Annotated in this window: 314 protein-coding genes, 1 other RNA gene, 2 pseudogenes and 1 riboswitch (1 of these 318 running past the window's edge); of the genes and pseudogenes, 169 read left to right on the top strand and 148 right to left on the bottom strand. The window is 62.8% G+C overall.

Going from position 1 to position 346,510, the window contains the following annotated elements:
- Positions 1 to 279: 279 nt before the first annotated feature.
- From ACT9T4_RS03780 to ACT9T4_RS03720, 13 genes are all read left to right on the top strand, one after another.
- Positions 280 to 2,049, top strand: coding sequence for a protein-disulfide reductase DsbD (locus ACT9T4_RS03780; protein WP_082045810.1), 1,770 nt, complete (start codon positions 280 to 282; stop codon positions 2,047 to 2,049).
- A gap of 120 nt (positions 2,050 to 2,169) precedes the next feature.
- The gene (gene aroQ / locus ACT9T4_RS03775; RefSeq protein WP_042554517.1) at positions 2,170 to 2,619 is read left to right on the top strand and encodes a type II 3-dehydroquinate dehydratase; all 450 of its coding nucleotides are present in this window, start codon (positions 2,170 to 2,172) and stop codon (positions 2,617 to 2,619) included.
- 72 nt (positions 2,620 to 2,691) lie between these two features.
- Positions 2,692 to 3,144, top strand: coding sequence for an acetyl-CoA carboxylase biotin carboxyl carrier protein (accB, locus tag ACT9T4_RS03770; RefSeq protein ID WP_042554516.1), 453 nt, complete (start codon positions 2,692 to 2,694; stop codon positions 3,142 to 3,144).
- A gap of 17 nt (positions 3,145 to 3,161) precedes the next feature.
- Positions 3,162 to 4,517: an acetyl-CoA carboxylase biotin carboxylase subunit gene (gene accC / locus ACT9T4_RS03765; protein WP_042554515.1), complete on the top strand. Its 1,356-nt coding sequence runs from the start codon at positions 3,162 to 3,164 to the stop codon at positions 4,515 to 4,517.
- Positions 4,518 to 4,568: 51 nt separating this feature from the next.
- Entirely contained in the window at positions 4,569 to 5,429 is an 861-nt protein-coding gene (locus tag ACT9T4_RS03760; protein WP_499115560.1) for a hypothetical protein, read from the top strand.
- Between the two features lie 31 nt (positions 5,430 to 5,460).
- Complete coding sequence (gene prmA, locus ACT9T4_RS03755) at positions 5,461 to 6,339, top strand: 50S ribosomal protein L11 methyltransferase (RefSeq protein ID WP_499115559.1); 879 nt, start codon at positions 5,461 to 5,463, stop codon at positions 6,337 to 6,339.
- Positions 6,340 to 6,441: 102 nt separating this feature from the next.
- Entirely contained in the window at positions 6,442 to 7,836 is a 1,395-nt protein-coding gene (locus ACT9T4_RS03750) for a DUF3426 domain-containing protein (RefSeq protein WP_179539757.1), read from the top strand.
- Positions 7,837 to 8,038: 202 nt separating this feature from the next.
- A complete protein-coding gene (gene dusB / locus ACT9T4_RS03745; RefSeq protein ID WP_042554511.1) occupies positions 8,039 to 9,037 on the top strand; it encodes a tRNA dihydrouridine synthase DusB in 999 nt (332 codons plus the stop codon).
- On the top strand, positions 9,034 to 9,354 hold the full coding sequence (gene fis / locus ACT9T4_RS03740) for a DNA-binding transcriptional regulator Fis (RefSeq protein WP_042554510.1): 321 nt from the start codon (positions 9,034 to 9,036) through the stop codon (positions 9,352 to 9,354). The genes dusB and fis overlap by 4 nt, the downstream gene beginning before the upstream one ends.
- A 74-nt stretch (positions 9,355 to 9,428) precedes the next feature.
- Positions 9,429 to 11,033 carry a bifunctional phosphoribosylaminoimidazolecarboxamide formyltransferase/IMP cyclohydrolase gene (purH, locus tag ACT9T4_RS03735; RefSeq protein WP_499115557.1) on the top strand — a complete coding sequence of 535 codons (1,605 nt, stop codon included), beginning with the start codon at positions 9,429 to 9,431 and terminating at the stop codon, positions 11,031 to 11,033.
- Between the two features lie 197 nt (positions 11,034 to 11,230).
- Entirely contained in the window at positions 11,231 to 12,520 is a 1,290-nt protein-coding gene (purD, locus tag ACT9T4_RS03730; RefSeq protein WP_042554509.1) for a phosphoribosylamine--glycine ligase, read from the top strand.
- Between the two features lie 160 nt (positions 12,521 to 12,680).
- The gene (locus tag ACT9T4_RS03725) at positions 12,681 to 15,467 is read left to right on the top strand and encodes a hybrid sensor histidine kinase/response regulator (protein WP_499115554.1); all 2,787 of its coding nucleotides are present in this window, start codon (positions 12,681 to 12,683) and stop codon (positions 15,465 to 15,467) included.
- 87 nt (positions 15,468 to 15,554) lie between these two features.
- Positions 15,555 to 16,439, top strand: coding sequence for a LysR family transcriptional regulator (locus ACT9T4_RS03720; RefSeq protein ID WP_499115552.1), 885 nt, complete (start codon positions 15,555 to 15,557; stop codon positions 16,437 to 16,439).
- On the opposite strand, the gene ACT9T4_RS03715 is transcribed toward ACT9T4_RS03720, so the two are convergent.
- The 4 genes from ACT9T4_RS03715 to hslO form a co-directional block, all read right to left on the bottom strand.
- Positions 16,429 to 17,757 (bottom strand): NTP/NDP exchange transporter, encoded by a 1,329-nt coding sequence (locus ACT9T4_RS03715; protein ID WP_179539755.1) that lies wholly within the window; start codon positions 17,755 to 17,757, stop codon positions 16,429 to 16,431. The genes ACT9T4_RS03720 and ACT9T4_RS03715 overlap by 11 nt on opposite strands.
- A 68-nt stretch (positions 17,758 to 17,825) precedes the next feature.
- Positions 17,826 to 19,751: a RecQ family ATP-dependent DNA helicase gene (locus tag ACT9T4_RS03710; protein WP_499115549.1), complete on the bottom strand. Its 1,926-nt coding sequence runs from the start codon at positions 19,749 to 19,751 to the stop codon at positions 17,826 to 17,828.
- A 125-nt stretch (positions 19,752 to 19,876) separates the two neighbouring features.
- Positions 19,877 to 21,418: a phosphoenolpyruvate carboxykinase gene (locus tag ACT9T4_RS03705; protein WP_042554504.1), complete on the bottom strand. Its 1,542-nt coding sequence runs from the start codon at positions 21,416 to 21,418 to the stop codon at positions 19,877 to 19,879.
- Between the two features lie 156 nt (positions 21,419 to 21,574).
- Complete coding sequence (hslO, locus tag ACT9T4_RS03700; RefSeq protein ID WP_042554503.1) at positions 21,575 to 22,462, bottom strand: Hsp33 family molecular chaperone HslO; 888 nt, start codon at positions 22,460 to 22,462, stop codon at positions 21,575 to 21,577.
- Positions 22,463 to 22,680: 218 nt separating this feature from the next.
- On the opposite strand from hslO, the gene ACT9T4_RS03695 reads away from it, so the two are divergent.
- A complete protein-coding gene (locus ACT9T4_RS03695) occupies positions 22,681 to 23,505 on the top strand; it encodes a phosphatase PAP2 family protein (protein WP_042554502.1) in 825 nt (274 codons plus the stop codon).
- Here ACT9T4_RS03695 and ACT9T4_RS03690 read toward each other — a convergent pair.
- Positions 23,469 to 23,882 (bottom strand): RNA-binding S4 domain-containing protein, encoded by a 414-nt coding sequence (locus ACT9T4_RS03690; RefSeq protein WP_042554525.1) that lies wholly within the window; start codon positions 23,880 to 23,882, stop codon positions 23,469 to 23,471. The genes ACT9T4_RS03695 and ACT9T4_RS03690 overlap by 37 nt on opposite strands.
- A gap of 109 nt (positions 23,883 to 23,991) precedes the next feature.
- Between ACT9T4_RS03690 and rimA the strand changes: the two genes are divergently transcribed.
- The 4 genes from rimA to ACT9T4_RS03670 all read left to right on the top strand — a co-directional run bounded on the left by rimA (position 23,992) and on the right by ACT9T4_RS03670 (position 27,121).
- A complete protein-coding gene (gene rimA / locus ACT9T4_RS03685; RefSeq protein ID WP_042554501.1) occupies positions 23,992 to 24,783 on the top strand; it encodes a S6 modification regulatory phosphodiesterase RimA in 792 nt (263 codons plus the stop codon).
- Between the two features lie 75 nt (positions 24,784 to 24,858).
- On the top strand, positions 24,859 to 25,326 hold the full coding sequence (gene rimB / locus ACT9T4_RS03680; RefSeq protein WP_444964382.1) for a retropepsin-like aspartic endopeptidase RimB: 468 nt from the start codon (positions 24,859 to 24,861) through the stop codon (positions 25,324 to 25,326).
- Positions 25,323 to 26,228, top strand: a complete 906-nt coding sequence (rimK, locus tag ACT9T4_RS03675) for a 30S ribosomal protein S6--L-glutamate ligase (protein WP_042554499.1) — start codon at positions 25,323 to 25,325, stop codon at positions 26,226 to 26,228. Before rimB ends, rimK begins: the two co-directional genes overlap by 4 nt.
- Complete coding sequence (locus tag ACT9T4_RS03670) at positions 26,225 to 27,121, top strand: S66 peptidase family protein (protein ID WP_499115545.1); 897 nt, start codon at positions 26,225 to 26,227, stop codon at positions 27,119 to 27,121. The genes rimK and ACT9T4_RS03670 overlap by 4 nt, the downstream gene beginning before the upstream one ends.
- 1 nt (position 27,122) lies before the next feature.
- Here the strand turns inward: ACT9T4_RS03670 and ACT9T4_RS03665 are convergent, their stop codons facing one another.
- The 3 genes from ACT9T4_RS03665 to ompR all read right to left on the bottom strand — a co-directional run bounded on the left by ACT9T4_RS03665 (position 27,123) and on the right by ompR (position 33,138).
- Positions 27,123 to 30,902, bottom strand: a complete 3,780-nt coding sequence (locus ACT9T4_RS03665; RefSeq protein ID WP_499115544.1) for a bifunctional diguanylate cyclase/phosphodiesterase — start codon at positions 30,900 to 30,902, stop codon at positions 27,123 to 27,125.
- Positions 30,903 to 30,991: 89 nt separating this feature from the next.
- Positions 30,992 to 32,305 (bottom strand): ATP-binding protein, encoded by a 1,314-nt coding sequence (locus tag ACT9T4_RS03660; RefSeq protein WP_042554496.1) that lies wholly within the window; start codon positions 32,303 to 32,305, stop codon positions 30,992 to 30,994.
- 95 nt (positions 32,306 to 32,400) lie between these two features.
- Positions 32,401 to 33,138 carry an osmolarity response regulator transcription factor OmpR gene (gene ompR, locus ACT9T4_RS03655; RefSeq protein ID WP_179539750.1) on the bottom strand — a complete coding sequence of 246 codons (738 nt, stop codon included), beginning with the start codon at positions 33,136 to 33,138 and terminating at the stop codon, positions 32,401 to 32,403.
- A gap of 264 nt (positions 33,139 to 33,402) precedes the next feature.
- On the opposite strand from ompR, the gene ACT9T4_RS03650 reads away from it, so the two are divergent.
- From ACT9T4_RS03650 to rmf, 4 genes are all read left to right on the top strand, one after another.
- Complete coding sequence (locus tag ACT9T4_RS03650; RefSeq protein ID WP_499115541.1) at positions 33,403 to 35,730, top strand: Tex family protein; 2,328 nt, start codon at positions 33,403 to 33,405, stop codon at positions 35,728 to 35,730.
- A gap of 16 nt (positions 35,731 to 35,746) precedes the next feature.
- Complete coding sequence (locus ACT9T4_RS03645) at positions 35,747 to 36,124, top strand: PaaI family thioesterase (protein ID WP_042552341.1); 378 nt, start codon at positions 35,747 to 35,749, stop codon at positions 36,122 to 36,124.
- 208 nt (positions 36,125 to 36,332) lie between these two features.
- Positions 36,333 to 37,913, top strand: coding sequence for a glutamate--cysteine ligase (gshA, locus tag ACT9T4_RS03640; RefSeq protein ID WP_179539748.1), 1,581 nt, complete (start codon positions 36,333 to 36,335; stop codon positions 37,911 to 37,913).
- A gap of 132 nt (positions 37,914 to 38,045) precedes the next feature.
- Positions 38,046 to 38,282 carry a ribosome modulation factor gene (gene rmf / locus ACT9T4_RS03635; RefSeq protein WP_499115538.1) on the top strand — a complete coding sequence of 79 codons (237 nt, stop codon included), beginning with the start codon at positions 38,046 to 38,048 and terminating at the stop codon, positions 38,280 to 38,282.
- Positions 38,283 to 38,389: 107 nt separating this feature from the next.
- Here rmf and ACT9T4_RS03630 read toward each other — a convergent pair whose 3' ends face one another.
- The 12 genes from ACT9T4_RS03630 to ACT9T4_RS03575 form a co-directional block, all read right to left on the bottom strand.
- Positions 38,390 to 40,195, bottom strand: coding sequence for a hypothetical protein (locus ACT9T4_RS03630; RefSeq protein ID WP_499115536.1), 1,806 nt, complete (start codon positions 40,193 to 40,195; stop codon positions 38,390 to 38,392).
- The gene (locus ACT9T4_RS03625) at positions 40,192 to 40,683 is read right to left on the bottom strand and encodes a DUF3304 domain-containing protein (RefSeq protein ID WP_499115534.1); all 492 of its coding nucleotides are present in this window, start codon (positions 40,681 to 40,683) and stop codon (positions 40,192 to 40,194) included. Before ACT9T4_RS03625 ends, ACT9T4_RS03630 begins: the two co-directional genes overlap by 4 nt.
- 2 nt (positions 40,684 to 40,685) lie before the next feature.
- Positions 40,686 to 41,168, bottom strand: a complete 483-nt coding sequence (locus ACT9T4_RS03620) for a DUF3304 domain-containing protein (protein WP_499115532.1) — start codon at positions 41,166 to 41,168, stop codon at positions 40,686 to 40,688.
- Between the two features lie 2 nt (positions 41,169 to 41,170).
- Positions 41,171 to 41,626 (bottom strand): DUF3304 domain-containing protein, encoded by a 456-nt coding sequence (locus ACT9T4_RS03615; RefSeq protein ID WP_499115531.1) that lies wholly within the window; start codon positions 41,624 to 41,626, stop codon positions 41,171 to 41,173.
- A complete protein-coding gene (locus ACT9T4_RS03610; protein WP_499115529.1) occupies positions 41,623 to 42,477 on the bottom strand; it encodes a DUF4123 domain-containing protein in 855 nt (284 codons plus the stop codon). The genes ACT9T4_RS03615 and ACT9T4_RS03610 overlap by 4 nt, the downstream gene beginning before the upstream one ends.
- Entirely contained in the window at positions 42,474 to 44,540 is a 2,067-nt protein-coding gene (locus ACT9T4_RS03605) for a type VI secretion system Vgr family protein (RefSeq protein WP_499115527.1), read from the bottom strand. The genes ACT9T4_RS03610 and ACT9T4_RS03605 overlap by 4 nt, the downstream gene beginning before the upstream one ends.
- A gap of 129 nt (positions 44,541 to 44,669) precedes the next feature.
- Positions 44,670 to 45,188 carry an Hcp family type VI secretion system effector gene (locus tag ACT9T4_RS03600; protein WP_499115525.1) on the bottom strand — a complete coding sequence of 173 codons (519 nt, stop codon included), beginning with the start codon at positions 45,186 to 45,188 and terminating at the stop codon, positions 44,670 to 44,672.
- A 66-nt stretch (positions 45,189 to 45,254) separates the two neighbouring features.
- A complete protein-coding gene (locus ACT9T4_RS03595) occupies positions 45,255 to 45,395 on the bottom strand; it encodes a hypothetical protein (protein ID WP_499115522.1) in 141 nt (46 codons plus the stop codon).
- 128 nt (positions 45,396 to 45,523) lie between these two features.
- On the bottom strand, positions 45,524 to 46,822 hold the full coding sequence (gene argA / locus ACT9T4_RS03590; protein ID WP_042552329.1) for an amino-acid N-acetyltransferase: 1,299 nt from the start codon (positions 46,820 to 46,822) through the stop codon (positions 45,524 to 45,526).
- 117 nt (positions 46,823 to 46,939) lie between these two features.
- Complete coding sequence (gene argE / locus ACT9T4_RS03585; protein WP_042552328.1) at positions 46,940 to 48,076, bottom strand: acetylornithine deacetylase; 1,137 nt, start codon at positions 48,074 to 48,076, stop codon at positions 46,940 to 46,942.
- Between the two features lie 302 nt (positions 48,077 to 48,378).
- On the bottom strand, positions 48,379 to 49,644 hold the full coding sequence (locus ACT9T4_RS03580) for an inorganic phosphate transporter (protein WP_042552327.1): 1,266 nt from the start codon (positions 49,642 to 49,644) through the stop codon (positions 48,379 to 48,381).
- A gap of 38 nt (positions 49,645 to 49,682) precedes the next feature.
- Positions 49,683 to 50,363 carry a TIGR00153 family protein gene (locus tag ACT9T4_RS03575; protein ID WP_042552326.1) on the bottom strand — a complete coding sequence of 227 codons (681 nt, stop codon included), beginning with the start codon at positions 50,361 to 50,363 and terminating at the stop codon, positions 49,683 to 49,685.
- 299 nt (positions 50,364 to 50,662) lie between these two features.
- On the opposite strand from ACT9T4_RS03575, the gene ACT9T4_RS03570 reads away from it, so the two are divergent.
- The 6 genes and pseudogenes from ACT9T4_RS03570 (at position 50,663) to ACT9T4_RS03545 (ending at position 56,787) form a co-directional block, all read left to right on the top strand.
- The gene (locus ACT9T4_RS03570; protein ID WP_042552325.1) at positions 50,663 to 52,033 is read left to right on the top strand and encodes a CYTH domain-containing protein; all 1,371 of its coding nucleotides are present in this window, start codon (positions 50,663 to 50,665) and stop codon (positions 52,031 to 52,033) included.
- Between the two features lie 56 nt (positions 52,034 to 52,089).
- Positions 52,090 to 52,827 carry a DUF502 domain-containing protein gene (locus tag ACT9T4_RS03565; protein WP_257026973.1) on the top strand — a complete coding sequence of 246 codons (738 nt, stop codon included), beginning with the start codon at positions 52,090 to 52,092 and terminating at the stop codon, positions 52,825 to 52,827.
- A 113-nt stretch (positions 52,828 to 52,940) separates the two neighbouring features.
- Positions 52,941 to 54,725, top strand: coding sequence for a type IV pilus assembly ATPase TfpB (gene tfpB, locus ACT9T4_RS03560; protein ID WP_499115520.1), 1,785 nt, complete (start codon positions 52,941 to 52,943; stop codon positions 54,723 to 54,725).
- Positions 54,726 to 54,919: 194 nt separating this feature from the next.
- Positions 54,920 to 55,474 (top strand): annotated as a pseudogene (locus tag ACT9T4_RS03555) (methyl-accepting chemotaxis protein); the annotation flags it as partial.
- Positions 55,475 to 55,516: 42 nt separating this feature from the next.
- Positions 55,517 to 56,380: a methyl-accepting chemotaxis protein gene (locus ACT9T4_RS03550; protein ID WP_499115572.1), complete on the top strand. Its 864-nt coding sequence runs from the start codon at positions 55,517 to 55,519 to the stop codon at positions 56,378 to 56,380.
- A gap of 104 nt (positions 56,381 to 56,484) precedes the next feature.
- Entirely contained in the window at positions 56,485 to 56,787 is a 303-nt protein-coding gene (locus ACT9T4_RS03545; protein ID WP_082045714.1) for a DUF2388 domain-containing protein, read from the top strand.
- A 47-nt stretch (positions 56,788 to 56,834) separates the two neighbouring features.
- Here the strand turns inward: ACT9T4_RS03545 and gcvH are convergent, their stop codons facing one another.
- The 12 genes from gcvH to ACT9T4_RS03485 form a co-directional block, all read right to left on the bottom strand.
- Positions 56,835 to 57,218, bottom strand: coding sequence for a glycine cleavage system protein GcvH (gene gcvH / locus ACT9T4_RS03540; RefSeq protein WP_131182187.1), 384 nt, complete (start codon positions 57,216 to 57,218; stop codon positions 56,835 to 56,837).
- Positions 57,219 to 57,351: 133 nt separating this feature from the next.
- Positions 57,352 to 58,446 (bottom strand): glycine cleavage system aminomethyltransferase GcvT, encoded by a 1,095-nt coding sequence (gene gcvT / locus ACT9T4_RS03535; protein ID WP_042552320.1) that lies wholly within the window; start codon positions 58,444 to 58,446, stop codon positions 57,352 to 57,354.
- Positions 58,447 to 58,652: 206 nt separating this feature from the next.
- Positions 58,653 to 60,269 carry an ABC transporter permease gene (locus ACT9T4_RS03530; protein ID WP_042552319.1) on the bottom strand — a complete coding sequence of 539 codons (1,617 nt, stop codon included), beginning with the start codon at positions 60,267 to 60,269 and terminating at the stop codon, positions 58,653 to 58,655.
- A 108-nt stretch (positions 60,270 to 60,377) separates the two neighbouring features.
- A complete protein-coding gene (locus tag ACT9T4_RS03525; RefSeq protein WP_042552318.1) occupies positions 60,378 to 61,379 on the bottom strand; it encodes an extracellular solute-binding protein in 1,002 nt (333 codons plus the stop codon).
- A gap of 139 nt (positions 61,380 to 61,518) precedes the next feature.
- Positions 61,519 to 63,954, bottom strand: coding sequence for a TonB-dependent siderophore receptor (locus tag ACT9T4_RS03520; protein WP_499115517.1), 2,436 nt, complete (start codon positions 63,952 to 63,954; stop codon positions 61,519 to 61,521).
- A gap of 118 nt (positions 63,955 to 64,072) precedes the next feature.
- Positions 64,073 to 65,008, bottom strand: coding sequence for a FecR domain-containing protein (locus tag ACT9T4_RS03515; protein WP_042552317.1), 936 nt, complete (start codon positions 65,006 to 65,008; stop codon positions 64,073 to 64,075).
- A 3-nt stretch (positions 65,009 to 65,011) separates the two neighbouring features.
- Positions 65,012 to 65,512, bottom strand: coding sequence for a sigma-70 family RNA polymerase sigma factor (locus ACT9T4_RS03510; RefSeq protein ID WP_042552316.1), 501 nt, complete (start codon positions 65,510 to 65,512; stop codon positions 65,012 to 65,014).
- Positions 65,513 to 65,597: 85 nt separating this feature from the next.
- Positions 65,598 to 66,818: a 2-octaprenyl-3-methyl-6-methoxy-1,4-benzoquinol hydroxylase gene (locus ACT9T4_RS03505; RefSeq protein WP_179539741.1), complete on the bottom strand. Its 1,221-nt coding sequence runs from the start codon at positions 66,816 to 66,818 to the stop codon at positions 65,598 to 65,600.
- Between the two features lie 12 nt (positions 66,819 to 66,830).
- Positions 66,831 to 67,313, bottom strand: coding sequence for a DUF4442 domain-containing protein (locus ACT9T4_RS03500; RefSeq protein ID WP_042552315.1), 483 nt, complete (start codon positions 67,311 to 67,313; stop codon positions 66,831 to 66,833).
- Positions 67,310 to 68,500 (bottom strand): 2-octaprenyl-6-methoxyphenyl hydroxylase, encoded by a 1,191-nt coding sequence (gene ubiH, locus ACT9T4_RS03495; RefSeq protein ID WP_499115514.1) that lies wholly within the window; start codon positions 68,498 to 68,500, stop codon positions 67,310 to 67,312. The genes ACT9T4_RS03500 and ubiH overlap by 4 nt, the downstream gene beginning before the upstream one ends.
- Before the next feature lie 4 nt (positions 68,501 to 68,504).
- Complete coding sequence (gene pepP, locus ACT9T4_RS03490; protein ID WP_499115570.1) at positions 68,505 to 69,839, bottom strand: Xaa-Pro aminopeptidase; 1,335 nt, start codon at positions 69,837 to 69,839, stop codon at positions 68,505 to 68,507.
- 39 nt (positions 69,840 to 69,878) lie between these two features.
- The gene (locus ACT9T4_RS03485) at positions 69,879 to 70,433 is read right to left on the bottom strand and encodes a YecA/YgfB family protein (RefSeq protein ID WP_042552312.1); all 555 of its coding nucleotides are present in this window, start codon (positions 70,431 to 70,433) and stop codon (positions 69,879 to 69,881) included.
- A gap of 145 nt (positions 70,434 to 70,578) precedes the next feature.
- Here ACT9T4_RS03485 and ACT9T4_RS03480 point away from each other — a divergent pair, with 145 nt between their 5' ends.
- The 5 genes from ACT9T4_RS03480 to ACT9T4_RS03460 all read left to right on the top strand — a co-directional run bounded on the left by ACT9T4_RS03480 (position 70,579) and on the right by ACT9T4_RS03460 (position 72,659).
- Entirely contained in the window at positions 70,579 to 70,788 is a 210-nt protein-coding gene (locus ACT9T4_RS03480; protein WP_042552311.1) for a TIGR02449 family protein, read from the top strand.
- The gene (locus ACT9T4_RS03475) at positions 70,785 to 71,099 is read left to right on the top strand and encodes a cell division protein ZapA (RefSeq protein ID WP_042552310.1); all 315 of its coding nucleotides are present in this window, start codon (positions 70,785 to 70,787) and stop codon (positions 71,097 to 71,099) included. Before ACT9T4_RS03480 ends, ACT9T4_RS03475 begins: the two co-directional genes overlap by 4 nt.
- A gap of 33 nt (positions 71,100 to 71,132) precedes the next feature.
- Positions 71,133 to 71,311, top strand: a non-coding RNA gene (gene ssrS / locus ACT9T4_RS03470) — 6S RNA.
- Between the two features lie 85 nt (positions 71,312 to 71,396).
- A complete protein-coding gene (locus ACT9T4_RS03465) occupies positions 71,397 to 71,993 on the top strand; it encodes a 5-formyltetrahydrofolate cyclo-ligase (RefSeq protein ID WP_499115512.1) in 597 nt (198 codons plus the stop codon).
- A 216-nt stretch (positions 71,994 to 72,209) separates the two neighbouring features.
- The gene (locus ACT9T4_RS03460; protein WP_499115510.1) at positions 72,210 to 72,659 is read left to right on the top strand and encodes an EVE domain-containing protein; all 450 of its coding nucleotides are present in this window, start codon (positions 72,210 to 72,212) and stop codon (positions 72,657 to 72,659) included.
- Here ACT9T4_RS03460 and ACT9T4_RS03455 read toward each other — a convergent pair whose 3' ends face one another.
- On the bottom strand, positions 72,660 to 73,079 hold the full coding sequence (locus tag ACT9T4_RS03455; RefSeq protein ID WP_042552307.1) for a flagellar basal body-associated protein FliL: 420 nt from the start codon (positions 73,077 to 73,079) through the stop codon (positions 72,660 to 72,662). It lies immediately after the preceding gene.
- A gap of 150 nt (positions 73,080 to 73,229) precedes the next feature.
- Here ACT9T4_RS03455 and ACT9T4_RS03450 point away from each other — a divergent pair, with 150 nt between their 5' ends.
- From ACT9T4_RS03450 to fecA, 4 genes are all read left to right on the top strand, one after another.
- The gene (locus ACT9T4_RS03450; RefSeq protein ID WP_499115508.1) at positions 73,230 to 74,207 is read left to right on the top strand and encodes an NADPH:quinone oxidoreductase family protein; all 978 of its coding nucleotides are present in this window, start codon (positions 73,230 to 73,232) and stop codon (positions 74,205 to 74,207) included.
- A gap of 84 nt (positions 74,208 to 74,291) precedes the next feature.
- Positions 74,292 to 74,804, top strand: a complete 513-nt coding sequence (locus ACT9T4_RS03445) for a sigma-70 family RNA polymerase sigma factor (protein WP_179539737.1) — start codon at positions 74,292 to 74,294, stop codon at positions 74,802 to 74,804.
- Positions 74,805 to 74,806: 2 nt separating this feature from the next.
- Complete coding sequence (locus ACT9T4_RS03440) at positions 74,807 to 75,766, top strand: FecR domain-containing protein (RefSeq protein ID WP_499115506.1); 960 nt, start codon at positions 74,807 to 74,809, stop codon at positions 75,764 to 75,766.
- A 129-nt stretch (positions 75,767 to 75,895) separates the two neighbouring features.
- Complete coding sequence (gene fecA, locus ACT9T4_RS03435; protein ID WP_179540153.1) at positions 75,896 to 78,217, top strand: TonB-dependent Fe(3+) dicitrate receptor FecA; 2,322 nt, start codon at positions 75,896 to 75,898, stop codon at positions 78,215 to 78,217.
- Between the two features lie 187 nt (positions 78,218 to 78,404).
- Here fecA and ACT9T4_RS03430 read toward each other — a convergent pair whose 3' ends face one another.
- The 4 genes from ACT9T4_RS03430 to trxA all read right to left on the bottom strand — a co-directional run bounded on the left by ACT9T4_RS03430 (position 78,405) and on the right by trxA (position 82,781).
- Complete coding sequence (locus ACT9T4_RS03430) at positions 78,405 to 79,370, bottom strand: CDP-6-deoxy-delta-3,4-glucoseen reductase (RefSeq protein WP_179539735.1); 966 nt, start codon at positions 79,368 to 79,370, stop codon at positions 78,405 to 78,407.
- Entirely contained in the window at positions 79,370 to 80,836 is a 1,467-nt protein-coding gene (gene ubiD, locus ACT9T4_RS03425) for a 4-hydroxy-3-polyprenylbenzoate decarboxylase (protein ID WP_179539734.1), read from the bottom strand. The genes ACT9T4_RS03430 and ubiD overlap by 1 nt, the downstream gene beginning before the upstream one ends.
- A gap of 118 nt (positions 80,837 to 80,954) precedes the next feature.
- Positions 80,955 to 82,214: a transcription termination factor Rho gene (gene rho / locus ACT9T4_RS03420; protein ID WP_042552300.1), complete on the bottom strand. Its 1,260-nt coding sequence runs from the start codon at positions 82,212 to 82,214 to the stop codon at positions 80,955 to 80,957.
- Between the two features lie 240 nt (positions 82,215 to 82,454).
- Positions 82,455 to 82,781 carry a thioredoxin TrxA gene (gene trxA / locus ACT9T4_RS03415; protein WP_042552299.1) on the bottom strand — a complete coding sequence of 109 codons (327 nt, stop codon included), beginning with the start codon at positions 82,779 to 82,781 and terminating at the stop codon, positions 82,455 to 82,457.
- A 266-nt stretch (positions 82,782 to 83,047) separates the two neighbouring features.
- Between trxA and ppx the strand changes: the two genes are divergently transcribed.
- The 11 genes from ppx (at position 83,048) to ACT9T4_RS03360 (ending at position 96,521) form a co-directional block, all read left to right on the top strand.
- Positions 83,048 to 84,553 carry an exopolyphosphatase gene (ppx, locus tag ACT9T4_RS03410; protein WP_042552298.1) on the top strand — a complete coding sequence of 502 codons (1,506 nt, stop codon included), beginning with the start codon at positions 83,048 to 83,050 and terminating at the stop codon, positions 84,551 to 84,553.
- Positions 84,554 to 84,761: 208 nt separating this feature from the next.
- On the top strand, positions 84,762 to 86,504 hold the full coding sequence (locus tag ACT9T4_RS03405) for a potassium/proton antiporter (RefSeq protein WP_042552297.1): 1,743 nt from the start codon (positions 84,762 to 84,764) through the stop codon (positions 86,502 to 86,504).
- Positions 86,505 to 86,651: 147 nt separating this feature from the next.
- Complete coding sequence (gene mscK, locus ACT9T4_RS03400; RefSeq protein ID WP_042552337.1) at positions 86,652 to 89,990, top strand: mechanosensitive channel MscK; 3,339 nt, start codon at positions 86,652 to 86,654, stop codon at positions 89,988 to 89,990.
- Complete coding sequence (gene selO / locus ACT9T4_RS03395; protein WP_499115504.1) at positions 89,987 to 91,450, top strand: protein adenylyltransferase SelO; 1,464 nt, start codon at positions 89,987 to 89,989, stop codon at positions 91,448 to 91,450. Before mscK ends, selO begins: the two co-directional genes overlap by 4 nt.
- A gap of 10 nt (positions 91,451 to 91,460) precedes the next feature.
- The gene (locus ACT9T4_RS03390; protein WP_042552295.1) at positions 91,461 to 91,970 is read left to right on the top strand and encodes a CbrC family protein; all 510 of its coding nucleotides are present in this window, start codon (positions 91,461 to 91,463) and stop codon (positions 91,968 to 91,970) included.
- A gap of 893 nt (positions 91,971 to 92,863) precedes the next feature.
- Entirely contained in the window at positions 92,864 to 93,220 is a 357-nt protein-coding gene (locus ACT9T4_RS03385; protein ID WP_179539731.1) for a hypothetical protein, read from the top strand.
- Positions 93,221 to 93,292: 72 nt separating this feature from the next.
- Positions 93,293 to 93,682 carry a hypothetical protein gene (locus ACT9T4_RS03380; protein ID WP_499115501.1) on the top strand — a complete coding sequence of 130 codons (390 nt, stop codon included), beginning with the start codon at positions 93,293 to 93,295 and terminating at the stop codon, positions 93,680 to 93,682.
- Positions 93,683 to 93,788: 106 nt separating this feature from the next.
- Complete coding sequence (gene rpsU / locus ACT9T4_RS03375; protein ID WP_499115499.1) at positions 93,789 to 94,043, top strand: 30S ribosomal protein S21; 255 nt, start codon at positions 93,789 to 93,791, stop codon at positions 94,041 to 94,043.
- A gap of 888 nt (positions 94,044 to 94,931) precedes the next feature.
- Complete coding sequence (locus ACT9T4_RS03370) at positions 94,932 to 95,219, top strand: barstar family protein (RefSeq protein ID WP_179539728.1); 288 nt, start codon at positions 94,932 to 94,934, stop codon at positions 95,217 to 95,219.
- Positions 95,220 to 95,295: 76 nt separating this feature from the next.
- Positions 95,296 to 95,760: a hypothetical protein gene (locus tag ACT9T4_RS03365; RefSeq protein ID WP_499115496.1), complete on the top strand. Its 465-nt coding sequence runs from the start codon at positions 95,296 to 95,298 to the stop codon at positions 95,758 to 95,760.
- A gap of 296 nt (positions 95,761 to 96,056) precedes the next feature.
- On the top strand, positions 96,057 to 96,521 hold the full coding sequence (locus ACT9T4_RS03360; protein ID WP_179539726.1) for a hypothetical protein: 465 nt from the start codon (positions 96,057 to 96,059) through the stop codon (positions 96,519 to 96,521).
- A 167-nt stretch (positions 96,522 to 96,688) separates the two neighbouring features.
- Here the strand turns inward: ACT9T4_RS03360 and ACT9T4_RS03355 are convergent, their stop codons facing one another.
- The gene (locus ACT9T4_RS03355; RefSeq protein WP_042552293.1) at positions 96,689 to 97,006 is read right to left on the bottom strand and encodes a CcdB family protein; all 318 of its coding nucleotides are present in this window, start codon (positions 97,004 to 97,006) and stop codon (positions 96,689 to 96,691) included.
- Positions 97,006 to 97,251 carry a type II toxin-antitoxin system CcdA family antitoxin gene (locus ACT9T4_RS03350; protein WP_042552292.1) on the bottom strand — a complete coding sequence of 82 codons (246 nt, stop codon included), beginning with the start codon at positions 97,249 to 97,251 and terminating at the stop codon, positions 97,006 to 97,008. Before ACT9T4_RS03350 ends, ACT9T4_RS03355 begins: the two co-directional genes overlap by 1 nt.
- A gap of 179 nt (positions 97,252 to 97,430) precedes the next feature.
- On the opposite strand from ACT9T4_RS03350, the gene ACT9T4_RS03345 reads away from it, so the two are divergent.
- Positions 97,431 to 99,620, top strand: coding sequence for an OsmC domain/YcaO domain-containing protein (locus ACT9T4_RS03345; protein WP_499115494.1), 2,190 nt, complete (start codon positions 97,431 to 97,433; stop codon positions 99,618 to 99,620).
- Positions 99,621 to 99,884: 264 nt separating this feature from the next.
- On the opposite strand, the gene ACT9T4_RS03340 is transcribed toward ACT9T4_RS03345, so the two are convergent.
- Entirely contained in the window at positions 99,885 to 101,348 is a 1,464-nt protein-coding gene (locus ACT9T4_RS03340) for an alpha/beta hydrolase (protein WP_499115492.1), read from the bottom strand.
- 222 nt (positions 101,349 to 101,570) lie between these two features.
- Between ACT9T4_RS03340 and ACT9T4_RS03335 the strand changes: the two genes are divergently transcribed.
- Positions 101,571 to 102,548 carry a sulfite exporter TauE/SafE family protein gene (locus ACT9T4_RS03335; protein ID WP_042552289.1) on the top strand — a complete coding sequence of 326 codons (978 nt, stop codon included), beginning with the start codon at positions 101,571 to 101,573 and terminating at the stop codon, positions 102,546 to 102,548.
- A 75-nt stretch (positions 102,549 to 102,623) separates the two neighbouring features.
- The gene (gene trxC, locus ACT9T4_RS03330) at positions 102,624 to 103,058 is read left to right on the top strand and encodes a thioredoxin TrxC (protein WP_179539722.1); all 435 of its coding nucleotides are present in this window, start codon (positions 102,624 to 102,626) and stop codon (positions 103,056 to 103,058) included.
- Between the two features lie 110 nt (positions 103,059 to 103,168).
- On the opposite strand, the gene ACT9T4_RS03325 is transcribed toward trxC, so the two are convergent.
- The gene (locus tag ACT9T4_RS03325; protein ID WP_042552287.1) at positions 103,169 to 103,939 is read right to left on the bottom strand and encodes a ParA family protein; all 771 of its coding nucleotides are present in this window, start codon (positions 103,937 to 103,939) and stop codon (positions 103,169 to 103,171) included.
- A gap of 291 nt (positions 103,940 to 104,230) precedes the next feature.
- Between ACT9T4_RS03325 and ACT9T4_RS03320 the strand changes: the two genes are divergently transcribed.
- The 23 genes from ACT9T4_RS03320 to ACT9T4_RS03210 all read left to right on the top strand — a co-directional run bounded on the left by ACT9T4_RS03320 (position 104,231) and on the right by ACT9T4_RS03210 (position 123,950).
- Positions 104,231 to 104,944 (top strand): beta-ketoacyl synthase chain length factor, encoded by a 714-nt coding sequence (locus tag ACT9T4_RS03320; protein WP_042552286.1) that lies wholly within the window; start codon positions 104,231 to 104,233, stop codon positions 104,942 to 104,944.
- Positions 104,917 to 105,726: a lysophospholipid acyltransferase family protein gene (locus ACT9T4_RS03315; protein WP_179539720.1), complete on the top strand. Its 810-nt coding sequence runs from the start codon at positions 104,917 to 104,919 to the stop codon at positions 105,724 to 105,726. The genes ACT9T4_RS03320 and ACT9T4_RS03315 overlap by 28 nt, the downstream gene beginning before the upstream one ends.
- Positions 105,707 to 105,967: a phosphopantetheine-binding protein gene (locus tag ACT9T4_RS03310; protein WP_042552285.1), complete on the top strand. Its 261-nt coding sequence runs from the start codon at positions 105,707 to 105,709 to the stop codon at positions 105,965 to 105,967. The genes ACT9T4_RS03315 and ACT9T4_RS03310 overlap by 20 nt, the downstream gene beginning before the upstream one ends.
- A gap of 11 nt (positions 105,968 to 105,978) precedes the next feature.
- Positions 105,979 to 106,236 carry an acyl carrier protein gene (locus ACT9T4_RS03305; RefSeq protein WP_042552284.1) on the top strand — a complete coding sequence of 86 codons (258 nt, stop codon included), beginning with the start codon at positions 105,979 to 105,981 and terminating at the stop codon, positions 106,234 to 106,236.
- Complete coding sequence (locus ACT9T4_RS03300) at positions 106,233 to 106,778, top strand: COG4648 family protein (protein ID WP_499115488.1); 546 nt, start codon at positions 106,233 to 106,235, stop codon at positions 106,776 to 106,778. The genes ACT9T4_RS03305 and ACT9T4_RS03300 overlap by 4 nt, the downstream gene beginning before the upstream one ends.
- Positions 106,775 to 108,433 (top strand): acyl-CoA synthetase family protein, encoded by a 1,659-nt coding sequence (locus tag ACT9T4_RS03295; RefSeq protein WP_179539718.1) that lies wholly within the window; start codon positions 106,775 to 106,777, stop codon positions 108,431 to 108,433. The genes ACT9T4_RS03300 and ACT9T4_RS03295 overlap by 4 nt, the downstream gene beginning before the upstream one ends.
- Positions 108,430 to 109,179 (top strand): glycosyltransferase family 2 protein, encoded by a 750-nt coding sequence (locus ACT9T4_RS03290; protein WP_179539717.1) that lies wholly within the window; start codon positions 108,430 to 108,432, stop codon positions 109,177 to 109,179. Before ACT9T4_RS03295 ends, ACT9T4_RS03290 begins: the two co-directional genes overlap by 4 nt.
- A complete protein-coding gene (locus ACT9T4_RS03285) occupies positions 109,179 to 110,114 on the top strand; it encodes a lysophospholipid acyltransferase family protein (RefSeq protein ID WP_042552280.1) in 936 nt (311 codons plus the stop codon). Before ACT9T4_RS03290 ends, ACT9T4_RS03285 begins: the two co-directional genes overlap by 1 nt.
- On the top strand, positions 110,095 to 111,636 hold the full coding sequence (locus ACT9T4_RS03280; RefSeq protein WP_499115486.1) for an HAL/PAL/TAL family ammonia-lyase: 1,542 nt from the start codon (positions 110,095 to 110,097) through the stop codon (positions 111,634 to 111,636). The genes ACT9T4_RS03285 and ACT9T4_RS03280 overlap by 20 nt, the downstream gene beginning before the upstream one ends.
- A 101-nt stretch (positions 111,637 to 111,737) precedes the next feature.
- Positions 111,738 to 112,163 carry an acyl-CoA thioesterase gene (locus ACT9T4_RS03275; protein WP_179539716.1) on the top strand — a complete coding sequence of 142 codons (426 nt, stop codon included), beginning with the start codon at positions 111,738 to 111,740 and terminating at the stop codon, positions 112,161 to 112,163.
- A complete protein-coding gene (locus tag ACT9T4_RS03270) occupies positions 112,160 to 112,768 on the top strand; it encodes an outer membrane lipoprotein carrier protein LolA (protein WP_042552277.1) in 609 nt (202 codons plus the stop codon). The genes ACT9T4_RS03275 and ACT9T4_RS03270 overlap by 4 nt, the downstream gene beginning before the upstream one ends.
- Positions 112,758 to 115,100, top strand: a complete 2,343-nt coding sequence (locus ACT9T4_RS03265) for an MMPL family transporter (protein WP_499115483.1) — start codon at positions 112,758 to 112,760, stop codon at positions 115,098 to 115,100. The genes ACT9T4_RS03270 and ACT9T4_RS03265 overlap by 11 nt, the downstream gene beginning before the upstream one ends.
- Positions 115,097 to 116,245, top strand: coding sequence for a cation:proton antiporter (locus ACT9T4_RS03260; RefSeq protein WP_042552275.1), 1,149 nt, complete (start codon positions 115,097 to 115,099; stop codon positions 116,243 to 116,245). Before ACT9T4_RS03265 ends, ACT9T4_RS03260 begins: the two co-directional genes overlap by 4 nt.
- The gene (locus ACT9T4_RS03255) at positions 116,232 to 117,476 is read left to right on the top strand and encodes an NAD(P)/FAD-dependent oxidoreductase (RefSeq protein ID WP_042552274.1); all 1,245 of its coding nucleotides are present in this window, start codon (positions 116,232 to 116,234) and stop codon (positions 117,474 to 117,476) included. Before ACT9T4_RS03260 ends, ACT9T4_RS03255 begins: the two co-directional genes overlap by 14 nt.
- A gap of 10 nt (positions 117,477 to 117,486) precedes the next feature.
- Positions 117,487 to 118,215, top strand: a complete 729-nt coding sequence (locus ACT9T4_RS03250) for a class I SAM-dependent methyltransferase (RefSeq protein WP_179539715.1) — start codon at positions 117,487 to 117,489, stop codon at positions 118,213 to 118,215.
- A complete protein-coding gene (locus ACT9T4_RS03245; protein WP_499115480.1) occupies positions 118,212 to 118,694 on the top strand; it encodes a hypothetical protein in 483 nt (160 codons plus the stop codon). The genes ACT9T4_RS03250 and ACT9T4_RS03245 overlap by 4 nt, the downstream gene beginning before the upstream one ends.
- Positions 118,691 to 119,950 (top strand): beta-ketoacyl-[acyl-carrier-protein] synthase family protein, encoded by a 1,260-nt coding sequence (locus tag ACT9T4_RS03240; RefSeq protein ID WP_499115478.1) that lies wholly within the window; start codon positions 118,691 to 118,693, stop codon positions 119,948 to 119,950. The genes ACT9T4_RS03245 and ACT9T4_RS03240 overlap by 4 nt, the downstream gene beginning before the upstream one ends.
- Positions 119,947 to 120,417: a hotdog family protein gene (locus ACT9T4_RS03235; protein ID WP_156152650.1), complete on the top strand. Its 471-nt coding sequence runs from the start codon at positions 119,947 to 119,949 to the stop codon at positions 120,415 to 120,417. Before ACT9T4_RS03240 ends, ACT9T4_RS03235 begins: the two co-directional genes overlap by 4 nt.
- Entirely contained in the window at positions 120,414 to 121,142 is a 729-nt protein-coding gene (gene fabG, locus ACT9T4_RS03230) for a 3-oxoacyl-ACP reductase FabG (RefSeq protein WP_499115476.1), read from the top strand. The genes ACT9T4_RS03235 and fabG overlap by 4 nt, the downstream gene beginning before the upstream one ends.
- A 19-nt stretch (positions 121,143 to 121,161) precedes the next feature.
- Positions 121,162 to 122,388, top strand: coding sequence for a beta-ketoacyl-ACP synthase (locus ACT9T4_RS03225; RefSeq protein WP_042552269.1), 1,227 nt, complete (start codon positions 121,162 to 121,164; stop codon positions 122,386 to 122,388).
- 37 nt (positions 122,389 to 122,425) lie between these two features.
- The gene (locus ACT9T4_RS03220) at positions 122,426 to 122,827 is read left to right on the top strand and encodes a hypothetical protein (RefSeq protein ID WP_179539712.1); all 402 of its coding nucleotides are present in this window, start codon (positions 122,426 to 122,428) and stop codon (positions 122,825 to 122,827) included.
- Between the two features lie 18 nt (positions 122,828 to 122,845).
- Positions 122,846 to 123,286, top strand: coding sequence for a hypothetical protein (locus ACT9T4_RS03215; protein WP_042552267.1), 441 nt, complete (start codon positions 122,846 to 122,848; stop codon positions 123,284 to 123,286).
- Between the two features lie 67 nt (positions 123,287 to 123,353).
- On the top strand, positions 123,354 to 123,950 hold the full coding sequence (locus tag ACT9T4_RS03210; protein ID WP_179540151.1) for an Sbal_3080 family lipoprotein: 597 nt from the start codon (positions 123,354 to 123,356) through the stop codon (positions 123,948 to 123,950).
- Between the two features lie 9 nt (positions 123,951 to 123,959).
- On the opposite strand, the gene ACT9T4_RS03205 is transcribed toward ACT9T4_RS03210, so the two are convergent.
- Entirely contained in the window at positions 123,960 to 124,514 is a 555-nt protein-coding gene (locus ACT9T4_RS03205; protein ID WP_052493748.1) for a methyltransferase family protein, read from the bottom strand.
- 60 nt (positions 124,515 to 124,574) lie between these two features.
- Here ACT9T4_RS03205 and ACT9T4_RS03200 point away from each other — a divergent pair, with 60 nt between their 5' ends.
- From ACT9T4_RS03200 to ACT9T4_RS03175, 6 genes are read left to right on the top strand one after another with little or no spacing between them, the layout of a single operon-like run.
- Complete coding sequence (locus ACT9T4_RS03200) at positions 124,575 to 124,982, top strand: hotdog family protein (protein ID WP_179539710.1); 408 nt, start codon at positions 124,575 to 124,577, stop codon at positions 124,980 to 124,982.
- A complete protein-coding gene (locus ACT9T4_RS03195) occupies positions 124,975 to 125,859 on the top strand; it encodes an ABC transporter ATP-binding protein (protein WP_042552264.1) in 885 nt (294 codons plus the stop codon). The genes ACT9T4_RS03200 and ACT9T4_RS03195 overlap by 8 nt, the downstream gene beginning before the upstream one ends.
- On the top strand, positions 125,856 to 127,043 hold the full coding sequence (locus ACT9T4_RS03190) for an ABC transporter permease (protein WP_499115473.1): 1,188 nt from the start codon (positions 125,856 to 125,858) through the stop codon (positions 127,041 to 127,043). Before ACT9T4_RS03195 ends, ACT9T4_RS03190 begins: the two co-directional genes overlap by 4 nt.
- Positions 127,025 to 127,291, top strand: a complete 267-nt coding sequence (locus tag ACT9T4_RS03185; RefSeq protein ID WP_042552262.1) for an acyl carrier protein — start codon at positions 127,025 to 127,027, stop codon at positions 127,289 to 127,291. Before ACT9T4_RS03190 ends, ACT9T4_RS03185 begins: the two co-directional genes overlap by 19 nt.
- Positions 127,288 to 128,394 carry a beta-ketoacyl synthase N-terminal-like domain-containing protein gene (locus ACT9T4_RS03180; protein WP_499115470.1) on the top strand — a complete coding sequence of 369 codons (1,107 nt, stop codon included), beginning with the start codon at positions 127,288 to 127,290 and terminating at the stop codon, positions 128,392 to 128,394. The genes ACT9T4_RS03185 and ACT9T4_RS03180 overlap by 4 nt, the downstream gene beginning before the upstream one ends.
- Positions 128,391 to 128,942, top strand: coding sequence for a hypothetical protein (locus ACT9T4_RS03175; RefSeq protein ID WP_499115469.1), 552 nt, complete (start codon positions 128,391 to 128,393; stop codon positions 128,940 to 128,942). The genes ACT9T4_RS03180 and ACT9T4_RS03175 overlap by 4 nt, the downstream gene beginning before the upstream one ends.
- Before the next feature lie 110 nt (positions 128,943 to 129,052).
- Here ACT9T4_RS03175 and darH read toward each other — a convergent pair whose 3' ends face one another.
- Genes darH through ACT9T4_RS03155 form a run of 4 tightly spaced genes read right to left on the bottom strand, consistent with a single transcriptional unit; the run spans position 129,053 to position 132,542 of the window.
- Positions 129,053 to 130,054, bottom strand: a complete 1,002-nt coding sequence (gene darH / locus ACT9T4_RS03170; protein WP_179539705.1) for a BtrH-related acyltransferase DarH — start codon at positions 130,052 to 130,054, stop codon at positions 129,053 to 129,055.
- On the bottom strand, positions 130,051 to 130,458 hold the full coding sequence (locus tag ACT9T4_RS03165) for a DarG family dialkylresorcinol biosynthesis protein (protein WP_499115467.1): 408 nt from the start codon (positions 130,456 to 130,458) through the stop codon (positions 130,051 to 130,053). Before ACT9T4_RS03165 ends, darH begins: the two co-directional genes overlap by 4 nt.
- Positions 130,448 to 131,605 carry a beta-ketoacyl-ACP synthase III gene (locus ACT9T4_RS03160; RefSeq protein WP_042552257.1) on the bottom strand — a complete coding sequence of 386 codons (1,158 nt, stop codon included), beginning with the start codon at positions 131,603 to 131,605 and terminating at the stop codon, positions 130,448 to 130,450. Before ACT9T4_RS03160 ends, ACT9T4_RS03165 begins: the two co-directional genes overlap by 11 nt.
- A 19-nt stretch (positions 131,606 to 131,624) precedes the next feature.
- A complete protein-coding gene (locus ACT9T4_RS03155; RefSeq protein ID WP_499115465.1) occupies positions 131,625 to 132,542 on the bottom strand; it encodes a dialkylresorcinol condensing enzyme in 918 nt (305 codons plus the stop codon).
- 82 nt (positions 132,543 to 132,624) lie between these two features.
- On the opposite strand from ACT9T4_RS03155, the gene ACT9T4_RS03150 reads away from it, so the two are divergent.
- A complete protein-coding gene (locus ACT9T4_RS03150; protein ID WP_264650096.1) occupies positions 132,625 to 133,026 on the top strand; it encodes a DUF2141 domain-containing protein in 402 nt (133 codons plus the stop codon).
- Positions 133,027 to 133,032: 6 nt separating this feature from the next.
- On the opposite strand, the gene hemE is transcribed toward ACT9T4_RS03150, so the two are convergent.
- Positions 133,033 to 134,100: a uroporphyrinogen decarboxylase gene (hemE, locus tag ACT9T4_RS03145; RefSeq protein WP_499115463.1), complete on the bottom strand. Its 1,068-nt coding sequence runs from the start codon at positions 134,098 to 134,100 to the stop codon at positions 133,033 to 133,035.
- 232 nt (positions 134,101 to 134,332) lie between these two features.
- Here hemE and ACT9T4_RS03140 point away from each other — a divergent pair, with 232 nt between their 5' ends.
- A complete protein-coding gene (locus ACT9T4_RS03140; RefSeq protein WP_499115461.1) occupies positions 134,333 to 135,313 on the top strand; it encodes an aliphatic sulfonate ABC transporter substrate-binding protein in 981 nt (326 codons plus the stop codon).
- A 102-nt stretch (positions 135,314 to 135,415) separates the two neighbouring features.
- Complete coding sequence (locus ACT9T4_RS03135; protein ID WP_499115459.1) at positions 135,416 to 136,783, top strand: LLM class flavin-dependent oxidoreductase; 1,368 nt, start codon at positions 135,416 to 135,418, stop codon at positions 136,781 to 136,783.
- On the opposite strand, the gene ACT9T4_RS03130 is transcribed toward ACT9T4_RS03135, so the two are convergent.
- The 11 genes from ACT9T4_RS03130 to ACT9T4_RS03080 all read right to left on the bottom strand — a co-directional run bounded on the left by ACT9T4_RS03130 (position 136,776) and on the right by ACT9T4_RS03080 (position 152,534).
- Complete coding sequence (locus ACT9T4_RS03130; RefSeq protein ID WP_179539698.1) at positions 136,776 to 137,876, bottom strand: glycerol dehydrogenase; 1,101 nt, start codon at positions 137,874 to 137,876, stop codon at positions 136,776 to 136,778. The genes ACT9T4_RS03135 and ACT9T4_RS03130 overlap by 8 nt on opposite strands.
- A 183-nt stretch (positions 137,877 to 138,059) precedes the next feature.
- Entirely contained in the window at positions 138,060 to 139,478 is a 1,419-nt protein-coding gene (locus tag ACT9T4_RS03125) for an FAD-dependent oxidoreductase (RefSeq protein ID WP_042552251.1), read from the bottom strand.
- Positions 139,479 to 139,581: 103 nt separating this feature from the next.
- A complete protein-coding gene (gene gltB, locus ACT9T4_RS03120; protein WP_499115457.1) occupies positions 139,582 to 144,030 on the bottom strand; it encodes a glutamate synthase large subunit in 4,449 nt (1,482 codons plus the stop codon).
- Positions 144,031 to 144,251: 221 nt separating this feature from the next.
- The gene (locus tag ACT9T4_RS03115; protein ID WP_499115455.1) at positions 144,252 to 145,856 is read right to left on the bottom strand and encodes an SPOR domain-containing protein; all 1,605 of its coding nucleotides are present in this window, start codon (positions 145,854 to 145,856) and stop codon (positions 144,252 to 144,254) included.
- Positions 145,857 to 145,863: 7 nt separating this feature from the next.
- Positions 145,864 to 146,970 (bottom strand): 3-dehydroquinate synthase, encoded by a 1,107-nt coding sequence (gene aroB / locus ACT9T4_RS03110; protein WP_499115454.1) that lies wholly within the window; start codon positions 146,968 to 146,970, stop codon positions 145,864 to 145,866.
- A 50-nt stretch (positions 146,971 to 147,020) separates the two neighbouring features.
- Positions 147,021 to 147,539 carry a shikimate kinase AroK gene (gene aroK / locus ACT9T4_RS03105; RefSeq protein WP_042552343.1) on the bottom strand — a complete coding sequence of 173 codons (519 nt, stop codon included), beginning with the start codon at positions 147,537 to 147,539 and terminating at the stop codon, positions 147,021 to 147,023.
- Positions 147,540 to 147,542: 3 nt separating this feature from the next.
- A complete protein-coding gene (locus tag ACT9T4_RS03100) occupies positions 147,543 to 149,708 on the bottom strand; it encodes a type IV pilus secretin PilQ (protein WP_042552344.1) in 2,166 nt (721 codons plus the stop codon).
- 54 nt (positions 149,709 to 149,762) lie between these two features.
- Positions 149,763 to 150,281, bottom strand: coding sequence for a type 4a pilus biogenesis lipoprotein PilP (gene pilP, locus ACT9T4_RS03095; RefSeq protein WP_179539695.1), 519 nt, complete (start codon positions 150,279 to 150,281; stop codon positions 149,763 to 149,765).
- On the bottom strand, positions 150,278 to 150,901 hold the full coding sequence (gene pilO, locus ACT9T4_RS03090) for a type 4a pilus biogenesis protein PilO (protein ID WP_499115451.1): 624 nt from the start codon (positions 150,899 to 150,901) through the stop codon (positions 150,278 to 150,280). Before pilO ends, pilP begins: the two co-directional genes overlap by 4 nt.
- Positions 150,898 to 151,470: a PilN domain-containing protein gene (locus ACT9T4_RS03085; RefSeq protein WP_042552347.1), complete on the bottom strand. Its 573-nt coding sequence runs from the start codon at positions 151,468 to 151,470 to the stop codon at positions 150,898 to 150,900. Before ACT9T4_RS03085 ends, pilO begins: the two co-directional genes overlap by 4 nt.
- Entirely contained in the window at positions 151,470 to 152,534 is a 1,065-nt protein-coding gene (locus ACT9T4_RS03080; protein WP_042552348.1) for a pilus assembly protein PilM, read from the bottom strand. Before ACT9T4_RS03080 ends, ACT9T4_RS03085 begins: the two co-directional genes overlap by 1 nt.
- 184 nt (positions 152,535 to 152,718) lie before the next feature.
- Between ACT9T4_RS03080 and ACT9T4_RS03075 the strand changes: the two genes are divergently transcribed.
- Positions 152,719 to 155,154 (top strand): penicillin-binding protein 1A, encoded by a 2,436-nt coding sequence (locus ACT9T4_RS03075; protein ID WP_373565130.1) that lies wholly within the window; start codon positions 152,719 to 152,721, stop codon positions 155,152 to 155,154.
- Between the two features lie 193 nt (positions 155,155 to 155,347).
- On the opposite strand, the gene ACT9T4_RS03070 is transcribed toward ACT9T4_RS03075, so the two are convergent.
- From ACT9T4_RS03070 to rpmE, 4 genes are all read right to left on the bottom strand, one after another.
- A complete protein-coding gene (locus tag ACT9T4_RS03070) occupies positions 155,348 to 156,616 on the bottom strand; it encodes a malic enzyme-like NAD(P)-binding protein (protein WP_042552350.1) in 1,269 nt (422 codons plus the stop codon).
- A gap of 102 nt (positions 156,617 to 156,718) precedes the next feature.
- Positions 156,719 to 158,155 (bottom strand): M48 family metalloprotease, encoded by a 1,437-nt coding sequence (locus ACT9T4_RS03065; protein WP_499115568.1) that lies wholly within the window; start codon positions 158,153 to 158,155, stop codon positions 156,719 to 156,721.
- Positions 158,155 to 158,952, bottom strand: coding sequence for a thermonuclease family protein (locus ACT9T4_RS03060; protein ID WP_499115449.1), 798 nt, complete (start codon positions 158,950 to 158,952; stop codon positions 158,155 to 158,157). Before ACT9T4_RS03060 ends, ACT9T4_RS03065 begins: the two co-directional genes overlap by 1 nt.
- A 26-nt stretch (positions 158,953 to 158,978) precedes the next feature.
- A complete protein-coding gene (gene rpmE, locus ACT9T4_RS03055; RefSeq protein WP_042552353.1) occupies positions 158,979 to 159,191 on the bottom strand; it encodes a 50S ribosomal protein L31 in 213 nt (70 codons plus the stop codon).
- Between the two features lie 317 nt (positions 159,192 to 159,508).
- On the opposite strand from rpmE, the gene ACT9T4_RS03050 reads away from it, so the two are divergent.
- From ACT9T4_RS03050 to ACT9T4_RS03025, 6 genes are all read left to right on the top strand, one after another.
- Positions 159,509 to 161,728 (top strand): primosomal protein N', encoded by a 2,220-nt coding sequence (locus tag ACT9T4_RS03050; RefSeq protein WP_499115447.1) that lies wholly within the window; start codon positions 159,509 to 159,511, stop codon positions 161,726 to 161,728.
- Between the two features lie 226 nt (positions 161,729 to 161,954).
- Positions 161,955 to 163,718 carry an arginine--tRNA ligase gene (gene argS / locus ACT9T4_RS03045; RefSeq protein ID WP_499115445.1) on the top strand — a complete coding sequence of 588 codons (1,764 nt, stop codon included), beginning with the start codon at positions 161,955 to 161,957 and terminating at the stop codon, positions 163,716 to 163,718.
- The gene (locus ACT9T4_RS03040; protein ID WP_042552356.1) at positions 163,719 to 164,420 is read left to right on the top strand and encodes an SPOR domain-containing protein; all 702 of its coding nucleotides are present in this window, start codon (positions 163,719 to 163,721) and stop codon (positions 164,418 to 164,420) included.
- A gap of 97 nt (positions 164,421 to 164,517) precedes the next feature.
- Positions 164,518 to 165,054, top strand: coding sequence for an ATP-dependent protease subunit HslV (hslV, locus tag ACT9T4_RS03035; RefSeq protein WP_042552357.1), 537 nt, complete (start codon positions 164,518 to 164,520; stop codon positions 165,052 to 165,054).
- A 24-nt stretch (positions 165,055 to 165,078) separates the two neighbouring features.
- Positions 165,079 to 166,419 (top strand): ATP-dependent protease ATPase subunit HslU, encoded by a 1,341-nt coding sequence (hslU, locus tag ACT9T4_RS03030; protein ID WP_042552358.1) that lies wholly within the window; start codon positions 165,079 to 165,081, stop codon positions 166,417 to 166,419.
- Between the two features lie 89 nt (positions 166,420 to 166,508).
- Positions 166,509 to 166,880, top strand: coding sequence for a gamma-butyrobetaine hydroxylase family protein (locus tag ACT9T4_RS03025; RefSeq protein WP_499115442.1), 372 nt, complete (start codon positions 166,509 to 166,511; stop codon positions 166,878 to 166,880).
- A gap of 95 nt (positions 166,881 to 166,975) precedes the next feature.
- Here ACT9T4_RS03025 and ACT9T4_RS03020 read toward each other — a convergent pair whose 3' ends face one another.
- The 10 genes from ACT9T4_RS03020 to ACT9T4_RS02975 all read right to left on the bottom strand — a co-directional run bounded on the left by ACT9T4_RS03020 (position 166,976) and on the right by ACT9T4_RS02975 (position 176,499).
- On the bottom strand, positions 166,976 to 167,794 hold the full coding sequence (locus ACT9T4_RS03020; protein ID WP_499115440.1) for a phasin family protein: 819 nt from the start codon (positions 167,792 to 167,794) through the stop codon (positions 166,976 to 166,978).
- Between the two features lie 10 nt (positions 167,795 to 167,804).
- Entirely contained in the window at positions 167,805 to 167,918 is a 114-nt protein-coding gene (locus ACT9T4_RS03015) for a hypothetical protein (protein WP_499115438.1), read from the bottom strand.
- Between the two features lie 355 nt (positions 167,919 to 168,273).
- Positions 168,274 to 169,497: an AlgP family protein gene (locus ACT9T4_RS03010; RefSeq protein ID WP_499115436.1), complete on the bottom strand. Its 1,224-nt coding sequence runs from the start codon at positions 169,495 to 169,497 to the stop codon at positions 168,274 to 168,276.
- 158 nt (positions 169,498 to 169,655) lie between these two features.
- Positions 169,656 to 170,117, bottom strand: coding sequence for an Rsd/AlgQ family anti-sigma factor (locus ACT9T4_RS03005; protein WP_042552363.1), 462 nt, complete (start codon positions 170,115 to 170,117; stop codon positions 169,656 to 169,658).
- A 326-nt stretch (positions 170,118 to 170,443) separates the two neighbouring features.
- A complete protein-coding gene (locus tag ACT9T4_RS03000) occupies positions 170,444 to 171,718 on the bottom strand; it encodes a heme biosynthesis HemY N-terminal domain-containing protein (RefSeq protein WP_499115433.1) in 1,275 nt (424 codons plus the stop codon).
- The gene (locus ACT9T4_RS02995) at positions 171,715 to 172,860 is read right to left on the bottom strand and encodes a uroporphyrinogen-III C-methyltransferase (protein WP_042552365.1); all 1,146 of its coding nucleotides are present in this window, start codon (positions 172,858 to 172,860) and stop codon (positions 171,715 to 171,717) included. Before ACT9T4_RS02995 ends, ACT9T4_RS03000 begins: the two co-directional genes overlap by 4 nt.
- A gap of 16 nt (positions 172,861 to 172,876) precedes the next feature.
- The gene (locus tag ACT9T4_RS02990; protein ID WP_042552366.1) at positions 172,877 to 173,650 is read right to left on the bottom strand and encodes a uroporphyrinogen-III synthase; all 774 of its coding nucleotides are present in this window, start codon (positions 173,648 to 173,650) and stop codon (positions 172,877 to 172,879) included.
- The gene (gene hemC / locus ACT9T4_RS02985; protein WP_042552367.1) at positions 173,647 to 174,585 is read right to left on the bottom strand and encodes a hydroxymethylbilane synthase; all 939 of its coding nucleotides are present in this window, start codon (positions 174,583 to 174,585) and stop codon (positions 173,647 to 173,649) included. The genes ACT9T4_RS02990 and hemC overlap by 4 nt, the downstream gene beginning before the upstream one ends.
- 94 nt (positions 174,586 to 174,679) lie before the next feature.
- Complete coding sequence (locus ACT9T4_RS02980; protein WP_042552368.1) at positions 174,680 to 175,426, bottom strand: LytR/AlgR family response regulator transcription factor; 747 nt, start codon at positions 175,424 to 175,426, stop codon at positions 174,680 to 174,682.
- A complete protein-coding gene (locus ACT9T4_RS02975) occupies positions 175,423 to 176,499 on the bottom strand; it encodes a sensor histidine kinase (protein WP_042552369.1) in 1,077 nt (358 codons plus the stop codon). The genes ACT9T4_RS02980 and ACT9T4_RS02975 overlap by 4 nt, the downstream gene beginning before the upstream one ends.
- Before the next feature lie 217 nt (positions 176,500 to 176,716).
- On the opposite strand from ACT9T4_RS02975, the gene argH reads away from it, so the two are divergent.
- Genes argH through ACT9T4_RS02960 form a run of 3 tightly spaced genes read left to right on the top strand, consistent with a single transcriptional unit; the run spans position 176,717 to position 179,181 of the window.
- Complete coding sequence (argH, locus tag ACT9T4_RS02970; RefSeq protein WP_179539688.1) at positions 176,717 to 178,111, top strand: argininosuccinate lyase; 1,395 nt, start codon at positions 176,717 to 176,719, stop codon at positions 178,109 to 178,111.
- On the top strand, positions 178,111 to 178,674 hold the full coding sequence (locus ACT9T4_RS02965) for a shikimate kinase (protein WP_499115430.1): 564 nt from the start codon (positions 178,111 to 178,113) through the stop codon (positions 178,672 to 178,674). Before argH ends, ACT9T4_RS02965 begins: the two co-directional genes overlap by 1 nt.
- 27 nt (positions 178,675 to 178,701) lie before the next feature.
- Positions 178,702 to 179,181, top strand: a complete 480-nt coding sequence (locus ACT9T4_RS02960; RefSeq protein ID WP_179539686.1) for a GNAT family N-acetyltransferase — start codon at positions 178,702 to 178,704, stop codon at positions 179,179 to 179,181.
- On the opposite strand, the gene ACT9T4_RS02955 is transcribed toward ACT9T4_RS02960, so the two are convergent.
- Positions 179,182 to 179,847 carry a glutathione S-transferase family protein gene (locus ACT9T4_RS02955; protein ID WP_179539685.1) on the bottom strand — a complete coding sequence of 222 codons (666 nt, stop codon included), beginning with the start codon at positions 179,845 to 179,847 and terminating at the stop codon, positions 179,182 to 179,184. It lies immediately after the preceding gene.
- Positions 179,848 to 179,995: 148 nt separating this feature from the next.
- Between ACT9T4_RS02955 and ACT9T4_RS02950 the strand changes: the two genes are divergently transcribed.
- Positions 179,996 to 180,256 (top strand): DUF4282 domain-containing protein, encoded by a 261-nt coding sequence (locus ACT9T4_RS02950; RefSeq protein ID WP_231570111.1) that lies wholly within the window; start codon positions 179,996 to 179,998, stop codon positions 180,254 to 180,256.
- A 41-nt stretch (positions 180,257 to 180,297) separates the two neighbouring features.
- Here ACT9T4_RS02950 and ACT9T4_RS02945 read toward each other — a convergent pair whose 3' ends face one another.
- The 8 genes from ACT9T4_RS02945 to ACT9T4_RS02910 all read right to left on the bottom strand — a co-directional run bounded on the left by ACT9T4_RS02945 (position 180,298) and on the right by ACT9T4_RS02910 (position 187,075).
- Positions 180,298 to 180,738: a GlcG/HbpS family heme-binding protein gene (locus ACT9T4_RS02945; protein WP_499115427.1), complete on the bottom strand. Its 441-nt coding sequence runs from the start codon at positions 180,736 to 180,738 to the stop codon at positions 180,298 to 180,300.
- Complete coding sequence (locus tag ACT9T4_RS02940; RefSeq protein ID WP_042552376.1) at positions 180,735 to 181,514, bottom strand: SDR family NAD(P)-dependent oxidoreductase; 780 nt, start codon at positions 181,512 to 181,514, stop codon at positions 180,735 to 180,737. Before ACT9T4_RS02940 ends, ACT9T4_RS02945 begins: the two co-directional genes overlap by 4 nt.
- On the bottom strand, positions 181,511 to 183,049 hold the full coding sequence (locus ACT9T4_RS02935; RefSeq protein WP_499115425.1) for a tripartite tricarboxylate transporter permease: 1,539 nt from the start codon (positions 183,047 to 183,049) through the stop codon (positions 181,511 to 181,513). Before ACT9T4_RS02935 ends, ACT9T4_RS02940 begins: the two co-directional genes overlap by 4 nt.
- A 2-nt stretch (positions 183,050 to 183,051) precedes the next feature.
- Positions 183,052 to 183,543 carry a tripartite tricarboxylate transporter TctB family protein gene (locus ACT9T4_RS02930; RefSeq protein WP_499115423.1) on the bottom strand — a complete coding sequence of 164 codons (492 nt, stop codon included), beginning with the start codon at positions 183,541 to 183,543 and terminating at the stop codon, positions 183,052 to 183,054.
- A 66-nt stretch (positions 183,544 to 183,609) separates the two neighbouring features.
- Entirely contained in the window at positions 183,610 to 184,602 is a 993-nt protein-coding gene (locus tag ACT9T4_RS02925) for a Bug family tripartite tricarboxylate transporter substrate binding protein (RefSeq protein WP_042552379.1), read from the bottom strand.
- Positions 184,603 to 184,687: 85 nt separating this feature from the next.
- Entirely contained in the window at positions 184,688 to 185,311 is a 624-nt protein-coding gene (locus tag ACT9T4_RS02920) for a 2-dehydro-3-deoxy-6-phosphogalactonate aldolase (RefSeq protein WP_042552380.1), read from the bottom strand.
- Positions 185,304 to 186,281: a 2-dehydro-3-deoxygalactonokinase gene (locus tag ACT9T4_RS02915; protein ID WP_042552381.1), complete on the bottom strand. Its 978-nt coding sequence runs from the start codon at positions 186,279 to 186,281 to the stop codon at positions 185,304 to 185,306. Before ACT9T4_RS02915 ends, ACT9T4_RS02920 begins: the two co-directional genes overlap by 8 nt.
- Positions 186,278 to 187,075: an IclR family transcriptional regulator gene (locus ACT9T4_RS02910; RefSeq protein ID WP_042552382.1), complete on the bottom strand. Its 798-nt coding sequence runs from the start codon at positions 187,073 to 187,075 to the stop codon at positions 186,278 to 186,280. The genes ACT9T4_RS02915 and ACT9T4_RS02910 overlap by 4 nt, the downstream gene beginning before the upstream one ends.
- Positions 187,076 to 187,241: 166 nt before the next feature.
- On the opposite strand from ACT9T4_RS02910, the gene ACT9T4_RS02905 reads away from it, so the two are divergent.
- From ACT9T4_RS02905 to ACT9T4_RS02865, 9 genes are all read left to right on the top strand, one after another.
- A complete protein-coding gene (locus tag ACT9T4_RS02905; protein ID WP_042552518.1) occupies positions 187,242 to 187,517 on the top strand; it encodes a hypothetical protein in 276 nt (91 codons plus the stop codon).
- Between the two features lie 118 nt (positions 187,518 to 187,635).
- Positions 187,636 to 188,394: a substrate-binding periplasmic protein gene (locus ACT9T4_RS02900; protein WP_042552383.1), complete on the top strand. Its 759-nt coding sequence runs from the start codon at positions 187,636 to 187,638 to the stop codon at positions 188,392 to 188,394.
- 93 nt (positions 188,395 to 188,487) lie between these two features.
- Positions 188,488 to 188,736, top strand: a complete 249-nt coding sequence (locus ACT9T4_RS02895; RefSeq protein ID WP_042552384.1) for a TIGR02647 family protein — start codon at positions 188,488 to 188,490, stop codon at positions 188,734 to 188,736.
- A 121-nt stretch (positions 188,737 to 188,857) separates the two neighbouring features.
- Positions 188,858 to 191,698: a class I adenylate cyclase gene (locus ACT9T4_RS02890; protein WP_499115419.1), complete on the top strand. Its 2,841-nt coding sequence runs from the start codon at positions 188,858 to 188,860 to the stop codon at positions 191,696 to 191,698.
- 88 nt (positions 191,699 to 191,786) lie between these two features.
- A complete protein-coding gene (locus tag ACT9T4_RS02885; RefSeq protein ID WP_179539676.1) occupies positions 191,787 to 192,299 on the top strand; it encodes a sigma-70 family RNA polymerase sigma factor in 513 nt (170 codons plus the stop codon).
- Between the two features lie 90 nt (positions 192,300 to 192,389).
- Entirely contained in the window at positions 192,390 to 193,373 is a 984-nt protein-coding gene (locus ACT9T4_RS02880; RefSeq protein WP_499115417.1) for a FecR family protein, read from the top strand.
- 153 nt (positions 193,374 to 193,526) lie between these two features.
- Positions 193,527 to 196,403, top strand: coding sequence for a TonB-dependent receptor plug domain-containing protein (locus tag ACT9T4_RS02875; protein ID WP_499115415.1), 2,877 nt, complete (start codon positions 193,527 to 193,529; stop codon positions 196,401 to 196,403).
- Between the two features lie 13 nt (positions 196,404 to 196,416).
- Positions 196,417 to 199,203 carry a M16 family metallopeptidase gene (locus ACT9T4_RS02870; RefSeq protein ID WP_499115413.1) on the top strand — a complete coding sequence of 929 codons (2,787 nt, stop codon included), beginning with the start codon at positions 196,417 to 196,419 and terminating at the stop codon, positions 199,201 to 199,203.
- Positions 199,200 to 200,891 carry an ABC transporter ATP-binding protein/permease gene (locus tag ACT9T4_RS02865; protein WP_499115411.1) on the top strand — a complete coding sequence of 564 codons (1,692 nt, stop codon included), beginning with the start codon at positions 199,200 to 199,202 and terminating at the stop codon, positions 200,889 to 200,891. Before ACT9T4_RS02870 ends, ACT9T4_RS02865 begins: the two co-directional genes overlap by 4 nt.
- An 81-nt stretch (positions 200,892 to 200,972) precedes the next feature.
- On the opposite strand, the gene rnk is transcribed toward ACT9T4_RS02865, so the two are convergent.
- From rnk to cyaY, 3 genes are all read right to left on the bottom strand, one after another.
- Positions 200,973 to 201,380, bottom strand: coding sequence for a nucleoside diphosphate kinase regulator (gene rnk, locus ACT9T4_RS02860; protein WP_042552390.1), 408 nt, complete (start codon positions 201,378 to 201,380; stop codon positions 200,973 to 200,975).
- A 116-nt stretch (positions 201,381 to 201,496) separates the two neighbouring features.
- A complete protein-coding gene (locus tag ACT9T4_RS02855) occupies positions 201,497 to 201,703 on the bottom strand; it encodes a DUF1289 domain-containing protein (RefSeq protein ID WP_499115409.1) in 207 nt (68 codons plus the stop codon).
- Entirely contained in the window at positions 201,693 to 202,025 is a 333-nt protein-coding gene (cyaY, locus tag ACT9T4_RS02850) for an iron donor protein CyaY (RefSeq protein ID WP_042552392.1), read from the bottom strand. The genes ACT9T4_RS02855 and cyaY overlap by 11 nt, the downstream gene beginning before the upstream one ends.
- Before the next feature lie 182 nt (positions 202,026 to 202,207).
- Here cyaY and lptM point away from each other — a divergent pair, with 182 nt between their 5' ends.
- The 6 genes from lptM to ACT9T4_RS02820 all read left to right on the top strand — a co-directional run bounded on the left by lptM (position 202,208) and on the right by ACT9T4_RS02820 (position 206,778).
- Positions 202,208 to 202,333 carry an LPS translocon maturation chaperone LptM gene (gene lptM / locus ACT9T4_RS02845; protein WP_082045717.1) on the top strand — a complete coding sequence of 42 codons (126 nt, stop codon included), beginning with the start codon at positions 202,208 to 202,210 and terminating at the stop codon, positions 202,331 to 202,333.
- A 9-nt stretch (positions 202,334 to 202,342) separates the two neighbouring features.
- Positions 202,343 to 203,590, top strand: a complete 1,248-nt coding sequence (gene lysA, locus ACT9T4_RS02840; RefSeq protein ID WP_499115407.1) for a diaminopimelate decarboxylase — start codon at positions 202,343 to 202,345, stop codon at positions 203,588 to 203,590.
- A gap of 5 nt (positions 203,591 to 203,595) precedes the next feature.
- Positions 203,596 to 204,426, top strand: a complete 831-nt coding sequence (dapF, locus tag ACT9T4_RS02835; protein ID WP_042552394.1) for a diaminopimelate epimerase — start codon at positions 203,596 to 203,598, stop codon at positions 204,424 to 204,426.
- Entirely contained in the window at positions 204,423 to 205,118 is a 696-nt protein-coding gene (locus ACT9T4_RS02830) for a DUF484 family protein (protein WP_042552395.1), read from the top strand. The genes dapF and ACT9T4_RS02830 overlap by 4 nt, the downstream gene beginning before the upstream one ends.
- Positions 205,119 to 205,180: 62 nt before the next feature.
- A complete protein-coding gene (xerC, locus tag ACT9T4_RS02825; RefSeq protein ID WP_042552396.1) occupies positions 205,181 to 206,086 on the top strand; it encodes a tyrosine recombinase XerC in 906 nt (301 codons plus the stop codon).
- The gene (locus ACT9T4_RS02820; RefSeq protein ID WP_042552397.1) at positions 206,083 to 206,778 is read left to right on the top strand and encodes an HAD family hydrolase; all 696 of its coding nucleotides are present in this window, start codon (positions 206,083 to 206,085) and stop codon (positions 206,776 to 206,778) included. The genes xerC and ACT9T4_RS02820 overlap by 4 nt, the downstream gene beginning before the upstream one ends.
- Positions 206,779 to 206,928: 150 nt before the next feature.
- On the opposite strand, the gene sutA is transcribed toward ACT9T4_RS02820, so the two are convergent.
- The 5 genes from sutA to glnK form a co-directional block, all read right to left on the bottom strand.
- A complete protein-coding gene (gene sutA / locus ACT9T4_RS02815; RefSeq protein WP_042552398.1) occupies positions 206,929 to 207,249 on the bottom strand; it encodes a dormancy-specific transcriptional regulator SutA in 321 nt (106 codons plus the stop codon).
- 76 nt (positions 207,250 to 207,325) lie between these two features.
- The gene (locus ACT9T4_RS02810) at positions 207,326 to 207,751 is read right to left on the bottom strand and encodes a secondary thiamine-phosphate synthase enzyme YjbQ (protein WP_042552399.1); all 426 of its coding nucleotides are present in this window, start codon (positions 207,749 to 207,751) and stop codon (positions 207,326 to 207,328) included.
- Between the two features lie 124 nt (positions 207,752 to 207,875).
- Positions 207,876 to 209,129, bottom strand: coding sequence for an ammonium transporter (locus ACT9T4_RS02805; RefSeq protein WP_042552400.1), 1,254 nt, complete (start codon positions 209,127 to 209,129; stop codon positions 207,876 to 207,878).
- A gap of 119 nt (positions 209,130 to 209,248) precedes the next feature.
- The gene (locus ACT9T4_RS02800) at positions 209,249 to 210,565 is read right to left on the bottom strand and encodes an ammonium transporter (protein ID WP_042552401.1); all 1,317 of its coding nucleotides are present in this window, start codon (positions 210,563 to 210,565) and stop codon (positions 209,249 to 209,251) included.
- A gap of 42 nt (positions 210,566 to 210,607) precedes the next feature.
- On the bottom strand, positions 210,608 to 210,946 hold the full coding sequence (gene glnK, locus ACT9T4_RS02795) for a P-II family nitrogen regulator (protein ID WP_003096476.1): 339 nt from the start codon (positions 210,944 to 210,946) through the stop codon (positions 210,608 to 210,610).
- Positions 210,947 to 211,347: 401 nt separating this feature from the next.
- Here glnK and ACT9T4_RS02790 point away from each other — a divergent pair, with 401 nt between their 5' ends.
- From ACT9T4_RS02790 to ACT9T4_RS02780, 3 genes are all read left to right on the top strand, one after another.
- Positions 211,348 to 211,623, top strand: coding sequence for an accessory factor UbiK family protein (locus ACT9T4_RS02790; RefSeq protein ID WP_042552402.1), 276 nt, complete (start codon positions 211,348 to 211,350; stop codon positions 211,621 to 211,623).
- Between the two features lie 34 nt (positions 211,624 to 211,657).
- The gene (locus tag ACT9T4_RS02785) at positions 211,658 to 213,148 is read left to right on the top strand and encodes a YifB family Mg chelatase-like AAA ATPase (RefSeq protein WP_042552403.1); all 1,491 of its coding nucleotides are present in this window, start codon (positions 211,658 to 211,660) and stop codon (positions 213,146 to 213,148) included.
- Between the two features lie 216 nt (positions 213,149 to 213,364).
- Positions 213,365 to 215,338 carry a BCCT family transporter gene (locus tag ACT9T4_RS02780; protein ID WP_042552404.1) on the top strand — a complete coding sequence of 658 codons (1,974 nt, stop codon included), beginning with the start codon at positions 213,365 to 213,367 and terminating at the stop codon, positions 215,336 to 215,338.
- Positions 215,339 to 215,594: 256 nt separating this feature from the next.
- Here the strand turns inward: ACT9T4_RS02780 and ACT9T4_RS02775 are convergent, their stop codons facing one another.
- The 7 genes from ACT9T4_RS02775 to ACT9T4_RS02745 form a co-directional block, all read right to left on the bottom strand.
- Entirely contained in the window at positions 215,595 to 216,470 is an 876-nt protein-coding gene (locus ACT9T4_RS02775) for an ABC transporter permease subunit (RefSeq protein WP_042552405.1), read from the bottom strand.
- A complete protein-coding gene (locus tag ACT9T4_RS02770) occupies positions 216,467 to 217,348 on the bottom strand; it encodes an ABC transporter permease subunit (RefSeq protein ID WP_179540147.1) in 882 nt (293 codons plus the stop codon). The genes ACT9T4_RS02775 and ACT9T4_RS02770 overlap by 4 nt, the downstream gene beginning before the upstream one ends.
- A 23-nt stretch (positions 217,349 to 217,371) precedes the next feature.
- A complete protein-coding gene (potA, locus tag ACT9T4_RS02765; RefSeq protein WP_042552407.1) occupies positions 217,372 to 218,526 on the bottom strand; it encodes a polyamine ABC transporter ATP-binding protein in 1,155 nt (384 codons plus the stop codon).
- A 54-nt stretch (positions 218,527 to 218,580) separates the two neighbouring features.
- Complete coding sequence (locus ACT9T4_RS02760) at positions 218,581 to 219,663, bottom strand: polyamine ABC transporter substrate-binding protein (protein ID WP_156152657.1); 1,083 nt, start codon at positions 219,661 to 219,663, stop codon at positions 218,581 to 218,583.
- Positions 219,664 to 219,835: 172 nt separating this feature from the next.
- Positions 219,836 to 220,936 (bottom strand): polyamine ABC transporter substrate-binding protein, encoded by a 1,101-nt coding sequence (locus ACT9T4_RS02755; RefSeq protein ID WP_042552521.1) that lies wholly within the window; start codon positions 220,934 to 220,936, stop codon positions 219,836 to 219,838.
- A gap of 108 nt (positions 220,937 to 221,044) precedes the next feature.
- Positions 221,045 to 222,412, bottom strand: coding sequence for an aspartate aminotransferase family protein (locus ACT9T4_RS02750; protein ID WP_042552408.1), 1,368 nt, complete (start codon positions 222,410 to 222,412; stop codon positions 221,045 to 221,047).
- A 55-nt stretch (positions 222,413 to 222,467) separates the two neighbouring features.
- Positions 222,468 to 223,826 carry a glutamine synthetase family protein gene (locus tag ACT9T4_RS02745; RefSeq protein ID WP_042552409.1) on the bottom strand — a complete coding sequence of 453 codons (1,359 nt, stop codon included), beginning with the start codon at positions 223,824 to 223,826 and terminating at the stop codon, positions 222,468 to 222,470.
- Positions 223,827 to 224,658: 832 nt separating this feature from the next.
- Here ACT9T4_RS02745 and ACT9T4_RS02740 point away from each other — a divergent pair.
- From ACT9T4_RS02740 to aguA, 5 genes are all read left to right on the top strand, one after another.
- A complete protein-coding gene (locus ACT9T4_RS02740; protein WP_042552410.1) occupies positions 224,659 to 226,038 on the top strand; it encodes a glutamine synthetase family protein in 1,380 nt (459 codons plus the stop codon).
- A gap of 132 nt (positions 226,039 to 226,170) precedes the next feature.
- Positions 226,171 to 227,235, top strand: a complete 1,065-nt coding sequence (locus ACT9T4_RS02735; protein ID WP_499115397.1) for a polyamine ABC transporter substrate-binding protein — start codon at positions 226,171 to 226,173, stop codon at positions 227,233 to 227,235.
- Positions 227,236 to 227,859, top strand: coding sequence for a TetR/AcrR family transcriptional regulator (locus tag ACT9T4_RS02730; RefSeq protein WP_499115395.1), 624 nt, complete (start codon positions 227,236 to 227,238; stop codon positions 227,857 to 227,859).
- A gap of 294 nt (positions 227,860 to 228,153) precedes the next feature.
- On the top strand, positions 228,154 to 229,032 hold the full coding sequence (aguB, locus tag ACT9T4_RS02725) for an N-carbamoylputrescine amidase (protein ID WP_042552413.1): 879 nt from the start codon (positions 228,154 to 228,156) through the stop codon (positions 229,030 to 229,032).
- A gap of 44 nt (positions 229,033 to 229,076) precedes the next feature.
- The gene (gene aguA, locus ACT9T4_RS02720; protein WP_499115393.1) at positions 229,077 to 230,186 is read left to right on the top strand and encodes an agmatine deiminase; all 1,110 of its coding nucleotides are present in this window, start codon (positions 229,077 to 229,079) and stop codon (positions 230,184 to 230,186) included.
- Between the two features lie 96 nt (positions 230,187 to 230,282).
- Here aguA and ACT9T4_RS02715 read toward each other — a convergent pair whose 3' ends face one another.
- The 3 genes from ACT9T4_RS02715 to desA form a co-directional block, all read right to left on the bottom strand.
- Positions 230,283 to 231,656, bottom strand: a complete 1,374-nt coding sequence (locus tag ACT9T4_RS02715; RefSeq protein ID WP_042552415.1) for an OprD family porin — start codon at positions 231,654 to 231,656, stop codon at positions 230,283 to 230,285.
- 431 nt (positions 231,657 to 232,087) lie between these two features.
- Positions 232,088 to 233,053: a GGDEF domain-containing protein gene (locus tag ACT9T4_RS02710; protein WP_042552416.1), complete on the bottom strand. Its 966-nt coding sequence runs from the start codon at positions 233,051 to 233,053 to the stop codon at positions 232,088 to 232,090.
- A gap of 156 nt (positions 233,054 to 233,209) precedes the next feature.
- Positions 233,210 to 234,394, bottom strand: coding sequence for a delta-9 fatty acid desaturase DesA (gene desA, locus ACT9T4_RS02705; RefSeq protein ID WP_179540146.1), 1,185 nt, complete (start codon positions 234,392 to 234,394; stop codon positions 233,210 to 233,212).
- A gap of 163 nt (positions 234,395 to 234,557) precedes the next feature.
- On the opposite strand from desA, the gene dibA reads away from it, so the two are divergent.
- Positions 234,558 to 236,819, top strand: coding sequence for a phosphodiesterase DibA (dibA, locus tag ACT9T4_RS02700; RefSeq protein ID WP_042552418.1), 2,262 nt, complete (start codon positions 234,558 to 234,560; stop codon positions 236,817 to 236,819).
- A gap of 79 nt (positions 236,820 to 236,898) precedes the next feature.
- On the opposite strand, the gene ACT9T4_RS02695 is transcribed toward dibA, so the two are convergent.
- Positions 236,899 to 237,576 (bottom strand): glutathione S-transferase N-terminal domain-containing protein, encoded by a 678-nt coding sequence (locus tag ACT9T4_RS02695; RefSeq protein WP_179539665.1) that lies wholly within the window; start codon positions 237,574 to 237,576, stop codon positions 236,899 to 236,901.
- 278 nt (positions 237,577 to 237,854) lie between these two features.
- On the opposite strand from ACT9T4_RS02695, the gene yccS reads away from it, so the two are divergent.
- Together yccS and ACT9T4_RS02685 are read left to right on the top strand one after the other, a co-directional pair.
- The gene (gene yccS / locus ACT9T4_RS02690; protein ID WP_042552420.1) at positions 237,855 to 240,038 is read left to right on the top strand and encodes a YccS family putative transporter; all 2,184 of its coding nucleotides are present in this window, start codon (positions 237,855 to 237,857) and stop codon (positions 240,036 to 240,038) included.
- A complete protein-coding gene (locus ACT9T4_RS02685; protein WP_042552421.1) occupies positions 240,038 to 240,520 on the top strand; it encodes a GreA/GreB family elongation factor in 483 nt (160 codons plus the stop codon). The genes yccS and ACT9T4_RS02685 overlap by 1 nt, the downstream gene beginning before the upstream one ends.
- Before the next feature lie 15 nt (positions 240,521 to 240,535).
- Here the strand turns inward: ACT9T4_RS02685 and ACT9T4_RS02680 are convergent, their stop codons facing one another.
- From ACT9T4_RS02680 to tkt, 9 genes are all read right to left on the bottom strand, one after another.
- A complete protein-coding gene (locus tag ACT9T4_RS02680) occupies positions 240,536 to 241,042 on the bottom strand; it encodes a M48 metallopeptidase family protein (RefSeq protein ID WP_042552422.1) in 507 nt (168 codons plus the stop codon).
- Positions 241,043 to 241,084: 42 nt separating this feature from the next.
- Positions 241,085 to 242,152 carry a PQQ-dependent sugar dehydrogenase gene (locus tag ACT9T4_RS02675; protein WP_499115565.1) on the bottom strand — a complete coding sequence of 356 codons (1,068 nt, stop codon included), beginning with the start codon at positions 242,150 to 242,152 and terminating at the stop codon, positions 241,085 to 241,087.
- A gap of 44 nt (positions 242,153 to 242,196) precedes the next feature.
- Positions 242,197 to 242,643 (bottom strand): hypothetical protein, encoded by a 447-nt coding sequence (locus ACT9T4_RS02670; protein ID WP_042552424.1) that lies wholly within the window; start codon positions 242,641 to 242,643, stop codon positions 242,197 to 242,199.
- 333 nt (positions 242,644 to 242,976) lie between these two features.
- Positions 242,977 to 244,041, bottom strand: a complete 1,065-nt coding sequence (gene fba / locus ACT9T4_RS02665; RefSeq protein ID WP_042552425.1) for a class II fructose-bisphosphate aldolase — start codon at positions 244,039 to 244,041, stop codon at positions 242,977 to 242,979.
- A gap of 75 nt (positions 244,042 to 244,116) precedes the next feature.
- Positions 244,117 to 244,446 (bottom strand): MliC family protein, encoded by a 330-nt coding sequence (locus ACT9T4_RS02660; protein ID WP_042552426.1) that lies wholly within the window; start codon positions 244,444 to 244,446, stop codon positions 244,117 to 244,119.
- 17 nt (positions 244,447 to 244,463) lie between these two features.
- On the bottom strand, positions 244,464 to 244,658 hold the full coding sequence (locus ACT9T4_RS02655; RefSeq protein WP_042552427.1) for a hypothetical protein: 195 nt from the start codon (positions 244,656 to 244,658) through the stop codon (positions 244,464 to 244,466).
- Between the two features lie 75 nt (positions 244,659 to 244,733).
- Positions 244,734 to 245,912, bottom strand: coding sequence for a phosphoglycerate kinase (locus ACT9T4_RS02650; protein ID WP_042552428.1), 1,179 nt, complete (start codon positions 245,910 to 245,912; stop codon positions 244,734 to 244,736).
- 4 nt (positions 245,913 to 245,916) lie between these two features.
- Complete coding sequence (epd, locus tag ACT9T4_RS02645; protein WP_179539663.1) at positions 245,917 to 246,981, bottom strand: erythrose-4-phosphate dehydrogenase; 1,065 nt, start codon at positions 246,979 to 246,981, stop codon at positions 245,917 to 245,919.
- Positions 246,982 to 247,100: 119 nt separating this feature from the next.
- Positions 247,101 to 249,098 (bottom strand): transketolase, encoded by a 1,998-nt coding sequence (gene tkt / locus ACT9T4_RS02640; protein ID WP_042552430.1) that lies wholly within the window; start codon positions 249,096 to 249,098, stop codon positions 247,101 to 247,103.
- Between the two features lie 256 nt (positions 249,099 to 249,354).
- Between tkt and ACT9T4_RS02635 the strand changes: the two genes are divergently transcribed.
- Together ACT9T4_RS02635 and metK are read left to right on the top strand one after the other, a co-directional pair.
- A complete protein-coding gene (locus ACT9T4_RS02635; RefSeq protein ID WP_042552431.1) occupies positions 249,355 to 250,383 on the top strand; it encodes an ArsR/SmtB family transcription factor in 1,029 nt (342 codons plus the stop codon).
- Entirely contained in the window at positions 250,380 to 251,570 is a 1,191-nt protein-coding gene (gene metK / locus ACT9T4_RS02630) for a methionine adenosyltransferase (RefSeq protein ID WP_042552432.1), read from the top strand. Before ACT9T4_RS02635 ends, metK begins: the two co-directional genes overlap by 4 nt.
- A 602-nt stretch (positions 251,571 to 252,172) precedes the next feature.
- Here metK and ACT9T4_RS02625 read toward each other — a convergent pair.
- Entirely contained in the window at positions 252,173 to 252,499 is a 327-nt protein-coding gene (locus ACT9T4_RS02625) for a hypothetical protein (RefSeq protein ID WP_042552434.1), read from the bottom strand.
- Positions 252,500 to 252,729: 230 nt separating this feature from the next.
- Here ACT9T4_RS02625 and ligB point away from each other — a divergent pair, with 230 nt between their 5' ends.
- A complete protein-coding gene (gene ligB, locus ACT9T4_RS02620) occupies positions 252,730 to 254,397 on the top strand; it encodes an NAD-dependent DNA ligase LigB (protein WP_499115386.1) in 1,668 nt (555 codons plus the stop codon).
- Between the two features lie 46 nt (positions 254,398 to 254,443).
- Here ligB and ACT9T4_RS02615 read toward each other — a convergent pair whose 3' ends face one another.
- Positions 254,444 to 254,833 carry an acyl-CoA thioesterase gene (locus ACT9T4_RS02615; protein WP_042552436.1) on the bottom strand — a complete coding sequence of 130 codons (390 nt, stop codon included), beginning with the start codon at positions 254,831 to 254,833 and terminating at the stop codon, positions 254,444 to 254,446.
- Positions 254,834 to 255,047: 214 nt separating this feature from the next.
- Positions 255,048 to 255,131: riboswitch (S-adenosyl-L-homocysteine riboswitch) on the top strand.
- 91 nt (positions 255,132 to 255,222) lie between these two features.
- Between ACT9T4_RS02615 and ahcY the strand changes: the two genes are divergently transcribed.
- The 5 genes from ahcY (at position 255,223) to rhlE2 (ending at position 262,258) form a co-directional block, all read left to right on the top strand.
- Positions 255,223 to 256,617, top strand: coding sequence for an adenosylhomocysteinase (ahcY, locus tag ACT9T4_RS02610; protein WP_179539662.1), 1,395 nt, complete (start codon positions 255,223 to 255,225; stop codon positions 256,615 to 256,617).
- Positions 256,618 to 256,714: 97 nt separating this feature from the next.
- The gene (metF, locus tag ACT9T4_RS02605; protein WP_499115384.1) at positions 256,715 to 257,557 is read left to right on the top strand and encodes a methylenetetrahydrofolate reductase [NAD(P)H]; all 843 of its coding nucleotides are present in this window, start codon (positions 256,715 to 256,717) and stop codon (positions 257,555 to 257,557) included.
- A 314-nt stretch (positions 257,558 to 257,871) separates the two neighbouring features.
- Positions 257,872 to 259,245 carry a nucleotide 5'-monophosphate nucleosidase PpnN gene (ppnN, locus tag ACT9T4_RS02600; RefSeq protein WP_499115382.1) on the top strand — a complete coding sequence of 458 codons (1,374 nt, stop codon included), beginning with the start codon at positions 257,872 to 257,874 and terminating at the stop codon, positions 259,243 to 259,245.
- 189 nt (positions 259,246 to 259,434) lie between these two features.
- Positions 259,435 to 260,181 carry a siderophore-interacting protein gene (locus tag ACT9T4_RS02595; protein ID WP_042552439.1) on the top strand — a complete coding sequence of 249 codons (747 nt, stop codon included), beginning with the start codon at positions 259,435 to 259,437 and terminating at the stop codon, positions 260,179 to 260,181.
- A 232-nt stretch (positions 260,182 to 260,413) separates the two neighbouring features.
- Positions 260,414 to 262,258, top strand: coding sequence for an RNA helicase RhlE2 (gene rhlE2, locus ACT9T4_RS02590; protein WP_042552440.1), 1,845 nt, complete (start codon positions 260,414 to 260,416; stop codon positions 262,256 to 262,258).
- 160 nt (positions 262,259 to 262,418) lie between these two features.
- On the opposite strand, the gene ACT9T4_RS02585 is transcribed toward rhlE2, so the two are convergent.
- Together ACT9T4_RS02585 and ACT9T4_RS02580 are read right to left on the bottom strand one after the other, a co-directional pair.
- Entirely contained in the window at positions 262,419 to 262,997 is a 579-nt protein-coding gene (locus tag ACT9T4_RS02585) for a YceI family protein (RefSeq protein WP_042552441.1), read from the bottom strand.
- A gap of 61 nt (positions 262,998 to 263,058) precedes the next feature.
- The gene (locus ACT9T4_RS02580) at positions 263,059 to 263,604 is read right to left on the bottom strand and encodes a cytochrome b (RefSeq protein WP_042552442.1); all 546 of its coding nucleotides are present in this window, start codon (positions 263,602 to 263,604) and stop codon (positions 263,059 to 263,061) included.
- A 263-nt stretch (positions 263,605 to 263,867) separates the two neighbouring features.
- Here ACT9T4_RS02580 and ACT9T4_RS02575 point away from each other — a divergent pair, with 263 nt between their 5' ends.
- A complete protein-coding gene (locus ACT9T4_RS02575) occupies positions 263,868 to 265,271 on the top strand; it encodes an adenosylmethionine--8-amino-7-oxononanoate transaminase (protein ID WP_042552443.1) in 1,404 nt (467 codons plus the stop codon).
- A 44-nt stretch (positions 265,272 to 265,315) separates the two neighbouring features.
- Here the strand turns inward: ACT9T4_RS02575 and ACT9T4_RS02570 are convergent, their stop codons facing one another.
- Positions 265,316 to 266,626, bottom strand: a complete 1,311-nt coding sequence (locus ACT9T4_RS02570) for an OprD family porin (RefSeq protein ID WP_499115378.1) — start codon at positions 266,624 to 266,626, stop codon at positions 265,316 to 265,318.
- Positions 266,627 to 266,996: 370 nt separating this feature from the next.
- Between ACT9T4_RS02570 and ACT9T4_RS02565 the strand changes: the two genes are divergently transcribed.
- Together ACT9T4_RS02565 and ACT9T4_RS02560 are read left to right on the top strand one after the other, a co-directional pair.
- Positions 266,997 to 267,716: a 16S rRNA (uracil(1498)-N(3))-methyltransferase gene (locus tag ACT9T4_RS02565; protein ID WP_499115376.1), complete on the top strand. Its 720-nt coding sequence runs from the start codon at positions 266,997 to 266,999 to the stop codon at positions 267,714 to 267,716.
- Between the two features lie 180 nt (positions 267,717 to 267,896).
- Positions 267,897 to 268,421 (top strand): cytochrome b, encoded by a 525-nt coding sequence (locus ACT9T4_RS02560; protein WP_499115374.1) that lies wholly within the window; start codon positions 267,897 to 267,899, stop codon positions 268,419 to 268,421.
- A gap of 86 nt (positions 268,422 to 268,507) precedes the next feature.
- Here ACT9T4_RS02560 and ACT9T4_RS02555 read toward each other — a convergent pair whose 3' ends face one another.
- The 8 genes from ACT9T4_RS02555 to pilG form a co-directional block, all read right to left on the bottom strand.
- On the bottom strand, positions 268,508 to 268,978 hold the full coding sequence (locus ACT9T4_RS02555) for a chemotaxis protein CheW (RefSeq protein WP_042552447.1): 471 nt from the start codon (positions 268,976 to 268,978) through the stop codon (positions 268,508 to 268,510).
- A 49-nt stretch (positions 268,979 to 269,027) separates the two neighbouring features.
- Entirely contained in the window at positions 269,028 to 270,047 is a 1,020-nt protein-coding gene (locus ACT9T4_RS02550; protein ID WP_042552523.1) for a chemotaxis protein CheB, read from the bottom strand.
- On the bottom strand, positions 270,044 to 277,606 hold the full coding sequence (locus ACT9T4_RS02545) for an Hpt domain-containing protein (RefSeq protein WP_499115371.1): 7,563 nt from the start codon (positions 277,604 to 277,606) through the stop codon (positions 270,044 to 270,046). Before ACT9T4_RS02545 ends, ACT9T4_RS02550 begins: the two co-directional genes overlap by 4 nt.
- A 14-nt stretch (positions 277,607 to 277,620) precedes the next feature.
- Positions 277,621 to 278,469 carry a CheR family methyltransferase gene (locus ACT9T4_RS02540; protein ID WP_042552524.1) on the bottom strand — a complete coding sequence of 283 codons (849 nt, stop codon included), beginning with the start codon at positions 278,467 to 278,469 and terminating at the stop codon, positions 277,621 to 277,623.
- Between the two features lie 68 nt (positions 278,470 to 278,537).
- Entirely contained in the window at positions 278,538 to 280,586 is a 2,049-nt protein-coding gene (locus ACT9T4_RS02535) for a methyl-accepting chemotaxis protein (RefSeq protein WP_042552449.1), read from the bottom strand.
- Positions 280,587 to 280,671: 85 nt separating this feature from the next.
- Positions 280,672 to 281,208 (bottom strand): chemotaxis protein CheW, encoded by a 537-nt coding sequence (locus ACT9T4_RS02530; protein WP_042552450.1) that lies wholly within the window; start codon positions 281,206 to 281,208, stop codon positions 280,672 to 280,674.
- 42 nt (positions 281,209 to 281,250) lie between these two features.
- Positions 281,251 to 281,616, bottom strand: coding sequence for a twitching motility response regulator PilH (pilH, locus tag ACT9T4_RS02525; protein ID WP_042552451.1), 366 nt, complete (start codon positions 281,614 to 281,616; stop codon positions 281,251 to 281,253).
- A 49-nt stretch (positions 281,617 to 281,665) separates the two neighbouring features.
- Positions 281,666 to 282,073 (bottom strand): twitching motility response regulator PilG, encoded by a 408-nt coding sequence (gene pilG / locus ACT9T4_RS02520; protein ID WP_042552452.1) that lies wholly within the window; start codon positions 282,071 to 282,073, stop codon positions 281,666 to 281,668.
- Positions 282,074 to 282,303: 230 nt separating this feature from the next.
- Between pilG and gshB the strand changes: the two genes are divergently transcribed.
- From gshB to ACT9T4_RS02485, 7 genes are all read left to right on the top strand, one after another.
- Entirely contained in the window at positions 282,304 to 283,266 is a 963-nt protein-coding gene (gshB, locus tag ACT9T4_RS02515) for a glutathione synthase (RefSeq protein ID WP_042552453.1), read from the top strand.
- A gap of 160 nt (positions 283,267 to 283,426) precedes the next feature.
- Entirely contained in the window at positions 283,427 to 284,323 is an 897-nt protein-coding gene (locus tag ACT9T4_RS02510; protein WP_042552454.1) for an energy transducer TonB, read from the top strand.
- 112 nt (positions 284,324 to 284,435) lie between these two features.
- Positions 284,436 to 285,005 carry a YqgE/AlgH family protein gene (locus tag ACT9T4_RS02505; RefSeq protein WP_042552455.1) on the top strand — a complete coding sequence of 190 codons (570 nt, stop codon included), beginning with the start codon at positions 284,436 to 284,438 and terminating at the stop codon, positions 285,003 to 285,005.
- The gene (gene ruvX, locus ACT9T4_RS02500) at positions 285,005 to 285,448 is read left to right on the top strand and encodes a Holliday junction resolvase RuvX (protein WP_499115368.1); all 444 of its coding nucleotides are present in this window, start codon (positions 285,005 to 285,007) and stop codon (positions 285,446 to 285,448) included. The genes ACT9T4_RS02505 and ruvX overlap by 1 nt, the downstream gene beginning before the upstream one ends.
- Before the next feature lie 28 nt (positions 285,449 to 285,476).
- Positions 285,477 to 285,998 carry a bifunctional pyr operon transcriptional regulator/uracil phosphoribosyltransferase PyrR gene (gene pyrR / locus ACT9T4_RS02495; RefSeq protein WP_042552457.1) on the top strand — a complete coding sequence of 174 codons (522 nt, stop codon included), beginning with the start codon at positions 285,477 to 285,479 and terminating at the stop codon, positions 285,996 to 285,998.
- On the top strand, positions 285,995 to 286,999 hold the full coding sequence (locus tag ACT9T4_RS02490) for an aspartate carbamoyltransferase catalytic subunit (protein WP_499115366.1): 1,005 nt from the start codon (positions 285,995 to 285,997) through the stop codon (positions 286,997 to 286,999). Before pyrR ends, ACT9T4_RS02490 begins: the two co-directional genes overlap by 4 nt.
- Entirely contained in the window at positions 286,999 to 288,270 is a 1,272-nt protein-coding gene (locus tag ACT9T4_RS02485) for a dihydroorotase (RefSeq protein ID WP_499115364.1), read from the top strand. The genes ACT9T4_RS02490 and ACT9T4_RS02485 overlap by 1 nt, the downstream gene beginning before the upstream one ends.
- A 60-nt stretch (positions 288,271 to 288,330) precedes the next feature.
- Here the strand turns inward: ACT9T4_RS02485 and ACT9T4_RS02480 are convergent, their stop codons facing one another.
- Positions 288,331 to 288,732, bottom strand: coding sequence for an NINE protein (locus ACT9T4_RS02480; RefSeq protein ID WP_042552460.1), 402 nt, complete (start codon positions 288,730 to 288,732; stop codon positions 288,331 to 288,333).
- 138 nt (positions 288,733 to 288,870) lie between these two features.
- Between ACT9T4_RS02480 and ACT9T4_RS02475 the strand changes: the two genes are divergently transcribed.
- Together ACT9T4_RS02475 and ACT9T4_RS02470 are read left to right on the top strand one after the other, a co-directional pair.
- Entirely contained in the window at positions 288,871 to 290,082 is a 1,212-nt protein-coding gene (locus ACT9T4_RS02475; protein ID WP_042552461.1) for a putative DNA modification/repair radical SAM protein, read from the top strand.
- Complete coding sequence (locus ACT9T4_RS02470) at positions 290,082 to 291,026, top strand: TIGR03915 family putative DNA repair protein (RefSeq protein ID WP_179539653.1); 945 nt, start codon at positions 290,082 to 290,084, stop codon at positions 291,024 to 291,026. The genes ACT9T4_RS02475 and ACT9T4_RS02470 overlap by 1 nt, the downstream gene beginning before the upstream one ends.
- Here ACT9T4_RS02470 and ACT9T4_RS02465 read toward each other — a convergent pair.
- Together ACT9T4_RS02465 and ACT9T4_RS02460 are read right to left on the bottom strand one after the other, a co-directional pair.
- A complete protein-coding gene (locus ACT9T4_RS02465; protein WP_042552462.1) occupies positions 290,992 to 292,137 on the bottom strand; it encodes a PilT/PilU family type 4a pilus ATPase in 1,146 nt (381 codons plus the stop codon). The genes ACT9T4_RS02470 and ACT9T4_RS02465 overlap by 35 nt on opposite strands.
- Before the next feature lie 65 nt (positions 292,138 to 292,202).
- Positions 292,203 to 293,237: a type IV pilus twitching motility protein PilT gene (locus ACT9T4_RS02460; protein WP_042552463.1), complete on the bottom strand. Its 1,035-nt coding sequence runs from the start codon at positions 293,235 to 293,237 to the stop codon at positions 292,203 to 292,205.
- Between the two features lie 136 nt (positions 293,238 to 293,373).
- Between ACT9T4_RS02460 and ACT9T4_RS02455 the strand changes: the two genes are divergently transcribed.
- The 5 genes and pseudogenes from ACT9T4_RS02455 (at position 293,374) to ACT9T4_RS02435 (ending at position 297,915) form a co-directional block, all read left to right on the top strand.
- The gene (locus tag ACT9T4_RS02455) at positions 293,374 to 294,060 is read left to right on the top strand and encodes a YggS family pyridoxal phosphate-dependent enzyme (protein WP_499115361.1); all 687 of its coding nucleotides are present in this window, start codon (positions 293,374 to 293,376) and stop codon (positions 294,058 to 294,060) included.
- A gap of 37 nt (positions 294,061 to 294,097) precedes the next feature.
- Positions 294,098 to 294,916 (top strand): pyrroline-5-carboxylate reductase, encoded by an 819-nt coding sequence (gene proC, locus ACT9T4_RS02450; protein ID WP_499115359.1) that lies wholly within the window; start codon positions 294,098 to 294,100, stop codon positions 294,914 to 294,916.
- Between the two features lie 11 nt (positions 294,917 to 294,927).
- Entirely contained in the window at positions 294,928 to 295,518 is a 591-nt protein-coding gene (locus tag ACT9T4_RS02445) for a YggT family protein (protein ID WP_042552466.1), read from the top strand.
- 6 nt (positions 295,519 to 295,524) lie between these two features.
- Positions 295,525 to 295,815, top strand: a pseudogene (locus tag ACT9T4_RS02440) (DUF167 domain-containing protein); the annotation flags it as partial.
- A gap of 114 nt (positions 295,816 to 295,929) precedes the next feature.
- Positions 295,930 to 297,915 carry a dynamin family protein gene (locus ACT9T4_RS02435; RefSeq protein ID WP_499115357.1) on the top strand — a complete coding sequence of 662 codons (1,986 nt, stop codon included), beginning with the start codon at positions 295,930 to 295,932 and terminating at the stop codon, positions 297,913 to 297,915.
- A gap of 68 nt (positions 297,916 to 297,983) precedes the next feature.
- On the opposite strand, the gene ACT9T4_RS02430 is transcribed toward ACT9T4_RS02435, so the two are convergent.
- Genes ACT9T4_RS02430 through ACT9T4_RS02410 form a run of 5 tightly spaced genes read right to left on the bottom strand, consistent with a single transcriptional unit; the run spans position 297,984 to position 304,625 of the window.
- Positions 297,984 to 300,137 (bottom strand): lipase family protein, encoded by a 2,154-nt coding sequence (locus ACT9T4_RS02430; RefSeq protein ID WP_499115356.1) that lies wholly within the window; start codon positions 300,135 to 300,137, stop codon positions 297,984 to 297,986.
- 6 nt (positions 300,138 to 300,143) lie between these two features.
- Positions 300,144 to 300,875 (bottom strand): hypothetical protein, encoded by a 732-nt coding sequence (locus ACT9T4_RS02425; protein WP_499115354.1) that lies wholly within the window; start codon positions 300,873 to 300,875, stop codon positions 300,144 to 300,146.
- A gap of 5 nt (positions 300,876 to 300,880) precedes the next feature.
- Positions 300,881 to 301,579, bottom strand: a complete 699-nt coding sequence (locus tag ACT9T4_RS02420) for a hypothetical protein (protein WP_499115352.1) — start codon at positions 301,577 to 301,579, stop codon at positions 300,881 to 300,883.
- Between the two features lie 41 nt (positions 301,580 to 301,620).
- On the bottom strand, positions 301,621 to 302,538 hold the full coding sequence (locus ACT9T4_RS02415; protein ID WP_499115350.1) for a DUF4123 domain-containing protein: 918 nt from the start codon (positions 302,536 to 302,538) through the stop codon (positions 301,621 to 301,623).
- The gene (locus ACT9T4_RS02410) at positions 302,535 to 304,625 is read right to left on the bottom strand and encodes a type VI secretion system Vgr family protein (RefSeq protein WP_499115348.1); all 2,091 of its coding nucleotides are present in this window, start codon (positions 304,623 to 304,625) and stop codon (positions 302,535 to 302,537) included. Before ACT9T4_RS02410 ends, ACT9T4_RS02415 begins: the two co-directional genes overlap by 4 nt.
- 582 nt (positions 304,626 to 305,207) lie before the next feature.
- Here ACT9T4_RS02410 and metX point away from each other — a divergent pair.
- The 6 genes from metX to ACT9T4_RS02380 all read left to right on the top strand — a co-directional run bounded on the left by metX (position 305,208) and on the right by ACT9T4_RS02380 (position 309,625).
- Positions 305,208 to 306,347 (top strand): homoserine O-succinyltransferase MetX, encoded by a 1,140-nt coding sequence (gene metX, locus ACT9T4_RS02405; protein ID WP_225837458.1) that lies wholly within the window; start codon positions 305,208 to 305,210, stop codon positions 306,345 to 306,347.
- A gap of 2 nt (positions 306,348 to 306,349) precedes the next feature.
- Positions 306,350 to 306,970: a methionine biosynthesis protein MetW gene (metW, locus tag ACT9T4_RS02400; RefSeq protein WP_499115346.1), complete on the top strand. Its 621-nt coding sequence runs from the start codon at positions 306,350 to 306,352 to the stop codon at positions 306,968 to 306,970.
- 15 nt (positions 306,971 to 306,985) lie between these two features.
- Positions 306,986 to 307,390: a DUF4426 domain-containing protein gene (locus ACT9T4_RS02395; RefSeq protein ID WP_499115344.1), complete on the top strand. Its 405-nt coding sequence runs from the start codon at positions 306,986 to 306,988 to the stop codon at positions 307,388 to 307,390.
- A complete protein-coding gene (gene rdgB, locus ACT9T4_RS02390) occupies positions 307,387 to 307,980 on the top strand; it encodes an RdgB/HAM1 family non-canonical purine NTP pyrophosphatase (RefSeq protein ID WP_499115342.1) in 594 nt (197 codons plus the stop codon). The genes ACT9T4_RS02395 and rdgB overlap by 4 nt, the downstream gene beginning before the upstream one ends.
- A 100-nt stretch (positions 307,981 to 308,080) precedes the next feature.
- A complete protein-coding gene (hemW, locus tag ACT9T4_RS02385) occupies positions 308,081 to 309,220 on the top strand; it encodes a radical SAM family heme chaperone HemW (RefSeq protein WP_499115340.1) in 1,140 nt (379 codons plus the stop codon).
- An 81-nt stretch (positions 309,221 to 309,301) separates the two neighbouring features.
- Entirely contained in the window at positions 309,302 to 309,625 is a 324-nt protein-coding gene (locus tag ACT9T4_RS02380; protein WP_042552473.1) for a DUF3392 domain-containing protein, read from the top strand.
- A gap of 6 nt (positions 309,626 to 309,631) precedes the next feature.
- On the opposite strand, the gene ACT9T4_RS02375 is transcribed toward ACT9T4_RS02380, so the two are convergent.
- From ACT9T4_RS02375 to rph, 3 genes are all read right to left on the bottom strand, one after another.
- On the bottom strand, positions 309,632 to 310,636 hold the full coding sequence (locus ACT9T4_RS02375; protein ID WP_499115337.1) for a hypothetical protein: 1,005 nt from the start codon (positions 310,634 to 310,636) through the stop codon (positions 309,632 to 309,634).
- A 135-nt stretch (positions 310,637 to 310,771) separates the two neighbouring features.
- Positions 310,772 to 311,146, bottom strand: coding sequence for a DUF4870 domain-containing protein (locus ACT9T4_RS02370; protein WP_042552475.1), 375 nt, complete (start codon positions 311,144 to 311,146; stop codon positions 310,772 to 310,774).
- A gap of 26 nt (positions 311,147 to 311,172) precedes the next feature.
- Complete coding sequence (rph, locus tag ACT9T4_RS02365; RefSeq protein ID WP_042552476.1) at positions 311,173 to 311,895, bottom strand: ribonuclease PH; 723 nt, start codon at positions 311,893 to 311,895, stop codon at positions 311,173 to 311,175.
- A gap of 187 nt (positions 311,896 to 312,082) precedes the next feature.
- On the opposite strand from rph, the gene ACT9T4_RS02360 reads away from it, so the two are divergent.
- The 5 genes from ACT9T4_RS02360 (at position 312,083) to ACT9T4_RS02340 (ending at position 316,790) form a co-directional block, all read left to right on the top strand.
- Positions 312,083 to 312,946, top strand: coding sequence for a YicC/YloC family endoribonuclease (locus tag ACT9T4_RS02360; protein ID WP_042552477.1), 864 nt, complete (start codon positions 312,083 to 312,085; stop codon positions 312,944 to 312,946).
- Between the two features lie 56 nt (positions 312,947 to 313,002).
- Entirely contained in the window at positions 313,003 to 313,620 is a 618-nt protein-coding gene (gene gmk / locus ACT9T4_RS02355; RefSeq protein ID WP_042552478.1) for a guanylate kinase, read from the top strand.
- 192 nt (positions 313,621 to 313,812) lie between these two features.
- Complete coding sequence (rpoZ, locus tag ACT9T4_RS02350) at positions 313,813 to 314,076, top strand: DNA-directed RNA polymerase subunit omega (RefSeq protein ID WP_042552479.1); 264 nt, start codon at positions 313,813 to 313,815, stop codon at positions 314,074 to 314,076.
- Positions 314,077 to 314,136: 60 nt separating this feature from the next.
- Positions 314,137 to 316,245 carry a bifunctional GTP diphosphokinase/guanosine-3',5'-bis pyrophosphate 3'-pyrophosphohydrolase gene (spoT, locus tag ACT9T4_RS02345; protein WP_042552480.1) on the top strand — a complete coding sequence of 703 codons (2,109 nt, stop codon included), beginning with the start codon at positions 314,137 to 314,139 and terminating at the stop codon, positions 316,243 to 316,245.
- A 164-nt stretch (positions 316,246 to 316,409) separates the two neighbouring features.
- Positions 316,410 to 316,790, top strand: a complete 381-nt coding sequence (locus tag ACT9T4_RS02340; protein ID WP_042552481.1) for a RidA family protein — start codon at positions 316,410 to 316,412, stop codon at positions 316,788 to 316,790.
- A 41-nt stretch (positions 316,791 to 316,831) separates the two neighbouring features.
- On the opposite strand, the gene ACT9T4_RS02335 is transcribed toward ACT9T4_RS02340, so the two are convergent.
- Positions 316,832 to 317,689: an SDR family oxidoreductase gene (locus ACT9T4_RS02335; protein ID WP_499115332.1), complete on the bottom strand. Its 858-nt coding sequence runs from the start codon at positions 317,687 to 317,689 to the stop codon at positions 316,832 to 316,834.
- Between the two features lie 627 nt (positions 317,690 to 318,316).
- Here ACT9T4_RS02335 and exbB point away from each other — a divergent pair.
- From exbB to ACT9T4_RS02305, 6 genes are all read left to right on the top strand, one after another.
- Positions 318,317 to 318,997, top strand: a complete 681-nt coding sequence (gene exbB, locus ACT9T4_RS02330) for a tonB-system energizer ExbB (RefSeq protein ID WP_413694643.1) — start codon at positions 318,317 to 318,319, stop codon at positions 318,995 to 318,997.
- Between the two features lie 4 nt (positions 318,998 to 319,001).
- Positions 319,002 to 319,430, top strand: coding sequence for a TonB system transport protein ExbD (exbD, locus tag ACT9T4_RS02325; RefSeq protein ID WP_042552484.1), 429 nt, complete (start codon positions 319,002 to 319,004; stop codon positions 319,428 to 319,430).
- Positions 319,427 to 320,173 (top strand): energy transducer TonB, encoded by a 747-nt coding sequence (locus ACT9T4_RS02320; protein WP_042552485.1) that lies wholly within the window; start codon positions 319,427 to 319,429, stop codon positions 320,171 to 320,173. The genes exbD and ACT9T4_RS02320 overlap by 4 nt, the downstream gene beginning before the upstream one ends.
- Before the next feature lie 138 nt (positions 320,174 to 320,311).
- Positions 320,312 to 321,235, top strand: coding sequence for a hydrogen peroxide-inducible genes activator (locus tag ACT9T4_RS02315; RefSeq protein WP_042552486.1), 924 nt, complete (start codon positions 320,312 to 320,314; stop codon positions 321,233 to 321,235).
- Positions 321,236 to 321,243: 8 nt separating this feature from the next.
- Positions 321,244 to 323,319 (top strand): ATP-dependent DNA helicase RecG, encoded by a 2,076-nt coding sequence (gene recG / locus ACT9T4_RS02310; protein WP_499115331.1) that lies wholly within the window; start codon positions 321,244 to 321,246, stop codon positions 323,317 to 323,319.
- A 95-nt stretch (positions 323,320 to 323,414) separates the two neighbouring features.
- Positions 323,415 to 324,818 carry an aminoacyl-tRNA deacylase and HDOD domain-containing protein gene (locus ACT9T4_RS02305; RefSeq protein WP_042552488.1) on the top strand — a complete coding sequence of 468 codons (1,404 nt, stop codon included), beginning with the start codon at positions 323,415 to 323,417 and terminating at the stop codon, positions 324,816 to 324,818.
- Between the two features lie 52 nt (positions 324,819 to 324,870).
- Here ACT9T4_RS02305 and ACT9T4_RS02300 read toward each other — a convergent pair whose 3' ends face one another.
- From ACT9T4_RS02300 to ACT9T4_RS02285, 4 genes are all read right to left on the bottom strand, one after another.
- Positions 324,871 to 325,260, bottom strand: coding sequence for a hypothetical protein (locus tag ACT9T4_RS02300; RefSeq protein ID WP_042552489.1), 390 nt, complete (start codon positions 325,258 to 325,260; stop codon positions 324,871 to 324,873).
- Between the two features lie 220 nt (positions 325,261 to 325,480).
- Positions 325,481 to 325,753, bottom strand: a complete 273-nt coding sequence (locus tag ACT9T4_RS02295) for an HU family DNA-binding protein (protein WP_042552490.1) — start codon at positions 325,751 to 325,753, stop codon at positions 325,481 to 325,483.
- A gap of 170 nt (positions 325,754 to 325,923) precedes the next feature.
- A complete protein-coding gene (locus ACT9T4_RS02290) occupies positions 325,924 to 327,072 on the bottom strand; it encodes an FAD-dependent oxidoreductase (protein WP_499115328.1) in 1,149 nt (382 codons plus the stop codon).
- A 33-nt stretch (positions 327,073 to 327,105) separates the two neighbouring features.
- Entirely contained in the window at positions 327,106 to 327,273 is a 168-nt protein-coding gene (locus ACT9T4_RS02285; RefSeq protein WP_042552492.1) for a rubredoxin, read from the bottom strand.
- A gap of 153 nt (positions 327,274 to 327,426) precedes the next feature.
- Between ACT9T4_RS02285 and ACT9T4_RS02280 the strand changes: the two genes are divergently transcribed.
- The 6 genes from ACT9T4_RS02280 (at position 327,427) to ACT9T4_RS02255 (ending at position 333,510) form a co-directional block, all read left to right on the top strand.
- A complete protein-coding gene (locus ACT9T4_RS02280; protein ID WP_499115326.1) occupies positions 327,427 to 327,966 on the top strand; it encodes a chorismate--pyruvate lyase family protein in 540 nt (179 codons plus the stop codon).
- 68 nt (positions 327,967 to 328,034) lie between these two features.
- A complete protein-coding gene (gene ubiA, locus ACT9T4_RS02275) occupies positions 328,035 to 328,925 on the top strand; it encodes a 4-hydroxybenzoate octaprenyltransferase (protein ID WP_042552494.1) in 891 nt (296 codons plus the stop codon).
- Between the two features lie 112 nt (positions 328,926 to 329,037).
- Positions 329,038 to 329,727, top strand: coding sequence for a phosphate regulon transcriptional regulator PhoB (gene phoB, locus ACT9T4_RS02270; protein WP_042552495.1), 690 nt, complete (start codon positions 329,038 to 329,040; stop codon positions 329,725 to 329,727).
- Positions 329,728 to 329,779: 52 nt separating this feature from the next.
- Positions 329,780 to 331,087 carry a phosphate regulon sensor histidine kinase PhoR gene (gene phoR, locus ACT9T4_RS02265; protein ID WP_042552496.1) on the top strand — a complete coding sequence of 436 codons (1,308 nt, stop codon included), beginning with the start codon at positions 329,780 to 329,782 and terminating at the stop codon, positions 331,085 to 331,087.
- A gap of 87 nt (positions 331,088 to 331,174) precedes the next feature.
- On the top strand, positions 331,175 to 332,515 hold the full coding sequence (locus ACT9T4_RS02260; RefSeq protein ID WP_042552497.1) for a hemolysin family protein: 1,341 nt from the start codon (positions 331,175 to 331,177) through the stop codon (positions 332,513 to 332,515).
- 236 nt (positions 332,516 to 332,751) lie between these two features.
- A complete protein-coding gene (locus ACT9T4_RS02255) occupies positions 332,752 to 333,510 on the top strand; it encodes a hypothetical protein (protein WP_499115322.1) in 759 nt (252 codons plus the stop codon).
- Here the strand turns inward: ACT9T4_RS02255 and ACT9T4_RS02250 are convergent.
- The 6 genes from ACT9T4_RS02250 to ACT9T4_RS02225 form a co-directional block, all read right to left on the bottom strand.
- Positions 333,507 to 335,138 (bottom strand): GMC family oxidoreductase, encoded by a 1,632-nt coding sequence (locus tag ACT9T4_RS02250; protein WP_499115320.1) that lies wholly within the window; start codon positions 335,136 to 335,138, stop codon positions 333,507 to 333,509. The two genes, ACT9T4_RS02255 and ACT9T4_RS02250, sit on opposite strands and share 4 nt — an antisense overlap.
- Before the next feature lies 1 nt (position 335,139).
- Positions 335,140 to 335,943 carry an ABC transporter ATP-binding protein gene (locus tag ACT9T4_RS02245; RefSeq protein WP_419761272.1) on the bottom strand — a complete coding sequence of 268 codons (804 nt, stop codon included), beginning with the start codon at positions 335,941 to 335,943 and terminating at the stop codon, positions 335,140 to 335,142.
- A 17-nt stretch (positions 335,944 to 335,960) separates the two neighbouring features.
- Positions 335,961 to 336,764 (bottom strand): ABC transporter permease, encoded by an 804-nt coding sequence (locus ACT9T4_RS02240; RefSeq protein ID WP_463570039.1) that lies wholly within the window; start codon positions 336,762 to 336,764, stop codon positions 335,961 to 335,963.
- Between the two features lie 112 nt (positions 336,765 to 336,876).
- Positions 336,877 to 337,863, bottom strand: coding sequence for an ABC transporter substrate-binding protein (locus tag ACT9T4_RS02235; protein ID WP_499115319.1), 987 nt, complete (start codon positions 337,861 to 337,863; stop codon positions 336,877 to 336,879).
- A 135-nt stretch (positions 337,864 to 337,998) separates the two neighbouring features.
- On the bottom strand, positions 337,999 to 339,372 hold the full coding sequence (locus tag ACT9T4_RS02230) for an aspartate aminotransferase family protein (protein ID WP_499115317.1): 1,374 nt from the start codon (positions 339,370 to 339,372) through the stop codon (positions 337,999 to 338,001).
- 41 nt (positions 339,373 to 339,413) lie between these two features.
- Positions 339,414 to 340,904 (bottom strand): aldehyde dehydrogenase, encoded by a 1,491-nt coding sequence (locus ACT9T4_RS02225; RefSeq protein WP_499115315.1) that lies wholly within the window; start codon positions 340,902 to 340,904, stop codon positions 339,414 to 339,416.
- 504 nt (positions 340,905 to 341,408) lie between these two features.
- On the opposite strand from ACT9T4_RS02225, the gene ACT9T4_RS02220 reads away from it, so the two are divergent.
- Positions 341,409 to 342,152, top strand: a complete 744-nt coding sequence (locus ACT9T4_RS02220; RefSeq protein WP_042552504.1) for an endonuclease/exonuclease/phosphatase family protein — start codon at positions 341,409 to 341,411, stop codon at positions 342,150 to 342,152.
- Between the two features lie 45 nt (positions 342,153 to 342,197).
- Here ACT9T4_RS02220 and ACT9T4_RS02215 read toward each other — a convergent pair whose 3' ends face one another.
- The 4 genes from ACT9T4_RS02215 to ACT9T4_RS02200 all read right to left on the bottom strand — a co-directional run.
- Positions 342,198 to 343,094, bottom strand: coding sequence for a peptidoglycan DD-metalloendopeptidase family protein (locus ACT9T4_RS02215; RefSeq protein WP_042552505.1), 897 nt, complete (start codon positions 343,092 to 343,094; stop codon positions 342,198 to 342,200).
- A 213-nt stretch (positions 343,095 to 343,307) separates the two neighbouring features.
- Positions 343,308 to 345,287 (bottom strand): GGDEF domain-containing protein, encoded by a 1,980-nt coding sequence (locus tag ACT9T4_RS02210; RefSeq protein ID WP_499115312.1) that lies wholly within the window; start codon positions 345,285 to 345,287, stop codon positions 343,308 to 343,310.
- A 2-nt stretch (positions 345,288 to 345,289) separates the two neighbouring features.
- Positions 345,290 to 346,153 carry an endonuclease/exonuclease/phosphatase family protein gene (locus ACT9T4_RS02205; RefSeq protein WP_042552507.1) on the bottom strand — a complete coding sequence of 288 codons (864 nt, stop codon included), beginning with the start codon at positions 346,151 to 346,153 and terminating at the stop codon, positions 345,290 to 345,292.
- Between the two features lie 24 nt (positions 346,154 to 346,177).
- Positions 346,178 to 346,510: the 3' portion of a thiol:disulfide interchange protein DsbA/DsbL gene (locus ACT9T4_RS02200; RefSeq protein WP_465911425.1), read on the bottom strand. It continues 297 nt past the right edge of the window; only the last 333 of its 630 coding nucleotides appear in the window; the start codon falls outside the window, past its right edge; its stop codon occupies positions 346,178 to 346,180.

Raw genomic sequence — 346,510 nt, 5'->3', positions numbered from 1 at the left:
TGTCCGCTGTCGTCTTGGACCTTGCACATACGCGGCCTTATGCCGCACAACTCCCCAGGGGCAGGCGTCCTCAAGCCAGCGAGCTGTAGGGTGGGCTTTAGCCCACCGGATCGAATGTCCGCTGTCGTCTTGGACCTTGCACATACGCGGCCTTATGCCGCACGGTCATCCGCCAGAGCGGACCGATCCGGGCTGGCGCAACCGTCACTTACAGCACGCCCCATGGCATGCGGCGCTGGCTCCGTTATGATGGCGCGATTCACGCCGTACGAGATCCCCATGCCACGTTTCCTCTGCCTGCTGCTGTTGCTCGTCGCTCTGCCTGCCAGCGCTGGCGTTTTCGACAGCCGCCCGAATGCCGCGCCGCTCGGCCAGGCGCTGAACAACAGCGACGATTTCCTGCCCGTGCGCGAGGCATTCAAACTGAGCCTGGTGAGCAGTTCGCCAACCTCGGCGACCGTGCGCTTCGTCGCGGCCGAGGGTTATTACCTCTATCGCCACCAGTTCAAGTTCAAGGTCGAGCCTGCTGCGCTTGCTGGCGCTGCCGTGAACGTGCCGGAAGGTCTGCACAAGAACGACCAGTACTTTGGCGACGTGCAGGTGTTCTACGAGGTGCTGGATGTCGACGTGCCGCTCGACAATCCGGACAATCGCCCTCTCAACATCGCCGTCACCTACCAGGGCTGCGCCGACAAGGGCCTGTGTTACCCGCCGGAAACCGAGACACTGGCCATCAATGGCGGGGTTGATGGTTCGAGCGGCGAAGCGTTGCCGAGCAAAACTGGCTGGAGCTGGGTGGACCTGGCGCTGATGTTCGCGGCTGGCCTGACGCTGACCTTCACACCCTGCGTGCTGCCCATGCTGCCGATCCTGTCCGGCGTGGTGCTGCGCGGCCGCCCGAGCAGAAGCCGTGGGCTGGCGCTGTCGCTGGCCTACGTGCTGCCGATGGCTGCCTGTTATGCCGCGCTCGGCGCCCTGATGGGGCTGTTCGGCGCCAAGCTCAATTTGCAGGCGATGCTGCAATCACCCTGGATTCTGGTGCCATTCGCGCTGTTCTTCGCGTTGTTCGCGGTGGCCATGTTCGGCGTCTTCGAACTGCGCCTGCCGGCCTTCATTCGTGAGCGCCTGGACCGCAAGGCCGCACAGACCCAGGGCGGCACCCTGGCCGGCGCGGCGACCCTGGGGGTGCTTTCCAGCCTGATCGTGTCCCCCTGCATCACCGCGCCATTCACCGCGTTGCTGCTCTATATCAGTAGCACGGGGGATGCCGTTGGTGGCGCGTTGCAGCTGTTCGCTCTCGGTTTGGGCATGGGCACGCCGCTGGTGATCTTCGCAGCGGGCGGCGGCGCACTGCTGCCCAAATCCGGTACCTGGATGGTCGCCGTGCGCAACGCCTTTGGCGTGATGCTGCTGGCAGTCTCGGTGTGGCTGCTCGAGCGGGTGCTGCCCGGTCACCTGTCGCTGGCGCTGTGGGGCCTGCTGGCCGCAGGCGTCGCGCTGTTCCTTGGCACGCTGGAGTTCACGCCCAAGACCCCGCGGGGCAAACTGGCTCAACTCGTGGGGCTGGCCTTGCTGCTCTACGCCCTGGCAGCCTGGACAGGAGCCCTGCAAGGCCGCGACGACCCGCTGCGACCGCTGGGCAGCGGTTTGCCTGGCGCCTCGCAGAGCAGCGCGACGGCTGGCAGCTGGCAAACCGTCAGCACCCCCGCCGAACTGGATGCTGCCCTGGCGCAGGCCAAGGGCGCAGGCCAGCCATTGCTGCTCGATTGGTACGCAGACTGGTGCATCAGCTGCAAGAAGATCGAGCGCGAGGTATTCAATTCGCCACAGGTAGGCCCGCAACTGGCCGACTATCATTTGCTGCGTTTCGACATGACCGACAGCACGGCGGCCCAACGTGCACTGCTCGATCGCTACCAACTGTTCGGCCCGCCAGCTATCCAGATGTTCGACGGCAGCGGCGAGGAATTGCACGACCTGCGGGTGGTCGGCGAGATCGACGCAGCTGCATTTTCCGAACGCCTGGGCCGGGCACGAGAACGATTTTAAGCAATTCGGTCACATATCCGGCCAACCCTGCACGGATCGTGCTGACTACTCCCGAAAACTGGACAGCCCTACGGCAACTCTGGCAGAGTCCGCGCAGCTAAAAAGAAGGAAGCCCGGATCATGTCGACCCTACTGGTTTTGCACGGCCCCAATTTGAACCTGCTCGGCACCCGAGAACCCGGTACCTATGGCGCCACGACCCTCGAGCAGATCAATCTCGACCTCGAGCAACGTGCCCGCGAGGCCGGCCATCACCTGCTGTATCTGCAGAGCAATGCCGAGTATGAACTGATCGACCGCATCCACGCTGCCAGAGGCGAAGGCGTCGACTTCATCATCATCAACCCGGCCGCCTTCACTCACACCAGCGTCGCATTACGTGACGCGTTGCTGGCGGTGAGCATCCCATTCATCGAAGTGCACCTCTCCAATGTGCACAAGCGCGAGCCTTTCCGGCATCACTCCTACTTCTCCGACGTGGCGGTGGGCGTGATCTGCGGTCTCGGCGCCAGCGGTTATCGGCTGGCCCTCGAGGCGGCCCTGGAAAACCTGGCGAGCAAAAACACCTGAAACCGACGCCATGATGCGGCGGTTCATTCGCACAACTTGAACGACCCTGACCAGACTGGGAGTTGAACACCTATGGATATTCGCAAAGTCAAAAAACTGATCGAGCTGCTGGAAGAGTCCGGCATCGACGAACTGGAAATCAAGGAAGGCGAAGAGTCCGTACGCATCAGCCGTCACGGCAAGCAACCGGCCTACGTCCAGCCTACCTATGCGCCGGCCCCTGCTCCAGTCGCTGCCGCCGCTCCGGCTGCCGCTGCCGAAGCCGCCGCTCCGGCCGCTGCCAAACTGAACGGCACCGTCGTACGTTCGCCGATGGTCGGTACCTTCTACCGCGCCGCTTCGCCAACCTCGGGCAACTTCGTTGAAGTTGGCTCGACCGTGAAGAAAGGCGACATCCTCTGCATCGTCGAAGCGATGAAGATGATGAACCACATCGAGGCCGAAACCAGCGGCACGATCGAATCCATCCTGGGCGAGAACGGCCAGCCGGTGGAATACGATCAACCGCTGTTCACCATCGTCTGATGCACGGGGAACCCGTAATGCAGAAGCTGGAAAAAGTTCTGATCGCCAACCGTGGCGAGATCGCCCTGCGCATCCTGCGTGCCTGCAAGGAGCTGGGCATCAAGACCGTCGCCGTGCACTCCACCGCCGACCGCGAACTGATGCACCTGGCCCTGGCCGACGAGTCCGTCTGTATCGGCCCGGCACCCGGCAACCTGTCGTACCTGAACATCCCGGCGATCATCAGTGCCGCGGAAGTTACCGGCGCGACCGCCATCCACCCTGGCTACGGCTTCCTCGCGGAAAACGCCGATTTCGCCGAGCAGGTGGAAAATTCCGGTTTTGCCTTCATTGGCCCGAAAGCCACCACCATTCGCCTGATGGGTGACAAGGTTTCCGCCAAGCACGCCATGATCAAGGCCGGTGTCCCCGTGGTGCCCGGCTCTGACGGTCCATTGCCGGAAGACGACGCAACCGCCCTGGCCATCGCCCGCGAGGTCGGTTACCCGGTGATCATCAAGGCCGCTGGCGGCGGCGGTGGTCGCGGCATGCGCGTGGTCTGGAAAGAAGAGGACCTGATCAAATCGGCCCGCCTGACCCGCAGCGAAGCCGGCTCGGTGTTCGGCAATCCGATGGTCTATCTGGAGAAGTTCCTCGGCAATCCGCGTCACGTGGAAGTCCAGGTGCTGTCCGACGGCCAGGGCAACGCCATCCACCTCTATGACCGCGACTGCTCGCTGCAGCGCCGTCACCAGAAGGTACTGGAAGAAGCTCCGGCGCCGATGATCGACGAAACCGCCCGTGCCGAAGTGCTGCAACGGTGCGTCGATGCCTGCATCGAAATCGGCTACCGCGGTGCTGGCACCTTCGAGTTCCTCTATGAAGACGGTCGTTTCTACTTCATCGAGATGAACACTCGCGTGCAGGTCGAGCACCCGGTCACCGAAATGGTCACCGGTATCGACATCGTCAAGGAGATGCTCAGCATCGCCGCTGGCAACAAGCTGTCGTACAAGCAGGAAGACGTGAAGCTTCTGGGCCATGCCCTGGAGTGCCGCATCAACGCCGAAGACCCGGATACCTTCATGCCCTGCCCGGGCAAGGTGAAGCACTTCCATGCCCCAGGCGGCTTTGGCGTACGTGTCGACTCGCACCTGTACAGCGGCTACTCGGTACCGCCGAACTACGATTCGCTGATCGGCAAGCTGATCACCTACGGCACCACCCGTGACGAGGCCCTGGCCCGCATGCGTAATGCCCTGGAAGAAATCGTCGTCGATGGCATCAAGACCAACGTGCCCCTGCACCGCAATCTGGTGGTGGACAAGGGCTTCTGCGAAGGTGGCGTGAATATCCACTACCTGGAAAAGAAACTGGGTATGGACAAGCACTAAACCAGAAGGGCCGCGCAATGCGGCCCTTTTCCATTCCCTCAGGTATACCAGATGTCGCTCAAGAGCCGCTGCCAGTCCATCTCCAGCGCCTTTGGCGAAGCCACCATCTGCCTGGCGCTTGCAGTGCGCAGCAGCCTCGGCCTCGGCGTACTGACGCGCTCCTGCGGCCTTTGCCTGCTGGCGTTCGGCCTGTGGACCTGGCTGTTCTACGCTCAGTTCGAAGTAATCGCCCAGCTTGCCGGCATGCTCTCGCTGTTCATCGTCATGGGCGCTGCGGTTCTGGGCTTGCTTCCGGGCATGGGCGGCGCCGGTGCTGCCAGCCTGACCGGCATGGCTGGTATTGCTCCTGCCCTGGGGATGCTGGTGCTGTATGCCGGGCTGCTGACACTGGCCATGATCTGCACGCTCTACATCGCCTTGATCGTGATAAGCATCCGCCTGGCCTTGCGCTGGGTGCTGATGGACAGCCTGCGCGAGCGCGCCTTGCGCCATTATCCGACGCTGGCCCTGCGCCAGGCACAGCCGAGTCAGCGGCTGCATGGCGCCCGCTACCATATCGGCCCCTGGCTGGGCCTGAGCGTCGGTACCGTGCTGTGCCTGCTGATACCACTGGTAAATGGCGTGCTGCTGCTCCTGCTGCTGGCTTACCTGAACGTACGCTTCCTGATACCCGCCGCGCTGTCCGACCTTGCCAACGGCAGCGAACAGATGCACGCGGTTCGGCAGCAACGCGGTGCCATGACAGCATTCGGCCTGTTGATTCTGCTGATCGCGCCAGTGCCGGGCATCAACCTGCTGCTCCCCGCATTGCTCGGTGCTGGCTCATGCCACCTTGCCTACCGCGGCTTGCTACGCGCAGAGCTCCCGGCTGGCGTGGTCGAGACGCCTCAAGTAAGCTTGCCGCCGCCATAAAGGTTCAACGTCACGTCTTCGAGGTTTCTCCATGCCCTGGTTACAAGTCCGTCTCGCCATCACTCCCGAGCAGGCGCCAACCTATGAAGACGCCCTGCTGGAAGTTGGCGCGGTATCGGTAACCTTCATGGATGCCGAGGATCAGCCGATTTTCGAGCCGGATCTGGGCACCACGCCGCTGTGGAGCAACACCCATCTGCTGGCCCTGTTCGAGGCCGACACCGACGCCGAGGCCCTGAGCGCGCACTTGCGACTGCTGACCGGTGGCGAGCTGCCCGAACATCACTTCGAGGTGATCGCCGATCAGGACTGGGAGCGCAGCTGGATGGACGGATTCGCGCCGATGCGTTTCGGTCAGCGCCTGTGGATCGTGCCGAGCTGGCACGAAGCACCGGAGCCGGACGCGGTCAATCTGCTGCTCGATCCCGGCCTGGCCTTCGGTACCGGTACCCACCCGACTACCTCACTGTGCCTGCAATGGCTCGACGCCCAGAAACTGGACGGTTGCAGCGTGCTGGATTTCGGTTGCGGCTCGGGCATCCTCGCCATCGCCGCGCTGCTGCTCGGCGCCCCCCGCGCAGTCGGCACCGACATCGATCCGCAGGCTCTGGAGGCCTCCCGCGACAATGCCGGGCGCAACGGCATCGCCGAGGAGCGCTTTCCGGTCTACCTGCCGGCCGACCTGCCTCAGGAGCCAGCCGATGTGGTGGTGGCCAACATTCTCGCCGGGCCACTGGTCAGCCTGGCGCCGCAGATTACCCGCCTGGTGAAAAGCGGCGGCCGCCTGGCACTGTCCGGCATTCTTGCCGAACAGGCCGACGAAGTGCGCGCCGCCTACGAAGCCGACTTCGCGCTCGACCCGACCGCGACTCAGGATAGCTGGGTGCGCATCAGCGGCGTTCGTCGCTAAGCCCACTGCCGCGTTGCAGGCGCGGCACTTAATGCTGCTTTTGCAATCTGTTGGGTTAGACTAACGCCCCGTTTTCGCCACCCCGCGGCCCTCGGATTACGCATGACCGAAAGTTTCGTCACCCAATGCCCGAACTGCAGCACCAGCTTCCGCGTGAATCTGGTGCAACTCGGTATTGCCCAGGGCTCGGTGCGCTGCGGCGCCTGCCTGCAGGTGTTCAATGCGGCGCGCCAGTTGCGCGAGCAGGGTCACAACATCCCGGACATGCGAGCGGCTGCGCCTGCGGCGCCAAAAGCCGCACCACCTGCACCTGCACCTGCACCTGCACCTGCACCTGCACCTGCACCTGCACCTGCAATCAGCATTGCGCCAGAAACGCCGCCTCCCGCCAAGCCCGGCAAGCTCGACGACGAAACCCTGTGGATCCACGACGACCTGGACCTCGATGATCTGGATCTGGACGAGGAGCTGGCCAAGCTCGAAGCTCAGGAACAGCAGTTGTCCAGGCAGTTTCTCGAACTCGACCAGCCCTCGCGACAGACGCCGCGCTTCGACCAGGCGGAAGATGACGATGAGCCGGCCGAGGACGAGCGCTGGGCCGAAGCCTTGCTGCGCGACGACCCACCCGTCAGCAAGCTGGAGCTGGAGCCGCTGAGCGAACAACCACCTCTGCAGTCGCCGGATTTCGGCCAGCCGCCACCGCCAAGCAGCCATGTGCCTGACGATATGCCGCCGATCCCGAAGACGCCCGGTATCCGCGATCTGATCGATGCTCCGGTGAAACGCGGCACGGCCCGCGACGATGCCGAGCCGGCCTTCAGCCTGAGTGCGCAACGCGATGAAGAACCTGCCGCCATCGAGCCTGAGCCCCAGGACGAGGATCTGGATGCGCCACCGCCCCCCAGGCAGAAGAAGGCCCAGCGCGCACCGCGCAGCGAACCCAATCTGCGCAACGATGCGCTGTTCGAGCTCGAAGAAGAGCCGCTGCAACTGGATTGGCGCCCGCCGCGCAAGCCCTGGGGCCGCTGGATTGGCTGGGGACTGCTGAATCTGCTGGCCGCTACCGCACTGGCCGGGCAATACGTGATCTATCACTACGCCGAGCTGGCGCGCCAGGATCAGTACCGCCCCTGGTTCGAACAGGCCTGCCCGGTGATCGGCTGCACCCTGCCATCGAAGGTCGATATCGAGCAGATCAAGAGCAGCAATCTGGTGGTGCGCAGCCACCCGGAATTCAGCGGAGCACTGGTCGTCGACGCGATCCTCTACAATCGTGCGCCCTTCTCCCAGCCATTCCCTCTGCTGGAAATGCGCTTCGCCGATCTCAACGGCCAACTGATCGCCAGCCGCCGCTTCAAACCCAGCGAATACCTGGCGGGTGAACTGGCCGGTCAGGCGGAAATGCCCCCACAAACGCCGATCCATATCGCCCTCGACATCCTCGACCCAGGCGCTCGCGCGGTGAACTACAGCCTCAACTTCCACTCGCCGGAGTAGCCGCGGCCAGCCGATGGACGGCTGCCGGCGAGCGGGCGTCTGCGACGCGGCAAGCAGGCAGCGCGACGGCAGACCACAGGTCAACTGTTCAGATTTTGTTCAAAACCACCTTTATCCGGTCATTCAGAGCGGGTATGATCTCCACCCTTTTTCGCACTCTCCTACTGGCCTCAACAGCACGTCTCTTGAGCAGGGAAGCCCTATGTCGGCGCTAAGCATCGGCCCCTATACATTGCCCAATCGACTGATCCTGGCCCCCATGGCCGGCGTCACCGATCAGCCGTTCCGACAGCTCTGCCGCCGCCTTGGCGCCGGCATGGTGGTGTCGGAGATGGTCACCAGCGATGTGCGCCTGTGGAATACGCGCAAGTCGAGCCTGCGCATGATCCACAGCGGCGATCCGGAGCCACGCTCCGTGCAGATCGCCGGCGGGGACCCGCAGATGCTCGCCGAGGCAGCACGGGCCAATGTGCAACTGGGCGCCCAGATCATCGACATCAACATGGGCTGCCCGGCCAAGAAGGTCTGCAACAAGGCCGCCGGCTCCGCCCTGCTCAAGGATCAGCCACTGGTGCAAGCGATCCTCGAGGCCGTGGTAGCCGCGGTAGACGTCCCGGTCACGCTGAAGATCCGCACCGGCTGGGACAGACAGAACAAGAACGGTGTCGACGTGGCACGTATCGCCGAACAATGCGGCATCGTCGCCCTGGCGGTACATGGCCGTACCCGCGCCGACCTGTACACCGGCGAAGCGGAGTACGACACCATTGCCGCCATCAAGCAGGCAGTGTCCATCCCGGTATTGGCCAATGGCGATATCGACTCACCGGAAAAGGCCGCCCACGTGCTGGCCGCCACCGGTGCCGATGGTCTGCTGATCGGCAGGGCTGCCCAGGGGCGCCCATGGATTTTCAGAGAAATAGAGCATTACCTGCGCACCGGTGCCCATTGCCCCGCCCCGGCGCTGACCGAAATTGAACGCATCCTGCTCGAGCACCTGGCCGCCCTCCACGCCTTCTATGGCGATGTGATGGGTGTGCGCATCGCCCGCAAGCACGTTGGCTGGTACCTCGCGACGCTACCCGGCGCCCGTGAGTTCCGAGCCGAGTTCAATCGTCTGGACAGCCAGGAGGCGCAGTGTGCAAGCGTTCGCCAGTTCTTCGGTGATCGCTACAACGACGACGAAGGGGTGGCCGCATGACAATGTTGAACGAGACTTTAGGAAGTGGGATTGCACCCGTGAGCGACAACGCCAGTTTGAAACAGCACCTCAACACGCCGAGCGAAGAAGGCCAGACCCTGCGCGGCAGTGTCGAGAAAGCCCTGCACAACTACTTCGCCCACCTCGAAGGTGCGGACGTCACCGACGTCTACAATCTGGTGCTCACCGAAGTTGAAGCCCCACTGCTGGAAACCGTCATGAACTACGTGAAGGGTAACCAGACCAAAGCCTCCGAGCTGCTCGGCCTGAACCGCGGCACCCTGCGCAAGAAGCTCAAGCAGTACGACCTGCTGTGACCCTGCATTCCCGGAAAGGGCGGCTCTAACGAAGCCGCCTTTTTTGCTAATACTCTGCTCTGATGGACGCTGAAATGACCGACCAGACCACCCGCCTCCCCGTCCGCCGCGCGCTGATCAGCGTGTCCGACAAGACCGGCATCCTCGAATTCGCCCGCGAGCTCGTTGCCCTCAACGTGGAAATCCTCTCCACCGGGGGCACCTACAAGCTGCTCAAGGACAATGGCGTGGCGGCAGTGGAAGTGGCCGATTACACCGGTTTTCCGGAGATGATGGACGGCCGGGTGAAGACCCTGCACCCGAAGATCCACGGCGGCATCCTTGGCCGTCGCGCCCTCGATGGTGCGGTGATGGACGAGCACGGCATCAAGCCGATCGACCTGGTGGCCGTCAACCTGTACCCCTTCGCCGCCACCGTGGCCAAGCCTGGCTGTGACCTGGCCGACGCCATCGAGAACATCGATATCGGCGGCCCGACCATGGTGCGTTCGGCTGCGAAGAACCACAAGGACGTGGCCATCGTGGTCAATGCCGGTGACTACGCCGCGATCGTCGAGTCCCTGAAGGCCGGTGGTCTGAGCTACGCCCAGCGCTTCGACCTGGCCCTGAAAGCCTTCGAGCACACCGCTGCCTATGACGGCATGATCGCCAACTACCTGGGCACCATCGAACAGAGTCGCGACACCCTGAGCACTGCCGACCGCAACCTGTTCCCGCGCACCTTCAACACGCAATTCATCAAGGCGCAGGACATGCGCTACGGTGAGAACCCGCACCAGAAAGCCGCCTTCTACGTCGAGCATGCCGACGAAGCCTGCGTGGCCACTGCCATTCAGTTGCAGGGTAAGGAACTGTCGTTCAACAACGTGGCGGATACCGACGCTGCGCTGGAATGCGTGAAGAGCTTCGTCAAGCCGGCCTGCGTGATCGTCAAGCACGCCAACCCCTGCGGCGTTGCCGTGGTGCCGGAAAACGAAGGCGGTATCCGCAAGGCCTACGACCTGGCCTATGCCACCGACACCGAGTCGGCATTCGGCGGCATCATCGCCTTCAACCGAGAGCTGGATGGCGAAACCGCCAAGGCCATCGTCGAGCGCCAGTTCGTCGAAGTGATCATCGCCCCGAAAATCAGCGCTGCTGCCCGTGAAGTGGTCGCCGCCAAAGCCAACGTGCGCCTGCTCGAGTGCGGCGAATGGCCGGCCGAGCGTGCTGCTGGCTGGGACTTCAAGCGCGTCAACGGTGGCCTGCTGGTGCAGAGCCGCGATATCGGCATGATCACTGCCGCTGATCTGAAGATCGTCACCCAGCGCGCACCGAGCGAGCAGGAAGTACATGACCTGATCTTCGCCTGGAAAGTAGCCAAGTTCGTCAAATCCAACGCCATCGTCTATGCCAAGAATCGCCAGACCGTCGGCGTCGGCGCCGGCCAGATGAGCCGCGTCAACTCCGCGCGCATCGCCGCCATCAAGGCTGAACACGCCGGCCTGCCGGTTCCAGGCGCGGTGATGGCCTCCGACGCCTTCTTCCCGTTCCGCGACGGCATCGACAATGCCGCCAAGGCCGGCATCACCGCGGTGATCCAGCCAGGCGGTTCGATGCGCGACAACGAAGTGATCGCCGCCGCCGATGAAGCGGGTATTGCCATGGTGTTCACCGGCATGCGCCACTTTAGACACTAAATCGGCCGCACTGAAACCGGCATCTGCCTCGTTGCCCCGGGTTTCGCCATGCTCATTGCCACCAGGCAACTCCGCTTGTCGAAACCCAGGGCGCCTGGCATCTACCGGCTTCATCGCAGCCTCGCAATTCGTAGGGTGGATAACGCTTCGCTTATCCACCGCGCGGGCTCAAGGCCCGCCTCCATAGGGAGAGAGACATGAACGTATTGATCATCGGCAGCGGCGGTCGTGAACACGCCCTGGCCTGGAAAGTGGCGCAGGACAAGCGTGTCGAGAAAGTCTTCATCGCCCCGGGCAACGCCGGCACCGCCACCGAAGCCAAATGCGAGAACGTCGCCATCGACGTCCTGGACATTCAGGCGCTGGCCGATTTCGCCGAGCAAAACGTACAGCTGACCATCGTCGGCCCGGAAGCCCCGCTGGTCAAAGGCGTGGTCGATCTGTTCCGTACCCGCAAGCTGGATATCTTCGGCCCCACCGCCGCAGCCGCCCAACTGGAAGGCTCCAAGGCCTTCACCAAGGATTTCCTGGCGCGCCAGAACATCCCTACCGCCGACTACCAGAACTTCACCGAAGTGGAGCCTGCCCTGGCCTACCTGCGTGAAAAAGGCGCACCGATCGTGATCAAGGCCGACGGCCTGGCTGCCGGCAAAGGCGTGATCGTCGCCATGACCCTGCAGGAAGCCGAAGATGCCGTGCGCGACATGCTCGCCGGCAATGCCTTTGGCGAAGCCGGTTCGCGCGTCGTGATCGAGGAATTCCTCGACGGCGAAGAGGCCAGCTTCATCGTCATGGTCGACGGCGAGAACGTGCTGCCGATGGCCACCAGCCAGGACCACAAGCGCGTTGGCGACGCCGACAGTGGCCCGAACACCGGCGGCATGGGTGCTTACTCGCCCGCGCCGGTAGTTACCGCCGACGTTCACAAGCGCGTGATGGACGAAGTCATCTACCCGACCGTGCGCGGCATGGCAGCCGAAGGCAATGTCTATACTGGTTTCCTGTATGCGGGCCTGATGATCGACAAGGCCGGCAAGCCCAAGGTCATCGAATTCAACTGCCGCTTTGGCGACCCGGAAACCCAGCCGATCATGGTTCGCCTGGAGTCCTCCCTGGTGCTGCTGGTTGAGGCGGCCCTGGCCAAGGCACTGGACAAGGTCGAAGCGCGCTGGGATCCACGCCCAACCGTCGGCGTCGTTCTGGCTGCAGGCGGCTACCCTGGCGACTACGCCAAGGGCGACGTGATCGAAGGCCTGGACGACGCCGCTGCGCTCGAAGGCAAGGTGTTCCACGCTGGTACCACGCTGAAGGACGGCCAGATCGTCACGGCTGGCGGCCGCGTGCTCTGCGCCACGGCCATCGGCGCCAGCGTTGCCGACGCCCAGCAGCAGGCCTACCGCCTGGCCGAGAAGATTCGCTGGAACGGCATGTTCCACCGCAACGACATCGGCTATCGCGCGATCGCTCGCGAGCGTGGCGAAAACTGATGTAACAAGACGGCGGCATCAATCGATGCCGCCTGTCGGCAATACCCCGAGGCTCGCGGATCGTCGGCGAGCCCTGGCTGTCAGGATAGCGTCTCCGTGTCATAGTCTGCGCCACCACGGCGGGCTATAATTCAGCGTATAACCTCAAAGGGATTGCCACGTGCGACGGCTCAGGATCGCCATAGGTTTACTCGTCAGCCTGCTGTTGGCCGGTGTCTGCTTTTCGAGCAGCGCGGCGCAGCGAGTCTCGACACCCTATGCGACCGGCTGGTCGGTTTTCGTCGACGAAAGCGCGCAGATGGATCTCGATGACGTGCGCGAGCGGCGCAGTCAGTTCCTCCCCCTCGATAACCTCGCCTTCACCTATCCACCCAGTCAGAAAGCCGTCTGGCTGCGCTTCGACGTGCCCGAACATCAGGCACCGTACTGGCTATGGGTGTTCGCTCCGCGTGTGCAGTTCCTCGATTACTACCTGCTGCAGGGCACCCAGATCGAGCAGAGCGTGCACACCGGCGAGTCGATGCCGCTGAATTCGCGACCACTGCCTTCGCGCGCTTACCTGATGTCCCTGCCCAATGACGGCCAGGCGCGGGAAGTCTATGTGCGGATGACCTCCAACCATCCGCTGATGGCCTGGTTCAAGGTCATCGACGAGAGCGAACTGGTCAGCCTGGAAAAACCCGCCTACCTGTTTGGCGCCCTGCTCGGCGCCCTGCTGCTGGTGGTGGTCTACAACCTGATCCGCTTCGCCTACGCGCGCTCGGCCTGCAGCCTCTGGCTGGCCGGGCTGCACGCAGGCCTGGCAACCTGTGCGGCGGCCAACCTGGGCATGCTCGCGGTCTGGGTGCCGCGCCTGGGGTACAACCAGTCGCTGATCGCCGATATCAGCGCACTGATCGCCGCGTTCTGCCTGTCAGCCTTCGCCCTCGGCTTCTTTCGCAGTACGCCGATGCAGCGCAGCAAGCTCAACTGGCTGCTGCAGGGCCATGCGCTGCTGACCCTGGCGCTGGGCCTGACCATTCTGATCACCGGCCTGCTCTGGTACAGCGCCCTGGTGTATCTGATGGTGTTGCTGGGCACCCTGAGCGTACTGTTGGTCAGCGGCGTGCACTGGCATAACGGTTACCAGTCGGCACGGCTGATCGTCAGTGGCATGGTGGTGTTCAACGTTGGCTTCGGGCTGTTCATCCCCGTTCTGCTCGGTTTCAACCAGCTCGACCCTGGCTGGCTGGTTACCGGGGTGTTCACCATCGCCACGCTCAGCGGCGTGGTGCTCAGCGCCGCGCTGGCCGAACATCAGCGCCAGCTGCAGCGTGCGGCCTCGCGAGCACGCACGGCACTGGCCGCCAATGATGCGGAACTCAAGGCCAAGGCCGAGTTCCTGGCCAAGATCAGCCACGAGATCCGCACGCCCATGAACGGGGTGCTGGGCATGACCGAGCTGCTGCTAGGCACACCGCTGTCGGCGAAACAACGCGACTACGTGCAGACCATTCACAGCTCCGGCAACGAGCTGCTCAATCTGATCAACGAGATTCTCGACATCTCCAAACTGGAGTCCGGGCAGATCGAACTGGACGACGTGCAGTTCGACCTCAACGCCCTGACCGAGGACTGCCTGGACATCTTCCGCGCCAAGGCAGAGCTGCAGAAGATCGAGCTGATCAGTTTCATCCAGCCCCAGGTGCCAAGGATCGTCAGCGGCGACCCGACGCGCCTGCGCCAGACCTTGCTGAGCCTGCTCGACAACGCCTTCAAGCAGACCAGCGAAGGCGAGATTCTCCTGGTGGTGGCGCTCGACACCAGCGGCGAACAACCGCGCCTGCGCTTCGCCGTGCAGGACAGCGGGCACCCGCTCAACGCCAGCGAGCGCGAAGCGCTGCTCAACAGCGAGCTGCAGAGCCGTGACTTCCTGTCGGCCACGCGCCTGGGGGGGCGCCTGGGCCTGATCATCGCCCGTCAGCTGATCCGCCTGATGGGTGGCGAGTTCGGCATCCAGAGCGGCGGCAATCAGGGCTCGACCCTGTGGCTGACCCTGCCACTGGACAACGCCCGCCTGCAGCAGCCGGGTACCGATATCGACGGCACCCTGCAAGGCACCCGCCTGCTGGTGGTGGACGACAACGACACCTGCCGCAAGGTGCTGCTGCAACAGTGCAATGCCTGGGGCATGAACGTCAGCAGCGTACCCTCGGGCAAGGAGGCGCTGGCGCTGCTGCGCACCAAGGCGCACATGCGCGAATACTTCGACGTGGTGCTGCTCGATCAGGAAATGCCCGGCATGAGCGGCATGCAACTGGCGGCGAAGATCAAGGAAGACCCGAGCCTCAACAACGATATCCTGATCATCATGCTTACCGGCATCAGCCATGCGCCAAGCAAGATCATCGCGCGCAATGCCGGCATCAAGCGCATCCTCGCCAAGCCGGTGGCAGGCTACACCCTCAAGGCGACCCTGGCCGACGAGTTGGCCCAACGGCAACATGGCCAGGTACCCAGCACCAGTGCCAGCACCACGACGCTGGTGGTGCCCGACGACTTCCGCATACTGGTCGCCGAGGACAACAGCATTTCCACCAAGGTGATTCGCGGCATGCTCGGCAAGCTCAATGTGCAGCCCGACACGGCGAGCAACGGCGAGGAAGCCCTCAACGCGATGAAGGCACAGCGCTACGATCTGGTATTGATGGACTGCGAGATGCCGGTGCTCGATGGCTTCTCCGCAACCGAACAGCTGCGCGCATGGGAAATCGCCGAGCGCCGCCAGCGCACGCCGGTTGTCGCGCTTACCGCGCACATCCTCAACGAACACAAGGAGCGCGCACGGCTGGTCGGCATGGACGGTCACATGGCCAAGCCGGTGGAAATGTCACAGTTGCGCGACCTGATCGAATACTGGGTGGGCGAGCGCCAGGCCCAGCCTGAAGACGACACCGTCCACTCCTGATTGCACTGCTAGAATTGCGTCAGCGCCCTTGATAAGGGCGCTCTCCACGCGCTTCGCCAGCGCCGCCCAAGCCCCGACGAAGCGCCCATGGATATCAAGCAGCTCAAGTTTCTGATCGCCCTCGACGAGACCCGCCACTTCGGCCAGGCTGCCGCGCGCTGCCACGTGACGCAGCCGACGCTGTCGATGCGCCTGCGCAATCTGGAAGACGAGCTGGGGCTGGAGCTGGTGCGCCGCGGGCAGCGCTTCGAGGGCTTCAGCGCGGAGGGTGAACGCATCCTCGCCTGGGCCCGTAGCCTGATGGCCGCTCACGACGGGCTGTACGCCGAGGCGGCTGCCTGTCGCGGTCAGCTGGTCGGCACCCTGCGCCTCGGCGTGGTGCCGCTGTCCGGCTTCGACCCGATGGACCTGGTGCAACTGTTCGCCGAGCAGCATCCCGGGCTGCGCTTCCAGCTGTTCGCGTTGAGCAGCGACCAGATTCTCGAACGTCTGGGCAGCAATCAGCTCGACCTCGGGCTGTCTTACCTCGACCGTCTCGACCGTGAGCACTTCGACAGCCTGGAGCTGGCTGCGACAAGCATGGGACTGCTGTACGACCGGCGCCACTTCCAGTTCGCGGAAACCACGCTGCGCTGGGAAAGCCTGATCGACCTGCCTCTGGGACTGCTGTCTGCCGGCATGCATTTCCGCCAGTCGATCGACCACAGCTTCCGCTCACGGGGACTGACGCCCCTGCCGAAGCTGGAAACCGATGCCGTTCACCAATTGCTGCAGGCCGTCAGCGCCGGCCTGTGCTGCTCGATCATGCCGCTGCGCAATGGCCTTGCCGAATTCACCAATGAGCTGGTGCTGACGCCCATCGAAGACGCCCATACCCTGGCGCCACTGGGGCTGATCATGCGCCGCAGTGCCCCACGCTCGGCGCTGGCCGAAGCCTGCTTCGCCGAGGCGCGCGAACTGATCAACCTTTGAGCGGAGCCTCGCTGCCCTCGGGCGGCGTCTGCGCACCGGTTTCACCACGATCGGCGCGCCCGCCCAGGTACCAGCCGAGGAGCCCCCAAATGGCCGCGCATAGCGCTCCGATCACCGCGATCAGCGCCACGCCGTAGCCGAGCATGTCGATCAGGCTTTTCGCCCAGCCGCTGACCGCATCACCACCGCGATAGACCACGGTATCGATGAAGTTCTTGGCCTTGTACTTGCTCTCGGCATCCAGAGGCGCGAAGAGCATTTCCCGCCCAGGCCGCACGAACGCGTATTCACCGATGCGCCGTACGATCATCAACCCCGCCAGCACGGCGAAGGTTGGCGCCATGGCCAACGCGAGAAAGCCCACGCACATCAGCACCGGCACCGCCGCCAGCAACGCGCGCACGCCCAGGCGCTGAGCGACCCGACCGGTGATGAACAACTGTGCCAGCAGCGCTCCAGCCTGCACCACGAAGTCGATCAGCCCGAACACCCGCACCTGCTCGTCACGGTCCGGGAACAGCTCGGCCACCAGCCGCGCCTGCTCGAAGTACAGAAAGGTGGTGACCGTGGCAAGCAGGATGACGAAGGCGGATATCCCCAGCAGGTAGGAGGACTGGAACACCCGCGTCATACCGCTGAACGGATTGCCTGCCACCGGTCGCCGTGGATTTTCTGCCTGACTGGCGCCCGGCCGCCCTGCTCCGGCGCGCTCGCGCCAGCCCATCAGGAAATGCTTGAGCGCCAAGGCTCCGGCCAGCAGCAACGCCGCCAGCAACGCCAGGCCACTGGCACCGACAGTGCCGACCAGCAGCGCACTGAGCGCCGGGCCGGCCAGGCCACCGACGCTGGCACCCGCGGCGATGAAGGCGAACAACCGCTTGGCCTGCGGCGAATCGAACACGTCGGCCATCAGGCTCCAGGCCACGGACACCACGAACAGGTTGTAGACCGATATCCACACGTAGAACACCCGCGCCGTCCACAGACTCTCGGCCATGACACTGAACGCCACGGCGAAAGCCAGCAGGTTGAGACAGAAGAAGCCGTAGACCCAATCGATGAAATGGATGCGTGGCACCCTGGAGTTGAGCCAGGCGAACAACGGCACGGCCAGCAACATGACCACGAAGGTGGCAGTGAACAGCCACTGCAGATTCTCCACACCGGCCTGAATACCCATGGACTCACGGATCGGCCGCAGCATGAAGTAGCCGCAGAACAGGCAGAAAAACAGTGCGAAGCCCGCCAGAGCGGCTGCCAGCTCACCGGGCTGTGCATTGATCGCGCGGGCCACGCGCTGCGGCAGAGGAAGGGACATGGCAACGCTCTCGGGGTCGAAGCGTTGCAGTATGGCCTACTCGGGCGAGGCGTATCTCGGCAGCCGGCTCAACCTGCGCTCAACCAGGCCCTGACCTCGCTGTACGGATAGTCCTCCAACTCCGCGAAACCACTGATCTGCCGGGCCTTGAGGCGGGTGAACAGCGGCACGCTGATGCCGCACAGAAAGCGCGCCAGACATTCGTTACTGGGCAATTCACCACCGCGGGCGCTTTGGTACTTGCCGATGAACGCACCACACAGCGAGTCACGATCACGACCGGCCAGTGGCACCAGTGATGGAGGCTCGGGCAAGCGGGCGACCTGGCCGCGACAGACCGAGCAGTGGCCGCACTGCCGTGGCGCGCGCTCGTCACCGAAGTACACCGCCAGGCGATGGCTCAGGCACTGCTCACTGGCGAACAATTCGAGCATGGCCTGGATGCGACGGATTTCGCTGCCTTCCTGAGCGAGGAAATAACCGTGCAGCTCGTCCGCCAGGGCCTGGGTGTCGAAGCCCTGCAGCACGGCATAGACATCGGTCATCTGCTTGCTTTCCAGCTCGACCCAGCCACGTTCCTGAAAGAAGTCCAGCGCCTTGACGACCCGCGCGCGCTCGGCCTGATGGCCGCGATAAAGGGCCTCGAAGTCCACCGTGCACCAGGTTCTCGCCCGCGTCGAGGCGTTGACGATGGCCTCGACGAACTGCCGTCGCTCCCCTTCGAAGCGCGCCAGCAAGGCCTCGGGTTCGATCAAGTACTTGAAACGGTATTCGGCGAAGTAGGCATAACGCGGCGCGATGATGCCGCGCAGCTCGAGTTGCACGAGCAGCGTCTTGAGCGGCAACTGGCGGATATTGCTCTGATCGCTCAGCGCATTGATGGTCATTTCCCACTGGTCGCCACTGGCGTTGTCGCGAATCTCCTCGAGCACCCTGACGATGCCACCACGCTCCGGCGTATCGCCGTAGACGAAGTTCTCCAGCACGTTGAGGCTGTCGCGGTTGGCCAGTACCAGGCAGTCGGAGGATTCACCGTCGCGCCCGGCGCGGCCGATCTCCTGGCTGTAGTTCTCCACCGACTTGGGCAAATCGAAATGCACCACGTTGCGGATGTCACGCTTGTCGATGCCCATGCCGAAGGCGATGGTCGCGACGATGCAACCCAGCTCACCCGCCATGAAGCGGCGCTGGATCGCCTCACGGACCTCATGCCCCATACCGGCATGGTAGGCACTGACGGACAGCCCATGCTGAGCGAGCTGCTCGGCGACCTGCTCCGCGGTCTTCTGCTGGGTGACATAAACGATGCTCGGCTCGCCCTTCCTGGCACCCAGCCACTGCTGCAGGCGTCGCTGCTTGTCACGGCCGGCCACGGGCTCGACCAGCAGATTCAGGTTGGGCCGATAGAAACCGGTGGTGACCACGTCATCCGCCGCGATGGCGAACTTCTTCTGCATGTCCGCGATCACTGGCGGCGTCGCCGTGGCGGTGAGCAGGAGCACCTGAGCGATAGCGAACTGGCGTTGATAATCCGGCAGTTTCAGGTAGTCCGGACGAAAGTTGTGGCCCCACTCGGAAATGCAGTGAGCCTCGTCGACCACCAGCAGGGAAATCGGCACGCCGGCGATGAAGTTGCGAAACCGCTCGTTCTTCAGGCGCTCGACCGAAATCATCAGGATCTTCAACTCGCCGGACTTGGCCTTGGCCATGGTTTCGCTGACCTGCTCGCGGCTTTGCGCCGAATCGATGCTGGCCGCACTGATGCCGTGCCGATGCAGAAAGGCGAGTTGATCCTGCATCAGGGCCAGCAGCGGCGAAACCACCAGAGTCAGGTGCGGCAAATGCAATGCCGGCAACTGGTAGCACAGGGACTTGCCCGAGCCGGTGGGAAAGATCGCCGCAGCCGAGCGGCCGGCGAGTACGGCGCTGATCACCGCTTCCTGGCCGGGACGCAGTTGGCTGAAACCGAAGACACGTTCGAGGGTACTGGGCATGTGCTGTCACTCCATTGACCGCCTGATGGCCAATAACCGTAGCGTGTATGGGAAACGTTTTACAGACCGCGCCAGCCATAAATGACAAAGCCGCCCGAGGGCGGCTTTGTCAGAACGTGGCGAGCTTACAGCTGCGGGCCGGCGCTCTTGATGGCGTCGCTGACATCGAACTTGGTGAAGTTGTCGATGAACAGCTTGGCCAGGCCTTTGGCGGCCTCGTCGTAGGCGTTCTTGTCAGCCCAGGTGTTGCGCGGGTTGAGCAGGTTGGTCTCGACGCCCGGAACGGCCTTCGGCACGCTCAGGTTGATGATCGGCAGTTGCTCGGTTTCGGTACCGATCAGCGCGCCGCTCTGAATGGCTGCAATCACGCCACGGGTGGTCGGGATGTTGAAACGCTTGCCGACGCCATAGCCACCGCCAGTCCAGCCGGTGTTGACCAGATAGACCTTGGAGCCGAACGCCTGGATACGCTTGATCAGCAGCTCGGCGTAAACGCCAGCCGGGCGCGGGAAGAACGGTGCGCCGAAGCAGGTGGAGAAGGTCGACTTGATGCCAGGGCCCGAACCCATTTCGGTAGAACCGACCAGGGCGGTGTAGCCGGACAGGAAGTGATAGGCCGCCTGCTCTTCGTTGAGGATCGATACCGGTGGCAGCACGCCAGTCAGGTCGCAGGTCAGGAAGATCACTGCATTCGGCTCGCCACCGAGGTTCTTCTCGCTGCGCTTCTCGACGAATTCCAGCGGGTAGGCGGCGCGGCTGTTCTGGGTCAGGCTGTCGTCGGTGTAATCCGGCGCGCGCTGCTCGTCGAGCACCACGTTTTCCAGCACGGTACCGAACTTGATGGCTTTCCAGATGACCGGCTCGTTCTTCTCGGACAGGTCGATGCACTTGGCATAGCAACCGCCTTCGATGTTGAACACCACACCGGTGCCCCAGCCGTGCTCGTCGTCACCGATCAGGTAACGGCTCTCGTCGGCGGACAGGGTGGTCTTGCCGGTACCGGACAGACCGAAGAACAGGGTCACATCGCCCTCTTCGCCGATGTTGGCAGCGCAGTGCATCGGCAGCACGTCGGCAGCCGGCAGCAGGAAGTTCTGCACGCTGAACATGGCTTTCTTCATTTCACCGGCGTAACGCATGCCGGCGATCAGCACTTTCTTCTGGGCGAAGTTGATGATCACGCAGCCGTCGGAGTTGGTGCCATCACGCTCAGGCACGCATTCGAAGTTGGCCACGTTGAGTACTTGCCATTCCTGCTTGGCGGACGGGTTGTACTGGGTCGGCTCGATGAACAGCTGACGGCCGAAGAGATTCTGCCAGGCCGTGGCAGTGGTCATCTTGACGGGCAGGTAGTGAGCTTCGGCGGAACCTACATGGACGTGGGAAACGAAGCTGTCCTGGGCGTCGGAGAACGCCTGAACGCGATCCCACAGGGCATCGAACTTGTCAGCCGGGAACTTGCGGTTGATCGGGCCCCAGCCGATATCGGCCGACGTGCTCGGCTCGTCGACGATGAAACGATCGACCGGAGAACGCCCGGTACGGTGGCCGGTGCGTACAACCAGAGCACCAGTGGACGCCAGTTCACCTTCACCGCGACGAAGGGCTTCTTCGACCAGTTGAGCAGTGCTGATGTCGGTGTACACAGCGTTGTTGGCTTGCGTCATGTGAGTCCCCGTCGGCCGAACGGCCGAGTCTTCCAAACGTTTTGTAGTCATGCACGAGGCAGGACTACAGCTAAAAAAGTGCGCGGATTATGCCAGAAAAGGGAACTGCGAGGGCAGCCCCCCCAATCCGAACACGCTGCGCGTTGCTAGCGGCCCTCAATGACGGGTGTCAGAGGGCTGCTGACTGCCTCCACCGGCGAACAGCTGGGCGATGTCGGCGGCATCGAAGCCATAGCGCTCGTTGCAGAATTGGCAGTCGATTTCCACGCGGCCGTGGTGCTCGCCGAGCAGCAGCTCGGCATCGGCCTGCCCTAAACTGACCAGCGCTTTGGCCGAGCGTTCACGAGAGCAGCTACAACGGAACTGGATAAGGCGTGGATCGAACAGGCGAACCGCCTCCTGATGGTAGAGACGATGCAGCAGGGTTTCGTTGTCCAGGCCCAGTAATTCCTCGTTTTGCAGGGTGTCGGCGAGGGTCACCAGGTGCTCCCAGCTGGCGGCGCGCTCTTCGTCATCGGTAAGACGATCGGCAGGCAGTTGCTGCAACAGGAAGCCGCGAGCACGCAGGCCGTCGGCACACAGCCAGAAGCGCGTGGCCAGTTGCTCGGAGGTAGCGAAATAGTTGGTCAGGCAGTCGGCCAGCGTGTCGCCATCGAGAGAAACGATGCCCTGATAGCGCTGACCCTGTTTCGGATCCACCGTCATGGCCATCACCCCCTCGGGCATCAATTGCAGCAGACCATCACCATCGGCGATGCGCTCGGCTTCGTAGCGGGCAATGCCGCGTACCTCACCGTCACTCGAGCATTCCACCATAAGCAGTGGCACCGGCCCTTCGGAGCGCACTTGCAGCACCAGCAAGCCATCGAACTTCAGCGTACCGACCAGCAGCGACGCTGCAGCCAGCAATTCGCCGAGCAGTTGCGCAACGGGACGCGGGTAGTCGTGCTTGGCCAGCACCTGCTGATAGCTGCCGGACAGCCCGACCAGTTCACCGCGCACATCGGTGTCGTCGAAAAGAAAGCGTTGGGTGAAGTCGGACATAACGAGTCGCCTGCTCAAGGATGCGTAGCAGACCAGCGGACGGCGCCCCTGGCCTGGAGGCCGGCAATTTTAGGCGCAAACGCGGCGCCGACCAAGCTGAATGCGAAGAACGGCTGAGGCGCGCTCCGCTGAACGAAGGCTGAACGAGAGCCTGAAAGCCACCAAGGTCGCGCCCAGGCTGCCTAGAATCGGCGGTTTTCCTCGAAAGCCCTCACGCCATGCACCTCAGTTCAAATGCCCGATGGCGCCCTCGCGCGCTGATCATCAGCCATCTGCTCATCGCCCTGCTGTTCGCCAGCTGGCTGTGGCCGGTGACTCGTACTTACTGGAATCAGTTCGACCTGTGGCTGTTCCACCTGCTCAACGACCCGGTGCATGCCGCCGGCCTGTGGGCGCACATCTGGGCCATCGGCAGCATGCGTCCGGTGGACGCCGGCGTAGGCCTGGTGATGTTGGCGATCATGCTGCGCGCCGGCCTCATATTTCCGGCCTCACAGGTGCGTACCGGCTTCTATGCCTTTCTGGTGGCGCTGACCGTCATGCTGCTGATGCGCGTGCTGTTCGCCGACCTCGTCGAGTACATGAACTGGCAACACGCCAGTCCCTCGCTGCTGGTGGAAGGCAGCGCACGGCTCACCGAAATGTTCCCGGCCTGGGAGGAACGCTGGGACCTGAAGGACAGCGCCAGTCGCAGTTTCCCCGGTGACCACGCCTCGGTGCTGATGATCTGGGCGATGTTCTGCAGCTTCTTCGTCAGCGGCTGGCGCCGTGCGCTGGTCTGGACGGTGGCGGTGATCGGCATGCTGCCGCGTCTGGTGGCCGGGGCGCACTGGGGCGCGGATGCCCTGGTCGGCGGCGTGCTGCTCAGTGTGCTGGGTATCGCCTGGAGCTGCTATACACCGCTGGCCTCGCGCGCCAGTGCCGCCATCGAGCGCCTGACCTCGCCACTGATGCGCAGCCTGGCAAAGGCGCCCGTGCTGCGCTCACTCAGTGTGATCGCTGGCGGCTACTCCACCCAGTCGCCCGAACCGCCGCGCAGGTAGAACAACTGCCGCCGCTGCTTCTTGCTGGGTCGCCCCTCGGTCTGTACGCCAAGGGCGCCAGCCTTGCGCTGTTCGGCAGCCAGCTCACGTCGCACGATGCTCTCGCCGGTCTCGGCATACAGCGTCTGCGCCTCCGGTGCGCCACGGCGCACCACCGACAGCGCCTGCACGATCACCGTACGTTCCTCGAAACCGGTGCGAATCACGTACTCCTCGCCTACCTTCGGCTCCTTGCCCGGCTTGCAGCGCTCACCACGACAATGCACCTTGCCGCCTTCGATCGCCGCCTTGGCCAGCGCACGCGTCTTGAAGAAGCGCGCGGCCCACAGCCACTTGTCCAAGCGTACCTTGTCATCGGCATCCTGCTTTGCCACCATCACCTCACCGTTGATTGAATTGCCATCACAATTTCGCTGCCACATCAGCCTGTCCATATTGTCATACGGACACAAGCATTGATCGTGCAAACGCTATATCGGAGCAGCAGTGACCCACTTCCCCAGCGATCTTACCCATCCCGAAAAATGTCGCGGCTGCCAGAGCAGCCCGCCACTGGATTTCGACTTTCATTTCGCTTTCCAGCCCATCGTCGACGTTCGCACCCGGCAGGTGTTCGCCCATGAAGCACTGGTTCGCGGTACGGCGGGCGAAGGCGCGATGAGCGTGCTGGAGCGGGTCAACGACGATAATCGCTACCGGTTCGACCAGCGCTGTCGCACCCAGGCAATCGCCGAGGCGATGCAATTAGGCATGGACACCTACCTGTCGATCAACTTTCTGCCCAATGCCGTCTACCGCCCTGAGTTGTGCATTCGCAGCACCCTGGAAGCGGCACGCCAGCACAACTTCCCGTTGGACAAGCTTATTTTCGAAACGCTGGAAAGCGACCACATGCGCGACAGCAAGCACCTGACACACATCCTGCGTCAGTATCAGGAGTTCGGATTCAAGACCGCGATCGACGATTTTGGCGCCGGCCATTCAGGCCTCACCCTGCTGGCCGACTTCCAGCCCGACTTGATCAAACTGGACATGGCACTGATCCGCAGCGTAGATCAGGACAAGGCTCGCCAGGCCATCGTGCGGGGCATCATCGCCATCTGCCGTGACCTCGGTGTTCAAGTGATCGCGGAAGGTATCGAGACGGCCGGCGAAAGAGACTTTCTGGCCTGTGCCGGGATCGATCTGATGCAGGGTTACCTGTTCGCCAAGCCGCTGTTCATGGGCTTGCCGACGATTGCGGAGCAGGCTTGGCCCGCCGCGAATTCGACTCACTGACAGGCGCGCACGAGCGCTCATTTTCAGTACCATGAGCGCCCTAGAGCCAGATCTCAGCCGCAACGGAAGCCTTTCTTGAAGACATTCGACCACCTCAACGTGATCGGCCTGCGCGAATGGGTCAACCTGCCGGAGCTGGGTATCATCGGCCTGCGGGCCAAAATCGACACCGGCGCCAGCACGTCGAGCCTGCATGCCAGCGATGTCCAACCGTTCGAACGAGACGGCGAACGCTGGGTCAGATTCACTGCCTATATCGGCACCCAGGTACAGCGTCGCCATCGCTGCGAAGCGCGCCTGGTGGCCTACAAGAGCATCAAGAGTTCCAACGGCCTGGCGCAGAGCCGCTACGTGATCCGCACCAGCCTGATGCTCGGCGATCTATCGTGGCCGGTGGAGTTCACGCTGGCCAGCCGCAAGACCATGCGCTATCGCATGTTGCTCGGTTCCAAGGCGCTGGTGGATGGCCACCTGGTGGTCAATCCGGCGCTCACTTACGTACAAGACAAACCCGTGCTTCCCGACCCGAGCGGTGCCCAATGAAAATCGCTGTGCTGTCGCGCAATCCGCGCCTGTATTCCACCCGCCGCCTGGTCGAAGCCGGGCAGCAGCGCGGCCATGAAATGGTGGTGATCGACACCCTTCGTGCCTACATGAACATCGCCAGCCACAAGCCGCAGATCCACTACCGCGGCAAACCGCTGGAAGGCTTCGACGCGGTGATCCCGCGCATCGGCGCCTCGGTGACCTTCTACGGCTGCGCAGTATTGCGCCAGTTCGAGATGATGGGCGTGGTGCCACTCAACGAATCGGTGGCCATCGCCCGCTCGCGGGACAAGCTGCGTTCGCTGCAGTTGCTGTCGCGCCGCGGCATCGGTCTGCCGGTAACCGGCTTCGCCCACTCGCCGGACGACATTCCCGACCTGATCGACATGGTCAATGGCGCCCCACTGGTGATCAAGGTGCTGGAAGGCACCCAGGGCATCGGCGTGGTCCTTTGTGAAACGGAAAAGGCCGCCGAGTCGGTGATCGAGGCCTTCATGGGCCTCAAGCAGAACATCATGGTCCAAGAGTACATCAAGGAAGCCGGCGGCGCCGATATCCGCTGCTTCGTGGTTGGCGACAAGGTCATCGCGGCGATGAAGCGCCAGGCCAAACCCGGTGAGTTCCGCTCCAACCTGCACCGCGGCGGCACCGCCAGCCTGATCAAGATCACCCCGGAAGAACGCATGACCGCCATCCGCGCTGCCAAGGTCATGGGCCTGTCGGTGGCCGGGGTCGATATCCTGCGCTCCAACCATGGTCCGCTGGTGATGGAAGTCAATTCCTCGCCAGGCCTGGAGGGCATCGAGGTGACCACCGGCAAGGACGTCGCCGGGATGATCATCCAGTTTCTGGAAAAAAACGGCGGCCCCAACCTGACGCGCACCAAGGGCAAAGGATGAATAAAGCATTCACGGGCCGCCTGGCCCTCATCGCCCCTGCCTCGGCGATCGCCGACGAGGTATTCGACGCGACCCTGGCACAGCTCGAGGTGCAGGGCATCGACTATCACCTGGGCCGCAATGTGCGCGCTCGCCATCGCTACCTGGCCGGCACGCAGGCGCAGCGCCTGGACGACTTGCACGAGGCGTTCAGCCTGCCGAATATCGACGCCGTCTGGTGCCTGCGCGGCGGCTATGGCTGCGCGCAACTGCTGCCCGGCGTTGACTGGGCTTTGCTGCAGCGCGCCAGCCCGCGCCCATTGATCGGCTACTCCGACCTGTCGCTGCTGCTCGACGCGTTCGGCCGCAACGGGCTGCCCGCCATCCATGGCCCGGTAACCACAGCCCTTGGCCTGCAGGCACTGTCGGCTCCGAGCGGGCAGCATGAACGCCTGGCCTCCATGCGCTCGCTCTGGGATCTGCTGCAGAGTCGCAGCCATTCGCTGCCGGCAAGACACATCAGTGGCCCTGCCTCTGCCGTCCAGGGGCCCCTGGTTGGCGGCAACCTCACGGCCCTGGCCAGCGGCTGCGGCACCATCGCGGGCATGCAGTTGCCGACCGATGCCATCCTCATCCTCGAAGACGTCGGCGAGCCCTACTACCGCCTGGAGCGCAGTTTCTGGCAACTGTTCGAAAGTTTCGGCGAACGACGCCCGGCAGCGGTGTGCCTGGGCAGTTTCACCGATTGTCCGCGGCGTGGCGTGCAGCACAGCATCGAGGAAATCATCGGCGAATACCTCGCGCCGTTCGATATCCCGCTGTATGGCGACCTACCCAGCGGCCATGGCGACGCCAACTTCGCCTGGCCCTATGGGCGACTGGGCACGCTGCAGGGGCAACGCCTGAGCTGGTAGTTCAGGCTGACGACCGCTCTATCCAGGCGCGGAAATCCGCCTCGGCCATCGGTTTACCCAACAGATAGCCCTGGCCGAACTCGCAGCCCAGTGCCTTGAGGTGTTCGAGCTGCTCAGGCGTTTCGATGCCTTCGGCCACGCACTCCAGATCGAGGTTACGGGCAATCATCAGGATGGTCTCGACCAGCAGGGTATTACTGCCGATCTCACCGACACCGAGATCCTGGGTGAAACTGCGGTCGATTTTCAGGCGATCCAGTGGCAGCCGCTTGAGGTAGGTCAGTGACGAATAACCGGTGCCGAAGTCGTCGATGGAGAAGCGCACGCCCAAGGCCTTCAGCGCCTGCATGTTGGCGATGCACTGCTCGACATCCTCGAGCAGCACACCCTCGGTGATTTCCAATTCGAGCGCGGCAGCCGGCACCGCATGACGCTGCAGGCAACTGCTGACACGGGCAACGCAACCGCGGCTGCGCAGTTCGCGGGGGCTGAGGTTCACCGCCAGCACCAACTGCGGACACTCCGGCAGCCAGCGCTGCAAGGTAGCGCAGGCCTGCTCCAGCACCCAGTTACCGATCTCCTTGATCAGCCCGGTTTCCTCGGCCAATGGGATGAACTGGCCTGGCATCACTTCACCGCGCTCCGGGTGCGCCCAGCGCACCAGCACTTCCGCGCCGATGACCTGCCCATCGTCGAGCCGCAATTGCGGCTGAAAGGCCAGGTACAGCTGATTGCGAACGATCGCCTGGCGCAACTCACCCTGCAATTGCAGGCGTTGATCGATGGCTGCCTGCATTTCCGGCGCGAAGAAATGCAGGGCATTGCGGCCGGCCTGCTTGGCCCGGTACATGGCGGTATCCGCCTGCTTCAGCACATCGGCAGCGTTCTGCTCACCGAATGGATGCAGAGCGATGCCGATACTGGCGCTGACCGCCAGCTCGTGCCCCTCGATCAGGCAGGTTCCCTCCAGGCTCTTGAGCAGTCTCTCCGCGGTTAGGGCAGCCTGTTCCCCTGCCAACTGCGGGTTGGCGTCCAGGGCCTCGAGCAGCACGACGAATTCATCGCCGCCCATGCGCGCCAGGGTGTCTTCGGCGCGAAGCTGGCCTGCCAGACGGGCTGTCACTTCACGCAACAGGCTGTCGCCCACCAGGTGGCCGAGGCTGTCGTTGACGGTCTTGAAATGGTCGAGGTCGATGAACAGCAGAGCACCCAGACTGCCGTCGCGCATTTCCCGGTCCATGGCGTGCTGCAGGCGATCGAGCAACAGACGGCGGTTGGGCAACCCGGTCAGCTCATCACTGTAGGCCAGGCGTTCGATCTCGCGCTGGTAACGCTGACGCTCGGATATGTCGGAGATGCTACAGCGAATCAGCGCGGGCTCGCCTGGCAGGCGCACCAGGCTTACCTCACAGGGAAAATGACGCCCGCTGCTGTCGCGGTGGGTCCATTCGAACACCGGTGCATCGCCCTGCAGGGCTGCCTCGACGTACACCCTGCCGGCCTGGGCGGACAGCGCGCCATTGGGCTGCAACAAGGGGCTGAGTTCGAACGGCCGGCGGCTGAGCAGATCCTCGCGACGGCAGGCGAACATGCGCAGGGCGTTCTCGTTGAAGTCCACCATCCCGCCATCTCTGGTGTAGAGCAGGATGGCTTCGGGGGCATGCTCGACAATGGTGCGGTAGCGGGCTTCGGCCTCGAAGCGCGCACTGATGTCCTCGACCAGCAGAAGGAACATGCTGACGCGGCCGTTGCCGCGTCGCACGGCACGCAGGTTGAGGCGCGTATGCACCTCCGCACCGTCGGGGCGAATGAAGCGCCGATCGCGCTCGAAGCCTTCGCGAGAGCCTTGCAGCACATCGTCGAGCAGCAGGTGCTCAATTTCGAGATCCTCAGGGAGGCTGATGGTTTCCCAACTGCACGCCAGCAACTGCTCGCGGCTGCGCCCAAGGATGCCGCACAATTTGAGGTTGACCTCTTCCCAGCCAAAGGTGGGAGTGATCAACGCCATGCCGATCAGCGGCGCTTCGAAGAACAGCCGCAGGCGATCATCGCGCTCGCGCAGTTGCTGTTCGGTACGGCGTCGCGTGGTGATGTCCTGAACTGCGCCATACAAGCGAACCAATTCCGTGCCATCGCGCTCGGCTGCGCCACGCAGGCGAATCCAGCGTGTCTTGCCAAGAAAGGTCGTTACCTTCACTTCGAGATCGAAACGCTCGTCACCCTCGATCATCTTTTGCAGCGTCTGATAAGCCAGTGCTTGGCCGGCCGCATCGAACTGACCCACCGACTCTTCGAAGGTGAGCGTAGCGTTGCGCGGATCCAGCTCATAGATCTTGAAGCAGCCCGCGCTCCAATACATGCTCATGTCGTGCAGGTTGAGCACCCAACCACCCAGGCTGGCGATGTCTTCCGTCTGGCTGAACAGGTGGCTTTGCTGAAGCAATTCCTCGCGCTGGCGGGCTACCTCCTGCCCCAGCCGTTCGCGGGCACTGACATCCTGCTGCATGACGATGAAGTGACTGAGGCCCGACTCATCATGCATCGGCGCCAGAATCACTTCGCTCCAGAAGGGCTGACCGTCCTTGCGTTGCAAACGCAGCACCGCATTACCCGGGGCACCACGGCGAATGGCCGTTTCAAGCACCCGCATCTCTTCAGGGCGCTGTTCATCGCGCAGCAACCGGCGCAGGCCAAGCCCGAGGCTGCCTTGACCGTCATGGCCGGTGATACGCTCGAACGAGGGGTTGCAGTAAATCAGCGGCAAATCCTCGCGCCTGGCATCAGCGATCACCACGGCGAGCGGGCTGGCGTCCAGCGCCAGGTTGGCGAGCGCCAATTGTCGCTGCATCGCATCGCTACGGCTAAGAGCCAGGCGCAGATCGCTGAGGCTGCGACCGACCAGAAGCGCCGCCAGCGTGAGCAACAGAATGCTGAAGTGCAGCTCCAACCGCTGCGGTTCGATCCAGCTCGAATTAGCGGCCACGCCGTGAAACCACGGCAATGCCAGAATGCTCAGCACGCTCATCGCCGCGCCACACAAGGCACCGGCGAACCCCCAGACCAACGCCAGGCTGAGCATGACCAAACCAATGAGGGGCAGCTTCAGACTGAGTGGCAGAAGCTCAAGGAGTACCGGTAAACACACCAGCAGAAGCAGCAACACAGACCTGGACGGCAGAGCACGCAGGACTTCTGGCACCTGCTGCAGCGGCGCTGAAATGCCCTCGACGCTCACCGACCAGCCCCGGCGACGCAACCAGGGCGTGACGTAGGTCAGCAACGGAATGGAGATCACCAGAGCGGTCAGGCTGTCAGCCAACCAGAGCGACAGAGCTACCTGTGGCGCCCCCTGTGCGGACAGGCCACGGAGCAGCAGCAAACTGCCGAGCAGCGCCAGACAGGTGATCGCCGTCGGCACCAATACGCCCAGCAGGATGAAACGCAGCAAGTGACTGATATCCGGTAACGCCGCGTCGAATGGCCGCCAGCGCAACGCCAGATAACAGAACACGACCCCCAGCGTCTCCGGCAACGCATGCACCGGCGCCCAATGCCAGTCGAGCCCCCAGAGCGGAGCGCTGAGCATCGCATTGGCGTACAACCCCACCAGCACGCGGGGTCCCCACCAGAGGGTCAGCACCAGTCCCAAGGCAAAAGGCAGATAAAGGATCGCTATACCACCCTGGAATTGAGTGGTCAGGGAAAGCAGCGTGGCCAGATGGAACGCCGGAAGCGGCAACCACCATGTCCAGAACGGCAGGCGCTCGGAAGTGGGGGGCATGCAGACCTCATATCGATACGCCAGCACAGCATAAATCAGCCGGAACCAACTGGGCAGCTGCCTGCCTCGAAATAAAGCCTAGCCGAAAATCACGCCGCGTCGCGCGGCAGCAGCAGCCCCAGCGGCAGACAGATTCGCGCTTCCAGCCCGCCACCGGTACGGTTGCGCAGCTCGACGCTGCCGCCATGCAACGAGGCGATGCGTTTGACGATAGCCAGGCCGAGCCCTGCCCCCTGCCCCCCACGCGCCCGGTCGCCTCGGATGAACGGGTTGACGATGTTGCCAAGCTCGCTCGGGTCGATGCCGGTACCGCGGTCCATCACGCTGAGTACCACGTAGGGTGCACTGTGATCATCGGCCACCGAGAGAACGATCTCCACGGCACCGCCGCCATAGCGCAGGGCGTTCTCGATCAGGTTGACGATCAGCCGCTTGATCGACACGCGGCGCAGCGGGAATGCGGGCACCGCCTCGAGAAACAGGCTGACCTGCTCCTGTTTCTGGTTGTAAGGCGTCACCACTTCGCGGATCAGCTCGGGCAGATTCAACTCCTCCACCGGCTCGTCACGGCCATCGCGGATGAATGCCAGGAACTGATCGAGAATGGCATCCATATCCTCGATATCGCGCACCATGTCTTCGGTCAGTTCGGAGTCGTGATCGAGAAACTCCAGCGACAGACGCAGACGCGTCAGCGGCGTGCGCAGGTCGTGAGACACCCCTGCCAGCATCAGTTCGCGCTCACGGCCGGCCTGCTCGACATCCTCGGCCATCTGGTTGAAGGCACGGTACACCTCGGCCATCTCGCTCGGCGTGTCGCTGACCGGCAGCCGCACGCTACGCCCCTGACCGAACTGCCGGGCGGCGAACACCAGGCGCTTGAGCGGCGCGCTGAGCTGGCGCACGAAAATCCACGCCGCTGCGGTGGACAGCAGGCCGATACCGAGGAACCAGCCCAGTACGCTCCAGATACGCTGGCCGCGCAGCGGATGCGGGTAGAGCGGCACCCGCAACCAGTCATCGCCCAACGTAGGGGCATGCACCCACAAGGCAGGCGGACTCTTGGCACGCACCCGGGTTTCGGTATCGGGACCGAGTTCGGACTGCATCTGCCGCTGGAATATTTCGCTGTAGGGCCAGTGCTCTTCGCTGGCAGGCACCTCGGTACGTGGCACCCGCTTGAGGCCGGCCGCCTCGGCGATATTGTTTCGGTCCTCCGGATCAGCCGCCCAGTAAGCGCGCAGCGTCAACGCAGCACCGTGACTGTACTGACGGTCGACCAGCACGTCCTCGTTCATCATCAGATAGACGAGGGTCAGCGCCTTGGAGAACAGCACGACGATCAGCACCAACCAGAGGGTGCGCGAGAAGAAGCTTTGCGGGAACCACAGCGGGGCTTTCATGGAGAACACACAATCCGTAGGTGTCAGCTAACTGGCGATCGGGATGCAAGGATCGCCAGCACGCTGGCTCCTAGATAGGTTTTGCCGCCGAACCGTTACTTGTTGCCGTCCGGCACGAACACGTAGCCCACGCCCCAGACGGTCTGGATATAACGTGGTTTGGAAGGGTCCGGCTCGATCAACCGACGCAGACGGGAAATCTGCACGTCGATGGACCGCTCCAGCGCATCCCACTCGCGACCGCGCGCCAGGTTCATCAGCTTGTCGCGGGTCAACGGCTCGCGGGCGTGCTGCACCAGCGCCTTGAGCACGGCGAACTCACCAGTGGTGAGCATGTGCACTTCATCGCCCTTCTTCAGCTCCCGTGTCGCCAGCGACAGTTCATACTCGCCAAAGGTGACGCTCTCGTCCTCGCTGCCCGGTGCACCTGGCACCACTGGTGCCTGACGACGCAGCACGGCCTTGATCCGCGCCAGCAACTCGCGCGGGTTGAACGGCTTGGCCAGGTAATCGTCAGCACCCAGTTCCAGGCCCTGAATACGGCTGCCCTCGTCGCCCTTGGCGGTGAGCATGATGATCGGCACCTGATTGTTCGAGGCACGCAGGCGTCGACAGGCACTCATGCCGTCTTCTCCTGGCAGCATCAGGTCGAGTACCACCAGGTTGAACAGTTCGCGCGACAGCAGGCGATCCATCTGCTCGACGTTCTCCACCGCACGTACGCGGTAGCCTTGCTCGTCGAAGAAACGTTCGAGCAGACGCCGCAGACGGGCATCGTCGTCGACAATCAGGATTTTCTCACCTTCGACCGGTTGTGCTGCAGTGCTGCTCATAGGGGCTCCTTGATCGAGAATCCGCGACGCGACGCGCCCGACTTCAACGCGGCATTATGGCTCAGAGGCCGTATAGACCACGTATTGTCCATTGTTAGCAGATTTTTCGCTGCCCTTGGCGCACTTCGTTTCCTTTAATGGTCTCACGGCTGCTCATGTCGGTGACCTGAGCGCATCTTTGCGGGGCTATAATGCGCCGCTTTATCGTCCGGCCGATCATGAGCGAGGCCGGTTTTCGTAGTTCCAGGGTGGATTTTTCCTTCTATGCTCAGCATCAACAACCGTATCGCCGAAGAACTGGGCGTACGCCCGCAACAAGTCGCCGCCGCTGTCGCACTGCTCGACGAAGGCTCCACCGTGCCGTTCATCGCACGCTACCGCAAGGAAGTCACCGGCAGTCTCGACGATACCCAGCTGCGCAATTTGGAAGAGCGGCTGCGCTACCTGCGCGAACTCGACGATCGCCGCGCCAGCATCCTCGCCAGCATCGAGGAACAGGGCAAGCTGACTCCGGAGCTGACCCGCGAAATCAATCTCGCCGACACCAAGACCCGCCTGGAAGATCTTTACCTGCCGTACAAGCAGAAGCGTCGCACCAAGGGCCAGATCGCTCTGGAAGCCGGCCTTGGCGAGCTGGCGGACGCATTGTTCAATGACCAGAACCTGGCCCCGGAAACCGAAGCCGTGCGCTTCATCGATGCCGAGAAGGGCTTCGCCGACACCAAGGCGGTGCTCGAGGGCGCCAAGTACATCCTCATGGAACGCTTTGCCGAGGACGCCAGCCTGCTCAGCAATCTGCGCGGCTACCTCAAGGACAACGCCACCCTGAGCGCCCGGGTGATCGCCGGCAAGGAAGCGGAAGGCGCCAAGTTCCGCGACTACTTCGAGCATGACGAGAAGTTCAAGGGCGCCCCGTCGCACCGCGCCCTGGCCATTTTCCGTGGCCGCAACGAGGGCATTCTCAGCGCCAGCCTCAAGGTCGGCGAAGAACTGCCGGGCACCCTGCATCCGTGCGAAGGCATGATCGCCGAGCGTTTCGGCATCTCCAACCAGGGCCGCGCCGCCGACAAATGGCTGGGCGAAGTGGTGCGCTGGACCTGGAAGGTCAAGCTCTACACCCACCTGGAAACCGACCTGCTGGGCGAACTGCGTGAGGGCGCCGAAGATGAAGCCATCAGCGTCTTCGCCCGCAACCTGCATGACCTGCTGCTGGCCGCTCCGGCTGGCCCGCGTGCGACCCTGGGCCTCGACCCGGGCCTGCGCACAGGCTGCAAGGTCGCCGTGGTCGACGCCACCGGCAAGGTACTGGATACCGCCACCGTCTACCCCCACGCACCGCGCAATGACTGGGACGGCACCCTCAACGTGCTCGCCAGACTGTGCGCCAAGCATGGCGTCGACCTGATCGCCATCGGCAACGGCACCGCCAGCCGCGAGACCGACAAGCTGGCCATCGAACTGATCAAGAAATACCCAGGCCTGAAGATGACCAAGATCATGGTCAGCGAAGCCGGTGCATCGGTGTATTCCGCCTCCGAGCTGGCTGCCAGAGAGTTCCCGGACCTCGACGTATCCCTGCGCGGTGCCGTCTCCATCGCCCGTCGCCTGCAGGACCCACTGGCCGAACTGGTGAAGATCGACCCGAAATCCATCGGCGTGGGCCAGTACCAGCACGATGTCTCCCAGCTGAAGCTGGCTCGCAGCCTCGACGCCGTGGTGGAAGACTGCGTGAACGCCGTCGGCGTGGACGTCAACACCGCCTCCAGCGCACTGCTGGCCCGTATCTCCGGCCTCAATGCGACCCTGGCGCAGAACATCGTCGCTCACCGCGATGCCCACGGCGCGTTCAAGACCCGTGACGCCCTGAAGAAGGTCCCACGCCTCGGCGACAAGACGTTCGAACAGGCTGCCGGCTTCCTGCGCGTCATGAACGGTGAAAACCCGCTCGATGCCTCGGCGGTTCACCCGGAAACCTACCCGCTGGTGCAACGCATCGCCGTCGACACGGGCCGCGATATCCGCTCGCTGATCGGCGATGCCGGCTTTCTCAAGCGCCTGGACCCGAAGAAGTTCACCGACGAGACCTTCGGCCTGGTGACCGTGGGCGACATCCTCAGCGAACTGGAAAAACCCGGCCGCGACCCGCGCCCCGAGTTCAAGACCGCCGAGTTCCAGGAAGGCGTGGAAACCCTCAAGGATCTCGAACTGGGCATGATCCTCGAAGGCGTGGTGACCAACGTCACCAACTTCGGCGCCTTCGTCGATATCGGTGTTCACCAGGACGGTCTGGTGCATATCTCGGCGCTGTCCGAGAAGTTCATCAAGGACCCGCACGAGGCGGTCAAGGCCGGTGACGTGGTCAAGGTCAAGGTCATGGAAGTAGACATCCCGCGCAACCGCATCGCCCTGTCGATGCGCATGGGCGACACGCCAGGCGAGAAAGTCGAAGGGCCACGTGGCGGCGGTCGCCAGGGTGGCGGCAAGGGGGGTCAGGCACCACGCAGCGAGCGCCATTCGGGCCAGGAAAAACCTGCACCGGCCAATGCCGCCATGGCTTCGCTGTTCGCCAACGCCAAGCAACTGAGGAAGTGAGCCTGTGAACCAGCCCATGGAAGAAGTCGGCAAGAGCAGCGCCTTCGGGCGCCTGCTTGGCCTGCAGATCGTCAAGGCCGAAGCCGGCGAAGCGGTGATCCGCCTGAACATGCACGATGGCCTGCGCAACCTGCACGGCAAGCTGCACGGCGGCGCGCTGTTCTCGCTGATCGACAGTGCCATGGGCCAGGCCAGCCACAGCCTCAGTGACGGCGAGCCGAGCAGCGTCACCCTGGAGTGCAAGGTCAACTACATCCGCGGGGTTACCGAGGGTGAACTGAGCTGCCGGGCCTGGGTGGTACATGCCGGACGTCGCACCCAGGTGATCGAAGCCGAAGTGCACCAGCACGACAAGCTGGTCGCCAAGGCGCAGGCCACCTTCGCCTGCCTGTAGGGAACACGCTGGCCCTGCCTGCCAACAGCCTGCCAGGCCGTCGCGTCGCCCGACAGGCTTCCATCACGGGCAGCCCTTCGCCAGAGCGCCTTGCAGCGTTAGAATGCACGCTCTTATCGCCAGACGACCAACGTCAGCCATTCGCCCCCTTGTAGAGTGCAGAATCCACCCCCATATTGGGGCGACCGCTGCGTGAAGGAATGCAATCTTGAGCGACCTGTTCTCCCGCCGTCTGGCACTGCTCGGTGAGCACGCCAACCTTTCCCTGCTTTCCCAGTGCCTGCACGGCATCGAGCGCGAGTGCCTGCGCGTCGACAGCGAAGGCGAACTGGCACTGAGCGGGCACCCGGTCGCTCTCGGCTCGGCGCTCACCAACGCGCAGATCACCACGGATTATTCCGAGTCACTGCTCGAGTTCATCACCTCGACCGCCGTCGATCCGCGCGACACCCTGGACGAGCTCGACCGCATCCACCGCTTCGTCTACAGCAAGCTCGACGGCGAGTTCCTGTGGAGCCCGTCGATGCCTGGCCCGCTGCCGGACGAAGAGACCATTCCGATCGCCCGCTATGGTCACTCGCATATCGGCCAGCTCAAGTACGTCTACCGCAAGGGGCTGGCCCTTCGTTACGGCAAGACCATGCAGTGCATCGCCGGCATTCACTACAACTTCTCCCTGCCGGAGCAGCTGTGGGCCGTGCTGCAGCAGGCCGAAGGCGACACGCGCAGCGCCCGCGACTATCAGTCGTCGCGCTACATCGCGCTGATCCGCAACTTCCGCCGCTACAGCTGGTTGCTGATGTACCTGTTCGGCGCATCACCGGCGCTGGACAAGAACTTCATGCGCGGCCGTGCCCATCAGTTGCAGGAACTCGATGCCGACACCCTGTATCTGCCCTATGCCACCAGCCTGCGCATGAGCGACCTGGGTTATCAGAGCGAGGCCCAGGCCGGGCTGACGCCCTGCTACAACGACCTGGCCAGCTACACCGACAGCCTGCGCCAGGCAGTCGGTACGCCCTACCCGCCCTACGTCGACATCGGCACCAAGAAGGACGGTGACTGGCTGCAACTCAACACCAACATTCTGCAGATCGAAAACGAGTACTACTCCAACATCCGCCCGAAACGCGTGACCTACAGCGGCGAGCGGCCGATTCAGGCGCTTGTGGCCCGTGGCGTGCAGTACGTGGAAGCCCGCTGCCTGGACATCAACCCGTTCCTGCCGCTGGGCATCGACCTCACCGAATCGCGCTTCCTCGATGCTTTCCTGCTGTTCTGCGCCCTGCAGGACAGCCCGCAGTTGAGCAATGGCGAGTGCGGCAGCTGTTCCGACAACTTCCTCAAGGTGGTCAAGGAAGGTCGCCGTCCCGGCCTGCACCTGCATCGCCAGGGTGGGCCGGTGGTGCTGCAGAGCTGGGCTCATGAGCTGCTGGACGGTATCGAAGCGATCACCCGATTGCTCGACGGTAGCCAGGGTGGCGAAGCCCACGCCAGTGCCCTGCAGGCACAGCGTGCGAAAATCGACGACGCCAGCCTGACGCCATCGGCTCAGGTGCTGGCAGAACTGCAGAAGGGTGAGAGCTTTTCGGCCTTCTCCCTGCGCCAGAGCAAGCGCCATGCCGAGCATTTCCGCGGGCAACCGCTGAGTGCCGAGCAACAGGCCGAATTCGAGCAGGCTGCGCAGCGTTCCCTGCAGGAGCAGGCCGAACTGGAAGTGCATGAGGACGGTGACTTCGACAGCTTCGCCGCTGCCTATCAGGCCAGCATCCTGGCGTTGGCGGTCTGAGCGATAGCTCGATCGCTCACGCCAACCCCGTCACAAAAAAAGCCAGTGGTCATAAATCCGAGACCAGCGGCCCGGTTACACCCGCCGTATTTGGCTAGCATTGTTTGCAGGCACTCAATGCGAACCCATCTCATGAACCACCGCGAAAAAGACCAGCACTGGAGCCTGGAAAGCCTTACCAAGGCTTACCAACAGGGCTACATGGCTGGTCTGGCAGGCCACCCCTCAACCGCGCAGCCCTTCGATGACAGCGTCCCCGCTGCCGCCTGGGAAGCCGGCTGGGTCGACGGAGAAGGCCAGCGCCGACTCAGCGCAGAAAAAATCAACCGCGCCGCACCCAATCCCTCCGTCACAAAAAAACGCGCCTGATTCGATTCCTTGAGTAGCCTTTCCCGTTCAGCAGCAATGGCTTTATACACCAAGGATCGCTGGCGAACTTGCACATCCTGGAATGTGCTGCGAATTGCCGAGTCCCGCTAACTTGGCAAATCGAACCCTCGGATAGCGAAGAAGTTTTGCCCTGTCAGCTGCGTTAACGAGCGTTGGGCTGTATCTACGGCGAGGCGATCATGAACGAAGTGACCAAATAGCCGGTGTACGGGTTCGCTGACGCCTTTCGAGGGCTCTTCAAACCATGCCAACAGAAGCACTACCCATAAATCTGCTTGCTCTCGCGTACCAGCGGCGCCCCAACCTCTAGCTGGATTGTTCAGTGCTGAGCGCATGCGTACCGCTTCTTCATTGACTTCCTCCAGCCAGCCAAGGTTGGTACGCAACTGCGCCTTTTCCTGGCTAATTGCCCTCAGGCTCTGTTCGCGCGCCTGGCGCTGCGCGGCGCTTTCCCGAGGGATACCCAGCATGCCAGCCATATTGCCAGTCGCGCTGGCACGCAGCCGGTCTTCATCTTCGTTGAGTTGCTTGATGCGCGCGTGATAAGGCCCCCAGAGTGCGGCCATCCAACGGATGTAAACACGCATATGGGCGGCGAACTGCTGCTGCTCGTGGCGCATGGGTGCACCAGCGTAAGCAGGTTTGAAAGCCTTGACTTCGGCAAGGCTGGCTTGCACTTCGCGTTCGTAATGGCGGCTTAGCCCTTTGGCGCTGCTTTGCTCGAAGTGGTCGTTGAAAACGAAAAGCTCGGCCGTATCTGCGTCTGTCTCGTACAGTTCATCGAGGCTTGGAAATGGCGCTCCCGCGCGTCGAGCGGCGTGGTACATCTCATGCAAGCTTACCAAGGCCAGTTCTGAGCTGGGTTTCTGCTCCCCAGATAGAAGACTGCCTCCTACGTCCTCACTCACACCGGCTACCCACTTTTCTCGCCAATTCGGTTGAGCGGCGCCCAGCAAGCGTGCGCGCCGGTAAAAGCGTCGTTCGTGGGCGGCTACCAGATGCAGTGCCTGTTTCACCCGATTGGGCAGAGGGCCGCCATCGTCTAGTGCGGTACGTAGCGGTAGGGGCAAGTAGGGGAAGTCGACATGGCTGCGGTCAACGCCATCGAACAAACCAGCAAAGAGAATATTCAGCTCCTTGCCCAGGTAGCGATATGAGCCCTCGGCCGCTTGTGGCTCACGGCTTAGCAATTCATGGAGGAATGCACGTGCCAGCGTGGCGCCGTAGTCGAAGCCATACACGGTCAGCTCGATGTATTTCAGTGGGGGCTGATCGCTCTGAGCTTCGGCTTTGCGAATGGCTTCGTTCAGAAAATCAATTGCACCTTGAATACGAGTATCTGCTCCGGTCTTCAGCAACTCAGCGGCAAAGCGGTTGTCACGCACTGGAGCTATCGCTTCGATGGTGGCGTCGATTGCCGCACCTTTAATTACGCCCGCTATCTTGCCCGGGTTATGCCACAGCGCTTTCAGGTTGCGACTTATGCGCTCCCACCAACTGCGTTTGGAGTCGAGGGCATCCTTGGCAGCCTCTATGGCCTGCTCCTCGGCCATATCGGTGGGGACTTCGCTAGCCGTTTTTCCAAAGCTGGTCACGGCACTATTGGCAGTGACATTCAGATCGGCAGAAAAATCTTCGCCTAGGCCGGATGCATAAAATTTTCGGTAGCTGAAGGATTTATTATCTTCAAGAAGATCGGAGTGAGCCATGTAAAGTTTGCCGACATTGCTGACCCGTCCAGTTTGTATGTCTTTAATGCGATGACGACCAAAACCATCAAAGAAAAAACCAATACGCAGGCTATGTTCGCAGGTTGTGATATGCGGGTTGTCTGGCGAGGCACGACAGCGAGCTGCCATAGCTGCTGCCTGTTCGGTAATGCGGTTGCTCATGGTGTTTGCTCCTTGCTATCGGGTGCTTCCTTGAGGTTTTCGAAGGGACTATCCAAGTTGGGGCTCCAAAACAAACGAACTTGGTCACCCGGAAAAAAGTGTACGTGCAGGTACTTGTCTTGTCGGGTGCGTGGAGGATTGAGTACCTCCAGCGTTACGGCTTCCTTCTGCACTCCCTGGCGAACTTGTGCTCCAGTACGTCCTTTTATCCACTCCACCTTGAGCACATCGCCTTCGATGCGCGAGCAGCAACTAGCTCCGCCTCCGCCATAAGCGGACGCATTGCCGCCCCAGGCCTCGTTGACCGCATAGCTGAAAATGGGGCGGTCTGTATGGTTATGTACATAGAGAATGGCACCTGGCATCTGAGTGTAAGACCAGGCCACATAGACAAGTACCAATAGTCCAAGAAGCGCAAGCTTAAGCAGGGATTTAGCTGCTGCGGGTAGCAATTTCCAGCGTTGGAATAGTTCATTGACTTGTTTCACTGTTAAACCTCTTTATCCGGTGCTTCCTTGAGCCCCTTGTAGGGACTGCCTGGGGTAGGGCTCCAAAACAACCGCACCTGGTCGCCAGGGAAGAAGTGCACATGTAGGTACTTGTCTTGCCGGGTGCGTGGCGGATTGGGAACCGCAAGCGTATGCGTTTCTTCACGCAGGCCTGCCTCGTACTGCGGTTGTGTAATACTTTTTACCCACTCTACCGTCAGCACATCGCCTTCGATGCTCGAGCAGCAACTAGCACCGCCTCCGCCATAAGAGGACGCGTTGCCACCCCAGGCTTCGTTGACCGCATAGCTGAAAATGGGACGATCTGTATGGTTATGTACATAGAGAATGGCACCTGGCATCTGAGTGTAAGACCAGGCCACATAGACAAGTACCAATAGTCCAAGAAGCGCAAGCTTAAGCAGGGATTTAGCTGCTGCGGGTAGTAATTTCCAGCGTTGGAATAGTTCATTGACTTGCTTCACTGTTAAAACTCTTTTCCCGGTGCTTCCTTAAGCCCCTTATAGGGACTGCCTGGAGTGGAACTCCAGAATAAACGCACTTTGTCGCCGGGGAAGAAGTGCACATGTAGGTACTTGTCTTGGCGGGTACGAGGCGGGTTGGATATTTCCAGCGTCACGGTTTCTTTTTGCACGCTTTGGCGGACTTGGGCTCCGGTACGTCCTTTAATCCATTCCACTGTCAGCACATCGCCTTCGATACGCGAGCAGCAACTAGCACCGCCCCCGCCATAAGCTGACGCATTGCCGCCCCATGCATCGTTGACCGAGTAGCTGAATATTGGGCGATCCGTATGGTTATGCACATAGAGCATCGCGCCTGGCGTTTGCATATAGGCCCAGGCGATATAGGCAAGTGCGAAAGCGACTATAAATACCGCGCTTAAGGTGCCTCTGCTCCGCATGAGCTTGTGCCAACTCATCCCTGATTATCCAACTGTTCATCCTGTTCGAGCTGGACGTCGGCCAGAGCATGGCCGTCACGCTCGATTCTTTGCAGCATGGCGGGCCAATGTGGATTCTGGTCGATGGCTTTACCGCCCAGCAGGCTGTAAAGGGCGTAAAAGTATTGATCCGAGGGGCGCGACAGGCCTGCCTTGCGCGCCTGGGCTAACGCCTGACTGGCTTGGTTCAGCCGCTCACCATGGCATTCGCTGTTGAACACCTCGGGGGCGTTGCCCTGCAACTCGGCAACCAGCGCCTGGGCATGCGGGTCGACACCCAGTGCGTCCACGAGCGGCTGGTCGAGTTCGATGGGGTGGTACGGCGGCAGGTCGCTTCGCGCCAGCCCTTCGACGCGCTGCCAACCTTGTGAGGTGGGCAACCACCAATAGACGATGGGGCCAAACAACCATGTGTGCCAAGGCTGCTCCTGACGCGCATTCAGGGTTGGCAATACGTTGTGCGCATAACTGCGGATCAGCAGGGTTTCGCCATCGATGTTGCGGCAGACCAAGGCATCGCCGAGATGGTTCTGCAGTTCTCGGATATCAAGTTGGCTGCTTAACCAACCTTGCCGTGCTCCCTTGGCAAGACGCTCGTCGAGCTGCGTGTACTTGGCGAACGGCTGGCCACTGAGCTCGATAAGAGCTGGGCCTTCTGCACTTAAATGCGCGACCTCAGGCTGCTGCAGCAGAGGAAAAACCGAGTGCTCTGTAAAAAGTGCCAAGCGTAGCTCGGGTGATAGCAGCCCGAGCTCTACCACTATTGCCACGGTGTGGCCTGCAGCAATTGCCGCTTCCCAATCGGTGCGTGCCGAAATTTGCTCATTCATGCCATTACTCCCGCAAGCGTCGCGCTGCTTTCAAGCATGGCTTTGCGCAGGCATTCAAGGCAGATTCCTTTAGGTGGTGCGAGCCTCGGCGCTGGCTGGGCCCTTTGCAGCAGCTTCCCTGCCTTGTCCGCATCCGCTTGCTTCAGCGGCCCCGGCAGCAACGGCACCGCTCCCGTGCCACTGCCCGGGCTGCCTCCCGAGTTGATGTTAACCACCGCCCCGCTGAGGGTTACGCCACCGCCGTCGATCTTGATGAAGCTGCCACCGGCCTTGAGGGTCAGCTCGCTGCCGGCTTCGAGCACCACTTTCAGGCCGCTGCTCAGGTGGATTTCCTGGCCGGCTTCGATGAACTGGCCGGTGCCGATCTGTACATGCTGGTTTACGCCCACGGTCAGGTGGTCATCGGCCCGCGCTTCGACTTTGCGGTCGGCGTGCACGGTGTGGTGTTCTTCGGCCTTGAATTCGCTGTAGCTGTTTTGCTCGACGGTGTCGTGGCGTTCGTTACCGACGCGGATCTTCTGGTTGTTCTGGACGTTCTCGTCCCAGTCGCGCTGGGCGTGCAGGTAGATTTGCTCCTGGCCTTTCCTGTCTTCGATGCGCAGTTCGTTGTAACCACCACCGCCAGGGGAGCTCAGGGTCTTGAAGGTGCTGCGGGTCTTGTTGGCTGGCAGGTCGTAGGGAACGACGTTTTCCTTGTGGAACAGGCAGCCGGTGATCAGCGGCTGATCCGGGTCGCCCTCGAGAAAGGTCACCAACACTTCCATGCCGATGCGCGGGATGGCGATACCGCCGTACTGGGCGCCTGCCCAGGCGCTGGAAACGCGCAGCCAGCAACTGGTCTTGTCGTTGGCTTGGCCTTCACGATCCCAGTGAAACTGCACCTTCACCCGGCCGTACTCGTCGCAGTGGATTTCCTCACCGGGCGGGCCGGTGACGACGGCGCTCTGGCTGCCAAGGATGCGTGGTTTGCGCTGGTGCAGGGGCGGACGGTTGGGCACGTCCCATGGGGTGGCCTGGAAGCGGTTGCGGTAACCCTGATGAAAGTCGTCTTTCAGGTCGGTGGTGTCGCTGCTGACCGACTCTTCCAGCACCTGGGGCTGCTTACCTTCATGGAGAATTTCGGTGAGCAGCCACAGGTCATTCCATTTGGCCTTGGGGTGTTGGGTCAGGGCGAGAAAATGGCCACTGACCAGCAGCGGCTGATCGCTTTTGCCTTCGGCAAGCTGGTAGTCGCTGCGGTGGCGTTCGAGGGCGCGTTTGGCCAGGTGCTTGCCGCGTTCGCGGTCAATGAAGCGGCCTGGGTAGTCGTAGTCTTCGAGATCGGGCAGGGCGTCGCTACGGTTTTCGCTTTCCAGCGTCAGGCGCGGTTTCTCGAAGTCATAGTCGCGGCGGGTCGTGCGGCTGGCGCGGGTTTCCAGGCGCAGGTCGAAGCGCTTGATGACCGGATCATTGGCGACCATGCCAGAGTCTTGCTGATAGGCCACCGGCGCCAGTTTGGGGAACACCGTCTGGTCATCGCCAAATACCAGTTTGTGGGCCTCGGCGCTGTGCTGGAAGTGGTAATGGATCCCTTCTTCTTCACAGAGGCGCTGGATGAACTGCAGATCCGATTCGTCGTACTGCACGCAGTAGCTGCGCTCGGGATAGACCGAACCGGTTTTGAATTCGTAGGCATCGCTCTGAATGCCGTGCTCTTCGAGCACCTGGCCGATGATTTTCGGCACCGTGAGGTTCTGGAAGATGCGTTGGTTGATACGGTGTGCGAGATAGGCCAGCTGTGGGCGCAAGGTCAGCGCATAGCGGGTCAGGCGCTTGCCCGACTCACCCTGGGCGGCGCGGTAGATCTGCCCATGAATACCACTGCCGTCAGGCGAGAGCTGCAGGAACGCCTGCTTGTGAAGCAACGTTTCAAGCGCAAGGGAAGGCTGTTCACTGACCAGTTCCACATCGAACACGAACGGCTGGCTGATAGCCTCTCGGCCGGTGAGGGCGAATACCTGAAGATCGTTCGTAAACCCTTCTACGGTCAGGCTGAAGTGGGTCTGATTGGCCGGCGCGAACATCCCTTGTTCCTCGTGCAATGCAGAAGCGACCGCAACACCCAGGCAGGGCACTTGCAGACGCTGACGTTCTTGAAGTGCGCAAACAGCATCGGCCAGCAGAGCTGGCCGATGCTTAAACGGTCGGCGGGCTTAGCCAGCGACCGGTGAACGCCAATCATCGGAGCCCGAAGTACCGGATACTTCATGGGTCCAGGTGATTTTGCGGTAGGTGAAATGCACATCTTCCAGGTGGGTGAAGTGTGCGTTCGACGGATCCTGGCAGTTGTGCATGTAATCCTTGATGTCGACGATGATCGCGTCTTCAAGTTTGGTGGTGTAGTAGTGCTCCTGGGTGCCCTGGGCAGAGGTGCGGTACCACTGGATTTCGATGCTGCTCATACGCTCACCGGAAGTGAGGGCGGCCAGCAGCAGAGGCGAAGCCTTGTCGAAAACCTTGGTGATGACGACGGGTTTGTGCACGCGCTGACCGGTCGGTTGGCCGGACTGCGGGTCACGCGGGATGATCACTTCGTGGCTGAAGCCCTGAACCATGACCTGGTCTTCGTGACCTTCCTGATAGGTGTTGCCAACCGAGTCAGCGGTGAACGCGCCGGCGGTGATCAGGCCTTGTTTTTCGCCCGTGATGGACATGTACGCTGGTGTTGCCATGGATGCGCTCCTTGCAAATGTTTGGGTTGCCCGATGGCGAAATCGCCAGGGCTCCCACATCCATCATCAAGCTCCATGCCAAAATTTTAAAAGTGTATTAAAAACAGATACTTGAGTATCGGCAGCACGTTTTTCCGCGTCCTTTCCAAGGATTTCCTCAGAAAATCGCGCAAGAAGTTGCGCACCACTGTGCAACTTCTTGCGCATGGGGCTTTGAGCTCAGCGATACCGGGCTTTGCGGCGATCAATCTACAATTTTACGCACAACCCAGTGCGCAACTTTTTGCGCACTGGGCGTCTACGTCGACCGGTGCAACTGAGGGGGCAACGGCCTGTTAGAGCGCTTTCTCGAATATCTTCGAATTACGCTGGAAGTTGTACAGCGAAGCCCGCGCCGCTGGCATGCGCTCGACGCTGCTGGGCTCGAAACCGCGCTCACGGAACCAGTGCGCCGTGCGGGTGGTGAGTACGAACAGGGTGTTGATGCCCATGGCCCGGGCGCGTTCCTCGATGCGTTCGAGCAGTTCGTCACCGCGCCCGCCGTGGCGGTACTCGGGATTGACCGCCAGGCACGCCAGCTCGCCACAAGTCGAGTCCGCAATCGGATAGAGCGCGGCGCAGGCGATGATCATGCCGTCGCGCTCGACGATGCTGAACTGGCCGATCTCGCGCTCGAGCACTTCCCGAGAGCGGCGCACCAGAATGCCCTGTTCTTCCAGCGGGCTGATCAGCTCGATCAACCCGCCGACGTCGCCGATGTTCGCCTCACGCAGCGATTCGAACTGCTCGGGGTCGACCAGGGTGCCGCCCCCATCGCGGGTGAACAGCTCGGTCAGCAGCGAGCCGTCGCCGGTGTAGCTGACGATATGGCTGCGCTTGACGCCGCTGCGGCAGGCCTGGGCGGCGGCATCCAGCAGCTCGCCCTGATAGTCGCTTCCCAGGCGCGAGACATGGGCAGGAACCTGTTGCGGGCGTAGTTCGCGGATCAGCTTGCCGTCGTCGTCGAGCAGCCCCTGCTGGCTGCTGAACAGGATCAGCTTGTCGGCCGCCAGATCGATGGCCGCGCGCATGGCCACGTCCTCGCAGGCCAGGTTGAATATTTCGCCGGTGGGTGAATACCCCAGCGGCGACAACAGCACGATATTGCGCTCGTCGAGTTGGCGATTGATGCCCTTGCGGTCGATCCGCCGCACCTCGCCGGTATGGTGATAGTCGACGCCATCCAGAACGCCGATGGGCCGTGCGGTGACGTAGTTACCGCTGCTCACCCGCAGGCGCGAGCCCTGCATCGGCGAGGCGGCGATGTCCATGGACAGGCGCGCCTCGATGGCGATGCGCAACTGGCCGACTGCGTCGATCACACACTCCAGCGTCGGGCTGTCGGTCACGCGCAGGTCGCGGTGATAGACCGGTGTCAGCCCGCGATTGCTCAGGCGTGCCTCGATCTGCGGGCGCGAGCCATGCACCAGCACCAATCGCACGCCCAGGCTGTGCAACAGCACCAGGTCGTGGACGATATTGCCGAAATTGGGGTGGGCCACCCCTTCGCCGGGCAGCATGACCACGAAGGTGCAGTCCCGGTGGGCATTGATGTAGGGCGAAGCGTGGCGAAGCCAGTTGACGTAGTCGTGCATGTGCAGCGAAACCTTTGTGAAAACGAAAGAAGCATCGGTGGGCGCGAAGCACTCGCTTCGCAGGCAGGCTCAGTGCGTTATCGTCGTCGCAAAGGCATCAGCGGCAGGCTCCCTGTTTTACAGACAATAGTGACGGATCAGCTGTTGCAGCAGCTTGACCGTGGGTTGCAGGCGGTCTACATCCAGGTACTCGCCAGGCTGGTGGGCACAGTCGATGTCGCCCGGGCCGAGCACCAGCGTCTCACAGCCAAGCTGCTGGAAATACGGCGCCTCGGTACCGAAGGCCACTGCAGCTGCGGTGTGCCCGGTCAGGCGCTCGGCAAGGCGTACCAGCTCGGCATCGGCGACCTGCTCGAACGGCGGCACGCTGGGAAACAGCGGGGCGAAGTCGATGCTCACTTCATGACGCTCGGCCAGAGGCTGCAGCTTCTGACGGATTGCCGCGCGCAAGGCTTCCGGCTGCATGCCCGGCAACGGGCGCAGGTCGAACTCCAGGGAGCACTGCCCGCAGATCCGGTTGGGATTGTCGCCACCATGGATGCAACCGAAGTTGAGGGTCGGCTGCGGCACGCTGAATTGCGGGTTGCGGTACTCCTGCTGCCACTGGCGGCGCAACTGCATCAGCTCACCCATGACGTCGTGCATGGCATCCAGCGCGCTATGCCCCAGCGCCGGATTGGAGGAATGCCCGCTCTGCCCGAGGATATCGATGCGCTCCATCATCACGCCCTTGTGCAGGCGGATCGGCTTGAGCCCGGTCGGCTCGCCAATCACCGCCGCGCGGCCAAGCGGCCGCCCGGCTTCGGCCAGGGCCCGAGCGCCCGACATCGAGCTCTCTTCATCACAGGTGGCAAGGATGATCAGCGGTTGTTTGAACGGCTGGTCGAGCAGCCCCTGAACGGCCTCGATGATCAGCGCGAAGAAGCCCTTCATGTCGCACACGCCCAGGCCTACCCAGCGATCACCGGTATCGGTGAGTTTGAGCGGGTCGCTTTGCCACAAGGCTTCGTCGAAGGGAACGGTGTCGCTGTGCCCGGCCAGTACCAGGCCGCCAGGGCCACTGCCAAGGGTCGCGATCAGGTTGAACTTGCCCGGCTCGACCTGCTGTTTCTCGCAGGTGAAACCCAGGTCGCTCAGCCAGTTGGCCAACAGATCGATGACCTGAAGGTTGGATTGATCCAGCGCAGGCTGCGTGCAACTGACCGATGGCGCGGCAATCAGCGCCGCGAAACGATCCTTGAGGGTAAATGACATGGCGGCTCTCTCGGGTCGGTCGCCTCATCATAAAGAGAAGCGAGGCCCGCGAGAACCGCCAATGGAGAATTGCCGCTCAGCCAGAGTTCTTCGAGGTCTAGCGAGCTAGAGCAATGCAAGGCCTAGGCGGCCCCGCAAAAACAGGCGAGGAAGCGGCCGGGGTCGCGGGCGACTGTACTTTTGTACATGAGCATTACTCGCGTCGCTCGACCTTCGGGCCGCGCTTAAGCGCGTTAGCCGCAAGCGGCTATCCGAGCCTGTTTTTAACCCGCAGTGCCGACGCGCAGCAGACCGTCAGAGGATCACAAGAAAATCAGCATGAAGATTTCCAGATAGATGATCGCCAGCGCCGCGCCGATTGGCAGGGTGACCACCCAGGACGTGAAGATCTTGCCGACCACGGCCAGGTTCAGGGCGCCAATACCGCGTGCCAGGCCGATACCCAGTACCGCGCCCACCAGCGTGTGCGTGGTGGAGATCGGCAGACCGATGCCAGATGCAGCGACCACCGTGGCCGCGGTGGCCAGCTCGGCGGCGAAACCTCGGCTTGGGGTCAGCTCGGTGATCTTCTTGCCAATGGTGGCAATCACTTTCCAGCCGTAGGTGGCCAGGCCGATGACGATACCCACGGCGCCCATCAGCAGCACCCAGCCGGGCACCGAAGACTGACCGCCAATCGCCATGTCGCCACCGGCTTCGATCACGCCAACGACCGCAGCCAGCGGGCCCACGGCGTTGGAGACGTCACTGGCACCATGGGCGAAGGCCATGGAGCAGGCGGTGAAGATCATCAGCACCGCGAAGACTTTCTCGACGCTGGCGAAGTGGAAATCCTTGTCGGCTTCCGGGTCCAGCTTGATACGGCGCAACAGGAGAATGCCGAGACCGGCGACCAGCAGGCCGACACCGGCGGACAGCAGAATGCTCTGGCCGGTAGTGAAGTTCAGGCCAACGTGCTTGAGGCCCTTGGTGAAGGTCATCAGTGCCAGCATGAAACCGGTCAGGAACATGTACACCGGCACCCAGCGTTTGGCATTGCGGAACGGGTCTTCGGTGTCGAAGATCAACCACTGCACGCTCATGAACAGGCCAAAGGCGAGCAAGCCGGAGATGAACGGAGTGACCACCCAGCTGGAGACGATCGGTACCAGGCCGCCCCAGTTCACCGCATCGACCGACACGCTGACCGAAGCGAAGCCGATGATCGCGCCAACGATGGAGTGCGTGGTCGATACCGGCCAGCCACGCAGCGAGGCGATCAGCAGCCAGGTACCGGCAGACAGCAGAGACGCCATCATGCCCAGCACGAACATGTCGGCGGGAATCACCGACGCATCGACGATGCCGTTCTTGATGGTTTCGGTCACCTCGCCACCGGCAAGGTAGGCACCGCAGAATTCGAAAACCATGGCGATGAGAATCGCCTGCTTGATGGTCAGTGCCTTCGCACCCACCGACGTGCCCATGGCATTGGACACATCATTTGCACCGACACCCCACGCCATGAACAAACCAAAGCAGCAGGCCATCACGAGGAGTACGAAACCGTAGTCCGCGACAAGAGACATAGAGATTTACCTGTAAACCCAGAAAGGATGCTGGCGGCTTAGCGCGCCAGCAGTTGTTCCAGCCGGTTGCCCACGCGCTCGGCGCGATCGGCAATGTCTCCGACCCAGTCGATGATCCGATAGAGGAACATCACATCGACTGCGGGAAGATCCTTTTCCAGTTTGAACAAGGTGCGGCGCACCTCGATCTGCTGGCGGTCGGTCTCGCGCTCGATTTCTTCGAGCTCCTCGACCATGCGCTCGACCAGGGTGGCCTCACGACCGGCGAAACCGGCCTCGAGCAGCGAATCCAGCTCCTTCATTGCCTTCAGCGCCTGGGCGCTGGCATCCACGCAACGACGCACGTACGCCAACATCAGCGGTTGCAGGTCGACGGGAATGGTCATGGAGCGGCCCAGCATCAGCCCGGCGATGTCCTTGGCCCGGTTGGCCACCTTGTCCTGGGTGCTGAGCAATTCCAGCAGATCGGAACGTGGCACGGGCAGGAACAGGCTCTTGGGCAGGTGCATGCGCACATTCTTCTTGAGCTTGTCCGCATCGTGTTCCAGGCGAACCATCTCTTGCTGCACCTGCTCGACGCGTGTCCAGTCTTCGGCCATGACCGCCTCGAAGAATGGCACCAGATTGGCGGCGCACTCGTGAGCCTTGGCGATATGCTGTTGCATCGGCCCGATCGGCGAGCGGCCAAAAAGGCTGCTGATGAACGGATTGCTTGGCATGGGGGTGACCCCTGTCTGTCAAAGAGGCGGCAAGTATACGGATGACATCCTGGGCAAGCCAGCGCGTGTCATCGTTCCGTCACAATGACGTATTTCGTGACGGATTTTCCGCGAACGCCGGGGAAATATCGGTAAAGCTATGGTAATGCACAGTCCAGCCACTGCCTCCCGCTCCACGATGACCGTTCGCCGACCTGCATCCGTCGCGCTTTTCCACTACCCTGTACGGCCTAAGGTGCCGGGCAGCGTCCCGCACCGTGCAATCCCCGCCGCCGTCGCCGCTTCACCGAGCCCTCGCAATGAATAAAGAAACCGAAATCAAACTGCGCGCCAGTCGCGAAACCCTGGCTGCCCTGCAAACCCACCCGTTGCTGAAGAAACGCAGCAAGGGTGGCTGGGAGACGAGCGAGCTGCTCAACCAGTACTTCGACACCGAAGCGCGCGACCTCGCCGGCGCCAAGGTCGCCCTGCGCCTGCGCAAGGATGGCGATCAGGTGATTCAGACCCTGAAGAGTCGCGGTCAGAGCGTCGCCGGGCTGTCCGAGCGCAACGAGTGGGACTGGTACCTGACCAAGGCCAAACTGGATCTGAAGAAACTCGATGACAGCTGCTGGCCCGCCAGCCTGGCAGAGCTGGACAAGAAACAGCTGAAGCCGATCTTCACCACCGACTTCGTTCGTCAGCGCGCCGAGATCGCCTGGGGCCGCGGCAAGGCCAGAGTGGTCATCGAGGCCGCCCTCGATCTGGGCAAGGTGATCGTGGGCAAGCAGCAGGAAGAAATCTGCGAACTGGAACTCGAATTGCGCCAGGGCGAGCCCGAAGCGCTGCTGGAGCTGGCCGCTGAACTGGCCGCCGACCTGGCCCTGATGCCGTGCGACATCAGCAAGGCCGAGCGCGGGTACCGTCTGTTCGACGAAGCCAGCTACAGCCTGCAGTTGCCCACACCGCAATTGCAGGCCGAGCAGAGCCTGGACGACGCCGTCGCCGCCATCGGCTGGTTCCTGCTCGGCAGCAGCCAGCGCCTCGCCGAACAGTACCGTCACAATGGCCACTGGCGCCTGCTGGTCGACTGGCTGAACTGCCTGGTGGATCTGCGCGCCCTGCTCGGCAGCCTCGGCCAGGCCGCACCACGGGCCAGCAGCAGTGAGCTGCGCAAGGTACTCGACGCCCTGCTCGAAGATTGGCGCCCACGGGTGCTGGCCGGCCAGCAGGATGACACCGCCCGCCAGGACGCACCCGCGCAATTCACCGCCGAACTGGCACAGACCCGCTGGGGCCTGTTCTCGCTGAATGCCTCGCGCTGGCTGCTGGCCCGCAGTTGGACGGCCTCGCGCAACAAACGGGGCGACCGCCAGGGTGCTGCGGCCCTGCAAAGCTGGCTGCCCACCTTCATCGCTGAAGAAGGCCGCGATCTGCAGCTCAAGCGCTACCAGCAGCAGCCCGAAGATCTCGCCGAACAATTGCCGCGCCTCGAACGCCTGCTGCTCTGGCTGCACCTGGCGCGTGACGTGCTCGACGTTGCCGAGACCGATCGCCTGTTCGGTGAGCTGAACAAACTGGCTGAACTGGCCAAGCGTCCACTGAGTCCAGAAGAACTGGAGCCACGCATGACCCAGGCGCAGATCATCATGAGTCTGAAGCCCTGGAAAACGCTGCTGAAAAACGGCTGACAAACCCGGCAGGTAGCTCGCCTACCTGCCTCGCTCGAAGACAGGACGCCCCATCGATGTTCAAACTCAGCCTGAAATCCATCATCGCGACCTGGCTCACCGGCCTGCTGGCCTTGCTGCCACTGGCGCTGACCATGGTGGTGCTGGCCTGGATCGTCAGCCTGCTGAACAACCTGATCGGCCCCTCCACGGCCATCGGTAGGCTTTTCGCGGCCCTGGGCACGCCCTTCGCGAGCAACCCCTACCTGGCCTACCTGCTCGGCACTCTGGTCCTGCTGATCAGCCTCTATCCACTCGGCCTCGCCGTAAAGTTGGGCTTGCGCAGACCGCTGGGCTGGCTGATCGACGTAACCCTGCGCCGCACACCCCTGATCGGCAACTTCTACAATCTGGCTGACCGCTTCGTCGGCCTGCTGGACAAGAAGAACACCGACATCACCAGCATGCGCCCGGTATGGTGTTTCTTCGGCGGCGATGGCGTGGCCGTGCTGGCTCTGCAGCCCAGCTCGCAACCGGTCGATCTGGAAGGCCGTCCGCACTTCGCGATTCTCGTGCCCACCGCACCGATCCCCATCGGCGGCGGCTTGCTCTATGTACCGGCGGAATGGGTGAAGCCGGCCAACATGGGCGTCGACGCACTGACCAGCATCTACGTGTCCATGGGACTGACCCCGCCACCCGCTCTGGCAGTGCAGAGCCTGGAAGACGAAAGTGCCAAGGCCGACACTCAAGATCAGCCGCATCAGCAGGAGCAGTTGCCCCTGCGCGACGAGCAGCCACCTGTAAAAGAGTGACCGCACACAGAGCCTGCTCAAGCTTTGAACCGGCGCTTAGTCAACGTCACTGCAATCAGGCATGCTGACTGCCAGCACGGAGCACACCCTTTACCGGATCCCCAGGAGCCCGCATGTCCAGCCTCTCGCCTCAAGCCCCCGACCGCCTGCTGGACCTCAACGAGCTGCTGCGTGAACTGGTGGCCCAGGGGCGAATCGCCCAGGAGAGTGCCGAGCAATGCCTGGCGATCCGCCGCAGCGGTGCCAATAACGATCTGCATCCTCTGGAATTTCTTGCGGCCCAGCAGCTGGATGATCTGACACGCGCAGGTCGCAAGCTCGACCTGGAAAGCCTGACGCAGTGGTTGGCTCAACTGGCCGGCCAACCGTACCTGCGCATCGATCCACTGAAGATCGACGCCGCAGCGGTCACCCCGCTGATGTCCTACGCCTTCGCCCAGCGCCACAAGATCCTCGCCGTCGCGGTGAACGCCGAATCGGTGACCATCGCCAGTGCCCAGCCCTTCATGCATGGCTGGGAAGCCAACCTCATCCACGTGCTGAAGCGCTCGATCAAACGCGTGGTGGCCAACCCGGCGGACATCCAGCGCTTCACGGTGGAGTTCTATCGCCTGGCCCGCTCGGTCAGCGGCGCGACCAACAGCGACGCGAAGATCAGCAACGTCGGCAACTTCGAGCAACTGCTCAACCTCGGTGCCCAGGATCAGGAGCCGGACGCCAACGACGCCCACGTGGTGAACATCGTCGACTGGCTGTTCCAGTACGCCTTCCAGCAGCGCGCCAGTGACATCCACATCGAGCCGCGACGGGAACAGGGTAGCGTGCGCTTTCGCATCGACGGTGTGCTGCACACCGTCTACCAATTCCCGGCCCAGGTGACCATGGCCATCGTCAGCCGCCTGAAGACGCTGGGGCGGATGAACGTCGCCGAAAAGCGCAAACCCCAGGACGGCCGGGTGAAAACCAAGACACCAGCCGGCAACGAGGTCGAGCTGCGCTTGTCGACCCTGCCGACCGCCTTCGGCGAAAAGATGGTGATGCGGATCTTCGACCCGGACGTGCTGCTGCGCGGCTTCGACCAACTGGGTTTCAGCCCGGACGACCTCAAACGCTGGGAAAGCATGACCCGTCAGCCCAACGGCATCATTCTGGTTACCGGCCCCACTGGTTCGGGCAAGACCACCACGCTGTACACCACGCTCAAGCAGTTGGCGACCGACGAGGTGAACGTGTGCACCATCGAAGACCCCATCGAGATGATCGAGGGCGCCTTCAACCAGATGCAGGTGCAGCACAACATCGACCTGACCTTCGCCAGCGGTGTACGCGCGCTGATGCGTCAGGACCCGGACATCATCATGGTCGGCGAGATCCGCGACCTGGAAACCGCCGAGATGGCCATCCAGGCGGCACTCACCGGCCACCTGGTGCTGTCGACCCTGCATACCAACGACGCGCCAAGCGCCATTACCCGCCTGCTCGAACTGGGCGTGCCGCACTACCTGCTCAAGGCCACCCTGCTCGGCGTCATGGCCCAGCGCCTGGTGCGCACGCTGTGCCCGCATTGCAAGGCGCCGCTGGAACTCGACGAGGCAGACTGGCAAGAACTGACCCGGCCCTGGAACGCCCCGCTGCCAACCGGCGCGCACCGCGCCGTGGGCTGCGTGGAGTGTCGGGAAACCGGTTATCGCGGGCGCGCCGGGGTGTACGAGATCATGGTCCTGAACGACAGCCTCAAGCCATTGATCAGTGCCGACACCGACCTCACCCCACTGCGTCGCCAGGCCTTCAAGGACGGCATGCGCAGCCTGCGTCTGTCCGGCGCGCAGAAGATCGCCGCCGGCCAGACCACCATCGAAGAAGTGTTGCGCGTGACACCGCAAAGCGAGCAGCGTTAATCTCCGCTGAACGGGCTCAACGGGCCCGATTCAGCCAGGAGCGGCGCCATGAACATCCGCCAGAAGATGCTTGCCTGTGGGGCCGTCAGCATCATTGCCACGCTTCTGGTGGGGGCATCGGCCTCTGGGGGCAGGCGCTGCTGAGCGATGCTCTGGTCGCCAACGAAGTGAATGCCAATGCACTGCGCAATCACATGGACGGCGACATGATGCACGACGCCCTGCGTGCCGATGTGCTCGGTGCGTTCCTGACCGCTCCCGGCGACAGCGCTGCAGTCACGCAGGTGCGCGACGATCTGCAGGAGCACAGCGATCGCTTTCGCCAGGCAATGGCAGAAAACGCCAAGCTGCCGTTGGCAGCCGACATTCGCCAGGCCATCGATGAGCTTGGCCCGGTTCTCGAGAACTATATCCAGTCCGCAACCCGCATCGTCGGGCAGGCCCTCGTCGCCCCGGCGGCAGCACGCACGCTGATGCCCGAATTCTCGCGCAGCTTCGGTGAACTGGAAGAGCGCAACGAGGCGATCAGCGCGCAGATCGAGGCCAGCGTCGCACAGACCCGCACGGACACCGAAGCCATGGTGCGCCAGGCCTCCTGGTGGCAGTGGAGCAGCCTGGGCCTGGCGTGCCTGCTGATCCTGTGGATAACCCGACGCCTGCTGCAATCGGTCCTGCAACCGCTGGCGAAAATCATCCATGCAGCGCGCACCATGGCTCAGGGCAACCTGAGCACGACCATCAGCGTCGACAGCCAGGACGAGGCCGGGCAATTGCAGCAGGCCCTGGCGGAGATGCAGGCCAGCCTGCGCCGAATGATCGAGACCATTCGTACCGAGAGCGAAGAACTTCGCAAGGCCTCCCACAACCTCAGTGAAACCTCCGGTGAAGTCGCCAGAGGCGCCAGCGAGCAGGCTGACGGGGCGACCAGCATGGCCGCCGCCATGGAACAGATGATTGGCAACATCGCCCAGATCGCCGAACACACCCGCAGCGCCCGAGACATTTCCGAACACTCGGAGCACCTGACGAAAAGCGGTGGGCATGTGATTCTCGGTGTGGTCGACGGCATGAATCACATCGCTGACGCAGTCAACCAGTCGTCCCGGACCATCACCGCACTCGGCCAGTCATCCGAGGAAATCAACTCGATCATCCAGGTGATCCGAAGCATCGCCGAGCAGACCAACCTGCTGGCGCTAAACGCAGCCATCGAGGCGGCACGCGCCGGTGAAGCCGGGCGTGGCTTCGCCGTGGTGGCCGACGAGGTACGCAGCCTGGCAGCGCGCACAGCGCAATCGACCCAGGAAATCACCGGCATGATCCAGCGTATCCGCGAGTCCACGGTACAGGCGGTAAAAAGCATGGACTCGGGGGTCAGCCGGGTGAACGAGGGCGTCGGCATGGCGCAACAGGCCAATACCTCCATCAACGAGATTCGCCAGGGCGTACAGCGCTCGGCTCAGATGGTCGACGAGATCTCCCACACCATCACCGAACAATCCAAAGCCAGCAATGAAGTCGCCGAACGGGTGGAGATGATCAGCGAGGTCGCCCAGCGTAACAACCAGGCCATGCAGGAGCTGGCGAGCATGCTGGTGCAGATGGACAACTCGGCTCAGGCGATGCAGGCCTCGGTGCGACGTTTCGAGCTGTAAGCGAGGCTCTGCGCTGTGGTACCAGCGCTCTCAGGATGAACAGTGGAACCAGTGACCCGGGCGCGCACTCTCAAGGAATAGAAAAACCAACAGGAGTTACCGCTATGCGCCGTCTAAGTTCGTTGCTGTTCGCTGGCCTGTTCCTGGCCGCATCTTCCCAGGCATTCTCTGCCAACCTGCGCGATATCCTGTCATCCGGTGCGACCACTGCGTCGACCTACCTGACGTTCAAGGACAACAAGATGATCATCCCTGCGCAGGACGATGCCAGCAGCTACATCGCCAGCAATGGCGAGATCCGTGGCCCGTATCTGGAAGCGGCACTGCAGAAGATTCGTGCGGATCACCCCGATCTGCAAGCCAGCGATCTGGAGCTGGCCACGGCGATTCTCACTGCCCAGCAGTGATGGAGAAGCCGGCCAAGGGGCCGGCTTTTTCATGCGCCTTCGATGGCTCAGCCGTCGATGCTGGCTTCATAACCGGCGCTGTCGAGCAGCTTCTCCAGTTGTGCGGCATCGCTGGGCTGCAGCTTGAAGAACCAGCTGCCATATGGATCGTTGTTGACGCTTTCCGGGCTGTCGGCGAGCGCTTCGTTGATCGCGATCACTTCACCACCGACCGGTGCATAGATGTCGGAAGCGGCTTTCACCGACTCAACCACACCGGCTTCCTGACCGGCGTCCAGCACCTTGCCGACTTCCGGCAACTCGATGAACACCACATCACCCAGAGCTTCCTGAGCATGATCGGAAATGCCCACGGTTACGCTGCCGTCGGCCTCCAGTCGCGCCCACTCGTGGCTGGTGGCGTAACGCAGATCGGCGGGGATAGAGCTCATGTTGTCGTTCCTCATCAGACAGGACGGCGACCGCGCCGTCAGGGAAATTTAGCAGGTGCGCACAGGTTGCATCCAGCCGCATGTAGCGGCCGCGTCTGGCCAACCATCGCTCGACCAGACTCAGCCGACCGTATCAGATCAACACTTTGCCGTGGCGGACGAAGTTCGGCTGCACGACGCGCAGCGGGTACCACTTGCCGCGGATTTCCACCTCGGCGCGATCCCCTGTCTTGGCCGGCACTCGGGCCAGGGCGATGGACTTGCCCAGGGTGGGCGAAAAGCTGCCGCTGGTGATTTCACCTTCGCCCACGCCATCGACTCGCACGACCTGATGAGCACGCAGCACACCGCGTTCTTCGAGCACCACGCCAACCAGACGTGAGTGCGAGCCATCCTGATGCTGACGCTGCAGCGCTTCGCGGCCGATGAAGGCACGCTCAGCCGGCTCCCAGGCCAGCGTCCACGCCAGGTTGGCAGCCAGCGGGGAAACCTGCTCATCCATGTCCTGGCCGTAGAGATTCATGCCGGCCTCCAGGCGCAAGGTATCGCGCGCGCCCAGGCCGATCGGCGAAATACCCGCGCCGACCAGGTCATTGAAAAAGGTCACCGCTTCGCCAGCTGGCAACATGATTTCCAGACCATCTTCACCGGTGTAGCCGGTACGCGCGATGAACCACTGACCATCGGGCAGACCCTGGAACGGCTTGAGTTCGTGGATCAGGCTGGCACGGGCCTGGCTCACCAGTTCGCTGGTCTTGGCGCGTGCCTTGGGCCCCTGGATGGCGAACATCGCCAGATCGCTGCGCTCGTGCAGCTCGACAGCGAAATCGGTGCTCTGCGCGCGCATCCAGGCCAGATCCTTGTCGCGGGTGGCCGCGTTGACAACCAGCCGGTAGCTTGGCGCATCCGATGCATCGAGGAGATAGACGATCAGATCATCGATCACGCCGCCCTCTTCGTTGAGCATGGCGCTGTAAAGCGCCTTGCCCGGCGCCTGCAGACGTGCCACGTCGTTGGCCAGCAGGTGCTGCAGGTAGCCCCGGGCATCGCTACCCAGCACATCGACGACGGTCATGTGCGAGACATCGAAAACCCCGCAATCGCGGCGCACCTGATGGTGCTCCTCGACCTGCGAGCCATAGTGCAGCGGCATGTCCCAGCCGCCGAAGTCGACCATCTTCGCGCCGAGCGCGAGGTGCAGGTCGTAAAGAGGTGTGCGCTGTCCCATGGGATCTCCTTCCGGGCGTTGCAAGGCCGTGGCGCGCACTGATCGGGCCACTCCGGCACAGACGGAGATGGGCACATGACGGGCCGCAGCGAATGGCGCGCATTGTAGCCGCATGGTCGAAGCCGGTCATCTTGGACATTGGCAGGCCTTGTAACAAAGCCCGCAGGACACGCCATGAGGCAGCCCGGCGCCTGCCTGGCGACCGTTTATCCGATTCGCCGGGCCGAGCGGCGAATCAGCAGAATCACCGGCAACAGCCCCACCAGCACCAGGGTCAGGGCCGGTAACGCAGCCCGAGCCCACTCCCCCTCGCTGGTCATTTCGAAGATGCGCACGGCCAGCGTGTCCCAGCCGAAAGGCCGCATCAGCAATGTGGCGGGCATTTCCTTGAGCACATCGACGAACACCAGCAACCCGGCAGACAGCGCGCCGGGCATCAGCAACGGCAGATAGACCCGCAGGAACAGCGGCACGCCGCCGACGCCCAGGCTGCGCGATGCCTGGGGCAGCGAAGGACGGATGCGCGCGAGGCTGTTTTCCAATGGTCCGTAGGCCACTGCCAGAAAGCGGATCAGGTAGGCAAGCAATAACGCCCCCAGGCTGCCGAGCAGCAGGGCCTTGCCGGTGCCACCCAGCCAGGTCGAGAGGGGGATGACCACCCCGTTATCCAGGGTGCTGAAGGCCAGCATGATCGCCACGGCCAGCATCGAACCGGGTAGCGCATAACCGAGGTTGGCCAGACCGACGGTGGCGCCCATCAGCCGCGTGGGGGCCAGACGCCGGGCGAACGCCAGCAGCAACGCCACGGACACGGTGATCAACGCTGCCGCAGCGCCCAGATACAGGGTGTGCTGGATCAGTGCCAGGTAGCGCTCATCCAGATCGAAGCGCCCGCGCTGCCAGAACCAAACAAGCAGTTGCAGCACCGGGATTAAGAAACCACAGGCGAATACCAGCAGGCACCAACCACTGGCCGCAAACGCTCGCCATCCGCTGAGGTGGTACAGCGCGCCACTTCGCGGTCGCTCGGCGCAAGGCCTTACGGCTCCACGCGCCCGACGCTCGCCATAGAGCACCAGCATCACCGCGAACAACAGCAGGCAAGCCAGCTGCGCGGCGCTACCCAGGCTGTAGAAGCCATACCAGGTCTTGTAGATGGCCGTGGTGAAAGTATCGAAATTGAAGACCGACACGGCGCCGAAGTCGGCCAGGGTTTCCATCAGTGCCAGCGCCAGCCCGGCGCCGATGGCGGGCCGCGCCATCGGCAGGGCGACCCGCCAGAAGGCCTGCCAGGGCGAATGACCGAGGGTACGGGCGGCTTCCATCAGCCCCCTGCCCTGGGCCAGGAACGCGTTGCGAGCAAGCAAGTAGACGTAGGGGTAGAAAACCAGCACCAGAACGATGATCACCCCGCCAGTGGAACGCACCCGCGGAAACCGTATACCCGTGCCGAACCACTCGCGCAGCAAGGTCTGTACCGGGCCGGAGAAATCCAGCAGACCGACGAACACGAAGGCCAGCACGTAAGCGGGGATGGCGAATGGCAGCATCAGCGCCCAATCGAGCCAGCGCCGCCCGGGAAACTCGCAGAGACTGGTCAGCCAGGCCAGGCTCACGCCCAGCAGGGTCACGCCAACGCCTACGCCAAGCACCAGGATCAGGGTGTTGCCGATCAACCGCGGCATCTGCGTCTGCCACAGGTGCGACCAGATCTGCCGATCCACCTCGTGCCAGCTGACCAGTAGAACCAGCAGGGGCATGAGCACCAACAGGGCCACGGCGAAGGCGATGGGGTACCAGCGACGCTGGGCAGGATGAGCCACGCAAACTCCTGGAAAACGCAAAGCAAGACGCCCCGTACAGGCCGGGGCGTCGAATTACGGATGCCTGAGGAGCGGGTCGACGGCTCGCTCAGGCACAGCGGTCAGTCATCAGTTCCAGCCAGCGCGGTCCATCAGGCGGATGGCTTCGGCCTGGCGCTTGCCTGCCACTTCCACGGCAATGCTGTCGGCCTTGAACTCGCCCCAGGAGGCGACTTCCGCGGATGGCTTGACCGCTGGATTGGCCGGAAACTCCTTGTTGGCGTCGGCGAAGATGTTCTGCGCCTCGGCACTGGTCATCCACTCGACCAGCTTTTGAGCGGCCTCAGGATTCGGCGCATTCTTGGTCAGGCCGACACCGGACAGGTTGACGTGCACACCGCGGTCCTGCTGATTCGGCCAGAACAGCTTGGCCTTGAGATCAGGCTTCTGCTCGTGCAGGCGACCGAAGTAGTAGGTATTGACGATGCCAACATCGCACTGGCCAGCGGCAACGGCATTGATCACCGAGTTGTCATCGGGAAACACGTCGGTGGCCAGGTTGTTGATCCAACCCTTGACGATCTCTTCGGTCTTGGCCTCGCCATGGGTCTCGATCAGCGTGGCGGTGAGCGACTGGTTGTAGACCTTCTTGCTGGTGCGCAGGCACAGGCGACCTTCCCAGTTCTTGTCGGCCAGCGCTTCGTAGGTGGTCAGCTCGCCATCCTTGACGCGCTCGGGCGAGAACACGATGGTCCGTGCGCGCAGCGACAGGCCAGTCCACGCACCACTGGCGGCGCGATACTGAGCGGGAATGTTGGCGTCGACGACGCTGGATTTCATGGGCTGCAGAATGCCCATCTGTTCGGCCTGCCAGAGGTTGCCAGCATCCACGGTGAGCAGCAGATCCGCCGGCGTGTTCTCGCCTTCGGCCTTGATGCGCTCCATCAGCGGCGCTTCCTTGTCGGTGATGAACTTCACCGCGACCCCGGTCTTGGCGGTGTAGGCATCGAACACCGGCTTGATCAGCTCATCGATACGCGAGGAGTAGACGACCACTTCATCGGCCGCCTGCACAGCGCTGGCGAGCGTACTGAGGGTGAAAACAGCGAGAAGCGCACGGCGTACCGACATGGCAAGAACCTTATGGAAGCTGAAAGAGCGTTGATGATAGTGACTCTCATCTACGCCGCACACTGCCAGGTCATTGCCGGATATTACCGCCGTCGCCGAACGTCGAGTGCCCACGTCCCCGTGAGCACCCGATAACGCATCAGTAGTTGTATTGCAGGCTGGTCATGACATTGCGCGGTGCGCCATACAAGCCTGCTGCCGTGGTGGTGAGGTACTCCTTGTCGAACAGGTTGTTGAGGTTAACCGATGCCGACAACGCCGGCGTGAGCTGGTACTTCGCCATGAGGTTGACCAGCGCGTAGCTGCTCTGCGTGGTCGCGTAGCTGAGGTCGTAGCCACTCTCGCTCTGCCAATTCACACCACCACCAACGGTGAGCTTGTCCAGGGCGCCCGGCAGCCGATAGCTGGTGAACAGCTTGACGCTGTTGCGCGGGATCTCGGTGACGATCCGCTTGTCGTCGTCATTGAAACTGACGCTGTAGGAGTAGCCCCCCGTGAGCTGCCAACCGTCGGCGAGTTCACCATTGACCTCCAGCTCCACACCCTCGCTGGTCGTGCCGTTTTCCGCCTTGTAGGCCTGGAAGCCACTGGGCTGCAGCAGGCTGCCGTTGGCCACCGCAAGGTTGTCCTGCTCGACGCGGAACACCGCCAGGCTGCCGTTGAGGCGGCCGTCGTAGAAGTCGGCCTTCAGCCCGAGCTCGTAGCCAGTGCCTTCCTGAGGATCCAGAGGCGTGCCGTTGACGTCGCGGATGTTGGCGTTCTGCGGGTTGAAGATCTGCGTGTAGCTGGCGTAGGCCGTCCAGGTGTCATCGAGGTCGTAGACGAAGCCCGCGTAGGGAATGACGATGCCGGTTTCGGTACGCTCCGTCTTGCTGGTGGCGCCACCATACAAGCGGCTTTTGCTCTCGCGATTCCAGTCCACCACGCGCGCGCCGAGGATCAGGCTGGCTGCATCGGTCAGGTGCCAGCGCGACGTCAGGTAGGCGGCATACTGGGTTTCGGTCAAATCGCTCTCGCCGATCTTGTTGAACACCGGTTTCGGCGCCTGGCCGTTCCAGCCATAGATGTTGTCGATGCTGCCGGCATAACTGGACCCCGGGCGTTGCCAGCCTCCGTAGTTGGAGGTTCCCCGCTCCTCGAGACGCGACAGGGTCACCCCGCCGATAAGCTCGTGCTCGCGCCCCAGCAGCGGGAAGAAGCCGGTCAGATAGGCGTCGAGATTGTCCTGCTCGGGCGTCGCCTGCCAGCGGGTCGGCATGATGTAGGCACCCGAGCCAGTAGCCGGATCGATCAGGCCATCCATGTAGCTGGCCACGGTGTCGTAATCGTTGCGCGCGTGGCTGTACTCCAGCTTGCCGCTCCAGCCATTGGCGAACTGCTGTTCGACGGAGGTGAACAGCGTGCTCTGCTGGCGATCATAGTACGTCCAGTCAGGCGAGCTGTTGAACGAGCGCTTGATGTCGGTTCTTCCGCCGTCAGTCGTGAACAATGGAAAGCCGGTGCGCATCGGCGCGTTGCTGTTGGTCGTCTGATGGCTGAAACCCAGGGTCAGCAGGGTCGATTCGCTCAGATCCAGCTCGGTGATGCCGTAGACGGTGCTCACCTCCTGGCTGAAGCGGTCGATCCAGGCGTGCTGATCCTTGTGATCGACGACGAAACGCCCGCGCACGTTACCGCTCTCGGTCAACGCACCGCCGACATCCACCCCCAAGCCGTAACGGTCCCAGCTACCGGCTTCGGCCGACAGCTGCACCTGAGGTTCGATGCCCGGGCGCTTGCGGATCAGGTTGATGGTCGCGGAAGGATTGCCCAGGCCGCTGACCAGGCCCGTGGCGCCACGCACCACCTCCACGCGGTCGTACATGGCGGTGTTCTGGGTGTAGTTGTCCATGCCCGCCGAGGTCGGTACGCCGTCGATGGCGAAGTTGCGAATGGCGAAGCCGCGCGACAGATAGGTGGTGCTGTCGGCCCCCAGACTTTCGCGAATCACGGTGATGCCGGCAGTGGCATCCAGGGCATCGGTCAGGGTGTCGAGGTTCTGGTCATCCATACGCTGGCGGGTCAGCACGGTGACCGATTGTGGCGTCTCCTTGAGTGACAGGTTCAGGCGCGTCGAGCTGCTGGACGATTCCGTGGTGTAGGAGCCCGTGCCCTCGGTGGTCGAACCCGGCGCCTTGCCGGAAATGCTCAACGCAGAGAGCTCAACTCCTTGGCCCCGACTGGCAGGTACCAGCACATAACTGCCGTTGCCCTGACGCTGGGCCTGCAAACCGCTGCCCTGCAGCAGACGTGCGAGTCCTTCGTCGACGCCGTAATCGCCCTGCAGGCCCGGCGAGTCGAGCCCTTCGGTCTGCACGGCAGCGAATGAAAGCGTCACCCCGGCGACCGTTGCGAACTGGCTCAGCGCGGTACCCAGCGAGCCAGGCGCAATACGGTAGCTCTGCACCCCTGCCTCCTGCGCCAGGGCGTGGCTCGGCAAGGCGCAGAGCATGGGTATCGGCGCGCCGGCCAGACCGAACAGGGCCAGGTGAACGGCGCGAGCCATCGGCTTGGCTGGCGAGAGAAAGCGGGGCATGGTCATTTCCTTGTCATGGGCTGGGCAGATCCGCGGCGATGCAAAACCGCTTCATGTGCTTGGCCGAATGAGAATGAAAATCGGCAACCCCGGATGGCTGTTTTTTTTGCAGGCCCGATCAGGCAGCCTCGATTCGCGCCCAGTAACGACTCAGGTAACGCACTCGAATCGGCAGCGAGGCGCCCAGGTTTTCCAGAATGATGTCCGTGTCGTCGATCCGGAAAGCACCAGAGAGGCGCAAGTCTGCCACCGCGTCGGCACAGCTGAGATAGCCGGGACGGTAGCGCCCCAGTTCGGCGACGAAGGCATCCAGGCGCCAGTCGATCACCGTCAGCATGCCCTGCGCCCAGGCACCTGCTCCCGGCGGCAATGCGCTGGGCGTGCCGACCGCAGCGGCCTCCACAGCGACTCGCTGATTGGCGCCGATATGCACTGCCCGACCAGGTTGCCGGGCCGCACGCACTTCGACCTCATCTTCCAGCACCGCAACCTGAGTGCTGTCGCCCTCGCAGCGCACGCTGAAACAGGTACCCAACGCCCGTACACTGCCCTGCGCGGTATGCACCACGAAAGGCCGTCCGGCCGGATCGGCAGCGGTACGCACGAGTATCTCGCCGCGATGCAACTGCAGTTGTCGCAGGCTGGCGTCGAAACGGATATCCACCGCTGTCGCGGTATTCAGATCCAGCACGCTGCCATCGCTCAGTTGCAGGTGACGACGCTCGCCAGTGGCCGTGCGCTGATCGGCAAGCCAGTCCTGAGTCGGCGCCAGGTCGAAGGACGCCCAGCCTGCGGCCCCGGAGGCGAGCAGCAGGCCCAGGGTCTTCAGCACCGCCCGTCGCCGCGCCCGCACACCGTCCAGCGCGGGCAGCGCCACATCCGCAGGCAGGCCGCCGAGCTGATGCTGCAGGCGCTCCACCCGTGCCCAGGCCTGGCGGTGCCCGGGGTGCTGCGCGAGCCACTCGCGATGCGCCAGACGCTCGGCCTCGCTCGGTGGCGTGGCATTCAGCTGCACATACCAGGTGGCGGCCGCTTCCAGGGTCTGGCGATCCATGGCTCAGTCTTCCATCAACAACAGGCAGTGGGTCATGGCTCGGATCATGTGCTTCTTCACCGTGGTCACCGACACGCCGAGGCGCTCGCCGGTAGCCACATAACTGAGCCCTTCCAGTTGCACCGCCAGGAAAATGCGCCGTGTGCGCTCACCAAGACCGTCGAGCATGGCATCGACCGCAGTGAGGGTTTCGAGGATCAGCAGACGGGTCTCCGGCGAGATGTCCATGGGCTCGGGACGCAGCGCCAGTACATCGAGATAGGCCTGCTCGACGGCCTGGCGGCGAAACTTGTCGATCATCAGCGCGCGGGCGATGGCGCTCAGGTAAGTACGCGGCTCGCGGATGGCCTGCACGTCGCGGGCGCTGAGCACCCGCACAAAGGTGTCCTGAGCCAGGTCGGCGGCATCGCTGGCATTGCCCAGGCGTGCCCGCAGCCAGCCCTTGAGCCAGCCGCTGTGTTCGCTGTAGAGAAGATGCAACGCGGAATGATCCGGGCCGGACATGGCAGCACCAGGGCTAGAGATGATAATGCATCGCATTGTCTTCCAGCCACAGGTATGACGCAAGGCCGAACACCCGGTACAGCGCCTAGCGGGCCCTGGCCAGATCCGGCAGATCGCCGCTCAAGCCCAGCGCCTGGCGCACGAACAGCGCCTTGGCCTCGTCCAGGCCATCGACCAGCCCCAAGCCGGTGTTGCGCAGCAAGCGCAGCGTCAGTGAGTCGCTCTGGAACAGCCGCTGAAAACTCTCCATCGCCGCCATCATCGCCAGGTTGTGCGGCATGCGGCGGCGCTCGTAGCGGCTCAGCACGCGCTCGTCGGCAAGCCGCTCACCACGCCCGGCTGCCTGCGCCAGCACCTCGGCGAGCACCGCGGCGTCGAGAAAGCCGAGGTTGACGCCCTGGCCGGCCAGCGGGTGGATGGTGTGGGCAGCATCGCCAATCAGCGCCAGGCCGGGTTCGACATAGCGCTTGGCGTGGCGCTGACGCAGCGGAATGCACAGGCGTCGATCCACTTGCAGTACCTGGCCCAGGCGGTATTCGAACGCCTGCCCCAGGGCCGTGGAAAACTCATCGTCAGCCAGCGCCATCAAGTGGCTCGCTTGCTCCGGCGTGGTCGACCAGACGATCGAACACCAGTGCTCGCCATCGCGCTCGCCCAAAGGCAGGAAGGCCAGCGGGCCGTCGTCGGTGAAGCGCTGCCAGGCGGTGGCCTGATGCGCATCGGCACAACGCACGCTGGTGACGATGGCGTGGTGCAGGTAATCCCACTCGCGGGTTTCACAACCCGCCAGACGACGTACCGCAGAGTTGGCGCCATCGGCCGCGACCACCAGCGAGGTACGCAATTCGCGGCCGTCGGCCAAGGTCAGCAGCCAGTCGTCACCGGAGTGGCGCAGGCGCTCCAGCCGCGCGTCGGCGAGCAGACGAACATCGCTGGCATGCAGGCGCTCGAGCAACGCGTCCTGCACCACGCGATTCTCGACGATATGGCCGAGCATATTGGCATGCACGCTGGCAGCGCTGAAATGGATGCTGCCGGTGCCGCTGCCATCCCACACGCGCATTTCGCTGTACGGGCAACTGCGCCGCGCCAGCACGCCGGGCCAGGCGCCAAGGCGTTCGAGGATGCGCTGGCTGGCCATCGACAGCGCACTGACCCGAGGCTCGTAAGCAGCGTTGCCCTCGAACGGCTCGACCTGCAGCGGCCCGCCGTCCAACACCAGGCAATCCAGCCCCTGCTCGCGCAGGGCCAGCGCCAGGGCGCTGCCGACCATTCCGGCACCGACGATGATCATATCTGCACGCATGTCGTCCATTCCTCAGGCTGCCTGCCGCTGGCGCGGCTTGAGCCGCACGTAAAGAGTCTTGTGTACCCGAGCGACCAGGGTGCCATCACCGTCGCGGACCTCCACCTGCAACTCGGGCAGGTACTTGTCACCCGCGGCGGTGTGCTGACGCACCTCGTCGACGAAGGCCTGGTCGATGGCGAACGAGGCGAATACCGGGCCTCTGCCCGGCGCGATGAAGTCGATGCTGGCGGCCTTGTCCCAGACCACGTAATCGCGCCCCAGGTTCTCCATCAGCATCAACATGTAGAACGGATCGGTCATCGAATACAGGCTGCCGCCGAACTGGGTACCCACATAGTTGCGGTTGTACCAACCCAGACGCATCTTCACGTCGACCTGACGAAAATCCGCTGCGATGCGCCGAATCCATACGCCAGCCCCCAGGTAGGGCGGGTAGCAATTCATGACCCAGCGCAGCAGGCGGGCCTTGCGCGCCAGCCGCCGGGCACTCATTGCGGGATACCGCGAGTACCTATGCCCATGGCCTGGCGTGCGAACCAGCGCTTGGCCGGCGGCAACAATTCCAACCCCAGCAGGCCGAGGTTGCGGCCCGCGGCGAGCAGCGGCTGATCGGTACTGAACAGCCGGGTGACCTGATCCGAAAAGCCGACGGTGAGGGCCTGATCGCCAGCCTGAACGGCTGCATAGCGCTGCAGAGTGGCCAGGTCGCCAAGCGGCGCGGAGCCCGCCAGCACAGTATCGGCCAGGGCACGAACGTCACGCAGCGACAGGTTGAAGCCCTGCCCGGCAATCGGGTGCAGGCTGTGCGCGGCATTGCCCAGCACCACCAAACTGGCCCGTACCTGCTCGGCCGCCTCGACCAGCACCAGCGGGTAAGGCAGCCGCGCGCCGACCTGACGCAAAGCACCGAGGCGGTAACCGAAGGCCTCCTGCAGTTCGGCGAGAAACGCGCGCTCGTCCAGCTTGAGCAGCCGCTCGACATCACCGCTCGGGTGCGTCCATACCAGTGCACAGCGATTGTCCGAAAGCGGCAGCAACGCCAGTGGTCCGGACTCGGTGAAGCGTTCGAAGGCTTGGCCTGCGTGTGGGCGCGAAGGCGTGATATTGGCGATCACCGCAGTCTGGTCATAAGGCCGTTGGTTCACCGTGATGCCCAACTGCTCACGCAGCGAAGAGCGTCCGCCATCGGCGAGCACCGCCAGGGAGCAGTCGATCAGACTTTCATCATCGAGGGTCAGGCGATAGCCATCCGGCAGCGCGTCCATCCGCTCGACCTGGGCCGGGCAACGCCACTGGATCACCTCGGCGTCCAGCGCCTGCCACAGGCAATGGCCGAGCCAGGCGTTTTCCACCACGTAACCCAGGGCAGGGACGCCTTCCTCCTCGGCACTCAGCCGCGCAGCGGCGAAGCGCCCGCGATCCGATACGTGTATCTGCTCGATGGGAGTGGCGTGCTCGGCGATCGCTGGCCACAAGCCAAGACCTTCGTAGATCAGCCGCGAGCCGTAGGACAGTGCCGTGGAGCGGGCATCGTAGCTCGGTTGGTAGCCTTCGCCGGGAGCAAAAGGCTCGATCAAAGCGATTTTCCAGCCACGCGTGCGCGCCTCGCCCTGCAGCGCCAGCGCCAGGCTGGCACCGACCAGACCACCGCCGATGATCGCCAGGTCGACTCGCGGCATGGCCTCAGGCCACCTGCGCGCGAGCGGCGGCCATCAGTGTCTCGATCTCGTCGACGGTCTTGGGGACATCGCCGGTGAGAATCTCGCAACCGGTCTTGGTCACCACGACGTCGTCCTCGATGCGCACACCGATACCGCGCCATTTCTTGGCCACGTTCTGATTGTCCACGGCGATGTAGATGCCCGGCTCGACGGTCATGGCCATGCCCACTTCGAGCACACGCCACTCGCCGCCGACCTTGTACTCGCCGACGTCATGCACGTCCATGCCCAGCCAGTGGCCGGCACGGTGCATGTAGAACGGCTTGTAGGCTTCCGCGGCGATCAGCTCGTCGACATTGCCTTTGAGCAGGCCCAACTCGACCAGACCAGCGGTGATCACCCGCACCGTGGCCTCATGGGCCTCGTTCCAGTGACGACCCGGCGCGATGTGCTTGAAGGCTTCCATGTTGGCCGCCAGCACGATCTCGTAAATGGCCTTCTGCTCGGGCGTGAAGGTACCGCTGACCGGAAAGGTACGAGTGATGTCGCTGGCATAGCAGTCGATCTCGCAGCCGGCGTCGATCAGCACCACGTCACCGTCCTTCAGCACCGCGTCGTTCTCACGGTAATGCAGAATGCAGGCGTTCTTGCCCGCTGCGACGATGGAGCCGTAGGCCGGCATCTTCGAACCGCCCTTGCGGAATTCGTAATCCAGCTCTGCTTCCAGATGGTATTCGTAAAGCCCGGCGCGGCTTGCCTGCATGGCCTTGATATGGGCGCGTGCGGAAATTTGCGCCGCTTCGCGCATCACCTTCACCTCCCCGGCCGACTTGTACAGACGCAGGTCGTGGAGGAAATGATTGAGGGCGACGAACTCTTTCGGTGGCGTGGCGCCCTGGCGGGCCTTGGAGCGGATCACGTTGACCCACTCCATCAGATGACGATCGAATTCCGGGTTGGTACCCACGGCGTAATAGACACGCTCACGACCTTCGATCAGCCCCGGCAGGATGTCGTCGATATCGCCGATGGGAAAGGCATCGTCCGCACCGTAACGGCTGATGGCGCCTTCCTGACCGGCGCGCAAGCCATCCCACAGTTCACGCTCGGGATCACGCTCTCGGCAGAACAGCACGTATTCGCCGTGCTCGCGGCCGGGGATCAACGCGATCACCGCCTCGGGCTCGGGGAACCCGGACAGGTACTGGAAATCACTGTCCTGGCGATAGATATGTTCGACATCGCGGTTGCGGATGAACACGGGTGCCGCCGGCAGAATGGCGATGCTGTTGGGTTCCATCTGCGCCATGAGCGCCTTGCGTCGACGGGCGTATTCCGCTTTGGAGATGCTGGTCATGGGCACGCTAGGTTCCGATCGGTCGAATGAGGGGCAGGATCAGTGCAGCGACGGTTTCGGCGCTGGGGCAGCCGGCTTGTTGCACTCGGCGAACAGCAGCAGCGGCGCCACACGCAGGTATTCGGTGACCTCCATGTAATCGTTCTCGCCGTCCTCGGACTCATCCAGGGCATTCTGCACCTGGGCGATAGCGGACAAATCCTGCAGCACTTCCATGGCTTCGGCGCTCAGCGCCGCGTCGCCGGAAGTGAGGCCGAAACCACCGAGGAAGCCCTGGCACCACTGGCCCAGAGCGGCGGCGCGTTCGGCCAGCGGGGCGTCGTCGGAAGGCAGCAACAGAACGACGGTGACATCGTCACCGGTCAATTCGCCGCGTACCATCTCCTGCAGACCGATCAACGCCTGGCGAACGTTCTCCGGCGGTTCGCTGCCGAGCAGCTCATTGGCGTCAACCAGCCAGGGACCGGCTTCGAAGCCGGCACCAGCGCAACTGCGGCCCAGCAGCAGGCCGTGCAGTTCAGCGGGAGAAACGGAGGTGCCGCCACTGGCGAGCAGGGTGGCGAATGCAGCGTAGGGAGAACTGGAAGTCGGCATCGATCACTAGGCGCCAAGAGGCGCAATCACTAGAATGTAGGCTTTGTATCGTAGCACCGGCAGACGCGCCAAGACCATCAGCGGGTTTGCACCCACCTGCCAGCGCGCCTATACACTGCGAACAACCCTGCCAAAGCGAGAGCCAATGGAAGACGCCGATCTACAAGCCCTGACGGCCAAGCTGGAGTTGCTGATCCAGCGTGTCGAGCGACTCAAGGCACACAACCGCCTCTTGCTGGAAAGCGAGCAGGCGTGGCGTGAAGAACGCGCTCATCTGATCGAAAAGAACGAAATGGCTCGGCACAAGGTCGAATCGATGATTTCGCGCCTCAAAGCCCTGGAGCAGGACTCATGACCCAATCGAATACCGTTACCGTCCAGATCCTGGACAAAGAATATTGCATCGCCTGCCCAGCAGATGAGCGTAGCAACCTGCAGAGTGCCGCCCGCTACCTGGACGGCAAGATGCGTGAGATTCGCAGCGCCGGCAAAGTGATCGGTGCAGACCGTGTCGCCGTGATGGCCGCACTGAACATCACCCACGACCTGCTGCACAAACAACAGAATCTGGATCAGCAGGTTTCTACCAGCCGTGATCATGTGCGTGATCTGCTGGGCCGCGTGGACGATGCACTGCGCGATGATGCAGATGGCCGTGGCGTCTGACCAACGGTCGCCACTTTGCGTTATACTGGCCACCGCTCCCTGGAGTGTGCGCCAGTCGGTGGTGTCCCTGAGCCGATACGCACAACCCCGGGGGTTGTCAGTTGAGGCCGGTGTGCATGTCCGCTCGACGGAAAGCCTTAAGGTTTCCTGCAACCTCCACCTTGAACTTTCGGGTTCAAGGGCTAAACCGACAGCGGCATGCTGGGGAGTCTCAATTTGTAGCCCGCTGCTGGCTCACGCCGGCAGCGGGCTTTTTATTGCCTGCGATTGCGCGCCAGCGACTCTACAGGCCTGCCCATGATCGACGCCAAAGACCTCACCCGCGCCCAACTGCGGCGCAAGCTGCGCCAGCGACGTCGCGAGCTGAAGCCTGCAGCCCAGCGACGTGCCGCCAGGGCGCTGTATCGACAGCTGGCGCATCACCCGCTGTTTCGCCGAGCCCGGCATGTTGCGCTGTACCTGAGCAACGACGGTGAAATCGACCCCTGCCTGCTGATCGCGGCAGCCCACGCCCGCGGCAAGCAGGTGTACCTGCCCGTCCTGAAATCCTGGCCGCGCACCAGCATGGTGTTTCAGCGTATCGATGCGCGCGAAAAGCTGGCAGCCAACCGCTTCGGCATCCCCGAGCCGCGACGCGACAGCATGCGCCAACGCAAGGTCTGGACACTGGATCTGGTTCTGCTGCCGCTGGTCGGCTTCGATCGCCATGGCGGGCGATTGGGCATGGGCGGCGGCTTCTACGACCGCAGCCTGGCCTATCGCGCAAGGCGCAAAAATTGGCACAAACCGACCTTGCTTGGGCTGGCCCACGGCTGTCAGCAAGTCGATCGCCTGCCCATGGCCAGCTGGGACATACCGCTGGACGCCACGGTCACCGATACAGGTTGGTACTAGCTTGCTGCCACTGGCTTTGCGCATAGCCGGTCATCACCATGCCCAGCCCGAACACCACCACCAATACCAGCAACAGATCAGGCTTGCGCCGCATACAACAACTCCTGTCCGGATCGAGCACCGGAACGTAACGACCTATAGTTCGACAATCATTTCCATCGCAACAGAGCGCAGCCGAAAGGCATGCGCTCGCTGCCCGACTCAAGAGCAAAGTTCATGCCCTATTGGCTGATGAAATCCGAACCTGACGAACTCTCGATCCACGACCTGCAGCGCCTGGGCAAAACGCGCTGGGACGGCGTGCGCAACTACCAGGCGCGCAACTTCATTCGCAGCATGCAGGAGGGCGATCAGTTCCTGTTCTATCACTCGAGCTGCCCGCAGCCCGGGGTAGCCGGAATCGCCCGCATCGAAAGCGAGCCTTATGAGGATCCCGCCGCGCTGGACGCCAAAAGCCATTACTTCGATGCCAAGGCGAGCGCGGAGAAGAACCCCTGGACAGCCATCGACGTGGCATTCGTCGAGGCCTTCGCGCGCGTTATCCCACTGGCGGAGCTGAAGGCTCAGAGCGCGCTGGAGGAACTGGCGCTGGTACAGAAAGGAAGCCGCCTGTCGGTGATGCCAGTTACCGAAGCACAGTGGACGGCCATTCTGCTGCTGCGCTGATCACCCCTGCAGAATCAGGTTGTTGAACAACAGGTCCTCGACCAGTGGCTGGCCCTCCTCGTCACTGAGCACCTGTTGCACCTGCTTGAGGGCTTCCTGGCGCAGCTTCTCCTTGGCATCGGGAGTGGCCAGGCTTTCCTCGGTCTGCTGCGAGAACAGCATCACCAGTTGGTTGCGAATCAACGGCTCATGGTGCGTGACCTTGGCTTCGGCATCGGCGCCAGTAACTCGCAGCGCCACATCGGCCTTGTAGTACTTGAGCTTCGGCCCGGCACCGAAGTTACCGACCAGCGCGGGCGTAAGACTGTGGTAGATCACCTGTGGCGCGGCACCCTCGCCTTCCCCTTCCTTCTTTTCCTCATTGGCGAAAGCCGGGATCGACAGCGCGCAGGCAAGCAGAAACGTGATGAAGGTTTTCACAGGACGATCTCCATTGGGTTGCCCGCAAGCATAGCAACGCCTGCGATGGATCCCAACGCTTATACCCAGCCATCAGGTCGAGCCATGCTCGTTGACCCGCGCAGCGGCCTACCTAAACTGCAGAGCCAATCGATGAAAGAGTGGACTGCGATGAAAGCGCTGCTATGCAAAGCCTTCGGCACCGCCGAAACCCTGGTTTTGGAAGACCTCGAGAGTCCACACCCCAAGGCCAACGAAGTGCTGATCGATATTCAGGCCGCCGGTGCGAATTTTCCCGACACGCTGATCATCGAAGGCAAATACCAGTTCAAGCCGCCCTTCCCCTTCGCGCCGGGCGGCGAAGTGGCCGGCGTGATCAGCGCGGTTGGCGACAAGGTTACCCATCTACAGGTCGGTGCTCGGGTCATGGCGCTGACCGGCTGGGGCGGTTTCGCCGAGCAGGTCGCGGTGCCGGCCTACAACGTCCTGCCGATGCCCGACAGCATGGACTTCATCAGCGCCGCCGCCTTCGGTATGACCTACGGCACCTCCATGCACGCACTCAAGCAGCGCGCAGGCTTGCAGGCAGGTGAAACCCTGCTGGTGCTCGGTGCCTCCGGCGGCGTTGGCCTGGCAGCGGTGGAGATCGGCAAGGCCATGGGCGCCCGAGTGATCGCCGCAGCGAGCAGCGCTGCCAAGCTGGAAGTGGCCCGACAGGCGGGCGCCGACGAGCTGATCGACTACAGCACGCAGAGCCTCAAGGACGAAGTGAAGCGCCTGACCAACGGCCAGGGTGCCGACGTGATCTACGATCCGGTGGGCGGCGACCTGTTCGATCAGGCAGCGCGCAGCATCGCCTGGAACGGCCGGCTGCTGGTCGTTGGTTTCGCCAGCGGGCGCATCCCGGAACTGCCGGTGAACCTGATGCTGCTCAAGGGCGCTGCAGTGGTCGGTGTATTCTGGGGCGCCTTCGCTCAACGTCAGCCAGCTGACAACGCCGCCAACTTCGGGCAACTTTTCACCTGGCATGCCGAGGGCAAGCTGAAACCACTGGTCTCGCAGACCTACCCGCTGGCCGACGGCGGCGCGGCCATCGATGCCCTCGCGCAACGCAAGGCGGTCGGCAAACTGGTGGTCACGGTGCGCTGATCACGCCGGCGCGAAGCGATCGAGCTATGCAAATGAGAACTATTGCTATATAAAGCGCGCTTTATTTCTCTGGATATTGCGCGCATGTCGACCTTGTCCTGCCTGCACGACGGCCCCGTCGCTGCGCATCAGCTCTACAGCGAGCACCACAGCTGGTTACGCTTGCGCCTGCAACAGCGCCTGGGCTGTGCATTCGATGCGGCCGACCTGGCCCATGACACCTTCCTGCGCATTCTCGCCCGCCGGGATCTTGCCGATATCCGCGAGCCGCGGCCCTATCTGGCCACCGTCGCCAAAGGCCTGATGGTCAACCACCTGCGCCGCAAGGCGCTGGAGCGGGCGTACCTGGAAAGCCTGGCGAATCTCCCCGAAGACCTGCTGCCAGGCCCCGAGGCGCGTTACCTGCTGCTGGAAACCCTGCTGGAAATCGATGCCCTGCTCGACGGCCTGCCTGCCAGGGTTCGCCAGGCCTTCCTGTTGTCGCAGCTCGACGGGCTCACTTACCCGCAGATCGCCGAGCACCTGGGCGTGTCCCTCAGCTCGGTGAAGCAGTACATGTTCAAAGCCATCCGCCACTGCATGCAGCCAGGCCTCTGAGCATGAAGTCCCGAGCGCCCTACCAACCGTTGTCCGAAACAGCGCTCGACCAGGCTGCACACTGGTTCGTCACCCTGCATGCTGGCGATGCCAGCGAACAGGACCAGCAACACTGGCGGCTGTGGCTCGAAGCCTCCCCCGAGAACGCCCGGGCGTGGGCCTGTGCAAACGGCGTCGGCGGCCACTTCAAGGGGCTGCCAGTCGATCTGGCCAGAGCCACGCTGGGCGTCCCGGCGGGTATCGGCCGTCGCCGTGCGATCAAGAACCTGGCAGTGCTGATCGGCGTTGCCGGCAGCGGCTGGTTCGCCCTGCGCGAGCAGCCCTGGCAGCGTTGGACTGCCGACTATCAGACAGGCCTGGCCGAGCAGGGTGAATGGCGCCTGGCCGACGGCAGCCTCCTGAACCTCAACAGCAGTAGCGCCGTTCGCGTCGAGTTCAGCCAGGCAGAACGCATTCTGCATCTGCTCGATGGCGAGCTGCTTCTGGAAACCGGGCACGATCCCCGTCCGCTGCGGGTGATCACCGCCGAAGGCAGCGTCCGCCCCATCGGCACGCGCTTCTCCGTGACCCAACAAGCCGGACATTCACGGGTCGCGGTATTCAGTGGCCGCGTAGAGCTCACCCCCAGCGCCGCCCCGAGCAGCCGGCGCCAGCTCGACAGCGGACAGGTGTCGCGCCTGTACCGCGCCAGTAGCGACACGCCGATGCCTGCCAGCGATGACCTGCTCGCCTGGCTGCACGGCATGCTGATTGCCGATGACATGCCGCTAAGCGAATTCGCCAGTGCCTTCGAGCGCCAGCGCCGCGGCAGAGTGACTTGCGCGGCGGCGGTGGCCGACCTGCGCATATCCGGCGCATTCCCCCTGAACGACAGTGACCGCGCTCTCGATTCCCTGACCGCCAACCTGCCGGTGCACATCCGCCGCTTCACCCGCTACTGGGTGCATATCGAGCCGCGCTGAAAAAAATCCTCTGCACGGCCTGTACCTTTTCGATTCTCGACTGGCCCTTCAATACACAACCCATTGGAGGGCAACATGGTCTCGCTCAAGTCCTTTCCCAGCCGTCACCCGCTTACCCTCGCCATCGGCATGACCCTTGGCGCCCTGGGCACGCTTCCGATCAACCTGGCCGTGGCCGCTGAAAACCCCGCGACCAGCACGGCAACCCGCAGCTATGACGTGCCCGCCGGCCCGCTGGGTGCAGCCCTGTCGCGCTTCGCCGCGCAGAGTGGCGTGCTGCTGTCCTTCGACCCTGCCCTGACCGCCGACAAGAGCAGCGCGGGCCTGAAGGGCAGCTACGGAGTCGATGAAGGCTTCGCCAGGCTGCTGCAGGGTAGCGATCTGAGCACCGAGCGGGACGCTGACGGCGGTTACCGCCTGCATACCTTGCGCAGCGCTGCACATGGCGAACCGCTGCAGTTGCAGGCCTCCAGCGTGGTGGGTGACTGGCTCGGCAGCGCCGATGCGCTCGATGTGTACAACCACCCGGGCGCTCGCGACGTGATCCGCCGCGAAACCTTCGAGCAGGTGGGGGCCAGCAGCGCCCGGGAAGTGCTCAACCGCATTCCCGGCGTCAATGCGCCGGAAAACAATGGCACCGGCAGCCACGACCTGGCGCTCAATTTCGGTATCCGCGGTCTCAATCCGCGTCTGGCCTCGCGCTCCACGGTACTGATGGATGGCATCCCGGTGCCCTTCGCCCCTTATGGCCAGCCACAGCTATCCCTGGCCCCGATCTCCCTGGGCAACATGGATGCCATCGATGTGGTGCGTGGCGGCGGCGCGGTGCGTTATGGCCCGCAGAACGTCGGCGGTATCGTCAACTTCGTGACCCGCGCCATCCCTGACCAGCCGACCATCAAAGGCGGCCTGCAGACCGAAGTCAGCCCTTCCAGCAGCCAGGATGGCTTCAAGAAGACCGGCAATCTGCTGATCGGCGGCACCAACGACAATGGCCTGGGTGGCGCGCTGCTCTACTCGGGTACCCGCGGCAGCGACTGGCGCCAGCACAGCGATACGCAGATCGACGACCTGATCCTCAAGGGCAAGTACAGCGCCGACGATGTACACACCTTCTCGGCAATGGGTCAGTACTACGAAGGGCAGGCCGACATGCCGGGGGGCCTCAGCACCGCGGCTTTCGATGCCGATCCGTACCAGTCCACCCGCCCCTACGACAGTTTCTGGGGCCGCCGCACCCTGGCCAGCGCCAGCTACGCCTACACACCGGACGCCGATCGCGAACTCAGCGTGACCAGTTTCTTTACCAAGACCCTGCGCAGCGGTTTCCTCGAGCAAGGCAACTTCCTCTCCCTGTCGCCACGCGAGTACTGGGTGCGCGGCATCGAGACCCGCTACTCCCAAGCCTTCGACACGGGCACCCTGCACCATGAAGTGGGCGTGGGTTACCGCTATGTCAGCGAAGAAAGCCACGAGCAGCGCTTCCGCAATCCGACCAGCACCGGCGTACTGCCCAGCACCGCCAGCTTGCGAGACCGCAACAGCCGCGGCGAAACCGAAGCCAGTGCGGTGTATATCGATGACCGTATCGATATCGGCAACTGGACCATCACCCCTGGCGTGCGCTACGAGAAGATCGCCTCTCGCCAGGACAACAAGCTCAACGGCACCCGTGCCGCCGGCCGCTACAACACCGCCTTGCCGGCGCTGAACGTGCTGTACCGGGTCAATGATCGAGTCAACCTGTACGCCAATACCGAAGGCTCGTTCGGCGCCGTGCAGTACAGCCAGATGGGCAAGGCGCTGGCCAGCGGCGACGTCGAGCCGGAGAAAGCCCGTACCTGGGAACTCGGCACCCGCTATGACGATGGCCTGCTGCAGGCGGAGATCGGCGCCTTCCTGATCAACTTCGACAACCAGTACGAAAGCAATCAGCAGACCAACGACGTCACCGCACGCGGCGAGACCCGTCATCGTGGCGTGGAAAGCAGCCTCAATTACGCGCTCGAGGCGCTGAACCCTGCACTCAGCGGCCTGTCCGTGTACGCCACCTACACCTTCGTCGACGCCGAGATTCGCGAGAACGGCGACAACAAGGGCAATCAGGTGCCCTTCTCGTCGCGGCACAAGGGCGTGGTGGGGGCTCGCTATGAGACCGGCCCGTGGCAGTGGGGCGTGGATGGCAGCTACCAGAGCAGCCAGTTCGCCGACAACGCCAATACCAAAGCGGAAAACGCGGCAGGCAACAACGGCGAGATTCCCGGCTACATGGTCTGGGGGCTGCGCGGCGCTTACGATTTCGGCCCGCAGCTGTCCGACCTGACGGTCGCGGCGGGGGTCAAGAACGTCTTCGCTCGTGAGTACTACACCCGCTCGTTCGACGACAACAACAGCGGCAAGTACCTCGGCCAGCCACGTACCCTGTACGTGCAGACGTCGCTGGCGTTCTGATCGGTAGCATGGCGGCGAACCGCCTTGCGGGTCGCTGCGCCCTACCCGGCCTACGAGGCCTGACCGCAGCCGCCACCGAGCGCAGCGATGTGCGGGGAGCGTTCTTCGAGCCTGTTTCCATGCCGCGAAGAAAGTCGCTCCCTGGGTTTCGCTGCGCTCTACGCCCGGCTACCCGGCAAGCGCAAGATTAGCGTGGGGCGTAGGCGAATACGTCGGCGCGCATCTGGTGGGCGTCCATGCCCGCTTCTACCAGCGCATCCAGCGTGGCATAGACCATGTTCGGCGAGCCGCTGGCATAGACATGCAATGCGCCAAGGTCGTCGAAATCCTCGCGTATCGCTTCGTGCAGCAGGCCGCAACGCCCAGCCCAGCCACACTGATCGCTGACCACCTGGTGCAAGAACAGATTGGGCAGTGCCTGCCATTCTTCCCAGTGCGGCAAGCTGTAGAAATCCTCCGGCCGCCGCGCGCCCCAGTAAAGGTGCACCGGGTGCTCGAAGCCGCGCGAGCGGCACTCCTCGATGAGGCTGTGCATCTGTGCCATGCCGGTGCCTGCGGCGATCAGCACCAGCGGCCCGTCCGGCAATTCAGCCAGGTGGGCGTCGCCGAACGGCAATTGCACCCGTGCCACACCCTGCTCGCGCAGTTGCTGCAAGAGGTTCAGGGCACTCGCTTCGCGGCCCAGGATATGCAGCTCCAGATCACGACCTTCCTGAGGCGCCGACGCCAGGGAAAAGGCCGATTTCTCGCCGTCCTGACGCTCGATCAGCAGGTACTGGCCGGCGTGGTAGCGCGGCGGCTTGCCGGCCGGTGCTCGCAGGCGCACGCGCCAGACGTCGCCGCCCGCGTCGATGCATGCCAGCACCTGGCAGCCCAGGCTGCGCACCGCGAGCTCACCAGGCGCGAGCACGCCATCCCAGTGCAGCACGCAGTCTTCCAGGGGTTCGGCGATACAGGTGTACAACTCGCCGTGATCGAGCTCGGCGCCGTCCTGACGCACGCGCCCTTCCACCAGCAGCGCCACGCAGACATGGCAATTACCATTGCGACAGCTTTGCGGACAGGTGTAGCCGAGGCGTCGAGCGGCGTCGAGGATGCGTTCGCCGGCGTCGACATCGAGCACCGCGCCGGAGGGTTGCAGGGTGACCTTCATCAATCGATTCCCAACTGGCTCCAGATTTCATCGACCCGGCGCGTGACCGCCTCGTCCTTGACGATCGCCCGCCCCCACTCGCGATTGGTCTCGCCCGGCCACTTGTGGGTGGCATCGAGGCCCATCTTCGAACCCAGGCCGGAAATCGGCGAAGCGAAATCCAGGTAATCGATCGGCGTGTTCTCGATCATCACCGTGTCGCGCTTGGGGTCCATGCGCGTGGTAATGGCCCAGATCACGTCGTTCCAGTCCCGGGCGTTGATGTCGTCGTCGGTGACGATAACGAACTTGGTGTACATGAACTGTCGCAGGAACGACCACACACCGAGCATCACGCGCTTGGCATGGCCGGGGTACTGCTTCTTCATGGTCACCACAGCCATGCGGTAGGAACAGCCTTCTGGCGGCAGATAGAAGTCAGTGATCTCGGGAAACTGCTTCTGCAGAATCGGCACGAACACTTCGTTCAGCGCCACGCCGAGAATCGCCGGCTCATCCGGCGGCCGGCCGGTGTAAGTCGAGTGGTAGATCGGATCACGACGGCGGGTGATGCGCTCGATGGTGAACACCGGGAAGGTGTCGACCTCGTTGTAGTAGCCGGTGTGATCGCCGTAAGGCCCCTCTGGCGCGGTCTCGCCCGGATGGATAACGCCTTCGAGGACGATTTCGGCACTGGCCGGCACCTGCAAATCATTGCCGATGGCCTTGACCAGCTCGGTGCGATGGCCACGCAGCAGACCTGCGAAGGCGTATTCGGACAGGGTATCGGGCACGGGTGTCACGGCGCCGAGAATGGTCGCCGGGTCAGCCCCCAGGGCCACGCACACCGGATAGGGCTTGCCCGGATGCTTCTCGCACCACTCGCGGTAGTCCAAGGCACCACCCCGATGGCTGAGCCAGCGCATGATCACCTTGTTGCGGCCAATGACCTGCTGGCGGTAGATACCGAGGTTCTGGCGCTCCTTGTTCGGCCCCTTGGTGATCGTCAGCCCCCAGGTGATCAGCGGCGCCACGTCACCCGGCCAGCAATGCTGGATCGGCAGCTTGGAAAGGTCGACGTCGTCGCCTTCTTCGATCACCTCGTGGCAGGGCGCATCCTTGAGCACCTTGGGCGCCATGCTGATGACCTTCTTGAAGATCGGCAGCTTGCTCCAGGCATCCTTGAGCCCCTTCGGCGGCTCGGGTTCCTTGAGGAACGCCAGCAGCTTGCCGATCTCGCGCAGCTCCGACACCTCTTCCGCGCCCATCCCCAGCGCCACGCGCTTCGGCGTGCCAAACAGGTTGCCGAGTACCGGCACGTTATGGCCAGTGGGGTTCTCGAACAGCAATGCCGGGCCGCCCTTGCGCAGGGTACGGTCACAAATCTCGGTCATTTCCAGGATTGGCGACACCGGCGCCTGAATGCGCTTGAGCTCGCCGCGCTGTTCCAGGCCGCGGATAAAGTCGCGCAGGTCGCGATACTGCATGCTGGAGCCTCTCGATTCGGGGCGCAAAGTTTAGCGCCGAAGTCGGTATTGCAGAAGAATAGCGATACTACAGACAGACGAAAGCCGGGTTTCCCCGGCTTTGTCATGCCACCAGACGTTACTTGCGCTTCATGGACATGAAGAACTCGTCGTTGGTTTTGGTGGCCTTGAGCTTGTCGATCAGGAACTCGATGGCGGCGATCTCGTCCATCGGGTGCAGCAGCTTGCGCAGAATCCACATGCGCTGCAGCTCGTCTTCGGCGGTCAGCAACTCTTCGCGACGGGTACCGGCGCGGTTGATGTTGATGGCCGGGAACACACGCTTCTCGGCGATACGACGGTCCAGGGGCAGTTCCATGTTGCCGGTACCCTTGAATTCCTCGTAGATCACTTCGTCCATCTTCGAGCCGGTCTCGACCAGCGCGGTAGCGATGATGGTCAGCGAACCGCCTTCCTCGATGTTACGCGCGGCACCGAAGAAGCGCTTCGGCTTCTCGAGAGCGTGGGCGTCGACACCACCGGTCAGCACCTTGCCGGAGCTCGGGATCACGGTGTTGTAGGCACGTGCCAGACGGGTGATGGAGTCGAGCAGGATGACCACATCCTTCTTGTGCTCGACCAGGCGCTTGGCCTTCTCGATCACCATCTCGGCGACCTGGACGTGGCGGGTCGGCGGCTCGTCGAAGGTCGACGCAACCACTTCACCACGCACGGTGCGCTGCATTTCGGTCACTTCTTCCGGGCGCTCGTCGATCAGCAGAACGATCAGGTGGCACTCGGGATTGTTACGCGCAATGTTCGCGGCGATGTTCTGCAGCATGATGGTCTTACCGGCTTTCGGCGGTGCGACGATCAAGCCACGCTGGCCCTTGCCAATCGGCGCGCAGAGGTCGATCACACGGCCGGTGATGTCCTCGGTGGAGCCGTTGCCGGCTTCCATGGTCAGGCGCTTGTTGGGGAACAGCGGGGTCAGGTTTTCGAACAGAATCTTGTTTTTCGCGTTCTCGGGACGATCGAAGTTGATCGTGTCGACCTTGAGCAGAGCGAAATAACGCTCGCCTTCCTTCGGAGGGCGGATCTTGCCAACGATGGTGTCACCGGTGCGCAAGTTGAAGCGACGGATCTGGCTCGGCGAGACGTAGATATCGTCTGGGCCGGCGAGATAGGAAGCGTCTGCAGAGCGGAGGAAACCGAAGCCGTCCTGGAGAATCTCCAGCACGCCATCACCGGAGATTTCCTCGCCGCTTTTCGCGTGCTTTTTCAGCAGGGAGAAAATCACGTCCTGCTTGCGCGAACGGGCCATATTTTCTATGCCCATCTGTTCGGCCAATTCGAGCAGTTCGGTAATCGGCTTTTGCTTGAGTTCAGTCAGATTCATATAGGAATGACGTAATCGTATAAGGAGGGGATGGTAAGCATTGAGCTTGAGAGGCCGCAGCGCAGATAGGCGACAGGCGCCCGCTTTATTGTCGAATGTTCGATTAGGAATGCGTCGGCAGCGGCGTGCAGGGGGTCACTTAGGAAAAGCAACGGACCCGAATGTAACATCGGCTTTACGAATGCGTCTAGCCTTTAGCCAGAAAAAAGCCCCGTTGTCTACGGGGCTTTTCGGACGAGCTTACAGGTTGGCGTCGATGAAAGCCGCCAGCTGCGACTTCGACAGGGCGCCGACCTTGGTAGCTTCGACACTGCCGTTCTTGAACAGCATCAGAGTCGGGATGCCACGCACGCCGTACTTCGGCGGGGTGTCCTGGTTTTCGTCGATGTTCAGTTTGCAGATCTTCAGCTTGCCCTGGTATTCCTTGGAAATCTCGTCCAGAACCGGTGCAATCATCTTGCACGGGCCGCACCACTCAGCCCAGTAATCGACCAGTACCGGGCCTTCTGCCTGGATGACGTCCTGGTCAAAGCTGGCATCGCTGACGTTGGTGATGAATTCACTCATGGGAAGTCTCCGTGTTCGCAGGCTATAACGATAAAAGTGGCGCCCATCATAGCCCGGCTGGTCTGACACAGGAAGGCGCCTGCCATTGAGCGTAACTATATCGGCTATCGATGCCGGCGATAGGCCGCGCGCCCTGCAGACGGCGCCGTGCCCTTCAGCAAGGCGGTCAACAGGCCTGAATCGGCATACCTGCAACGGCAGTATGCGTTGGCGCGAGCGTTCTATCGTGTCACGATGACGGGGTTCTGCCTCGAGATTGACTGATCATGCCGCACTCCCATGCCGAGTCCTTTCCCCTGGTCGCCGCCATCGACCTGGGCTCCAACAGCTTCCACATGGTATTGGCCAAGGCCGATCATGGCGAAATACGCATTCTCGAACGGCTCGGCGACAAGGTGCAGTTGGCAGCGGGTATCGACGAACATCGCCAGCTCAGCGAGGAAGCCATGCAACGCGGCCTCGACTGCCTGAGTCGTTTCGCCCAGCTGACCAACAGCCTGCCCCAGGGCGCGGTGCGCATCGTCGGCACCAACGCCCTGCGTGAAGCCCGCAACCGCGCCGAGTTCATTCGCCGCGCGGAAGCCCTGCTGGGCCACCAGGTGGAAGTCATTTCCGGGCGTGAAGAGGCCCGGTTGATCTACCTCGGCGTGTCGCACAGCATTGCCGACACGCCCGGCAAGCGTCTGGTCGCCGACATCGGCGGCGGCAGTACCGAATTCATCATCGGCCAACGCTTCGAACCGCTGCTGCGCGAAAGCCTGCAGATGGGCTGCGTGAGCTATACGCAGCGCTATTTCAAGGACGGCAAGATCACCCCTGCCCGTTATGCCCAGGCATACACCGCGGCACGCCTTGAGATAATGGGTATCGAACACGGCCTGACCCGCCTTGGCTGGCAGGATGCGGTTGGCGCTTCGGGCACCATCAAGGCCATCGGCCTGGCTATCCAGTCCGCGGGGCTGAGCAGCAACGGTGAGGTGACCGCCGAGGGCCTGGCCTGGCTCAAGCGCAAGGTCTTCAAGTGCGGCGATGTCGAACGTCTCGATCTGGACGGCCTCAAGCCGGATCGTCGGCCCATTTTCCCCGCCGGGCTGGCGATTCTCGAAGCGATCTTCGATGCCTGCGAGCTGAACCGCATGAGCCACTCCGAAGGCGCCCTGCGCGAAGGCGTGCTGTATGACCTGCTCGGCCGCCACCAGCATGAGGACGTCCGCGAGCGCACGCTGTCGGCGTTCATGGAGCGCTATCACGTCGATCAGGAGCAGGCCGCCCGCGTCGAAGCCAAGGCGCTGTCTGCCCTGGACAAGGTGGCGAAGGATTGGGAGCTGACCGACGACTGGCATCGCGAGTTGCTCAGCTGGGCAGCCAAGGTCCATGAGGTCGGCCTGGATATCGCCCATTACCAGTACCACAAGCATGGCGCCTACCTGATCGAGCACTCGGACCTGTCCGGTTTCTCCCGCCAGGATCAGCAGATGCTCGCCCTGCTGGTGCGCGGCCACCGCCGCAACATTCCCAAGGACAAACTCACCGAGTTCGGTGAGGAAGGCGTGAAGCTGGTACGCCTCTGCGTGCTGCTGCGCTTCGCCATCCTGTTCCACCACATCCGTGGCAGCCAGAACATGCCGACCGTGCGCCTGAAAGCCGGGCCCACCAGCCTGGCGATTCAGTTCCCCGATGGCTGGCTGGCCGCCAATCCGCTGACCCAAGCTGACTTCGAAAGCGAAGCCGACTGGCTCAAGCGCATCGACATCACCCTCACCGTTCGCTGAACCGGCAAGCACGGCACTGCACCAGTGCCGCTGCAACGCCCCTGTCTGCACGCCGTCGCGCTCGACGGCCGATACGCCGCGCCGCACTTAACGCTGCGGTTTCACGCAGATAAATGCCATACACCATTGAGTTGTAACTATTTTTGACAGCGGCGCCAACGCGCAGGCTAGAATCGGGCTCGCCTCATGACCCGGGAGTCACGCCGCCTTGGATGCCAGTACGATCAACAGCCTGCTTCTGGTCGGCGCCCTGATGGTGGGTGCGAGCATCATGGTCAGCTCGCTGTCCTCGCGTCTCGGCATCCCGATCCTGGTCATCATCCTCGCTGTCGGCATGGTGGCGGGTGTCGATGGTGGCGGCATCATCTTCAACAATTACCCGACCGCTTATCTGGTGGGCAACCTGGCCCTGGCCGTCATCCTGCTCGACGGCGGCGTGCGCACCCGTGTCGGCAGCTTCCGGGTGGCCTTGTGGCCAGCGTTGTCGCTGGCCACGGTCGGCGTGCTGATCACCACCGGGCTGACCGGCATGGCCGCCGCCTGGCTGTTCGACCTGAGCCTGATGCAGGGCCTGCTGATCGGCGCCATCGTCGGCTCCACGGACGCCGCGGCGGTGTTCTCGCTGCTCGGTGGCAAGGGCCTCAACGAGCGGGTCAGCGCGACCCTGGAAATCGAATCCGGCAGCAACGATCCGATGGCGGTGTTCCTCACCGTGACGTTGATCGACATGCTCGCCAAGGGCCAGGGCGAATTCCACCTGAGTTTCCTCGGCCATCTGCTGCAGGAGTTCGGCATCGGTGCGGTGCTCGGCCTGGGCGGCGGCTGGCTGCTGCTGAAAATAATCAATCGCCTGGAGTTGGCCCACGGCCTGTATCCGCTGCTGGTGGTCAGCGGCGGCCTGCTGGTCTTCGCACTGACCAACACCCTGCATGGCAGCGGTTTTCTGGCCGTGTACCTGTGCGGCCTGGTACTGGGCAACCGACCGATTCGTTCTCGCCACGGCATCCTGCACATGCTCGATGGCATGGCCTGGCTGGCACAGATCGGCATGTTCCTGGTGCTCGGGCTGCTGGTCACCCCGCACGATCTGCTGCCCATCGCCCTGCCCGCTCTGGGCCTGGCGCTGTGGATGATTCTGTTCGCGCGGCCACTGTCGGTAATGGTCGGCCTGATTCCGTTCCGTGCCTTCCATAGCAAGGAGAAGGTGTTCATCGCCTGGGTCGGCCTGCGCGGTGCGGTGCCGATCATTCTCGCCGTATTCCCGATGATGGCCGGTTTGCCCAACGCGCAGCTGTATTTCAACCTGGCATTCTTCATCGTGCTGGTCTCGCTGCTGCTGCAGGGCGCCAGCCTGCCGTGGGTGGCCAAGCTGTTGAAGGTCACGGTGCCGCCGGATCCGGCACCGATTTCCCGTGCGGGCCTGGAAGTGCACCCGACCAGCCAGTGGGAGCTGTTCGTCTACCGCCTGGGCGCCGAGAAGTGGTGCATCGGTGCGCACCTGCGCGACCTGAAGATGCCAGAAGAAACCCGCGTCGCCGCTCTGTTCCGCAACCACCAGTTGCTGCATCCCTCCGGCAGTACCGTGCTGGAAGCCGGCGACATGCTCTGCGTGATCGGCCATGAACACGACCTGCCGGCCCTCGGCAAACTGTTCAGCCAGGCGCCGCAGCGCGGCCTGGACCTGCGCTTCTTCGGTGATTTCGTCCTCGAAGGCGATGCCCAGCTAGGCGCGATCGCGGCACTCTACGGCTTGTCTACCGAGGGCCTGGACAACTCGCTGCAGCTGGGCCGCTTCATCGCCCAGCAAGTCGGTGGCGGCTCGGTGGTAGGCGATCAGGTCGAATGGCAGGGCCTGACCTGGACGGTCGCGGAGATGGACGGGAACAAGATCCGCAAGGTCGGCGTCAGATTCCCCGAAGGCGCCCGCCCGGGACCCGGTCTGTCGTTCTGAAACCGCCAGGATCTCGCCCGCCACAGCCCCGCCCGAACACGACAGGGCCGGCGCGCAGCAGATCGTGAACCGGTTCTGACAGATCGCCGCGCGGGACTCTCCACCAGTCTGTAGACTCAGCAGGACTCCACCCCCGCGATCATGGCCATGCTCTCATTCCGTCGTTTCCTTGCCGTTTCCCTGCTGGGCCTGTGCCTGGCCCAATCGCCCGTCTGGGCCGATGCCAACCCCACCAGCGCCGACGTGCAGCGCAGTCTGGATACCCTCGCCGACCGCAAATTGGTGGAGCCGGAACAGTCGCTGGTGCGCCAGACGCTGGAAAAGACCCTGGCGTCGCTCAATGCCCAGACGGAAAGCCAGCAGAAGCTGGTCGCCCTGGACAAGCAACTGGCGCAAGCGCCCCGCCAGACCCAGGACGCTCACCGTGAACTGGAAAAGCTCAAGGCAACCAAAGTGGTGCCCGTGGCCCAGCGCTACGCTGCCAGCAGCGTTGCCCAGCTGGAGCAGATCCTCAGCCAGCGCAGCGCACAGTTGAGTGATTGGCAGAAGCAGATCAACGATGCCAATACCCTGATCATCACCGCCCAGACACGCCCGGAGCGGGCTCAGGCGGAGATCAGCAGCAACCAGACGCGTACCCAGCAGATCAACACCCTGCTGAAGAATGGTCGCGAAGACGGCAAGCCGCTGACCAGCGAGCGCAGCAATCAGCTCAAGGCCGAACTGGCTCAGCTTGCCGCACAGACCCAATTGCGTCGTCAGGAAATGGCCGGCAACAGCGTGCTGCAGGATCTGGGCAGCGCTCAACGCGACCTCCTCGACGAGCAGATCAAGCGCCTCGACGTCGAACTGCAGGATCTGCAGACGCTGATCAACGAAAAGCGTCGCGACCAGTCCGAACGCACCGTTGCCGAGCAGTCCATGGAGGCCCAGAAGGTGGGCGGCTCCGACACCCTGCTGTCGCGGGAAAGCGCGCTCAACGTGAAACTCTCCGACTACCTGCTGCGTGGCACCGACCGGCTCAACGAGCTGACCCAGCTCAACCTGCGCACCCAGCAACAGCTCGACACCCTGAACCAGACCGATCAGGCCCTCGACGAGCAGATCAGCGTGCTGCAGGGCAGCCTGCTGCTGTCGAAGATTCTCTACAAACAGAAACAGGCGCTGCCCAAGCTCAAGCTCGACTCCGGATTGGCCGACGAAATCGCCGATATCCGTCTCTATCAGTTCGAACTCAACCAGCAACGCGAGCAGATTTCCAATCCCGGTGCTTACGTGGACAAACAGCTGGCGACCCAGCCGCCGGAAAGCGTGACACCGGAGCTGCGCGCCTCCCTGCTGGATCTGATCGACACCCGCCGCGTTCTGCATGACCGCCTGAACCGCGAACTCAATGCACTGCTCAACGAGTCGATCACCCTGCAGCTCAACCAGAAACAACTGCAGGATACCGCTACGTCGCTGCGCGCCACCCTCGACGAGCAGATGTTCTGGATCCCCAGCAACAACCCGCTCAACCTCGACTGGTTCAAGAACGTCCCCACCCAATTGCAACGGCAGATCGCCGACCTGCCCTGGCTCGACAACCTGAGCCAGCTCGGTGCCGGCCTGATCGAACGGCCGCTGCTGTTCCTGCCGCTGCTGCTGGTGATGGGCCTGCTGCTGTACAAGCGCCGCTACCTGAGCCAGAAACTCACCGATCTGCACAAGGATATCGGTCACTTCAGGCGTGACAGCCAGTTGCATACGCCAGTGGCGATTTTCCTCAACGTGCTACTGGCGTTGCCCGGCACACTGTTCCTGGCGCTGTGCGGCTTCGCCCTGCAGATGGATGCCCGCGGGCTCAACGTCAACCTCGGTTCGGCGTTCCTGGGCATGGCCCAGGCGTGGCTGGTGTTCTACACCGTGTACCGCATTTTCACCCCGGGTGGCGTAGCCGAACTGCACTTCCACTGGGCGCGCTCCCACGTCGCCTACCTGCACCGGCAGATCCGCTGGCTGGGCGTGGTGGTCATGGCGCTGGTGGCGGTGGTCACCGTGGCCGAACACCAGCCCTCGAGCCTGTCCGATGACGTCATCGGCATCGCCGTGGTGCTGACCTGCTATGGCCTGATGATCTGGCTGCTGCAAAAACTGCTGTTGCGCGGCCCGGCCCGGGAGAACGCCTCGTCCTTCCGCATGTTCATCGGCGTGCTGTTCAGCATGCTGCCGCTGGGCCTGTTCCTGGCGGTGTGCTTCGGCTACTACTACACCGCTCTGAAGCTCAGCGACCGGCTGATCGACACGCTGTACCTGCTGCTCATCTGGCTGATCGTGGAGGCGGTATTCGTTCGCGGCCTGTCCGTCGCCGCCAGACGCCTGGCCTACCAGCGCGCCACGGCCAAGCGTGAAGCACAGACCACCGAGGACAGCGAAGGTACGGAAATCCAGCTGGAGGCACCGACTCTGGACATCGAGCAGGTCAACCAGCAGTCCATGCGACTGATCCGCCTGACCCTGCTCGGCACCTTCATCGCGGCGATGTACTGGGTCTGGGCCGATCTGATCTCGGTGTTCGCCTACCTCGACAACATCACCCTCTACGAATACAACAGCAGCACCGTGGTTGGCAGCGCCGCCTCGTTGATCCCGATCAGTCTGCTCGACGTCCTGTATGCACTGATCATCGCCGCCATCACCATGGCCTTGGGGCGCAACCTGCCTGGCTTGCTGGAAGTGCTGGTGCTGTCGCGCCTGCGCCTCGCCCAGGGCAGCGCCTATGCCACCACCACGCTGCTGTCCTACGTGATTTTCGGTACCGGCATCGTGGTCACCCTATCGACGCTGGGGGTGAGCTGGAACAAGCTGCAATGGCTGGTCGCCGCCTTGTCGGTGGGGATCGGTTTCGGCATGCAGGAGATCTTCGCCAACTTCATTTCCGGCCTGATCATCCTGTTCGAGCGCCCGGTGCGTATCGGCGACCTGGTGACCATCGGCGGCGTGACCGGCACGGTGAAGCGCATCCATATCCGCGCCACGCACATCATCGACAGCGATCGCAAGGAAGTGATCGTGCCGAACAAGACCTTCGTCACCAGCCAGTTGATCAACTGGACGCTGACCGACACGGTGACGCGCATCGTGCTGACCTTCGTGGTCAACCGCGGCGACGACCTGGAAAAGGTGCGCACCCTGCTGCTGCAGGCTGCCCAGGAAAACTCGCGGGTGATGCGCGACCCGGCGCCGACCGCTCAACTGAGCGTCTATGCACCGGGCGGCCTGACCCACGAGCTGAAGTTCTACGTCAAGGAACTGGGCGACCGTGGCGCCGCCACCGACGAGCTCAACCGGCGCATCGACCAACTCTTCGCCAGCAACAACATCAACCTCTCCGGCACACCGAAGATGGATATCGTGCTCAGCCGCGCCGCTGCGCCCCATGACACCCTCAAGCTCGACGACGAACAGTTGGCGAGCGTCGAGAAGAATGGCGAGGCCAAACCGTGAAAACCCTCGACACCCTGACCTTCGAAAACCGTTTCGCCGGGCTGGGTGACGCCTTTTCCACCCATGTGCTGCCAGAGCCCATCGCCGAGCCACGCCTGGTGGTGGTCAGCGAAAGCGCCATGGCGCTGCTCGACCTCGACCCGCAGGAAGCGCAGCGCGAGGTGTTCGCCGAACTGTTCTCCGGCAACCAGCTGTGGAGCGACGCCGAGCCGCGGGCCATGGTCTACTCCGGCCACCAGTTCGGCGGCTACAGCCCGCGCTTGGGCGACGGCCGCGGCCTGCTGCTGGGCGAAGTGCTCAACCACGCGGGCGAGCACTGGGATCTGCACCTCAAGGGCGCCGGCCTGACGCCCTACTCGCGCATGGGCGACGGCCGCGCCGTGCTGCGCAGCTCGATCCGCGAATTCCTCGCCAGCGAAGCCCTGCATGCACTCGGCATCCCCAGCTCGCGTGCGCTGTGCGTCACCGGTTCGAGCACGCCGGTGTGGCGCGAGAAGCAGGAAACCGCGGCCATGCTGGTGCGCCTGGCGCAGAGCCATATTCGCTTTGGCAGCTTCGAGTATTTCTATTACACCCGCCAGCACGACCAGCTCAGGCAACTCGCCGACCACGTGCTGGCCTGCCATTACCCGCAGTGCCTGGAGCAACCGCAGCCCTACGAAGCGCTGCTGCGTACCGTGCTGGAGCGCAACGCCGAGCTGATCGCCCGCTGGCAGGCTTATGGTTTCTGCCATGGCGTAATGAACACCGACAACATGTCGATTCTCGGCATCACCTTCGACTTCGGCCCCTACGCCTTCCTCGACGATTTCGATGCCCAGCACATCTGCAACCACTCCGACGACACCGGCCGCTACAGCTTCAGCAACCAAGTGCCCATCGCCCACTGGAACCTCTCGGCGCTGGCCCAGGCGCTGACGCCGTTGGTGGAAGTCGATACGTTGCGATCGATCCTCGACCTGTTCCTGCCGCTGTACCAGGCCCACTACAACGACCTGATGCGCAAGCGCCTGGGCTTCACCACGGCCGAGGACGGCGACGAAGAACTGATCCAGCGTCTGCTGACACTCATGCAAGCGGGCAAATCCACGGACTACCACCTGTTCTTCCGCCACCTCGGCGAGCAGGCACCAGCCGATGCACTGCAGGTGGTGCGCAACGACTTCGTCGACCTCCAGGGCTTCGACGCCTGGGGCGCTGACTACCTCGCCCGCAGCGACCGCGAAGGCAGCGATCAGGCCGCCCGCCAGGCGCGCATGCACGCCGTCAACCCGCTCTACGTGCTACGCAACTACCTCGCCCAGGAAGCCATCGTCGCCGCCGAACGGGGCGACTACGGCCCTGTTCGAGAACTGCACGAGGTGCTGAGCCGCCCCTTCGAGGAGCAAGCTGGCAAAGAACGCTACGCACAGCGCCCGCCGGATTGGGGCAAGCATCTGGAAATCAGCTGTTCGTCGTGAGGCCGCGCCAATGCTCTTTCCCTACTTTAGAGACCCCGACAACTTCGCCTATCGCCTCGCCGAGGCTGCGCCCTGCTCGCTGTGCAGTGCGCCTGGGCTGTGGTTCTCGGCCGGAGGCTTCTACGGCCGCGAGACGATCGACTGCATCTGCGACACCTGCCTGGCTTCCGGCAAACTCAAGGCACTGGGGATCGAAACCAATGACGCCATGGAAGGTTCGCAGGAAGAGATAGACATCATCGTCTACGCCACACCGGCACTACCGACCTGGCAAGACCGTGTCTGGCCACGGATCGACGGCCGTTTCTGCGTCTTCGAGCGCTTCGCTTCCCGGGAAGACTTCATCGACAAAGCTGAATTCATAGCATCCTTCGGCGACCGCTACCCAGGCTCCGACCTGGACTGGCTCTGGGAAATTCTCCCGGCGAAGCGCCTGACCCATCACCGCCAGGGCGGCGACGTGACTGTCTACCTGTTCACCAGCAACGGCACCAAGCACTGCACTTGGGACGCCAACTGACAGCTACGTAGGGCGTATTAGGCGAAGGCATAATCCGCCAGCATGCTGCACGTACCGCAACGTGCAACATATCGCTCGGCAAGCACTTGCCGTTTGCCGGGCAACCTCTTATCGTCAAAACCCTCTGCGGGTGGATACCCGCACGCGTAACCATTGCCAAAAGGAACTTGCAGTGCACTTCGCCTATCTTCGTACCTCCGTACCGACCCCGCCGGCTGCATCGCTGGGCAGAAATACTGCACAAGACACAAGTCGCGCGAATACGCGGGGCACTGCATATCCACATGCCAACTTATTGTTTTCTATAGAAATCCAGCCTGCATCGCAAATGAAGCAGCGACGTTATGCGGAATTCCGCCATAACGTATTAATGAAGAACTCCATCTAATCACTGTTAGCCGCCAAAGACCTTAAGATCCACAGCCAGAGAGCAATCATGTTTGCGGAGTTAAAAAGCAAGGAACTGCACCTTTACGGCAAGACAGCTGAGCTCAATACAGTCGCTAGATCAATTCATAAAGGCAGGCACGGCGCGTCAGCATCCTTTGATCTTTGCAGCTCAACCTGCTTGTTTTCCACGCTGCACACCAAGTGTCATGGCAAGCTCGCCACCATAGAAATTAAAGAATCGGAGATTTACATAACTTACTCAGAGTCCGTAAAAAACCACCTATACACCTACTTCTCAATGCCATCTGACACACAACCGGGCGCTCTGTTTTCCCTTACTCACTCAAGCCGAGACGATCCACCATTACTGGCAGACAACTCGCTTGAATTAATCATCCATGTTATTTCTAGCGAAACATGAGAGCTCGGCTAACAAATTGTTCAAGTCGCTCGCTCGGGACGGCGTTCCGCCGCCCCTTAACCAAACGTTAGAAGGCGTCAGCATGAAACTCAGGGCAGCAATCAGTGCATCGCCATATGACGCTGATTACGACATGGCATTAATGTACTGTTTTGATAGCGTGCAAAATTATTGTTTTTCCCTTACGCGCGCACCAAATTCAGATGAGATAGAAGTAATGGTTGTCGACCAAGTAAATCACAAAACTGATGACCTTACTCTTCAACTCCATCGCAATCATTTAAAGGCAATTATTAATTTCGCTCTTGCCAAGCTGCTTGATGGGCATGAAGAATACGTTATTGAATTCACTGCGAATGAGCAAGAGCATGAGAACCTTCAGCGTTCGCTCGAAAAAATATTTGAGGGCAAAAAAGGGCTTTCCATATGTACCTTCTAACAACTGGTTCAAGTCGTTCGCTTCGCTCACTGGGACGGGCTAAAGCCCGCTCCTTAACCAAACGTTAGGCTCATGGAAAAAGACTTGCTTCACCTCATAACCAAACGCGATGAAACTCAAATAAGCGATGAACAATGGGCTAGATCAGCAGAGCTTGCCCTAGCTAAGTCCGGGCTTCCCGAAGCTGAGTTCTGCCACGCCTATTCGCATCTCGTTGCCAGAGAGTTTGTTATGGGGGAGCTTTCATATGCCGAGGGTGATTTAGCTATGAACCGGCTATCTACACTATCTCGCAAACCTCTTTCTGGATTTTCATTAAAAATTTACTTGGCTTTTGATGCTGGTGAATACCAGCGCCCAAAAGACGCCACGACTATTATCCCGTGGTTGAATTACACAATACCTCTTATTATCGAGGCTCTAAAGTATCTAGAAAATCCGGCGAGCCATGAGCCTAACTAGTGGTTCAAATCGTTCGCTTCGCTCGCTGGGGCGGGCTAAAGCCCGCCCCTTAACCAAACGTTAGAAGCCAAAGAAGGACAGGTGTCAGTCCATAAAACGCAAAAAAATGCCAGTGACAGTAAAAATAGAGAACGACGAGTCAATTGATTTAGCGCTTAGGAAATTAAGCAAAAAAGTCAAAAGCGAAATGGATCGGCGCTGGTATAAGCGGCGCTTTGGTTACTATGAGAAGCCGTCCACACTTATGCGGAAGAGCAAGAAAATGAAGAAACTTACAATCCAATCCGGTGGTGCGTTATGGCTGAAAATTGGATTGAAAGAGCAGTTTTCAAAAAATGGTGGCTCGGCAGCCGGTCGTTAGTCGTGCAACTGGCTTCTAACAATTGGTTCAAAGCCGCTCGCTTCGCTCACTCGGGACGGGCTAAAGCCCGCCCCTTAACCAAACGTTAGGTCATAATGCAGCCTGTGTTCTTCGCTGATATATATTTACTTCCCGCCGACGTTGGCGGCAGACAGTGGCCGTTAGTCTCGGGCGAGTGGCGCACGGTACTTAGCATCAATAAGGAGCACTGGTCTGCTCGCCTCACCTTTGAGGGGCAGCCTGCACCAGGCGAAACCTTCTATGCGGTTGTGCAACTCTTGCTTCCTGAACAGGCCTTGTCATACTTTGCCGTAGGTGCCGAGTTCACTGTCTGGGAGGGCGGCACCAAGGGTACTGGGCGGGTTGTGTCGCGAGCAACCTAACTAGTGGTTCAAACCGCTCGCTACGCTCACTGGGACGGGCTAAAGCCCGCCCCTTAACCAAACGTTATGCATATGAATGAATACACCACCACAATGACGATGCTTGCACCTGAGCTGTTAATCCTTGCAGCTGGATTCTCTTTGTTTAGCATTGCATCGTTAATATTTTCAATAAGGCAGCGCTCAGCCATTGCCTTGTTATCATTCGTCTTTCTCACGCTCTGCGCCATTGCAAAACTCACAAAATTCTCAATAATTGCGTTCATCCCAATGCAATGCCCTAATGGTCGGTGTAACCTAACAGAATTCAACCAGCAAGTCCTAAATCTCTCGTCATTAATAGAGCCTTATTTGTTCCTAGCAGCAGCTATTTGCACAATCATTTACATCACAAAAACAAAGGCATAAACCGTGTGCAAATGCATAACAATTGGTTCAAACCGTTCGCTTCGCTCACTGGGACGGGCTAAAGCTCGCCCCTTAGCCAAACGTTAGGCAAAAACATATGTCCCGCGTACAGCTAGTAGAGATTGATCTCCGAGCTATCACTAGCGCAGAAGAACTGCACTCGTTGCTGATGGAGTCGCTGAATTTTCCGGGCTGGTATGGTGCTAACTGGGACGCTTTCTGGGACGCCATAACTGGCTTGGTTGAAATGCCCTACACAGTTAGGTTCTTTGGCTGGTCGCAGTTCTCTCAACGCCTACCTCGTGAGGCTGTGCTACTAAAAGAATGCCTTACTGAAATGCAGGGTGAATATCCGCAGCTCGCAAGCGAAGTGGTTTATGCCTAACAAGGCGCTCAAATCGCTCATTTCGTTCGCTGGGACGGCCTGCCGCCGCCCCTTAGCTTAATCGTTAGGCTCTGGAATGGATCACATCAGCGCATTAAAACATCAGGCGGGCTTTGCTAATTCCCCTTGCGCGTGGATAGCAATAAACGGAACCCCCATCGAGAAGTGGTGTGCCGAGACTTTCAATTATCCAGATGCCAATTCTTTGGGGCTGGCTCAAATCTGGCTACTAGACGAAGAAGAAGACAAGCTAGCTTGGTCACGTATAACACCAAGTGAGGATGAGTCCTCGACCGTTGTTCCAATATTAGTGTGTAGTGATGACATGGACTTTGACTGCATCGTCCTAGTGGTTGAACAGCTAATAATTAAAGACACCGTTCAATGGCTTCGCTGGGGTTTTAGCGCATCCAGTGGTCTGGAAGTAGGTATTTCGACAAAATGGCAAAGATCCACCAAGCCTCCTTTAGCGACCTTTGACCGTAACGAATTTGAAGACTGCCTGAGTAAATTTAAGCAGATAATGGCTGGCTCGCTGTGAACCGCCTAACAACTGGTTCAAGTCGCTCGCTCCGCTCACTTTGGAGGACGTGGCAAGTCAAATTACAAAACAGCCCGGCTATCTAAAGTTCGGCTATGGTTCATGGGCGCTACCACAAAGCGGACTGGCATGGTTAATCAATAAAGTATAAAAACTGGCTAAAATCGTTCGCTTCGCTCACTGGGACTGACTGAAGCCAATTGATAGGATCATAGCCTTTGATTGCGTATCCAAGAATCAATCACTCTGGCCCTACTGATTATTAACCGCCCAATAAAGCCCCATCAGGAGCCCTTATGCCCTCACACGCCCTCAAACTCTTCGCCGACTACCACCAGTTCTATCTGCAGGATGAAGTGGCCGAGGGTGATCTCTCCCAGTCTTGGGGCACTGAAGCCGTCGAACGGATGCTCGCGGTAGCCGATGGTGTGGTGGGCGTCGGCACGCTGCGCAATATGGAGGTTTCGGTGACGCTCGAATTCCTCGACGCGGAACCAACCGTCGAACCGGCGAGTTTCGATCATATTGCCGAGGCCTCGCTCGTGGTTCGCAGTGGCACGCTGGTGATCGCCGGTTGCACGGACTATTTCCCGGATGCAGCGCGCTTCGCTCTGGCGGCAGGGAACTATAGGGTGCGGCTGTCAATTTCCGGTTTCGACACGCTCTCCGAAGATGGCCTCGATGGAGAGGATCACTACCTTGTGCAGCTGTGGCAGGCGCCGTTGATCGAGCCGGTGGTACTCAAGCAGGGTGAGTTCTAGCTCCATCGTCCAGCAGGTACGAGTGTCCGAACGTGGTAAGACGGAAAATAACTCGTAGATGGATCGGGGCGCGTAGCCTAGCCAAAGGCGTAATCCGTCGTTTACCGCGAACCGTTTTGTCGAATTACGCCTGCGGCTAATACGCCCTACACCTCGGACAAGGTTGCTCAAATACCGGTAATGAGCAGATCAAGCGCCGCGATGATTTCATCACGCTGCGCCGCTAAATCCGCAATCTTGGCACCCAGCTGTTTTTTGGCAATACCGGCCATTTGCGGCGTCATCATCACGTAGTGCTCACCCTCGATTTCAAACCGCGGGGTGAGGGTTCTCAGCATTTTTCCCTGCATGGCGCGGGCTGTATACAGCGGCACGACAACCCGCGTACCGAGCTCCGCGAGCAGGTCGCTCTGTACATTGAGCAGCAAGGGCACGGCGGCCTTGGTGGCAGGATTAGTGTTTTCGTAAACGGCAAATTGCGTCATCAGAAGCTCCGCAATTCGTCACTGAACACGCCATTGGACTCGACATGCTCATTGTATGCAGTGATGGCCTGTCGGTTGTCTGCCAACCATTGCTCACGCTGCTTTTCCTTTAGCGCCTGGGCCAATGCCTTCTCCAGGGTGGCAGAGAGGTTGATGTCGAGAGCCTTGGCCTTGTTGAGCAGATCCTCGTTGACACGAAGGTTGGCGGCTCGTTTCGGAGCGTTCAGATCGTACGAAGACAGCATGAGAATTTCCTCGCCAAGTAATGCGCACAATTTATGCGCATAAAAGATCTTGGTAAAGCGGCTTTCCGACGCATTCAGCCAACAAGCCACCACTCAGCCGCCAACCCGGCCGCGCACAAGACTTCCTGGCGAAAACCCGGATAATGCCGGCCATTCGTTTTGCTTGCCGGTGCCGCTCCATGGAAATCAAGGTCAATTTTCTCGACAACCTTCGCCTCGAAGCCAAATTCGATGACTTCACGGTGATCGCCGATCAGCCCATCCGCTATAAGGGCGATGGCTCGGCACCGGGGCCGTTCGACTACTTCCTGGCTTCGTCGGCCTTGTGCGCGGCCTACTTCGTCAAGCTGTACTGCCAGACGCGGGACATTCCCACCGAGAACATTCGCCTGTCGCAGAACAACATCGTCGACCCGGAAAACCGCTACGCGCAGATTTTCAAGATTCAGGTCGAGTTGCCCGCCGATATCTCGGAGAAGGATCGCTTGGGCATCCTGCGTTCCATCGATCGCTGTACGGTGAAGAAGGTGGTGCAGCAGGGCCCCGAATTCATCATCGAGGAAGTCGACAACCTCGACGCCGATGCCCAGGCGCTGTTGATGCCGGTGTCCGATACCACCACCTACATTGCGGGGAAGGATCTGCCGCTCGAGCAGACCATCGCCAACATGTCGGGCATCCTCGCCGACCTGGGGATGAAGATCGAGATCGCCTCCTGGCGCAACATCGTGCCCAACGTCTGGTCGCTGCATATTCGCGACGCGCAGTCGCCGATGTGCTTCACCAATGGCAAGGGCTCGACCAAGGAAAGCGCCCTGGCCTCGGCGCTGGGCGAGTTCATCGAGCGGCTGAACTGCAATTTCTTCTATAACGACCAGTTCTGGGGCGAGGACATCGCCAATGCCGAGTTCGTCCATTACCCCAACGAGCGCTGGTTCAAGCCGGGCCCGAAAGACGCGCTGCCCGAAGAAATCCTCGACGCGCATTGCCTGGCGGTCTACAACCCGGATGGCGAGCTGCGCGGCTCGCACCTGTACGACACCAACTCGGGCAACACGCTGCGCGGCATCTGCTCGCTGCCCTTCGTGCGCCAGAGCGATGGCGAGACGGTGTATTTCCCGTCCAACCTGATCGAGAACCTGTACCTCTCCAACGGCATGAGCGCCGGCAACACCCTGGCCGAAGCGCAGGTGCAGTGCTTGTCGGAGATTTTCGAGCGGGCAGTGAAACGGGAGATTCTCGAAGACGAGCTGTGCCTGCCGGACGTGCCGCAGGACGTACTGGCCAAATACCCGGGCATCGTCGCCGGCATCCAGGGCCTGGAAGAGCAAGGCTTCCCGGTGCTGGTCAAGGATGCGTCCCTGGGCGGTGAATTTCCGGTGATGTGCGTCACCCTGATGAACCCGCGTACCGGCGGCGTGTTCGCCTCCTTCGGCGCGCACCCCAGCCTTGAGGTGGCGGTGGAGCGCAGCCTCACCGAACTGCTGCAAGGCCGCAGTTTCGAGGGCCTCAACGACCTGCCGCAGCCAACGTTCGACAGCCTGGCGCTGACCGAGCCGAACAACTTCGTCGAACACTTCATCGACTCCAGCGGCGTGGTGTCCTGGCGCTTCTTCGGCGCCAAGGCCGACTTCGAATTCGTCGAATGGGATTTCTCCGGGCAAGGCGCCGACTCCAACGAGCAGGAGGCCGCCACCCTGTTCGGCATCCTCGAAGACCTCGGCAAGGAGGTGTACGTAGCAACCTACGATGACCTCGGCGCCAACGCCTGCCGCATCCTGGTGCCGGGTTACTCGGAGATCTATCCGGTCGAAGACCTGATCTGGGACAACACCAACAAGGCGCTGCTGTTCCGCAAGGACATCCTCAACCTGCATGCCCTGAGCGACCGCGAACTCAAGTCGCTGCTGCGCAACCTGAACAACACCGAGGTCGACGACTACACCGATATCAGCACATTGATCGGCATCGAATTCGACGACAACACGGTGTGGGGCCAGCTGACCATTCTCGAGCTGAAGCTGATGATCCACCTGGCGCTGAAGAAATACGACGATGCCAAGGAGCTGGTCGAGGCCTTCCTGCAGTACAACGACAACACGGTCGAGCGCGGGCTGTTCTATCAGGCGGTAAACGCGGTGCTGGAGATCCAGTTGGAGGACGACCTCGAGCTGAGCAACTTCGAACGAAACCTGCGGCGCATGTTCGGTGGCGAGCGCATGGACGCGGCAATCGGCTCGGTGGCCGGCAGCGTGCGCTTCCATGGCCTGACGCCGACCAGCATGACGCTCGAAGGCCTCGACCGGCATCTGCGCCTGATCGACAGCTACAAGAAGCTGCATGCGGCACGCGCCAACGCAGTGGCTTGAGCCAGCTGACAGCGGCCAAAAAACGGTAAAACGCCATCGCTGCAGGAGCGTGGACTTAGGCGCGATGCGATGATGGTCATTTCGCAAGCACGCGCCGTGGCCGCCATTCGCCGGCAAGCCGGCTCCTACATGGTCGGGTGCGTCACCAACTCCGTAGGAGCCCGCTTGCGGGCGATGCGATGATGGTTATTGCGTAACCTTCGCCGAAGGGTCGTCGCCTACGGAGCGCGCCTAGCTCGCGCCCACCCGCCTGGGCGATCCGAACTACTGCCTGGCCGCCTCGAACCCGGCATGCTCAGCCAGTCGCTGAACCATATAGGGATAGAACGGATTGGACGTCACCCGCTGCAGGGCTTCCATGCTGACCAGCAGCACCCCTCGCTCACCACGCACGGACAACGCACCGAGGTGCACGCCGTAATCCTCCGGCTCGTCAGGCTGCAAGCCGTACAACGAGTCGCTCGGCGGAAATGGCAGGGCGACGTGGGACAGCGAGAACACTTCACGGGGGAATGCCAGGCCGAGCGGTATCACCTGTTCCTCAGTGGCACCGGCTTCGGTGATACGGGCGGCAGCATCCAGCGTCTGCGACGAGGTATTGCCGATCAGCGTGGTGCGGTAATGACGCGGCGTAGCTGGCAGCAAGTCGGTAGGTGATTTGGCATGAGCACCGAGCAACGGCCCGAAGTCGACGAATCGATTGAGGTCGAACAGCACCAGTTCGCTGCCATTGGCGGGCAGATGAGCGTACAGGGCGTCGACCACCGCGGGCGTGCTGACCGTGTAATCGACCAGCGACTGGAACGTCAGCAGCGGCGGCAGCCCCTGCAAAGCACCGCGCTGGCTCAACGTGGCGATCTGCTCTTGCAGGGCCGAGGTGAACAGGTAGGACTGCCGCGCCGCGTTGAGGGCGAAGGAGTTGTACTTGAACGGGTTGTACTCGGGCAGTACATCCAGCCAGGCGGCCTTGGCGAAAGCCGGGAATATGGCAGGCAGCCCCGCCAGCCCGGCGAAGCGGGCATAACCGGCCACGCCGATCATCGGCGAGATCAGGGTCAATCGATCCGGCCGCGCCAGTTCATCGTTACCGAGGGCATCGAGAGCGTACTTGAGCGCCAGACCACCGCCTGCCGAATAGCCGACCAGATGCAGCGGGTCACCGGCACCGGTCAGCCGCCTGGCCTCGCGAACGGCCAGGCGCGTGGCGGCCAGCCAGTCCTGCCAGGTCACGTCGGTAAGCGCGCCGGGCGTGGTGCCGTGCCCCGGCAGACGCAGGCCGACGACGATGAAACCGGCGTCGCGATACAGCTTGGCGATGTGGCGCAGGCTGTAGGGTGAGTCGGTCAGCCCGTGAAGCATCACGGCGGCGCCTTTCGGCTCGCCATCGGGCTCCAGCACGTAGGATCGGTTCCAGTCCCATTCGAAGCGCGAGGCATTCAGCGGGCTGTCCGCGAAGTAGCGGTTGTCCGGCACGCGCTCGGCATCGTCGAGGCGCTGGTAGACCTTGTCCGGCAGCGAGGCGAACAGTGCCTGTTCGGCCAGCAGGTAATCCTGCCAACTGGCGGAGTCCAGTTCATCGGCATTCAGCTCGTGGGGCACGAAGGTATGCCAGGGGCTCAGATCAGGCTTGCTCTGGGCGTCGTAAATCCGCAGGGCGAAGAAGGTCATGGCAGTCACGGCAACTACCAGCCCGGTCAGGCGCACCCACTTTTTCACCGCTGCCTTCATGCCTCAACCTCTCCCCCGCAAACGATCCATGATAACCCTCGCCGCACGCGAACGCTGGCACGCAGTCTTGGTATAGCCGACTGGCGAGCATTTGCTTATCTATTAAACCGAATAGGCATATAGACCTTTCCAAAGGTTCTTAGACCTGCAGGCAAAAGCCGTTTATCGTCGCGCCGCTTCAACTCGCCTGTTCTACCACCCGCTGTCAGGCCTTTGCACTGCATGAAAATTCGCAATCTCGATCTCAGCAACAGCCCGGTCAACGACGAACACCAGGCACTGGGATTACCCCCCCTGGAAGACCACGTCTCCCACCCGGACAACCACCCGATCCTGCGCGCCGCCATGTGGTTCGCCATCCTCACCCTGGCTGGCCTGCTGCTGTTCCTCGCCTGGCGCCTGTTCTTCGGCAACCACGAAAGCACCGGCCTGGAGATCATCGAAGATGCGCTGACCAGTCGCGCCTTCTGGAGCGCCGTGGCAGTCGGCTTCTTCGCACAGGTCATCGACGGTGCGCTGGGCATGGCCTACGGCATCACTGCCACGACCTTCCTGCTCAGTACCGGCGCCACACCCGCTGCCGCCAGCGCCAGCGTGCACATCGCCGAAGTGTTCACCACCGGGCTGTCGGGGATTTCCCACGCCAAACTGGGCAACGTCAACAAGGCGCTGTTTCTACGCCTGCTGCTGCCGGGCATCATCGGTGCGATTCTCGGCGCGGTGCTGATCACCACCTTCGATGGCGACGTGATGAAGCCCTTCATCTCCGCCTACCTGCTGCTGATGGGCCTGTACATCCTGCACAAGGCCTATCGTCACGTGAGGCTGGTCAGGAAGGAGCCAAAACACGTCGGCAAGCTGGCGCTGTTCGGCGGTTTCGTCGACGCCGCTGGCGGTGGTGGCTGGGGCCCGGTGGTCACCAGCAGCCTGCTCGGCTCGGGCAGCGACCCGCGCACGACCATCGGCTCGGTCAACTTCGCCGAATTCTTCCTGACCATCACCAGTGCAACATCCTTCATCCTCCTGGCGGGTCAGCCGGATACCTGGTTGATGGTCGCCGGCCTGGTGTTCGGCGGCATGTTCGCCGCGCCGCTGGCGGCCCTGCTGTGCAAGACGCTGTCGGCACGTACCCTGCTGACCATCGTCGGCTGTCTGATCACCTGCATCAGTGCCTACAACATCTACGCCAGCCTGACCTGAGCATGAGGTGCGCCTTGCGATGGCAGGGCGCAGTCCATAGTCTGCGGAGACTTGAATGACTTTCCGGAGCCTGTCATGAGCGATTCGCCGATCATCCCCTGCCCCCGTTGCAGTAGCCTGAACCGCATTCCTGCGGCCCGCCTGAGCGAGGCGCCGCGTTGTGGCCACTGCAAGGCCGAGGTGCTTCCGGGTGCGCCGTTCGACCTCAGCCAGGGCAACTTCGCCGCACAACTCAAGGGCGACCTGCCGTTGCTGGTCGACGTATGGGCCTCGTGGTGCGGCCCCTGCCGCAGTTTCGCACCGACTTTCGCGCAGGCGGCCAGCGAACTGCGTACCCGCTGCCGACTGGGAAAGCTGGACAGCGAGGCCAACCCACAGCTCTCCACCCAGCTGGGTATCCGCTCGATTCCCAGTCTGATTCTGTTTCGTGACGGCAAGGAAGTGGCCAGGCAGAGCGGCGCCCTGCCCCTGCCGCAACTGCTCGCCTGGTTGAACACTCAGGGCGTTTGACCATGAGCAGTGCGTACCCTGCCTCAGCCGGGTCTCCCTGCGTGACCTAGAGCAGCATCACCGTAGCCTGTGGTTGAGCGCAGTGATAGCAAAGCCTTGGCCTGACGCGATCAGCGCTGCTGCAACAGGTCGTGCAGCTCGACGTACTGCTGAGTGAGCTTGTGCCGGGGGTCGAGATAGATCAACGGCGTGCATGCCTGGTGTGATTCACGCATCTTCACCGAGCTCATCAGGTTCACCGGCAGCACCGGCAGCCCTTCGGCGATCAGCTCGTCGAGCAGTTGCTGCGGCAGCGAAGCACGCGGCTGAAACTGGTTGACCACGATGCCCTCCACTTCCAGCGTTTCGTTGTGATCCTCCTTCAGCTCTTCGATCTCGCGCAGCAAGCCAAACAGGGCGTTGCGCGAGAAGGTGTCGCAATCGAAGGGAATCAACACGCGATCGGCGGCAATCAATGCGGAAACCGTATAGAAATTCAGCGCTGGCGGCGTATCCAGATAGATCTGCTCGTAGTCCTCGGAAAGCTCTTCGAGCAATTTGCGCAGCTTGTTGATCTTGTGCTTCTGCTCCAGCTTGGGCTGCAGTTCCGCCAGCTCGGCCGTGGCGGTGATCACATGCAGGTTCTCGAACGGCGTTTCGTAGATATCGACCTTGCTCTTCTTGGAAATCGGCCCGCTGGACAGGGTCTGCTTGAAGAAGTCGGCGATGCCCATGGGGATATCGTCACCGGTCAGCCCGGTCAGGTAGTGGGACGAATTGGCCTGAGCATCCAGATCGACCAGCAACGTCCGATAACCCTGGGAGGCACTCACCGCCGCCAGGTTGCAGGCAATGCTGGATTTGCCCACTCCACCCTTCTGATTGAAAACCACGCGCCGCATCTGCACCTCCATATTGAGCCGGGTCCGCCGGACTTTCAGCGCAAACCGCGTGGTAGCACCGAAACCTCCAAAGCCCCTAGTACATTGATACTAGGCATATGTTCTTGACAGTAGCGAGAAACGCGGTGAAACGCGTCATACATCAGAAAATCGCTACTTAATGTTTGCGGGGCCAAGTTATCACCCGGATAATGGCAGTGCAGCATCGCTCCCATCGACAAGGCTCTTGTCGCACAGGGCAGTCGTACAGACAAGGAATGCCCGGCGGGCCAAGCAGAGTTCCATCTAGAAATGCATTTCAGGATCGATCAATGGCGTGCCTGGGCCCCCGGCCTGGACAGTACGGATGACTGGCTCGCCTGGAGCAAGGCGCCCGAGCACCTGCACGATTCTGGCGAGAGCCCGGATGTCAGCTTTCTGCCGGCCCTGCAACGCCGTCGCTTGAGCCGTTTGGCTCGCATGGTTTTCCAGGTCGCCTGGCCGCTTGCCGAAGGTCACTCGGCCTTGCCGCTGGTGTTCGCGTCACGTCATGGCGAAACCCCGCGCAACCTGGCCATTCTCCAGGACCTTGCAGTAGCAGAACCGCTGTCGCCCACACAGTTCAGTCTTTCTGTGCACAACGCGATCATCGGTCAATGGTCGATCCTGCGCGGCGATACCAGCGAGATGACCGCGCTGGCCGGAGAAGGCGATGGCCTGGAAATGGCCATGCTCGAAGCCGCAACGCTGCTCGCCGATGGCGCACCGGCAGTGCTGCTGGTGATCGGAGAAGAGGCCCAGCCGGAACTTTACGCCTCGTTTATTGACGATGTTCCATTCCCCTATGCACTGGCTCTGCTGCTGGTGCCAGGCGAAGACTGGAGTTTGCAACTGCGCACGGGCACCGGCCCACGCGCGCCGTGGCCGCATCCACTGAGCCTGATACAAGGCCTGTGCAACGGCTGCACAACCCTCGAACACACCTGGAAAGAGCGCCAATGGACCTGGTCACACAAAAGCCCGTGAGGCGCTACAGCGCGCCCTACTGGTGGCGACTGATCGCGACGGCGGCTAGCTTTACCCTGTTCGGCATCGGCGGCGTGGTGCTGCGTGTGCTGGTGTTTCCCGTGCTGTCATTGCTGCCGGGCGGTGCCGCGGCTCAGCAGCGTCGCGCCCGCCAGGTGGTGAGCTGGAATTTCCGCACCTTCGTCAAGTTCATGCACCGCAGTGGCGTGCTCACCTATGAAGTCGAGCATGCCGAACGCCTGGGCCGCCCCGGACAGATGATCATCGCCAATCACCCCTCGCTGATCGATGTGGTGGTGACCATCGCCTTCACCCGCAATGCCAACTGCGTGGTGAAGCAAAGCCTGTGGAACAACCCCTGCATGCGTGGGCCGATCCGCTCCGCGGGTTACATCAGCAACAGCGGCAGCATGGACATGCTCGATGAAGCGGCCGGTGTACTGCAGCAAGGCCAGACCCTGGTCATCTTTCCGGAAGGCACGCGCACCACGCCAGGCTGTGCACCGGAGTTCCACCGGGGTGCCGCGGCCATCGCCTTGCGTGGCGCCCGTGTGATTACCCCGGTGGTCATCAGCGTCACACCTACCACCCTGACCAAGGCAGAGCCCTGGTACCGAATTCCAGCGCGGCGCTTCCACATTCACCTGCGCGTGGGTGAGGACATCGATCCGGCCCAGTTCAGCGCGATGGGTGCTGCACCGGTAGCGTCTCGCAAACTCAACGACCATTTGCATCAGCATTTCATAAAGGAGCTCGCAAGAGATGAGCGCTCTACAGCTTGAAATCAAACACCTGATCATCGACTCCCTGGGACTCGAAGACATCACCCCCCAGGACATCGACGACGACCTCACCCTGTTCGGTGAAGGCCTTGGCCTGGACTCGGTCGACGCCCTGGAGCTGGGTCTGGCGATCCAGAAGCGTTTCGGCATCAAGATCGATGCCGAAGCCAAGGACACCCGCACCCACTTCGCCAACGTGGCCAGCCTGGCAGCCTTCGTTGCCAGCCGCCAGGCAGCCTGAGGAAGGACACCATGCAAACCCGTGACGAAATCTTCGCCACCTTGCGCGACGCCCTGGTAGAGCTGTTCGAGCTGAGCCCCGAGCGGATCAGCCTGGATGCCAACCTGTACGAAGACCTGGAAATCGACAGCATCGATGCCGTCGATCTGATCGACCATATCAAGCGCCAGACCGGCAAGAAGATTGCCGCCGAAGCGTTCAAGTCGGTACGTACCGTCGGTGACGTGGTCGAAGCGGTCTACCAGTTGGTCAATGCGGAACCGGCATGAGCCGTCTGCTCGGCCTGCTGGTAGCGTTGGCCAGCGTGGCCTATCCGTTCGCCGTGTATTTCGGCGCGGGCCATCTTTCGCCCGCGGTGTTCGCCGGGCTGCTCGGCGGCCTCTGGCTGGCCCGCCTGCTCGCCAACCCGAATGATCGCAACAGCCGCAGGATGACCGGTGCGGTGCTGGTGTTCTGCCTGTTGCTGGCCCTGGCCGATGAGCCGGCGCTGCTGCGCTGGTACCCGGTACTGGTCAGCGCCCTGTTGCTGGCGCTGTTCGCCGGCAGCCTGAAGATCGGCATGCCGATAGCTGAACGCCTGGCACGCCTGCGCGAGCCCAATTTGCCCGAGGTCGCGGTGCAGTACACCCGCCGGGTGACCGAAGTCTGGGCAGTGTTCCTGCTCGCCAACGGCCTGGTGGTGGTGGCCCTGAACCTGTGGGCACCGCTGTCCTGGTGGACACTCTACACCGGGCTGATTTCTTACCTGCTGATGGGCCTGCTATTCGCCGGCGAATGGCTGGTGCGTCAACGTGTAAGGAGATTCGCATGAACTGGCTGAGCCTTGAAAACCTGCTGCTGGAGGCGGACGCCAGCCGCCAGGTAACCCCGACGCTCGATCACGCGCAGCTGTGCGGGCGAGCTCTGAGCCTGGCGGCACACTGGCAGGCAGCGGGTGTGAAGCGCATCGCCCTGCACCTGGAAGACGCCTCCGAGCTGGCCATTGCCCTGCTCGCCGCCTGGCAGGCCGACATTCACGTCCTGCTGCCTGCCGATGCGCAGCAGCAGACGCGCCAGCGCCTTGGTGCCCAGGCCGACCTTTGGCTGGAGCACCTCGATGACTCGATGGCTGCTGCCCCCCTGGCCGCCCGCCCGCTGGATCGTGAGCGCTGCCACCTGACCCTGTGCACCTCGGGCTCCAGCGGCGAACCCAAACTGATCGACAAGAGCCTTGGCCAGTTGGCCAACGAAGTGCAGGCACTGGAAACACTGTGGGGCGAACGCCTCGGCGATGCCCTGATCATCGGCAGCGTGGCCGCTCAGCACATCTACGGGCTGCTGTTCCGCGTGCTCTGGCCGCTGTGCGCCGGACGGGTATTTCTGCCCAGGGCGCTGCCCTTTCCTGAAGACCTGCAACTGGCCAGCCTGCCTCATCCGGCTTTCGCCTGGATCACCAGCCCAGCGCTGCTCAAGCGCATGGGCGACAACCTGGACTGGCCGGCACTGAGCCGCGTGCGTCAGGTATTTTCTTCCGGCGGCGCATTGCCAGCCGAAGCGGCCGCCTCCGTGCAGCAGCGCCTGGGCCAGTGGCCGACGGAAATCTACGGCAGTTCGGAAACCGGTGGCATCGCCTGGCGTCAGGGCGGAGAGCACTGGCTGCCGTTCGCTGACGTGAAGCTCGAGCTGAACGACGAAGGCGCACTGCGCCTGAGCTCGCCTTATCTGCCTGCCGGGCATTGGGAACAGATGGCCGATGCCGCACAAATCGAGGCTGATGGCCGCTTCATGCTCGGCGCACGTCTGGACCGCATCGTCAAACTGGAAGAAAAACGCATTTCCCTGCCCCTGCTGGAGCAGGCCCTGGCGCTGCATGACTGGGTCAGTGAAGCGCGCCTTGGCGTCTTGCAGCAGGGCCGTGCCTTTCTCGGCGCACTGGTGGCGCTGTCTCCGGAAGGCCTGCACGTGCTGCGTAATCAGGGCCGTCGCCATCTGACCGAGGGCCTGCGCCAGCACCTGGCCGGCCATTGCGAACCCATCGCCCTGCCACGCCGCTGGCGCCTGCTGCCCCATCTGCCGTACAGCAGCCAGGGCAAGCTGGGTCAGGCGCAGGTCAACGACCTGCTGGCCGCCGACCGCCCCACGCGGGTCGCGCCGATCAGCGCACGGGAAGAGCAAGGCGAGTGGCATCTGGAGCTGGACGTGCCCCTGGATCTGGCGCACTTCAGCGGCCACTTTCCGGGCACGCCGGTGCTGCCAGGTGTGGTGCAGATCGACTGGGCGCAACAGTTGGCGCGTACCCTGATCAGCGATCTGCCGCCATTGTTCGGCGGCATGGAAGTGCTCAAGTTCCAGCAACTGGTGCGCCCTGGCGACCGCCTGCAGCTGACCCTGCGTTTCGACGCCGAGCGCAACAAGCTGTACTTCACCTTCCGCAACGGCGAGGCCAACTGCTCCTCCGGCCGCATCCTGCTCAAGGCCGCGCCATGACACCGATTGCTGCCGCTCACCGCCCTTGCGCGCTGATCCCGGTGTACAACCATGAGCATGCGTTGCCCGCAGTGGTCGCAGCCCTGCTCGAAGCCGGGCTGCCTTGCGTGCTGGTCGACGATGCATCCAGCGCCGCTTGCGCGGCAGTAATCGACAAGCTCGCGACTGAAGCCGATACCTACCTGCTGCGTTTGCCCGAGAATCAGGGCAAGGGCGGCGCGGTAATGGCCGGCCTGCGCGAAGCGCAGCGCCTGGGGTTCAGCCATGCCCTGCAAGTGGACGCCGATGGCCAGCACGACCTGCTGGCGGTACAGGCCTTTCTCGACGAATCCCGTGCCCATCCCGAGGCGATCGTCTGTGGCTACCCGCAGTACGACGCCAGCGTGCCCAAGGGCCGCCTCTACGCCCGCTACCTGACCCACGTCTGGGTGTGGATCAACAGCCTGTCGCTGCAGATCCGCGATTCCATGTGCGGCTTTCGCGTCTACCCGCTGGCCGCCAGCGTGGCGCTGATCGACTCGGCGAAACTCGGCAAGCGCATGGATTTCGACTCGGAAATTCTCGTGCGCCTGTCCTGGCGTGGGCAGCCGATGCGCTGGCTGCCGACCCGCGTGCACTATCCCGCGGATGGCATCTCGCATTTCCGCCTGTGGCAGGACAACGTACTGATCTCGAAAATGCACGCGCGGCTGTTCTTCGGCATGCTCTGCCGGGCGCCCATGCTGCTCTACCGGCGGTGGCGCTGATGGACCGCAGCAGACATTGGGCCGGCCAGCGCGAGCGCGGCAGTTTCGCCCTGATGAAATTCACCGCCCTGGCCTCCCGCTACCTGGGCCGCCGTGCACTGAGCCCGCTGCTGTATCTGATCGTCGCTTACTTCTTCCTGTTCGGTGCCAAGGCGCGGCGCAGCGTTCGCCACTATCAGAACAACCTGGCGAGCTGGAGCGCACGCCCTGAGCTGCGCCCGACCCGTCGCTCGGTATTCGCCCAGTTCATGGCCTTCGCCGACAGCCTGCTGGACAAGCTGGACGTATGGAGCGGCCGCCTGAATTTCAGCGACATCGAGCTGATCGACCCGCACGGTCTGCACGGCCAGATGAGCGGAACACGCGGCCAGCTGCTGGTCGGCGCCCACCTGGGCAACCTCGAAGTGTGCCGTGCCCTGGCCGAGCTGAGCGCCCAGGTGCGCATGAACGTGCTCGTTCACACCCGGCACGCCGAGCAGTTCAATCGCCTGCTCAAGGAAACCGGTGCCAACAACCTGCGGCTGATTCAGGTCAGCGAACTGGACCCGGCGGTGATGATGCGCCTGGCCGATCACCTGGAGCGCGGTGAATGGCTGGCAATCGCCGGCGATCGCGTGCCACTGCACGGCGAGCGTACGGTGAACGTGGACTTTCTCGGCCAGTCGGCGCCCCTGCCCCAGGGCCCCTGGCTGCTCGCCGGGCTGTTGCAGTGCCCGGTCAACCTGATCGACTGCCTGAAGATCGATGGCCGCTACAAGGTCATGCTGCAGCCGTTCACCGAGGCCGTGCAGTGGAAGCGCAGCGAGCGCGAAGCGGTCATCCAGGCCTGGGCACAACGCTACGCCGACCACCTGGCCCAACGCTGCCTGCAAGCCCCGCGGCAGTGGTTCAATTTCTATCCGTTCTGGAACGACCATGACAACCAATCAGCCTGAAACGGTGACCTTCGGCGCTCAGCCGCTGCGTCTTGAACAGATCGTCGGCCTGGCCCAGCGCACTGCGCGCGGCGAGCTGGACAGCAGTGCCGAATGGCGCGATCGCATTGGCCGCGGCGCGCGATTCGTCGACAGCCTGCTGGACCGCGAAGGCATGATCTACGGCATCACCACCGGCTACGGCGACTCCTGCGTGGTGGCGGTACCGCTGCACCAGGTCGAGGCGCTGCCCCGTCATCTGTACACCTTCCACGGTTGCGGCCTGGGCAAGCTGCTCGACGAGCAGGCCACCCGAGCGGTGCTGGCGGCCCGCTTGCAGTCGCTCTGCCAGGGCATGTCCGGGGTTCGCCTGGAGCTGCTGGAGCGTCTGCAGGCGTTCATCGAACACGACGTGCTGCCGCTGATTCCGGAAGAGGGCTCGGTGGGCGCCAGTGGCGACCTGACGCCGCTGTCCTACATCGCTGCGACCCTGTGTGGCGAGCGCGAGGTGATGTATCGCGGCGAACGCCGCAGCGCCGCTGACGTTCACGCCGAACTGGGCTGGACGCCGCTGGTGCTGCGCCCCAAGGAAGCCCTGGCGCTGATGAACGGCACCGCGGTGATGACCGCCCTGGCCTGCCAGGCCTATTCCCGCGCCGATTACCTGCTCAAGCTGGCGACACGCATCACCGCGCTCAACGTGATCGCCCTGCAGGGCAACCCGGAACACTTCGACGAGCGCCTGTTCGCCGCCAAGCCGCACCCGGGCCAGAACCAGGTGGCCGCCTGGATTCGCCAGGACCTGGCCATCGACGCGCCGACCGCCCCGCTGCACCGCCTGCAGGATCGCTACTCGATCCGCTGCGCGCCGCACGTGCTTGGCGTTTTGGCCGACAGCCTGGGGCTGCTGCGCCAGTTCATCGAAACCGAGCTGAACAGCGCCAACGACAACCCGCTGATCGACCCCGACGAGGAACGCGTACTGCACGGCGGGCATTTCTACGGCGGGCATATCGCCTTCGCCATGGACAGCCTGAAGAACCTGATCGGCAACCTCGCCGACCTGCTCGACCGTCAGCTCGCCCTGCTGGTCGACACCCGTTACAACCACGGCCTGCCAAGCAACCTGTCCGGTGCCCCGACAGAGACCGCGATGATCAATCACGGTTTCAAGGCCGTGCAGATCGGTGCCAGCGCCTGGACGGCCGAGGCGTTGAAGAACACCCTGCCGGCAAGCGTGTTCTCGCGCTCCACCGAATGCCACAATCAGGACAAGGTGAGCATGGGCACCATCGCCGCCCGTGACGCCCTGCGCAGCCTGGAGCTGGCCGAGCAGGTCGCCGCGGCCACGCTGCTGGCTGCCAATCAGGGTGTCTGGCTGCGCCAGCGCGCCGAAGCCAGCGTTCTGCCGGCCGCCCTCGCGGACATGCGCGGGCAGTTGGGCGAAGACTTCCCGCCGCTGATCGAAGATCGCGCCCTGGAAGGCGAACTGCGCCTGTGCCTGCAACGCATCCGTGCCCAGCACTGGAGCCTGTATGCGTAATACGCCTCATGCCGATGAACCTGTGGGAGCGGGCCATGCCCGCGAATCGCGCGCATGGCGCGCTCCCACATTCTATGTCATGACAGGGGAGCTCATCGCCCATGCGCGCTAAAGGCGTTCTGCAGGCCGAGGTGGAAATCCTCGTGCCGTTCTTCGACGTGGACATGATGGAAATCGTCTGGCACGGCCACTACGTCAAATACTTCGAGCAGGCCCGCTGTGCGCTGCTCGACCGGCTCGACCACGGCTACCCGCAGATGCGCGACAGTGGCTACGCCTGGCCGGTGATCGATCTGCAACTGCGCTATATCCGCGGTGCCCAGTTCGGCCAGCGCATTACCGTGTGCGCCGATCTGGTGGAGTGGGAAAACCGTCTGAAGATCCACTACCTGATCAGCGACACCGCTACCGGCGAGCGCATGACCCGCGGCAGCAGCGTGCAGGTGGCCGTGGAAATAGCCAGCCGCGAGATGCAGCTGGCCTCCCCTCAGGTGTTCATCGATGCCGTACAGCGGGTGATCGCATGAAGTTACCTACGCGCTTCGTTGTGCTGCTCGGCCTGATGCTGACCACGCTGTGCAGCCAGGCAGAGCCCCTGACCCTCGACGAACTCGGCAAGCAGCTCTCCCAGCATGCCGTGGTTCGCGGGCCGTTCATTCAGGAAAAGCATCTGCGTGCCCTGCCCCAGCCCCTGACCAGCACCGGCGAGTTCGTGCTCACCGCCGATGCCAGCCTGCTCTGGAAACTGCGCAAGCCGCTGCAGCAGGACTACCGTATCGACTCCAAGGGGATCGCCCGACGCACTCCTGACGGCTGGCAGATGCAACCGGGGCGCGACGTTGCCGCGCAACAGAGCCGCCTTTTCCTCGACGTGCTCAAGGGCGACCACACCGGCCTGGCACGGGATTTCGACCTGCAACTGAGCGGCGACGCCAAGGCCTGGACGCTGACCCTGCTGCCGACGTCGATGCTGCTCAAGCAGGTATTCAGCCGCATCGATATCAGCGGTGGCGATCTGGTCGAGCGCATCGAACTGCACGAAACCCAGGGCGACCGCACATTGATGCGCATGCCCGCCAGCGTGGTGGACGACAGCCTGAGCGAACAGGAGCGCAGTGATCTTGCCCGCTGAACCTGGAAAAGCACTTATCGAACGCCGCCTGCCGCGGCTGTTCGCCGTGCTGCTGCTGGCGCTGCTCGCGCTGACGGCCTGGCAGTGGCGCAGCGGCCCGCCGGTGGCAGCCAGCATGCTCGCCCTGCTGCCCAGTGGCGCAGGCGATGCCCGCCTGCAACAGGCCGAAGCGCGCATACAGGAGCCCATTCAGCGCGATGTGCTGGTATTGGTCGGCCACCCCGAGCGCGACCGTGCCGTGGACCTCGCGGCGACCCTCGGTCAGCAATGGCGCGATAGCGGTCACTTCGAAAAGGTGCGCTGGACACTCGACAACGATCTGGATGCGCTCCGCCAGGATCTGCGTGAAAGCCGTCTCAACCTGCTGCCTGCTGCCGACCGTCAGTTACTGACCGAACACCCGCAAGCCTTCATCGAGCAGCGCACTGCCGAGCTGTTCGACCCTTTCGCGTCCTTCAGCCTGCTTGCCCCGGAACAGGACTGGCTTGGCCTCGGCGGGCGTGCTCAACAGGCATTGAATTTCGGCGGCCGCATACAGCCGGATCTGGCCAGCGGCACCTTGTTGGTCAAGGAATCAGGCATGACCTGGGCGGTGCTGAACCTGCACAGCCGCGGCGACGCCTTCGACATGCAGGCGCCACTGGCCATCGCCCAGAGCATCCAGGCAGCGCGTGCCACCACCGAGGCCGCGGGCGGCCAGTTGCTCGCCACCGGTGGTGCCCTGTATGCCGCGGCAGGCCAGAGCAAGGCCATGGGAGAGATGACCCTGATCGGCGGTGCCGCCAGCCTTGGTACCCTGCTACTTCTGCTGCTGGCATTCAGGCGCCCGCGCGTCCTGCTCAGCCTGCTGCCCATCGGCGTCGCCCTGCTGGCTGGCAGCGCCGCCTGCGTGCTCATCTTCGGGCAGATCAATGCCCTGACTCTGGTACTGGGCGCCAGCCTGATCGGTGTCGCGGCCGACTACCCGCTGCATTACCTGAGCAAGAGCTGGGGCCATGTGGAGTGGCGCAGCTGGAGCGCGCTGCGCAGTACCCTGCCAGGCCTGAGTCTGAGCCTGGGCACCAACCTGATCGGCTACCTGGCACTGGCCTTCACGCCGTTCCCGGCCCTCACCCAGATCGCGGCGTTCTCCGCTGCGGGCCTGATCGGGGCCTACCTCTGTTCGGTCTGCCTGCTTCCCGCCTGGCTGGATGGCATGCGACTGCGCCCGGCACCTCGCTTGCTGGCGATTGCCACACGCCTGCTGAGCTGGCATTCCCGCATACAGAGCAGCAACGGCAATTTCTGGCTGCTTGGCGCGTTCCTGCTGTTCTGCGCTGGCGGTATCTGGCAGCTGCACAGCCAGAACGACCTGCGCCAATGGCTGGGCAAGGACCCGGCGCTGTTCGCCCAGTCGCAACGCATCGTCGAACTCACCGGGCAGCAGCCCACCAGCCAGTTCTTCCTGGTGCGCGCCAGCGACGAGGCGCAACTGCTGCAGCGCCAGCAGGCGCTGGGCGCACGCCTGGATACGCTGGTGCAAAACCAACAGTTGCGCAGCTACCTGTCGCTCAACCAACTGGTAGCACCTGAGGCACAATTACAGGCGCTGCGCACTGCCCTGACCGAGCTGCCGAAACACTGGCAGGCACTGCTCGATCTGGGCGTGCCGGCAAGCGCCTTGCAAGCTGAGCTGCAGCAGTTGCTGGAACAGCCGCAGAGCAGCCTGGATCAGGCCCTCGCCGGCCCGCTGGGCGAACCGTGGCGAACCCTGTGGCTCGGCCGCGACGACAGCGGCGTGGCGGCCATCGTCAGCCTGCAGGGGCAGACCGACAGCACACTGCTGCAAACCGCCGCAGACGGCCTCGACGGCGTACAACTGGTCGACCGCCTGGGCGAGTTGAACAAGCTGTTCGCCGCCACCCAGATCAGCGCCGCCGAACTCAAGCTGATCTCCTGCCTGGCGATCGTGCTGCTGCTGTGCATCCCGTTCGGCATCGGCGGCGCACTGCGGGTGGTCTGCCTGCCGCTGCTGGCCGCCCTCGCGGCGCTGGCCTGCCTGGGTTGGCTGGGCCAGCCACTGACCCTGTTCAGCCTGTTCGGCCTGCTGCTGATCACTGCCATCGGTGTCGATTACGCCATCCTGATGCGCGAAAATATCGGCGGCCCCGCCGTCAGCCTGCTCGGCACCCTGCTTTCGGCGGTGTCCAGCTGGCTGTCGTTCGGCCTGCTGCTGATCAGCCAGACACCCGCCATCGCCAACTTCGGCCTGGCCATCAGCCTGGGGCTGATGTTCTGCTTCATGCTCTCACCCTGGGCCGCAACACGGTCTGACAAGGAGGTCATCGCGTGACCGTGCTTGGTTTCTGGCTGCTGGCCCTGGCGATCTACGCCTTGGTCAGCATCGTTGGCGGTCGTCGCCTGATCCCCATCGTTGGCCAGTTGCTGGTCGCCAGCCTGGCGGTACCCGCGCTGTTGCTCGGCTGGGTCGAGCCGCACCTGCAACTCAGTGCGGCCGACCTGCTCGCGCCCATCTGGATAAACCTGCTCTACGGCCTGTGCTTCGCTCTGCTGCTGGGCTATATCCTCAGCGATGTGATCGACCTGGAGCTGAGCCCGGCATGCCTGAAGATCGCTCTGCCAAGCTTTCTGATTCCCTTGCTGGCCGGCCTGGCCTGTGCGCTATGGGTACTGCCCGGTGACTATGGCTGGCTGAGCGCGGTGGGTATCGGCCTGTTGTTCTCGATCACCGCGATCCCGGTGCTCTACCTGTTCCTGCAGAGCATCGACTATCCGCCCGCAGCGACCAGACGCCTGCTGCACGCGGCGATCCTGATGGACTTCATGTGCTGGAGCCTGTTCGGCCTGGCCCAGGGCAGCAGCCATCCGATCAGCCTGCTGTGGCCTCTGCTGGCTGCCGCCCTGCCACTGCTGCTGCACCTGTTCAAGCTGCGCCACCCGCTGTTCTATAGCCTGCCGTTCTTCGCCCTGATGGTGCTGCTGCACAACCTCAAGCTCAACGCTCTGGTATTCGGCATCGCCTACATGCTGTGCCTCGCCGCGATCCGCGTGCCGTTCCGCCTGCCGCTGCCGGAGCGGCAATGGAAGCTGCTGATCAATGGCCTGGCCGTTCCGCTGATCCTCACTTGCGGCGTCCTGCGCGTGGACTTCCATGGCATTGGCGCCTCGGACTCCTGGCTCGCCGTCGGCGTACTGCTGGTGGCGCCAGTGGCCAGCAAGCTGCTGGGCAGTTGGCTTGGCCTGCATTGGGCCGAGCCCGCTGCCTCGGCGCGGATCAAGTGGCAGGAAAGCCTGCTGCTGAATATCCGCGGGCTGACCGAAATCGTCTTCCTCAACCTGCTCCTGCAATTGCAGCTGATCGATGCCATGGTCTATTTCGGCCTGCTGCTGATGAGCCTGTTCTCCACCCTGCTGCCGGCCCTGCTGGGTCGGCGTGCATACACACGCGAGGCGAAAAGCCGCTATGAAGTCTCCTGAAGTCCAACAGCATCAGATCGTCGTAGTCGGCGCCGGCCCATCCGGGGCCATCGCTGCCGCCATCCTCAAACGCAAGGGCCACGAGGTGCTGATTCTCGAGCGCCAGCGTTTCCCGCGGTTCTCGATCGGTGAAAGCCTGCTGTCGCATTGCCTGGACTTCGTCGAAGAAGCCGGAATGATCGACGCGGTGCGCGCGGCTGGCTTCCAGACCAAGCACGGCGCGGCTTTCGCCTGGGACGATCGCTACACCGACTTCGACTTCCGCGAGACCTTCACGAAAAGCTTCGGCTCGACCTTCCAGGTGCAGCGCGCCACGTTCGACAAGGTGCTCGCCGACGACGCCGAGCGCCAGGGCGTGACCATCCGCTACGAAGAGGAAATCGTCGCCGTGGACTTCAGCGGCGAGCAGCCGCTGCTGTCGGTGCGTCGCCTGACCGATGGCCACGAGTACCAGGTGCGCTGCACCTTCGTGCTCGACGCCAGTGGCTATGGCCGCCTGCTGCCGCGCCTGCTCGACCTCGAGCTACCGTCCAACCTGCCGATGCGCAAGGCGCTGTTCACCCATATCGAAGACCGTATCGATCACCCGGCCTTCGACCGCGAGAAGATCCTCATCACCACCCACCCGACCCTGCGCGACGTGTGGTTCTGGACCATTCCGTTCAGCAACGGTCGCTGCTCCCTCGGCGTGGTCGGCCTGGCCGAGCGCTTCGACGGCTACCCGGAGGACAAGGACGCGGCGCTCAAGCAGTTCGTCGCCGAAACGCCGAGCCTGACCAAGGTGCTGGGCAACGCCGTCTGGGATACCCCGGTTGGCGAGATCAAGGGCTACTCGGCCAATGTCAAAACCCTGCACGGCCCTGGCTTCGCCCTGCTCGGCAATGCCGCCGAGTTCCTCGACCCGGTGTTCTCCTCCGGCGTGACCATCGCCATGCGCTCGGCGAGCATGGCCGCGAATCTGCTGCATCGCCAGTTGAACGGGGAAAGCGTGGATTGGGAACTGGACTTCGCCGTGCCGCTCAAACGCGGCGTCGACACCTTCCGCGTCTACGTGGAAGGCTGGTACGACGGCAGCTTCCAGGACGTGATCTATTACCCCAATGCCTCGCCCGAAATCCGCGCCATGATCAGTTCCATTCTCGCCGGCTATGCCTGGGACGAGCGCAACCCGTACGTTGCCGAACCACGCCGTCGCCTGCGGGTTCTCGCCGAACTGTGCGCCAGTGCCTGAGGAGATTGCGATGGATCGCGCCGCATCCAACTATGTAGAGGAAACCGGTTTCGGTTTCTGGTTTCTGCAAAGCCACGTGTGGCAGCACCATGTGCTGCGCGTGGCCATCGACGATCTGCACAGGCTGATCAGCGGCCCGTTGCCGAACACTCCAGTGCTGCTCGACGCCGGCTGTGGCCAGGGCAAATCGTTCGCCCTGCTGCAGCGGGCCTTTCAGCCAGCCCGCATCCTCGGCCTGGATGCCGACCCGCACAGCCTCGACTGCTCGCGCGCCGAAGCGCAGCGCCTGGGCCTGGACGTACAGCTCATCGTCAGTGACTGCGCGGCGATCCAACTGCCCGATGCCAGTGTCGACATCCTCTTCTGTCACCAGACGTTCCACCATCTGGTCGAGCAGGAACAGGCCCTCGCCGAGTTCTGGCGCGTGCTCAAGCCCGGTGGCCTGCTGCTGTTCGCCGAGTCGACCAAGTACTACATCGATACCTGGGTGATTCGCTGGCTGTTCCGCCACCCGATGGAGGTGCAGAAGAGCGCCGACGAATACCTGGGCATGCTGCGTGACCAAGGCTTCGAGTTCAGCGAGCGGAATGTGTCCTACCCCTACCTGTGGTGGAGCCGTTCGCAGGACTTCGGCCTGCTGGAACGCTGGGGCATTCGCCGACCCAAGCCCTTTGGCCAGCGCAACGAAACCCTGGTCAATGCGGCGGTGCGCAAACCATTCGAGCAGACGCCGACATGAACAAGCTGTTGCTGCTCGCCTGCGCGCTGTTGCTGACGGCCTGTGCCGCCCGCACGCCGCTGCCCGACTCATCACCAGCGCTGGTCGCGCCGCTGCCGATTTCGCTGCAGGTGAGCAGCGCCGAGGGCCAGGACTGGCTGCTGGTGATTCAGGCGGAGGGCAGCAGCCTGCGCTGGTCGCTGTTCGACCCGCTCGGCGTGCCGCTGGCCCGACAGTCATTGATCGCCGGCGCCTGGCACAATGACGGCCTGCTGCCGCCCAACGGCGATGCCCGCGAACTGTTCGCCGCCCTGCTGTTCGCCCTCACCCCGGCCGATCAGCTGGCGCACGCCTACGATCTGGCCGACTGGCAGCAGCAAGGCACCGACAGCCGTCGGCTCGCGCCCAACTGGCGCATCCAGTACACGGCGCCGCTGGCCATCCGCCTGGATAACGGCAAGCAGCGCTACCAGGTGAGCCCTTTGGAGACACAACCATGATCGCTCGACTCGACGCCCTTGGCGTGGTCTGCGCCCTTGGCCAGGGCAAGCAGGCAGTGGCCGATGCGCTGTTCGCCGGTGACACCAGCGGCATGCGCCGCCAGGCTGGCTGGATACCGGAGCGCAGCGTGACCGTCGGCGCGGTCGACACGCCGTTGCCGGACATGCCCGCTGGCCAGGAACACGCCGCGAGCCGCAACAACAGACTGCTGCTGGCCGCGGCGCTGGAAATCCACGACGAGATCCAGGCTGCCATCGCTCGGCACGGTGCCGGGCGCATCGCCGTGATGCTCGGCACCAGCACCTCGGGCATCGCCGAAGCGGGCGAGCATATCGCTGCCTACGTGAACGACGGCGTGCTGCCTGCCGAGTACCGCTACAGCCACCAGGAAATCGCCGCACCGGCCACCTTCCTCGCCGACTGGCTGGGGCTGAGTGGGCCGGTTTACTGCCAGTCCACCGCCTGCACCTCCAGCGCTCGCGCCCTGCTCAGTGCCCAGCGCCTGCTGCAACTGGGCGTGTGCGATGCCGTGCTGTGCGGCGGTGTCGACAGCCTCTGCAAGCTGACCCTGAACGGTTTCGCCAGCCTGGAGGCGGTATCCGACGAGCGCTGCAACCCGTTCTCGGCCAACCGCCACGGGATCAATATCGGTGAAGCCGCAGCGCTGTTCCTGATGACCCGCGCGCACGACGGCGATCATGTCCCGGGCATTGCCCTGCTCGGCGGCGGCGCCAGCTCCGACGCCCACCATATCTCTGCGCCGCACCCTCAAGGCATCGGTGCCCAGCAAGCCATGAGCAAGGCGCTGAGCGCTGCGGGCCTGGCGGCCGAGCAGATCAGCTATCTGAACTTGCATGGCACCGCCACCACCCATAATGACGCCATGGAGAGCCTGGCGGTGCAGGCGCTGTTTCCCGCCGGCGTGGCCTGTTCGTCGAGCAAATCACTGACCGGTCATACCCTCGGCGCCGCCGGGGCACTGGAGGCTGCCTTCTGCTGGCTGACCCTGAGTGATTACAACACCGCCAATCGCTTGCCGCCTCATGTCTGGGATGGTCAGGCCGATACGCAACTGCCGCGCCTGAACCTGGTCGAAGCGACCACCCCCGTTCCACTGCCAACGGATGGACGCCGTTACCTGATGAGCAATTCGTTCGCCTTTGGCGGCAACAACATTTCCTTGATTTTAGGCTCCGTTGACCCTTGCGCACGGCGTGCGCTGAAGCGCCAACAGCCCCTAGGAGACCTGCCGTGAGTGTCTGGCCCGTCGCCGAGCTGGTGCCCCACGCTGGCGACATGATTCTGATCGACGAGGTGCTGACATTCGGCGCCGAGCATATAGAGACTCGCCTGGTAGTAAGCCCGGGCGGGCTGTTCAGCCATTCTGACGGCAGCTTGCCCGCGTCGGTCGGCATCGAGCTGATGGCCCAGAGCGTCGCGGCCTTCGCGGGTTGCCATGCACGCCAGGAAGGCCGCCCGGTGGAGCTCGGTTTCCTGCTCGGCACGCGTAATTTCACCTGCAACGTGGATCGTTTCCCGGCCGGCAGTACACTGCACATCACCGCTACCCGCTCGCTGCAGGACGACAACGGCATGTGCGTATTCGAATGCCGCCTGCAAGGCCCGGACATACTCGTCGAGGCCAGGCTGAACGTGTTTCAGCCCCGCGATGTGGCCACCTACATTCAGGAACCCCCACTTTCTCAGGAGCCGTCCGCATGAGCGAGACCATTCTGGTCACCGGATCGAGCCGCGGTATCGGCCGCGCCATTGCATTGCGCCTCGCCCGCGCCGGTTATGACATGGTGCTGCACTGCCGCTCGCGCCGCGACGAGGCCGAAGCGGTGCAGGCGCAGATCGAAGCCCTCGGCCAGAGCGCCCGCATCCTGCAGTTCGACGTGGCCGACCGCCTGGCCTGCCGCAACGCCCTGGAGGCAGACGTGGAAGCCCACGGCGCCTATTACGGCGTCGTGTGCAATGCCGGCCTGACCCGCGACGGCGCCTTCCCGGCGCTCAGCGAAGAGGACTGGGATGTGGTGCTGCGCACAAATCTGGACGGTTTCTACAATGTCCTGCATCCGTTGACGATGCCCATGGTGCGCCGCCGCAAAGCTGGGCGTATCGTCTGCATCACCTCGGTTTCCGGGCTGATCGGCAATCGCGGCCAGGTCAATTACAGTGCGTCCAAAGCCGGTATCATCGGGGCAGCCAAGGCCCTGGCTATCGAGTTGGGCAAACGCAAGATCACCGTCAACTGCGTGGCGCCAGGGCTGATCGATACCGAGATTCTCGACGAGCACGTACCGCTCGAGGAAATTCTCAAGATGATCCCGGCGGCACGCATGGGCACTCCGGAAGAAGTGGCCGGCACGGTGAATTTTCTGATGTCCGAAGAGGCGGCTTACATCACCCGCCAGGTAATCGCCGTGAATGGCGGTCTGTGTTGATCAAGAGCGAAGTGGCACGATGAAGCGCGTAGTCGTTACCGGCATGGCCGGCATTACCTCCCTGGGCGATAGCTGGGACAGCATCTCGGCGAACTTCCGCGCCAATCGCAATGGCATTCGTGTCATGCACGAGTGGGACCGTTTCATCGAGATGAATACCCGCCTGGGCGGCCCGGTGGACGATTTCGTCGTACCCGGCCACTGGACCCGCAAACAACTGCGCAGCATGGGCCGCGTGTCGAAGCTGTCCGTCTATGCCGCCGAGCGCGCGCTGGAACATGCCGGGCTGCTTGGCGATGCGCGTATCAAGGACGGCCGTATGGGCGTGGCCTGCGGCTCGTCCACCGGCAGCACCGATGAGGTCAGGGCCTTCGGTAACATGCTGATCAACTCGGTGGCCGACGGCCTCAACGCCAACTCCTACATCCGCATGATGCCGCACACCACGGCGGCCAATATCAGCATCTTCTTCGGCCTCACTGGCCGGCTGATTCCGACCTCCAGCGCCTGCACCAGCGGCAGCCAGGGCATCGGCTATGCCTACGAGGCAATCAAGTTCGGCCGCCTGCCACTGATGCTCGCTGGCGGTGCCGAGGAGCTGTGCCCGACCGAAGCCATGGTTTTCGATGCGCTGTACGCCACCAGCCTGAAGAACGATGCCCCACACACCAGCCCGCGCCCCTATGACAGCGGCCGCGACGGCCTGGTGATCGGAGAAGGCGCCGGCATGCTGGTGCTCGAAGAGCTCGAGCATGCGCTGGCACGCGGTGCCACCATCCACGCCGAGATCGTCGGCTTCGGCTGCAACGCCGATGGCCAGCACGCCACCAAACCCGTGCAGGCCACCATGCGCCGCGCCATGGAACTGGCCCTGGAAGACGCCGCGCTGGCGGCGGATGCCATTGGCTACATCAACGGCCATGGCACCGCCACCGAGCAAGGTGACGTGGCGGAAACCCAGGCCACCAGCGAATTGTTCGGCGCACGCATGCCGATCAGCTCGCAGAAGAGTTACCTCGGCCACACCCTGGGCGCCTGCGGCGCTCTGGAATCCTGGTTCAGCATCGAAATGCTCAACAGCGACAGCTATGTGCATACGCTCAACCTGGACCAGATCGATCCGGCGTGTGGCGAGCTGGATTATCTGCGCGGCGAATTCCGCGAGATGCACAATGAGTACGTGATGAACAACAATTTCGCCTTTGGCGGTGTCAATACGTCGCTGATCTTCCGCCGCTGGCACTGAAAGACCGTAACTTCTTCACTGACAAGGAACATGGATGATGTCTCGTTTCAACCGCATTGCTCTGCTCGCCCTTCTGCTCCTGGGCATCACCGCCTGCACCTCGAAGCCGGTGGTGAACATCGAAAACAGCGCCCCGCCGGCCGCGGTCAAGGGCCAGGACGACATGCGCAGGGCGGTGCTGACCGCGCTGCAGCGCCGTCAATGGACGGTGGAACGCGCAGACCAGGGGCAGATCCTGGCGTCGATCACCCGCCGCAGCCACCAGGCGCAAATCACCATTCCCTATACCGCGTCGACCTACTCGATCCGCTACCGCGACAGTCACAATCTCGGCTACCGCGACGGCAAGATCCACCGTAACTACAACAAGTGGATCCAGAACCTGGATCGCAGCATTCAGCAGGAATTGAGCAGTCCTTCCCTTTACATGCCCCAGTAAACACTCAAGGAGTTACCCATGAACGCAAAAACCTGGACCGCTGCCGCACTTCTCACCGCCGCCCTGCTGCCTGCCGTCAGCCAGGCCCGTGACACCGCCCACTTCCTGGACTTCCAGTCGGTGGTCAACGAAGCCACCCAGGCTGGCCGCCTCGATGGTTCGGTGAAGTTCTACCTGAACAAGACGCCAGCTGGCGCCAAGATCATCAACGCCAACGTCACCACCAGCCAGAAGACCAACGCCTTCAACAAGACCGACGAAGCCGCCTGCAGCTGGGCGCTGCAATCGGCGCTGATCAAGCTGCAGAACTCCGCCAAGGCGGCAGGCGCCAACGCCGTTGTCGACCTGGCCAGCAACTACAAGAACAAGGAATACCGCGACAACAGCAAATACGAATGCCACGCCGGCGCCATCATGGCTGGCGTCGCATTGAAGGCCAAGTACGCTCGCGTCAAGTAAGGCTGCCCGGTTTCAGAAAACCAAGCCGCCTGCGGGCGGCTTTTTCATATCAAGGAAGAGGTTGATCATGCCCAACGCCTTAGCCGCTCTATCGCTGGCTGCACTGGGAATAGCCCTGAGTGCGTGCACCGCAGTGCGTGTGACACCGCTGCAGAGTGCGCCGAGCACGATGTGTATCGAGGAAAACCTCAAGGTCAAAGTCAGCGACTTCGTACCAGTGCTACAGCAAGGCTTCGCTCGCCACGGTATCTCTACCCAGCTGTATTCGCAGATACCCTGGGCTCAATGCCCTTACGTGGTGACCTACACTGCACGACGCTCTTGGGATATGGCGCCTTACCTGTCGAGTGCAGAGCTGACCATCCTCGGCCCGCGGCGCCAGACACTGGCAAAAGCCAACTATCACCTGCGCGGCAAAGGCGGCCTCTCCTTGATGAAATGGCAAGGCACGCAAAGCAAGATGGACCCGGTTATCGATGAGCTACTGAGTGATGCCAAGTTGATTACCGAGCCTGCGCCGAGCGCGTCGGCGAAAACCCCTGCCGCGAGCACCACCAGTCTGGATGAACGACTGCGCGAACTGCAGCAGCAGAACCTTGACTACGAGGCTTACCAGCGAGCTTATCGCCAACTCATGCTTGAGAGTCAGCCAATAACTCACTGAACGCAGGGCTCAGAAAATGAACGGCACGAACATCCGACTGCGCGCCATGTAGTCGCGATAGGCATCGCCGAAGTAGGCCTGGCACTCACGTTCCTCGCACCTGGCGGCGAGCCACAGCGCCACACTCGACAGCAATGCCAGTATCAGCGTCACCGCCGTCGGCTGCTTCCAGGCGATGCCCCAGGCAAGCAGCAGCAGCGAGCAGTACATCGGATGACGGATGTAGCGGAAGATGCCGCTGGTGACCAGTTTCGAGGTGCGTTCGAAGGCGAACAGCTCGTCATCCTGACGCTGCTCATCGGCACGCCCGAAACGGCGCATCTGGTACACGCCGGCGAACAGCACCAGCAGTGAAGCCGTCAGCAGTACCCAGGAAACCCGCTGATGCGTCGCATCGCGGTCCTCGAACCAGAACGGCGCATTGAGCACCAGTGCCACTGCCATCAGTTCCCAGGCGATGAAACGGTAGAACCCATGGCTACGCGGGTTACCCAGCGACCGCCAGGAAATACCCGTCAGAACGATACTCAGCCCCACGAAAACCAGTAATTGCCAGACCTCCACCACACTCCTCCCTAATCACCCTCTGTTACACTGCCGCGCTCGCACGCCCAGACGCTCGCCATGGATCGCACCCAACTGCATACACTGCTGCCGCACCAGGGCAAGGCGCTCTGGCTGGACGCGCTAGTCGAACATGACGCCCGCACCATCCGCGGTCTGAGCGGCTGGCACCACCTCGACAGCCTGGGCAAGAACGCCTCACCCTGCCTGCTGTTCGAAGCCGCTGCTCAACTGTGTGCAGCGCATGGTGCCTTATACGGCAACGACAGCGCCATAAAAATGGCTCTGGTCGGCAAGCTCTCGCAACTGCAGTTACACCACCACCCCGTGCAGCGCAGCGGCGACCTGCTGGTCGACGCGGCCCAGGAGACCATCAGCCCGTTGGGCGCGCTGTATGGCTTCAGCGTGCACAGCGAGGGCCGCCTGCTGCTCGATGGCAAACTTCTCCTGGTGCTCGTCCGTGCTTGAGCTGAAGAACCTCGGTTATCGCTACCCCGAAGCTCAACAGCCGGCGCTGCAAGGTATCGACCTGCACCTGCAGGCGGGGCAATGCCTGGGGCTGCTCGGCAGCAACGGCGCAGGCAAGACGACCCTGTTGTCACTGCTCAGCGGCGTGCTGCAGCCGCTCGGCGGAGAGATCGTCTGGCAAGGCGAACGGCGCCTTGGCCTGGTGCCCCAGCAACTGGCGTTCTATGCCGGGCTGAAGGTCAGGGAAAACCTCGCATTGTTCGCCGATCTCTACGAGCTGCGCGGTCCGGAGCGTCATCAGCGCCTCGCTCACTGCATCGCCAGTACGGCTCTGGAAGACAAGCTCGATCGCCGTGCAGAACGGCTTTCTGGCGGTGAGCAGCGACGCCTGAATTTCGCCATCGGCCTGTTGCAACCGGCGGAGCTGTATCTGTTCGACGAAGCCACCGTCGGCGTCGACGCTGCCAGCCGGCAGATGCTCCTCGAAGCCGTCCAGACACTGACCGCCGAGGGCAAGGCGGTGATTTACACCAGTCATTATCTGGACGAAGTGGAGCGAGTAGCGGATCGCATCCTGCTGCTTCACGAAGGTCGCGTGCAGCTGGACATCGACAAGCAGCAGTTGCTCGGCGATCAGCCAGGCCTGTTTCTGGAGTGGCCCGAGCGCCAACCTGATGCCCTGCTACCACTGCTCGACAGCCTGGGCCTGAGTGTCGAACAACGAACCAATGGCGTGCGCATCGCCTCGCTGGACGTGGAGCAATTGCTGACGATTACCCGCTTCATCAGCGAACAGCAACATGCACCGAGCCTGCTGCGCTTTGGCCGCCCATCACTGGAGCAGCTCTACCTGCGCCTCAATGGAGGCAGGCTATGAGGCTACGTGCTCTGGTTCGCAAGGAAATCCTTCTGCTGCTGCGTGACCCTCACGCTCTGGCCGTGCTGTTCATCATGCCGACGCTGTTTCTGGTGATCATGGCCGGAGCCATGTCCAGCTACCTGCAGGATCGCCTGCCGCCCCTGCAACTGGTGATCGAAACACCGCAGCAGAGCGACTCCAGCCGTTTTTTCCACAGTGCGCTGCAGGCGCAACTGCCTGACAGCCAGTTGCTGGCCAGTGGGCCGCCCGAAATGACGCGCATCAGCCTGGCCGCCGACTTCGACGACAGGCTACTGGATACCCCCCACCAGGGCCCTACCCTGAGCTTTCCCGCGCAATTCGACCGACTTTCGCGCCAGCGCCTACATGGCGCGGTCACCATCGCCCTGGCCCAGACCCGACTGCTCGCCTATCTGCAGGACAGCGGTGCGCTGGATCAGGGCCTCAGCCCCGGCGAACAACTCGAGCTGATTCAGCAACGTACCGAGAGCCAGATCGACGAGCAGGAGCGCCTGGCCAGCGGCGACCTGAGCAACCAGGCCAACGCCACGCAGATGAGCGTCCCGGCATGGCTGATTTTCGGCATGTTCTTCGTGGTGCTGCCAATGGCCGGCAGCTTTCAGCGCGAACAGCAGAGTGGCGCGCTGCTGCGCTTCCGCTGCCTGGGCCTGGGGCTCGGCACCCTGGCACTGAGCAAGATGCTGCCCTACCTGGCCATCAACCTGTTGCAGTTCGCGCTGCTGCTGAGCATCGGCATGCATGGCCTGCCGCTGGTCGGCCTGCCGGCGTTGGAACTCAATGGCAGCCTGGCCGCTTACGCCCTGCTGGCAGCGAGCATCGCACTGGCTACCAGCAGCTTGGGCCTGCTGCTGGCTGCACTGGCACGAAGTAGTGAACAAGCCCTATTGCTTGGCGGCGGGATCAATATCATCCTCGCAGCCATCGGCGGCATCATGGTACCCAAGAGCGTGATGCCGGAGGCCATGCGCCAACTGGCGGAAGTTTCTCCAATGAGCTGGGCGCTCGACGCCTTCCTCACCCTGCTGGTGGGCCACGGCTCACTGAACGACGTAGCCCCCTGGTGCGTGCGCCTGCTGCTGTTCGCAGCGCTGGCCGGTGCCAGTGGCTTGTTCCTGTTCCACAAACGAGTACAGCAAACGCAATGGACCACACATTACTAGAAGAAAAGCTCAAGCAATTGCTGATTCGCGAGTGCGACAAGGAAGACGACATCGATTGGCAGAGCATCGAGGATGACGAGCCGCTGTTCGGTCAGCAGAGCCGCATTCAGATGGACAGCCTGGACGCGCTGCAGGTCTCGCTGGCCCTTCAGCAGCACTACGGGGTGCGTATCGAAGGCGCCAAGGACGGGCGGCGCATCCTCAATAGCATCTCCAGCATCGCGGCCTTCATCAGGCAGAAGCAGTGACGCCCGTCTACCTCCAACGAGGTGCCCTGCACAGTGCGCTTGGCGCAGATCTGCACGCCGCCGGTGAGGCCTTGCAACGCGGCGTACTGCCCGAAGCGGGCAACTTCGTGCTGCATGAACTGCTGCAGCCGCGCGCCCACCTCGGCCTGCCCGCGGGCGAAAGTCGGCATCAGCATGTCGACCGCCTGATCCGCGAGACACTTGGCACAGATGTCGGCCAGTTGGACGATTGCCTGCTGATCGTCGCCAGCACCAGCCTGGATATCGACGAACTGGAAGAACGTACGAAGCGGCAGGCTGGCTTTCATCACGATCACTCGACCTCTCTCGACCTGATCGCCGAGCAATTGCGCGAGCGCTGGGGCTTCGCCGATGCCTACACCCTCAATACCGCCTGCACCAGCGCCGCCAACGGGCTGCTGTACGGTGCCCGACTGCTCGGTGCGAAGCTTTATCGCCGCGCCCTGGTGCTGGCTTTCGAAACCCCCAGTGCCATAGCGCAGCAAGGCTTCGGCGCATTGGATCTGGTCTCGCCCAGCGGCCGCTATCGCCCCTTCCACCCTCAGCGCGACGGCTTGATTCTCGGCGAGGCCTACGCGGCAACGCTGCTGGGACTGGAGCCAGGCCCGGCACCGCTGGCCAGACTGCTTGGTGGTTTCAGCGCCTGCGACACCAGCAACCTGACCACCACGCGGGAAGACGGCAGCCACATCGACTGGGTAATGCGCGAAGCCCTGCGTAGCGCGGGCAGCAGCGTCGAGCAAATCGGTCTGGTGAAACTCCACGGTACAGCCACCGGCGCCAATGACCGCGCCGAGAGCAACGGCGTGCGCCTGCTGTTCGGCGACGCGCTGCCGCCGCTGTGCGTGCTCAAACCGTGGCTCGGCCATACCCTGGGCGCCTGTGGCCTGGCTGAAACCCTGCTGCTGGTGCAGAACCTCGCGCACCTGCCAGGCTGCGATTACGCCGACGAAGCGCTGCTGCCCCTGGCGGCAGCCCCCCTGGCGATCGCCGATGACAGCCTGCTGCTGGCCAATTTCTTCGGCTTCGGCGGCAACAACGCCAGCCTGGTGCTGCAGCGTGGCACGGGAGAAACACCATGAGCACGGTCATGGCCGCCTGCAGCGTCCGCGGTGACGCCAGCGCTTCCGACAAGGACCTGAAGGCCACTCTGAGTCAGTGGCTGGCCAGCCCGCCTCGACGAATCGATCGGCTGATCCTCCAGGCACTGCTGTGCAGCGCGCCACTCAAGGCGAAGGTACGCCGTGATTGCGGGCTGTATCTGGCCTCTCGTCATCCGGCCAGGGGAACCATGGGCTCGCTGCTCGACGCGGTATGCGTGAATCAGTTGCAGCCCAAGCCCTTCGAATTCGTCAACAGCGTAAGCAACGCAGCGGGCTTTCACGTCGCCGCGCAGCTGGGGCTGGAGGGGCCGAACCTGTTCATCGGCGCAGGCCCGCGTGCCTGGAAGCAGCTGCAGGCCCTGGCCGGGCTGGATCTGGCAGACGGCCTGATCAGCCAGGCGTTGCTGGTGGTGATCGATGAAGACGGTGAGTTCGAAGCCCAGGCGGTACTAATCGCCGGCCCGAGCCAGGCAGCAGATTTTGCCGAGCTGACGGCCGGGATCGACGTGCTGCGGTTGCCGCTATAAAACAGTGGCTGCTCACTGTGGGAGCGCGCCATGCGCGCGAAAAATCGCGGGCATGGCCCGCTCCCACACTACTGCGCCGATGACCGCTATCGCCTTTCTGCAGCCCTCGCTTACCCCTTGCGCTTGGCCCAGGCGCCCAGCTCTTTCATCAGCACGCGTTCCTGACTGGCGATGCCGCGCAGCCTATCGGCGATCGGCCTGAAATCCGGTGTTTCGCCCTTGCTGCGGCTGGCCCGCACGCATGCCGAGGCGAACTGGCGCCAGTCATCGCCTACGGCGGTCATGCGTGTCGAGGCTTCCTGCAACGTGGTATCACCGATCCTCTCACCGGCCTCCTGCAAGAAGCTCGCGTACATGAAGCGGAAGCCCGCACCACCGGTACCGATCTCCTCTTGCATGCGCACGATATGGGTGAGGTACAGGCGGTTGTACTTGGCCTGCCCCGGGTCGAGCACCTCGACGCGCTTGGCCAGGTGCTGAATACCGCGAATGCCGATCCACGGCAGCGGCATGCCATCGAGGATGCGTGAGGTCGACAGCACGCTCTTGCGAATCAGCCGCTCCCAATCCTGATCGGGGGATACGTCGTCCAGGTAATACATCAAGCCCTTCGCCGCCAGGGCACCCTTGGCGAAGCGCGCTTTCTGCAAATCCTCGGCAGCACAGCGCACCGGCGCTTCGAAGACTGGATCGCTGAGCAGGTACTCGTTGCCCTCACGACCATAGGCCAGCAGGTTGTGGGCATTGAAGTGAAAGCGCATCTCCGGCGGAAAGTACGGCAACCAGAACACCGAACTCTGCAGCCCGGCCAGGCGACCACTGTCGAGAGCGGCATCCAGAGCGACGCGGCCCTGCTCGGGATTGGCGAAGGTACGGCTGGTCAGGCGCACGCCCAGACGCTTGCTCAGCGTCTTGATCAGGTGGCGGGGCGGCATCCGATAGGCAATCAGCGGCATGCCGCCCAGCTTGACGATCGGCAGGTAGGCGAATGCCAGGCCCGATGCCAGGCCGAACGCCATCGGCTCGCTCATCGGCAGGCCGGCATGGGTCAGCAGACTGGCCATGACGCCGCTTTCGCAGTGGGCGCTCTGACGGTGCTCGAACGCGCTCATGGCAGTTCCTTCTGGTAGCGACGCAATTCGTCGACGGACAGGCCAAAGGCCTCGGCATAGCGAGCCAACAGCGAATCGCTCAGGCGTCGGTAGATCTCGGGTCGAAAATGCCGGCGCACGCGCCACTGCCAGAGCCCGGCGATCTGCGCCAGCGCCGGCTCGTCCATGCGATAGCGATACATCAGGCACTTCAACGGCGACAGCTCACCGCGCTGCCAGGCAGCATGGGCTTCGGCCTCCTGCGCCTCCAGCTCGGCGACAGCCAGCTGGGTGGAGTAGGACTCTGGCTCCCAACCGGCACTTTGTGCCCCCTGGTAATGTCCTTTTTCATCCACGGCATACAGCAACTTGCTGTGTCCGCCGTATGCAGAATCGGGGTCCTGGGGGACTTCATCAAGCTTCATTGCCGACCACCGTAAGGTGCATGAATGCACTGGAGAAACGCCCACTTTCCGGCACGTAGCACAGCAGTTTCTGACCGCTGCGCAGCTGTCCGCCATTGAACAGTTCTTCGAGGATGATGAAGATCGACGCCGCCCCGGTATTGCCCTTGCGGGTCAGGTTGGTGAACCAGCGATCCATCGGAATCGGTAGGTCGACATTGGCCAGGCCCTCGGCCAAACGGTCGCGAAAGAATTCCGAGGAATAGTGCGGCAGGAACCAGTCGATATCCGCCACGCGCAGTTCACGGCGTGCCATGATGCGCCGCAATGCCTCTTCCACGGTGTACTTGACGATATTCTCGTTGAGCAGTTTGACGTCCTGCTTGATCGCCATCACCGATTTGCGGGCGCGCTCATCGGCGTCGTAGCGGCTCCAGCCACGCAGGCTGCCATCCTCCATATCGGCACCGGCGTACATGCAAGCCGGCATCTGATCGGCGAACGAGAGAATATCCAGCCAGTCGACACGCAGACTCAACCCGCTGGCGTTGGGATGATTCTGCAGCAGCACGGCGCCGGCACCGTCGGAAAGCATCCAGCGCAGGAAATCCTTCTCGAAGGCGATCTCCGGATGACTCTCCAGCTCCTCGATGCGGCTCTCGTATTCGGCATTGAAGTTGCGCGCCTGCATCAGGGTCGACGCCACTTCGGAGCCGCAGGCCACGGCGTTGCGGCTTTCACCGCTGGCGACGCTCATCCAGGCGTATTTCAGCGCGGTCATACCGCACAGGCAGATACCTGCCGTGGTGGCGACTTCGCAAGGCGGGTTGCCCAGCTCGCCATGCACCATCACCGCATGGCCTGGCATCACCTGGTCGGGCGAAGAGGTGCTGGCGACCAGACAATCCAGACCTTCCAGCGCGAACCCCTCGCCGACCAGGCCACGGATCGCCGCAGCGCTAAGCTGCGCGTTGCTCATGCCTGGCTCGCCGGTGAGCGGGTCGATGACGTAGTGGCGCTGCTGAATGCCGTTACGGCGCAGGACCAGCTTGCGGGCGCGCGACGGCTTGCCGCCGACCATGCCGAGGCGAGCTTCCATCTGCTCGTTGTCGACCGGATCAAAGGGCAGGCTTGCACTGACGCGATTGATGAATACAGGAGATACCACGGGATTACCTCGGACCAGTTTATTCGCCGGACGGGCCGGCGAAGTAGGCCTTTTCACGCTGGATTCGCGCCTTGAACAGCGGGGCCAACAACTTTTTCAACAGGGCACTGATCGGCACCACGGTCAGAATCAGGCAGATCAGGAAAACGATGTAGACCACCAGCCCGGCGCCACGCCGCCTGCTCTGCTGAGGGCCGAGAGCGGCAAGCAGTCGGCTCCACAGCGTGAAACTGCGATTGCCGACCTTCTCGCTGGCGATCAGCTTTTCATCCACCTTGACGGCACCGAGACCGCCCAGCATCGGCTGCTCGATCGGCTGCTGGTCAGCGAGCAGGCGCCGTGCCATGGCATCACCGAAACGGCTGGCGGCGCCCATCTCATTCTCGTCGATACCGGCGCGCGGCACCCAGCTGTAGGGCTTCTGCCGGCCGGTGAACATCCACAGCGGCGTGGCCAGAAAACTCGCTGCCGTGCCGCAGGCGTCGGTCAGCACGGCGTTGTCGACCAGCTTCGCGCCCAGCGCCTGCAGACGGGCCTTGACCTTTTCCTGGGCCATCAACCACATGTTGCGACAACCGATCAGGGTCATCACCGGCGTATCCTTGAGCAGCCGAGCGGCCTCAGGCGACGCGAGGAAACTGGTGAAGGGCAACGAGGGTGACAGGAACCACACCTGGTAGGCGAGAATGATCAGGTCGTAGCGTTTGTCGGGATCGACCGTCAGCGGCAACAAAGGCTGCGGCTTCATCAACACGGTTTCCGGGAATATCCGGAAAAAACCAAGGAAGGGCCACGGGAAGGGAAACGACTTGGCCGGTTGCAGCGCCAGGAAATCCACCTGAATGCCTTCACTCACCTGCAACGGCGCACAGACCGATTGCACCAGGCGGTTCAATTGGCCAGTCTGTGAGAAGTGAACGACTAGAACCTGACGCATTTAAAGCGAATCCCTGCAAAATGGGCGGATTATGCCACAGAGAATTCTTCAAATCGTAACCAAACGCTGCACGGTCTGCGCAGTGGTTCTCCTGTTCGTCTGTTCGTCGGCGCAGGCGGGAGATCTGCTGATACGCGTGGAGGGCAACGGGAGTGCCGCCAGCCTGTATCTGGCACTAGTGGCTGCCGAGCAGAAAGACTGGGAGCCGATGCTGCGCGAGCTGCAGGGTGAAGGCGAGCAACTGATCGTCAAAGACGTACCGCCCGGGCAATACGCCCTGCAACTGTTTCAGGACAGCAACGGCAACGGGCGTCTCGACCTCAGCCCGCGAGGCATCCCTCTCGAGCCTGTGGGTTTTTCCGGCAATCCGTCACTCCTGAAGGGCAAGCCCACCCCAGGAGGCGCCAGATTCGAGCATGGCGAAGACGACACCCTGGTCGATGTACGCCTGCGCCAACCGCGCGGTGGGCGCCAGGCGCAGTGATGCCGATCAGCGGTGATAGTCGGCAGACAGCTCATGCACCGCTTCGAGGAAGGCCCCTGCATGAGCAGGGTCGACTTCCGGGGTAATCCCATGCCCCAGGTTGAAGACGTGACCGCTGCCGGTGCCATAGCTGGCGAGAATGCGCGCGACCTCGGCGCGAATTGCCGCCGGTTTGGCATACAGCACGGTAGGGTCCATGTTGCCCTGCAAGGCCACTTGAGAACCGACTCGGCGGCGCGCCTCGCCAATGTCGCAGCTCCAGTCCAGCCCCAGCGCATCGGCGCCAGTGGCTGACATCGATTCCAGCCACAGCCCGCCATTCTTGGTGAACAGGATCACCGGGATCCTGCGCCCGTCATGCTCACGGATCAGACCGTCGACGATCTTTTGCATGTAAGCCAGGGAGAACGTCTGGTAGGCCGCTGACGACAGGTTGCCACCCCAGGTGTCGAAGATCTGCACCGCCTGGGCACCGGCGAGGATCTGCCCATTGAGGTAGGCGGTGACCGATTGCGCCAGCTTGTCGAGCAGTGCGTGCATGGCCTCGGGCTGGTCGTAAAGCATCGCCTTGATCTTGCGGAAGTCCTTCGACGAGCCGCCCTCGACCATGTAGGTCGCCAGCGTCCACGGGCTGCCGGAAAAGCCGATCAGCGGAACACGGCCGCCCAGCGCCGACTTGATGGTGCGCACTGCATCCATCACATAGCCCAGATCCTTCTGCGGATCAGGGATCGGCAGCGCGTCGACATCCGCAGCGCTGCTGATGACCTTCTTGAAGCGCGGCCCTTCACCCGTCTCGAAGTACAGCCCCTGGCCCATGGCGTGGGGGATGGTGAGGATGTCGGAGAAGAGGATGGCGGCATCCAGCTGAGGGTAACGATCAAGCGGCTGCAGGGTGACTTCGCAGGCGAACTCGGGGTTCATCATGAGGCTCATGAAATCCCCGGCCTTGGCCCGGCTGGCCCGGTACTCCGGCAGATAGCGGCCCGCCTGGCGCATCATCCACACCGGGGTGACATCGACGGGTTGCTTGAGCAGAGCACGCAGGAAACGGTCGTTCTTCAGGGCAGTCATGGCACAGGATTCCAGGGACGGCAGACCCGCCATTGTCGCAAAGCGCGACCTAAAAGACACGGCGCAGGTGCTCAGCTGCGGCTTTTGGCCACGCCAAACCTGCTCTTTATATTCCTTGATGAGGTACTGAAAAGAAAAAGTTATACCCAAAAAGAAGATTACGCGTGCTCGCTAGTTCCGTCCGGTTCTATATTGAGGGCCATCCACATCAGGTTCGATTTCGGAGTTCAGCATGGCCCGTCCTTTCCGTTTCCCCAGCCGTCGCGCCTTTACCCTGGGCCTCCTGGCGGCTGCCAGCGCTGTCTTGCTACCTTGGCAAGCAGCGCACGCCGAGAGCGCCAAGACGCTGCGAATCGGTTATCAGAAGTTCAACAGCGTGAATATTCTCAAGGGAAGCGGCGCACTGGAGAAGGCGCTCGAAACCCGGGGCGTCAAGGTCAGCTGGCACGAGTTCGCCGCCGGCCCGCAATTGCTGGAAGCGCTGAGTACCGGCGCCATCGATCTGGGGCACGCTGCCGATGCGCCCTCGGTATTCGCCCAGGCTGCCGGTAAACCGGTGGTCTACCTGGCAGCAGAGCAACCCTACCCCAAAGGCATCGGCATTCTGGTGCACAATGAGGGCGGCATACAGAACATTGCCGACCTCAAGGGCAAGCGGGTAGCCACCGGCCGCGGCTGGAATGCCCAGTACCTGCTGGCCCTGGCTCTGCAGGAGGCCGGCCTGAGCTATACCGATATCACGGCGGCATACGTCAACAACGCCGCGGACGCCATCGCCGCGCTGCAATCGGGTTCCGTGCAAGCCGTCACGCTGTGGGATCCATTCCTCGCTGCAGCCGAAAAGAAGCTGCCGGTGCGCAACCTGCGCGATGGCCAGGGGCTGACCAACAACCGCACCTTCTACCTGTCCACAGCCGAGTTCTCCGACCACAACGGCGATCTGGTGAAGACGTTCTTCCAGCAATTGGCGCACGTCAGTGACTGGGCCAACAAGAATCCTCAGCAGGTCGCCGACCTGCTCGCACCGCAATTGGGAATAGCACCGGACGTACTGCTTCTCGCCACCCAGCGCCGCAACTATGCCGCCGAGGCGATCACTCCCGAGATCGTCGCGGAGCAGCAAAAACTGGCAGATACCTTCCTCGGCCTTGGGCTGATCCCCAATCCCCTGCGCGTCGACGAGGCGGTCTATCCGCAGTCCCTGTTGCCCTGACAGGAGCATGCGCCTGGCCGAGCCGACTAGCCTCCCGCCCAACCGGGTGGGGCGGCCACTTGCCATTACCCTGTCCGTGTACCCTACAACGGTGGAGCCGTCATGACCTCCCGCAAACCGATCCGCTTCAACGCCTTCAGCATGAATGCCGCCAGCCACCAGTCACCCGGCCTGTGGCGCCATCCACTCAATCGCAGCCAGCACCACAACCGTCTGCCTTATTGGCTTGAACTGGCGCAGCTGCTCGAACGGGGGCTGTTCGATGCGCTGTTCATCGCCGATGTACTGGGTGTCTACGATGTCTATCAGGGCAGCCCGGATGCAGCGGTGCGCGGGGGCGTGCAGGTACCGGTCAACGATCCGCTGCTGATCGTGCCTGCCATGGCCGCCGTGACCCGGCACCTGGGTTTCGGCGTGACGTTCTCACTGACCTACGAGCATCCCTATCCCTTCGCCCGGCGCATGTCGACCCTGGATCACCTTACCGATGGCCGGGTTGGCTGGAACATCGTCACCGGCTATCTGGACAGCGCGGCACGCAACCTGGGCCTTGGCAGGCAACTGGGCCATGACCAGCGCTATGAGCTGGCCGAGGAATACCTGCAGGTGCTCTACAAACTCTGGGAGCGCAGTTGGCAAGATGATGCGGTCAACCGCAGCGGGGCCGGAACCTCCTACATCGACCCAAGCAAGGTGCACCCGATCGGCCATCATGGCGAGCACTACCAGGTGCCCGGCATCCACCTTTGCGAACCGTCCCCGCAACGCACACCGGTGCTGTTCCAGGCGGGCGCCTCGCCCCGGGGCCAGGCCTTCGCGGCTCGCCATGCCGAGTGCGTATTCATCAGCGGCCCCACCCAGACCGTCCTGAAGGGCCTGGTAGCGGGCTTGCGCCAGGCCCTGCGGGACGCAGGCAGGCAGCCGGAGGAGCAATTGATCTACGCCCAGGCGCTGATCATCGTCGCGCCGAGCCGCGCCGCTGCCGAGGCGAAGCTGGCCGACTATCGTCGCTACGTGGACGTCGAGGCCGCGCTGGCGCTTCTATCCGGCTGGACAGGCATCGACCTGTCGAACCTGCGCGGCGACCAGGTCATCGAGTACCTGGAAAACGATGCCGGGCGCACAGCCCTGGCGTCCTTCACGCGCAGCGATCCGAACCGCCAATGGACAGTGGCCGAAGCCGCCGAGTTCGTCTGCCTGGGTGGTCGCGGGCCTGTTCTGCTCGGCTCCCCCGGCGAAGTGGCCGATCAGCTGGAGGAATGGCTGGACGCCACCGGCATCGACGGTTTCAACCTGACCTATGCCGTCGCCCATGAAGACCTCAGCGCGGTGGTCGATCTGCTGGTCCCAGAGCTGCAGCGCCGTGGCCGCTACCGCCAGGCCTACGAAGGCGGCAGCCTCAGGCAGCAACTGTTCGGCCAAGGCGACCGCCTCGCCCCTCGCCACGCCGCCCATCGGGCAGCTATCTAGCCGCCTGAAGTCGACGGCAGCCCTCGGCGTCGGCGGTACGCATGGCGGCAAGCACGCTCTGCGCATCTACCGCAAAGGGCTCGTTGTGGATACTTTCACCCGCGGCGCAGGCAAGCTCGGCGGCGCGCAGCAGATCGACATCGCTGACATCGGGCAGACCGATCTCGGCGAGCGTGACCGGCAAGCCGACGGCGAGACAGAAACCATAGACCTCATCGATCAGTCTCGGCTCGCTGTCACGCAGCATCAGCATGCTCAGCACGCCGAAGGTGACCTTCTCGCCATGCCAGTAGGCATGGGTACCCTCGAGGACCGTGAAGCCATTGTGAATCGCGTGAGCTGCGGCGAGGCCGCCACTTTCGAAGCCCAGACCGGAAAGCAGTGTGTTGGCCTCGATGACATGTTCCAGAGCAGGCGTCACCACCTGCTGGCGGCAGGCCTGCAATGCCAGAGGGCCGTACTCCAGCAACGTGTCGTAGCAGAACCGGGCCAGTGCATGAGCCGTACGCGGGCCCTGCCGACCGGTCATGTTCGCGGCGCCGCTGATGCGGCAATCCTCGGCCTCGAACCAGGTGGCCAGAGCGTCCCCCATACCGGAAACCAGAAAGCGCGCCGGTGCCTGGGCGATCACCTGGCTGTCGACCAGCACCAGATCGGGGTTGCGCGGCAGCACCAGATACCGTTTGAAGGCCCCCTCGGCGGTGTAGATCACCGACAGTGCGCTGCAGGGGGCGTCGCTGGAGGCCAGGGTGGGCACCACAGCAACGGGCAGGCGCAGTTCGTAGGCAAGCGCCTTGGCGGTATCCAGTGCCTTGCCGCCGCCCATGCCGAGAATCACCTCGGGCCCGGCCTGCCGAGCCAATGCCACCAGACGGGCGATTTCTTCGTCGCAGCACTCACCGGCAAAACGCACCCGCTGACAATCGAGATGGCCGGCACAGGTGTTTTCCAGCAGATCGCCCAGGTGATCGTCAGCGAAGGGATCGAGCAGCGCCAGTGCCTTGTTGCCGAAGCGCGACAACTCGAAGCCGAGTTGCTCGAGCGCGCCGCGGCCCTGCACGTAACGGGATGGGAAGATGGCAGTGGTCAGCATGGGAACCTCCTGAGAAAACGCTGGAGGTACTGTAAAGGCACGATCAACGCGGCGTATTGCCCCAGGTCAGCCAGGAACCGGTTACATCCGCTGTGCGCCGGCACTGCCACGTCGAAAACAGGCTCTAGAGGGCCTAAAACGACGAGGCCGGCGTACGGCCGGCCTCGTCAGCAAGGGTGAGACTCAGACACCGAGGTAGTCGAGAATCCCTTCAGCCGCATTGCGGCCTTCATAGATGGCGGTTACCACCAGGTCGGAACCCCGCACCATGTCACCACCGGCGAACACCTTCGGGTTGCTGGTCTGGTGTTTGAAGGTCGCCTTCTCCGGCGCGACGACACGGCCCTGGGTATCGATACGGATATCGAAATCATCGAACCAGGGCGCCGGGCTCGGTCGGAAACCGAAGGCGATCAGCACGGCTTCTGCCGGGATGATCTCCTCGGAGCCCGGGATTGGCTCGGGGCTGCGACGGCCACGGGCATCGGGCTCGCCGAGACGGGTCTCGACCACCTTTACGCCTTCGACCTTGTCCTCGCCGACGATGGCGATGGGCTGGCGGTTGAAGAGGAACTTCACGCCCTCTTCCTTGGCATTCTTCACTTCCTTGCGCGAGCCCGGCATGTTCGCTTCGTCACGGCGATAGGCGCAGGTCACGGCCTTGGCGCCCTGGCGAATCGAGGTGCGGTTGCAGTCCATCGCAGTGTCGCCGCCGCCGAGGACCACGACGCGCTTGCCCTTCATGTCGACGAAGTCTTCCGGCGCCTTCTCGAAACCGAGGTTGCGATTGACGTTGGCGATCAGGAAGTCCAGCGCGTCGTGCACGCCCGGCAGGTCCTCGCCCGGGAAGCCGCCCTTCATGTAGGTGTAGGTGCCCATGCCCATGAACACGGCATCGTACTCATCCAGCAACTGCTGCATGGTGATGTCCTTGCCGATCTCGGTGTTCAAACGGAATTCGATACCCATTCCGGTGAAGACTTCGCGGCGATTGCTCAGTACGCTCTTTTCCAGCTTGAACTCGGGAATGCCGAAGGTCAGCAGGCCGCCGATTTCCGGGTTCTTGTCGAACACCACCGGCGTCACGCCATTGCGCACCAGAATGTCCGCACAGCCCAGGCCGGCCGGACCGGCACCTATCACCGCGACACGTTTGCCGGTCGGTTTGACCTTGGACATGTCCGGGCGCCAGCCCATGGCGAAAGCGGTATCGGTGATGTACTTCTCCACCGAGCCGATGGTCACCGCACCGAAGCCGTCGTTGAGGGTGCAGGCACCTTCGCACAGACGATCCTGCGGGCACACGCGGCCGCAGACTTCCGGCAGGGTGTTGGTCTGGTGGCTGAGTTCGGCGGCAGCCAGAATGTTGCCTTCGGAGACCAGCTTCAACCAGTTGGGGATGAAGTTGTGCACCGGGCACTTCCACTCGCAATACGGGTTGCCGCAACCCAGGCAGCGGTGTGCCTGATCACCGGCCTGAGCCGGCTTGAAGGTGTCGTAGATCTCGACGAATTCTTTCTTGCGCTGACGCAGCAGCTTCTTCTTCGGGTCTTTGCGCCCGACTTCGATGAACTGGAAGTCGTTATTCAGACGTTCAGCCATGTCATAAACCTCTTAGCAGCAGCGCCGAGCGACACGCTCGAAGCTGCAAGACAATCACGTTGAGCGGCGAGCCCCGCTGTCAGGACTCGCCGCTTGAAGCTGCTTATTGCGGGTTGGCGCGGATGCTGGAGAGCAGCGACTTGAGGTTCGCAGCCTTGGGTTTCACCAGCCAGAACTTGCGCAGGTAGTCGTCCAGGTTTTCCAGCAGATTGCGACCCCACTCGCTCGACGTCTCTTCGACGTACTCGGCCAACACCCGCTCCAGGTGGCTACGGTAAGCCTCCATGGACTCGTTGTTGATCCGTTGAATCTCTACCAGCTCGTGGTTGACCCGGTCGTAGAAGCTGTTGTCCAGGTCCAGCACGTAGGCGAAACCACCGGTCATGCCTGAGCCGAAGTTGTAGCCGGTCTTGCCCAGCACGCAGACGAAACCGCCGGTCATGTACTCGCAGCAATGGTCACCCACGCCTTCCACCACGGAATGAGCACCGGAGTTGCGCACCGCGAAACGCTCACCTGCGGTACCCGCTGCGAACAGCTTGCCACCGGTGGCGCCATACAGGCAGGTGTTGCCGATGATCGCGCTGTCCTGGGTTTTGAACGGGCTGCCCTTCGGCGGCACGATCACCAGCTTGCCGGCGGTCATGCCCTTGCCGACGTAATCGTTGGCATCGCCTTCGAGGTACAGGTTCAGGCCACCGGCGTTCCACACACCGAAGCTCTGCCCCGCAGTACCTTTGAAACGGAAGGTGATCGGCGCCTTGACCATGCCCTGGTTGCCATGCACCCGGGCGATTTCGCCGGACACGCGGGCACCGATGGAGCGGTCGCAGTTGCAGATGTCCAGTTGGTAGTCGCCGCCACTGGCGCTGTCGATCGCCGACTTGGCCATGGACAGCATCTCTTCGGCCAGCAGCCCCTGGTCGAACGGCGGGTTGCGGTCGACTTCGCAGAACTGCGGTTTGTTGGCCGGAATGTGATCGCTACCCAGCAGCGGAGTCAGATCCAGGTGGTTCTGCTTGGCGGTTTCGCCCGGCAGAATCTCCAGCAGATCGGTACGCCCGATCAGCTCGCCCAGGCTGCGCACGCCCAGCTTGGCCAGCCACTCGCGGGTTTCCTCGGCGACGAAGGTGAAGAAATTCACCACCATGTCGACGGTGCCGATGAAGTGATCCTTGCGCAGCTTGTCGTTCTGGGTCGCCACGCCTGTTGCGCAGTTGTTCAGGTGACAGATACGCAGGTACTTGCAGCCCAGAGCGACCATTGGCGCGGTACCGAAGCCGAAGCTCTCGGCACCGAGGATGGCAGCCTTGATCACGTCGAGGCCGGTTTTCAGCCCGCCGTCGGTCTGTACCCGCACCTTGCCGCGCAGGTCGTTGCCGCGCAGGGTCTGGTGAGTTTCCGCCAGGCCCAGCTCCCACGGCGCGCCGGCATACTTGATCGACGTCAGCGGCGAAGCGCCGGTGCCGCCGTCATAACCGGAAATGGTGATCAGGTCGGCGTAAGCCTTGGCGACACCGGCGGCGATGGTGCCGACGCCCGCTTCGGATACCAGCTTGACCGATACCAGGGCACTGGGGTTGACCTGCTTGAGGTCATAGATCAGCTGCGCCAGGTCTTCGATCGAATAGATATCGTGGTGCGGCGGCGGCGAAATCAGGGTGACGCCTGGTACCGCGTAACGCAGCTTGGCGATCAGCCCGTTGACCTTGCCACCCGGCAGCTGACCACCCTCGCCAGGCTTGGCGCCCTGAGCCACCTTGATCTGCAGCACTTCGGCATTGACCAGGTACTCCGGGGTGACCCCGAAACGGCCGGTGGCGATCTGCTTGATCTTGGAGCTCTTGATGGTGCCATAGCGAGCCGGGTCTTCACCGCCTTCACCGGAGTTGGAGCGCGCGCCCAGGCGGTTCATCGCCTCGGCCAGGGCTTCGTGAGCCTCCGGCGACAGTGCCCCCAGGGAGATACCGGCGGCATCGAAACGCTTGAAGATCGATTCCAGCGGCTCGACGTCATCCAGTGCCAACGGCGTATCGGCCAGCTTGACCTGCAACAGGTCACGCAGCATCGACACCGGTCGGGTATCAACCAGTTTGGTGTATTCCTTGAAGGTCTCGTAACTGCCCTGCTTCACCGCTGCTTGCAGGGTGTTGACCACATCGGGGTTGTAGGCGTGGTACTCGCCGCCGTAGACGAACTTCAGCAGGCCACCCTGCTGGATCGCCTTGCGGTTGTTCCAGGCTTCGCCCGCCAGCGCCTTCTGCTCGGCCTCCAGATCGACGAAACGCGCGCCCTTGAGGCGGCTCGGTACGCCACGGAAGCACAGACCGGTGACCTCGTCGGCCAGACCGACCGCCTCGAACAGCTGAGCACCGCGGTAGGAACCGACGGTGGAGATGCCCATCTTCGAGAGGATCTTCAGCAAGCCCTTGGAAATACCCTTGCGGTAGTACTTGAAGACTTCGTACAGATCACCCAGCACCTCACCGGTACGGATCAGATCACCCAGCACTTCGTAGGCCAGGAACGGGTACACCGCCGAAGCGCCGAAACCGATCAGCACCGCATAGTGGTGCGGGTCACGGGCGGTGGCGGTTTCGACCAGGATGTTGCAATCGCAGCGCAGGCCGGTTTCGGTCAGGCGATGGTGTACCGCCCCGGTGACCAGCGCAGCGTGGGCCGGCAGCTTGCCCGGCGCGATGTGACGGTCGGTCAGAACCAGCAGTACCTTGCCGGAGCGCACGGCTTCTTCGGCCTGGTCGGCCATGTTGCGCACGGCCGCTTCCAGGCCGATCGACTCGTCGTAGTTGAGGTCGATGATCTGCCGCTCGAATCCCGGGCGCTGCAGATTCATCAGGGTGCGCCACTTGGCCGGGGAGATGACCGGCGAGCTGAGGATCACCCGCGACGCATGTTCCGGGGACTCCTCGAAGATGTTGCGCTCGGCACCGAGGCAGATCTCCAGCGACATGACGATGGCTTCACGCAGCGGGTCGATCGGCGGGTTGGTGACCTGCGCGAACTGCTGGCGGAAATAGTCGTACGGTGAACGCACGCGCTGACTCAACACCGCCATCGGCGTGTCATCGCCCATCGAGCCAACCGCTTCCTGGCCCTGCTCGGCGAGCGGACGCAGCACCTGGTCACGCTCCTCGAAGGTGACCTGGAACATCTTCATGTACTGCTTGAGCTGATCCGCTTCGTAGAAGGCCGAACCATGGTCGTTGTCTTCCATGGTCGCCTGGATACGCAGCGCGCTCTTGCGCAGCCACTGCTTGTAGGGGTGGCGGGACTTGAGGCGATTGTCGATGTCGTCGGTGGTCAGCACCTGACCGGTTTCGGTATCGACGGCAAGGATCTGGCCCGGGCCGACACGGCCTTTGGCGACCACGTCTTCGGGCTGGTAATTCCACACGCCGATTTCCGAGGCCAGGGTGATGTAGCCATTGGTGGTGGTCACCCAACGCGCCGGACGCAGGCCGTTGCGGTCGAGCAGGCACACGGCGTGACGACCATCGGTCAGCACTACGCCAGCGGGGCCATCCCAGGGCTCCATGTGCATGGAATTGTATTCGTAGAACGCCCGCAGGTCGGCGTCCATGGTTTCGACGTTCTGCCAGGCTGGCGGAATGATCATGCGCACGCCGCGGAACAGGTCGATGCCGCCGGTGACCATCAGTTCGAGCATGTTGTCCATGCTCGAGGAGTCGGAGCCCACGCGGTTGACCAGCGGGCCGAGCTCTTCGAGGGCAGGAATCTGGCCGTTCTCGAATTTGGTACGGCGTGCCTGCGCCCAGTTGCGGTTACCGGTGATGGTGTTGATCTCGCCATTGTGGGCGAGGAAACGGAACGGCTGAGCCAGCGGCCACTTCGGCAGGGTGTTGGTGGAAAAGCGCTGGTGGAACACGCAGATCGCAGTCTGCAGGCGCTCGTCACCCAGGTCCGGGTAGAACTGCTGCAGGTCGGCCGGCATCATCAGGCCTTTGTAGATGATGGTCTTGTGCGAAAAGCTGCAGATGTAGTGCTCGCTGTCCGCGGCGTTGGCCACCGAGGAGCGGCGACGGGCACAGAACAGTTTGATGGCGAAGTCCTGATCGCTCAGGCCATCGGCACTGATGAACACCTGTTCGATCTGCGGCAGGCGCTCCAGAGCCAGGCGGCCAAGCACGCTGGTATCGATCGGCACCTTGCGCCAGCCGACCAGAGTCAAACCGGCAGCCTGGATTTCGCGATTCATGTTGTCGCGGGCAGCACTGGCCTTGGTCTCGTCCTGATTGAGGAAGACCATGCCTACGGCATATTGCTTGGGCAGTTCGACGCCGAAGGTGTCCTTGGCGACGGCGCGCAGGAACAGATCGGGCTTTTGAATCAGCAAACCACAGCCATCACCCGTCTTGCCGTCGGCGTTGATGCCGCCACGGTGGGTCATGCAGGTCAGTGCTTCTATCGCGGTCTGCAACAGGTGATGGCTGGCCTCACCCTGCATGTGTGCGATCAGGCCGAAGCCGCAGTTATCCTTGAACTCATCAGGATGGTACAGACCTGCTTTCATAGGGAACTCTCACCAGACTGCCTTACTCGGCATTTTTCTTTCTAATTCAACCAATTACTCTGCGCGCAGGTCGATGCGCCCGGCTTTGCGCAGGCAAACGGAGGTCATTGTACATAGCGAGAGAAGCGTCACAAAGAACAATGTGACGAAAAACAGGAATAAAATGTCGCAAAAATGAAAGAGCCCGTTGCAGCGGTTACGCTGCAACGGGCACGTTTCTGTCAGGGCGCCATTTCCTGAGTGACACTGGCGAACGTTTTCGGCCACGGCTTGCCGGCCTGAACCTTGGCGGGCAGCGTCTTCACGGCAGCCTGGGCGGCGTCGCGGCTGGCAAAACTACCATAAGTGATGACGAAAAGCGGCTTACCCTGGTGCATCTTCTTGAAGTAGCGGTATTGCGCGCCGTTCTGACTCACGAATGAACGCGCACTGGCTTCCGTGCTGGTACCGAGAATCTGCAGGGTGTAATGGCTCTTGGTCTGCGCCGCATACCAGCCACTGCCCTGTGCGGCACCGGCTGTCGCGGGCGCTTGAGCGGCAGGAGCAGGCCTTGTTGCAGGGGCAGGAGCCGGCTTCGGTTGTTCAGCCGGCTTCGGCTGCTGCGCGACCGGTGGCGCTGCCCGAGGAGCCGGGGCGAGAGCGGGCGTGGCGGGCGGCGCAGTTGCCGGCGCCGACTGGGACGCTACCGGCGGCACGGTCACCGGCGTGCTTGTCACTGGCTCTGGCAACTCCACATTTGCCTCACCGTCCGTCTCGCCTGCAGCCTGCGCAAGCGGCTGACGGATCACCGGCTGGGATTGACCAACCAGAGGCAGGGGCAGGGGCTGATTGCTGCCGGCGAATTCGATGGCAGGCCGACCATCGGCGCCCTGCTCGGCACCAGGCTGAGCCGCTTGAGTTTCGGGTTGCTGCTGCGGCTGCTGCGCAGCATCGACAGGCAGTTGCGCCTGGGTTGCCGGAGCATCCGTGGAACCCGAGCGACCCTGCATCAGCAGGGCCGCGACCACACCGATGGCAACCACACCCAGTGCCAACAGATGCTTCCTGGGCAGGTTGAAGGAGAAACCACCCGTCTTCGCCGCGCCACGGCGTGATGCCATGGCATCGACCAGAACATCGCGGGCAACACGATTGATCTCACCCGGCCAGCCACCAGAGCGGTCATGGATCAATTCGACCTGCTCGTCGGAGAACAACTCGATCCCCTGAGCGGCCCCCTCGAGGCGCAGAGCCAGATACTCGCGCGTCTCATCCTCGGCGTAGGGCTGCAGCTCGATGACGTGAAAAACCTCTTCGGCGCCAGCCAGCGCTTCGAGGCGCGAGATGAGATCGGTATCGGCGAACAGGAAGACGTGGGGACGCCCCTCCGGGCTGCCCTGAGCCAGGACCAGCAAGGCCTCCAGCGCCGCTTCGCTGAGCTCCTCGGCATCGTCGATCAGCAGATAGACTTCCTGCCCGGTCAGCGAAAGCTGACCGACCTGAGCCAGCAACGAGGCCCGATCGGTCTGCTGAGTGTTGAGACCTTGCGCGATATGCCGCATCAGCGTCGCAGGGTCGGCAGCGCCCTGAGCGGATACCACGACATTGTGAACGGCCTGCTTGTTGGTGCTGGCGACCAGCGCCTGGCGCAGCAAGGTCTTGCCACTGCCCTCCGGCCCCGTCACCACCAGCAGCAGTTGGCTGTAGCGGGCCAGGTGATGCAATTGCCCAAGCACCGGCTTGCGCTGTGCGGGGAAGAACTTGAAGCCCGGCACCCGCGCCGCGAATGGATCATGGGTGAACTGGTAGTGATCGAGAAACGCTTCGTCGGCGTGCAAACTGGTCATTGAATACTCACTGATTGTTAAGCCGGGCCACCAGTGCCGGATAGTCGGCAACCAGGGTGGCACTCAAGATGTCTCGCGGGTAATCGCTGGTCACTACCGCTTCGCCCAGCGAGCGCAGCAGTACCAGACGCAACTGGCCATCCAGCACCTTCTTGTCGACAGCCATGTGCTCGAGAAAATCCGCAGGGGTCATTGCCTGCGGCGGCACCGCGGGCAGACCAGCGGCGAGAAACAGACGAATGCCACGGTCGCGCTCATCGGCAGTGAGCCAGCCCAGGCGGTGAGACATCTCCAATGCCATCACCGTTCCGGCGGCTACCGCCTCACCGTGCAACCAGACGCCATACCCCATGTGGGTTTCGACGGCATGTCCAAAGGTATGCCCGAGATTGAGCGTGGCGCGCACGCCGGTTTCCCGTTCGTCGGCGCCCACCACACGCGCCTTGGCCGCACAGGAGCGCTCGATGGCCTGGGTCAGTGCAACCTGATCAAGGCCGCGCAACGCTGCCATATTCTCCTCGAGCCAGCCAAGGAAAGGCTCGTCGCAGATCAATCCATACTTGATCACTTCAGCCAGCCCCGCCGACAGCTCGCGGGGCGGCAGTGTATCCAGACTGCGGGTGTCGATCAGTACCGCCTGTGGCTGGTAGAAGGCACCGACCATGTTCTTGCCCAGAGGATGGTTGATCCCGGTCTTGCCACCTACCGAAGAGTCGACCTGGGAAAGCAGCGTAGTCGGGATCTGGATGAAATTCACGCCACGCTGATAGCAGGCCGCCGCGAACCCCGCCATATCACCGATCACTCCACCACCAAGGGCAATGACCGTGGTCCGCCGGTCATGGCGGGCGCCGAGCAAGCCGTCGAAGATGGTCTGCAGCGTTTCCCAGTTCTTGAACGCTTCGCCATCGGGGAGCACCACCGAGGTAACCCGGTACTCAGCGAGCGTCGCTTCCAGCGCAGCCAGGTACAAGGGTGCGACGGTCTCGTTGGTGACGATCGCCACCTGGCGACCGACGATATGCGGCGTCAGCAGATCGGCACGACCGAGCAGGCCGTCACCAATATGAATGGGGTAGCTGCGCTCAGCGAGATCGACATGGAGTGTTTGCATGGAGCCCCCGATTGAAAAGGGCTCTAGGATAACGCAGTTCGGCCCTGTCATTAACGGGGCGCTAGCGCTTCCAGCCGCTCGAGAATTTCCTGAACCACCATACGCGGTGGGCGCTCATCGGTTTCGATGATCACATCGGCGATTTCCCGATACAGCGGATCACGAATGGCGAGCAGATCAGCCAGCACCTGCCCCGGGTTGGGTGCACGCAGCAATGGGCGATTGCGATCGCGCGCAGTGCGATCGATCTGCTGCTCGACGGACGCATGCAGATAGACCACGCGCCCTCCCGCACGCAATGCCTGGCGATTCAAAGGCCGCAAGACCGCACCGCCCCCAGTGGCCAACACCAGACCATCGGACTCGCAAAGCGAGCAGATTACCGCCTGCTCGCGCTCACGGAAGCCCTGCTCACCCTCGACATCGAAAATCCAGGGAATGTCTGCACCGGTACGCTGCTCGATCTCCTTGTCGGAGTCCTTGAATGGCAACCGCAACTCTTTGGCAAGCAAGCGCCCGATGGTGCTCTTTCCAGCACCCATCGGGCCGACAAGGATCAGATTACGCACAAATTACCGACTCACGGCCACCGCGGAAGTGTTCATGATGCGCGGAGTGATGAAAACCAGCAACTCGGTCTTGTTGTCGGTGACCGTATCGCGACGGAACAAACGCCCCAGATAAGGCACGTCGCCAAGGAAAGGGACCTTCTCCGTGGACTTGGTCTGGGTATTTTCAAACACCCCACCGATCACGATGGTTTCACCGTCTGCAACCAGAACTTTTGCATTGACCTCGTTCTTGTTGATCGGCGGCACATTGTTGACGGCATTAGCAAAGTCTGGCGCATCCTTGGTGACCTTGACTTCCATGATGATCCGGTTATCCGGCGTGATCTGTGGAGTCACCTCCAAGGACAATGCCGCTTCCTTGAAGGATGTCGAAGTCGCGCCACTGGAGCTGGCTTCCTGGTAAGGAATCTCCTGCCCCTTGAGAATCTTCGCGGTCTCCTTGTCGGAAGTCACGACCTTGGGCTGGGAAACTATCTCGCCATTACCCGAGCTTTCCATCGCGGAAAGCTGCAGATCCAGGACAACGTTATTGCTCAAGAAGCCAATACCAATACCGGAAGTGCTGTTGGCTACGCCCATATCCACGAAAGGTAAGCGCGCCAATCCATCGTCCAGCGAAGTGCTGCCGATAGTATCAGTACCAACGAAAGGAGCTCTGGCACCAGTATCCTCATCAAAAGCCTGAACACCGTCCTTACCGCTTACATCCCATGCACCCCGCCTTGCGCTGCCCCCCCAGCGCACACCCAGCGCCTTGTCATAGTTGACCCTGGCCTCAACGATACGCGCCTCGATCATCACCTGACGAACCGCCACGTCGAGCTGAGCCACGATTCGGCGCAGCTCGTCCAGACGCTCCTGGGTCTGATAAGCGATGATGCTGTTGGTGCGCTCATCGACGGTAATAGAGCCACGATCGTCAGCCGCGCCACCATCGGCACTGGTCACCGACTGGAACAGCTTGGCCATGTCGGCAGCCTTGGCGTAGTTGACCTGAATCAACTCGCGGCGTAGCGGTGCCAACTCGGCAATCTGCTTCTGCGACTCCAGCTCCTGGCGCTCACGGGCGGCGATCTCTTCAGCGGGCGCAACCAGCAGCACGTTACCGATCTGGCGCTTGTCGAGCCCCTTGGTTTTCAGCACCAGATCCAGCGCCTGATCCCAGGGCACGTTCTGCAGGCGCAGGGTGATGTTGCCGGCCACGGTGTCACTGGCGACCAGGTTGAGGTCGGTGAAATCAGCGATCAGCTGCAGCACGGAACGCACGTCGATATCCTGGAAGTTCAGCGACAGCTTCTCGCCGGTATAGGCGAAACGCTCGGCCTGACGCTTATCGGCGTCTTCCTGGGTCAACGGCTTGACGCTCAGAGTCAGCTTGTTTTCGGTCTGATAGGCCAGGTAGTCGAAAGCACCGACGGGCTCGATGACGATGCTCGCATCGTCACCGGCACCACTGGCGCTGACGAACTGCACCGGCGTAGCGAAGTCCTTCACATCCAGGCGGACACGCAAGGCTTCGGGCAACTGGGTTCGGTTGAAATTCAGGATGATCTTGCCGCCGCGCTCCTGGATATCGGGGCTGACCGAGGCGTCGGAGAGGTTGATGACGACGTTGCCTTCACCCTGCTCGCCGCGCTGGAAATCGATATTGCTGATCGCCTTGTTGACTGCACCGAAGACTTTCGGAGTAGCCGGGGCGGCAACCGGTGTAGCGGCCACGGGGGCAGTGCGTGCAGCCGCCGGCGCGCTCGCCGGGGCGGCTGAGGCGCTGGCTGAGGAAGTGGCGACCCCGGTTCCAACCTGAACGAACAGGTTGTTGCCTTCGGTACGGGTATTGTAAGGCGCCAGACTGGACAGGTTGATGATCAACCGTGTGCGATCCTTGGCCTCGACCACGGTAAGGCTGCGCGCATTGCCCATCCCCAGCTCGCGGTTCTTGACGCCCAGCTTGTTGGAAACGCCTGGCAGATCCAGCGCGATACGGGCTGGCTGCTCGATGGTATAACCACGCGGTGCGGTGACCGGCTCGTCGAATGACAGTTTCAGCTCGACGCGGTCACCCGGCAGAGCTACGACATCCAGCGCTTGCAGATTGGCTGCCAGGGCTGCGGGAGAGAGCAGGATCGCCAGCAGCGAAACGCTGAGACGCGAAAGAGAGCTGTTCATGCTTGGGTTCCGTTTGGCAGACCGGTTATTTCTTTTCATGCTTCACCTCGCTCCTCAGGAGCGCTCCTTCAGAGTGAGGGTACGGGGGCGCTCGAGCCAGCCACCATCACCGTCAGGGACGATTTCGACGACGTCGATCTTGGCACTGTCAATGGCCACGATACGGCCTTCATTGCGCCCCAGGTAATCCCCGACCCTGACGCGATGAACACCACCGGCACCGCTGACCAGCGCGAACGAGCCGTTGCCATTGGCCAAGGTGCCGACCATTTCGAAGAGCTCGATATTGAAACCCTCGAGGAACTGCTTGACCCGGGTTTCGTCCGGCTTGATTTCCTTGTCCCCCTTAGTCCGATTGACCAGGTCGATCTTCACGGGGGGCTGGAACGGGCTGCGCAACGCTGCTGCGCTATAGGTGAAGCTTTCATAGGGCTCAGGCTGCGGAAGCGGCTCGATCTGGCCTTTCGGCCGCGCGCGCACCTCATCCATGTAGGCCTGAAGGTCACTGAAATCACCTCCACCGCAACCACTCAGGCTGAGCAACAGCAGGCTCGACAGGAAGACACGCTTCATGGCTGTGCTCCCTTGTCGTTATAACGATAGGTCTTGGCAAGAATGCTCATCCGCAGCTTCGAGGTGCTCCCCTCTGCCGCAGGAACCAGTTCGAAATCATGCAACGTGACGATGCGTGGCTGGCTGGCGACACCGCTGACGAAGGTCGCCAGGTCATGATAACCACCGACCACCTTGATCTGAATCGGCAGCTCGATATAGAACGGCTGAGTGACTTCCGGCAGCAACTTGATTTCCTCGAACTCCAGACCACTGTCCAGGCCGATGCGGGTAATGTCCTCGAGCAGCCCCGGGACCTCCGTATCGCTTGGCAATTGCTTGAGCAGGGCACCGAACGAGACCTCCGCTTCCTTCATCTGGTCGCGGTAGGCTTCGAGGTTGGCGGCCTGAAACGCCTTGGTCGAGAACTGCTCCTTGAGCGACTCCTCTTCCATGCGTTGCTGATCAAGGCTTGCCTGCAGATCTTTCAGGTGGAAGTTGTAGCCGAGCGCCAGCACCAGTACCACGGCGATGATGCCAGCGATGACCTTGACCGCAGCGGGCCAGGATCCAATGTTGTTGAGGTCGAGATCGTTGAAGTCGATCTTGCGCAGGCTCGCCAGGGAATCGTTGAGGCTCATGGCTTGACCTCCGCTTCTTGCTTGACCGGCTGCGCTTGCTGCACGGTCAACTGAAAGGTATTGGCCTGGTCCACCGCTCCAGCGGTAACCGCCTTGACCTCGGTCAGGTTGGGCGCTGCCAACCAGTCGGAGGCGTCCATGTCACGCATGAGACTGGAAACCCGACTGTTGGATTCGGCCGCACCGACGATCGCAATGGTCTTGTCGGTCATTTTCACCCCGGTGAAATACACGCCATCAGGCAAGGTCCGCACCAGTTGATCGAACACACGACCAATGATCGGGCGATTGCCCTGCAGGTCCTGAATGATCTTCATCCGCTCGAGCAATTGCTGGCGGCGTGTGCGCAACTCGCTGATCTCGGCGATTCGCGTATCGAGAACAGCGATTTCCTTGCGCACGAAGTCATTGCGCGCCTGCTGGTTCTCGATTTCGCCGCTGAGATACTGATCACCCAGAAAGACCACGCCTGCAGCTACGACCAGAAGGCCGCCAAGGCTGACCAGAAAACGCTGCTTGCGCTCTTCGCGCAGCTGTTCACGCCAGGGAAGGAGGTTAATGCGCGCCATCAGTCGAAACTCCTCATCGCCAGGCCGCAGGCAATCATCAGTGCCGGCGCATCACTGGCCAGTGCCCCTGCATTGACCTTGCCGCTCAGGGCCATGTCCGCGAACGGGTTGGCGACCAGCGTCTGGGTACCGATCTTCTGCTGAATGAGACGGTCCAGATCAGGGATCGAGGCCGTGCCACCCGCCAGCAGGATGTAATCCACATCGTTGTACTGGCCAGCAGCGAAGAAGAACTGCAGGGAACGGGACACCTGCTGCACGAGCGCGTCCTTGAAGGGCTGCAATACTTCGCTTTCATAGTCGTCGGGCAAGCCACCCTGCTTCTTGGCAAGGCCGGCCTCATCGACGGACAGGCCATAACGGCGCTGGATTTCCTCGGTCAACTGACGACCACCGAACAGTTGCTCACGGGTGTAGATGGTACGCCCGTTGTGCAGCACGCTGAGGGTGGTCATGGTCGCGCCGATATCGACGACGGCCACGGTCAGATCGTCATGCACGCCACCGAGCTGCTCGGAAAGCAACCCATAGGCACGCTCCAGCGCATAGGCCTCGACATCCACCACCTTGGCAGTCAGCCCAGCCAGCGCAAGAGCCGCCTCGCGAACTTCGACGTTTTCCTTGCGGCAGGCTGCCAGCAGCACTTCGACCCGCTCGGAATTGCGCGCAGAGATGCCCTGGACCTCGAAATCGATCGCCACCTCTTCCAGCGGGTACGGAATGTACTGGTCAGCTTCGAGCTTGATCTGGTTTTCCAGCTCATCGTCCGAAAGCCCCGCTTCCATCTCGACGGTCTTGGTGATCACCGCAGAGCCGGCCACGGCGACGGAAACCGAACGCACATTGGTCTTGGCCTTGGCCAGAACCCGCGACAACGCCTGACCGACTCCCTCGAGTTCGGCGATGTTCTTTTCGACGACAGCATTGGCGGGGAGCGGCTCGACAGCGTAAGCCTCTACCTTGTAGCGGCTTCCTGAGCGACTCAATTCGAGGAGCTTGACTGAGGTCGAACTTATATCGATCCCCAAAAGCGTATTCGCTTTCTTACTGAAGAGCCCTAGCACGACCGATTTCCTATTCACATCCATAACTTACGGACGATTTATGTTTTTCCACATTAAATAGCAGACTTGACAGAAGCGCAAATGGCTCCCCAGCAAAAAAAACGCTTATAATGTGATCAGTTTTTGCCTTTTCGCTTTGTCTTCCGCTTAACTCATTCTTTTATCTGGAAATCCAAAAATCTTGATGCGTTTGCTGAAGTTTTTCTGTTGGTCCGTTATCGCTGTTTTTTGTGCGCTACTACTCAGCGTCAGCGGTGCCTTCCTCTACCTGAGCCCGACTCTACCCTCTGTCGATGCCCTTCGCAGCATAGAGCTGCAGATCCCGCTTCGCGTCTACAGCAGCGATGGGAAGCTCATCGCAGAATTCGGAGAAATGCGCCGTTCCCCCATCGCCTTCGCCGACATTCCGCCTGACTTCACCAGCGCACTGCTCGCCGCAGAGGACGACAATTTCGCAAACCATTATGGCGTTGATCTTACGAGCCTGATGCGCGCTGCCACGCAATTATTGAAAACCGGTCAAATTCAATCGGGTGGTAGCACCATCACCATGCAGGTGGCGAAGAACTTCTTCCTCACCAGTGAGCGTAGCTTCTCGCGCAAGATCACCGAAATTCTTCTCGCTCTGCAGATCGAGCGCGAATTGAGCAAGAACGAAATCCTCGAGCTCTACGTCAACAAGATCTACCTCGGCCACCGTGCATACGGAATCGAAGCCGCCGCTCAAGTCTATTACGGCAAATCCATCCGAGACTTGAGCCTTTCCCAGCTTGCGACGATAGCCGGTCTTCCCAAGGCACCTTCGGCCTTCAACCCGCTGACCAACCCGACCCGTGCCAAGGAGCGTCGTGACTGGATCCTCGGCCGCATGCACCGCCTGGGCCGCATCGATCAGGCTCGTTACGAGACAGCGCTCGCCGAGCCGGTGGATGCCAGCTATCACGTGCAAACTCCTGAGGTGCCGGCACCTTACGTGGCCGAAATGGCGCGCGCCGAGATGGTCGGTCGTTATGGCAGCGACGCATACACCCAGGGCTTCAACGTCACCACCACGGTGCCCAGCGATCTTCAGCAGATGGCCAACAAGGCGCTGCGTGACGGTTTGATCGACTACGACCAACGCCACGGCTATCGAGGCCCGGAAAGCCGCTTGCCCGGCATGACCCGGGAAACCTGGCAGGCCGAGCTGAGCAAGCAGGGCCTACGCGGTGGGCTGGAGCCAGCCATCGTTACCCAGGTCGAGAAAAGCGGCATTCTGGTACTCACGCGTCGCGGCAGCGAGGAGGCCGTTTCCTGGGACAGCATGAAATGGGCTCGCCCCTTCCTCAACACCAACAGCCTGGGACCCAGACCGCAGCAGCCAGCTGACGTGGTACAGATCGGCGACCTGATTCGCGTGCAGCGCCAGGACGACGAAAGCCTGCGCTTCGTGCAACTGCCAAGCGCACAGAGCGCCCTGGTTTCTCTCGACCCGCAGAACGGCGCGATTCGCGCTCTGGTTGGCGGTTTCTCCTTCGAGCAGAGCAACTACAACCGCGCGATTCAGGCCAAACGTCAGCCCGGCTCGAGCTTCAAGCCGTTCATCTACAGTGCCGCGCTGGACAACGGCTACACCGCCTCGAGCCTGGTCAACGATGCCCCGATCGTGTTCGTCGACGACTACATGGACCAGGTGTGGCGTCCGAAGAACGACAACAACACCTTCCTTGGCCCGATCCGCCTGCGGGAAGCCTTGTACAAGTCGCGCAATCTGGTATCGATTCGCCTGCTGCAGGCCATGGGTATCGAGCAGACCCTGCGCTATATCGAGCGCTTCGGCTTCAACCGTCAGGACCTGCCACGAAACCTGTCGCTGGCACTCGGTACCGCCAACCTCACCCCGATGGAAATCGCCACCGGCTGGACGACGTTCGCCAATGGCGGGCACAAGGTTCAACCGTACCTGATTCAGCGCATCGACAATCGCCATGGTGATCCGCTGTTCATCGCCAACCCGCCAAGCGTGCCCAATGCCGCACAGCCTGAAGTGCCGCCACCGGTCAACGAAGAAGGCGTGATGAGCGCCGCGCAAGCCAAACCGGAGCAGTTGCCCGAAGCACCGGAGCCGGCCCAAGCCGAACGCATTCTTGACGAGCGCACCGCCTACATCATGACCAGCATGCTGCAGGACGTGATCAAGCGCGGCACCGGGCGCCGAGCCATGGCGCTGGGCAGAACCGACCTGGCGGGCAAGACCGGGACCACCAACGAATCCAAGGACAGCTGGTTTTCCGGCTACAACGCCGATTACGTAACCACCGTGTGGGCAGGTTTCGATCAACCGGAAAGCCTGGGGCGCAACGAGTACGGCGGTACCGTGGCCCTACCGATCTGGATGAGCTACATGGGCGCCGCGCTCAAGGACAAGCCCAACCACAGCCCGGCCGAGCCTGACGGCATCCTGACCCTGCGTGTCGATCCGCACAGCGGCCGCGCAGCGGCACCAGGCACACCAGATGCCTATTTCGAGTTGTTCAAGAGCGAAGACTCGCCGCCCCCCATGAACGAACTCGACCCAGGCATGGGCGCGCCAGGCAGCCCACTGCCTGCCGACGAGGCGGCGCCGATCGACCTGTTCTGACGAAACGTCGGCGACTGCAGGTTCACGCTTGCAGCCGCCGCACCCGAGCCGCAGGGCCTTCACTTGCCCTCCCTCTGCTGCTACCGCGCATCAATGGCCAGGCCATGACTTCCCAGGCATAGGTGCCTCGCCCTTAAAACGCAGCCACAAAAAAACCCGCCGAAGCGGGTTTCTCATGTCACCAATCCATCACTCAGCCGTTGAACACGTCGGCGACCGACTGCAGCGGGTAGTGCTTGGGATACGGCAGGGTCGCCACACCGCTTTCGATGGCAGCCTTGGCCACCGCATCGCAGACCACGGTGATCAGACGGGCATCCATCGGCTTCGGAATGATGTACTCGCGACCGAACTCCAGGGAGATGCCGCCGTAGGCGTCGCAGACTTCCTGCGGTACCGGCAGCTTGGCCAGCTCACGCAGAGCGTTGGCGGCAGCGATCTTCATCTCTTCGTTGATGCGGGTGGCACGAACGTCCAGGGCACCACGGAAGATGAACGGGAAACCCAGCACGTTGTTGACCTGGTTCGGGTAGTCGGAGCGACCGGTGGCCATGATCACGTCGTTACGGGTGGCATGCGCCAGCTCCGGCTTGATCTCCGGATCCGGGTTCGAGCACGCGAACACGATCGGATTCGGCGCCATCAGCTTGAGGCCTTCGGCACTCAGCAGATCCGGGCCGGACAGACCGACGAACACGTCGGCACCGGTCAGCGCATCTTCCAGAGTGCGCTTGGTGGTTTCGGTGGCGAATACCGCCTTGTACTGGTTCAGATCATCACGACCGGCGTGGATCACACCCTTGCGGTCGATCATGAAGATGTTCTCGACCTTGGCACCCATGCTCACCAGCAGCTTCATGCAGGAGATGGCTGCGGCGCCGGCGCCCAGGCAGACGATCTTGGCCTCCGGCAGGGTCTTGCCGGCAATTTCCAGGGCGTTGAGCATGCCGGCCGCGGTCACGATCGCGGTACCGTGCTGGTCATCGTGGAAGACCGGGATGTCGCACTGCTCGATCAGCGCGCGCTCGATCTCGAAGCACTCGGGAGCCTTGATATCTTCCAGATTGATGCCACCGAAGGTGATGGAGATACGCTTGACGGTGTCGATGAACGCCTGCGGGCTCTCGGCATCGACTTCGATGTCGAACACATCGACACCGGCGAAACGCTTGAACAGTACACCCTTGCCTTCCATGACCGGCTTGGAGGCCAACGGGCCGAGGTCGCCCAGACCGAGGATCGCGGTGCCGTCGGAAATGACTGCTACCAGGTTGCCTTTACCGGTGTAGCGGTAGGCGAGCTCCGGATCGCGAGCGATCTCGCGCACCGGCTCGGCGACGCCCGGGCTGTAGGCCAGAGAGAGATCACGGGCAGTGGCGGTAGGCTTGGTGAGTTCGACGCTCAACTTACCTGGACGGGGCTTCTCATGGTATTCGAGAGCGGCAGTTTTCAGATCAGACATAGTGGCATTTCCGCTTTTTGGGGCTATTGACTGGCAGGCGGCCGAGGATACGCAAGTTGCAGGGGCCTGCACAAGACTATGCAGTCAGCCTGCAAACGTGACTCAGCGAACCGTCTTGAACCATTCACCGGGACGGGGCTCGCCCTGTGGATAAAGATTGTTGAGCAGGCGCAGGCTGCCTTCGGCATCACCGGAAAGGCCGCTCTTCGCCGCCAGGGCCTTGACCGTCTGGCCCGCCTTCACGCGCACCAACTGCAGCCTCAACGGCTCGGCCAACGTGCGCTCGGCAGCCTGCAACGGCCGGAAACTCTTGATCGCGGCGATGAACTGGGCCTCGTCCTGCGCCTGCACTGCGCGGCCTTTTACCGCACCGACGAACAGGTACGCTTTGCCGCCCTTGAGAATAGCGGCTACCCGACGCGGCGCACTGCCGTCGATCACCCCCATGTGACCCTGCAGGCCAGCCTGCTGCAACGGCGCCTCCTCGCGCAGGCGATTGCCGCCGATACGCTGACGCAGCAACGTCGCGGCATCGAGCTTACGGGGGTTGTCCTCGAGAGTCATGGCGACGAAGACCTGCTCGTCAGCCGAGTGACCGATCAGCGTCTGCGGCTGATTGATGATGCTCCAGCCCCGGGGGAAGGTCAGCGCGAAGTCGAGGTCACGATGATAGAAGCGCTCACCGCGCCGGATACCACTTTCGGCCGAATCACCAAAGGGCAGGTTCTGCAGACGCTGGAGAAAAGCGTCGCGATTGACCTCCTGCTGCCCGTTCACCAACGCGCGGGCAGGGCCAAGCACCTGCTGCAGGCGCCGATCGTTGTCAGGGTGAGTATCGAACAGGCCGTGGTAGCCACCAGCAGGTTGCTGCTCACCGCGCCTGGCAGCCTGATCACGAGCGAAATCCTCCTGCAGCTTGAGCACCTTGACCACTTCGATCATCGCCTGCGGGTCGTAGCCGCCGCGCGCCAGGTATTGCGCCCCGAGGCCATCGGCCTCCAGCTCCATGTCACGACCATAACCACGCACGAATGCCGTCCCCAGAGCGCCGGTCACATCCGCTGCCGCACCGACTCCGGTACCCATCGCCACCGCCTGACCGAGAATGCCCCAGGCCGTCGACTGGCTTTGCTGGCGCACGCCATGGCGCGCCGTGACATGGCCGACTTCGTGCCCGAGTACCGCCGCCAGCTCCGCCTCGGAGCCCAGGTAAGCCAACAGACCGCGATGGATATAGATGTAGCCGCCCGGCAACGCGAAGGCATTGATATCCGGGCTGTCGATCACCGTGAACCGGTAGTCCAACTGACCGCGATGGCTGTGCCGCGCCACGCGTTCACCCACACGCTGCACATAGGCCTGCAGCGCCTCGTCGGCGTAACGCGGGTATTGCTGAAGAATCTGCTGATGAGCGTCACGACCAAGGGCGAGCTCCTGAGCCTCGCTCATCATCACGAAATCGTTGCGCCCGGTTGCCGGGTTGACCGCACAACCGGCCAGCACGGCCAATAGCGAGAGCGCGACCAGCAGGCGAATCATCACGGCAACACCTCCAGCATGGCCCCGTGGGTCAGAGGCAGCATCCAGCGTGCCTGGCCGGTCTTCAGCCCACCCTTGCGGGAGCGGTCGATCATCCAGCCACGCGCTTCGATTCGCTTGCCCTGCAATTCACGCAACAGCTTCGGATCGAAGGTATCCAGTACCTGTGGCGCGATACGCAGCACCACTGAATGGCCAAGCTCGACCCAGAGCCCGCCCCGGTTGCGCTCGACCCGTTGTACCTGCCCCTCGAGCAGCGCGAAGCCCCCGCTGCGAACGGCCCGCGCCGGCAAGGGGCGCAACTGCGACCAAAGCCCGACCCGGGCACTGCGAGCCTGGCGCTCGGCCTGACGATGACAGGTTACCAGCGCCGCATTGGGCGCGACCGCAACCAGCTGACCTAGACCCTCGGCCAGCATCCGCGCTTCGAGGTTCTTGCCGCCGCGGTCATACAGATGAGCCAGGGTACGCCCGTAGCGATCCTTTTTCTGCTCACCGGCCTTGACGCCCACACGCCCGCCATTGGCCTCCACCAACTGGCTAAGGCGATCACGCGCGGCCTCGGCATATGGCTCCGCGGGCCGCCCCTTGCGCGCCAGCTCCGGGGCATTGATACCGATCAGGCGGACACTGCGACCATCCACCAGCCGCAGGGTATCGCCATCCACCACGCGCTGTACCTTGACCTGGGCCAGCTTGCCGGGAGCCGGGCAGAAGGCATGGGCCGGAAGGCATGCGACAGAAACGAAAAAGGCGCCCACGAGGGACGCCTTCTTCAATAGTGCGAAAACAGCCATCTGGGCTTTCTTCGCTGCTCGGACGCTTACTTGGCGCCGAACACACCGAAACGCTGCTTGAAGCGGTCGATACGGCCGCCAGCGTCCAGCACTTTCTGCTTGCCGGTGTAGAACGGGTGGCACTCGGAGCACACGTCCAGGCTCAGCGGCTTGGCCAGCGTGGAGCGAGTCTTGATGACGTTGCCGCAGCTGCAGGTGGCGTCGATGGCAACGTATTCCGGATGGATATCGGCTTTCATGATTCTTTCCTCGGGTCTTGTGCCGCCACCAGACTGGATGTCGGGTACCGCACGTAGGTTGGCCGCGGATCATACCAGAGCACAGCCACGATGCAAGCCACGGACTCTGCCGGCCGTCGCCAGGCAAGGCGTACTGGCGGGCCGCTGCAAAAACCCTGCACCGCAAATTAGCATGGGCAGCTCCACCCGCCCTTCGGCAGCGCTGCAATGCGTTAACCGCAAGCGCCTTGTCGAGCGTGCGTGACCACGGCGCTGGCAGCGTAGGTGGTTTTTCAAGGGCCTGTTAATATCGCGCCTCGCCTGCCTGGAGCCTCCGCGTGCCCGACGCCATCCTGCGACTTGCCCTCCCCTCGCCGCTGCGCCGCCTGTTCGACTACCTCGCCCCACCGGGTGTGTCGGCCCGCGACCTGCGTCCAGGAGCGCGGCTGCGCGTGCCGTTCGGCCGCCGCGAGATGATCGGCATACTGGTCGAGATCAGCGACCACAGCGACGTACCGGCCAACAAACTGAAGCCGGCCCTGCAACTGCTCGACCTGCAATCGCCCATGCCGCCGGCACTGCTGCGCCTGTGCCAGTGGACGGCGCAGTACTACCAGCACAGTCTGGGCGACACCCTAAGCTGGGCATTGCCGGTGCTATTGCGCCAAGGGGAGCCGGCAGAAGCACGCCAGGAGCGCTTCTGGCTGATCGCCAAGGACGCCCACCTGGATGACCCGCGGCTGGCGCGCGCGCCCCGCCAGCGCGATGCCCTGAAGACCATCGCCCAGCACCCCCACGGGGTTGCCCATCAACTGCTCAGCCAGCTGCAGATCAACCGCGACAGCTTGCAGCTACTGCAGGAAAAAGGCCTGGTGCGCGTCGAGGTTCGCCGCCTGAGCAGCCCGGAGCGACATGCCAACTGGCTGGCTCAGCCGGAACTGCCGCTCAATGCGGAGCAACGCGCGGCAGCCGAGGCGGTACGTGCCGGCTTCGACAGTTTCAATGCGTTTCTGCTTGCCGGCGTCACCGGCAGCGGCAAGACCGAGGTCTACCTGCAACTGATCCGCGAGACACTGGAAGCTGGCAAGCAGGCACTGGTGCTGATTCCGGAAATCAACCTCGGCCCGCAGACCCTGGCGCGCTTCGAGCGTCGCTTCAACGCGCGCATCGCCCTGCTGCACTCGGCAGTCAATGACCGTGAGCGCCTGGACGCCTGGCTGGCCGCCCGCGATGGCGAGGCCGACATCATCATCGGCACACGCTCGGCACTGTTCACGCCGATGAAGCGGCCCGGCCTGATCATCATCGACGAAGAACACGACGCGTCCTACAAACAGCAGGAAGGCCTGCGCTACCACGCACGCGACCTGGCGGTGGTGCGCGCTCACCAGGAAAACGTACCGATCGTGCTCGGCTCGGCCACTCCCTCGCTGGAAAGCCTGCACAACGCCCACAGCGGCCGTTATGCCATGCTGCGCATGAATCAGCGTGCCGGTGGCGCCCAGTCGCCACGCTTCCTGCGCCTGGATATCAAGAGCCGCCCGCTCGACGCCGGCATGTCCCCGCCGCTGCAACAGGCCATCGCCCAGACCCTGGCTGCCGGTCAGCAGGTGCTGGTTTTTCTCAATCGCCGCGGTTTCGCACCAACGCTGCTGTGTCACGAATGTGGCTGGCTGTCGCAATGCCCACGCTGCGACGCGCGCATGACCGTGCACCAGCGCAGCCGTGAACTGCGCTGCCACCATTGCGGCCATGCCGAACGCCAGCCGAGCAATTGCCCGAGCTGCAACAACGTCGACCTGCGCCCGGTCGGTGCAGGCACCGAACGTGCGGAGGAGCGTCTGGAGATCCTGTTCCCCGACGTGCCGGTGCTGCGGGTCGACCGCGACACCACCTCGCGCAAGGAGGCCATGACCACCCTGTTCAACATCGTACAGCGTGGCGAGCCGTGCATCCTGGTCGGCACCCAGATGCTCGCCAAGGGTCACCATTTCCCGCGGGTGACCCTGGTGGCCATCCTCGACGCCGACGGCGGCCTGTTCTCCGCCGACTTCCGTGCCAGCGAACGCATGGCCCAACTGATCGTCCAGGTTGCTGGTCGTGCCGGGCGTGCGGAGGAGCCGGGCAAGGTGATTATCCAGAGCCACCTGGCCGACCACCCGCTGCTGGTGCAACTGACCGAGCAGGGCTACTTCGCCTTCGCCGACCAGGCACTCAGCGAGCGTCGCGCCGCCGGACTGCCGCCGTTCTGCCACCTGGCTCTGCTGCGCGCCGAAGCGCACAAGCCCGGCCAGGCCGAAGGCTTCCTCGACGAAGCCTGCAACGAGGCCGAACAATTGCTGGGCGAGTTGAACCTGACAGGAATCGAGTTGCTCGGCCCAGTGCCAGCACCCATGGAGCGACGCGCTGGCCGCTACCGCGCCCAGTTGCTGCTGCAAGGCAATGCCCGCGCGCCCCTGCACAAGCTGCTCGCCCACTGGCTGCTGGTACTCGAAGGCCTGCCCAGCGGGCGTGCCGTGCGTTGGTCGCTGGATGTGGATCCGATCGACCTGTTCTGAACGGCTGCGCGTTGAGCAAGGCGCAGAGCGAAGCGATGGAGGCGGTGCAGCACGCGCAATGCGCAGATAATCTGCCGCCGAGCTTCCCGTTGCACGCTTCATGCAACAACTGCGGCGCGCTTTTCCTCGTAGCTTGTGGCTTGCAGCTTGCCGCTGCTTTTATAATGCCCAGTTTTCCACCCACGCTTTCGAGCGGCGCCGCCTCACGCGGCCGAATGAGCAGACCATGAAAGACAGTATTCGCCACCTGATCCAGCAAGCCCTTACCCGCCTGACCGCCGAAGGCGTTCTGCCCGAAGGCCTGAGCCCGACGATCCAGGTGGAGAACACCCGCGACAAGACCCACGGCGACTTCGCCAGCAACATCGCCATGATGCTGGCCAAGCCCGCGGCGATGAAGCCCCGCGACCTGGCCCAGAAACTGATCGACGCGCTGCCTGCCGATTCGCAGGTCAGCAAGGTCGAAATCGCCGGCCCGGGCTTCCTCAATTTCTTCCAGAACAGCGACTCGCTGGCGCAGCGCCTGGAAGACGCGCTGGCTGACGATCGTCTCGACGTACGCAAGGCCGGCCCCGTCGAGCGCGTGGTCGTCGACCTGTCCTCGCCCAACCTGGCCAAGGAAATGCACGTTGGGCACCTGCGTTCGACCATCATTGGCGACGCCGTGGCACGAGTGCTGGAGTTTCTCGGCGATGACGTGATCCGCCAGAACCATGTGGGCGACTGGGGGACCCAGTTCGGCATGCTGCTGGCCTTCATGGAAGAGAATCCTGCCGCTGCAGAAAGCGAGCTGGCTGATCTTGAAGGCTTCTATCGCGCTGCCAAGAGGCGTTTCGACGAATCCACCGAGTTCGCCGAGCGCGCTCGTGCCCTGGTCGTCCAACTGCAAGCCGGCGAGCCGGAGTGCATGCGCCTGTGGCATCGCTTCAACAGCATCTCCCTGAGCCACTGCCAGAAAGCCTACGACCGCCTCAACGTCAAACTGACGCCGGCCGACGTCATGGGCGAAAGCGCCTACAACACGGAGCTGCCAGGGGTGATCGAAGCCCTGCGCGAGAAAGGCCTGCTGACCGAAGACAACGGCGCCCAGTGCGTTTTCCTCGACGACTACAAGAACGCCGAAGGCAACCCGCTGCCGGTGATCGTGCAGAAGGCCGGTGGCGGCTACCTGTACTCGACCACCGACCTGGCCGCCATGCGCTACCGCAGTCAGCAGCTCAAGGCCGACCGCGCCCTGTACTTCGTCGACCAGCGTCAGGCCCTGCACTTCCAGATGGCTTTCGAAGTCGCGCGCCGTGCCGGCTTCGTGCATGAGGGCATGCAACTCGAACACATGGGCTTCGGCACCATGAACGGCGCCGATGGCCGCCCGTTCAAGACTCGCGATGGCGGCACGGTGAAGCTCATCGACCTGCTCGACGAAGCCGAGGTCCGTGCCTACGAGCTGGTCAAGGAGCGCAACGACCAGCGCGCGGCAAAGGGTGAGACGCCATTCGACGAAGCCGAACTGCGTGAAATTGGCCGTGTCGTGGGCATTGCATCGGTGAAGTACGCCGACCTGTCCAAGCACCGGACCAGCGACTACAGCTTCAACTTCGAGCTGATGCTCAGCTTCGAGGGCAACACCGCGCCCTACCTGCTTTACGCCTACACCCGTGTGGCAAGCATCTTCCGCAAACTGGGCAAAGGCGTCGAAGAGCTCGACGGCCGCATCGAACTTCAGGCGCCCCAGGAAATCGAACTGGCCGGCAAACTCGCGCAGTTCGGCGAAGTGCTGGGCAGCGTCGCGGACAAGGGCACGCCGCACGTGCTGTGCACCTACCTGTACGACGTTGCCGGGCTGTTCTCCAGTTTCTACGAGCATTGCCCGGTGCTCAGCGCCGAAGACGAGCCCACCCGCCAGAGCCGCCTGCGCCTTGCCGCGCTGACCGGCCGCACACTCAAACAAGGCCTGCAATTGCTCGGCCTGGAAACTCTGGAGCGCATGTAAGTGGCAGCCCGCAAGAAGCCCGCCCCGAAACGCGGCGCCAGCCGTTACAAGGCCCCGAGCAAACGCCCGGTACCGGGCTGGATCTGGCTGGCCTGCGGCCTGGTGGTTGGCGTGTTCGCCATGCTGCTGTTCAACCTGCAGCCGGGCAGCGATGCGATCAAGCGTGAAAAACCGCAGCCGGAGCGCGCCAGCAACACGCCCAAGGCGACGCCGTCGGCGACCAGCCAGGAACCGGGCAAGCCCAAATACGACTTCTACACCCTGCTGCCGGAATCGGAAGTCATCGTGCCGCCGGACGCCGTACCGCCGCCGACCACCCCGACGCCAGAGCAGAAGCCGGTCACTCCCGAAGAAGCAGCGAAGATCGACGCCGCTCGCGCCCAGGCAGCCCTCAACGGCGAAACACCACCGCCACCGCCCCCCGTGGTCAAACCGGCGGAATCCGCTCAGGCGCCGCTGACCACGCAGTTCTTCCTGCAGGCCGGCTCGTTCCCGAGCAAGGACAAGGCCGAAAGCATGCGGGCGCAGATCATCCTGCTCGGCCAGAACGTGCGTGTAGAGTCCGGCACGGTGGCAGACAAGACCTGGCACCGCGTGCTGGTCGGGCCCTTCGCCAACCGCGAGCAGTTGGCCGGTGCGCAGAAGTCCCTGGCGGCCGGCGGCTTTGGCAATCTGCTGTTGCAACAACGCCAGTTGCGCTGATCACTCTTTAACCCGTTGCCGGTTGAAAAGCCGCGGCGGGCACCCCATCTGAGAGTTTACCAGGGCCATTTTGCCCCGCAGCGTGGAGACTCTCCCCTTGACCACCATCGTTTCAGTCCGCCGCCACGGCAAAGTCGTCATGGGCGGCGACGGCCAGGTTTCCCTCGGCAATACCGTGATGAAAGGCAACGCGAAGAAAGTCCGCCGCCTGTACCACGGTCAGGTCATCGCCGGTTTCGCCGGTGCCACTGCCGATGCCTTCACACTCTTCGAGCGCTTCGAGTCCCAGCTCGAAAGGCATCAGGGCCATCTCGTCCGCGCCGCCGTGGAGCTGGCCAAGGACTGGCGTACCGACCGCTCTCTGAGCCGCCTGGAAGCCATGCTGGCCGTGGCCAACAAGGACGCTTCGCTGATCATCACCGGCAACGGTGACGTAGTCGAACCCGAGCACGGCCTGATCGCCATGGGCTCCGGTGGAGGCTTCGCCCAGGCTGCGGCGCTCGCACTGCTACAGAAAGGCAGCGAAGACCTCGACGCCCGCGAGATCGCCGAAACCGCGCTGAAGATCGCCGGATCCATCTGCGTCTTCACCAATCAGAATCTGACCATCGAGGAGCTGGACTCGGCCATCTAGGCCAGTCCTGATCGGAGCCCGCTCATGTCCATGACACCCCGCGAGATCGTCCACGAACTCAACCGCCACATCATCGGCCAGGACGACGCCAAGCGCGCCGTGGCCATCGCCCTGCGCAATCGCTGGCGGCGCATGCAGTTGCCGGCCGAGCTGCGTGCCGAAGTGACGCCCAAGAACATCCTGATGATCGGCCCGACCGGCGTCGGCAAGACCGAAATCGCCCGGCGCCTGGCCAAACTGGCCAATGCGCCCTTCCTGAAAGTGGAAGCGACCAAGTTCACCGAAGTCGGCTACGTCGGCCGCGATGTCGAATCGATCATCCGCGACCTGGCCGATGCCGCACTGAAGCTGCTGCGCGAACAGGAAATCGTCCGCGTGCGCCACCGCGCCGAAGACGCTGCCGAAGATCGCATTCTCGACGCCCTCCTGCCACCGGCACGTAGCGGTTTCGCCGAGGAAGCGGCGTCGGGCAACGATTCCAACACTCGCCAGCTGTTCCGCAAGCGCCTGCGTGAAGGCCAGTTGGACGACAAGGAAATCGAGATCGAAGTGGCCGACAGCCCTGCCGGTATCGAGATCATGACGCCGCCCGGCATGGAAGAAATGACCAGCCAGTTGCAGAACCTGTTCTCCAACATGGGCAAGGGCAAGAAGAAGAGCCGCAAGCTCAAGGTCAAGGACGCCCTCAAGCTGGTACGCGAAGAGGAAGCCGGGCGCCTGGTCAACGAGGAAGAACTCAAGGCCAAGGCCCTGGAGGCCGTCGAACAGCACGGCATCGTGTTCATCGACGAGATCGACAAGGTGGCCAAGCGCGCCAATGCCGGTGGTGCCGACGTTTCCCGTGAGGGTGTGCAGCGTGATCTGCTGCCGCTGATCGAGGGCTGCACCGTCAACACCAAGCTGGGCATGGTCAAGACCGACCACATCCTGTTCATCGCATCCGGCGCCTTCCACCTCAGCAAGCCGAGCGATCTGGTGCCGGAGCTGCAGGGGCGCCTGCCGATCCGTGTCGAACTCAAGGCGCTGTCGCCGGAAGACTTCGAACGCATCCTCAGCGAGCCCCATGCATCGCTCACCGAGCAGTATGTGGCACTGCTGCAGACCGAAGGCCTGGGCGTGGAGTTCGCCGAAGACGGCATCAAGCGCTTGGCCGAGATCGCCTGGCAGGTCAACGAGAAGACCGAAAACATCGGCGCCCGTCGCCTGCATACGCTGCTGGAACGCCTGCTGGAGGAGGTATCCTTCAGTGCCGGTGATCTGGCCGGCCAGCAGAATGGCGAGGTCATCCGTATCGACGCGGCCTACGTCAACAGCCACCTCGGCGAGCTGGCTCAGGACGAAGACCTGTCACGCTACATCCTCTAAGAGCAGCCGCAAGCTGCAAGCTGCAAGTCAGAAGCCCCTTCACTCAGGCTCTTCTTGCAGCTTGGAGCCTGCCGCGTGGAGCTTGCGTCATGCTTATCCCCACCTCGATCAAGCTGCACAAGGCTTCCCGCACGCTGGAACTGCAATACGGCAATGATAGCTACAGGCTGCCGGCAGAGTTCCTGCGCGTGCATTCGCCTTCGGCCGAGGTGCAGGGCCACGGCAAACCGATTCTGCAGACGGGCAAGCTGAATGTCGCGCTGATCGGCATCGAGCCTGCCGGTAATTACGCCCTCAAACTGACCTTCGACGACGGCCACGACAGTGGCCTGTTCAGCTGGGATTACCTCCATCAACTGGCGATGCGCCATGACGAACTCTGGCGTGACTATCTCGCCGAACTCGTCGCAGCGGGCAAATCCCGCGACCCCGATGAGTCGGTCGTGCGCCTGATGCTCTGAGGCGCAGTCATCCGTAACGATCTGGCGCAGCTATTTTCCTGCTGCAACGAAAACGCCCGGCACAAGGCCGGGCGTTTTCGTGACCGCGTACGACCTCAGGACTGATTGCCTGAGGCTGGCGTTGTAGCGGTTGCCGGCGAGGCAGCAGGCGTCGGTGTGCTGACAGGCGCAGGCTTGGCCGCCGCGGGCTTCTTCGCTGCCGGCTTGCGTACCGGCTTGGCAGCAGGTTCAGGCGCAGCTTTCGCAGCGGGCTTGGCAGCAGGTTTGGCGGAACTCTTGCTGGCAGCCGCTGGCTTGGCGGCTACCGTTTTGCCAGCAGGCGCCTTCTTCACCGCGACAGCTTTGCCCGTTGTCACTTTGGCGGCTGGCTTCACAGGCGCTTTCGCCGCAGGCTTGCTGGCCGCTTTGCTCGCCGCCGCCGGTTTCACAGCGGCAGCTGGTTTGGTAGCGACAGGCTTGCTGGACGGCTTCGCAGCAGCAGACTTGGCAGCCGGTTTGGCCGCTGCCTTCTTGGACGAGCCGGTCAATGCCTCCAGTTGCCTGGTCAACAACTCGACCTTGTCGCTGAGCGACTTGACCTCGCTGCGACTCGGCACGCCCAGGCGCGAGATGGCACTGTTGAGACGTTTGTCGAAAGCCTCCTCGAGTTCGCCCCACTTGCCGATTGCCCTGTCCTTGACCTCATCGACACGGGATCTGGCAGGCTTCGTTGCCTCTGCTTGCTCGCCTGCATCGCTCTTGGCGGCCTTCTCGGCTCTCTCGCCATCCTTGACCAGCGTGTCGAACAGCTTGGTGCCGTCCTTGCTGACCTTGGAGTACGCGCCCAAGCCCGCCAACCAGATCTGCCGCGAGTACTTTTCAACCTCGCCGACCCACGAACCGGTCTGTTTCTCGGATTTCTTTTTGACAGCCATCCTGCTCTCCTTATTGGGTAAGCGCGACGTGCTCGAGCAACGCGCTCAGCTCATCCAGCGTAGCAGACAAGGCTTGGGGGGCCTGTCGCGCGGGAATGCCGAGCCGGTTGGGGGCGCCTGCCACGCCAGGGTCCAGGGCCCGCTCGATCTTTCGATACTCACGACGACCCTGTTCTTCACGAAGGACACTCTGTTTCTGACTCCATCGGCTGGCCTGTTGACCAACTCGACTCCTTCATTGACCCGCTTCTTGGCGCGCTGTTCCGCGGCATGGCCAATCCAGGCCAGTGGCCTGCCGCTTGCGAAACATGGAAGCGACAACAGGGAAACGTTCGCAACCGGCAGGCGCGGCTGAGAGGTGTCGAAAGCAGGGAGGCAAGACAAGGGTGCGGCAGTGAATCGATGCGAGCCGTGCACTCGCGGGAGACAGCCCGCGAACGCTCCGAGAGGGAGCGTTCGCAGGCTTTCAGGCAGCTGAATCAGCTGGCGCTAGGCGGGGTTACACCATTGGCATTGCTCGCTGCCGGCGCTGGAACCGGGCTCTCGCTGGCAGGCTTGCCTGCAGCAGGGGCTGCAGCCGCCGGTTTGTCAGTGACGGCCGGCTTGGGCGCGGGTTTGGCCACCGCCGGTTTCGCCGGTGCTTTGGCAGCCGGTTTGGCAACAGGTGCAGGCTTGGCTGCTGGTGCAGGTTTTGCAACTGGCTTGGCGGCTGGTTTTGCAGCTGGCTTGGCTACAGCAGGTTTTGCAGCGGTTTTAGCAGCCGGCTTGGCAGCAGCAGGTTTCGCAGCGGTGCTAGCAACTGGCTTGGCGGCAGCAGGTTTTGCAGCGGCTTTAGCGGCTGGCTTGGCAGCAGCAGGTTTCGCAGCGGCTTTAGCGGCAGGCTTGGCGGCAGCAGGTTTCGCAGCGGCTTTAGCGGCAGGCTTGGCAGCAGCAGGTTGCGCAGCAGCTTTAGCGGCTGGCTTGGCGGCAGCAGGTTTTGCAGCGGCTTTAGCGACTGGCTTGGCAGCAGCAGGTTTCGCAGTAGCTTTAGCGGCTGGCTTGGCGGCAGCAGGTTTCGCAGCAGCTTTAGCGACTGGCTTGGCAGCAGCAGGTTTCGCAGTAGCTTTAGCGGCTGGCTTGGCGGCAGCAGGTTTCGCGGCGGCTTTGGCAGCAGGCTTGGTGGCAGCGGGTTTAGCTACGGCTTTGGCAGCGGCAGGTTTCGCAGCGGCCTTGGCAGCTGGCTTGGCAACAGTTGGCTTAGCGGCGGCTTTGGAAGCCGGCTTGACAGCGGCAACTTTGGCCGGGGTCTTGCTGCGAGTGGCCAGAACCTTGCTGGCAGCTTCACGGACCTTGCCGACGCCCTGGGCCAGCTTCAGGCTTTCCTGAGCATCACGCTTGAGCTGCACGATGTACTGACGGGTTTCGCTCTGACGGGCCTGCAGGCCGTCCAGTACGCCTTCCAGCTCGCTGACAGCGGACTTGGCCTTGGCCTGAGCCTTGGCTTTTCCTGCAGCAACGGAGGCCTGCAGTTTGCCGCGAGCCTTGTGCAGTTTTTCCTGTGCAGCACCGCGTTGCTTCTCCAGCTTGGCGAGCACTTTTTCAGCGTCGACTAAAGCTTGCGAGCAGGCACTCTCGAGATGCTCGAGCAAACTTCCGGAAAGCTGTTGAAGCAGGTGCAGCGGAGTGGTGACCGATTTCTTTTTCACGTTTTTCGTGGCCGACATGACGCGCCTCCTGGCGGATGAGATGAAGCCATACTAGACCTGTGAATTTGCGCCCGCTAGAGGTGCTTTGCAAGCACATGCGTACAGCAACCGGAGCGGGCATCCGCACACGGACTCGGAGGAGACTGAAACGCCGCGAACTCGCGCGGCGTTGAGCGTCATACAGCGGCGGCGGTGGCCTGCTGCTGGTGAGCGGTGTGCAGCACTTCGATCAGACAGTCTTCGAGTTCGAAGCGCTCATGCAGCATCTGCCCGAGGCGTTTGAGTTCGGCACTGACCGCCTCGACATCGCCACAATCACCTTCATCACAGCGATCATTGAACGCCAGTGCGGCTTCGGTGATCACTTCGAGGCGCGGGTAGATCTGCTTGGCCAGCTCGAGACCGCGCTGGTCACCGAATGCTCGGGCCTCTTCGGTAAGCTGCTGGTAGACCTCGAAATGCCCGGCAGAAACGTAGTCGACGAGGATCTCGCAGAAACGCTGCATCACCACCTTGTCGCTGACATCATCGATGGCCGCATAAGCCTTGATCAGTTCAGCGCGCTCCTGCAACCAGCGATCGATCAACAGGTGTACGCCGCCCCACCGCTCCTGTGCATTCTGGCAACTCTCGAGCATGGTGATCTCCCTCCCTTATCGGTATTTCCTGTAGGCATCCGGGCAACGACTATCGTTCAGCAAATCGTCGGAGCCCCGAATCGGAAGTTGGCTGATCGCCCTATCGACAGCATTCACCTGCTGCCGCTCTGGTGTGAGCCATGCTCGTGCACCGACAACGACGAAAGCGTCACGCCTGATCCCTGAACGTGCAGCCGAGTCCGGACACTAGCATGATTCGTATTGCAGTCCGAACACTCATTTCGCTCAGGGTATGCCCCCTCACCCAAGGCTTCAAGACGCTTCGTCATAAACGCCGGAGCGGGGCCGGCGCGCGTCTTCACGGTTCAGCTTGCAGGGCGCACGGCCTGTGGCTCGGCGGCAGCGACGGCGGGAACACCGACAGCCTGCCCACTGAGGCGGTGATCGAGCAGGCCGAGGCCTTCCTGAAACAAGCGGTTACTGCGCTCCACTTCACCCAGTTGCGCGAGCAGCCGTGCGAGCTCGGCACAGGTTTCCGGATGCCGCTCCAGGGTCAGGCTACTCTCGAAGTAGTCGCGGGCCTTGCCCCACAGCTGGTTATACAGGCTCAGGCGGCCAAGGGTGAGCAGCAATCCGGCATCATTGGGGTGCTGCTTCAGCCAGCCTTCGGCGGCTTGCAGTTGGCGGGCCGGATCGCGCCCATGCAGCAGTCCGTAGAGGCGCGCCAGGCGACTGTCGTATTCGCGATTCAGTGCCTTGTTGAGCAACTCCTCGGCACCGGGCTCGCCCCCCAGCACACGCAGACGATCGGCATACACGGCCAGCAGTTCGGGTTCGCCGCGCAGGTTGGGTGACAGTCGTTCCCAGGCCTGGGCCAGAGAGGGCAGCGCGCCTTCATCGGCAGCGTTCAGGTCTATGCCGGTGAGGTATTCGCGCCAGGCACGACGCTCAAGCATCATCAACTCGGCAGGCGCCAGCGCCTTCTCCTTGCGCAACACCGGCAGCAGTTTGAGCAGTGCCTGCCAGTCGCCGCGCATCACGTACAGATCCTGCAATTGGCGTAGCACCTGCGGGTTTCGCGGATGACGTTCCTGCATCACTTGCAGTGTTTCCTGGGCGGTCTCCACTTGCCCACGCGCCAGCTGCAGCTCGGCATGGGTCAGGGCGATGGCCAGTTCGGCATTCGGCTGACGCTCCAGCGCCTCGGCCAGCAGCGCATCACTTTCCTCGTAGTGCTCGAGATTGTTGGCAGCACGGGCAGCCCCCAGGTAGTGAATCAACGGACGCGGCTCATTGCGGGCAATGCGGCTCAGATGCGTCTGGGCCTTGGCCCAGCGACCCTCGATCAGTTCCTGAAAGCCATGTTCCGAGGCACTGCGCACACGGCGTTCACGGTGCAGGCGTGACCAGGGATTGACCAGCCCAAGCGAGGTCAACAGCGCCCGCATGACCAGGCGCAGCAGCCACAGCGTCAGCCATACCGCCACGATCAGCAGCACGAACGCCCACAGCGTCGACTCGTAGCGGAAGCCCTGGTAGGCAAAAAGCACATAGCCCTTGTGTTCGGAAATGGCCAGGCCAAGCAGCGCCAGGCCACCGATCACCACCAGGGCGAGCAGCAGCAGGTAAACGCGCTTCATGGGCGCCCCTCCTCGTTGCCAGTTGCCTCATCGGTGGGGGCGTCCTTGAGACGCTCACGGGCCGATTGCTTGTGCTCGATGTAGGCCTGCACCGCATTGAGGGATTGAGTCAGCTCGGGCACCTCGACTTCGACGGGTTTGTCGACCAGCTCGCCCACCCGCGTGCGCAGGGCGCGGCTGTCGGGATTGTCACGATTGAAGTTGGCGTCCAGTACCTCGCCAGCCTGCTGCAGCGCCTGACGATAGACCTGGGTCTCGCCATGCAGCGCGGCCCATTGCGCCTGCTCGAGCGCAAGACTCAGCGCCAGGCGTACCTGGGTCAGGCTTTGCCCGGCGAGCAGCGGGCGGATGTTCTGATCGGCATTGAAATCGAGACGGAAGTACTGCGACAACGTCTGCAGACCGTGACTCCACCAGGTGCCTGGCTCGCTGTCTGCAGCCAGCTCGCCGAGCACACCACCATCGGCCACGAATTTCGGATTCAGCGAGTTCAGTTGCGATGCCTGCTCGCGCAGGGCGCCCAGTTGCAGGAACAAGCCGGTGCGATCAGGGTTATCGGTCGAACGCAGGGCTTCGAGGCTCCTGGCCAGTTGCTCTCGGGCTGCGAATGCCGCCGGGTCATCCTGATCGCGAAGGATCTCGTCGGCCGCCTGGACCAGCGCTGTCGCGCTGTTGGTGTCCTGCAAAGCGGACAAGCGCAGACTGGCGAGACGCAGCAGATGTTCGGCCTCGGCCAGGCGCCAATCCTGGCGGCTGGCGCCCAGCACGGTTTCCAGGCGCTGATTGAGCAATTGCTGATCGCCCTGCAACTGGGCCACCAGGCGACGGCGCTCTTCGAGCTCCTCGACGGTCGGCAACTGCCCAAAACGGTTGTCCAGGCTATTGGTACGTTGCGACAGCGCCTGGGTCTGGCTGCGAGCTTCTTCGAGCTGCCCCGACTGTTGCTGGGCGTCGGTCTGCAAGGCGCGCAGTTGCCAGACACTCCAGCCACCGACACCAACGCCTATCGCGCCGACCAGCAAGGCCACCGCGGCCAGCGCAGAGCCCCGCGAGGCGGGCCTGGCTTCGCCGGCAGCCGGAGAAGATTCGAGGGCGGGTTGTGCAGGCTGCTCCTGCTCTTTCGGGGTAGTCGCTTCGCTCACGTATCCATCCTTTGCTTCACAAGTCGGGCGAAGCCTGCGCACGCAAGGCCGCCAACAACGCCGCGGTATCAGCACCACGGCAATCCACAACATTCGACGCACCCAATTCACGGGCCATGACGGCGACTCGCGGACTGGGTACGAACACGGGTAGTTGCGCCAGCTGCGGCCAGTCATCCGCCGCCAGCTGGCGCAGATGCATCAGGCCCTGCCCACTGCTGACCGCCACGCCATTCAAGCGTTCCACCTGAAATAGCCGCTGCAGGGTGCCAACAGGATAACCCGGCAGCACTCGCCGATAGACCGGCAGGTAGTCGACCTCGACGCCCTGAGCCCGCAATTGCTCGGCTAACAGGGTGCGCCCATCCTCGCCACGAATGATCAATACCCGAGGAAACAGTGCATCCTGCAGCGCGGCCCGCAGCTCGGGCAAGGCCAGCAGGGCCTCGCTGTCATCACCATCACCGGGCCAGGTTACCGGTAGCCCGTAGTCGGCGAGAATCTGTCCGGTTCCCGCTCCCACGCTGAACCAGGGCTGATCGGCCAGCGGTTGTGGCCAGTAGCGATCGAGCAGGTCGAGACCGAAGCGGGCAGCCGGCTTGCTCACCACGATGACCGCAGTGTAGCGGTGCAGGTCACAGATGAGCGCACTCTGCTCCGGGGTCTCCGGCAGCGCCTCGATATCCAGCAGCGGCAGGCAGGCGCCATGGACGCCCTCACTGGCGAGCGCCTTAGCGAGCGCCTGACATTCCTGCTCAGGGCGCGTCAGCAGCAGACGCCAGCCGCTCACTCGCCAGCAGCCTCGCCGTAAATGACCTGCAGAATTTCGCCAGCCCCCTGGGCAAGGAGCGCTTCGGCGACCTCGATGCCCAGGCGCTCGGCATCCTCCGCGCCACCGCGCTGCTCGGCACGCAGCAAACTGCTGCCATCCGGCTCACCGACCAAACCGCGCAGCCACAGTTGCTCGCCTTCAAGAATCGCGTAGCAGGCGATAGGCACCTGGCAGCCGCCATTGAGGCGCTTGTTCATGGCCCGTTCGGCAGTGACTCGCAGCGCGGTCTCGACGTGATTGAGCGGGGCCAGCAGGGCTTGCAGCTCGGCATCACCAACCCGGCATTCGATACCGACCGCACCTTGACCACCAGCAGGCAGGCTGTGCTCGATGGCGATGGAATCGCGAATACGGGCCTCGAAACCCAAGCGAATCAGGCCGGCAGCGGCGAGGATGATGGCGTCGTACTCACCGGCATCCAGCTTGGCCAGACGGGTGTTGACGTTGCCACGCAGAAACTGGATTTTCAGATCGGGCCGACGCGCCAGCAACTGCGCCTGACGACGCAGGCTCGACGTGCCGACCACGCTGCCCCGGGGCAATGCGTCGAGGCTGTCGAAGTGGTTGGAGACGAAGGCATCGCGCGGGTCTTCGCGCTCGCAGATGCAATACAGCCCGAGGCCCTCGGGAAAGTCCATCGGCACATCCTTCATCGAATGCACGGCGATATCGGCCTGGTCCTCCAGCAGCGCGGTCTCCAGTTCCTTGACGAACAGCCCCTTGCCACCAATCTTCGCGAGCGGTGCATCGAGCAGTTTGTCACCCCGGCTGACCATCGGCACCAGGCTCACCAGCAACCCCGGGTGGGCCTGTTCGAGACGAGCCTTGACGTATTCAGCCTGCCAAAGGGCCAGGGCACTCTTGCGGGTAGCGATGCGAATCTCGCGGGGCATGGGGCAATTCCAGAAAAACGATTGCCACCGATGATAACAGGCTCGCGGGTCGCCAGCCCGAAGCCAGGTGCGCCCCGTCGCCCCGGTGCGCGCCCTAGATGTGATTCATCATCTTGCGCACACCCGCCACGTGACGACGACTGACCACCAGCGCATCACCATTGAGCCCTTTCAGATAGAGCTGAAAGTGCCCCAGCGGCGTGCGCTGCAAGCGCTCGATGCGTTCACGCGACACCAGCGCATTGCGGTGAATACGCACGAAACGATCGCCGAATTCGTCTTCCAGCGCCTTCAGCGGCTCGTCCAGCAAGACCTCGCCCCCTTCGTGGCGCAAGGTCACGTACTTGTGGTCGGCGATGAAGTAGATGACCTGATCCAAGGGAATAAGCTCGATACCCTTGCGAGTACGCGCACTGATGTGACTGCGCGGACCGACGCCGCTTTCTGCGGCAGGGCGGGTCAACGCAGCGAGCTGGACACGGTTCAGGCGCTCGGCCTTTCTCAACGCGTCCTCTAGAAGTTCGGGGCGCACGGGCTTGACCAGATAGCCCACGGCGCTAACCTGGAACGCCTCCACGGCGAACTCGTCATGAGCCGTACAGAAGATCACCGCAGGTGGCGCCTCGCGCTCACACAGGCGGGCAGCGGCCTGCAGGCCGTCGAGGCCGGGCATGCGGATATCGAGCAACACCACGTCGGGCTTGAGACTCTCGACCAGAGCCAGTGCCTCTTCACCGTTGCTCGCAGAGGGCTCGACAACACGATAACCCTCCAGCGCGGCAACCATACGGCTCAAGCGCTCTCGGGCAAGGGGTTCGTCATCGACGATCAAGACATTCATAATGATCTGGCTTCCTGCATGAGTCTTGCGCATGGGTAGCGAAGACGGGTGTAGTGACGGCCATCACGACGCTCCACGCTGAGACTGGCCTGCGGACCGAAAAGTGCCGCAAGACGCGCGTCGATATTGGCCAGCGCCTGTTGGGTTCCGCGCGAAGCCAGAGGCTTGCCGCCGTCCTCGTATGGATTGCTGACGCTGAGATGGAACACACCATCGATGTAATTGGCTGAGATCTGCACCAGTCCCCCTTCGATACGTGGCTGGATACCGTAGATCAATGCATTCTCCAGCAGCGGCTGCAGGGTCAGCTGAGGAATGGGTAAATCAGCGGGGACATCATCCACCTCCCACTGCAACTGTAGTCGCTCGCCGAGCCGGTAGTGCTCGATCGACAGGTATCTCTGCGCCAGCTCCAGTTCCTCACTCCAGCTTACGAGGGTACCGGGCCTGGCCAGGCTAGCCCGGAACAGGTCGGAAAGATCCAGCACGGCCTGTTCCGCCCTGACAGAGTCTGTGACAACCAGGCTTGCGATGCTGTTCAAACTGTTGAACAGGAAATGCGGACGGATCCTCGCCTGCAACGATTCGATGCGGGCGCGCAGTTCGGCCTGCTCCTGACGTCGCCACTGGCTCTGCAGATAGAAATAACGCAGCAGCAACGCCGACATGATCATGCTGATCAGGGCATGGCGCAGGTACAGGTTCACTTCGCCGTCATGGGGCAACGGACCACCGAGGTCGTAATAATCGGCTACCGCCGTGCAGCCGAGCGTCAGGCCGATGACCAGGGCGCAGCAGGCCGCCCCTGCCCACATGGCCTGCAAGCGCGCGAGCAGCGGCCGCAAGCGGCACAGCAGCGCCGATGACAGCAGCACGATCCACTGCACGAACAGCGAAGTCAGCGCCAGGCGGCCCCAGTCGAAACCGGGCAGCATCGGCTCGGCGAGTACCAGCACCAGCACCAGCAGTTCGGCGAGCAGCACGGTGGTGAGCAGCGCCTCGGGCTGACACAGCTCCGGCACGAAGAAATCGTTGGGCCCCGCGGGTTTCGAGATGTTCAGATTCTTATCCATCGGCGCAGTTTCCGCGCGCGCTTCGAAGCGGGCAAGAGAGCCCATCGCAAGCGGGCGAAATAACCCACCGAAATGCCTGCTGGCGGGAGAAAATGTGATCCAGACGACACTCGAGCAGGCCGCTGCGCAGGCCGACGTGTCTGTTATCATCAGCGGACTTTTCCGTCGTGCCGGAAACTTCCGGCCCGTCCGCACCTGCATACAGCCGAGTCAGACCATGAGCAACGAAAAAACCAATCAGTCCTGGGGCGGCCGCTTCAGCGAGCCCGTCGACGCCTTCGTAGCCCGTTTCACCGCCTCGGTGGAATTCGACAAGCGCCTGTATCGCCACGACATCATGGGCTCCATCGCCCACGCCACCATGCTGGCCAAGGCGGGCGTACTGACCGACGCCGAGCGCGACGCGATCATCGAAGGCCTTACCCAGATCCAGGGCGAAATCGAGGCCGGCCAGTTCGACTGGCGCGTCGACCTGGAAGACGTGCACATGAACATCGAGGCGCGCCTGACCGACCGTATCGGCGTGACCGGCAAGAAGCTGCACACCGGCCGTTCGCGCAACGATCAGGTGGCCACCGATATCCGCCTGTGGCTGCGTGACGAGATCGACCTGATCCTCGCTGAAATCACCCGCCTGCAGCAGGGCCTGCTGGAGCAGGCCGAGCGTGAAGCCGAGACCATCATGCCTGGCTTCACCCATTTGCAGACCGCTCAGCCCGTGACTTTCGGCCACCACCTGCTGGCCTGGTTCGAAATGCTCAGCCGCGATCACGAGCGCCTGGTCGATTGCCGCAAGCGCACCAACCGCATGCCCCTGGGCAGCGCCGCACTGGCGGGCACCACCTACCCGATCCAGCGTGAAGTAACCGCCGAACTGCTCGGCTTCGACGCCGTGGGCGGCAACTCGCTGGACGGCGTGTCGGATCGTGACTTCGCCATCGAATTCTGTGCGGCCGCGTCCGTGGCGATGATGCACCTGTCGCGCTTCTCGGAGGAGTTGGTGCTGTGGACCAGTGCCCAGTTCCAGTTCATCGATCTGCCGGATCGTTTCTGTACCGGCTCCTCGATCATGCCGCAGAAGAAGAATCCGGACGTTCCCGAGCTGGTGCGTGGCAAGACCGGCCGCGTGTTCGGCGCCCTGACCGGCCTGTTGACCCTGATGAAAGGCCAGCCGCTGGCCTACAACAAGGACAATCAGGAAGACAAGGAACCGCTGTTCGACGCCGCCGACACCTTGCGCGATTCGCTGCGTGCCTTCGCCGACATGATTCCGGCGATCAAGCCCAAGCACGCCATCATGCGCGAAGCGGCCCTGCGTGGTTTCTCCACCGCCACCGACCTGGCCGACTACCTGGTACGCAAGGGCCTGCCATTCCGCGATTGCCACGAAATCGTCGGCCATGCCGTGAAATACGGCGTGGACAGCGGCAAGGATCTGGCCGAGATGAGCCTCGAAGAACTGCGCCGTTTCAGCGATCAGATCGAACAGGATGTGTTCGCCGTGCTGACCCTGGAAGGCTCGGTGAACGCCCGTGATCATATCGGCGGTACCGCACCGCGCCAGGTACGCCTGGCTGTGGAGCGCGGCAGAGCCCTGCTCGCTTCGCGCTGATGGAGGCCTGGGTACCCGGCCGGCGTATTTCGGTGGTCGGCTGTTCGGGCGCGGGCAAGACCACGCTATCGCGCCGCCTGGCGCAGCGCCTGGGCTACCGTCATGTCGAGCTGGATGGCCTGTTCCACCAGCCCGGCTGGCAGCCGCTGCCCACCGAACAGTTCCAGCACGCCGTAGCCGACGCCCTGCAAGGTGACGGCTGGGTCGTGGAGGGCAACTACTCGGCCGTGCGCCCACACATTCTGGCACGAGCGGACACGGTGATCTGGCTGGACCTGCCCCGAGCGGCGGTAATGCGCCAGCTGATTCCGCGTACGCTAAGACGCCTGACCCTGCGTCAGCCCCTGTGGAACGGCAATCGTGAGCGCTGGAGCAACCTGTTCAGCCTCAAGCCCGAGCAGTCGATCCTCGCCTGGGCCTGGACACGCCACGCGACCTATCGCCAGCGTTACGGCGAGGAAATGCGCAACGCCCCGGCTCATCGTCATTACCTGCGCCTGGATTCACGCCAGGCCATCGAACGTTTTCTGAGCAGCCTGCCGGCTGACGTCCCCATTCGATAACCCCATTCACTCTTGCGGAAGCACCAGATGCCACTCAACATTCGCCCCGCGGTACGCGAAGACGCCGCCCTGATCCTGCGTTTCATCACCGACCTGGCCATCTACGAAAAGGCCGAGCATGAAGTGAAGACCGATGTCGCCGGTATCGAAAACAGCCTGTTCGCCGACGGCGGCACCGCCCATGGTCTGATCTGCGAACTGGACGGCGAGCCTATCGGTTACGCCGTGTACTTCTTCAACTATTCGACCTGGCTGGGCAAGCATGGCCTGTACCTGGAAGACCTCTACGTCACCCCGCAGCAACGTGGTGTCGGCGCCGGCAAGGCCCTGCTGCGCCACCTGGCCAAGCTGGCGGTGGCGCGTGGTTGCGGTCGCTTCGAATGGTCGGTACTGGACTGGAATCAGCCGGCCATCGACTTCTACGAGTCCATCGGCGCCAAACCCCAGAACGAGTGGATCGGCTACCGCCTGACCGGAGACGCGCTGACCCGCTTCGCCGCCAGCTGATCAGCCGGCCAGGCGCGCCTTCATGTGCGCCATGAACGGCCCGAACGCCGCCTCTTTGTCAGCCGCTATGCGCTGGACATGAGGGTTCGTGGCGAAACGTTCGAGCAGTGCGCCAGCCTCGGGAAAATCGCCGAGCAGATCGATCTCGAACAGCTTGTGCGCCACCCCAGCCGCCAGGTCGATGCTGTACAGGAAGTAAAGGTCGGCCAGGCTCAGGTGTTCACCGGCCACATAAGGCGCGAACCTGCCCAGGCGCTTGAGCGAGTCGATACCGGCGAGCAATTCCTCGCGACCCTTCTTGAGAATCGCCGGGTCCAGTTGCATACCGAAAAACGCCTGGGCGTAGCAGTATCGCGCTGGCAACTCGATGTACAGCTCGATGTGCCTGGCCAGCTCGCGCACCCTGGCCTGCTCGAACGCACCCCGCGGTAGCAACGCGGTGCCCTGCCCCAGGGTTTCGAGGTACTCCAGAATCGCGGCGGTCTCGCTGATGAAGCCCTCGTCGCATTCCAGCACCGGCACCTTGCCGCGCGGACTGATGCTCAGAAAGGCCTCGTCACGGGATGCGTAGGCACGCACCTCTTCGAAGGGCAGCCCCTTCTCCAGCAGCGCGAACTTGACCATGTTGTAGTAATTGCTGACGGCGAAACCGTGGAGCCTGAGCATGGATAGGTATCCTCTGATAGACAGCCGGGACGAGCACGCTAACCTCATTTCAGGCGCTTTACCACGAGCGCTCCAGGCCAACTGGCTGCGACCGCTCTGGCCTGCTACTCTCCCGCCGCCTCGGGCTCGGCGCCCGGGAACCCCTACCATGGACTGGAGTTACACCATGAAGAACCTGTTCTTCTTCGACGCGATGCTCACCCCGAAAATCATCACCTTCGTCTACTGGCTGTTGCTGCTCAGCGTGGCGATCAGTGGCCTGACGATGATGTTCAGCGGTTATGGCAGCTTCCTCGGCGGCCTCGGCACCCTGATCGGCGGCGCCATCGGCGCGCGTATCTGGTGCGAGCTGATGATCGTGCTGTTCAAGATCCACGAGAACCTGCAGAAGATCGCCAACCGCGCCTGATGCCGCTACGCCCGCGCACCTCGCATGCGCGGGCGCTGCAGCTACTCCAGCGCAGCAGCTGCGGCCTGCGCCACCTGCCCGTCCTGGGTCGGGTGCATGCCCGACACGCCGATGGCACCGATGACCTTGCCGTTCTGCACCAGCGGTACCCCACCCTCCAGCAGAATGGCGTTGTGCATCGACAACAGGCGCAGTGCCGCACCACCGGTCGCCAGGGTCTCTTCGAAGCCCTTGGTGGAACGCTTGAACAACGCAGCGGTGGAGGCCTTCTTGATCGCCACCTCGACACTGCCCAGGGCAGCTTCATCGAGCTTGTGCAACAGCACCAGATGCCCCCCGCTGTCGGCCACGGCAATCACCATCGGCCAGCCGTTGGCGAGCGCCTCCCGCTCCGCAGCTGCGGCAACCTGCTGAGCCTGCGCGAGGCCGATGGGCGCGCCATAGCTCAACACCCCTGGGGCGAATGCGATCGGCACATTCATGGCATCGCCTGCCCGCCGTTGACGTCGAGCACCTGACCGGTGATGTAACCACTGCACGCATGGGACGCGAGAAACAGGTACGAGGGCGCCATTTCCTCCGGAGTGCCGAAACGGCCCATGGGAATGGTGGTGCTCACCGCAGCGCGTGCAGCATCATCCTTGTCGGCATGGAAGGCGGTGTCCACGGTGCCCGGCGAGACGATGTTGAAGCGGATATTGGCCGGGGTGAATTCACGCACCCAGTTGCGCTGAATGTTGTGCAGCCAGGCCTTGGCGGCCGCATACAGGCTCGCGCCCGGGCCGCCGCCGCCATGTGCGGCGATCGAGCCGGTGGTGATCACCGCCGCGCTCTGCCCGCTGGCCCTGGCCGAGGCGCGCAGATGCGGGATGGCTTCACGAGTGACCATCAGTGCCGAACGCAGATTGACGTCGGTCATGGCGTCGAAGAAGACGTCATCGATGTTCTCCAAACCTCGTCGCTCCAGCAGTGCGCCAGCGTTGTTGATCAGCACGTCGATACCGCCGAAGCGCTCGACGAACGCCGCGACGGTGGCCACGCAGGCATCGGTCTTGCCGAGATCACCGGCGAAGAAGGCGGCCTGGCCACCATCGGCCGACAGCTCGCTGAGCAGCGCGTCGAGGTTGTCCGGCGTATTGCGCGCGGTGATGCCGACATGGGCGCCAAGCTTGGCGAAGGCCCGGGCGGTGGCCAGGCCGATGCCCAGGGTGGAGCCGGTGATCAGCACGCGCTTGCCGCGCAGGTCATTGAAGGTCATTGGGTACATTCCTCTTTGCGGTGAGCAGGTGATTGCGGAGGGACGCCGGCACGGCGCTTGAGCACGCGCAGCAGCAGCGGCAGCATCCACAGCGACAGGGTGATGATGGCCAGCGTCAGGGAAACCGGGCGTTCGAAGAACACCATCAGGTCGCCCTGGGCGCGCATCATCGAAGTGATGAAGGTTTCCTCGAGCATCGGCCCGAGAACGATGCCGAGAATCATCGGCGCCAGCGGAAAGCCGTTCTCTTCCATCAGAAAGCCGACGATGCCGAAGGCGAGAATGGTGACGATGGCGAACAGGGTGTTTTCAACGGCGAAGGCACCGACGATGGAGAACGCCAGAATCACCGGCATGAGGATGCTCTGCGGCACCTGCAGCACGCGCTTGAACAGCTTGATGGCGAGAAAGCCGAAGGGGATCAGCAGGATGTTGGCGAGCAGGAAGGCCAGGAACACCGCGTTGATCATGTCGGCGTTCTCGGTGAAGATCGTCGGCCCCGGATTCAGCCCCTTCATGAACAGCACGCCGATGACGATGGCGGTAAGCGAGTCGCCAGGAATGCCGAACACCGTCGCCGGGATGAAGCTGCCACCCACCGCCGCGTTGTTGGCGGCGGTAGCCGGAACGATCTTGGCCATGTTGACCTCGTCCGGCGTGGCGCGTTTGGCCGCAGCACGCTTGGACATGGCGTAAGAGATGTACGCGGCCACGTCGGCCCCCGCCCCCGGCAGGATGCCGACCAGCACGCCCACGAACGACCCCTGAGCGACGCCCGCCTTGTATTTGAAGATGTCGCGCAGCGCCTGCAGCAGCATCGGTTTCTGCGCTACCAGCGCGGCCTGCCGGGAATTGCTGGCACGGCTGTTACGGGTGCAGAAACGCAGAATTTCCGCCACCGCGAACAGGCCGATGATCACCGGGATGAAGCCCAGGCCGCCGAGCAGGTCGGCATTGCCAAAGGTGAAGCGCGCCTCGCCGGACACCGGGTCCAGCCCCACGCTGGCCACCAGCAAACCCAGCAGCAGCGAGACCGCGCCCTTGACCGGTGAGCTGTCGGACACCGCGATGGCGGCGGTCAGCCCCATGCAAGCCAGCCAGAAGTATTCGAACGAACTGAAGTTGAGGGCGAACTCGGCCAGGAACGGCGCGAACAGAATCAGCGCCAGTACGCCGATGCTGCCGCCGATTGCCGAACTGACCGCGCTCATGCTCAGGGCATATTCGCCCAGGCCACGTTGCGCCAGGCTGTAGCAGGGTTCGGTATAAGCCGCCGAAGCCGGCGTGCCGGGCATGCGCATGTACACCGCGGGCAGGTCGCCGGCGAAGATCGCCATGGCCGCCATGGTGACGATGGCGGAAATCGCCGGCACCGGATCCATGAAGAAGGTCACCGGCACCATCAGCGCCACCGCCATGGTAGCGGTGAGCCCGGGAATGGCGCCGACGAACAGACCATAGATGGCAGCCACCACCATCACCGCCAGGACCTCGAACGTCATCACCATGCCGAAAGCATTGATTATCGCGTCCACGTTCAGCCCCCCAGGTAATCGGTGAGAAAGCCCATGGGCAACTGCACGCTCATCACCTGCTGAAAGAACAGGTAGAGGAACAGGGTGACCAGCACCGCCGTCACCCAGGACAGCAACGGCCGGCCACTGAAGCGCTGACACAGCACGCCGACCAGCAGCACGCCACAGAGCAGGAAGCCGACACGTTCGATGGCTGCGATGAACGCCACCACCAGCAACGGCACCAGCACGATGTTGATCACCCGCTCACGATCACGCAGCCAGGGGCCGGCCTGCACCAGCCAGAAGCCACCGCCCTGCTGAACCATCGCCAGGCGCACGCCCTTGATCAGCAGGATTACCCCGCAGACCGCCAGCAAGCTGCCGATGATCGACGGGAAAAAACCGGCACCGTATTGGAAGAACGGTGAAACCTTCATCTGCTGACCGTGCAACAGAACACCCAGCCCAAGCAGGGTGAAGAGCACCCCGAGGGCGATGTCGCTGAATTTCATGCTGTGCGCTCCTGATGATCGCCGCTGCACCGCGCCTGCCAAACCGGCAGGCGGGTAGTACGACGATTACGGATTGAGCTTGCCGATCAGCGCCTGGACGTCACGGGTGTGCTGCTCCAGGTACTCACCGAAGGCTTCGGCATTGCGCCACTGCGGACGGAAGCCGCGGGCCTCCATTTCCTTGCGCCATTCGGGGTCGTTGTAGATCTTCTCCAGGGTCGCTTCGAGCTTGACCTTGATGTCGTCCGGCAGGCCGGCAGGTGCCACCAGCGCGCGGAACGAACCCAGCTCCAGATCCAGGCCGGTTTCTTCTTTCAGGGTCGGCACGTCCGGGTAGGCGGCCTGGCGCTCGGAACCGAACACCGCAAGGCTGCGCACCTTGTTGGAACGCAGCAGCGCATCGGCCTCCGGCAGCGAGCACGGCACGAAGTCGACGCCACCGGCAGCCAGATCCTGCATTGCCGCAGCGGCGCCCTGGCCGGGAATCATGCGGATCTTCTGCAGATCGACCTGCCAGGCATCCAGCAACCCGGCCACGGCCATCGGCCAGGAGCCGCCGCAACCGCCGGCACAGGCGATGGTGTACTTGGCGGGGTCGGCTTTCAGCGCATCGAGCGCCTGACGCAGGCTGGTGAAGGGGGAGTCGGTATTGACCTGGAAACCGGCCAGGTCGAAGTTGTACTGGCCGATGGGCGTGAAGTCACTGGCCTTGAAGTCGGCCTGGCCCATTTCCTTGTAGTGGGCATAGTTGAACAGGATGCCCAGGGTGTAGCCGTCGGCCTTGGAGGTGATGATCTTCTGGATGCCGACCACGCCACCGCCCTGCCCCAGATTGATGACGTTGAACTGCTGGCCCAGCTCCTGCTTGAGGTACTTGGACAGGATTCGTGCAGTACCGTCGGAGCCTCCGCCGGCGCCTGCCGGCACGATGATGCTCACCGGGCGGCTCGGCCATTCGGCGGCCAGCGTCGGCATGGCCAGGCCCAGCGCCAGGGTCAGTGCGGCCAGCTTGCAGCCGGCGCGGCTCAGCAGTTTGCCGAGGGTGGAAGACTGTGACATGCGAGGTGCATGGTTAACGAGCATAACGAGCTCTCCTTTTATTATTGTCGAGTACGGCTGTCATGTTGATCGGGTGCGGCGAATCTCAGTGCTGCGTCGCCCTCCAGGCCGCCACGAAGGCCTTGCCGTTTTCGCCCACTTCGGCAGCGCTCATGCCCGGTTTGTACAGCGCCGAACCGAGACCGAAGCCACTGGCACCGGCATCCACGTACCCCGCCATGCCGGCAGGCGTGATACCGCCGACCGGCAGCAGGGCGATATCGCGCGAGAACACCGCGCGCCAGGCCTTGACGATCGCCGGGTTGAACTGCTCGGCGGGAAACAGCTTGAGCACCTGAGCACCGGCCTCCAGCGCGGCGAAACCTTCACTCGGCGTGGCCACCCCGGGCGAACTGAACAGCCCGGCGCGGCGTGTGGCGCGAATCACCTCAGGGTTGCAGTTGGGCGACACGATCAGCCGGCCACCGGCCTGGGCCACTTCCTCGACCTGCCCGGTACTGAGGACGGTGCCGGCGCCGATCAGCGCGCGTTCGCCCAGCTCGGCCGCCAGCAACCCAATGCTCTGCAAAGGCTGCGGCGAGTTGAGCGGAATCTCGATCAGCCGGAAGCCGGCGTCATACAGCGCCAGGCCGACCGGCACGATCTCCTCGGGCGTGACGCCACGCAGGATGGCGATCAGTGGCAATTGCTGAAGATAGGATTCAGACATGCAGAGCACTCCTCGAAACGGCGGTGGGCGTTGCGGTGACAAGCGCGGCGGCGCAGGCCAGGTGCCAGAGCCCTGTGACCCCGGCGTTTTCCAGGGTGCGTACGGCGGTCACGCCAAAGCGCCCAAGGGCCAGGCGATAGCGTTCGCACAGGTGCGCATCGCCGATCAGTACCAGTGGCGGGCAGGCGTGCTCCTCGAGACTGGCGAGCACGCTGCGCAGCTCCTCGCCGATCAACAGCCCGGAGAGGTAATCCAGGCTTTCGCCTGCCGTCAGGCGCTCGGTCAGCAACAGGCTGCGGGTGCTGAACAGGCGTCCGGAAACACCCTCGGCGGCACTCTGCCGGGCGGCGTCGAGGCCCCGGCAAAAGGCCTCGTCGCTACGTTCGATCCCCTGTTCACGGGCAGGGCGACCAAGAATCGAGTGATCACGCAAGACGGCGAACAGCTCGCCGGTCATATGGGTGGTGAAGTGGCTGATCGCGCCGTCGCGCACCGACACCCATTTACTGTGGGTGCCGGGCAACACCAGCAGAGCATGCTCACGCAGCTCCGGCGCCAGTTGCAGAGCACCGAACACTTGGGTTTCTTCACCGCGAATCACGTTGGGTAGTGCGCTGGCATCGAGCACACCCGGCAGCAGATACAAGGGGCCATAGGCGGTATCCACAGCCAGCAGCCCATCTACCAGATTGCTGGAAGTGGCCGGGCACAATGCGTAAGGCACCTCGCGCCACCCCTGTCGGCTGCCGATCATGCCGCATGCCAGCGCAGGCAGCCCCGGCCATTGGCGGCACCAGTCTCCGACCAGCTCTTCATAGGCCCGGGCGAAGTCGCCATCCGGCGTGTGCTGAATACCCCAGGGACGGCTCTGGGCGGCCAGCACCCGGCCGCCTTCACCCAGCAGATAGGCGCGTAGCGATGAGGTGCCCCAGTCGAGGGCGATCAGCGCAGGCGCGAGGCGTTCGCTCATGAGGCACTCCAGCCCAGTTCTCGGGAAATGGCGATGGCACAGGCGATCACGTCCGGGCGCAGCTCGTGCAGGCGCGCTTCCGGCATGTAAGGGATGGCACTGGCGACACTCAACGCGGCAACGATCTGCCCACTGGCATCACGCACGGGGGCGGCGACGCAACGCACACCCAGTTCGTTCTCCTCCAGATCGAAGCTGAAACCGCCCTCGGCATAGCCGCTCATCAGGCCGCGGAAGTCGTCCCAGGGCGTGAATTCCTCGCGCAGCCCAGACTGCCCGGCGCGACGCTGCAGGCCCTGCTGGTAGAGCTCCTGCCACTGCGCCTCGGGCAGGTCGAGCATCAGCGACTTGCCGATGCCGGTCAGCGCCAGCGGCATGCGCAGGCCGATTCGCGAGCGCATTTCCAGGCCGCGACTGCTCGGTAGCTTCTCGATGTACAGCACATCACCGTCGTCGCGCACGCCCAGGTGCACGGTGTCCTGGGTGAGCCGCGCCAGCGCTTCCAGATGGGGCCGTGCAACGTTGGCCAGGGGCATCTGGGCGCGGGCCTTGTAGCCGAGTTCGATGAGTTTGGGACCGAGCTGGTAGCCACCGGCGCTACCGCCAATGCCACGCAGATAGCCGGCCTGCACCAGCGCGGCGATCAGCCGATGGGTGGTGCTGCGTGTACAGCCAATGGTCGCGCCGATGTCGACCAGGCTGCTGGCACCCTGGGCAACGGCGTCGATCACGGCCAGGCCTCTGAACAGCGCCTGGGCACCCGTGGGTGCTTGATTGTTGTTTTTATCGGGCATGGGACTCTCCTGGCGTTGGACTCTAATCCGCTTTTTCGCAATTCTCAATATGCGAAACAAACTCCCATATTATAGGAATTGAATGGCACACAGCGCATTTCGCGTGGCGAGCGCGAACGGGCACTGTCAAACTGAAGGCTCTTTCCAGCCAATGCGGACCTGCACCATGAGCACTGCCGACGAGCACGACGACGACACCTTCACCGAGCATGCGCTGGTTGAGGCCATCGAGAATCAGCTGGAATCCGGCGAGCCGGCGTTCACCCAATCCGTGCTCAACAAGCTGACGCTGGTGGGCTACGCGCGCGAAGAAATCGTACAGATGATGGCCATGGTGCTCGCCCACGAAGTGGATGCCATGCTGCGCGAGGATCGCCCGTTCGATGCCGAAGGTTACGAGCAGGCGCTACGCGCGCTACCGACGCTGCCTGAGGAAAGCTGAGCCTACCCAAGCTGTCCGCCGTCGCGTTCACGGAAACCGAGCAGTGACCAGCGACCATCTTCTCCGCCGCACGGCACACTGCTAAGGTGGCTCGATAGCCCGTGTGGATCTGCTACGGATGCGCCATTCCACCTTCAACCGCTGCTGCCTTGCGCTGCTGCTGATCGCAGCGAGCGGTGTCGCATCGAGCCGGGAAGCGCTGCGCATCGGTGCAGAAGACGACTGGTACCCGTACACCGCCTACCGCGACGGCAAGATTCAGGGCATGTCGGTGGATATCGTCAAGGCAGCCTTCGCGGCTGCCGATACGCCCATCGAGCTGGTTCCCTACCCCTATTCCCGCTGCATGCAAATGGCTCACGACGGCCAACTGGCGGCATGCTTCAACACCTCACCGGACCAGCGCATCGACAGTGATTTCCTGATCCCGCGGGAACCGCTGTTCAGTGATGACATCCTGCTCTGGGCACCACGCGAGAGCGTCCCCGATGAACGCCTGGAGCAGCTGCGCGGACGCAAGGTCGCGGTGACCATCGGCTACGAGTACGGGCCACGCCTGGATGACGATCCGCAGGTGATTCGCGTGCCGGTGCGCCGTGACCTCAGCGGCTTTCTGATGCTGCAGCATGGCCGGGTCGATTTCGTCGCAGCCTACCGCGGCACCGCCCAGGCGCTGTTTCGCGAGAACCCCGAGCTGCAGGGGCAGTTCGTGGCAGTAGCGACCCTGCACCGCCCCAAGCTGTACTTGAGCGTCTCGCGCCACCAACCCGATGCGACGCGGTTGGTCGAACGCTTCGAACAGGGCATGCGAACCATCCATCGCAATGGACGCTATCGGCAGATTCTCGATCAATGGCAGCACGCCCCAGCAAATTGATGGAGGCTTGACTACACTCAGGCTGCGGGGCGCCAGACACCCCCGAAGCCCACGGCCTGCGCCGTGCACGACAACAACAGGCAGGAGTCACCAATGGCCTTTACCGCCGAACTGGTCGCCGAACTGGAAATCCTTTTGCTGTTCAATCTGGACAATGGTCAGGAGGGATTGAAGATCCACCACCACGATGCCGCCCCCTCCGCCGTCGCCGCTGCCGGGCGCCTGCATGACAAGGGGCTGATCAGCCTCGCCGATGGCGGCTATCTGACCCGCCTGGGCCACGAAGCGGCCGAGCACGCCCATGGCCTGCGGGCCATCCTCACCGTTCCACAACCTGCCTGAGCCCCAGCAACGCCTGCCGCCCTGATGGTGGCAGGCCCCTCTCCCACAGGCTGTCCAGCCAACGATTGCGACAGGGCACTCCACGACTGTAGTCTTGCTCATCACCCGGCCGAGCCCGAGCATGACGCGCCATCTGCCCCTGCGACCCAATATCGACGATGGCATCGACCGCAAGGTGCTCACTCAGCTGCGCGCACGCTTCATGCGCGTCAATCACGGGCGTCAGCTACGCGCCATGCAGGCGCTGTCGACGCGCCAGCAACGGGTACTCACGCTGCTGCCGCTGCTGTTCCACGTCAATCACCCACTGCTGCCCGGCTATGTATCCGCCCAGACACCCGCAGGCCTGAGTGGCTACGAGCCAAGTGCCGAGCTGCTCGCCGAGGCACAGCGCCTGACTCGCTCGTTCGCCTACAAGCCGGCCCGCGGCCCCGCGCCCACGCCGATCCATGGCCTGTTCCTGATGGGCAGCCTGGGCACGGTGGCGCAGGCCGAGCAAAGCGACATGGACCTGTGGGTCTGCCACGCCAGCGATCTGACTGCCGCAGCCCGCGACGAACTGCGCCGCAAGTGCGAGCTGTTGCAAAGCTGGGCGTCCACACAGGGCACCGAAGCGCACTTCTTCCTCATCGACCCGCAGCGCTTTCGAGCCGGAGAACGCGAGGCGCAGCTCACCTCGGACGACTGCGGCACCACCCAGCACTTCCTGCTGCTCGACGAGTTCTACCGAACCGCGATCTGGCTGGGCGGCCGCACGCCGCTATGGTGGCTGGTGCCCGCTGTCGACGAGCACCGCTACGAACAGTTCACCGCGACACTGCTGAGCAAGCGTTTCGTCCGCGACGAGGATGTCATCGACTTCGGCCACCTGGCCCACGTGCCTTCAGGAGAGTTCATCGGTGCCGGCATGTGGCAACTATTCAAGGGCATCGAGTCGCCCTACAAGTCGGCCCTCAAGCTCTCTCTGACCGAGGTTTATGCCAGCGAGCACCCGCGGGTCGAATGCCTGTCGCTGCGTTTCAAGCAGTCGGTGTACGACGGCCAGCTGGATCTCGATGAACTCGACCCCTATGTGCTGATCTATCGGCGCCTGGAGGAATACCTTGTGGCACGCGGCGAGCCCGAGCGCCTGGAGCTGATGCGCCGCTGCCTGTATCTGAAGGTCAACAAGAAGGTCAGCAAACCGCCGCGCAACCGCGCCAAGAGCTGGCAGCGCCTGCTGCTCGAACGCCTGACCGCCGAGTGGGGCTGGGGCGAGCGCCAGCTGGTCATGCTCGACAGCCGCAGCCAGTGGAAGGTCCGCCAGGTAAGCGCTGAGCGCCGGGCGCTGGTCAACGAACTCAACTACAGCTATCGCTTCCTGACCCAGTTCGCGCGCAGCCAGACTGACGACGCAGCCCCCGACAACCGCGAACTGGCGGTACTCGGCCGCCGCCTCTACGCAGCGTTCGAGCGCCGTGCCGGCAAGGTCGAATTCATCAACCCCGGCATCGCCCCCGACCTCGGCGAGGACACCCTGACGCTGGTGCACTGCCCCACGCCGAAGGGTGAGCGCTGGGCACTGTTCAATGGCAGCCTCGGGCCTCAGGAATGGCTCGACTTCGCACCCCTGCGGCAAGCCCGCAGCCTGATCGAACTGCTCGCCTGGGCACACCGCAACGGCGTCATCGACAGCGGTACGCACCTGTCACTGCACCCGGGCGATAGCGACCTCAGCGAATTCGAACTCGGCCACCTGCTCGCCAGCCTGAACCAGGCGCTGCCCATGCCGCTGGACAGCATTGCGGAAAGCGCCCTGCTGCGTGCCCGCCAGCCAGCGCAGGTCATGCTGCTGGTCAACGTCGGCATTGATCCGCTCAAGCAGCACAGCCAGATGAACGTGCACATGACCAGCGAACGTACGGACCCTCTGGGTTACTCCGGTGTTCGCGAAAACCTGGTGCTGACCCTCGACCAGATAACCCTGAACAGCTGGAACGAGCTGCTGGTCGACCGCTACGACGGCGCCAACGCCCTGCTCGACTGCCTGACCGATCTGCTCAACGCATTGCCCGCCCATGGTGAGCTGCCCAGCGTGCGGGTGCACTGCTTCTGCCGCAATCGCGCGGCAGCCATCGTCGAGCGCGTCGAAGAGCTGGTGCGCGAGCTGATCGCCGGCCTCGTCAGTGGTCAGCGTCAACGCTATCTGCTGCAGATCACCCGTCGTTACCACATGCTCGAGTTGGCGCCTGGCGAGGTTCGCCACACCACGCTGGATGACCTGCCCGCCCTGCTCGAACACCTCGCCCAGGACCGCGCCGAGTACAACCCGCTTCGCCTGGACCGCAATGTGCTGGAGGGCGAAGACCTGGCACTGATCCTCAACGCCAGCCGCCCGGCCTGCATTCAGGTGTTCTATCGACTGCAGGAAGGCGAGACCCAGGCACAGATCACCGTGCTCGACGAACATGGTGCGGTATGGCGGACCCAGGCGCCGTTCCACGACGAAGCCAGCTTGCTGGCGCCCCTGCAGCGGTTTCTGCAGTCGCTGCTGTACCGGCGCAATGCCGCGCTCACCTTGGAGAGCCCACAGGCGCCACTGGAGATCGTCTATCAGCAGTTGCAACCCGCCGCGCCGCTGCGTGCCCAGCGCCTGGAGCTGCGCCCCGCGCCACTGACGCAGGTCAGCCAACCGTTCTACGATGTCCAGGCGATCGTCGAACCGGGTAGCGGCCAGCGCGCCTACATCAGCCTGTACTGCAACCACCGGGAATTCTCCGAGCTCGAATACGGCGACAGCCTGTTCAGCAACGTGGCCCGGCATATTCTCGCCCTACGCAGCGAGGCAGAACGCTATCCCTGTTACATAACCGACCTGGATCTTTCCGCCCTGCTGGGAGATCGACAACCGTCGGTGGTGCATTACCTGCGTTACAAGGCCAGCCTGGAAGAAGCCTTGAACAATGCCCTGCGTGCCCTCTAGACGATTATTGATAACAATTCTCAACTTGAGCTAACATGCGCTTTCGCTGTGGCACGCCTGCTGTGCACGGCTTCCGGCAGTCATCATCGTGTCTCCACCCAGCCAGAAACTCGACCTCTACCTCGCCCACCGCAACGCGCTGGTGGACTATGCCGCCTCTCTCGTCAGTTGCCGTGCCCAGGCCGAAGACGTGGTGCAGGAGGCCTGGCTGCGTTTCAACAGCCGCGGCAGTGCCGAAGCGGCAATCGACCACCCAGTCGGCTACCTCTATCGCATCGTGCGCAACCTGGCCTTCGACCTGAGTCGACGCAGCGTCACCGAGCGCCGCCAGCCGGGTAGCGCAAGCCTGCTGGAAACGCTCTCCGATGACAGCCCCGGCCCCGAACAGCAGGCCAGCAGCATCACCGAACTGCGCATCGTCAACACGGCCCTGACAGAGCTGCCGGAGCGCGTACGCCGGGCCTTCGAAATGCATCGCCTGGAAGGTCACACCTTGCAGCACATCGCGATCACCTTGGGCATCTCCGTCGGCCTGGCCCATCAACTGGTGCATCAGGCGCTGTGCCACTGCGCGGATCGGCTGGAGCAGGCCAATGGATGAGTTCGCCAAATCGCTGGCTGCTACGTGCTTTGCTCAGGGCATTGGACTGTGCGAACCTCTTGCACCTTTTCACCTGACCCCGTCCCGCCCATGACCGGCAATCTCAGACATACCGCACTGGACTGGCTATTGCGCGTCCAGCAGAGCCCGGAGGATGCCGGGCTGCGCAGCGACCTGGCCGCCTGGTTGTCGATCGACGACAGCCACGCCGAGGCCTATCGCAAGGCGGAGCGGGTCTGGAGAATTACCGGCATGGCCCAGGCCGCTGCACTCGCGGATGAGCCACAAGCCCAACCGCAACCGACCCTGGCGGCACACACAACGGCCGCCGTTCCACCAGCGCGCCCGCGTCGACGCCGCTGGCCCGGCCTGCTGGCAGGCGCACTGGCCGCCTGCCTGGCAGTGGTCATCGCCCCCGGCGCCTACATTGCCCTGCAGAGCGACTACCGCACCGGCCTTGGCCAACAGCGCACAGTGGAACTCGAAGACGGCAGCCGCATACACCTGGACAGCGAATCGGCGATCTCCGTGGACTACAGCGATGGTCAGCGCGAAGTCTGCCTGCTGGCCGGTCAGGCGTTCTTCGAAGTGGCTCCGGACCAGGCCCGGCCGTTCAGCGTGGATGCACGGCCATTGCGAATCACCGTGACCGGCACGGCGTTCAACGTCGCGCTGCGACAGACCGGGCTGGCCGTAGCGGTACAACATGGCTCAGTGCGTGTAGAGGAAAATGACACCACGCTGGCAGACGCATTGAGCGCGGGTGATCGCCTGCGCTGGCAGCGTGGTAGCCATGAAGTCACACGCGACACGCTTCCCGTCAGCCAGATCGCAGCCTGGCAGAAAGGCCAGTTGGTGGTGCGCGATGCGCGTATCAGCGATGTACTGGAGGAGCTGCGTCCCTACCTGCCCGGCAAGGTATCCCTGCGCGATGCGGCACTGGGCGAGCAGCGCATTACCGGCGTCTACGCCCTGGCCGATCCGGACGCGGCCTTGCGTGCGGTCATTCAGCCCTATCAGGGCACGGTCAGCATCTGGACACCGTGGCTGCGGGTGATCAAGCGCCACCCCTGACAGGGCTCGCAAGCCGGGTTTTTCCGATAAATAAAAAATAATTCACGAATTCCTGAAAATTCGTCGGGCCGCTGCGTCATTGCCTCGAACACGAATCGATACAGATTCGCATTAGCTTTTCAATTAGGCCGCTTGGCCAGTTCGGGGAAGACCATGAAAAAGCAGGTGCACCGGCTCAAACATCCCTCTACAGGCGCCCGGAAACTCGGCGCTTCCATCAGCCTAGGGCTGCTGAGCCTGTGCGCCACGCTGCCCATGCACAACGCCCATGCGCAGGAAAGCACCGAGCCTGCCAGCGCCTTGCTGCAACGCCAGCACAGCTTCGCCATAGATGCCCAACCCCTGGCCGACGCCCTGATCGCCTTCGCCCAGCAGAGCGGCCTGCAGGTGAGCGTCGACCCAAGCCTGGTCGGCCACCTGCGCGGCAATGCGGTACGCGGGCAGATGAGCAGCGAACTGGCACTGTCACGACTGCTCGATGGCAGCAACGTGGGCTGGGAATACGGGCAGCAGGTGGTGACCTTTCATCAGTTGGCGAGCCAGAACAGGGCGTTTGAATTGGCCAACACAGTGGTGCTGGCAACGCCTGAAAATGCCTTTCAAGGCAAGACCGTAATAGACCGCAGGGCGATCGAGAATTTCGCCGGGGCCAATGGTGACCTGACGACGCTGTTGAAAATGCACCCCAGCGTCCGATTCGACACCACCCAGCAGAGCTCCAATACCCCCGGAGAACTGAACCCAGCCGACATCAGCATCAACGGCGCCAAGTTCTACCAAAACAACTTCATGATCGACGGGGTAAGCATCAACAACGATCTCGACCCTGGCGCCAGCAGCGGCTCACGCAGGGATATCAACGGTCTCTACAACTTACCCAGCAATTCATTCGGCATCGCTCTGGACGCCGACCTGCTCGAGGAAGTGAAGGTCTACGATAGCAACGTGTCCGCAGAATTCGGAGGATTCAACGGTGGTGTGGTCGATGCGGTCACGCGTCGCCCAACCGAAGACTTCCACGGCAAGGTATCGGTAGGCATGAGCCGTTCGGAGTGGACCAATTACCATATAAGCGGCGATGAGGAAGCCTTCAAGTACTCGAGTAACTATGCCAACCAACCAGAATTCAAGAAAATAACCAAGCGTGTCGTACTCGAGGGGCACGTTACCGAGAACTTCGGCCTCATCGGAAACTTCGTACAGAAGACGTCGGAAATACCTCTTTACGCATACAGCGATGGTTTCACGAGTGAGGGCGACAGACGCAAGAAGACCCAGCATCGAGAAATCGACAACTATATGCTCAAGGGCTTCTGGACGCCCAACGAACGATTGGATCTCACGTTCACATTGGTCGATGCGCCCCAGACTGGAGAATATTTCAAGGAAAACCAAAAGAACTCCAATTTCACCATAGAGCAAGGCGGCTACATCGGCGCGCTACAAGGGATCTGGAAAGGCGATAACGCGACATACACCCATAAACTCTCTTACAACTTCTCCCAGACCTCCAGAAATTCCGACAGCAACGTCAACAAGCTGTGGCGATGGTCCGATCAGAAAAACTGGGGCGCATCCACTACCAGCGTAGAAGGAGGAATGGGAAATCTGGAGCAGCAGCAGACCGGAGCTAAATATGCCCTGAAAGCAGAATTGCTCCCCACCATGCTGTTCAACACAGAGCACAAACTGATAACTGGCCTGGAGCTCAACTACCAGAAGGCCAGCTATGAACAGATGCAAGATGCGTGGACTGCTACCACGCCCAGAAGGGTGACCTTGTCACCGAACAACACATCAACGTGCCAAACCGTCAGCGGTAGCCTTGACAGTGAATATTGCTCCATTGGCACGGCTCGTGATGGCACACTCGAGCGCCAGTACTTCGGATTCCTCAATTACTACCGCGCAGGGAAGATCGAACTGGAACAAACCAGCCTCGGACTATTCCTTGAAGATGAAATTCGCATTGACCGTCTGACGTTGCGCCCCGGGCTGCGATTTGATGCAGATGATTATATGGACAAGAAAACCTTGGCCCCGCGTTTCGCGGCAAGCTATGACCTGTTCGGAGATCAAAGCACTGTCTTCAGCGCCGGGCTCAACCGTTATTACGGGCGCAATTTATTCAAATACCGCCTGGCCGATGGCCGTGAATCGCTGCGGGCGCGCCAGACCCGAGCCCGGGTGACCAACGATGTGATTCCCGACTTCGACCCTCTGGTCTCCTACGGAGTGGATGAGAGCTCATTCCGCCAGATCGACATCCCTTATGATGACGAGTGGATGGTTGGCCTCAGTCAAGTATTCAAGGATGTGCTCTTCGAGCTGAAATATGTGAACCGGGAAGGCAAGAATCAGGTTGTACGCAGTCGTGCTAATTACCTGGGCCTCGAAGCCGGTGACAACGTTGGGGAAATCAGCAATTACTACGTTTATACCAATGCCGGTGAAAGCCGGAGCAAAACTGTCACCTTGGCCATAACTCCGCTGCAAGAACTGACACTGGCCGGCACTAGCACCCGAATGCAGGCAGCCTTTGACTGGAACCAGACGTATACCAGCTATCCGGATTACGAAACGGTGTTCAGCGAGGATCGGCTCAATGATGTCGATGTGTATTTCGACGGTAAACTGATCCCTTACAGCGACCTGCCGTCAGGGAACTTCAACCGTCCCTGGACGGCTCGTCTCAATACGATTACTGCCATACCAGCACTGAACCTGACCGTTAGTAACTTCTTCCGCTACCGGGGCCCCTACGAGCAGATTTTCAGCGGTTCTCCTTCGAATATCGTGGTCGATGGCAGCAGTTATGCCAATTACGCGGTGGGCAAGGTAGGCGGCGCACCCACCTGGGATATGCGCGTGAAGTGGCAGACGCCAACCTTCAAGGATCAATCCTTGTACGTCGCCGCAGATATCACGAACGTCACTGACAAGGTGAACAAAATCGTCAGTGAGACAGGCGGCAGCATCAGCTACGAAGTTGGCCGCCAATACTGGCTCGAAGTCGGCTACCAATTCTAAGAAAAGGCGCTCCATGCATCCCGTGAAAACCCTGTTCACGGCACTGGCAGCGTTGCTGCTCGGTGCCTGCACCCATTTGCCTGCAGGGGACACGCCCCTGCAATGGCACCCCATCGTCACCCGTGGCGAACTGCCCAACGGCCTGCGCTACAACCTGATTCCCATCGATACGCAGAAAGGCCGCCTGGACATGCGCCTGACGGTGCATGCCGGCTCGGTGGACGAGGCCGACGATCAGGTCGGCGTCGCCCATATGCTCGAACACCTGGCGTTCTACAGCCGTGGTGGCGACGCCCTGAATGTACGCCAGCGCCTGCAGAAGGCTGGCTGGCAACAGGGCCGCCACTTCAATGCGGTCACCAACTACGAGCGCACGCAATACCTGCTGAGCCCGCCTGACGGCGCGGCGAGTGTCGAGCTGTCGCTGAAAACGCTGGCCACGATGGCCTTCGCCGGCGACTTCACGGCGGACGATCTGCAGCGCGAGCGGCCCATCGTCATCGAAGAATGGCGAGGTGGCCTGGGTGTCGCGCAGCGCATGAACGCCAAACGTGCCGCGGCGCAGCGCACCGGCTCCCGTTATCCGGCGCATCGCACCATCGGCAACCGCAAGGCCATCGAGCAGGCGCAACTGCAGGCACTGCAGGCGTTCCAGCAGCGCTGGTACCTGCCGAACAACATGGTGCTGAATGTCGTCGGTGACGTCGATCCCCAGCAGATGATCGCGCATATCGAGCGCCACTTCGGCCATGCGCAACGGGGCGAACGCCCCCCGCGCGAGCACCTCGAACTGCCGCTGGACGACGAGCTGAAAGTGTTCCGCGTACAGGACAGCCAGAGCGGCAGCAACCAGGTCGCTCTGCTGATGCGCTTCCAGCAGATGGACATTCGCGAGCAGACGCTTGCGGGCGGCCGTGATCGACTGCTGGATCGCCTGGCACTCACCGCATTGTCACGGCAGTTGCGCCGCCAACCCCTGGACGAAGGCGTAGGCAGCCTGACAGCGGTGAAAACCCAGATTGGCCGCCGTACGGGGGTACTGGCGGTGGCCGCCAGCGTCAAAGGTCAGCGCCACAACCAGGCGCTACAGACCCTGTTGCGCGAACTCGAGCGGCTGCTCCAGCACCCGTTGCACGACGAGGACGTCAAAGCGGTCAAGGACGAGGTGCGGCAGATCGCTGAGCGCATGCTGGCGAAACCGGCAGCGCGAGACTTCGACGCCTGGGTGCGACAACTCAACGACGCCACCCTGGGCGAGCGGGTGCTGCAAGACCCCGAGGCCATCGCCCGCAACGCCCTGACCAATCTGGACAGCATCGGCAAGCGCGAGCTGCAACAGCGCATCGTCAGTTGGCTCGACAGCCCGGACCGGGTGCTGCAACTCAGCGCCCCAGGCGGCACGCCGCTGAAGCTGCCTGATGTCGCACGCGTCGAGCAGCAGGCGCTGCAGTTCGCCGCTACCCGCCTGGAAGCGCCAAAGCCCCCCGTGGCACAACATGCGCTCAGCATTCCCAGCCTGGAAAGCAGCACGCCGCCCGGTAGCATCGAGACACGCCGCAGCTTCGCAGCCGAGAAGGTCGAACACTGGCAACTGAGCAACGGCGACCGCCTGGTGTGGCTACGTGCCGAGGGCGCGGACGGCAAGGCGCAGTTGCGCGTCGATTCCAGCGCTGGTTTTCTGTACCAGGGCGCGCAGTCCTGGCGCGCGCAGATCGCCAATCAACTGGCCCTGCAGCTACCTCCCCAAGGCTGGAGCGATGAGCAGCTCAATGCCTGGAAACGGCGCGAAGCCGTGCAACTGTCGTTCACTCAAGGGCCGCAGCGCCTGGAGGCGCAGGGCAGTGCCACGGTGGACAAGCTGGGCAGCCTGCTGGCGCTCTATCAGGCGCAGCAGACCCGCAGCGCTCTGGATGAAGAAGCCTACCTCGAGAGCCTCGCCGACCTGCGCGAAGGCCTGCTGCGGCGGCGTGATCACGTGCGCAGCGAGCAAGACGCGACCTGGCGCAGAATCAAGCAGGGCGAGGATGACTGGCAGTCGCCAACGACCAAGGACCTCGACGCACTCAGCCGCGCCGCACTGGAAGTGGAATGGCGCCGCCAGGCCGCGGCTCCAGTGACCTATTACCTGATGGCCAACATGCCGGAGCAGGAACTGGAAGCGCTGGTCGACCGTTATCTGGCGGGCATCCCGCGCGGCGAGCCACTGCTCAGCAAGGCCAACCCACGGCAACCCGGTCAGCGCCAGGCCACCCTGGCCATCGCTCGCGAACCGCGCGCCAGCCTCTATGCGGGCAGCTTCCAGCCCCATCCTTGGAGCCCGGCGGATGCCGCCCGGGTAGCTGCGCTGCGCGAGATCGCCAACGGCCTGCTGAAGCGGCGCCTGCGCGGCGAAGCGGCAGGCGTTTACAGCCTGCAATTCGACAGTGAACTGAGCCCTGAACATCAGCGCATCGACAGCGAGCTGAGATTCAGCAGTGACCCGCAACGCGCCGACGAGCTCTGGCAACTGGCGCGACGGACCTTGTCCAGCCTGCCCGACGCCATCGACGAGAAACACGTCGCCGCACTGCGCCAGGAGCTGACCCGCCAGGAAGCGTTGCGTCGCGAGGATCCCGGCATCCAGTTGCATCGCCTGATTCTCAGCGAGCGCGCATGGCACGACCCGCGTTACCTGAGCGAACAGCATCGACTGCCTGCGGCACTCGAGCCTGCGGCCCTGAAGCGCCTGGCTCGCCAGCTTTTCCCGAAAGGCAATCAAGTGCGCCTGCAGGTGCTTCCCGCGCAGGGCATCGAAACATGAGAACCCTGCATCTTTTCCTCAGGCTTTCACGCCCATTCTGGGCCAGTCGCGCCGGTTGGCCGGGCTGGTTGCTACTGGCTTCGGTGTTCGCCATGGGCATCGGCATCGTGCAGGTCAACGTCTACATCAACGCGTGGAGCAAGACGTTCTACGACACCCTGGCGACCTTCGACGGCAGTGCGCTGCTCGATCTCATGGGCAGTTATGCACTGGCAATCTGTGCGCTGGTGGTGGTGATCGTCTCGAAGAACTGGTTGACCAAAGCGCTGATCCTGCGCTGGCGCCAGCACCTCAACGATCACATGCTCGAGCACTGGCTGAGTGAGCGTCGCTACTACCGACTGGGGCTGAGCGGCGAGCCGGACCACCCCGATCAGCGGATCGCCGAGGATGTGCACCTGCTGGCGGACAAGACCGTCGGCCTGATCGTATCGCTGTTCATCAACACCATGCAGATCGGCGCCTTCGTCAGCGTCCTCTGGCAGCTCTCGGGTACACAGACCTTCACCCTCGGCGATTACAGCGTGACCCTCGATGGATACCTGGTCTGGGCCGTGGTCATCTATACCCTGATCGGCACGCTGGTCACTCACTGGCTGGGCCAGCCACTGCACGCTCTCAACTATGAGCGCCAACGCAGCGAGGCGGCCTTTCGTGCGGACCTGTTACGCAAACGCGAGCATGCCGAGCAGATCGCGCTGTACGGCGGCGAACAGGCAGAGCGGCAGAGCCTGGGCCTGCGCTTCGCCGCCATAGCCGATAACTGGCGTGGCCTGATGCGCCGTGAGCTGAAGCTGGGGACATTCACCGTCGGTTACGACCGGGTCAGCAATATCGTGCCCGTGTTCATCGCCCTACCCGCGTTCCTGGCCAAGACCATCACCCTGGGCGGGTTGATGCAGATCCGCACGGCCTTCGGCGCCGTACACGGATCATTGAGCTGGTTCATCTACTCTTACCGCACCCTGATGGAGTGGAGCGCCACGGTCCAGCGTCTGGGCCAGTTCCAGCAGGCCATGGAGCGGCTGGAGCCGGTCGAACTGAGCCAGGGCGAGGCGCTCAACACCTGCGGCCTGGATGTGCTGCGCCCAAATGGCGAAGCGCTGCTGTGCGGCCTGACCCTGCAGGCTCGCCCTGGTGAGTGGCTGCGCCTGGCGGGCGCCAGCGGCCTGGGCAAGACCACCTTGCTGCGCACCCTGATGGGCCTCTGGCCCCATCACCGCGGCAGTTGGCAGTTGCCGGGCGGGCGCAGCCTGCTGCTGCCGCAGAAACCTTACCTGGCCAGCGGTCGCCTGGATCAGTTACTGGCCTACCCGGCAACGCAGATACCCCAGGTTCTGGAACTGATTGGCGCGCTGCAGGACGTTGGGCTCGACCATCTCATCCATGAGCTGGACCGCGAAGCCGAATGGGGCAGAGAGCTTTCCGGTGGTGAGCAACAGCGCCTGGCGCTGGCCCGCGCCCTGCTCTATCGCCCAGACACCCTGTACCTCGACGAAGCCACCAATCAGCTCGACGAACATGCGGCCTGTGGGTTGCTCGCGCGCCTGCGAGAGCGCTTGCCCACCTGCACGCTGATCGGCGTCAGCCACCAGCCCGCGGTGCAGCGCCTGTTCGAACGCAGCATCGACCTGCAGGAATGTGGGACGGCTTGCAAACCGGCGACGCCGGAACTGCTGCCGACTTGATCGGCACCCCGGGTGTAGCCCCGGGCTGCCAGAGGGCGGGACTCGGCACGGCACGAGACGAGTCAGGTGATACGAGGCGCTTTAACGGGCGTATTCGCCCGCCGCTTCCGGCTGATACTCCACCGCCAGCAAGGCAAGTTTGAGCTGTTTGCCGCCGGGTGCCGGCCAGTCGATATGCTGGCCAACGCTCAGCCCCAGCAATGCAGTGCCAACGGGTGCGAGAATCGACACCTTGCCTTCACCGCCAGCGTCCTGGGGATAGACCAGAGTCAGGTGATAGTCCTTGCCACTGCCTTCCTCGCGGCAATGCACGCGGGAATTCATGGTGACCACGCCTGCCGGCACCTGATCGTGGCCGACCACCTCCGCTCGATCCAGTTCGGCCTGCAAGGCTTCGGCAGTCGGGCCGAAATCTTCGAGGCTGTCGAGCAATTGCTCCAGGCGCTGCAGATCGAGGCGGGTAATGGTGATGGACGGTGTGCTGGCCATGGTGCGGGCATATCTCCTTTGCTGGACGCCAAAAAAGCAAAACCCCATCGAGACGACGGGGTTTTGCACAGGTTGAGCCGACCGTAACACAGCCACCCAAATAAACAAGGGCAGCCTCAGGGCGCCGCCATCAGACGCTCTTCGGCCAGCGCCCGAATGGCCCGACGGCGCCCGTCATCGGCATTGCCCCACTCGAGAATTTCCGCCAGCAGACGCCCGCAACCCAGGCACCTGTCGGCCTCGTTCAGGCAGCAGCGCCGACGACAGGGCGACGCGACAGGCGCCTCGCCCAGCGCCGAATCAGCGGCGGTTTCAGATCTCATCGAACTCGAGACTGGCGCCGGACTGCTCGACCACGATGCGATCGAGCATTTCGCTGAGCAACTCGTCGCTGGTGTCGCAGATCCAGCGCTGGTTGTCTTCGTCGTAGTCGAAATGGAACCCACCGGAACGGGCCGCCAGCCAGAGCTGACGCAGCGCTGGCTGGCGACTGAAGATCAGCTGCGAGCCATTTTCGAAGCGCACCGTCAGTACGCCAGCGGAGTTTTCCAGATCGAGATCCAGATCGCTGTCGTCGAAGATGTCTTCCACCGCCTGCTGCACGGCATCGACCAGGTCGTGGAAACGGGCTTCGGTCAAACTCATTGCACTTACCTCATGAAAGATTCAGCAACATCGTACGCAAAAGAAAGAATCGCCGCGCCCCGTTCGGCGCGCGCCAGTATGCCAGGGCAAAGCCCCGCCGGACGGGAACCCCACTGCATAGGCAACATGCCGGGGGGTCGGTATACTCCGGGGCAATTATGCTTTATTACAAGGATTTGACCATGAAGCGGCTGTTCACTGCCCTCATCGCGCTCGTCGCCGTCACCACCCTGCTCAGTGGCTGTGGCCAGAAAGGCCCACTGTACCTGCCGGATGATACCCAGTCCGCACCTGCGCAAGACAGATAAGGACGGCTCATGAACACCTTCGAATACCGCGACGGCTCGCTGTTCGCGGAGGGTGTGGCGTTGTCCGCCGTTGCCCAGCGCTTCGGCACGCCCACCTATGTCTACTCGCGCGCTCATATCGAGGCGCAGTACCGCGCCTACGCCGACGCGCTCGATGGCCTGCCGCATCTGGTGTGCTTCGCCGTCAAGGCCAACTCGAACCTCGGCGTGCTGAACGTCCTGGCGCGCCTGGGCGCGGGCTTCGATATCGTTTCGCGCGGTGAACTGGAGCGTGTGCTGGCCGCTGGCGGCAACGCCGACAAGATCGTCTTCTCCGGTGTCGGCAAGACCCGCGACGACATGCGCCGCGCCCTGGAAGTGGGCGTGCACTGTTTCAACGTCGAGTCCACCGACGAGCTGGAGCGCCTGCAGCAGGTCGCAGCCGAACTCGGCAAGATCGCGGCGATCTCCCTGCGCGTCAACCCGGACGTGGACGCGGGCACTCACCCGTACATCTCCACCGGTCTGAAAGAAAACAAGTTCGGTATCGCCATCGCCGATGCCGAAGCGGTCTATGCCCGCGCCGCGGCGCTGCCCAACCTGGCCGTGGTCGGCGTCGATTGCCACATCGGCTCGCAGCTGACCAGCCTGCCGCCGTTCCTCGATGCGCTCGACCGCCTGCTGGTACTGGTCGACCGCCTTGCCGAACAGGGCATCAACCTTCGTCACATCGACCTCGGTGGCGGCCTCGGCGTGCAGTACCGCGATGAGCAACCGCCACTGGCCGGTGACTACATCCAGGCGGTGCGCCAGCGCATCGAAGATCGTGATCTGGCACTGGTGTTCGAGCCAGGCCGCTTCATCGTCGCCAATGCCGGCGTGCTGCTGACCCGCGTGGAGTACCTCAAGCATACCGAGCACAAGGATTTCGCCATCGTCGACGCGGCCATGAACGACCTGATCCGCCCGGCCCTGTATCAGGCTTGGATGGACGTGGTGCCGGTGCAGCCGCGTGAAGGCGCCAGCCGCCAGTACGACATCGTCGGGCCGATCTGCGAAACCGGTGATTTCCTCGCCAAGGAACGCGATCTGAGCCTGGCCGAAGGCGACCTGCTGGCCGTGCGCTCGGCCGGTGCCTATGGCTTCGTGATGAGCTCCAACTACAACACCCGCGGCCGCGCGGCCGAGGTGATGGTGGACGGCGAGCAGGCCTTCGAGGTGCGTCGGCGAGAAACTCTGGACGAACTCTTCGCGGGCGAAAGCCGCCTGCCGGAGTGATGCCGATGTTATTGCGATTTACCAAGATGCATGGCCTGGGCAACGACTTCATGGTCCTCGACCTGGTCAGCCAGCATGCCCATATCCAGCCCAAGCACGCCAAGCAGTGGGGCGACCGCCACACCGGCGTCGGCTTCGATCAGCTGCTGCTGGTCGAACCGCCGCAGAATCCGGACGTGGATTTCCGTTACCGCATCTTCAATTCCGACGGCAGCGAAGTGGAACAGTGCGGCAACGGTGCGCGCTGTTTCGCTCGCTTCGTGCTCGACAAGCGCCTGACGGTGAAGAAAACCATCCGCGTGGAAACCAAGGGCGGCATCATCGAATTGCAGGTCCGTGCTGACGGCCTGATCACCGTGGACATGGGCGCGCCGCGCCTGGCGCCCGAGCAGATTCCCTTCCAGGCCGACGCTGAAGCCCTGAACTACGCCGTCGAAGTCGAAGGCAGGACTCATGCGCTTGCCGCGGTTTCCATGGGCAACCCACATGCCGTGCTGCGTGTCGATGATGTGGACAGCGCGCCGGTGCACGAACTGGGAGCGAAACTGGAACACCATCCGCGCTTTCCACAACGAGTGAACGTCGGCTTCCTGCAGGTCGTCGATCGCCAACGCGGTCGCCTGCGTGTCTGGGAGCGCGGTGCCGGGGAAACCCAGGCCTGCGGTACCGGCGCCTGCGCCGCCGCCGTCGCGGCGATCCGCCAGGGCTGGATGGACTCACCCGTCCAGTTGGAACTGCCGGGCGGCAAGCTGACCATCGAGTGGGCAGGCCCTGGCCAGCCGGTTATGATGACCGGCCCCGCCGTGCGCGTGTACGAAGGACAGGTTCGCCTATGACTGACCAGCAGGATTCGCCCAAGCCACTGGACTCGGAAACGGTTGCCGCCTACCTGCGCCTGCACCCCGAGTTCTTCATCGACCACGATGAGCTGATTCCCGAGCTGCGTATTCCTCACCAGCGAGGTGATACGGTTTCGCTGGTCGAACGCCAGGTCAAACTGCTGCGTGAACGCAATATCGAGATGCGCCAACGCCTGTCGCACCTGATGGACGTAGCTCGCGACAACGATCGGCTGTTCGACAAGACGCGCCGCCTGATACTCGATCTGATGGACGCCAGCAGCCTCGAAGAAGTGGTCAGCTGCGTGGAAGACAGCCTGCGCCGTGAGTTCCAGGTGCCCTTCGTGGGGTTGATCCTGTTCAGCGACACACCGCTGCCGGTCGGCCGCAGCGTTAGCAGCGCAGAGGCGCATCAGGCCATCGGTGGCCTGCTGGCTGGTGGCAAGACCATCTGCGGCGTGCTGCGCGAGCACGAGCTGAACTTCCTGTTCGGCGACGCGGGCGCGGACGTCGGCTCGGCAGCCGTTGTCGGCCTTTCCCATCAGGGCCTGCATGGCGTGCTGGCGATCGGCAGTGCCGATTCGCAGCATTACAAGAGCTCTCTGGGCACCCTGTTCCTCGGTTATATCGCCGAAGTCCTGTCGCGGGTGCTGCCACGCTTCTCCGCACCGCTGCGCTCGGTCCGCTGAAAATAGCCACAAGCTTCAAGCGGCAAGAAAGCAGAAGCGGCCTTTCACTTGGAGCCTGACGCTTGACGCTTGCAGCTGACCTGGATGCCTATCTCGAACACCTGCGCAGCGAGCGCCAGGTGTCTGCCCATACCCTGGATGGCTACCGCCGCGACCTCAACAAGCTGCTCGCTTACTGCGAGAAGGAACAGCTTGCCGAGTGGGCCGCTCTGGATACCTCGCGCCTGCGCCGCCAGGTGGCTCGCCTGCACATGGAGGGTCAATCGGCACGCAGTCTCGCGCGCCTTCTTTCCGCCACCCGCGGCCTGTATCGCTACCTGATCCGCGAGGGCCATTGCCGGCATGACCCGGCCAGCGGACTGACGCCCCCCAAGGGCGAGCGCAGGCTGCCGAAGGTGCTGGATGTGGATCGCGCCACCCAACTGCTGGACGGTGCCCAGGAAGACGATTTCATCGCCCGCCGCGATCACGCCATGCTCGAACTGTTCTACTCCTCGGGGCTGCGTCTGTCGGAGCTGGTCGCACTCGACCTCGACGGCCTCGATCTGCCCGCTGGCCTGGTGCGCGTGGTCGGCAAGGGTAGCAAGGTGCGCGAGCTGCCAGTCGGCAGCAAGGCCCGTGAAGCGCTGGAGCAATGGCTGCCACTGCGCGCACTGGCCAACCCAGCGGATGGCGCGGTATTCATCAGCCGTCAGGGGCGACGCATAGGCGCCCGAGCGGTGCAGCTGCGGGTGCGCCAGGCAGGCATCAGCGAACTGGGCCAACACATTCATCCGCACATGCTGCGTCACTCCTTCGCCAGCCATATGCTCGAATCCTCTCAGGACCTGCGCGCAGTGCAGGAACTGCTGGGCCATGCCGATATCGCGACCACGCAGATCTATACCCATCTGGACTTCCAGCACCTGAGCAAGGTCTACGACAGCGCTCATCCACGGGCCAAACGCCGCAAGGAACAGGACTCATGAGTATCCGGCTGGTCACCTTCGACCTCGATGACACCCTGTGGGACAACCGCCCGGTGATACTGGGCGCCGAGAGTGCCATGCGCGACTGGATCAGCAGCCACGCACCGCGCCTGGCGAGCCAGCCGGTGGATTACCTGGGGCAGACCCGTGGCCGCCTGCTGGAGGCCGAACCCAGCCTGAGATATCGCCTCAGCGAGCTGCGCCGACGCACCTTGCGTCATGCCCTGGAGGGCGTTGGTCATGCCCCCGACGAAGCCCAGCGATTGGCCGAAGGTGCGTTCCAGGCGATGCTCGAGGCGCGTCACGCGATCACCTTCTTTGCCGATACCGTCACCACACTGGAGCGACTGGCCAACCAGTACCATCTGGGCGTGATTACCAACGGCAATGCCGACGTACGCCGATTGGGATTGGCCGACTACTTCAGCTTCATCCTCAGCGCCGAAGAGCTGGGTGTCGGCAAACCCGATCCCAAACCGTTCCAGGAGGCGCTCCGCCGCTCCGGCATCGACGCTGAACAAGCCGTGCACATTGGCGATCATCCCGGCGACGATATCGCCGGGGCACGAGCAGCGGGCTGGCGCGCGGTATGGTTCAACCCGCAAGGCAAGGCCTGGACTGGCGAAGACGAGGCCGACGCGCAGGTCCGCAGCCTCGGCGAGCTGCCGGCGCTGCTGCAACGCTGGGCGTAGCGTTGGTGGGCCGAAGCCCACCCGACAGGCACCCCGCAGGGCGGGCTTCAGCCCACAACATCGTATACCCCACCCCGCACTCTCAATACCCTGAAACGCAAAAGCCCGCCTGATAAAGGCGGGCTTTTGCGTGTGCAACCGGCGTTTGCCTCAGATGGGGCGACTGCCGTATTTGCTGTCTGGCTTCTTGGGCGGATCGGAAACCACATTGGGCTCCACTTCCTGCACCTTGCCACCACGGGACAGGAACTCTTCCATGGCGCGAGCCAGCGCATCGCGTTCCTTCTGCTTGGCTTCGACACTCGGCAGCTCGTCGACTTCGACCGCTTTCTTGGCCTTGCCCTTGGCAGGTACCGCGCTATCGGATTCGCTGTCGTCATCACCGCCGTCGCTATCCGCGGCCGCCAGCTCCTCGCCGTCGTCCTCTTCTGCGCCTTCCAGCTCGTCTTGTTCCAGTTCTTCGTCGCTCATGTTCAGCCTCATGACTTGCGAAAAGCAGGTTAGTTATAGCCCAGTCGTACGACGTTGCCGAACGCCTGGAAAAAATTCAATTTGCCGTACCTTGCAAGGTCGCCAACACTCGGCGCGCACCACCCTGCTCACGGTGCTCGCCCAGGTAAATCCCTTGCCAGGTGCCCAGTGCAAGACGCCCATCACTCACGGGTATCTGCAACTGAACGCCCAACACGCTCGACTTGAAGTGCGCCGGCAGATCATCCGGGCCTTCGTCGCAGTGCTCGTAACCCGCTGCGTCCTCAGGGACGAGACGGCGAAAAAAGCGCTCGAAGTCACGGCGTACTGCCGGGTCCGCATTCTCGTTGACGGTCAGTGACGCCGACGTATGCTGCAGCCACAGGTGTAACAGACCCACCCTGTAGCTCGCCAGTTCCGGTAACGCATCCTGCAATTCATCGGTTACGAGATGGAAGCCCCGTGCCCGCGGACGCAGGGTGATCAGCCGTTGCTGCCACATGTTCGTCGTCCTCTTTTCGACGCGCGCATTCTAGCGCGCCGTAGAAAAAAACAAAGGGCGCCTGAGCGCCCTTTGCGATTGTTCGACCATCATTTTTCGTGATGAGCAGCCCGTCAGCTGTGCATCACTTCTTGTTGGTGAATTCGGGATAGGCTTCCATCCCGCACTCGACCAGGTCGACACCTTCGTATTCCTCTTCTTCGGAGACCCGCAAGCCAACCACCGCCTTGATGATGCCCCAGACGATCAGGCTGGCGATGAAGACCCAGGCGAAGATGCTGGCGATACCCAACAGCTGCGCGCCAAGGCTCGCCTCGCCATTGGTCAGGCACACGGCCAGGGTGCCCCAGATGCCGGCCGCGCCGTGTACGGAGATCGCGCCGACCGGATCGTCGATCCTGATCTTGTCGAAGGCGAGGATCGAGAACACCACCAGCACCCCACCGACACCCCCGATCAGGGTGGCCTGCAGCGCGGTCGGGGTCAGCGGTTCGGCGGTGATCGACACCAGGCCGGCCAGCGCACCGTTGATGGCCATGGTCAGGTCGGCCTTGCCGAACAGGATACGTGCCACGATCAGCGCGGCGATCAGGCCACCGGCAGCAGCCATGTTGGTGTTGACGAACACCTGAGCCACGGCGTTGGCGTCTTCGATGGTGCTCATCTTCAGTTGCGAGCCACCGTTGAAGCCGAACCAGCCCATCCACAGGATGAACATGCCCAGGGTAGCCAGCGGCAGGTTGGCGCCCGGGATGGCGTTGATCTGGCCATTGGCGCCGTATTTGCCCTTGCGCGCACCGAGCAGAATCACACCCGCCAGAGCAGCTGCGGCACCCGCCATGTGCACGACGCTGGAGCCCGCGAAATCCAGGAAACCGGCTGCATCGAGGAAACCGCCGCCCCATTTCCAGAAGCCCTGGACCGGGTAGATGATCGCGGTCATGACGATGGCGAAGGCGATGAATGACCAAAGCTTCATGCGCTCTGCCACGGCACCGGACACGATGGACATGCAGGTGGCAGCGAACACGATCTGGAAGAAGAAGTCCGAGCGTGCGGCGTAATAGGGGGCGTCTTCGCCACCGGCCAGCACGGACTCGACGCTGTTCTCGTCGCCGATCAGAAAGCCGAAGCTCGGCAGGATGCCGCCCTCAGGGCTGGAGTACATGATGTAGTAGCCGATCAGCAGATACATGATGCAGGCGATGGCGAACAGGGCCACGTTCTTGGCGAGAATCTCGGTGGTGTTCTTGGCACGTACCAGGCCAGCTTCGAGCATGGCGAAGCCAGCGGCCATCCACATCACCAGAGCGCCACAAATCAGGAAGTAGAAGGTATCGAAACCGTACTGCAAAGCAGTCAGTGCTGTGTTGTCCATTTTTTATTCACCTCTGGCCGTTGCGCTTGTTTGTGCGCTGTGCGGTCGAGGCGCCCGGGTTGGCTCCGGGCGCACTCCGTGTGCGTTGGGCCCGCCGCACGCAGCGGGCCCTGTGATGCTTACAGGATGTAGCCACGCTCGTTGTGCTGAGCCAGGTCGAGGCCGACCGACTCTTCTTCTTCAGTGACACGCAGGCCCATCACGACATCGATGACCTTGAGGATCACGAAAGTGACGATGCTGGTGTAGATCACGGTGAAGGCGACGCCTTTGAACTGGATCCACAGCTGCAGGCCGATGTTCTCGACTTCGCCGAAACCGCCCAGGGCAGGTGCTGCGAAGATACCGGTCAGCAGTGCGCCGACGATGCCGCCCACGCCGTGTACGCCGAAGACGTCCAGAGAGTCGTCGTAGCCCAGCTTGCGCTTGAGGCTGGTGGCGCAGAAGAAGCAGATCACGCCGGAAGCCAGACCGATGATCATCGCGCCCATCGGGCCGACGGTGCCGGCAGCAGGGGTGATGGCGACCAGGCCTGCGACCACGCCGGAGGCGATGCCCAGAGCGCTTGGTTTACCGTGGGCGACCCACTCGGCGAACATCCAGCCCAGTGCCGCGGCGGCGGTGGCGATCTGGGTGACCAGCATGGCCATGCCAGCGGTCTGGTCAGCGGCGACAGCGGAGCCGGCGTTGAAGCCGAACCAGCCTACCCACAGCATCGCAGCGCCGATCAGGGTGTAGCCGAGGTTGTGCGGCGCCATGGCCACGCTCGGGAAGCCCTTGCGCTTGCCCAGCACGATGCACGCCACCAGACCGGCGATACCGGCGTTGATGTGCACCACGGTGCCGCCAGCGAAGTCCAGTACGCCCCAGTCCCACATCAGGGCACCGTCGCCGCCCCAGACCATGTGCGCGATGGGCGCATAGACGAGGGTGAACCATACGGTCATGAACACCAGCATCGCCGAGAACTTCATGCGCTCGGCGAAAGCACCGACGATCAGTGCAGGGGTGATGATGGCGAAGGTCATCTGGAAGGTGATGAACACGCTTTCCGGGAACGCGGCAGTCAGCGACTCCTTGGTCAGATTGCCGAGGAACATGTTGCCCAAACCGCCCACGAAGGAGCTGAAGTTGGTCACGCCGGCTTCCATCCCGGTGGTGTCGAACGCCAGGCTGTAGCCGTAGGCGAACCACAGGATGCTCATCAAAGCGGTGATGGCGAAGCACTGCATCATGACCGACAGAACGTTCTTGGAACGCACCATGCCTGCATAGAACAGCGCCAGGCCGGGAATGGTCATGAACAGGACAAGGGCGGTAGCGGTCAGCATCCAGGCTGTATCACCGGAATTCAGCGTCGCTTCCTGCGCCATGGCCATGCCGGGGAAAAACAGGGACGAAAGGGCTCCGAGCCCTGCGACTTTTCGCAGAGTCATGATTTAACTCCTGGGACGATTTGGGGGGGTGGGGGGCGGAGCTTAGATCGCGTCGGTATCGGTTTCGCCGGTACGGATGCGGATCGCCTGTTCCAGGTTTACGACGAAAATCTTGCCGTCACCGATCTTGCCGGTGTTGGCAGCCTTGGTGATTGCTTCGATGACACGGTCCAACTGATCGTCGGCGATGGCCACGTCGATCTTCACCTTTGGCAGGAAATCGACGACGTATTCGGCACCGCGGTACAGCTCGGTATGACCCTTCTGACGACCGAAGCCTTTCACTTCGGTCACGGTGATGCCTTGCACCCCGATTTCCGACAGCGACTCGCGGACGTCGTCCAGCTTGAACGGCTTGATGATGGCAGTGACTAGTTTCATGAAACTCTCTCCCGTGTAAGGTGGACTTGCCCCAGGAATTCTTACCCCGTCGCAAGTCTAAGCTCAGTGTCTGGCTTTTGTATGCATCGGTTGCCAAGACAGGGCTGATCCGATACCACCGACTGCTCCCGGCGAAACATTCCCCGCCCGCACGATACAACCGAACCGCATCGGTGCATGGGTCATGAGCGACTAAGCAGAAAGCTTGCCAATACCAGCAAACCGCCTCATTTCAGGACGTTACGAGCGCGCAGGGGCTCGCAGGAAAATATCTCGAGGTGCCGACGCACCAGAACGGCGCCAAAGCGCACCCTGCAATGCTCGATATTGGTGCGATAGCGTCGACTCGGTCACAAAAATCGCCGTGTTACACTGCGTTCAATCGTTTTCGGAAGGTTCCCATGCTGCCACCCAAAGCTTTGCTCGACGCCCTCAGCACGCAGGCCAGCCGCCTGCTCAGTGGCGACACTCCCCTGCCACGCAGTGAAATCGAAAGCCAGCTCAAGGCACTGCTGCAAAGCACCTTCAGCAAGCTCGATCTGGTCAGCCGCGAAGAATTCGACAGCCAGATGGTCGTGCTGGCCCGCACCCGTGCACGCCTCGAGGCCCTGGAAGCCAAGGTTCTGGAAATGGAGTCGCGCAGCGCCCCCGCGCAGCAGCAAACAGCGGTCGAGTAACCTGCTCGGCCGGCAGACGATCAAGGAGTGATCGATGTCATTGGCCATAGTCCACAGCCGCGCCCAGATCGGCGTAGACGCCCCTGCCGTCACCGTAGAGGCCCATCTGGCCAACGGTTTGCCGTCCCTGGCGCTGGTTGGCTTGCCAGAAACGGCGGTCAAGGAAAGCAAGGATCGCGTGCGCAGCGCCATCCTCAATTGCGCACTGGATTTCCCTCCCAGGCGCATTACCCTGAACCTGGCACCAGCCGATCTCCCCAAGGACGGCGGCCGCTTCGACCTGGCCATCGCCCTGGGCATCCTGGCCGCCAGCGGTCAGTTGCCGCCAGACGCGCTGGCTCCTCTCGAATGCCTTGGTGAACTGGCGCTGTCCGGTACGGTACGCGCCGTGCGAGGGGTCCTGCCTGCCGCCCTGGCGGCTCGGGAAGCGGGGCGCACCCTTGTGGTGCCCAGAGAGAATGCCGAAGAGGCCAGCCTGGCGTCCGGGCTGACGGTACTGGCAGTCGATCATCTCCTGGAACTGGTCGCTCACCTGAACGGCCACACGCCGCTGGCGCCGTATCAGGCGCAGGGCCTGCTGCGCCAGGCCCTGCCCTACCCCGACCTGGCCGAGGTGCAGGGCCAGGTCGCCGCCAAGCGAGCGCTGCTGGTTGCCGCCGCTGGCGGCCACAATCTCCTGCTCAGCGGCCCGCCGGGCACTGGCAAGACGCTGCTGGCCAGCCGCCTTCCCGGCCTGTTGCCCCCCCTGACCGAGGAGGAAGCCCTGCAGGTTGCCGCGATTCGCTCCGTCGCCAGCCACACGCCGCTGCAAAGCTGGCCACAAAGACCGTTCAGACATCCCCATCACAGCGCTTCGGGCCCCGCACTGGTGGGCGGTGGCAGCCGGCCACAGCCCGGCGAGATAACCCTTGCCCATTACGGCGTGCTGTTCCTCGACGAGCTTCCCGAGTTCGATCGGCGCGTCCTCGAAGTGCTGAGAGAACCCCTCGAAAGCGGTCATATCGTCATCGCCCGGGCAAGGGACAAAGTCAGTTTCCCCGCCAGGTTCCAGCTCGTTGCCGCCATGAACCCCTGCCCCTGTGGCTTTCTCGGCGATCCCAGCGGTCGCTGCCGCTGCAGCGCCGAGCAGATCCAGCGTTATCGCGGCAAGCTATCCGGCCCGCTGCTCGACCGTATCGACCTGCACATCACCGTCGCCCGCGAGAGCACCGCACTGGGCCCCGCCCGGGAAAGCGGTGAAACCAGCGCCACAGCCGCAGCCCGTGTCGCCGCGGCGCGAGACATCCAGCTGCGCCGCCAGGGCATCGCCAACGCCTTCCTGGACCTGCCGGGGCTGCGCGAACACTGCCCACTGGCCGACGTCGACCGGCAGTGGCTGGAGCACGCTTGCGAACGCCTCACCTTGTCACTGCGCTCTGCGCACCGAGTGCTCAAGGTGGCGCGCACCCTGGCGGATCTGCAGGCGCAGGAGGGGATCAACCGCCAGCATCTGGCCGAAGCCCTGCAGTACCGAACCAACCTCTGAGGAGCAGGGAAATAAGCTGAACGAAACGGCACGCGGACCTATCGATAGCTGGCACTTTCAAGAACCCGACTATCGGTAATGTACAATGGCGGGTCTTCCGCCTTTGGCGGCCGTCCGATAAACCGAGTCGCTTCTCCATCCGCTCGCCACCCGGCCAAGCTCCAACGGGTGTGCGCATACGTCATGGACTGACTCCGACCAAGGAGAGCTAGCTCAATGGAGGCACCTCTGTCTTCCCGCTCCACCCTCAACCCGCCGGTTTTCTTCGGCTCGACCTTTCTGATCGCCTGCCTGGTGATCTACAGCACCGTGTTCAAGGACAACGCCCAGAGCGTGTTCGGTGCCACCCAGGCCTGGATCATCGAGAATGCCAGCTGGGTCTATATCCTGGCCGTGGCCCTGATCCTGATCTTCGTGGTGTTCCTCGCGGTGAGTCGCTATGGCGACATCAAGCTGGGCCCCGATCACAGCGAACCGGAATACAACAACAGCACCTGGTTCTCCATGCTGTTCTGCGCCGGCATGGGTATCGGCCTGATGTTCTTCGGCGTGGCCGAGCCGGTGATGCACTTCATCGCGCCGCCGGTAGGCGACCCGCAGACCGTCACGGCGGCGAAGGAAGCGATGAAGCTGACCTTCTTCCACTGGGGTCTGCATGCCTGGGCGATCTACGCCATCGTCGCGCTGATCCTGGCCTACTTCGCCTATCGACATAACCTGCCGCTGACCCTGCGCTCGGCGCTCTACCCACTGATCGGCGACCGTATCTACGGCCCCATCGGCCATGCCGTGGACATCTTCGCGGTAATCGGCACTGTACTCGGTGTGGCGACCTCCCTGGGCTACGGCGTGCTGCAGATCAACACCGGCCTGAACCACCTGTACGGCCTGCCGACCACCACCGCGGTACAGATCGGCCTGCTGGTCTTCACCATGGCGCTGGCGACCATTTCCGTGGTCAGCGGCCTGGACAAGGGCATTCGCCGCCTTTCCGAGCTGAACATGATTCTCGCCGTGGGCCTGCTGCTGGTCGTGCTGATCCTGGGCCCGACCGTGTTCATCATGCAGACCTTCGTGCAGAACACCGGCGGCTATCTGTCGGAGATCGTCAGCAAGACCTTCAACCTCTACGCCTATGAGCCGACCGACTGGATCGGTGGCTGGACGCTGTTCTACTGGGGCTGGTGGCTGTCGTGGTCGCCGTTCGTGGGGCTGTTCATCGCGCGGATTTCCCGCGGTCGCACCATCCGCCAGTTCATCAGCGGCGTGCTGGTGGTGCCGGCCGGCTTCACCCTGCTGTGGATGACCGTATTCGGTGATACCGCCATCCACATGATTCTCGTCGATGGCGTCACCGATCTCGCCGAGGCCGTGAACAAGGACAGCTCTCTGGCGCTGTTCGCCTTCCTCGAACACTTCCCGATGTCGATGATCCTGTCGCAGATCGCGGTGTTGATGATCGTGGTGTTCTTCGTCACCTCGGCGGATTCCGGCGCCATGGTGGTGGATATGCTCGCCTCGGGCGGGCAAGACCAGACGCCGGTGTGGCAGCGCATCTTCTGGGCAGCGCTGATGGCGGTGGTGGCGGCTTCGCTGCTGCTCGCCGACGGCCTCAAGGCCTTGCAGACCGCGACCATCGCCAGTGCCCTGCCCTTCGTGATCGCGCTGATGGCGTCGATGTGGGGCCTGCTGCGCGCGCTACAGCTGGATGCGGCCAAGCGCAGCTTGCGCGATCAGGTTTCCCTCAGCTCGCGCAGCAGCACGAGCCCGGGCGGCTGGCAGCGTCGTCTGCGCAGCATGGTCATGCTGCCACGTCGTTCTCATGTGAATCGCTTCATCAGCGAGACCGTCCTGCCCGCCTGCGAGCAGGTTGCAGAGGAGCTGCGCAAACAAGGCCGCGAAGCGACCGTGGAGAGCGGTGAAGATGGCCGCGTGACGCTGTCGGTCAGTCACGGCAGCGAGGCTGACTTCCAGTATCAGGTGCGCCCACGCGCGCTGATCCAGCCAAGCTTCGTGATGCGCGACACCCGCGACGACACCAACGAAGAGCGCAAGTATTTCCGCGCCGAAGTCCACCTGGACGAAGGCGGTCAGGATTACGACGTGATGGGCTGGAACCGCGAAGAAGTGATCGGCGATATCCTCGACCAGTATGAGCGCCACATGCACTTCCTGCATCTGACCCGCTGACGTACCACGCAAGATAAAACGCCCGGGCCAATGCCCGGGCGTTTTCGTTATGGCCTGTTATTCGTATCGGCGAGCGACTCCAGCTGGCGCGCTGATGACAACCATGACGAGTAGGAGCCGGCTTGCCGGCGATGCTCTGGGTAAGAGTCTCGCCAGCAGACCGGCTCTTACAGCATCGGCAACGCAACGCCCGCCAGAAAGCACAATGCCCGCCCTGCTGACGCAGTGGCGGGCATTGTCTGTCGAGCAAACGGGCTTAGTGAGCGGGTTTGGCCTCTGGGCGTGCATGAATCGCCGCCTGACTTTCTTCCATGACCTGCTGAATCGCCCGACGGCGACGCTCTTCCGCGCGGTGGGCGAAGAACCACACCAGGAAGGTCGCCAGGGACACCGCCAGCAGGATCAGGCTGGCCACGGCGTTGATCGCCGGGGTAACCCCCAGACGTACCTTGGAGAACACCTCCATTGGCAGTGTGGTGGCACCAGGGCCGGACACGAAGCTGGCCAGCACCAGATCATCCAGGGACAGGGCAAAGGACATCATGCCACCGGCCACCAGCGAAGGCGCGATCATCGGGATGGTGATCAGGAAGAACACTTTCCAGGGTCGCGCACCAAGATCCATGGCGGCCTCTTCGATGGACAGGTCCAGCTCACGCAGACGCGCCGAGACCACCACGGCCACGTAGGCCGAGCAGAAGGTGGTGTGGGCGATCCAGATGGTCATCATGCCGCGCTCCGCCGGCCAGCCGACCAGTTGTGCCATGGCCACGAACAGCAGCAGCAACGACAGACCGGTGATCACCTCGGGCATGACCAGCGGCGCGGTGACCAGGCCGCCAAACAGCGTGCGTCCCTTGAAGCGGTGCACCCGGGTCAGCACGAAGGCCGCCATGGTGCCCAGCGCCACTGCGGCGATCGCCGTGTAGCAGGCGATTTCCAGGGAGCGCCATACCGCGCCCATCAACTGGCGGTCATCGAGGAGGCTGACATACCACTTGGTCGACCAGCCACCCCACACCGTCACCAGCCGCGAGGCGTTGAACGAGTAGATGACCAGGATGAACATCGGCAGATAGATGAACGCGAAACCGACCCAGAGCATGAGCGTGGAGAAGCGGAAGTTCTTCATGCCTTGCCCTCCATTTCCTTGGCCTGGTTCTTGTTGAACAGAATGATCGGAATCAACAGCAGCGCCAGCATCACCACCGCCAGGGCGGAAGCTACCGGCCAGTCGCGGTTGTTGAAGAACTCCTGCCACAACACCTTGCCGATCATCAGCGTTTCCGGGCCGCCAAGCAGCTCGGGAATGACGAACTCGCCCACCACCGGAATGAACACCAGCATGCAGCCGGCGATGATGCCGTTCTTCGACAACGGCACGGTGATCTTCCAGAAGCTGTTGAAGTTGCTCGAGCCGAGATCCGAGGCAGCCTCCAGCAGGCTTTGATCGTGCTTCACCAGGTTGGCGAACAGCGGCAGGATCATGAACGGCAGGTACGAATAGACGATGCCGATATACACCGCGGTGTTGGTGTTGAGGATCTGCAGCGGCGTGTCGATCAGCCCGATGCTCTGCAAGAAGCCATTGAGCAGGCCGTTGTTGCTGAGGATGCCCATCCACGCATAGACGCGGATCAGGATCGCGGTCCAGGTCGGCATCATCACCAGCAGCAGGAGAACCATCTGGGTCTCCTTTTTCGCACGGGCAATGGCGTAGGCCATCGGGTAACCGATCAGCAGGCAGGCCAGGGTGCTGAAAAAGGCGATCTTCAGCGAGCCCAGGTAGGCAGCCACGTACAGCTCATCTTCGCTGAGGAAGATGTAGTTACCCAGGTTGAGCACCACCTGCAGGGTGTTGTCCACCCAGGTGTAGATTTCCGTATAAGGCGGAATCGCCACATCGGCTTCGGCGAAGCTGATCTTCAGCACGATGATGAATGGCAGCAGGAAGAACAGAAACAGCCAGATGAACGGAACGCCGATCACCAGGTGTCGGCCGGTAGGCATACGCTTGGTCAGGCTGCTCATTTTCATGACTGCAGCACCACGCCGCTGTCGTCTTCCCAGAACACCACCACCGGGTCATCCCAGGTCGGTCGTTTGCCGCGACGCTCGGCGTTGGCGATGAAGCACTGCACGATCTGCCCGGAGGTGAGCTTGACGTAGTACACCGAGTGACCGCCCAGGTAGGCGATGTCGTGAACGCTGCCGTGGCTCCAGTTGTAATCCGGGTGCTCGTGGTCGCTGGGCAGTTGCGTGGCCATCAGCAGCTTTTCCGGACGCATCGCATAGGTGACCTGGGTCTCCTGGGCGCGGGTGCTGATGCCATGGCCGATGTAGATCGGCTTGTCCAACTGCGGACAGTTGATCACCGCATGGTCGGTGTCATCGTGAACGATCTCACCTTCGAACAGGTTGACGTTGCCGATGAACTCGCAGACCAGGCGACTGGCCGGCGTCTCGTAGATGTCGATCGGGCTGCCGATCTGCGCGATCCAGCCCAGGTGCATGATGGCGATGCGCTGGGCCATGGTCATGGCCTCTTCCTGGTCGTGGGTCACCATCACGCAGGTCACGCCGACGCGCTCGATGATCTCCACCAGCTCCAGTTGCATCTGCGAACGCAGCTTCTTGTCCAGCGCGCCCATGGGCTCGTCGAGCAGCAGCAGCTTGGGTTTCTTCGCCAGGGAACGGGCCAGGGCCACACGCTGACGCTGGCCACCGGAAAGCTGATGGGGCTTGCGCTTGGCGTACTGGCTCATCTGCACCAGCTTGAGCATCTCCGCCACGCGGGCGTCGATCTCGTCCTTGGGCAGTTTGTCCTGCTTGAGGCCGAAGGCGATGTTGTCGGCCACGCTCATGTGCGGGAACAGCGCGTAGGACTGGAACATCATGTTGATCGGCCGCTCATAGGGCGGAATGTCGGTGATGTCCTGGCCATCGAGGAAAATGCGCCCCTCGGTCGGCCGTTCGAACCCGGCGAGCATGCGCAGCAGGGTCGACTTGCCCGAGCCGGAGCCACCGAGCAGGGCGAAGATCTCCCCCTTGTTGATGGTCAGCGACACATCGTCGACGGCAATGGTCTCGTCGAACTTCTTGGTTACACGCTCGATCTTGACCAGCACCTCTTTCGGTTGCTGGCTCCCTTCGATGACCTTCTTGTAGGTACTGGAAGCAACTGCCATTACCAAACTCCCGCAGCAAAAATGGCGCCCGGCAAAGGCCGGGCGCTAATGGGTTCATCTTCCGGACTTGATCTTCGTCCAGCTTCGCGTCATCAGGCGCTGCGCCGTGGGCGGCAGTTCGGCTGAGATGTACAACTTGTCCAGAACGGCCTGCGGTGGGTACACCGACTCGTCCTGGCGAATGTCCTGATCCATCAGTTCCCCAGCCTTGGTGTTGGGGTTGGCGTAACCGACATAGTCACTGACCCCGGCGATCACTTGTGGATCGAGCAGGTAGTTGATGAAGGCATGGGCCTGCGCGACGTTGCCGGCATCCTTGGGGATGGCGAGCATGTCGAACCACAGGTTGGCGCCCTCCTTGGGAATCGCATAGGCGATTTCGACGCCCTTTCCGGCCTCCGCGGCACGGTCTGCGGCCTGTAAAACATCACCGGAATAACCGAACGCCACGCAAATGTTGCCGTTGGCCAGATCGCTGATGTATTTCGAGGAGTGGAAGTAGCTCACGTAGGGCCGCACTTCCAGCAGCTTGGCTTCGGCCTTGGCGTAATCATCGCCACTCTGGCTGTTCGGATCGAGGCCCAGGTAATTGAGTACCGAGGGAATCATCTCGTCCGCCGAGTCGAGGAAGGAAACGCCGCAGGTGGCCAGCTTCTTCATGTTCTCCGGTTCGAACAGCACGGCCCAGGAGTCGATTTCATCGACACCCAGCACTTCCTTGACCTTGGCGACGTTGTAGCCAATGCCGTTGGTGCCCCACAGATAAGGCACCGCGTATTGATTGCCCGGGTCGTTGGCTTCGAGCTGCTTGAGCAGCGCCGGGTCGAGGTTGTTCCAATTCGGCAGCAGCGAACGGTCGAGTTTCTGGAACGCGCCCGCCTTGATCTGCTTGCCGAGAAAATGGTTGGACGGCACGACCACGTCGTAGCCGGTACGGCCGGCGAGCAGTTTGCCTTCCAGGGTTTCGTTGGAGTCGAAGACGTCGTAGACCGGCTTGATACCCGTGGCCTTCTGGAACTCGGCCAGCGTTTCCTCGCCGATGTAATCGCTCCAGTTGTAGATATGCACGGTACCGTCCGCATGTGCCAGGGTTGCCAAGCCAACCGAAAGCGCGGTCGTTGTCAGGATCTTGCCCAGGGGAAAATGCACAGGTCGTCCTCTTGTTTTGGCTCGTCACCAGAACCGGTGACGCATCGCGATTCGAGTGAGCGTCACGGCTGGGCCGCAACGCTCGGCGGGCGGCGATCCGCCCGTTATCCCTGCACGAGCACGTACCGCAGCGCACGAAGGCGCTGCGCTCGCGGCTCGATCAACGACCGGACTTGATCTTCGTCCAGCTGCGGGTCATGGCGCGCTGGGCTGCCGGCGGCAGATCCGGGAAGGCGTAGAGCTTGCCCATGGTTTCCTGGGTCGGGTAGATGCCCGGGTCGTTACGAATGGCTTCATCCACCAGTGGCGTCGCCTTGGCGTTGCCGTTGGGGAACTGCACTTCGTTGGTGATCTCGGCCATGATTTCCGGCTTCAGCAGGAAGTTCAGGAAGGCATAGGCCGACTCGATGTTTTCGGCATCGGCAGGGATCGCCAGCATGTCGAAGAAGGTACCGGCACCTTCCTTCGGAATGTTGTAGGACACCTTGACCTTGCCACCGGCTTCTTCGGCACGGGACTTGGCCTGGTACACGTCACCCGAGTAACCCACGGCTACGCAGAGGTTGCCGTTGGCCAGGTCGGAGATGTACTTGGACGAGTGGAAGTAGGTCACCGAAGGACGAATCTTCAGGAACAGTTCCTCGGCCTCCTTGAGTTGCTTGGGATCGGTGCTGGTCGGCTCGTAGCCCAGGTACTGCAGGGCGATCGGCAGGATCTCGGTTGGCGAATCGAGGAACGATACGCCACAGGACTTCAGCTTCTCGATGTTCTCGGGCTTGAACAGCAGATCCCAGGAATCCACCGGGGCGTTCTCGCCCAGTGCAGCCTTGACCTTCTCCGGGTTGAAGCCGATACCGATCGAGCCCCACATGTAGGGGAAGGCGTACTGGTTGCCCGGGTCGCTGACCTCGACGGTTTTCAGCAGATTCTTGTCCAGGTTTTCCCAGTTCGGCAGCTTGGACTTGTCCAGCGGCTGATAGATCTTGGCCTTGATGTGCTTGGCCAGGAAATTGTTCGACGGCACCACGATGTCGTAACCGGATTTGCCGGCGAACAGCTTGGCTTCCAGCGTCTCGTTGGAATCGAAGACGTCGTAGGTGACCTTGATGCCGGTTTCCTTGGTGAACTTGGCCACGGTGTCCGCAGCGATGTAGTCCGACCAGTTGTAGACGTTCAGTACCTTGCTGTCAGCCTGCGCCATGCCGGCCATGGTGCCGGCCAGCGTCACCGCTAGCAGAGTCTTGCCGAAAGTCTTGATCATGCGGTTCAGCTCCATTGGTAGTGTTGATTATCCGGGTTGCCACGCGTTGCCGCGTGGTCCCCTTTTTGGCCGGCGCAGTCTGGCGATAACTGCTCCATCGCTCAAGCCTCAGGCCAGTAAAGCACGCGCGGTAAGATCCAGGCATTTACGGGCCTTTTCCACCAGCTCGTCGATTTCCGTCTTGCTGATCACCAGTGGCGGCGAAATGATCATGGTGTCGCCGACGGCGCGCATGATCAATCCGTTCTCGAAGCAGTGACCGCGGCAGATCATACCGACAGCCTTGTCGCTCGGATAACGTTCGCGGGTCTGCTTGTCCTTCACCAGTTCGATGGCGCCAAGCATGCCCACTCCACGTACCTCCCCCACCAGCGGATGATCAGCCAGTTCACGCAGTCGTTTCTGCAAATACGGTGCCGTTTCCTCTCTGACTCGCTCGACGATCTTTTCTTCGCGCAGAATTCGAATGTTTTCCAGCGCCACGGCCGCTGCCACCGGATGCCCGGAGTAGGTGAAACCGTGGTTGAAGTCGCCACCTTCGTTGAGCACCTGGACGATTTCGTCACGCACCACCAGGCCGCCCATCGGCACATAGCCGGAGGTCAGGCCCTTGGCGATGGTCATCATGTCCGGTGTATTGCCGTAATAATCGCTACCGAACCACTCACCGGTGCGGCCGAACCCACAGATCACCTCATCGGCGACGAAGAGGATTTCGTACTTGGCGAGAATCTCGCGCACCTTGGGCCAGTAACTGTCCGGTGGGATGATCACACCGCCTGCCCCCTGGATCGGCTCGGCGATGAATGCCGCGACGTTGTCTTCACCGACTTCGAGAATCTTCTTCTCCAGTTCCTCGGCTGCCCAGATGCCGAAAGCCTCCGGGGTCATGTCGCCGCCTTCGCCGAACCAGTATGGCTGAGCGATGTGCACGATGCCGGGGATCGGCAGATCACCCTGTTCATGCATGCCTTTCATGCCACCCAGGCTGGCACCGGCGACCGTGGAGCCGTGGTAGCCGTTCTCGCGGGCGATCACCACCTTCTTCCCGGGCTTGCCCTTGAGCGCCCAGTAATGGCGCACCATACGCAGCATGGTGTCGTTGCCTTCGGAGCCCGAGCCGGTGAAGAACACATGGTTCATGCCCGCTGGAGTCACCTCGGAAAGTGCCTTGGCCAACTCCAGCACGGGCGGGTGGGCGGTCTGGAAGAAGGTGTTGTAGAACGGCAATTCGCGCATCTGTTTGCTGGCCGCCTCGACCAGCTCTTCACGGCCATAGCCGATGGCGATGCACCACAGTCCGGCCATGCCATCGAGAATCTTGTTGCCTTCACTGTCCCACAGGTGCACACCTTCGCCGCGGGTAATGATGCGCGGACCCTTATCGGCCAATTGCTTGAAATCACTGAAAGGCGCCAGGTGATGGTCGCGGCTCATGGCCTGCCATTGCTGGGTCTTCGGGTTGTTTACCGTCATGTTCACCTCTTATGAATGCGTGGCCGTGCGGATCGCGCGCCGGCCCCGGGCTGAATCAGACCGAGAGCAGCAGGAACTCGCGTTCCCAGGAGCTGATCACGCGCTTGAAGTTCTCGTGCTCGGCACGCTTGACCGCCACATAGCCACTGACGAACTTGTGGCCCAGGTACTGCTCGACCACCTGGCAGGTCTCCATGCGTTCCAGCGCGGCTTCCAGGGTCAGCGGCAGGCGCAGGTTGCGGCGTTCGTAACCGCGACCGACCACCGGAGCGCTCGGCTCGATGCCTTCGACCATGCCGATGTAACCGCACAGCAGGCTGGCCGCCAGGGCCAGGTAAGGGTTGGCGTCGGCGCCAGCCAGACGGTTCTCGACCCTGCGGTTCTGCGGCGTGGCATCCGGTACGCGCAGGCCAACGGTGCGGTTTTCCTCGCCCCATTCGACGTTCACCGGTGCCGAGGTATCCGGCAGGAAGCGGCGGAACGAGTTGACGTTGGGGGCGAACAGCGGCAGCAGTTCCGGGATGTACTTCTGCAGGCCGCCGATGTGGTGCATGAACAGCTCGCTCATCGAACCGTCTTCGTTGGAGAAGATGTTCTTGCCGGTGTTCTTGTCGATGATGCTCTGGTGCAGGTGCATGGCACTGCCCGGCTCGTCGGTGATCGGCTTGGCCATGAAGGTCGCCGCGACGTCGTGCTTGAGTGCCGCCTCGCGCATGGTGCGCTTGAACACCAGAATCTGGTCGGCCAGGTGCAGCGCTTCGCCGTGACGGAAGTTGATTTCCATCTGCGCCGGGCCCTCCTCGTGGATCAGGGTGTCCAGATCCAGGCCTTGCAGCTCGCACCAGTCGTACATGTCTTCGAACAGCGGATCGAATTCGTTGGCCGCGTCGATCGAGAAGCTCTGCCGGCCGGTTTCCGGACGCCCGGAACGGCCCATCGGCGCCACCAGCGGGAAGTCCGGGTCGCTGTTGCGCTTGGTCAGATAGAACTCCATCTCCGGCGCCACGATGGGCTGCCAGCCCTTGTCGGCGTAGAGGCGCAGCACTTTCTTGAGGATGTTGCGCGGCGACAGCTCGATCGGATTGCCTTGCTTGTCGTAGGTATCGTGGATCACCTGGGCGGTCGGCTCGATGGCCCAGGGCACGATGAACACGGCGTTCTCGTCCGGCCGGCAGATCATGTCGATGTCAGCCGGGTCGAGCAGGTCGTAATAGACGTCGTCTTCGACGTAATCGCCGGTCACGGTCTGCAGCAGCACGCTTTCGGGCAGGCGCATGCCCTTCTCGTCGAGGAATTTGTTGGTCGGCGAGATCTTGCCACGGGCGATACCCGTCAAGTCGCTGACCAGACATTCGACTTCGGTGATCTTGCGTTCTTTCAGCCAGCTGGAGAGCTGGTCCAATTTGGTACTCATAGAGACCTCAGGTTTTTTGAAACCGGCATCCTCGGCCGGCTCGACATGCCCCGCGCACCTGACGCACTTCGCTTCGAAGCCGCCTGGCGCGCAGGATAATCCGGGTTGTCGCGCGGGCTCGGCCAAGGCCCTGCACCCCATCCAGGCATGCGGGCCCGACCTTCGCGCGGCGCTAGCGCTGTTTCGCCACACTGCCGACGACTGTAACCGACCTTTGTTGCACTCGACAGACCCAGCCTCACCTGCAAAGCACGGGCCGCTGCGTCGGGGCACGAATCAGCTCGATGAAAAACGCCAAAGCCTTGGCTGAGCAAAGACCGATGTGAAGCGCCACGCAATTCTGGCTGGCGAGGCACGATGGTCGTGAGCGGAGAGGGAAAGCTGACGGAGTGTGCAGATTTTCGAGCGGGACGAGCGAACCGTACTGCGCCGTTCGAGCCACGCAGCGAATGGCGGACGATCGTCGCCCAACAGGCATGGCTGCCAGCGGCCGCCCCCGGGTACGCCCCGGACTGCGCGGCACGAGCAATGACGCTGGAGAGCGACATGCGAATCATGAAACACCCGTATTGTTGGATTATCTGGGCTTTTCCCGAGCTTATCCTTGTTCATTTTTTTATACAACACGACAACATTCACTCAACGCCTGGCATTGCTCACGACCAAAACGGTGCAAAACTTTGGCGTCGAAATGCCCTGAAACGCCCTAAAAATGGCCACAACGCTCTTATTTAGGGCAGCATCGGCTTGCCTTGACAGCATCTGGCGTTTGGGATTGACTCCCGGTGTGTCAGTAATTGATTGATATTTTTAACAACATAGGTGTTGCATCATGTCGGTACCCCCGCGTGCCGTTCAGCTCAATGAAGCGAACGCGTTCCTCAAGGAACATCCTGAGGTTCAGTTCGTCGACCTTCTGATTGCAGATATGAATGGCGTGGTGCGCGGCAAGCGCATCGAACGCGCCAGCCTCCACAAGGTGTATGAAAAGGGCATCAACCTGCCCGCTTCGCTGTTCGCCCTGGACATCAACGGCGCCACCGTGGAAAGCACCGGCCTCGGCCTGGACATCGGCGATGCCGACCGTATCTGCTTCCCCATCCCCGATACCCTGTGCAAGGAACCCTGGCAGAAGCGCCCAACCGCGCAACTGCTGATGACCATGCACGAACTGGACGGCAACCCTTTCTTCGCCGACCCCCGTGAGGTATTGCGCCAGGTGGTACAGAAGTTCGACGAACTCGGCCTGACCATTTGCGCGGCCTTCGAACTGGAGTTCTACCTGATCGACCAGGAGAACGTGAACGGCCGTCCACAACCACCGCGCTCGCCGATCTCCGGCAAGCGCCCGCACTCGACGCAGGTCTACCTGATCGATGACCTCGACGAGTACGTCGACTGCCTGCAGGACATGCTCGAAGCCGCCAAGGAGCAGGATCTGCCGGCCGATGCCATCGTCAAGGAAAGCGCCCCGGCGCAGTTCGAGGTCAACCTGCATCACACCAAGGATGCCCTCAAAGCCTGCGACCACGCGCTGCTGCTCAAGCGCCTGATCAAGAACATCGCCTACGACCACGAGATGGACTCGACCTTCATGGCCAAGCCCTATCCGGGCCAGGCGGGCAACGGCCTGCACGTGCACATCTCGCTGCTCGACAAGAAGACCGGCGAAAACATCTTCGCCACCGAAGACCCGGAACAGCATGCCCCGCTGCGCCATGCCATCGCCGGCATCCTGGAAACCATGCCGGCTTCGATGGCCTTCCTGTGCCCGAACGTCAACTCGTACCGCCGCTTCGGCGCCCAGTTCTACGTGCCGAACGCGCCGAGCTGGGGCCTGGACAACCGTACCGTGGCGGTACGCGTGCCCACCGGCAGCAGCGACGCCATCCGCATCGAGCACCGTGTGGCCGGCGCCGATGCCAACCCGTACCTGATGATGGCGTCGATCCTCGCCGGCATTCACCACGGCCTGACCAACCAGTTGGAGCCGGGCGAGCCGATCGAGGGCAACTCCTACGAGCAGTTGGAGCAGAGCCTGCCGAACAACCTGCGCGACGCCCTGCGTGAGCTGGACGACAGCGAGGTACTGAACAAGTACATCAGTCCGGATTACATCGACATCTTCGTCGCCTGCAAGGAGGCGGAGCTGCAGGAGTTCGAGACGACCATTTCCGACCTCGAGTACAACTGGTATCTGCACACCGTGTAGGGTCTGGAACGCCGGCAACCGCCGGCGTTTTTCTACCAAGCCCCATTCCAGAGCCATCGAATGGCTAAAGGCCATTGACGCCGCCGCACGGCGCCCGCCTAATCGGCGTCATTGCCAACCAGGATGACTGCAATGATCCGTCGTTTCGCCCCCCTGTTACTGGCCCTCAGCCCGCTCTTCTCAACGGCTGCAGATGGCGACAGCATTCGCGTCTACAACTGGAACGATTACATCGCCCCCGAGGTGCTGGAACGTTTTCAGAGAGAAACCGGTATCGCCGTCGACTACCGTACGTTCAGCACCGCCGAAGAACTCGACGCCGTGCTGGCCAGCGGCGAGCCTGTCGATATTGCCGTGCCCTCGCACAACAACCTGCCCGCACTGCTCGCAGCTGGCCGCCTGCAACCGCTGGACTTCAGCAAGCTGCCCAATCGCAAGCACCTGGACAGGGAGTTGCTGACCAAGCTCGCAGCGGTCGACGCCGACAACCTTCATGCGGTGCCATACCTGTGGGGCGCCGTAGGCCTGGCGATCAACCAGCCCAAGGCTGAAGCGGCGTATGGCGGGCCGTTGCCACAAAGCTGGAGCCTGCTGTTCGACCCGGCGCAGAGCGCCCGCTTGAAAAGCTGTGGCGTCAGCACCCTGGACGCGCCGGAAGAAGTGATGTCGGTACTGTTCAACTATCAGGGCCGTAGCCTCGCCCGTGCAGCCCCCGCCCGTATCAAGCGTGCAGGCGAACTGCTGCAGCAGGTGCGTGCGAACCTGCGCTACGTGGACAGCGAGCGCTATATCGACGACCTCGACAACGGCAACCTGTGCATGGCGCTGGCCTGGGTCGGTGACGCCTTGGGTGCAGCCAGAAATGGCCAACCGGTCAAATTCGTGATCCCAGAAGAAGGCTCGGTGCTGTTCATCGACAATCTGGTGATTCCGAGCAACGCCCCTCATCCGGACCTGGCCCACAGATTCATCGACTACCTGATGCGCCCGGAAGTCGCCGCGCAGATCACTCGTGAAACCCTCTACCCCAGCGGTAACGCCGATGCCCGCCAGTTTCTCGACAGCAGCCTGAGCAATGAACCGGCGCTCTATCCGGACACCGAGCTGAAACGCCGCCTGCATGTGCTGGAAACACTGCCAGCCAAACAGACCGAAGTGCGTGAAGCGGTGTGGAAGCGCTTTCGTGACGGTGCCTGAATGAGCGCACGCAAACCCCGCGCCAGCAGCCAGGCGCGCATCGAACTGATTCTCGCGGCAGCCCGCACCCTGCTGGCAGAACAGGGCGTCGCGGCCCTGTCGATCTATACCGTTGCCGAGCGCGCCGCCATCGCGCCCTCTTCGGTCTACCATTTCTTTCCCAGCGTCCCTGCTCTGCTGCAGGCGCTGACTGCCGACGTGCATGGCGCCTTCCGTGCATGCCTGCAGGAGCCCATCGACGCCACGACACTGCAAGGCTGGCGCGACCTCTCGCGCATCGTCGAACAGCGCATGCTGACGATCTACGCCAATGACGCTGCCGCGCGGCAGTTGATCCTCGCCCAGCATGGACTGAGCGAGGTGACCCAGGCAGATCGTCAGCACGACATCGAACTCGGCAAGCAGATGCAGGCACTGTTCGAACGGCATTTCGAGCTGCCTTCCCTGCCGGAGGATATCGACGTATTCACCCTGGCGATGGAACTGGGCGATCGCGTCTATGCCCGCTCCATACAGCAGCATGGCCACATCACCCCGCGTCTCGGCGAAGAGGGTATGCGTGTGTTCGATGCCTACCTGAGCCTGTACCTGCCGCCCTATCTACGCAAACGAACGACGGCCTGACCCCCATCGCGAAAGGAGGCGACCTAGCGAGCACCTCATCAGGCGCCCGCGCAGCGTTCGCCAGCCCTCTCGCCCAGACCGGGGGTGAAGAGATGGACGACCAATAAAAAACAGATACTTATCCGCAAAATAATCTATAAAAATATGAGAATTTTATAAAAACCCTATTAATGCGGATTTTTATCGAATATAAACAGCAGGCAGCACTGGAAAGGTTCCAGCGCACTCACCCATCTGTCTCGACACGTCTGCCAAGGTTCCGACCTTGCGAACCGCGTCCTATGGAGGTCGTTCATGTCCCGTTCCGTTACCGTTGCCGCTACCCAGATGGCCTGCTCCTGGGATACTGCAGCGAACATCGCCAACGCCGAAAAGCAGGTACGTGAGGCAGCGGCCAAGGGCGCCCAGATCATTCTGCTGCAGGAACTGTTCGAAACGCCGTACTTCTGCCAGAAGCCCAACCCCGACTATCTGCAGTTGGCCAGGCGGGTCGAAGACAACCCGGCAATCGCGCACTTTCAGAAGATCGCCAGAGAGTTGCAGGTGGTATTGCCGATCAGCATCTATGAACTGGCCGGGCGAGCACGCTTCAACAGCATCGTGGTGATCGATGCCGACGGCAAGAACCTCGGCATTTATCGGAAAAGCCACATCCCGGACGGCCCCGGCTACCACGAGAAGTACTATTTCAATCCCGGCGACACCGGTTTCAAGGTATGGGACACCCGCTACGCCAGGATCGGCGTGGGCATCTGCTGGGATCAGTGGTTCCCGGAAAGCGCGCGGGCCATGGCCCTGCTGGGCGCGGAGATACTCTTCTACCCGACCGCCATCGGCAGCGAGCCCCACGACGCCAGTATCCTCTCCCGCGATCACTGGCAACGGGTGCAGCAAGGCCACGCCGGCGCCAACCTGATGCCGCTGATCGCCAGCAACCGGATCGGCGTCGAAGAGCAGGATGGCTACAGCATCACGTTCTATGGCTCGTCCTTCATCGCCAATCAGTTCGGCGAAAAGGTCGAAGAACTGAACGAGAGCGAAGAAGGTGTACGGGTGCACAGCTTCGATCTCGACCAACTGGAGCAGGTGCGCAGCGCCTGGGGCACTTTCCGTGATCGCCGCGCGGATCTCTACGGCCCGCTGAAAACCCTGGATGGCACCCTGGCCTCCTGATCCTGTCCTCTTTTATCGACCGACTTCCGCTACGGAGCAATGCCATGACCACCCTCACCTCCACACCACGCGCCGATGGCTTTCGCATGCCAGCTGAATGGGAGCCCCACAGCCAGACCTGGATGGTCTGGCCAGAGAGGCCGGACAACTGGCGCCTGGGCGGCAAGCCAGCACAGCATGCGTTCACTGCCGTGGCCAGGGCCATCGCAGAATTCGAGCCAGTGACCGTCTGCGTTTCCGCCGGACAATACGAGAATGCCAGCGCGCACCTGCAGCACGAGCGCATTCGGGTGGTGGAAATGACTACCGATGACGCTTGGGTACGCGACACCGGTCCGACCTTCGTGACCAGCACGAATGGCGAGTTGCGGGGGGTCGACTGGGGCTTCAACGCCTGGGGCGGCTTCGAGGGCGGCCTGTACTTCCCCTGGCTGCGCGATGACCAGGTGGCCAGCAAGATTCTCGGCCTGGAAGGCCGCGATCGTTATCGTACCGAGGGCTTCGTGCTCGAAGGCGGCTCGATCCATGTCGACGGCGAGGGCACGCTGATCACCACCGAAGAGTGTCTGCTCAACCACAACCGCAACCCGCACCTGAACCGCGAGCAAATCGAAGCCGTGCTGGCCGATCACCTGGCCATCGACACCGTCATCTGGCTGCCGGACGGCCTGTTCAACGACGAGACCGACGGCCACGTCGACAATTTCTGCTGCTACGTACGCCCGGGCGAAGTGCTACTGGCCTGGACCGACGACCAGCAAAACCCCAATTACCCACGCTGCCAGGCGGCCCTGCGCGTGCTGGAGAACACCCGCGACGCCAAGGGCCGCGCCCTGACCGTACACAAGATGCCGATCCCAGGCCCGCTTTATGCGAGCGAAGAAGAATGCGCCGGAGTCGACCGCGTACTGGGTAGCCAGGAACGCAGCCCGGATGTGCGCCTGGCCGGATCCTACGTGAACTTCCTGATCGTCAACGGCGGCATCGTCGCGCCGAGTTTCGATGATCCCAAGGATCAGGAAGCCAAAGCCATCCTCGAGCGCCTGTTCCCCGAGCACCGTGTGGTCATGGTCCCGGGCCGCGAGATCCTGCTGGGCGGCGGCAACATTCACTGCATCACGCAGCAGCAACCGGCAGTCCGGAGCGCGGGCTGACGGCTACTCTCGGCGCCCAGACAAGCAAAAGCCCGGAACCAGTCCGGGCTTTTGCTTCGAGACGAGCCGCCGCGTGGTGCGGCTCGGCATTGCGGCTTAGAGCAGCGGGATGCTGTAGCTGACGATCAGGCGGTTCTGATCGGCATCGGCGTTCGCCACTTCGGAACGCAGCGAAGCGTTACGCCAGGCGAAACCAAGGCCTTTCATGGCGCCGTCCTGCAGCACGTAGCTGACGGTCAGGTCGCGTTCCCACTCTTTCAGGTCGCCAGTGGCCGACTTTATGTTGTCGCCTTTCATGTACAGCACGTTGGCAGTCAGGCCAGGAACGCCGATCTTGCCGAAGTCGTAGCCGTACTGGGTGATCCAGGTGCGCTCGCCAGCACGACCGAAGTTGGTGATCTGACGGTCGGTGATCAGGTAGGTGGTGGAACCGCCCTGGCCTGGGATCGAACCCTGGTTCAACTGGATGAAGTTGCTGTCACCGGAAACCTGCTGGTAACCGGCGCTCAGCGCATGGCCTTCCAGGCTGTAGGTGAAGAACGCGCTCCAGGTGCGGTTGTCCACTTCGCCGAAGCTGGAGTTGGTGTTACCACCATTCCAGAAGCCTGAGCCACGGTAGCCGTCAGCACGACCGGCAGCACTGCCGTTCTTGCCGTCGGAGCCGGTGTCGAAGTAACGCAGGTCGGACTTCAGCGAGCCGGCACCCAGTGCCAGGGTGTGGGTCAGGCCCAGGAAGTGCTGCTTGTAGAAATCGTCCAGATTGCCGTAGTAGTACTGAACCAGCAGATCCTTGTTGATCTTGTAGTCGGCACCAGCGTAATAGAACTTGTTGCTGTCCGCGCCAACGCCTGCACCGGCAATGGCCAGCGAATCGGCATTGCTCGAGGTACGACCTTTGGCGTGCTCCAGCTGACCGGCAACCAGCGTCAGGTTGTCGATTTCATTGGAGGTGATCTGCGCGCCTTCGAAGGTCTGCGGGATCAGACGACCGTCGTTGAAGGTCACGACTGGCAGCTTCGGCTGCAGGGTACCGACATGCGCCACGGTCTTGGAGACGCGAATCTTGCCGGTCAGACCCAGGCTGCTGAACTCGTCACGGGCACTGCCATCGCTTTCCAGCGGGAACAGTGCGCTAGGAGTACGGGACTGGCCAACCTTACCGCCACGACCGCCGCCATCCAGACGTACGCCCAGCAGACCCAGCGCATCCACACCCACGCCGACGGTGCCTTCGGTGAAGCCCGACTGCAGGTTCAGCTGGAACGCCTGGCCCCACTCACGCACCTGACCGCTGTGGGCGTTGGCAACACCGACTTCACCCTGGCTTTCACGGTTGTCGTTGTCGAAATAGAAGTTACGCAGATCCAGTTTGGCGGTGCTGTCTTCGATAAAGGCAGCGTTTGCGACGTTGCCCAGGGTCAGACCCAGAGTGCCGGCGGCTACGGCCAGCGCCAGGGAAGCTTTTTTCATCGTGATCTCTCCAGTGTCTTTTCTTTTATTGGTGCAACACATCGGTCTGATGGGCGATGCCGCCAGGGGCTCAAAATCAGCCGAATTCAGGGCACGACCGTCGGTTACCAGGCAGCCAGACTGACGCCACAGGTAGTTTCAACGGCAGCACGAATGCGCTCAGGAATGAAGATGTATCGGTTGGAACTGAAGACGAAGGCGAAGGAAAAACGGCATCGTTCGATTCTCTGCATTGTTATTGTCGGCCACAGTCGGGCCGTTGCTGATGAATCTAGCACAGCAGGTTGCGTGCCATGGACGACTAAAGTCGCATAACACTCAACATTTCAATATGTTGCCAATAATGGCAAGAGAACCAGCGGTCACTCACGCACCAAAATGAGCGATTAACCGCCGATTGAGAGACAGAATAAGGCGGTTTTCCGCCAAATTCAGCTGGTGACGATCTGATTCTTGCCCTGGCGTTTGGCCTGATACATGGCGGCATCCGCCCGCGCGTAGAGCACATCGAGGCCTGGATCACCACTGCGCAGCGAGGTCAGCCCCTGACTGACGGTGATGCCGAAGGCGTGCCCCTCATGATTGAAGGCCAGACGCTGAATTTCACGCTGCAGGCGCTGGGCGATCTGCGCTGCCAGCTCCGGCTCACAGCCCGGGAACAGTGCGGCGAACTCTTCTCCGCCAATACGCCCGAACAGATCGCCGCGGCGCAGCACCGAACTGGCGCAGTTAGCCAGTTGCTGGAGCACCTGATCCCCGACCTGGTGACCATAATTGTCATTTATGTGCTTGAAGTCGTCGAGGTCCAGCAGCAGGAATGCCAGGGGCTGCCCCTGATCGCGGGCCAGTTCGAATTCGCTCTGCGCACACTCGAAGAAGTGCCGGCGGTTGCTGCTCTGGGTCAGCACGTCGGTGGTGGCCAGGCGATGCAGCTCGCCTTCCAGCTGCTTCTTCTCGGTGATGTCTTCAGCGATACCGAAAATGATCGGCGAAGCCAGGCTGTCACTGTGGCGGCCGATGAAGCACTTGTCACTGAGCCAACGGATTTCGCCATCGGCCCTGATGATCCGGTACTCGCGGGCTTCCACTGCACCGGTTTCCAGCACCTTGGCCATGCTCTCGGCGGCAAACTCCAGGTCATCGGGGTAGATGCTGTTGAGCCATTCGCCGTAGTCGGCAAGCAGCAGCCCAGCCGAACGCCCGAAGATCAGCTCGTAAGCCGGGCTGACGTAGGTGATTTGCTGAGACTCCCAATCGAATGCCCAGAGCACTGCGTTGACGCTGCCCAGCAAGGTACTGAACAACTGCTCGCGCTCACGCAAGCGGGTGCCTTCCGCGCGGCTGTGCAGCAGCGCGAGGGTCAGCTCTTCCAGGTCGATAGTGCCAAGTTCATCCATATACCGATCCAGAGCAGGGCCTTTTGATTGCGGTGGGGCTGCCGAACAGGATCAAAAAAGCCCGCCTAACGGCGGGCTTCCTGTGGCAACCGGGTCAATGCTATGACCCTGGGGGCTCTGAGCGGTTCACAACTGCGTGTGCGAATGAGTGCCAGGTCACACTGTGGCAGGTCGCAACGAGTAGGTTTTGAGCTGCTCGGCGAAATCGCGAAGGGACTGAATGCCACTGGCTTCGGCATCCTGTACCCAATGCTTCATCGCCTCGAGCATGTCGTGACCATTGGCACTGGTCTTGGCCCAGATCTGCTGCAGCGCCAGGCGCTTCTCGTAGATGACCTTGAGCGCCTGACTGTGCGCCAGCATGGCATCGATATGGACCTGCTGCTTGTCCTGCAGCAGGCTCGGCTCCCGCGACAACAGGCGCTTGGCGCGGCGGAACTGATGTCGGACCGACTCGTCGGCCTTGGCCAGTTCCTGCTTGACCAGCGGGCCGATCACCAACTTGCGGTACTGGGCCATGATCTGGAAGCGGTTGTTGAGAATCGCCATGGCGGTGTCCATATCCAGAATGCCCTTGCCAGGCACCCGATGCGCGATCGGCGCGACACGCTGCACCTTGGCCAGACGCAGGAAGCTGAACAGGCGTATCCACGCCCACCCCATGTCGAACTCCCAGCGCTTGACCGACAGCTTGGCCGAATTGGGATAGGTGTGGTGGTTGTTGTGCAACTCTTCGCCGCCAACGATGATGCCCCAGGGCACCAGATTGGTGGCCGCGTCGCGGCACTCGAAATTGCGGTAGCCGACCGCATGGCCAAGGCCGTTGATGACGCCTGCGGCCCAGAACGGAATCCACATCATCTGGATCGCCCAGACAGTGAGACCCAGTGCGCCGAACAGCGCCACATCGATGATCATCATCAGAGCGATGCCACCCATGGGGAAGCGCGAGTAGACCTTGCGTTCGACCCAGTCATCCGGGCAGTTCTTGCCATAGATACGCAGGGTGTCCTGATTCTTCGCCTCTTCGGCGTACAATTCGGCACCTTTGCGCATGACCGTGCCCAGCCCTTTGACCACTGGGCTGTGGGGGTCTTCAGCGGTTTCGCACTTGGCGTGGTGCTTGCGATGGATGGCCGTCCACTCGCGGGTGTTCATGGCGGTGGTCAGCCACAGCCAGAAACGGAAGAAATGCTTGAGCGCAGGATGCAGCTCCAGGGAGCGGTGCGCCGAGTAACGATGCAGATAGACCGTTACGCTGACGATGGTGACGTGGGTCATCAGCAAGGTGACGATGATGAGTTGCCAGACCGACAGGTCGAGTAAACCGTTGTACCACATGGGCAGGGGTACCTCTTGCAGGGAAAGACGCGTGCGGCCGACAGACCGCTTACGCATTATCGCCCTCATCGAGTGGAAAACCACTTGGTCTTTTGGCTGAGGATGTTACAACGGTGGCACCAAGCGTCGCCCCTACCCGCAACAAAGAACCGAATCACCCGTTATGAGTACTCGCCAAGGCGCATTGCGCCTGACTTTGAACTACCTGCTGGCAGCCGGGCTGTGGATCGTCTTCAGCGATCTGCTGCTGGCATCGCTGGGCCTGACTGTCCGACAGACGGAGCAGATTCAGGTCTGGAAAGGCCTGATCTTCGTGCTGCTGACCAGCGTCCTGCTCTACGTGACCATACGCCGTCACCTCGAGCGGCAGGCGCGTATCGGCACGGCCCTGCACGCCAGCGAAGAGCGCCTCAGCCTGGCCCTGTCGGCGACCGAAGATGGTCTCTGGGATTGGGATCTGCGTAACCAGAGCGTCTTCTACTCGGCCGGCTATCACGCACTGCTGGGCATGAAGGATGGCGAACTGAGCGCTGATCGCGACCAGTGGATGCAACTGCTGCATCCTGACGACAGACCGCATTACCAGCGCGTTCTCGCCGATATCATGCAGGCGACCAGCGATACCTCGTACGAGAACACCTACCGCCTGCGCCATCGAGACGGCAGCTATCGCTGGGTGCTATCCCACGGCCGCCTGCAGCTGGACGCCCAGGGTAGACCGGAACGCTTCATCGGCACCGTAAGGGATATCACCCAGCGACGCGCCGACGCCGAGAGCCTGCGCCAGGCCGCTGCGGTTTTCGAAGCCACCCAGGAGGGTGTGCTGGTCACCGATGCACGGCAGAACATCGTGCACATCAACCCGGCGTTCAGCCGGATCACCGGTTACAGCGAAGCGGAAATCCTCGGCAAGCACCCGACACTGCTGAAGTCCGGCCGCCACGACGCCGCCTTCTACCAGCATCTCTGGCATACCCTGCAGACCCAGGGCACCTGGAGTGGTGAAGTCTGGAACCGTCGCAAGAACGGTGAAATCTACCCGCAGTGGCAGTGCATCCGCGCCATCCACGATGACAACGGCCTGCTCGGCCACTATGTCGCGGTATTCTCCGACATCACCGTCCTTAAGCATTCCCAGCACGAACTGGACCACCTCGCCCACCACGATCCACTGAGCAATCTGCCCAATCGCCTGCTCTTCACCGAACGTGTCGAGCATGCGCTGGAGCGAGCACAGAGCGAAGCGGACAGAGGCGCGGTACTGGTGGTCGACCTGGACCACTTCAAGCACATCAACGAGAGCCTGGGCCACAACGTCGGTGACCTGCTGCTCAAGGCCACCGGCGAACGCCTGGCCAGCCAGCTCGGCAAAGGCACCACACTGGCGCGCCTGGGCGGCGACGAGTTCGGCCTGCTTAGTGAAGACTGCACGCAGGCCGAGCAGGCCGCTCACCTGGCGCAACGCCTGATCGACTGTCTCAACGAGCCCTTCATCCTCGATGGACAGGAGCTGTTCATCTCCGCCAGCGTTGGTATCTGCCTGTATCCGGATGACGCGCAAACCGTCGAACAGGTGCTGCGCAACGTGGACTCCGCCCTGTTCAAGGCCAAGAGCAGCGGCCGCGAAGGGTTCGCCTTCTATGACCAGGAACAGACCGAATACGCCCGGCACCGTGTGGAACTGGTCGCCGGCATGCGCCATGCGCTCGACAACGAGGAACTGCGCGTGCATTACCAGCCGCTGCGCTGCCTGACCGACGGGCGCATGATCGGGGTCGAGGCGCTGGTGCGCTGGCAGCATCCGCAGCGCGGCCTGGTACCTCCGGGCGAGTTCATTCCGATCGCCGAGGACAGCGGCATGATCAGCGCCATCGATGCCTGGGTACTCGATCATGCCTGCCGGCAAATGGTCAGTTGGCGTGCAGCGGGAAGCACGCTGCAGTTCGTCGCGGTGAACATTTCCAGTCGCCTGTTCAGCCGTGGTGAACTCGATCAGCGGGTCGCGCAGGTGCTTGCGGACACGGGGCTGCCAGCCCAATGCCTGGAGCTGGAAGTGACCGAGAGCGCGGTGATGGACGACCCGGACCAGGCCCAGGCGCTGCTCGAGCGCTTGCGCAGTCTGGGCGTACGCCTGGCCATCGACGACTTCGGTACCGGTTACAGCTCACTGGCACGCCTCAAGCGCCTGCCAGTGCAAAAGCTCAAACTCGATCAGAGCTTCGTCGCCGGCCTGCCCCATGACAAGGACGACCGAGCGATCACCCGCGCCGTCATCGCCCTCGCTCACAGCATGGAAATGAAAGTGCTCGCCGAAGGCGTTGAGCGCGGTGAACAGCAGGACTACCTGCGCCAGCTCGGCTGCGACTACGCCCAGGGCTACTTCATCGGCCGCCCCGTGCCCGCTGACGTGCTGGAACAGACGTAGCGATGGCTAACCCGAGGAGCCCAGTCGACGGTGCCGGGCTCGCCACGCATGCAGCGCCCGGAGGCGCTGCCAGGCCGGCTCAGAACAGCGCTTTGCGCGCTTCGCTGCTGAGCACGTCTTCGGGGCGCTGGGAAATTGCCTCGGCAACCTGATAGGCGCGCTGCACCGCAGAGCGGTTGCCCATGCGCGCCAGCCAGGCGGCCATGTTGGGGAAATCTTCGAGGCGCTGGCGCTGCAGCTCCCAGCCTTTGGCCCAGGGATAAATGGCGATGTCCGCTATCGAATAATCGCCCGCCACGTATTCCCGCCCCTCGAGCTGACGATCCAGAACCCCGTACAGGCGGGCGGTCTCCTTGACGTAGCGGTCGATGGCGTAAGGAATCTCCTCAGGCGCGAAACGCACGAAGTGATGATTCTGTCCGGCCATCGGCCCCAGGCCGCCCATCTGCCAGTGCAGCCATTGCTGAACCTCGACGCGCAGCCGCGGCTGCAGCGGCATGAACCGCCCGACCTTGTCGGCCAGATACTCGAGAATCGCACCGGACTCGAATACCGAGATCGGCTCACCGCCATCACTGGGGTTGTTGTCGACGATGGCGGGAATCCGGTTGTTCGGCGACAGTTTCAGGAAGTGCGGCTCGAACTGCTGGCCGGCACCGATATTCACCGGGTGTACGTTGTAGTCCAGGCCGCTTTCCTCGAGAAAGATACTGATCTTGTGGCCGTTGGGGGTCGTCCAGTAGTGAAGGTCGATCATGGGGCGCTCCTGTCGATCGGGCTTGCAGCTGCACGGCAGCTGCCGATTGCAATGGGTAGAGCTTGGAGCCGGACCGCCAGCGCAGAGTTCAGGCCCGGTGACCTGCGCGGCCCACACGCCGTCCAGCATGCCTGTCGATGCCGTGACGAGCAGCGATACTTTTAACTTGATGGCGCGAACCGCCTCTCGCCCTGCACACTCCAAGCGAGGCACAATCGAAGCGCCGCATGCCGATGGCTGCGGTTCAGTCCATTCACCCGCGAAGGTCGCCAACCCGGATGTCGTCCCCCTCCCTGCGCCACTCCCTGCGTCGTCTCTGGGCAATGGACAAGTTCAGCTACAGCCTGCGGGTGTTCATCGCCCTGGGTGGCAGCCTGGCGCTGTGCTGGTATCAGGGCTGGATGCACAGCCTGATACCGCTGTTCCTCGGTGTGATCGCCAGTGCCCTGGCGGAAACCGACGACAGTTGGCAGGGCCGTTTGACCGCGCTGCTGGTGACCCTGGGCTGCTTCAGCGCCGCGGCCTATACGGTGGAGTTCCTGTTCCCCTACCCCTGGTTGTTCGTCAGCGCCCTGGCCCTGTCGGCGTTCTCTCTGACCATGCTGGGTGCCCTGGGAGAACGCTTCGCGACGCTTGGCTCGGCGACGCTGATCCTCGCCGTGTACAGCATGATCGGCGTGGAGCAGCGCGGCGGCATCGCCGGGCTGTGGCTGGAGCCGTTGCTGCTGGTCGCCGGCGCCGCCTGGTACGGCGTACTGTCGGTGCTGTGGCACGCCTTGTTCGCCCATCAGCCGGTGCAGCACAGCCTGGCGCGCCTGTTCCGGGAACTGGGCCTGTACCTCAAGCTCAAGGCGGCGCTGTTCGAACCCTTGCGCCAGCTCGACGTGGAAGCCCGCCGCCTGGCTCTCGCCAAGCAGAACGGGCGCGTGGTGGCGGCGCTCAACGCGACCAAGGAAATCATCCTTCATCGGGTCGGCAACGGCCGCCCGGGGCCTAAAGTCAGCCGCTACCTGAAGCTGTACTTTCTCGCCCAGGACATCCACGAGCGCGCCAGCTCTTCGCACTATCCGTACAACGCCCTGGCCGAAGCGTTCTTCCACAGCGACGTGATGTTCCGCTGTCAGCGCCTGCTGCGCCTGCATGGCAAGGCTTGCCACGCCCTGGCCCAGGCCATCGAACTGCGTCAGCCGTTCGAGTATGGCGAGCAGCACGGTCAGGCCCTGGCCGATCTGCAGGCCTCGCTGGAGCACCTGCGCATCCAGAGCAACCCCGCTTGGCGCCACCTGCTGCGCTCGCTCGGCGCCCTGGCGGGCAACCTCGGTACCCTCGACCGCCTGCTGGGCAGCGCCAGCAACCCCGATGCCCTGGCCGAGGAACAGGACAGCTCCCTGCTCGACCGCGAGCCACAATCACTGCGTGACGTATGGGAACGCATCCGCCTGCAGCTCACCCCCACGTCACTGCTGTTCCGTCATGCCCTGCGCCTGTCCATCGCCCTGGCAGCCGGCTACGGCGTGCTGCACTGGATTCATCCGACCCAGGGCTACTGGATTCTGCTGACCACCCTGTTCGTCTGTCAGCCCAACTACGGCGCCACGCGGATGAAGCTGGTGCAGCGCATCATCGGCACCGTGCTCGGCCTGCTGCTGGGCTGGGCGCTGATCGACCTGTTCCCGGCGCCGCTGATCCAGGCGTTCTTCGCCGTCGCAGCCGGCGTGGTGTTCTTCGCCACCCGTTCGAGCCGCTACACCGTGGCGACGGCGGCCATCACCCTGCTGGTGCTGTTCTGCTTCAACCAGGTGGGCGACGGCTACGGGCTGATCCTGCCGCGTCTGTTCGATACCCTGCTCGGCAGCCTGATCGCCGGCCTCGCGGTATTCCTGATCCTGCCGGACTGGCAGGGCCGTCGCCTGAATCGCGTGGTCGCCAACACCCTGAGCTGCAACAGCACCTACCTGAGGCAGATCATTCGCCAGTACGCCGAGGGCAAGCGCGACGACCTCGCCTACCGCCTGGCCCGCCGCAACGCCCACAACGCCGACGCGGCGCTGTCCACCACCCTTGGCAACATGCTCATGGAGCCCGGGCATTTCCGTAAGGAAGCGGATATCGGCTTCCGCTTTCTGGTGCTCTCGCACACCCTGCTCAGCTACCTCTCGGGCCTCGGCGCGCACCGCGGCGAAGCCCTGCTGGCCGACGAGCAGAGCGAGTTGCTGAGTAGCGCCGGGCGCATCGCCGAAAGCCTCGACGAAATCGCTCGCGGCCTCAACGAACAGAGCCCGATAGCCATTCAAAGCGATAGCGAGGAACAGCTGGCCGCCGCCCTGGAGCAGATACCGGAGGAGCTGGAAGACGCGCAGCGGCTGGTACAGACACAGCTGTCACTGATCGCCCGGCAGCTCGCACCATTGCGCACGCTGGCCGTTCACCTGCTGAAGAATCGTCCCAAGGCGACTACATGATGGACAAGCAACCCATCGTCCAGCAGGTCATCGAGCAGTTGTCTGCCGACCTGCTGGCCGCCGAACAGGCGGCGCGGGTCGCCCACGAAACGGCGACCCACGAAGAGAACATCGCAGAAAACAAGTACGACACCCTGGGCCTGGAGGCTGCCTACCTGGCGGCCGGGCAGGCACGCCGGGTGGAAGAAATCGGCCAGAGCCTGCGGGCCTGGCGGCAGTTGCAACTGCGCCCCTACGACGCGGCACTGGGTATCCGCCTTGCCGCTCTGGTACTGCTCGCCGACGACGATGGCCACCAGCAATGGCTGTTTCTCGGCCCCGACGGTGCAGCCATCAAGGTACGCACGGAGCAGCGGGATATCCTCGTACTCAGCCCCAATGCGCCACTGGGCCAGCGCCTGCTGGGACGTCACCCCGGCGACGAGATCGAGCTGAGGATCGCTGGGCGGGTTCAGCGTCACGAGATCATCGAAGCGCACTGACCAACGCACGCGGCCTCAGCCCGGGGTGTTCGTCTGCAGATCGCGCCAGGTCAGGTACAGGCGCAGGTCGAACTCCAGTTGCTGGTAGTCCGGCAGCATGTATTCGCAGAGCTTGTAGAACGCCTTGTTGTGGTCGCTTTCCTTCAGATGCGCCAGTTCGTGCACCACGATCATCTGCAGGAACTGCGGTGCGGCATCGCGAAACAGCGAGGCCACACGAATCTCTTTCTTGGCCTTGAGCTTGCCGCCCTGCACCCGCGAGATGGTGGTATGCAGGCCAAGGGCACGATGGGTCAGGTCGAGGCGATTGTCGAACAGCACCTTGTCGATGGCAGGCGCGTTCTTCAAGTGCTCCTGCTTGAGCGCCATGACGTAGGCGTACAGCGCCTTGTCGCTCTGGATCGCATGGCGCCCCTCGTAACGCTGCGCGAGGTAATCGCCCAGGCGCTCGCCGGCAATCATCTGACGCACCTGCTCCTGCAGCGAGACGGGATAACCCTGGAGATACTTCAGTGGTGTCATGACGGTTCACGGATCAGGGCGGGCTTCGAATTATGCCTCAACCTACAGGGGCACGACCCGCAGCAGCCTGCCCTCGGCGCTGTCGGTAAGCAGGTACAGCGCACCATCAGGCCCGTCGTACACGCCCCGAATGCGCTCTTCGAGCTCTTGAAAGAGTACCTCCTCACCGGCCAGCCGACCCTTGTCCAGGCGTACTCGGCGTACGCTCTGCTCGGCCAGGGTGGAAACGAACAGGTCGCCCTTCCAGTGCGGGAAGCGATCACCGGTGTAGAGCGCCAGACCGGAGGGAGCTACCGACGGTGTCCAGTGCAGCTGCGGCGGCAGATAACCCGGCAACTCGGTAAATGGCGTGACCATGGCGCCGGTGTAATCGACGCCAAAGGAGGTCAGCGGCCAACCATAATTGCCACCGGCTTCGATCAGATTCAGCTCATCGCCGCCCTTGGGACCGTGCTCGTGGCTGTACAGCCGCTTGCGCCTGCTGTCATAGACGATGCCCTGCACGTTGCGGTGTCCCAGGCTGTAGATCTCTTCGGCGGCGCCGGGCTGACCACGCAGGGGGTTGTTCTCGGGGATGCTGCCGTCACGGTTCAGGCGTACCGTCTTGCCGAGGTGATTGGCCGGGTTCTGCGCCTGCTCGCGCCAGTCGAAGCCGTCGCCAAGGGTCAGTACCAGGGTTCCGTCGGGCAGAAAGGCGATCCGACCGCCGTAGTGCGAAGCACCGGCCTTGGCCGGCTGGGCGGTGAACAGCACCTCCAAGTCGCGCAACTCGCCGTCTACCAGGCGAGCGCGGGCCAGTCGCGTGTTATTGGCACCGACATCGCCATGGGCGTAGCTCAGATAGACCCAGGGGTCCTCGGCGAACGCAGGATCCAGCACCACCTCCATCAAGCCTGCCTGGGTGGCGACGAAGGGCATCGGCGTTCCCTTGACGGGTTCGGTCTGTAGCTTGCCCTGGGCATCGATCAGGCGCAGTTGTCCGGTGCGCTCGGTAACCAGCATGCGGCCATCGGGCAGGAAGGCCAGCGACCAGGGATGTTCGAGACCACTGGTGACGGTTTCGATACGGTAATCGGCATGGGCCAGGACACCTGCGCAAAGGCCCAGCATCAGCAGGACAGCTTTCAACGTCACACCCTTGATTCGAGGAAAGATCATCGCCGGCCAGCACCACTGAAACGTGCGAAGGCCAGGCTACCCAGGCTGCCGCAGACCATCAGCGCCAAAGTGCCGGCCAGGCTACGGTTGGCGCCGATCAGTGTCGGCATGGGCGCCACGGCATTGGCCACGCTCAAGGCCAGCCAGACCGCCAGCGCGCCGGCAAGCACAAACACCACCCAACGCAGCGCGCCCAAACGCGGCGCCAACCAGGCAGCCAGAGGCAGTGCGACGATGAACGAGGCGATGACCAGCGCGGCGAACGTAGGGCTGAACCCCAGCAGATCGTGCAGGGTGGCCTGCATGCGTACGCCCATGGAGATGCTTGCGCCAAGCTGTTGCAGCGCGGCGAGATTGAACTGGGTCTGGACGATGCTGCCGAGCAGCGTAGCCACCACGACGGCCACACAGAACGACAGCCAGGGACGGGAATTTTGAGGCATGGGAGCCGACATCCTGAAGCGCGTGGCGGCAGTATGGCGTAGAGCAGGCAGCAAAGCGGCGCAGGTGTTTTACATGGTTTTACGCAAACCGGTCACGAGCCGGAAAACATGGCGGCACACGGACTGGAAGGGCCGCGTCAAGGCACATGAATGCTGGTCGTCGAGCACCATCGGTGCCGAGGTGCTGGGCTCGAGCCCCCTACGCGCCGATAGCTGCAGGATCAGGGCTCCTCGCCCTGCGCGGCTCGGCTCATCCTGCGAGCGGAGCACATGAAAAAAGCCGCTTGTCCTGAACGGACAAGCGGCTTCTAGGTGCGCGGCGAAACGCTTCGATCAGTTGATCTTGGCGACCAGCTCACCCTTGGCGTAACGCTGGAACATGCCTTCCAGGGAGATCGGTTTGATCTTCGAGGCGTTGCCGGCGGTGCCGAAGGCTTCGTAGCGAGCGATACAGATATCACGCATGGCGGTGATGGTATGGGCGAAATACTTGCGCGGGTCGAACTCGCTCGGGTGCTCGGCCAGGAAGCGGCGGATGGCACCGGTGGAGGCCAGACGCAGGTCGGTGTCGATGTTGACCTTGCGCACGCCGTACTTGATGCCTTCGACGATCTCTTCGACCGGCACGCCGTAGGTTTCCTTGATCTCGCCACCATGCTCGTTGATGATCGCCAGCCAATCCTGCGGTACCGAGCTGGAACCGTGCATCACCAGGTGGGTATTGGGGATGCGTTTGTGGATGGCCTTGATGCGCTCGATCGACAGCACGTCACCGGTTGGCGGCTTGGTGAACTTGTAGGCGCCGTGGCTGGTGCCGATGGCGATGGCCAGGGCATCGACCTGGGTCTTCTTGACGAAGTCGGCGGCTTCTTCCGGGTCGGTCAGCAACTGGCTGTGATCGAGCACGCCCTCTGCACCAACGCCGTCCTCTTCACCGGCCATGCCGGTTTCCAGGCTACCCAGGCAGCCCAGCTCACCTTCGACCGACACGCCACAGGCGTGAGCGAAGGCAACGGTCTGCTGCGTGACGCGCACGTTGTAGTCGTAGTCGGCCGGGGTTTTACCGTCTTCTTTCAGCGAGCCGTCCATCATCACCGAGCTGAAGCCCAGCTGGATGGAGCGCTGGCAGATGTCCGGGCTGGTGCCGTGATCCTGGTGCATGCACACCGGGATATGCGGGAATTCTTCGATGGCGGCGAGAATCAGGTGACGCAGGAAAGGCGCACCCGCGTACTTGCGGGCACCAGCGGAGGCCTGGACGATGACCGGCGAATCGGTCTTGTCGGCGGCTTCCATGATGGCGCGCATCTGCTCGAGGTTGTTGACGTTGAAGGCCGGCACGCCGTAGCCGAATTCGGCGGCGTGGTCGAGCATCTGGCGCATGCTGATAAGTGCCATGTTTTGCTATCTCCCGATAGGGCTCGTTAATCGTGCAAGCCTGCCGCAGTGGCAGGCGCTATTCAAGTACCGCTGTCAGGGCGCCTTGCAGCCACGCCCCAGCAAATCGTCATTGGCGGTACGGTAGATCAGACCTTCCTCACCCTTGGTGTGGAAGGACAGCGTACCGTCGCTGTACAACACGCCGGAACCCGCAGGCTCCTGGCTCAAACGGTGAACGACATCACTGCCGCCCATACGCACATCGACTTTCTCGTGGGTGCTGTCTGCATAGCGCCAGAACACCTCGGCCTGGCTGTCGCACACCCAGCGGTTCCACTCCTGGCTGTCGGCATATTCCTTCCCGGCACAGCCGGCGAGCATGACCAGACCGAGCGATACAGCGGCACCTTTATAAAGATTCATCGCATTTTCCTCGTTATCTAGCAGTTCTGTTCGCCGACTGGCGGGGTCGAATCACCGGTGCTCTGCCCTTCGATGCGCGGTTCGTCGCGCGTGGTCGGCAGATCGATTTCTGCCGGGCTGAACACATCGCACGCTCGTTCGCGCGGCGATCCACCACCGGCACACCCGCCAAGAACAGCACACACCATCACTACCACGGCCGTGTTACGCATGAGGTCACTCCTTGCTGGCTGGTTCCATACAAGGGTAATGACCGCCTGCGACAGCCAAGGTTTAGCCGAATTGCCTCACTTGGCTGCGCGTTGCTGCAGCACGTCCACGGCCGGCAGTACCTTGCCTTCGACGAATTCGAGGAAAGCGCCACCGCCCGTGGAAATGTAGGAAATGCGCGACGCCACATCGTACTTGTCGATGGCCGCGAGCGTATCGCCACCACCGGCGATGGAAAACGCCGGGCTTTCCGCGATGGCCAGGGCCAGCGCCTTGGTGCCTTCACCGAACTGATCGAACTCGAACACGCCGACCGGACCATTCCACAGGATGGTCTTGGAGGCCTTGAGCAGCTCGGCGAACTGCGCTGCAGTTTGCGGACCGATGTCGAGGATCATGTCGTCATCAGCCACGTCGGCCACCGCCTTGACGGTCGCAGTCGCGGCTTCGGAAAACTCCTTGGCGACCACCACGTCCACAGGCAGCGGCACGCTGACCTTGGCAGCGATGGCCTTGGCGGTGTCGACCAGATCGGCTTCGTAAAGCGACTTGCCGACCGGGTAACCGGCAGCGGCGAGGAAGGTGTTGGCGATGCCACCACCGACGATCAGTTGATCGCAGATGCTGCTCAGGCTGTTCAGCACGTCCAGCTTGGTCGACACCTTGGAGCCAGCGACGATCGCTGCCATCGGCTGAGCGGGGGCACCCAGGGCCTTGCCCAGTGCATCCAGCTCGGCAGCCAGCAGCGGGCCGGCAGCGGCGACCTTGGCGAACTTGGCCACGCCATGGGTGGAACCCTCGGCACGGTGGGCGGTGCCGAAGGCGTCCATGACGAACACGTCGCACAGGGCAGCGTACTGCTGGGCCAGTTCGTCGGCGTTCTTCTTCTCGCCCTTGTTGAAACGTACGTTCTCGAACAGCACCAGATCACCGGCTTTCAGCTCGACACCGCCGAGGTAGTCCTTGATCAGCGGAACGTCACGACCCAGGGCCTTGCTCAGGTAATCGGCTACCGGCTTGAGGCTGTTCTCTTCGCTGAATTCGCCTTCGGTAGGGCGCCCCAGGTGCGAGCAGACCATCACTGCGGCGCCCTTTTCCAGCGCCAGCTTGATGGTCGGCAACGCCGCGAGAATGCGCGCATCGCTCTTCACCACGCCGTCCTTGACCGGCACATTGAGGTCTTCGCGGATCAGCACGCGCTTACCTTGCAGGTCGAGGTCGGCCATTTTCGCGATGTTTACGGAAGCTGCAGTCATTGAGTCAGTCCTTAACAGGGGCTGGTGAAAGGGGAGCGGCGGCATCGAGAAAATGCACGGCCATGTCGAGCATGCGGTTGGCGAAACCCCATTCATTGTCGAACCAGGCCAGCAGGTTGACCAGGCGTGGCCCGGAAACCCGCGTCTGACTGCCGTCGACGATCGCCGAATGGGGATCATGATTGAAGTCGCAGCTGGCGTGCGGCAACTCGGTGTACGCCAGCAGACCCTGCAGCGGCCCCTGTTCGGAAGCCCGGCGCAAGATCCGGTTGATCTCTTCGGTGCTGGTGTCACGGGCGGTCTGCAAGGTGATATCCAGGCAGGACACGTTGACCGTCGGCACCCGAATGGCTTTGGCCTGAATTCGCCCGGCAAGTTCCGGAAGCAGCCGTTCGATGCCTCGAGCCAGGCCCGTGGAGACCGGAATCACCGACTGAAATGCCGAGCGCGTACGGCGTAGATCCTCGTCGTGATAGGCATCGATCACCGGTTGGTCGTTCATCGCCGAGTGAATGGTCGTGATCGAGATGTACTCCAGCCCGATCGCCTCGTTGAGCAGCTTGAGCAACGGCACACCGCAGTTGGTCGTGCAGGAGGCGTTCGACACCAGCCGCTCGGTGCCCTCGAGGCACTGCTGATTGACGCCGTACACCACCGTGGCATCCACATCGCTCTCGCTGGCCATCGGCTGGGACAACAGCACCCGTGGCGCACCGGCCTGCAGAAAACGCTCGGCCTGCTCGCGGGTGGTGTACTGCCCCGAGCACTCGAGCAGCAGGTCGATATCCAGCCCAGCCCAGTCGACACCCTCGGGTTCACGCTCGCGCAGCACGCGCACGCGTTCGCCGTTGATGTGCAGGCAATCGCCAACCACCTTCACCTCGCCAGGAAAGCGCCCGTGGGTGGAGTCGAAGCGGGTCAGGTACTCGATGCTGGCCTGATCGGCCAGGTCGTTGAGCGCGACGATTTCCAGACGCGCGGCGCCAGCGCGCTCGTGCAAGGCACGCAGCACGCAACGACCGATGCGGCCGTAGCCGTTCAGAGCAACGCGGTAGGGACGATAGGACATCGCAGATCTCGGATGAACCCGTAGGGTGGATCGCGTTTTATCGATCCACCAGGCGCCATGGGGCGGATGAGAAGAGCGTCGGCTACGCGCCTCGTCCCACCCTACGGCGTCGTTCTCACTCAGGCGTCGAGCAGTTCTTCGGCAGTGCCGATGATATTCTCGACGGTGAAGCCGAAATGCTCGAACAACTCGCCGGCAGGAGCCGACTCACCGTAGGTTTCCATACCGATGACGCGACCTTCGAGGCCAACGTACTTGTACCAGAAGTCGGCGTGGGCAGCTTCGATGGCGATCCGCGCGGTGACCTGCAGCGGCAGTACGGACTGCTTGTAGGCGGCGTCCTGCTGGTCGAACACGTTGGTCGACGGCATCGACACCACGCGCACCTTGCGACCCTGCTCGGCCAGTTTGTCGGCAGCCTGGATGGCCAGACCGACTTCCGAACCGGTGGAGATCAGGATCAGCTCCGGCTCGCCAGCGCAATCCTTCAACACGTAACCACCACGGCTGATGGCCGCTTCGGTTTCATGGTCGCGCAGGTTGTGCGGCAGGTTCTGGCGGGAGAAGATCAGCGCGCTCGGGCCGTCCTTGCGCTCGACCGAATGCTTCCAGGCCACTGCGGCTTCGACGGTATCCGCCGGGCGCCAAGTGTCCAGGTTCGGGGTGGTGCGCAGGCTGGTCAGTTGCTCGACCGGCTGGTGCGTCGGGCCGTCTTCGCCCAGGCCGATGGAATCGTGGGTGAACACGTAGAGCACGCGCAGTTTCATCAGCGCGGACATGCGTACCGCGTTGCGGGCGTATTCCATGAACATCAGGAAGGTCGCGCCGTAAGGCACCAGGCCGCCATGCAGGGCAACGCCGTTCATGATCGCGCTCATGCCGAATTCACGCACGCCGTAGTACATGTAGTTGCCCGAAGCGTCTTCGGCGACCACCGGCTTGCAGCCCTTCCACAGGGTCAGGTTGGAACCGGCCAGGTCGGCCGAGCCACCCAGCAGTTCCGGCAGCAACGGGCCGAAGGCATTCAGGCAATTCTGGCTGGCCTTGCGGCTGGCGATGGTTTCGCCTTTCTCGGCCACGGCGCGGATGAACTCGCTGGCCTTGGCGGAGAAATCGGCAGGCAGCTCGCCAGCCATACGGCGGATGAACTCGTTGGCCAGTTCCGGGTAAGCAGCGGAATAGGCCGCGAAACGCTGATCCCATTCGGCTTCGGCAGCCAGACCGGCTTCCTTGGCATCCCATTCGGCATAGATGTCGGCCGGGATTTCGAACGGCGCGTGGCTCCAGTTCAGGGCGGCGCGGGTCAAGGCGATTTCGTCATGGCCCAGCGCGGCGCCGTGGGACTCTTCCTTGCCCTGCTTGTTCGGCGAACCGAAACCGATGATGGTCTTGCAGCAGATCAGGGTCGGCTGCTCGCTCTTGCGAGCGGTGTCGATGGCCATCTTGATCTCTTCGGGATCGTGACCGTCGACATTGCGGATCACCTGCCAGCCGTAGGCTTCGAAGCGCGCCGGGGTATCGTCGGTGAACCAGCCATGGACTTCGCCATCGATGGAGATGCCGTTGTCGTCGTAGAACGCGATCAGCTTGCCGAGGCCCAGGGTACCGGCCAGCGAGCAGACTTCATGGCTGATGCCTTCCATCATGCAACCGTCACCCAGGAAGGCGTAGGTGTAGTGGTCGACGATGCTGTGGCCGTCGCGGTTGAACTGCGCCGCCATGATCTTCTCCGCCAGGGCGAAGCCCACGGCGTTGGCGATGCCCTGGCCGAGCGGACCGGTGGTGGTTTCCACGCCTGGCGCGTAACCGTATTCCGGGTGGCCCGGGGTGCGGCTGTGCAGTTGGCGGAAGTTCTTCAGGTCGTCGATGGACAGGTCGTAGCCGGTCAGGTGCAGCAACGAATAGATCAGCATCGAACCGTGGCCGTTGGACAGCACGAAACGGTCACGGTCGGCGAACTTCGGATTGGCCGGGTTATGTTTCAGGTAGTCACGCCACAGCACTTCGGCAATATCCGCCATACCCATAGGGGCACCGGGGTGGCCGCTGTTGGCTTTTTGCACGGCATCCATGCTCAGGGCACGAATGGCATTGGCACGCTCACGACGGCTGGGCATCGCTGAATCTCCTGCGGGGTGGCTGCCGAGGCAGCTAGGACGAAAAAGGCGGCCATTTTCGCCCAGCCAACCCCGCGGGGCAATCACAGATGGTCGTTAGGCGAACGATTCCGGCGGATTTCCTGGAGAAAACCACCCTGAGCGCCAGACAGTGCCTGCGTATGACCTTTTAACAGAGCCTGCATCGAATCCAATATCAAAACTTTTTGATATTGACCTTGCCGCACCAAAAGCCACCGACTAGACTGCGCAGCCTATGACTTCGCGTGCCTCCCAGCTCGATTTCGAGCCTGCCGACACTCTTTCCGCCCTGTGCAAGGCTGCGGGCGACCCGTTGCGCCTAAACGTGCTGCGCGCACTGGCCAACGATTCGTTCGGCGTGCTGGAACTGGCGCAGATTTTCGCCATCGGCCAGTCGGGCATCAGTCATCACCTCAAGGTGCTGGCCCAGGCCGGTCTGGTCGCCACCCGCCGGGAAGGCAACGCGATCTTCTATCGCCGCGCCCTGGCTCACGCGGAAACCATCGGCGGCACGCTGCACGCCGCCTTGCTTCAGGAAGTCGACCGGCTCACTCTGCCCGTTCAGGTGCGCGAGCGCATCGCTCAGGTTCATCAGCGACGCGCCACCGCCAGCCAGGACTTCTTCGCCCGCAGCGCCGAGCGCTTCCAGGCCCAGCAGGACCTCATCGCCGGGCTGCCGCAGTACCGCGACAGCGTGCTGGCACTGCTCGACTCGCTGGATTTCGCTGCCAACGCCCGTGCGCTGGAGATCGGCCCCGGCGATGGCGGTTTTCTGCCGGAGCTGGCGCGCCGCTTCGGCCAGGTCACCGCGCTGGACAACAGCCCGGCCATGCTCGAACTGGCACGCCTGCGCTGCGCACAGGACGGCCTCGACAACGTCCGCCTGCAGTTGGCCGACGCCCTGCTCGACGATTACCCCAGCGCCGACTGCGTGGTCCTGAACATGGTGCTGCACCACTTCGCCGCACCGGCCCAGGCGCTTCGCAAACTCGCCAGCCAGGTCAACAGCGGCGGCAGCCTGCTGATCACCGAGCTGTGCAGCCACAATCAGGGCTGGGCCCGGGACACTTGCGGTGATCTCTGGCTAGGCTTCGAACAGGACGACCTGGCCCACTGGGCCGTCGCCGCCGGCCTGACCCCGGGCGAAAGCCTGTACGTCGGCCTGCGCAATGGATTTCAAATTCAGGTGCGGCATTTCCAGCGCACTCATCCACTCACGCACGTGGCCGATAGGCCCTCACTCGCCAGGACAACCGATAGATGAGCGAATACTCCCTGTTTACCTCCGAGTCCGTGTCCGAAGGTCATCCGGACAAGATCGCCGACCAGATTTCCGATGCCGTCCTCGACGCCATCATCACCCAGGACAAGCACGCCCGCGTGGCCGTCGAAACACTGGTCAAGACTGGCGTGGCGATCATCGCCGGCGAAGTCACCACCAGCGCCTGGGTCGACCTCGAGCAGATCGTTCGCGACGTGATCTGCAACATCGGCTATACCAGCTCCGACGTCGGCTTCGACGGCGCGACCTGCGGCGTGATGAACATCATTGGCAAGCAGTCCCCTGACATCAACCAGGGTGTCGACCGCGCCAAGCCTGAAGATCAGGGTGCCGGCGACCAGGGCCTGATGTTCGGCTATGCCAGCAACGAAACCGACGTGCTGATGCCGGCGCCGATCCGCTTCTCTCACGCGCTGGTAGAACGCCAGGCCGAAGCCCGCAAATCCGGCCTGCTGCCATGGCTGCGCCCGGACGCCAAGAGCCAGGTCACCTGCCGTTACGAGCACGGCAAAGTGGTTGGTATCGACGCCGTGGTGCTGTCCACCCAGCACAACCCGGATGTCAGCCTGAGCGACCTGCGTGAAGCGGTGATGGAGCTGGTGATCAAGCACAGCCTGCCCGCCGAGCTGCTGCACAAGGACACCCAGTACCACATCAACCCGACCGGCAACTTCGTGATTGGCGGCCCGGTGGGCGACTGCGGCCTGACCGGTCGCAAGATCATCGTCGACAGCTACGGCGGCATGGCTCGCCACGGCGGCGGTGCCTTTTCCGGCAAGGATCCATCCAAGGTCGACCGCAGCGCTGCCTATGCCGGCCGTTACGTCGCCAAGAACATCGTTGCCGCTGGCCTGGCCGAGCGCTGCGAGATTCAGGTGTCCTACGCCATCGGCGTCGCCCAGCCGACCTCGATCTCGATCAACACCTTCGGCACCAACAAAGTGGCTGACGAGACCATCATCAAGCTGGTGCGCGAGGTCTTCGACCTGCGCCCGTACGCCATCACCAAGATGCTCGACCTGCTGCACCCGATGTACCAGCCGACCGCCGCTTACGGCCACTTCGGCCGCGAGCCGCAGCAACTGACCGTCGGCGACGACAGCTTCACCAGCTTCACCTGGGAGAAGACCGACAAGGCTGCAGACCTGCGCGCCGCCGCTGGCCTCTGACCAGCCGCGCAAAAAATAGCCCCGCCAGCGTGAGCTGTGCGGGGCTTTTCTTTGCCGATGTACTTGATTGCCGAACAGAGCCCGGGACGAACAACCCCTTCGCTCAGGACACTTTCAGACCGCCCCCGAGATACATCATCCCCAAGCCAACAGCCATTATCACCAGCGGAGGACGCATGGACTGCTCGTAGAGGGCAAAGATGCCCTGCGAGATAGGCGGAAACATGAAGTTGAGCACAACACACAGCAAAGAAACCTGGATACCACGTGACACAGACCAGATCCAGGCCACCAACGCTATGAGGAACCCCATAGTTACCATTCACCACTCCTTGGCTAGCGTACGAATTGGAGCGAGAAAATATCAGTTTCTCGAACAACCACAAAGCACGGATCGGCTCACGGGGAGCCATGCGCAGCGCTCTTGAACATATCGCTCTGATCGCGCCCAGCCGGTGCTATCCCCCACTCATCCAGCAAGTCACGGGCCAATCCTATCGTGACGTGCACCGCCAGCTGACAGCAGGCGGCGGATACGAAAAAGCCTCCGTGAGCTCGACGCGCACGGAGGCTTTTTCATTCCTGCGGTGCAGGCTGACCGATCACTTGCCGAACAGCGAACCCAGGCCTTTCAGGGTTTCTGCGGCAGCAGCGATGTTGTCGGCCTTGCTGTCACCCTGGGCTTGCGCGACCGTCTCACCCGAGGTGGCGGCGTTGGCACCGAGCTGGTCACAGCCACCCTCGACCTGGGCGATGGCATCGTTGGCCTGCTGATTGCCGAGCAAACCGGCCAACTGCTTGACCTGGGCGATCTTCTCGGCGTTGGCCGACAGTTTTTGCTGGCACTTGAGCTGAGTGTCTTCGGCAGCGTGAGCGAAGGAGCTGGCCAGAGCCAGTGCAGCGGAGCAGAACAGGATAGAAAGACGCATGAGACCCTAGACCTTCAGATATGAGGCCCGGCAATACCTTTCCCGCCGCCGGGCAAATCCATTTGATGTGCGAGACGCGGAACTTTATCACCGCCTCGTCGCTAGCGACAAACCTCGGCTACCGCAAATGTCGCCCAGTACCCATTCCAGCTCGAGAAAACGGATATTTGCGCCAGGCGGACTCTGTGACTAGCCTGCACAATCATCGCCCGAGCAAGGATGCTCCGCCCATGAAACGCTGGATTGCCGCCACCTTTTCCGTCCTGTTGATCACCGTCGTCCGTGCCGACGACTGCCCTGAACCGACAACCGCGCACAACCGCCAACTCGATGAACTGATCGCCCGGGTGGCCGAGTGGGACGACGCCTATCACCGTCAGGGGCGATCGCTGGTCAGCGATGATCTGTACGATCAGGCCCGCGCCCGCCTCGAGCACTGGCAAGCTTGCCTCAGCGGCAGGCCTGCAGCCGATCCGCTTCACGGTGCAGGTGGCCCAGTGCAGCACCCGGTCACTCAGACCGGCCTGCGCAAGCTGGCGGACGAGCGCGCAGTGAGCCACTGGATGCACTCCCGCCAGGACCTGTGGATTCAACCCAAGGTCGACGGGGTCGCGGTCACCCTGGCCTACAGGGGTGGCCGACTGCAGCAGGTTATCAGCCGCGGGGATGGCAGCACCGGGCAGGACTGGACCGCCCGGGCCAGACGAATCGCCACGATCCCGGAGCACCTCACCGAGTACACCGACGTCATACTGCAGGGGGAGCTGTACCTGCAGCGTCCGGGGCACATTCAGGCCAGCCACGGGGGTGCGTCGGCACGCAGTACCGTTGCCGGATTGATGGCACGCCACGATCTGCAGGTTTCCCAGGCGAGGCAGATAGGCCTGTTCGTCTGGGACTGGCCCAATGGCCCACAGGACATGCAGCGGCGCCTCGACCGCCTGGAACGACTGGGCTTCCCTGATAGCCGCCAGTACAGCCAGCGGATCGGCAGCATCGCCGAAGCCAGCCAATGGCGCGAACACTGGTACCGCAACCCGCTGCCTTTCGCCACCGATGGCGTGGTGCTGCGCCAGGGTCAGCGCCCGAGCGGCGAACGCTGGCGAGCCGAACCGCCGCACTGGGCTGCGGCCTGGAAATACCCGGCCAGCGAAACGCTGGCACAGGTCAGGGAGGTCGAATTCAGGGTCGGCCGCAGCGGCCGCATCACGCCACTGCTGCACCTGCATCCGGTGAAAATCGATGACCGCAGCATCCGCGTGGTCAGCGTCGGTTCGCTGGAGCGCTGGCAGCGACTGGATATCCGCCCGGGGGATCAGGTCGCCATTCAACTGGCCGGGCAAACCATCCCACAACTGCATAGCGTGGTGATACGGACCGCACCTCGTCCGGCTCTGGACGTGCCGCGTGGCGATGCCTATCACGCACTGAGCTGCCTGCGAGCATCCGCCACGTGCAACAGCCAGCTCCACGCCCGCCTCACCTGGCTCAGCGGCAAGCAGGCGCTGAACCTGCCCGGGGTCGGCGCTGGCACCTGGGAGAAGTTGCTGCGAGCAGAACTTATCCACAGCCTGCTCGATTGGCTGCAACTCAGCGAAGATCAGCTGCTCGCGGTGCCCGGCATCGCTCAGCAGAGCGCCCGCACCTTGACCCGCCGCTTCAGCGAGGCCAGGCAACGCCCCTTCAAGGACTGGTTACGCGCACTCGGCCCCCCAGCGCATCCCGACAGCCTGGCCGCCGATGACTGGGCGCAGCTACAGCGACGCAGCCTCGCCGACTGGCAGAAACTACCAGGGATCGGCCCGGCCCGAGCTGCGCAGCTGCAGACATTCTTCCAGCATGAGGACATCCGGGCGCTGGCCGACCAGTTGCGCCTGGCAGGGGTCGAGGGATTCTGAGTCGCCAGGATGCATGGGGCCTACGGACCCCATGCACGGCCTGGGCTCAGTCCTTGAACTGATCCTTGATGTAAGTGATTTCGGTCTTGCCGTGGGGCGCAGGCTGGCCGTTCTCGTCCAGATTGACGAAGACCATCTTGTCGATGGTCAGGATGCTCTTGCGGGTGATCTTGTTGCGCACTTCACAACGCATGGTGATCGAGGTTCGACCGAACTCGCTGGCGGTGATGCCCAGTTCGATGATGTCGCTCTGCCGGGCCGAGGCGACGAAGTTGATCTCCGAGATCAGCTTGGTCACCACGCGCTGAGTGCCGAGCTGGATGATGGCGTAGATCGCGGCCTCTTCGTCGATCCACTTCAGCAGACTGCCGCCGAACAGGGTGCCGTTGGGGTTGAGGTCTTCGGGCTTTACCCACTTGCGTGTGTGGAAGTTCATCTGCACTCCTTATCCATCGCTATCGTTCGCCCTGCATGATCGCAAAGGCAGGCGGCAGTTGTCGCGGGCACGTTTTCAATGGCATCGATAAAGGCTCGGTATCGAATGCCCGCGATGGCCGATTCGGGACGACGGAAAACCTTGGGCTGGCGCGCTGGCAAGGCTATAATCGCCGGGCTTCACACGCTCGGCACTGCCTGAGCGTTCCCGCCACCTGTCCGAGGGGCGCTGCAGCAAGCCAAGGCTTGTCAGGCTCGGATGGGGCGTTACCCAAACGCATCAACGGCGCCCAATCGGACTGCGTGAAAACGTAGCGAGCCATGGCCATCAGGCCCGGCACACCGGTTTTCACCTATCTGATCACAGATCAACGATTGGAGAGCTTTTGCATGAGCGCTGCTTTTACCGACTACAAGGTCGCTGACATTTCCCTGGCCGACTGGGGCCGCAAAGAACTGATCATCGCCGAATCCGAGATGCCGGCACTGATGGGCCTGCGTCGCAAGTACGCTGCCGAACAACCGCTGAAAGGCGCGAAGATCCTCGGCTGCATCCACATGACCATCCAGACCGGCGTGCTGATCGAGACGCTGACCGCGCTGGGCGCCGAAGTGCGCTGGTCGTCGTGCAACATCTTCTCCACTCAGGATCAGGCCGCTGCAGCCATTGCCGCCGCCGGCATTCCGGTATTCGCCTGGAAAGGCGAGACCGAAGCCGAATACGAGTGGTGCATCGAGCAGACCATCCTCAAGGACGGCCAGCCATGGGACGCCAACATGGTGCTCGACGACGGCGGCGACCTGACCCAGATCCTGCATGACAAGTACCCGCAGGTACTGACCAACGTCCACGGCGTCACCGAAGAAACCACCACCGGCGTACACCGCCTGCTCGACATGCTCAAGGCCGGCACCCTGAAGGTCCCGGCGATCAACGTCAACGACGCGGTCACCAAGAGCAAGAACGACAACAAGTACGGCTGCCGTCACAGCCTCAACGACGCCATCAAGCGCGGCACCGACCACCTGCTGTCGGGCAAGCAGGCGCTGGTCATCGGCTACGGCGACGTGGGCAAGGGCTCGGCTGCCTCGCTGCGTCAGGAAGGCATGATCGTCAAGGTTTCCGAGATCGATCCGATCTGCGCCATGCAGGCCTGCATGGACGGCTACGAACTCGTTTCGCCGTACATCGACGGCCGCAATGACGGCACCGACGCCAGCATTGACAAGGCCCTGCTGGGCAAGATCGACCTGATCGTCACCACCACCGGCAACGCCAACGTCTGCGACGCCGGCATGCTCAAGGCGCTGAAAGCCCGCGCTGTGGTCTGCAACATCGGCCACTTCGACAACGAGATCGACACCGCCTTCATGCGCAAGAACTGGGCGTGGGAAGAGGTCAAACCGCAGGTGCACAAGATCCACCGCACCGGCGCTGGCCAGTTCGACCCGCGCAATGACGACTACCTGATCCTGCTGGCCGAAGGCCGTCTGGTGAACCTGGGCAACGCCACGGGCCACCCGAGCCGCATCATGGACGGTTCCTTCGCCAACCAGGTTCTCGCCCAGATCTTCCTGTTCGAGCAGAAGTTCGCCGACCTGTCGGCCGAGAAGAAGGCCGAGCGCCTGACCGTCGAAGTGCTGCCGAAGAAACTGGACGAAGAAGTCGCACTGGAAATGGTGAAAGGCTTCGGCGGCGTGGTCACCCAGCTGACCACCAAGCAGGCCGAGTACATCGGCGTTCCGGTCGAAGGCCCGTTCAAGCCGGACAGCTACCGCTACTAACCCCAGCTACACGCTACGCGCCACACGCTGCACGAGGGAGACGACTCCACTTGCAGCGTGTGGCGCGAGGCTTGTCGCTGAGAAGGGAACCTTCTCCATGATCCAGAAAAAAACCAACGTCAGCTTCGAGTTCTTCCCGACGAAGACCGATGCCGGACATGAAAAGCTGCTCAACACCGCACGCGAGCTGGCCGGCTACAACCCGGACTTCTTCTCCTGCACCTACGGCGCCGGTGGTTCCACCCGTGACCGTACGCTCAATACCGTGTTGCAACTCGACGGCGAAGTGAAGGTGCCCACCGCACCGCACCTGTCCTGCGTCGGCGACAGCAAGGCCGAGCTGATCGAGCTGCTCAATGTTTACAAGAGCAAGGGCATCAACCGCATCGTCGCCCTGCGTGGCGACCTGCCTTCGGGCATGGGCATGTCCAGCGGTGAACTGCGCCATGCCAATGATCTGGTCGAGCTGATCCGTCAGCAGACCGGTGATCACTTCCATATCGAAGTGGCGGCCTACCCGGAGATGCACCCCCAGGCGCGCAACTTCGAAGACGACATCGCCAACTTCGTGCGCAAGGCCAAGGCCGGTGCGAGCAGCGCGATCACCCAGTACTTCTTCAACGCCGACTGCTACTTCTACTTCGTCGAGCGTGTACGCAAGCTGGGCGTCGACATCCCGGTGATCCCGGGCATCATGCCGATCACCAACTACAGCAAACTGGCGCGCTTCTCCGACGCTTGCGGCGCCGAGCTGCCACGCTGGGTACGCAAGCAACTGGAAGCCTACGGTGACGACACCCAGAGCATCCAGCGCTTCGGTGAAGAGATGATCACCGCCATGTGCGAGCGCCTGCTCCAGGGTGGTGCGCCGGGCCTGCACTTCTACACCCTCAACCAGGCCGCCCCCAGCCTGGCGGTGTGGAAGAACCTGCAAGGCTGAAGGCTGATTGCCGGGGCCGCGAATGTTAGAACTTTCGCGGCCCGCGTCTTTCCTAAGAACCTGTTCACGATCTGCTGCGCGTCGGTCCTGCTGCGTATAAAAGAGGCTCCAGCCGTCTGCTCGAAACTGCGGCAACGCCATCGTTTTCAACAGCCTGCACCTCGGTACCCGTTGACCCGGAGTCCCTCGCTGGCCGACAGTACAGCGCCATTACCCGGACGCCCCATCATGGGTCACGACCACCGGGACTGAATTCTTCATCGCGCGATCAGCCAGGATCGGCTCGAGTTGTCGCGTTACCACGGGATGCCTGCATGCTCACTCGCCAGAAAATCAATGCTTCGGTCTCGCCCAAGGGCAGCCTGGAAACCCTTTCCCAGCGTGAAGTCCAGCAATTGCGCGAAACCGGTTCCGGTAGCGTCTACGCGCTGTTCCGCCAATGCGCCCTGGCGATTCTCAACACCGGCTCGCACAGCGACAACGCCAAGACCATTCTCGAGGCCTACCCGGACTTCGAAGTGAAGATCCACCAGCAGGATCGCGGTATCCGCCTGGAGCTGATCAATGCGCCGGCTGACGCATTCGTCGATGGCGAGATGATCGCCAGCACCCGCGAGATGCTGTTCAGCGCCCTGCGCGACATCGTCTACACCCAGAGCGAGCTGGAAAACAAACGCGTCGACGTGGACAGCTCCAGCGGCCTGACCGACTACGTTTTCCACCTGCTGCGCAACGCCCGCACCCTGCGCGCTGGCGCCGAGCCGAAGATGGTGGTGTGCTGGGGCGGCCACTCGATCAGCACCGAGGAGTACAAGTACACCAAGAAAGTCGGCCACGAACTCGGGCTGCGTGCTCTGGACGTGTGCACTGGGTGCGGCCCGGGCGTGATGAAGGGGCCGATGAAAGGCGCCACCATTTCCCACGCCAAGCAACGCATCGTCGGTGCCCGCTACCTGGGGCTGACCGAGCCGGGCATCATCGCCGCCGAGGCGCCGAACCCGATCGTCAACGAGCTGGTGATCCTCCCGGATATCGAAAAGCGCCTGGAAGCCTTCGTGCGCATCGGCCACGGCATCATCATCTTCCCGGGCGGCGCGGGCACGGCAGAAGAATTTCTCTACCTGCTTGGCATCCTCATGCACCCGGACAACGCCGAGCTGCCCTTCCCGCTCGTGCTGACCGGGCCGAAGAGTGCCGAAGCCTACCTGCAGCAGTTGCACGCATTCATCGGTGCAACCCTGGGTGTGGAAGCGCAGAACCGCTACGTGCTGATTCCCAACGACCCGGCCGAAGTGGCTCGCCACATGGCGGCAGGCATCAAGGCGGTGAAGCAGTTCCGCCGCGAACGCAACGACGCATTCCACTTCAACTGGCTGCTGAGGATCGACGAGAGCTTCCAGCATCCCTTCGAGCCGACCCACGAAGCCATGGCCAGCCTCAACCTGACCCGCGAGCAGCCCGTGCACGAGCTGGCCGCCAACCTGCGCCGTGCCTTCTCCGGCATCGTCGCGGGCAACGTCAAGGCCCATGGCATCCAGCTGATCGAAGAGCATGGCCCGTATGAGTTGCGTGGTGACAAGACCATCATGCAACCGCTGGATCGCCTGCTGCAGGCCTTCGTCGAGCAGCACCGCATGAAGCTGCCCGGTGGTACCGCCTACGAGCCGTGCTATCGGGTCGTCAGCTGACGCCGGCATGTGACGGTAAGGGTGGACAACGCAAGCGTGTCCACCTGGTCCGGCGCCCGTGGCGATGCCACGCCTCGGGGACGGCGACGAAGCAAGCGCCAGCGCCTCGCACTGGCAGCCATCCGTATTAAGTGATAGTAATTCTCACATGAATGACGGCGATCTCTACCGTCGCAACAGGAGAGTTCAATGCCACGCCCTGCTCCCCGTACCCTGCGAGTCATTTCATCCACGTCCGTCACGCCGCACATGCTGCGCATCACCCTGGGCGGCGACGAAATCGACAGCTTTCCAGCCGATCAGGAAAGCGCCTACATCAAGCTGATCTTCCCCACCCCCGGTAGCGACGGCACGCTGATGCGTACCTACACCGTGCGCCACCAGCGTGCCGAGCAGTTCGACGTCGACTTCGTACTGCACGATGATGCCGGCCCTGCTTCGCAGTGGGCCAAGGACGCCAGCCCGGGCGACAGCATCACCGTAGGCGGCCCCGGCCCGAAGAAACTGGTCGACAACAGCGCGGACTGGTTTCTGATGATTGGCGACATGACCGCACTGCCGGCACTCAGCGTCAACCTCGAGCAACTGCCAACTGACGCCCGCGGCCACGCCATCATCGAAGTGATCGACGAGCGCGATATCCAGCCGCTGCAGCACCCTGCTGGCGTCGAGCTGCACTGGCTGATCAACCCGCATCCCGGTGAAGACAGCCAACTGCTGGTCAATCGCGTGCGCGAGCTGGCATGGCTGCCAGGCCGACCAAGCATCTGGGCGGCCTGCGAGTTCAGCGGCATGCGGGCCCTGCGCCAGCATTTCAGGGAGGAACGTCAGGTCGACCGCAAGAACCTGTACATTTCCAGCTACTGGAAGCTCGGTAGCAGCGAGGATCAGCACAAGCTCGCCAAGCGCGAAGACGCTGACGCCGCGGGCGACTGATCCCCATCGTTTCGCGCGCCAAAAGCCATCTCAACGGAGGCGCGCGCAACCCGGTCGGCGGCAAGTTGTGCCGATCCTCTGCAATCCTGTTACACTCGGGCCTTCCCGCCAGGCTTGCGCCCGGATGCTGACCCCAGAGGCCAGCAGTACCGGACGGGATTGCGCGCCCCACGTGCGATTCAAGCCAGGCACTACACCTATAGGGCCACGCCCTCACCAGACAGGATTGCACATGTCCTTTGCCTCCCTCGGTCTCTCCGAGGCTTTAGTCCGTGCGGTCGAAGCCGCCGGCTACACCCAGCCCACTCCGGTGCAACAGCGGGCCATCCCCGCCGCGTTGCAAGGTCGCGACCTGATGGTGGCGGCCCAGACGGGTACAGGTAAGACAGGCGGTTTCGCACTGCCGATCCTCGAGCGACTGTTCCCCAACGGTCACCCGGATCGCGAACAGCGCCATGGCCCGAAACAGCCGCGCGTACTGGTGCTCACGCCCACCCGCGAACTGGCCGCTCAGGTGCATGACAGCTTCAAGCTGTATGCTCGCGACCTGAAATTCGTCAGCACCTGCATCTTCGGTGGTGTCGGCATGAACCCGCAGGTACAGGCACTGGCCAAGGGCGTCGACGTCCTGGTCGCCTGCCCGGGTCGCCTGCTCGACCTCGCTGGACAAGGCAGCGTCGACCTGTCCCACGTGGAAATCCTCGTGCTGGACGAAGCCGACCGCATGCTCGACATGGGCTTCATTCACGACGTGAAGAAAGTCCTCGCCCGCCTGCCGGCCAAGCGGCAGAACCTGCTGTTCTCGGCGACCTTCTCGAAAGACATCACCGACCTGGCCGGCAAGCTCCTGCACAATCCGGAGCGTATCGAAGTCACGCCGCCGAACACCACGGTCGAGCGTATCGAGCAGCGCGTATTCCGCCTGCAGGCCAGCCACAAACGTGCCCTGCTCGCTCACCTGATCACCGCTGGTGCCTGGGAACAGGTTCTGGTGTTCACCCGTACCAAGCACGGCGCCAACCGCCTGGCCGAGTACCTGGACAAGCACGGCCTGCCTGCCGTGGCGATTCATGGCAACAAGAGCCAGAACGCCCGCACCAAGGCCCTGGCCGACTTCAAGGCGAACAAGGTTCGCATTCTGGTCGCCACCGACATCGCCGCACGCGGCCTGGACATCGACCAGCTGCCTCACGTAGTCAACTTCGAACTGCCCAACGTCGAAGAAGATTACGTGCACCGCATCGGCCGTACTGGCCGTGCTGGCCGTAGCGGTGAAGCGATCTCCCTGGTTGCCCCGGACGAAGAGAAACTGCTCAAGGGCATCGAAAGGATGACCAAGCAGAAGATCCCGGACGGCGATCTACTGGGCTTCGATGCCAGCAAGGTCGAGGCCGAACGCCCGGAAGTGCGCGAACCTCAGAAGCCACGCCCACCGCGCGGTGCCAAGCCTGAAGGCGGCGGCCGCAAGGACAAGGGCAAGGACGGCGGCAAAGCCAAGACTCAAAGCAAAGCCAGGCCTGCTCGCGACCAACAACCGCGTGGTACGGCCCGCGCCGCAGCGCCAGCAGTACCTGCGTTGCCTCCGGACCGTGCGCCCGACGAGTTCCGCGACGACGAGATTGACAACTTCGGCAACCGTGCCGACTACGTGAGCCCGAACCAGAACAACGGCCAGGGTCGCGGTCGTCGCCCCGGTGCCGCCGGTAGTGGCCCAAGCGCCAGCAACGGCGTTGGCCAGGGCCCTCGTGGCCAGGGCAAAGGTCCGCGCAGCGGTGGCGGCGGTGCTGGTGCAGGCAAGCGCCAGGGTCAAGGCCAGGGCCAAGGCGCCGGCAAGGGTCGCAGTGGCGCGGGCAACCGTGGCCGCGGCCAGCAGCGCGATACCACCACGTCGCTCAACCGCGATGAACTGCCACGTCAGGAGCCTGCCGTGCGCAGCAGCCGCGACAAGCAGCCGGTGATCGTGCACAAGAGCTCGCGTAGCGACCGCCTGCCGACACCCGAGCAGCTCGACCAGCTGCAAAGCACCCGCCCCCGCGGCGAGAAGCCAGCCCTGCTGACCCGCAATCGCGACAGCTGAGCAGTGGCTCATTGAAAACGCCGGCCTCGTGCCGGCGTTTTCATTCGTGCAGCGAGTAGGGCTTTTCGCTGCGCCCATCAGGGCAGCGGTTGGCGTATCAGGAATGCCGGGCAAAAAAACGCCGACCCCAGGGTCGGCGTTTTTCATGCGGCGTTCAGGCTTACTTGCGTACGCCTTCCACGGAGATGATCAGCTCGACTTCCTGCGAAGCCGGACCCAGATCCTTCTCGATGTTGAAGTCTTTCAGCTTCAGTTTGGTGCTGCCCTCGAAGCCTGCACGGTAGCCGCCCCATGGATCGTCGCCCTGGCCGATGAACTTGGCAGCGATCACTACCGGCTTGGTCACGCCGTTGAGGGTCAGGTTGCCGGTGATATCGGCGGTGCCTTTGCCAGTCGACTTGACGGCGGTAGATGCGAAGGTTGCGGTCGGGTTCTTGCTGACATTGAGGAAGTCCGAACCACGGATGTGCTTGTCACGCTCGGCGTGGTTGGTGTCGACGCTTTCGGTCTTCAGGGTGACGTTGACCTTGCTGGCCTCAGGGTTCTTCTCATCGAAGCTGAAGCTGCCGTCGAAATCCTTGAAGGTACCGTACAGCCAGCTGTAGCCCAGGTGGCTGATCTTGAAATTGACGAAGGCGTGCTGGCCTTCCTTGTCGATGGCGTAGTCAGCAGCCATTGCATGGCCAGCGCCCAACAGTGCGGTGCCCAGTGCCAGTGCGGCGAAAGTCTTCTTCAACATGGAAACTCCTTGTGAGATGAAATGAACGACGCCGCGGGGCAACGCCGAAACGGCTTGAAGATCAACGCCCGAAGATACGCAACAGGGTGCGGTCACGGTCGATGAAGTGGTGTTTCAATGCAGCCAGGCCATGCAATGCAGCAAAGATCACGATAGCCCACGCCAGATATTCATGGATCAACCCGGCGATATCGCCCTGATTGGGGATGCTGGTCACGCTTGCCGGCACCTCGAACAGCCCGAACACGCTGATCGGGCGACCGTCGGCGGTGGAAATCAGGTAGCCGGAAATCATCAACACGAACAGGCCGAGGTAAAGGAAGCTGTGGCCCAGCTTGCTGGCCACTCGGGTCAATCGGCCATGCTCGGGCAGCGCAGGTGGTGGCGGACTTGCCAGGCGCCATGACAAACGGGCGACCATGACCACGAACAGCAGAATGCCGATGCTCTTGTGAATATTCGGGGCTGTCTGGTACCAGGTGCTGTAATAGCTGAGGCCGACCATCCAGAAACCCAGCGCGAATAGACCGAATACCGCAATGGCCACCAGCCAGTGCAGAGACACGCTGACGAGACCGTAACGAAGGGTTGAGTTACGCCACTGCATGGCCTGATTCCAAGGGATGAGAGTCCAGAGATTAGCAACAAACCTATCGACTTAAAGCAGAAATTGTTGCTTTGAAATATCTACTAAACCGATATATACCGCACCTGCTCGCTGGTCAACCAGATTAGTGAAGCCCCCACGGGCGGAGTTCAAAACCCTCTACGCGAGCGGTCGTTTTCCCCGATCAGCGGGCGCTGCGGCAGCAAAACGTCGCCTTGCCGCATCTGATAGGCTTGCCCGCTGTTGATTGAGAGAGCACGTCGATGACTAACCAACACTGGATGCAGCGTGACCTGGAGGTTCTCTGGCACCCCTGTACGCAGATGAAGGATCACGAGCGGTTGCCGCTGATTCCGATCCGCCGCGGTGAAGGCGTATGGCTGGAGGACTTCGAAGGCAAGCGCTACCTCGACGCGGTGAGCTCCTGGTGGGTCAACGTGTTCGGCCATGCCAACCCGCGTATCGGCGATCGCATCAAGGCGCAGATCGACACTCTCGAGCATGTGATGCTCGCGGGCTTCAGCCATCAGCCGGTGGTCGAACTGTCCGAGCGCCTGGTGCGGATCACCCCGGAGGGCCTGAACCGGGTGTTCTATGCCGACAACGGTTCCTCGGGCATCGAAGTGGCGCTGAAGATGAGCTTCCATTACTGGCTCAACAGCGGCAAGCCGGCGAAGAAGCGCTTCATCACCCTGAGCAACAGTTATCACGGCGAAACCGTGGCGGCGATGTCGGTAGGCGATGTGGCGCTGTTCACCGACACTTACAAGGCACTGTTGCTGGACACCCTCAAGGTGCCGAGCCCGGACTGCTACCTTCGCCCGGACGGCGTGAGCTGGGAAGAACACTCGCGGACAATGTTCACGGCAATGGAGCAGACCCTGGCCGACCACCACCACGAAGTCGCGGCGGTGATCGTCGAGCCGCTGATCCAGGGCGCGGGCGGCATGCGCATGTATCACCCGATCTACCTGACCCTGCTGCGCGAAGCCTGCGACCGCTATGGTGTGCACCTGATCCACGACGAAATCGCCGTCGGCTTCGGCCGCACCGGAACCATGTTCGCCTGCGAACAGGCGGGCATCACGCCGGACTTCCTGGTGCTCTCCAAGGCCCTCACGGGTGGCTACCTGCCAATGGCGGCGGTGTTGACCACCGATGATGTCTACAGCGCCTTCTACGACGATTACGCTACCTTGCGTGCGTTCCTCCATTCGCACACCTACACCGGCAACCCACTGGCCTGCGCGGCGGCGCTGGCGACGCTGGATATCTTCGAGGAGGACGGTGTGATCGAGGCCAACAAGGCGCTGGCCGCGCGCATGGCCAGCGCCACCGCTCACCTGGTGGACCACCCACACGTCGCCGAAGTACGCCAGACCGGTATGGCCCTGGCCATCGAGATGGTTCAGGACAAGGCCGGCAAGGTCGCCTACCCCTGGCAGGAGCGACGGGGCCTGCAGGTGTACCAGCATGCCCTGACCCGCGGTGCGCTACTGAGGCCGCTGGGCAGCGTGGTGTACTTCCTGCCGCCCTACGTGATCAGCGCAGAGCAGATCGACTTCCTCGCCGACGTTGCCAGCGAAGGCATCGACCTGGCCACTCGCACCTCGGTCAGCGTGGCGACGGGCGATACCCGTTACCCGGGCTTCCGCGACCCGGGCTGAGCGATACGGCAGGCGGGGGTGCCCCGCCTGCCGTCATGTCGCGCTCAGAGCACGCTCAGTGGATACTCGACGATGAAGCGCACCTGGTCGGAGTCCACATCCGAAGTTCCGGAAATGCGGTGCGTCGCCTGACGCAGACGGAACTTGAGATCCTTGGCCGCGCCACTCTGCACCACGTACTGCACGTTCACGTCACGCTCCCAATGCTTCTCGTTGTCGGCGTAATAGGCGTAAGGGCTGGACGCATCCATCTTGCTGCCATCGACATTGTCGCCGCGGATGTACGAGACGTAGAACGACAGCCCCGGCACCCCGTAACTGGCCAGATCCATGGCGTAGGTGGCCCGCCAGGAACGCTCGCCCGGGCCATTGAAGTCGACCAGTTGCGACGAGTTGGCCAGGTAGATGGAATCCTGCGCGCCACCACCGCCAAGCGTCAGGTAGTCGAACGGCTGGTCGCCATGAACCCGCTGGTGGGCGATGGTGAAGGTGTGTGCGCCCACCGAGTAGGCGGTTGCCAGCGACCAGGCGGTGACGTCGATGTCGCCAGCCACGGACTTGCCCTCGTCCAGCGTACGGTAGATGTTGAAATCGACATTCAGTGCCTGCTCGTCACTGAGCGGCAGGTTGTAGATGGCATTGCCGTAGTACTGGCGCCACAGGTCTTCATAGCGCGAGGCGTAGGCGCTGAAGCTCAAGGCATCGCTGGCTAACCAACTGGCGCCCAGATAATCGACATTGCCGCCTTCCACGCCTGGCGCGTAGGTGCTGTAGAAGCCGTCGCGACTACCGGCCTGATTGAAATCCCTGGACGACGTGAAATGACCGGCGTCGATGATCAGCCCGTCGATCTCGGCGCTGGTCAGCTGGAAACCGGTGGCGGTGGCGGGCACCAGGCGGGCGTCGGCTACCGCGATGACCGGATTGTAGGGACGCAACTGCCCGTACTTGAGTTCCGAATTGGAGAGGCGCATCTTCACTGCCCCGCCCAGAGAGCCGAATTCGTCGTCGGCACGACTGGTGGCCGAATCCACCGGCAGCAGCCCGGACCCCGAACGCCCGCGACCGCTGTCCAGCTTGATGCCCATGTAGGCGTTCAGATCGGCGCCAAAGCCGACGGTGCCCTGCGTATAGCCCGAGCTGTAGTTCAGATGAAACCCCTGGCCCCACTCGCGGTTGTCCTGGGCGCCCGTCGCATGGCGGTCCATGTGCCAGTAGACATTGCGGGTCAGCAGATCCAGCGTGCTGTCTTCGAGAAACCCCTTGGATTCGGCCTGGCTCGCCTGCGCGGTGGAGATGGCCAGAACGCTGGCGCTCAGCGCCATCAACGATAATCCGGTACGTTGCACTTTCATTATTATTCCCTATGCGTGGAATGTGACGGCGGATACTCCGCCCTTGGATCGGGGCAGGCTGCAGCGCCCACGACGATGCACGGCAACAGGTCTCCCCAGCCTGACGTGCGTACGAGTGAGCCACCCGCCCCTTAACCAGCCCTGCCGTGTTGAAGCGCCCCGGGAATGCAGCCCGGGAGCAGAGCCGTTCTTTTTTTACCCTATGGGTTATGGGCGTATCACCGCAACCCTCGATGCCAGACGGCCGCCTCCGTAGAGGCGCACGACCGTCTCAGCATGGCCTGCAGCGATGTGCAAACGCCCTGACGGCCTGCAGAAAAAACGCCACCCGGTTATGCTTGGCCACCCTTAGCCCATACCCGTTACCGCCATGCGCCTTTCCCGTTTCTTCATCGATGCCCCTCTTACCCTCGGTCAGCACGAGCTGCCGGAGGCCCAGGCCCACTACATCGGCCGCGTGCTGCGCCATGCTGCGGGCGATGCGGTGCAACTGTTCGATGGCAGCGGCCAGGAGTTTCGCGGTGAACTGATCGAGGTCGGCAAGAAGAGCGTACGTGTCGAACTGCGTGAGCAGCTCGACGGGCAGGCCGAGTCGCCTCTGCACATTCATCTGGGCCAGGGCCTGTCTCGCGGTGAGCGCATGGATTGGGCCATCCAGAAAGCCACCGAGCTGGGCGCCCAGGTGATCAGTCCGATCGTCAGCGCCCGCTGCGAGGTGCGCCTGAAGGATGAACGCGCCGACAAGCGCATGGCGCACTGGCGGCAGGTGGCGATCAGCGCCTGCGAGCAATGCGGACGCTCGGTGATACCGCTGATCAATGCGCCCATCCCTTTGGACGAGTGGCTGCAGCAAAGCCAGGCCGACCTGAAACTGGTGCTGCACCCGGTCGCCGAACCGCTGACCAGCCATGCCCGACCAGGATCCCTGGCATTTCTGATCGGCCCTGAGGGTGGCCTGAGCGACGCAGAGGTGGAACAGGCACAGGGCGCCGGTTTCCATGCCGCGCGCCTGGGGCCGCGCGTGCTGCGCACGGAAACCGCGCCGGTGGCAGCGCTGGCGGTAGCCCAGCACCTCTGGGGCGATTTCTGAGCCCTCAATGGGTGAGGGTTTGCACGTGACCTCGTCGAAAACCGGACTGTTTCTTTGACAGAACGGGCCTACAGCCGCTATCAATCAATGACGACAAAACCACAAAAAACGTCTGGCCAAATGGGTATGATCGCGCGCTGAGAGCTGGCACGCAGCGGGTGCCTGATGAGAGGCGGAACCATGAAGCATCGCTATTCGAGCACCCAGATCGGCCTGCACTGGCTTACCGCCCTGCTGGTGCTCTGCACGCTGTTTCTGCCCTATGGCCAGGATCTGGTCGCGGACTTGCTGGGCGGCACTGGTGGCGTGTTCACGCTGCACAAGTCCCTGGGCCTGACGATTCTCCTGCTCACCGTGGTGCGCTTGCTGGTACGCGCCCGCCACGGTGCCCCGCACCTGCTGCGCGACAGTGCGATCTGGCAGCGCCGCGCCGCCAAGGCCGGCCACATAGCGCTCTACCTGTTGTTGCTGCTGATGCCGTTGAGCGGCCTGCTGTTCGGCAGACGCCCGGTGGAGCTGTTCTGGCTGGTGCAAATCGACCCGTTGCCGCTTTCCGATGGCGCAAGAGCACTTGCCCGCCAGTTTCACCTGACGGCCAAGTACCTGCTGTTCGCACTGATTCTGGGGCACACGTTCATGGCGCTCTGGCACCACTATCGGCTGCGCGACGGGGTGCTCAGAGCGATGCTGCCGCGTCGCGACTGAAGCCCCGAGAGTTGAACACACGCCAAGGCCGAGCGGTTCGGGAGCGCACGCTCCCGCGAGCGCAGTTCACTCGATGAGCTGACGACTCAGATCAGCTCGGCATCGGCCAGCAATTGCTCCAGCCCTTCCAGATCGGGGATGCGCAGCACCGCATCATCCACCTTCACCGCTGCAAGCTCGAGGGCGGCCAGCGGCACATCCGCACGCGGCAGGTCCTCGGCAACGCGCAGCGAGCGAGGAATGCCCTGCACCAACAAGGCGATGAACTTGACGTTCGGGCGTCCACCGAGGGCATTGAGGATGGCGATACGGGCCCCGTCCCCCACTGCCGCCTGGCCGCCGGAGGCCGCCTCGAAAGACAGCAGTGGCAGGCGCAGGTCACGCCAGGCTACCTGACCGAGAAACCAGTCAGGCAGGCCAGCCATCGCTGGCGGGGCACGGTAGGGAATCAGCTCGGCCACGGCCACGTTGGGCAGCAGCAGCGTGCGATCGGCCAGCGGCACGACCAGACCGGTTAGGCTGCTGACGCTGTTCTGGGTAACGACGGCTTGGCTCATGAAGACATCCTGTTATGCAGCGAATTCATTGGAAGAAAGGCACACGTGGTCAGCGGCACTGCTCGGCGAGATGGTCGACCAGCGCAGCGGCCAGCTCGCGTGGATCGGCGCTGAAGCTGCTGTAACCGCCCTCGCGCAGGCTGTCAGGCATGCTCGAACACACGCAGCTATCGGCGCGCTGCGTCCAGATCACCCCGCCCTGACGCTTCACGTAGGCAGCGGCCGCACTGCCGTCGCTGCCCATGCCGCTGAACGCGATGACGCCGCTGCACGCTGCATAGCGCTGCGCCAGGTTGAGCATCATCTGGTCGATCGACGGGCTGTAGGGTTCGGGCCAGGCCCGTGCCGTGACCTGCAGGGCTCCGTCGTCGGCGAAAGCCAGCTCGTTGCTGACCGGCACCACGACCACCTCACCGCAACGTACGCTGTCGCCATCGCGCACGGTGCCGACACGCCACTGGCTGTGCCGACCCACTGCCTGAGGCAGCGTCGTCTCGAAGCTGGGATCGATATGCTGGGCGTACAGAAACCCCACCGGCAAACCGCCAGGCAGGGCATCGAGAAAAGCTTTCACCGCCGCTGGCCCCCCCAGAGATGCCGCCAGCAACCACACCTGCTTGGCGGGCTCGCCGACTTGCAGTGGGGTATTGGCCAGCACCGCCGGTAGCTCGACGCGCCCGGGGCGTTGCGCCTCGGCGAGCACACCCTCCAGGCTTGCGCCTGCCGCCAGAGCCGGATCTCCAACCAGTTTTTTCAGTTTGCCGACCAGACGCCGCTCCCAGCGCGGGTAATGCTCTGAACTGCGCTCGGGCGCATGGCCCTCGCCGAACAGCACTGGCACCCTGGAGTCTTCCATCAAGGCATCGATCAGCGGCAGATCATCGGACTGAGCCAGGTCGACCAGCCACAGCTCGGCCTCGCAGGCCTGCAGCGCAGCGTCATCGAGCCGTGCCGGATCACTGTTGAGTACCACCTGATAACCGTTGCTGCTCAACGCCTGCTGCAGCACGTGGCGCTGCAGCGAGGTGTCGGCGATCACGGCAATGCGTGCTGCGCTCTGTTCGCTCATGGGCGTTTCGCCCATTTTTCGATGGCGCTCAGCAACAGCGACTCCTGGTAGGGCTTGCCGAGGTATTCGTTGACGCCGATGCTCACGGCGCGCTCACGGTGCTTCTCACCGGTACGCGAGGTGATCATGATGATCGGCAAATCCTTCAGCCCCTCATCGTGACGGATCAGGTTGGCGACTTCGAAACCGTCCATGCGCGGCATCTCGATGTCCAGCAGCATGATGTCCGGGCGATGTTCCTGAAGCTGGGCGATGGCGTCGACCCCATCCTTGGCGGTCAGCACGTTCATGCCGTTACGCTCCAGCAGTCGGCTGGTGACCTTGCGTACGGTCACCGAGTCATCCACCACCATGACCAGGGTCGGACGCTCCACTTCGGCCTCGAGCGCCGCGCCAGCGTCGGCGGACAGTCGTGGACGAACCTGATACTGCAGATGCGCATGCAGCTCACGGATGGTCGCCAGCAGGTCGAGAATCACCACCACGCGGCCGTCGCCGAGGATGGTCGCGCCGGAGATACCGTGCACCGCAGCGAACTGCGGCCCCAGGCTCTTCACCACGATCTCCCGCGAACCGGCCAGCGAGTCCACCTGCACCGCCACCGTGTGCTCGCTGGAGCGAACCAGGATCACCGGCAACGGCAGGCTCTGGCCAACCAGCTTGGGATGCTGACCGTTGTTCAGCAGGTCACCCAGGTAACGCAACTCGTAGGCCTGGCCGGCATACTCGAAACGCGGCGCGTCCGGACCGTAGTAGGCCTCCAGTTCATAGGGCGAAACCCGCACGATACCTTCGATGGTGTTCAGCGGGATGGCGTACAGATCTTCGCCGGAGAGCACCATCAGCGCGCGGTTGACCGATACGGTGAACGGCAGACGGATGCGGAACGTGGTGCCCTGACCAGCGACCGAGTCGATGCTCATGGAACCACCGAGTTGCTTGACCTCGGCGTTGACCACATCCATGCCGACGCCACGCCCGGAAATCTGCGTGACCTTTTCGGCAGTGGAAAAACCGGCCTCGAGGATGAACTGCAGAATCTCGTGTTCGCTGAGATCGGCACCGGCGTCCATCAGGCCGCGTTCGATGGCCTTGCGACGGACGGCGTCGAGGTTGATACCGGCGCCATCGTCGCTGAGGGTCAGCACGATGTCGCCGCCCTCGCGGGACAGGCCAAGGCGGATGCTGCCCTGCTCCGGCTTGCCGGCATCGCGGCGTGCAGCCGTGCTCTCGATGCCATGGTCGACGGCGTTGCGCAGCATGTGTTCGAGCGGTGCGACGATACGTTCCAGCACCGTGCGGTCCATCTCGCCATCGGCGTTGCCGACGATGAACTCGACCTGCTTGCCCAGTTCGCTGGCGACCTGACGAACGATACGCCGCAGGCGTGGCACCAGACGATCGAAAGGCACCATGCGCGTACGCATCAGCCCTTCCTGCAACTCGGTATTGACCCGCGCCTGCTGCAGCAGCAGGGTTTCCGCGTCGCGGTTACGCGACGCCAGGGTTTCCTTCAGATCCAGCAAGTCGGAAGCCGACTCGAAGAGGGCTCGCGACAACTGCTGCAGCTGAGAATGGCGGTCCATTTCCAGCGGGTCGAAATCTTCGTAGCCAGCGCGCTCCGCCTCGGCCTGATAACGGCTGAGAATCTGCGCCTGGGTCTCGGTATCGAGACGGCGCAACTGATCACGCACGCGGTCGATGGTGGCTTCCATCTCGCTGAGCGTGAAGCCGAAGTCACTGACCTGCTGTTCGACACGCCCACGGAAGATCGAAGTCTCACCCGCCAGGTTGACCAGGCCCTCGAGCAGATCCGCCGGCACCTTGACCAGCTCCTGCGGCGCACGGCGAGAGGCCGCTTCTTCAGCGGCCGCCTCGGCACGCTGCACGAAAGGCAGCACGCGATGCTGGGCGTGCGCGACAGGCTGCTCACTGGCGGCAACGATGGAGGTCACCGCACGAACGGGGGCTTGCTCCGGCTCCGCGGGGCGCTCATCCACAGGCTGTTTCTGCAGACGCAGGCGCAACTCGTCGAGGCTCTTCTGCAGCCCCTCGAAACCGGATTGCACGTCGAGGTAGAGGCTTTCCGGCCAGGGCGCACCCTGGATCTGGGCTTCGGTGAGGTGCTGTTCCAGGTCGTGGCTCTGGTCACCCAGGTGTTTTTGCCCGGCGAGGCGTGCACCGCCCTTGAGGGTGTGCAGCACACGCAGCAATTCATCGATGGCGCCCGTGTCGTCACGGCGCTCTTCCCAACGACCGATGCCTGCTTCCATCGCTTCGAGCAATTCGTCTGCTTCTTCGAGGAAGATATCGAGAATGTCCTCCTCGTTATCAAACGCCTCGTCGTGAACCGCACGCAACGGTACCGCGGTGGGCATGCTGAGCTGCTCGTCGGGGTTGGCGCGCAAGCGGCGGATGGTTTCGATCAACTCGTCGCCACCGGGTACAGGGCGATGGGCACGCACCGCATCGAGCATCTCCGCCAGGCGGTCATGGCAGGCCTGCAACAGCTCGAAGAGCATGGGGCTGGCGCGCAGACGGCCATTGCCGAGATCCTCGTAGAGGAACTCCAGTTCGTGGGCCAGGTCACCGATCTCGCGGATTTCGGCCATCCGCGCACCACCCTTGAGGGTGTGCAGATCGCGCTGCAGCGATTCCAGGTCGAGGCTGTTGTCGACGTCATCCATCCAGTGCGACAGCGCCGCGCCGGCACTGTCGATGATGTCGAAACCCTCTTCGAGGAAGATTTCCACCAGTTCCGGATCACGATCGTCGCTCACCGCAGCTTGCTGAGGCTGCAGCGGCTCTGCGGGCTGGACGTTGTCAGCCATGTTCAATGGCTCGATGAGCGGCGCGTCGTAGGGCTCGATCGGCGCAGTGTCTTCAGGCTGCGGTTCGAACGCATCGAGCGGCTCTGGCGACGGCGGCACATGCGTCTCCACGGCCAGCTCGTCCTGCCCGCCACGCTGGCGGAACTGACGAATCGCCGTGACCAGCTCATCCGCATGCTGCGCGGGTTGGCGCTGCTGCAGGCTGTTGAGCATGCTGACCAGCAGGGCATGGCCCTGCTGCAGGCTGTCGGTGACGAAGGGCGATACGCCATAGCGACGATCTACCAGCCCCTCGTAAAGCGCTTCGAGCTCATGGGCCAACTCGCCGATCGGCACCACCCCGGCCATGTTCGCCCCGCCCTTGAGGGTGTGCAGGTCACGTTGCAGTGAAGACAGCGCGGTACGATTGTCCGGCTCCGCCAACCAGCGTTCCAGGGCCAGACCGGCGCTGTCGAGAATGTCCACGGCTTCTTCGAGGAAGATGGACACCAGTTCGTCGTCGGCTGCATCGACTGGCAGTGTCGAATCGCTGCTCTCGTCATTGGCCGCATCGACGCCCAGAGATTCTTCCAGAGCACGGGTGGCTTCATCGAGCTCGACCACTTGCAAACCGGGCACGTCTCCAGAGAGCAGTGCCAGCTTGGCGGGATCGAGCGCTTCATCGAACAGGGCCCGCAACGCGGCGACGCGTTCGGGGCTGGCACTGACCTCGAGGCCGGCCGCGACCTGATCCATCATGCTGACCAGGGCTTCGTGGGCCTGCTCGGCCTCATCGAAGAAACGCTCGCTGACCGCCAGGCTGCCGTCTTCCACCGCACCGTAAAGATCGAGCAGTGCCTCGCACAGTTCGTCGATCTGCGGGAGCTCGGCCATTTCCGCACCGCGGCCGAGGGTCGTCAGCTCCTCCAGCAGCGCACTGAGCTCCTGACGTTCGGAGGGGTGCTCGCGCCAGCGGCGCAACAAATCTTCGGCATCCAGCAGGATATCCATGCCTTCGGCGAGGAAGATGCTGATCAGCTGCGGATCGCGGCTTTCGCCCGGTACATCCTGGCGCTGGCTCTCGGCATGCTGGATACGCTTGTCATGCAACTGCTGCACGCGCTCCAGGTACGCCTCGGTACCGGGAAGCGGCCGCAACGGATCGCTTTCCAGCTGCGCCAGCCCCTGACGGAACAGCGCCTGGGCTTCGACCAGCACTTCGGCTTCGGCCAGATCCAGCGGCAGCAGGTTGGCCTTGAACTCCTTGACCATCTTCTCCAGCGGCGCCGCGACTTCGGCCATTGGCAGGATGCCGGCCATGTAGGCACTGCCCTTGAGCGTATGCAGGGCACGCTGCAGGTCATCGGTCACCGGCTGCGGCAGCTCCCGTGCGCAGTCATCGAGAAACGCGGACAGGGTTTCGAGGTGGGTTTCCGCCTCGTTGCGGAAAATCTCCAGCAACTGCGGATCCAGCACCTCGCTTTCATCGACAACGGCAGCGGCAGCCTCGATCTCGCCCGCGGGCTCGGCTACCGCGGCAGCCGGGGCGTCATGCTTTGGGAGGCTAAGCCCCTTGGCCAGCGCATGCGCGTCGGCGGCCAGGCGGTCCACGTCATCACGCTGACGCTGGGCTTGAGCGGCGAACTCATCGACCAGCTCAGGCATCAGAGCGACGACCTGACCGATGACCTGCTGGACCTCGGCACCCGGCTGGATGCTGCGGTCGAGCACGCGGTTGAGCAGGTTCTCTATCGACCAGCCCAGCTCGCCGATGACCAGCGCACGTACCATGCGGCCACTGCCCTTGAGGGTGTGGAAGGCACGACGCACTTCGATCAGCGCTTCCCGGTCCTCGGTGTCGGCGCACCAGCGCGGCAGGAACTCGGCGATGGTTTCCAGAACTTCGCCCGCTTCTTCGATGAAGACTTCACGCAGCTCTTCATCGATAGGTTCTTCGTCGGCAGGCGGCGGCAGCAGGCTTGGCGGCACATCCAGCGCTGGCGGATTGATCGCCTGCACCGGAGCGGCCATCACGTCGGCCATGGAAATGGCTTTGTCCGCGACAGGCGCCTCGAGCACGGCAGGCTCGGGCATACCGGGCAATTCGACTTCCGGCAGTTGCAGATCGGCCAGATCGACGTCGTCCCACTGCACGTCAGTGTCGGTATCGAGATCCAGCGATTCGAGCTCCAGCGGCTGCTCTTCGAAGCCCTCTGAAGGCAGATCCAGGGCGGGCAGCTCATTGGCTGGACGATCGATATCGACCAGATCGAGGCGAGTCTCCAGTTCCTCGAGCGACCACAGCGTATCCTCTGCCGCGCCCTGTGGCTGCTGCAGGTCAGGCGTTTGCGACAGGCCGGACGATTGCTCGTCGAGATCGAAAGACCAACCATCATCGGCCAGCGACGGCTTGCGATCCGTGCCAGACAGGGCGTCGAGTTCACCAAGATCCACAGGCTCGGCTGCGGAAAGCGCCGCGTCATCCAGGGTCAAAGGCGAGCGGTCTGGCTCGTCGACGAGCAGGTCGCTGTCGTCCAGCGACCAACTGTCGTCGGCGATCGAGGCCTTCGCATCGGCGTAAGGATCTTCATCCAGATCGCCAAGATCGATGGTCGGCGGCGCCGTCTCGGGTTCGGCAGAGAGCACGGTCCGAGGCAACTCGTCGTTGTCCTGCGGCCAGCTGTCATCGGCCACCGATGCCCGTGCATCGGCGCGGGGATGATCCTGCTCTTCGGTATCGGCAGTTTGCGCGGCTGAAGACCAAGCCGCCTCGGGCTCGGCGGCAAGCGGCGCCTGGGGCTGGGCGTCATCACTCTGCGGCCAGCTGTCGTCGGCCACCGATGAGCTGTCGTCAGCAGTAAAAGCCGTGTCGGGGTCGCCAAGCTCGAGCGCTGGCTCATCGGCTGGAAGCGCCTCGGCGAGCGGTGCTTCATCGCTACGCGGTGCGGGCTCTTCAACGACGCTGTCGAGAACCGGCGCGGCCAGCACATCGATATCGTGCAGCGGGTCATCCAGCGGCGCGGGCTCTTCGTCGAACGATGCGGCATCGAGAATCGACGGTTTTTCCTGCAGCGGATAGCCGAGTGCCGCGAGACTTTCCTCGGCGACATCGAGAATCAGGTCGCCCTGAGTCGCGTGATCCTCGGAGAGGCGCTCCAGGTAGTACTCGACGCTGGTGATGGCGTCGGCCAGGGTATCGAGGTTCTGCCAGTTCGGCACCGCCTTGCGGGCCAGCAGTTGCTCCTGGATGTAGCGGTTGCAGGCGTTGAGCAGAGCGGCGGCGCGATCCAGAGGGATCATTGCCAACCCGCCACGCACCTGGGTCAGGAGTTCCGGCACGCGGGCCAGGTGCTCGTGGTTCCATTGCGAAGCGATGAATTCGATGATCGCGTCCTTGGCCTGTTCGAGGCCATTGCGCGCTTCCTTGATCACCAGCTGGTGAATCTGCCCCACGTCGGTGGTCGGCAGGTGGCTTTCCTCACGCTTGCCGCTGTCGTTCTGGCCGACCATGCCGGTCAGTGTGGCCTCGACGTAAAGCAGCGCACCGGCCACGTCCATCAGCACCGCATCGCTGGGTTCCTGAGCACCTTGCGCCAGGGCACGCACGACATCGAGCTGGTCGACGATGACCTTGCGCGGCTGGGCGAAGCCGAGCACGGCGAGGGTATCGGCGATCTGCTTGAGAGGCACCAGCAGCGCCTCGAGATCTGCAACCTTGGCACGGTCGCTACGCACGAACAGGTCGAGGCTGTCCTTGACCCTAACCAGTTCTTCGCACAGCGCGCCAACCACCGAGCGCATCGCATCGCGGTCAGGACCAGCCAGGCGAGCGCGTTCCTCGTCGACCACATCATGATCAGGCAGCGCGTCGTCGAGGCTGTAGCGATCTCGCAGCACGCGGTTGCGCGGTGACTGTGGCGACGCCTTGGCGACATAGAACAGCAGGTTCTTGGTGAGTTCGTCAGGCGCCGGCTGGTTGATGCCATCGGCGCCCTGCTCGGTCAGACGCTTGAGTTCCTTGTCGACCTGGCGCAACAGCGTGCGTACGGACGTACCGTTGGCCACGCTGCCATTGGACAGCCCTTCGACCACGCCCGATGCGATCTGCCAGAGCGACTCGAGGGGCGAATCCTTGCACAGGGTTTCCAGGCGCGCGAAAACCCGCGCCATGTAGCCAAGGTTGGTGCCCAGATCCTGCTGGCGGATGACCCCGACCAGCGCGACCTGCAGCATCTGCCGAAGCTTGCGCAGCAAGGCTGGCAGCTCGGCGGTACGCAGTTGGGTCAGCGACTCAGGCGAAAGAGCGGAGGCGCGGGCGGACAGATCGGGAGAGAACAGGCTGGTTTCCGACAGCAGCTTCTCGCCCCGCGCAGCGCGCAGGTCGTTGAGCAACGGCAGCACGACCATCGGCAGATCGCGGCGGGCGGTCTGGATGCGATCCAGATAGATAGGCAGTTGCAGGATCGCCTGCATCAGCACTTCCAGCGCCTCGCCCTGATTGGCCACGCGACCATCGATCAGCGCCTGGGACAGGTGCTCCATTTCCTCGGCGAGCAATGCCGCGCCGAAGAACTCGACCATCTGCAGGGTGCCGTGAACCTGATGCACATAGGTCTGGCAGAAACGCATGCGTGTCGAATCCTGCGGATTCTCGACGAACGCCTCCAGAGCCTGTCGCGCCTGCTTCAGGGTTTCCGCGATTTCGCCCTTGACCCACTCCAGGGCGACATAGTCGTGCCGATCACCCATACACACTCCGTTTCTTAGCCCTTGCGGGTATACGCCAGCACTCGCTCATCGGCGACCGGAAGCATGTCCGGGTGCTGCCAACCGACCACCTCGCCCACTCCGACCACCAGCAAGCCCCCAGGCGCCAGGCACTCGGCCAGGCGGTTGAGGATCTCGCGGCGCCGCCAGCGACGAAAGTAAATCAGCAAGTTCTGGCAAAAAATAACGTCCATGCCGGTCATTGGCGCTTTGTCCAACTCCAGCACATTGAGCTTGGCGCAGCACACTCGCGCAGCCAGCCCTGGTAACACCTTGAAGCGTCCATCGGCCTGCTGCTGGAAGTAGCGTTCGCGCAGGCTTTCATCCATCTGTTGCAAACGGCGCACGTCGTACAGACCATCTCGCGCCTTGCTCAGGGCACTGCGGCTGATATCGGTGCCGGTGACACCGAACAACCCCTCAGCACCCAGTACCTCGCTGGCGCCAATGGCCAGCGAGTAGGGTTCTTCACCACTGGAGCAACCCACGCTCCAGATCGCCAGAGGTGCATCCAGCCCCTGTTCGTCGCGGCGGGCGACGTAGGCTTCGTACACCTCGAACGAGGGCGGATGCCGGTAGAAGCGGGTTTCCTGCACGGTCAGCCGATCCAGCAGATTCGCCCATTCCACCGCCCCGCGCGGGCCATCGGTGACCTGCCGGTAATAGCTGGCGTAATCACTGATGCCCAGTTCGCGCATGCGCGTGCTGAGGTTGGTCTGCAGGAAGATCCGGCGCTGCTCGTTGAGCACCATGCCGAGCCGTGATTCCAGCAACTGTTGCCAGTCACGGAACTCCGTGGCGGACATGTCCGCCAACGGTTGCAGGGCCCAGACGCCTGACTGCATGTCGTGCACCTCGCTCACGCCTGCGTCTGCCGCGCAGCGCATCGTTCAATGCGCCGCCCGGCAGTCGATCAGGCCTGCTCGCCGTCTTGTGGCAGGGTGAAACCGGATACCGAATGACGCATTTCACTGGCCATCTTGGCCAGGTTACCAATGCTCTTGGCGGTGGCCGTGGTACCGGACGACGTCTGCGAGGTGATCTCCTGAATCACGTTCATGGTGTTGGAGATGTGGCCAGCGGACGAAGCCTGCTGACGTGCAGCGTTGGAAATGTTCTGGATGAGCGCCGCGAGGGTCTTGGATACCTTCTCGATCTCTTCCAGTGCCACACCCGCATCCTGTGCCAGTCGAGCACCACGTACCACTTCGGAGGTGGTCTGCTCCATGGAGATAACGGCTTCGTTGGTGTCGGTCTGAATGGTCTTTACCAGTGCCTCGATCTGCTTGGTCGCGCCCGAGGAACGTTCTGCGAGGCGCTGTACCTCGTCCGCTACCACGGCGAAGCCTCGGCCTGCGTCACCGGCCATGGAGGCCTGGATCGCGGCGTTCAGTGCGAGGATGTTGGTCTGGTCGGCGATGTCGTTGATGAGGCTTACGATGTCACCGATCTCCTGGGACGATTCACCGAGGCGTTTGATCCGCTTCGAGGTGTCCTGGATCTGCTCACGGATGTTATCCATGCCGGTGATGGTGTTGTGTACGACTTCGTTGCCCTTGTTGGCGATGGCTACGGAACGCTCCGCTACCGCGGAGGACTCCGAGGCGTTCGCCGATACCTGGTCAATCGACACGGCCATTTCGTTGATCGCCGCGGAAGCACCGGCGATTTCCTGCGCCTGGTGCTCGGAAGCCTCGGCAAGGTGCATGGCCGTGGCCTGGGTTTCCTGGGCAGCGCCAGCTACCTGAACGGCGGTCAGGTTGATCGTGGCTACCAGGTCACGCAGCTGGTCGATGGAGTAGTTGATGGAGTCGGCGATGGCACCGGTGAAGTCCTCGGTTACCGTCGCGGCCACCGTCAGGTCACCGTCGGCGAGGTCGGCGATCTCATCGAGCAGACGCAGAATCGCAGTCTGGTTACGCTCGTTCTTCTCGGCGGTTTCGGCGAGACGGCGGTTTGTCTCACGCACCATCACCAGGCCGATGATCAGAATCGAACCCAGCGCCAGGGCACCCAGCAGGTAACCGGCGACGGTGTTCAGCGAACGACCGGCAGCCAGGCCTTCGAAGCCTTCGGACAGAGTGGAGGCTTTGTCCAGCAGCGTCTGCGACAGGGTGAAGATGGTGTTGGCCGATTCACGAACCTGGAACAGCTCAGGCGAGGTTTCCAGAATCTCGTCCACGGAACCGGAAACGAATTCGAACAGCTCGGAAATTTCCGCCAGGCGCTCGAGGGCTTCCTGGTCGCTCACCTTGGCGATTTCCATCGCCGCGTTGCCTTCCTGCATGGCGCTCAGTACGCGACCGAACAGGCTGGCATCACGACCGAACATGTCGGCGGCCTGAACCGAATCCTGGTCACCGGCGAGGACCTTGTTCACCGAGCCGAGAATCCGTTCGGCGAGCAGCGACTGGCGCTGGGCAACCGAAACCTGGGCAGCCGGCGCGCCGCTTTCCAGCAGGATGTCGACCACTTCTTCGTACTCGACCTGCAGTTGCGGAATGGTTTCCGCCAGCGTGGCGGCAACCTGGTGCAGCGACAGAACGGTCTGCTCGCTGGCCAGGATGGCATCGGCATTCTGCCGCAGGCCGTCCCAGTCCTGTTGCACGGCAGCCATCTGTTCCTGCACGGCGGCAGGCGCAGCGGGCAAGCCGCTCTGCGCGTTACCGTCGGTGAGGTACGCCCAGCGCTCCTGGAAATCGTTACGCGCGTCGCGCAGCAGGGCGAAGGCGGCAGGCGTACCCGCAGCCGCTTCGGTGGCGTCCTTGGAGATACGCTGGGACAGCACGCGCAGCTCGCCAGCGTGACCGATGTACTCGGTGTCGTAGTTACTTTGCGTATTCACATACGCGAAGTTGGCGAACAGCATCACGATCGAAATGATCAGGACGACGAACAGCCCCGCTACGAGGGCACCAACTCGTGTCCCCGCCAGCACATTGTTTGAGGTTTCTCTTTTCATCTTCTGGCCCCCGCCTGGACCCTACAGCACTACGAATTCCATATAACATCAGAAGGCTGGCTACGCCGCCCCCACCGAAAAGCTCTCAAAACGCAACGTCGATAAACTCTGGAGCCTGTGCCAGCGCGTGAGGGCTGAACACCAGCCATGGCTGCTCGCGCTGAAACACACCATGAATGAACGGCTGAATGGCCGACTCGAGCGGTGGCAGCTGCTCGGAGAAGGTATCCACCGCGAAGTGCTGCATGCCGAATACCTCGTCGACCGTGAGGCCAGCGAAGACATCCTGATGATCGACGACCAGCACGCGCCGCTGCTTGCGCAGCGGTGACAGTTCACTGCCGAAAAAACCGCACAGATCCATGACCGGCAGCAATCGCCCGCGCACGTTGGCCACACCCTTGACCCAGCTCTTCACGCCGGGCAGCAGGGTATGCCGTGGTTCGTGCAGGACTTCACCGACCTCTCCCATCGGTGCGACGAACAACCGTTCGCCCATGCGAAAACCAATCCCGCTCCAGGTCTGTACCGCCACTTTCTGCGATGGCAGACCAGCCGCCACCGCACGGCAGCGCTGCTCGATGCCGAGAAGAATCTGAAAAGGGGTGCGTGTCTCTGACATGCCTGCCGTGACCTTCTTCTTGTGCTGCGATGCGGTCCGGCGTCAGCCGGCCAGCACCGCGTTCAGGGTTTTCAGCAGAGTGGCTTCATCCACCGGCTTGGTCAGGTAATCCTTGGCGCCCTGGCGTTTGCCCCAGACCTTGTCGGTTTCCTGATCCTTGGTGGTGACGATGATCACCGGAATATGGTTGGTCTCGGCATCCTTGGTCAGCTGCCGGGTCGCCTGGAAGCCATTGAGGCCAGGCATGACGATGTCCATCAATACAGCGTCGGGCTTTTCCTGGCGCGCCAAAGCGACACCATCAGCACCGTTTTCGGCCTTGAGTACCTGGTGCCCGTGTTTTTCCAACATGGCGGTCAGCTTGTACATTTCGGTCGGCGAGTCATCAACAATCAGAATTCGAGCCATGATGTTTCCCAATACATAAAGAGGAGGCGTCTGTGGCGTCAGCCGGACGTCAGGATGCCTGTTCGACCGGAGAGAACTCCGGGACATGGGTCTTGATCGCGCCGAGCAGCTCTTCCTTGCTGAATGGTTTGGTCAAATATTGATCAGAACCCACGATACGGCCCTTGGCTTTATCGAACAGGCCATCCTTGGACGACAGCATGATAACTGGCGTGGATTTGAAGGCGCTGTTGTTCTTGATCAAGGCGCAGGTCTGATAGCCATCGAGACGCGGCATCATGATGTCGACGAAAATGATGTTCGGATGGGTATCGGCGATCTTTGCCAGAGCATCGAAGCCGTCCACCGCAGTGATCACCTCGCAACCCACCTTTTTCAGCAAGGTTTCCGCTGTACGACGAATCGTTTTCGAATCGTCGATCACCATCACCCTCAAACCTTCGGATTGCTGTTCCATGTCTGCCCTGCCACCACTTCGGTGAGTCGTTGTGTTACGCCATTTCCAGTGTGCCGAAAGCCCTGAAACCATTGGGCCCGGCCCATCGCTGGGCCTTTTTAGCACACTCTCCCCATGCAAGCCATCAGCCCGGTTTCCCTTGACCACCAGCCCTGTCAGCGCCACCCTTGGCGCTGACCCCCGCTGCCTTTGCGGCGGTATTTTCAACCGCCCTTCACGGAGATACTTCAATGAGCGTTCGGCTCGGCATCGTCATGGATCCCATCGCGCAGATTTCCTACAAGAAGGACAGCTCGCTGGCCATGTTGCTGGCTGCCCAGGCCCGCGGCTGGAGCCTCTTCTATATGGAACAGAAGGATCTCTACCAGGCCGCTGGTGTCGCCCGGGGCCGCACACGCCCCCTTCACGTATTCGCAGATCCGCAACGCTGGTTCGAGCTCGGCGAAGAGCAGGACCTGCCGCTTGCCGAACTGGATGTGATCCTGATGCGCAAGGATCCGCCCTTTGATAACGAATTCGTCTATTCAACTTACCTGCTCGAGCAGGCCGAAGAAGCCGGCACCCTGGTGGTCAACCGACCGCAAAGCCTGCGCGACTGCAACGAGAAATTCTTCGCCACCCGCTTTCCGACGTTCACGCCGGAGACGATTGTCAGCCGCAGACCCGACATTCTGCGCGATTTTGCGCGACAGCACCGTGACATCATTCTCAAACCCCTCGATGGCATGGGTGGTTCGATGATCTTTCGTCACCGCGAAGGTGACCCGAACCTGTCGGTGATTCTCGAAGCCCTTACCGCTCATGGTAGTCAACAGATCATGGCGCAGCGTTATCTGCCGGCCATTCTCGACGGCGACAAACGTATTCTGATGATAGACGGTGAACCGGTGCCTTACTGCCTGGCACGCATTCCCGCCAGCGGCGAAACCCGTGGCAACCTGGCTGCTGGCGGCCGTGGCGAAGCTCGTCCACTGACCGATCGCGACCGCGAAATCGCTGCGGCAGTCGGCCCGAGCCTGCGTGAGCGAGGCCTGCTGTTCGTCGGCCTGGACGTGATTGGCGACCGCCTCACCGAGATCAACGTCACCAGCCCGACCTGCATTCGCGAGATCGATGCAGCCTTCGATACACGCATTGGCGAACAGTTGATGGACAAGATTGCCGAAAAGCTCAATGCGCGGAGTGCTTCATAGACTTTTCTCGGACGCCTCGGCAGACTGCGCGGCAATTCAGAGGCCGTGCCCACCCGGCATGGCCCTGTGGTTTGCGCTGAAACGAAACCAGCCCTGAGGGGCTGCTGACGCTCCAGCACAGCCGCACCGACCGTTGACAGACTCTGACGACCGAAGACCGATGAACGCAGCAACTACCCCACCCGATGTCACCGCCTCCGGCGTTCGCCCGGCGGATCGCCTGGGGTTCACCCTGTTTCTCGCGGCCGTGCTGCACGCAGCGCTGATCCTCGGCGTGGGCTTCTCTTTCGTCGAGCCAGGGCAGATCAGCAAGACACTGGAAATCACCCTGTCCACCTTCAAGAGCGATGAAAAGCCCAAGGAAGCGGACTTCCTCGCCCAGGACAACCAGCAGGGCAGCGGCACCCTGGATAAGAAAGCAGCGCCGACCACCACGGAACAGGCGCCCTTTCAAGACACCGAAGTCCGCAAGGTGACGCCCGCGGCTGCCCCACCGCCGCCCGCGGTAAAACCGGAGGCGCCCAAGGCGGTCGTCACCACCAGGGCGCCACAGGCTCAGAAAGCACCCGCCAAGCGCGAAGAGACCAAACCTACGCCCCCAGCCCCTACCGCCCCGGCATTCGATAGCGCACAACTGTCTGCGGAAATCGCCAGCCTGGAAGCGGAGCTGGCCAACGAGGTGCAGCAGTACGCCAAACGACCGAAGATTCATCGCCTCAACGCCGCCTCGACCATGCGCGACAAGGGTGCCTGGTACAAAGACGAGTGGCGCAAGAAGGTCGAACGCGTCGGCAACCTGAACTACCCGGACGACGCCCGACGTCGGCAGATCTACGGCAGCCTGCGGCTCCTGGTATCGATCAACCGAGACGGCAGTCTGTATGAGGTGCTGGTACTCGAATCCTCTGGCGAGCAGGTACTCGACCAGGCCGCCATGCGTATCGTCCGCCTCGCGGCCCCTTATGCACCGTTCGCTGGCGACCTGGCGGACATCGACCGCCTGGAGATCATCCGTACCTGGCGCTTCGAGCGTGGCGACCGCCTGTCGAGCAACTGAAGAAGCAGCCTCGAGCTGCAACAATTCGACCGCGAGACGAACGGACGATCAATCGCGTTTCGCTCTCACTTGCAGCTTGTAGCTTGAGCCTTGCAGCTTCAAACTAGCGTCCATGAAAGACGCCACCCCGAGCATCCTCAAACATCACTTTCTGATCGCCATGCCGCACATGGCCGATCCGAATTTCGCGCAGACCGTGATCTATCTGATCGAGCACAGCGATCAGGGCGCCATGGGGCTGGTGATCAACCGTCCCAACGGCCTGAACCTGGCCGACGTGCTCGAACAACTGCGCCCTGACAGCGAACCATCGGTGCTCTGTCAAAGCCTGCCGATCTTCAGCGGCGGCCCGGTGCAGACGGATCGTGGTTTCGTGCTGCACCCTAGCGGCCCGCACTTCCAGGCCACCCTCGACCTGGGCGATCTGGGCCTGTCGACCTCCCAGGACGTGCTGTTCGCCATCTCCCAGGGCGAAGGCCCGGCCCGGCATCTGATCGCCCTCGGCTATGCGGGATGGGGAGCCGGGCAGTTGGAAGAGGAACTGGCCGACAACGCCTGGCTGACCTGTCCGGCGGATCAGACGATCCTGTTCGAGACGCCGTACGACAAGCGCCTGGGCGCTGCCGCCGCGCTGCTCGGCATCGATCTCAACCTGCTCACCGCCCAGGCGGGGCACGCCTGATGGCCGAGGCGAGCAGCAAACCGCTGCGCCTGCTGCTCGGCTTCGATTACGGCACCAAGCAGATCGGTGTCGCCGTGGGCCAGCCGATCACCGGCTCGGCCCGCGAGCTGTGCATCCTCAAGGCTCAGAATGGCGTGCCGGACTGGCAGAAGGTCGAAGCGCTGATACGCGAATGGCAGCCTGACGCTCTGGTCGTCGGCCTGCCGCTGAACATGAACGGCACCCCCAGCGACATGAGCGAGCGCGCGGAGAAGTTCGCCCGCCGCCTCAACGGCCGCTTCAACCTGCCGGTTTTCACCCACGATGAACGCCTGACCACTTACGCCGCCAAGGGCGAACGCCTGCAACAGGGCCAGACTGGCGGTTATCGCCAGCGCCCGGTAGACGCCCTCGCCGCGGCCCTGCTGCTGCAGGGCTGGCTGGAAGAAAACAGCCCGGGCTGAATCAGCCACGGCCACAAGGAGCTTTTCGATGAGTCTACCCAACCCCGCCGAACTGCTGCCGCAGATGGCATCCTCGCTGATCGCTCACCTCAACCGGCGGCAGATTGCCACGCCGCGCTTCATCGGCATCCGCACCGGTGGCGTATGGGTCGCCCAGGCGTTGCTGGAGCAACTGGGCCGCGACGAGCCACTGGGTATCCTCGACGTTTCCTTTTACCGCGACGATTTCACCCAGAATGGCCTGCACCCTCAGGTGCAGCCCTCCGAGCTGCCGTTCGAGATCGAAGGCCAGCATCTGGTGCTGATCGACGACGTCCTGATGAGCGGCCGGACCATCCGTGCGGCCCTCAACGAGCTGTTCGACTACGGCCGCCCCGCCAGCGTGACCCTGGTCAGCCTGCTGGACCTGGATGCCCGCGAACTGCCGATTCGCCCGGACGTGGTCGGCGCGACGCTGTCGCTGGCGGCCGATCAGCGGGTAAAATTGTCCGGCCCCGCCCCCTTCACCCTCGAACTCCAGACGCTTTCCGACCAAGGCCGTCCGCAATGACCCCAATCGATGCCAAGCGCCCGCTGCAACTGAACGACCAAGGCCAGTTGCGCCATTTCCTGTCCCTCGACGGCCTGCCGCGCGAGCTGCTGACGGAAATCCTCGATACCGCCGACTCGTTTCTCGAAGTCGGCGCCCGCGCCGTGAAGAAGGTCCCGCTGCTGCGCGGCAAGACAGTGTGCAACGTGTTCTTCGAGAACTCCACGCGCACCCGCACCACCTTCGAACTGGCTGCCCAGCGCCTGTCGGCCGACGTGATCAGCCTCAACGTGTCGACCAGCTCGACCAGCAAGGGCGAAACGCTGTTCGACACCCTGCGCAACCTGGAAGCCATGGCTGCCGACATCTTCGTGGTGCGCCACGCCGATTCCGGCGCTGCGCACTTCATCGCCGAGCACGTATGCCCCAACCTGGCGATCATCAACGGTGGTGACGGGCGCCATGCGCACCCGACCCAGGGCATGCTCGACATGCTGACCATTCGCCGCCACAAGGGCAGCTTCGAGAATCTTTCGGTGGCCATCGTCGGCGACATCCTGCACTCGCGAGTGGCGCGCTCCAACATGCTGGCGCTGAAAACCCTCGGCTGCCCGGACATCCGCGTGATCGCGCCGAAAACCCTGCTGCCCGTGGGTATCGAGCAATACGGCGTGAAGGTCTACAGCGACATGACCAAAGGCCTCAAGGATGTCGACGTGGTGATCATGTTGCGCCTGCAGCGCGAGCGCATGACAGGCGGCCTGCTGCCCAGCGAGGGCGAGTTCTATCGCCTGTTCGGCCTGACCGAGCAACGCCTCAAACTGGCCAAGCCGGATGCGCTGGTCATGCACCCGGGGCCGATCAACCGCGGGGTCGAGATCGAGTCGGCGGTCGCCGATGGCCCGCAGTCGGTCATTCTCAACCAGGTCACCTACGGCATCGCCATCCGCATGGCCGTGCTGTCCATGGCCATGAGCGGCCAGAACGCGCAACGACAACTCAACTCCGAGGAGCACAACTGATGCGTACCCGGATCCTCGGCGCCCGCGTAATCGACCCACTCAGCGGCCTCGACAAGGTCGCGGACATCTATGTGCAAGGCGACAAGCTGAGCGCTATCGGTCAGGCACCCGCCGGCTTCGAAGCCGATCACACGCTCGATGCCCAGGGGCTGATCGCCGCACCCGGCCTGGTCGATCTGTCCGTCGCCCTGCGCGAGCCCGGTTACAGCCGCAAAGGCAGCATCGCCAGTGAAACCCTGGCAGCCGCTGCCGGCGGGGTCACCAGCCTGTGCTGCCCGCCCATCACCAAACCGGTGCTGGACACATCGGCGGTTGCCGAGCTGATTCTCGACCGTGCTCGCGAAGCCGGTCATACCAAGGTGTTTCCCATCGGCGCCCTGAGCAAGGGTCTCGATGGCGAGCAGCTCGCCGAACTGGTCGCCCTGCGCGATGCAGGCTGCGTGGCGTTCGGCAACGGTCTCAACAACTTCCGCAACGCACGCACCCTGCGCCGCGCCCTCGAATATGCGGCCACCTTCGACCTGACGGTAATCATCCACTCCCAGGATCATGACCTCGCCGAAGGCGGCCTGGCCCACGAAGGTGCCACCGCCAGCTTCCTCGGTCTGTCGGGAATTCCGGAAACCGCCGAAACCGTGGCCCTGGCTCGCGACCTGTTGCTGGTCGAGCAGAGTGGCGTGCGTGCGCACTTCAGCCAGCTGACCAGTGCACGTGGCGCACAACTGATAGCCGACGCTCAGGCACGCGGCCTGCCCGTCACCGCCGACGTGGCGCTTTATCAGTTGATCCTGACCGACGAAGCGCTGATCGATTTTTCCAGCCTCTACCACGTGCAACCACCGCTGCGTACTCGCGCCGACCGTGATGGGCTGCGTGAGGCGGTGAAGAGCGGAGTGATCAGCGCCATCTCCAGCCATCACCAGCCCCATGAACGTGACGCCAAGCTGGCACCTTTCGGCGAGACCGAACCCGGCATGAGCGGCGTTCAGTTGTTGCTGCCACTGGCGATGACGCTGGTCCAGGATGGCCTGCTCGATCTGCCCACCCTGCTCGCCCGCCTGAGCAGTGGTCCGGCCGAGGCCCTGCGCCTGCCGGCTGGCAAACTGCAGGTCGGTGGTGCGGCGGACATTCTGTTGTTCGATCCCCAGGCTTCCACCGTGGCCGGCGAGAGCTGGCACTCCAAGGGTCGCAACAGCCCCTTCCTCGGCCACTGCCTGCCCGGCCAGGTGCGCTATACGCTGGTGAATGGGCATATCAGCTACCAGGCTTGATGCCTGGTAGCTGACGGTGGGCTGAAGCGGATCGCCGCCCGGCCCACGATACGTCCGAGGTTAGCGCTGCGCCTGTGCGTTCTTGATCGACACTTGGTTGTTCAGCGTCCAGAGGTCGTAGAGCACGCCCAGCAGGAACAGGCCACCGGTGAAGAAGTACAGGATGCCGGTGATCCACTTGCCCTGATACATGCGGTGTGCGCCGAAGATGCCGAGGAAGGTCAGCAGGATCCAGGCAACGTTGTAGTCCGTTTCGCCAGCGGTGAAACGCAGGTCGGCTTCACGATCCATGGCCGGAATCAGGAACAGGTCGATGATCCAGCCGATGAAGAACAGCCCCAGGGTGAAGAACCAGATGGTCCCGGTTACCGGCTTGCCGAAATAGAAACGGTGAGCGCCGAGAAAACCGAAGATCCAGAGCAAGTAGCCAATGATCTTGCTGTGAGTGTTTGCACGCTGCATCGAAAAGTACCTCGCTTTCATCTATCCAGATAATGAGACGCTCGCTACCGCCTCAACATCACGCCTCCGACGAGACGCCCTTGAGCGAGCGGCTTCCTTGCCCGATACTGTATATAAATACAGCTATCGGATCACGCCATGCAACTGATCGAAAAGCTTACCGTACTCGCCGACGCCGCCAAATATGATGTGTCCTGCGCCAGCAGTGGCGCACCCAAGCGCAGCTCCAAGGGCCAGAACGGCATGGGCGCCACGGACGGCATGGGCATCTGCCACAGCTTCACTCCCGACGGGCGCTGTGTCGCTCTGCTCAAAGTGCTGCTCACCAACTTCTGCCTGTACGACTGTCAGTACTGCGTCAATCGCCGCTCCAGCGATGTGCCCCGCGCACGCTTCACGCCGGAGGAAGTGGTCACGCTGACCCTAGATTTCTACCGGCGCAACTGCATCAGCGGGCTGTTTCTCAGCTCCGGGATCATCCGCTCGGCCGACTACACCATGGAGCAACTGGTACGGGTCGCCAAACTGCTGCGCGAAGAGCACGAGTTTCGTGGCTACATTCATCTCAAGACCATTCCCGATGCATCGCCGGAGCTGATTGCCGAAGCGGGCCGCTATGCCGACCGTCTCAGCGTCAATATCGAGCTGCCCACCGAAAGCAGCCTGATCCGCCTGGCACCAGAGAAAAGCGTGGCGCCGATCAAGCTGGCCATGGGCACCATTCGCAACGGGGTCGAGGAGGCGGATAGCGAGAAACGCGCGCCGGCCTTTGCGCCAGCCGGGCAAAGCACGCAGATGATCGTGGGCGCCGACGCCACCGATGACAGCACCATCCTGCACACCGCCCAATCGCTGTATGGCGACTTCCGCCTCAAGCGCGTCTACTACTCGGCGTTCAGCCCGATTCCGCAAAGTCCCAAGAGCGTGCCATTCGAAGCACCACCCCTGCTGCGCGAGCACCGCCTCTATCAGGCGGACTTCCTGATGCGCGGCTACGGCTTCAAGGCCGCCGAACTGCTCGACGGCCCCGGCAACCTGGCCCTGGATATCGACCCCAAGCTGGCCTGGGCACTGAACAACCGCCAGCATTTTCCCGTCGACCTGAATCGCGCCGATGTAACCATGATCGCCCGCATCCCCGGCATCGGTGTACTCAGCGCTCAGCGTCTGGTCGCCCTGCGACGGCAGAAGCGCATTCGCTTCGAGGACGTCGGCCGCCTGCGCTGCGCTCTGGAGAAAGCCAAGCCCTTCATCGTCACCCAGGATTACCGCCCGCTTCAGGCCACTCGCGAATCCCTGCTGCTGCGTCAGCAATTAAGCGAGCCTCCCCGGCAAATGGGGCTGTGGTGATGCACCAGGTTCGTTTCGATGGCAGCTTCGCTGGCTGGCGTGAGGCCGCCAGGACGCAACTGCGCCGCGGCCTGGCGCCCCACCAGTTGAGCTGGGTGCAGGACAGCCAGGAGAATCAGGATCTGTTCGGCCAGCTGGACGAGCCGCAACAGGCCGTGGCCTGCGATCGCCCGGTGCGCGTGCCCCGCGCTCTACTCGACCAGCTGGAAAGTGCTGCACGCTTTCGCTGCCCCCAGCGCTGGGCGCTGCTTTACCGCATTCTCTGGCGCGTTGCCGCAGGCGATCAGGCCGCCATGCTGGCCGGAGATATCGACGGCAGCGAACTGCATGGGCGCCTCAAAGCCGTGCGCCGTGAAGCTCACCATCTGCATGCGTTTCTGCGTTTCAAACCGCGGGACGCCACGGCCGGAGGCCCGCAACTGGTGGCCTGGCACGAGCCTGCGCACGACATCCTGGCCAGCGCCAGCATGCATTTCGCCGAACGCCTGGGTCGGCAGACCTGGATGATCGCGACACCCGACGACGGCGTGTACTGGGACGGCGAAAACCTGCACCATGCCAGTCCTTGCCCGCCCGACTGGCAGCAACTGGCGCAGGGCACCGATGATCGCAACGAAGCCATGTGGCTGGCCTATTACGGCAGCACCTTCAACCCGGCTCGGCTCAATCGCAGCGTGCTGGAAACCAACATGCCGGTGCGTTTCTGGCGCAACCTGCCGGAAGGCCCGCTGATTCCAAGGTTGATGAGCCAGGCCCGGGCAGGCGCCCAGGCCAATGGGCAGGCTCAGGCGGTGGCGGTCAGGCCTGGAAAACGCATCCAGGCTGACGCCGAGCAGGTACTGCCTATTCGAGCGACAGCCCGAGAGGTGCCGGGCGGTATACCCAGCAGCCCGACAGACCCGGCGTCGATCAGCGGAAACGCCGCCCCGGATCTTCGTCGGTGACTTCCAGAGACAACCCCTGGGACATGCTGGTCAGATGCTCGCCATCGGTTTCCGAGCCGAGCTTGATCATCAGGCGCAGGTCGTTCGCCGAGTCGGCGTACAACAAGGCATCTTCGTAGGTGATTTCGCCCTGGCTGTAGAGGTTGTACAGCGCCTGGTCGAAGGTCTGCATGCCTTGCTCGGTGGAGCGCTTCATCAAGCCCTTGAGCTCATGCACTTCGCCCTTGCGGATCAGGTCAGCCGCCAGCGGCGTATTGATCAGCACCTCGATGACCGCGCGACGCCCCTTGCCGTCCGGCGTGGGGATCAGTTGCTGGGCGACGATGGCCTTGAGGTTCAGCGACAGATCCATCCACACCTGATTCTGCCGGTCCGCCGGGAAGAAGTTGATGATTCGGTCCAGCGCCTGGTTGGCGTTGTTGGCGTGCAGGGTGGCCAGGCACAGGTGGCCGGTCTCGGCGAAGGCCACGGCGTGGTCCATGGTTTCGCGGGTCCGCACCTCACCGATCAGGATCACGTCCGGGGCCTGCCGCAGGGTGTTCTTCAGCGCTACTTCGAAGGAGTCGGTGTCGATCCCCACTTCACGCTGGGTGACGATGCAGTTCTGGTGCTGGTGGATGTACTCGATCGGGTCTTCGATGGAGATGATATGGCCACTGCTGTTCTTGTTGCGGTAGCCGATCATCGCCGCCAGCGAGGTGGACTTGCCGGTACCGGTAGCCCCCACGAAGAGCACCAGACCGCGCTTGGTCAGCGCCAGCTTCTTGAGGATCTCCGGCAGCTTGAGGTCATCCAGCGTCGGGATGTTGGTCTCGATGCGGCGCAGTACCATGCCGGCCAGGTTGCGCTGATAGAAGGCACTGACGCGGAAGCGGCCGATACCTCGGGCGCTGATGGCGAAGTTGCATTCGTGGTTCTCGGCGAAGTCCCGACGCTGCTGCTCGGTCATCACCGCATGAACGGTTTCGCGGGTCATTTCCGGCGACAAGGGGGTCTTGGTCACAGGCATGATCTTGCCGTTGACCTTCATCGACGGCGGCACGCCAGCGGTGATGAACAGATCGGAGCCGCCTTTTTCGACCATCAGGCGCAACAGTTTTTCGAATTCCATGGGGCCTACCTAAATGCGCTGGCGCGACGATCAACGGCTGGCGGACAACTGTCCACCAGCATGGCTCAGAAGTTTTCCGGGGTCTTGGCTTTCTCGCGCGCGCTTTCGCGGCTGACCAAGCCTTTGGAAACCAGTCTTTTCAGGCACGAGTCCAGGGTTTCCATGCCCAGCGCACCGCCGGTCTGGATGGCCGAGTACATCTGCGCCACCTTGTCCTCGCGGATCAGGTTACGGATCGCCGGGGTGCCGATCATGATTTCATGGGCGGCCACACGACCGCCTCCGATCTTCTTCAGCAGGGTCTGGGAAATCACGGCCTGCAGCGATTCGGACAGCATCGAGCGCACCATGGACTTCTCTTCCGCGGGGAACACGTCGACCACCCGGTCGATGGTCTTGGCGGCGGAGGTGGTGTGCAGGGTGCCGAAGACCAGGTGACCGGTTTCCGCGGCGGTCAGCGCCAGGCGGATGGTTTCCAGGTCGCGCATCTCGCCGACCAGAATGATGTCCGGGTCTTCGCGCAGCGCCGAACGCAGGGCCTCGGAGAAGCCGTGGGTGTCGCGGTGCACCTCACGCTGGTTGATCAGGCACTTCTTCGACTCGTGAACGAATTCGATCGGGTCTTCGACGGTGAGGATGTGGTGGTACTTGTTGCTGTTGATGTAGTCGAGCATCGCCGCCAGGGTGGTGGACTTGCCCGAGCCGGTCGGCCCGGTCACCAGAACCAGCCCGCGAGGCACGTCGGAAACCTTCTTGAAGATCTCGCCCATGCCGAGGTCTTCCATGCTCAGCACCTTGGAAGGAATGGTACGGAACACCGCACCGCTGCCACGGTTCTGGTTGAAGGCGTTGACCCGGAAGCGCGCGACACCCGGCACTTCGAACGAGAAGTCGGTCTCCAGGAACTCCTCGAAGTCCTTGCGCTGCTTGTCGTTCATGATGTCGTAGATCAGCGCGTGCACCTGTTTGTGATCCAGGGCGGGCAAGTTGATCCGGCGCACGTCGCCGTCGACCCGAATCATCGGCGGCAGGCCTGCCGAGAGGTGCAGATCCGACGCGCCTTGCTTGGCGCTGAAGGCAAGCAGCTCGGTGATATCCATGGGACTCCCTAATGACGGTAGAATGCCGCGTAACTCAGGATAGGGGGCCTTGAGGAGTCACCATGCGGCTGCGTGAGCACGCCCTTCGGAGACCACCGTCAAGCCCGCAGAAACGCTCAGGCGGCAGGCGCAGGTAATGTCCACGATAGCAGAGAATATTGCAAAGGTCGGTGTGCGTATCCGTGAGGCGGCGCAAGCCTCGCAGCGAGATTTCGCGAAAATCGGCCTGTTGGCGGTGAGCAAGACCAAACCTGCCGCAGCCATTCGCGAGGCTCATGGGGCCGGTCTGCACGATTTTGGCGAGAACTACCTGCAGGAAGCGCTCGACAAGCAGGTGCAACTGGCCGACCTGGCACTGACCTGGCACTTCATCGGCCCCATCCAGTCGAACAAGACCCGCCCCATCGCCGAACACTTCGCCTGGGTGCATTCGGTGGACCGCTTGAAGATCGCCGAGCGTCTGAGCGAACAGCGCCCGCCCGAGCTGCCGCCACTGAACATCTGCCTGCAGGTCAACGTCAGCGGTGAGCCCAGCAAGTCCGGCTGCCAGCCCGACGAACTCGCGGCGCTGGCACAGGCGGTTACACAACTGCCCAAGCTGCGCCTGCGCGGATTGATGACAATCCCCCAGCCTACCGACGACATCGCCATGCAGCGTGCGGCCTTCGCCCGCCTGCGGACGCTGCGGGACGACCTGAACCTCGATCTCGACACCCTGTCCATGGGCATGAGCCACGACCTCGAGGCGGCCATCGCCGAAGGCGCGACCTGGGTGCGCATCGGCACGGCGCTGTTTGGTGAACGTGACTACAGCAAGACCTGAATCACCCGATCTCGACTCTCTAGATAGGAAACTCACCATGACCACTCCCCGCATCGCCTTCATCGGTGCCGGCAACATGGCTGCCAGCCTGATCGGCGGGATGCTCGCCCAGGGTCTGCCGGCCAGCGCGATCCGCGCCAGCGACCGCGGCGCCGAGCAACGCGAGAAGATCAACCGGGAACACGGCATCGAAGTACTGGCCAGCAATGCCGAGGCCTGCCGCGACGCCGACGTGATCGTACTGGCGGTCAAACCCCAGGTGATGAAGGATGTATGCCTCGACCTGGCGCCACATCTGCAGGCGGGCCAGCTGATCGTGTCCATCGCCGCGGGCATCACCAGCGCCAGCCTGGAAAACTGGCTCGGCCCGCGTGCCGTGGTGCGTTGCATGCCCAATACGCCGTCGCTGCTGCGCCTGGGCGCCAGCGGCCTGTACGCCAACGCGCGGGTCAGCGCCGAACAGCGCCAGCAGGCCGAGCAGCTGCTCAGTGCCGTCGGCCTGGCCGTGTGGCTGGACGAGGAAAAACTGATCGACGCCGTTACGGCCGTCTCCGGCAGCGGCCCGGCCTATTTCTTCCTGCTGATCGAAGCGATGACCGCCAGCGGTGAAAAGCTCGGCCTGCCCCACGAAGTGGCCGCCAGGCTCACCCTGCAGACCGCGCTGGGTGCCGCGCAGATGGCACTGAACAGTGATGTGGACGCCGCCGAGCTGCGTCGCCGCGTGACCTCACCGGCCGGCACCACCGAAGCGGCCATCAAGACATTCCAGGCAGGCGGCTTCGAAGCGCTGGTCGAGCAGGCCGTCAAGGCCGCCGATCACCGCTCGGCCGAGCTGGCCGAACAACTGGGTCAATAAGGAGACAATCAATGATCGGTCTGAACACCGCAGCCGTTTACGTTCTGCAGACCATCGGCAGCTTCTACCTGCTGATCGTGCTGCTGCGCTTCATCCTGCAACTGGTACGGGCGGACTTCTACAACCCGCTCAGCCAGTTCATCGTGCGTGCCACCCACCCGTTGCTCAAGCCACTGCGCCGCATCATCCCCAGCATCGGCGGCCTCGACCTGGCATCCCTGGTACTGGCGCTGATCGTGCAGTTCGTGCTGATGGCACTGACCCTGATGCTGATGGGCGTCGGCGTCGGCGATCCGCTGCTGATCCTGGTCTGGTCGATCATTGGCGTCACCGCCCTGCTGCTCAAGGTGTTCTTCTTCGCCCTGATCATCAGCGTGATCCTTTCCTGGGTCGCCCAGGGCACGCACAATCCGGCCGCGCTGTTGGTCAATCAGATCTGCGAGCCGCTGTTGACGCCGATCCGCCGCATCCTGCCGAACCTGGGTGGCCTGGATCTGTCGCCCATCGTGGCGTTCCTGATCCTCAACCTGATCGACATGCTGGTGATCCGCAACCTGGCGGTCAGCACCGGTATGTTCAGCGGCCTGAGCCTGGCGATCTAAGCGTCCGTGAGCTTCCACCGCTGGGACGGCGATGCGCTGATCCTCGACTGTCACCTGCAGCCCAAAGCCAGCAACGATGCGTTTGCCGGGCTGCATGGTGAGCGCCTGAAGATCCGCCTCACCGCACCGCCGGTGGACGGCAAGGCCAACGCGCACCTGCTGGCCTTTCTGGCCGATGCCTTTGGCGTCGCCAAGAGCCAGGTCACGCTGGAAAGCGGTCAGCAGAGCCGCCAGAAACGGGTGCGTATCCAGGCCCCCAGGCTGTTGCCAGCCGGTCTCGGCCTGACCGTTCGCCCTACCGGAACAACCACCAGCGCCATTGCCACCCGCCAGCCATTGACGGCACCGTCTCCCTTCGCATAATGCTCGGCAGCCCGCATCGTCGACCGATGCCCTGTCAGGGAATCCCCCATGAGCATGGAACGCCTCAGTGAACAGGTAGATGCCTACGTAGGCTGGAAGCGCGAGCTGGTCCGCGAGATCACCCGCTACCGCAGTTGGCTGGCGCACAACCGGCTGAGCAGCGAAGGCGTCGAAGCGCGCCTGGAACGCGCTCTGCGCCTGCTGCGTACCGATCACATCACCCTGGCTTTCGTCGGCGAGTTCTCTCGCGGCAAGACCGAACTGATCAACAGCCTGTTCTTCTCCGAATACGGCCAGCGCATGCTGCCCTCCCAGGCCGGGCGCACCACCATGTGCCCCACGGAAATCCTTTTCGATCCAGGCGCCGGGCGCCCGTACATCCGCCTGCTGCCGATCGAAACACGCATCTCCGAGGCCAGCGTGGCGCAGTTCAAGCGCACGCCCCGGCACTGGGTGGACATCCCGCTGGACACCAGCGACCCGGACAACATGGCCAAGGCCTTCGCCCAGGTGGCGGCGAGCAAGAGCATGCCCGTGGAGAAAGCCATCGGCCTGGGCTTTCACCCGGACAACCTGGAAAGCACCGACAGCTGCGGCCAGGTGCTGGTACCGGCCTGGCGCCACGCCATCGTCAACTTCGATCACCCGCTGCTGCGCCAGGGCCTGCGCATCCTCGATACACCGGGCCTGAACGCACTGGGCTGCGAGCCGGAGCTGACCCTGTCGATGCTGCCCAGCGCCCAGGCGATCATCTTTCTGCTGTCCGCCGACACCGGCGTCACCGCCAGTGACCTGGACATCTGGCAGCAGCACGTCCAGCCCATGGACGAAGAGACCCAGAGCTGCCTGTTCGCCGTGATGAACAAGATCGACGTGCTCTGGGACGACCTTGCCGGCGAGACGTCGGTCGCCAACGCCATCGAGCGGGTGCGCATGCAGGCGGCTCGCCATCTGGGCCTCGCCAGCCAGGACATTCTGCCGCTCTCGGCCAAGCAGGCGCTGCTCGCCAAGGTCCGCAAGGATCCGGCACTGCTCGCCCGCAGCCAGATGGCCAGTCTCGAGTCGCTGCTCTGCGAGCGCATCGTGGCCCAGAAGGAGCGCCTGCTCGAAGAGCGCGTGGTGCGCCAGGTGCTGGCCATGCTCAACAACAGCCAGCATGTCCTCGGCCTGCGCCTGGGCAAGGTCGCCGAACAGCTGGAGCTACTCGACGAGCGCCGTCAGGACAACGGACAGATGCTGCTGGAGCTGACCGCCCGCACCAAGGATGACCATACCGTGCATCACAAGCGCCTGGTCGCCCTGAAAACCAACCAGCGCCTGCTGCGCAATCAGGGCGAACGCCTGAAGAGCGCAGCGCGGCCGGAGAAGCTCGACGCCCACCTCAATCTGTTGCGCCGCCAGCTGACGGGCAGTTGGACGACGCTGGGTATCAATCAGGCCATCCTGCAGTTCTTCACCGCCGTGGAAGACGACCTGCACAGCCTGTCCCACGACGCCGAAATGGCCAACCGCATGGTCGATGCCATCTACCGTCGACACAACGCCGAGAATCCCCTGCAGGCCGTCGACGCACCGAGCTTCGAACTGGCCCGCTACGTGCGCGAGTTGCGTCACCTGCAGAAGAAGGCCGACCGCTTCCGCCTGGGCCTCAAGAACCTGCTGACCGAGCAGCGCAGCCTCAGCCGACGCTTCTTCGCCACTCTGGTGCAGGAAGTCATCGGCATGCACCGCCGCCTGCGCCGCGACGCCGAGCAGTGGGCCGACGAAGCACTGATGCCGCTGATGCAGCACACTCTGGAGCACAAGCAGTTGCTGGAAGGCCACATGCTGCGCCTCAAGGCGCTGGCGCAGGATACCCAGCACGGCCGTCAACGCCGCCAGCAACTGGCGCACTATGGCGAGGAGCTGAAGCAACAGCTGGCACAGGCCGGCGAGATGCTGCGCGTAATGCGCCGCCCCGCGCCGATCCAGCGCCAGGGCAAGGTGGTTAGCCTGCCGGTGATAACCCGGTTACAGTCGATCCCTGATCTTTAATTATCTTGCTGGCACTTGCCTCAGGTACCGACGCCGGAAAAGAGTCGTGTTCCAACGCCCGGTCTCGCTCAAGCGTATCGAGGGTCAGAAAGCTTTATGCGCGCCAAGCTTTCTGCCTTTTGGTTATCTCCGATTGCTCGCCATTGAGCCACCAGCTCCGTCAGATCCTCGCGCTCGAGCTGATCGCCAAATACATCCCGCGCCGTTAGCCGCCTCTGCGACTCATTCAAGAGCCGATGTTTGGCACGTATCAACGCCTCCTTTTGCTGCTTGCCGAGCGAGCGCACCACCGCGATTCCGTCCTCATACATCTGCCTCAACTGCAAATCGGTCTTGTCATAGAAACGGCTGTCATGACGGGTTCTCACAGCTCGGCGAAACTCCAGAAAGCTGCCTGGCTGCCAACTGGCAAGCTGTGCTTCGGCCTGCTCGATCAGGGTATGGATATCCTGGGTTTCTCCAGGGTTGAACAGCGCACCGTCTCGCTCCTCGACGCTGGCGTTCCAGCGCAGCAGGGTCGTCAGCATGGCACGACTATAACCCCCGTCACTGGAATGTTCCGCAGCGGCGAACGCCTGCTCGACAAGCGACATCCGCTTGGGCATATCACCTTGCACATTGATCGCACCGGCATAGCGTGCGCAGGCCTGCTCGTCGATCAAGGCGCAATTGGGCTGCCACAATATCGAAACCTCGCTACCGCCATTGGCTTTGCGAGGCACGAAATGCCGCTGCTCACCATGATGCTCGTAAGGGTCGCCCCTCAGGTTGAGCAAGCCGCCCAGCAGCAACGCGATGCCCAGCGTCGGCGAGCTGAACAAAGCGACAGTGCCCGCACTGGCGAGCTTCCATTCAGCATCCATCCAGACGAAGGGCACCGCAGGCACGGGGTCGTTGTGGTTGACGAGACGGTGATGAGCAAGCGCCTGGGCACTTTGCACGAAGGCACGGTCGCCTGCGCGCGGGGCGCCGAAGGTGTAGAGCTGGACGTCCTTCGACCAATTTGCCCTCAACCATTCCGCCAGCAATAAAGCAATCGCCCCGCCCAGGCTGTGGCCGCAAATGATCAGCGTTTGTCCGCCAGTATAGAAAGCCTCCATATAGCGTTCGGTAAACGCCTTCGCTGCCTTGAACGCCCCGTAGAACCCTCGATGAGCCTGGCCAACACCTTCCTCGTAGGGCACTTGGCGCGCATCCATATCGCGTAGGATGTCCGGCGTTTCCTGAGTACCACGAATGGAGATCAGCACCACCCTGTCGTTGTGGGTGATAAAGGCCTGGCTCTCGGTCTTCTCGTCGTGGAGAAAATGCACGTCTTCCGGATTTTTCCAACCATTTTCCGCTTCAGACCGGTAACGCTCGGGGTCATGGGGCATGACTTCCAGCCGCTTGGAGTAGGGCACCTCCTCGCAGAGCAGGTGGTAGCGGGCGGTATTGAACAGCGCAGGCCTGCCCAGACGCGACAACTGCTCACGTAATACATGGCCGATGCTGCCCTGCAAAGCGTAGGGCGGCGGTGAAGACATATAGCGTTCATTGGGCAGCTTGGCTTTCCCGAACGCGCCGTACACGAACGTGCTCATCACCGCCAGGTGATAAGCGTTCATGGCGCAGAACGCCTTGTCGCGCGACAGCAGCGGGCTGTAGGCACGCAAGGCCTTCACTTCCAGTACATGATGTTGATTGGGGCTCAGGGCTACGCCCGTGCGCTCGGCGGCGAGCCCCGCGTTCTGCTTGAGGGTGGCAGACGGCCGTGGCTGCCAGGCCGTATCGGCATCCGGCAGGTGGCCTGTCGCTTCGACGAAGTCCCTCACCTCCACACGCCAAAAACGGGCTTTCTCAGATGCCGCCCGTTCCTCTGCAAGATAGGTTGTGCCGTCAGCCTGGCGAGGGCCGGATGGGGATTGTTCGGCGGCGACTTGGAGGGTGGCTAGAGGAACTTTGAAAGCCTCCCTGATAATAAGTTCTTCATACCAAGGATCGGAACCACCATCATATAGGCTCGACAGATTTAGAACGGTCGACCCGCAATAGATACTGGCGATGCGGGCATAACCTTCACGATCTAAAGTCCCCTTATATTCTTGGCCCTGACTGTCGTGCAAGGTGTAAGGGAGTCCAGCATAAGGCACCCCGCTGCCATGCTCGTCGACCAACCGAAAACTGATCCAATGCCCTCTTAGAGGACAGGCCAATGTTTCAGTAGCGCTTGGGTCACTCATCCCTGATTACTCCCTGCAACTTGGATAGACGGTGCATTCCTGCCCATTCATTTGAAAGGTCTGAAATACTGGCGGAGCTTGGCAGCGCTGCCAGCCCACTTTGGGCAGGCATGGCTTCCAACCTTCCGGGAATTCAATCCAGGTGTCGTCTCTATAAGGCCTCTCTTCTAGATTCACCCGAAAGTCCAGCCGAACCGTCTTGCCCGCCAATTCATCGCCAATCAGATGCGCGCCCGCGCCCTTGCAGCTCAGAAGCTTGCTGATTTCACCTTTTCTGGAATGAGCCTTACTGAGCTGAAACAACCACGTGCACTCCGCCGTCTTGCTCAGGCTGCCATCGGCCTGGAAAGCCGGCGCGCCCGGCGGCAGGCTGTCCAACAGCACCAGGCGACCGTTGTCGTAGGTGCGCTGCCAGTCCTTGTCACCGTAGCGGCCATGAATGAACAACCCGACACGCCCCAGGCGCATTTCGCACAGGCCCTCCCGGTAACTGACGGGAATGGTGAAACGATAGTGCTGCGGGCCGCTCTGAAAACCGCTCTCGAAGGTACGTGCCCGGCTGCGACCATCGCACTCATTGGCCACGTCGTAATGGGCCTGGGCCTTGATGGAAAAGTCAGGCGGCAACTGGCCTTCGAGGGTAAAACGCTCACCAGAGAACGAGGCCAGCGAGCTGCAAGCGCTCAGCGCGGTGGCAACTACAGAAAGAGCGAATAAACGGCTCAAAGACTTTTGCACCTGAATCACTCCTTGCAGCTGGGATAGACGGTGCATTCCTGCCCGTTCATTTTGAAAGTTCTAAATTGCGGAGGATTGCGGCACCATATCCATTGCCCTTTTGGAGTGCTTTCTTGGGCACAGGGCCTCCAACCGCTTTGGAACCTCACCCAGGTTTCATCAATGGCCGGCTTCTCTTCTGGATTAACTCGGATATCCATCCGAACCGTCTTGCCCGCCAATTCGTCGAGAACCAGATGGGCACCCGCGCCCTTGCAGCTCAGAAGCTTGTCGATCTGACCAAGTCGAGATTTGGCGGTGCTCAACTTGAACAACCACGTGCACTCCGCCGTCTTGCTCAGGCTACCATCGGCATGAAAAGCCGGCGCGCCCGGCGGCAGGCTGTCCACCAGCTCCAGGCCACCGTTGTCGTAAGTGCGCTGCCAGTCCTTGTCACCGTAGCGGCCATGAATGAACAACCCAACACGCCCCAGGCGCATTTCACACAGGCCCTCCCGGTAACTGACGGGAATGGTGAAACGATAGTGCTGCGGGCCGCTCTGAAAACCGCTCTCGAAGGAACGCGCCCGGCTGCGACCATCGCACTCATTGGCCACGTCGTAATGGGCCTGAGCCTTGAGGGAAAAGTCAGGCGGCAACTGGCCTTCGAGGGTAAAACGCTCGCCAGAGAACGAGGCCAGCGAGCTGCAAGCGCTCAGCGTCATGAATAGCATGCTGCCCAATAGCGATCGTGCGCTTACAGGATTCATCGCCGGTCACGCTCTGGAGCTACGATCACGGTACGGCAACGCAGATAGTGCTGTTCCGGTTGCTCTCCTGGAGCTTTGTCCCAGCCAGGATGGGAGGCTAACGCCGGGAACAACCGGTGCTTTAGCAAGAAGCGGATTTGCTCAAGATCTCGCCACTCCCAGCCTTCGGCCTGAGCTAACTGCTGCCGCAGCCAGGCATCCAGATGTACGCTCTCCCCCAACATGGCAGTCTCGACCGGATGCTGCTGCCAAAGCCATTGCAGCAGATTGTGATGACGGACACCTTCCGCCACGGGAGCAGGGTCGGCAATCGTCAACCAAGGCGTTGCAAATGGACGGTGGTAATGACCTGGGGCGGGGTTATCGAACGCCATCCAGGCTTCACCACTCCAACAGAGGGCACTGGCAAAAGGCCCCATCAGCAAGGCGCGTTGGCCAGGCTTCAGGTGAGCAAGATGGTGAGCGATCACCCGACCATCTTGAAAGCGATAGAGCGAGCGCTGCCCGGCCTCATCCTCGACCACCATTCGCGCTTGCCAATGCTCGACCAACACGGATAGCTCGAAGTGCTCGGCGCTGGCCAGCCACCCCCAATGGCGCTGAGGCTCATCCAACAAACCATGTAAATATTCCAGGCCCTCCCTGGGCAGATGTATCAGCCACGGGGAAATAGACGTGAGTGCGGCAAACTCAGTGCCCAGATACACATTGGCATAAGCTTGCATCAGGTTCGCGCCGAACAGTTCTGGGATTGGGTTTGGCTCAGCGAGAGGGTCGATGACCAGTAGCAGCTCTCGCTGCCTACCAATCTGCTCGCTCAGCCACTCCCTGGCCTGAACGGGAATGGAGGCTGGGTCACCGCTAGCGACTAATTCGGAGGGCCCGGCAGCCGATGTGCCGACTACTGGCGTCATACGCGAATACCTCCAGCATGGGCTGGCAGCTCGCAAACCCCTTCACGGCAGGCCTCACAGATCGGGCAACGGCTTGCTGCTAATTGACGCGCTTTGAGAGCAAGCTGTAATTGTGCGTTAGCCAGAGCTAGCACGGGGTTATTGCCCGCGCTGTCAGCATCCGCAGCCCAGGGAATAACCGGCCCGAGAATATTCAGCCCCGTACCACTGCCGGGCGCTCCGCCCGAGTTCATCTTGATACTCGCACCACTCAGGGTCACGCCGCTGGGGTCGAGTTTCAGGAAACTGCCGCCCGCAGCGGCCGTTAGCTCCATGCCCGCCTCGATGACGACCTTCTGCCCGGCGAAATAGTGCAGCTCGTTGCCTGCCTCGATGAACAGACCGGTGCCGATCTTCACATGCTGCGTGCTAGCGACCGAGAGGTGGTCGTCAGCGCGGATTTCGGTCTTGCGCTCGTGGTCGGTGGTGCGGTGTTCTTCGGCCTTGAGTTCGGTGTAACTATTGGCCTCGACGGTGTCATGCCGCTCGTTGCCGACGCGGATTTTCTGGTCGTGTTCGATGTTCTCGTCCCAATCACGCTGGGCATGGATGTAGATCTGTTCGGCGCCCTTGCGGTCTTCGATACGAAACTCGTTATAGCCACCACCGCCAGGGCTGCTGAGTGTCTTGAATACGCTTCTCGTCTTGTTCGCTGGCAGGTCGTAGGGCACCACGTGCTCGGCGTGGTACAGGCAGCCGCTAACCAGTGGCTGGTCGGGGTCGCCTTCGAGGAAAGTGACCAGCACTTCCATGCCGACGCGGGGAATGGCAACACCGCCGTAGGCCTTACCCGCCCAACCGGAGGCCACACGCAACCAGCAACTGGTCTTGTCGTTACCCTGGCCGTCGCGATCCCAGTGAAACTGCACTTTGACCCGACCATACTGGTCGCAGTGGATCTCTTCGCCAGCCGGCCCAGTGACCACGGCGGTCTGACTTCCAGGCACCTTGGGCTTGGGGTGCTCAAGCGCCGGACGAAAGGGGATGTCCCAGGGAGTGGCGGTGAAGCGGTTGCGGTAGCCCTGCTGGAAACCGTCGCCCGGCTTGCTGTCGCTGGTGACCGACTCTTCCAGCACCTGTGGCTGTTTGCCCTCGTGAATCACTTCACCCAGCAGCCAAAGGTCATTCCATTGCTGACATGGATGACCGGCCATGGCAAGAAAGTGGCCAGAGGCCAAATAGGCGTCGCTCTTGCCCTCGGCCAGCTCATAGTCGCTGCGCAGGCGTTCCAGGCTGCGCTTGGCCAGGTGCCGGCCACGGGTGCGGTCGGTGAAGCGACCCGGATAGTCGTACGCTTCCAGAGTAGGCAAGAATTCGGCGCTGTAGCTCGCTTCCATCCGAAGCTTGGGCTGTTCGAAATCATAGTCGCGCCAAGAGGCCTGGGTGCTGCGGGTTTCCAGGCGTACGCCGAAGGCGCGTACCACTTCGTGACGGGCAGCCAGGCCGCTGTCCTGTTGGTAGGTCAGCGGGTCGAGGCGGGGGAAGACGGTGGCGTCGTCGCCGAAGACCAGAGCGTGGCCATCCTCACTGTGCTCGAAATGGAAGCTGATGCCCTCTTCTTCGCAGAGCCGCTGCACAAAGGCCAGGTCACTCTCGTCATACTGGGTACAGTAGATGCGCTCCGGATAGGCATAGGGGCCGAAATGCATGCGGTAGTCGATGGTATCGAGCAGGCCATGTTCGTCGAGTACGGCGGCGATGATCTGCGGCGCGGTGAGGTGCTGGAAGATACGCTGGTCGAAGCAGTGCTCCAAATAGGCCAGTGTCGGTCGTAGGTCGATGCGGTAGCGTGTCAGGCGCTTGCCGGAGTCGCCCTGCTCGATGCCGTAGATAATGCCGTGCACGCCCTTGCCACTAGGGCCGAAAGCTAGGTAAGCGGGCTGGTTGATCAGGGCATGGAGATCGAGGTTAGCGCGCGGGCTGACCAGATCGATCTCGAAACAGTAGGGTTTGTTGAGTATTTCCCGGCCGGTGAACGCGAGCACCTGAAGGTCGGTCTCGACAGCGGGGATGCTGAGAGTGATATGTGCCTGATTAGCATCTAGCATGGCAGTTTCTTCCTTGATACGAGCCACCTGCAGGGTGCACATGCTCGTAAGAGGATTCAATACTGGCAAGGCGACAGCATGACCTGAGTCACGCTAATGGCCTCATCAGCACCGGCAGGCTCTTCTTTCAGCAAATGCAGCCTGGCGATGACTCGAAACCTAAGAGCCTGTTCACGATCTTCTTTAACGCAACACCTATAGGCCGCTTCAAGGCGCAAGCGACCTGTCGGTGACCCGCGTTGACGCACGGATCACAGCCTTCGGCCCCGGATTACGCCTACGGCTAATCCAGGCTACGTTCTGTGGGAGCGCGCCATGTGCGCGAAAAATCGCGGGCATGGCCCGCTCCCACAGATACTGCGCCGATGACCGCTTGCGCCACATTGCGGCTATTGATTTGGGATGGTTGGAAAGCTGCTTCGAAAGATCATGAACAGGTTCTAAGTGCATCTGTGTTTCCTGCCGAACGCTCTCCGCTACAGAGGATGCGGCGAGGCCGGACGCAGTTTCCTTGCCGCTGACAGGCGCGCTCTTTAGACTGCTGCACTTTCCTACGTATCTCTTATTATCCGAGCAGGGTCGATGCCGACTGTTTTTCCTCAAGACTCCGTTGGCCTGGTCACGCCGCAGATCGCCCATTTCGCCGAGCCCCTGGCCCTGGCCTGCGGGCGCAGCCTGGCCGACTACCAGCTGACTTATGAAACCTATGGCGAGCTGAACGCCAGCGCCAGCAACGCTGTGCTGATTTGCCACGCGCTGTCAGGGCACCACCACGCCGCCGGCTACCACAGCGTGGACGACCGCAAACCGGGCTGGTGGGATAGCTGCATCGGCCCCGGCAAACCGCTGGACACCAACCGCTTCTTCGTCGTCAGCCTCAATAACCTCGGCGGCTGTAACGGCTCGACCGGCCCGTCCGACATCAACCCGGCGACCGGTAAGCCCTTCGGCGCCGACTTCCCAGTGATGACCGTGGAAGACTGGGTCAATAGTCAGGCTCGCCTCGCCGACCTGCTCGGCATCGGCCAATGGGCCGCCGTGGTCGGCGGCAGCCTGGGCGGCATGCAGGCCATGCAGTGGACAATCAGCTACCCGGATCGCGTGCGGCATTGCCTGGCCATCGCTTCGGCGCCCAAATTGTCGGCGCAGAACATCGCCTTCAACGAGGTCGCCCGCCAGGCCATCCTCACCGACCCGCAATTCCACGGTGGCCACTTTCAGGAACAGGGCGTGATCCCCAAGCGCGGCCTGATGCTGGCGCGCATGGTCGGCCACATCACCTACCTGTCCGATGACGCCATGGGTGAGAAATTCGGCCGCGGCCTGAAGAACGAAAAGCTCAACTACGACTTCCACAGCGTGGAATTCCAGGTCGAAAGCTACCTGCGCTATCAAGGTGAGGAGTTCTCCGGGCGTTTCGATGCCAATACCTACCTGCTGATGACCAAGGCGCTGGACTATTTCGACCCGGCCGCCGAGCACAACGGTGATCTGGCCAAGACCCTTGGTCAGGCCAAGGCCGACTTCTGCGTGATCTCGTTCACCACCGACTGGCGCTTCTCGCCGGCCCGCTCGCGAGAAATCGTCGATGCGCTGATCGCCGCACGCAAGAACGTCTGTTACCTGGAGATCGATGCACCCCAAGGCCACGACGCCTTTCTCATGCCCATTGCGCGCTACCTGCAGGGCTTTGGCAGCTACATGCAACGGATCGAGGTGTAAGCATGCGAGCCGACCTAGAGATCATCCAGAAATGGATTCCCGCTGGCAGCCGCGTGCTCGACCTTGGCTGCGGTGATGGCGACCTGCTCGCCTGGCTGAGCGCCAACAAGCAGGTCAGTGGTTACGGCCTGGAGATCGACCCGGAAAAGATCGCCCAGTGCATCGGCAAGGGCGTCAACGTCATCGAGCAGAACCTCGACGAAGGCCTCGGCAACTTCGCCAGCGACAGCTTCGACGTCGTGGTCATGACCCAATCCCTGCAGGCGCTGCACTTCCCGGACAAGGTACTGGCGGAGATGTTGCGCGTCGGCAAGACCTGCATCATCACCTTCCCCAACTTCGCCCACTGGCGCTGCCGCTGGTATTTGGCGAGCAAGGGCCGCATGCCGGTGTCGGATTTCCTGCCGTACACTTGGTACAACACGCCGAACATCCACTTCTGCACCTTCGAGGACTTCGAGCGCCTGTGCCATCAGCAGGACGCTCGAGTACTACAGCGCCTGGCGGTCGACCATCAACACCAACACGGCTGGGCTAGCCGCGCGTGGCCCAACCTGCTGGGCGAAATCGGCATTTATCGCATCAGCGGGCGTAATGCACGCGATGTGCACATTGCCAACTGAGCAGCGGAACCGCCCATGCGCCTAGCCCTCCTGCTGATTACCCTGTGCTTGAGCCTGCCGGCCAGTGCCGCCGAGCGCATGCAGCGCCTGGGTGATCTCGAGGTGCATTACAGCGCCTTCAACGCCAGCTACCTGCAACCGCAAATAGCACAGGCCAGCGGCCTGCTGCGCAGCGGCAAGCAGGGCGTTCTGAACATCAGCGTGTTGCGAGCAGGCAAATCCAGCCCAGCCACGATCAGCGGTGAAGTGAAGAGCGTGCTTGGCCACGGCCAGACGCTGACCTTCATCGAACAGCGCGAGGGTGAATTCGTCTCGTACCTGGCGCAGTTTCCCATCCCCTCGCGCGAGGTGCTGCTGTTCAACCTGCAGGTGAACGGCCAGCGCCTGGACTTCAACCAGGAACTCTTTCCGGAGCCATGATGCCTTTCCCAGAACTCGTCCTCGCCAGCCACAACGCTGGCAAACTCAAGGAACTGCAAGCCATGCTCGGCGACAGCGTACGCCTGCGCTCGGTCGGTGAGTTCAGCCAGGTTGAGCCGGAGGAAACCGGCCTGTCGTTCGTCGAGAACGCCATCCTCAAGGCCCGCAATGCCTCGCGCCTGTCCGGGCTGCCCGCCCTGGCCGACGACTCGGGCCTGGCAGTCGATCATCTGGGCGGCGCGCCGGGCATTTACTCCGCCCGCTACGCCGACGGCCTGGGCGACGCCGCCAACAACGCCAAACTGCTGGCCGCCCTCAAGGACGTGCCGGATGCCGAGCGCGGCGCCCAGTTCGTCTGCTGCCTGGCCCTGGTGCGCCACGCCGACGACCCGCTGCCGATTCTCTGCGAAGGCCTGTGGCACGGCAGTATTCTGCATGAAGCCCGTGGTGAACATGGCTTCGGCTACGACCCGCTGTTCTGGGTGCAAGAGCGCCAGTGCTCCAGCGCCGAACTGTCCCCCACAGACAAGAACAGCCTCAGCCACCGCGCCATCGCCATGCGCCTGCTCAAGCAGCGTCTGGGCCTGTAAACAGCGCCACCAGAGGGGCGTTTCGTCCGCGAACATTGGAGCTTTGCCCAAGTCGTGCCACGATAGCGCCCCGCAATCACCCTGCCGTGACCCAACGCCTGTGTTCCAGCTGCCTCCCCTGGCCCTGTACGTCCATATTCCCTGGTGCGTGCGCAAGTGCCCCTACTGTGATTTCAACTCCCACGCCGCCGGCCCAAACCTGCCGGAAGAGGCTTACGTCGACGCGTTGCTCGCCGATCTCGACAGCGACCTGCAGCAGGCCCACGGCCGACCGCTAACGTCGATCTTCTTCGGCGGCGGCACACCCAGCCTGTTTTCCGCCAAGGCCCTCGGGCGCCTGCTGGAAGGCGTGGAACGGCGCATTCCGTTCGCCAGCGACATCGAAATCACCCTGGAAGCCAACCCGGGCACTTTCGAGCAGGAGAAATTCGCCGCCTACCGACGCCTGGGTATCAATCGGCTGTCGATCGGCGTGCAGAGTTTCCAGGCAGAGAAACTCAAGGCCCTGGGCCGCATCCACGATGGCGATGAGGCAATTCGCGCCGCCGACATGGCCCGCGCGGCCGGCTTCGATAACTTCAACCTGGATCTGATGCACGGCTTGCCGGATCAGTCCCTCGATGACGCGCTGGGCGACCTGCGCATCGCCATCGCCCAGGCACCGACTCACTTGTCCTGGTATCAGCTCACGGTGGAGCCGAACACGGTGTTCTGGAACCAGCCGCCGGTGCTGCCGGAAGACGACACCCTCTGGGACATTCAGGAAGCTGGCCAAGCGCTGCTCGCCGAACAGGGTTACGGCCAGTATGAAGTATCGGCCTATGCACAGCCCGGCCGTGCCGCCCGGCATAACCTGAATTACTGGACATTCGGCGACTTCCTCGGCATTGGCGCTGGCGCCCACGGCAAGCTGAGCACACCAGACGGCCGCATCAGCCGCACCTGGAAAACCCGCCTGCCCAAGGACTACCTCGACCCCGCCAAGCAGTACAGCGCTGGCGAACGCATCCTCAGCGCCGACGAGCTGCCGTTCGAGTTTCTGATGAACGTGCTGCGCCTGAGCGATGGCTGTAGCGCCGAGCTGTTCAGCCAGCGAACCGGCCTACCGCTGCAGCAACTGGCCAGCGCCCGCGAACAGGCGGAGCGCCGTGGTCTGCTGCAAAAAGATCCCGCTCGTCTGACGGCGACCCGCGAAGGCCAGCTGTTTCTCAATGACTTGCTGCAATACTTCCTGCCCTGAATCACGGCCGCCATAGAACCAAAGGCGCGCCGGATGATCCCAGGCAGCAGGAATCAATCACGACGTGCCCAAGGAGCAACGATGGATTTTCTGCTGGACTTGATCGCCACCGTGTCACGCTGGAGTCGTGGCCACCTCAGCGAGATTTCCCTGGGGCTCATAGCCACCTTGCTGGTGCTGTTCGGCCCAGCCATCAACGCCTGGGTACAAGGCCGTATCGGCAGCTTCAACTTCGTGCTGCGCACGCTGATCTTCGTCGTGGTCTGCGTGGTCGGTTACGGCCTGGCGATGGTTTACCTGACGCCGCTGCTGACCCAGGTGCTTGGCCATTTCAACAACTACACCCTGGCGCCTGTCCTGCTGGTGGTGATGTTTCTGATCGGCGTGCTGGCGGATCGCAGCTGAACGGGCTCAGGGCACCAACTTGAACCAGTCGATCACACCCACATCCTTGTTCGGATAGATCCCCAGCACTTCACCCGCGGCGCTTTGCGCCACGGACAGGTCGGGCTCCACGGGCTTGCCGCTGCGGCGATCCTGCGCGGGGACATCGGCAATCGGGCTGAAGAGCAGATTGCCCTGATACTGACGAACGCGGGTTCCAGCCGGGTACTGCATGACCCCAAACTCCAGCGCCGCCGCCAGCTCACCTTGCCAATCCTGGAGGTCGCCTTGCGGGCCATCCAGCCATAGATTCACTGCGCGGATCTCCAACCCCTGAAAACGCGCGGGCGTGCTGCCTGCCTCCACCAGCCAGCGGCCTCTCTCGACGGCGTGCACGCTCACCTGCCCGGGCCAGGCGACCCCAGCCACCTCGCTGCCGGGCACCAGGGTGCAGGCCTCCAGATGCCAGTCGGCAAGCACGAATGGCGCACCGAACGGATAAGTGAAACTGACGGCTGCCTCTGGCGAGCAGTTCCAGCCCTGCAGCTTGGCGGCGTCCAGCAACTTCAACTCGGCCAGGCCTCGACCCGCGTCAAGATCGAGGCTCTGCACGCGCATGCCAAGTACCAGGCCAGGCTCGCGATCGAACTCGACGCGCTTGACGCTTTGCAAGCCATAAGCCAGTGGCTTGCCACTCAAGTCCTGCATGGGCTCCAGACGTTCCATCCACACCCGCGTACCCGCGGGTAGCGTCAGATCGCCGAGCACCTGACTGGTCTCCAGGCGAGGACTGAGGGCACGCCGTTCGAGCCAATGATCGAGCTGCCACCTGATGAATTGCATGGTGGGGAGACTGCCAGCGGCCAGGAATACCGCCAACAACCCGAACCACCAGCGGCGCTTCACAATGAAGCGTCTGGAGCGGCGCAACAGAAAGGCCACCAGCAATACCAGCAGCCCGCACAGGCACAGAACGGAAACCAGCAGGAACAACGAGCCGAGCATCATGGCCAGCGGATTAATCGGGATCATCGGTGTCCTTGTGAGCGCCAAACGCCAGTATCGCCGCAGAGCTTATAGAGTCGCCCGCGCCTGAATCAATACCTGCAGCGCCATAACGAAAAAGCCAGCAGTTAGCTGGCTTTTTCGTCGATCAGGGGGCGACCTTCACTTCACGAACCGCAAGCAGAACGGGTAGCGATAGGCGCGCCCTTCTCCCGCCTTGATACCGGCAATGATGGTCAGCACGATGGTACCGATGCACAGCAACCCCATCAGCAGGAAGCCGATCAGCACCAGCATCAGCAGCAGGCAGACGATGCCAGCGATGGCCACGGTGATCTGAAAGTTCAGCGCTTCCTTGCCCTGCTCGTCGATGAAGGCATCCTGATCCTTCTTGATCTGCCAGACGATCAGCGGGCCGATCAGGTTGCCGAAGGGAAAGATGAAACCGAGGGCCGCGGCGAAGTGGCAGATCATCGCCCACTGGCGCGCTTCCTTGCTGGGCTCGGGGGCGGGCGTCAACAGGTTGCTGTCATCCATCGTGGTTCTCCTCGGTCAGCGACCGGTCACTCGGCCAGGGCGGCCTGCTGCAGGGCGAACAGGTCGGTCATGCCTTGCTGCGCCAGGGCCAGCATGGCATTCAGCTCGGCAGGCTGGAAAGGCGCACCTTCAGCGGTGCCCTGAACTTCGATGAAGCCGCCGGTACTGGTCATCACGACGTTCAGATCGGTTTCGGCTGCGGAGTCTTCCAGGTAATCCAGATCAAGCACCGGCTCACCCTGATAGATGCCCACGGAAACCGCCGCGATCATCTGCTTGAGCGGGTCGCCGCCTTTCAGGCCGCCACGCTTCTTCATCACCTTGAGCGCATCGACCAGCGCGACCATGGCACCGGTGATCGAGGCGGTACGGGTACCACCATCGGCCTGGATCACGTCGCAATCGACATACAGGGTGTTTTCACCGAGCTTGCTCATGTCCAGCGCGGCACGCAGCGAGCGGCCGATCAGGCGCTGGATTTCCAGGGTACGGCCGCCCTGCTTGCCCTTGCTGGCCTCACGCTGATTGCGGTCACCGGTAGCACGCGGCAGCATGCCGTACTCGGCGGTCACCCAGCCCTGGCCCTGGCCCTTGAGGAAGCGCGGTACGCCCTGCTCGACGCTGACGGTGCAAATCACCTTGGTATCGCCGAACTCCACCAGCACCGAACCTTCGGCGTGCTTGGTGTAGTTGCGGGTGATGCGAATCGAGCGCAACTGATCGGCCGCGCGGCCACTGGGACGTTTCATCAAGGAATACCTGCTCGCGTTCTATATGGAATCGGAAATCTGTCGCGCATTATAGGGTCTGTTGCCGCCTGGCCGCGACCGCGCCTGTCCGACGGACGCGGTCACGATTGGGAGCCGTCGCCGCACTGCGCTACAATCGCGGCCTTTGGCCAACGCCAAACCGGCAGAACTTCACGAGGTAAGCAGCATGATCCACAGCATGACGGCCTTTGCCCGCACCGAGCAGGCAGGTGCCAACGGCACCCTGAGCTGGGAGCTGCGTTCGGTCAACCACCGCTACCTCGAGCCCCATCTGCGCCTGCCGGAAGCCTTTCGCGACCTCGAAGGCGCGGTACGCGAAGCGCTGCGCCAGGGCCTGTCGCGCGGCAAGGTGGAGTGCACCCTGCGCTTCACCGAAGACAGCGCCGGCAAACCGCTGCAGGTCGACCGCGACAAGGCCACGCAACTGATCGCCGCCGCAGAAAGCGTGGCAGCACTGATCAAGCAGCCGGCCCCGCTCAACCCACTGGAAGTCCTCAGCTGGCCAGGCGTTCTGGTAGCCGACGGCAGCGACCCTCAGGCCCTCAACAGCGCTGCCCTGAAACTCTTCGCCAGCGCCCTCGATGAACTGAAGAAAGGCCGCAGCCGTGAAGGCGCCGAGCTCGCCAAGCTGCTCAATGAACGCCTCGACAGCATGCTTGGTGAAGTGGCCGCCCTGCGCGAGCTGGTGCCGCAGATGCTCGACGTGCAGCGCCAGAAGATTCTCGAACGCTGCCGCGAGATGCAGGCCGACCTCGACCCGCAGCGCCTCGAACAGGAACTGGTGATGCTCGCGCAGAAGAGCGACGTGGCCGAAGAGCTGGATCGCCTGAGCACCCACGTCAGCGAAGTGCGTCGCGTGCTCAAGGCGGGCGGTGCGGCAGGCCGACGCCTGGACTTCCTGATGCAGGAGCTCAACCGCGAAGCCAACACCCTGGGTTCCAAGGCCTTCGACCCACGCAGCACGCAGGCAGCGGTCAACCTCAAGGTATTGATCGAGCAGATGCGCGAACAGGTTCAGAACATCGAATAATCGACGCCCGGCCTCCGCTGCGCGACCTCCCGACCTCACCGTTTCAGGACAGATCCATGAGCACCACCGGCACGCTCTACATTATTTCCGCCCCCTCGGGCGCTGGCAAAAGCAGCCTCGTCAAGGCGCTGATCGAAAGCGAACCCCATGTTCGCGTGTCGGTATCGCACACCACCCGCGCCATGCGCCCGGGTGAGAGTGACGGCGTGCACTATCACTTCGTGGATCACGCGCGATTCACCGCCATGCTCGAACAGAGCGAGTTCCTCGAGCACGCCCAGGTGTTCGGCAACTACTACGGCACCTCGCAGCGCGCGCTGGAGAAGACCCTGGCCGAGGGCATCGATCTGATTCTGGAGATCGACTGGCAAGGCGCTCAACAGGTACGCCGCCTGATGCCGCAGGCGAAGTCGATCTTCATCCTGCCGCCGACCCTCGAAGCGCTGCGCCACCGCCTGACCAGCCGCGGCCAGGACAGCGGTGAAGTGATCGAACAGCGCATGCGCGAAGCGGTCAGCGAAATGAGTCACTACGTCGAGTACGACTACATCGTGATCAACGATGATTTCTCCCACGCACTGAGCGACCTGAAGGCGATCTTCCGGGCCAATCAGTTGTTGCAACCGGCCCAGCAGCAGCGCCACCTGGGATTGCTCAACGAACTGCTGGCGTGAGGTGAAACGGGGCCGACTCACACCTGTGCGGCCCTGCAAAGGTCGCTCGAGCACCGAAAATCGCGCCCTGCGTTGCGAACTTGTGCCTTCCAGCGACTTTCTCTTCCCTTAATGCTGGCGTTTTTCTAGACTATCCAGTCCGCTCGCCCATTTGGGCCCAGCTTATTTTTTGCATTCGCTACGAGGAACACCATGGCCCGCGTTACCGTTGAAGATTGCCTGGACAACGTCGATAACCGCTTCGAGCTGGTCATGCTCGCCACCAAGCGTGCTCGTCAGATCGCTACCGGCGGCAAAGAGCCCAAGGTGGCATGGGAAAACGACAAGCCGACCGTGGTCGCTCTGCGTGAAATCGCCAGTGGCCTGGTAGACGCCGACATCGTCGCGCAGGAAGACATCATCGAAGAAGAGCCGCTGTTCGCTGCCTTCGAGGAAGAGGCGAACGAGCCTCTGTAAGCCTATGCCCGGTCGAAAGCGTACGTCGCAGGTGCACAAGGCCTGGCAAGGGAGCCTCCCATGCCGAGCATAGACGCCCTCGCCGATCGACTTTCGACCTACCTGGGTGACGAACAGGTCAATCTGGTTCGTCGCGCCTACTTCTACGCCGAACAGGCGCACGATGGGCAGCGTCGCCGCAGCGGCGAAGCCTACGTCACCCATCCGCTGGCCGTGGCCAGCATCCTCGCCGACATGCACATGGATCATCAGAGCCTGATGGCCGCCATGCTGCACGACGTGATCGAGGACACCGGGATCGCCAAGGAAGCCCTGCACGCGCAGTTCGGTGAATCGGTGGCAGAGCTGGTGGACGGCGTCAGCAAGCTGACCCAGATGAATTTCGAGACCAAGGCCGAGGCCCAGGCCGAAAACTTCCAGAAGATGGCCATGGCCATGGCGCGCGACATCCGCGTGATCCTGGTCAAGCTGGCCGACCGCCTGCATAACATGCGCACCCTGGAAGTGCTGTCCGGCGAAAAACGCCGACGCATCGCCAAGGAAACCCTGGAAATCTACGCCCCCATCGCCAATCGACTGGGCATGCACAGCATGCGCGTGGAATTCGAGGATCTTGGCTTCAAGGCCATGCACCCGATGCGCTCCGAGCGCATTCGTGCGGCCGTGCGCCGGGCCCGCGGCAATCGCAAGGAAATCGTCACCCGTATCGAGGAATCGCTGCTGCACTGCCTTGAACGCGAGGGCATGACGGGCGAGGTGATGGGCCGCGAGAAGCACCTGTACAGCATCTACCAGAAGATGCGTGGCAAACGCCGCGCCTTCAACGAGATAATGGACGTCTACGCCTTCCGCATCGTGGTCGACAAGGTCGACACCTGCTATCGCGTACTGGGCGCCGTGCACAATCTCTACAAGCCGCTGCCGGGCCGCTTCAAGGACTACATCGCGATCCCCAAGGCCAACGGCTACCAGTCGCTGCACACCACCCTGTTCGGCATGCATGGCGTGCCCATCGAGATCCAGATTCGCACCCGCGAAATGGAAGAGATGGCCAACAACGGCATCGCCGCGCACTGGCTGTACAAATCCAACGAAGATGAAACGCCGAAGGGCAACCACGCCCGCGCGCGCCAGTGGGTCAAGGGCGTGCTGGAGATGCAGCAACGCGCCGGCAACTCGCTGGAATTCATCGAGAGCGTGAAGATCGACCTGTTCCCGGACGAGGTCTACGTGTTCACGCCCAAGGGCCGCATCATGGAGCTACCCAAAGGCTCCACGGCGGTGGACTTCGCCTATGCGGTGCACACCGATGTCGGCAACACCTGCATCGCCTGCCGCATCAACCGCCGCCTGGCACCGCTTTCCCAGGCTCTGGAAAGCGGCTCCACGGTGGAAATCGTCAGCGCGCCGGGCGCACGCCCCAACCCGGCCTGGCTGAACTTCGTGGTCACCGGCAAGGCGCGCACTCACATTCGCCACGCCCTCAAGCAACAGCGCCGCTCCGAGTCGATCAACCTCGGCGAGCGCCTGCTCAACAAGGTGCTGGCCAGCTTCGAAAGCCATCTGGACAAGCTGCAGCCCGAGCGCCAGCAGGCGGTTCTCAACGAATACCGCCTGGAGACCTTCGAGGACCTGCTCGAGGATATCGGCCTGGGCAACCGCATGGCCTACGTGGTCGCTCGTCGACTGCTGGCCAGCGAAGGCGAGGAACTGCCCAACGCCGAGAGCCCACTGGCCATTCGCGGCACCGAGGGCCTGGTGCTCAGCTATGCCAAGTGCTGCACGCCGATTCCGGGCGACCCGATCGTCGGGCACCTCTCGGCCGGCAAGGGCATGGTGGTGCACATGGACACCTGCCGGAACATCAGCGAAGTACGCCACAACCCGGAAAAATGCATCCAGCTGTCCTGGGCCAAGGACGTCACGGGCGAGTTCAACGTCGAGCTGCGTGTCGAACTGGAGCACCAGCGCGGCCTCATCGCGCTGCTGGCCGGCAGTGTCAACGCGGCTGACGGCAACATCGAAAAGATCAGCATGGACGAACGCGACGGCCGCGTCAGCGTGGTCCAACTGGTGGTCAGCGTACACGACCGCGTCCACCTGGCGCGGGTGATCAAGAAGCTGCGCACCCTGCCCGGCGTCATGCGCATCACGCGCATGAAGGCATGACCCTCTCCCCAGCCGCCGGCACGCAGCGATTCCCGGCAACACCCAACGAAAGCCTCATCACCTTGACTCGGCTTGAGGTGGGCAACGCCAGCCTGTAGCCTGCCTGGGTTCTTCCTGCAGCTTGAGCCCTGTCGCTTGAAGCTGCCCTTACCCAGGAGTTTTCCATGAGCAAGAGCGTCATCAGCAGCGACAAGGCTCCGGCCGCCATCGGCACCTACTCCCAGGCTATCAAGGCCGGCAATACCGTTTACCTGTCCGGGCAAATTCCTCTGGACCCGAAGACGATGGAACTGGTGGAAGGCTTCGAGGCACAGACCGTGCAGGTATTCGAGAACCTCAAGTCGGTCATCGAAGCCGCCGGTGGCTCGTTCAAGGATGTGGTCAAGCTGAACATCTTCCTCACCGACCTTTCCCACTTCGCCACCGTCAACGAAGTGATGGGCCGCTACTTCCAGCAGCCCTACCCGGCCCGCGCTGCCATTGGCGTGGCCGCCCTGCCGAAGGGCGCGCAGGTCGAGATGGACGGCATTCTGGTCATCGACTGACCAGCGCCAACGCCCGGAGCCCAGGCTCCGGGCGACACGCCTTATCGTTCACGCAACACCGCGCCATACCCCTCTCGATAGCTGGGATATTGTGGCGACCAGCCCAGCGCCCGAGCCCGGGCATTGCTGCAGCGTTTGCTGCCGGAGCGGCGCACGGTCGACTCATGCGCCCAATGCTCGACACCGAGTTGCTGCCGTAGCCAGCCCACCACCTCGTGCAACGGCGCAGGCTCGTCATCCACACCGATATAACAGTCATCCAGTGGCTTGCCTGCCCAGTCCGCCTGAAGCAGAAAGGCCAGCAACCCGGCTGCGTCATCGGCATGGATGCGGTTGCCATAGAGCGGCGGCTCCACCGACACCCGATACCCCATGCGCACCTGCTTGAGCAGCCACTCACGGCCCGGACCGTATATGCCGGTCAGACGCACCACGGTGGCTGGCACCTCAGCCCCCCACGCCACCTGCTCCGCCTCGCGGATCACCCGGCCCGAGTAGCTCTGCGCCTGGGCGGGCGAGGTCTCGTCTATCCATTCGCCATCCGCCTGGGCGTACACGCCGCTGCTGGATACGAACAACAGGCGCTTCGGACGCTGTCCTCGCGACTGCAGCCAACTCAGTACGTGACGCAGGCCATCGACGTAGGCCCGACGGTAGCCGGGCTCGTCGTGCTCGGTGGCCGCCGCGCTGTATACCAGATAATCCAGTTCACCCTGCGGCCATTGCTCGGGGCAACCAGGCCCGTGCAGATCACCTGCGACCGGCAGAATGCCTTCGGGCAACTCGGACACCGTTCGGCGCATGCCGAAAACCTGCCAGCCAGCGCCATGCAGACGCACTGCAAGACGCCCCCCCACATCCCCGCACCCGGCGATCATCACGCTTGCAACTCTGCTCATCATTGCCCTCTCTCAGCCCGGCGAACGCTCTATCACGACGACCTGAATGTAATATAGTTACATTAACGCTTTCATAAACAAGAATTACTTGCAATAATGTTCAGCCTTTTTTGCCGCGCAGGGTTTCGCCCGCGCAGGTCACCGTCATCACACTTAGGTCCGGCAAGCATGAACTCTACCGCCCATAGCGCTAAGCCAACCACTGTCGCCGCTCGGCCGCAACGCCTCGGCGCGCTCCTCGCCCTGCTGCTCAGCCTGACGCTGGCTCCGACCGCGAGCTTCGCCGATCAGTCGGTGACTGCGCCTGCCGAGCCCGCTGCCGGTGCGCAGCAGGCACCTGACGCGAATGCTCAGATACCAGCACAAACGGACGCGGCACCAGCAGCACCTGCTCTGGATCCCCGCCTGGCCTCCGAAGAGCTGGAGAAGCGGATCGACGCCCTCGGCCCCGATGCCACTCCACAACAGATCAGGGAAGTGCGCGAACAGTTCATGATCGAGAATGGCGTGCCACCAGAAATCCTGCAGAACATGCTGGATCTGGCTGCAGCGGCCGATAATCTGGACATCGAAAATGGCTCCGCCGCCGAAGCAGAAGCGGTCTTCCACGATCTGTCCCCATGGGGCATGTATCAGGGCGCCGACGTCGTGGTCAAAAGCGTGATGATCGGCCTGGTGCTGGCATCCATCCTGACCTGGACCATCTGGATCGCCAAGACCATCGAACTGGTGACCGCACGTCGCCGTCTGCGTCGTGAAATCATCGAACTGAAAGGCGCCCGCAACCTGGCTCAGGCCAGCGACCAGGCTCGCGCCAAGCACAGTTTCAGCGAAATCCTCATCGAAGACGCCCGCGAAGAGCTGAAACTCTCGGCTACCAGCCGCGAGAAGGAAGGCATCAAGGAACGCGTCAGTTTCCGCCTCGAGCGCCTGGTCGGCGCCTGCGGTCGCGACATGAGCAAAGGCACCGGGGTACTCGCCACCATCGGTTCCACCGCCCCCTTCGTCGGCCTGTTCGGTACCGTCTGGGGCATCATGAACAGCTTCATCGGCATCGCCAAAACCCAGACCACCAACCTGGCCGTCGTCGCTCCAGGCATCGCCGAAGCACTGCTGGCCACCGCACTGGGCCTGGTTGCCGCGATTCCTGCGGTGATCATCTACAACGCCTTCTCGCGCTCGATCAGTGCCTACAAGGCGCAGGTCGCCGATGCATCCGCTCAGGTGCTGCTGCTGGTCAGCCGTGACCTGGACATGCTGCCGAACAGCGATCGCGCCCAACAGCCTCACATGGTCAAGGCGGGTTAAGGCCATGGGTCTTCATCTCAACGAAAACGGCGGCGACGATCTTCAGGAAAACCACGAGATCAACGTCACGCCCTTCATCGACGTGATGCTGGTGCTGCTGATCATCTTCATGGTCGCCGCGCCACTGGCTACCGTCGACGTGAAGATCGATCTGCCTGCATCCAGCGCCAAGCCGGCACCGCGCCCGGACAAGCCGATCTACCTGAGCATCAAGGACGACAAGAAGCTGTTCCTCGACAACGACGAGGTACAGCCGGCCATGCTCGGCGCGGCGCTGGACAAGCTGACGCAGAATGACAAGGACAAGACCATCTTCGTACGCGGTGACAAGGGCGTCGAATACGGCGACCTGATGGAAGTCATGGACACCCTGCGTGGCACCGGTTATCTGAAGATCGGCCTGGTAGGCCTGGAGACGGTCGGCTCGCAATGAAGAAATCCAGCCGCACGTTCTCCTGGTTCGCTAGCCTGGTCATCGTGGTTGGGCTGCACATCGGCCTGTTCCTCTGGGCCATGTACTGGCAACCTCAGGCGACGCCCATCGAACTGCCCCCCGCAGCCATGATCGTCGAACTGGAGCCACTGCCCCCGGCCGCGCCCAAGCCTGCACCGCCACCGCCACCGGAAGTCGTTCCGGAGGAGCCCGAGCCTCAGCCGAAACTGGTCGAAGCGCCGAAGCCGACGCTGGCGGTGACGCCACCCAAGCCCAAGCCGAAGCCCAAACCCAAGCCGCCGAAGCCCAAGCCACCCGAGCCGAAGCCGCCGGAGCCTCAGGACGAACCGCCAGAAGACGCCCCACCTGCGCCTCCTGCACCGGCGCAAGCCAAGCCGGCCGCCCCCCAGCAGGCGCCGATCAGTTCGCCGAGCAAGGCTGAAGTCAGCTGGCAGAGTGAGCTGCTGGGCCACCTGGCCAAGCACAAGCGCTACCCGGAAGACGCGCGCCGTCGCGGTCTCGAGGGCGTCAACCGCTTGCGTTTCGTGGTCGATGCCAATGGCATGGTGCTGTCGTACACGCTGGTCGGCAAATCCAGCAGTGCGTCCTTGGACCGGGCCACGCTGCAGATGATCCGCCGTGCACAACCGCTGCCGAAACCGCCAGCCGAACTGCTCAAGGATGGCAGCGTGGAAATCGTCGCACCATTCATCTACTCCCTGGAGCGCGGCCGCGGCCGCTGATGCCGTTATCCGCCCCTGGCCGAAAAGCCGGGGCGGATACCCTCCCCAGCTGCAATATCCGCCCCGCAGACACACCTCAGTGGTTGGTTACATGGAAGACAGCGGCTATGCTTGGCTGCATCTCAATGGACTAAGACTATGACCCTCACTGAACTGCGCTACATCGTGACGCTCGCTCAGGAACAACATTTCGGTCGAGCCGCGGAGCGCTGTCACGTCAGCCAGCCCACCCTGTCGGTCGGCGTCAAGAAACTCGAAGACGAACTGGGCGTGCTGATCTTCGAACGCAGCAAGAGCGCCGTGCGCCTGACGCCAGTCGGCGAAGGCATCGTCACCCAGGCTCAGAAGGTACTGGAGCAGGCTCAGGGCATCCGCGAGTTGGCCCAGGCTGGCAAGAACCAGTTGGCGGCACCGCTGAAGATCGGCGCCATCTATACGGTCGGCCCGTATCTGTTCCCTCATCTGATCCCACAGCTGCATCGCGTGGCCACCCAGATGCCGCTGTACATCGAAGAAAACTTCACCCACGTGCTGCGCGACAAACTGCGCACCGGCGAGCTGGACGCGATCATCGTCGCGCTGCCGTTCCAGGAAGCCGACGTGCTGACCCTGCCGCTGTACGACGAGCCCTTCTACGCCCTGCTGCCTGCCGATCACCCGTGGACGGCGATGAAGACCATCGACACCAAGCTGCTAAATGACAAGAGTCTGCTGCTGCTTGGCGAGGGCCATTGTTTCCGTGACCAGGTGCTGGAGGCCTGCCCGACCTTGCGCAAAGGCGAGGAACAAGCCCGGCACACCACGGTGGAATCCAGCTCGCTGGAAACCATCCGTCATATGGTCGCCTCGGGCCTCGGCGTTTCCATCCTGCCGTTCTCGGCAGTGGACAGCCACCACTATGCCCCGGGCGTGATCGAAGTACGCCCCCTCAGCCCGCCGGCGCCGTTCCGCACCGTAGCCATCGCCTGGCGCGCCAGCTTCCCCCGGCCGAAGGCCATCGAAGTGCTGGCCGACTCCATCCGCCTGTGCTCGGTTGCCAAGCCCCTGCCGCTTAACGTCTGAGGGCAACGATGAGTGAGCTGTCGACGGTTTCCGTCACCGACCTCAAAGGCGTTGGTGCGGCCCTGGCGGAAAAACTCGCCAAGGTTGGCCTGGAAACCCTGCAGGACATCCTTTTCCACCTGCCTCTGCGCTATCAGGATCGCACCCGGATCGTCCCTATCGGTGCCCTGCGACCTGGCCAGGATGCCGTGGTCGAGGGCACCGTTTCCGGGGCCGATGTGGTCATGGGCAGGCGTCGCAGCCTGCTGGTGCGCCTGAGTGACGGCAGTGGCACGCTCAGTCTGCGCTTCTACCATTTCAGCAATGCGCAGAAGGAAGGCCTCAAGCGTGGTACCCAGGTGCGCTGCTACGGTGAAATCCGCCCGGGTTCGTCCGGGCTGGAGATTTACCATCCCGAGTACCGCGCGCTCTCCGGGGACGAACCGCCGGCCGTGGAACAAACCCTGACGCCGATCTATCCGACCACCGAAGGGCTGACCCAACAGCGCCTGCGCCAGCTCAGCGAACAGGCTCTGGTTCGCCTTGGCCCGCACAGCCTGCCGGACTGGCTACCCCGCGAGCTGGCCGACGACTATCAGCTGGCGCCGCTGGACCAGGCGATCCGCTACCTGCATCGCCCGCCACCGGATGCAGACCTCGAGGAGCTCGCCGAAGGCCGGCACTGGGCCCAGCATCGGCTGGCCTTCGAAGAACTGCTGACCCACCAGCTGTCGATGCAGCGCCTGCGAGAAAGCGCTCGTGCGCAGCGCGCGCCTGCATTGCCGGTCGCGCAGAAGCTGCCAGGTAAATTCCTCGCCAACCTCGGCTTCACCCCCACCGGTGCGCAGCAGCGGGTCGGCGCAGAAATCGCCTATGACCTGAGCCAGGGCGAACCGATGCTGCGCCTGGTGCAGGGCGATGTGGGTGCCGGCAAGACCGTGGTCGCGGCCTTCGCCGCACTGCAGGCAATCGAAGCCGGCTATCAGGTCGCGCTGATGGCGCCCACGGAAATCCTCGCCGAGCAGCATTACCTCAATTTCAGCCGTTGGCTGCAGCCGCTGGGCCTGGAAACCGCCTGGCTGGCCGGCAAGCTCAAGGGCAAGGCGCGCGCCACCGCCCTGGAACAGATCGCTGCCGGTGCCCCCATGGTGGTCGGCACCCACGCCCTGTTCCAGGAAGAGGTGCGCTTTCGCAACCTGGCCCTGGCGATCATCGACGAACAGCACCGTTTCGGCGTACAGCAGCGTCTGGCACTGCGCCAGAAAGGCGTTGGCGGCCGGCTCAGCCCACATCAGCTGATCATGACCGCGACGCCCATCCCACGCACGCTGGCGATGAGCGCCTATGCGGATCTGGACACCTCGATTCTCGACGAACTGCCGCCGGGCCGTACACCGGTGAACACCGTACTGGTGGCGGACAGCCGTCGCTTCGAGGTGGTCGAGCGGGTGCGCTCGGCCTGCAACGAAGGCCGTCAGGCGTACTGGGTCTGCACGCTGATCGAAGAGTCCGAGGAGTTGACCTGCCAGGCGGCGGAAACCACCTACGAAGACCTGGCTGCAGCGCTGGTCGGTCAGCAGGTCGGCTTGATCCACGGGCGCATGAAGCCCGCCGAAAAAGCCGCGGTGATGGATCAGTTCAAACAGGGTCAACTACAGTTGCTGGTAGCCACCACGGTGATCGAGGTGGGCGTCGACGTGCCCAATGCCAGCCTGATGATCATCGAGAATCCCGAGCGCCTTGGCCTGGCACAACTGCATCAGTTAAGGGGAAGGGTCGGCCGGGGCAGCGCGGCCAGCCATTGCGTGCTGCTCTACCATCCGCCGCTGTCACAGATCGGTCGCGAGCGGCTGGGCATCATGCGCGAAACCTGTGATGGCTTCATCATTGCGGAGAAGGATCTCGAGCTGCGCGGCCCCGGAGAAATGCTCGGCACTCGACAAACCGGCCTGCTGCAGTTCAAGGTAGCTGATCTGATGCGTGATGCCGACCTGCTGCCAGCGGTTCGCGATGCGGCTCAGGCCCTGCTGGAGCACTGGCCACAGCATGTCAGCCCGCTGCTGGAACGCTGGCTGCGGCATGGTCAACAATATGGGCAAGTTTGAACATTACATAGGACGATCGTCGACTCGCGAGGTCGCATTGTCAGCTTGCTGGTTATACTTGGGGAGCTGCATCCCCCTTTACGACGGAACACGTCATGACTGAAGTAGCCATCGCCGACCTCTCCCCCCAACCGCCTCTGGTGATTCGCCAGTTGCTGGAAAAGCTTGGTCTGAGCTATCAGGTGCGCAATGAGCAGCCTGGGCTGCCAGCCGCACAGCGCGTACAGACCGTGCTGCTCGAGGATGCGGTGGGCGCCCTGCTGGTGCTGTTCCCTCAGAACCAGTTGCTGGACCTCAATCGCCTGGCCGAATTGACCGGTCGCAAGCTCACGGCGGTCAAACCCGAGCGCCTGGATCGCATGCTCGGCAAGCATGACCTGGTGATACTGCCCGGCATCCCCGCACTGACCAGCTCGCCCTGCCTGTACGACGAGCGCTTGCTCGAGGCGCCGAGCCTGTACATCCAGTCGGGCGAGCCCGGCGTGCTGCTGGAGCTCCATACCGAATCCTTCAAGGGCCTGCTGGGCAAGGCCAGTGCCGCGCGCTTCGGCGAGCCGGTGAGCAAGGTGCGGCTCAATCTGACCCGCCCCGACGATGATCGCAACGAGATCAGCCACGCCGTACAGGCCTTCACCGCGCGGCGCATCCAGCAACGTCTGGAAGAGACCATCGAGATTCCACCGCTGGCGGAAACCGCGCAGAAGATCATCAAGCTGCGGGTCGACCCCAACGCCACTGTCGACGATATCACCGGCGTGGTCGAGACCGACCCGGCCCTGGCGGCGCAGGTGGTGAGCTGGGCGGCATCGCCCTACTACGCCGCCCCCGGCAAGATCCGCTCGGTGGAAGACGCCATCGTTCGCGTACTGGGCTTCGACCTGGTGATCAACCTGGCCCTGGGCCTGGCCCTGGGCAAGACCCTCAGCCTGCCCAAGGACCAACCGCAGCAGACCACGCCCTACTGGCAACAGGCGATCTACACCGCCGCCGTGATCGAAGGCCTGACGCGCGCCATGCCGCGTGCCCAACGCCCGGAAGCAGGTCTGACCTACCTGGCCGGGCTGCTGCACAACTTCGGCAATCTGGTGCTGGCTCACGTGTTCCCGCCGCACTTCTCGCTGATCTGCCGCCACCTGGAGGTCAACCAGCACCTGCCACACAGCTATATCGAGCAGCACCTGCTGGGCATCAGCCGCGAACAGATCGGCTCCTGGCTGATGCGTTACTGGGACATGCCCGAAGAGCTGGCGGTGGCACTGCGCTTTCAGCACGACTCGAGCTACAGCGGCAACCACTCCACCTACCCGAACCTGGTCTATCTGGCGGTCAGCCTGTTGCGCAACCACGGCATCGGTACCGGGCCGGAGCGTGAAATCCCGCAGAGCCTGCTCGACAACCTGGGCATTACCCGGGACAAGGCGGAAGAAGCGCTGAGCAAGGTGCTGGCCGCAGAGGTCGCGCTACGCGATCTCGCGTCGCAGTTCGGGTCACCGAACTGATAGCGGCTGCGGCCACTCGCGCTGCGCGTGGCCGCGAAGGTTTTCCGCTGGATCAGGCCGCTTTCTTGTCGGCCGGGCGCTTGGGACGCAGGTATTTGGTCAGACCCTGAAACCAGATCACCAGAGCGGGATTGCCCTGAATCTGGATGTCCTTGTTCTGGATACCCTGCATGAAGGCCAGTTGCTTGTTCTTCGCCGTCAGGGTGGCGAAGCCGAAAGGTGAATCCTTGAAGCCGATGGCGAAGGCCGGCTCGCTGGCCATGCCGCGCTTGCTGCTGACGCGCTGTTCACGGACGACGAAGTGACGAGCGACTTTGCCATCGAGCGTATGCAACTGAAACACCAGATCGCGACCCTCCAGTTGCTGACGGAATGCCGGATTGTCACGGCTTGCCTTGGCCATGAGACGGCCCAGCATCCAGAGAAGAAAACGGAATTTCATGGCATGGCCTGCTTGGGCGGAGAAAACGGAGGCCGCCGATTGTAGCGACTTACCGCAAGCCTGACAGCTAGCCTGGGGACATTGCTAGCGCCAGCTCCAGACGAGGGTCTGCTGACATTTCGGAACAGCCGGCTTTCAACACCCGCATGACTGAGCGCAGTAGTTTTCACACATTCCGTGATTGCCAGCATTGCGCTGAAACGTCAGCAGACCCCAGGGCTCAGTTGACCGAGTCCTTGAGAGCTTTGCCGGGTTTGAAGGCGACGGTGTTGCTGGCCTTGATCTTCACCGGCTCCCCGGTCTGCGGGTTCTTGCCGGTACGAGCACCGCGATGGCGCTGTACGAACGTACCGAAGCCGACCAGCGTCACACTGTCCTTGCGGTTCAGTGCACCGGTGATTTCTTCGAGAACGGCGTTGAGTACACGATTGGCCTGATCCTTGGTCAGATCGGCTTTTTCCGCGATAGCGGCGGCGAGTTCGGGTTTGCGCATAAATGCCTCATTTACGGTTTGTTGTTGTTGTGTTCCGTGCCATGCGGCGCCAAGGCGCCGCGACAGCTCTACACTGCGGCAGGCATGGGGAGAATGGCACGCTCCAGAGGGCTTCGCCAGCCCCGTTTCAGGCTAAATCAGGCAATTTTGTCGAGCAGGCGACAGAACGCTCAGGGCAGCAGGGCCGGCAGTTGACGATTGAGTGCCAGTTTTTCCTGAACCGCTGCGCCGGTCAGCGCATACCCCAGCAGGGCGCCAGAGGCGTCGTGGCATAGCGCCCGTATATCCGCACCGCTGCCCTCGACCGTCCAGTTGCCATGGCTTCCACGCGGTGGTGGCGACACGACCAATGGGCAGGCAGGGGTTTTCACGGTCACCGGCATGGCCCCGTAGGTCACTTCTCCCGGCGTACCGCTGAGGGTTTTCGCCAGTGCACGGGCGCAGGCCATCAGCGGCATCACATAAAGCAGATTGAGACCGTCGACCTCCGCACAATCGCCGAGTGCGTAGATATTAGCGTGGGAGGTGCGCAGTTGGCGGTCGACCATGACGCCGCGGTTGATGGCCAGGCCGGCAGCGGCAGCCAGATCGGTGCGCGGGCGCAGACCAACCGCAGAGATCACCAGATCACAGGCGATCGACCGGCCATCGGACAGATGCGCCTCGAGCCCGTCACCCGCATGTTGCAGCCGGCTGACCACCGGCCCCAGGTGCAAGCGCACGCCCAATGCCTCCAGCCCCGCCTGCACGGCAGCCGCCGCTTCGGCAGGCAGCAGGGCCGGCATCAGTTGTTCGCAAGGTGCAACCAGATCGACCTCGTAGCCACCGAGCGACAGGTCGTTGGCGAACTCGCAGCCGATCAGGCCGGCGCCCAGAATCAGCACGCGGCGCTTGCCCTGTGCCGCCTGGCGAAAATGCCCGTAACCGTGCAGGTCGTTGACCGTGAACAACTCCTCGCTGGCGTCGCCCTCGATGGGCACGCGCAGCACCTCGGCGCCCCAGGCGAGCACCAGATCACGGTATGGCACCGCCTCCTCGCCGATCCACAGGCGTTTGTGCCCCGGGTCGATACCGGTAACCCGCGTGTGGGTCCATACCTGGGCAGCCAGCTGTTCGGCCATCGCCCCAGGCTCGGCCATGCACAGGCCATCGGCATCCTTGCTCTTGGCGAAGCCGGTGGACAGCATCGGCTTGGAGTAAGAACGACCATCATCGGCAGTGATCAGCAACAGCGGCGTTTCGCTGTCCAGCTTGCGAAATTCACGTGCCAGGTTGTAGCCGGCCAGGCCGGTGCCGACGATTACCACGGGGTCGCTCATTGCTCGTTCCTGTTGGGTTGGTCTCGCGAGGGCTCAGTTGATCTCGATCATCTCGAAGTCGATCTTGCCCACGCCACAGTCGGGGCACAGCCAGTCTTCCGGCACATCTTCCCAGCGGGTGCCGGGCTCGATGCCGTCATCGGGCCAGCCATCACGCTCGTCGTAGATCAGTCCGCAGACCACACATTGCCACTTTTTCATAAACGCTCTCCGGCGTAGTCACGGTCATTGCGCGGGCACGCTACCGCAAATGCCAGGACGCGCCAAGCACACGCGACGAACGCCGTGGCAGGCCGAAACCCGCGGCAATGCCCATGCTAGACTCCGCGCATCTCCATATCGCGAATCCGCACCGTGCCCCGTTCCGCCTCCCAGACGCCAGACTGGCTGTCCCACGATCAACTGCAGCCCGCGCCATCAGCCGCCATCTGCGCCTGGCTGTTCGACGAGCGCTCACTGACCCGTCGGCTGAGCGAACTGTCCGACGGCGGTTTCAGCGTCATCCCGCTGCGTGAAGGCTGGCTGGAACTGCGTGACGACGAGTGCGCCGCGCTCGATGTGCCGTCTGGCAGCCTTGGCTGGGTGCGCGAGGTGCATCTGCGCGGCAATGCCGAGCCGTGGGTGTTCGCTCGCAGCGTAGCGGCCCGTGAGGCGCTGACCGACTCCGGCCTCGACCTGCAGCAGCTGGGTAGCCGCTCCCTTGGCGAATTGCTGTTCAGCGACCAGGCCTTCGAACGAGGCGCATTGCAGGTGTGTCATTACCCGGCCGCCTGGCTGCCTGCAGACAACCCGCATCAGGGACTGTGGGCGCGGCGCTCATGTTTTCGCCGTGACCGTCTGGCGGTGCTGGTCGCCGAAGTGTTCCTGCCCGCGTTCTGGCTCGCCGCCCACTAGCGCCGACACACCTGGCGCGCGGTGCCTGCGCCCGTATAATCCGCGCACCCCGCCAGGAGAAACCGACGATGTACACCCGCCTGCTGCAATCGCTCAACCGCCTGCACCCACGGGCATGGGACTTCGTGCAGTTGATGCGCCTGGAAAAGCCGATTGGCATCTACCTGCTGCTCTGGCCGACCCTGTGGGCACTGTGGATCGCTGCCGAGGGTGTACCGAGTACCAGAAACCTGGTGATCTTCGTGGTCGGGGTGATTCTGATGCGCGCGGCGGGCTGCGTGATCAACGATTACGCCGATCGCAACTTCGACGGCCATGTCAGTCGCACCAAGGCCCGCCCGCTGGCCAGCGGGCGGGTCAGCGCCCGCGAAGCGCTGATCCTGTTCGCGGTGCTGATCGCCCTCAGCTTCGGCCTGGTGTTGCTGACCAATGCCACCACCGTCTGGCTGTCGTTCGGTGCACTGGGCGTGGCCGCGCTCTACCCCTTCATGAAACGCTACACCTATTACCCCCAGGTGGTGCTGGGTACCGCGTTCTCCTGGGGCATGCCGATGGCGTTCACCGCAGAAACCGGCAGCCTGCCGGTGGCCGCCTGGCTGCTGCTGCTCGCCAACGTGATCTGGACCGTCGCCTACGATACCTACTACGCCATGGCCGACCGTGAGGACGACCTGAAAATCGGCGTGAAATCCACGGCGATCCTGTTCGGCGACGCCGACCGGGTGATCATCCTCGGCCTGCAGGGCCTGACACTGCTGTGCCTGTGCCTGGCCGGTGCGCGCTTCGAGCTGGGCCTGTATTTCTACCTTGGCCTGCTGGCCGCTGCTGCCTGTTTCGCCTGGGAATTTCACATGACTCGCGAACGCGAGCCGATGGTCTGCTTCCAGGCATTCCTGCACAACCACTGGGCTGGCCTGGCGATCTTCATCGGCATCGTGCTGGATTACGCCCTGCGCTAGGACCTTGCGCAGCGCCCGCCGCGCCTCGCCTTGCCGCACGGCTGTCATATCGCTGCAATAATTCCGTTATCTAATGCGCCGCATGACAGTTGAATGAATTGAGGCTCGACCCATGGTTGGCAAGAACATCCTGATCGTCGATGACGAAGCGCCGATCCGCGAAATGATCGTGGTAGCGCTGGAAATGGCCGGATACGAGTGCCTGGAAGCGGAAAATACCCAGCAGGCCCACGCCATCATCGTCGATCGCAAACCCGATCTGATCCTGCTCGACTGGATGCTGCCCGGCACCTCCGGCATCGAGCTGGCCCGACGCCTCAAGCGCGACGAGCTGACCGGCGACATCCCGATCATCATGCTCACCGCCAAGGGCGAAGAGGACAACAAGATCCAGGGCCTGGAGGTCGGTGCCGACGATTACATCACCAAGCCCTTCTCGCCCCGCGAACTGGTCGCCCGCCTGAAAGCGGTACTGCGCCGCGCCGGCCCCAGCGACAGCGAGGGCCCGATCGAAGTGGGCGGGCTGTTGCTCGACCCGATCAGCCACCGCGTGACCATCGACGGCAAGCCGGCGGAAATGGGGCCCACCGAATATCGCCTGCTGCAATTCTTCATGACGCATCAGGAACGCGCGTACACTCGCGGCCAACTGCTCGACCAGGTATGGGGCGGCAACGTCTACGTCGAAGAACGTACCGTCGACGTGCATATCCGCCGCCTGCGCAAAGCGCTCGGCGAAGCCTACGAAAATCTGGTGCAGACGGTGCGCGGCACCGGTTATCGTTTCTCCACCAAGGGCTGACCGGCAGCCTGGAGCGCAACATGACAGGGACACGCGGACGGATGAGCGCAACGTGACGAGCAACTGGCGCGGCGCCATAACCCGCCGCCTGCTGCTACTGGTCGCCGCCTGTCTGGTGCTGGGCGTGATCACCGGCCAGTATGCCTGGGCACTGGCCCTGGGTCTGGCCATTCACCTGGCATGGACGCTCAGCCAATTGTTGCGCCTGCATGCCTGGCTCAAGGATCACCAGCCCGACGAACCACCGCCAGACGGCTACGGCCTGTGGGGCGAGGTGTTCGACAGCATCTATCACCTGCAACGTCGTAACCAGCGTGCCCGCGGCCGCCTGCAAGCGGTGATCGACCGTGTCCAGGAGTCCACCGCGGCCCTGCGCGATGCCGTGATCATGCTCGACAGCCACGGCAATCTGGAATGGTGGAACAAGGCCTCGGAAACCCTGCTGGGCCTGAAAACCCCTCAGGACAGCGGTCAGTCGATCACCAACCTGGTACGTGATCCACGCTTCAAGGAATACTTCGAGCGCGGCAAATACCTCGAGCCGCTGGAGCTGCCCTCGCCGGTCAACCCGCGCAAGCAACTGCAGCTGAACATCACCCGCTATGGCAATCAGGAACACCTGATGCTGGTCCGTGACGTGACGCGGCTGCATCAGCTCGAACAGATGCGCAAGGATTTCGTCGCCAACGTCTCCCACGAGTTGCGTACGCCGCTCACGGTGATTTCCGGCTACGTGGAAACCCTGCAGGACAACGTCGACGAGATCAATCCGCGCTGGCGCCGTGCCCTGCAACAGATGCAGCAACAGGGCTCGCGCATGCAGTGCCTGCTCAACGATCTGCTCCTGCTGGCCAAACTGGAAGCCACCGACTACCCGTCCGACAACCAGCCCGTGCCGGTCGAGCAACTCCTGCAGGCAATCAAGACCGATGCCCAGGCGCTGTCTGCGGAGCATAACCACCGCATCAGCCTGGACGCCGACGCCGGAGTCAGGCTCAAGGGCAGCGAGTCGGAACTGCGTAGCGCCTTTTCGAATCTGGTGTTCAATGCGGTCAAGTACACCCAGGCCGAAGGCGAAATCCGCATTCGCTGGTGGCAGGACGAACAGGGCGCGCACCTGTCCGTGCAGGACACCGGGCCGGGCATCGAGGCCAAGCACCTGCCGCGGCTGACCGAGCGCTTCTATCGGGTGGACTCCAGCCGTGCCAGCAACACCGGTGGTACCGGTCTGGGCCTGGCGATCGTCAAGCACGTGCTGCTGCGCCACCGCGGCCAACTGGACATCACCAGCGTCGTCGGCAAGGGCAGCCTGTTCACCTGTCACTTCCCGGCGGCCCAGATAGCGCAGCGCGAGCGCTGACTACTTTAGGGCCTGTGACCCAGGCCCTATTGCAAAGCACAGTCCCAAGCCCCACCCTTTAGCAATATCTGGTCACACGAACTCCCCATGGATCCCTCTACGAGCGTCTCCTTCTCCACCTATTTCGCCGATTTCGGCCTCGTGCTGTTCGCCCTGTTTCTGGTGCTGCTCAACGGCTTCTTCGTTGCCGCTGAGTTCGCCATGGTCAAGCTGCGGGCCACCAAGGTCGAAGCCCTGGCCCAGGAGAATGGCTGGCGCGGACACATCCTGCGTACCGTGCACAACCAGCTCGACGCCTATCTGTCGGCCTGCCAGTTGGGTATCACCCTGGCGTCCCTCGGCCTTGGCTGGGTCGGTGAACCGGCTTTCGCCCACCTGCTCGAACCCCTGCTGACCTCCATCGGCATCGAGTCGCAGAAGCTGATTCACGGCATCGCCTTCTTCACCGCCTTCTTCATCATTTCCTACTTGCACATCGTCGTCGGCGAGCTGGCGCCCAAGTCCTGGGCGATTCGCAAGCCCGAGCTGCTGTCGCTGTGGACGGCGGTGCCGCTGTACCTGTTCTACTGGGCCATGTACCCGGCGATTTTCCTGCTCAATGCCAGCGCCAACGCCATTCTGCGTATCGCCGGCCAGGGCGAGCCGGGGGCGCACCACGACCATCACTACAGCCGCGATGAGCTCAAGCTGATCCTGCACTCCAGCCGTGCCAGCGACCCGACCGACCAGGACATGCGCGTGCTCGCCTCGGCGGTCGAATTGGGCGAGCTGGACGTGGTGGACTGGGCCAACTCCCGCGAAGACCTGATCTACCTCGAGCTCAACGCCTCGCTGGATGAAGTGTTCAGCGTGTTCCGTCGCCACAAGTACAGCCGCTACCCGATCTACGACGAGGCCGCTGGCGAGTTCGTCGGCGTGCTGCATATCAAGGACCTGCTGCTGCACCTGTCGCTGCTGGAAATGCTGCCCTCGACCCTGCGCCTCAGCGAGCTGATGCACCCCCTGGAGAAGGTCAACCGCAACCTGCCACTCTCCGAGTTGCTGGAGCAGTTCCGCAAAGGCGGCGCCCACTTCGCGCTGGTCGAGGAAGCCGATGGCAAGGTCATCGGCTACCTGACCATGGAAGACGTGCTCGAAGCCCTGGTCGGCGATATTCAGGACGAGCACCGCAAGGCCGAGCGCGGCATCCTCGCCTATCAACCCGGCAAGCTGCTGGTGCGCGGTGATACGCCGCTGTTCAAGCTGGAGCGGCTGCTCGGCGTCGACCTCGACCATATCGAGGCGGAAACCCTCGCGGGGCTGATCTACGAAACCCTCAAGCGGGTGCCCGAGGAAGAGGAATCACTCGAGGTCGCCGGCCTTCGCCTGATCGTCAAGAAGATGAAGGGCCCGAAGATCCTGCTGGCCAAGGTCATCAAACTCGACTGATCGACGCGCATCCCAGGCGTATCAACGCCTGGAGGCGGGTCGAATGACGCGCTCTAAAAAGCTGACCAATCGGTCATCTACGCTTCTATCCAGCATACTCATATCTGATCCGAAACAATCACTTAAAACCGTTCGTCGGGCTACTCGAATAACTTGTGCAAGTGGGCAGTCCATCGGCGTGCACCGCATCGAATGGGTGCACGCCATCACATGAACAGACTGCCAAGGATTCAGCCATGCAACTCAATGGAATCACGTCGAAAACCGCACTCGCCCTCTGCCTCGCTGGTGCTTCGCACGCCTACGCCGACTCTATCACTGACCCGATCTCCACCATCGGCGTCATCGGCTCGCACAATCAGTACAAGCTGAGCACCTTTGGCGAAAGCGACAAGGAGCGTCTGAATCAGGGCGGTCTGTTCTATAACTTCGGCAACAAGCTGACGGGCCATGAAGGCTTCATCTATCAAGCGGGCATCGAAGCCCAGTACCGCAAGAAAGACGACGACAAGTACCAGGCAGCCCGTGCCGACCTCGACCTGGGCTTGCGTGCCGCGCTGAGCACCAACAACTACATCGACTTCATCGTTGGTGGCGGCTATGACTGGGGTCGCATCGAGCAGGACGATGCCGGCCCGCTTGATACCAACGTCAAACTGACCAGCAAAGCCCCCTTTGCCAAGGCCGGCATCGGCTACAACTACCTGACGTCCGATTACACCGTCCGCCTCGAGGCCGGCGCACGTTATTCGCTCGATGCAGAAGCCGAACTGAAAGTCAGAGGCGAAGGCAGCGACACCGTTGACCTGAAGGACAAGGCCAACCCGTACGCCGAGCTGACCGTGCTGTGGAACAAGGGCATCAACAACCTGCCAGTCAGCACCAGCCTGTACTACACCCGCACGAACTACAAAGTCGACAGCAACAGCGTGCTGGCTGAAAACAGCAAGCTCAAACAGGAACAGGTTGGCCTGAAAGTTGGCCTGGCGTTCTAAGCTTCCTGCACAAGCGAGTGCCTGGCCGTCAGGCTGGGTACCTCGCTGCTCAGGATGAAATCCGCCGCACGCTCGCCGATCATGATGCACGCCGCATTGGTGTTGCCGCTGATCAGCGTCGGCATGATGGAGGCATCGGCAACCCGCAAGTTCTCAATGCCGCGCACCTCAAGCGCCGGTGTCACCACCGCCATCTCGTCAGTGCCCATCCTGCAGGTGCCGACCGGGTGAAACACGGTGGCCGCGCACTCGCGCAAATGCGCCAATAACTGCTCATCGGTCTGCACTTCCGACCCTGGCAGCATCTCGACGCCACGCGAATTATCGAACGCTGGCTGGGCAAGAATCCTGCGCGCCAGTTTCATACCCTCGATCAATACGCGCGCGTCCGCTTCATCGCTGAAGAAGTTGAAGTCGACAAGCAGGCTGCGTCCCGCCCCCAGACGCACCTCACCAATGCTCTTCGGGCGCAGCACGCAGGTATGGATGGCATAGCCATGGCCCCACTCGAACAGCCGCCCACGGTGGCTTCGATAACCGGGCACGAAATGCATCTGCACATCGGGCAACGCCTCGGCCAGGGGCGTACGGGCAAAGCCGCCGGCCTCGACGTAGTTGGTGGTCAGCCAACCCATCTTCTGCGCCAGGTACTTGAACGGCGATACCAGCACCTTGGGCAGCGAACCGAGGGAGAAGCCCAGCGATAGCGGGCTCTTCGAGCGCACGGTAACCAGGCCATCAACATGATCCTGGAGGTTCTTGCCTACTCCGGCCAGATTAACCCGGCAAGCTACACCGGCGGCCTCCAGCTCGGCCTTGGGGCCGATGCCGGACTTCAGCAGCAGATGCGCTGAACCGAGGGAACCGGCGCAGAGAATGGCCTCACGACGGCACAGCAAGGTACGCCACTGTTCGCCCTGCTGTAGCTCTACACCGGTGACGCGGTCGCCCTCGAGGATCAGCCGCTCCACCTGGCAGCCAGTGAGCACGGTGAGGTTGCTGCGTTCACGCACTGGATGGACGAAGGCTCGATAGCTGGACAGGCGCTTGGCGTTCTTCTGGGTCACGTTGTAGATACCCACGCCTTCCAGGGTGCCGCCATTGAAATCGTCGTTTTGGCGCAGACCCAGCTGCTCGGCCGCGCGGATATAAATCCTGGACAGCGGGTTGGGATCACGCGGCTTGTCCACCAGCAACTCGCCCTGAGTGCCGTGATACAGCAACGACTGACCGAGACGGTTACCTTCCGAACGCTTGAAATACGGCAGTACGTCCTGCCAGCTCCAGCCGGTGCAGCCCGCCGCCTGCCAACGCTGGTAATCGCTGGCATCGCCACGGATGTAGATCATGCTGTTCATCGAACTGGAGCCACCGAGCACCTTGCCGCGTGGCGTGTGCAGGCTGCGCCCAGCCAGATGCTGCTGAGGTGTGGAAAAGTAGTTCCAGCTGAACACGCGGCTCTTGTACAGGGTGATGGTGCCGGCCGGTACCTGCACGCGCGGGCTGGCGTCGCTGCCGCCGGCCTCGATCAGACACACGCGAACGCCAGGGTCGGCGCTGAGGCGGTTGGCCAATACGCAGCCGGCGGAACCGGCACCGACGATCAGGTAGTCGAAGGCGTCATCCATTTCAGTGCACCGCCTCCATGTCATCGTGCAGCAGGCCGAGGATATGCCGCTTCATGCGGATGAACTCCGGCTCCATGACCACGTCCAGATTGCGGGGCCGATCGATGGGTACGTCGAGAATTTCCTTGATCCGCCCGGGGCGCGCGCCCATCACGTAGATGCGGTCGGCGAGCAGGATGGCTTCGTCGATATCGTGGGTGACGAACACAACGGTCTTCTTGCTGTTGCCCCACACTTGCAGCAGCAATTGCTGCATTTGCAGACGCGTCTGGCTGTCGAGCGCACCGAAGGGCTCGTCCATCAGCAGGATCTGCGGGTCGTTGGCCAATGCCCGGGCAATCGCCACGCGCTGCATCATGCCGCCGGACAATTGCTTGGGGTAATGCCCGGCGAACTTGGCCAGCCCCACCTCGCCCAGATAGTAGTCGACGATGGTATTGATCTCACCACTGCCGAGCCCACGGCGTTTGAGGCCGAACTCGATGTTCTGACGTACCGTCAGCCAGGGGAACAATGTATAGCCCTGGAACACCATGCCGCGGTCGGCGCCGGGGCCCTCGACCTTCTTGCCACCGACGTAGATGTCACCATCGCTGGGCTCGTTGAGGCCAGCGGTGAGGTAGAGCAGGCTCGACTTGCCACAGCCGGACGGCCCGACGATCACCGCGAACTGTTGATCCGGTACCTCGAAGGAAACCCGATCCAGGGCGGTGAAGGTATCGCCGTTGGGCGACTGATAGCGCAGGCTGACGTTGTCCACACGCAGGCGTGCGGTGACCTCGGCGTACTCGCTGAGCGCGGGCATCACGTAGGGTTTCTTGGCTACTGCGCCCATGCGGTAATCCTCAGTCGAAGCAAGCGGAACAGTTGATCGGTGAGCAGCCCGAGCAGGCCGATGATGGCAATGGCCAGAAAAATCACGTCCACCTGAAAGCCGCGCATGGCCTTGAGGCTGATGTAGCCGAGGCCACTCGAGGCCGCGACCAGCTCGGCCACTACCAAATAGGTCCAGGCCCAGCCCATGGTGACTCGCAGCGTATCGAGTATGCCCGGCAGTGAGGCCGGACCGAGAACGTGCAGCACGACGTCGCGGCGACTTGCACCGAGGGTGTAGCTGGCGTTGATCAGATCCCGCGGCACGCCCTTGGACACGTCGGCAATCATCACCAGCTGCTGGAAGAACACCCCAAAGATGATGACCGCCACGCGCTGCTCCAGACCGATGCCGATCCACAGGATGAACAGCGGCACGAAAGAGGTCACCGGCAGGTAGCGGATGAAGTTGACCAGGGGTTCGAGGAACGCCTGGACGATGCGAAAGCTGCCCATCAACAGGCCCAATGGCACCGAGACCAGAGACGAAACCGCGAAACCGATCAGCACCACTTCAAGGCTGGCCAGCACATGCTTGCTCAGGGTGCCGTCGCCGGCCAGGCGCACGCCGGCTTCGACGACCTGACCAGGGTTTGGCAGAAACATCGATGGCACCACGCCGCCGTAGGACAGAACGGCCCACAGGCCGAGCACCAGCAGCCAGCACAGGGCGCCCGTGCCGAGCACCAGCTTGCGTGGCAGCTCTACTTTCGGCGTCAGACAGCGCTGCGCCCAGGTTTTTTGCGTGGCCATGACCACCTCGTGTTGCAGGTATTTGAGAAGCCCGTGGCTGCCACATCTCACACCGCGCGCGAATGCCGGGAGGCATCGCGACAGTGGCGTGAACAGCCTGCGGGCGGAACGCTTACGGGGTAACGAACGAGGTATCCACCAAGTCCTCGTAGCTCACTGCGTAAGGCTTGCCCTGCAGGCTGGTCCAGGTTTCGTTGGCCAGGCTGATAACGCCGGCGATGTCGCCCGGTTTTCCCGGAGTGCCAAGCAGTTTTTCGCTCATGGCCTGGTCATAGAACTTCACGCCCTTGGCTGCCTCGGCCAGATCCTTCGGATCGGACAGATAGCCGCCGACGCCCTTGGCCATGATTTCGTAGGCTTCCTGCGGATGGGTCTTGGTGTACTCGACTGCCTTGTACAGGCCAGCGACCAGTGCCTTCACATCTTCAGGTTGCTTCTCGATCACGTCGCAGGACAACGCCATCACGTCGACGATCACCCCAGGCGTCTCGCTGCTGTCGACCAGCACCTTGCCCTGCCCTTTCGCCTTGACCAGCGACAGGTGCGGTTCCCAGGTCACAGCAGCCGGTATGCGGCCAGCGATGAATGCGGTGGCCGCATCGTCAGCAGTCATGTTCTGGATTTCCAGATCGCTCATGCTCATGCCCTTCTGCTTGAGCAGGTAGGACAGCCAGAACTGCGATACCGAACCTTCGTTGACCGCCACCGCCTTGCCTTTCAGCTGCTCCAGGCTGGTCACTTCGTTACCCACCAGTACACCGTCGCCACCGTGACTTTCGTCCAGCGCGGCAACCGCCTTGAAGCAGAAGTTCTTCGAGCGATACTTGAGGATTTCATCGATGGTCGACGCCGAGCCCGACAACTTGCCAGAGGCCTGAGCCGCCATGTACATGGCCGACTCCTCGATCACGGTGAACTCGACATCCAGCCCCTGCTCCTTGAAGTAGCCGAGGTCACGGGCCAGATAAAGCGTGCCGTAACCGACCCAGGTGGTGTGCCCAAGGGTCAGGGTTCCGGCCTGGACGCTGGTGGCCATGCCAGCGGCTACGGCGGTGCATGCAAAAGAGCGGACGATACGGTGGCGCAAGGACTTGTTCATGAAGCACTCCCACAGCCTGTTGGCTTGTTTTTGGTTTTCATGGGGCAGGGACAGGCCAGGGGCCAAGGCGTATCGCAGGCCGGCCTCGTGGGGCCGGCACAGTAGTCTTCAGCGCTCTCTACGGAACACGTTGGTTTACAACAGATTCAGTTCACGCCCGGTTCGATCCACCGCGCGACGGGTCTTCTCCACCAGCTCATCCAGTTCGGCATGAGTGGCGACCAGCGCTGGCGCCATGATCATCCGGCCGAGGGTCGAGCGAATGATCAGACCCTCATCGAAACCCACGGTGCGGCAGTGCCAGGCGATGTCGTTCTCGTTGGCGAAACGTTTGCGCGTGCCTTTGTCTTTGGCGAACTGCAACGCGGCAACCAGGCCGACACCCTGGATATCGCCAATCAGCGGGTGCCCGCCAAAGGTCTCGCGCAGCAGTTTGTGCAGGTAGGGGCCGGTGTCGGTTTTCACCGTTTCGACAATCTTCTCGTCACGCAGCGCAGTGAGGTTGGCGATGGCCACTGCCGCCGCCACCGGGTGCCCGGCATAGGTCAGACCATGAGCGAAAAGGCCACCCTGCTGCACCAGCACCTCCGCCATCCGCGCACTGAACACCAGACCACCCATGGGGATGTAACCACTGGTCAGCCCCTTGGCGATGGTCAGCGTGTCCGGCTCGAAACCGAAATGCTGATGGGAGAACCACTCGCCCGTGCGGCCGAAGCCACCGATCACTTCATCGGCACACAGCAATACGTCGTACCGACGGCAGATGCGCTGCACCTCGGCCCAGTAACTGGCCGGCGGGAAGATCATGCCACCGGCACCCTGGAAGGGCTCGGCCACGAAGGCGGCGACGTTTTCCGCGCCCAGTTCGAGGATCTTCGCCTCGAGCTCGCGGGCGGCCTTGAGGCCAAACGCCTCCTCGCTCAGCTCGCCGCCTTCGACGAAATAGTGCGGCTCACCGATATGGGCGAAGTCCGGCAGCATGCCGCCCATCTCGTGCATGAAGCCCATGCCGCCAAGCGCGGTGCTGCCCAGGGTCGAACCGTGGTAACCGTTCCAGCGGCCGATCATCACCTTCTTCTGCGGCTTGCCGAGAATCTGCCAGTAACGCCGCACACTACGAATCAGTACCTCGTTGGCCTCGGAACCGGAGTTGGTATAGATGGCGTGGCTGTAGTGCTCTGGCAGCAGGCTGAAGAGCAGCTCGGAGAGCTCCACGACCCGCGGGTGCGTGGTGTGAAAGAACAGGTTGTAGTAAGGCAGCTCTTCGAGCTGCCGACTGGCAGCGGCATTCAGGTCGGCACGCCCATAGCCGAGCGCAGTGCACCACAGCCCGGACATGCCATCCAGATAGCGTTTTCCATCGGTATCCCACAGGTTCAGGCCCTGCCCCTTGGCGATCACCAGAGCCCCCTTCTCGTTCAGCGTTTTCTGGTCGAGAAAAGCATGGATGTGGTGGGCCGCATCCAGCGCCTGGTATTGCTGCGTGCTGTGTTTCGGGGCGTTCATGGCAAGGCTCCTGTGATCGGGTTCGGCGCGACTGGCATTGCTCAACGCAGCTGGAACCACGTGGTCTTCAAATGGGTGTATTTGTCGAACGAGTGCAGTGACAGGTCGCGGCCGAAACCGGATTGCTTGCCGCCCCCAAAAGGCACGCTCACGTCCAGGGCATCAACCGTGTTGACCGACACGGTGCCCGCCTTGAGGCGACGCGCCACGCGATGGGCACGATTGAGGTCGTCGCTCCACAGCGAGGCGGCAAGGCCATAGATGCTGTCGTTGGCCAGTTGCACGGCTTCGTCTTCACCGTCGAAGGGCATTACCGCCAGTACCGGGCCGAACACTTCTTCGCGGGCCAGACGGCTGGTGGGAGAAACGTCGGTGAACACCGTCGGCTCGATGAAATTGTCCGAGCCATTGAAGCTGAGCTGCCGCCCGCCGCAAACCAGGTGCGCACCCTCACGCCGGGCGTCGTCGACAACGGTCATGATCCGAGCGGTCTGCCGTGTCTCGACGATGGCGCCAGCGCGACTGGTCGGACTCAGAGGGTCACCCGGCTGCCAGTCGCGGGCCTTGCTCAGCAGACGCTCGACGAATTGGTCATGGATCGAGCGTTCGACCAGCAAGCGCGAGTTGGCCGAGCAGACTTCGCCCTGATTGAAGAAGATGCCGAAGGCAGCTTTCTCTGCAGCCAGATCCAGATCCTGGCAGTCGGCGAACACCAGGTTGGCGCTCTTGCCACCGCACTCAAGCCAGACTTGCTTGAGGTTGGACTGCGCCGAGTAAGCCATGAAGAACTTGCCGACCTCGGTGGAGCCGGTGAAGGCCAGGCAGTCGACATCCATGTGCAGACCGAGGGCCTTGCCGGCACTTTCGCCGAAGCCGGGCACGACGTTGAACACGCCTGGGGGAATGCCCGCTTCCAGCGCCAGCTCGGCCAGACGCAAGGCGGAAAACGGCGATTGCTCGGCGGGTTTGAGGATCACCGAGTTACCGGCGGCAAGGGCCGGCGCGAGTTTCCAGGCGGCCATGTCCAGAGGGAAATTCCACGGCACCACGGCAGCGACCACGCCCAGCGCCTCACGCGTTACGGTGGCGAGCACGTTGCGGGCCGTTGGCGCGACTTCGTCGTACAGCTTGTCGAGGCTCTCCGCGTACCAGCGGAACACACCGGCGGCGCCGGGCACGTCGATGTTCCAGGCATCCATCACCGGCTTGCCCATGTTCAGTGAGTCGAGGAGCGCCAGTTCATCTCGATTGGCCAGAATCAACTCAGCTAACTTGAGCAGCACCTGCTTGCGCTCGACCGGCGCACGTTGCGACCAGCTACCCACCTCGAAGGATTGCCGTGCGGCGCGTACTGCCAGGTCGACATCGGCTGCATCACAGGCCGCGACGTTGGAGAGCAGTTGGCCGGTGGCTGGATTGATTGAAGCGAAGGTGGCACCGGATTGCGCTGCAACTCGGCGGCCTCCGATGATCGCCTGGCTGATGAAAGGTTGCTGCCGAGCACGTTGCTGCCAATCGCCGAGTCCGTACACCACCATCCCCTTTTTTCGCCACTTGGTTACTGCTGCGAACGGATAGTGGCGGAAAGGATGGCAGTTGGAAAAATATTAAAAATATCATCGGGACATACGAAAAAGCTGGCTTGCAGGGCGCCAAAAAAGAGCGCCAGGCACCACTTTCGAGCATTTCCGACGAGCGTCTGCTGCGCCGCTCGACACCCTCAGTTAAAGCCACTGATTAAGTGAAAAAAACAGAAGATTAATGAGGGATTTGCCAATCTGTTTAGCGACCAAAGGCCATCAGTCAGCACCAACAAAGTGCGCTGAATATTCTGCTGGCACGTCTTTTATGTCACTGGGTAGCAGGCAGACACAGGGACGAGGACAGTGAGCCGAACGATAGCCCGGCCGCGGGCGAGTACGAGCGTGGAGTCCCATTGGCGGAGAGGGCGTCTGATATACTTCGGCCTCCCTCGCACAGACACGCGCCATGCGTGCTCCACGCTGCCTTTCATGCCGTAATCGCCTACTGATCCCATGTCACTCAACATCGCTTCCATCAATATCGAACGCTCCAGACACCTGCCGCGCGTCGAGGCCTTCGTCAATCGTGAACGGCCCGATCTGCTCTGCCTGCAGGAGCTCTGCGAGCGTGACATTCCGTTCTTCGAAGCCCTGATGGGCGGCAGCATGTCCTTCGCACCCATGGTGCGCTATCCGGGGGAAGGCCCTGCGAATGTGGTCGGCGTCGGCATGATCGCCCGCACGGATGCGCTCACCGACGTGGTCGCCGAGTACTACTCGGGCAGCGCGCAAAGCATCCGTGAAATGACCTTCTTCAGCACCCAGGGTCTGCGCACGGCCGATCCGCTGAGCATTGCCGAAGTCATGCTGACGGCCACTGTGCGCGGCTTGCGCATCGCCGTGACCCATCTCAACGTGACCCCGCTCGGCACCTCAACGGCGTACCAGCGGGAAAGCGCCGGCAAGCTGATCAGCCTGGCTCAGGCGCAAGCGCAGCAGGCTGGCGATCTGTTGCTGGTAGGCGACTTCAATGCGCCGCGCGGACGCGACACCTTCGACATGATCGCCGAGCACTTCATCGATGGCATACCGGCGCACTACACCAGCAGCATCGACGGCTCGCTACACCGTGCCGGGGACATACCATTCATGGTCGACGGGCTGTTCCACACGCCGGGCTACCGGCTGGAAAACGCCAGCATGAGTACCGGCGTCTCCGACCACTGCGCAGTCAGCTGCCGCCTGAGCAAAGCCTGAGCCGGCAACTGCCGAGGAGCATTCGCAACGGATTCGAGGCTGGCCTCACTCGCCCCCTACGGCGAAGTTGGGCAGGCTGTCCACCGGCTGGCTGAATTCGAAAGGAATCGACTCCAGCGCCATGCCGACGTTGCGCTGCACCACGAAATGCAGGTGCGGGCCCGTGCTGTTGCCGGTATTGCCGGAACGGGCGATGGGCGTACCGGTGGCGATCCGCTGCCCCTCACGAACGCTCACCGAGCCCTGCATCAGGTGCAGGTAGACGCCCATGGTGCCGTCGTCGTGGAGGATGCGTACGAAGTTGCCGGACGGGTTGTTGCCACGCCCACTCTGGGCGTTTTCGGTCTTCACCACGATGCCACTGCGCGCTGCAACGATCGGCGTGCCTTCGGGCATGGCGATGTCCATGGCGTAGCGACCCTTGGGGGTGAAGTGGCTGTACTGGCCGTTGGCGCCCTGAGTCAGGCGAAAAGGCCCGCCTTGCCACGGCAATGGGTAACTGTTCTTGATCGGCAGCAGACGCGGGTCACCGAGGGCGTAACTCAGTTTCGGCGTGTAACGCAGCGGCTTGGAAGGATCGAGCGGCGCCAGGGTGGCCAGGCGGATCTCGCTGCGCGGCGGCAAAACCCAGTTGATCGGCTTCGCCGGCACGCCACTGGCGTTGGCGACCTTCTCGAGCTTGAGCTCCACCTGAACCGGCGCATACAGATCGTTACGCACCAGCAGGGTTTCGCCTGCGGCGTGCTTGCGGGTTTCCAGCTTCACCTGGTTATCGAGCTTCTCGACCATGCGGTCGCTGAACACGAACACCTTCGCACCGGGCGCGGCCTGATCACTATAGGTGACCACGCCATTGGCATCGGTGTACTTGTAGACGGTCAGTGCAGTTGCCTGACAGGCAAACGCACAGAGTCCCAGGAGGAGTGAGAAACGCCCTAGCATATCGAGTCGATCTGGTTATCAAGTGTTCGGCGAGCAAAGACTAGCAGCGTCTCGCTGGCCGGGCGACTGCCGCCTGTGCGCTTTGCGACAACCGGCACAGGCCGGGCGTGCCTGATGCACAGAATGCACCGCTCCCCCCTTTCCAGCCCCTGCAGCGGGACGAACAATCGAGGGTAAGCATGAGCCCGAGCGATCAGCGGCGATACGGTTCCGTCAGCCCGGCTCGATACGATTGCGGCCGCTGCGCTTGGCGCGATAGAGCGCCTGGTCGGCGCGCTCGAACACCTGCTCGCTGCGCTCTGCGGCACTGAACGCGCTGATACCGCCAGACAGGGTGATGGTCACCCGTTCGCCCTTGAAGTGGAACGGGCAGCTCTCGATCGCCGTGCGCAGGGTATCGAGCAGTTTCAGGCCACCGTCCATGGGCGTGGAAGGGATCAGCAGGACGAACTCCTCGCCGCCGAAGCGGGCGATGAAATCGGTCTTGCGCAACCGTTTGAACAACTCACCGGCAATGATCTTCAACACCTTGTCACCAGCCAGGTGGCCGTAATCATCGTTGATACGCTTGAAGTGGTCGATATCCAGCACCGCCAGCAGCAGGTCGCCGCCATAACGCTGCCAGCGCGCCAGCTCGAGATCCAGCCGCTCGGTCCAGGCGGCACGGTTGGGCAATCCGGTGAGCGGGTCGAGCAGGGCTTTCTGGCGCTGCTCTTCGAGGTGGTCGCGGAAGCCCTTGGCCTCCAGTTCCATGCTCGCCACACGCTCGACCAGGATCTGCAGACGCTCTCCCACCTGTTGCTCACGTTCGTCGCGCTGGTGCTGATACTGCTCCATGGTGCCGAGCAGGCCGCTGAGGCGGTTTTCCACCAGGCTCTTGAGGCTGTCCAGGTCGGTGGCTTCGAGCACGCTGCTGTGCAAGCCATCGACCTGTTGGCGCAGCTCGCTGTCCAGGCTGCGGGCCGCCTGAGTCGAGTCGGCATAATCGGCATGCACGTCACGCAGGCTGCCCTGAAAAGCCGCCAGGCGCTGGTTGAGCTGCTTGAGATAGCCCTCGAACTCGCGCTGGCCAACGTCGGCGATCGCCAGCATCAGCACGCCCAGGTCGTCCAGCACCGGCACCAGCTCATACATGTTGAGGCCGGCCATGATGCGCTGACGCAGGACATCGGCCTGGGCCTGATGACGCTCGGGCAAGGGCAACTCTTCGAGCAGACCGAGCAGGCTGCTTTCGACATGGCTGGCGATGGCGCTGTAGCCAGGCTCGGGCGCCGGCGGCAGCGCATAGGCGGGATCGGCCTGCAGCAGTGCATCGTCTGCGGGTACCGCTTCCTCCAACGCAGCGTCTACAGGCGTGACGGCTTCCGCGGTCTCGGCAACGGGCTCATTCGCAGGCTGAACGACAGGCGTCGGCATCAACAGCGCGGATGACAGCGGCAGGCTATCCAGCAGAACGGTGCCGCTGGCTGCCGCCGGGCTGGCAGCCAGCACCACGGGCTCCAGGGCCTTGGGCTGCGACACCAACTGCGGCTCGGCGTCAGCAAGCGCCGGTTGCGGCGCAGCAGGCTGCTCGGCCAGCGCGACTGCAGCGGGCGCGGCCTGCAGCGGCAGGGCCTGGACGACAGGTGCCGACTCCGTTGCCGCTTCGCCCGGCACGCTCGGGCTGGCGGCATCACGGCTGCCGAACAGCCGCTCGATGAAACCCGGTCGCTCGACCTGTTCCGCTCCCAATGCGGCCAGCGCCTGCTGTTGCAACTGGCTCAACTCGGCCAGCAACGCAGGCATCTCACGGGATTGCCGCGCCCGCTCGTCGACCTGTTTGGCGTAGCGCTTGAGCGGTTTGCGGACATCACTCGGCAGATCCATCTTCAGCAACTGCGCGACCAGGCTGGAGAGGCCGCTGGCGACCTGTTCGATCCGTTGCTGACGGCGCTGCTCGGAATCCAGTACGGTCTTTTCCAGACGTGGGATCAGCGCGCTGAGCCCCGCATCCATATCGTCGCGGCGAAGGATCTCGCGCAGATCCTGCATGCACTGGTCGACCGACTTGTCGGCCCCCTCCGCTGCCAGGCTGCTACGCACCAGGCCGCGCCGCAGCAAGTCGATGCGCGCATCCCAGCGCCGCTCGAGCTTCTCCTGCTGTTCGAGGTTGGAAAGGTATTTCTCGCGCCAGCGCTGGGCGTCGTCGGCCATGTTCAGGGCTCCTGAATACAGGGCGGCAACGGTGGTGCGAAGGAGTTGGGCAGACGGATCTCCACGGCCACCGGCAGGTGGTCCGAGATCGGCTGGGCCAGCACCTGAAAGCGCTCGAGCTCCAGACCGGGGCTGAGCAGAATGTGGTCGAGGCAGCGCTGTGGGCGCCAGCTCGGAAAGGTCGCTTCGATCTGCGGCGCGATCAGGCCAAGGTCGCGCAGTGGCGAATGCTCCAGCAGATCCGCAGCATGGGTGTTCATGTCGCCCATCAGGATCTGATGGCGATAGCCGCTGATCAGCTCGCGGATGTAGGCCAGTTGCCGGGTACGGGTACGCGGCCCCAGCGCCAGGTGCATCATGACCACGGCGATGGCGTCGTCACCCTCACCGATACGCAGCAGGATCGCGCCACGGCCAGCAGGCCCTGGAAGCGGGTGATCCTCCAGCATGGACGGGCGCAAGCGGCTGAGCAGCCCATTGCTGTGCTGACCGAAGCGGCCAAGATTGCGATTGAGCTGCTGATACCAGTAGGGAAAGGCACCCAGACGAGCCAGGTGTTCGATCTGGTTGACGAAGCCGGAGCGCACGCTGCCGCCGTCAGCTTCCTGCAGGGCCACGATGTCGTAGTCACCGAGCAGATCGCCGATACGCTGCAGGTTGCCAGCGCGCCCCTGATGCGGCAGCAGGTGTTGCCAGCCGCGGGTCAGGTAATGGTGATAACGCTCGGTACTGATACCGACCTGAATATTGAAGCTGAGCAGGCGCAGGCGCCCGTTCTGCGGCCAATCGCCGTCGGGTGTGCAGTCCGGGTTGACCTGTGGATCACACAGGCCAGCCTGACGGGGCATCGAACGGCGGCGCAGCATGGCGGGGCGCTCCGTATGGACCGGTTACTTGGCTGCGCGCTCTTTGGCGATCAGATGGTCGGCAACCTGCAGGGTCTGCTCCGGGCCGCCCGAGCTGGAGATATCGAAACGGTATTTGCCGTTGACGATCATCACCGGTACGCCATTGATCTGGTAAGCCATGGCCAGTTTCTTGGCCTTTTCCATCTGGCTCTTCACGCCGAAGGAGTTGAAGGCTTTGAGGAAGGCGTCACGGTCGATGCCCTGGGTGACCAGGAAATCAGCCATTTCTTCCGGAGTGGCCAGCTTGCGACCTTCCTGGTGGATGGCACGGAACACTTCGTTGTGCACCTTGTGCTCGACTTTCATGCTTTCCAG

It is taken from the genome of Pseudomonas sp. SZ40, assembly GCF_052958135.1.
This window is presented reverse-complemented; position numbering and strand designations above follow the sequence as displayed.

Coding starts and splice junctions, on each gene's coding strand:
- ligB (WP_499115386.1), top strand. CDS start 252,730: ATGAAACGCTGGATTGCCGCCACCTTTTCCGTCCTGTTGATCACCGTC.
- pilH (WP_042552451.1), bottom strand. CDS start 281,616: ATGGCTCGAATTCTGATTGTTGATGACTCGCCGACCGAAATGTACAAG.
- ACT9T4_RS02420 (WP_499115352.1), bottom strand. CDS start 301,579: ATGACGCTGAGCGCTTGCAGCTCGCTGGCCTCGTTCTCTGGCGAGCGT.
- rpmE (WP_042552353.1), bottom strand. CDS start 159,191: ATGAAAGCCGATATCCATCCGGAATACGTTGCCATCGACGCCACCTGC.
- ACT9T4_RS02315 (WP_042552486.1), top strand. CDS start 320,312: ATGACCCTCACTGAACTGCGCTACATCGTGACGCTCGCTCAGGAACAA.
- rhlE2 (WP_042552440.1), top strand. CDS start 260,414: ATGTCCTTTGCCTCCCTCGGTCTCTCCGAGGCTTTAGTCCGTGCGGTC.
- ACT9T4_RS02710 (WP_042552416.1), bottom strand. CDS start 233,053: ATGGATGAACTTGGCACTATCGACCTGGAAGAGCTGACCCTCGCGCTG.
- ACT9T4_RS02465 (WP_042552462.1), bottom strand. CDS start 292,137: ATGGAATTCGAAAAACTGTTGCGCCTGATGGTCGAAAAAGGCGGCTCC.
- ACT9T4_RS02545 (WP_499115371.1), bottom strand. CDS start 277,606: ATGGGTGATCGGCACGACTATGTCGCCCTGGAGTGGGTCAAGGGCGAA.
- ACT9T4_RS02740 (WP_042552410.1), top strand. CDS start 224,659: ATGTCGGTACCCCCGCGTGCCGTTCAGCTCAATGAAGCGAACGCGTTC.
- ACT9T4_RS02685 (WP_042552421.1), top strand. CDS start 240,038: ATGGACAAGCAACCCATCGTCCAGCAGGTCATCGAGCAGTTGTCTGCC.
- prmA (WP_499115559.1), top strand. CDS start 5,461: ATGCCCTGGTTACAAGTCCGTCTCGCCATCACTCCCGAGCAGGCGCCA.
- ACT9T4_RS03670 (WP_499115545.1), top strand. CDS start 26,225: ATGAATAAAGCATTCACGGGCCGCCTGGCCCTCATCGCCCCTGCCTCG.
- ACT9T4_RS03135 (WP_499115459.1), top strand. CDS start 135,416: ATGACCTCCCGCAAACCGATCCGCTTCAACGCCTTCAGCATGAATGCC.
- ACT9T4_RS03025 (WP_499115442.1), top strand. CDS start 166,509: ATGCTTATCCCCACCTCGATCAAGCTGCACAAGGCTTCCCGCACGCTG.
- ACT9T4_RS02960 (WP_179539686.1), top strand. CDS start 178,702: ATGCCACTCAACATTCGCCCCGCGGTACGCGAAGACGCCGCCCTGATC.
- ACT9T4_RS03355 (WP_042552293.1), bottom strand. CDS start 97,006: ATGACGCAATTTGCCGTTTACGAAAACACTAATCCTGCCACCAAGGCC.
- ACT9T4_RS03385 (WP_179539731.1), top strand. CDS start 92,864: ATGAAACTCAGGGCAGCAATCAGTGCATCGCCATATGACGCTGATTAC.
- ACT9T4_RS03480 (WP_042552311.1), top strand. CDS start 70,579: ATGGAAGACGCCGATCTACAAGCCCTGACGGCCAAGCTGGAGTTGCTG.
- ACT9T4_RS02380 (WP_042552473.1), top strand. CDS start 309,302: ATGGATTTTCTGCTGGACTTGATCGCCACCGTGTCACGCTGGAGTCGT.
- ACT9T4_RS03310 (WP_042552285.1), top strand. CDS start 105,707: ATGAGCGCTCTACAGCTTGAAATCAAACACCTGATCATCGACTCCCTG.
- ACT9T4_RS03175 (WP_499115469.1), top strand. CDS start 128,391: ATGAGCACGGTCATGGCCGCCTGCAGCGTCCGCGGTGACGCCAGCGCT.
- ACT9T4_RS03010 (WP_499115436.1), bottom strand. CDS start 169,497: ATGTCGGCCACGAAAAACGTGAAAAAGAAATCGGTCACCACTCCGCTG.
- argS (WP_499115445.1), top strand. CDS start 161,955: ATGAAAGACAGTATTCGCCACCTGATCCAGCAAGCCCTTACCCGCCTG.
- ACT9T4_RS02210 (WP_499115312.1), bottom strand. CDS start 345,287: ATGGCCGACGACGCCCAGCGCTGGCGCGAGAAATACCTTTCCAACCTC.
- ACT9T4_RS02300 (WP_042552489.1), bottom strand. CDS start 325,260: ATGAAATTCCGTTTTCTTCTCTGGATGCTGGGCCGTCTCATGGCCAAG.
- accB (WP_042554516.1), top strand. CDS start 2,692: ATGGATATTCGCAAAGTCAAAAAACTGATCGAGCTGCTGGAAGAGTCC.
- ACT9T4_RS03100 (WP_042552344.1), bottom strand. CDS start 149,708: ATGAACAGCTCTCTTTCGCGTCTCAGCGTTTCGCTGCTGGCGATCCTG.
- ACT9T4_RS03380 (WP_499115501.1), top strand. CDS start 93,293: ATGGAAAAAGACTTGCTTCACCTCATAACCAAACGCGATGAAACTCAA.
- purH (WP_499115557.1), top strand. CDS start 9,429: ATGACCGACCAGACCACCCGCCTCCCCGTCCGCCGCGCGCTGATCAGC.
- ACT9T4_RS03280 (WP_499115486.1), top strand. CDS start 110,095: ATGACAACCAATCAGCCTGAAACGGTGACCTTCGGCGCTCAGCCGCTG.
- gcvH (WP_131182187.1), bottom strand. CDS start 57,218: ATGAGCTCTATCCCCGCCGATCTGCGTTACGCCACCAGCCACGAGTGG.
- ACT9T4_RS02395 (WP_499115344.1), top strand. CDS start 306,986: ATGCGCCTAGCCCTCCTGCTGATTACCCTGTGCTTGAGCCTGCCGGCC.
- ubiA (WP_042552494.1), top strand. CDS start 328,035: ATGTACACCCGCCTGCTGCAATCGCTCAACCGCCTGCACCCACGGGCA.
- ACT9T4_RS02455 (WP_499115361.1), top strand. CDS start 293,374: ATGTCCACGATAGCAGAGAATATTGCAAAGGTCGGTGTGCGTATCCGT.
- ACT9T4_RS02745 (WP_042552409.1), bottom strand. CDS start 223,826: ATGAGTACCAAATTGGACCAGCTCTCCAGCTGGCTGAAAGAACGCAAG.
- ACT9T4_RS02220 (WP_042552504.1), top strand. CDS start 341,409: ATGTCACTCAACATCGCTTCCATCAATATCGAACGCTCCAGACACCTG.
- ACT9T4_RS02675 (WP_499115565.1), bottom strand. CDS start 242,152: ATGCTGGGCCTTTGCGCAGGTGTCCTGGCCCATGCCGATTACCGTATC.
- rho (WP_042552300.1), bottom strand. CDS start 82,214: ATGAATCTGACTGAACTCAAGCAAAAGCCGATTACCGAACTGCTCGAA.
- ACT9T4_RS03630 (WP_499115536.1), bottom strand. CDS start 40,195: ATGAGCAACCGCATTACCGAACAGGCAGCAGCTATGGCAGCTCGCTGT.
- lysA (WP_499115407.1), top strand. CDS start 202,343: ATGAACACCTTCGAATACCGCGACGGCTCGCTGTTCGCGGAGGGTGTG.
- ACT9T4_RS03485 (WP_042552312.1), bottom strand. CDS start 70,433: ATGCCGACTTCCAGTTCTCCCTACGCTGCATTCGCCACCCTGCTCGCC.
- hemE (WP_499115463.1), bottom strand. CDS start 134,100: ATGACTGCCCTGAAGAACGACCGTTTCCTGCGTGCTCTGCTCAAGCAA.
- ACT9T4_RS03220 (WP_179539712.1), top strand. CDS start 122,426: ATGTCTCGTTTCAACCGCATTGCTCTGCTCGCCCTTCTGCTCCTGGGC.
- ACT9T4_RS03580 (WP_042552327.1), bottom strand. CDS start 49,644: ATGTCTCTTGTCGCGGACTACGGTTTCGTACTCCTCGTGATGGCCTGC.
- ACT9T4_RS02895 (WP_042552384.1), top strand. CDS start 188,488: ATGGCCTTTACCGCCGAACTGGTCGCCGAACTGGAAATCCTTTTGCTG.
- ACT9T4_RS03070 (WP_042552350.1), bottom strand. CDS start 156,616: ATGTCTGATCTGAAAACTGCCGCTCTCGAATACCATGAGAAGCCCCGT.
- ACT9T4_RS03295 (WP_179539718.1), top strand. CDS start 106,775: ATGAACTGGCTGAGCCTTGAAAACCTGCTGCTGGAGGCGGACGCCAGC.
- ACT9T4_RS02335 (WP_499115332.1), bottom strand. CDS start 317,689: ATGAGCAGAGTTGCAAGCGTGATGATCGCCGGGTGCGGGGATGTGGGG.
- ACT9T4_RS03710 (WP_499115549.1), bottom strand. CDS start 19,751: ATGCCCAGTACCCTCGAACGTGTCTTCGGTTTCAGCCAACTGCGTCCC.
- ACT9T4_RS02890 (WP_499115419.1), top strand. CDS start 188,858: ATGACGCGCCATCTGCCCCTGCGACCCAATATCGACGATGGCATCGAC.
- ACT9T4_RS03020 (WP_499115440.1), bottom strand. CDS start 167,794: ATGGCTGTCAAAAAGAAATCCGAGAAACAGACCGGTTCGTGGGTCGGC.
- argE (WP_042552328.1), bottom strand. CDS start 48,076: ATGTCATTTACCCTCAAGGATCGTTTCGCGGCGCTGATTGCCGCGCCA.
- ACT9T4_RS02805 (WP_042552400.1), bottom strand. CDS start 209,129: ATGGACAACACAGCACTGACTGCTTTGCAGTACGGTTTCGATACCTTC.
- ACT9T4_RS03605 (WP_499115527.1), bottom strand. CDS start 44,540: ATGTTCGCGCCGGCCAATCAGACCCACTTCAGCCTGACCGTAGAAGGG.
- ACT9T4_RS02635 (WP_042552431.1), top strand. CDS start 249,355: ATGACTTCGCGTGCCTCCCAGCTCGATTTCGAGCCTGCCGACACTCTT.
- ACT9T4_RS02235 (WP_499115319.1), bottom strand. CDS start 337,863: ATGAACAAGTCCTTGCGCCACCGTATCGTCCGCTCTTTTGCATGCACC.
- lptM (WP_082045717.1), top strand. CDS start 202,208: ATGAAGCGGCTGTTCACTGCCCTCATCGCGCTCGTCGCCGTCACCACC.
- ACT9T4_RS03130 (WP_179539698.1), bottom strand. CDS start 137,876: ATGCTGACCACTGCCATCTTCCCATCCCGTTACGTGCAGGGCCGCGGC.
- gmk (WP_042552478.1), top strand. CDS start 313,003: ATGAGCACCACCGGCACGCTCTACATTATTTCCGCCCCCTCGGGCGCT.
- ACT9T4_RS02655 (WP_042552427.1), bottom strand. CDS start 244,658: ATGCGTAACACGGCCGTGGTAGTGATGGTGTGTGCTGTTCTTGGCGGG.
- ACT9T4_RS02215 (WP_042552505.1), bottom strand. CDS start 343,094: ATGCTAGGGCGTTTCTCACTCCTCCTGGGACTCTGTGCGTTTGCCTGT.
- rnk (WP_042552390.1), bottom strand. CDS start 201,380: ATGGCCAGCACACCGTCCATCACCATTACCCGCCTCGATCTGCAGCGC.
- phoB (WP_042552495.1), top strand. CDS start 329,038: ATGGTTGGCAAGAACATCCTGATCGTCGATGACGAAGCGCCGATCCGC.
- ACT9T4_RS03000 (WP_499115433.1), bottom strand. CDS start 171,718: ATGAAGCGCGTTTACCTGCTGCTGCTCGCCCTGGTGGTGATCGGTGGC.
- ACT9T4_RS03475 (WP_042552310.1), top strand. CDS start 70,785: ATGACCCAATCGAATACCGTTACCGTCCAGATCCTGGACAAAGAATAT.
- ACT9T4_RS02930 (WP_499115423.1), bottom strand. CDS start 183,543: ATGAAATTCAGCGACATCGCCCTCGGGGTGCTCTTCACCCTGCTTGGG.
- aroB (WP_499115454.1), bottom strand. CDS start 146,970: ATGCAAACACTCCATGTCGATCTCGCTGAGCGCAGCTACCCCATTCAT.
- ACT9T4_RS03645 (WP_042552341.1), top strand. CDS start 35,747: ATGGAAGAAGTCGGCAAGAGCAGCGCCTTCGGGCGCCTGCTTGGCCTG.
- ACT9T4_RS03185 (WP_042552262.1), top strand. CDS start 127,025: ATGGACCACACATTACTAGAAGAAAAGCTCAAGCAATTGCTGATTCGC.
- ACT9T4_RS03610 (WP_499115529.1), bottom strand. CDS start 42,477: ATGAATGAGCAAATTTCGGCACGCACCGATTGGGAAGCGGCAATTGCT.
- ACT9T4_RS03575 (WP_042552326.1), bottom strand. CDS start 50,363: ATGCCAAGCAATCCGTTCATCAGCAGCCTTTTTGGCCGCTCGCCGATC.
- ACT9T4_RS02360 (WP_042552477.1), top strand. CDS start 312,083: ATGATCCACAGCATGACGGCCTTTGCCCGCACCGAGCAGGCAGGTGCC.
- ACT9T4_RS03665 (WP_499115544.1), bottom strand. CDS start 30,902: ATGCCCCCCACTTCCGAGCGCCTGCCGTTCTGGACATGGTGGTTGCCG.
- ACT9T4_RS02810 (WP_042552399.1), bottom strand. CDS start 207,751: ATGTGGCAGCAACGGCTGATCACCCTGCGTCCGCGGGCACGGGGCTTC.
- trxC (WP_179539722.1), top strand. CDS start 102,624: ATGAGCGATTCGCCGATCATCCCCTGCCCCCGTTGCAGTAGCCTGAAC.
- ACT9T4_RS03290 (WP_179539717.1), top strand. CDS start 108,430: ATGACACCGATTGCTGCCGCTCACCGCCCTTGCGCGCTGATCCCGGTG.
- ACT9T4_RS03570 (WP_042552325.1), top strand. CDS start 50,663: ATGAATAAAGAAACCGAAATCAAACTGCGCGCCAGTCGCGAAACCCTG.
- ACT9T4_RS02290 (WP_499115328.1), bottom strand. CDS start 327,072: ATGAGCGACCCCGTGGTAATCGTCGGCACCGGCCTGGCCGGCTACAAC.
- ACT9T4_RS02375 (WP_499115337.1), bottom strand. CDS start 310,636: ATGATCCCGATTAATCCGCTGGCCATGATGCTCGGCTCGTTGTTCCTG.
- ACT9T4_RS03305 (WP_042552284.1), top strand. CDS start 105,979: ATGCAAACCCGTGACGAAATCTTCGCCACCTTGCGCGACGCCCTGGTA.
- ACT9T4_RS03720 (WP_499115552.1), top strand. CDS start 15,555: ATGGATATCAAGCAGCTCAAGTTTCTGATCGCCCTCGACGAGACCCGC.
- ACT9T4_RS02305 (WP_042552488.1), top strand. CDS start 323,415: ATGACTGAAGTAGCCATCGCCGACCTCTCCCCCCAACCGCCTCTGGTG.
- ACT9T4_RS02560 (WP_499115374.1), top strand. CDS start 267,897: ATGAAGCATCGCTATTCGAGCACCCAGATCGGCCTGCACTGGCTTACC.
- glnK (WP_003096476.1), bottom strand. CDS start 210,946: ATGAAACTAGTCACTGCCATCATCAAGCCGTTCAAGCTGGACGACGTC.
- ACT9T4_RS02925 (WP_042552379.1), bottom strand. CDS start 184,602: ATGTCACAGTCTTCCACCCTCGGCAAACTGCTGAGCCGCGCCGGCTGC.
- ACT9T4_RS02785 (WP_042552403.1), top strand. CDS start 211,658: ATGTCATTGGCCATAGTCCACAGCCGCGCCCAGATCGGCGTAGACGCC.
- ACT9T4_RS02880 (WP_499115417.1), top strand. CDS start 192,390: ATGACCGGCAATCTCAGACATACCGCACTGGACTGGCTATTGCGCGTC.
- ACT9T4_RS02240 (WP_463570039.1), bottom strand. CDS start 336,764: ATGGCCACGCAAAAAACCTGGGCGCAGCGCTGTCTGACGCCGAAAGTA.
- ACT9T4_RS02755 (WP_042552521.1), bottom strand. CDS start 220,936: ATGATCAAGACTTTCGGCAAGACTCTGCTAGCGGTGACGCTGGCCGGC.
- ACT9T4_RS02680 (WP_042552422.1), bottom strand. CDS start 241,042: ATGACACCACTGAAGTATCTCCAGGGTTATCCCGTCTCGCTGCAGGAG.
- hslO (WP_042554503.1), bottom strand. CDS start 22,462: ATGTCCGACTTCACCCAACGCTTTCTTTTCGACGACACCGATGTGCGC.
- ACT9T4_RS03210 (WP_179540151.1), top strand. CDS start 123,354: ATGCCCAACGCCTTAGCCGCTCTATCGCTGGCTGCACTGGGAATAGCC.
- ACT9T4_RS02660 (WP_042552426.1), bottom strand. CDS start 244,446: ATGAATCTTTATAAAGGTGCCGCTGTATCGCTCGGTCTGGTCATGCTC.
- gcvT (WP_042552320.1), bottom strand. CDS start 58,446: ATGGGACAGCGCACACCTCTTTACGACCTGCACCTCGCGCTCGGCGCG.
- ACT9T4_RS02790 (WP_042552402.1), top strand. CDS start 211,348: ATGCTGCCACCCAAAGCTTTGCTCGACGCCCTCAGCACGCAGGCCAGC.
- ACT9T4_RS03760 (WP_499115560.1), top strand. CDS start 4,569: ATGTCGCTCAAGAGCCGCTGCCAGTCCATCTCCAGCGCCTTTGGCGAA.
- pilG (WP_042552452.1), bottom strand. CDS start 282,073: ATGGAACAGCAATCCGAAGGTTTGAGGGTGATGGTGATCGACGATTCG.
- metX (WP_225837458.1), top strand. CDS start 305,208: ATGCCGACTGTTTTTCCTCAAGACTCCGTTGGCCTGGTCACGCCGCAG.
- ACT9T4_RS02530 (WP_042552450.1), bottom strand. CDS start 281,208: ATGTCAGAGACACGCACCCCTTTTCAGATTCTTCTCGGCATCGAGCAG.
- ACT9T4_RS02205 (WP_042552507.1), bottom strand. CDS start 346,153: ATGCTGCGCCGCCGTTCGATGCCCCGTCAGGCTGGCCTGTGTGATCCA.
- ACT9T4_RS03190 (WP_499115473.1), top strand. CDS start 125,856: ATGAGGCTACGTGCTCTGGTTCGCAAGGAAATCCTTCTGCTGCTGCGT.
- aroQ (WP_042554517.1), top strand. CDS start 2,170: ATGTCGACCCTACTGGTTTTGCACGGCCCCAATTTGAACCTGCTCGGC.
- ACT9T4_RS03565 (WP_257026973.1), top strand. CDS start 52,090: ATGTTCAAACTCAGCCTGAAATCCATCATCGCGACCTGGCTCACCGGC.
- ACT9T4_RS02565 (WP_499115376.1), top strand. CDS start 266,997: ATGCGCCTTTCCCGTTTCTTCATCGATGCCCCTCTTACCCTCGGTCAG.
- ACT9T4_RS02865 (WP_499115411.1), top strand. CDS start 199,200: ATGAGAACCCTGCATCTTTTCCTCAGGCTTTCACGCCCATTCTGGGCC.
- ACT9T4_RS03660 (WP_042554496.1), bottom strand. CDS start 32,305: ATGAAAGCCCCGCTGTGGTTCCCGCAAAGCTTCTTCTCGCGCACCCTC.
- rmf (WP_499115538.1), top strand. CDS start 38,046: ATGAACCACCGCGAAAAAGACCAGCACTGGAGCCTGGAAAGCCTTACC.
- ubiD (WP_179539734.1), bottom strand. CDS start 80,836: ATGCAGTATCGCGACCTGCGCGACTTTATCCGCGGCCTGGAACAGCGC.
- dibA (WP_042552418.1), top strand. CDS start 234,558: ATGAGTACTCGCCAAGGCGCATTGCGCCTGACTTTGAACTACCTGCTG.
- ACT9T4_RS02410 (WP_499115348.1), bottom strand. CDS start 304,625: ATGCTAGATGCTAATCAGGCACATATCACTCTCAGCATCCCCGCTGTC.
- sutA (WP_042552398.1), bottom strand. CDS start 207,249: ATGAGCGACGAAGAACTGGAACAAGACGAGCTGGAAGGCGCAGAAGAG.
- ACT9T4_RS03065 (WP_499115568.1), bottom strand. CDS start 158,155: ATGATTCGCCTGCTGGTCGCGCTCTCGCTATTGGCCGTGCTGGCCGGT.
- ACT9T4_RS02830 (WP_042552395.1), top strand. CDS start 204,423: ATGACTGACCAGCAGGATTCGCCCAAGCCACTGGACTCGGAAACGGTT.
- ACT9T4_RS02940 (WP_042552376.1), bottom strand. CDS start 181,514: ATGACCTTCAATGACCTGCGCGGCAAGCGCGTGCTGATCACCGGCTCC.
- ACT9T4_RS03520 (WP_499115517.1), bottom strand. CDS start 63,954: ATGCCCCGCTTTCTCTCGCCAGCCAAGCCGATGGCTCGCGCCGTTCAC.
- ACT9T4_RS03465 (WP_499115512.1), top strand. CDS start 71,397: ATGATCGACGCCAAAGACCTCACCCGCGCCCAACTGCGGCGCAAGCTG.
- ACT9T4_RS02490 (WP_499115366.1), top strand. CDS start 285,995: ATGACCCCAATCGATGCCAAGCGCCCGCTGCAACTGAACGACCAAGGC.
- ACT9T4_RS02285 (WP_042552492.1), bottom strand. CDS start 327,273: ATGAAAAAGTGGCAATGTGTGGTCTGCGGACTGATCTACGACGAGCGT.
- ACT9T4_RS03690 (WP_042554525.1), bottom strand. CDS start 23,882: ATGGTGGCAAAGCAGGATGCCGATGACAAGGTACGCTTGGACAAGTGG.
- tfpB (WP_499115520.1), top strand. CDS start 52,941: ATGTCCAGCCTCTCGCCTCAAGCCCCCGACCGCCTGCTGGACCTCAAC.
- ACT9T4_RS02415 (WP_499115350.1), bottom strand. CDS start 302,538: ATGACGCCAGTAGTCGGCACATCGGCTGCCGGGCCCTCCGAATTAGTC.
- ppx (WP_042552298.1), top strand. CDS start 83,048: ATGCCGCACTCCCATGCCGAGTCCTTTCCCCTGGTCGCCGCCATCGAC.
- ACT9T4_RS03325 (WP_042552287.1), bottom strand. CDS start 103,939: ATGCGGCGCGTGGTTTTCAATCAGAAGGGTGGAGTGGGCAAATCCAGC.
- ACT9T4_RS03275 (WP_179539716.1), top strand. CDS start 111,738: ATGCGCGCTAAAGGCGTTCTGCAGGCCGAGGTGGAAATCCTCGTGCCG.
- ACT9T4_RS03245 (WP_499115480.1), top strand. CDS start 118,212: ATGAACAAGCTGTTGCTGCTCGCCTGCGCGCTGTTGCTGACGGCCTGT.
- metW (WP_499115346.1), top strand. CDS start 306,350: ATGCGAGCCGACCTAGAGATCATCCAGAAATGGATTCCCGCTGGCAGC.
- ACT9T4_RS03545 (WP_082045714.1), top strand. CDS start 56,485: ATGCGCCGTCTAAGTTCGTTGCTGTTCGCTGGCCTGTTCCTGGCCGCA.
- argA (WP_042552329.1), bottom strand. CDS start 46,822: ATGCACGACTACGTCAACTGGCTTCGCCACGCTTCGCCCTACATCAAT.
- ACT9T4_RS02735 (WP_499115397.1), top strand. CDS start 226,171: ATGATCCGTCGTTTCGCCCCCCTGTTACTGGCCCTCAGCCCGCTCTTC.
- ACT9T4_RS03510 (WP_042552316.1), bottom strand. CDS start 65,512: ATGTCCGGCCCGGATCATTCCGCGTTGCATCTTCTCTACAGCGAACAC.
- epd (WP_179539663.1), bottom strand. CDS start 246,981: ATGTCCTATCGTCCCTACCGCGTTGCTCTGAACGGCTACGGCCGCATC.
- rpsU (WP_499115499.1), top strand. CDS start 93,789: ATGCCAGTGACAGTAAAAATAGAGAACGACGAGTCAATTGATTTAGCG.
- ACT9T4_RS03390 (WP_042552295.1), top strand. CDS start 91,461: ATGCTCTTTCCCTACTTTAGAGACCCCGACAACTTCGCCTATCGCCTC.
- ACT9T4_RS02435 (WP_499115357.1), top strand. CDS start 295,930: ATGAGCATGGAACGCCTCAGTGAACAGGTAGATGCCTACGTAGGCTGG.
- ACT9T4_RS03200 (WP_179539710.1), top strand. CDS start 124,575: ATGGATCGCACCCAACTGCATACACTGCTGCCGCACCAGGGCAAGGCG.
- ACT9T4_RS02570 (WP_499115378.1), bottom strand. CDS start 266,626: ATGAAAGTGCAACGTACCGGATTATCGTTGATGGCGCTGAGCGCCAGC.
- ACT9T4_RS03515 (WP_042552317.1), bottom strand. CDS start 65,008: ATGGATCGCCAGACCCTGGAAGCGGCCGCCACCTGGTATGTGCAGCTG.
- ACT9T4_RS03320 (WP_042552286.1), top strand. CDS start 104,231: ATGCATTTCAGGATCGATCAATGGCGTGCCTGGGCCCCCGGCCTGGAC.
- ACT9T4_RS03595 (WP_499115522.1), bottom strand. CDS start 45,395: ATGCGCAAGAAGTTGCACAGTGGTGCGCAACTTCTTGCGCGATTTTCT.
- ACT9T4_RS02245 (WP_419761272.1), bottom strand. CDS start 335,943: ATGCCCGCGCTCAGCGAGTACGCCGAGGTCACCGCACGCCTGCGTGTG.
- ACT9T4_RS03460 (WP_499115510.1), top strand. CDS start 72,210: ATGCCCTATTGGCTGATGAAATCCGAACCTGACGAACTCTCGATCCAC.
- ACT9T4_RS02770 (WP_179540147.1), bottom strand. CDS start 217,348: ATGCCTACCGGCCGACACCTGGTGATCGGCGTTCCGTTCATCTGGCTG.
- ACT9T4_RS03500 (WP_042552315.1), bottom strand. CDS start 67,313: ATGAGTGCCCGGCGGCTGGCGCGCAAGGCCCGCCTGCTGCGCTGGGTC.
- mscK (WP_042552337.1), top strand. CDS start 86,652: ATGCTCTCATTCCGTCGTTTCCTTGCCGTTTCCCTGCTGGGCCTGTGC.
- fis (WP_042554510.1), top strand. CDS start 9,034: ATGACAATGTTGAACGAGACTTTAGGAAGTGGGATTGCACCCGTGAGC.
- ACT9T4_RS02870 (WP_499115413.1), top strand. CDS start 196,417: ATGCATCCCGTGAAAACCCTGTTCACGGCACTGGCAGCGTTGCTGCTC.
- ACT9T4_RS02715 (WP_042552415.1), bottom strand. CDS start 231,656: ATGAAAAAAGCTTCCCTGGCGCTGGCCGTAGCCGCCGGCACTCTGGGT.
- ACT9T4_RS02615 (WP_042552436.1), bottom strand. CDS start 254,833: ATGAACTTCCACACACGCAAGTGGGTAAAGCCCGAAGACCTCAACCCC.
- ACT9T4_RS03140 (WP_499115461.1), top strand. CDS start 134,333: ATGGCCCGTCCTTTCCGTTTCCCCAGCCGTCGCGCCTTTACCCTGGGC.
- ACT9T4_RS02555 (WP_042552447.1), bottom strand. CDS start 268,978: ATGAGCCAAGCCGTCGTTACCCAGAACAGCGTCAGCAGCCTAACCGGT.
- ACT9T4_RS03165 (WP_499115467.1), bottom strand. CDS start 130,458: ATGAAGCTTGATGAAGTCCCCCAGGACCCCGATTCTGCATACGGCGGA.
- ACT9T4_RS02900 (WP_042552383.1), top strand. CDS start 187,636: ATGCGCCATTCCACCTTCAACCGCTGCTGCCTTGCGCTGCTGCTGATC.
- ACT9T4_RS03650 (WP_499115541.1), top strand. CDS start 33,403: ATGCTCAGCATCAACAACCGTATCGCCGAAGAACTGGGCGTACGCCCG.
- trxA (WP_042552299.1), bottom strand. CDS start 82,781: ATGAGTGAATTCATCACCAACGTCAGCGATGCCAGCTTTGACCAGGAC.
- rph (WP_042552476.1), bottom strand. CDS start 311,895: ATGAAACGTCCCAGTGGCCGCGCGGCCGATCAGTTGCGCTCGATTCGC.
- argH (WP_179539688.1), top strand. CDS start 176,717: ATGAGCAACGAAAAAACCAATCAGTCCTGGGGCGGCCGCTTCAGCGAG.
- ACT9T4_RS03285 (WP_042552280.1), top strand. CDS start 109,179: ATGGACCGCAGCAGACATTGGGCCGGCCAGCGCGAGCGCGGCAGTTTC.
- ACT9T4_RS02550 (WP_042552523.1), bottom strand. CDS start 270,047: ATGAGCGAACAGAGCGCAGCACGCATTGCCGTGATCGCCGACACCTCG.
- ACT9T4_RS02910 (WP_042552382.1), bottom strand. CDS start 187,075: ATGCCCGATAAAAACAACAATCAAGCACCCACGGGTGCCCAGGCGCTG.
- ACT9T4_RS02625 (WP_042552434.1), bottom strand. CDS start 252,499: ATGCGTCTTTCTATCCTGTTCTGCTCCGCTGCACTGGCTCTGGCCAGC.
- ACT9T4_RS03350 (WP_042552292.1), bottom strand. CDS start 97,251: ATGCTGTCTTCGTACGATCTGAACGCTCCGAAACGAGCCGCCAACCTT.
- ACT9T4_RS03085 (WP_042552347.1), bottom strand. CDS start 151,470: ATGGCGCGCATTAACCTCCTTCCCTGGCGTGAACAGCTGCGCGAAGAG.
- ACT9T4_RS02505 (WP_042552455.1), top strand. CDS start 284,436: ATGAAAGACGCCACCCCGAGCATCCTCAAACATCACTTTCTGATCGCC.
- ACT9T4_RS02580 (WP_042552442.1), bottom strand. CDS start 263,604: ATGCAGTGGCGTAACTCAACCCTTCGTTACGGTCTCGTCAGCGTGTCT.
- ACT9T4_RS02730 (WP_499115395.1), top strand. CDS start 227,236: ATGAGCGCACGCAAACCCCGCGCCAGCAGCCAGGCGCGCATCGAACTG.
- ppnN (WP_499115382.1), top strand. CDS start 257,872: ATGCTCACTCGCCAGAAAATCAATGCTTCGGTCTCGCCCAAGGGCAGC.
- ACT9T4_RS02820 (WP_042552397.1), top strand. CDS start 206,083: ATGAGTATCCGGCTGGTCACCTTCGACCTCGATGACACCCTGTGGGAC.
- ACT9T4_RS03600 (WP_499115525.1), bottom strand. CDS start 45,188: ATGGCAACACCAGCGTACATGTCCATCACGGGCGAAAAACAAGGCCTG.
- ACT9T4_RS02750 (WP_042552408.1), bottom strand. CDS start 222,412: ATGACGGTAAACAACCCGAAGACCCAGCAATGGCAGGCCATGAGCCGC.
- ACT9T4_RS03705 (WP_042554504.1), bottom strand. CDS start 21,418: ATGACGCAAGCCAACAACGCTGTGTACACCGACATCAGCACTGCTCAA.
- ACT9T4_RS02510 (WP_042552454.1), top strand. CDS start 283,427: ATGAACGCAGCAACTACCCCACCCGATGTCACCGCCTCCGGCGTTCGC.
- ACT9T4_RS02775 (WP_042552405.1), bottom strand. CDS start 216,470: ATGAAGAACTTCCGCTTCTCCACGCTCATGCTCTGGGTCGGTTTCGCG.
- ruvX (WP_499115368.1), top strand. CDS start 285,005: ATGGCCGAGGCGAGCAGCAAACCGCTGCGCCTGCTGCTCGGCTTCGAT.
- ACT9T4_RS03345 (WP_499115494.1), top strand. CDS start 97,431: ATGGAAATCAAGGTCAATTTTCTCGACAACCTTCGCCTCGAAGCCAAA.
- ACT9T4_RS02980 (WP_042552368.1), bottom strand. CDS start 175,426: ATGAATGTCTTGATCGTCGATGACGAACCCCTTGCCCGAGAGCGCTTG.
- hslU (WP_042552358.1), top strand. CDS start 165,079: ATGTCCATGACACCCCGCGAGATCGTCCACGAACTCAACCGCCACATC.
- ACT9T4_RS03365 (WP_499115496.1), top strand. CDS start 95,296: ATGGATCACATCAGCGCATTAAAACATCAGGCGGGCTTTGCTAATTCC.
- ACT9T4_RS02295 (WP_042552490.1), bottom strand. CDS start 325,753: ATGCGCAAACCCGAACTCGCCGCCGCTATCGCGGAAAAAGCCGATCTG.
- ACT9T4_RS03550 (WP_499115572.1), top strand. CDS start 55,517: ATGCAGGCCAGCCTGCGCCGAATGATCGAGACCATTCGTACCGAGAGC.
- ACT9T4_RS02955 (WP_179539685.1), bottom strand. CDS start 179,847: ATGCTCAGGCTCCACGGTTTCGCCGTCAGCAATTACTACAACATGGTC.
- purD (WP_042554509.1), top strand. CDS start 11,231: ATGAACGTATTGATCATCGGCAGCGGCGGTCGTGAACACGCCCTGGCC.
- ACT9T4_RS03715 (WP_179539755.1), bottom strand. CDS start 17,757: ATGTCCCTTCCTCTGCCGCAGCGCGTGGCCCGCGCGATCAATGCACAG.
- ACT9T4_RS02340 (WP_042552481.1), top strand. CDS start 316,410: ATGAGCAAGAGCGTCATCAGCAGCGACAAGGCTCCGGCCGCCATCGGC.
- gshB (WP_042552453.1), top strand. CDS start 282,304: ATGAGCGTTCGGCTCGGCATCGTCATGGATCCCATCGCGCAGATTTCC.
- pyrR (WP_042552457.1), top strand. CDS start 285,477: ATGAGTCTACCCAACCCCGCCGAACTGCTGCCGCAGATGGCATCCTCG.
- ACT9T4_RS02915 (WP_042552381.1), bottom strand. CDS start 186,281: ATGAGCGAACGCCTCGCGCCTGCGCTGATCGCCCTCGACTGGGGCACC.
- ACT9T4_RS02595 (WP_042552439.1), top strand. CDS start 259,435: ATGCCACGCCCTGCTCCCCGTACCCTGCGAGTCATTTCATCCACGTCC.
- ahcY (WP_179539662.1), top strand. CDS start 255,223: ATGAGCGCTGCTTTTACCGACTACAAGGTCGCTGACATTTCCCTGGCC.
- ACT9T4_RS02475 (WP_042552461.1), top strand. CDS start 288,871: ATGCAACTGATCGAAAAGCTTACCGTACTCGCCGACGCCGCCAAATAT.
- fabG (WP_499115476.1), top strand. CDS start 120,414: ATGAGCGAGACCATTCTGGTCACCGGATCGAGCCGCGGTATCGGCCGC.
- ACT9T4_RS03300 (WP_499115488.1), top strand. CDS start 106,233: ATGAGCCGTCTGCTCGGCCTGCTGGTAGCGTTGGCCAGCGTGGCCTAT.
- ACT9T4_RS02950 (WP_231570111.1), top strand. CDS start 179,996: ATGGACTGGAGTTACACCATGAAGAACCTGTTCTTCTTCGACGCGATG.
- ACT9T4_RS02250 (WP_499115320.1), bottom strand. CDS start 335,138: ATGGATGACGCCTTCGACTACCTGATCGTCGGTGCCGGTTCCGCCGGC.
- ACT9T4_RS03075 (WP_373565130.1), top strand. CDS start 152,719: ATGCGTTTGCTGAAGTTTTTCTGTTGGTCCGTTATCGCTGTTTTTTGT.
- tkt (WP_042552430.1), bottom strand. CDS start 249,098: ATGCCCAGCCGTCGTGAGCGTGCCAATGCCATTCGTGCCCTGAGCATG.
- ACT9T4_RS02965 (WP_499115430.1), top strand. CDS start 178,111: ATGGAGGCCTGGGTACCCGGCCGGCGTATTTCGGTGGTCGGCTGTTCG.
- fba (WP_042552425.1), bottom strand. CDS start 244,041: ATGGCACTTATCAGCATGCGCCAGATGCTCGACCACGCCGCCGAATTC.
- ACT9T4_RS03315 (WP_179539720.1), top strand. CDS start 104,917: ATGGACCTGGTCACACAAAAGCCCGTGAGGCGCTACAGCGCGCCCTAC.
- cyaY (WP_042552392.1), bottom strand. CDS start 202,025: ATGAGTTTGACCGAAGCCCGTTTCCACGACCTGGTCGATGCCGTGCAG.
- ACT9T4_RS02470 (WP_179539653.1), top strand. CDS start 290,082: ATGCACCAGGTTCGTTTCGATGGCAGCTTCGCTGGCTGGCGTGAGGCC.
- exbD (WP_042552484.1), top strand. CDS start 319,002: ATGGGTCTTCATCTCAACGAAAACGGCGGCGACGATCTTCAGGAAAAC.
- ACT9T4_RS02540 (WP_042552524.1), bottom strand. CDS start 278,469: ATGCAGTCAGGCGTCTGGGCCCTGCAACCGTTGGCGGACATGTCCGCC.
- ACT9T4_RS02780 (WP_042552404.1), top strand. CDS start 213,365: ATGGAGGCACCTCTGTCTTCCCGCTCCACCCTCAACCCGCCGGTTTTC.
- dusB (WP_042554511.1), top strand. CDS start 8,039: ATGTCGGCGCTAAGCATCGGCCCCTATACATTGCCCAATCGACTGATC.
- ACT9T4_RS03215 (WP_042552267.1), top strand. CDS start 122,846: ATGAACGCAAAAACCTGGACCGCTGCCGCACTTCTCACCGCCGCCCTG.
- ACT9T4_RS02650 (WP_042552428.1), bottom strand. CDS start 245,912: ATGACTGCAGCTTCCGTAAACATCGCGAAAATGGCCGACCTCGACCTG.
- ompR (WP_179539750.1), bottom strand. CDS start 33,138: ATGAGCAGCACTGCAGCACAACCGGTCGAAGGTGAGAAAATCCTGATT.
- ACT9T4_RS03750 (WP_179539757.1), top strand. CDS start 6,442: ATGACCGAAAGTTTCGTCACCCAATGCCCGAACTGCAGCACCAGCTTC.
- yccS (WP_042552420.1), top strand. CDS start 237,855: ATGTCGTCCCCCTCCCTGCGCCACTCCCTGCGTCGTCTCTGGGCAATG.
- ACT9T4_RS02855 (WP_499115409.1), bottom strand. CDS start 201,703: ATGAGATCTGAAACCGCCGCTGATTCGGCGCTGGGCGAGGCGCCTGTC.
- pilO (WP_499115451.1), bottom strand. CDS start 150,901: ATGAGCCTCAACGATTCCCTGGCGAGCCTGCGCAAGATCGACTTCAAC.
- ACT9T4_RS02975 (WP_042552369.1), bottom strand. CDS start 176,499: ATGGATAAGAATCTGAACATCTCGAAACCCGCGGGGCCCAACGATTTC.
- metK (WP_042552432.1), top strand. CDS start 250,380: ATGAGCGAATACTCCCTGTTTACCTCCGAGTCCGTGTCCGAAGGTCAT.
- pilP (WP_179539695.1), bottom strand. CDS start 150,281: ATGAAGCGTGTCTTCCTGTCGAGCCTGCTGTTGCTCAGCCTGAGTGGT.
- ACT9T4_RS02445 (WP_042552466.1), top strand. CDS start 294,928: ATGATCGGTCTGAACACCGCAGCCGTTTACGTTCTGCAGACCATCGGC.
- ACT9T4_RS02575 (WP_042552443.1), top strand. CDS start 263,868: ATGACTAACCAACACTGGATGCAGCGTGACCTGGAGGTTCTCTGGCAC.
- ACT9T4_RS02695 (WP_179539665.1), bottom strand. CDS start 237,576: ATGATCGACCTTCACTACTGGACGACCCCCAACGGCCACAAGATCAGT.
- rimK (WP_042554499.1), top strand. CDS start 25,323: ATGAAAATCGCTGTGCTGTCGCGCAATCCGCGCCTGTATTCCACCCGC.
- ACT9T4_RS03270 (WP_042552277.1), top strand. CDS start 112,160: ATGAAGTTACCTACGCGCTTCGTTGTGCTGCTCGGCCTGATGCTGACC.
- ACT9T4_RS03240 (WP_499115478.1), top strand. CDS start 118,691: ATGATCGCTCGACTCGACGCCCTTGGCGTGGTCTGCGCCCTTGGCCAG.
- metF (WP_499115384.1), top strand. CDS start 256,715: ATGATCCAGAAAAAAACCAACGTCAGCTTCGAGTTCTTCCCGACGAAG.
- ACT9T4_RS03430 (WP_179539735.1), bottom strand. CDS start 79,370: ATGAAGGTCACCCTGCAACCCTCCGGCGCGGTGCTCGATGTCGACGCC.
- desA (WP_179540146.1), bottom strand. CDS start 234,394: ATGTGGTACAACGGTTTACTCGACCTGTCGGTCTGGCAACTCATCATC.
- ACT9T4_RS02905 (WP_042552518.1), top strand. CDS start 187,242: ATGAGCACTGCCGACGAGCACGACGACGACACCTTCACCGAGCATGCG.
- ACT9T4_RS02370 (WP_042552475.1), bottom strand. CDS start 311,146: ATGGATGACAGCAACCTGTTGACGCCCGCCCCCGAGCCCAGCAAGGAA.
- ACT9T4_RS02255 (WP_499115322.1), top strand. CDS start 332,752: ATGCAACTCAATGGAATCACGTCGAAAACCGCACTCGCCCTCTGCCTC.
- ACT9T4_RS02230 (WP_499115317.1), bottom strand. CDS start 339,372: ATGAACGCCCCGAAACACAGCACGCAGCAATACCAGGCGCTGGATGCG.
- hemC (WP_042552367.1), bottom strand. CDS start 174,585: ATGCCCCGCGAGATTCGCATCGCTACCCGCAAGAGTGCCCTGGCCCTT.
- aguB (WP_042552413.1), top strand. CDS start 228,154: ATGTCCCGTTCCGTTACCGTTGCCGCTACCCAGATGGCCTGCTCCTGG.
- ACT9T4_RS02670 (WP_042552424.1), bottom strand. CDS start 242,643: ATGCCTCAAAATTCCCGTCCCTGGCTGTCGTTCTGTGTGGCCGTCGTG.
- ACT9T4_RS03695 (WP_042554502.1), top strand. CDS start 22,681: ATGCACCTCAGTTCAAATGCCCGATGGCGCCCTCGCGCGCTGATCATC.
- ACT9T4_RS03505 (WP_179539741.1), bottom strand. CDS start 66,818: ATGCGTGCAGATATGATCATCGTCGGTGCCGGAATGGTCGGCAGCGCC.
- fecA (WP_179540153.1), top strand. CDS start 75,896: ATGACCCTTGGCGCCCTGGGCACGCTTCCGATCAACCTGGCCGTGGCC.
- rdgB (WP_499115342.1), top strand. CDS start 307,387: ATGATGCCTTTCCCAGAACTCGTCCTCGCCAGCCACAACGCTGGCAAA.
- recG (WP_499115331.1), top strand. CDS start 321,244: ATGAGTGAGCTGTCGACGGTTTCCGTCACCGACCTCAAAGGCGTTGGT.
- ACT9T4_RS03005 (WP_042552363.1), bottom strand. CDS start 170,117: ATGCTCGAGAGTTGCCAGAATGCACAGGAGCGGTGGGGCGGCGTACAC.
- darH (WP_179539705.1), bottom strand. CDS start 130,054: ATGAGCGCGTTCGAGCACCGTCAGAGCGCCCACTGCGAAAGCGGCGTC.
- ACT9T4_RS03445 (WP_179539737.1), top strand. CDS start 74,292: ATGTCGACCTTGTCCTGCCTGCACGACGGCCCCGTCGCTGCGCATCAG.
- ACT9T4_RS03060 (WP_499115449.1), bottom strand. CDS start 158,952: ATGGCTGTTTTCGCACTATTGAAGAAGGCGTCCCTCGTGGGCGCCTTT.
- ACT9T4_RS03340 (WP_499115492.1), bottom strand. CDS start 101,348: ATGAAGGCAGCGGTGAAAAAGTGGGTGCGCCTGACCGGGCTGGTAGTT.
- ACT9T4_RS02320 (WP_042552485.1), top strand. CDS start 319,427: ATGAAGAAATCCAGCCGCACGTTCTCCTGGTTCGCTAGCCTGGTCATC.
- ACT9T4_RS03615 (WP_499115531.1), bottom strand. CDS start 41,626: ATGAGTTGGCACAAGCTCATGCGGAGCAGAGGCACCTTAAGCGCGGTA.
- exbB (WP_413694643.1), top strand. CDS start 318,317: ATGTATCAGGGCGCCGACGTCGTGGTCAAAAGCGTGATGATCGGCCTG.
- gltB (WP_499115457.1), bottom strand. CDS start 144,030: ATGAAAGCAGGTCTGTACCATCCTGATGAGTTCAAGGATAACTGCGGC.
- ACT9T4_RS02875 (WP_499115415.1), top strand. CDS start 193,527: ATGAAAAAGCAGGTGCACCGGCTCAAACATCCCTCTACAGGCGCCCGG.
- ACT9T4_RS02260 (WP_042552497.1), top strand. CDS start 331,175: ATGGATCCCTCTACGAGCGTCTCCTTCTCCACCTATTTCGCCGATTTC.
- ACT9T4_RS03250 (WP_179539715.1), top strand. CDS start 117,487: ATGGATCGCGCCGCATCCAACTATGTAGAGGAAACCGGTTTCGGTTTC.
- ACT9T4_RS02485 (WP_499115364.1), top strand. CDS start 286,999: ATGCGTACCCGGATCCTCGGCGCCCGCGTAATCGACCCACTCAGCGGC.
- pepP (WP_499115570.1), bottom strand. CDS start 69,839: ATGACCAGCATCTCCAAAGCGGAATACGCCCGTCGACGCAAGGCGCTC.
- ACT9T4_RS03155 (WP_499115465.1), bottom strand. CDS start 132,542: ATGCGTCAGGTTCTAGTCGTTCACTTCTCACAGACTGGCCAATTGAAC.
- ACT9T4_RS02800 (WP_042552401.1), bottom strand. CDS start 210,565: ATGACTCTGCGAAAAGTCGCAGGGCTCGGAGCCCTTTCGTCCCTGTTT.
- rpoZ (WP_042552479.1), top strand. CDS start 313,813: ATGGCCCGCGTTACCGTTGAAGATTGCCTGGACAACGTCGATAACCGC.
- ACT9T4_RS02585 (WP_042552441.1), bottom strand. CDS start 262,997: ATGTTGAAGAAGACTTTCGCCGCACTGGCACTGGGCACCGCACTGTTG.
- ACT9T4_RS03115 (WP_499115455.1), bottom strand. CDS start 145,856: ATGACCAGTTTGCACGCCGACGAAGCGTTTCTCGATCACTACCAGTTC.
- ACT9T4_RS03525 (WP_042552318.1), bottom strand. CDS start 61,379: ATGTCGGTACGCCGTGCGCTTCTCGCTGTTTTCACCCTCAGTACGCTC.
- potA (WP_042552407.1), bottom strand. CDS start 218,526: ATGGCAGTTGCTTCCAGTACCTACAAGAAGGTCATCGAAGGGAGCCAG.
- ACT9T4_RS03780 (WP_082045810.1), top strand. CDS start 280: ATGCCACGTTTCCTCTGCCTGCTGCTGTTGCTCGTCGCTCTGCCTGCC.
- aguA (WP_499115393.1), top strand. CDS start 229,077: ATGACCACCCTCACCTCCACACCACGCGCCGATGGCTTTCGCATGCCA.
- ACT9T4_RS02535 (WP_042552449.1), bottom strand. CDS start 280,586: ATGAAAAGAGAAACCTCAAACAATGTGCTGGCGGGGACACGAGTTGGT.
- ACT9T4_RS02920 (WP_042552380.1), bottom strand. CDS start 185,311: ATGTCTGAATCCTATCTTCAGCAATTGCCACTGATCGCCATCCTGCGT.
- ACT9T4_RS03225 (WP_042552269.1), top strand. CDS start 121,162: ATGAAGCGCGTAGTCGTTACCGGCATGGCCGGCATTACCTCCCTGGGC.
- ACT9T4_RS02460 (WP_042552463.1), bottom strand. CDS start 293,237: ATGGATATCACCGAGCTGCTTGCCTTCAGCGCCAAGCAAGGCGCGTCG.
- ACT9T4_RS03255 (WP_042552274.1), top strand. CDS start 116,232: ATGAAGTCTCCTGAAGTCCAACAGCATCAGATCGTCGTAGTCGGCGCC.
- ACT9T4_RS02480 (WP_042552460.1), bottom strand. CDS start 288,732: ATGCAGCGTGCAAACACTCACAGCAAGATCATTGGCTACTTGCTCTGG.
- ACT9T4_RS03335 (WP_042552289.1), top strand. CDS start 101,571: ATGAAAATTCGCAATCTCGATCTCAGCAACAGCCCGGTCAACGACGAA.
- ACT9T4_RS03360 (WP_179539726.1), top strand. CDS start 96,057: ATGCCCTCACACGCCCTCAAACTCTTCGCCGACTACCACCAGTTCTAT.
- dapF (WP_042552394.1), top strand. CDS start 203,596: ATGTTATTGCGATTTACCAAGATGCATGGCCTGGGCAACGACTTCATG.
- accC (WP_042554515.1), top strand. CDS start 3,162: ATGCAGAAGCTGGAAAAAGTTCTGATCGCCAACCGTGGCGAGATCGCC.
- ACT9T4_RS03440 (WP_499115506.1), top strand. CDS start 74,807: ATGAAGTCCCGAGCGCCCTACCAACCGTTGTCCGAAACAGCGCTCGAC.
- ACT9T4_RS03370 (WP_179539728.1), top strand. CDS start 94,932: ATGTCCCGCGTACAGCTAGTAGAGATTGATCTCCGAGCTATCACTAGC.
- ACT9T4_RS02945 (WP_499115427.1), bottom strand. CDS start 180,738: ATGAATGTGCCGATCGCATTCGCCCCAGGGGTGTTGAGCTATGGCGCG.
- ACT9T4_RS03125 (WP_042552251.1), bottom strand. CDS start 139,478: ATGGCTGAACGTCTGAATAACGACTTCCAGTTCATCGAAGTCGGGCGC.
- ACT9T4_RS02430 (WP_499115356.1), bottom strand. CDS start 300,137: ATGAGTGACCCAAGCGCTACTGAAACATTGGCCTGTCCTCTAAGAGGG.
- ubiH (WP_499115514.1), bottom strand. CDS start 68,500: ATGCCGCGAGTCGACCTGGCGATCATCGGCGGTGGTCTGGTCGGTGCC.
- spoT (WP_042552480.1), top strand. CDS start 314,137: ATGCCGAGCATAGACGCCCTCGCCGATCGACTTTCGACCTACCTGGGT.
- ACT9T4_RS03450 (WP_499115508.1), top strand. CDS start 73,230: ATGAAAGCGCTGCTATGCAAAGCCTTCGGCACCGCCGAAACCCTGGTT.
- proC (WP_499115359.1), top strand. CDS start 294,098: ATGACCACTCCCCGCATCGCCTTCATCGGTGCCGGCAACATGGCTGCC.